Raw genomic sequence first — 461,373 nt, 5'->3', positions numbered from 1 at the left:
AGGGATAAATCTTCAGCTGTATGTAAGCCAGACTCGCTGACAACGGTAATGCCCAAATCGCTAATTTGTTGCCGACGCTGTGCCATTAGTAGCCGTGTTGTTTCCAAATCGACGTGAAAGTTTTCTAGGTTGCGATTATTAATTCCAATCAGGCGCACATCGGATAGTGCTAGTACGCGATCGAGTTCGTCAAGTGTGTGTACTTCAACTAAAGCAGTCATGCCCAATTCATGAGCAATTTTTAAAAAGTTTTGCAAACTACTATCTGATAAAATGGCTGCAATTAGCAATACTGCATCTGCTCCAGCAGCTCGCGCTAGATAAATTTGATACGGATCGATAACGAACTCTTTGCATAATAGCGGTAGTGCCACACTTTGCCGAATTTTCCGCAGATTGTCAAAACTGCCTTGAAAGAATTTGCGATCGGTCAAAACTGAAATACAGGTTGCGCCGCTTTGTTCGTATGCTTGGGCAATTTTTACCGGATCGAAGTCAGCACAGATAACTCCTTTACTTGGCGATGCTTTTTTGACTTCGGCAATCAAACTTGGTTGGAGATCGCTTTGCTCGATCGCCATCAAAAAGTCTTCTGCCCACGGTGTATCGTTGACCTGTTTTTGCAACTCAGCTAATGGCATATCTGCTTGCAGTTGAACAACTTCCTGCTGTTTATGCCACACAATTTCAGCCAAAATATGACGCGATTTACTGTTAGATGCAACCTGATGATTGATTTCGATAGTAGCCATTGAGAACTCGGTTGTGAGGAATAAGTCAAAAGTCAAAAGTTATTAAAATTAGTTACTAGCTACTCGCAATTACCCATTAACCATTACCCAACAACAACAGATTTTGATGCTTGAAGATTGGCATAGTTGCCAACAATATTTTTGACAATTTTTAAGCCGATGTCGCTGTTTAGGGTCATGATTGATTCGGGGTGAAACTGAACTGCGGCAATTGGCATTTCTCGATGCTCGATGCCCATAATTACATCATCATGAGAAATTGCTGTAACTTTTAAATCTGGGGGTAAGAGTTTCGGTAGCGCAAATAATGAATGGTATCTACCGACTTCAAAGGATGTGGGTAAGTTCTCGAACAAATGAGACTCTGAATCTGTAACAAAAACGCGAGAAACTTTGCCGTGTTGAGGATAATTCAGTACTCCTAGTTCTCCGCCAAAAGCTTCGACAATTCCTTGTAGTCCCAAACAAACGCCAAAAATCGGAATTCGTCGATTGACGCAGGCTAAAACTGTTTCTGGAACGCGAAAATCCTTGGGTCTACCAGGACCGGGCGAAAAAACTACCAAATCTGGACGCTCGGTGTCGAAAAATGTTTCGCTAAAGCCGTGGCGTAGCGTTTTGACGATCGCCCCAGTTTGACGAATGTAGTTGGCGAGGGTGTGAACGAAAGAGTCCTCGTAGTCAATCAGCAGCACGTATGGACGCTGGTGCGGGCGATCGCTTATTAATTCTTTTATTTCACTTGACAAATCGTTACCGATTTGCTGGGCGCGGTTGATGGTTTCAAACATGGCAGCAGCTTTCGTAATAGTTTCTTGCGCTTCTGCCTCTGGAATTGAGTCATACAAGACGGTAGCGCCAACTCTGACTTCGGCGATCGCATCTTGCAATCTAATCGTGCGTAAAATCAGCCCTGTATTCAAGTTACCGTTGAAGTTTAACCAGCCAACTGCACCACCATACCAACGCCGAGAACTAGGTTCGTGCCGTTCGATAAACTGCATTGCTGCACGCTTGGGTGCGCCTGTCACCGTTACTGCCCAAGTGTGCGTTAAAAAGGCATCTAAGGCATCAAATTCCGGTCGCAGTTGTCCTTCTACGTGATCGACTGTATGAATTAGATGACTGTACAATTCGATTTGGCGGCGACCGATCACTTGCACCGATCCAGGTTCGCAAATCCGCGATTTATCGTTGCGATCGACATCAGTACACATCGTTAGTTCGGCTTCATCTTTGCGGGAGTTGAGCAACTGACGAATTTGTTCCGCATCTTCAATCGCATCCTGTCCGCGCTCGATCGTGCCGCTAATCGGGCAGGTTTCAATATGCTTACCTTCCACCCGCACGAACATTTCTGGAGAGGAACCAATTAAATATTCGTTACCTAAGTTAAAAATAAATCCGTAGGGACTGGGATTGACTTGCTGTAATGTTTGAAATAATTGAGCCGGAGATGCTTCGCAAGCAGCAAAAAAAGTTTGGCTGGGAACAACTTCAAATAGATCGCCTCTTTGAAAGTATCCTAGTGCTTCTCGTACCAGTTGAGCATATTCACCAGGGGCGCGATCGCAATCTTGGGTTGGAGTTAGATGTTGACCCTTGTAGTCCATAGATTCACCTGTACGCGGTAAACCTCTGGTGCTGCTGTTGTCTATCTCAAACTCATACTGATAGCGAAACGCCGTTTGTTGATAGCGATCGACAACGACGAGTTCATCTGGCAAATATAATACTAAGTCTCGTTGGTCTGTGGGACGAGAATGCAACTTTGGCATTGACTCAAACTGAAATACCAAATCGTAGCCGAATGCACCATACAAGCCTAAGCGATCGTCTTCGCTACTGTGGAAAGTATGTAACAACCGACGAATTACGGTGAAAACAGATGGTTGCCTGCTGCGTTCTTCCTCGGAATATATTCTTTCGGCTAATTTAACCGTGCCAACAATACAATTGTTTTCTAGCTGGACTGTTTCTAATTGTGCGTCTTCAGATAGACGCGCTGCCAAATATGGTAATAAAACCACGCCGCGATCGTTATGCGCCGTCAGAGTAAAAGTATTCTCGCGGGTAGCAAGTTCCAAGGGTGGATTGACAAAGCCAATCGCCCATCGCTTGTAACGCCCAGGATACTCATAGCTACTCGTCAATACCCCTCCCCGCTGAGAATTGAGTTGCAATAACACCTCTGCGATCGCAGAATCGACCGGAATCTCGGTGGTAGAGTAAGAAACGCGAATACCGCCTTCGGTTTTATAGCAATGGGAATCAGGTATCATACGGAGAGCTAAAAGATATTTGGGATGCAAACAGGGATTGATGGAGTGATGCGTGGTGCGTGGTAATTGGTAATCGATCGCTAATAACTTTGTACAGACGTTACATGTAACGTCTCTTTTATTTTGTCCGTTAGAGAAAAGCTTATAAAAATCCAGCAAGCCTTACTATGAGAATTGTTTCGATAGGCTTGCGATTTTTTTCGATCTTGCTAAAACAGGACTTTCACTAGAAGAAATCAGGCATCCAGGGTGATGAATTAGCAAATAAAGCCGTTGCTGTGGCGATCGCTGATTCCGTAGCCTGGAGATATCCCATTTGCTGTAGTTGCTGGGGAGTGAATAAGTTTGTATACAACGGTGCTAAACCGCGTACGTCTAACTTCATCTCACCTTTACCACCTCTTGTCACCTCACCCCGTCCGTTGGCTACAGACAGAATAAACTTGCCCTGATTTGCGTCTAACAGATCGTCTTGGACTTCTAAGTGCAACTCTGATTCGACACCAGAGGGATAACCCCGTGCGGCTAGAGCTTTTTCTACATTAATAATTCGCAATACCCAACGCTCAACAAACTTGGGGTCGAGGGTTTGCTCTGGTAGTAATAAGCTCAAAGATTCAACTACAGAACCTCGCCACTGTACCTTATTGACCATTGAACGATGTTTAGCAAGAAAAGCCCAAAAACTTTTAGCTGCTGCTGTGGTAAGAATAACCCAATCTCTCACCACCAAATAGGATTCATTTTCTCCTCGGCGTTGCCGAAAGATAATATAACCTTGGGGTTGGTCTAATGAACCTAGCAAATAAGCATAGATGGTTTCTTTTTCATCTGGCTGCATCAGTCTTTGCCAAATCGCTTGATGACGTTCGAGATTACCATTATTTGACTTTGCCTGCTGCTGATAAAGCTTTTGCCATTCAAAGTTCTCTAGTGCTACAGGTATAGCAGGTAGCGGCTGCTCTATTATCTGAATACTCTGAGTTGGAATTTCCCAGCTACAATAGCTTCCACCTTGTTCGTAACCAGCTTTTCTGTATAAGCGTTGCGTAGCTGGATAAAGTACCGAAAGCGGCATTCCACTCTCATGCAGTTCCCGTACTACATTTTGCATCAGAGCGATCGCTGCCCCCGATCCCCGATGTTCTGGCGCAATCCCCACGGCTGCAATGCCTGTCATCGGCACGCAGACACCACCATACCACTGCCCCATCGGCAGCAGCCCCAAACCTCCCACAACTTCTTTGGCTTGCCGGATAACGCGAAAATTTTCTACCCCAATCCTGTTAAGGTATGACTCGGTATCGCTGGGAGAGCCGATAAAACATTGTTCGATAATCTGCCCCAGTTGCCGCTTCTCTATCTCATCTGTCAGCTTGCCGTAGGTGAATTCATGAATCATGAGTTTGTTACTAGCCCGCAACAAACTACAATTATACTACATAAGGTAGCAATGCCCATCCTACGTGTATTTCATCGCAATTCTCGGTTGTGTGGATGACATTTGTAGGGGCGCTTTCTCTGTGCGCCCCTACCAGACGTGCATTGCATCCAATTGAGAACCGCTATCAAAAATCAAAGAGCAATGCCCATCCTACGTGTATTTCAAAAATCAAATAGCGATTATATCTATCAACTCAAAATACTTCTATAAGCATCTACATATTCTTGTTTCATTGCTGCATACATCTGCTCTAATTTATTTTCTCCCGATGTATGAGCATTAATCGCTACATTGACAACCTCGGCTAAATCTTTTTCCAATCCCAACTCATCGAGTGATAATACGAGTGTATCTTTGCTCAGAAGTTGCATAACTCCTACTATTTTCTGTTTGTAATAACTTCCAGAGTAAATTCCCACAGTAGGAATATTAAACAGAGCTAGGATTATATTAAAGTGGTAAGCACAACCGATTCCTACACGAGCGCCAGCCAAGCGACTTAAAAAACTGCGCCATCCCTCTTCATAAGGATCGCGAATAACTAAACTATTTTGATAATAGCGATCGAGGATTTCGAGTAAGTTGCGATCGCCTGGACCCGGTTCTCTACCAAAACAAAAGTATTCTGGTTGAGAATTTTGATTATCTAGTAACTGTTTAAGATAGTTTTCTAAACTAATTTTAATTAAATTGTAGTTATAGTCTGGAAAAGATTTCAGATTAATAGCTGTAATAGAATTTGAACTACGATTGTAATTACGTTGCTCGAATTTTAGCTGAGCGAGTGTAGGTAAAAGCAAAATAACATCGTCGCCTAAAACTTTAGTAGCTACGTTAACTTTCAAGCTTTTAATTATCGACAAAGACTCCAGTTCTCTCACAAACAAATAATTAAACTTTTTGACAAAAAGCTTAAAAATTAAGAGACTTGCTCTACTTTTAAAAGGTCCTAAACCCAAACCCGTACCAATAACTTTTAGATGAGGATTGAAACTGCGTGCTAAGCTAATAGTTATGTATTCATAAATAATGACTTCTAGCCACCGTTCGTTAAGATATCCTCCGCCTATGTAGTGAATGACATCTAGTTGCTTTAAAAAATTAATATATTCTTTGGTAAACAGAGCTTTTTGAAATAATTTATATGAAATGATGTCGGTAAAAATAATAATTGCGATCGCCACTAATTGACAAAAGCTTAAAAAACGCGATTGTTCTAACCATTCTCCTCTCAAAACATGTCCGAGGAGTTGGTGTACGACTAAGGGAAATTGAATCGGTATTCGCAACTGTTCTAGTTTCAAGTTAATTCGGTAAATGATATCCGACCACTCTACCGAATGCTTTAACTCTAAATCGCTATCAAATTTGAGTTGCGATCGCGATTCAAAATTCTTCGAGCCATATAATTCTAAATTTTCTCGGGTTAGTCTCAGATGCTTGCTGAAAAATTCTAGAGTTGAGATGAGTAAAAGATCGTCTCCAAAGTTATATAAATTGTAAGCACCTCTGAGATAAATCTTTTTCTTTTGATTCATAAAAATGCTTCCCCCAGTTTTTTTGGGGGTTATAGAGGAGCGAATAATAAGAATTTAAAAGATATTCTTCTTAATAAAATTACCCAATGGCTTATCTTTGATTCCTTGCCACAAGGCTGTATTTTTTAGCTTGGTACGTAATTCCAAACTTTTATCGTGGCTCACTTTACGAATTACCGCCATACCGTAATTAACTGGACTTGTCTTGACTTCCATTAACTCAAAATGAGGAGAAGTTTTAATGTATTTATCGATAACATATCGAGGACCATCCCAGTTGCAATATTCTGGATAAATGTCATGCAACACGATATATCCGCCAATCGCTACATGAGGGTAAAAAAGTAGAAAATCTTTTTCGCATCCTTCTTTGGTATGATCTCCGTCAATATAAATAAAATCTATAGGTTCGCTCAGAATTTCATGAATTCTTTCTCCTACGGCTACAGAGTTCGATTTATGAAACTTAACTCTATGCGCTAGTTGGGCATTTGCTACAGAATTTTGAGCGTATTCTAGTGGATTAGGTAAGTAGGCACGATGATAGGGGGGAGCGGGTATGATATCCTCAAATAGATCGATTGAATTAATCTTTCCCGCGCCTCCAGTTTGTTCTAAACCAGCAGCTAGCCAAATTGTAGAAATTCCTGTGAAACAACCAATTTCTACTACATTTTTTGGGGCAATATTGCCCGTAAGAGATTTTAAAAACTCTCCTTGCGATGGCGAAACAGAAGCAGGATAAGTAAATTTTTCCCGATACATTTTAACTAGAGTTTCTGCCCACGCATCAGGACTATTTTGTAAGTACTCTGGTATTTCGTAACCGAGACTCTCATCGTTAATACCTGGAAATAATTCCTCAATTAACTGCTGAACTTCATTTTTTTGTAAATACAATTGTCCGCTAATTTGATGTTGCTTTAAGTTCCTATCTGTAGCAATTTGAGCAATACGATCTGGCGTAATTTGAAATCTATGAGATAAGTGTTCGAGCGAATACAGATCGTTCGTGACAGATTCTACAGCCATAGTTATTTTCCTAAGTAAATTAAGGCTTAAATTATTTGCGTATTAGAGAAGGTATTAGCCGAAGTTGTAGACCAATCAGCATTAACTAAAAACTTGCAGAGGTTAGGAATACCCGGATTACCCGTACCAAAGAAATCACCTCCATCTACGCTAACATTCGCAGCGTCTTCTATGTGGTCGAGTACTTCTCTATCGGCGTGAGCTAGATGTAATGTTACCCGATACATACCTTGAACTAAAGGAAAATTCTTAACCCGGCATAAAATATAACCTCGGTCGGAATTCAGCGTGAGGTTATGATTTGTAAAAGTACTTTTTAATAAAATGACTCTAACGCCGCGCTCGTCAATCAAATCTACACAAACAACGACGTTATTCAAACGCTCTCCTGTATTATTTGAATAGCCAATTGCAAAATCATAGTTTTTTCCCGATTGTAATGCTGGTTCTTCTTCGCCTTGTTCGTTTAAAAGTTTAAAACTAGAAACTCTTATTCTTCCCGAGCCACTCCGATCTCTTCTTTGACTTAAGGGAAGTTCTTTAGCTGTACCGTAAGCTTTTTCTAGGTAAGCTCTGACAACTTCTTCAGAACTAGCATTTAAACTAACAATACCAGATTCAAGTAAAACACCTCGATTGCAGAGAGATTCTACCGTACTCATGCTGTGACTGACGAATAAAATTGTCCGTCCTTCTCTGGCAACATCTCCCATTTTTCCCAAGCATTTTTTCTGAAACTGCACGTCGCCGACTGCCAGTACTTCGTCTACAATTAAAATTTCTGGTTCTAAGTGAGCCGCAACCGCAAAAGCCAGCCGCACGTACATCCCAGAAGAATAGTATTTAACTGGAGTATCTAAAAATTTCTCGACTTCAGCAAAGGCAACAATTTCATCAAATTTCTGTTTAATTTCAACTCGACTCATGCCTAAAATAGAGCCGTTGAGAAAAATATTTTCTCGACCTGTAAGTTCATGATGAAATCCCGTTCCTACTTCCAAAAGACTCGCGACTCTCCCTTGAATCCAAATCTCTCCTTTGGTAGGTTCGGTAATTCGGCTCAACAGCTTCAAAAGTGTAGATTTTCCCGCGCCATTGCGACCGACAATTCCTAAAACATCGCCTTGTTTCACTTCAAAAGAAACACTTTTTAAAGCCCAAAATTCTTCTTTAGCTGAACTATTAGCTGTAGATTTTGCTAAAAATTTATGTTTGATAGATTTGGCAGTACTAGCGATCGCATCCCGTAAAGTTGAGTTTGGCTGCTGATGGCTGATGAGATATTTCTTTCCTAAATCTTCTACCCGTAATACAATATTAGACACGCTCTCAATCCCCACTAAATAACATCTGCGAAAGTACGTTCGGTTTTCCGAAAGTACCAAATGCCGCTGGCTAAAAGTACGGCAACTAATATTGTAGATAGAATAAATCCAGGTAAATAAATGGTTGATGTGCCGCTTAACGTTGCCCAACGAAAGCCATCAATCACCCCTACCATTGGATTTAACGAGTATAGCAAGCGCCATTTTTGCGGGATAATGCTACTACTGTAAGCAACTGGCGAAATATAGAAACCAAACTGAACGATAAACGGTACAATGTGCCGAAAATCTCGGTATCTGACGTTTAACGCTGCTAACCACAATCCACCACCAATTGCAGCGGCGATCGCGATCGCCGTAAAAAATGGTAGCGTTAAAATTCGCCAATCTGGGACAAAATTGTACCAAATCATCAACGCTAATAGCAGCATCCCAGAAATTAATAAATCTACGAAACTTACAATCACCGAACTAGCCGGAACAATTGCCCGAGGAAAATAAATTTTAGAGACTAAATTAGCATTATTAATTAAACTGAGGCTAGACTCTGATAAAGAGTTAGCAAAAAACTGCCAAGGCAACATGGCAGCAAATACAAGCAGTGGATATGGTACGCCACCAGAAGGTAGTTTTGCTAAGTTCCCAAAAACAAAGGTAGAAATTAACATTGCTAAAAATGGTCGAATTAACGCCCAAGTAATGCCAATCGCTGTTTGTTTATAACGGACTAAAATATCTCGCCAAGCTAAGAAGTAAAATAATTCGCGATAGCGCCATAAATCTTGCCAATATAATGCTTCCGTGCGTCCTGCTTTAATTGTTAATTCTTGCGGTTTCGTCTGCATACTGTCGCTTCTTCGTTTCCTATTTTGATTCTTCAAGCTTGAGATATTGTTGCCAAAAACTCATGGAAGTCAATTCAGGCGCAGCAGTTTTCCATTCTCTAACAATCGCCGACCATTTTCTAGTACTTATAATGACAATCTTAAGCCAGCGTATTATTAAGTTAATTCCAATTGGCTTATCTAATTCGTTTTGTAATAAACAACTATTTTCTTCTCGATAAATAGTCACTTTCTTTTTCCTAAAAACGCGACTAATCGTCCCAGCATGAGCGCTGTTTTGCCAAAGCATGACTTCGCCATCGCTATGAATAAAATTTGGAAGTAAATGACCGTTAATCGTCAATAAACTTGCTAATTTCTGCCAAATTTTAGCTTTCGTTCTGGGTGGACTAAGCTCAGTATCCAGATAATAGTTTGGCTGTAAAGTTTGAGTCTTGTAACTTTTGCTCAATTGAACTATTTCTTGGTGTAATTTTTCGGGAGAGTTCTTTTTGAGAAGATTTGGTCCTTGAAGGTAATCTTCAAAAGCTCTGACTATCATCTCGGCATAATTGTATTCAAATATTAATAGCGCGTAAATTAAATCTTGAGTAAATTTAAACAGCGTGTTCGTATACTTTATAGTTCCATAAATAGTTCGTGCAATCAGATTATTGCGAGTGTAGTAATAACCATCCCATACGATAACTTTGCTATAAAATGGTTCGTGCCAAGCAGCAATAGATGGAAATGCTACAATCTGCTTACCCAGCCGCCTTTTTATCCTGAGACCGAATTCCATGTCATCTATCTTAATAAAGAAAGGTAGGAGAAATCCGATTTCCTTAACAAACTGACTGGGGACAGCGAAAAACCAAAAACCCCCGTAATCTATATCATCTTCTGATAAGAGTAAGTTCAGAGACTCAGTTTTTTGGAGTTCGAGATTGTGCTTAAGAGGAGCAACGCGAAACGGTGCTTTTTTAAAGCTTTGCGGGTCTTTATCGTATGCGGCTCCAGCCTCATATAAAATATGTTTTTTATATAAATCCAGCATACTACCAGCAACAGCAAAATCTTCTTTAGCGTATTCGTAAATGCCGAATAAACGATAGATTGCCTCTGTATCTAGTAAGATATCGTCGTCCATTAATAAAAGATGAGTGTAGCAGTCGGATTGTAAAGCTGTCACCATTCCTTTTGTAAAACCACCACTTCCTCCCAAATTTTCATTTGGAATTAACTGAAGTTTGGCATCAGGGAAATCATCTTCATTTAAGGTTTGACCGTTATCAACTACAAAGATTTGCCAAGACTTATTCGCTAATAAAGGATCTTGAAAAATTGTCTTGACTGTATTTTTGATATATGCTTCTTTTTTAAAAGTACAACTAATAATTGCCAGCGAAATATTTCTCACAGGTTGTTCTTCAGTGACGATCGCTCCCTCTACAAATATGCCGCGATCGCTCAAGCACTGAATTTCTAAATAAATTCTGCCTTGAGGTGTATGACTTTGCTGGAGAGTAGGTAAGGCAATTCTAACGCCATCTGTCATTTGGCACTGTTTGAATGTCTCTTGTCCGAGTAATTCTCGCTCTCGTTCGTACCCTTCTCTATAAACTGAAACTTGAAAATCACCATTTAGTCTCAACAAATAGTAAAGCGAATTTAGATTTGTATATTTAGCATAATAGCTTTCATAAAAAGAATTGAAATAAGAGTTAGTTGAAACAATCTCATTTTGCGCCAGAGAGATCTTTCCTATCTCGCAGTCTACATCAATACCCCCAGTTTTACTGCTGGCAAAGTATAAGTTGAAAGTGTCCTCCGTTTTCGGAAAATTAATGCGATTTACTACGTAGTACATACATCCTCTATCGACTTAGAAATTTCTCTTGCGCTCAAATGAATTTTAAACTACTAAATCCTGATGCTCAGATTTTTCTAAGCTCGATTTTTCTAAATTGAGATATCGCCGCCAGAATTGCAAAGAGGTCAGTTCTCTTCTTGCCTGCTGCCATTCTCTCGTTACCTTCGACCATTCAATTCGACTTTTCATTGCAATTGCAATCCATCGAACTAGCAACTTGATTCCCCTCGATTTGTCAAGCTCATTTCGGTATAAACATTGACCTCCTTCTTTAAAGATGAGAATTCTTTTCTTTCTAAAGGCTCGCGATCGCCGATCTGCATGTTCGGCTGTTTGCCATAGTAATACATCTTTGTCTTGTGTAAAAACGTTAGGGAGAAAATGACCGTTGAGAGTTAATAAACTGACAATTTTTTCCATGAAAGTAGCCGTCGAGTCTTGTTCTGTTTGGCGGTGGGATGGTAAGTTATGATATTGGATATGTTGAGTTTGACAACTACGATCGAGTTTAACAATTTGACTGTGCCACTGTTCGGGATCGGCGTGCTGAAGAATTTTTGCCCCTTGGAGATAATCTTCAAAAGCTTGAATAAGCATTTGAGCGTTTTTATAGTCAAAAACTAACAAACTGGAAACAATAGCTTTCGTAAAATGTGCGATCGCATCTGCATACCTTAAAGTTCCATGCATGGCTTGAACGATCGAGTCGTTCCGGTAATAGTAATAGTTCCAAATTGAAGATTTCGCGAAAAAAGGTTCGTGCCATACTGCAATCCCCGGAAAAGCTACAATTACATCGTTGCCAAACCTCTCTTGAACTCTCAAACAAAATTCAGTGTCATCTACCTTAAGGAATAAAGGTAAGAGTAATCCGACTGATTCAAAAATTGTTCGCGGGACGCTCAAAAAGTAAAAGCCTGCCGAATCTATTGGTTCTGCTTCAATCAGAAGATTGAGATTGCTGACATTTTGCAAGTCGAGATGATGATGTAATCTAACTATATTAAATGCTTGAAAATCTCTATTGTGTAGTGCTTTATTATACAAAGCGCCTGCTTCATATAATTGATGCTTTTGAGATAAATCGAGCATACTACCAGCTATAACTAAATCGTGTTTGGCATATTCGTTTAAGGTAATAACTCGATAAATGGCTTCGCTTTCTAGCTCTATATCGTCATCTAATAACAAAATGTGAGAATTGCGATTGCTGCTCAAGGCTTCAACGATTCCTCTCGTAAATCCACCACTCCCACCAATATTTCTCTGACTAATTAATTTTGTTTTGCGATCGCTAAACTCCGAGTGATTCAAAGTTCCAGCATTATCTACAATTAAGATTTCTATCGATTTGCTCTGTAATAATTTATCCTGTAAAATAGTTTTGATAGTTTTTTTGATAAAAGCTTCTTTTTGAAAAGTACAAGCAACAACTGCTAACGAGACTTCGCGTTCTGGTAATTGTGGAGTCGCTAGAAAGCTTTCTCGTAGTTTTCCCGATTGACTCAAGCATTCTAATTCAAAATAGATTCTACCTCGCTCAGTTTGTATTTGTTGTAGCTCAGGTAGCTCGATTTCTGTTGCCTTGCCGATCTTGCAGTTGAGAAATTTTTCTCGACTGAGTAATTGACGACAATTTGCTTCAGAGACAATAGTAAATATTTCTCTATAAACTGAAACTTGAAAATCTCCCTCTAGGTTCAGCAAATAAAAAAGTCGATCTAAAGTCGTGTACTTAGTGTAAAATGTTTCGTATAAAGAATTGAAGTATGAATTAGTAGAAATAAATCCTTGTAGAGCAAACACCACTTCTGGAGTCTCTGCACTATAGTCGATTGCTGCTTTGTCGTTGCATTGTAGATATAATTTAGCAACTTCTGCCGATTTTGGTAGTTTTGTTCTACCTACTATATGCATGAAATCTCCTACTGAGTTTTGATTCGCGGGCTTTAACTCCTGTGAAGCTGGGGGAGGATTGAGTGTTTAAATTCCAATTCCCCCACACGCCGTTCTAAACGCGCGCTAATTCTCGATTCGCTTTTTCTGACGTATCGTCGCCAGCTTCTACGATTTTCTTATAGACCATCAGCGCTTGAGCCACTACTTGATCCATGTTGTAGTACTTATAAGTTGCTAGCCGTCCTACAAAATGTACTTCTGGTGTCGCATCGGCTAACGCCTTGTATTTTTTGTAAAGTTCGGTATTTTCCGGTCGCGGTACGGGGTAGTAAGGATCGCCCTGGGCGCGAGGAAACTCGTAAACGATACCTGTTTTTAAATGTTCTTGCCCGGTGAGGTACTTGAACTCTGTAACGCGAGTATACAGGTGTTCGTTAGGGTAGTTCACGACGGCAACTGGCTGATGCACGGGCGTATTGATAGTTTCGTGCTTGAATTCCAAAGAACGGTATGGTAACTTGCCGTAGCGATAGTTAAAGAACAAGTCAATGGGACCTGTATAGATCATCTTGCTAAACGGTATGACATCTAGAATTTCTCTGTAGTCAGTGTTCAGCATCACCTTAATATTGGGATGAGATAGCATCTTCTCAAACATGCGGGTAAAGCCGTGTAGTGGCATGGCTTGATAAGTATCTGTAAAATACCGATTATCGCGGTTCGTGCGCGTCGCCACCCGGGAAGTCACCGACTTATCCAGTTCAGATGGGTCCATATCCCATTGCTTGCGCGTGTAGTTGCGGAAGAACTTTTCGTAGAGTTCTCGACCGACCTTATTCACGACAACATCTTCAGAAGTGCGAATGTATTCTTTGGGTTCTGCTACCGAGGCAAAGAAATTTTCCAGCTCAAAAGAAGTGAGACTCAATCCATACAGCCGATTTACCGTATCGAGGTTAATTGGAATCGGGACTAATTGACCGTCTACGCTAGCCAGTACGCGGTGTTCGTAAGACCGCCACTGAGTCAATTGCGAGAGGTACTCGAAAACGTCCCGAGAGTTTGTGTGGAAAATGTGGGGACCGTATTTGTGAATCAGAATACCATCCTCATTGAAGCAATCGTAAGCATTGCCACCTATATGCGATCGCGTATCGATTATCAGAATTTTTTTGCCTAACTGACTCGCCAGTCGTTCTGCTAAGACGCTACCTGCGAAACCCGCTCCCACAATTAGGTAATCAAACATTACGATCGATAGCTCCTTTTAATTTCCATTTTCTGTAGAATTCGATATGAAATATCTCAAAATCTTTGAAACATTTTTGCTGCTCGTAACAATCGCTAAATTAATTGATTCAGCATCACTAGAAAAGCAGTTTGGTTAACCAGTCTCACCTTAGTAGCTACCTCTCACGCCCTTCTATCATATTTCTATTTGCTATTTGCGATCGCACATATTCAGTAGGCTATATAGTTTTCCTACAAGCTCACTTCTATCGAAAGGGTGAGATTCGCAATATTTTTAAGTATATTAAATTACGCTAAAATCAAATCTATTTTTTGTTTACTATTTACCAATATAATTGATGAGATGGTAGTTATATACTCCAAATCGTATAGCGATCGCGATCGCTCAATTCTATGTTTGGTAATCAATTATACAAACTCTGATTTGGCGCGAAGCTGCAAAAGTACCTTGACTCAATGTCCTACTCACTAGTTTCAATTAATGGCAATAACAGCGTATGCTCGATTTTTTCTCGAACTTCACGACTCACAAATAAACTAGTAGTTAAACATTTTGCCAATAATAAATTAGCATCATAATATTGTTTCAATATTTGTTTCTGTTGCTGGCTGAACTGCCAATTATGCCCAATATTGCGTTTTAACCGGATTCGTTGTTTTAAATGCTCCGTCCAAGCTTTACCATTAACTTGCCACCACTGCTGAAACTGTTGTTTGTTTCGACCTAAGTTGGATAACTGCTGTTTCATTTTTTGCAACTCTCGTGCTAGCTCTGGTTCGCTATTACGAGCGCGAAATATTGCCCGGTTTAATACTCTTTCAATCATGCGTTCTGGATCGGAAACGCGATGTATAGATTCAGGCAAAAGCAGAGTGCGATCGAGAGCAAGATCGAGAGCAAGACTAGGTTCAAGAGTGCGATTAAAGTTAACTTCTAAAGTTCTAGAAATCTCAAAAGTACTACCAAAAAGAGATAAGATATGAGCGAGCGCTAAATCGTAATAAAAAGCTTTAACTGTAGCAGATTTGCTATTAACAGATGCAGCGGCTTTGCAATTCACCCACTGTAAAAATCTTTGCAAGCTGGGTTCTAATATTAAATTGTCAGTTTTTTGCTTCATCATCAATAGGAAATAATCAGCATTTTTTAGCATTCCTACAGTTAATAAAGCAACCTCTCGCCATCTTTTATCTGTAACTAGGCGATCGCTCAGTCGTTCTAACGTTAAATTTAATGTTTGAGGCGGAGACTGAGCAATTTTTCTAGCTGTAAAGTACTCTTGAAAAGTTAAATGAGAAAATGAATAAATTCCTCGCGCTCGTTCTACCAATAATCCATGTTGGGCTTCAATCGACTGGAGTATTGCTGTACTATCACACAAATCTATTTTTTCTCCCTGCAAGACGGATTCTACATAGTTAATAATATACTGCTCTAGTTCTTGCTGTTTTAAAAAGTATTCACCTTTGACAAAAGAGGTAAATGCGATGTGACTGAGTAATTCTTCTTTATGTTGCGTTGATAAGTTTTGATAAATTTGTTTCCGTTCAATGTTGCGTTTAGCATCCCACTTTCTTAAAAGAAGATCTACCCCTTCTCGATAAATTTCTAATCGACTAGCAGGAAGATTAGTTTCTTCAAAGATCGAGCATAATAAAGTAAGTAGTAAGGGATTATTTGCCAATTCTCGAATCGACGCATTACACCTTAGTGTCTGTAAGAACTTGGGTATTTTATCTGGTTTTTGAGCAAACCATTTGCTAGCAAATTCAGCAATATTATTATCGTTAAAGTCTCCCAACTCTACTTCTACAAATTCTTCAATAGTAAACTCTTGAGCTGCTGTCCGACAAGTAATTATAAAGCGATTACGGTCGAACTGATTGTAAAAGCTATTAATTGCAATTAAAACTCTTTCGCTATCTATATCTCTAACTTCGTCAAGTCCATCTAATAAAACTAGCATTCTACCTTGTACTAGCAGATCTTTAGCAGCATTTGGTTCGACTCCATAATTATCAAAAATTGTTGAAATCCACTCTAATAGCGTTGGGTGATGTTCTAATTCGGTAAAAACTTTTAAGCTAATAAAAACTGGGATCAGATCCTCAAATAATCGTCCTTGAATACACTGAATTGCGATATATTTTAAAAAGGTAGTTTTGCCAGAGCCAGGGTTGCCCAAAATCATCAATTTGGGATATTTTTCAATCGCTTTTATGCCTGGAATTAGCTGGGAAATATCGGGATAAAAATGCGAGCGTTTCGAGTGGCAATCGAGACGAACACTTAGTAAATCGTTGATACTTAAGCGTTGGTTTCTACCAATCTTCTCTAAAACATTTACGTTAGTAAAAACATCATTTAATTTAGTAGGCTGAGACATATTCAGGATGCGCACGATACCGCACTTCGATTCAATATAGGTGCGTGTTTTTTGCCTAACATCTTTTACAAGCGTCTCAACATCATCTTTTGAGGTAACAATCAACTCCTCTAAACTAAATTCATCATCTGGTATTTCCGCGATCGCTTGCCAAGGTAATTGTAACTTCTGACAAATTTTGTGAAAGTTCTCCCGTCCAATCGGTTTACCAACGAAAAATTTTTGTACCGTAGCGCGAGAGATTTCCAATTCATCAGCAAGAGAAAGTTTAGACTCAAAATTGAGCAGTGATTGGTTAGCACGACTAATACCGATAGTAGATGCTTTGAGCGATCGCCCAGCCCTTTTTCCCATTACAAAAACCTTTATCAGTTATCAGTTATCAGTTCTCAGTTATCAGGGAACGGGGAACAGTTGTCAGTTAATTCTAACTTACGACTTACGACTTACGACTTACGACTTCTTCAAGATGCTGAAGTATTGACCAAAAAACTTCTGTTGGTTCGAGTACTTCGCGATCTTCTAGCAAGTCAGGTTTTTGTGTAATCAAAAGTGGACCTTCACTCAACCCTGTATGCATACCATGACAACCACCGACAAGCGATCCATCTAGAGGAATAACATTCATGAGGTAGCGGAAACCTAACTGCTTTTTGAGCAGAGTTAAGCCTAATTTCGCTCGGGGAAACTTGAGCTGAGGATCGAGAAACATTTCGACGGGATCGTAACCGGGTTTGCGGTGAATGTCCACTGTCTTAGCAAAATCGGGAGCGCAGCTGTCGTCCAGCCAGTAATAATAAGTAAACCAAGCCTTCGAGTTGGCGATCGCAATGAGTTCCCCCGAGCGCGGATGATCGAGATGGTAAGCTGATTTATCTGCCTCATCTAAAACTCGCTCGACACCCTCCGTTGCTTCTAGTATGTCGCGTACCTTGGGGATGTAGGCTGGATCGTTAACATAAACATGGGCAATTTGATGGTCGGCAACCGCAAAGGCTATACTTGCACCAGCATCCAGTAATTCCCGCCCTAATTCTTCTCGTACTGCTAATAAACCATTTTCCCGCAGGATTCGATTTAAGTGAACGGGTTGAGACACGGATGTAATCCCGTACTCGGACACAACTATAACTTGAGTGTTGCGCGCTTCATAGAATTGAATCAAATCGCGACAAACGGTATCAATTTCTTGTAAATCTTTTGCCACCAAACTTGCATCAGCGCCGTACTTTTGCAAGCAATAATCTAAATGAGGCAAATAAACCAGCGATAATGTGGGGCTATAGCGATCCTCCACCCATTTTGCTGAATTAGCAATCCATTGGGTAGACGCTATCGAAGTGTTAGGACCCCAAAAATTAAATAAGGGAAATTGACCTAATTCAGTTTGAAGTTGCGATCGCAAGTTAGCTGGCTGGGTGTAAATATCGGGAATTTTTCGACCATCAGCAGGATACATCGGTCGTGGGGTAACGGCATAATCGACCGTGGAGTACATATTGTACCACCAGAACAAATTCGCGCAGGTAAATGTAGGATCGTGCGAACGCGCCACTTCCCAAATTTTGGGAGCCTGAATTAATTTGTTAGACTGTCGCCAAAACTTGATTTCGCCCTCGTCTCGAAAATACCAACCATTACCGACAATGCCATGTTCGTTAGGATATTTCCCTGTTAAATAAGTCGCCTGTACCGAACAAGTAACCGCAGGTAACATCGATTTAACAGGAACGACTCGCCCTCGCGCCGCCCAGTTGGACAAAAACGGCGTATGCTGTCCTAAAAGGTTGGGTGTTAAACCGACAACGTTGAGTACAACAGTTTTTTTCATTAGCATTTAGCTTTATGTCGCGACGCGATACTTTTTTGAAATGCCGCTCTTGCAGTTAACCTTTGCACGTATTCCAAAACAGCAGGATATAAATTTAAATCTACCTTGGACATTGTTTGCTTGATGTCGTTTACCACATCTGGATAAGCGCTGACATCCATTCGCATCATAATAGGAATATAAGCCAAGAGCGCACCCACTGCTACATCTGCTATAGTAAAACGATCGCCTGTTAAAAAAGGTTGTTGTTGAAGAATTTGATTAATCGCTGTTAATAATTCTGGGACCTCGTGGAGATTTTCTTTAACAAAAATTGCCGACGAAAGTGTAGAATTACCGAATAAAATCCATTGATTTAAGAGCGATCGCCGTTCAAAAGTTATAGGTTCGCCATACTTTTCGGCAAGATACAGTAATATCGCGCCAGATTCCCATAATTGAAAATCTCCATCTGCGATCGCTGGTAATCTTCCCATCGGATTGATATTCAGAAATTCAGGCTGTTTGTGGTCTTGAGCCTGCATATCTAACTGTATGTATTCATAGGGAATCTGCAATTCTTCTAAATACCATTGCACGATTGAAGCACGGCTAAGAACGCCACCGTAGAGTTTTAGCATGATTAGAGGAGAGTGGAAACTAAAAAGGACAAGGGGGAACTCGGGGACCCCGCGACCGGAGGGAGTGGGGATTAGGGGGCAAAGGGGGACAAGGGAGCCGAGGAAACTATGAGCAACTACCAACTACCACTGATAACCAATAATTGTTAACTAATAACTGTTAACTGATAACTGACAACTGATTCATATTCGCGTTGAATTGAGCTGACTAAATCTAGTTTCATATCTTCTGGAAGAACATCCCAGGTGTAGGTTTCAATTTCTAAACAGCTGCAAATGCGCTCGCGTTGCAATAGTTCGAGTACGGTTTTAATGTGGTCTTGGGTAGACTGCAAAAATTGATAGTCGCGAATAAAAATCGGGACGTGAAAGTGAATCCGCAACTCGCAAGCTGGTATTTGCTCTAAATCGGGTAAGGCAGTGACTAAATCGGAATATCGATAAAGTTTACCATTGCGATCGCGGGCGATCGCTTGATGGAGATAGGTCGATTCCGCAAACGGACGCAACTTTTCTACAACCTGACGACGCTGTGCGGCTGGTTCGGGAACGATTAGCTGTAAAGCAGAACTGAGTTGAATCTTCCCAATTTGAATTCCTGCGGCACGAAATCTTTGAAATACAGTCGCAGGTTCTTCATATTCCACGGCAAAATGGCAAGTGTCGTAACAAATTCTGACGTGTTCTAGTAAGTGTGTTTCGGCTGCGGCTAAAGAAGTGCCTAATTGCTTTGCTAAATATCTTCCCCCTACGGGCAAAAGTTGTGTCTGGAAATAATTAATCACTTCGGCAGAATTTTCAACTAATCCATCCGGTTCTGGTTCTAAATCTAGATGCAACAATTTACCCGTTTCGGCACGAACACGCACCATTTCTGCAACAACTTGCGCAATGTGAATGCTGGCAATCCTGTAAACAAATGCGCGAGTCGTTGAATTTTCTTCAAACCAGGGTTTATATGATAGTGGTAATGTGGAAATACCACCATCTATCCCATCTGGCAACAACTCCGCCAGAATTCTTGTCAGTCGCAACGTGTAATTCAACCGCTCTAACATAGACCAATCGGGAGCATAAACCCGATCTTTCACCACTTGATGATGAAACCCGCCATAGGGAAAGCCATTCAAGGTAAAAACATATAAATTGCGATCGCGCAGCCACGAGCGTAATTCAATTAGATTATTTTCTACTAATAGTTCCCTAGCCGCCACATCTGCCAAACGCAACCCAATCCCAAATGGTTTTTCAGGAGCCAGCCGTTGCTTCAATGCGGGAATGTACTGCTGGAGGTTAGCAAAAACTTGGTTCCACCCCTCACCAGGATGAATGTTAGTACAGTAGGTTAAATGTAAATTACGATCGATTTTCATTAGTGGTAATTGGTAGTTACGCGATGTGGAACTTTACTCTTGTTCCCCCCTTTCCAAGGGGGGCTAGGGGGATCTCTTCGCAAATACCATAGTTTTCCGATCCTCCAACCCCCTTAAAAAGGGGGCTATAAAAAAGTCGCACATGGGGTTAGTTGGTAATTGGTTGCTCCCTTGTCTCCCTTGTCTCCCTTGTCTCCCCCCTCTCCCTTGTCTCCCCCCTCTCCCTTGTCTCCCCCCTCTCCCTTGTCTCCCTTGTCTCCCTTGTCTCCCTGCTCCCTACTCCCTACTTCTGTCAGCTAAAATTGCGATCGCTTCCCCGTACAACAGCGGATCGACTTCGTGAACTTCAATTCCCTGTCCAAGCGCTTGTAGTAACATCAGAGTTAACTCGCCGCCCAAATGCTCTCGAAACTCGGTGAGTCCCTGAAATAAGCAGTCTTGTCTCATTTGGGGGACGTATAAGGCAAAGCCTAGCGCCTCCAGAAGATCGAGTATCTGTTGCCACTCACCGCGCGAAAGTAGCCCTAGTAGATAAGAATAGGTGCTGTCCAATGCGATGCCGATCGCGACTGCTTCCCCGTGGCGCAAGCTGTAGTCAGTCAATTGCTCTAGTTTGTGCGCAGCCCAATGACCGAAATCTAGAGGACGGGACGAACCCATTTCAAATGGATCGCCACTGTTAGCTATATGTTCTAGATGCAACTGAGCGCAACGATAAATTAGTTGTTGCATGGCATCCATGTCTCGCCGCACCAACGCAGGAACAGAGCTAGCGATCGCGTCAAAGAAGCTTGCGTCTTTGATTAAAGCAACCTTGATTGCTTCGGCAATCCCCGATCGCCAATCGCGATCGTCCAAGCTGTAGAGAAAGTCGCAGTCATTTAAAACAGCATAGGGAGGCGCAAACGTGCCGAGAAAGTTTTTCTTGCCAAAGGCATTAATCCCATTTTTAACCCCTACACCAGAATCGTTTTGAGCTAATACGGTTGTCGGGACTCGGATGAGACGAATGCCTCGGTGAGCGGTTGCGGCTGCATATCCTGCCATATCCAATACAGCACCACCACCGATTGCCAATACATAAGAGTGACGACATAAGCCAGTTTGGTGAATTAGCTGTTGAATTTGTTCAATTGCCTGAGGATCGTTTTTGGTAGCTTCTCCACCAGCAACGACTTTCACAGCAGCTAGCTGGAATGCATGGTTATATCGCCGAGCATAAGTAGATAGTTGGGCAATCAGATCTTGATGCTGAGATACTAATCCCGCATCGACGATCGCAATTGCTTGTTTAGGACTATTTTCACTAGCTGTCATCACCCGTGCTAACAACGGATTATCTAATTGAAACAATCCTTTAGTGAAATGCACTTGATAGCGAAAGGTAACAGATACACGTTGATGAATTGGTTGCAGACTGTAATTAGTCTGACGCTGAATTTCGAGAATCATGTGAGGAGTGAGGTGTAGTGCGTAGTGCGTGGTGCGTGGGGAATTAGTAATTAGTAATTAGTCATTGGTCATTGGTAGTTGCTCCCGAGCGATATCTTCACCGACTCCCGACTCCCGACTCCCGTACGGGCGCACAGCTGTGCGCCCCTACAACTTCCGACAAATTACTTTTTTCCATTAATGCAGCGCGAGTCATGGCTTGTTTGAATACTTCGACTGAGTGAGAACCGTCAACTCTGACTTTGTTGTTAAAGATGAATAATGGCACGCTGGTAATTCCATTTAGCCGCGCAAATGTTGACTCAGCAATAACTGAGTTAACTAACGCATGACTGCCTAAAAAATTACGCAGCTTATGTGTATTTACGCCAACAGCATCGCCTATAGAAATCAAAGTGTCTCGATCGCCAAGATTGAGGTTACGTTCAAAATAAGCTTGATAAATTGCTTCAACTAAAGTTGTTTTGAGATCTTCGGGCGTTAAAGCAACTAATTGATGAGCAAGAGTTGTGTTAACAGCCAAAGATATCTGATTAAAATCTAGCTTAACTCCTGCTCTCTCACCTACTTGACGAGTGCGATCGAACATTTGCTGTAGTGCTACTGCTTCGATTCCTTTTCTTGCCTGCATAAAGCTACGAAACTCATATCCTTCTGGCGGAATGGAGTTATCTAATAAGAATGGATGCCAGCGGATGCGAACAGCTTCACCATGCCATTGAGCGATCGCATCAAATAAGTGTTTTTTGCCAATCCAGCACCAAGGGCAAGCAAAATCATGAAAAATATCAATAAGCATAGGGGTAATGGGCAATTGGTAATTTGTAAGTCGTAAGTCGGAATTAATCGATTGCTTTGTAGAGACTTTACATGTAACGTCTCTACAACTGAGTAGCCGCGATCGCGTATTCTTTCTGTTTGGTGGAAGCTAAATTTTCTTGAGTCAAAAAGCTTTGGGCAATTTCAAATTCTCGGATTAATGCCGAACGGTCTTTTTGAAGAATAAGTTCTGCTAAACGGCTGTAGGTTTGTGCTAATCTCGCGATCGCTTCACATCTTTCTTCTGTGGCTAGCATAATATCTACGCATAAAGCTGGATTTTGCGCGAATAAGCGATTAACAATCTCAATTTCTTGCCGATAACTAGGAGTTGACATTAATAAGCTTCGATCGATATCGGTATTTTCTGCTGACAAGAACGCACCGCAACAAAATCGAGAAAAGTGTCGCGTTGCTTGGATCGTTACCATAATGCGATCGTGTTCTTCAGGTGTGCAGCTAATTAATTCGCCACCGCGATCGGCAATAAAATCTAATAACCACTGAAATATTTCCTCGTTCCGCCCAGAACAAATAACGACTTTTTGTCCAGCAAACGATTTAACGCTAGGACCAAACATCGGATGCAATCCCATCACGGCTCCGGCATGACTCGCCAGCATTGCCTGTACGGGTTGAGCTTTAATACTTGTAATGTCAGCTAAAGCTGTAGTTGGCGACAGATACTTGGCTGCACGTTCGATAACAGCTACTGTCCGTTCGATGGGAACGCTAACTATGACAAGTTCTGCTTCACCCAGCAGTTGACTGGCTCGATCCCAGTCCTGGTTTCCCAAACTACTGACTTGATGTCCGGCTGTAGACAGCTGATGGGTAAAAAACTGACCCATTCTACCCCTTCCACCAATAATCGTTATTTTTCGAGATCTATTAAAATTTGTCATTGGTCATTAGTCATTGGTCATTTGTTATTGATTGACTGTTAATTGATAACTTTGTAGAGACGTTACATGTAACGTCTCTACACTGACCGACTTCATGTCACAGCAAATATTTGTGCGAGTGCGATCGAAATAGGTAAAAGACACAAAACGAATAAGCCATAAGGCAAACTGGCGAAACCAGCGGCAATCGTTGCATCGAGAATGACGAGCGATAGTATGCCCGATCGCACGGCATTACGGATCTGTTCTGGGGTGGGTTGGCTTACAGCTTGAATAACGGGTGGTAATAAGTAGCCTGTAAATAGAGCGATCGCGGGTAATGCTGTGAGGATGTGATAATTGGGCAGCAGCTCTAATCCGAATAGTGCGGTAATGACTGTAATAATTAGTAAAAGCGCGATCGTCGGAGTATTACCTTTAGCTCCATGCACTTCACCCTGGCTGAGGCTAGTAATTGCAGCAATGTAAAAAATCGGAATAAGTGCTAAAAACCAATATTCACCAACTATTGCAGGCACGGCACTCATACCGAGGAGGAGATTGCCACCACGACACAAACCCATATTCAGCGCCCCTACTAGAGCCTGATGTTTGCCTAAACTGTCATACACGACTGCCCCAACTGCAATGCAAATAGCCAAAATTGCACTTAGAAAAGAGACTTGAGCAGCCGCGACTATACCAACAAGTAACAGCACGCTAGCTAGTGTAGCCGCGCTTTGACGCGATGCTCTCCCACTAGGGATAGGTCTTTCGGGTCGCTCTTTATTATCTAGTTCGGCATCAAAAACATCATTAAACACGACTCCACCACCATACAAACCCGTAGTCGCTAACAGCAACCATCCGAGTGCCTCCAATTCTAAAGTTCCAGCTTGAATCACCATAAAGCCAGAAATCGCAAATCCAGCCAGAATATCTGCCCAAGCAGTGACAATATTAGCTGGACGCATCAACTGAAGATATGCCCAAAGGCGATAGGAATTTAAACTTGTGGCACTCATAAGGGGTGAGGAGTGAGGGGCGAGGGGTGAGGGTAAGAAAGGGACAAGCGAGACAAGGGAGCAGGTGCGCAGGTGAGAGACAACCAACAATTAGCAATTACCAATTACCAATTACCCACACCTGATAACTGATAACTGATAACTGTTTACTCGATCAAAATGCATTCTCTGCTCGATCTCACGGTTGGTTCTTGTCCGCGTAGCACTGAGTTACCGTTAAACATGTGTCGCTGATCGATCGCATCTGAAGCCAGCCAGTCTGTTTCTTGTATTTGTCCGCTTTGGCTATATGCAGCTAGGGCATTTTCGTAGCAAACTGCTCGAACGTAAGTCTCTGGAATTCCCCGTTCTCGCATCAGTTGGGCAGTTTTGGGCACGGCAAGCGGATCGCTAATGCCCCAGTCAGCACTGCTATCGACAATAATGCGATCGCAACCGTATTGCTTGACAATTTCCACCATACGTGCATTCCCCATTTTGGTTTGCGGGTAAATGGTAAAAGCTGCCCAGAATCCCCGATCTAAAACTTCCCGTACTGTCTCTTCATTGTTATGGTCGATAATGACCCGTGCTGGATCTAAGCCATGCTCGACGCAAGCATCCATACTACGGCTCGTTCCTGCTTTTTTGTTGCGATGGGGCGTATGAATTAACACCAGCATATCTAGTTCTTTCGCTAGTTCTAATTGCAGGCGAAAGTATTTGTCTTCGGCTGGGGTTTGGTCGTCATAACCAATTTCGCCAATTGCTACCACACCTTCTTTGCAAACGTACAGTGGTAACAACTCCATCACTGCCTCGGCTAGAGCTTCGTTATTAGCCTCTTTCGGATTGATGCCGATCGTGCAGTAATGTTGAATGCCAAACTGACTCGCGCGAAATCTTTCCCACCCTACCAAACTATTAAAATAATCCTGAAACGTGCCAACGTGGGTACGAGGTTGTCCCAACCAAAAGGCAGGTTCAATCGTCGCCACAATCCCTGACTCCCGCATAATTATGTAATCGTATGTAGTGCGAGCGGTCATGTGGATGTGAGGATCTATATAGAATTCGGAATTCGGAATTCGGAATTCGGAATTATTCATAATTTATACTCTTTTGTTGTTGCTCATTGGTCATTAGATATTAGTTTTGACTTTTAGCTTTTGACTTTTGACTTTTTCACTAATTCCCACAATTCGGGAGATACCGAGCGGTTAGCGGCTTGGCGTTCGCTGGCATAATCGACTAACATCTTGGCTAGTTCTGGATTGGCACGGCGATCGAGTCCTTGAATTAAATGCAGTGGACTACCAACAAATAATGCTTTCAATATCATTTGATTCCAAGCAAGATTGTCAAAATACTCGGCTGGATATGGATTTTGTAAGGCTACAGCATTAAATACATCAGTCATGTTGCTGCGTACTCCCTCAGCCGCCCGCGCTTTCAATCGCTCTGGGTAAGATAGCAATGGTAGAGCTTGGTAGAGTGCGACTAACTCCCCTATATCAGCAGCAGTAAAGACTTGCTCTAACGTTTGCAAGTATTGTGACTCGTCATGCTGTGGTAGAGCTAGGACTAGGAGTATCCGCGCAGCTCGCTCTACACTCCAATCGATCGGAAACCAACCTTTTCGGGCGATCGCAGCTGCTTGCAAGTCAGATGGCGTTAACTGCAAGCTGTTTTTGCCCGTATAGCGCGGCGTAGCACTAAAAGCTGTAAAAAATACTTTTACAGCCGCTCCTTGAGCAATTTGCGATCGCTTTTCCTCCAACCAATTCAAACCCGCGCGATCGACATTCCGCTCCAACCAACTATGAATTAAATCAGTGATGCTAACTTGTGTTGTAGTCATTGGTAGTTGGTAGTTGGTAATTGGTCATTGGCGATCGGTATTTGTAGGGGCGGGTTCACCAACAATCTCTACTTTTATTTCAAGATCTCGTCAAACCCGCCCTAACACCGCGACAATACGATTGTTCAGATGAATTTGATATTAATTAGTAATTGTTAATGGCTGATAATTGCCATTACCAATTCCCCATCACCCATTACCCATTACCTTTTTCAACTTGACCGCAGCAACGCCAGCACCTAAAACAGCTACACCCAAAAATGCAGAAGGTTCGGGAACTTCAGCAGATGATGAGGAGCTATCTACAACATCTAACACTTGAACGCGACCTTGGAAAAAGTCGCCAACATAAAGCTTGCCATCTTTCAAGTCCGAACCTGCCGTCCAGTTAAACTTACCAGGTTCGAGATCTAAGGGATCGCCATAGGGAGAGGGTGCGCCTAACGATAAAGGTGGTACGACATTGCCATTTGCATCGCGGGCAGGTTCGCCAAATGCACTTAGAAAGTTACCATTTTTATCGAATACTTGAACGCGACTATTGATAGAATCCGTCACGTAGAGATTATCTTTCTCGTCCACTTCAACATCGATTGGCTGATTGAATTCTCCCTCTCCAGTGCCTTCTTTGCCAAAAGTAAGCAGCGCGTCACCTTCTGGGCTAACGACTTGAATGCGGTTGTTGAACTGATCGGTCACAACTAAATTTCCATCAGACCTGACTGCTATGCCTGACGGTCCTTGAAATTGTCCAGGTGTAGTTCCACTGCTGCCAATAGAACCAGTAACCTCGCCACTTGATGAATTAAATTTCAAGATGCGATCGCTACTATAATCACCCACGTATCCATTGCCTTTATTATCGAATACAATGCCCGATGGTCCAAAGAAAGGTCTGCCTTCAATAAGTCCGCTAAATTGACCTTGAGCAATGGAATTGACATAGTTGCCTTGCGGATCGAAGACGTTAATCCGGTTGTTGTTAACATCACCCGCATACAAATTCCCAGTATTTGGTTCAAAGGCGATCGCTGATTGTCCGTCAGATTGCCCAGGTCCGCTACCCGTACCGCCAATGCCTTGAAGATAATTACCTTGGGAATCGAAAACTTGGATTTGATCGGTTACGTCATTAGCTACGAAAACATTTCCTGTTTCTTCCTGTACTGCTACGCCTTGGGGAATGGCAAGCGTACCTGGAGTGAATGGAGTTTCTCCTGCGGCAAAGTTGGCTGGTCTACCGATATCACCCTCATATTCTAAGGTAATGGAAGCGTTAGCTTGGGTTGTGGTGGCGATGACACATCCAGCAGTAGCGATCGCGATCGAGAAATTTCTGAATAAACTCATTTGCCTGTCTCCTCTTGGTATGGTTACGCGATCTAAATCGAGGACTGAGATAAGGTTTGTGCTGGTTCTGGCGCGTTCGCGAAGCTTGCGCGAAGCGCATTCGCTTCTCGATCTTGTTGCTGTTTGCGTTTGAACCACGTACCACCACCCATAACTCCAAACAAGAGTAAGCCCAAAATAGATGAAGGTTCGGGAACGGCTGCCGCAGACCCGACACCATCAACTCGTACGAGTTCCCCCGTACCTGGTCCAACCCCATTGTTAACGACATAGATCTCACCATCAGGACCAATATTCAGACCCGCAGCCGAGGCAAGTCCTTCACCCGCAGCTACAAGAGTCGTGCGCGTACCATCAGGAGCAAGTTTGATTAGAGACCCTGGTAGGTCTTGTAAGCTCTGACCACCACCTTTCCACTGGGCTTCATCAGCAAATTGCAACACCAGTAAATTACCGTCTCGATCGAATTTGATATCGGTAATTTGCGTAAAACCATCAGCAAAAACCTCTGGCTCGCCATTCTCCCCGATCCGCCAAACTTTTGCTTTACCTTCGGGATATGGAAAGCCCGTGAGTTCGCCAGCATATACGGCTCCATCAGGACCGATATCTACACCTGTAACTACCGATTGAATATCTACCTGGCTTGGTATTTGCCCTGCTGGTGGTCCAGATGCCTCTTGCTCGGCTGGTACGCCAGGAATCGCATCTTGTCCTTGCTGTCCGGCTGGAGGTTGCTCTTGCCCCGCACCTGGAATAGATACATTTGGGGGAAATTCTGGATTTTCTAAGGTTTGCCCAGGAATTTTAGTTGCTTTAGTCTCGCCGCTATCAAGATTCACGTTCCAAATAACGTTAGCACCCCCATCACCGATATACGCAGTATTATCTTTAATCACAAAATCATAGGGATTGCTAATTACATCGCCGCCGTCGGGATTACTTGTAAGTTCGGCTTTCGACAAATCGGCAACCTCTGTTAAACTACCCGTGTTTAGATCTGTTTTGTACAATTTTCCCAAAGTAGTCGTGCCTAACACTTGGTCGGGCGCAACTGGAGGTGCAGCCTGCTGTTGCTGAGAAGGGAACTGGATGTTAGTAGAAAGAGCATTTAATTCTGCATCTCGGTTGGCTGGATTACCAGCAAAACCGGTCAGCAGATAAGCATTACCACTAGAATCAAAATTGAGTTCTTGCGGACCTGCACCTTGCTCTTTAGTTTGTTGTAAGGCTAAAGATTCAGTCCCGTCGATAACGCGACTTTGCGTTCCGTCAGGCGTAACTTTTGTGACTGAACCAGTGTTACCAGAACATATCAGCTCAAATTGGGTACTAGGAGACGGTTGACACACACCATCACCCCCTAATCCTGTCTCGCCTATGTAGGCATTACCGTCAGAGTCAAAACTAAGACCCCGTGCATTGTTGAGTCCATCAGCGAGTGTTGTTAATGACGCAGCTCTGGCGGCTTGCGGTCCAAAAACAAGGGCAATAGAAACAGTTATAAGTGCAATCGTAAGTTGTTTGAGCTTCATACTTTTGGCAACTAATTAGTAAATGAAGTGAAAAATTTTAATGCCCCTGATGAAGACACCGAATCCCTTTTCCTCAATTTAAAAACAAAACGCGATCGCGCCTTCTCGTATTCTTCTAAGCAGAAGGTAAAAGATAGCTCATCCCTCTGGCAAAGGTGTCAAAATTACCAGCTTTAGCTTCTAGAAAACGCTTAATATTCATACTTTCAGCGCCAAAGTCCTCTACTTTTAATTTACCGTGACGCGGAGCTTTGCCAATCTCCCAGAAACTAATGCGATGTTGGATACATCCACGGGCTTCTGAGTTACCAAAGGCATAGGCACAAGGAATCAGAATCACAGGACTGCGCTGAATAAAATTGTATTCAGGATAAAAATAATCCTGTTCTACAAGGTAGTAATTCTTGAGATCGTGGGTGCGAAATGTAACTTTTACTTTCTGGTTATATTCATCTAAGAATTCACCAGATTCGCTACTGATTTCACCATTCGCTCGGAGTAGATGCGCCCATTCATCTAAATTACGTAAATCTCGTAAGTAGGCGATCGCAGTATCAAGCGGCGCGTCAATGTAAATCGTATCAGTATCAATTTTGTAACGTCCTTGAGCTGCTTGAGTCTCGCCAGCATTGCGTTCCAAAATTGCCTTGAGCGATCGACATTCAGATGTATGAACTGTATGAATTCCCTCCATAATCATTGGAGTTCGGCGCGCTGGATCGACAAAACTCAACCAGTGAAAATAAACTCCTTTCTCATCTGTTCCTGGCTCTACATATTCGGGTGGAAATAATAGAACAGGATACACTTGAAAGTATTTTTGGTACTCAAAGCCACAGTGCCATTCTATACCGAAAAAAAGCGGATTTTCAATCTTTCTAACGTGGTAGAAAAGATCTCGTTGATAGCCAGAAGCAGTTCCTCGCCAGGTATTCTCATCGATCTGTTCGATCATCCGGCTAAAAAGAGTCCATTCATCCAGATTCTTTAAACTACAAAGATAGTCAAAAGCTATCTCTGGTGAAGTCGCAATATAAGCTGACGTAGCAAACGTATTTTTTTCCATCCGAATTGAGAATTACTAATTGGTTATTTGTCATTTGTCAGTAGCATGTAGATACTGATAACTTTATAAAGACGTTACATGTAACGTCTTTACACTGAGAACTGATTTACGCCGCGATCGCAAGTTTTCTTGCTTTTAATATCCGTTCTTCTGCAAGACGCTTAGAAGCATCTTGAGTTGTGATATTTTCTGCTTTTGACTTGGTGAAAATTTCTAGCAAAGTATCGTAGATGCTATGAATTTGTTTTAAGTAACTTGCCTCATCTGAAAATGTAAGTTCGTGGTAAACATTAATTAAGCCGCCAGAATTAATTACATAATCGGGACAGTAAATAATTCCTTTTGATTTCAGCATTGCGCTGTGAATGTTCTCATCTTGCAGTTGATTATTAGCACAGCCTGCAATAATAGAAGCTTGGATTAAGGGAATTGTCTCGCTATTAAGAATTGCTCCCATTGCACAAGGAGCAAAAATATCAACGTCGAGTGAATATATGTCTTCAGGTTCTACAACTTTTGCCCCATAGAGTTGCTTAATTTCCTCTGCTCTATTGTGATTTAGATCCGTGACAAAAAGTTTTACCCCACGCCGATGTAAATAATCACACAGTTTTCCGCCAACATTTCCTAATCCTTGAACGGCAACTCGCAGTCCGTTCAAATCTTGTTTGTTGAACTGAAAGAAAACAGCAGCTTGAATTCCTAAAAACACTCCTAAAGCTGTTGCTGGGGCTGGACCACCAGCTTTTCCCGTTAATCCAACAACATATCTAGTTTCGCGCCGCATCTCCTGCACGTCTTCAGGACAAATATTCACATCTTGACCTGTAATAAAACGTCCTTGAAGACTATCGACAAAACGCCCATATGCCCTGAGCATTTTGTCTGTCTTCTGGTCGGGATTGGCAATAATTACTGCCTTGCCACCACCTACTGGAATATTGGCACAAGCAGCCTTGTAGGTCATACCGCGACTCAAACGCAGAACATCTTGTAAAGCATCTTCTTCACTAGCATAAGGAAATAGCCGAGTTGCGCCCATCGCTCGTCCCAAACTCGTGTCGTGGAGAGCAATTATGGCTTTAAAATTCAGTTCTTTATCTTGAAAAAACAGGACTTGCTCGTGTCCCATTTCTTTAACGGTCTCAAACAGCTTCACGCATCTATCCTCAAATTTAGGGCTGGGGACAATTCAAGTCGCAAGTCGCAAGTCGCAATTAACTAGCTACTAGCCACTAGCCACTCACTATTCACTATTCGCTAATCATGGGGAATGAAACTTGTTCTTTAGCAGTTGATTTAACTCCTTGCGCTTGCAGGCTCTTGTTACGTCCGCCGGAAGGCGCGAGTCGCGAAGGGTCGATGATGACATCGACGACAAAAGGAAGAGGAGAATCGATCGCGCATTGTAATGCTGCTTCAAGCTCAGACTCTTTTTCGATGCGAATGCCATCAGCTCTCATCCCGCGGGCGATCGCCACAAAATCGACTTGGGGAATCGTTGCATCTGCACCTTGCAGTTTCAACATCTTCATCCCCTGTTCGCACATGTTGTACCGTCCGTCATTCAGCACGATCCAGATAGCAGGAATTTGATACTTGACGGCAGTGTTCAACTCGTTATTCATCAGCATTGAACCGTCTCCAGTGATGGCAACGGCTTTACTCTTACGTCCTATAGCTATACCAATCACACCTGCGACCATATGTCCCATCGAACCAACTCCGGTGCTGACTCGATAGCGATTTGGTTTGTCAATTCGCAACATGTGCGTTGCCCAAGTAAACGAATTCCCAGACTCAGCCGCGATCGCCGCATTGCTACCTTCAACCATCACCTTTTGAATTGCTGCCATCAAGACTTCAGGTCTAATTAAATCGCTAGTTGCAGTGGTAATTGTTTCTGGTTCCGGGTGGGGTAGCGTTCTATTTGCGCGACTTTTCAGAGTTGCAAAGCTTTGCGTCTTATCCATGTACTTGAGCAGCGATCGCAAAAATGCACCGATATCGGCTTGAACTGGTACTGTTTCAGCTGCTGGATAAGCAACTCCTGGAACTACTGGATCGATGTCTACATGAATAAATCCTCTCGCAGGAACCATCGTCGGATTCCAAAATGAAGTGGGTTCTCCCAATCGCGTTCCCAGTACTAAAGTTCGCAATGGTGGAGATTCTTGCATGTACTTCAGAACTGAGGTATGACCACCTAAGCCTGTAACGCCAACAAACTGTGGATGGTCTTCAGGAAAGATTCCTTTCCCACGGGGAGAACACATCACTGCGGCTCCGGTACGTTCGGCTAGCTGATAAATCTCTTCAGCAGCATTTCTCGCGCCAAAACCCACCCAGATCGCAAAAGGTGCTTCGGTTAAAAGTTGCACGCAATGGGCGATCGTTTCCTCACTGGGGGTTATGAGAGCGTGGGAAAGGTCTAACTGAGGCAGTGGTATGCTCAGACTGCTAGTTTGTACGCCTGTCGGAATACTCAAATGAGCGACAAAACCGCCAGATTGTGACAGTCCGAGGGCAAGTTGGCGGGAAATTTGCGGTAATTGCTCGGCACACTCAAGTGTAATCGCGTAGTCGAACAGCACTCCTGGGGTAAAAATTCCCGCTTGTGGCATGGTGTAGGTGCTAGTTTCTTGTATTGCCCAGCGTCCGCGCTGTGCGGCAGAGGTACAAGCTGAGATTAATATAACTTTTGCTCCTTCTCCCCGCCCTGCTAGCAATCCCGTTAGCGAGTTTGTTAGTCCCGGTCCGGCAGTGGTAAAGACAACAACGGGGCGATCGCTAGCAAAACATGCTTCTACAGCTGCAAAAGCCGCTCCTCCTTCGTGACGGCAGTGAATCACCTGGATGCTGCTATTAGACAAAGCACCCCAAATGGTTGCCATTGCACCTCCAGCAACTCCAAAGGCATATTTGAAGCCTAAGTCTGCTAGCATCTGCGCGATCGCATCTGCAACTGAGGGCAACACAAGCATCTGAGTACTAGTATTGTTATCTCCCGGCTTGGCTGCGATGTTGCTGGAATCTTTGGAGTTGTAATACTTATAGCTAGGATCGAGAGACGATGCTGATTCGGCGCTACCAGTGTCTGGATGGAATGTGGTTTCTGAGTCGATAGAAGGAGATGAGCGAATGTGGTTGTCGGTCATTGCTGTTTGGGTGATAGGATTTTCAGCACGTTCCGATCGCGATCGAATCGTCAGAACGTAGAAACTCAAACCTGGAAAGAAATATTAGAGCTGAAATTTGTTTCTAACTTCCGTTGAGTTGGAATTGCTAGTCAATTTAGATTAGCAATTGCTAATTTGCAGTCAGTTTCGTGTAGATGACTTCCAAATTCAACGCCAAAAAATAAGCCACTTTTAAGAGTTATGGTTTAGCTAATTGTCAGTACTGCGATCGCCGATAGAATCAAAATTATAAAGTGAATTGGCGAGGTACTAACCGAAAAGCTTACATAACGCGGCATAGTGGTTCCAATGAGTAATTTTTTGATGCGCTTGCCATTTCTTTTGATTTAGCTTAGATTTAGCTCGCGGCAACGCGACAGCGGTGTTCGTTTCTCCAAGCTTGAGGACTCGTACCGTAAAACTGACGAAAGTAACGACTGAAATGGCAAACGTCTTGATAGCCAATGGTTTCAGCAATTTGACCGATAGTCTGCTCGGTTTTTTGCAGCAAGCAAATTGCTTGTGCCATTCGGCGTTCTACTAACCAGCGATGAACGCTCTTACCAGTTTGCTGTCTGACTAAATTAGTTAAATAAGCTGGAGAATAGCCCACAGCTTGTGCTATGTCACACAGAGTAATTGGTTGCCAGTAATTCTCTTCAATGAAGCGAAACACAGCTGCCATTTGAGAAGTTGCCGGAAAGATTGAGTGCAAAGCTGTAGAGTTTAAAGTTTCAGCAACCGCTGCTTTTGAAAGTGTCTGCCGATCGTTAGATGTATACCATTTCTGAATAGTCTCTCTCTTTTCCAGTTGGACGTTAATTGCTCTGAGTAATTCCTTTAAAGTACAAGGTTTAGTTAGATAATCATCTGCTCCTAACTCCATGCCTTTACGGATGTCATCTCGCGTTGTTCTACTAGTAACAAAGATGAACGGAATAACTGCTGTGGCAGGGTTTTTGCGGATGGCAGTTAGAACACCAAACCCATCGTATTCAGCTATTCTAGCAATGCCACACACGATTAGATCGGGTAATTGCTTTTGGACTTGTTGTATACCAACCGCACCATTTTCAGCACTAATGGCATGAAAACCTTTAGCCTCCAAACACTCTAAAAATAAATTGCGAGTTTGGACGCTCTCTTCTATCACCAGAATCTTTTTCACCATATCCTCTGCCATGAAAACGTTATTAACATGGGAAGGATTTATCTGAATGACACAGATCTGTCAAAAGCATTTTGCAACACTCTTGTCCTTCCATTGAATGCAAGAGTCGTTAAATTCGCTCGGTAATAACCTATTTAATTACAGTTTCAGAGCAGAGTAGCGTAGATACTACATATGTCCAATCCAATTTAGCAGACAAGCGTTTACTGTATTAAGTGTTACTCTAGAAAATACGTATTAAGCAACGGACTTAACACGGAAATACTTGAGAAAGCTGAACAAGTCACTAATCAAGAGCTTAACAGAGATTTTGTCTACCTGCGAAAGCCACTATGTGTAGTTTATGTCTGATTTATGTCTAACTTGTTTTTTTTTGATTCAGCCAGCAAATATTGATAAGTAATTACTATCAAAATGAAAATTCTTGTTTTTAATTAGAGAGTTGTTGTGCTGTATACGCAAATAATATAAACGCATATGCTCATGCTCGATCTTATGTAAATTAGTGCGATCGAACACACCTTTAGAAACCATACAATCTCATGCTTTTGATAGACGCGGGATTAAGAATACAGTAGCTATTGTGTTGTTTGTCGTTGATTTGCGTGTAATCTTATCTAAAGTCTCAGTCAGAGTTCGAGTAGCAAACAATCATTTCTAGAACGCCCGATCGCGTTTACTGTATTAAAAGTCACTCAGATTCAGCCCAGAAAAACCTAAGATTCAGCTCTTCACATCACGACAAAAACTAAGTGATGAAGACAAGTTAGGTATAAAAAAAATTGACTAGTTTAATAAAAAATTAATTTCAGCAGCGCTATTGATTTAACACTGCTGCCGATCGCACTCAAAACGATCGCCAAATCTAACTTCTACGACTTAATTGCTGGAACTGCAATCGCCAAGCGATCGTAGCAAAGATAGTCAGACTCAAGACAGCTATTCGAGAGCTAGATCTAGAATTTGTCATCTTCAACGTGTCGTATGCGTAGTCATACTTAGTTAAATCTAATGTGTCGGCTGGGGTAACGATATCATTTGCAGATACAGCAGGTAATAAAGATAGTTGATCTCCCGTCCCTTGATTGGCTGGGGTTGATTCACCTCCATCCCAGGGCCACATGCGATCGCTCAAATTTTCCCCATAATGACCACCTTGAGCGGGATAATATTGACTACCAGCATGACCGCTTTGCTGCCATTCCGCCCAGAGTCGATCCACATTAGCATGGATTAACCAAAATACCGGATCGTAAATCGAACTCGCAAGAGAAGCCATTGTCCCTAGAGGTTCGGGGCGACCTACACTAGGGTCGAAATTAGCTCCACCCACAAAGCTATGAAAATAATTATGCATAAATACTCCAGTCGTTGGTTGACCGGAGGGATTTAATTGAATGAACCCTTCGATCGCTTGGCGAAAAGTATCGTAGTCGTTTGCAGCCAGAATGCGATCGACATCTGCTTGAGGCACTGGGTAATTATTCGTTGGCGGAAGTTGCATGAAGCGCAGTAGCACTTCACCCATCGGTTGTCCATCAGGTGTAATGTGCAATTCTGGGTACAAATTCCAGCCATTGGCGGCGCTAAAAGTACCGGGAACTGCACCACCCGAAAAATTGCCTGCGTTTGGAATTGAGATTGTGACTCCTTCGCCGTTGCCACCCGCAAAGTCATCTGAGAAAATTGCTGCTAACGCTTGGGGGTTCGTCCAGTCCCAATAAGGAAGCGTGACGTTAGGATCGACCGATCGCAAAGCTGTTTCAAATCGCCAGATAAATTCGCGATGCCAAGGTAATAATATCGAGCTTTCGTGAGCGCCATCATGCCCAGCTGCTGGACCTTTAGCATTGTTTGACATTAGCCCCATTGCCGCGACGTGTTGGGCGACAAACTCGTCGTAAATGCTAATTTGATGCTCGGGTAAAGTGGTATTTTTTAGGGTTTTAATTGCCTGGATGAAGGCTGCTTTCTCTGTAGAAGTGAGGTCAATAATATTTTTTCTGACGGCTATATTGTCGTCAGCACTGACAGAACTTCCCGATCCGATCGAAATAGCAATTAAACTCACAGCCAATAAGAACGCGATCGCGCGGCGAAACATCTTCATAGTCTTACTTTTTCTTCTCTTGCATTGCTCATCTGCTGAGGCAGTCACTAGAAAAACTAAGTTAGAAGAAGCAAAACAGCAAAACAATGGATAATTTTTTGAAGTCCTGTCGATTCTTTTGTAATTACGTCGATAATCAAAAAGATAGGAATCTTAGGGTCAATCTTCACCGCTCGTCTCTGACTCCCACGGATATTTGAGCTGGGGCAGGCTAGCGCAAGCGATCAGAGTAAGGTGGGCAATGCCCACCTTACTAACAATGAAAATTCAATTAATTTTTATTAAAATTGCTGCTTTTTTTAGAAAACAGTAAAATAGAATACAGAAACAAAATCGTTCATCTCTACAATTTTTTCAAATTCTGTCTTCTGGCAGATGTGATGTGGAGACGGAAGTAGGGAGCCATCCCGAAGGAACGCGCCTCATTCTAGTCAAACTACTAAAAAAATTTGACCTAAAAAATTTGAACTATAGAGGCGAAGCCATGAAACTCTCATATCGCGGTGTCAGTTACGAACAAAATTCACCCCAAATAGAAACTATGGCAGGCGCAGCTGGCGGAACGTATCGCGGTGCAACCTGGAACCATCAATATCTCAGACATATTCCCGTACCGCAGCCCAAAGTTGACTTGAAGTATCGCGGCGTTGCTTATTCCACTGGCGATCCAATCGATGTAGAAGTTGTGCGGTTGCGGCGAGAATACACGCAAGTCAATGGAGCAACTGCGAATACGACAGCGATCGCTACTAAACAAAAGCCAGCTAAGAGCGATCGCCAGCAGGTGTTGCAAGAACTACACAGCACCCATCTAGATCACTTGCGTCGTAACTTAGAACGACGGCTGCAAATAGCTAGAGAAAAAGGTGACAACCACCTGATTCAATTACTCGAAGCTGAATCGAGACAGCTAGCATAAGCTCATTTGTCTCGGTCATTGGTCATTTGTTGTGGTTAATGACCAATGACAAATAACAATATCATTTATCAGCACGGAATAAGAGAAAGCCAGCCGTGGCAAAACCAAAAATATTAGGTAACCATGCTGCTAACCACGGGGAGAGAACGCCAGATAAACCCAAAGCGTCACACATAAACAGCAGCATATAGTAACTGAAAATAATAATGACGCTAATTCCAAAACTGGTCGCTCGACCTTTACCCTTAGGATTGGTCCCTAGAGTTGCACCTACTAAGCCAAAGATAGTGCAAATAAATGGAAAAGCAATTTTTTCTTGAATCCGCAGGCTGTAACGGCGGATTTTTTGTTCGTTACCACTCATCATCGCGACTTGCAATTGTTCGCTGACTTGAGCAATATTCATTTCATCTGAGTCGCGGGTGTTAGCAGCAACATCTAAGGGGGTGCGCGGTAGTTGTAACTGTTGATGCTCAAACCGGACAATATTGCGATAGGAACTGTCAGGTGCAACTAGATAGATCGTGCCATTATAAAAATCCCACTTATTCTGTTTGGGGTTCCACTCGGCTGAATCTGACACCACAATTTGGTTGAGATCGCCACGGGAGCGATCGATAATTGTCAAACCCCTCATTCGTTGCCCGTCAAAGGCATCAGCATAGAATAGGCGAGTTAATCGCTTAACTTCTCTGCCATCTGCTAGCTCAATTTCCTGATATTCTGGATAGTAAATGTTTTGTTCTTGAAATTGGGGTTTTTCTTCCTTCAGGGCTCGACTTAGAGTCGTTGTAGCTCGATAGTTAGCAGCTGGGACGACTTGCTCGTTAAATAAAAAAGTCAAACCCATAACACAAGTACTCAGTACCAATGCGGGCAATACCAGCCGATAAATGCTGACTCCACAACTACGTAGAGCCGTTAGTTCGCTATCGCTAGACAGCCGACTGTAAGTCATTAAAGCTGCTAGGAGAGTGGACATAGGAAAAGCCAGCACGACAAAAGACGGTAGCTTTAAGAGAAATACGTCAAACGCGATCGAGATTGGGAGTCCCGATTCCACCACCCGCCGCACCAGCTCAAACACTGTACCAACTGCGACTAAAACTGAAGAGAAAGCTCCTACGCCAAATAAAAACGGTGGAATTAACTCAGCCGCAATGTAGCGATCCATCAGTGCTGGCTTGGGAACCAGCAATTGAAAGGCTTGGAAGCGTTTGTGTTTGGCAAATGTCATTGGAATGAAAACTAGGGAGTGGTTGAAGGTAATTGGTGATTGGTGACTGGTAATTGGTAGTTGGTAGTTGTTGGTTATCGCTCGCCACTACTCACTACTCACTTACAACTGAAAATTTTGACCGAGATAGTATTTTCGTACTAAGGGGTTGTGATAGAGTTCATCCGCACTACCAGCAGCTAAAATTTCTCCCTCTCGCATGATATAGGCGCGATCGGTAATGGCTAGAGTTTCGCGGACGTTATGATCTGTGACTAAGATACCAATTTGGCGATCGCGTAGCTTTTGTACCATACCTTGAATTTCTGCGACTGCGATCGGGTCAACTCCAGCAAATGGCTCGTCCAAGAATAAAAACTTCGGTCCTTCTACTCCTGATGCTAAGGCTCTAGCTAATTCAGTTCTGCGCCTTTCTCCCCCAGAAACGCTAATTCCTTTCGTATGTGCGACTTTTTCTAATCGGAATTCTCGCAGAAGAGTGTGGAGTCGAGTTTGCCATTCCCGACGCGGTACTTGAGTTTGCTCCAGCACCAAAAGAAGATTATCTTGTACGCTGAGGTGACGAAATATACTGGGTTCCTGGGCTAAATAACCAAGACCTAACCGCGCTCTTTTGTGCATGGGTAAGCTGGTAATGTCTCGGTCATCCAACCAAACTACGCCGCGATCGGGTTTTTCTATCCCTGTAGCAATATAAAAAGTCGTTGTTTTTCCCGCACCATTGGGTCCGAGTAACCCGACAACTTCGCCCTGCGAGACAGAAATATCGACACGATTGACAACAGTGCGCTGCTTATAGGACTTGTAGATATTCTCTAGAGCAAATCTCATGGAGAGGAGGAGTGAGTAAAGAGCAGTTAAAAGTCAAAAGTTAAAAGTTAAAAGTCAAAAGTTAAAAGTCAGAACTAATTGACAACTTTGTAAAGACGTTACATGTAACGTCTCTACACTGATAACTGATAACTGACAACATATCATTTCGGAGCAGTTGGGGTGCTGGTGGTGGGTTTGGAGTTAAAGCGGGGAGTTGCGGGCGCTGGAGGTTTTGATGTAGGCGGTTTGGGTTTAAAATTGGGAGTTGCTGGCGCTGGAGCGGCAGTTTGAGGGTTGGTGTCGTTCACAATATAAGTAGATCTCACTTGTTGATTTGCCTTGGGTGTGGCAATAAAGCGACCTTGATCGATTAAATAAGTAATACTTTCTCCTTTAAGACTGTTACCCTGCTGCAACACATTAACGTTACCACTCAACACGATTTTGCGTTCTTTCTGATAGTATTGTGCTTGAGCTGCCGTAGCTTGAATTTGGCGAGCTGGATAAAATATTTGTACGTTACCGCGAGCTGTAAAGATGCCACTTTTGGAGTCAGCTTCCTGAATGTCAGAGTTAATTGTCAGAGATTGACTAGCATCCTGTGACGGTGGCGGAGTTTGGCTTTTGGCAATTGATGGGAGGAAAATGGAAGCGATCGCTAGCGTCACTGGTACGATCCAGCGCCAGCAAAAAGGAGGACGGCAAAAAGCAGGTACAGAAGGCATCATTAGTAGTGTGGGTAACACGGAGTTAAGCAGTGCATCACAGATGGTATCGCCCATCTGAATTTGCTGTATGTAGTGTAACAACCTCGGCGCGTGGAAGCTGAACTAGTAGCAAATGACAGCACGAAATTGGGAATGTGTCAATCTCGACGCACTCAACCAGCTGAAGGTTTCGCCACTCAAATATAACTGGTGGTTGGTAGTTGGTAGTTGGCGATTTCGGTTGCTAGTTGTTGGTTATTGAGAAGAAGCGAGAAAATAGAGATAGGTGAAGGCTCGCCATCGCTGATTCACGATCTTACTGCTTCCGACTCCCTTTCTTCACTGACAACTTTGTAAAGACGTTACATGTAACGTCTCTACACTGATAACTGACAACTGACAACTGATTTATGGAAACAGTAGAGAGAAATATTACGGCGCATCTAGAACCCGAGCAAATCCTTGCAGGTGGAACTGACCCAGCATTCTTTGACTGCCAAGAAGTATGGTATCCCGTCCATTACGTGCAAGATTTGGATAAATCTAAGCCCACACCATTTACTCTATTGGGACAAGATATTGCGATCTGGTGGGAGCAGCAAGCTGAGTGCTGGCGCGTGTTTGAGGATAAATGCCCTCATCGCCTCGCGCCTCTGTCGCAAGGGAGAATAGCTGAGGATGGGTTGTTAGAATGCCCTTACCACGGATGGGCGTTTGCTGGTGCGGGAGACTGTCAGCGCATTCCCCAACAGGTAGCGGGTCAAGCAGCAGTGACTTCTCCGAGAGCCTGCGTGCGATCGCTTCCTACAATAGTTAAGCAAGGGCTGCTGTTTGTCTATCCCGGCAAAGCTGAGAATGCAACCAAGACTAAAGTTCCTGTTATTGAACCCTTGGAAGAATCCTTAGAGGGATGGGTTTGCATCGACACGTTTCGCGACTTACCCTATGATGCGCTAACACTGATGGAAAATGTCTTGGACGCTAGCCACGTTCCTTTTACTCATCACCGTTCTGTAGGGAATAGGGCGAATGCCAGTTCGGTAGAACTAGAGGTAGTCGAGTCTGGCAAGCACGGTTTTACAGGGGTGTGGCAGGAAGGACCTCGACGCGGAACTTTGGGACGGCAAGACACGACTTTTGTAGCTCCAGGGTTGATGTGGCACGACTTGACATCAAAGCAATTTGGACGAACCCTTACTGCTGTCTACGCTACTCCGATTCGCAAGGGTGAATGTCGGCTATTTGCCCGTTTTCCGTTTAAATTTGCTTCTAAATTGCCTGGTTGGATAATTAAGCTCACACCCCGCTGGTATTCTCATTTGGGGCAGAACTCTGTTTTGGAGGACGATCAAATTTTTCTGCATTACCAAGAGCGATATCTCGAAGCTAGTGGGGGGAGTGGTAATTTTACTAAAGCTTTTTATCTACCGACTCAGGCTGATGCTTTCGTTGTTGAGTTGCGTCAGTGGGTTAATCAGTACAATGCTAATCCATTCCCAGGGGAAACTTTACCACCGGCGTTATCAACAGCACAGTTGTTAGATCGCGATCGCTCTCATACTTCTAAATGTGCTAGTTGTAGAGCAGCACTGGCAAATCTTCAACGCCTGCGGTTAGGACTCGCGATTGTTGCAGCAGTCATCGCAATGATCAATCCACCTCTGACTCTGTTTCTAGGAGAAAATGCCGCTACAGGTTCGCTTCTGTTTGCAACAGTGGCTTTAATTCTAGGTGCGGTTTGGCTGTGGTTAGGTAGGCTGGAAAAGCAATTTTATCAAGGTCGAGAAATTCCCCTGCGGAATTTACCTGAGAAAAAGCGATCTCGCCATTAAATAACGTTAAAAAAGAAAGAGGCATTGCATTGCAACGCCTCTATTCCCTGTTTTTTAACTCTTGTAGCTGTTTTTCACTCCACACAACATAAAAAATCGCCCCGCCCATTGCTCCTACAATCAATAAAAAAGTCAGCATTGCGATCGCTCCTTTGGCAATTTACGCACTTCGAGCCAAAATTAATCCTTAATTCATCAATCTACAGTCTTACGTTCTAAATTTATCCACAGGATTAATTGCAATTAGTATAGAGATAAATCTATACTTGGCTTGATGGTGGAATTTAAGCTAGTGGCGATCGCTGGTTCTGTCTTAGCGGTACTCTATACACAAGAGTGTTTATTCGCCCGCTCGATTGCTTGTGACCTCCACTCGCATTCACTTACTAGTTAGCGATCGCAGATTGATTCTGTTGGTGTTTTACTGCGAGGAACAACAAGTATGGCAATTTCGCGTGTTGCGGGGAACTGGTGTTTTTGGCGAGGGAAAAATTTACTACACGGCTGAGGCAGCAGAAAAGGCAGCTAGGGAATGGATTGCAGCCGATAGTTAAATAGTGCGGTGCAATTCTCGCCACATCTGTTTCGATAAATCGATAAATGTATAGGCAGCGGGAGTCAAGCCTGTGGCGATCGTTTATCGATAGGCTCCGTGAAAGTTCTAAGAATGCTATATGATGGAGCGAAATTTTATACTCTCAGTAATCTTTTTTCGCAAAACATTACAAATAATCGCTGCAATGCCAAATTTTGAACTTAAGTAACGGAAATTCCCAACTTTTTGTATTGTATTACGACCCATCATAAATATGTATTTTAAACTACAGAAAAATCTCAAGGAATGGGGTTTTCCTGGGGGTAAATATGCGTTGGCGGAAGCGATTTTCTCTGTTTGGCTTGTTGCTAGTAGTGAGTTTAACTGCGGTATTGCTATCGACAAACTTACTAGCTCCGAAGCTGACTCTTGCCACAGAAGCCCTGCTACAACCAGCCCCAACTCAACCACTTGGTTACTACGACTATTTTGGAAAATTACTCACCCCGCAAGCAGCCGAGAAACTCGTGCGCAAAAAGGGTTTAGATCCGAGCGCTCCTGGTGCTTTTGAACGAATTGGCGCTGTCCAGATTACCCAACAGTTGATAGAAGCTGGGGATGATATTTTCCTCAATCGCAAAGTTGGTGACACGCTGGGAATTCAAGGTGTCCTTGGTTTCGGTACGGGCTTAGCTCGGATTCAACCAGAGTTAATCGCAGCAATACGAAAATTAGGCGGGCGACCAACCACTAATTTACAACTTACCCTCCAGCAAGATTTAAAACTGGGCAGTCATTTCTATGCCAAAGGAAGCACGCTCGATACTGGTCTGGATGTCCTTTTGGGAGCTACTTTCCCGATTGGTTTAAAGCCTGATGGCAACTTTACTTGTGCGGTATGTCATGATGTTACGTCTCAACTCGGCGATCGCCTCAAGGGAGTACCTAATGGCGATCTCAACGTTCGCTTTTTGATTGCGCTTGCACCCAACTCAACAGCAGGCTTTGCTCGCTTAGATCTCGACCCGCTCGACCCTAAATATCAAGGCAACGGTAAGGCGATCGTTGATAGTCGCGGCAATTTAGTCACTCTACCCGATCCGCAAAAGTTTGAGGATGCTTTCGACGATACCTTGCTAGACGTGCCTTTCGGTCACTTTGAGAGTTCTCCTGATGAGATCAACAACACCACTCAAATACCAAGCGTTTTCACTTTTAAGAGCGGTCCCTACTTTTTCGACGGGCAGTTTGCGATCGGTCCCTTTGCTGGATTAAGTGCTACTGGTAACGGCGTTCACTCATCTGAAGGTAATTTGCTAGCAGCAGCACAGCTCAGCACCGAGACTCTGGGCTTAGATCCTGAAGTTTATTTAGGTGTTGTCCTGCAAAATGCTGCCGATCCTCGCTTGCGTTTACCAGAAGGAGTACGGGTAAAACCTTCGGAATGGCTGCGCCAGGTGGCTCCCGACCCCAGACAAGCAGAACTAGAAGATCAGATTCCGGCTCCTGGTGCTGGTACGTATCCCAATTTGCGACCTAGCTTATTTACCTACAATGGAGCAATTTTCAGCCCTGACAGCTTTGTTCAAGACGATATTGCTAGCGGACCCTTCTTATTTGCCGACAATGCTATGGCTGCCTTTCAAAATAGCCTAGTACCACCTCCCAATCGAACCCAAGAGAACATCACGGCACTGAAAAACGGTTCCGTGCGGCGCGGCGCTCAAGTCTTTCAACGAGCTAATTGCGCGACTTGTCACGCGCCTCCTTTCTTTACAGACAACAAAATTCACCCTTTGAAACAATTAGGTAATAACTCAGCCCGTGCGCGATCGCGTCTTGCTTTGAAAGACGTGCTAGTACCACCCAAGATCTACACGCTTAACAATCCCGTACCTGTACCTGCTAATGCCGAAGTGTTAGACGTACCAACAGAGGGGATTAGCGACAGTCCAACCACTCTACCAAAAGGTTTCTTACCAGATGGCGGTTACAAGACTCTTTCCTTACGGGGAGTATATCTCAGCGCACCTTATCTGCATGATGGTGGAGTAGCAGTCAGAGCAGGCAGCTTGAAGATACAATCTAATGGCAGTTTTACGGTAGTCGATCGCACGGGTTTAGGTTTAACTGGAACTCTCAGCATCGGTCAATCTGCCGATAGTGCAAGTAGTTTGCGGGCTTTACTAGATCGTCAATTACGCAGTCAAGTTATTGCAGCTAATCAAGCTAACCCCGCTTTAGTACGCAGTAATTTAGATGGAACGGGACATGAATTTTATGTAGATAAAACTACAGGATTTACTCCGGCACAGCAAACCGATTTAATTAATTTCTTACTTGCATTGGATGACGATCCAGGTCGTTTTTAGTCTTGCAAATGTAGTCCAACTAGGGAAAAACAACTTTAGGATTAGGTGCATGACCTAAAAATAAATGTGCTGCCGATCGCAAGACAATTTCCGAATACAAAATCTTCTGAATAGTTAAACTCGGTGCGCGTTTGGCTGCGGCATTGTATGCGGCGATTTCTCCTTCTAGGGTGAAATCACTTCCAGTCAGATAGTGGTCGTAATCGTGCATTGCCAAGAAGATAAAGCCGTAGATCGGGTTGGGGTAAATAGAGCTATCGTAGCTATCAGCAGAAACCCAGAGATGACCTCGTTCAATATCGGCAAACATCTGTTTGGTATTGTCATAGCGCATATAGTCTGAAAATTGCAGATTCAGAGGCAGTTGTTGAAACTCACCCATCAGCCAATCGCACATCTGGGCGATCGCTTCATCTGAAATTTCAGCGGGGTTGCCTTCTAAGTAAAGTCTGGCGAGGGTTTCGACTTGAGACGCAATAGTGTTTTTTTGAGCGGCTACCATATCATTCTCTGCTTGTACTCGTGCTATTCACATCCTGACAATTCCTAGCAAGAATTTCTTTAAGGTAGCTCATGTTTTAAAACACAACAGTACCTAGTGCGTTTAAAGAAATGTTTTTATTTCGCGCATCAGCCGTAGGCGTTAGCGATAGCGAAGGCGAAGCCGTTAGCGTAGCGTTAGACGCAAAGATGCAAAGAAGAGCGCAAAAGGTAGTTTATCTTTTTTATTCATGTGTCGTTCTTCAAAGGAAAATTATCAAAAATTAATGATGAAAGTAGATTTGCTATTTATTAAAATCAATTTCTAATTCTAAATAACCCGTTTCTGGATCTGTGGTTCTAAGAAAACGAAATTCTTCACTCACACCAATAACTATTTCAGCAGTGGTGTAGATGATGCAACCATCAACTAAATGTCCACCAATTGTTTTTCCATTGCGATCGCTAATGGCAATATGTAAATGAACGCCTGTATTAGCAACCGTGCCATTCAGAGAAAGAATTTCAAATTTATCGTGCAATATTGTAATTTCCTCGCGATCGGCAAAGCGAATCGCTGCTTGCTTCAAACTCCCAATTGCAGTTAAAATAAACCCTGCTTCAATATTCTGTGTCTGAACGAAGTCTTTTAAACTTTGTCTTAAATCTAGGCTGGGCTTGAGTCTGAGAGGAAGAATCTTCATTAATTATTAATTGTAAATTCGTTAGATGCCACCTATTATGGTAAGGTGGGCAATGCTCTGAGAACTGATAACTGATAACTGTTAGTTATGCAGGCAACAACCGAACAATTGCAGCAAATTTCAATTTTTTCAGGTTTGGAACCAGAACAACTGGCAGATCTAGAACCTCATACTGTAATCAAAAACTATCGGCGCGGAGAAATTATTTTACATGAGAGCGATCGCCTACCTGCGAAACTCTTTTCAGTTCTAAGTGGCACAATTCAGGTCAAGAAAACCGCTTCTACGGGGAAAGAAACCATTCTGCGAACCTTGTCAGCAGGAGAATTATTTGCCGCACCTTCCCTATTTGGTAATGGAATTTCACCTGCAACAGTGGTGAGCGATCGCGACTGCCAAATTCTCACCGTCGATCGCGCTGTACTCTTAGAAATGATTCGTCAAAATCCAGAAGTTGCCTTGCGGATTTTAGTTGTGATGAACGATCGCCTACAACATTTGCACAATACCGTTCATGGATTGGCATCAGAACGAGCGATCGTGCGGCTGGCACGGTTAATTCATACTTCTGTGGTGGAAGAAGGCACGGAGACAACGACAGCGGGTCTATGTTTGCGATCGCGTCTTCCCTATTATCAAATTGCCCGCAGCATCGGCATTACCTATGAAGAATGCGTGCGTTTGTTCAAACAGTTGCAACCAATTGTCAGCTATCATCGCGGTGGTCAAATCGTGCTGCGCGATCGCCATAAGCTAGAAGAGATTGCGGCAGGAGACTGAAGCCTCTCAGTTTCTCAGCTCCCTGCTCGTGCGCTCCCTACTCCCCGCTCCCTTTTACAGAAGATTGCCTGACGATGAGTTTTGTCTCTAAGATAAGAGTTGTTTTTTTATTGGGAATACCTAAGAGAATTTCCGCCGCGATCGCGCCTTTTTCGACTAAAGGTTGTTGTATAGTTGTCAACGAGGGTCGCACTTGAGCGGCAAGGGGAATACCATCAAAGCCAACGATTGCCACATCTTCGGGAACTTTTAACCCTAGATTTTCTGCTGCCCGTAATGCCCCCAGTGCTAACATGTCGCTCATAGCAAGAATTCCTGTCGGTCTGGGATGACGCTGCAATAAAGCGATCGCCGCAGCAAAAGCCCCCTCTACACCGTGGCTGTTGGGAGTCTCTTCGATTGGCACTAGAGTAGGATCGATACCTGCCGCTTGGATGGCATCAGCATAACCGCGCCAACGGTGCAATGCATTGCGAAAAATGGCGCTTTTGAGTCGTTGGGCATCAACTGGTCCTGCATAGGAGTCGTTGTGTAAATCCATCGCAATGATGCCTAAGTCCCTGCGATTGAGACTGAGTAAATGTAATGCTGCGGTACGAGCAGCTTGGCGATCGTCAATGCCAATGAATGGTATACCTTTTAGTACGGGTTGATCGACTGCTACTACTGGCATCTGTCGTTCCAAAACACGCACGATTGCCTCACTCTCATCGGGAATACAGTAGAGGATAAAGCCGTCTACTGCTGCTTGTTGAATCGTCTGCTGAGCAACGTCGGAGTCTAAAGCTGGAACGATCAATAAACTAGCCTTTGCCTGCTCGCATACTTTCGATACTCCCTGTAAAAAGGCGATTGATACCGGATCGTTAAAAGCATAGGGTAGTGCTTCCGAAAATATCAAGCCGATTGCACCTGTTTGTCCTGTCCGCAGCATTCTTGCCATTGGGTTTGGACCCGCATAACCCATCTCCTTCGCCACCGCCAACACCTTCTGTTGAACTTCTGGAGAAAGTTGATCGGGTCGATTAAACGCATTTGATACCGTTGTACGAGATACCCCTGCTGCTCTAGCAACATCCAGTAGCGTGATGGATTTTCTAGCTTTACTCTGCTTCATGCCTTTAACATCTATCTTCCTCCAATTTTCCCTATAAACACGATTTTAGGGAACTTGATCGATTCAGAAAAATTGTTTAGCATGAAATGGAAACTGAATCGATTCAGTAGACAACAAACGTAACAAAGTGTGAGGAAGATATATGATGAGAACTTACGAACAATGGCGCAACTACAGAGAGCTGGAACTAATCAGAAGACATCCACCAGCCAAAGAGTTACTAGAAGTCCAAATACTGTCTTTGTTTCGAGACATTTGGGGTTCCTGGCAAAATTTGTGGTGTAGCAACAACGAGCCGCAGATTAGCGAGATAACAGATTCTACCGGACAGACGCGATGGAAAATCTACGAGCCAACTAGCGATCGCACCTTTCAACTCGAATCGCATCAGGAAGTTTTAACTTGGCTAGAACAGCGGCATCAGTGACCAGTGACTAGTGGCTAGTGGCTAGTGGCTAGTGACCAGTGACCTGTTACCAGTTAATTGCGACTTTTGATTTCTGACTTTTGACTTTTGACTTGCGAGCGGGGTGGGGTTCTGTGGGAACCGAAATACTTTTCACTGCGATAACGCAGCCAAACTCTTAAAACTTGGGGAATTTGGTCTTTTTGCTCCGGCGTGAGAGTATTGTAGAGCGCTAAAGCGCGATCGCGTTCGCCCCGACAAGCAGCGTTGTTATGAGCATCCCAGTAACTTCTAGCAACGCGAATGCGGCGACAAACCTCTTTGATGAGTGCTGCTTCTGATAAAGGTTTTTCCTTGGTCATTGGTTATGAGTAGGTGGCTAGTAGCTGGCGGCTAGTGGCTTGAATCTTTTCGATCGCTAGCCACTAGTCACTCTTCACTACTCACTTAGATGGCGCGAGTTGGTTGGCTTTACGGGCAAGTTCTACATCTTTGGCTGTAATTCCGCCAGCATCGTGAGTCGTTAGATCGATCGTAACGCGATTGTAGACGTTAAACCACTCTGGATGATGTCCCATTGACTCGGCAACTAGTGCCAGACTCGACATAAAACCAAAGGCTTCTACAAAAGACTTGAACTGATACTGACGGTGGAGTTTTCCTGCTTCTATACTCCAGCCGCTCAATTCTCCCAAAGCTTTTTTTAATTCTGCTTCAGATAGTTGAGAGTTACTCATAGCATACTCCTGAATCGCTGGCTGTATGGCAGAAATTGAACTACTAAAGCTAGGTTGACTGAATAGAGCGATCGCTGTCAACAACAAGCCTACAAAAAAGAGCGCTATCGCGAAGTGTGACGAATGCTGCGGCAACCATCTAAACAGAGATTTTTTGAAATTCATAAAAAAAACAGAAGTCGTGCGAGCGTATTGGTATCGATCGCAAATTATGTCATAAAATTTTTTCTCTCAGCAGATGTACTCAAAATTCTTTCGCGAGCACCTCTATTGCATACTACTATTACAGCCTAGTTTTTTGCCTGATATAGCAACCTATTTGATTCATAAGCGTGGAGCAGGCTTCTAGCCTGCCGCAGATTAGAAGCCTACTTTACAAATCATTTAGAACTGCTATGTAATATAATCCGATTACCATCAGGATCGTATGCGTAAATTTCTCTGCCGTGGGAGGCTGTAACAATTTGCCCTGGTGGTGGACAGCCGATTTTAGTGAGATGGGCGATCGCTGCTTCTAGATCTTTTACTTCTAAACACAAACTCATGCTGCTTTGAGTTGAGTTCATAAATTCTGCTTGGTTTGATGCTTTAGGTTTAAATATGCCCAAACGCAAACCAGTCACCTGAAATTCTGCATAAATATTAGGAATTCGATCGAGCGGAGTTTGCTCTAGAAGTTGCTGATAAAAATTGACTAGCAATTCAAAATCTTGAGTTGCTAACGTGACTAATGAATTCGTGCAATTTAATACCATGTTTGTCCGTCTATCACTTCTAGCTCGTTTACGAACAACAGATATTTTGTAATACAGTGGGCAATGCCCACCCTAAACTTTCATTTCTAAACTTAAATTTCACTGTTTCTTTTTGCCCGTTGTCAGTTTCCTCTTTAATTACTATTTACTGTTGCAGGTATATGTGAAACATCTCTTGCAGGATCGCCTAAAGTGCGAACATTGGCAGCAAATTCAAGCAAAATTCCATCGGGATCGAAGAAATAAAAGGATGAAATAAATGTATTTTCATCGAGTTCGTTAACAAAACCAGATGGAACATCTGCATGATGTAATACAGGTGTAGCTGTTACACCTTTAGCAGCTAACTTTTCTCTGTACTCTTCTAGTTTTTCTAGAGGTACGTTAAAAGCAAGATGATTCATCGAAGCATGGGCGGTTGTGAAATTACCATTTTGCAATCCTTCAGGATTAACTGATGCAATTCCAGGCGCAGCAGCTGGTGCTTGAGGAAACCAAAAAAATGCGATCGCGTCGCCGTTACCAACATCAAAGAAGAAATGCTGCCCACCATCAGGGAGGGCAATTGTTTTAATCAGTTTTAGCCCTAAAGTATTAGTATAAAAATCTACTGTACGCGCCATATCTTTGCAGACCAAGGCAATATGATTGATACCCTGCAATTGAAAATCTATCATGCTAAATACCTCTGAAAAAGAAAGGAGATCGGAGTTTATTTAGTGAAATCGTCTGCTAGTGAATTTATGTTCTCCAGCCTGCTGCCATAGTATCATCCCGATTGCTTAGATAACACATGATACGTTAACTGAGTGCAAAAAACGATCGCTACCCAGGCGATCGCATATTTATCGTACTAACCTTGTTGGCTAAACTTATTCCTCTAGATAACTAGAGCTATCCCAAAAAATCTGCTCTAGAATAAACTTGATTGCTTCCAAATATAGAGCGTTTTGATAAGATTCTTCATATTTCTCAAACAACTCTTTAATAGTAAAAACTCGTCGTTTAGCTGGTTTCGATTGCTGCTGAAGATGATTTCGAGGTGCTACAGTTTTTACTTGCTGCTTAATTAAAGTAACTTGAACGGGCAATTGCCCTTCCGCTTGTTGAAGCGATCTTTGTCTTCCTATCCTGACTCTCTTGCTTTTGTTTTTAGGAGGAAACAACAAATATCCAGCTACGAATTTAGTAGAAAGCAGTTGAGAGTGTTTGAATTTCATGATGTATTCCAATTATGCTTCGCTTCAAGTAGGAGTATCTAGTCTGGCAAGATGGAAGCTAGCTGAGGCAGTCTCGATCTCTCGCTCCAGCTCTACCATGCTCGGTAAGCGGGTAGGGAAGGCAAGGGAGAAGAAAGAAGCGGTCTTAACAATCGGAAGAAAATAGAAGATTCTGCCTTGCTCAAGTCGGGAAAGAGTCAACTCGTGACCGACAATTTGAAATTAGGATATTAATGTGAATAATTTGTGAACTGTTGACGGTTGATGGTTTTTTGGTTGTTGCCCCTCTGCTCCTAGCCTCCTCTGCTATCTTCCCCCGATTCTGGTACGGGCGGGTTTTGAGGGGAGATTGCTTTAGTTGTAAATCTTTGGCTAAACCCGCCCCTACAATTCCCAACTCTCGACTCCCGACTCCCATCTTTCCTTATTCACTCCATTGCAGGATATCGCAGATTTGTGCTACCAATTCCTGGGCTTTGAAAGGTTTGGCGATCGTACCCGCTACGCCTAAATCAAGTAATTGCTGTTGTTCGCTGGTTCTGACTTTGGCAGTGAGAAAGATTGTGGGAATATGACAAGTAGTAGTATTTGCCTGTAGTTGCTGAAATGTTGCGGGTCCATCTAAGTCTGGCATCATCACATCTAGTAGAATCGCATCAGGTTGTTGAGCTTGAGCTATGTCTATGCCTTCACTACCAGAAGCTGCTGGCAAAACCTCCCACCCTGCTACTGCTTCGAGACTGAATTGGATAATTTCTCTGACACCATCTTCATCATCAATAACGAGTACGCGCTTAGTAGTCATGTCGCTACACTTCAAATAGTCATAAAGCGATTATGCCTGCGATCGCAAATGGAATTGGTAATTGGTAGTTGGTAGTTGGTGAGTGGCTGGTGGTTGGTGGCTGGTGGCTGGTGGCTGGAATTACTTCCTTGTCCCCCTTCGCCCCCTAATCCCCACTCCCTTCGGTCGCGGGGAAGAGCGAGTTCCCCCTTGTCCCCCTTGTCCCCCTTGTCCCCCTTGTCCCCTTGTCCCCCTTGTCCCCTTGTCCCCCTTGTCCCCCTTGTCCCCCTTGTCCCCCTTGTCCCCCTTGTCCCCCTTGTCCCCCTTGTCCCCTCCCTATGAACGTCTCCCAGCCACAATGGATCGTCCCAACAGAACAGCCCCCAGAGTGGTTCGTGCAAGCAGTTAGGGAATATGCCCCTAGCGCAGGATTTGCGGCACAACTGTTATGGCAAAGGGGAGTTCAAGCGCGAGAGGAGTTACCTGGATATCTCAATCCTCGCTGCTATCAACCTGCTAGCCCATTTGAATTTGGGCAAGAAATGCACTTAGCAGTAGAAAGATTGCAAATTGCTCGCGATCGCCAAGAAAAAGTGGCAATTTGGGGTGATTTTGATGCTGATGGTATCACTTCTACAGCGGTTTTATGGGATGGATTGGGACAATTTTTCTGTCAACATACCCAACTTTCCTATTACATCCCCAACCGCCTTACCGAGTCGCACGGGTTGAACTGCCCTGGAATCGATCTGCTTGCCCGCGATAACTGTAAGTTAATCGTGACTTGCGACACTGGTAGCACGAATGTTGCAGAAATTCTCTATGCGAAATCTTTAGGCGTTGATGCGATCGTCACCGATCACCACACTTTACCCGCAGAACGTCCACCTGTGACTGCAATAATTAATCCGCGTTACTTTCCTTCAGAGCATCAATTATTTCATCTATCTGGGGTTGCAGTTGCCTACAAACTTGTCGAAGCTTTATATCAATTTTTACCAAATGTACCGCGACAACCATTAGAAGATTTACTCGATCTCGTCGCTATTGGGTTAATTTCCGATTTAGTACAACTGAGTGGAGATTGCCGTTATTTAGCTCAATTGGGTATTGAACGGATGCAACAGGATTATAAACAACCAGTTCAACAGCGACGGCGACCAGGAGTAGGGCGATTATTAGAAATGTGTCAGAAAAGTGGCGATCGCCCCACAGATATTTCTTTCGGCTTGGGTCCCCGCATCAACGCTGTGAGCCGAATTCAAGGTGACGCAAGCTTTTGCGTTCAATTACTGACCAGCGACGATCTCAACTTAGTCGAGCGCCTTGCCCAAGAAACCGAATTGGCAAACACTCGTCGCAAGTCTTTACAAAAAGAAGTTTCCCAGCAAGTTGCCCAAAAACTCAAGTCAGAAATCGATCTCTCCACCACTAGCGTTATCGTTCTCGTAGATTCCCAATGGTCGCCTGGAGTCTTAGGACTCGTCGCCGGACAAATTGCTCAAGAAACGGGTCGTCCTACGATTTTGTTGAGTACGGAAGGGGAACAAAGGGACAAGGAGGACAAGGTAGACAAGGGCGACAAGGGGGATAAGAGAGCTGAGGAAGCTGAGGGAGCAATTCTAGCCACTAGTCACCAGCCACTAGCCACTCTCCCAACTCCCGCACTTGCTCGCGGTTCAGCTCGGTCTGTCGGTAATATCGATTTGTACCAGTTAGTGAAAGATCAAGCGCATTTACTGCATAGGTTTGGCGGACATCCTTTTGCGGCTGGATTAAGCATACCCGTTGAGAATATACCGCTATTTACCGCAGCGATTAACCAAAAACTCCGACAGCAGGGAAGCGCGATCGCCGTGCCATCCGTACAAGCAGATCTGGTGGTGACAGTAGCCGATTTAGGTAGAGATTTGTTTTTAGAACTGAAACTACTCGAACCCTGTGGTATGGGTAATCCCGTGCCAAAACTGCTGATCCAAAATTGCTGGTTTGAAAATGCTTGGCATCGCAATCAGCAAGATTGGCGGGGAAACAAAGTGCAATATATCAAAACAGATTTTAATTTGCGGGATGACTCGACTAAAACTAGTTTTCCCGGCGTATGGTGGGGACATTATAAAGACGAGATCCCGACTGGACGATGCGACTGTATTGTAGAACTCGACTACAACTCGTATAAAAATAAACAACGTTACGAAGTCCGTCTCATTGCCGTCCGTACTTCCGACTCTTTATCTCTCACTCCTCACTCCGGACTTCGTCCCGCTTCGCTAACGCCCCTCACTCCTCAAATTCTCGACTGCCGTGGTATGGCGATCGCCCCAGTTGACGATACATTCACAGGCGATCCATCCTCGCTTGTCGTGCGTACCTGTCCCACTTGTTGGGACGAGTTACGTGTCTGGATGCGGCGATCGCAGTTTGAAAATAAGTCTTTAGTTTTGGCATGGACTACACCCGAACCAGTCTCACCACCACAAGTCTGGCAACAGTTAGTCGGAATTGCTAAATACCTTTGCCGTACCGGACAAACGGTGACTCGCGTGCAACTCAGTCAAAAGCTTGGAATTAGCGATCGCCTTTTAGGATTAGGATTTACTGCTCTTTCCTACTTGGGCTTTTATGTTAGCTTTCAAGACCGCTATTTTCATATTTCTCAAGAAGTACCGTGGCACGTTGCCGCATCTACAAATCTCTATGCTACCGATGCCGCTTACATGCAAGCAATAGACAAATTTGCCCAAGCTGTCCGAGAAGAACAATTCCAACGCCAGTATTTTTCTACGGTTCCTCTCTCTACCATTCAAGCCCATGCCGCTCAATTAGGAGTGAGGAGTGAGGAGTGAGGGGTGAGGAGGACAAGGGGGACAAGGAAGCAGAGGAGCAGGGGAGAAGAGAGCTGAGGGAGCGCTCGGGAGCGCAAGGTTGCTGAGGGAGCAAGACAACCAATTACCAACTACCAATTCCTAATTCCCAATTCCCAATTCCCTTTCTTCACTAATAACTAAATAACTGAAAATTGATTTAATAAATATGTGAAAAACTTTACTAAAATACATTAATCGCTCGTCAAAAATGAAATAGATATAATTGACCAATAGTTGCTAATCTTACAAATAGCAGTGCAAATCTAGACAAAATCTAAACTTTATATTTCTTCGGACAATAGGTAAACTGTCACAGAGTGTTTGTGACGAACCTAATCTGTCTGAGTATGTTGGGAATAATGGCTTGAACAAAGAGATAAAAGGGCGATCGCAATTGCGATTTCGCTGCCATCACACGCTATCTGGGTGTATATTCAAAAGAAATCTACTCTGTCTCAACCCGTTGGGTAATGAGCAATATAGCTTTCGATTTGCTAACCTCTGCTTGCTAACCTCATGCAATATATTAAACGCCTCTCCTCCCTACAACTTGCTCTGTTTGGTGGAGCGATCGCCACTACATCGTTTCTGGCGCTATCTCCCTGGTGTGGTTCTGTCCGTGCCGCACTGATGCAAAATAGCCCTAAAGCTTTAGTTGACGAAGTTTGGCAACTCGTTACTAGAGAATATGTGGATGGCACGTTCAACAAGACAGACTGGCAAGCAACGAGACAAGATTTATTAAGTAGAGAATATACTAACCGCGAACAAGCTTACGCCGCTGTCCGAGTCGCGCTGGCTAAGCTGAACGACCCATATACTCGCTTTCTCGACCCCAAGCAGTATGAGGCATTGACGAGCCAAACTTCAGGAGAAGTTACTGGAGTGGGGATTCGGATGGAATTAAATAAACAAACTAAGCGTTTAACTGTAGTTGAGACTATTCAAAATTCCCCTGCTGTCAAAGCGGGAGTTAAAGCCGGGGACAAAATAGTCGCAATTGATGGTAAACCAACTCAACAAATGGACGTGCAGGCTGCCTCAAGCCTAATTCGGGGCAAAGCAGGTACGCCTGTCACATTGAAAATCGAGCGGCAAGGCAAAAGTGCCTTCGACCTCAAGCTAACGCGGGCGAAAATTGAGCTGCCTACAGTTACACACACCCTAAAGCGGGAGGGCAATAAGCGGGTTGGTTATATTAGCTTGCGGGAATTTAGCGCTCATGCTTCAGAGCAGATGCAAAAAGCAATTCAAGACCTGAATCGCCAGAATGTGAATGCCTTCGTTCTGGATTTACGCGATAATCCAGGTGGCTTGCTGCAAGCAGGGGTAGAAATCTCACGGATGTGGCTGAATAAAGGCTCTATCGTCAAAACAGTAGACCGACAGGGAGCTAGTCAAGAAATACCAGCCAATCAAACCGCACTGACTCAGCGCCCTCTAGTTGTTTTGGTCAATGGTAATTCTGCCAGTGCCAGTGAAATTTTAGCGGGAGCATTGCAAGATCATCAACGCGCTGTCGTAGTTGGTAGCCAAACCTTTGGTAAGGCTTTAGTCCAATCAGTCCATTCTCTGTCCGATGGTTCGGGACTAGCAGTAACAGTTGCCCATTACTACACGCCTAAAGGTACGGATATTAGTCATAAAGGCATTACACCAGATATTAAAATCGACTTAAACGACGCTCAGAAACGCCAGCTAGCTGCAAATCCTTCTTCAATTGCAACGCGGCAAGACCCCCAGTATGCACGGGCAATTTCTGTAATTACCAATAACAGTTTTGCCCAATTTAAAAAACCGCTGAAAAAACCGCACATCTCAAAACGAGTCGTAGAGCGGAACCAGTTATAAATAATTTTCACTCATATTCGCGATCGCAGGGGCATACATTTGTATGCCCTTATTACATTTTTCACTCTGATAATTTAAAGAGAATCACCATCAATAACCAATGACCAACGATCGATGACAAAAAGTCCTTTAGTCGTTGACACGTTTCAGCAAGGGACAATTTTTCCCATACTACCAGTCGCGCCCATTCTTTCTAGCGCCAATCGAGATTGGGATGGCATTCACGTCGGGTATTATCGTCAGCCTGCTTGGGAAACGCCTGAAGCAACATTTTTACAACACACAATTACGATTTATACAGGGCAACCTGTAAACGTAGAATTGCAAGCAGAGGGGCGCTGGCAACAAAAAACTTATACCAAGGGTGTAGTTGGAATTTACCCAGCATTTGCCCCGCATATAGTAAATTGGAATGATGAAATTGAATTTATTGAAATCGATCTCGATCCGCAAACATTAAACCGTTTTGTAGATAATTCTATAAATATTGATTGCTATAAAATTATTCCTCAATCTGCTATTAACGATCCGCTAATTTATAGTATTGGCATGGTGCTGAAAACAGAATTAGAATCTAGTGGAGGGGGCGATCGCCTTTACGCTGAGTCAGCAACCACAATGTTAGCTGCTCATATTGTTCGTCATTATTCTACCCAAACCTCTACTCTAAAAGAAGTTTCTGGAGGTTTACCTAAATCAAAACTAAGAAAAGTCATTGATTATATTCAAACTCATTTAGAGAAAAATTTAAGTTTAGTTGAATTAGCCGCGTTAGCACAAATTAGTCCCCATCATTTTGCTAGATTATTCAAGCAATCAACTGGTTTTTCTCCACATCAATATTTACTTAATTGTCGCATTCAAGCAGCAAAATCTTTACTAGCAAAGCAAGACTTATCTATTGCTGATATTGCTTTACAAGTTGGCTTTCACGATCAAAGTCGTTTTACGAGTATTTTTCGTAAGCATACAGGCGTTACCCCCAAAAAGTATCGCGATCGCATTTGAGCAAGATTTGACTATTTTTGAGAAGATTTGACAAGACGACTGTTGTTTTTGCCTTGTAGAGTAAGCTGTATTAAAATTGTCGCGCAAAGACGCAAAGTCGCAAAGCTTTCTTTGTGTCTTCGCGGCTTTGCGCGACCAATAAAAGATGAAGAATTAGGACAAATAGCAAGATGAATACTCAGAAAAACCGAATTTTACTACTTGCTCTACTAATTGTTAATGGAATTTCAACTATTCTTCACTACATTGATAATTTTGTAAACTATGACAAATATTCCCAACCTACTTGGATTACTCCTAACAGTATTTATCTTGCGTGGAGTGTATTAACAATATTTGGCGTTGTCGGTTATTTATTGTACGTTAAAGATATGTTTTTGGCTGCGTATGCATGTTTAGGAATTTATTCTATAACTGGACTTTCTAGCCCAGGACATTACTTTTATTCAGCTCAACATGTATTTTCTGGAAAGATGCATTTATTAATTTGGTCAGATGCGATCGCGGGGATCTTTCTACTAATTTTTCTTCTGCGATCGGCTTTAATTCTAAAAGAATGGCGCAAAGAACGAGAAGTAAACATTTAATTCCGAATTCCGCATTCCGAATTCCGAATTCAATACGCTTCTCCACCTACAACCACATTCCGAATTCTCAAACTGGGACCACCGCAACCAACAGGTAAACCATTTTGCCCGCCTTTACCGCAGCCACCAGATTCATCCCAGTAGAAATCATCTCCAATCGCCTCGATATCTGCTAGGGTTTGAAAGACATTTCCCGACAGTGTGACATCTCGCACGGGTTCGGCAAGTTTACCATTGCGGATTATCCAAGCTTCTCCCGCGCTGAAGGTAAACATTTCACCATTAGTCATCCCTCCCAACCAGTTGCGGGCGTATACTCCGTCTTTAATATCGGTAAATAAATCTGCCACTGGTGTCGTTCCCCGCTCGATCCAAGTGTTTGTCATGCGGACGATGGGAGCGTAGTGATAGCTGAGACAACGAGCGTTTCCCGTGGGTGTTTCTCCCAACTTGCCAGCGGTTTCGCGTGAATGGAGTCTACCCACCAAAACGCCATCTTGAATTAATTGCGTCGTTGTCGCCGGAGTCCCTTCATCGTCGTAGAAATAACTACCGCGATGCCCTTGGGGTGCTGCACCATCAAAAATTTGTAGCTCCTTGGGTCCAAAGCGCCGTCCCATGCTCATAACTTCTAGCAGATCGGGGTTTTCATACGCCATATCTGCTTCAGAAAGATGCCCGAAGGCTTCGTGAACGAATAAACCAGCGAGGATCGGATCGATCACGACAGTATAAGTATTGCCTTTAACTGAAGGTAGAGAAAGAGCCGCTACAGCCCTTTGAGCTGCACTTTGGACTTGGGCATCCAAATTCACTAAATCCTCATAAGCCTTGCGAGAACCAGTGGTTTCTCTACCTGTCTGGACTGTATCGCCATCGCGTGCAGTTGCAGCAAAGCGCATTTCCATATCCACCCAAGATTGATCGATTAACGTTCCTTCCGAACTGGTGATGATAACTCGTTGGCAAATATCACCGTAGCGGACTGACGTAGTCGTAATTCGATCGCTGGCGCTTTTGAGAATTTCGCCATAGCGATCGCACAATTCCTTTTTTTGTGCTAGTGGAACGTGACGCGGATCGGTTCCCGTTAAGGGGACAAAGCAGGTGGCTTGCACTGGTTCTATATCTGCTAGTAGGGTTTCATCATTACCTACTATTCGTGCTGCCGCGATCGCTTCTTCGATGCGAGAGTTGAACTCGGACAACTGATTAAAACTACTCAATCCCCAACCGCCCTTGTAGCACGCGCGAACTTGTCCGCCGATAGAAATTCCTTCGCTCAATGTTTCTATCTTATTCCCCCGCAGCATAATATCTGTTCCCTGGGACTCTTCGAGGCGAATGAGTAAATAATCGACTTTGTGAGAGTATTTTGCGATCGCATCAGCGAGCAAGTTTTTGGTATCGGCAAGCGCAGTAGGCATGGGAAAGAAAAGTCAAAAGTCAAAAATTAAAAGTCAAAAATAGCAAAATTGTTCTTACGAGCAGTTCTGATAACTACAGCGCATACAAATTAATGTAGATCGACCTAGTGAAAATCAATCTTGGCTTCAAGTCGTCACTATTCGATTGTAGGTGTTTCTCTACCAGGGATGTGAGGAGCGTGTCAAAAGACTATATTCTAAATACCGAGATGTCGCTTGAGCTTGATAGATCCTTGCTTGACTGGTGATTAGCGAGTAGCAAGCGATTTGCAATTAATTCTCCCTTGTCTCCCTTGTCTCCCTTGTCTCCCTTGTCTCCCTTGTCCCCTTGTCTCCCTTGTCTCCCTTGTCTCCCTTGTCTCCCTTGTCTCCCTTGTCCCCCTTGTCCACCTTGTCTCCCTTGTCCCCTTGTCCCCCTTGTCCTCCTTGTCCCCTTGTCCTCCTTGTCTTCCTAATTTAAGTGTGAGTGAGTCATGTTATTGAAATGGCAAAAGCAGCCAGGAACCCATTTATTCCTCGGTGGTACGATCGCTTTTTTGCTCGTGGGATTAATTCTGGTCTTACACCGGTACTATAGCTTCTATGCTACTTTCGACCAGGGCATATTTAATCAAGTTTTCTGGAATGGGATTCACGGTAGATTTTTCCAGAGTTCTCTTTCTTCCAGCCTCTCCACGAATGTCGTCCATGCTGGAGAAATCCCAGAGGTTTACTACCATCGTCTAGGACAGCATTTTACCCCTGCCTTACTCGTTTGGCTACCGCTATATGCCCTTTTCCCCTCCCCGGCGACTTTGAGCGTGTTACAGGTCGCTCTAGTAACCGCTGCTGGGATTGTTTTATATTTCTTGGCTCGCTTGTATCTCGAACCACTCTTAGCGGCGATGGTTGGCGTCAGTTTTTATGGCGCGATCGCTGTTGTTGCTCCAACTTTAACCAATTTCCACGACATCAGCCAAATACCTTTATTGACGTTTGGTATTCTGCTGGCAATGGAAAAGCGCAAGTGGTGGGTATTTTGGTTGTTGGCAGTGTTGCTTTTAGCTGTGAGAGAAGATAGCGGCATTGGGTTATTTGGGGTAGGCGCTTATATGGTTTTAAGTCGGCGCTTTCCCCGTGCTGGTTTAGCGACTTGCATTCTTAGTTTTGGCTACATGCTGGCTTTGACAAATCTGATCATGCCGCTATTTTCAGAGGATATTTCCAAGCGTTTCATGATGGAGCGATTCGGACAGTATGCCACTGGGGAAGATGCTTCTACCGTTGAGATTATTTGGGGCATTGTCAGCAATCCTTGGCGATTGCTCGTAGAATTGATCGCTCCTTTTCCTGGGACATTTTTGTATTTACTAGGGCAGTGGTTGCCTTTGGCTTTCGTTCCCGCGCTTTCTGGCACGGCTTGGGCGATCGCGGGTTTCCCTCTTTTGAAACTATTCTTAGGTCAAGGTGAATCCGTTCTAGCCATTACGATTCGCTATGCCATGAGTGTCGTCCCAGGATTATTTTACGGCGCGATTTTGTGGTGGTCAGTGCATCCTAAAGTCTTTAAGCCCAAGTTTCAGCGCTTCTGGATTGGATGTATTTGTCTTTCCCTAGTAATTACAATTGCCTACAATCCCAATCGGACGCTTTACTTTTTAATTCCCGACTCGATTCAACCTTGGGTACATATTTCCCTCCCGCGTCAATGGCAACACGTCAACCAAATGCGATCGCTGCTAGCACAAATTCCCCCACAAGCCAGTGTATCGGCAACGACCCATATCGTGCCTCACCTTTCCAGCCGTCGCGAGATTCTGCGTCTACCAGGATTGCAATTGCGTAACGATGCCAGGGAAGTCATTCAGGTAGAGTATATAATTGCCGACCTCTGGCAACTGCAACAATATCAAGTAGCTTTCACGGGCGATCGCCAGCAGTTGCAAGACATTGTAAAACTGATCGATCGGCTCTTTAATACTGGCGAATATGGAATCGTCGGCTTTCAAGATGGAGTCATTTTGCTGCATAAAGGTGTCACTTCACTTCCCGAAGCCACATCTGCTTGGTTGGCTTTTCGGCAAAATTTGTAATTTGGTAATTGGTAATTGGTAATCGGTAATGGGGGGCGATCGCAGTCTTATAATCTAAACCAACACAGTTAATTTTTGTGAAGAATTGAGTGATAATACTCATTCAATTCCCAATCCTATACATTTAGATAGATTGATAGATTTAGGTAAGCAGCAAGTAAGTCGCAGGGATTGGGGTCGATGAAAATACTCGTATTAAGCTGGGAATTTCCGCCGCGCATTGTAGGAGGCATTGCTCGTCATGTTGGGGAATTATACCCCGAACTCGTCAAACTAGGACATGAAGTCCACATGGTGACAGTGGAATTCGGTCATGCACCAATGTACGAGCTTTTTGAGGGAATCCACGTACACCGGGTTCCCGTTGCCTGGGGAAATGACTTTTTCCATTGGGTGGCGAACATGAATGAGAGCATGGGTAGCCACGGTGCAAAGTTGATCTTAGAAGAAGAACCGTTCGATCTAATCCACGCCCATGACTGGTTGGTAGCAGATGCGGCGATCGCCCTCAAGCATAATTTTAAAATCCCGCTGATTGCCACCATTCACGCTACAGAACACGGTCGTTACAACGGTATCTATACCGAAGAACAGCGCTACATCAATGGCAAAGAGCAATTACTCGCTTATGATGCTTGGCGAATTATCGTCTGTACCGACTACATGCGGCGCGAAGTAGAACGGGCGCTAGCGAGTCCTTGGGACAAAATCGACGTGATCTATAACGGTATCCGTCCTGAAAAGAAGCACAGACGGCAAGATTTTGATTATTGGCACTTCCGCCGTCAATATGCTGACGATGATGAGAAGATCGTTTACTACGTCGGTCGTATGACTTACGAAAAAGGCGTGTCCGTAATGCTGAATGCAGCTCCCAAAGTGCTGTGGGAAATGGGAGGTCGTGCTAAATTCGTACTCGTTGGTGGTGGTAATACCGAAGCTTTGAAGCGGCAAGCTTGGGATCTAGGTATTTGGCACAAATGCTATTTCACGGGCTTTATGTACGATGACTTTCTCGATAAATTCCAAGCGGTGGCTGATTGTGCCGTGTTTCCTAGCCTTTACGAACCGTTTGGTATTGTTGCCCTAGAAAGCTTTGCTGCCCGCGTGCCTGTCGTTGTCTCCGATACTGGCGGATTTCCAGAAGTCGTGCAGCATACTAAGACTGGAGTTGTGACTTGGACGAATAACTCTGACTCCCTGGCATGGGGAATTTTAGAGGTTTTGAAAAATCCTGGTTATCGGCAATGGTTAGTTGACAATGCATATGAGGATTTAGATCGCCGCTTTAATTGGAGCAAGTTAGCCCGACAAACCCAAGCAGTGTATCAACAAGTCGTACGAGAGCGATCGCAAATCTCGTGGTAATAATGTTTGTAGGGGCGCATAGCTATGCGCCCCTACATTTATAATTTAGACATAATAAAAACCAGCCGTATACAGGCTGGTCGTCCCCAAGGAATTCTATATCAACTGGTTGCCGATCGTTAACCGCTGCTTAGCAAGCACCTACTTTAGCAAAAATTACGTACACAGTCTTAGCAATAATAAACAAGTCGTAGAAGGGATGCCACATTTTTTGGTAGCGCAGGTCGAGATTGACAATCTCTTCAAAATCTTTGATGCTAGAGCGTCCGCTGACTTGCCACTCTCCTGTTAATCCCGGCTTCACGTTTAATCTTTGCCAGTGGCGATCGTTGTACTGAGCAACTTCGTCAGCAGTTGGTGGACGAGTACCCACTAAACTCATGTCTCCAACTAATACGTTCCAAAATTGGGGTAGTTCGTCTAGGCTGGTGCTTCTTAAGAAACGACCCACTCTCGTAATTCTTGGGTCTTGCGTGTTTTTGAAAATTAGTCCCGATGCTTCATTTTGCACTTGAGACTTCAGTGCGTCTGCGTTGGGAACCATTGAACGAAACTTCCACATACGGAATGTTTTTCCTTGCAGTCCGTAGCGCTCTTGTCCGTAAAAAATTGGTCCTGGGCTGTCTAACTTAATGGCGATCGCTAAAGGGATGAAGATAACTGCCAAGATCGACAGTCCGACTAAGCTGCCAACGATGTCCAAACATCTCTTAAAAGCCGATCTGGCTGATGGATGAACTGCATCTAGTGTCTGGGGAGACTTAAGTTCGACAGTTTTGATGGCGGTGGGGAACGGTGCTTGGTACATTGTCACGACTAAAACCTGGATCGGATAGATCGTAGTATTACTGAGGTAGATTTACCGAAGTAGATTTACTGAACTTGTATCCCGAATATAATCTCTCTCTTGGCTAGAATGACAGTACTTTAACTTACATTTTGCCGAATCTTTATCAAGAACCTGGTTCCACTCGGACTTTGTAAAGATAATATAAAGTTGGCTCCTTCAAAGATTTTACTCAAGAAATAGAGCTGTCCAGCAGTCAATTTCTCTTCAAATTACTGACTTGAGCTTCATCTAAACTTCATGATTTCCTTACATTCGCATAGATGAATATACCTAACTGGGTCACTCTCTCTCGACTTCTAGCCCTGCCTTTGCTGCTTTATCTTTTGCCAGTACCGACAACAACCGCACGTTGGTTTTGCTTAACAGTATTTTTGGTTGCAGCTTTGACGGATTGGCTGGATGGTTATTTAGCCCGGAAACTGAACGCTATCACTGAACTGGGGAAATTCCTCGATCCTTTGGTAGACAAATTGCTGGTACTGGCTCCACTGTTATCGCTGATTCAGCTAGGACAACTTCCTGCTTGGGGAGTATTTTTGATTTTGGCGCGAGAATTGGGTATAGCAGGCTGGCGCGTTTCTCCTAGCTTGACAGGCACAAATGCGATCGCGGGAGCAAATCTTTGGGGCAAACTCAAAACAGTCAGTCAAATTACCGCGATCGCCTTATTGATCGCTCCCTTACCCCCAACTTGGCATCTCCCTGCACTAGGAGTTTTTTGGCTTTCTGTCGCTTTGACTTTGATTTCGGGGTTGATTTACTTTTTAGGAGCGAGGAGCGAGGAGCGAGGAGCGAGGGGAATACAAGAGAGCTGAGGGGGACAGGGGAGACAAGGGGGACAAGAGGGACGAGGGGGACGAGGGGGACGAGGAAGAATTGCAATTCAAAATCTAAAATTCCCTCACTCCTCACTCCTCGCTCCTCACTCCTCACTTCAAAATCTCTTCGTCTACAGAAAAATCTACCTCGGCTTTGTCTCGTCCAGTAGCTATGTAGTCATTTTGGAAAGAGTCTTTTAACCCAGAAATTAAGTCGTATTTTGGCTGCCAGTTTAGTTCTGTAATGGCTTTATTGACACTGGCGAAAAAATGCTGTACTCGCAAGGGGAAAGCTTTACGCTTGCCAAAATCGAAATTTTTCGGCTCGTAGTGTACGATCGCTAGCTCCTCCGGCGATTTTCCGGCAGCTACAGCGCAAGCGCGAGCTAAACCATCAAAAGTAACGTAGCGATCGCCAGAGACGTTATAAACCTGCCCTATGGCTCTCTCGTTGCCTAATACCCGAGCCATAGCTTGAGCTAGATCTTCAACATGACCCATTTGAGTTATATGTAGCCCGTTAGCGGGAATAGGAATAGGTCGATCGCGGACGATGCGATCGAAAAACCAGCTTTCCAAATCGTTGTAGTTACTAGCTCCGTAGATATACGTAGGACGAATTGCCGTGAAGGGCAAGCCTACCTGAGCTAAGTATGCCTCTGTTTCGTATTTTCCTCGGTGGCGGCTCTTAGGATCGACTGGATCGCCTTCTACGTGAGGCATTTGGTCGGAGCGGAGGTACACGCCAGCCGAACTCATATAGACAAAGTGCTGCACCCGGTCGTGAAAGATCTCAGCTAGCGGTTGAGTATCGCTCAGTTCCCTGCCGTTATTGTCATAAATGGCATCAAAATGTTCTTGAGATAGCTTTGCCTTTAATTGTTCTGGAGAAGTGCGATCGCCTTGAATCTGAGTTATCCCCTCAACTGGAATAGGGCGATTACCGCGATTAAACAACACCACTTCATGACCCTGCGCCACTAGGATTTTGGTTAGGTAAACACCAATAAAGCGCGTACCACCCATAATCAAAATTCGCATAATTACCCAACCCCAATTCGTCTACTCTCAGTTTAGGGGTGAGTGGCTAGTGGCTAGATGTTTTTCTAGTCACTAGTCACTCTCTTTTAAGCTATAAATTCTCATAGAGTCAAAATTCAGCTAAGTGTAACCTTGAAATATGCCCTTGTCCATGAGTGGTTAACGCCTCAAGCTACTGGCGGTTCGGAATTAGTCGTGCGAGAAATTCTCAGATGCATCAATGCCGATCTCTATGCACTGATTGACTTTGAATCTACAAATTCCCAAAGTTATTTGTTCGGACGCAAAATTGGTACGACATTTTTGCAACACTTACCGTTCTCGCGCAATGGCGTACAGAAATATCTCCCTTTGTTGCCGTTGGCGATCGAACAATTAGATTTGCGTGCCTATGATGCGATCGTTTCTTCGTCTCATACCGTTGCCAAAGCCGTACTTGCCAGTCCCCAGCAGCTTCATGTTTGTTATTGTCACAGTCCGATGCGCTTTGCTTGGGATATGACGTTCGATTACCTCCGCTCTAGCCGCATGGGTCGCGGTCTACCTGGAATTGCCACTAGGTATTTACTCCATCACCTGCGCCAGTGGGATGCGATCGCCGCTAACCGTGTTGATTATTTCATTGCTAACTCTCACCATACGGCACGCCGGATTTGGCGCTGCTATCGTCGTCCTGCTACAGTAATTTATCCGCCTGTAGATATCGATCGCTTCCCCGTGGTGAAAGACAAACAAGATTTTTACCTCACGGTCTCGCGATTGGTCAGCTACAAGCAAGTCTCAACCATTGTCCGCGCCTTCAATCAACTCAAAAAACCTTTAGTCGTAATCGGTACGGGTTCAGAACTACCAGAGATTCGCAAACTGGCACAGTCGCACGTTCAAATTTTAGGAGCGCAGCCTAATGATGTAGTAGAGAAATATATGGCTCAAGCAAAAGCGTTTGTTTATGCAGCTCTAGAGGATTTTGGCATCGCGATCGTCGAGGCTCAAGCTTGCGGCACTCCAGTCATCGCCTTGGGTGCTGGGGGAGCGTTGGAAACAGTGCGAGACTTGCACCGCTACCCCGATAGCGCGACGGGAATATTTTTTTTAGAGCAAACAGTAGACGCATTGGTGGCAGCTGTGGAAAAATTTGAAGCCAACTGGGTAGCGTTCGATTCCGATCGCATTCGCACCCAGGCAACTCAATTTACCCCTAAAATCTTTGAAGAGCAGTTTTTAGCTTTTCTAGAACGCTCGTGTCAGGAGTTCTTCGTCCCTAGTTCTTAGGAGTTGATTTTTAGCTGGTTTTACAGCCTCTAAAATTAAATATGCCTCAGAATGGTGCTTCTGGCTTTAAGATCGGGACTATGTGTGGTGTGGATGGTTTAGGAGTATGATGACAGCCCAAAGCTCACTCCTCTTTGGCAAGCGGTTACAGGCTTTTGTCAAACGCGGGCAAGAGCCGTTTAGAACCAGAGCTAAACCGAAGGGTTTATTGCTCGCTCGACTCAATAAAGAGTTTGCCAAAAGATTGTTCGATGTTTTATTTTCGCTTTCCGTTCTAATTTTATTTGCGCCAGTTTATCTGGTGTTAGGCTTCTCGATCGCCTTGAGTTCGCCTGGACCGATCTTTTACGTTCAAGAACGAGTAGGCAGGAATCACAAGCCTTTTTATTGTATTAAATTCCGTACTATGGTAGCCAATGCTGATGAGATTTTGTCAGAATTGATTGCCTCGTCGCCAGGATTGCGGCAGGAATTTGAGGATAATTTCAAGTTAAAACAAGACCCGCGCATTACCAAAGTCGGTCATTTTTTGCGCTTAACTAGCCTAGATGAATTTCCCCAATTTTGGAACGTGCTTATGGGTGATATGAGTATCGTCGGTCCCCGACCTTTGGTAGCAGAAGAGCTACCGCGATATGGTCGTCATATTGATAAGGTCTTAACCATCAAGCCAGGAATTACTGGTTTGTGGCAAGTGTCGGGCAGAAATGACATTCCTTACAATCGTAGAGTGCAAATAGACGTTCACTATGCCAGCTCTTACAGCATGTGGCTAGATGTGTGGGTCATTTTAAAGACGGTATTTGTGGTAATTGTACCAAAAAATAACGGCGCTTATTAAGTGTATCCGTTAGCTTGTAGCCGTCAGCATTTGAGATTTGTTATGGTTTGCTGAAAATTATCAGTTTTGCGTTTAGGGGCATCAATTGCCCCTTTTCGATCGGAAACACTACTTTTCTTTTCGATCCATTGTCCTACGGTTTCTACGAGCGGTATATTTAGTGCTGTTCTAAACAGTGCCGAGAGCGAGCAGCCTGAAGCGATCGCCCTCTCAATCCACGCAATCTTTGCAATTACTCAATAATTACTTAATAATGAAAAGCAAACTTTAAGTTAATTTGTATTTTAGCCAAGCTGGCATTAACGCCAACCAGACGGCAACTGCACGACTAGGTGATCTCTCTGAGGGCAATTTTGCCATTATTTGCTTAAGTTGTAGCAGCGTTCTCGCTCTATTGTTTTAGGGAAAAAGAAAAATATAGTATTAAGTATGACGCAAACAAAGAGAGCTTTAATTACTGGTATTACAGGTCAAGACGGTTCGTACCTGAGCGAGTTTCTGTTGGAACAAGGTTATGAGGTACACGGAATCATTCGCCGTACCTCGACGTTTAACACAGACCGGATCGATCATATTTATGAAGACCCGCACAAAGAAGGAGTGCGGATGTTTCTGCACTATGGGGACTTGACCGACGGCACGACACTCCGACGCATTTTAGAAGAAGTCAAACCTATAGAAATCTATAATTTAGGTTCTCAATCCCACGTCCGCGTTAGCTTTGACTCCCCTGAATACACGGTGGACTCTGTAGGCATGGGAACGTTACGGTTATTAGAAGCAATTCGCGATTACCAACACCGGACGGGTATAGAAGTTCGGTTCTATCAAGCTGGTTCTTCAGAAATGTATGGATTAGTACAGGAAATTCCGCAAAAAGAATCAACTCCTTTCTATCCTCGCAGTCCTTACGCTTGTGCTAAAGTTTACGCTCACTGGCAAACAATCAACTATCGCGAATCTTATGGGATGTTTGCCTGTAACGGTATCTTATTTAACCACGAAAGCCCGCGTCGGGGTGAAACTTTCGTGACGCGCAAAATTACCCGCGCTGTTGCCCGCATTGTGGGTGGTAAGCAGAAGAAAATCTACATGGGTAACTTAGACGCAAAGCGCGACTGGGGCTATGCGAAAGATTACGTAAGGGCAATGTGGTTGATGTTACAGCAGTCTCAAGCTGATGATTACGTAATTTCTACGGGTGAAACCCATTCCGTGCGCGAGTTTCTCGAATTAGCTTTTGGCTATGTAAATTTAAATTGGCAAGACTACGTAGAATTCGACGATCGCTACCTCAGACCAGCAGAGGTAGAATTACTAATTGGAGATTCTACCAAGGCACGACAAAAATTGGGATGGACTCCTAGCGTGACATTCGAGCAGCTTGTTGCTTTAATGGTGGACGCAGATTTAAAAGCGATCGGTCTATCTGCCCCGAATGGAAATGGTGCTTCAGTCATCCATGACATCGCAACAATCCGTCAAGATATGGTCAGCTACCTATCCTAGTCCTAAAACCTACCTACGAGGCTGAACTCATGACCGCCTTAGATTTAAACAACAAACGCATTCTCGTGACTGGTGGTGCTGGGTTCTTAGGTCGTCAGGTAATAGACCAACTATGTCAAGCTGGTGCAGATAAAAATAAGATTACCGTAACGCGATCGCGCGATTGCGATTTACGAGTCTTAGAAAACTGCCAGCGTGCGGTTGACCAGCAAGATATTATTATTCATCTGGCTGCCCACGTTGGCGGTATTGGGCTGAATCAAGCTAAACCTGCCGAGCTATTTTACGATAACTTGATGATGGGGGCGCAACTGATCCACTCGGCTTATCAAGCAGGAGTGGAAAAGTTTGTCTGTGTCGGTACGATCTGTGCCTACCCTAAATTTACACCAGTTCCATTCAAAGAAGATGACCTCTGGAATGGCTACCCAGAGGAAACCAACGCCCCCTATGGCATTGCCAAAAAAGCCCTATTAGTACAATTGCAAGCTTATCGCCAACAGTACGGCTTTAATGGTATCTATCTCTTGCCAGTCAACTTATACGGTCCTGAAGATAACTTCGACCCTAAGAGTTCCCACGTCATCCCAGCTTTGATCCGCAAAGTGCATGAAGCTCAACTACGGGGAGACAAGCAAATTCCTGTTTGGGGTGATGGTACTCCCACCCGCGAATTTCTCTACTCAGAAGATGCAGCACGAGGAATTGTCATGGGGACTCAGTTTTATAACGACCCCGAACCTGTTAATTTGGGAACGGGCGAGGAAATTTCAATTCGCGACTTGATTCATTTAATTTGCGAATTAATGGAATATGACGGGGAAATTATTTGGCAAACCGATAAGCCCAACGGTCAACCCCGTCGCTGTTTAGATACCGAAAGGGCAAAACAAGCCTATGGTTTTGTGACTCAAGTAGGTTTCAGACAGGGATTGACCAATACGATTGATTGGTATCGAAAGCACGGAGCATAAGTCAAATTTGTAGCAATGGGTTGACTCATAATTCATAATATTTATCTGAGTAGGAATTATTGAGTAAACCTTCCCGTACCAAAATTAAAAATTAATGATTAAAACAGTGTAAGGTGGGCAATGCTCACCTTTTTTCGTTGACTAATCTTTGACCGATCGCATATACCTGAAGAAGTAAAGACCGTAATTTCGCTGATATTATTCTCTTTCTGGTGTTTGAAATCAGTATTATTACTGTAGAATTAGGAACTCTGCCAGCTTTATTTTCATCATCGAAGAATAGTAAATTATTTACCGATCGTGATAGTAGTTGTTAGCAGTGATCGTACTCGTACAAGCCAGAGTCAAGAAGGAGATATTGGCTTCTACCCGCCGTCTTGTGCCATGAGCCGCATTGCTTTCATTGCTGGTACGTACTTACCAGAAAGCGATAGTGTTTCAGACTACACTGCTCGCCTACATACTTCCCTCCGCGATCGCGGTGTGGAATCTATTGTACTGACAACTTACTACGCGGCAGAAGCGGCTTACGATCCTCATGCGTTAGGAGTCGTACATGGATGGCGGTGGGTCGATCTAAAGGCTTTGGTCAAAGCAGTATGGGATAGTGGTGCGGATGCCGTACACATTCAGTACCATCCGCAAATTTACGGTCATCAGCCCGCAATCTTGTTACTACCGTTGTTATTGCGTTTATCTGGGTGGCGATCGCCCATCGTGACGACAGTACACGAGTATGGTAATTGGGAGTGGCAACGAGGATTGCTATCTCGATTTTCGGGTTGGTTGCACCAGTATACGTGGTGGGATCGAGAAGGGGGATTTTTGCTAACGTTAAGCAACGCTACAATTGCGATCGCGCCGGAAGCAAAAACCTTAATTCAAGCGAAATTACCTAATATAGAGCGTCGTTTGTGGCACGTTCCCAAAGTTCCTAACGTACAAGCCAGCGAAACGGACAGTAGTGCAGCACGCCAGATTTTACGACAAACTTGCAATTGGCATGAAGATACGTTCGTCATTACCTATTTAGGCTTTCTCCATTCTGGGAAGGAGTTAGCGACTTTACTACTAGCTTTTAAACAGGTTCTCACAACTCAGCCTCAAGCAAGGCTGCTGGTGATGGATAGGAAAGATAGCCCAAAATCAACGATTCAAGACGATAATACATACTTAACACAACTGCAAACAACGATTGACGCACTCGAATTACATTCGTTCGTCCATTTCACAGGATATTTGGACGAGGAAATTGTGTCTCGCTATCTCGCAGGATCGGATATCGGAGTGTTAGATCGCGATGTGAGTCTCAATAATAGTTCTTTGATGTCGCTTTTATCTCACGGTTTACCAGCGATCGCCACTTATATGCCGTCGTATTTACCAGATACGCATCCATTATTACTTGTCCCGCCGCATGATGTTGCTGCCCTGACAACTATATTAATAGAACTGATCGATTGCCCCGAAAAACGAAGACAACAGGCTAAAGCCAGTCGAGCTTTTAGCGAAAATTTTACCTGGCAAAATATTACTCAGCAGCACTTAGAAATTTATCAAGGTTTATTCGATCTTTAGTAAACGATAATATTTCACAGGTGTTAGTTGATATAACGTTTCCTATATAGTGAAATACATTCGTAGGGGCGCACATCTGTGCGCCCGTCTAAAGATCTTCGTACCCCATCCAATTGAAAATAGCTACAGCTATTTGTAATTGCAGCACTATCAACCAACAACTAATACCATTTTACTAAAACTATGCTACAGAAGATCCCCCTAGCCCCCTTGATAAGGGGGTTGGGGGATCTCTTTTGTCGTAGTCAAAGAGTAAATTGGTATAACAACTATAGCAATCCTATTTAATTCATAAACGTGGAGCAGGCTAGAAGCCTGCTTTACAAATCATTTAGAGCTGCTATAGTAACTAACTATTGCACTTCTCCTACTGCTTTATTGACATCAGTAGGAGTTTCATATTCTTCTTCTGGTAACTGTTCTAAAATAGCGATCGCATTATCATCTGCGCCTTGTTGTTTGGCATAGTCCACAATATCTTGCTTAGAAGCAGGATATTCCATACCCTTGAGATGCTTTTGCAGCTGGATAGGATTAACTTTAGCCATTGCTAACTTCCCTCGTTCTAATTTGAATTTATGAAAATTTGTGATTTCCCTGAAATGCTAACTATGGCAAATTCGCCTTTCTTCTTCCATGAGGATGAAAACCGTTTGCGTCAGAATAATCTAGTAATTTCGATTGCAGAGAGCGAGAGTGTATAACTTTTTAAAAAAAATGTTGCAGATGCTTCATCAATTTTGCTCGAAATAAACCTAGCCGAGTTGAGATAGTGACTAACAATACTAGAATTTAGTTTTTGAGTATCAAATCAGACAAATTTAAATTTTTTCTATCTCCTTGGAGATGTGTAAAATTTCCGATTTTGTCATAGTCATCAAAATGACCGTGCATCTGGCAAAGAGGAGATTTAGCAGTGAGAATTAAGACAATTATTAGTTTGTTGCGAGAGACATTTACTGAATGGAACGAAGATAAAGCTTCGCGACTAGCCGCAGCATTGGCATATTACACGGTATTTTCCCTCGCCCCGATGTTGATTATTGCGATCGCGATTGCTGGAGCAGTTTTTGGTGAAGAAGCAGCCAGAGGCGAAATTGTGACGCAGATTCAAGGTCTGGTAGGTAGGGACGGGGCACAATTTATTGAAACGGCAATTGAAGGCGCTAGTAAACCTAAAGCAGGAACCATTGCCTCCCTGATTAGTATTGCTGTCTTACTATTTGGCGCTTCTGGCTTATTCGCTCAGTTACAAGACTCTTTGAATACGATCTGGGAAGTTCAGCCGAAACCAGGACGGGGTTTAATCGGCATCTTGCGCGATCGCTTTTTGTCATTCACGATGGTACTCGGTGTAGGCTTTTTGCTACTCGTTTCCCTGGTTTTAAGTGCAGGTTTATCAGGATTGGTTAATTTTTTGGGCAGCTTGCTACCGGGAATCGGAGCATTGTTACAGATAGCTAACTTCGTCCTCTCTTTTGCTGTGACGACACTACTATTCGGACTGATTTACAAAGTCTTACCAGATGTCAAAATTGCCTGGAGCGATGTTTGGAGCGGCGCGATCGTTACTTCGCTGCTATTCTCAATTGGTAGGTTTGCTTTGGGACTGTATCTAGGAAACAGTAGTTTTGGTTCTACCTACGGCGCGGCAGGTTCAGTCGTCATTATCTTAGTTTGGGTTTACTATGCTGCCCAAATCCTCTTTTTCGGTGCAGAATTTACTCAAGTTTATGCTAGAAGATATGGTTCTCGCATCGTACCAACAAAAAATGCCATACCGCTAACGGAAAAAAACCGTGACGAGCAAGGAATGAGAACAGATCGCGATCGTCGTCGCCGGAAAACGAGATAGAAGTCGGGACAAGGAAGACAAGGGGGACAAGGAAGCAGAGGAACTTCAGGAGCAATTCTAGTCACCAGTAACTAGCCACTAGTCACTCCCTATTAACAACTGTTTCCCTTCTTTTACCAAATCAAGTCAGAATATCTATCTAGAGGTAGTTGGTAAAGCCTAACTCACAAGTTGCGATTCATGAGTTGGAATCACCTCCAACCAAGGACAAATGACGAATGACAAATGACAAATGACAAAAGCAAAGCGTCGTCTCCCCCGTAAACCAATTATTTCGATTGTCAGGCAGAATGGACGGTTAAACGTTCAGGGGATTAATAAATGGTATTACTACTGGCGCGATCCATACCATTTGTTGATTACTATGCCTTGGTCTTGGTTCTTAGGTATCGTAGCTTTTGGATACATACTACTCAATTCATTGTTTGCGCTTGCCTATTTATTACAGCCAGGTAGCATAGCTAACGCTCGTCCTGGCAATTTCTGGGATGCTTTCTTTTTCAGCATTCAAACAATGGCAACTATTGGCTATGGCGTGATGAATCCGCAAACTGACTACGCTAATGTCCTAGTGGCGATCGAATCTTGGGTGGGTTTATTGGGCGTAGCTATGGGAACGGGAATCGCTTTTGCTCGTTTCTCTCGTCCTACGGCGCGAGTGGTTTTCAGTCGAGTGGCTGTGGTCACGGCTTATGATGAGATTCCAACTTTGATGTTTCGCGTGGCGAATAAGCGTCGCAACCAAATTATTGAAGCGCAGATTAGAGTTGTACTGGTACGAGACGAAATGAATGCTGAGGGGCAGTTTATGCGCCGATTGTATGACCTGCCTTTAGTACGTGCTAATAACCCAATTTTTATTCTCTCTTGGACGGTGATGCATCCGATTGACGAGTACAGCCCTTTTTACGGCGCTACTTTAGCAGATCTAGAAGCAGCAGAGACAATGTTGGTGGTGACGCTGACTGGCATTGATGAGACTGTATCTCAGATGATACATGCTCGTCATACATACATTGCTTCAGAGATGTTGTGGCATCATCGATTTGCTGATATTTTATTCCAGAAGTCTGACGGGCAACGCTATATCGATTACAACCACTTTCATGAGGTAATGCCCGTTTCTAGCCAGAGGGAAGAAACAAATGGAGTCGTATCCCGATCGCCATAATCGTCATAGCGAACGCAGTTACGCCATGTTAGGAACGGGGCATTGGGTGGTTATTATGGTGGTTGTCTACAAAAGGCTGGTTTAGATGTCCATTTTTTGCTTCGCAGCGATTACAACCATGTTTCTCAATCTGGTTTAGTTATTGAGTCAACTGACGGGGACTTTACCCTATCCCAAGTCAATGCTTACCAAGACGTGAAGGATATGCCGCGTTGCGATGTGGTAGCGATCGCGCTGAAAACGACGCAGAATTATCTACTGCCCGATCTATTACTTCCAGTTCTGAAAGACGATGGCGTAGTTTTGGTATTGCAGAATGGTTTGGGCATAGAAGACGCGGTAGCTGAAATTGTCGGTTCTCATCGAGTTATCGGTGGTATGTGTTTTGTCTGCGCTAATAAAGTTGCCCCAGGACATATTCGCCATTTAGATTACAAGGCGATCTCCCTGGGAGAATATACTGCTGACTACCATCCAGCGGGAATTACGGCAAGAATGCGGCAAATTGCCACTGATTTTGAATCGGCTGGCATTCCCATTGACTTATCAGAAGATTTGCTCTTAGCACGTTGGCAAAAATTGGTATGGAATATTCCCTATAATGGGCTATCTGTCATACTTAATGCTCGAACCGATGAGTTGATGGCAAATGCATCCACTCGGGCTTTAGTCGAAGAGTTGATGGCGGAAGTGGTAGCGGGTGCAGCTAGGTTCGATCGCCATATTTCCAGTAGTTTTGTCCAAAACATGCTCGATCGCACTGCCAAAATGAAGCCCTATAAAACTAGTATGAAAATTGACTACGATTTGCAGCGTCCTTTGGAAGTTGAAGCGATCGTTGGCAGTCCATTACGTCTAGCTGAGGCTGCTGGGACAAATTTACCTCAAATTCGCACTTTGTATCGGCAGTTGAAGTTTTTAGATAGAAAAAATCAGGGGTAGAATTTACTCCTTCCTCTTCGGATAAGCAATCCGCTTGTGATGAAACTGTTGCCAAATATTGACAAAGGTTTCAGCAATTGTATCCATGTCCGCCCGCGTTAGTCCAGAATCAACTAATTGATTGTCTTGCCAGCGCGATCGCAGAATTTTTTGTACCATTGCTAGGGCTTCCTCTCGCGTCGGTTCTTTTCCGCCTGATTTGCCGGCTGCTGGCAGAGTGCGTAAAGCTGCTTCACAGGAATCTGCCAGCATCACCAAGGCTGTTTCTCGCGACTGGGGCGCTGGACCCGCGTAACAAAAATCCCTTTCGTCTACTGTAATGCTATGGTCTTGTCGTGCGATCTGCTGCGCTTGGTGGTAAAAATAGGCGATCGCCATCGTGCCTTGATGTTCGGGAATAAAGGCTTGGATTGCCATTGGTAAACGACACTTTCGTGCCATGACTAACCCTTCAGTCACATGCTTTCTAATAATTGCCGCACTCTCCCAAGGATCGTTAATTTCATCGTGTTTATTGACCCCACCCATCTGATTCTCAATAAAAGCAAGGGGATCGTGGAGTTTGCCAATATCGTGATATAAGGTTCCCGTCCGCACCAATTCGACGTTGCATCCCAATACCCTCGCCGCTGCCTCTGCCAGAGTGGAGACAAACAGCGTGTGTTGGAAGGTTCCAGGGGCTTCCGTTGCCAAACGCTTTAATAACGGTCGGTTGGGGTTGGCAAGTTCTGCTAGCCGAATTGGGGTAACTAGATCGAAAAAATGCTCTAAATAAGGGCTAATGCCGATCGCGATCGCGCTCCAGACAATCCCTGCAAGGCTAAATAAGCCAGCTTGAAGGGCAACATCGTACCAATTCCATACTGAATCAGTCCCGATCGCACTGAGGACGACTTTCCCGAGCAGGTACGCTAATCCTTGCGTTACACTAACCGCGACTCCGATTAGAGCTAATTCTTCTCGCGATCGCATCCACCCAGCCATCCAACTAGCTAGCATTCCGCCAGCTAAGCCTGTTAACAAAGACTTACCACTAATATCCATTCCTATAGGTACGAGCAGCCCCAACAACCCTACAACTGTGCCACCAATTGGGAAGCCGTAGAAGCTACCTAGTAACAGTCCTACAGCAGGTAAGTTAATATACCGTAAATTCAGCCTTAAGAGTAGCGGAGTACTCAAAGCTAATAACAAAATCAAAACACAGTCACGCTGTCGCAGTTTCTGCCGCTCGATCCAGGCAATCCAGACAAAAATACCAACGGCTACACTAACGATCCCACCAAATTTTGATAGCCCCGACCAACCGATCCCGCGTCGCGACAGACCGAAATAGTCGAGAGTAATAAATGCAGCATGGTCGATCGTTTCGCCTTTTCTGACTATGACCTCGCCTCGCTCTAGATTCAGCATTTGGGGGGCAATTTTTGCAACCGCTTCAGCTGCTGCTAGTTTTGTTTGTGCTTCGTCTTCCTTGAGATTTGGTTCGAGGACGGTTAACAGCATTTGGGTTGCTAGAGGTTCCATCTGCGGTGGTACATGCGATCGCACTTGTAAGTTCACCGCTGTTTGCAAAGTGTCGGATGATATGCCTCGATAAACTCCTTGGGCGAGAATGCGTTGTGTAGTGGCGCGGATACCTGCAACTGTCTTCGACCAAATGGGATCGGATAAATCCAACCAGGAAGATTCGTAAAGAGTTGGCGGAGTTGCTTTTTGTAATTGTGCCAGTTGCGATAAAGCTTGAGCGTATTGCTGGCGAACTTGAGATAGCTTTGCCATTAACATCGAGAACTGGTGAGATTTCGCTGTTTTCAAGCGATAGGCATTCAGTTCCCTTGCGGCTTGAGCCATTGCCTCATTTTCAAATCTTTCGATTTTAACCGAAGCAAAGTTCGTTGTCGCGGCATTTTGCTGGCGTTCTCGACTTTGCGCGTCTCGTAAAAAGGCTAAAACTTTCTGCCACTGGGAATCTGGGCAGCTGCGTAGATAAATTTGTGCTGCTGTAGATAAGTTGGTTGTGGTTGTAAATGGAAAATTTCCTGCTAGCTGCCGCAGTCGCTCTCCCTGTGTCAAGTTAGTTTGTAACTTTTGCCAAATTTTTTGGTTTACTGTCGAGTCAATGACTAAGATTGGCTCTGCTTTTCTCCATGCAATTTGGCGGTTTTGGGCTGTAGTTTTCGTATCGACAATTTGAGCTGCTCTAGGGGCGCGAATTGTCTCTGGTGCGATCGTGCCTTCATCTAGCCGAGGTTGGTTGGCGAAGCGATGTCCCAGCATTATACTCAGCAATACCACTGCCAGTATCAGGAGCGCAGAGGTGCGTTCTCTGCGCACTTTAGGAGGTTTTTTAGCTTTAACTCCTGGTTGAGCTTGGCATACTTTACGAGTTAATTGCTGCTGGTTTGGTAGCAATTGCCACCACTTCTTGAGTTGCAGGTCGAGCAATTCAAATAGCGTGCGCTTTTTCATTACCCTTATTACATGCAATCGGCATGGAGCAAAAAGTTAAATGGCATAAAGCCTCATCTGTAATCTTAGATTGAATGACAATAATTACATCCAGTCTATGGATCTTTCCACAATGAGATCTCGCAACTGACGATTAAGCTTATTGCCTGTTCTACAACTCAAGTATTTAGAAACTAAACTTTCCTGAAATCAAATTTTTCAGATCGATTTAGGAAAGACAACGATTATTCTCAGCGCCTCCGCACGATTTTAGGGGCAGCAATTGCAACTATTTGATTGTTGGTAGTAGCTCGATCGCTCTGCTGATAGACTCCCGACCACACTGCGACTAGTACATCACACAATCTTAGCACTTCAGCCTGATTTGTCACCCCTATTGCTAGTGCTTGAGTAACTGGAATGCTTGCCACGCCATTGTAAGCTCCTGAAAGCGCACCCGCGATCGCGCTCGTCACGCCAGAGCGATCGCTTATTGCTGCTCTTTGAACGGTCAAGCGAAAGTCTGCTGGAGTACTCAGGTAGCAAAAAAACGCCAAAGCGATTTGACTGCTCAATTCATGGGGTTGTCCTAACTGAGCAATCGCTCTTTCCAATCCTGCTCGTTCGTCCAGTAGCTCTTTGACTTGTGAGAGTTTTGCAGCTGTTGCAGTTGGGGATGTTCCTACAAAAGCAATTGCTTGGGAAATTATCTCGATTGGGTTCGATTTTGCTTGTAAAGCAATGGCGATTGCTTGTCCTATTGCTAAGGTTCCATCTCGGCTTTCTGGCTCATCCCGATCGATCGCAACTAGCGCCAGTTGCAAATTTTGCCGCAGCTTCAACTCATTCTCATGAAAAAATACTGATATGGGAAGAGTTGTTAAAGGTGAAGCGATTGGATTACCAGTCAACTCTTTTGTCATGAATTTGTGCCACGCTTCGTAATCGAACTTACCGAGCGCGATCAAAGTCTTTATTCCTTGCAATACTGAGTCAAGCAACCCCGATTGGGATGAGTTATCGATTGCCCTTTCAGATAATATCGCCTTAAGTTTAGGGTGGTTTGCGACTTCGCCAACTGCCATTCCCAGCATCGTGCCGCGAAATCGACTATGAATCGAGTAACTCATTAATTGGAGTGCCTGATATGGTGAATCAAGGCGTGTAAACCTAAGCGATAACTCTGTACGCCAAAACCACTAATTTGCCCGATTGCTACACCTGCAATATAGGAGTGATGGCGAAAAGATTCTCGTTGATAAATATTACTTAAATGAACTTCTACTGTGGGCATTTTTACCGCAGCGATCGCATCTCGCAGCGCCACGCTTGTATGGGTATAAGCACCCGCATTAATCACAATTCCCTGGTATTCTGACTTAGCTGCTTGGATCGCATCCACTAGCACGCCTTCATGGTTAGACTGCATCGCCTTCACTTCTGCTTGCAGTTGATTCCCTTCTGCCACTAACATGCTGTCGATCTCAGCTAACGTCACTGAACCGTAAATTCCTGGTTCTCTTGCTCCCAGCAGGTTCAAATTCGGTCCATGCAGCACGAGTATCCTAATAAGTGACGAATGAGAAGACACGCCAGCTAAGCCCATTCAATATCTATCTGTGACGACGAGTGCGGCGATCGTCAACTGGAATTGGGATCGGCTCTGGTTCCGGTTCAGCTTCCGGTCCTAGCAAGGCTTCAATTAGCTTGCGCGCCCATTCTTTCAGCTTTTCCAGTACCCGATCTATGTAATCCATCGAACCGATTACTCCTACAAAACTACCTTGATTTCTTGATGATAATCGATTGGAATCTATCTTTGTGCGCTCTTGATTTTGCCGCTACTTATTCTTTATATTTGCTTAGCTTTTTGCTGTTGCTAGCACACAAAGTTTAACTTTTTCAAGTCAAAATGTAGCTTAGCTACTTATTCTCAACCGCTTTAACTTTCTGTTTCCTTTGCTCTACCAACATTTTGTTGGGAAAACGAAGGTGACAGCTTAATCTTTTTATTTAATATAAAGATATCACAAATTCCAACAGCAGACACATCTCTCTTTTGAGGGAATGGTTATCAGTTATCAGTGACTGGTGACTGGTGGCTAGTGACTAGAATTGCTCCCCCAGATCCCGAGAGCCTCCCCAGCTCAAGAGCAGCCCTCTTCTCCCCTCTGCTCCCTAGCTTTTAGTAGGCGGCGCAAGAGATCGAGAGCGGTGCAGGCGCTGATATGGCGAATCAGAGCGCGATCGCGTCCAGTTCCGAAATGATTTTCAAAACTTTGAACCTTGCCATCGGCTCCCGCCAAACCGATGTACACTAAGCCAACCGGTTTGCTTGCCGTACCACCATCGGGTCCGGCAATTCCCGTGATGCTCAAACCCCAAGTCGTACCGAGACGCGATCGCACTCCTGCTGCCATTTGTTCGGCGACGATCGCGCTGACAGCGCCAAATTGACTCAAATCATCAGGATTAACGCCCAAAACAGAAATTTTTACTGCGTTGTCGTAGGAGATAACTCCCCCCCAGAAATATCTAGAACTACCTGGTATGTCCGTGAGCATCTGACCCAAGCCACCACCCGTGCAGGATTCCGCCACACTGAGAGTTTCGCCCGCCGCAGTTAACAATTTACCGACTGCCGAGGCTAAAGTTTCTTCGTCAGAACCGAAATAATTTAAGTCTCCAATTTCCTGCAATTGTCGAGCCACTGGAGCAATAATTTGCTGGGCTGTTTCTGGAGAAGTTGCTTTCGCTGAGACACGCAACTTTACTTCTCCTTGGCTGGCATAAGGAGCTACGGTAGGGTTAGGCAGATTGAGAAAGGCTGCTGCTTTTTCTGCTAAAGCTGCTTCGGCAATCCCCCAAAATTTCAAAGTTTGGCTATAAATAATTTCTCGACCGTAACCAAGAGTCTTAAGGTAAGGGACGGCGGTTTCTTGCCACATCTGCTGCATTTCTGACGGTACGCCAGGAAAGGTGAGAATTGCCACCCCAGGGCGCGGTTGCCAGAGAATACCTGGGGCGGTTCCACCTGGATTGGGTAAAACTGCCGCACCTTGAGGTAGTAAGGCTTGCTTGCGATTGCTAGGAGACATTTTTCGCCCGCGTGCAGCATATTTGCGAGTAATGTCTTCAATAATTTCTTGGTGTTCTGCCAGCGGTACGCCAAAGAAATCGGCTAAAGTTTCGTGGGTTAGATCGTCGGGCGTAGGACCTAAACCGCCTGTAAAAATGAGAACTTGAGTCGAGTTATCCTGAGTTAATGTTCGTTCTAGAGCAACTTGAATCGCATGTTTGATTCTTGCAGGATTATCTCCCACTACAGTTTGATAGTAATGAGGAATTCCTAGATTTGCTAATTGCTGAGCTAAAAACTGCGCGTTGGTGTTGAGAATATCGCCCAGCAGTAATTCAGTTCCAACACAAATGATTTCGGCACTCATTGAATTTTAGATTTTAGATTTTGGATTTTGGATTGAATCCAAAATCCAAAATCCAGAATTTTATGCTAAAGCAGGTACGGGAACGTTGAGATGCGGGTAGAGGGGGAAGCGATCGCACAATGCCGCGACTCGGCGGCGACAGTCTTGCGCTACGGTATCATCTTGAGGATGTAGCAGGCGATCGGCGATAATATTGGCAATTTCGGTAAATTCTTCCGTACCCATGCCTCGTGTGGTCATGGCTGGGGACCCCAATCGGATACCACTTGTCACAAAAGGCGATTCTGTATCGAAGGGGACTGTATTCTTGTTAGCGGTGATATTTGTTTCACCTAAAAGGCGATCGCCTTCTTTACCTGTCATGCCAATACAGCGCAAGTCAACCAGCATCAAATGATTTTCTGTACCGTTGGATACGAGTTTGAAGCCTCTGTTTTGTAATTGAGCAGCCATAGCTTTAGCATTTTCAATGACTTGGGCTGCATAAGTTTTGAATTGAGGCTGTAATGCTTCGCCAAAGGCAACTGCTTTCGCTGCGATGACGTGTTCCAAGGGTCCGCCTTGGCTACCAGGGAACACGGATTTATCTAATTTTTTACCCAGTTCGGGATCGCGAGTGAGAATTAATCCGCCTCTTGGTCCGCGCAAAGTTTTATGTGTGGTTGTCGTGACGACATCGCAATAGGGAATGGGGTTAGGATGCAAGCCAGTCGCAACCAAGCCAGCAATGTGAGCGATATCGGCTAATAAGTAAGCACCAACTTCATCGGCGATCGCTCTAAACTTTTCAAAGTCAATTATGCGTGGATAAGCAGAATAACCGCAAATGAGTAGCTTGGGACGATGTTGCAGCGCCAATTCCCGAATTTGGTCGTAGTCTAATTGTTCCGTCTGGGGATTCACGCCGTAATGGTGGACTTTGAACCACTTCCCAGAGAAATTTACGGGCGAACCGTGGGTTAAGTGTCCGCCGTGGGATAAATCCATCCCCATAATTGCGTCTCCTGGCTCTAGCAGAGTCATGAAGACGGCAAAATTAGCTTGAGCGCCAGAATGGGGTTGAACGTTGGCATGAGCCGCACCAAACAGTTGTTTGACGCGATCGATCGCTAATTGCTCGACGCGATCGATATATTCACAACCACCGTAATAACGCTTTCCAGGTAAGCCTTCAGCATATTTATTGGTCAATACCGAACCCTGGGCGGCTAAAACAGCAGCCGAGGTAAAGTTTTCACTAGCAATTAATTCTAAGTGGTCGCGCTGGCGCTGAAGTTCGCCGCTAATTAATTCAGCCACAACCGGATCGGAGGAAGCAAGTAAATCTAAGTTAGTCGAAGACACTGTGGTTAACCTTAAGCAATTTACACGACTGTACCTGTCTAGATTAATAGGAGCGATCGCGTTTTCCGAAACCACACCATCAATCAAAATTCGCGGACAGCATAACTCAACATAGATACTTTAACTCAATCATAGGGAGCAGGGAGCAGGGATAAGAGAGCTGAGGGAGCTGAGGGAGCTGAGGGAGATGAGGGGGACAAGGGGGACAAGGGAGCAACTACCCATTACCCATTACCAACTACCAACTACCAACTACTAACTCGGATATTAAGCTCTGTATGCCTTATAACACTCTTTATAAGTGACTAGCATAAAATTGACTTAAGGGATCGTAGGATATTCTGGAGGGATCTGGATGTTAGTGATTTTGATGGAAGATCGAATCCTTGCCCCTCAGCAAGTTTGCCAAAGCTGTTTGCTTGCCGATCGTGCTGGACAGCCACGTTGGAGACAAGGACAATTACGCTGTGGTCAAGCTGTACCTAAACTCTCGCCAGGACAACCAGATCAGTACGAATGTATGATGGGCTTCCGCATTGCCAATGTTGAATGATGGTAGCGCATCGCAAGTCGTAATTAACTAGTCACTGGTCATCGGTCGCTGGTCGCTGACAACTGAATAACTGTAAAACCTGCGCTATCCTGTGCATATGAAGAGTTAAATTCAAATAAATTCTTTTAGGAGAATAAACAATGGCTTGGCGCGGGTCTACTACGGTGCAAGAGCGAATCTTTGCTTGTTTACCATATTTACTGCCCTTGATGCATGGGTTTGCATTTGGCGTTTTCTTACTGCGAGAATTTCCAGTTCTACAATATCTATTTCTACCGCTGATACCTTTATTGCAAATATACAGTAGTATACCTTTTGCTAGTTTAATCGTCTTTTTTGCTTTATATCTATTGGTAGTTAGAAATGAAAGCATCAGCCACTTTATTCGTTTCAATACCATGCAAGCAATTTTAATTGATATTGTAATATTTTTGTGTGGGTTGGTGCTGCCAATTTTGGCTCCAATTCCTGGGGCTAGTTTTGCCACGCAGACTATAGCCAGTACAATTTTCCTTGGAATAGTGGCAGCTGTAGCGTTTGCTGTAACTCAGTCTCTAAGAGGAAAATATGCAGAAATTCCTGCTCTCTCTGATGCAGTTCATATGCAGGTGAGATAGATATTTTGTCATCGGTCATTAGGCATTGGTCATTGGCGATCTGAGTGCAAGAGACTTATCTATTTTCTAAAAGTCGATTGCACATTTTACTGCTTTTAACAATCTTGTTGCTTTAGTCATGAAAACATCATAAGTTTTGAATTGTCGATTCAGAATTCTCGTTGGCGTACCTTAAAATTACAGTATTTTCTAAGCGACCAATCCCTTCAATCTCAACGCGGATGCGATCGCCTGCATTCAGCACTCCTACCCCAGGAGGAGTTCCAGTCAAGACGACATCCCCAGGTAACAGCGTCATAACTTGACTGATGTAGGACACGAGGACAGATGGAGAATAGACCATTTCTTCGATGCTGGCAGATTGTACGGGTTGGGGATTATCGTTTAAAAATGTCTGTAGTTGGGCAGATGGATTGATTTCTCGGACGATCCAGGGACCAAGGGGGCAAAAGGTATCAAATCCTTTGGCTCGCGTCCACTGACTATCCTGCCTTTGTAAATCTCGCGCCGTGATATCGTTAGCGATCGTATAGCCCCAAATTTTTTTCTGCGCTTGTTCTGGCGTGCAATCTGAAGTGCGATCGCCAATCACTAAAGCTAATTCTCCTTCATAGTCTACCCGTCTCGACTGTTGCGGGTATTTAATTTCCGTCGCCGTGGCAATCACTGCTGAAGGTGGCTTCAGAAACAACAAAGGTTCCTTCGGTACACTTGAACCCATTTCTGCTGCATGTTCCACGTAGTTTTTACCCACTGCTACGATTTTGGAGGGAGCGCAAGGTGCGAGAATCTGATATTCATCTGGTGTTAAGCTTTCCTCCGTAGGCTGTCCTTGTAACCAAGGCGGAGCATCTAATAGCAGAACTTCCAAGCTAAGTTGGAGTATGCCGTAGTAGATGCGTCCCTCTAGAGATTGAACTCGAATGTAGCGTTGCGCCATAAAGTGTTATTAGATACCTGATCGTTTACTCTATCGTTTGAGCGTGAATTTTTGTGTTGATAGTTTTACAAAGCATTTTTTCGTTGGTTGTTGGTCGTTGGGAAGTGAGTCGTGAGTCGTGAGTGACAAGTGGCTAGACTCAATTCTTGTCACCGGTTCCACTAGCTACTAGCCACTAGCCACTGATAACTGATGACTACTTAATAGTTTGTGCGATCGCAATGTCAATCGATTTAAGAAATACAAATTCTGCTTGTGCCTCTATTTTGGTAGAAACATGGCGACGGTTGGGACTCAATACTGCTGTCATTTGTCCTGGTTCGCGTTCTACCCCACTGACAATCGCTTTCTTACAAGCCTCAGAAGTTGAGGCAATTTCCGTGTTAGATGAGCGTTCTGCTGCCTTTTTCGCCTTGGGAATTGCTAAACAAACGAGTAAACCTGTAGTTGTCGTCGTCACCTCCGGTACGGCTGGAGTTAACTGCTATCCCGCAATCGTGGAAGCAAGGGAAAGTCGAGTGCCTTTAATAGTTCTAACAGCCGATCGACCTCCTGAATTGAGACACTGTCATTCTGGACAAACGATCGATCAGTTAAAGTTATTTGGCTCTTATCCTAACTGGCAAGCAGAATTAGCTCTACCATCTTTAGAAATCTCGACGTTAAGATATTTACGCCAAACAGCGATTTATGCGTGGGAACGGGCGCTATACCCCGTCCCTGGAGTTATTCATCTCAATATACCTTTTCGCGACCCCCTCGCACCCATACCCGATGGCAATAATTCGGAATTTATTTCCTCTCAACTAGAATTAGAAGACTTTTTTGCTGGGATCGAAACCGGTTCCCGTGCGGACGCACATCTGTCCCTCCCTACAACTCCCGTACGAGTAGGTTTGTCCAAATTGTTGACGAGTCAAGAGATATCTGGGTTAAACCCACCCCTACCCGTCTCCTGGCAACAGCTCGAACGCGGTATCATCATTGCTGGTATTGCGCAACCACAGAACCCACGAGAATATTGTGGGGCGATCGCTCAACTTGCTAAAACAGTGAAATTCCCAGTTCTAGCAGAGGGGTTATCTCCAGCCAGAAATTATGCCGAACTCAATCCCTATCTCATTTCTACCTACGATTTAATTCTTCGGCAACCGCAGCTAGCAGATAAACTCAAGCCGGACGTGGTAATCCAAATTGGGGAATTGCCTACAAGTAAAGAGTTACGTAGTTGGCTCGATCGCACTCAACCGCAGCGTTGGATTGTCGATCCTAGCGACCAAAATCTAGACCCTCTACATGGCAAAACGACTCATTTGCGCCTTTGTGTAGAACAGCTAGCTCAAATCTATCCTACAAAGCCAAAGTTACCTAGCAACTATCTTCAGCTATGGTGCGATTTAGAGACTAAGGTGAGAGGTGTTGTAGATGGGGCGATCGCCAACCTGAATCAGCCGTTTGAAGGTAAGGTAGCTTGGATGCTCTCTCAGATACTCCCCCCTGGCACGCCACTGTTTATTGCCAATAGTATGCCCGTGCGCGATGTAGAATTTTTTTGGATGCCTAGTAATTCTGGCGTGCGACCTTTTGTGAATCGAGGCGCAAATGGCATTGATGGCACTTTATCTACTGCTTTAGGAATTGCTCATCACAATCAAAGCAGTGTCATGCTAACTGGGGACCTAGCTTTATTGCACGATACTAATGGCTTTCTCATTGGTAAAAAACTTAAGGGTCATTTAACAATTGTGCTGATTAATAACAATGGTGGCGGAATTTTTGAAATGCTGCCAATTTCTCAGTTTGAACCACCCTTTGAAGAGTTTTTTGCTACGCCACAAGATATTGATTTCGCTTGCCTTTGTCAGACTTATGGTGTAGAACATGAGTTAATTGCGACTTGGGAAGATTTGCAACAAAGGCTAGAGTTTATACCAGCAAGGGGAATTCGAGTTTTAGAGTTGAGGACAAATAGAAAGGCTGATGCTCGATGGCGACAAGCGAATTTAGCAAAGTTTGTCCAAGGAATTTGAAGTTAGATATTGGTCATTTGTCCTTCGTCATTTGTCACTGATAACTGATAACTGATAACTGATGAAAAGAATTTCTGCTACCTTAGCGGTCTTAATTGCGATCGCAACAGCGCTTCCAACTCAGGCTCAAACAACCAGAGAGCCGAAGTATTTTCGCAGTAGTTTTTATAAAAACAACCCATCAGAATGTAAAATTTTTTATCCCGTTCCAGTTGGTGCAGTCCCTAGCCGCAAAGCAAAAGATGATACTTGCTTACCACCACCATTAGCAATTATTCCTGGATATGGTAAAGACTACACGCGCTTAATGAAAACAGGAATTCGGGCGGGAATTAGAGGTGATTACAATACGGCTTTAATTAACTTTCGTCGCGCTCAACAAATTGAGATTTCTAAAGACCATTTAGGCTACATTAACCGCGAGGCGTTGAGGGGAATTAATGGAGCGATGGTAGCCCAAAGATACCAATTAGAACCTCATCCAGTAAAAAGACTCACGCCAAAATTTTTTTGGTACTACTGGACTGGTACGGGCGATCGCGGTAACTGGGGTAGGAATATTATCGAGCGTCGATGATAAATCTTGCTGTTAGGGAGCATCCTACAAGTGTAAATTGCTCTTGCTTATCTGCTCCCTGCTATATTATTTTTCTAAAAATCAGCCTGAAAAACTTAATAAATTTGAGAAAATCTTACCATCAACATCATTATTACAACTAACCCACTTATCCAAACCAATAGCGAACCCCAACTTAAAGAATTTTGGTTGAACTGCTGCGATACGCCTTGTACCAATCTATTTAAATTTGCCATATTATTTGTATACTCCGAAACTATGTATCTTATAATACTGAAGCCTTTTTGTATATTTGGATCGAAATAGTAATCAAACTTAGTTAATAGAAATAAAAGTTCAAATATAACTCAGGCTTTAATCCATAGATTTTCAGCTGAGGTAGCGCTGCTCGCTTTGAGACAGCCTTGGTTCACAAGGAGAAAGCAAGAGATGGTGGTATGTTGCCTTAGCACTATACAAAACGCATGTTTTTAAGTACAATTGTACTAAAAAATAAGAAGGTTAAGAATCCTGATGAAGTTCTCTAAACTCGATCTGGGTAATCTTGTAGCTGTCGGTCATTCAGATGGTTATTTAGGGCTGTTAATTGACCGAGGAGATGAGTTTGAGTTAGTGGAAGTTCCCGCCCCGATTGAAGCTTATGAAGGTTTGCAACACGTCAATTCTTTGGTCAATACCAATGCATTACCTGCTGCATCTGAACCTCTAAAAATGCTACCAGTTCAGTCTACAATGGCAACTTCAATTGGTTATAACTGCAACGATCGCATTTTACAAGTTGAGTTTAGCAGTGGCAGTATATATCAGTATGCAGATGTGGAACCGGAAACTTGGGAAGCTTTACAAGACACCGATTCTTTAGGAAGATTTTATCACAACAATATTAAAGGTCAATACGATTGCCAGCGAATTGACTATATCGATTGCGATTACAGCGAAGAAGAATGTTGCTAGGTTGTAATATTTAAATTTTTTGTGACTTTATGAGCTATTGAAAGGTAATAAAGGAAGATATAAACCGATCGACCTTTAGAAAATATCTCAACAATGAAAGTCTTAATTCGCCAGCTTCAAGAAAGCGAAATACCCGCAGCAGATCGCGTTTTCAGATTAGCTTTTGGCACTTTTATCGGATTGCCCGATCCAATGGAATTTGGAGGTGATGCAAACTTTATCCAAAGTCGCTGGCACGCAAATCCATCAGCAGCTTTTGCCGCGATCGCAGATAGAATTATAGGATCTAATTTAGTAACTCGGTGGGGTAGTTGTGCCTCTTTTGGTCCCCTTAGCGTTCATCCCGATTGGTGGAACCAAAAAATTGCCCAGCGTCTCATCGAACCAGTTGTAGAATGCTTCAATACATGGAATATTCAGCAGGCGGGTTTATTTACCTTTCCCAACAGTCCTAAACACCACGCACTGTATCAAAAATTTGGATTTTGGCAGCGGTTCTTAACTGTAATTATGGCTAAACCCGTACAACAGTCTCAGCCAGTGCCGCAAGTTATCAGATATTCTCAAATGGATCGAGAACAGCGATCGAGTATTTTAAAAGAAAGTCTTACCCTTACAGATAGCATTTTTGCAGGTTTAGATCTGTCGCAAGCAATTATTGCCGTAGAGACGCAAAAAATAGGCGACACGGTTTTCTTGTGGGATGAGAAGAGTTTAGCAGGATTTGCTGTTTGTCATTGCGGTGCGGGAACTGAGGCGGGAAGCGAGACTTGCTATGTTAAATTTGGGGCTGTGCGCTTGGGGCAGAATGTAGAGGAAAGATTTGAGCAATTACTAGATCTATGCGAAACTTTGACCGTACAGATGAGTATGTCGCGCTTAGTCGCTGGAATTAATACGAGTCGTCATGAGGCATATCGCCGGATGATAGCGCGGGGTTTTCGGACGGAGATTACTGGGATAGCAATGCATAGACCGAATCAACCAGGATATTGTCGTCCTGATGTATTTGTTTTAGATGATTGGCGGTAATAGTAATTACTCTATAGTTAAAACAGCCCTATAGTTGACCATTCCAAGCTTTCGGGTAATGCGATCGCTGCATATTCAATATGTATGATTCGTCTATGAAATGGTTTAATTGACGGCGAGGAACTATGTAGTAACAAAGGACGCATAATCAATACATCCCCAGCTTTAGCATGACAAATATGTACAGTTCCAGTTTGCTTAAAACTATCGATTTCTAATTGTGATAACTTTCCTAGCAAATGACTTGTTGGTATAACTTTAAGCGCGCCGTTATCGGCATCACAATCATCCAAATGAATCCTTAATGTCAATAAATTTTCTAAAATCTCTACAGGTGGTTGGACGTGAGGAATACCAGCTTTTACACTCCAAGGAGCAAAACCTTCTACAGTCTTCTTCTCTTTAACGGCGATAGTTAAATCTTGATGCCAACTGACTTTCCAATTTGCTGTTGGTGTTTTATCAAACAGTAATGCTCTGACAGGATAAGCGCGATCGCCTAAAACTGTTTGAGCTAATGAAATAACTGGTGGTGATGTTGATAAAGCTTGAATCCCAGGAATAGTAGTAAGAATATTACGTATAGCATAGGTACTACCACCACGACGTTTGGCAAAGGTAGTGTTTGAAGCAATGGCGATCGATTCAATTAATGTTTGAATGTGTTGAGGGGAGAGTACGCCTTCTACTACTGAAAATCCATCTTCTGTAATGGCTTTTTGCCAATTTTTCGTTTTCTCCAATGTCATTATTTTACAAAAGTTAGTTAATATTTAAATTTTCTACGATTTATCTAATTCTAATTTATCTCGAAGAATTTGTTCAATTTCCGCTTGAGTTTGTTCGGCAGGATATTTTATAGCGTTGGGCTGACGACGATTGACAAACAATTCGTGAATAGCTTCATCGTCGGTACGATGTTTTTTTATGTAAGCTATTAGCTGTTGCTTAGTCATTTCTTTAAAATTAGGCTTCATACAATAAACTCCCAACTTCCATCGCGTTGAATGACTATCTGAATCTCATCTCCAGTTAAAATAAATATTTCTCCACTTTCTGTACTAAAACGAAATAAAACAATGTCTCGTCCTAAGTCAGATAGGGATTGACATAAGTATATACATTTTTTCGCTTGAACTACAGTCGGTTCTATATATGGCATTCAGAGACTAGAATTATTCTTATTATTAAAGCCGTGGAGTAATTACCTCTGCTGTTTTTTTAGAAGGAACGACAGGAACGATCTCGAATTCGCCTAAATCGTGCCACTGGAGTATCCACTGTTATAAAAGACGCAGCTCGTCACATTCGATTAACTGAAAACCTAACTACCAAAATATTTTAACCCTTCCGGCGTTATTCGCCCTTGTGTTTGAAAGCGACGCTATATTGGCAAAGGATTGCAGTTTTTAAAGTGTTCGATGACCATGAATAGCATATAGATATAGTTAAAGTAAAGTTACGCCAAGTTTCATCATGACTAAGCTGATTGTCATCACGGGGGTAAGTCGCGGTTTGGGGCTTGCCATGACGGAAGGATTCATTCAAGCTGGACATACAGTTGTAGGTTGCGCCCGTTCTGAGGCAGCAGTAGCAAAACTATCTCAGCAGTATAATTCGCCGCACGATTTTATGGTAGTAGACGTTGCCGATAACCAGCAGGTGAAAACTTGGGCAGAACAAGTACTTTCGCGCCACGGCGTGCCAGATTTACTAATTAACAATGCAGCTATAATTAATCATCTAGCCCCACTGTGGCAGATTCCTGTTGAAGAATTCGATCGCCTGATTGATGTCAACATCAAAGGAGTAGCAAACGTTATCCGTCACTTTGTCCCCGCCATGAAGGAGAAAAACCGGGGCATTATCGTTAACTTAAGTTCTGGTTGGGGTCGTTCCACTTCTCCAGAGGTCGCATCATACTGTGCGTCAAAATGGGCAATTGAGGGACTTACTAGGTCTTTGGCACAGGAATTACCCTCGGGAATGGCAGCGATTCCCCTCAACCCCGGCATCATTCATACAGATATGTTGGAAATTTGTTATGGAGAGGAGGCAGCGGCTTATACTGCGATCAAAGATTGGGTCAAGCAAGCCGTACCATTTCTACTTAAATTGAGTGCCAAGGATAATGGAATGCCGTTGACTGTTCCCGTTTGAGGAAGTCATGCATTCGTAGGGGCGGGTTTGCCAGCAATATTTGGTCGTAGTCAGAGATAATTGGTAAACACGCCCGTACAAAAGTCAAAACATTCAAAAATTGGGATTGAGATGTAACAACAGTTTGATATGAGTAAAATTTTAGATGTAACTCTTTCGATGGAAGTTGCCAAACGGATTAAGAGTAAAGCAACTAAGTGTTTTGATAACGCCTATAAAGCGGCGCTGTTGATAGAGGAATCGGTCTACGTACAGGGCTTTTTAGTCTTTGCCAGCGCGCCGTGTGAAATGGTAGAGTATGGCTGGCTCGAATTAGGCGATCGCATTATCGATCCGACGTTTCCCCATCTGGATCGCCACATTGAAACACTCTATTACTTTCCTGCCCAGCGCCTCACCGTGCCACAACTCAAGGCAACCATAGAAGAGTCAAAAGAAGATTACCCAGAAGACGACCCCTTACCAGTCTACGGAGAAGCCCCTTATGAGTATTATGGCGATGTCATGCTAGGTGGTGCTGATTATGCCGCAGCATTCAAAGACGCTGAGGCTAAGTGTCGAGAAATCGAGCAAACTGGGGAGTGGGGAGTCGGGAGTGGGGAGTCGGGATAAGAGAACTAAAGCAGCTAAAGGAAACGATTTAATTCCGAATTCCGAACTCCGAATTCCGAATTCTCCTCAGTAGCTATCGTTATCGTTAGCCATCTGCATTTCTAGTAGGTGGTTGGCGTGATTGAGTCGATTGGCGATCGCCTGTCGCCAGACGAGTTCCACTTCTGGATCTGCCAATACTTCTTGTGCCAGTTGTCTGTAAACAGCACTAGTAGCAGCATTAACCTGTTCCAGTAGTCTGAGGTTGTGATAGATAGTTCTGGGTGAAATTTTTGTCATATAGTGAGTGGCTGGTGGCTAGTGGCTGGTGGCTAGTGGCTGGACTCAATTCTTGTCACTAGCCACTAATCACTGATAACTGTTAAAAAGGTAAATCCGTGCTACCCATGAGGTAAAGGTCGCACTCGCGGGCTGCACCGCGACCCTCGTTGAATGCCCAAACGACTAAGCTTTGTCCGCGACGACAATCGCCAGCGGCGAAAACTCCAGGGATACTGGTAGCATACTTACCATAGTCGGCTTTGATATTGCTGCGGGGGTCGCGATCGAGTCCCAGGGCATCAATTAGGGGTTGTTCGGGTCCGAGGAAACCCATCGCCAGCAAGACGAGTTGGGCGGGTATGACTCTTTCCGTACCTGGGACTTGCTGCGGAACAAACTGCCCTTTGTCGTTTTTCGTCCACTCTATTTGTACCGTGTGGACGGCTTTGACGCAGCCGTTCTCGTCGCCCTCAAATTTGGTCGCAGTGGTGATGTATACGCGGGGGTCAGCGCCAAATTTAGCCGCAGCTTCTTCCTGTCCGTAATCCATTTTGTAGATTTTGGGATATTCGGGCCACGGGTTATTCGCGGCACGGGTGAGGGGTGGCTGAGGCATAATTTCCAATTGGACGATGCTGTTGCAACTGTGGCGGATTGACGTACCAACACAATCAGTTCCAGTATCGCCACCGCCAATAATTACCACATCTTTATCGGCAGCAGAGATGAAATTATCGCCTCTGCGGTTATCTAGAATTGCTTGGGTGTTGGCGGTGAGGAAATCCATTGCAAAGTGAATTCCCTTCAATTCTCGTCCTTCGATAGGTAAGTCGCGGGGTTTGGTCGCACCGACACAGAGAACTACAGCATCAAATTCTTTTAGCAGGGTTTCCGCAGAGATGTCTTTACCAATTTCGGTATTGCAAACAAATTTTACGCCTTCCTGTTCCAAAATATCGAGGCGGCGCTGGACGACTTCCCGCTTGTCGAGTTTCATGTTGGGGATACCATACATTAACAATCCGCCTGGGCGATCGGCGCGTTCAAATACCGTGACCCAATGTCCTGCTGTATTCAGTTGTGCTGCGGCACACAACCCCGCCGGACCCGAACCGACAACGGCAACTTTTTTCCCCGTGCGCTTTTCTGGAGGGTGCGGTTCGATCCAACCTGCTTCCCAACCTTTATCAGCGATCGCATTTTCAATATTTTTGATCGTTACGGGAGGGTTATTAATGCCCAGCACGCAAGCGCCTTCACACGGTGCGGGACAGACGCGCCCTGTAAATTCGGGGAAGTTGTTAGTTTTATGCAGGCGATCGAGGGCTTCGCGCCAAAGTCCGCGATAGATCAGGTCGTTCCACTCAGGAATTAAATTATTAATCGGACAACCGCTTGCCATGCCATTAATAACTGTACCCGTGTGGCAAAACGGTACGCCACAATCCATACAGCGCGCGCCTTGGGTTCGCAGTTTCTCCTCTGGCATATGGATGTGAAACTCGTCCCAGTTGTGGATGCGATCGACTGGCGCAACTTCCGATGCCACTTCACGGAGATATTCGATAAAGCCTGTTGGTTTGCCCATAGTTTAAAGGTGGTGCGTGGTGCGTGGTGCGTGAAAAAAAGAAGAGAGCAGAGGGAGAAAAGTCACTAGTAACTGGTCACTGGTCACTGGTCACTGAATTAGCTGCCGCCGATGCGGGAGACATCGCGGGCGTTTTCTTCAAAAGCGGCGGTGAGTGCGTCGTCACCACTTAAGCCGGATGCTAGGGCTTGTTTTATGGCTTGCAACACGCGCTTGTAATCCCGTGGCATGACTTTGACAAATTGCGGGATTGTCGCTTCCCAGTTGGCGAGAACTCGCTTTGCTTTCTGGCTGTCGGTATAGTCGGCGTGTTTCTGAATCATTTGCCGCACGATCGCGATTTCTTCTGGATCTTCGAGTCTTTCCAGTCCTACCATTTGCGTATTACAGCGAGTAGCAAAATCGCCTTTCTCGTCGAGAATATAGGCAACACCACCACTCATTCCTGCGGCAAAGTTACGTCCGGTCGTACCCAGGATGACCACTTTACCACCAGTCATGTATTCGCAACCGTGATCGCCTACGCCCTCCACAACGGTATTGACACCGGAGTTACGCACGCAGAAGCGTTCTCCGGCAACACCGGAAATATACGCCTCACCACTGGTTGCACCGTAAAAGGCAACATTCCCGATGATGATGTTTTCTTCTGAGACAAATGTAGACTCTACAGGTGGATAGACAATAATCTTGCCACCGCTAAGTCCTTTACCCAGGTAATCGTTGGCATCACCTTCGAGTTCGAGAGTTACGCCTTTGGGGACGAATGCACCGAAACTCTGCCCTGCACTACCTTGGAAATGTAGGTGTACGGTGTCTTCGGGTAAACCATCCCAATGACGTTTGCTGATTTCGTTTCCGAGAATCGTGCCGACGACGCGATTGATATTTTTAATCGGTAGAGTGGCTTTGATTGGTTTACCGTGTTCGATCGCCTCTTGACATAATTCCAGTAATACTGTCATGTCGAGGGACTGTTCTAACCCGTGATCTTGAGGAATTTGACAGTAACGCCCGACTTCTGCACTTACTTGCGGCTGGTAGAGAATCTTTGACAAGTCGATGCCTTTTGCTTTCCAATGGGCGATCGCTTGTTTTGCTTCTAGTACTTCAGTGCGACCGACCATTTCATTCAAGCTGCGGAAACCGAGTTGTGCCATAATTTCTCGCACTTCTTGGGCGATAAACTTCATAAAGTTGACCGTGTGTTCTGGATCGCCCGTGAAGTTTTGCCGCAGTTGTGGGTCTTGTGTCGCTACCCCCACCGGACAGGTATTGAGGTGGCAGACGCGCATCATAATACAGCCGAGGGAAACGAGGGGTGCGGTAGAAAAACCAAACTCCTCTGCACCCAAAAGTGCTGCGACAACAACATCGCGTCCCGTCTTCATCTGTCCGTCTGTTTCGACAACGATGCGCGATCGCAGATTATTCAGCACCAAAGTTTGATGCGTCTCTGCTAACCCCAATTCCCAAGGTAGCCCCGCGTGCTTAATTGAAGTCTGTGGCGAAGCACCCGTACCACCATCAAAACCAGAAATCAATACCACATCAGCGTGCGCTTTGGCAACCCCTGCGGCAATTGTTCCCACGCCAACCTCAGAGACTAATTTGACGCTGACTCGTGCTTGACGATTGGCATTTTTCAAATCGTGAATTAACTCGGCAAGGTCTTCAATTGAATAAATATCGTGGTGTGGTGGGGGCGAAATCAGTCCTACCCCTGGCGTGGAGTGACGCACTTTGGCAATTGAGGGGTACACCTTGCGTCCGGGCAATTGTCCGCCTTCTCCTGGTTTTGCCCCTTGTGCCATCTTGATTTGAAGTTCCTTCGCTTGGGACAAATACAAGCTGGTTACGCCAAATCGACCGGAAGCCACTTGTTTGATGGCACTATTTTTCGAATCACCGCGATCGTTCGTCCAGGTATATCTTTCTGGATCTTCGCCACCTTCCCCAGTATTAGATTTACCACCAATCCGATTCATGGCGATCGCCAGGGTTTCATGCGCTTCTTTGGAAATTGAGCCATAACTCATCGCCCCTGTCTTGAAGCGTTTCATAATCGCCTCAATCGGTTCGACTTCTTCAATTGGGATTGGTTGACGTGCTTTAAATTGCAATAGTCCGCGCAGCGTGAAGAACTGCTGATTTTGCTCGTTTACCAGGGTGGCGTATTGCTTGTAACTGTCGTAATTTCCTTCACGGACGGCTTTTTGCAGCGTATGGATTGTCTGCGGACTAAATAGATGCGCTTCACCTTCTTTGCGCCATTGATATTCACCTCCAACATCCAGCGTATGTCCGTTGGTGGGACGATCTGGGAAGGCGTGACCGTGACGTAAAATTGCTTCTTTGGCGATCGCTTCTATATCTATACCTTCAATCCGCGATGCCGTCCAGGTAAAATATTTGTCAATTACCGACTGATTTAAGCCGATGCCTTCAAAAATTTGCGCTCCACGATAGCTTTGCAGGGTAGAAATCCCAATTTTGGAGGCAACTTTAATCACACCCTTAGTTGCGGCTTTGACGTAATTTTTACAAGCAGTTTTGAAATCGACATCGAGTAGCGAACCTTGCTGAATTAAACTTTCAATCGTCTCAAAAGCCAAATAAGGATTAATTGCCCCACAACCGTAACCGAGTAACACGGCGTAATGATGTACCTCCCGTGGTTCTCCCGATTCCAGTACAATTCCTACCCGCGTGCGGGTTCCCGTGCGAATTAAGTGGTGATGCAAGCCGGATACTGCGAGCAATGCTGGGATGGGGGCATTATTTCGATCCACACCGCGATCGCTCAGGATAATAATATTGACACCAGAGGCAATTGCTTTGTCTGCTTGGCTGCAAATTTCATCCAAAGCTGTTTCTAATCCCTTCACCTTATCTTTCGGATTGAATAGGATGGGAATCGTCACAGAACTGAAATTATCTTCATCAATATATTTCAGCTTTGCCAACTCTTCATTACTCAGAATCGGCGTTTTCAATTCAATTAAACGACAACTTTCTGGTTCTGGTTTGAGTAAGTTTCGTTCCGAACCAATTGTAGTTTCTGCCGAAGTAATAATTTCTTCGCGAATCGAATCAATCGGCGGGTTCGTCACCTGAGCAAACAACTGCTGGAAGTAATCGTAAAGCAATTTGGGACGGTCAGATAAAACAGCCAACGGCGTATCCGCACCCATCGCACCTACTGCCTCAACTCCATCTTTTGCCATCGGAGTCAACAACAGCCGCAACTCCTCAAACGTATATCCAAATGCCATTTGGCGCTGAATGAGGGGTGAGGGGTAAGGGATTGAATTATCTTGTAGGGGCGCACGGCTGTGCGCCCCTACAATTCCCGCTAACGCCACCATATACTTATCCAACCATTCCCGATATGGATGTGCGGTGACGATTTGGTGTTTGATTTCTTCGTCGGCAATAATTCGTCCTTGTGCCATATCTACCAGAAACATTCTTCCTGGTTCCAAGCGCCCTTTTGACGCTACACGTTCTGGTTCAATTGGCAATACACCCGCTTCGGATGCCATGATTACCAAGTCGTCTTTGGTGACGTAATATCGTGACGGACGCAAGCCATTTCTATCGAGTACTGCGCCGATTGTCGTTCCATCGGTAAAGGCGATTGAGGCGGGACCATCCCACGGTTCCATTAAGCAGGAATGATATTTGTAAAATGCCTTTTTCTCCTCGCTCATCGACTCATGCGCCGTCCACGGTTCGGGGATCATCATCATTACTGCATGAGGGAGCGATCGCCCTGCCAGCGTAAGCAACTCTAGCACGTTGTCAAAGATCATCGAGTCGCTGCCGTCCATATTGATGACTGGCTTTAGCTTCTCTAAATCTGCGCCAAATAATTCTGACTCAAATAACGATTGCCGTGCGTGCATCCAGTTGATGTTACCGCGCAGGGTATTAATTTCACCATTATGAGCAATGTAGCGATAAGGATGCGATCGCTCCCAACTGGGGAATGTATTTGTACTAAAACGAGAGTGTACCAGTGCTAGAGCGCTTTCTAAATCTGGATCTTGCAAGTCGGGATAATAATGCCCTACTTGCACGGGCATTAACATTCCTTTATAAACAATTGTCCGACACGAAAGACTCGATGGATACCAATACGGATCTATCTGCGCGGTGCGAATTTCATTTTGAGAACGTCTGCGAATGACGTATAGTTTGCGATCGAAATCTGTTTCAGTGATTAAATTGTCAGCACGTTGGATGAAAACTTGCTGTACGAACGGTTCGCTAGCTTTAGCGGTGTTACCTAATGAGGAGTTATCTGTCGGTACGTCACGCCAACCGAGGACTTTTTGACCTTCCTCTGCCACAATTTTCTCAAATATCTGCCGACTCTGCTCCCTGACTGCGGCATCTGGCGCGCAATAGATGATACCAACGCCATAACGTCCTGCTTCTGGCAGGTTAATATTTTCTGCGGCTGCGACTTTTTTGAGAAATTTATGCGGAACTTGCAAGAGAATTCCAGCGCCATCGCCTGTATTAATCTCGCTACCACACGCGCCACGGTGATTGAGATTTAACAGAATTGTGAGTGCTTGTTCTACAATTTCGTGCGATTGTTTGCCCTTCATATGAACGATGAATCCTACACCGCACGCATCATGCTCGAACTGTGGATCGTAGAGTCCCTGTTTTGGTGGTAGTTGATTGCTATTCATAATTGGCGATTTATCCGTGGCAATGAAGGGTCGTGATGAAATTGGCAGTCGGTAGTTGGAAGTTATTGACAGGAATATGGGGTGTAGGAAGTTTACACCTGATAGTAAAGGCGCATTCTAATTTGCATTCTCTAACGAGTAGAGATGTAAATGTTCGGCTCTTAAGGAAATTATTAGTTATCTGTTGTATTAGGGGCGCATAGCTATGCGCCCCTAATAATTTCTGAAACACTTGTTAACGAAAAATCTCAATTCTTTAAATTTCAATTCTTTAAATTTCACGATTGCAAAACCACTTGAATTAAATCAATTTTGGTTCCGATTTCCCTCTGAAGACAGCCTTCGCGATCGCGCGATCGCTAATTGACTAATTTTATTTTTGACTTCACAGGCAAAATCGACTCCTACAAGAAGCTTATTGTATCGATTCTTACGGGAAACGCGATCGCCTCTGATATTAATTTTCGTAACTATCTCAAGGTGAAAAAACTACCCTACTCTTTATGACATGACTCAATTGCATGTCAATATATACTGACATCGGAAAATGTCAAGACATTTGCACACTGCGATCGACCAATAGCTGTTTAAAGGCTGCTGTAGAGCAGATGATAAATTTTGAACTTTGTGGGGATACTTCAACGATATAATTCGCTCTACATATTTATGAATATCTGTCTGGCTGGCAGAACAAGAAAGGTAGTTAAATTGTGCTGTCACCATGATGGACTTGAGGCGATGAACGACGACTTGCAATTGTTGGATGTCGCGTTCGGTAAATTGGCGTTGTTGAAGCGAACCAACGTGTAGAACCCCAACCATACCTTCTCGCATTGGTAGGGGAACGCCGACGAGCGATCGCAGTCCTTTCTGCCGTAAAATCGGACTGACAATCTCCTCTGCCAACAAATTATGAGTGACCATTGGTTTACAACTTGCAGCAATTCTACCTGCAATACCCTGACCTATAGGAATGCGAATTTTTTGTGTAATTTCCTCTTCAAGTCCGAGGGTAGCATATACGACTAAATTTTCCCGATCTTCATCTGGTAGTAGGAGTGTAGCAGTGTCTACAGACATGTACTCTCGCAGCCACGCTAATAGCTTTGTGAAAGCGGTTGCAAGCTGTTGTCTATTACCTATGTATTTTTCGCCCACAGCCACATTCCAACCTTTATAAGAGATTGGTAAGCTATCGTAGTCTGCCCACAAAACCATAGAGTTACCCTAAATTGAAACGAGTATAAATCTTAACTTGACAAAAACAACATTTTTTACTCGGTTTATTATACTCAGGTTCAAGCATATGTTCCTATGCCAAAAGTAGTACTTCTATTAGTTATCGGTGTAGAGACGTTACATGTAACGTCTCTACACTGAGTTGCGGAAGAGCGACTGGTTTGATAGAGAATCAAGTCTGAATCTTTTCTAATCTCGTACCGCAAGCTTTACAAAACCGAGCATCAGCATCGTGCAATGCTAACCCACAAGTAGGACAATTTGTCTCTACGCGATCTGATGTTTTGACTAATTGTTTAATTAAATCGCCTAATTGCCAAGGAATTAGGGCAATTCCGGTTAAAATCATCAGAACTGTGAGAAACCTTCCTGCTTGGGAAATAGGAGTTACGTCACCAAATCCTACAGTTGTCATCGTGACAACTGAGAAATACACTGCATCCAAAAAAGTATGAAATACTTTTGGATTGATAAAATGCTCGGCTTGATAAATCAAACCCGAATAAACAAAAACGATCGCAAATAAAGTAAACAATATCCTAGCAAAGATAACACTGTCTTCCGTCCCAATGCGACCAAATAAAGTTCTCCCTTGCAGAAAACGAACTAGTTTTAAAATACGAAACCATCGCAGCAAGCGGACGTAGCTAAAATTGATATCTATAAATCCTGAAAAAACTGGCAAAATTGCCATGAGATCGATAAAAGAATAAACGCTGAAAAAGTATTGCATTCTGTTTTCTGCACACCAGAACCTCAGCAAATATTCCAAAGTAAAAATAAAGATGATTATCGTGTCAAAAAAATCGAGCAGACTGCGAACTTTAGGAGGAATCGAATAAGTGTCTGCAACAAAAATAGCAGAAGATAGTAGAACTAAACCTGTAATAATTAAAGTGGTTGTCCGACCTGCGGGCGTTTCAATATCTTCTAAATAAAATCCTACACGCTGTTTGAGTAACATGACACAGATGACACCTGAAGATTTTATGCGATTAGCTTTGGCAGAAGCAAAACAGGGCGATTCTCCTTACGGTGCTGTAATTGTCAAAGATAACGAAGTCGTAGCTAAAGGGTATAACACAGTCAAGCGAGATTGCGATCCTTCTGCTCATGCAGAAATGAATGTCATTCGTAGTTTAACAGCTAAAATTCAAACTCCGTCTTTAGAAGGATATACGATATACGCTACAGGTGAACCTTGCCCGATGTGCGCGAGTGTTTGCGTATGGGCTGGTGTATCAGAAATTATAATTGGGGCTTCAATTCAAGATTTGATCTCAGTGAACCAATCGCAGATCGATCTAGCATGTGATGAGATAATTTCTAAGTCTTTTAGAAATATTAAAGTGACAAAAGGCGTGTTGCGAGAGGAGTGTGTGAAATTATTTAAATAAAAAAGTATTCGCAAAAATTGCAGCTTGAGTGCGATCGCGCAGATTCAATCGATTTAAAATATTCGTAACGTGATTTTTGACGGTTCCTTCAGAAATAAATAGTTTCTGAGCAATTTCGCGATTATTTGCTCCAGCTGCAATTAATTGTAAAATTTCTAATTCTCTAGGCGTGAGTTCTTGCAGTACTGGTGGAGGGGGAGGTTTTGGTACAGACAGAGGAGATACCAGGAGTTTTTTCACAATTCCCGGTCCCAATTGCGTATATCCTTTATGTACGGCATGAATTGCTATGGCTAATTCCTCTGAAGGTGTATCTTTGAGTAAGTAACCCATAGCTCCGTGAGCGATCGCGGCTTGTACGTATTCGTCATCGTCAAAAGTCGTTAAAACTAAAACTTTTATCTGCGGAAGTTTTTGCAAAATTTCTCGCGTTGCTGCAACGCCATCCATTAACGGCATCCGAATATCCATTAATATGATATCTGGATGTAGTTCTTGAGCTAATTGCACTGCAAGTTGTCCATTTTCTGCTTCACCAACGACGGTTAATTCAGGATCTAGTTCCAATAATGCTTTCAATCCTTGGCGAATTAAGCTTTGATCGTCTACCACTAAGATTTGGATCATTTGAATTAGAAAGATAGTAAAGGGAGCAGGGAGCAGAGGGGCTTCAGGTGCAGAGGGGCTTCAGGTGCAGAGGGGTAGTCAATTCACGCACCACTCACCACTCACCACCCAATTACCCATTACCCATTACCAATTCCGAATTCCGAATTCCGAATTCTGAATTCTCCTCACTACATTCTAAGTTTCTTCATTGGTAATTTGACATTGGCGTAACAACTCTGATAATTCCTCTGTAAAAATCTTGGAGTAGGGAAGTTGACTTAACATAGAAATTTCCTCAGCACAGGCTGTTTGAATAATTGCTAAACAGCGATCGCGTTGCGCGCCAGGTGTGAGATTCTTGAGAATATTAATCGCGATATTCAGTTTCGGTACAGTACTAGACAAATTTTGCTGTAATTGCTGCAAGACTTCATCTTTTGTTTCAATATACTGTTGTAGCTCTTGTACTCTTTGTTTAAGCGCTTCTGCTCTTTTGTATTCTGCTTGGTATTGTTGTGCCACCGCTTGCTGTTTTGCTAGCCGAGTGGTAACTGCTCCTAATAATTCTTCCCTAGTAAAAGGTTTAGTTAAATAATCATCTGCTCCTAACTCCATGCCTTGACGGACATTTGCTTTATCAGCCATTGCTGTGAGAAAAACAAAAGGAATTGTAGCTGTTGTTGCTTCTTCCCGTAGAGCAGCGAGTACCTCATAGCCGTCAATTTCTGGCATCATGACATCGCAAATAATTAAGTCTGGTAAATACTGCTGCGCCCACAGCGCTCCCATCAAACCATTTTCTGAACTAGCAACGTCAAAGTCTTCTGACTCTAGCAGTTCTACGAGATTATTTCTAACATCTGGTTCGTCTTCAATCACAAGAATTTTAGCCATGTTTTTGTACCTATACCTGCTTGTTTAAAGGAAGTACTACAGTGAAAATCGTGCCTAAGCCAACTGAACTTTCAACTGCAATTTTGCCATCGTGTAAATCGATTGATTTTTTCACGATCGCTAAACCGAGTCCTGTCCCAGAAATATTTCCGACGTTACTAGCACGGTGGAAACTACTAAAAATTTCTGCTTGCTCTGCTAAGGGAATACCAATTCCTCGATCTCGAACCCGAAAAATAACTGTGTCGCATTCGTTAGTTAATTCAAAATTAACTGGACTGTCGCCAGGGGAATATTTAACAGCATTGGAAAGAAGATTGATAAAAATATGACGTAGCAATTTCTCATCCATCATTCCCGTAATCCGCTCATCTGCGTGACACTGAAAAATAATTTGGCGATCGCTAGCCGTTAATTGAATTGCTTCAACAATTTCGTGACAAAATTGTTTGAGGTCGATGAGTAGGGGTTTAAATTCTAATTTACCAGCCTCGGCTTTACCAATTAAGAGTACGTCATTTAATAATTGAGTCATGTGTTTTACAGATGTTTGAATTCTTTGTAAATGATTTAGTTTTCGATCTTCACTCCATTTATGACTGTAGTGTTCGAGCAATTCTGAAGAAGATAAAATCGTTGCTAGAGGCGTGCGAAATTCATGGGAAGCCATCGTTACAAACCGCGATTTGAGTTCTCCTAGCTCTTTCTCTTTTTCTAAAGCAAGGCGAATTTCTGCTTCCGTTCGCTTGCGATCGGTAATATCGCGAACGATTGCCATGACTTCATTTTCAGCACTGACAGCAATGCGTAATTCGTAATCTCTGAATTCATCATTTACAATCAGCTGACATTCTAAAATTTGCACTTCATTAGTAAATAAAGTACGTTTTATACAACCATCAAATGCTTTGGCAATTTCAGCAGGAAATACTTCAGATAAATGTTTACCTAAAAATTCATGTGCTGGTAGGTGCAAGCGATCGCCTTTTGCGGCTTTGAAGTTGACAAAAACTCCCGAACGATTGATGCGAAACATCAAGTCTGGGATCGCATTGAGTAAAGCTCTATTTGTCGCCATACTGGAACGTAGGGCATCTTCAGCGCGTTTGCGTTCGGTAATATCGGTAGAAATTCCACAAATCGCATAAGGTTCACCGCGTTCGTTATAGAGAGGAAATTTAATGGAAAGATAGGTATGTAAACCGTCATCCTCATGTGGTAACAGTTCTTCCCAATCAATTGGAGATTTAGCAGCTATAACTTTTCGATCGTTTTGCTGTAAAACAGCAGCAATTTCTGGAGGGAAAATGTCGTAGTCAGTTTTTCCTTTTACCCCAGCGCGATCGGGATAGAATAGAAGGCTAAACCAGACATTGACGAGTAAATATTTTCCATCTAAATCTTTGATATAAATTAGTGCTGTGGAATTATCTAAAATTGCTTGCAGCCATGCTTGACTTTGATATAGTGCTGCTTCTGCTTGTTGGCGTTGTAATAAAGTGCCTAGCTGAACAGCAATAGTTGCAACCAACTCGATTAAATGGGTATTTTCTGCGCAAGATGCAAACATGAAAAATACCAACACCGCTAGGACGCGATCGCCACTATCAACAATTGGCATACCCAACGCCGTTTTGAATCCAACTCGATCTGCAAAGGATTTGCGTAAAAATATGGTTTCTGGTTCCTGAGAAATGTGCAACCACTCAGGACGCTTTGACACCCAAACACGCCCAGGTAAACCGATATTGGCAGCAAATTTATATCCTTCGCTGCTGTGGCGAAATTGCTCTAAGCTTGGGTCGGCACTGTACCAAGCAGGGCTACATGTTAAATTTCGATCGTCAGAACTGGGAGTCCATGCTTCACCAAATTGCCAGCCAGTAAACTGACAGATTTTTTCTAGCGCGATCGCTAATGCAGAGTGAAAATCGTGAGATTCATTAATAAACTGGGTAATGCCATGCAAAAATCGAACTTCTGCCTCTGCCCGCTGGTGTGCTGCAACTTGAAGCTGTAATTGTTCGTTGATTTGTTTCAGTTGACTAATAGTTGCGCTCAGGGATTTAGGGGTTGGCTCTTGATTCATGATTTCTTGCCCAATTGCTAACCAAAGATGATAGTAATGGATGCAGTTTTGCGATCGCTGTTATTAGCAATAAGGTCTACAAGTCAAAAAAGTTTGCGAACTTCCTACTATACTGATTTGATGCATAAAAATTGCAACCTAGATCGATATAGTTATCATTCCCAATATCAGATGAGAACTAACAGAAAAAGTTTGAATATTCAAATTTCATTTATGTCTTATATTGATGTCTGAGGCTAAGAATAGCGAATTTACAAATATTAAAAAGTATTTCTTTAGATAGATGTATATGAAATTATCAAGTGATAGATGACGTAACTTATAGTAATTTTGAATAATCGAAGATCCCCCAACCCCCTTAAAAAGGGGGCTTTATTTCCCCCCTTAAAAAGGGGACTAGGGGGAGACTTGCCTGAACCAAAAATTATTGTGTGAGTTAGCTATGACTGAGCGATCGCAGCTAACTTTAGCAGCAGAGTCAAACAGAATTGTTGCACTACTTTCTAGAACATAATCTAGGATTGTGGCTGAATTCTAGACGAAAGGTTTGATTCACGGGAGCAGCCGACTTGGTGAATGGATAGCGTTTGACATAGCGAATCGCAGCTTGTTGTACGGCGCTAGGACTATCTTTAGAAATCACATCGGGTCCAATCACAATTTTGCCCGTGGGATCGGTTAGTGCTGCAATAATCGCTTCGCCGCCATTGAGTTTTTTATTACATACAGGAACTCGTTTGCGGATTGGCGCAGCCGTAACAAATTGCGGATAAGCTTGTTGTACTTTTTGATACTGTTGCTGCAAGGCTTCAATTTGAGCAATTGTCTGCGTAGATCCCGATTCGGGTTTAAAGTCAGGTCGAGCGCCGATCGGTCGGGCAAGACGTTGCTGAAGTGCTGCCAAACGGGAGGCGCGATCGCTATTTGGATTCGTCGCGGAAGGGGTAGTCGGTGTGGGATTAGATTGACGCTGTTGTCGCTGTTGGAGTATGGCTGCGAGGCGAGAGGCGCGATCGCTATTTGGATTCGTGGCTGGAGGATTAGTCGGTGCGGGATTAGATTGCCGCTGTTGTAAAGAGGCTGCTAAGCGAGAGGCACGTTCCTCGCGTTCTTTGGCTCGTTGAACTTGCTGTTGCGCTGCTGCGTCCAAAAGCCGTTCGCGATCGCTCGTTGGGGAAGTATCGGCTTTACTGCGATTTGCTGCCAACCGTTGCGCCAGGGCATTTTGCCGTGCCATCCTTTCTTGTTGAGCGCGATCGGGTGAATTTTTGGGTGGTTGGGCTATTGGTGGACTTGGCTGCAAATTTTGCGTTGGAGGCAGATCGGGAATCGGTGGTAAGGCATTCGCTGGCGGCGCTAATTGCCGCATTTGGATATTTTGATTTGCTTGGTTTGGCTGTGGTGCTGGGGGCTGTCCAAAAGGATTTTGCGAGAGTAAATTTTGAGGTGGCGGTGGTAAGGGGATAGGCGCAGGTGGAGGTAATGAATCGCTACTGGGCATTTGGTACATTGGCGTAGTCCCAGGCGGTGGTGGTAAAAAAGGTGATGGTGCGGGCAGAGGGGGTAAGATTTCTGACTGAAAACCCTGAGCAGGCGCAGGCGCTTGCTGTTGAGCAGTATTGACAGGCGGGATGACAGATGGATCTGCTGCTACTTGCGGTACGCGGCTGCGTTCTTCGGGAGACAACTCCACGACTCCGATACTACTCTGTAAATCAACTTCTTGCGGATCTAGCGAGACAAAAGGCAGCCCTACCAATAGTAGGGTGTGAATGCCGAGCGAACCCAAAATTGCCAGTCCATTTGTCGATCGCCATGCTTCAGGTAAAGCTTGAACTAGAGAGGAAGTAGACATCAGTAATTAGGGAGTAGGGGAGACAAGGGGGACAAGGGGGATTAGGGGGACAAGGGGGACAAGGGGGACAAGGGGGATTAGGGGGCGAAGGGGGACAAGGGGGACAAGGGGGACAAGGGGGACAAATAATTCTAGCGACTAGTGACTAGTGACTAGTGACTAGTCGCTAGTCACTGACGACTGACTTGGACGACGAGTAAAGAAAAGTAGGGTAATTGTAGGTGCGGGCGATCGCTTAAATCTTTATATATCACCATATTTGGTAATGTAGCTCGTTCTACTATCCAGCTCTGTTGCAGTAGGGATTTGCGCTGCAAGACTTGCCATACTTGTTCGTATACGGAACTCACTTTCATCAATACTACGACTTCTGCCCAGTCTAAAATAGATTCTAGTTCGTTGACGTTATAAATCGCTGGTAACACGACTAAACGCTCTTGGCGGACAGTTAAGGGCAGCCCTAACGCCGATGCTGCTGCCATAGGCGAGCAGACACCAGGAACGTAGTTGATGACGGCTGCGGGATACATTTGTTGCAGCGTCTGTGCTAAATAGGTAAACGTACTGTAGAAACTAATATCCCCTTCACAGGCAAAAGCCACATCTTGACCTTTCTGTAAATATTCCCAAACTTGCTTGGCGGCTAGCTGCCATGCTTTTGTTAAAACTTCAATGTCTTGCACGTAGGGAAAATCTAAGGGTAGCTGCTGTTGATCCGATCGCAGCCACGGAGCAATTATTTGTTGGGCAATGCCTGGTTTGTCTTGAATTCCTCTAGGAAAAGCAACTACGGGAGCTTGTTGCAGCGATCGCAACCCTTTGAGCGTTATCAGTTCTGGATCGCCTGGACCAACACTAACACCGTAGAGAATACCATTCGCCATTGAGGAGTCATTTGTCGTCATTGGTCATTGGTCATTGGTCATTGGTCATTGGTAGTTGGTAGTTGAGTAGTGCGTGTTACTTGTCGAGGGTGTAGGGTGGAGTGAGTGGTGAGTGGTGCGTGGTCACTGGTCACTGGTCACTGGTCACTGGTTACTGTCTATGCTTCCCACCGTCATTTTACCTGGATTTTTAGAAGCCGCGATCGCCTACCGTCCGTTGGAAAAATTTTTACAACAGTCAGGCTTTCCTACCGTTACGGTTCCCTTACAACGACAAGATTGGTTCCCCACGTTAGGAGGTAGACCGATGACTCCAATTTTGCTGCAACTGCATCGCACGGTCGAGCAAGTTTTACGGCAATACAACACAGCTAAAGTGAATTTGATCGGTCATTCTGCTGGCGGCTGGATCTCGCGAATTTATTTAGGTGAAAAAGCTTACCTGGCTCGTAATGCGGCGATCGCCGCAATTCCCCCTTGGGAAGCTTACCGCTTTGTTGCCACGTTAGTCACGCTGGGAACTCCCCACATTAGCCAAGAACGCTGGACGCGCTGGAATCTCGATTTTGTCAACAATAACTATCCTGGTGCTTTTTACAGTTCCCGAGTGCGCTACGTTTGCGTTGCTGGTAAGAGCATCTTCGGACAGCGACGGCGAGGAAGTTGGCTGGCATACAGCAGCTATCGCTTGACCTGCGGACAAGGAAATTGTTGGGGTGATGGCATTACCCCAATCGCAGCAGCTCATTTAGAGGGAGCAGAAAATTTAATTTTAGAGGGAGTCAAGCACTCTCCCAAAGCCCCTGGAATTTGGTACGGTTCGCCTCAAGTTGTACCGAGTTGGGTGTCGTATTTGGAGTAAGGGAACAGGGGAAAGAGAGCTGAGGAAGCGCAAGGTTGCTGAGGGAGAGAAGAGATTAAACAACTCCTGACTTCTGACTCCTGACTCCTGACTCCTGACTTCATGTCTTACCATCTCCCCCTCTAGAAAGAACTCTTCAAATGAGTGACTTGGTTAGCATCTTAAAGAAAGTACACATTTTGAGAGTACTGAGAAGCGGGAGTTATGAAGAGTCTTTCCTATGAATTCGTTTTGAAACGAACGGCGACAATACTATCTGTAGCATTGTTAACATTGTGCGCGATCGCCGCTGTGACTGGCATTTTATTATCTTTTTATTACGAACCAGTGGCAGGTGGTGCGAATCAGGCTTTGCAATGGATCGATACGGAGATTCCTAACGGTCAAATCATTCATGGCTTACACGATTATGCCGGAACCTTACTAATTGGTGTAGCACTGATTCAAATGGTCGTGATGTTCTTGGGTAGGCAGTTTCGCCGTAGTTGGTTAACTGGTTGGATTAGCAATATTTTACTGATCCTCAACGCGATCGCTTTAGCTTGGACGGCAATGATTCTCGATTGGAGTCAAGTCGGTTACTGGCGCTTTCGGATCGAATTAAGTACCATCGAAGCCATTCCTTTTATTGGTTCTACCCTGCGAGATGTCATCACGGGTGGTGGTGCAGTGAATACAACCACAGTCGAACACCTCTACACCATCCACAGCTACATTATTTCCGGTAGCGCCATAATGTTAGCGATCGTTCACTTATTGGGCGTATTATGGCAAGAAAAACAGCAAACACCTATTGCATCTGTCACATCCGCAGAGTCAAAAACGAACGCGCCACGGGAATTAATCAAAAATTCTTAACTTGTCTTTTGTACGGGCGGGTTTATCTAAAATCTCGCTCGGAGTCTGAGGTATTTGGTAAAAACCCGCCCCTACAAATTTATTGACTTTAAATTGTAGAGACATTTTGGCTCGGAAGAGGAATTTCTTCGACTTCGGGCAATTTTTCTAAAGCAAGGCGTTTTGCTGGTGTCGCCCCCGATAGCCGTTTCAATAGATTTGGTCTGGGATCGTGTAATAAGTAGATTAAGCGATCGCCTGGTTGCCATTGTTCTGTTGCAGGAACGACAAGTAACCGATCTTCGCGTTCTAGGAGTAACGGGACTAATTCTCCTGCCCAAATCAAAGCTTGCAGATGGGCTTGTTGCAAAGCAAAGCCTGCTTCGCTGAGAGTTGTCGTGCCTAATTTTACGCGATCGCTGTTAATATACTCGTTCCAAGTTTTAATCGGTATATCCGATCCAAAAGCTCGATCGATCCGATTGCGATTTATTGAGGTACTTGCTTGTGGATTGCGGGGAAAAACAGCCAGCACTCTTGGTGGTTGAAATTCTTCTACAGCCCTTTGTGCCAAGACGTAATTAACTTCTCCATTATTGGTCATTGCCAAAAACGTTCCCATAGAAGCTAGTCCTGCCTCTTCTAGCACTGTTGTATCTAAAGCGCTGCTAGAAAAAACCTTCAAGTTCTGTGCCTGGGCTTGCTGACACGCTACAGGATCGGTATCGATCATCGACACGGCTTCTCCCCGTTCTTGGAAAAGACGAGCAATTAACAAACTCAAAGGGTTGCAGCCGACAATCACCACCCCAGTTGCTTGCGTAGAGCTGATTTGCAACCAATTTGCTACCCAGCCAGCAGTTAAACCTTGACAGGCGACAGTCATGATAATTGTTAAAAAGACTAATGCCTTGATCGAGTCTCCACCGTTAATCCCGCGTTCGGTCAGGAAAATCGAAAATAACGAAGCGACAGAAGCGGCAACAATTCCTCTAGGTGCAACCCACGATAAAAACAATTTTTGTCGCCAATTTAAATCGCTGTTGATGGTGCAAATACCAATATTTAGGGGACGGACGACAAACATTAACACGAGGACGGTGAATAAACTGCCCCAGCCTAAAGCAAAGATACTGGCAATGGATAAATCTGCGGCAAGCAAGATAAATAGTACTGACACGCCGAGAATCGTTAGCTGACCTTTAAATCGTCGTAATAATCGTTCTTCTGGCAAGGAAGCAGAACCCAAAACCACGCCTGCAACTACTGTCGCCATTAGTCCAGATTCGCTGCGACTGAGTTGGGCTAGGGTAAATAAACCCCATAAACCTGCTAAGACAACGAGATTTTTTAGTTCGTCAGAAATAAAGTGAGCGCGTTTGAACATGAAGGCAAGACACCAACCACCAGCAGCCCCAATGCTCCCACCAATGCCTAGACGCAGCGTCAAGCCACTAATTGCCATCCAAGGGTCGGTTTCGCCATTTAAAACTGTATCGAGTACCACAACGGCGAGAATTGCCCCTACAGGGTCGATTAACACCGCTTCTCCTTCTAATAGAGTTCCTACCTGACGGTCTACTTTAATCGTGCGTAATAGTGGCGAAATTACCGTAGGACCCGTTACCACTACCAAAGAAGCATAAAGGAAAGCGATCGCCCAGGGAAACTCTCCCAGCCAATGCGCTGCCATACTCCCACCCAACAGAGTAATTAGGGTTCCCACAGTAACGAGATTTCTCAAACTACCAGAAACTTTACCCAGTTCTCGTAGTTCTAGGTTCAACCCTCCCTCAAATAGGATCACGGCGGTAGAAAGCGCCACAATTACTTCCAACCCAGCACCTAAAACTTGAGGGTGCAGCACGTTCATCCCATCAGAACCCAACAAAATTCCAAATAGCAACAAAAAGACAATGCTAGGGAGTTTGAGGTATTCTGCTATAACTTGAGCGCTAATCCCTGCAATTACAGCAATTACCATTTGCAGGGTAATTTCAAAAGATGCTTCCATATTTAGAAAGTTAGCAAAAGTGCTGTCCGAACCCTGGTGACGGGAGAAATCTCTAAAATAGGCGCGGCTCCATTATGCTGACAATTCTCTGCATCATCTATAGTAGTCTATAGGCAATTTGTATTTTAAAATACAAGTTGTTCCGATCTTAAAGATAAATAGAAACACTTCATATCATAACTAGGCTGTAACTGAGATTGAGTCAGAATACTGTCATCAACTGTCAGTATGACTTTCGCGATCGCATTTGCCAACTGCCATATTAGAAGGCGATCGCACGTACCTGCTATTTTTGAATGACAATCTCAACTCGTCGATTCTTCTGTCGTCCTTCAGGGTTATCCGAACCGTCTGCCTTAGTATTAGCAGCAACAGGGACAGTTTCACCATATCCTCGTGTTGTCATTCGTGCTGACTCGATCCCACTCTGCTGCATCAACCAACGTTTAACTGAATTAGCACGGCGTTCGGAAAGATTTTGATTATATGAATTATCCGCGATCGCATCTGTATGTCCGTCAATCCTGACTGAATTGTTAGCATAACGCTGCGTTAATACTGTTTCGACTTGGCGTAGAGCAACTTCTGCGTCGGGACGAATATTATCTTTATCGAAGTCAAATAGCACATCTGCTGGCAGAATAATCGCTGTTAAATCTCTGTTTTCTCTAACTTCCACTCCTTTAAACGTAATTTCTTTCAGCTTTATCGGCTTCAATTCTACCGATCTAAATTGAATCTGTTTAAATTTGAGTGGTTTAACTTTAATTGGCTTGACCTGAATAGGTTTGACCTGAATAGGCTTAACCTCATTTGGTTTAACCTCTGTCTGCTTAGTTTCCACGCTAAGATTTTGCTGTTGGAGTTCCGATTGTTGAAATTCTGCGGGTTTAAACTCTAGGTCTTTAGATGAAGTTGCTTGTTGTCCGTTGCTACAAGCAGCGATCGCCAAAGCAGTTGCTATGCTACATGAAAACAGAAAAAGTCGCATTTTCTTCCCTCAAGCGAGTCAAGCGTAGCTCCTAAAAATTGCCAGCATATTCTACTCAAACAAATTTAGCCCTCAACATTTCGGATTCTGGGCAATAAATTTGTCAATCCAGTATCATACACTACATTACTTCCAGACAGACTCGGAAAAAACCTCTCACCTCTTACCACTTCCCCCTTGTCCCCCTTGTCCCCCTAATCCCCCTTGTCCCCCTTATCCCCCTTGTCCCCCTTGTCCCCCTTCGCCCCCTAATCCCCACTCCCTTCGGTCGTGGGGAAGAGCGAGTTCCCCCTTGTCCCCCTTGTCCCCCTTATCCCCCTTGTCCCCTCAGCCTCCTCAACTCCCTCAGCTCCCTACTCCCTGCTCCCTAACTAAGTAAGATAGAGAAAGATCGGTCTATTTTGTCGCGTCCATGACCTCAACTCTGCTCAAAACTCCTCCAATATCTACCCCCAAACTGCACCGACTTGCTAACGGGTTAACGATTGTAGCTCAGCAAATGCCTGTAGAAGCGGTTAATCTCAGTTTATGGGTTAACGTCGGTTCGGCAGTTGAATCAAATGCTATCAACGGCGTAGCTCATTTTTTGGAGCATATGGTGTTTAAAGGCACTCCACAACTGACAATGGGTGAATTCGAGCGTCGCATTGAGGCGCGGGGTGCGATCGCTAATGCAGCAACCAGTCAAGATTACACGCAATTCTACATTACGACTGCTCCGTCAGATTTTGCAGCTTTAGCACCACTGCAAATCGATATCGTTCTCAACAGTTTAATTCCCGATGATGCGTTTGAGTTAGAACGCTTAGTCGTGTTAGAAGAAATTCGTCGCTCTGACGATAATCCTCGTCGCCGGACTTTTCAACGGGCGATGGAAATGGCTTTTGACCGCTTACCCTATCGGCGCTCAGTTTTGGGTACGGTGGATGCGATCGCGCAATTACAACCGCAGCAAATGCGCGACTTTCACGCTACCTGGTATCAACCTCAGTCCATCACAGCATCGGTTGTTGGTAACTTACCCGAAACAGAATTAATCGAAATCGTCGCCAATAGTTTTGCTAAACATACTCCCGACTCCCAACATCCTAGTAGGGGCGCACAGCAGTGCGCCCCTACCGACTCCCGACTCCACCCCGAACCCCCCTTCACTCAGATCGTCCGCCACGAATTCGTCGATCCCAGCTTGCAACAAGCAAGACTCGTCATGCTGTGGCGGGTTCCAGGGTTAGTACAGCTAGAGCAAACTTACGCCCTAGATGTTTTAGCAGCAATTTTGAGTCACGGGCGCACGTCGAGATTGGTGAGAGAACTGCGGGAAGAAAAGGGCTGGGTTTCCAATATTTCTGTGAGTAACTTGACACAGCACCTACAAGGGCTATTTTACGTTTCTGCCCAGATGCCAGTAGAAAACCTAGAGATGGTCGAAGCAGCGATCGCATCCCAGATCGAGAAGATACAGTCTGCTCCCGTACAGGAATCAGAAATCGCCCGAGTCGGCACTCAAGTTGCCAATCGCTTTATTTTTGCTAACGAAACCCCCAGCGAACGCGCTGGTTTGTATGGCTACTATCAATCTTTAACCGGAAACTTAGCATCCGCCTTAGAGTATCCAAATAAAATTCAAGCTCTCACTACTGCCGACTTACAAGCTGCTGCCGTGCAATATCTTTCTCCCTCGGCTTACGGTATCGTTACCACTAAACCCGAATAAGAGTATATATGTGGACGGAGATTGCCCATCATATTTCCAAGATTTCAGGAAAAGAGTTTTTTGTCAATAGTCAGCGGACAGTGAGTGGCGGTTGCATTAACCAAGGCTACACCGTTACCGATGGCGATCGCACTTACTTTGTCAAACTCAATTCCCCCTCCCAGACTGCCATGTTTGAAGCAGAGGCGCTGGGATTAAAACAAATGTTGGCTACGGCAACGATTCGTGTCCCACAACCGATTTGCTGGGGAACAACCGATAAGTCTGCATACATTGTTTTGGAATGGTTGGACTTAGGACGTGGAGGAACTCCGGCTTGGGCAGAAATGGGACGACAGCTAGCAGCAATGCACGATCGCAGCAGCAATCAAGCGTTTGGCTGGGATATAAATAATACGATTGGTTCTACACCGCAAATCAATACTTGGATGACGGATTGGGTAGAATTCTATACTCAACACCGCTTAGGCTATCAATTTCAGCTAGCAAAACGTAGAGGCGGACGCTTTCCCCAACAGGAAAAGTTACTTGCGGCAATTGGGCAAATCCTGGCAGGACATCAACCGTCACCTTCCCTAGTCCACGGGGATTTGTGGGGTGGTAACGCCGCTTTTACCAGTGCTGGAGAACCCGTCATTTTCGATCCTGCAACATATTACGGCGATCGCGAAGTTGATGTTGCCATGACTGAATTATTTGGTGGTTTTCCAGCCGCTTTTTATCAGGGATATAACGAAGTTCTACCGCTAGATTCTGGGTACGAACGGCGAAAAATTCTCTACAATCTCTATCACATTTTGAACCACTTCAACTTATTTGGTGGGAGTTACGAGTCTCAGGCAAATGGGGCGATCGCGAGACTTTTAGGTTGATAGCGGTTTTCAATTGGATGCAATGCACGTCTGGTAGGGGCGCTTTCTCTGTGCGCCCCTACAAATATCATCCACACAACCGAGAATTGCTATGAAGGTATAACAACAATTAGATTCAAGGTTAATTGACTCTCCAGCTAACTAGAGGGTTGATAATAGATAAGTAGGGATAAATGCAGTTAGAGCAGTCGCCGTACATAAGATTGACTTTGGAGGCGTATTATGTTGGTTCAAGAGCGATCGCTACTCATCGGTCAAGTAACGGCTATGAGCGGTGTCCCAATTAGAACGATCCGCTATTATGAAACTCTGGGTCTGTTGCAATCTTCCAGCCGCACTGAAGGAGGCTTCCGACAGTTTTCCCCCGATGTCTTGACTCGGCTATCATTCATCAAACGCGCTCAAAAACTCGGTCTGAGTCTGGAAGAAATTAAAGAAATTCTTGATGTTTACGATCGCGGTAATTTGCCTTGCGGTGAAGTTAAAGAGAAGTTAGAAGATAAATTGCGACAGATCGATCGCCAAATTCAGCAGTTGATGACATTGCAGGCTGAATTGAAGGGATTACTTTCGGGTTGGGAGTCTGTACCAGTTCCGCAGCCTGGAACAATTTGCCCGATTATTCAAGCAGATGAAGACGATAAAGCAACCGAAGCACGGAATTAAAGAGGTTTCAAGCTCCTGATTTTAATCGTAGGGTAATTCTGAATTCCGAATTCATAATTCCGCATTATACATGACTGCCCGATCGATCGAACAGCCAGTAGGTGAATTGACTTATGCAGCCATAGCTGTAGCCATCTGGCGACAAGTCTCAGCACAACGACGGCAAGTTTGAGCGCAGCGCTTGCAATGGTCGTGGTCGTGCTTCTCGCACTCAGTGGCACAGCGATCGCAGGCTTCAGCACAAACACTACACATTTGCCCGTGAAGGTCTGAATTACGCGACATAAACCGGGCGCATAAATCGCAAGTATCGGCACAATCGCGACATCGCTTGATACATTCAGCCATCATTTGTACCATATCTTCACTTAGGCAAGCATCGGCACAGTTTTCGCACTCGCGCAGACAATCGAGACAAGCCTGAATGCAAGTTTCAAGTAATGATTGGTGAGATTGAGCTGCTGTCATAACTCTCCTCCAAAAGCTTTAAAAACAAAATAATGAAGCAGTCATTATGCTTCTGTAGTTTCACTTTAGAAGGTAGCAAATGCGATCGCCTCTTTCTAATGGTATGGAGCAGATTTATGACTGTAGAGATACAGTAATTTCATCCTAATTTCATCTTGGTTTTGTAATACTTGAATCTTGGTACAATGCAAACTCTTTATTGAGTGCAACCTTCATCTTGTATGAGCAGTCATATCCTTGTGTAAACGTAATAGTTGACTCTCTAGTCAGCTAGAGATTTCATAATTGAGATGGTAATTTTCAAGCTATTGAATGGATAGAAAGTCATTTATGCAAAATAATTCTGGAAAAACTAAAGTTTTGGTAATAGCTCTAACAGCGATCGCCACAATGACAAGTGGTTTACTAGCTGCTAGTTTTGGACTCTCGGCAAAAGACAGCAAAACTGCCAACAATACCAACGCTCATTTGAAGCAGAATATGCAACATGGTGGCAGCATGATGCAACATGGTAGCGGCATGATGAATCACAGCATGTCGATGGATTTAGGTCCAGCTGATGCCAACTACGATCTGCGATTCATTGATGCGATGAGAATGCATCACCAAGGGGCGATCGAGATGGCAAAAGAGGCACAGCAAAAATCAAAGCGTCCTGAAATCAAAAAACTAGCGGATAACATCATCACTGCTCAAAATCGGGAGATTGGGCAAATGAAACAGTGGCGACAAGCCTGGTATCCCAAAGCAGGCAAGCAGATGATGGCTTATCACTCTCAAATGGGACATATGATGCCGATGTCATCAGACCAGATGCAAGGCATGATGATGAGCCAAGATTTAGGTGTAGCTGACTCTCAATTCGACCTCCGCTTCATTAATGCAATGATTCCGCATCATGAAGGTGCGGTGACAATGGCTCAAGACGCGCTGAAAAAGTCGCAGCGACCGGAAATTAAGCAATTGGCAAAAAACATTATTAGCGATCAACAGAAAGAGATTGCTCAAATGAAGCAGTGGCGCAAAGCTTGGTATAACCAGTAGATCGCATACATTGTAGCGCTAACGTAGGGGCGCACAGTTGTGCATCCCTACAGATCGTGTATCTCATCCAATTGAAAACTGTTCAAATTGAATCGGCGATCGCAATTTCATCTTGATTTCATTCGCATGGGGGAAACTGAATAATCAGTAGTGCAGTTGTAGCACTCGTTTGCTCTGATGGTACGCGAGGATATTTCTATATAAATAATGCGCAAATCACACCTGAAGCGATCGCCTGCACCGCTTTGCCGCATATCGGGAGCGATCGTTAGCCTAGCGATCGTGATGGTTCCCGTAACTGTGTTAGCTCACGGCGGACACGGAGATGAATTTCACGGCGGAAGTGAGGCAACTCAAACGACTGACTCGATTCAAGTCGATGCCCAAACTGTCAAGCGTTTGGAAATTAAAGTAGAACCAGTTAAGCGACAACAACTCGCTGTAGGACTACCAGCAACTGGACAAATTGAAACTTTGCCCAATCGACAAGTAGAAGTTACGACACCGATTTCAGGAGCTAAGGTAGCCCAATTATTAGTACAACCTGGTGCTTACGTGCAAGCAGGTCAACCTGTTGCTATTTTAGCGGCTCCCGACTTAGTAGAACTGCGCGTCACTTCCCAAGAAAAGCGAGCCGAGGCACGAGCAGATTTACAAAAAGCGCAAGCAGATCTAAGGCTAGCGCAACAAAACTATCAGCGTTTCTCACAAATTGCTGCCGCAGAAATTGCCCAAGCACAAAGTCAAGTAGACTTTGCTCAAGAAAAATCTGACAAAGACCAAATTTTATTAACTCAAGGCGCAATACCCCGTCGCCAAGCTCTAGAATCTCAAACTCAGCTAGCCGAAGCCAAAGCTAAACTGACAGCAGCAGATAGCCGCCGAGATGTCATTGCAGCCGAAGCCGATCTCAAACGCGCTCAGTCATCCGTGCAAGCGGCTCAGTCGCATTTAAGTCTCAGCGACACAGCATATCAAACTCGACTACAACAACTGGGTGCAAAAGCTAATGCGCAAGGACAGGTAACAGTTACAGCTCCTATTTCAGGTAGAGTTGCCGATCGCGACGTGACTCTCGGTCAATCCTTCGAGGATACAGGTGGCAAGCTGATGACAATTGTAAATGACAGTCGGGTTTATGCCACAGCCAACATTTATGAAAAAGATTTAAATAAAGTCAAAAACGGTCAAACAGTTAGAGTCACAGTTGCTTCTATGCCTAACCGAACTTTCACTGGACGAGTTGCTGTAATTGGTTCGGTTGTAGAAGGCGAAACACGGGTAGTACCTGTCAAAGCCGAGATCGATAACTCTGGCGGAGTCCTAAAACCAGGGATGTTTGCCCAACTAGAAGTACTTGCAGATAGAACAGCGACAGCTCTGGCAATTCCTAGCTCAGCTGTGGTAGAGGCAAACGGCAAACACATGGTTTACATCCAAAATGGGAATGCCTATCAACCTGTTGAAGTGATTTTAGGTCAGACCATTGGGGATACGATTGAGGTCAAAAGCGGGTTGTTTGAGGGGGATGCGATCGTCACTCAACGCGCGCCTCAACTATACGCACAGTCTTTACGGGGAGGCGGGAAGGCAGGGGAGCAGGGGAGCAGGGGAGCAGGGGAGCAGGGGGAGCAGGGGGAGAAAAAACTTCTGCCTCTACCACAACAGGATTGCAATTTCCTTGGTGGTTGGCAGGAGCAACAGGCGGACTGGTAATTGGTATTGCTGCTTTCGCGGCAGGTGCTGTTTGGTCTAGTCGTCGTACCAAGTCTCAGCTCGTGCCAGCGTCTACAGGATTTGCTGACGAAGTGAATGAGTATCGAAATGGTAAAAGTTCTAGCAGATCGACTTATCCTGCATCCGAACCAGGCGAGAGCGGAGAGTCTGTTTTTGGTGACGAATCAAATTCGATGAACGACAACCATCATACGAGAAGCCAGCAGTCAGAGATCGGAGATTGGAAGTAAAGATATTTTTGGTAAGTCAATGCTCAATTCCATCCTGAAGTGGTCAATTATTCAACGCTGGCTGGTTGTTCTGGGAGCAATTATTGTCACCATATTAGGAATTTACAATTTAAGGCAGATGCCCTTAGATGTTTTTCCGAATTTTGCACCGCCCCAAGTTGAAATTCAAACAGAAGCACCAGGACTAGCTCCTGAAGAAGTCGAATCTTTAATTACATTACCAATTGAAAGTGCCATCAATGGTACGCCTGGAGTGACGACAGTACGCTCGTCTTCTGCGGTTGGAATTTCCGTTGTCAAGGTCATCTTTAGCTGGGACACTGATGTATTTCAAGCTCGCCAGTTGGTGACAGAACGATTGCAGCAAGCCCAAAGTAAGCTACCTCAGAACATCGAGCCACCGCAAATTTCTCCAACTAGCTCTCCCATCGGTACGATGTTGCAATATGCGTTTACTGCTGAGACGACACCACTGATGGAAGTGAGGCGGCTGGTCGATCGCGATATGACTAACCGCCTGCTGGCAGTGCCAGGAGTTTCTCAAGTCATTGCCTATGGAGGAGATATTCGCCAATATCAAGTGTTGACCGATCCTGCAAAGTTACAAGCCTTTAACGTGTCTTTAGCAGAAGTTACCGAAGCAGTACGAGCGGCGAATACCAATGCTGCTGGTGGCTTTCTTGTCAACCCAGATCGAGAATTATTAATTCGGGGCATCGGGCGAATTTCATCAATCAAGGAGTTAAAACAATCGGTCGTTACTGCCCGTAACGGCAAACCCGTATTACTCAGTGATGTAGCCGACGTACAAATCGGCGCAGCTTTGCAACGGGGTGATGGCAGTTTCAACGGTCAGCGAGCGGTTGTCGTGATGGTTAACAAGCAACCTCAAGCTGATACTCCGACCGTGACAAAAGCGATCGAAGCAGCGATCGCAGATATTCAGCCTAGCCTACCCAAAGATGTTAAAGTTACCGTTTCTTTTCGCCAGCAAAACTTCATCGACGATGCAATTAAAAATGTTGAAGATTCCCTGCGCGATGGCATCATTATTGTTTCCGTTATCTTAGTGCTGTTTTTGATGAATTGGCGTACTGCCGTCATTACTCTCAGCGCTATTCCTTTATCAATATTGATTGGATTGCTAATTTTGAATTGGTTTGGTCAAGGCATCAACACGATGACTTTGGGAGGACTAGCGGTAGCAATTGGCTCGGTGGTAGATGACTCAATTGTGGATATGGAAAATGCCTACCGAGGGTTACGAAAAAATCAGCTAGCGGGAAATCCGGTTCATCCCTTCCAAGTGGTCTACGATACTTCAGTCGAAGTGCGCGTGAGCGTGCTATTTTCTACAGTCATTATCGCTGTGATTTTTGCCCCAATTTTTACGCTGACTGGAGTAGAGGGTCGAATTTTTGCTCCAATGGGTGTGGCTTACTTAGTCTCTATTTTTGCTTCAACTCTGGTAGCAATGACGCTCTCGCCAGCCTTGTGTGCCATCTTGTTAGCCAACCGCCGATTACCAGAGGATGAAACTTGGGTTTCGCGTTGGTCTCAACGGTTGTATCGTCCCCTACTCAGATTTTCCATTCGCGTTCCGAGTATCATTCTGACGATCGCAGTGGCTTTATTTATCGCCTCCGCGATCGTGCTACCGTCGCTAGGACGAGTGTTTTTACCGGAATTTCAAGAGCGATCGCTTGTCAATGCGATGTTGCTATACCCTGGTGTTTCATTAGAAGTCACAAACAAGTCAGGGATGGCAATTCAAGAGGCGCTTAAAGGCGATCCTCGGTTTGAGTCGGTGCAGTTACGCTCTGGACGTGCGCCTGGAGATGCAGATGCGGGTGGTGTCAACTTGGGACACGTAGATATAGAAATTAGCGATGAAGGAATCAAAGATCGAGCAGCGACTATTGAAAAGGTTAGAGCAGAATTTGCGAAATTACCAGGTGTTGCTCCTAGTATTGGTGGTTTTATTTCTCACCGCATGGATGAGGTACTATCTGGGGTGAGAAGTGCGATCGCGGTGAAAATTTTTGGTCCCGAACTGGATGAACTACGCAGTATTGGTGCTGAAGTTCAGGCAACAATAAGCAACGTCCAGGGGATCGTAGATTTGCAGCTAGAACCCCAAGTTCCAATTAAACAGGTACAAATTCAATTCGATCGCGCTGCTGCTGCTCGTTACGGTCTTTCAGTCGGTCAACTATCAGAAGCGATCGAAACTGCCTTAAATGGACGAGTCGTTTCTCAGGTATTGCAAGAACAACAGTTATTCGACTTATTAGTATGGTTAAAACAGAGCGAGCGCAATAACTTAGAAACTATCAGAAATTTATTAGTCGATACTCCCAACGGACAGAAAATTCCTCTGGCGACTGTTGCTAAAATTGACTACGGTACTGGTCCCAATACCATTAATCGGGAAAATGTATCGCGATTAATTGTTGTTTCTGCTAATGTATCCGGTCGAGATTTAGGTTCTGTTATTGAAGATATTCGCACTAATATTAAACAGCGAGTGCAACTGCAATCTGGCTATTTTATTCAATATGGTGGTCAGTTTGAATCAGAGCAACGAGCCACTCAAAACTTACTCCTATTTGGTGGTTTAGCTATTATCATTATTGCAGTTTTAATGTACTTTGCCGTCAAGTCAATATCTGCCATGTTGATGATTCTAATTAACCTACCCTTGGCTTTGGTAGGAGGCATTTTTTCTGTGGCTTTGGGTGGTGGAGTCATTTCTGTAGCTTCAACGATCGGATTTATCACTTTATTTGGAGTCGCCACGCGCAACGGTTTACTATTAGTTGAAAACTACAACGCCAAGTTAGCGCAGGGAATGCCCTTGCAGTCAGTCCTATTTGAGGGTTCTATGGAACGACTAGCGGCTATTTTAATGACGGCTCTTACCTCAGCACTAGGTATGGTTCCGCTGGTGATTGGTAGTGGAGCAGGTAAGGAAATTTTGCAACCTTTAGCGATCGTGGTTTTAGGTGGGTTGTTTACTTCCACTGCATTAACCCTGCTAGTTATTCCAGCTTTATATGCTCAATTTGGTAAATTTTTGGTTCCATACAATTCAGTTACAAACGATAGAGCCTCAAATATCCCCCCTAGCTCCCTATATGATTCAGTTAAAAGTATAAGATCCTCGAAGATCCCCCCTAGCCCCCCTTAAAAAGGGGGGAATATTGCCCCCCAATTCATCGGGGGTTGGGAGGATCGAGTCTTATCTGAGCTGTATTGCCCTAGCTCCCCTTGGAAAAGGCAGAATCATAGCCCCCCTTAAAAAGGGGGGTTGGGGGGATCGTCCGCTCTGCAACCTATGAGTTTTTATTTCCCAAAAAGACTGAGCTAGTGTCAGATTTAGATATAACTCAACGTTCCGTCATGTAGAAGCGTAATTGCTCAAGATATTCTTGTTTACAAACATTACATCAATTGGATTTGAATCATGAAAACATTCCATTCAAACTTATTATTTTTAGGTGTTGCAGGATTTATTTTCTTAGGGAGTAGCGATCGCGACTCAAACGTTATAGCTTCAGAAATTAAAGCGCAAGCTGAAATAATTAGTGAAACAGCAGGTGCAACTAAAGATAGTAAAAGTAAAAAAGGTGGTCAGGTTGTAGAATCAGGAGCTTATCACTTAGAGCTAGTTACTCTGAAAGAAGATAAGGGAACGCATTTAGATTTCTATCTGCAAAGAGGAGATAGTCACGCAACAATTCCTAATGCTAAAGTAATGGCTCAAATTCAAATGCCCGATGGTACGCAAAAAACACTTCCATTTCAGTATGACACTAAGGGTCAACACTACACAGCTTTGCTTGCAGGAAACAAAACTGGTCAATATCAAGTGAAAGTTACTGCCGATATTAAAGGTGAAAAAGTCAACGGACGTTTTAGTTTTAAGCAGTAATTTGTATGCAACAGTATGAGAGTGCTACTAGTTGAAGACGAACCAGACTTAGGAACTGCCATCAAGCGCACCTTAAACCAAGAAAAATATGTGGTTGACTTGGTTTTCAACGGTACGGAAGCTTGGGATTACCTAGAAAACCAGCAGATGCAGTATACGCTAGCTATCTTTGACTGGTTGTTACCTGGTATGTCAGGTATAGACCTTTGTAAGCGGTTAAGGAGGCAAAACAGCCCGCTACCAGTGTTAATGCTAACTGCCAAAGATAGCGTCGAAGATAGAGTTGCTGGCTTGAGTGCAGGGGCAGATGATTATCTAGTAAAGCCATTTAGTATGGCGGAACTGCTAGCAAGAGTTAAAGCACTCCATCGACGATCGCCTCAACTTCAACCCCAACAACTACAAGCAGGTAATTTAATTTTGGACTACGATACCCGCAGTGTCTATCGTCTGGAGCGCTCCGGTGGTAAGCAGTTAGTCGAATTAACGAATAAAGAGTTTCAGCTGCTAGAGTATTTCATGAAGCATCCAAACCGGATTGTCACTAGCGAGCAGATCCGCAATCAACTTTGGGAAGTCACGGCGGATACGACAAGTAATGTTGTAGCAGCTCAAATTCGCCTGCTCAGAAGACGATTAGCAGTAGTAGATAGCGATCGCGCGATCGAAACGGTCTCTGGTAGAGGCTATCGCCTGAATATTCCCAATGCAGCAAAATAAGCTTTTTTCTCAAACTCGCTGGCAACTTGCAATTTGGTATGCTTCTGTCATGAGCTTTATTCTCGGTCTACTTGGCTTTGGAGTCGAGCGGGCAATTATCCACGCTCATTGGCAAACTCTCGACCGAGAGATAGAGGTTGTCGCTGGTACGCTACACGACGATGTTGAAAAAGATTTACGGCAACCAGGACGTTTAGAACCAACAATTCAACAGTTGCTACAGATATCACAGAGGGATAAACGCCACGTATTAGGGGCAATTCACCAGGGCGACTACTATGCTAGGTTTTTAAGTCTTTCGGGAGAGAATGTCGCTGCTCTGGGTTTCTTACCGGATGCTTTACCTTTAACGTCAGGAGAACCCATGTGGCAAACCTTAACCGACAGTCAAGGAAATCGCTACCACCAAATTTCTCTCTCGCTGCATACTCAAGACAATCGCCCTTGGGGATACATACAAGTAGGACGCAGCCTCAGCGACGTGGACGCTTATTTAGCCAATGTCAAGTTAGTGTTGTTGCTGGGGTTGCCAAGTGCGATTATGCTCGTAGCGGTTTCGAGTTGGTGGCTGGCAGGTAGAGCCATGCAGCCAGTATACCAGTCATACCAACAGATTCAACAGTTTACGGCTGATGCCGCTCACGAGCTGCGAACTCCACTAGCTGCACTGTCAGCAACCGTTGAATCGGCACTGCGATCGCCCCATTTGCCCGAACCAGAAGCACGCGAGATTTTGCAAACCGTCAACCGCCAGAACCAACGACTCACGGCATTAGTTGCAGATTTGCTACTCCTATCGCGTATGGAGCGTCAATCTTTACCAGTGCGACATCAACTTTGTTGTCTTAACGATATTATTAGCGATTTGGTAGAAGAACTGGAATCTCTGGCGCTTGCCGCAGCAGTCACGTTGAAAGCTGAAATTAAAGTCTATAAGCCATTACAGATCGTCGGGGATGAAGAGCAGATGTATCGTCTGGTGACTAACTTGATGGTTAATGCTATTCAATACACCCCTACAGGCGGTTGTGTTAGGGCGATTTTAGACAAAGAGGACGATCGCGCCATCATTCGAGTTGCAGATACAGGTATCGGGATTGCACCGGAACATCAGCAGCGGATTTTCGATCGCTTTTATCGCGTGAATAGCGATCGCTCTAGGATGACTGGTGGTTCTGGTTTGGGATTGGCGATCGCAATGGCGATCGTTCAAGCACACAAGGGCAGCTTGGAGGTACACAGCGAGTTGGGCAAAGGCAGTACCTTTACCGTTCGATTACCACTAGGAGTTGCGACACTGTAGGGAGCGCACGAGCAGAGAGCAGATATACAACCTCCCAATTACGATTTGCCATCACCTGAAGTCTGGGAATGGCGATCGCCGTTATTGTGCCAACGTGTCAGCATTTGAGTTAAAGCTGACTCGACTTGTGGTGAAAGTCCCACCGTTCCAGAACGCAAGTGGAGATCGTGCTGTGGAAAAGGGATCTCAATTTCTTTTTGGTTCAGCACGTCATAAATTTTATAGTACAGATCGCTAGTGAGTAAAAATTGCCGCTCCGGTTCCTTAGTCCAAACCAATAATTCAAAATCTAGGGCGCTGTCACCAAAGCTTTTAAACAGCACTTGGGGCGGGGGAGACTTTAACACCTTGGGATGGTTGCGAGCTGCTTCTAGCAAAGCGGCTTCTACAGCTTTGGCATCGCAACCATAGGCAACGCCAACCGGGAGATGGAGGCGCGAGATTGGGTTATGGTGGCTCCAGTTGATCACTTCATTTTCGAGAAAGCGGGAATTCGGCACGATGATCGAAACGCGATCGAGGGTGCGAATTTCAGTGCTTCTGGCTCCAATCCGCTCGACAGTTCCTTTATAGTCTCCTACTTCAACAAAATCCCCCACCTGAATTGGGCGCTCGAACACCAATACGATCCCGCTACCGAAATTTTTGGCAATATCCTGCAAGCCGAAACCAATCCCCACACTTAAGGCACTGGCAACGATCGCTAAAGAACTAATATCAAGTCCCCAGATTTGCAGCAATACCAGCGAGCCAACAAAGATCAGACCGTATTTCGCAAGAATGGCGATCGCTTCCTGAGCGCCGCGATTGATGCCAGCATACCGCAGCACGCGAGAGCGAAACAGATTGGTGACAATTCCAGCAAAGATGACTAAGCCAAACAGCAATCCGGCTAAAATTACCAAGTCGATGACAGAGTAAGAGTTATTGCTCAACGTCAAAATTGGCGATGCCAGACTAGTCGTAAGAACGCTAGCAATTTGGTAACTCCACTGCCGCGTAAAGGGAAACAAGTTCGTGATGTAAAGGACAACCCCTACCCAAAGTCCAATCCGCGCGATCGCTAACACGAGTTTGAACAAAAATTCTAATATGCGTAGTGGTTGGCGATCGGCATCAGCTTCCGTACTAGCAGTTAATTGCTCTTGAGCCGCTTGAAAGAAACGATGCTTAATCCATCCCAATCCCCACGTTAAAGCAGCAGCTATCAGGACAATTCCTGCTGCTAAAAGAATAGTTTGCCAAAGATAAGCTGTCGTTCTTTCCGTTTTTGCTCGCTCCAATGCCTCCTGAATTTGCTGCACCCATTGGCTTGCTTGCTCTTGTGGCGTGCTACCTGGGATTGCATCTCGTTCTGTAACTGTCAGCAGGTAGCGATCGTTTAATAAAATTGTCGGTAACTGGTTGCGTTGTTCAATTTCTACTTGGATCGGTCGATCGGCTTGAACTACATTTTGTAGTTGTTTAGCGATCGCCTCTGCTCGTTCCCGAGCGCTGTATTGTCCTGAATTGCTGACTTGAAAGATTGGCTGTCCGTCTAGCATGACAGGGACTTTTGTAGGTGTCTGGGCGATCGCGGGAAACCACAATCCCAAGGCTAGGACTATAGCAATAATTGCACTTATGAAGTTAGATGCGAATCGAAAACGGCGAGAACGAACCATGCAAATCTCTATCGAGTTATTTGAGTAATTTGAACTAAGGAATAGTACTTCTAATTATTAGGCGATCGTTTGATACACTCAAATGAGTATTTTTGACACAAAAAATTTATCCTACTGTTGAATTACTAACATCTTCCTTGAGAAAGACAGTACAAATTCGTTTTCATAAAAATAGCTCTTGCAGTCTCTCGATGCTGGATGAGCGGGTGAGTGCGATCGCGTAAATTCGCTCGGCTCGAAGTTTAAGCTTTTCTTGACAAAAAGCTTGGAAGCTGTGAGGTTTGCTAGAATTATTGACTGGCTATTATGAAAACTGAGTTTTCATTATTGAAAAACGTATCGAATCGATTGACATCCATTAAAACTTTTACTCCATTAGTGCAACCAGAATATGAGCATGGCGATCGCGGGTTACACGCTACTAGAAGTTATAACTGAATGCACTAACACGACTGTTTATCGTGCTTATAGGGATACAGACAAAACCTCAGTTATTATTAAAACTCCAAAAGCCGAGCGTACATCTATAGAAGAGCTGACTTACTTAAAACACGAGTATAACATTCTTCACGACCTGAAACTAACAGGGTTCGTTCAACCATTGGCTTTGGAGAGTTATCAAAGCGGCTTAGCCCTAATCTATGCAGATTTTCCAGGGATATCTTTAAAAAGACTGCTTGAATCGCAACAAAAAATTGGATTAATTAGCTTTTTATCAATCGCTATTCAATTAGTTTCAGCCGTCGCTCAGATGCATCAACACAACATTATTCATAAAGATATTCAGCCCTGCAATATCTTAGTTAATCCCGAAACAGGTCAAGCGATCTTTATCGATCTTAGCCTTGCTTCACGCTTGCCTATAGAGAATCAGACCATTCGTCATCCTGAATTGTTGGAAGGCAATCTAGCCTATATCTCACCAGAGCAAACTGGTAGGATGAACCGCGCGCTCGATTACCGAACTGACTTTTATTCATTAGGTGTGACTTTCTATGAAATGCTGACAGGACAGTTACCATTTCAGGCAAACAATCCACTAGAACTTATTCACTCTCATATTGCTAAAGCCGCAATATCGCCTAGAGAACATCAACCAGAAATTCCGCCAGCGATCGCCCAAATCGTGATGAAATTGCTAGCAAAAACCGCAGAAGACCGCTACCAAAGTGCATTGGGTTTAAAGGCTGACTTAGAAACTTGTCTGAGAATGTTACAGACAACCCAGAAAATTTCTTCCTTCCGTGCAGGTCAACTCGATTTATCTAGTCAATTTCTAATTCCCCAAAAACTTTACGGTCGCGAACGAGAAGTTGCAACTCTCATAGATGCTTTCGATCGCGTCAGTCGAGGTGCGACGGAGATGATGTTAGTCAGCGGTTATTCTGGGGTTGGTAAATCTTCTTTAGTTAACGAAGTTCATAGACCAATTGTGGGAGCGCGGGGATATTTTATTTCGGGAAAATTTGACCAATTTAAGCGAAATATTCCTTATGCTTCTTTAATTCAAGCGTTTCAAGAATTAATCCGGCAATTACTGACCGAAAGTAGCGATCGCATTGCCAGTTGGCAAGCAAAACTTTTGACAGCTTTAGGTTCTAACGGTCAGATAATTATTGACGTGATTCCCGAAGTCGAACGTATTATTGGCGTGCAGCCAGCAGTTCCTAGTTTAGGAATCACTGAATCTCAAAACCGATTTAATCGAGTATTTCGACAATTTATTCACGTATTTACTCAACCAGAACATCCGCTAGTTATCTTTTTAGATGATTTACAGTGGGTCGATCTAGCTTCTTTAAAACTGATTCAGTTGCTTGTTTGTGACTCGCATAGTCAATATTTATTATTAATTGGAGCTTATCGCAATAATGAAGTTAATAGCTCTCATCCTCTCATATCAACTCTGGCTGAGATTCAACAAGCTCATGTCGTAACGAACAATATTGTCCTTCAGCCTTTGCAAATTACTCACACTAACCAATTAGTTGCTGATACTCTTCGCACGAACACGACTACAACTAAGACGCTGGCTGAATTAGTTTTTAAGAAAACTCAAGGTAATCCTTTTTTCTTAACTCAACTACTAAAATCTCTATATCAAGAAAAACTGTTGACATTTGATTTCGATCGCGCTGGCTGGCAGTGGGACATTCATGTGCTTCAAGAAATTGATATTACTGACAATGTTGTGGAATTAATGGTTAGCCAAATTCAAAAATTATCACCAAAGACGCAGAAAGTTCTGAAGTTTGCTGCCTGTATTGGAGATAAATTTACATTAGATATTTTAGCCATTGTCAATGAGAAATCTTTATTGGAAACTGCGAAAGATTTATGGGAAGCCCTACAAGTAAATCTAATTTCACCCCTTTCTGAAGCCTATAAAATTCCGCTAGTTATCGAGCCAGACACCTCAACAATTTTATTAGTTAAACCATTAAAAGTTAGTTACAAATTTTTACACGATCGCGTCCAGCAAGCAGCTTATTCTCTCATTCCCGATTCACAAAAACAAGCAACTCATTTAAAAATAGGTCAATTATTACTTAAAAATACTGCAATTGAAGAACGAAAAGAAAATATTTTTGCTTTAGTCAATCACCTAAATTACGGTGCTGACTTACTCACTTTAGACGCGGAAAAATCCGAGCTAGCCGAACTCAACCTGATCGCAGGTCAGAAAGCGAAAGCAGCAACAGCGTATGAGTCTGCTATGCGCTACTTTAAAATGGGTTTGGGATTATTAACAGCAAATAGCTGGCAGAATCAGTACGAGCTAACACTGGCACTCTACGAATCAGCGGTAGAAACAGCTTACCTGAATGGCGACTTCGAGCAAATGGAGCAATGGGCAACGATTGTCTTACAACAGGCAAAAACTCCCATTGACAAAATGAAAGTTTATGAAGTCAAAATTCAAACTTGCATGGCGCAAGTCAAACAACTAGAAGCGATCGCCATTGGCTTACAAGCACTGGAACTGCTGGGGGTAAGATTACCCCAGTCCCCTAGTCCCTTAGATTTGCAACACGCACTCAGCCGCACAGCAACAAATTTGGCTGGGAAAAATATCGAAGACTTGATTAACCTACCGTTAATGACTGAGGTTGATAAGCTAGCAGCCATCAGAATGCTAACCAGCTTAGGTTCTCCCACCTATCAAGCCGCACCGATGTTATTTCCCTTGGTTGTCTGCGAACAGGTGAATTTATCGCTGGAATTTGGCAATACACCTTTTTCGGCTTACGGTTATGTTTGTTACGGCGTGATTTTAAACGGCATAGTTGAGGATGTTGAGTCGGCTTATCAATTTGGTAAGTTGGCTTTGAACTTAGTGGAACGATTCAACACCCTAGAACTCAAAACTAGTGTATTTTTTGTTGCCGGATCGTGTACGATGCATGGAAAAGTACACGCTAAAGAGACTTTGCCACTGCTACTGAATGGATATCAAAATGGATTGGAAAACGGGCATTTTGAATATGGTGGCTATGCTGCCATGCAAAGATGCCAATATTCCTATTTTACGGGTCAGGAACTGGCAAATCTGGAGCGAGACATGGCAAACGTCAGCGATGCTCTGCTTCAGTTAAAGCAAGAAAATGCCTTAAGTTGGAATCAAATCTTTCAGCAGTCAGTAGCTAACTTACTCGAACCAACTCAAAATCGTTGCTGTTTGTTAGGTAAAGCGTACAACGAAGAGCGATCGCTACCGCTATTACAGAAAGCCAACGATCGCACCGGACTGCACTATTTTTATATAAACAAACTGATTCTTTGTTATTTATTTGGCGAGTACGAGCAAGCGTTAGAAAATGCAGATCGAGCCGTACAGTATTTAGATGGAGTCAAAGCATTTCTGGTTGTGCCAGTCTTCTATTTCTACGATTCTCTGGCACAAATTGCCATGTATCCCTCAGCATCGCGATCGCAACAAGAACAACTTCTAGACAGAGTACTCAATAACCAGAAAAAGATGCAAAAATGGGCAGGCTATGCCCCGATGAATTTTCAGCATAAGTACGAATTAGTAGCAGCAGAGCAAGCGCGGGTATTAGGTCAATATTGGCAAGCTATGGAGTCTTACGATCGCGCAGTTGCTGGAGCTAGAGAGCATGGCTATATTCAAGAAGAAGCCTTAGCAAATGAATTAGCAGCCAAATTTTATTTTTCACAAGGCAGAGATAAAATCGCTCAAGTTTATTTAGTCGAAGCTTACTACGGTTATCTACATTGGGGAGCCACGGCAAAAGTTAAAGATATAGAAATAAAATATCCCCAAATTCTTGTGCGATTTCCGAAGCAAGAAGCCGTTCCTGACAATGTTAGTCAATCCTTAAACCCTATCTCGATTGAAAACCCCAAAAATCTAGATTTGGCAACTGTGATAAAAGCTTCACAAGCAGTTTCAGGTGAAATTGTTTTCGATAATTTGCTGACTAAACTCATGCAAATAGTGCTAGAAAATGCAGGGGCAGAAAAAGGATATTTAATCTTAGATAAGGCGGGAGAACTTTACATTGAAACGGCTGGAGGAATTGATCTAGATGAAATTGCGGTGCGGGAAGCGCTTCCTTTCAGAATATCGGAAACATTTGAGAATCATCCTATCCTGCCTATTTCTGCGATCAATTATGTAGCTAGAACTCTAGAATCTGTAGTTTTAAATGATGCAACTGTTAAGGAAATCTTTGCTAGCGATTCTTACATTGTCGCTCGCCAACCAAAATCAATTTTATGCACGCCAATTCTGCACCAGGGGAAACTGACGGGGATTCTCTACCTAGAAAACAATCTCACAACTGGAGCTTTTACACCCGATCGCCTGGAAATTTTACAACTGCTATCTGCTCAAGCCGCAATTTCAATCGAAAACGCTCGTCTCTATCACGATTTAGAAAATTATAACCAGTCTCTAGAAACAAAAGTTGCCGAGCGGACGTTAGAACTACAAGCAAAAAACGTGCAACTGCAACAGGAGATTGGCGATCGCCAGCGAGCAGAAATAGCAGCCGAGGCTGCAAGTCAGGCTAAGAGTGAATTTTTAGCCAATATGAGCCACGAACTCCGCACACCGCTAAATGGCATTTTGGGTTACGCTCAAATTCTCAAGAAAGAAAAAGCTTTGACCGAGCAACAAAAGAATGGTTTGGATATCATTCATCGCTGCGGCGATCACTTGCTGACTTTGATCGACGATATTCTAGACATCTCCAAAATCGAAGCCCAAAAAATGGAACTCGATTGTCACGATTTCAATTTTTTAGAATTTCTAGCGGGGATTGTCGATATCTGTCAAATTCGCGCCGAGCCAAAAGGCATTTGTTTAACTTACGAGCTGTCTAACCTACCGCAATTTATTCGTGCTGACGAGAAAAGATTGCGACAAGTCTTGCTGAATCTGTTGGGCAATGCCGTTAAGTTTACCGAAAAAGGTAGCGTGACTTTCAAAGTGAGCGATCGCGCTGGAAAGCTGCGGTTTCAAGTAGAAGATACTGGAATTGGCATGGCAGTAGAACAGTTAGAAGAAATTTTCTTACCGTTTCAGCAGGTAGGTAGGCATCGCGATCGCGTTGAAGGAACGGGGTTGGGTTTGGCAATTAGTAAGCAGTTGGTGCAAAAGATGGGTGGTGACATCAAAGTCAAGAGTACTTTGGGTCAAGGGAGTGTTTTTTGGTTCGAGCTAGAATTACCGAGAATTTACCAATTAGCTGAAGTTACTAACATAAGTAAACAAAGAATTATCGGTTTTCAAGGCAACAAATTGAAAGTGTTGGTAATAGACGATAAATGGTCGAACCGTTCTGTCATAGTTAATATGCTAGAGCCATTGGGGTTTGAAGTGTTAGAAGCGATCGACGGTCTTGATGGTTTGGCTAAGGCGCAGGCGTTTAAGCCTGATTGTGTCATCCTCGATTTGGTCATGCCTGGGATGGATGGGTTTGAAGTGACTCGTCATCTCAGGACATTGCCAGAGTTAACAGGCGTAGTGGCGATCGCAATCTCAGCTAGCGTGTTCGATTTCGATCGGCAGCAGAGTCAAGCAGTCGGTTGCGATGATTTTCTGCCAAAGCCAGTTCGCGAGACAGATTTATTAGAAAAATTAAGGATTCACTTAGGTTTGCAATGGATTTATGAGGAAGAATCGACAGAGAAAGCTTTAGATAATTCCTCAGCAAGCGAACTGGCAACAGGTGCGATCGTTCCTCCTCCAGCCGAGGAGATGGTGAAGTTACTCGATCTGGCAATGAGAGGTGACATTCGAGGCATTATGGAACAAGCCGTTAGAATTGAAGCATTAGATCGACGATACAGACCATTTGCGCTGCATCTGCGTCAACTCGCTAAAAGTTATAAAGAGAAACAAATTCTGGAGTTTGTGAAAAAATACTTAGATATCTAGAGGCATGAATGAGCGTGGCTACTGCCGAACCAGGCACGATCCTAGTTGTCGATGATACTCCTACTAATTTGGAGATCCTTTTCGATTTCTTAACTAATTACGGTTTCAAAATTTTGATCGCTGAAGATGGTGAAAGCGCGCTCCAAAAAGCAGCATATGCCTCACCAGATCTGATCCTGTTAGATATTTTGATGCCAGGGATAGATGGTTTTGAAACTTGCAGCCGCCTCAAAGCCAGTGAATCAACGCGGGAGATTCCGGTAATTTTTATGACTGCCTTATCTGAAACAGCAGATAAAGTGAAGGGTTTACAGGTGGGAGCAGTCGATTACGTGACTAAGCCATTACAGCATGAAGAGGTTTTGGCAAGGGTGCAGACACATCTGCGGTTGCGATCGCTAACCAAGCAACTCCAAGCGCAAAACGTGCAGTTAGAGCAGGAGATCGAGCAACGCCAACGGCAGTATCAGCGATCGCAATTATTTGCGGAAGTGACGCTGAAAATTCGTCAATCGCTTCAGTTAGAGGACATACTACAAGCGGCGGCGATCGAAGTCCAGAAGATTCTGCAAGCAGATCGAGTTGTAATTTATCGCCTGCGATCGGATGGTACTGGTAGTGCAGTTGCTGAGGCAGTGCTACCTGGTTGGTTCTCAGTTCTGGGACAGCAATTTGCTGCGGAAGTTTTTCCAGAAGATTGCCATCAGCTTTACTGTCAAGGGCGAATTCGCGGCATTGCCGATGTGGAACGGGAAGAAAACATTGCGCCGTGTTTAGTTGAATTTATGCGGCAATTCCAAGTTAAAGCAAAACTGGTCGTGCCGATTACGATCAAAGCAGAACTCTGGGGTCTATTAATTGCTCATCAATGCAGTAGCTCGCGAGACTGGACTGATTTTGAGACAGAGTTGCTGGGACAGCTAGCCGATCAAATTGGTATTGCCATAACTCAAGCTCAACTTTTAGAACAAGAAACTCGCTACTCTCAGGAGCTAGCGCGATCGAATGCCGAACTGCAACAGTTTGCCTCGATCGCCTCTCACGATCTGCAAGAACCATTGCGCAAGATTCAAGCATTTGGCAACAGACTTCAAGAAAAGTATGGCGAGCTGCTGAACGAACAGGGGGCTGACTATATAAGACGGATGCAAAATGCAGCCCAGAGAATGCAGATTTTAATTGACGATTTGCTCGTATTTTCACGAATTACAACTAGAGCGCAACCCTTCGTTGCAGTGAATCTTGCCAAGGTAGCAAAAGAGGTACTATCAGATTTAGAAGTGTTAATTCAACAAACTGAGGCGCAGGTGGAGCTGAGCGAGCTGCCAAGCATTCATGCCGACCCGTTACAAATGCGTCAGTTATTGCAGAATTTGATTGGCAACGCCCTCAAATTTCGGCGAAAAAACGAACCTCCTCGTGTGAAGATATACAGTCAAATTATCGATAATCGAGAACAATTAACTGAGAATTTACTAAATACTTATCTTTGTCAAATTACAGTTGAGGATAACGGTATTGGTTTTGACCAAAAGTATTGCGATCGCATTTTTCAAGTTTTTCAACGGTTGCACGGTCGCAGCGAGTACGAAGGTACGGGTATAGGTTTGGCAATTTGCCGTAAGATTGTCGAGCGGCATGGTGGCAGTATTGCAGCTGAAAGTAAGCCAAGCCAAGGAGCAAAATTTATCGTGACGCTACCTATGCATCAATCCATAGATTGAGGGGGCTTTGTTCGTGTCGCTGGGATATGCGATCGCTTTGATACTGGTCAGGATCGATGAATTTTGTTTATCATGCTGATAAGAAACTCTATTTGTTTCGCGCCATCTTGTCACCTAAAGTAAAAACATCGTCCTTTCCGGCTAGTTTTTCCAATGGAACTTTCGAGCAAATCTGAATATGCACTGCTGGCGCTGTTAGAGTTGGCGAATGCTTATCAGAGCGCTCAGTTGCTCCAAATTCGGCAGATAGCAGCCAGACGAGATATACCAGAGCGTTATTTGGATCAACTGCTGGCAATATTGCGGCGAGGCGGACTGATTAAGGGTATCCGTGGAGCTAAGGGTGGTTACATCCTGGCACGCGAACCACGCCAAATTACGCTGCTAGATGCTTTGCGATGTATTGAAGGATTAGATATCGCATCTTCTGTAGAGCAAAGCACTGCTGAAGGAGCAGAACGAGGCGCAGTTGAGGAAATTTGGCAATCAGCAGAACAGGCGGCGAATGCAGTTTGGCAAAACTATACGCTCCAAGACTTGTGCGATCGCGTTGCCGCTCGTCGGCAGTTAGATTATATGTACTATATCTAGGCTTAAGCGATATTTTTAGTTCGTATCTTTGCCATATTTAACTTTTGGTTTCGATATCGTACAACTGGCACATGGCAAGGAGTTCTTGTTTGAGGCGATCGCGCATACTCTGTGGTGATACAATGACGCAATCTTGCCGATAACGCAGGACTTCTCGAATCAGCCAAAACTCGTTAACAACTCGCCGCACGACTTGACGCACATCCCCAATTGTTTCGTCTTCTAAGTCATCTTCCCTACGTTCATAGGATTTCACCATCCAACCCTGAAAGTGTAAGTATACTTTTAGATGATCTAATCCCTCTCGCCATTCACCGCTTGCGGGTACGATTAAACGAATGCGATCGAAGATTAAAGTGCGATTGTGCCAAAGTTCGGGTAAGTTGGGAATCGAATTTTTTACATCTTCCGTTTCCTCGCACCATATGAGTAAGTAATACCGCTTATCGAAAAAGCGCGGTTCGGCATAGCGCACGGTGTACTGTAGTTCTTCACCTTGGGAATTTTCATAAAACAAATAAAACGGTTGTTGCTTTTGTCTATACTCATCAATTTGACTTCGCCATGCTTGTAAGAGCTTACTGGCTTGTTTGAGCAATGATTGGCGGATTGATGCATCAAGGTTTCCTCGCTCTAATAAAAGTGTAAGTATAGTTTGAGATTCGCCAATTTGACCTGCATCGTTAAGCGCTTTGATAGCCTGCTGCAAGGCGTTGACTTGGTTAGAGTCAAGCGTGAACGGCTTTCCCACCTCTACAGCGTGTTGGGCGATCGCCACGATTAAGCCCGAAATACTGGGGTCTTTGCCCCAAAGAATATTGAGGCGACGGGCGATCGCTTCTAGTTTTTCCTTGGTTCCTGGCGGAATTGACAGTGTAATCGTGTCTTTTTTTCGAGGCATTTACAAAATGTAGTTGCACTTTTAGCAATACTGTGCCATATTCATAAATGTAATTATAAATAGTCTATTGACAAAAAGTGCAGTGACACAGCCTTGTAGCAATTCTGTTAATCTTTGCACTAAATCAAGCGTCATAGCCCCCTTATTAAGGGGAGGACACTTGCGTGGGCGGGTTTCCCGACTTGAGCAAAGTGTCCGTGGGTTGGGGGGTCTTCTCCGCTGTAGTCATTAAGAATTAGTATGACTCCACAAGGTTGTCTCCGTATAAGCACTCATCTCAAAAATTGGCTTGTCAACCTAGACTTGATTTTGGATTGAAATAACTGTATATGATTAAGCGCAACAGGCTTTTAAATCGCCCTCCCAAAAGTTTGGAGGAGCGTTATTTCAGTGAAATTCGCCCCCAGATATACAAAAATCACGCACATCATCATCAGTATGGGGTCAGGAAAGGAACGACTCTTGCGGAACATTTAGATTCTGCGTGTCAGTTCATTTTGACAGTTAGCCGAATAGCAGGCGTATCTGAAGATAAAAGACCTTTACTGCTAGCTGCAACGGCTGTTCATGACTTGAATAAATTAGATACTGAAGGGCGTAATGTCAAAACTCTAGCTAGAAATAAGGACTTTTTAACAGAACAACTGGAAAAAGCTTGTGTACTAACTTTTGTGGTGACAGAAGATGACTTTGAATTAGTTAGAAAGCTAATTGAACGCCATTCAGGTCACAACATCAGCGATGCGGCAAGATTTTTACCAGAAGACCCAGACATTGAACGATGGGCGGCGATGCTGACGGCTGCTGATTTGTTTGATTTAGGAATTCCAGATGAAAAGCGTTTTCGCAAACTAGAAACGGAATTAACTGTTGCTTTTGGGCGAAGCTGCAACCTGTTTAGATTACGCTTAACTGAAGATAAAGGCTATATTACAGCCCTACTACTAGGTGCTTGTGAAGAAGTTTTACACAAGCATGGGTTAAATTCTTTAGCAATTTTCCCTGATGGAGCATTATTTGAAGGTGAAGCCCTACCAAAAGTAAATTTGACAAAAGAAATAGCGGGTGTTTGGCAAGGTAAAATCGACCGAGTTTTTGGGAATAATATTGAAAGACTTGTTAGACCTACTAAGGATGGTATTAAGATTGCTCATCCAGCTATTCAACAAAATATTGAGGAAGTGTTAATCAATGTCGAGGCTCTTTTAGAAAAGAAAAAAGCTGGTTATAAATCAGACAAGATTGCTAAAGATGTGACTAAGTGGGGTGATGCGGCTGGTGCAGATGCAATAAACAAAGTAACTGAACTTGGTTTAATACCTGCCAGTGATGCAGACGAATTTGCCGTATCTGAAGGATTAAAGGCTGCTTATCTCAGCTACCGTAAGGTAGGATTAAGCCCTAAAGAAGTTTGGGATAAAATTGCTCGTCACACTGGTATTTCTGAACAGCAACGTATTGCACTTGAGCCGTTTAATGGTCAATATGGGCGACCTTTATTTGCTACCAAAGCTGCTATTAAGGGGATTGAAGGTATTAAAGAAGCTCTCAAAGAATCTTTTCAGCTCAGAAAGGAAAGTACACAAACTTCAGAAGAGATAGAAGTATCTGAGGAACTAATTACAGAAGTTAACAGAATGGTAAATTTACCTTTTGCTATTCGGTTAAATGGAGTCAATGATTTAAATGCTTATATAGAAGCAAATCCTAGACAAAGATGCTCTTTAGGCTCTACTTCTACTGAAATAGACGAGTTAATTTCAGCTAATATGCCTCCTGGTACGAAAGTACAAGCTTTTTCTAACCGCTTACCAGGTGGTATCAATGCAGAACCTAAAAGACAAGCAGATTCAATTGCAGCTTTAGCTTATCAATTGATGGCAGTTGGGGCAAATTTTCCTAGTGTTAAAAAGCAAGATCCCATATATCTACACTTAGCCTTACCTAAAGGTTCTGCACCTGATTTATTAAGAATCTGGCGCGAACTTCTACAACAAATTGCAGCAAAAAATGCTGAGGGTGGCACTGTCACTGTTGATGAAATTCAGCTATATCAAGATAACAAACTTGAATTTAAAGCTAACAAAGTAGTTGGTGCAGCATTACCTAAACGTCCAGAATTTTTACATACAACAGTGATTATTCCTATAGTGTGGGGAGAAGCTAATGCTTCTTTAGCTTTACTTAAATCGCTGAGACTCGGTTTAGAAATATCTTTGTCTTTAGATATTGGCTTCCCTTTTACTCTTAGTAGCAACTTAGAAGTTGAGTTGTTTGATGATGTTTATGGACGAGTAGAGGGAATACCTGCTGCACTACAACCTTTGCTCGGAAGTGGACAATATCAGCAGAGTGAAGACGCGGAAAAAATTCTAGAGAGACTGCGTTGTATTGGCAAACTAGCAATATCTGTGGCGAGTATTCAGAAAGCCGATGATTGTTTGTACGATTTAGCTCGCGCTTGTGCTAGACCAATAGAACTTTATTATATTCTATTACGTTGGATTTTACGAGAACAAGATGAACCAAATTTGAATGCAATTTGGAATCGTATTTGCGAACCATTAAATATTTTGTTGAACAATCTTATGCCTAATGAAAACTCGTTATTAACTAAATATCTCAAAGAAGCTGCTCAAATAGCAGCGGAGGCAAAAATCTGGGGAAGCTCTTTCAAACGTACTGCTCAAACAGAACCTTTCACAGCTTTTATTGCTGCTATTCGTACTCAAAAATCTCATTTAGATTTGGAGATGATTTTTGCTGCTTTGATACAACAATACCACACCCGTTTGGATCGTATCCGCGAACACGGTGTAGGTGCAACAAAGTTAGAGCAAGTTAAGCGTTATTACGATGTATTACGGAAACTATATGAGGAAGTTTATTCAGCACGTCCTGAAAAGTTTTTATCTGACCGAAAAACTTTAGAAGCTGCTTATTTATTCTTTCTTGAGGAAGCACGCAAGCAACTAAAATCTCAATCTCAAGACGATTCAGATGAAAATACTACCAATACTTAATTAATAGGAGTTAATTATGTCGATTCAAAAGCTTTCTTCACTTCTAGCAACCACTTACGAAAATTTCCCTAAAGGACGTTTTCTTACTTTAGTAGTTTTAAGAAAAACTCATTCTGAAACTATCTTTCGTACAGAAGGTTCTGGCGAACCAATGTGTAGTGAGTTTGTTCAAGCTGGTGTTACTAATGACAATATCATTCAACGTTTGGTAATGACTAAACGTAAACAAGTAGCACCGGAAAGACGCTATGGCAGAGAGCATTTAAGAGCGCATGAGCTTTTATATACTAATAGTAAAGATGGCGCTCTTTGCTCTTTAAATACTAATTCACCCTGCGAAATGTGCGTAGATTGCTTCCTTTATGGTTTCGCTGCTGGTGGTGGTGGCGCACAGAAAAGCCGTATTTGGACTGAAGATGCTTTCAGTATTTTACCTGCTAGTGACGTTGTAGGCGATCGCACAATTAACGCCATTTATGAAAATGGTACGATGCGCGATGAAAAAGGTAACGCTTCCACAGCTTTAAATACAAGCGAATATATCAAACCAGGCGTGCATTTTCTGGATGTCGTCACTCTCAAAGATGTAACCGCTGATGAACTACGATATGTCATCGGTAATATTCTATTTACTAGTCGTTACGGTGCTGTGTCCAGTCGTGTAGGACGCATGGAAAATCAAATATTAGGTGTTTTTGGCAGTATTACCGAACTTCCTAGTTCTCTAGAACTCGTACAAGCTACTTATGATGTTTTAGGTAAGCCTTTAGAACACCCCCTGAATTCCAACCAATTAATTACAGCTAGCCAGCAAGTCATTGCAAATTGGAGAAATAAAAGAGGGGTATCTGTGCATTTATCTGAAGCAGAATTAGTCAATTTAATTGCTGATGTAGAAACTCATTGGTCAGTAGCAGAACGTGATAGTTTTCTGAAACGCTTAAGCCAATCGTACGAACCTTTCCGTCAAATTGCATCTGATAAGAAAAAGGCTAAAGGTAAAGGAAAAAATAATTCAGTTGAAGTAGAGAGTTAGATTATGTCAACAATTCCTTTTCAGCAGGCAAAACTTGTTGAATTACACTGTCTTGAACCAGTCTTTTTTGCCTCTAGGGAGTTGTCTGATACCTATTATACTGAGGGGGTGATTGGGAATTATGCTCTTACCTACGCTTTAGGTTTGGTAAATTCTCCATATCGTCTCCAAGGTCAGGCTACAGGACGACCAACCTACAAAGAAGATTTACAACCAATTGCACGAGATTTTTATATCTTACCAGCTTCACCTCTGGATAGAATTACATTCAGATTTGAACGTTTTAACGCTCTTTCTGATGCTTATTGGTATTCAATGACTAATAATCGGGTTGCTACTGCAAGAGAAGATTTACCATTTCTCAAAGCAACAGGAAAAAAGCCAAATTCATTTCGAGCCAGTAATTTTCCACAAACTGGAAGACTACGAATGATTGAACGCGGTAACAGATTTCAAACTTTGGTGTTTGGAAATAGCCAATTACCCGATTATATTCGTCTTGGTAAATTTATGAGTAAAGTTAAAGTCAACATACTCAATGAATCATCGGTGAATTTACTACCAGAAGGTGAATATCAAAGTCAACATTATCTAAATTCTGCCGATTTACCACAACAACTAGAAACTTTAGCTTTTGATTTAATTTCTATTCCTCCCGCACCTATTATTAAAAATCTACGTTTTCGAGGTTGTGCTTGGCAGATTGATGAAGCAATTGTACCAGCAGATTTATATTTTTGTGGTAGAGAAAGTAGGGATGAATAAACAAAGATTAGTTACTAGGCTAGAACCTCGTAGTATTTCGTTTTGTGCAGCTTTGCCAAAAAAGATATCTTTCATGACAAAGGCACTTCAGCATCAAGTCGATGTATTTGAAAAATCTAGAAATGCCGATATTATCCTCGATTTAGTACCGACTGGCACGGGTAAAACTAAAGCAGGATTAACAGTTTTAAAACATCAGCAAAATAAAAGTGCTATTTATATTGCACCAACTAATGCTTTAATTGAACAGCAAACAGAAGCAGCTAAACAGTTTGTGCGTGAGGCTAACTTACCTCATATTGTTAAATCAGCTTCGGCTAAAGACATTAAAAGCTGGTCTAACGATAAAGTTGGCAGTCGTTCAGGAGAAAAACTATATAATGTCTTGCGAAATCCTGCTACAGTTTTTGATGATGTTGGAGCAAATACACCAATTCTGTTAATAACGAATCCTGATATTTTCTACTATGCAACTTTTTTTGCATACAACAAGCTAGATAGAGATAATATTGCTGCTAGTTTTTACACCAAATTTTCTACAGTCATTTTTGACGAATTTCACCTCTACGATGCTAAACAGCTAGTAGGAATGCTGTTTTATCTAGCATACTCTCAAGTCTTTGGCTTTTTTCAACATGGACGCAAGATAGTATTGCTGACAGCAACACCAGAACCAGCTTGTGAATCAGCATTAGAAAATTTGAAACAGGCTGGTGTAAAGATAGCGAGAATTGATGGAGAAGCAGGTCATACTAATTTTGTCCCGTCACAAACAGCAGTTAACTTAGAATTAAGACCGAAGCCAGATAGCAAAGAAGCATGGATAGCAGAATTAGCCACAGAAGTTGTCCATCGTTTGCAAGAAAGTCCAGATAAAAATGGTGCTGTAATTCTGGACTCTTTGGATAATATTAATCTGCTCAAAAAAGTTTTAGATAATCGAGGACTCACTGATTATATCGGACGCATTACGGGACCTGCACCTAAACAAGATAGACAAAAGGCTATGCAGTGTCAAGTTATTTTGGCTACTAGCACTGTAGATGTAGGGTTTAACTTTGAAAGAAACCCCGAACCAACCAGACAGAATTTAGACTGGTTAATTTTTTCAGCACGCGATCGCGCTGCTTTTTGGCAGAGAATAGGTAGAGTCGGGCGTGTTTTAGGTAAATCGGAAACTAACATCGATTCAGAAGCTATTGCTTACTTGCCTGCGAATGCTTGGCAAGAAGGCTTAAATTCTCTTAATACGACTGGGGGTCGTACAGCGCTAAAAGAGATACTCGATACGCTTCCCTGTTTAGATAAGCCTTTTTTAACAGCTTACTGGCGTTCAGAAGCATCTCTAGAAATTGCACGTCCTTTATTAGAACTGGAAAAAAATTCTGAAAATCTAGCAGTTGCTGAATTAATTCCAAAACTGTTTGATACTTTAAAATCAATTTTGGGGGGAAATCGCACTTGGGAAGACTATCGCTACAGAATGAAAGTTTTGCAAGGTGCTGAAAATATTGCTCAAATGTCTTTAGATAAATTAAAAAAAGACTGGAAATATATCAAAGGTGGACGAGCTTTTGTCAAAAAATATATCAAGGTAAAATCACCTGAAGAGTGGGATGATTTACAAGCCGGACGCACGACAATAGACGCATACGAAGATATTTTTAAACAAAATGACGTAGTTGCTGAACTCAAAGAGTTCGCTGAGGTTTTTAGTACAAGCTATGCCCCATTATTTACTTTTCGCTATAGTTTATTTGAAAGCCTTCCTATTTGCGATCCATTCGGTTTTATCTTAGATGAAACTGAGAAAAGTCAAATCGATCCTTTTCATCTATTACGCTATTACGAATTTGCCCAAAACGGTGATTTTATCGAAATCAGAACTCGCGCAATCGAGACTTATAAACTGAGTTTTAGAATGCGATATCTCGATCGTCAACAAGAGTTTATCAATACGGAACTGAATAAATTAACAGCTTTTAAAAATTGTCAAATTATTCGCAGTGTTGGAGGAGCAATACGTCCGACACCTGAACTACAGGCGTTATCAAAATATCTCTTACCAGGAGTCATTATTTGTCCTCGAACTAATGCTGCTACTCTTTTCCAGTTACATAAACAAGGAATTGTTTCATACCCTATAACCATTGCTTGCAATGATGGTGAAAGACAATACGAGTTTTTAGTAGGCTTGGCAGGAATCTTAACAATGGCAATGAAGTTTAAACAGCTACGTCTTCCAGATGATGAAGTTTTTATTGTTTAATCTCCATTAAGTCAAAACTCACTATGCCTCACAGCCTCGTCCTCAACCTCATTCCGCAATCTCCTATCTACCCTGAATTTCTCACTGGCAGACATCTCCACGCCTTATTCCTCACCCTCATTAGTTCTGTCGATAAAACCTTGGGAAACTACCTGCATCAATCCAATGCAGATAAAGCTTTCACCCTCTCACCCCTGCAAATACAACGACAGCACAAACATCACAATACCTTACAATTTGGTCATCAAAAACCCATTCCCGCAGGTACTCCCTGCTGGTGGCGTATTTCCCTACTCGATGACACTCTATTTAGCAAATTAACCCCACTGTGGCTGAATCTTAACCCAAAACACCCTTGGCATTTAGGTTCCGCAGACTTGTATATTACCAGTATTCTCGGTACTCCCCAATCGATGCAACCTTGGGCAAATGCTTGCACCTATACCCAACTATACGAACAAGCTAGCGATCGCGATCGCACTCTTAGCTTCACTCTTACTACGCCTGTATCCTTTCGTCAAGGTGAATACGATACGATTCTTCCCGTCAAAGAATGCGTTTTCAACAGTCTTTTAGGACGTTGGCATAAATATAGTGGAATTGAATTTACTAATATCTCCTTTGACTCAATTTATCCAAGTTTTGTCAAGATTCAAACGGAAGTAATTAGCAATTATAATAGTAAGTTTATTGGCTGTATTGGTGAAATTAGCTATCGCATTCTTGGAGATGTCGAACCAATAGTAATTAAGCAAATTAACGCTTTAGCTGACTTTGCTTTATATACGGGTGTAGGACGTAAAACAACAATGGGTATGGGCATGGTACGCCGTCTGTCAACAATTGATTCGCGTTCTTCAAATATGAAAAATCATGGACGATCTTGATTACATTCCTATCGCTGCATTAAATCAATATGCCTACTGTCCGCACCGCTGCTGGCGAATGTTTTGTGTAGGGGAATTTATCGATAACCAATACACAATTGAAGGAACGAGTTTACACGATCGCGTTCATACGTTAGGAGAAGGAAGTCGAGAAGAAACTCGGCAAATTCGAGCAATTTGGCTGAAGTCCGAACGATACAAATTAATTGGAAAGGCTGATTTAATTGAAGTAGAAAACGGTCAATGGTATCCAGTGGAATACAAGCGAGGACGTAAAGGAGAATGGGATAACGACGAACTACAAGTTTGCGCCCAAGCTTTGTGTTTAGAAGAAATGACTGGACAATGTATTAGTAATGGCTATATTTACTATGCTCATTCGCACCAACGTCAACTAGTAGAAATTACTAACCAATTGCGTCAAAGTGCGATCGCAACTATTCAAGCCGTTCAAACATTGCTAATGACAGGAGAGATACCAAAGGCTATTAAAACAAAACGCTGTGATGGATGTAGCTTATTTTCACGCTGCTTGCCTGGTGCTGTAGATAAGATCGGACGCTATCAAGAAGCCAAGTAAGTTTAGTTGTATTGATGTAACTTATCGACTACAAATGCAATTATGGGTACGGTTTATATCACTCAAGAAGATGCTTTTATTGGCAAAGCAGATGAACGTCTTCATGTCAGATTTGATAAAAAAACAATTTTAGATGTGCCGTTAATTAAAATAGATGGTGTTGTAGTTATGGGACGTGCTACCGTTTCACCAGCGGCGATTTCCGAACTACTCGAACGCCATATACCTCTGACTTTTCTGACAGAAACAGGTCGTTATTTAGGTAGATTGGAGCCAGAAGTTAGTAAAAACATTTTTGTTCGCAAGGCACAATGGCAAGCAGCTGGTGAGTCAGTTCAAGCAATTCATGTAGTTCAAGGTTTTGTGCGCGGTAAGCTAAAAAACTACCGAAATCTACTTATCCGTCGCCAACGGGAATTTCCAGACTTAGATTTATCAGCATATATTACACGTTTAGAGCAGGCGATCGCACCGATTGACACGACTAACAGTATTAACTCGCTGCGCGGTTTGGAGGGTGCTGGTAGTGCGGCTTATTTCAACTGCTTCCATCAACTGATTCGGGCTACAGAATTTACTTTTACCACGCGCAGCCGCCGTCCGCCGACTGACCCAGTTAATTCTTTACTCAGCTTTGGCTACTCATTATTGCGGCATGATATACAAGGGGCGATCGATATTGTTGGGTTCGATCCATATTTAGGATATCTACACTGCGAACGTTATGGTAGACCAGCGCTAGCATTGGATTTAATGGAAGAGTTTCGTCCCCTAATAGTAGATGCAGTCGTGTTATCTGCTTTGAATAAGCGACTTTTGACACCCGCAGAATTTGTGACGGAACCGTTAAGTCATGCGGTATCTCTGACTGGGGAAGGGCGAAAAACATTCTTGCGCTTATACGCGCAGAAGAAGCAATCTGAGTTCAAGCACCCAGTTCTAGGACGTAAATGTAGTTACCAAGAAGCATTTGAACTACAAGCACGGTTACTAGCGAAATACTTAATGGGTGAAAGTGAGAAATATCCACCGTTGATTTTGAAGTAGGCGTGAGGGGAGAAAATCACCATGAATGTTGTTATTTCTTACGATATCTCCGAAGATAAGCGCCGTACCAAAATCCATAACGTTCTTAAGTCTTACGGGCAATGGGTGCAGTACAGCGTGTTTGAATGCCAGTTGAGCGATACTCAATATGCTAAATTACGTTGGCGTTTAAATAAGTTAATTAAGCCGGATACTGATAGTATTCGATTTTATTTTCTATGCGCCTGCTGTTTTGGTAAAGTTGAGCGTATTGGTGGTGAACCAGTTTATGATGACACTATTTTCTTTGCTGAATGCGCGGATGGGTAGGTGTTGGTACAGAGAGTTTGAAAAAAATGCTGGCGATCGGCGCGATACAGTAGTTTACAGGAATAATAGCTGATGACCCACCGCGCTCCTTGCTACGTCTAGGTTTTCACAATTTGTACCTTGCATGAACCAGCTTTTGTGATGCTATTATTGCTTTATCCGCGCTCTCGAACCTTGAAAACTAAATATGGCTTAGTTTTCAGGCTCCCGCCGTTGAAATTTAATTAACGCCCTATTAGGGATTGAAACGCTTATACACTCCCGCGATTGACTCCCCCAGGGCGTTGAAATTTAATTAACGCCCTATTAGGGATTGAAACAAACAGTGAACGGGCGAGACGAAAATGCTGCTAAAGTTGAAATTTAATTAACGCCCTATTAGGGATTGAAACGGGGGAAAAAATATGATCGCAGCGGTCGCGGCGCGAGTTGAAATTTAATTAACGCCCTATTAGGGATTGAAACTCAACGTAGACAATAACTAGAGAGATAAATAATGGCTGGTTGAAATTTAATTAACGCCCTATTAGGGATTGAAACGTTCCCGCCCAAGTTTCAGCACCAAGGATTGAGGTTGAAATTTAATTAACGCCCTATTAGGGATTGAAACCTAAGGACAATACAGCCACTGCTACCGGGAAGTTGAAATTTAATTAACGCCCTATTAGGGATTGAAACAAGGAAATCGCATCATTAAAGGAAATTATTATTAGAGTTGAAATTTAATTAACGCCCTATTAGGGATTGAAACGGTGTGAGTGGAGTTGGAGATAGGGGATTAGCTACTAGGGGTTGAAATTTAATTAACGCCCTATTAGGGATTGAAACTATTTGATTCATTTTTGCAATGTACCCTGCGGTGAAAGTTGAAATTTAATTAACGCCCTATTAGGGATTGAAACCAGATTACGACGGCTGGGAGTGCTGGGTGGTTGACCGTTGAAATTTAATTAACGCCCTATTAGGGATTGAAACTGTTTTTATTGCGGTTATTGCGAATTAGGGCGAGAGTTGAAATTTAATTAACGCCCTATTAGGGATTGAAACAGTTTAGAGCATTAGGTACTAGCAGACAAGAATCGTTTTTGTTGAAATTTAATTAACGCCCTATTAGGGATTGAAACAAGGAAGGTGCTGCTGTTAGCGTCCTGGTGCGTTGAAATTTAATTAACGCCCTATTAGGGATTGAAACTAGGACTTTTTAAAGAAGCCCCCTATACTTGCCTGTTGAAATTTAATTAACGCCCTATTAGGGATTGAAACGTATTCAGCAGTGGGTTCAAGAATTAGAGCCGAGAAGTTGAAATTTAATTAACGCCCTATTAGGGATTGAAACATCGAAAACGTCCCAGGTTTGCTCACCTGTCCCAATGTTGAAATTTAATTAACGCCCTATTAGGGATTGAAACAGTCGTTCCCGCTATCGCGAGATTGCGGCTAATTCTGGTTGAAATTTAATTAACGCCCTATTAGGGATTGAAACATGTGAATTTTGAGCGATCGCGTTGTGTAAATCCAGGTTGAAATTTAATTAACGCCCTATTAGGGATTGAAACGTAGTTCTTGGTGCGATGGGTGTACGAATGGCTATGTTGAAATTTAATTAACGCCCTATTAGGGATTGAAACAAAAGCAGCTAGTTTTTAATTTTGAGATTAACCTTAAGTTGAAATTTAATTAACGCCCTATTAGGGATTGAAACGCGCTTGATAAAGCGGTTAATGCGGATTTCTAAGGGTTGAAATTTAATTAACGCCCTATTAGGGATTGAAACATGACATGATCGAGTCTATGCTTGAATTCGTTGTGTTGAAATTTAATTAACGCCCTATTAGGGATTGAAACAAGAACATAGATAGCAAACCAATGGGAAGTTGAATGTTGAAATTTAATTAACGCCCTATTAGGGATTGAAACGAAATGCGCCAATTGCAAAGAGAGAGAGATAAAGCGGTTGAAATTTAATTAACGCCCTATTAGGGATTGAAACAATCGAAGAACTATTCTTAATATAAATAAAGGCTGTTGAAATTTAATTAACGCCCTATTAGGGATTGAAACAACCTCCAAAAGCATTGCAGGGGTAGAGCTTCCGTTGAAATTTAATTAACGCCCTATTAGGGATTGAAACGGCGACCTTATCTAGAGCGGCATGGTTGGGACTGGAGTTGAAATTTAATTAACGCCCTATTAGAGATTGAAACGTAGAGGGATCGGCTTGCAAGATTGCCATTGCGCGATGTTGAAATTTAATTGTCTCCCTATTAGGGATTGAAACACGATTAATTGCAGATACCAAGATAGCTAGATCGCGTTGAAATTTAATTGTCTCTCTATTAGGGATTGAAACTCAATTGCACGCAATGAACTTTAAAAGCTTTCTGTTGAAATTTAATTAACACCCTATTAGGGATTGAAATAAGTGATGAGTCAGTGATGAGGCATCAAAGCCTTACAGTAGAGAAATACTGAGTTTGACGAGGCATCAGCTCCTATACTACTTTCCCAACAGGAAAAACAGCTCGCTCGACATCCGAATAGAATGAATGTACAACGTTATCCCGACGTGTAACATGAACATCTTTTCAGCCACAGAAGCGCGAGACAACCTTTACAAGCTAATTGACCAAACAGCAGAATCTCACCAGCCAGTCACAATCAAAGGACAGCACCACAGCGCCGTGCTAGTCTCCCTAGAAGACTGGACTGCCATTCAAGAAACGCTATACCTGATGTCAATTCCAGGGATGAAAGAATCAATCCTGGAAGCCAGTAAAGAGCCAATCGAAGAGAGTGCAACCAAGCTGGAGTGGTAAGCAAGTAGTGAGCAGCGAGTGGCAACTGATTTACTCCAAACAAGCTCAAAAGGACGCTCAAAAACTAGCGTCTGCTGGACTGAAGCCAAAAGCAGAGCAATTGCTAGCAGTGTTAGCAGAGAATCCTTACCAAAACCCCCCACCCTACGAGAAATTGGTGGGGGATTTAGCAGGTTACTATTCCCGACGAATTAATATCCATCCAGCATCGCCTAGTCTATGAAGTGCTAGAGAAACAACGAATCGTGAGAGTTGTGAGAATGTGGACGCATTATGAGTGAGACAGCATGATAACTAGACCAGAAAGTGCAAAACCCCTGGAGCCAATACAGCCGTGCAATCAACTGCGTTGAAATTCAATTAACGCCCTATTAGGGATTGAAACTTGCGATTTCCTACTACTCGATTAATGGCTCGAATAGTTGAAATTCAATTAACGCCCTATTAGGGATTGAAACCGGGTTGCAGATTAGAGAAGAGACTGAGCTGATTGTTGAAATTCAATTAACGCCCTATTAGGGATTGAAACACGATTAATTGCAGATACCAAGATAGCTAGATCGCGTTGAAATTTAATTGCCTCCCTATTAGGGATTGAAACCGCAATGAAACCAAAAGAACAGGCTACACCGTGCATGTTGAAATTTAACGATCTCCCTATTAGGAATTGACTTTTTTTTTGGAAGTGCTGGAATAAGATCGCCTGCTGCGCTATGGTTGAAATTTAGTTGTCTCCCATTAGGGATTGAACCTAGTACAGACTGAACCAATGCACTACCGACGATTTGGCAAAACAAATCTCAATCTTTCGGTGTTTTCGTTAGGCACGATGCGTTACTTGGCTTCGGAGGAAAATGCCTATAAAACAATCGATCGCGCAGTTGCACTAGGAATCAATCACATCGAAACAGCTAGAGGCTATGGTAACAGCGAATTATATCTCGGTGCAGCACTGAAAAAAGGTTTGCCTGTCCCCCGTTCCCAACTTCACATCACAACCAAAATTTCCCCTACGACAGATGCAGACTCGATGCGTTGTTACATCAATGAGTCTTTAGAACGTATTGGAGTCGATTATTTAGATTGCTTGGGAATTCACGGAATTAACACTTGGGAACATCTCGATCTCGTACAACAACCAAATGGTTGTATGCAAGCAGTACGGGAAGCTGTTGCTGATGGACGGGTAAGACACGTTGGTTTTTCCACTCACGCATCTTTAGATGTAATACTAGCAGCGATCGCGACCGATCTATTTGAATTTGTCAACCTACATTATTACTACTTTTTTCAACGTCATGCCCCAGCAATAGAACTCGCCCATACTAAAGATATGGGTGTATTTATTATCTCTCCTGCGGATAAGGGAGGACTCTTATACACTCCACCAGAGACGCTTAAAGACTTGTGCCAGCCTTTTTCCCCATTAGAACTCAATTATCGCTTTTTACTAAGCGATCGCCGTATTACTACCCTCAGCATCGGTGCAGCCACCCCAGAAGAGTTAAACGTCCCTTTACAAGTCGCTGACTGTGACACACCTCTAACTGATGCAGAAATTAAAGTATTACAGCGCTTAGAAACTCATGCTGCTACAACTTTAGCAAGCGATCGCTGTAGTCAATGCTACAAATGTTTGCCTTGCCCTGAAAAAATTAATATTCCCGAAGTTTTGCGCCTGCGAAATCTGACTATTGCATACAATATGCAGGAGTACGGCAAATATCGTTATCAAATGTTTGAAAATGCCGGACACTGGTTTCCTGGCATGAAAGCAAATAAATGTACTCAGTGTGGTGATTGTCTACCGCGCTGTCCCGAACAATTAGATATTCCGCAATTATTATCTGATACTCACGATCGCTTGAATGGATCTCCTAGACGTAGGTTATGGGGATGATTAGTAATTGGTAATTGGTAATTTTATGAAAGTTTTTTCCCAAAATGAATGGCGATCGCTACAACAACCGCAATTTTGGTTAATGGCGATCGCGAGTGGTATAGCGACTATTCATGCAAGTTTAATTTGGCGGAGTAATGCCGATTCAAATCAATTTATTCTCAGTCTTCTTTGTTGGTTGGCTGTGGCAATTTTAATATGGGAAAAGCGTCACAAATTAATTTTACAAAGCGATATTGTTTCTAGCTTCCTCGGCTTTAGTCTTCTAGGCTTTGTTCTCCTCAGAAGTCTATGGATGACTAGTTTCGACAATTTATTTCATTTTATTCCCTTTATCGCTGCTATAGGATTGGTTTTACTTGCTTCTGGAGCCAACAAATTACATCAATATTGGCAAGAGATAATCATTATCTTTGCTTTTTCGATTCCTGTAGAGTTGCTAATTAATCGAATTGGCATTCTAGCTCTATACACGGCGAATTTTGCGTCTTTAATTTTAACTTATCTAGGAGTAGAATTTTATCGAGAGGGAGTCAATATTGTTCTAGCTAATGGCAAAGCTGTAGAGGTAGCTGCTGGTTGTTCTGGTTGGGAAAGTATATTTCCTTTATTAAAACTATCTGTATTATTTTTAGTCATGTTTCCGACAAAAACAATGCAAAAAATCCTCGTTCCTTTAGCCGCAGTTGCGATCGCTTTTGTTGTCAATGGAGTACGAGTCGCTATTCTAGCCATTTTACACGCTTACACAGCCGAAGCTACATTTAAATACTGGCACATCGGTACGGGTTCGCAAGTTTTTTTTCTAACTTCTACTTTATTATTTGGAGGATTCTGTTATTTAACTAGTAAAAGATTACCTTCCGAACATTCAGACAAGAGAGAACTTTCTGAACTATGAAGTTTTGGCAACGCTTGCGAACACCGCTATTAATTTTCACATTTGTCAATGTATTGTTTGTATCTAGTCGAGTGTTACTCGATTCAAACATTGGTAAGCGAAAAGTTACCCCTTTTACATTTCCTGCTACAGTTCCTCTTCCACAGTGGCAGCAAGTCGCAAGTCAACCGCTACCAGATCGAATTGTAGAACAAGAACCATATGGTAAGGTAGCATTTCCAGGTAGACGCTATCAATACAAGCAAAACGACTTGTTACTCGATGTTGATGCGCGCTATGAATTAAATACTGTAGGAGATGGACAACAAGCGATCGCAGACAATCTTAATCTATCATTTCCAACCAATCAATCTCCACTGCAAATTCGCCACAATCCACAATTAGGTTATTACGCAGTTTTCGTACACCAACAAAGAGCATATTTAAATGCATGTATTAATTCTCGTGGTGGTAGTACGTTCACTCCTTCCCAATTTGACGCAAATCGCTTGCGCTATGATTTTCAATTTCCACGAATTGCATTATGGTTGTTGGGAAGACAAGAATTAAGAGATAACCGTTGCATTTGGACTCATTTATCTTTACCTTTAAAACAGCCTACGTCCGAAGCTTACTCTACCTTAGAACAGGCTTGGTTTTCTTCATATAAGTGGTGGAGTTCTCGCCTTCCTCCAATTTAACAATTATTAGTAAAGAGTGACTAGTGGTTGGTGTCTAGTGACTAGAATTGCTCCCCTTGTCCCCCTTGTCCCCCTTGTCCCCCTTGTCCCCCTTGTCTCCCTTGTCCCCCTTGTCCCCCTTGTCCCCCTTGTCTCCCTTGTCTCCCTTGTCCCCCTTGTCTCCCTTGTCCCCCTTGTCCCCCTTGTCTTCCCCCTCTCCTTTGTCTCAAAGAAAACAGTACAACAGGTCATCCATCTTGTGGCACAATCGCACAGTCATCTCGAACCATTATTTCGTTTAGCAGGCTATACTTTATTATCTTTATTTTTATTAGATCTGCTAGCAATTCTGATTCCTTTCAATTTTACTAATCCCGTGTGGGAGTTTCAGCTAGCAAATCAAATTGTAGAACGCGCACCCGTACCAATTTTAGGATTCATTTTTGTTTTAATTGGAGAATCTCAATTTCGGATATTTAAATTTCTGTCTTGGTTGAGTTTATTAGGAGGAGTTTTGTATTTTTTGCTCATTCCATTATCTATTAGCGCTATCGTCAGAATTGACCAACAAAGTTCCGGTCAAATTGCTACCAGATTAGAACAAATTCAGCAATTAAAAGAACAGATAAATAAAGCACAAACTTCAACAGATGTATCGGCAATTTTAAGCCAACTCAATCCGCAGGCTACTCCGCCAACAATAGAAAATCCAGAAGCAGTCAAACAACAACTGTTGGCTAGCTTATCTCAGAACGAGCGATCGCTTCAAGCCCAAGCAGCTAGCCGCGAAAATAATCTTGGAACGCAAATCAAAAATACAATCAAAATATCTTTAGGAGCGCTCATCTCTGGAACTTTCTTTCTAGTTATTTGGCAGAAAACCCGCAAAATCGTCAACCAAAGTCAATTTGGATCGTAGGTGCAGAATCAGAGAGCAGGGAGCAGTGACCAGTGACCAGTGACCAGTGACCAGTGACCAGTGACCAGTGACCAGTTAACAATCCACTACACCCCACACCCCACAACACACCGACCTCCCACACGGCGCTGGCTCCCCTACACCCGCATCAACACGCACCACTTTCTTACCAATCACCAACTACCAACTACCATCACTGCTAACTTCTAGCTTCCCACTCACTTTTTCCAATCATAAATTTCCTTGCCACTAAGCAGAAATTATGTTAATAAAGTCGAGATACAAGTTAAAGTAGCAGCCAGCAGCAAGGGTGATGAATTCATTCTGGAAATCGTCAGGAATATTACTGGGAATAAGCTTGGGGGCGATCGCGCCATTGCCAAACTCAAACTCAACGTTACAAATAGTTACGGCTCAGCCTTCTCGAGCTCTGCTAGAACTGGGTTTAACGCGAGCGACAATTGACCAAAACGATCGCGCGATCGCGCCAAATACTGCATCTCAAGACACTGTTCAAGACACTGTGACAACTCCCAGTCTGTGGTGGGCAAAAGAGCAGTTTGGTGGAGATTTGCTGAGTCATTGGCTGGCTTATCCCGCTCAACAAAATGGCGATTCAGGACGCATCGACTTGCAAGTAAAACGGCAAAATTGGAATTCTTTAGACTATATTCAACAATACGAGTTCGTGCATCATTTTGGTACTGATGCTATGGATCGCGGCTATAATCTGAGAGTTTTCAACGAGCAAAAGCAACTTCTAGCCACTTACACTTGTGACTTCAGTGCTATTCCAACTCAGTGTCAGATCGATCTTGATGCCAACAGCAAATCGATGATTCGTGGCGGAAGTCAGTTTGGGATGATGCGGTAATTGGTAGTTGGTGAAAGGCGCTCTTGCGCTCTTGCGAGAGGTTTCTTTGCGACTCTCCCTCAGCAACCTTGCGCTCCCGATCGCTCCCTCAGCTCTCTTCCCCCTGCTCCCTATCTGGTAAAACGCATAATTTCTCGCCCTAAAGTTAGCAACCCTGTCACGCCTAAAGAGACAAAAAAGACGTAAGGATACCAGTATTGGTGAATTTGTTGCTGGCGGGTAAGTTGAGGATGCAGGGTGTAAATAAACAAGGTTAGTAAAGCGATCGCCAGTGCGCCAAAACCAACAAAACTCAAGCCAACTAAGATTCTGGCTGGCTGTAACTCCACATCGCTAATCGCATCGAGATCGATTTCTGCTAACACGCTTAACGAGTCTTCCGCAACCTCTGAAGCCGATTCGATTTTAGCTGCTAATGGCTGCGATACAACTGGGACGATCGCGGCTACAGCTTGACGGCGGATTAATCCTTCCGTATCTCGTAATATTTCTAAAGGTTTGCGATCGGTAATTTCAATCGATTCGCGATCGCTGACTTGATACCTGACTTTCCGTCTAATAGGCTGGTATTTCGGCTCGAAGTCCATAAGACACGCTGAAAACTAAGCTGAAAAAAATAGAGACGTAACATGGCACGTCTCTACACTTTAGCTTTTAGGCAGTGTTTTTTTGTAATTCCTCTAACCGTGCTAGAACTTCCGTGCTGTGAATGGCAGGATTTACCTTCACAAAAGTTTCGCGTAAAATCCCATCTGGGTCGATGAGAAAACTATGACGCATCGAAACAACACCAATCCACGAACCGTATGCTTTACTCACTTCCCCTGTGGTATCAGCAAGCAAAGGGAATTTTAACCCTTCTGAATCGCAGAATTCAGCATGGGAATCGATAGAATCAGCACTCACGCCAATAATCTGAGCATTTTTGTCGATGTATTTGGGTAAGTCTTGCTGAAACCGCTTGGCTTCTAGGGTACAGCCTGCTGTAAAGTCCTTGGGATAAAAATAAAGTACGACCCACTGACCGCGCAAGTCGGAAAGGGAAACTTCTCCATCTCCCGTATTGGTAGGTAGGGTAAATTGCGGTGCGGGTTGGTTCACTGGTGGTAGTTTACCCCCAAGCGCTAAGGCTGGGGTAGCAAAATGACACCAAACCAAAATAGACAAGCAACACGCAAAAACAGAAGTTAAAAAAGTACGACGAGATATCATGATGTCAACTGCAAGTCAGTTAACATAAGTTTACATTAGTCATCGCTGCGATCGGAATCCGCAGGTAAAGATGGTTCTACGTGAGATGCAGGTGGTGATTCTGCTTCTGATGTGATGCTCTCAATATATTGACTATCGAGCAGAAAAGTACCGCGATCGAACCGGACGACCCAATATCCCCCAGGACGGCGATCCGTAACTATCCCTTCTTCCCGCAGACGAATTGTATCGGGAGGACGCAGCATCGGCATCGGCTCGGCGGTTTTAATGTAAGGTGGCAAGGCGATAACTCGGACCGTTTCGCCTATGGTGAATTCTTTTGTCATTGGTAATTGGTAATTGGTAATTGGTAATTGGTAATTGGTAATTGGTCGTTGGTCGTGAGTCACTAGTTATTCACAAATGACAAATGACGGATGACTAATGACTATAGGCACTCATATTTGATTTCTGAAATATGCGTAAGTGCGTTACGCGACGCGATTGCACACCCTACTGTACTAATAACCAACCATCATTACCCATTACCTATTACCAAATCCATTATGGAACTTGCCAGATTTTTTGATGATAGTCTACCGCATTAGCGTAAGGATCTACAGGCGGGTGGTGATGGTCGTGGTGGTGATGATGGTGATGGTCGTGGCTATGAGAATGCGTGTCACCTGCTACAGCCGCTAGGCGGAATTTGCACATCTCGCAATTCATCTGGACTTGACCTAAATGGGTTTCGATTTCTCTCTCTCTGAGAATGCTAAATAGGAGCGGATGCAGTCCTATTTCTGGCAAACAGGCGATTTCAATTTGGGGATATTTTTGTTGCTGTTGAGCTGCGACATCAAAAATCTTTTTAACTAGCGTACCCGTAAAGAGAAAGTGAGGTAAAACAACAATCCGTTTTGGCTGATAGAGTAAAGCACGTTGGAACCCTGCTTCTAAGCGCGGGTGCGTGATGCCGATAAAGCAGGTTTCTACAGTAGCATAGCCGCTACCTTCCCAGAGAATACGGGCGAGCTTGCAAGCGTCGCCATTAGCATCAGGATCGCTAGAACCGCGACCGACAAATAATAATACAGTGTCTGCACGCTGAATTTGAGGATGGTCTATTTCTGCTAGACGCGATCGCCACAAATCGAGAATTCCGGGCGTAATCCCAAAATGCCGTCCGTAGTAAAATTTGAGCTGCGGATGTCTGGCTCTAGCGCGATCGAGTTCGTTAGTTACATCAAATTTGTTATGCCGTGCGGCAAACAGCAAAATTGGCAGCACGGAAATTTCCGTAAAACCCTTCTCGATGCATCGATCTACCCCTTCCTGAATTGTTGGTTCCGTCAGTTCCAGAAAGCAGGGTAGAACTGGTCTAGAGGTATCTAAAGCTTGGTATGCAGAGGCAAAATCTAGCAAGCTCTGCCGTCCAGCTTCATCTCTAGTTCCATGACCGATCAGTAATAGAGGACGCTGTAGCGGCAGAGGTGGTAATTGCAAAGAAATATCTTCCAACGGAGTTAAATGGCGATCGCTAAGCATTGAGATTTTAGCTCCTTTCCCGTGCGACGCAGGAAATAGCGTGAGCGGATAACAGCACAGGCATTCTGGCTTACTATTCGTCATCGTTCATCAGTCATTTATCATTTGCAGTTAGAGCAACAAATGACAAGTGACAAATGACAAGCGACAAAATCATTTACAGCTGCGGCACAGCCTCGGACTTACACCGATGTTTCCCTATGCTATTACAGTTCACTTGTGCCTAGATATCTTAACTGATTTGACCTACAACAAAAATACTGGGGGAGGGGGTATCAGTGACCAGTGACCAGTGACCAGTGACCAGTGACCAGTGACCAGTTATCAGGGAGCAGGGAGTCGTGCGTGGTGCGTAGCAAGAGGTTTATTAATTCCGAATTCCGAATTCCGAATTCCGAATTTCTTAGCGATCGCCTCTTTGTCCCTTCCAGCCTCGTTCTTGTCTCATTTGCTGTAGTTGTTGTTGCTGTTGTGGGGTTAATACTGCATCAAACTGAGATTTGGCAGATTGACGAATTTGTTGCATTTTGGTTTTCTGCTCTGGAGTTAGGTTGAGAGAAGCTAACGCTTCGCGACGGCGTTGTCTGCTTTCTCTAACGGTTTTGAGTTGTTCCCGCTGTGCTGGTGTCATAACTGCTTCGATTTGGGTGCGGGTATTGCGACGGATTTCGGCAATTTTATCTCTTTGTTCCTGAGTTAGCCCCAGTTTTTCAAGTCGAGGTGGAATTTTATCTTGAGCTTGGGCTATTTGCAATCCTGGTGCAACGGGTTCAGCTTGAGCTGCTAGCGGTACGGTGGCAATACTCAAGGCGATCGCGCTGGCTAATAAAGGGATAAGTTTAAATTGCATGGTAGCGTTCTCTGGCGTTTCTAAGATTTGATATCACCATCATAAAAATCGAAAAACCGCGATCGCCTGTGGAGAAAGTAACGAATTTAACTATTACTTTAGTCATGATGGTCATTGGTCACTGGTCACTGGTCACTGGTCACTGACCACTGGGTGCAGTCCTGCGGTAGTCTAGATCGAGTGACTCAGATTTAAGCTATAAATGCTGCTTTAGTATGTCCTCTAACGCCTCACCCACGGTTTCCAGCCCTACCCGCACAATTCGCATCGGTTCGCGCAAGAGCCAATTGGCTTTAGTTCAAACTTATTGGGTGCAAGAACAACTGCAAAAAGCTTTTCCAGATCGCACTTTTGAAGTCCACACCATGTCTACTCAAGGGGATAAAATTCTCGACGTTGCCCTTGCCAAGATTGGTGATAAAGGGTTATTTACTAAAGAGTTAGAAGTGGGGATGCTCAATCAGGAAATTGATTTTGCCGTACATTCCCTGAAAGACTTGCCGACTCGCTTACCGGAAGGGTTGATGTTGGGAGCGGTCACAGAAAGAGAAAATCCGGCAGATGCTTTAGTATTACATTCTAAGTATAAAGATAAACAATTCGATACATTGCCAGAAGGAGCCGTCATCGGGACTTCCTCTTTACGCAGACTGGCACAACTACGCTATCACTTCCCCCACCTAGCATTTAAAGATGTGCGTGGTAACGTAATTACACGCCTGCAAAAACTCGATGCTGGAGAATATGATGCCCTAGTATTGGCAGTAGCGGGACTACAAAGACTAGGATTAGGCGATCGCGTCGATCGGGTCATTCCAGCAGAAATCTCCTTGCACGCTGTCGGACAGGGCGCTTTGGGAATAGAATGTCGTGAGGGTGACGAAGAAGTCTTATCTCTAATTAAGGCGATCGAAGACGTACCCACACGCGATCGCGCTCTTGCCGAACGTGCCTTTTTGCGGGAATTAGAAGGTGGCTGTCAAGTGCCTATTGGCGTTAACACTAGCCTTGAGGGAGATGTGCTAACTCTCACGGGTATGGTAGCTAGTTTAGACGGGCAAAGATTGGTTAAAGATACCGTAACTGGTGCGCCTACAGAGGCAGAAAAGCTTGGCATCGAATTAGCCCAACGCCTTCGTCAACAAGGAGCGCAAGAGATACTAGCCGAAATCTTCGCGCAAATTCAACGCGGACAGGTATTGTAGAGACGTTACGTATAGAGACGTTACATGTAACGTCTCTATACAGAGCGACCTTTACCAATCTACTCACCACTCACTACTCACTAAACATGCGAATTTTGTTTGTTGCCGCAGAAGCAGCGCCAGTCGCCAAAGTTGGCGGAATGGGCGATGTCGTCGGAGCGTTACCGAAAATTCTTAGAGAAATGGGGCATGACGTGCGAATTTTTCTGCCCTATTATGGCTTTCTACCAGACAAAATGGAGATTCCCCAAGATCCAATCTGGTCTGGAGCTGCCATGTTTCAGGATTTTAAGGTTTACGAAGCCGTGCTGCCTGGAACTGATGTCCCCTTGTATTTATTCGGGCATCCGGCATTTGCACCCCGTCGCATTTATTCTGGGGAAGACGAACACTGGCGTTTCACTTTGTTTGCTAACGGCGCAGCAGAATTTTGCTGGAACTATTGGAAACCCGATATTGTCCACTGTCACGATTGGCATACAGGGATGATTCCCGTTTGGATGCACCAATCGCCTGATATTACCAGCGTATTTACGATTCATAACTTGGCTTATCAAGGTCCCTGGCGCTGGTATTTAGAGAAGATTACGTGGTGTCCTTGGTACATGCAAGGACATAATACAATGGCAGCGGCGGTGCAATTTGCCGATCGCGTGAATACAGTTTCTCCAACTTATGCCAAACAGATTCAAACGGCAGCTTATGGCGAAACTCTTGAAGGTTTAATGTCTTTTATTAGCGGTAAATTATGGGGTATTGTTAATGGAATTGACGTTGATGTTTACAACCCAGAAAACGATAAATATATTGCTAAATCTTTTACAACTGAAACGCTAGAACAGCGGAAGCCAAATAAAGTTGCCATTCAAGAAGAAGTGGGGTTAGAGGTAAACTCCAAAGCCTTTTTAGTGGGAATGGTGACGCGGCTGGTAGAACAGAAAGGCATCGATTTGGCAATCCAAATTTTAGATCGATTTCTCTCGTATACCGATGCCCAAATTATTATTTTAGGCACGGGCGATCGCTACTACGAAACTCAATTATGGCAGATGGCATCGCGTTTTCCCGGGCGGATGGCAACGTATTTACTCTACAATGATGCCCTTGCCCGTCGTATTTATGCTGGTAGCGATGCCTTCTTGATGCCAAGTCGATTTGAACCCTGCGGTATCAGTCAAATGATGGCGTTGCGTTATGGTTGCGTGCCGATTGTGCGTCGTACTGGCGGCTTAGTTGATACCGTAAGTCCCCACGATCCTGAAAATAATGTCGGTACGGGTTATTGTTTCGATCGCTACGAACCCTTAGACCTTTATACCTGTATGGTACGTGCGTGGGAAGGATTTCACTATAAACCCAACTGGCAAAATTTACAACAACGGGGAATGCAACAAGACTTCAGTTGGTATCAGTCGGCAAAAGAATACGTGAAAATGTATAACTCCATGTACGGCACTACTGAGGAAGTAGAAACACCTCAACCGCAAACAGAAGAATTAATTCCCAAATAATTGATTGGAATAAACATCCATTGTAGGGGCGGGTTCACTAGAAATATTTCCTCACAGCTCACAATCTCAATAAACCCGCCCCGTCGATGTCATGTATTAATCGATCCATCCTGACCAAAATAGTAAAAGCGTCAGCGATCGCAGGTGATATGTTTACGTAGATCGGTGGTGGGCATTGCCCACCCTACTATAAAAGCTATTACCAACTACCAACCACCAACTACCTACTACCTACTCTTCCTTCTCTGGCTTTACCCCTCTACCTTCCATCGGAGTAACTAACACTTTATCTACTCGATTACCATCCATATCCATCACTTCAAACTGCAATAATTCCCAGGCAAAACTATCTGTAGCAGCAGGAATGCGACCGAGATGAGTAATCACAAAACCGCCTAAAGTTTGATAACTACCTCTATGTTCTTTGGGAATTCCTTCAATATCAAAAATTTCAAAAAATTCATCTACAGGTAACATCCCATCCAACAACCAAGAACCATCTTCCCGTTGCACTGCCATTGGTTCTTCTAAGTCACCTGCATTGGGGACATCACCGACAATTTCCACCATGATGTCATTCAGCGTCACCAATCCTTGAATCACGCCGTATTCGTCTACCACCAATGCCATGTGAATGCCCGTTTGCTTAAATAATTCTAAGATTTTTAATCCCCTAGTACTTTCGGGAACAAATATGGGTTGTCGCAACGATACGGTAAGGTCGAGGGCTTGACCGGACAAACAACGCTCTAACATATCGGTAACGTGACTAATTCCCAGAACGTTATCTAAACCCTCCTGACAAACTGGAAAGCGGGAATGACAGCTATCGAGAATTTTTTGGCGATTTTCTTCAGGGGTGTCCTCCAAGTCAAGCCAAACAATATCAGGACGTGGTGTCATCAAAGCACTAACGGGGCGATCGCCTAACCGAAATACCCGTTCTACCATATCCTGTTCGGCAGCCTCAAACGTCCCCGCTTCCGTACCCTGCTCGATTAAAACGCGAATTTCTTCTTCTGTCACTTGCGGATCTGTCGAAGGTCTAATCCCCAATAGCCGCACGACAAGATCGGTTGAGGCACTGAGCAAATAAACTATAGGAGCAGCAAGCCTTGCCAAAAACCGCAACGGCATGGCAACAACAGTTGCAATCTTTTCTGGGTAATTGAGCGCTAATTGTTTGGGTACGAGTTCCCCAATAATTAGCGTTAAATAAGTAACGAGTAAAACAGCACTCACAGAGGCGATCGCGCTGTTGTATGCCGCAAGTCCAGGTACTAAACTCACAAGTGGAGCCAGCCTAGTTGCTACAGCCGATTCTGCAAAAGCACCAGATAAAATTGCTAGTAGCGTAATGCCAATTTGCACGCTAGCTAGAAACTGATTGGGAGCATTCGCCAGGTCTAGAGCTACACGAGCTTTTTTATCCCCCTGGTTAGCCAGACTTTGTAGCCTTACCTTCCTTGCCGAGACGATCGCGAGTTCCGACATCACAAAGATGCCATTGGCAAATATCAGTAGGAGAATCGTCAGAACTTCAAGAGAAATGGAGGACATTAGTTTTAATTGTTGCTGCTACTCTGGGCAAGCGGTGCTGAATGTTGGCTACCTATTATCCAGTATCGGAGATCTTTTCATCTCCAGTTTCTCGCTTCCAGGTCATGATGCAACAATTTTTCATAGAATCTCAATTGGATGGAGGAGTAGTATAAGTAACTATACTTAGTTAGGGAGCAGGCGGAAGAGAGAGTCGCCCAGCTGTAGGGCGTAGACGCGAAGCGGCTTCTCGAAGAATAGCCCTTCTCGGAGAATGGGGGCTGAGGGAGAGTCGCGGAGCAACTACCAACTACCAACTACCAACTACCAACTACCAACTACCGATTACCCTTCCCCCTATTGTGGTTGAGAATTTTAGAATGGAGAAATAGCATCTATCCCGTTGCAACTTTCCGTCTGCTGTAGCTAATAACTTATGGCTTTTTCTTCTATCGTGCGTGCCTTAGGGCGATCGCCACTGTCAACCGAACTCATATCTAAACTCAATCGCCAGCAGGTTTGTTCTCTCAATGGCGTTTCGCGCTTGCCTAAAGGATTGGTGGCTTCGGCTTTAGCACAAGCACAACAGCGTCACCTACTCGTTATCTGCGCCACTCTGGAAGAAGCCGGACGCTGGACAGCTCAACTCGAATCGATGGGATGGGATCGAGTCCATTTTTACCCAACCTCAGAAGCATCGCCCTACGAACCCTTCGACCCCGAAACCGAAATGACTTGGGGACAGATGCAGGTGTTGGCAGATTTGATTGAGGAAACGGGAGGAATGCGGGACAAGGGGGACAAGGAAGCGTCGCCCTCACTCCTCACTCCTCGCTCCTCACCCCTCATTGCGATCGTCGCCACAGAAAGAGCCTTACAACCCCACTTACCACCAGCAGACGTGTTTCAACCCTATTGTCTGACGATTAGTAAGGGGATGGAATTCGATTTGGGTGACTTTGGCGATCGCCTTGCAGCAATGGGTTACGATCGCGTACCCACGGTAGAAACCGAAGGACAATGGAGCAGGCGCGGCGATATCGTTGACGTGTTTCCCGTCTCTTCTGAATTGCCCGTGCGTTTGGAGTGGTTTGGCGATGAAATCGAACAAATTCGCGAGTTCGACCCAGCGACTCAACGCAGTTCTGTAGGTGGCACGGCACTTGACAAGATATCACAAGTCGTGCTTACGCCAACCAATTTTGCTCCCATCGTTAAAGCAGCACTAACGGAGGAACAAACAGAAATTGTTAAAACCTACCTTTCCCCGGAAGAACGAGAACTATTCGACGCAGGAAATGACCCAGAAGGTAGCCGCCGCTTTCTGGGTTTAGCTTTCCCCCAACCCGCATCCCTGCTTGACTATTTACCCAAAGATACGATTATCACCATTGACGAACTAGAACTATGTCAAGCACATAGCGATCGCTGGGTGGAGAACTCTGAAGAACAATGGCAGTTGATGATAGGGAGTAGGGAGCGCTTCGGTGCCGGGAGCGGGGAAGAAGGAGACAAGGGAGACAAGGGGGACAAGGAGGACAAGGGAGACAATCGCCAATTACCAATTACCAATTACCAATTACCAAGAGTTCACAGAACATTTGAAGACTCTTTAGCAACAGCCCAAGGATTTCAGGAATTATATTTATCGGAATTAGCAGTTGAAGAAAGCCCCTCAGCTAATTCTGCTTATGTGACTCCCCTCAATCTTGCCAGTCGTTCGATTCCCGTTACGCCTCATGCGTTTGGGAAGTTAGCAGAGACAATTCGACAAGAACGCGATCGCGGTTTTTCAACTTGGCTGATTTCGGCTCAACCATCCCGTTCTGTCTCCCTATTGCAAGAACATGATTGTCCCGCCCAATTTATCCCCAATCCTCGCGATTTTCAGGCGATCGATAAATTGCAACTTCAGCGTACACCTGTGGCGTTGAAATATTCGGGGGTAGCAGAATTAGAAGGTTTTATTCTGCCTACATTTCGTCTGATGGTGGTGACTGACCGCGAATTCTACGGTCAGCACAGCCTCGCTACCCCTAGCTACATCCGCAAGCGCCGCCGCGCCGCCTCGAAGCAAGTCGATCCGAATAAGTTGCGTCCGGGGGATTTTGTCGTTCACCGGAATCACGGGATCGGCAAGTTTTTGCGGCTGGAAAGTCTGACGATCGATCGCGAAACGCGAGAATATTTAGTCGTGCAATATGCCGATGGTTTGTTGCGCGTCGCCGCCGATCAACTCGGTTCGTTGTCTAGGTTTCGCGCCACCGACAGCAAGCCGCCAGAACTGAACAAAATGTCGAGTAAGGCGTGGGCAAACACGAAAAACCGTGCCAGAAAAGCAATTAAAAAACTAGCGGTGGATCTGCTGCAATTATATGCTCAGCGATCGCAACAATCGGGTTATGCTTATCCAATTGATTCTCCTTGGCAGGTAGAATTAGAAGATTCTTTCCCCTATCAACCGACAACCGACCAACTCAAAGCAACTCAAGATGTCAAGCGCGACATGGAGAGCGATCGCCCGATGGATCGTTTAGTCTGTGGCGATGTGGGTTTTGGTAAGACTGAAGTAGCAATTCGCGCTGTTTTCAAAGCTGTCACAGCAGGTAAGCAAGTAGCTTTCCTTGCCCCTACCACCATTCTGACGCAACAACATTACCATACTTTAAAAGAACGCTTTGCCCCTTATCCGGTAAACGTCGGCTTACTCAACCGCTTTCGGAGTGCCGAGGAACGAAAAGATCTACTCAAGCGATTGGCGACGGGTGAATTAGATATTGTGGTCGGGACGCACCAACTACTAGGTAAAGGTGTCAGCTTCCGCGATTTGGGACTATTGATCATCGACGAAGAACAAAGATTTGGGGTCAATCAGAAAGAAAAAATTAAAGCTTTGAAAACTCAGTTAGACGTGCTAACTCTTTCTGCGACTCCCATTCCCCGCACCTTGTATATGTCATTGTCGGGAATTCGGGAGATGAGTCTGATTACTACGCCGCCTCCCTCCCGCCGACCGATCAAAACTCACCTCGCACCTTACGATACTGAATCAATTCGTAGCGCCATTCGTCAAGAACTCGATCGCGGCGGACAAGTTTTTTATGTCGTTCCGCGTGTGGAAGGAATTGAAGAGACAGCAGCGACTTTAAGAGAAATTGTTGGCGGGGCGAGAATTGCTGTCGGACACGGACAATTGGATGAAAACCAATTAGAATCAACAATGCTTTCCTTTAGTAATGGGGAAGCCGATATTTTGGTTTGCACGACAATTATTGAATCGGGCTTAGATATCCCGCGTGTGAATACAATTCTAATTGAAGATGCTCACCGCTTCGGTTTATCCCAACTCTACCAGTTGCGGGGGCGTGTCGGACGGGCAGGAATTCAGGCTCATGCCTGGTTATTTTATCCCAAACAACGGGCGCTATCCGATACCGCAAGGCAGCGTTTGCGGGCAATTCAAGAATTCACCCAACTCGGTTCTGGCTATCACTTGGCAATGCGCGATATGGAAATTCGCGGTGTGGGAAATTTGTTAGGCGTAGAACAATCCGGTCAAATGGATGCAATTGGTTTCGACCTGTATATGGAAATGTTAGAGGAAGCCTTGCGCGAAATTCGCGGTCAGGAAATTCCGCAAGTGGAAGATACGCAAATCGATTTGAATTTGACAGCGTTTATTCCCACAGATTACATTACCGATTTAGACCAGAAGATGAGTGCATATCGGGCTGTAGCAGCGGCAAAAACTAAGGAAGAGTTAATCCAACTTGCCGCAGATTGGAGCGATCGCTACGGGGCAATTCCTACAGGTGCAACTCAATTATTGCGCGTCATGGAATTAAAACAACTAGCAAGAAAATTAGGATTTAGTCGCATCAAACCCGAAGGTAAACAGCACGTTGTTTTAGAAACTGCAATGGAAGAACCAGCTTGGAATTTGATGATTGCCAACTTACCTGATAGTTTGCGATCGCGCTTTGTTTACTCGCCTGGTAAAGTCACCGTGCGCGGTTTAGCAGTCCTCAAAACGGAACAACAATTGCAAACTTTAATTGATGCTTTGAGCAAGATGCAAGGTGCAGTTCCAGAAACGGTAATGGTTTAATGGGTAATGGGTCATTTGTAGGGGCGGGTTTATCGCGGGACTCTGGCATATATAGCAGTTCTAAATGATTTGTAAAGTAGGCTTCTAGCCTGCGGCAGGCTAGAAGCCTGCTCCACGTTCATGAATCAAATAGGATTGCTATACGAACAGCTAGATGAAAAACCCACTCTACGCTTTGATTTCCCCCACCTAAATTGCCATACGTGCATATTGGTTAGTAATCTACCGTATAAACATATCGATCGCTTGTAGAACAGAAAAATTTGTAGTCTTCAGTTTGGCAAGCGATAACTTCGTTCAGCAACGCTTACGCAGTATTTAAACACGATTTTAGTATTTTTACTTACAAAATATGGCTCGAAGAAAATTTAGTATTCTTTGAGACAATTTTGCCATTTTGTTAATAAATTGAAACTTTTTGTAATGAAGTTAACAGCAGTTTTAAAAATCCAAATTATACTATAAATATGGATTGTTTCTATAAGCAGAAACGGTCGGGAGCGAAAATAAAGGATTAGTTTTCTATGCAAAAAGTACTAAATTCAAAAAAATTAGGCTACGACTTATTATTTACATTACAAAAGGCAAATTTTATCAACTTAGAAGAGTTGCAGCGCTTTTTCCAAGATTTGCCAGTAGATCCATACATTAAGGGTAACTATCGCCGCCGCCGTTTATCCCGTTTTAGCATAACAGACGGAAAAGTGGTGAAATTACCTCACGGTCGCTTATTTCAAAGCAAAGAATATAATCCTGTAGTAGGAGATATTCAAAGAGAGTTCCATGAAATTGATGATGCTCTGGTAGTGCATGAAGATTTTACAAGATTGCTGTTTGCCTTTAATGATGCTTGTAAATTGTATTCTGACTCTCGGGAAATTGGCGTGCATCAAATTAGAACAACTTGTTCGGCAACCAATTTTGGCAATCCAGCACCAGAGGGAATACACCGTGATGGGACAGATCTGATTGCGATCTTTTCTATCGGACGTAATAATGTCCAAGGGGGAGAGACGCACTTATATAGATCTAAAAAGGAAAGTCCTGTGTTTAATAAAACCCTCAACCCTGGAGAACTTTTGCTACTTAACGATCGCGAATTTTTCCATTACACGACTCCCGTTAAACCTCTAAATGATGAGACCGATGGAACGAGAGACGTGTTTGTATTAACTTGTCCGAGTCTGCTGTCGTAGTCGTTGTCACTTATAGGGGCGCACAGATGTGCGTCCTTAACACACCCTACACCCTACACCCTACGTCCTATTTCAAGTCAAAGATCGAGGCAGAGGCATTCCAGCAGATCAGTTAGAAACAATCTTCGGACAATTCCAACAAGTCGATGTTTCTGATTCCTGTCAAAAAGGAGGCACGGGTTTAGGTTTAGCCATCTGTCGCAGTATCATCCGCCAACATGGAGGGCAAATCTGGGCAGAAAGCATCTTAGGCGAAGGCAGTGCTTTTTACTTCACCTTGCTGTTAGCGCTCAAGCAGAAATGAGAAAGTTAAAACAACAGCATTCTTAAAATTGGGCGGTAAAATAATCAGATTCTCTACTTAGATGAAAGTCGATTTAAGCTTAGCTTAAATCGACTTTCGCAGATTTTTTTGAGTTGGAATAACTTGCCGATCTCGACTTTACCAATTTTACATAAACCTTGGATTTATTTAACAATTTTTTGGTTTGCTCCACATGTTCTTGAAGTTGCCTTACATTGACTTCAGTTTTCGTTTGATTTGCTTCCAAACGCTGAGATATAATCGTTTTCTTTCCAAATTGCTGCGGCAATTCTATTAACCAAGCTACTTCCTCTTGAGATTTTATGAAACTAGCTTGATTAGCAATAAACTGACATCCAAGCTCCTTGAATTGAAAGCGAAGTTTCTGTGATTGAGCTTTTAATTCTTTTGAATCATTTAAGATTTGCTGAGCTATCATGTTCGGTAGAGTAGCTATGTTGGCGATCGCCTCTTCTACCTCCGGTTTCTTTGCTGGGATGGCGCGACCGGAAGTAGCATTGAATGGTGCAGCTAAAGACTCGCTGACTGAAACTTGCCGATCGAGTGCTTCACCTTGGTAATCTTTTGCTGGGGTAATCTCTTGCTGGTGTGGGGCGAGTGCGCGGCACAATTCTTTGTTTGTTTGTTCTAATTCTTGCTCTAGAGCTTGTATTTGTTGCTGCTTATGAAGTAACTCTGCTCCTAGATGTTCTACCATTCGATGTAAAGACTCCATCTGTTCGCGGAGAATCTCTACCCCTTCTGAAGTAGATATTGATGATAGTTTTATGTTGGTATCGATTGAATGCTCTACATCAAATGCAGCCATAGTTACATTCTATCTGCCTTAAGGCTTGGGTTAGTACAACTGTTTTAGTATAAGCGATCGCTAGATAATTTAGCATTATCTTCCTTGTACGGGCTACTATCAGACGAATAGGATTTACAACTAATGGATTTACAAGTTCTGAGTTATTCTGACTCCTTTTTACAATGTTGATATTTGAGTTATTCATGCAGAATTACAACGATGAAATAACTGAAAAATTTAAATGCGATCGCACTATTTACTAGTCTGAGATCGAGTTAATAATTACGGAATAACATTAAATTCTATTGACGATCGCTCAAATGATGAAACAGACAATAGCACTATTTACCTTAGTCCTGGCTCAATTACTGTCGGCAGACGTTACAGGTAACGCTTCTACCCACACTTCTACAATTCATGCTAGTGCTGCCACAGTCCAGCTCGTACCTGCTAGTATACAACAAAAATCCGATCGCTTGGGTTGGGACGAACAGATTTGGGGTCAAGGTAAAAAAGGCGATCGCCAAGCTTTACTCAAAGCGATCGATAACAGTTTGCGATATTTGCGATCGCCGCAAGCAATTGCAGCTTATCAACAGTATCCCCTACGCGAGATTACCCGCGAGCGCGTCTGGCGTAGTTTAGTGCGATTTCGCCAGTTGGTGATTAACTCCCACTCTCCAGAACAACTACAAGCCGCCGTTCAGCAAGAATTTGAACTGTATCAATTTCCGACACAAGATGGTAAGAGTGAGGTACTATTTACTGCATACTACGAGCCAATCTATCCTGCTAGCCGCGTTAAAACGGCTGAATATCGCTATCCTCTTTATCGACTCCCACCCGACTTTGCTTCGTGGACTGAACCCCATCCTACCAGAGCTGAATTAGAAGGCGAGAACGGTTTATTGGGAGCGAAAAGTCGGCTGCACGGACGAGAACTGGTTTGGCTGCGCGATCGCCTAGAAGCTTTTCTAGTTCACATCCAAGGCTCGGCACGCCTGCACCTGACAGATGGTAGTATCATGACTGTCGGTTATGCCGGAAAAACTGAGTTTCCTTATACCAGCATCGGCAAAGAACTGATTAAAGATGGCAAACTTCCCGCCGATGGGTTAACTCTACCTGCTGTATTGCAATACTTTCGCCAACACCCGGCAGAATTAAATACATATCTACCCCGCTATCGTACATTTGTCTTTTTTCAACCCACAAACAACGCTGCACCTCACGGATATCTGGGAGTACCAGTCACAGCCGAGCGATCGATCGCCACAGATAAATCACTTACGCCGCCTGGTGCTTTAGCGCTGATTCATACTCAAATTCCTTATTTCGATCGGCAAGGACAGCTAGAACAGCGTACTGTTAGCCGCTACGTCCTCAATCAAGACACGGGTAGCGCCATCAAAGGAGCGGGTAGAGTCGATTACTTTATGGGAACAGGCGATCTAGCCGCAAAGCGTGCTGGAGTTACGGTCAGTAACGGACAACTTTATTATTTGTTATTGAAGGGAGCGCACGAGCAGGGACGAGCAGGGACGAGCAGGGAGCAGTTATCAGTGACTCCTGACTCCTGAGCAGTTAACAATCCACTACACCCCACACTCCCCGCACTTCCCGCACTTCCCACACCCCATTTACTACTAGCCACCAGCCACTAGCCACTAGCCACTCACAAATGACAAATTATTGCGTTGCCTGTGCCAATTCCTGCCGAAATAAATTTAAATCTATTTGAGGATTGCCAGTATTAGTTAATAGGCGATCGCGCCATGCGGTAATCCGCTCTTGCCTTTCTTTCAAACGGGCTAAAACATGATTATTGTACTTAAGATTTGTTCCTTGGAGTGCAGATAAACGATTAACCTGACTAATAATTTGACCTAGCTCGCGATTCATTTTAACTGTAGTACAGGCTGTAATCTGATTGATGTTAGGATTAGAACTTGTAGGAGGTTGAGGTCGATTTTCTGTTAGTTGAATTGTTGTATATTTTTCTGCTTCGATTTTCTCTTGTGTCCGTTCAAAAGCAGTATTGAATTCATTGGCATCGCGCGCTAGAAAATACTCACCTCCGCCAGCTTCAGCTATGGCTTGCAACTGCTGCTGCGTGGTTTCGTTTTCATCTAAGCCAATTACATTTATCGTAATTTCTGCCGGAGAATTGTGTAGTTCTCTGGCAATTGCTACAGCATCACCATTACAATTGTCTGTCCCATCAGTAATTAAATAAATAATATTTTGATTGCTAGCACCATCGCGATCGCTTAGAATATCGTTTAATCTTGATAGACTTGCCGTTATTGGTTTATAAATTGGTTGAAACTCAGCCTCTGAGGTGGGTTCGTTGGCTGGTGCTAAAATTAAGCTGCTCAACTGTATTAGGGAATACATAGTTTCGCTAGCAGCACATACAGTAGTTGGATCTGTTGTTGCATCGGCGCTACGATCGCCAAATAGATTAACTCCAACTTGAGTTGTAGAAGGAAATGTACTGACAAAACGAGCGATCGCAGCTTTAGCAATGTCGAATTTTGTAGTACCGCCACCTGTAAACACTCGCATAGAATCAGAAGCGTCTAACACAAATATTTTATTCTGCTGCTTCATTTTAGTAATTTTTTCTGTGGGATCTACCTTAGAAGCATTTGAGTTCGTAACCGCATCGAGATTAACTGATACAGGCTCTAAACACTCTTGATAATTTTCCCCATATTGTGCCAATAGCTGCTGGTAATAGGCTTCTGCTGCATACGGATCTTCGGTAGATCGATCTGGTTGGATTAAGTTTGTCTTGATTTCTGTAGTCTGAGTAGTAGAAGTTACATCAGAATTATTTGCGTAATTGTTCTCTTCAGCATCGCAGCCGCTGATGGCAAGCGATAAAGGGATTAATACTAAAAGTAGTGAAGCGCAAACTGTTTTTATTTTCATAATCTATCTTTGACTTACTACTTATATTTTTTGATACTTATATTGCAAGTCCTGTTGCAAGTTTACTATGGCGATCGCCCTAAGTTTGTTTATTTTTATCATTTTACTTTTTGACTGCGACTGGAGAGATCCCCCCAACTCCCCTTTTTAAGGGGGCTATAGAAGCTTTTCTAAAACCAAATTTGAGTGAAAGACACGACGTGCAACTTTCTTTGGTTTTCCCTTTTCCCAAAGGGGGGTAGTGGGGATCTGGCGAGGAGGTAACTGAGTTTTTCGCTCCTTCAACCCCTGAAAAAGGGGGCGACAGAAGAGCGTCTAGAAGATAATTTTAGAGAAATGGTATGAGGATAACAATTCTCGGAAATTGGGAATTATAAGTTCGTATCATCATGAGTCAGGCTTTCCAGTTACTTGTGACGACACATTTCTCAAAACTTCAAAAAATGCCTAGAAAATACGACTTTTAGGAATGAGACAGAAACGCTTAACTCGCCCCCAGCATTTACGAACAGTCAAAATAGCTTTATTTGTATTTTTACTAGTTTTTGGGCTTGTTTTATTTCAAATATTCAAACCCAAAACACACTTAGGAATCACTCAACCGCTTCCTCAAGACTCTGCTATTCAAGTTTATTTTAATCAAAATCAAGCCGCTTCTTATCAAGATCCTTATCGGCATTTTATGCGTTTAGGGGACAATTTAGAACAACAAGCGATCGATGCCATATCTCAAGCTCAATCGTCAATAGATGTAGCAGTGATGGAATTTCGACTTCCTCTGGTTGCAAAAGCACTCGTTGCTAAACAGCAAGCAGGTGTAAAAGTCAGACTAATAATTGATAGTCAATATAATAAAACTTTAGCAGATTATACTTCAGCGGAAATTGCTCGTATGAAGCGACACGATCGCCGAGCTTACGAAGAACTAAAACGATATCCAATCGATGCCTTAGCTTTGTTGCGATCGCATGGCATTGAAATTAAAGACGACAGCGATACTGCCAATGGTAAAACTAGAGGCAGTGGGTTAATGCATCACAAGTTTTTAGTTGTAGATAATAAAACTACAATTATATCTAGCGGTAACTTTACAACTTCCGATTTGCATGGAGATTTTCAGGTTCCGGCAAGTCGCGGTAATCCAAACAACATGGTTATTATTCCCAATAATACTCAAGTTGCTCAAGCATTAACAGATGAGTTTAATTATATGTGGCAGGGATTATTTAAATCTCATAAACCACGCAGACAACCTGTAACAATTTTAGTTGGAACGGGTCACGTGACGCTGAACTTTTCACCTGCCCCTCGCACTGAAAGCATTGGCATGACTAGTAACGGTGCGATCGCTTATTCTATCAAAAATGCGAAAAAAAGCGTGCATGTTGCCGTTTTCGTATTTTCAGATCGAGAAATTAGTGATGGTTTAGCAACAGTACGAGATACAGGAGTAGAAGATATTAAAATCCTAATAGATCCAGATTTTTATCGACAATCTTACTCTAAAGCCTACGATGCAATGGGACTGTGTCCGACTCGTCACAAAAAGGGTGTTAATAATATCAAACCTTGGTATCGTCCGATTAATACAGTTGGTTTTCCCAAAGCAATAACAGGCGATCGCGGCGTACACAGTAAAATGGCAATATTAGATGGCAGACAAGTCATTACAGGTAGCCACAATTGGTCGGAAGCGGCAAATTATTCTAATGATGAAACCTTAATTATCATCGATCGTCCCACAGTTGCAGCCCACTACGAACGGGAATTCGATCGCCTTTACCGCACGGCAATATTAGGAAAAGCGAGTATGCCTCAAGCAAAAGTGTGTCGTTAAATCAGTTATCAGTTATCAGTAGACCTCCTGCATGAATCAAAAAATCATGGATGTCATTCTGTTGGCGAAGCCTTCCCGAAGGGTACGCAACGCAGGAGGTCTAGTGAAGAAAGAAAGAAGGGTGTAGGGAATTGGTAGTTGGTAGTTGCGCCCCCTTGTCCCCCTTGTCCCCCTTGTCTCCCTTGTCCCTTCTATCTCCCGCCGCAACTACGCCAAGTCGAAAAGTAATATTTCCGCGTCGCGATCGCTGCTTATTTCTAACAGTTCAGCGGCACCGATCGCTACTCCATCTCCCGCGTTCAAGCTATGACCGTTGAGCGCCACTGCACCCCGCGCTACTTGCAACCAGGCATAACGATTTGGTTGCAATTGATAAGTGACCCGATCTTGCGGTTGCAATATGGCTGAATACAAATTCACGTCTTGATGAATTGTCACAGCACCATCGCGTCCATCTTTAGCGGCAATTAACCGCAATTTTCCTTGTCTTTCTGCAACTGAAAAGGCTTTTTGTTCGTAACTCGGCTCTAAGCCTTGGCGATCGGGCAGAATCCAAATTTGCAAGAGGTGAACTGGTTCGGTAGCAGAAGGATTGAATTCGCTGTGCATAATTCCCGTTCCAGCACTCATCCTTTGTACTTCTCCGGGTCGGACGATCTCCCCATTACCAATACTATCTTTATGTTCGAGCGCACCTTCAAGGACGTAGGTGAGAATTTCCATGTCCCGATGTCCGTGAGTCCCAAACCCTCTTCCTGGCTGGACTCGATCTTCGTTAATCACGCGCAGCGATCGAAATCCCATGTGAGAGGGGTCGTAGTAGTTTGCAAATGAAAAGGTGTGATAGCTATCTAACCACCCATGATTTGCATGTCCGCGTTCTTGGCTTTGTCTGAGTGTAATCATATCTTTCCTCCAACTTGGTTTGAATTATTTAGTTCAATATCAATTAATTTAATATTAAACTATTTAATCAAAAAAAAAGAACCACCGCCATGTACGGCTTTCCCTACAAAGAAAGTGATGCGTGATGAAAGGGTATGGGGTGTAGGGGACTGGTAGTTGGTAGTTGGTAGTTGCACCTGAAGCTCCCCTGCTCCCCTGCTTCCTTGTCCCCCTTGTCTCCCTTGTCTCCCTCAACTTCCTCATTTAGGTCGATCGAACTGCGAAGGAGGACGGAAATTCTCGACTGGGGTATTTTTCAAGGCTTGTGACATGAACGATCGCCAGATCGGGGCAACAAATACGCCACCTGTTGCACCCTTACCGACAGGTTGGTAGTTATCGTTGCCGACCCAAACAGCTGTTGCTAATTGTGGCACGAAACCGACAAACCAAATATCCCGTTCTGAAGATGTGGTTCCCGTCTTACCTGCAGCGGGGCGACCGATTTGAGCGGCGGTTCCCGTACCGCTAGTAATTACCCCTTTCATCACGTCTGTTAAGGTAGCGGCTGCCCAAGGCTCTAAGACGAGTTGGGGTTTGGGAGAGTTATCGAGGATAACGTTACCACTACTATCGGTGACGCGGGCAATAATAGTTGGTTTGGACTGCCAACCGTAATTAGCAATTGTCGCGTAGGCGCTTGCCATTTCCAAAGGCGTGACACCGATCGCTCCTAATGGTAAAGATGGCACTGGTTCCATCGGGCTGTTGATGCCTAAGATGCGGCACGTCTCGACCACCTTATTCAAACCCACAGCGCTACCTAGCTTCACGGCGGGGATGTTACGCGACACTTCGAGCGATCGCCGCACTGGCATGGGACCGTTGAAAGAGTCATCGTAATTTTTCGGAGTCCAAATTCCCCCAGGGATGCGGTAACTGACCGGAGTGTCGTTAATAACGCTATTGGGCGTAAATTTTCCTGAAGCAAATGCCGTGTAATAGACAAACGGCTTAAAAGAAGATCCTGGTTGGCGGCGAGCTTGAGTCGCTCGGTTAAATTCGCTTTTTTGATAATCTACCCCACCTACCAATGCTTTAATAAATTGAGTGCGCGGATCGACTGACACCAAAGCCATTTGGTCGGCGCGGACTCCCTGAGAGCGAATGGTTTTATGCCATTTTGCTACGGTTTCTTCAGCAATCTGCTGCATTCTGGAATCAACGGTAGTTTGCACCCGCAGCCCGCCTTTTTGCACGGCTTCTAGTCCGTATTCCCGTTCTAACTCTTGAGCCGCAGTATTAGTAACGAAGGGCATACTACTACGTTGGAACGAGCGAACTTTCCCCAGGGTAATTTTCGTTTCTCTCGCCTTCTCGTCTTCCTCTGCCGTAATCCAGCCTAAACTGCGCATTCGGTTCAACACAGTTTCTTGGCGTTGTTTCGCCGTTTTCATGCTGACAAACGGGCTGTAGTTTTGCGGTGCTTGAATGATTCCTGCCATCATCGCCGCTTCCGCCAAATTTAAATCTGCGGCTGACTTGCCGAAATAGCTTTGGGCTGCTGTTTCTACACCATAGGTGTTGTGTCCCCAATACACTTGATTGAGGTACATTTCTAAAATTTGGTCTTTGCTGAGAATTTGTTCTAAACGAATGGCTAAGACTGCTTCGGCAACTTTGCGGCTAAATCGGCGCTGCTGCGTCAGAAAAATATTTTTAACCAGCTGCATCGTCAGTGTCGAGCCGCCTTCTGCAACTGCCCCGCGCTGCCAGTTGACGATTGAGGCACGCCCGACGCTACTAATATTTATGCCGTTATGGGAATAAAAATGACTGTCTTCGATCGCCAGGACTGCTCGTTTTAATTCTGGAGAGATTCTATTTAAAGGTATGACTTCGCGATTGGCTTCGCCGTGAATGCTGGCAAGGACTTTGCCGTTTATGTCATAAAAGTAAGATGTTTCAGAAGGAATATAGTTACGCAGAACTCTGACATCGGGTAAGTTGCGGAAGCTAATTGCTAAGCCGACTAGCCCTCCAGCTACAATGGCACTAGTCAACATAATGACTGCTAGAAGGGTTCCGCCTGTCACCTGACTGACTTCTTTCAGAAATTTCCAGCCAGGTGATGAATATCTCGGTTTTTCTCGGGCAATGCTAGAAGACACAGCGGTTTAATTTCCTCAACTTAATAGCCAAGAGATTTGTCTGCGATCGCGATCGCCAAATCAGCGGATAATTTTGTCACTATAGTAGTCTGTCAATTAAGCGATTGAGAAGGTTGCGAGTGAGTGTAACGAATTTATCATCCCCAAGGCAAGAGCCAAGCTCTCAATTAGCCACCGCGACACCCGATCCAAATTGGCTACGACGTGGTGTCAGCGAAATCTTTCCAGACCAGCCTGATTCTAGCAATCCTGAAGAAAATCTGGAAAAATTGTTAAAAATGACAAATCGACCCTTGCGTATCAAGTTCGGGATTGACCCCACTGGCGCGGAGATTCATTTAGGTCATAGTATTCCAGTCCGCAAGCTCAGAGCGTTTCAGGATGCCGGACATAAAGCCGTTTTGCTGATTGGCGATTTCACGGCTAGAATTGGCGACCCCACTGGCAGATCGGAAGTTCGCCGTCAATTGAGTGCGGCAGAAGTTGCCGAGAATGCTAAGAATTATTTAGATCAGGTACGTCCAATTTTAGATTTTGCTCCCGACAAGTTAGAAGTTCGTTACAACTCAGAATGGTTGTCAAAACTCGATTTGACCAAAATTCTAGAATTGTTGTCTACAATGACAGTCGGGCAAATGTTGGCAAAAGAAGGGTTTGCCGAACGTTACGAGAAAGAAAATCCCATTTACATCCACGAATTTCTCTATCCCCTGGTACAGGGATACGATTCTGTAGCGTTAGAAGCAGATGTAGAGTTGGGTGGGACAGACCAAAAATTTAACATTGCTGTAGGGCGAGATTTGCAAAGACATTTCGGACAAAAGCCACAGTTTGGCGTGCTGTTACCAATTTTGATTGGCACGGATGGCAACCAGAAAATGTCTAAGTCGCTGGGAAATCAAGTGGGACTGCTAGAAGAACCGCTATTGATGTATTCCAAGCTGGAAAAAACGCCAGACCATTTGCTCAAAGATTATTTCGAGTTATTGACAAATTTACCCTTAGATGGATTGCCGGAAACTCCCCGCGATCGCCAGAAGCTGCTTGCTTTAGAGGTTGTCAGTCAATACCACGGCAAAGAAGCCGCTCAAAACGCTCAAAAAGCAGCAATGTCATTGGTACAAGGCAATACAGCCGATACTTCAGCCGTACCAGAATTTTCGCTATCTCAAATCAAATTTCCAGCCAAATTGTTTTACATTGTCAGCGCCAGTGGTTTGTGTCCGACTAGTTCTGAAGCCCGCAGGCAAGTTCAAGGTGGAGCAGTTAAACTGGATGGCGATCGCCTCAACCAAGTAGACCTAATCTTTAATTCTCCAGATGAATTGGATGGTAAAGTCTTACAGGTTGGCAAGAATAAATTTGTCAAATTAGTAAATGGTAATGGGTAGTTGGTAGTTGGCGATCGTTCTCCCTTGTCCTCCTTGTCTCCCTTGTCTCTAAACCCAACACCCATGCATACAGACCGAATTATCGTTCCCCTAGACGTACCGACAGAAGCTCTTGCGATCGCGCTTGTGGATCGGTTGCCGCAGGTCAGCTTTTGGAAGGTTGGCTTGGAATTATTTGTGAGCTGTGGTGGTGGTATTCTCAGTACGTTGAAACAGCGGCAAAAGCGAATATTTCTAGACCTCAAGTTTCACGATATCCCGAATACGGTAGCTGGGGCATGTCGGGCGGCAGCAGGGTATGGAGTCGATTTAGTGACGATTCATGCGACTGCTGGTAAAGATGCTTTGTCACTGGCTCAACAAGCGGCACAGGAGGGAGCAAAGACGGCGGGTGTAGCACCACCAAAATTAATTGCGATTACTGTTTTAACGAGTCTTTCTGCTCGTCAGCTTGCTTTTGAGTTAAAAATTCCCTTGGAACTACCGGAATATGCCTTAGAAATGGCTTCATTAGCTCGGGAAGCAGGTTTAGATGGGGCTGTTTGTTCGCCGCAAGAGGTGGAACAGTTGCGGCGGATTTGCGGCGATGATTTTCTCTTAGTGTGTCCTGGGGTGCGTCCGAGCTGGGCAGCAAAAGGCGATCAAACGCGATCGCTCACTCCTGCACAAGCAATTAAAGCAGGGGCAGATTATCTTGTCATTGGTCGTCCAATTACTGCTGCTGCCAATCCAGAGGAGGCTTGGGAGCGTATTTGTCAGGAGTTGGCGGGGTGATGAAGAGAATTCGGAATTCGGAATTCGGAATTCGGAATTCCGAATTCTCGGCTGAAGAGAGAGAAGCAAGCTACGAAATTTGGAATTTAACCCTGATTCGCTCGTTTTTCAACTCCAAATTGCACTTTTTTCTACTTTCTTTACTAGCTGTTACTCAAATACCCTTACCTGCCTATCCGACTTCTGACTCCTGCACGGGCGTACAGCAGTGCGCCCCTACGACTTCCGACTCCCATTGTTCTACTCAAGATATTAAAACCCTGACCGATCGACTTCTTAAAGATTTGCCTGCATACGCCAATCGCACCAGTCAACGCGCTCGTAGGTTGAGCCGCAGTACAGATCTTTATACGTATGTATTGGTAGCAGGGAATCCAGAGTTTGAACCTTTAACTACCGATCCTGGTGTTTACCAGCCTAAATCGCCACAGGCGGATGGTGAAGACGTACAGCAGGTATTTTTTACGACCTTGGAGCGACAGTATTTAAAAGATCGCGCCATAGAATTGCAGGGGTTTCACTGGGCTTTTTTCGCCAAAACTGAAGATGGATGGCGTTTGGCTAGTATGTTTACTCGAATTGGCGATCGCGCTGGCAAAAGACCCCCCACGCCACCAGAGGAAACGAGTGATGGTATTATTGCCCAGGCAATTGAAACTTGGTTGCGTGATTGTCGAGCCAGAAGTCGGGCGCGAGATGCGAAGGAGTAGGGTGCATTAAATGACGTACCCTACTAGCAAATCTCATCCAGTTTTTTTCTCACTTCTTGAATATCCTGCCACATCAACCACTTAGGACTACCTTTTTCGCGAGATTGGTTGCGTAACAAATAAGCAGGATGAAAGATGGGCATACACAAGCGTCCTTGCCATTCCAACCATGTCCCGCGTATTTTAGAAATAGCTCTTTTTTCGCCCAACAAGCCTTTAAGTGCTGTCGCGCCAGTGAGAAGAATAATTTTTGGCTCGATTAGGCGAATTTGTTCTAACAAATAAGGCTTGCAAGCTTCTACTTCATCAGTGGTAGGCGTGCGATTTCCTGGTGGTCGGCATTTATTGATATTGCAGATATATATATCTTTGTCTGTATTTAATTTTACAGAATCTAAAATTTTCTCTAAAAGTTGTCCGGCTTTCCCCACAAAAGGCAACCCTGTCTCATCTTCGTTTTGCCCTGGTGCCTCGCCAATAATCATAATCGGGGCTTGGGGATGACCTCGCCCAACTACGGCATGATGGCGAGTTGCTCCTAGTTCGCAGCGCTGGCACTGATTGCAGTGCTGTGCCAATTCAACTAGGCTGGGGTAAGTCCCTATGGGAATAGGAATTTTCGCATCTGTGGGAATCAGATCCAGTTGCGGCGGTGCGACTGGTTCGACGACATCTGAACTTGCAAATAAGCTGAGCTGGTCTTCGCTAGACATGGAATAAAAATTGTAGCTGCGCTAGCAAACCTTCCAATTGTAGCGAAATTGTGACTACTTTAACCCTCTTTCTATCTACTTATCTCCCTTACAACTCCCGACTAAGACTGAAAATGAGGAAACTATTACTGAAAAAATAAATCTTGTTGCATTTGCTAGCCGATTGGAAAAAAGCCTGTAGAACACAGTTAAACTGCGGAAACATCCTTGAAGATATAAGCAGTATGCCGTCCTCAGCCGAAAGTATGTCAACTGCTATATTGTTTCGCGATCGCGTTGCTGCTGGAGAACAACTAGCACCGGAAATTCATCGTCTTCTGGACAAAATTGCGGCTGTTTCTAACGTTGCCCCTTATCCGATTGTCTATGCCCTACCACGGGGAGGATTGCCTGTAGCAGTGCCAGTAGCGCGGCGACTGCGTTGTCCGATAGATATTGTGGTGGCAAAAAAGATCGGTCATCCCCAAAACCCAGAACTAGCGATTGGAGCAGTTACAGCAGATGGTAACGTCTTGTGGGCAGGACAAACATCAATTGCTCTCCAAAATTCACCACCGGGAAAAATAGCGCTGGAAGCAGCCCTGAGCAAGGCAAAATTGCAGATGGCAGTCCTCAATTCTGGTCGCTCCCAACATAGCGCGATCGCCCAACAAACGCGAGATACGATCGCGATCTTAGTCGATGATGGCGTTGCCACTGGAATGACAATGGCAGTAGCCGCCCAAACGCTGCGATCGCAAAATCACATAGCAGTTTGGCTCTGCACTCCCGTCGCACCTCAAACCTTGCTACCTTGGCTAGAACAATGGGGCGATCGGATAATCGTTCTGCACACACCCAAATCTTTTCTGAGTGTCAGCCGCTTTTACGAAGAATTTCCTCAAGTAGAAACAAGAATCGCCCTTGCTTGCCTGCAACAACAGAAGTTGTGGTTAGGGCGTTAGCAATCGGGAGTCGGAGAAGAGAGACAAGGGAGACAAGGGGGAGAAGAGAGACAAGGGAGACAAGGGAGACAAGGGAGACAAGGGAGACAAGGGGGAGAAGAGAGAGTCGCCCAGCTGAGAGAGAGTCGTGGAGAGTCACGGAGAAAAAAAACACTACACCCTACACCCTACACCCTACACCCTACACCCTACACCCTACACCCTACACCCTACACCCTACACCCTACACCCTACACCCTATTTACTACTGGTTCCACTAGCCACTAACCACCAGCCACTCACTAACTCGCTCAAAAATTTTAATAAAAACTATTGTCAATAACTCAGTTCATGTTGTAATCTGTTCTCTCAGACTGTTGAATATTATTCTCAATAGGAGGCACGGTGACAACTGTTGCTAAAAGTCCGTTATCGGTAGAGCAAAATGCTACCGAAGTTCCCTGGTGGGCGGGGAACTTTCGCCTGACTAATTTATCAGGGAAACTCCTGGGCGCTCACGTAGCCCATGCAGGGCTAATTGTGTTCTGGGCGGGAGCAATGACTTTATTTGAGTTGGCTCACTTTAATCCAGCCAAACCCATGTACGAGCAGGGTTTAATTCTACTACCTCACCTAGCAGCTCAAGGTTGGGGCGTGGGTGCTGGCGGCGAGGTGACAAGCACATTCCCCTATTTTGCGATCGGCTCGATCCATCTAATCTCATCTGCATTTTTGGGGTATGGTGGGATTTTTCATGCCCTGCGCGGTCCAGCCACATTAGAAAACCGATTTCGTTTCTTTGGCTACGATTGGGCAGATACAGGCAAAATGACGACAATTCTTGGCATTCACCTGGTATTGCTGGGGATAGGTGCGTTCTTATTGGTCGCCAAAGCAATGTACTTCGGCGGTTTGTACGACCCAGCCGTGGAAAATGTGCGAGTCGTGACTAACCCGACACTCAATCCAGCCAGAATTTATGGTTATTTGTTCGGTGCAGTAGGCAATTTCTGGATCGCTGGCGTTGACAACCTGGAAGATGTTGTTGGCGGTCACATTTGGGTTGGTGGAATATTGATTTTGGGCGGGTTGTTCCATATTGCAACCAGACCGTTTCAATGGACGCACCCTTTATTTGTTTGGTCGGGAGAAGCTTATCTTTCCTACAGTTTGGGTGCTTTGGCGCTCATGGGCTTTATTGCAACTCTCTTCGTCTCAGTCAATACAACCGTTTATCCTGAAGTATTTTACGGTCCTGCACTCACGATTCGGCAGAATTTTGTACCTTACTTTTCATCGCCCGATCCTGAATTCGTGACTTCTCGGACTTGGTTAGCCAACACTCACTTCTGGTTAGCTTTCTTTTTCCTACAAGGGCATATCTGGCACGCACTGCGATCGCGCGGGCTGGATTTCCGTAAAGGGAGAGTGAGTGAGGCAGCAATCCTTCCCAAACCGATTGCCTGAAGCTAGCTTAATGCAAATTGTTTCAACTTAAATTTGAGCTGGCGATCGAAAAGATGCAAATATTTCTCAAGGAAGGCATAAATGACAGCAGTAATTTCTGATAGTCCATACAGAAACCAAATTCCTGAAGTTGGCTGGTGGGCTGGTAACTTTCGTCTCACCAATTTATCGGGCAAATTGTTGGGCGCTCATATTGCCCACTCTGCATTAATCCTGTTGTGGGCTGGCGGAATGACTCTGTTTGAGTTGTCTCGTTACAACCCAAGTTTACCAATGTACGAACAAGGGTTGATCCTGCTTCCTCATTTAGCAACTCTCGGCTTTGGTGTTGGTGCTGGCGGGCAAATTACTAGTACCTATCCCTACTTTGTCATCAGCGTTTTGCATCTGATCCCTTCGGTGATTCTAGCGGCGGGTGGTATTTACCACTCTTTACTGGGACCAGAGGTGTTAGAAGATAACCCCACTTTGGCTGGCTTTTTCGGTTATGACTGGAAAGATACCGACAAGATGACGACGATCTTAGGTATCCACCTGATGCTTTTGGGTTTGGGTGCTTTACTACTCGTCGCCAAGGCGATGTTTTGGGGTGGATTGTTCGACCCTTGGGTAGCTGGCGGCGGAGATGTGAGGGCTATAAATCATCCCACGCTGAACCCAGTCCGCATTTTTGGCTACTTGTTCGGTGCTTGGGGTTCAGAAGGAATGGCGGCTGTCAATAACTTAGAAGATATCGTTGGCGGTCACATCTGGGTTGGTGGAATGCTAATTGGTGGTGGCATTTTTCACATCTTGACTCAGCCGTTTGCCTGGGCGCGTCGAGTTTTAATTTACTCAGGTGAAGCGTATCTTGCCTATAGTATTGGCGCTGTAGCCTATATGGGCTTTTTTGCAGCTTACTTTGCCTCAGTGAACAATACTGCATATCCCGAAGTTTTTTACGGTCCAATTCGCACTTTGGAAAGTTCTCCTGGGATTGTTTCTAGCCGTGGTTGGTTAGTATCTTTCCATTTCGTTCTAGCCGTCATATTTCTCCTCGGTCACATTTGGCACGCCCTCCGTTCCCGCGCGATCGCCGCTGGATTCGATTTGAAAAAAGGCGACTTGATCCAGCCACCGTTGGCAAATCCTCGCTCGGGCGATCGCTTTTCCTCGGTTGAGGCTAACGACCTGACACTGAACTTTCTGAAATACCTACCAATTTATCGCCCTGGTATTACACCTCTTTCGCGAGGGTTAGAAATAGGGATGGCTCATGGTTATTGGTTAGTCGGTCCTTTTACCATACTAGGCTCGCTAGGTTCTTTAAACGACAGTCGCGCCAGTAATTTGCTCGGTTTACTAGCCGCAGGTAGTTTAATTGTCATCCTGACGATTGGGTTCTCAATTTACGGTAGTACCTCACAGGAAAAAAGCTTGGTTACAGTTCCACGCCCAAATTTTGCAGTCACAGTACCAAACGTACCAGACTCTCTACAAGCTGTAGATAACTGGAGTCAGTTTTCGACTGGATTTTTTATTGGTGGAATTGGCGGAGCAATCTTTGCTTATTTGCTCTTAGATAATCTGAATTTATTTCGGGCGATTCCCATGATTGGAAGCTAAACGACTCAACCAATTTCAGATCGCAACTAACTCTTTACTCGCGTACGGGCGGGTTTAACCGCACAACTATTTGTTTTAGGACAGAACTACTCAAAAAACCCGCCCCTACAACTTTTGATGCACCACGTTCAAATTAGGTCTAATTCCAAACAAAATAATTCCAGGAGAATAGAATGGCAAAAGTCGGGATTTTTTATGGTTCCACAACGGGAAAAACTGAAATGGTTGTCGAATCACTTCAAAAAGAATTTGGTGAGGATGTAGTAAATTTGCATAATATCGCTGATGTGGATGAAAGCGATTTTGAGGAGTATACTAATTTGATTGTTGCTTGCCCTACTTGGAACATTGGCGAACTCCAAAGCGATTGGGATGGTTTTTTCCCCGATTTAGACAGCATTGATTTCAGTGGAAAGAAGGTAGCTTATTTTGGGACTGGCGATCAGATTGGTTATGCCGATAACTTTCAAGACGCAATGGGTATTCTAGAAGAAAAAATTGCAGAATTAGGTGGGACAACTGTTGGATATTGGTCTACAGATGGTTACGACTTTAATGAATCTAAAGCTGTGAAAGACGGGAAATTTGTTGGTTTGGCGATCGATGAAGATAATCAATCTGATTTAACTGACGAACGAGTAAAAGCTTGGGTAGCGCAACTCAAGAAAGAGTTTGGTATTTAGTTAACAGTTAACAGAAATTTGTGGGGTGCGTTCATCAACGTACCCTACCGTTCATCTCAACTCTGAAGGAATTTTTCATGTCATTTCCTCATTATTTGTGGTTGAATACTAGTTCTAGTTTGCGCTGTTTTGAACAGCCTTTGTTAAATTATTTATCTAAACGAGTTTCAATCGCTCGTTGGGAATATTCGCAAACTCAAGACGAAGCTAGTTCGCTCGATATTGCCATAGGATTGTTACACGACTATCTACAAAATACAACCCATCCCGTTCACTTAATTGGACATAGTACGAGTGGCTTATTAGGATTCTTGTATGCGCGTCAATATCCTGAAAAGATTGCTTCTTTAACTCTTTTAGGTGTAGGTGCAGATGTTACTATTGATTGGCAAGTTCACTATTACACTCACTTACAAGCTCTAAATCGGAAAAAAGTTTTATCTACAATGGCTTATAATTTATTTGGGTGTTATGACGATCGCACAATTGAGGGATTAGTAAAGATTTTAGAAAAAGATCTCGATAGTTCGCTTTCACCCCATTCTCTTTGGCAAAGAGCTAATTTCCCTCATAATGGCGTGTCAGTACCATTAATGGTTTGTGGAAGTTTAGACGATCCAATTGTAGAAGCTACCGAACTCCATAAATGGCAACCTTTCTTAAAAGCAAGCGATCGCCTCCACCTTCATCCTGACGGCGGACACTTTTTTCACTTCTTTCAATCGCAACAAGCAGGAAAACATATTCTTAGCTTCTGGCAATCTTTAAGTTTATTAAATCAGCTAAAGGTAGTAGTTAATCCAGGATAAGTCAAAAGTCAAAAGTCAAAAGTTAAAAGTTAAAAGTTAAAAATTATTAGCTATAAATAGCAAATGACTAATGACTAATGACTAACAACCAGATCGAAAACCCGATGTGCCATTTCTAACTTAGTCCCAGGTGCGATCGCAATTCGATCGCCTGCTTTGTTTAAAAAAATCGCTTGATTGTTGTCGCTGCCAAATCCACTATCGGGTAGATCGATCGGATTGGCAACGATCGCATCTAATTTTTTGCGGTGTAATTTCTCTAAGGCTGGAGTGACTATATCTCCCGTTTGGGCAGCAAAGCCAATTAAAATTTGTTGGGGCTGTTTGCAATGTCCTAACTGGGCGAGAATATCTGTCACGGGTGCGAGGGGCAAACTTTCGGGTAGCGATCGCTTGGGTAACTTTTCGCGAGTATAGTTTGCAGGTTTCACATCTGCTACAGCCGCCGCCATCACTGTAATATCAGCAGTTGGAAAGCACTCTAACATTGCCTTCTCCATTTCTGCCGCACTGACAACAGGTAGCGATCGCACTCCTGACGGTATTTCTGCGTTGACAATACCATGTACTAGAGTTACATCTGCCCCCCGATGGAAAGCTGCTTGTGCCAAAGCTATTCCCATTTTGCCCGTGGCGGGATTACCGATAAACCGTACCGGATCGAGATATTCTCGCGTTCCACCCGCGCTAATTAAAACTTGTTTTCCTAACAAGTCTCGCTTGCCAGACGTACATAACAAAGACTGAATATGAGTCACAATTTCTGCTGGTTCCGCCATCCGCCCCGCACCAACGCGATCGCAGGCTAGTAACCCATATCCTGTAGACATACCATAAAATCGGTTGTCTGTCAATAATTGCTGCCAGTTGCGCTGTACTGCGACTTGTTGCCACATCTCCGTATTCATAGCTGGGGCTAGTAATACGGGGCAAGTAGAAGCCAATACTGTATTTGTTAACAGGTTATCAGCCATACCATAGGCTAATTTCGCCAGCGTATTTGCTGTCAGGGGTGCAATTAGCATAATTTCCGCCCACTCCCCTAAAACGATGTGTAAGGGACGCTGATGGGTAGGTTGCCAAAAGTCTGCATCCGTATAAGCTGGATGGCGAGATAAAGTTGATACCGTCAGTGGAGTAATAAATTGTCGAGCAGAATCGGTTAGGATAACTCTTACTTCCGCCCCAGATTTAAACAGCGTGGAAATAACCTCGCAAACCTTATAAGCCGCAATCCCCCCGCCGATTCCAACTAACACCCGCCTGGGCGATTGTAAACTCATCTCAACTTACGACTCCTGTACGGGCGGGTTTAACCGCACAATTTACGTGCGATCGCCTAGATTTTTCCAAAAAACCCGCCCCTACAATTCATTCCAACTTCTGTACGGGCGGGTTTAACTCCAGAATTCTGGGCGATCGCCTCGGCATGTTTACAAAACCCGCCCCTACCATTAATTCCGAATTCCGAATTCTTCACGATTCGTCGTATGGTTCCAAATCGAGAAGATGAATATATGGTTCTACTAATTCTGGACGTTGAAAAGCGATCGCCCTGAGTAAATGCCAATCCTGCAAGCCGTCAAAAACATGCGTGTAGTTGTCTTGTTCTAAACGAGTTGCCAGTTCTGACACGTCTATTGCTGACATAGCAGCAATATCCTGCCGAGAAATACTTGAAGTCTTCATCATGCTGCGATCCTCCCCAGAATCAGTGACCAGTGACCAGTGACCAGTGACCAGTTACTAGTTAATTCCGAATTCCGAATTCCGAATTCCGAATTTTTTTCTAGCCCCCTATATATACTACTCACTTTATCAAGGGTGAATCTCCGCAAGTTAACGGATTGCGATCGTAATTTTAATACTTGTTAAGTAATTTCTTTTTGGTGCGTGGTAGTTGGTAGTTGATCGCTGGTCACTACTCACTCTTCGCTCCGGACTTCGTCCCGCTTCGCTAACGCTCCTCGCTCCTCGCTGTCACAAACTGCTGAATCAGTGGTAGTACTTCTGGGCGAATTTCGTGTCCCATGTCAAATTCTTGGTACTGCACGGCAACCCCCAAGGCAATTAAATTATCTCTAGCGTATTGGGCTGCTTTGAGTGGTACAACGGTGTCTTGCTTACCATGCACGATGAGTACTGGCGGGACTTCATCTAAGGATTGGGATAGAGGATGCATATACCCGCTTAAGGCAATTAAACCCGCCAGAGGTAAGCCTAATCCTACATCCAAAGTCATTGCTGCGCCCTGAGAAAATCCACTTAAGATCGTTCTTGACAGGGGTACGCCAGTAGAAGCTTCGAGGGAAAGCAGCCAATCTTTCAAAATCTGCCTACTCTCATGAATGCCTTGATACTCTTGGCTAGAAAGGTCGTACCACATCCTACCTACAGAAGTATAAGGATGAGGAAAAGGGGCGTTGGGAAATAAAAATTGATATTTGTTTAAGTTTAATAAAGGTACGAGAGAGGCTAAATCTTTAGCATTTGCCCCCCAGCCGTGCAGTACCACAACCAATCCTGTTGGGTTCGTCCCCATTGTTGGCGCAACCGCGATCGCTTCTAAACTCAAAGCTTTACTCCCACCGTTCAGCTTTCTTAATATATCTTAAATGAGGGAGCAGGGAGCAGGGAGGGACAAGGGAGACAAGGGGGACAAGGGAGACAAGGGAGACAAGGGAGACAAGGGGGACAAGGGAGACAAGGGAGACAAGGGAGACAAGGGGGACAAGGGAGCAACTACCAATTACCCATTACCCATTACCCATTACCCATTACCCATTACCAACTACCAACTACCAGATTAAGATTGGGGTAGTTACTTAGTCTCATCCTAATTGATGAAACGACTGCGCCCGATCGCCATTATTGCTGGCATTGCTATTGCCTTGGGGTTAGTTCTGTGGTTGGTGAGTTCTGTAGCACAGATTGCCGAGGTATGCAGGTATTCGCCGCTACTGTGCAATTTCCTCATTGCCTTAATTATTGGGTTGATGTTGGCGTTGATTGGGGCAATTGTCTACTACATACTCGTCATTCAACGGGGAGAAAGGCAATCGCAACGGAGAAGACAGCAACGACAGGCGCAACAAACTCAGGTTCCGCCTCAAAAGACGGAAGCTGCTGCCGAAAATCTCTCAGCGGTAAGACAGCAAGTTGCCCAAATTCAAGATGAGGTGACGCGACAGGCATTAATCGAGCGATCGCAGGAGATTGAAGCAAATCTGGCGCGGGGAAATCTTCAAGTTGTCGTCTTCGGGACGGGTTCGGCTGGTAAAACTTCGCTGGTAAATGCCATTTTCGGGCGCATTGTCGGACAAATTGCTGCACCGATGGGAACGACGACGGTAGGACAAACCTATACTTTGCGCTTAAAAGGTTTAGAACGCAAAATTTTGATTACCGATACTCCAGGGATTCAAGAGGCGGGGGTAGCGGGAACGGAACGAGAACAGGTAGCCCGTCAGTTAGCAACTGAGGCAAATTTACTGTTATTCGTGGTTGATAACGATTTGCGGCAATCGGAATACGTACCTTTACGGGCGTTGATTGAAATTGGTAAGCGATCGCTATTAGTTCTGAATAAAACAGATTTGTATGCCGATGAGGATCGAGAACAAATTCTTGCCCGGTTGCGCGAACGGGTTAAAGATTTAATTGCAGCCAATGATGTTGTAGCGATCGCGGCTAACCCTCAACCCGTGACATTGCCAGAAGGGGAAATCTTTCAGCCAGATATTGAAGTCACTCCTTTATTGCGTCGCATGGCGGCGATTTTGCGGCAAGAAGGAGAAGAATTAATTGCCGATAATATTCTCTTACAATCTCATCGTCTGGGGGAAGAAGCGCGTCAGCTGATCGATACCCAACAGCGACAGCAAGCCGAGAAAGTTGTCGAAAGATATCAATGGATCGTGGCGGGTGTGGTGTTGGTTACGCCGATACCTGTAGCCGATTTACTGGCAACTGCGGCTGTTAACGCCCAAATGGTGGTAGAAATTGGCAGCGTTTACGGTTGTGAGTTAAATATCGAACGGGGAAAAGAACTAGCTTTATCTTTGGGTAAAATTTTGGCAAGTTTGGGTATTGTGAAAGGGGCATTTCAATTGCTCAGTGCTGCTTTACAACTCACCGTGCCGACTTTTCTGATTGGCAGGGCAATTCAAGCCGTGACTGCGGCTTATTTAACTCGGATTGCTGGCAGAAGTTTCATTGAATATTTCCGCCGCGATCGCGATTGGGGTGATGGCGGAATTGCTGAAGTCGTACAGCAACAGTTTCAATTAAGTCGCCGCGATGAATTTATTCGCGAGTTCGTACAGCAGGCGATCGCGCGGGTGATTCAACCTTTAACGAGTCGCTCTCAAACTATAGAAAATGAGGAAGAGTGGCAATGAGAACTCATTCAGTGCCCAACTCCTCTAAGACTTACGTTTAGACTTCTTCAGAGACGACGAACGACTACTCCTTTAATTTTTGTTGAGTTATTTTCCCAATCTCGAATTTCCCCTTCAAGATCTTGCGGTAAGACTGAGGTAAAGTCAAAAGTCAAAACTGACTGTTTGTCACTACTCACTTATGACTAATGACCAATGACTAATGACCAACGACCAATGACCAATGACGTTCTTTTAGGTCAAGCATGAATGCTGCTGAAATTTTTGAAGGAATTGCGCTGTTAATTGAGCTGGCACAGAGAGGAGAAATCGATCCTTGGGATGTCAGAGTCATTGAAGCGATCGATCGCTACTTGAATGCGTTGCTAGCTGCCCAAGAAATAACACCAGGCTCATACGAATCAAATTTATCTCAGTCGGGACAGGCTTTTTTACTGGCATCGCTGCTAGTCTTGTTTAAAGCCAACACCCTCACTGGACTAGATTCTCCCCCTGACGAGTTAGAACTGGATACAGAAGAGTTATTGCTGGTAGGGGAAGGGGAGTTTGCGACGCGGTTACGTTTGCCTCTAGAACAGCAATTACATCGTCGTCCGGTTGCCGTACCTCCCCAAAAACGCCCTGTAACCCTCCAAGATTTGATCGAGCATTTGCAGCTAATTGCGACTCAGTTGCAGTCTGAAGGCAATCTGACAGCCAAAACTAGCCGCAGCCGCCGTTCTGTATCTCAGTCACGCGCAGATGCTCGCCAGCCCTTAGAACTAGCTCACCAGGAAAATCTGACTCAAGTAGCGCGAGAACTGGAAGAGTTTTTATCTCGCTACTCGTCACAATTTTTTACTTTAGAACAAAATTGGCTAAATTTAGAACAGTTAGTAGATTTATGGACGCAAACGAAACAAGTTGCCACATCCATTGCAGCTACTATGTCTCATGGTGAATTACTGAGCGATCGCGGTTGCACCTCATCGCAAAAACACGAAAAAGTCAGCGTCTTTTGGGCGTTGCTGCTACTCTCAGCCCAATCTAAGGTGGAATTATCGCAGGAAGAGTTTTATCAAGAAATTAAAATTAAGACTTTGGGCGGTTCCGAACAATTGGCGATCGGCGATACTGACTCCAAAACCACTGTATGTTCTGTTTAAAAGGGGGGCAATCGCGCTTGGCAAAAAGTATTTAGTATGCTGTACTTGGCTGGCAACTACGCTGTGTAGTTTTCGGGATGATTTCGGTAGAGAATTAAACGAGGATCGAAAATGCAATCAAACGATCGCATTTGTTTTTAATCAAGAGTAGATTTTGCATCAATCGCTTACAGTTGTCTCATGTTGAGGAGTAGCTTCTAATGAAAGCCATGATTCTGGCAGCGGGTAAGGGTACGAGAGTCCGCCCCATTACCTACACCATCCCCAAACCGCTCATTCCCATCCTGCAAAAGCCAGTGATGGAGTTTCTCCTTGAACTATTGCGCCAACACGGTTTTGACCAAATCATGGTCAACGTCAGCCATCTAGCTAACGAAATCGAAAACTACTTCCGCGACGGACAGCGCTTTGGCGTACAGCTTGCCTATTCCTTTGAAGGAAAAATTGTTGATGGCGTTCTCGTTGGAGAAGCGGTAGGATCTGCGGGAGGAATGCGGCGAATTCAGGACTTCGCGCCGTTTTTTGACGATACCTTTGTTGTACTGTGCGGCGACGCGCTAATTGACTTAGACTTAACGGCAGCAGTGAAATGGCATAGAGAGAAAGGCTCTATTGCTACAGTCATCATGAAATCTGTTCCCCGCGAAGAAGTCCCTAGTTACGGGATTGTGGTGACAGACGAAGACGGACGAGTCAGAACCTTCCAAGAAAAGCCAAAAGTTGAAGAAGCTCTGAGTACCAACATTAGTACGGGAATTTATATATTTGAGCCAGAAATATTTAATTACATTCCACCTGGAGAAAATTTTGATATTGGTAGTCAACTATTTCCCAAACTTGTAGAAAAAAATGCACCTTTTTATGGCTTGGTGATGGATTTTGAATGGGTGGATATCGGTAAGGTTCCCGATTACTGGCAAGCCATTCGCGGCGTACTCCAAGGTGAAATTAAAAACGTCCAAATTCCAGGACATGAAGTTCGTCCTGGGATTTACACTGGTCTGAGCGTTGCTGTGAACTGGGACAAAGTAGATATTACGGGTCCCGTGTATATCGGTGGAATGACGCGGATTGAAGATGGGGCGAAAATAGTTGGTCCTACCATGATCGGTCCCAACTGCTATATCTGTGGCGGCGCTACAGTTGACAATAGCGTCATTTTCGAGTATTCGCGTTTAGGTCCGGGAGTCCGCCTCGTAGATAAGCTCGTCTACGGGCGCTATTGCGTCGATAAAACGGGAGCCATGATTGATGTCCAAGCTGCTGCCTTAGACTGGTTGATTACGGATACCCGCGTCGAAACGCCATCCCAGCCTGCAATTGAAAGACAGGCGATCGCTGAACTACTAGGAATTGAGGCTAGTTAATAATGCATGTAGGGGCGCACAGCTGTGCGCCCCTACAGATATTTTTGCGCCCCTACAGATATTTTTGCGCCCCTACAGATGTTTTTTATCTCTACAACTTACGTTGGCGAAGACAAATACGTATATCGGCTGAGACTCTGTTCGTAGGTTTGGAGGAGACGCTGGGATTCTTGCAAGGTAATTTGTTTTTCTAACATGGCTTGTTCGCTGCGCTGGCGGATACTTTCTACCAGATCTTCAGCATCGTACTGTACGTAGCCCAAAACTTCAGTCATGGTGTCGCCTTTAACAACATGTTCGATCTGATAGCCTTTGGGCGTTAGTTGAATGTGGACGGCGTTAGTATCTCCAAACAAGTTATGTAAATTACCCATGATCTCTTGGTACGCACCATTGAGGAACATGCCCAGATAGTAGGGTTCTCCTGGTTTGTAGGAATGCATTTCTAACACGGATTTCACATCTCGCAAGTCGATAAAGCGATCGATCTTGCCGTCACTATCGCAGGTCAAATCTGCTAAAATCCCCCGGCGATCGGGTTCTTCGTCTAAACGGTGGATCGGCATGATCGGGAAAAGCTGATCGATCGCCCAGCAATCCGGTGCTGATTGGAATACGGAAAGATTGACGTAGTAGATGGAAGCCATGATCTTTTCTAACTCTTCCAAATCGTCGGGTACGTATTCCTCATGGCGGGTAATTTCCATTAGCTTCTCGCAGCAAGCCCAGTAAATCCGCTCTACCCTAGCTCTTTCTGTCAGGCGCATAATTCCCAAGTTAAAGCGGCTGATGGCTTCATCTTTAAACTGCACCGCATCGTGATACGCCTCTTGATAATTTTCGTTAGTAATCGATTGGTAAGTTTCCCAAAGGTGGTGGACGATTGGCGGTTCGTCCTCCTTGGGTGGTTCTGGCGTACCGAAAGGAACATCGGAAGTACTGACGACATCAAAGATCAAAACCGACTGATGGGAAGCAACCGCTCGTCCGCTTTCACTGATCAGGGTCGGAACTGAAACTTGCCGTTCCGCACAGGCATATTTCAACTCTGCCACGATGTCATTGGCATAGTTTTGCATGTTGTAGTTTTTGGAGGCGTAGAAGTTAGTTTGGGAGCCGTCGTAGTCTACACCCAAGCCGCCACCTACATCCAAATACTTCATGTTTGCTCCCAGCATCGCCAACTCTACATAAATGCGGCTGGCTTCCTGAATCGCGTCTTTAATTACGTTGATGGCGGAGATTTGGGAACCGATGTGGAAGTGGAGTAATTGCAGCGAACCGAGGAGATTGGCGGCGCGTAACTTTTCCACCGCTTGAATGATTTCGGGGATAGTCAAACCAAATTTAGCGCGATCGCCTGTAGAAGTTCCCCAGCGTCCCATTCCTTGGGTACTGAGTTTTGCCCGCACGCCCAAAATTGGCTGAATTCCCAACTGGCGACTTGCTTCAATTGCCAAATCGACTTCTTCAACTTGCTCTAGGACGACGATTGGTGTTTGTCCTAAACGGCTGGCTAGCATGGCGATTTCGATATATTCCTTATCCTTGTAGCCATTACAAACAATCAGCGCCCCCGGAGTATCTAGCAACGCCAAAGCAATCATTAACTCTGGTTTAGAGCCAGCTTCCAAGCCGAACTGGTGCGGTTTGCCAAATCGCACCAAATCTTCAATTAGGTGGCGTTGTTGGTTGCATTTGACCGGAAATACGCCACGATAGACACCAGGATAGTTGTAACGCGCGATTGCTTTGGCAAAACAAGCATTCAACCGCTCGATCCGGTCTTCTAAAATATCGGAAAAGCGAATTAACAGAGGTAGTCCCAAATTTCGCTGTTTTAAAGCATTTACCAACTCGTACAAATCCAACGAACCACCGCGATCGCCTTTGGGAGAAACTGTAATATGACCAGCGGCATTAATCGAAAAATAAGGTTCGCCCCATCCCTGAATGCGGTAGAGCGCTTCGCTGTCCTCAATCGTCCACGAACGCGATAATTTACCAGGAGCGATGTGCAACGACTTCTTCTTTTCGTTTTTTAGCTCGGTTGTGGTTTGCGCAACCGTCGCTGGCTCCATTTCTTCTACAGTTGGATCTGCTCCCATCTCTATTCTCACCTCGTCTTTCTAACCTCTGTACAGCCCCACGCATAGCCAGTGTAACTTATTCAAATTAAGGTCATTGGTCATTTGTGAGTGGATAGTGGCTGGTGGCTAGTGGCTCGACTCAATTCTTGTCACTAGCCGCTAGTCATTAAGTAACTGACAACTGATAACTGATAACCGATCGCCGATTTAAGATAATCTAATTTTGATATTTGTTACTTGTCACTAGTCATTAGTAAGTTACAAATGACAAATGACCAATGACCAATGACAACTCAAAGGAACATAGCTGTGGAACGCACATTTTTAGCAATTAAGCCTGATGGCGTACAACGAAGTTTAGTCGGTGAAATTATTCGTCGTTTTGAAGCTAAAGGCTTTACCCTGGTTGGGATGAAGTTTATGAAAGTCAGCCGCGAACTTGCCGAGCAGCATTATGGCGTTCACCGAGAAAGACCTTTTTTCCAAGGTTTAGTCGAGTTTATCACTTCGGGTCCCGTCGTAGCGATGGTTTGGGAAGGCGATGGAGTTATTGCTTCAGCGCGGAAGATGATCGGTGCTACTAACCCCCTAACAGCAGAACCAGGAACAATTCGGGGCGACTATGGCGTTAACATTGGGCGTAACATCATTCATGGCTCCGATGCACCGGAGACTGCCCAACAGGAAGTTAGCCTCTGGTTTAAGGAAGAAGAACTAGCGAGTTGGGAACCTAGCTTGACTCCGTGGATTAAGGAGTAGGGAGTTGTAGAGACGTTACATGTAACGTCTCTACATATAGCAACTACTTCGGTACTTCAGCCTTTTCTTTATTTTCTGTAGGTACGATCGCTTCAGGAGAGTCCTCAACATTGCGTTTGGAAAAGCCCCAGAGAAATAACAGCGCGATCGCGGTTATCATTAACCATTCTGGGGGTACTAAAGCATCGTTAGCTACCCGCAGCATCAGCCGCAATCCTACTAAGGCAACGGTAATGTATCCGGCATCTTCTAAGTGGGTGAATTCATCTAACCAGCGAATGAATAAACCTGCCATGAATCGGAGGGTGATAATACCAACAGTAGCCCCCGTCAGTACCAGCCAGCGTTCTTGAGAAACTGCGATCGCTGTAGTGACGCTATCGAGAGAAAATGCTAAATCTGTGAAGGCAATGATGGGGATAGCTTGCCAAAGCGCTTGAAATCGAGGTCCGTGGTGCAGGTGGTCTTCGTCTTCTGCTGAGGTAAAGTGTTGAAATACTAGCCACAGTAGATAAAGCGCACCTAATAGCTCGAACTGCCAGTATTGCTGTACCCAAGTTGCTGTCAAGATTAAGGCAATCCGCAGCACGAAGGCAACTACTAAGCCGAGATTGAGCGCTTGACGTTCGAGTTTTTTATTTTCTAGTCCTTGGGCGATCGCCGCGAGAGCGATCGCATTATCAGCCGAGAGTACCGCCTCTAAAAAGATCAAAATGGTTAAGACTGCGGCGGTTTCAATGCTGGCGTGATATGGGGAATTTAGTATTTCGTCTATCATTAACAGTTTTTAAACCTGAAGACCCTACAGATACAGCTTGTCAAAATATGACTCTTCCATTCAGCTTAACCTGTTGAGCGGGAGAGAGGGAGAGTAGGCTAGGCGTTGCGATCGCTTGAAATCGCGTTCTCAACCGGATAATTCACAGCCAGCTTTGTTCCAGCTACAACTTTCACGATCGCAAATAGTGATGGAGCTATCTGACTACAATTGTCGAATACGGGTAGTCGCCCATCTTAACGAAAATCAAAACAATTTCGGGTAAATCTGCATTCAGAATGGTTTTTAGTAGCAATAACGATTACAGCGATCGCTATGTCACAAATCACGATTGAATCCATCCTGCAAGAAAAGCGTTTATTTCAACCACCAGCAGAATTTTCACAAAAAGCACACATCAAAAGATTTGACGAATACGAAGAACTCTATAACAAAGCCAAAGCCAATCCACAGCAATTTTGGGCAGAACTAGCGGAAAAAGAATTGCATTGGTTCCAAAAATGGGACACGGTGTTAGATTGGCAACCGCCGTTTGCGAAATGGTTTGTCGGTGGCAAAATAAATATTTCTTACAATTGTCTCGATCGCCACCTTACCACTTGGCGTAAGAACAAAGCTGCTTTGATCTGGGAAGGCGAACCAGGCGATTCTCGCACCCTCACCTACGCGCAACTGCATCGGGAAGTCTGTAAATTTGCCAATGCCCTCAAACAGTTAGGGGTAAAAAAAGGCGATCTTGTCGGAATTTATATGCCGATGATACCCGAAGCCGCGATCGCCATGTTAGCCTGTGCCAGAATTGGCGCACCTCACAGCGTCGTGTTTGGCGGTTTTAGCGCCGAAGCCTTGCGCGATCGCCTGAATGACGCTCAAGCTAAGTTAGTCGTGACAGCCGATGGCGGTTGGCGTAAAGATGCGATCGTTCCGCTTAAAGATCAAGTTGATAAAGCTTTAGCTGATAATGCCGTCCCTACAGTCGAAAACGTCCTCGTTGTCAAGCGTACGGCACAACAAGTTCACATGGAAGCAGGGCGCGATCGTTGGTGGCACGATTTAGAAAAAGGCATATCGGCAGATTGTCCCGCCGAACCGATGGACAGCGAGGATATGTTGTTTGTCCTCTATACTTCCGGTAGTACGGGTAAACCTAAAGGTGTCGTACACACGACAGCAGGTTACAATCTCTACACCCACATGACGACTAAGTGGATTTTCGACCTGCAAGATACTGATGTCTACTGGTGTACGGCTGATGTAGGTTGGATTACCGGACATAGTTACATCGTCTACGGTCCCCTATCTAACGGTGCAACTACGCTGATGTATGAAGGTGCGCCGCGTTCGTCTAATCCTGGGTGTATGTGGGACGTAATTGAAAAATACGGCGTGAATATTTTCTACACTGCACCTACGGCGATTCGCGCTTTTATTAGAATGGGCGAAGACTTGCCCAAAGCCAGAAATCTCTCTTCCCTACGCTTACTGGGAACGGTAGGCGAACCGATTAACCCCGAAGCTTGGATGTGGTATCACCGCGTTATTGGGGGAGAACGCTGTCCGATTGTCGATACTTGGTGGCAAACGGAAACTGGGGGTATCATGATTACACCCTTACCAGGGGCAATCCCCACTAAACCTGGTTCGGCAACTCGTCCTTTCCCTGGTATTTTGGCTGATGTCGTAGATTTAGAAGGCAACCCCGTCGGCGATTATAACGGTGGCTATTTAGTCGTGCGTCACCCTTGGCCTGGAATGATGCGGACAGTGTACAACGATCCCGACCGCTTCCGCCGCACCTATTGGGAACACATCCCCCCCAAAGATGGACAGTACGTCTATTTTGCTGGAGACGGGGCGAGACGGGATGAAAATGGTTATTACTGGGTGATGGGTCGTGTCGATGACGTGATCAACGTAGCCGGACACCGTTTGGGGACGATGGAAGTTGAGTCAGCCTTGGTGTCTCATCCAGCAGTAGCTGAAGCCGCCGTCGTGAGTAAGCCAGATGAGGTGAAAGGAGAAGAAATCGTTGCCTTTGTCACCCTAGAAGGGACGATAACACCCAGCGAGGCGTTGAACAAGGAACTCAAGCAGCACGTCGTCAATGAAATTGGGGCGATCGCGCGTCCTGGCGAAATTCGCTTTACCGATTCTTTACCCAAAACCCGTTCGGGGAAAATCATGCGGCGGTTACTCCGTTCTCTAGCCGCAGGTGAAGAAGTTTCTGGGGATACTTCTACTCTCGAAGATCGTAGCGTGTTGGATAAGTTAAGGGAAGGCGCTTAGGAAATCGGCTGATGTAGAGACGTTACATGTAACGTCTCTACACCCGAACATGTAACATCTCTACACCCGACTTCCGCCTCCTGTACGGGCGGGTTTAGAAACCCGCCCCTACCGACTCTTGCATCAACTAAACATTCTCCGATCGAGGCTTTTCGGATCGCGATGGGAGACAAAATTCTCTAAATTTTCGTCTGATTCCAGGCGACCTTCGACTAAGTTGATAATGCGATCGGCAACATCTAAAATACTATTGTCGTGAGTGACAATTAAAATCGTACACCCTTGCTCTTTAGCTAGTTTTTGCATTAATGTCACGACTTCGCGCCCCGATTTTTTATCTAAAGCAGCAGTGGGTTCGTCTGCTAAAATTAGTTGCGGTTGATTGACTAAAGCGCGGGCGATCGCGACTCTTTGTTTTTGTCCTCCCGATAGGGCATTGGGTTTATAATCGACGCGGTTAGCTAAACCCAATTGACTCAACATCTCTACTGCTAATTTGCGCTTTTCTCGCCAGTTATTTGTTAATTCCACAGCCATTTCTACATTTTGCGAGGCAGTCAGAGATTCAAATAAATTGTGTGCTTGGAAGATAAAGCCAATATTCCGTCGTATTTCTACCAATTGAGATTTGTTGAGTCCGACTAATTCTTTTTCTAATACTAATAAATTCCCTTCATGAGCCGATCGCAAGGCTCCAATTAAACTCAAAAGAGTTGTTTTCCCCGAACCCGATGGACCAGTCATAATCACGATTTGTCCCTTGGGTAAATCGAGATTGATGTCGGACAATACCTGGGTACGTAAATCGCCCTGCCCAAAATAATAATTGAGTCGGCGAATTTGCACGGCAAATTTGTCTATCATAAGCTGTCACGTATAGCAGGGAGTCGGGAGTCGGCAATAGAAAATTTTTGACTTTTGCCTTTTGACTTTTGATTTACGGATCTTATTCACGAACCAAATACCTCCGCCGGATCTGTCGCTTGAACTTTACGCACGGCGATCGCGCCCGAAATTAAACACATAATAAATGTAGCAATCAGAATATTAATTGCTCGTTCCCAAGTCATTTGCATTAACAAACCTGTAGAACTAGCTGTCAAACTATATAGTCCCAAACTGATAAAAAATCCTGGAACAAAACCAAAAAACACGAGAATCACCGATTCCTGCAACACGATTCCTAGCAGGTGAAAATTAGAATAACCGATCGCTTTGAGCGTGGCATATTCTGCCCAATGTTCTGCTACATCTGTATACAAAATTTGATAAACCAAAATAATCCCGACAAAAAAACCCATCGTTGTTAGCAAAGAAAACACAAAGCCAATTGCCGTGTTTTCTTGCCAGTAGCTTAATTCTTTTTGCACGAACTCGGCTTTCGTCCACACGGCGACATCTTGCGGTAGTTGCTGGCGCAGTGCAGATGCGATCGCATCCACATCAGCATTTTCCGCCACTTTCAATAGTCCGATATCGACAGTATTGAGCGTGCGGCTGTCTTCCTCTGGAGCCAAATTAGCAAAATAGCGCAAAAAATTTTGGTCGCTAATAACAACATTGCCATTTCCAGAAGCAAAGTCCGTTCCCAAACTAAAAGTACCCACCAACCGAATTTGCTGTTCTGACAACTCGGTGACTGTACCAGGAGCGATCGATCCTACTTCCGATCGCGATTGGTCGTCAATGAGTGCCGTCCAAGGTAGCTTCAACGCCTCCCGATTTTGTAAAATTCCCGGCAGAGGCAATACAGGGTCATCAGGATTGAAAGCAATGACTCGCAATGGTCTGATGGTTTTCGTTTGAGGATTTTTCCAATCGCCTGTAGTCGTGTAAAAAGGATAGGCAGCGACTACACCCTCAAAAGTCTGTGCTTGGTAAAGTCGTCGGCGGGCAAATTGCTCTGGTACGAACATATTGTACTTGAGCCGATTGACGATCAGAATTTCTCCATTGAGCCGTTTTAGCAGTTGTACTTGACTGTCGTACAAAGCATTTTCAAACCCTTGAAAGATAAACATCAACAACACGGCAAAAGACACCCCTGCAACTGCGGTCAGCAAGCGGCGCTTTTCATGAGTCAAATTGAACCAAGCCAAAGGAGTGTGACGGGGGGGAAGCATAACTAACTAGGGGCTAGGGAGTTCGGAATTCGGAATTCGGAATTCGGAATTCGGAATTCGGAATTAAATAATCCCACACTACGCTCTTACCAACTACCAACTACCACTGATAACTGATTAAAAGACTTCAGCAGGATCGGCGTTGATGACTTTTTGCAAGGAGACCAAGCCGGAGAGGGTACACATGAGGATCGTTAGTAGCAGCACGAGAATAGCGCGTTCGAGTTCCATTGCAATTGGTAGACCTCCACTAGTGGCTCTGAGGGTGAGATCGTATAGACCGAGGGAGATAGCGAAGCCTGGAATGTAACCTAGAAGGGCAAGAATAATTGCTTCTTGAATGACGATCGCGCATAAAACTCGGCTGCGATAACCCATTGCTTTGAGGGTGGCATATTGCCGTAAGTGGCTGGAAACGTCGGTGTAGAGGATTTGATAGACGATGACGACACCGACAATACAGGAGACAATCACCCCCATACCAAAAATAAAGCCAGTGGAAGTTGCCCCAATCCAGTAGGCGCGATCGCGCTGGATGATTTCTGCTTTCGTAATCACTTCGACATCTTTGGGCAAAATTTGCCGTAATTCCTGGACAACTTTATCGAGATCTGCGTCCGATCGCAGTTTCACCAGTCCTAAACTGACGCGGTTGAGCCCAAAGGGGTCGAAATAGCGGCGAAAGTTTTGATCGGTCATAATTAACGTTCCATCGGCAGCAAATCCGCCGCCGAAGGTGTATTGACCACCAATCGTCACCTTTCTGCCGATTCCTCTCGATCGCGCTTCTGTCATCGTGCCAATTGTTTGCGTCCCGTATTCGGGGCGGGAAAGGCGATCGTACAGAACGGTATCTGGACGTAGAAGCGCGGCTCGATTTGCCGGAGAATCCAATTCTGGAATTAAAAATACTGGATCGTTGGGGTTGATTCCAAAGGCAAAGATCGCCCGACTCAGGCGAGTTTCGGGGTTGCGCCACTGGAGATAACCTAAATAGAGTGGCATAGCTCTTTCTACACCGTTAACTCCTCGTGCTTGATAGATCCGCTCGATCGCAAAAGGTTTGGTACTGCTAATTTCTAAAGCTAATGGCGATCGCAAATAGATATCGGCGTTAATTTGCTCGTACATTTGGCTGGCAGATTTTGCCAGAGAACCCAAAAAACCCAAGTTCATAAATACGAGAATGACCGCAAAAGCAACTCCGGCGATCGCGACAACTAACCGCGTCTTTTCGTGTACCAAATTCAACCAGGCGATCGGAGTCTTCATGTTCAGTGACCAGTGACCAGTGACCAGTGACCAGTTTTTTTTGATTTTTGCATTTGCGTGAAAGACACCAACTGCTGTTATTTCACGTCTATTTTCACGTCTACCTGTAAATTGGTTAGAGCTGCTACTGTTTGGCGATCGTCCAAAAGCACTCTCACTTCTACTACCCGTGCATCGGCATTAGCCGCCGGATCGTCATCGAGAACGTTATTTTTAAAGATCTGCCAGCCAATTTCCGATACTTTTCCGGTTATTGGTTTGGCGAAAGCACCGTTACGACTGGTAATAGTTGCCTTCTGCCCGACTTTTACCAACCCCACATCAGATTCATAGACCTCAGCCACGGCATACATCCGGCGCGTATCTCCCATTTCCACGATGCCGTCATCGGCGATCGCCTCCCCAGGATAGGCAAAAACCCGTAGAATTCTTCCAGTTCTGGGAGCGCGAATAATTGTCCGCTGCAACCGCGCTTCGGCTAATTCCAGATTTTGTGCTGCCGATCGCGCTGCAACTTGCACTTGCGTTAATGGTAGATTTGCTTGCTCTGACTTCAGTTGAGCTTCTGCATTGCCCAAATTCGCTTTCACGGCATTTTCCAGCCGAATCAAGGAGGCTTTGGCGTTGTTGAGTTGTTCCTGCAAGCTGCGTGTCTGACTGACTTGCCGATCTAATTCTTGCTTGGCGATCGCGCCTTCTTGATAAAGGTTTTGGTTGCGTTGTAAGTCAGTTTGTGCTAAAGCTAACTCTGCTTCTATCTGCCTAACAGTTGCTCTTTGCGCCTCTACCTCAAAAGTTCCGGGGCGATTGACCTGTTGAATTCGCGTTTGAGCTTCTTGGATTTGGGCTTGAGCGTATGCAGTTGATGCTTTTAGTCTCTCCTGCGCTTCAGCTAATTGACTAGCAGCATAATTTCTTTCCGCCAGCCTCTCATCGTAACTTTCTAAATAAGCAATAACCGCCCCTACCTTGACAAAGTCGCCGCGTGAGACTAGTAATTTGCCAATTCGTTCGCCATTAGGACCACTGACGCGAATTGCTTCCCCTTCCGGTTCTAGTCGTCCGAGCGCAACAACTGTTACCTTTTGAGGTAGAGGTGCAGGAGTCTGAGATGCTGTTGGTTTAGCTCGGTCAGAATTTCTTAACTGAGTAACTCCGATACCAATTAAACCAAGCGCGATCGCCCCCGCAGTCACACCTATAATCCAACCCCGTCTGGGCTTTAACTCCTTGAAAATCATAATCTCGACATCCGCCGATGTAATTTGTTTTAGCGTTCCCTCTCTTTACCTCAGCAGTGACAACAACCTCTCTTATCGAGCTAATCGCCATGCTACTACCGAAATATTTTGCAGTCCATTATTTCTGACTCGTAGTTTATAATTTGTCATTTGTATGAGTTGTTGGTAATGGGTAATAGGTAATCGGTAATAGGTCATTTATCGTTTGCGGTTTTCTCCGTTTGTTCCCTTGTCTCCCTTGTCTCCCTTGTCTCCCTTGTCCCCCCCTCTCCCTTGTCTCCCTTGTCCCCTCTTTCTTCTCCTTACCCCTTATCCCTATTTAATGTTCCAAACCACTCGTCGCCGATTAGCACTTTGGTATACAGCCGTTACTGCTATCCTACTGCTCCTATTTGCCAGTGGGATGTATTGGTACGTCCGCAATACCCTGATCGAACGGATTGACGATACCTTAAATCATGTCGTAGAAGTTGTTGGGCGATCGCTGGTCATCGAACCAATTTCCCCAGAAAGCGGACAACGGTTGAATATTGAAGCTTCTTTTCGAGATAATGCCGATACAGTTGATGACGATCGCATCGATTTAGAATGGTTTAGCCCCACTGGAGAACTACTCTGGTCAACTTTTACCGCACCTTTAGATATTCCCCTCCACCCTAATCGCACGGGTGAAACCGTTCAAATTAGTCACCATCAAGACACAGAAAACACTCCCTCACTCCTCACTCCTCACTCCTCACTCCTCCTCAGACAAGTCACCGAAAGAATCCAAATTGGAAGACAAGTTTTAGGATATTTGCGCGTCAGTCATCCTTGGTTTGAAGTCACTAAACCAAGTCAGCAACTCGCTTTCGATTTAATTTTGGGTATTGGATTGATGCTCGTTTCCGTAGCGCTTTGCGGTTGGTTCCTTTCGGGCAAAGCAATGGAACCCGTCAAAGATTCTTATCAACGTTTGAAACAATTTACTGCTGATGCTTCCCATGAATTGAGAAGCCCGATCGCTTTAATTCAAACTAACGTTCAAGTGGCTTTAGCAGAATTAGATTCAGCCGGAGGACAAGGCGCAGGCTCGTTAAAATACGGACAACAATTAAAAGTAGTAGAACGATTAACTAAACGCCTCGGTCGTCTCGTGGATGACTTATTATTTCTAGCACGTCAAGATAGCGGGATCGTTCAGCCACAATTTTCTACCTGTCCCTTAGACGCACTATTAATAGAAGTAGTAGAAGAACAGCAATTCGCCGCAGCAGAAAAGAAGATCAAAATTTTCCTAGATTTAACCGCACCAACGGAGACAGAAACCGAAGACGATTGGTTTACCCTCCAGGGAGACTGGAATCAACTAGCACGATTATTTACAAACTTGATTGGTAATGCTATACATTACACTCCAGAAGGTGGTGAAATTCGGGTCGAGCTACAACATATCTCTACTAACAAAGAACTTTTTTCTCCGCCCCTTCTGTACGGGCGCACTGCTGCGCGCCCCTACCATTCGCTCCTCTCTTCTCGCCTTCAAGTCAAAGTTAAAGACACGGGTATTGGTATTCCCGAAACTGCTTTACCTCACTTATTCGATCGCTTTTATCGCGTCGATCCTGCTCGGACTCACGCGACAGGATCGCAAGCAGTACAAGCATCAACAGGTTCGGGACTGGGTTTAGCAATTGCGGCTGCGATTGTTGCCAACCACCAAGGACAAATTACTGCCGAAAGTACTCTCGGACAAGGTACGATTTTTACCGTCACTCTACCCGCGAGTGGTGATGCGTAAATTAAGCGTGAGAAAAATTTTATCTCCCGACTTCACAGCTTATTCACTTTCTCGTCCTATTTTTGAGACAAGAACAGATGGGAGGACAGATTCATGAGCGACTTAGAGCAGAACGTCTTCAACGTACTCCAACGCCATCCTTTCTGTAGTGCTGTACTAGTTGCTTATAAGCTTGAGTTACCTATAGCTAAAGTTCAAGCTACCATGAACCAACTCATAGATCGTGGCATTCTCATTCCACAGTGCAGCAACTATAGCAATCCTATTTGATTCATGAACGTGGAGCAGGCTTCTAGCCTGCCGCAGGCTAGAAGCCTACTTTACAAATCATTTAGAACTACTATATAACTCGTTTCGATAATCTTGTCTCGATCGCATAGCAGCGATCGCTTCCGTATTTTTGCGATCGGTGAAAGTACGTGCAGATCGTTTCCTAACTGTGAAAGTCGTAAAAATTTGGCATGACATCGATCGCTTTTATAATTTTTTGATCGAATTTAAGTCATGCTTTTTTAAGCTCCTGTGCCTTTGGCTTAGATTTAGGAGTTATTCGGCTCGCCTCATTATTTTTTAATTACTTTCGCTCCACTTGCTTGCTAGATAAAACTACGATTCATGCAAGAAACCGGTAAGAAATTCAATATGCATATCCGAAATTTTACTTAATGTTTATAATTGAGCGACAAAATATAAAAATTCCGTAAATCCTCAATAAATGTGTAGTATAAAAGAAGACTAGCTAATATAGGTTGGTTTGCTACATAGTCGTTTTAACAAGTGATTTTCGGCAAAGGTCAGAGTGAACTGCGATCGCGCAGTATATTTTTATAGCCGTGTATTCGGTTAAATAGAAACTAAACTCTGACTTTTCAGAGCCGAAACATAGGTAAGCTAATAGCACAAAGTAAGTCAAACCATTAAGTAATTAACTATTAGTTAAATTTCCATAGAATAAGTATCTATATGCCTCCCTATACGCCCTCATAGGATAAAGTTTATTCAAACTTAAAACTACGAGTGCATTATGAGTAAACAATAAGTGGAAACCCAGAATGGAGACTAAAAACCATCTTCAGAAATTTTTAACTGAGAGCAATAGTCCTCAAAGTCAGGCTTTACCTTTGGCATCTAAAGCACAGCTAGAAGAAGGTGATGAAGGTGGTTTAAACATAGGAAAGCTAATTGCCGCAGTTCAAAGAAGAATGCTTGTAGTTGCGAGTGTAGCAACCACAGTTGCAGCCGCGGCAGTAGTTTATGGTTTACTAAGTAAACCAGTCTATGAAGGCAAGTTTGATTTACTACTCGAACCGATAACTGCTGAGAATAAGCTATCGATATCTCCTCTCAACGAAATCAAAACCGAACAAAGAACTATTAATGAAACTGAAATTAAGGTATTACAGAGTCCAAAAATCATGACTCCTGTTGCCCAGCAAGTATTAACGCAGTATCCAAATACCGATCTGACCAAGCTCAAGTTTGAACGACTGCCAAATACTAATATTATTTCAGTGACTTACCGAGATCCAAATCCAGAAAAGATTAAGTACGTAATGGATCTTCTTTCTAAAGCTTATCTAGTTTATAGCTTAGAAGAGCGTCGGTCTGACGTACGAATGGGACTTCAATTTATCGAGGAACAGTTACCAAAATTACGGCAGCAAGTTGAATCTTTACAAGAAAGACTCCAAACATTTCGGCAAAAATATGACTTAATCGATACTGAAGGGCAAGGTAGACAGCTGACCGACCGACTGAATCAAATTACGCAACAACGGCGAGAAACGCAGACCCAATTAGCCAGAACTCGCGCCCTCTACAATGCATTACAGCAGCAGTTACAAATGCGATCGCCAGAAGCAGCAGTCGTCACAGCCTTGAGTGAAGCACCCCGCTATCAAGCATTGTTAAACCAATTGCAACAGATCCAAACCAGGATTGCCGTTACAGCAGCGCAATATCGGGAAGATAGTCCTACAGTTCAGGCACTGCGATCGCAGGAACAAAATTTACTCCCCTTGGTAGAACAGGAAAGAAGAGCCATCTTAGGCAAGAATATACAAGTATCAAGACAGCTGCCAGCCTTTGCCTCTACCAATACTATTCGCCAGCAACAAACACAGCAACTTTTAGAGGCGGCTAACCAGATTCAAACCTTAGAGGCAGAAAATAAAGCGCTGACTCAAGCCGATATTGTATTAAGACAGCAGGTCAAGCAATTTCCCGCCTTGGCACGCCAGAATGACGATCTCGTAGGGCAATTGAAAATTGCTTCCGAAAACTTAAATCAGTTTTTAACTAAGCGCGAAGCATTACGCATCGATTTGGCACAGAAACAAGTGCCTTGGCAACTGATCACTCCTCCTACTGACCCTGAAACGTCTTCGTTGAGCCTGAAACGTAATTTAATGTTGGGGGCAGTCATGGGTTTATTGACGGGTATTGCAGTGGCATTGCTGATCGAAAAATTCAGCAATGTGATTCATACGCCTGAAGATGTGAAAGATTTAACCCGATTGCCACTACTCGGAGAAATTCCGCTGAAGAAAGACGCGAGTTCGGTTAAGGCTGGTGTTACCGAACTCGTAAAATCTATCAATCCGATCGCAAAATCGAGCCAACAAAAGCCACAAACTCAACAGCAAACTATGGCTCAGTTTTGGGAATCTTTGCGCTCTTTGTACACGAATATTCGCTTTCTGGGTTTCGATAAGCCGATCCGCTCTTTGGCTGTCATTTCTGCTGCTGCGGAAGAAGGGAAATCTACCGTGGCACTCCATTTAGCTCAAACAGCCGCCATGATGGGGCAGAGAGTGCTACTAGTAGATGCAGATTTACGAAATCCTAACATTCACAAACGCTTGGGTTTAAGTAACACCGTTGGCTTAAGTAATGTAATCGTGAATGACATCAATTTTCAAGATGTGTTGCATCGAGTCAATTGCGAACCAGTTGCAATCAAGAATAGCGATCGCGCCGAACTTTCTGTCAGCAAGACTTCGTTAGAAGTCGAGAGTTTGTACGTTTTGACAGCCGGACAAATTCCACCCAATCCTGCCCATTTGCTCTCATCTCACAAGATGCAAAACCTAGCAAAACAGTTTGAATCTGCTTTCGATCTGATCGTATACGATACGTCGCCACTATTAGGACTAGCAGATAGCAATCTCCTCTCTGCCCATATAGATGCGAGTATTTTAGTCGTAGGTATGGGTAAAGCTCATCGTTCGGCGCTGGCAAAGGCATTAGAAAGCTTAAAAATTGTCGGTAGCCCTGTCATTGGTGCAGTTGCTAACGGAGTGACGACAAGCTATAAGAGCGCTTACTATTAGTGTGAGAAGGCAGAAGTCGTAGGGGCGGGTTTTTTGTCCATGTCTGTAATAGAGCAAATAATGTTGCAATTAAACCCGTTTGTTCAGTTGTAGGGGCGGGTTTGTTAGCGATAGCCCGTACTAGAATACATAATTTGGCAATTAAACCCGCCCGTACAGAAGTCAGGAGGGTGTTAAGCCAGCCAATAGCACCGAGCTGGTTGTTGAGACAAAAATGTATTGGTTCTGATTTGATTACAATAAATTTGTAGGGGCGCATGGTTGTGCGCCCCTGTATGTGTTGTCTGTTGCGTGTTACGGCGATAAATGTCTGATTCGATCGCGTCGTCTACTATTGCTGCCATTGCCACTGCGGTAGTACCGCAACAAGGTAGTGTAGGCATTGTCAGGGTCTCGGGAAATGAAGCGCTCGCGATCGCTCATCATCTATTTTACGCCCCTGGAAAACAAGCCTGGGAAAGCCACCGCATTCTCTATGGCTACATTCGCCATCCCCAAACACAGCAACTCGTGGATGAGGCGTTATTGCTAATCATGCAGGCTCCACGTTCCTATACCCGAGAGGATGTCGTCGAGTTTCACTGTCATGGTGGAATTATGGCAGTACAGCAGGTATTGCAGTTGTGTTTGGCAGAAGGAGCCAAACTAGCGCAGCCAGGAGAATTTACACTTAGAGCATTTTTAAACGGACGCTTAGACTTAACCCAAGCCGAAAGTATAGCCGATTTGGTCGGGGCGCGATCGCCGCAAGCAGCGCAGACAGCTTTAGCAGGTATACAGGGAAAATTAGCTCACCCAATTCGTCAATTACGAACGAAATGTTTGGATGTCTTAGCAGAAATTGAGGCAAGAATTGACTTTGAGGAGGATCTACCACCATTAGATGAAACACTAGTTCGAGCAGAACTAGCCCAAATTGAGGTAGAAGTCAGCAAAATTCTGGCTACAGCCCATCAAGGCGAATTATTACGCACGGGATTAAAAGTGGCGATTGTCGGTCGTCCGAATGTGGGAAAATCGAGTTTGTTGAATGCTTGGAGTCGTAGCGATCGCGCTATTGTCACCGATTTACCCGGTACGACTCGCGATGTGGTCGAGTCTCAACTCGTCGTGGGAGGAATTCCGATTCAGGTATTAGATACAGCAGGAATTCGCGCCACGGAAGATCGAGTCGAGAAAATGGGAGTCGAGCGATCGCTTTCTAGCGCTCAAGCCGCCGATTTAGTTTTATTGACAATTGATGCGGCGGCGGGATGGACTCAGGCGGATGAGGAAATTTACCTTCAGGTAAAACACCGTCCGTTAATTTTAGTTATTAACAAAATCGATCTGGCGGCGGTTGAAACAGTGAATTATCCAGCCGAAATTAGTCAGGTAGTGACAACGGCTGCTGCTTGCGATCGCGGGATAGATGCTTTAGAGCAAGCAATTTTGGCAAAGGTGCGATCGGGAAAGGTAGATTCTGCCAATCTAGATTTAGCAATTAACCAGCGCCAAGCCGCCGCGCTAATCAGAGCGCAAACTTGCTTAGAACAAGTACGAGAGGCGATCGAACAGCAGTTACCTCTCGATTTTTGGACGATTGACTTACGCGGCGCAATTCAAGCACTAGGAGAAATTACTGGGGAAGAAGTCACGGAGTCAGTGTTAGATCGAATTTTCAGCCAGTTTTGTATTGGAAAATGAATGTAAGAATTCTTCATTTTTGACTTTTAACTTTTAACTTTTATCTTTTTCATCTCGGTCTTCCCAGCGTCGTAATGTAAAGTACGGCTTCGTCACTCGGAATCCCAAGAACTTCGTTAACGCGATCGTCAAAAAAGCCACCGATACCACTTACACCTAAGTTGAGACGAATAGCGGCTAAATTCAGTTTTTGTCCTAAATGTCCTGCATCCATGTGTAGGTAGCGATAAACGCGATCGCCATAGCGTGCTACAGCTTTTTTCAGATCTGCGGTGTGAAAGAGGACGGCGGCTGCATCCCGACCGAGTTCTTGTCCTAAGCAGAGGAAGTGCAATTCGCGTCGAAAGTTTTTAAATCGAATTTGCCGCAATTCTTGGGCTTTTGGTGCGTAGTAGTAGCAACCTTCTTCTAAGCCCGTGACTCCAGATACGGCAATAAATGTTTCAATTAAGCTTAAGTCGAAATAGTCTGGATCGCCATCAAATCCTCGATCGACGTAATGCTGAGGTTGATAGGTGAAATCTAACAAGACCCTTAACTCATCTATTGTGAGTTCAGCACCAGTATAAGCACGAGTGGAGCGACGTTCGAGTATTGTCGTCTCCAACCCGACTAAATTTATTCCCCAATCTATCGGGTTAGTTCTAGTTGAAACTTTCAAACAAAAAGGAAAGTTATATTTATCTTCTAAATGAGCAACTTCCTGTTGCTCCTGGCTTTTGACGACTGGTGCTTCGTCTATTTGCGTTGCTCGATGGCAGTAAGCCAGTAATTCGCCGTCGGGAACTTCGGGATACTCAACTTGGGTAGCAGATGGTAAGGCTGTGCAACTGAGAGGTAATTTGAGAGGTAATTGTTGTACTGCCAAATCTATTAATGGAACGACTGCGATCGCTCCTTCTTGTTCTGGGTCGAGATATAATATTTGGCTGACAGATGCATCAATAAATCCACCAACTAAGTAGGGACGGAAGTTAGTCAAAGCACCAGCCAGTTCAATATTACCTAGCAGGTGTCCTGTATCTAAAAATATGCGACGATAGGCGCGGTCTTGGTAGCGCCAAGCCGAGCGGTAGAATATAGCTGTGGCGATCAGTGCAATTTCGCTACTTTCTAGAGCTGGATGTTGAAAACAGGCTGCTTGCAGGTCGCTCCAAACATCACTTTCCCAAAACTGAGTGAGAGAATGAGCCAGCGGGTTATAGCTGTAAAGTCCGGCTGGAATGAGTGGCGTACCGCGAGAAATTAGATAAACTTCGGCTGGATATAACCCCCCAGCAGAGGGAGCAGAGCGGAGATAGAGCGGCTGCCCCATCATCGTTGGAACTTTGGCGGTGATCCCGTAACTATATAGTAAAAGATGAGACAATCGCTGCCACCAAGCAATTCCTGGAATGACTGCTGAAGCCTCTGCATCTGCTTGTAAGTATGGTTTGAGATCGAAAACCGTACCGATCTTATACTCTTTAAATGGCGACGGTTGCTTCGACCAATCTAACCCCTGACCTTTAGCAGCAATCGTCTCAGGGTCGTATTTCGTGCGTTCGTGGTAGTATTGGGCGATCGATCCGTACTGTTCTGGCATAGCCATCTGGCAGAAGTTTTCCTTTCTTCAATCTTTGCACTCCAAGGGGCGATCGCATTCATTCCTGCATTTTAGTTTAGTTACTGCTCAAAATCGTGGCGATCGCTTTCATCTAACATAGCTATGATGCAGCTATACTAGGCGATCGCTGGCTATTATTCGCAAAAATAAGTATAAATTATAACTTTAGGCTATGACTTTAATTTTAACTAACGACGATGGAATTGACGCGCCAGGAATTCGGGCATTGCAAAAAGCCGTGGCTGGGTACAAAGTCATCGTCGCTGCACCCAGAGATCATTTATCTGGCTGCGGACATCAAGTCACCACAACTCAAGCAATCCACGTTCATCGTCGCAGCGAAAACGAGTATGCGATCGCCGGAACTCCAGCCGATTGTACCCGCATAGCTACAACATATATCTGTCAAGATGTCAAATTCGTGCTTTCCGGGATCAATGCTGGAGGTAACATGGGGGCTGATGTCTACATTTCAGGAACTGTTGCAGCCGTCAGAGAAGCAGCATTTCAAGGAATTCCTGGGGTGGCAGTTTCCCACTACCGCAAAGGCAAACGCAATGTAGATTGGGATACTGCGGCAAGGTGGACGGCGAAAGTCTTAGCCGATCTACTCGATCGTCCGCCAGAACCAGGCACGTTTTGGAACGTAAATTTGCCGCACTTACTACCAGGAGATCCCGATCCAGAAGTGGTGTTTTGCGAACCTTCAACTCAACCGCTCCCAGTCAATTATCGGATTGAAGGAGATCGCTTTTACTATGCCGGGGAATATGCCCAACGCGATCGCGCTCCAGGTACGGATGTCGATGTCTGTTTTTCTGGCAAAATCGCCGTAACCCTATTGAGGCTTTAAGAGTTTTACCCACTTAAGACAGAACCCATTACAATTCGACCGATTAGACTGGAAGAAGTTTCAGACACGTACATGAGCGATCCCCATTCATTTCAGGAAAACCCATCTAGCGATCTTACGACTTCACAGCAATCGGAGCGATCGCCTGGGAAATCTGCCCCACCACTGGCAATGGTGGAAACAGCTTTTCTTGCGAGTACAGCCAGCTTGATCTATTTCATTAATTTTTATTTTCCCCTCGGTCCCCTGCTGCGGATTTTCTTTGCGATCCCTGTAGCAATCGTCTATTTACGATGGAGTGCGAGGGCGGGATGGATGGCGGCTGGAGTTTCTGGGTTGCTGCTAGCAGTGTTGATGGGTCCAATTCCCAGTTTGCTGTATGTTATGCCCTATGGGGTGATGGGAGTATTATTAGGCGCTGCTTGGCGGCGGCGATCGCCCTGGATCGTCTCAGTTGCTTTAGGAACTCTTTTAGGCGCGATCGGTTTCTTCTTTCGCTTTTGGTTAATGTCGATTTGGTCTGGTCGCGATCTCTGGGTTTATCTAATTGTAGAAGTCACGGAGTTGGCAGAGTGGATTTTTGACAAGCTAGGACTGTTGCTCCAACCGAGTATGCTGGTGATTCAAGTCTTAGCGCTAGCACTGGTTTTAGTCAGCAATTTAGTTTATTTATTTGTCGTTCACCTCGTTGCTTGGTTACTCCTCGATCGCCTTGGTAACCCAATTCCCCGTCCGCCCCGTTGGGTACAGGTTTTAATGGACTATGAGTAAGGAGTTAAATGATCCGAATTTACACCCAATTAAAACAGGGGCAAGTGTGGATAGAACGGTATCGGGGTGGTTCTCCCGCGTTTGCTTGTGTTTTGGGATTTACGGCAACAGGCTTAATTCCCGGGATCTCGGCAGCTGGTCTGACTCCTGAAGATCGACAATATACGGCGATCGCGGATGCTGAATTTTTAGCACGGGGTCCCCAGCCTCAGCCGCAGAACGCCTTACCTCCCTTGCCTGCGGGGGCTTCTCCTGTGGCGATCTCGCGTGCTGTTGTGGAGAAATTGAATATTCCTCTCTATTTATTTAATGCTGGGTTACCCAAACCGCCAACCGTACCGACAATCGATTTGGGCGGGACTCTTGCCAAGTGTTTGAGTCAAGGGGAGGCGTTGCCACTAGCAACGGTAAAACATTTACTGGAACAAGGTTTAGTTTGGGGAGAACGTCTTGGTAGAAGTTCCCACGACTACCTAATTATTGGCGAGTGTGTCGTGGGTGGAACCACAACGGCACTCGCTATCTTAACTGGTTTGGGTGTTGATGCTGCTGGTAAGGTAAACAGCAGTCATCCGATTTGCAACCATAACCAAAAATGGGAGTTAGTCCAAGCAGGGTTGCAGCGTGCTGGACTGTGGGAACAGATACCTGTAGCAGATCCTGGCGTACTCGTAGCAGCGGTGGGAGACCCGATGCAAATTGTTGTCGCTGGAATGGCGATCGCTGCTAGTCGCACAAAAGGAGTTATCTTAGCTGGTGGTACGCAAATGCTAGCTGTTTATGCCTTAATGCAATCTGTTGTCAAGGCATATCATCTCAAGTGGCATTCTGAAGCTGTTGTTGTAGGAACTACTCGCTGGGTAGCGGAAGATCCGACAGGGAAAACAGTTGAACTCGCTGCCAGTATAGATACTGTAACGCTTTTGTCAACTGAGCTGAGTTTTGTAACTTCCAGATATACTCAACTTCGCGCTTACGAGCAAGGTTACGTAAAAGAAGGTATGGGCGCAGGTGGTTGCGCGATCGCCTCCTCTCTCACAGCTGGCTGGAGTCAGACTCAACTCCTACAAGCGATCGAAGCATTGATGGCAAGAATGAATTACTAAGTCGTAAGTCACTGCTCGCTCAATTAGTGAATTCTCCGTGCTAGCAATTGTTCTTCTAAGGCAGCTATCCGATTGTAGGCTGCGGTTAATTGTGCGGTGAGCCGCTGAATTTGAATTTCGGGCGCTAACTCCTTTTCGCCACTGTGGAGATGGGTATCTAACTCGTTGCTATCTAATAGCACGTCTTTGTGTTCCATAGCTAATTTGGAAGCGCTATAGCTGTTATTTCCATAGCGTCCATTAGCTTCTCCCATCACATCTGTTGGCGCTGATGCTGGAGTTAAACGACACTCTGTAAGAGCGGAAGAGACTTGACTGTTGAGTCGATCGACTACCTGATAAAGGGTATCGACTTTATTACTCAAGATCAGGACTTGTTTTTGAAGTGGTTCCATTGAATACCCTCTATGCCTGCCTTTACTGATTCTTATATGCTATGCAACAATTGGGCAAAGTTTACTCTACTTATCAATCATTTAACTTTTGACAAAATTGCTTTTAAAGCGATAACTTTCTCAGAATATTTACACAAAAATAAATACTAATTTGTAGTGTTATTCTCGCTAATATGTATTTAGTTTAAGCATAAAAGAGGATTTAAGGAGGGCGATCGCTGTCATGCTACATTTTTCTCAATTTCAGCCTCAAATTGTCAATATTCCAGAAAGCTAAAAGTTCGAGGTTTTCTCTGGGTAGAAAGATTAGTGCAGCATGGTAAAAGTAACTGTACAGCTAGCGATGGGTATTTTTTCCTTCTACCTCTACTTCCTGCCCGCTTGAACTAGATTGGCGATCGCGCGATCTTAACCGCTCCACTCAGTAACATTACTTATAAACTACAATATTTCAGGCTTTTGTTGGCGTAGCGATTTATATAATCGACCAAATAATCGACCAAGAAAAAATTCACAATTCATCTAGAGCCAGCACTCACTGTACTCAATGTATTAACTTAGAAGCAATAGTTTAGTCACAAGCATAAATCTTCTATCCAAGGGAAGAGATTGAGAAGGTCACGCATCATACCGAGAAAAAAATGCTAAATTTTCAAGAGTTTTTTACTGTTTGCGTGGGTAAATGGAAAATTGAACGGACTTATCATTATCTATTAGCAGAGCAGGTAGAAAAGTCGTATACCGAATATGATGTGACTACCTTAGAATTAGCGCAAAAACAGCAAATTCTCTCTATTTCTGCCTTAAATGGAATTAAAGTCGATCTAGCAAGAGTTGACGCAAATAGTTCATTACCAGGATTTGCGATCGCCTTTAACACTCGTTCGGAAACTGGGGAAACTCTATCAATGAGCCTGCAAGCTTTATTCGTACCCGATACCTACGTTACTTCAGATACGGTAATTCAGGAAATTCCTCCACCAACAGCCGCCGCAGCTGATTCCACAGCAGAAACGATTCGGGGTTTTTATTTACGAGATGAAGGCTATTCCGAAGCAGGGGCGATCGCCGGACGTTTCACTTACCAACCCACGCGCCAAACTCTAGAAATGACAACCTACTACAAACGTTCTGTAGCAGTGGATCAGATGCGTATTGTCACCCCCGATTTACGCTTGCGTACCATCATTACCTACCAACGCCCTGCCAATATAGAAGAACCACCTAGTATTATCGATTTGGTTGGTTTCGGGGTGGAACGGAAGCAACCAGCTTAAGGAAATGGATCGTAGGTCGTTTTTATTCGGTACGGGAACGCTATTACTCAGTCAGTTACTCGCAGGGTGTAACACCCAAGAACGAGCCAAACTGCGCGTGCAATTACTCAAAGGTTCGCTTCCCAATCAAGTTTTGCAGAAATTTCGGACAAAGATGCAGCAGACTGCTAGTCTAGAATTCGCCTCAGTGGAACAACTGAGTAGCTTATTCGATCGCCTGCAATCTTGGCAGCAAAACAATCAAAAGCCAATAGAGGAAGATTGGCGATCGCAACTTCCCCTCCCTTCATGGCTTAAACCTCAAAATCCCAACCCTGCCAACTTAGTAACTGTGGGCGACTACTGGCTTGCAGCAGCAATTAGGCAAAATCTAATTCAACCTTTAGATCCGACACAACTATCTCAATGGTCGCAGTTACCGAATCGATGGCAAGAATTAGTTAGGCGTAATCAAGCAGGACAATTTGACGCAAAAGGCAATGTTTGGGCTGCTCCCTACCGTTGGGGTTATACTGTCATTGCTTACAATCGAGATAAATTCCAGTCTTTAAACTGGAAACCGCAAGACTGGGGAGACTTATGGCGAGAAGAACTGCGCGATCGCATTTCCCTACCGAACCATCCCCGAGAAGTTATCGGCTTAACGCTCAAATACCTCGGCAAATCGTATAACACGGAAAACCCGAGCCAAGTTCCAGATTTAACCGCCCAGTTGAATCGCCTCCAGCCGCAGGTCAAACTTTACAGTTCGGATACTTATTTGCAGCCATTAATTTTGGGAGATACGTGGTTAGCTGTAGGCTGGTCAAACGACATCATCCCTGTGATGCAACGCCACCGTCAGATTGCGGCGATAATTCCGCAGTCTGGAACTTCACTGTGGGCAGATCTCTGGGCAAATCCGATACAGGCAAACAGCGATCGCGCTTTAGAATACCAATTGATTGATTTTTGCTGGCAACCCCAGATCGCTCGACAAATTCTCCTCTTCGGTAGGACAAATTCACCGATTCCCCTCCAGATCGATCCCGACAACATTCAAGCAGAACTACGCCCTCTCCTAGTACCCAATGATAATATTCTGGACAAGAGCGAATTTTTGCGCCCCCTAGATCCAGATGCAATTCAGCAGTATCAAGCTTTGTGGCAGGGAATGAAAGAGAAATCGTAAAGTCAAAAATCAAAAGCCGGAAGTCAAAAGCCGGAAGTCGAGAGCGATAAACAGTAAATGCTCCCTCAGCCCTCTTTTCTCCCTCGCTCCTCGCTCCTCACACCTCACTCCTAAATAAAACATCAGCCACACGACAAACATCATGCATTTCTTTGACATCGTGGACGCGCACAATATCTGTACCGTTAGCGATCGCCCCGCAACAAGCTGCTGCCGTTCCCCAGACTCGTGCTTTCGGGTCGGGTTGCTCTAAAATATGACCGATAAAACTTTTCCGCGATGCTCCAACTAATATGGGACAATTCAGAGCGCGAAATTCTGACAAACGACGCAGAATTTCGATACTTTGATGGTATTTCTTGGCAAAACCAATCCCGGGATCGATAATAATTCGAGCAGGATCGATCCCAGAAGCGATCGCATTTGCAACGCGACTTTCAAGAAACTGATAGATTTCCCCAATTAAATCCTCGTAATCCGTCAGTTGTTGCATTGTTTGCGGCGTACCGCGCATGTGCATGAGGACAATTGGTACGCCCAATTTTGCCACCGTAGCCAGCATTTCTGGGTCAAACACTCCCCCAGAAATATCGTTAACTATATCCGCTCCCGAGGCGATCGCCGCCCTAGCTACAGCCGCTCTAGTCGTATCTACAGAGATCGGCACGGAAATTGCAGGACGCAACAATTGCACCACCGATAGTACCCGCTCTAATTCTTCTGCTACAGAAACTTCTATCGCCCCTGGACGAGTTGACTGCCCGCCAATATCAATAATATCTGCACCCGCTGCTACGAGACGCTGCGCTTGCTCCAAAGCCGCGCTAGGGCGATCGAACTCACCACCATCGCTAAAACTATCAGGCGTGACATTCAGCACCCCCATAATATAAGTACGCTTGCCCCACTCAAAAGAGCGATCGCGAATAACCAAAGAACTTTGGACAACCATTTTCACTTAAAAATTTTTGAGAAGGATCCCCCTACAAACCACGGAAACCCTTCCTATCTTTGCGCCTTTGCTACGCCAGTCACCTCAACGGGGGAACCTCCGCACGGTGCTGGCTCGTCTTTGCGCGACATTAATCCAATAATTTTTTGCACGAACGATGGATAAGGGCGGGTTTATTGAAATCTTCGCCTAAAAACAGAGATTTTTGGTGAAACCGCCCCTACAGCACAACACTACTTGTAATTGACGATCCGCGCAAAACCATCTGGCTCCAAACTCGCACCCCCAACCAAAGCACCATCAATTTCTGGCTGTGCCATAATTTCGTCGATGTTGTTGGGTTTCACAGAACCACCGTATTGAATCGGTACATTAGGATTACTCAACTGACTGCGAATTAAACCGATAACGCGATTGGCTTCCTTGGCTTCACAAGTATCTCCCGTACCAATTGCCCAAATTGGTTCGTAGGCAACGATCAAGTTGTGCTGGTCGATATCTACCAAATCTTTTTGCAATTGCATAGAAATCAGGGATTCAGTTTCTCCCGCATCCCGTTGTTGCTTCGATTCACCTACACATAAAATTGGGGTCAGACCGAAACTTTGAGCTGCTTTCAGCCGTAAATTTACCGTTTCATCAGTTTCGCCAAAAAATTGCCGTCGTTCGCTATGTCCAATAACAACATAACGCACGCCAACTTCTAGCAGCATGGGAGCAGAGATTTCACCCGTATAAGCCCCTGACTCTTCCCAATGGACGTTTTGCGCTCCTAGCTGTACTCTCGTACCGTGCATATTCTTCGACATGATGCTTAAGTCCGTAAAAGGAACGCACAACACCACTTCTCTTTCTGGAGGAGTTTCCACCAGGTAAGGTAAAAATCCCAGTAAAAACTCTTGGGATTCTGCCTGGGTCTTGAACATTTTCCAGTTGCCAGCAATAACTATTTTCCGCACGGGCGATCGATCTTTCCTAATGACACTACAAATCGTTTACACCAGTTTACAGTTATCAGTTACCAGTTACCAGTTATCAGCGAACAGGGTGTGGGGTGTGGGGAATTGGTAGTTGGTAATGGGTAATAGGTAATTGGTAGTGGTGCGTGAAGAAGGGGTGTGGGGTGTAAATTTTGAATTTTGAATTTTGAATTCTCCCTTGTCCCCCTTGTCTCCCTTGTCCTCCTTGTCTTCCCCTATACCCTACCTCTCATAGAAACGCTCGAACTTTGGAGTCGATCGCGACTTCCAGGTGGATTGAACTGAGAGACTGATTGGAGAGCCAATAGCGCTTCACCTACGGTGTAAAGGCTAAACTGGTTGATGTTTTGTGCCATAAACTCTACATGATTAACAAAGGGATTGAGGAAGGCATACATGGCTTTTTCTTCCTTCAATTTTGCCGATAACCTAACCAAGCAAGCATATGTAGGAATTTCCGCTTTTTGTGGAATGACTGGTTCTCCGTTGCGCCCGTAATAATATGTATTGAGGTTGGGCATTCGTGCTAAGGCAAAGCGGATGACTCGCTGTCCGACTTCTGGCGCTTCCTCCACGGCTCTCTCTGCTACAGTACAGGTATTCGCTAGCTTCACGACATCATTGGGAGAGAAAATCGCTAGTTGTTTGAGTTCTGGTACTAGGGTCAACACTTCAGGTTGAATGATGTCATACAACAATCCTGAAGGGGTTGCTGCTTCGCGAATTGTGGCGTAAGATTTTTGCGCCACTGACTTTAACTCGCGATCGCCCGTCACTTGAGCGACAATTTTCAATAAATCTGGGTCGTAGCCGACGAGAAAGGAGTTATTGGCAAAGGCGCGGGTTTGCAAGTTAAAATAGTTGCGGATTAACCATTTATCGTGGTCTATTTGAGCGTGACGGGTATATCCTTGCAAAATCGACATTGCCAGTTGGCGATCTGTTTCATCTCCTAATGTTTGGCTACCCAGCCACAAACTTTCTGCCAGGCGTAAAGCTTCTGTCGTTCCCGATGCATCAGCAGGCGCACCATCGCGATAACGCCAAAGCACAAATCCTTTCGTGTAAGGGTCTGATTTTTTATCGATTATCAAGTTACGAGTTGCAAAATCCCGCAAGGGAAGATATAGTCTAGAGTCTTTTTTTCCAGCTGCATAGTAGAGGATTTGGCTCAAGTCTACTGTATAGACATAGCCATCAGGTCTTGCTCCTTGTGCTTTTGCCATCAGCACTTGCAACTGTTGGTAAAGTCGCCTTTCTAGCTGTTGGAGTACTTGCCTATCTACTGGAGTTGTCTTTACCGTTCTGGGGATCGCAGCAGTGGTTGACGTAGCAGTTTGAGTGATGTCTTCTACTGTTTTTGTATTGTTGATAACGACTTCAGGCGACTGGAAAGCACAACCTGAAAGTATTGTTAGCAAAGATCCAATTATCCCCGTCAAGAGGGGACGATAAGGAGACAATGCGGAGAAGAGAGCTGAGGAGGCTGAGGCGGAAAAATTATTTTCGACTCCCGACTCCCGATTTCCAACTCCCGATTTCCAAACCTTATTTAAACCAATTTTATTAACCTTTTTATGTTTTATCATAGTCAGCTAGCGCGATCGCCTTCCTCTGATTTTGGCAAAGATTGGGCGAGCCGATCACTCGGAGAATTGTAAATATGTTTTGGTAAATTTACTAAGTCCATGAATAGTTTTTTCCCAATAATAAGGTTTGGCGAACAATTGCCATAAAGCCAGATAAGCGGCTATGGAATGGAACTGCCAATATAAAGGATTGAGCAACGCATACAATAAAAGTTTATAGTAGCGTCGCCGAAATACTGCAATCATATTCAAATATATACCTAAAGCATTGCTAATACTAAGATTAAATAAAGAAATATATAAAACCCACCCAGGAATTAAATTTTCTAACCAATAAGCACGGGTGGCAAGCCAGTAAATCAACAATACCCACAAGATCGGACTAATTAGAAAAATCAGCACCGTGCCTCCAATTAAAAATTGGTAGGCAAGCCAGCTTTTTAAGCCTAGTTTCCGTAGCGATTTAAGGGGGGCGCGATTGTGGACTAACCATGTTTGCATGTAGCCTTTAATCCAGCGCGATCGCTGCCGAACCCAGTTTTTAAACTCGCAGTTAGCTTCCTCATAAGTCGTGGAGTTAATCACCCCTACTGTATATCCCCGCTTGCTGGCACGAATTCCGAGATCTGCATCTTCGGTGACGTTGAAAGGGTCCCAACCGCCTAATTCACGCAGGCGATCGGTACGAAAATGATTGCTCGTTCCTCCCAGGGGGATCGGTAGCCCTAAAGTTTCTAATCCTGGTAATAGATAGTCAAACCAATAGGAATATTCTAAGGTAAACATCCGCGTCAAAAAATTTTCATCGCGGTTATAGTAATTGAGCGCAGCTTGGACGCAAACTAAATCCGGCGAGCCATTTCTAAAGGCATAAATTGCTTTTTTGAGTTGGTCGGGATCGGGAATATCTTCAGCATCGTAAATAGTTAAATATTCTCCTCTGGCAAAGGAAAGACCGTAGTTACAAGCTTTCGGCTTGGTTTTTGGATGGCTATCGGGAATGTAAATAAAACGAATATAGCGTGGCGGATTAGCAGCTTGGGCGGCGTTAATTGTGGCTAAATCCTTTTCTTCTAACAAGAGTAGAACATCGAGCTTTTCGTGCGGATAGTCGAGTTTACTGAGGGCATCAATTAAAATTGGTGTCACCTCTGGTTCGTTATAAACTGGGACTAAAACAGTGTATGTGGGCAAAGTTTGCTCGTCGATCGAATTCACTTCTACTTTAGTAATTTGGTGAGTGCGATCGGCGGCTCCAATTAAACTCAAAATCAATTTGAACATCACCGCACCGCCAAAGAAAATATTCAAGGCGGCGATTAAAAATGCTAGCGTATGCCACCAGTCAAATGCCAAACCCCATAAAACTATGGCAAATAAAATATAGCCAACAGCAATTTGAGCGGGGGTAAAAACCCTTGCCGCAGAGTCTTTTGGCGATCGCGCCATGAGTTGGTAAATGGCACGGCGGCTGAATTCTTGACGATAACAGGTATCGAGCATTCGCGTAATGTCATTCTCTGTCCCCAACACTTTAACCAGTTCCACCCCAGGAAATTGAGCGTAGATCGCAGCTTCTACAACTAAATCGAAGGGGTCATGCACCAAAACCATGAGGGCGTGCGGTTTAACCCAAGCCAAGGGAATGAAGCGATCGCCCATCATCACTTGCGGGTCAAAGCGGTGCATGAGTTTTAAGTCGATTTGCCTAATTCCCGCCCCGGCTAAGCGAGAAAAAATGCTCAAACCTGTTAGCAGAGAAAGGACTTCTACATAGTCAATCGGTCGCAAATAATTCAAGCGCGGCAGAATTTCTCCCAATGGCGATCCGGTACGCTGTTGAATCGCTTGGGCTTCCTGCCATTGTGCTACCGTCAATCTACCCTTGTCGAGTAGTTCCGCAGCCAGGTTTTCCTCAAATACCAAGCTGAAAATTTGGTTTTCGGTAGCGAGAACTTCGTAAATTTTGACCTGCGACCAATGGCTGCGGATCGCTTGCCTAATCGCAATATTATTCGGTTCTTCTACGGCTACCACTAGGGTATTGCTGTCCTGCCAAGCGCAGGGAAAAAAACCTAACTCCCGCAAGTACGCTGGCTCAAAAGTTTTGGCAATGCTAAAGTCGAGGACGCTGCCAGAGACGACTAACCAATCTGTGAGTAAGATGTGTCCGCTAATAGTGCCGATCAGGTGCAAAAACTCTGCCTGTGTCAGAAAATTCAAGCTCCATAAGGCTTTACCTAAAGAACAAGAAATTTTTGCTTGTAAATCGATCGCCTTTTGTAATTGTTCCGAGGTCAGACAACCCGACTCTAGAAGTTTAGCCTCAATTTGGGGTTGAAAATCCCTCATAGTTTTTTAGCTTTTTCAACTGGATTAGCGGCTGTAGCTGTAGCACCAGGCGATCGCCCGACGCGCTGATAAATTCGCCAAGCAACGAATCCCCCCAAGATCAAACCGACTACAATTAAAGGGTTGACGTAACGCTGCCAGAAGATTTGCCAGCTTCTCGCCCCTGGGTAGTTAACTTGCAGAGTGCGATCGCCCAAATCCCAAATTTGGACTCGTCGCGAGTCGGTGGCGGTGACGACGTTACCATCTAACTGGCTGGCTAACAAAGTGCGCGGGTCGCCCAAAGCTTGTCCTAACTGTTCTGCCATCGCTGGCTCTAGCCCCCACCAACTCAACCACAGGGTAGGTGTATTTTGATAGTTAAAATATTGGAGAATTCCAAACGGATCTGTAGGTTGAGCTTGCAGTAACAGCTTTTGATTGACGGGGTTGAAAATTTCAAACGTGCCTTCATTCAGCCGTACTGGTGCTGGGAGAGCGTGAGTTTGAGGCGCGATCGCCATGAGTCTCCACGTTGGGGGTCTGTCGAGTTGATCTTTGGGTAAATTCGACCAATCTCGAACAGATGCCGCATCTACCAGTTGAGGAAACACGGGTTGCTGCCCCAAGCGACTAATCGCTCCTAATAGATAAGCTGTTGCGGCTAGTAATGAGGGTCTAGAAGTATCGATAACTAACTGTCCCGGTTGCAAAAACACATGGGGTAAATCGCTTAAAGTCCCTGTCGGACCTTGGTAGCCGCTCCAACTCAAAAACGACTCCCGATCGAGTTGAACGATCACTTCACCCGTGGGTTTGTTTGCTCCACCGCCTTCGTTGGGAGCGTAGGCAAACATCACCTCTAGATTATTCGTCCGCTGTAGTAGGTTAGTCGGCAAAGCCAGGGTTGTTTTTAGAACGGTCTTATCTTGAAGATTGTAAGACTGGATTAAGGTATTGTTAAGGTAAACTTGCGCGGTGAGGCGCTCTCCCTGCTGTCCGTAGGTAGGGGTAAAAGTGGCATTCAAGGCGAGATCTAAATTTTGCGGTCTTCCCCCCAGTTGAGCTAAGTCGAATTGTAGGGGCAATGATTGCGTTCCCGCAGACATGCGGATGACGCTGTTGCGAACGCCAAGTTCTTGAAACGAACGGCTTTGGATATTGGCTCTCGGTCTAAAGGTATCGACGCTCTCTAGCGTTAAACCCCGCCCTACTAAAGCTGGCTGATAGAAATCTGCGGCTAGAGACTGTACGGCTCTGGGATTTGCCCGCACCCGCAATACAGTTCCCCGTCGCTCCACATCAGGACCGTTCGGGTCGTTGTGTAGCACAACTTGCGCTGAACCAGGCGTAGCGGGAGCTGTACCCCAACGCCAGAGGATCGGAATTTGATATTCGCGAAACTGGTAGGCTAAAACGCTGTACAGCCACAAGGCAACTTCGGCGCGATCGCGATTCAGCTGGTTGGGAACGACGAGATCGATTTGCTTGTAGAAAGACTTGAAGAAGCCATCAATACTATTATCGGTATACTGTGGCGTAATTTGGAAAAAACTATCTTTATTGACTTTTAAAAATAGATTACCTGTAGGTATATCTCGGCGGGTATCGTTAGTGATGAATAAATAGGGCTGGATCGATACATTAATATACGATTCTCCGGCAGGCAGAGGTGGTATAGGTAGCTTGACAACCGGATTTGCTAGCAGCGATTTGACAGAAATAACTTTCATCGGCTCGCCATAGACGAGCAACCGCACGGAAGAATTCTCGTTGAGTACCGATGAGGGTTCCAGCTTTAGCTCCATGAAACTCTTACTAGGGTCAAGTCCACCTCTAGGCGCGGGAACGCTGATTTCAACTGCTGGATTGACTCCGCTCAGGACGATGGAACGATTATAACCGAGCGTTTTTAGGGAAATGACTTCTGCTGATTGAGCTAGCACGGTAGGAGTAACTCCCAAACACAAGCACAAAGGCGCGATCGCGCTTAGCCCTAATTCGATCGCAGTGCGGCTATTTTTCCTATTCAAGACTTTTCTCCTATCGGTCGCACAATCTCTCACAAAATTTTTAATCTTCGCTAATTTTCGATCGGTTGGCACGATCGCCTGTTGATTTTTTGTATGTTTTACCAGTTAAGAAACACTACTCATAATGGCTTGTCTCAATCGACATAAAGTTATATAAAAATAATTCTAATAAGTTGGACAAGTGGCTTATAATATGGGTCTGCAACAGATTAACAAGCAATTCAGCTATTAAATAATAAATAGGCAGTCAAAGCAACTACCCAAATATAACAATCTCACTGCGTTTGCCTCGACCGAGCGATCGCCTTCCTTGGCTCTGTACGATAGGGTACGCATAATAGTCTGAGCGTAGGCTATGGGTCTGCATAAATCTGGGTTTGTCTATCTGTGGGTTTGTCTAACAAAGTCTTCAATTAATTCTTCTGACTCCTGACTCCTGGTTGTCAAAATCTAACAGGCAACATAGATTGAGATAACAAGGTAGATTGCTATATAACTTTTAATTGGTTGATTGTAAAAACATCACTGACAATTATAGTTCCGATTTTGTTTCCAGTTTTCCAGTTTTAAGACCGAGCGACCGCTTCACCTTTAGCCTAGATCGAGCTACAAATATTCGCTCGATAGAGTATAAATAACTACTCAAGGTATGGTATAAATAAAAACAGTGACTCAAAGATATGGGCAACAAATTATGTCACATTTCTAGTTAGGAGCTTTGCCTGAGTCCATATATACGTAGAGTATATGCATGAACGTGCAGCATATGAAAAAACATAACTACTTAATACATGCAGGCTGGAGCAAATGGCAACAGTTAGATCGAGTATATCGAGAAAAAAGTAGGTGGCAAGTCAATAGCAGATGGATCGATCCTGCTGCCTCCTGCACGAACAGAGGAATCATGAGAAGGGAAGGTCTGAGTCTTGCCATCAGAATTTCCCATCCGATCTCTGGGAATTCAAGGTAAGTAGAAGCCCGCTCCGATTGTATCTCCTTGCTCTGCGCTTGCTGCACGAGTTGCAACAAGAACCAATAGTTTCATTAGCACGGTCAAATGAATTGGACGCGAGATAGCCGCGACCGATTAACGTAAATAAATGAACTATCTTTGGTCAATTCCGACATGCCTAATCTTTTGAAAGGGCTAAGTGCAGGGGCAATTGCTCTGATCGGGCTGGGTCTGATTTTGGCTTGGCTAGATATGAGTGGCTTTTCTAACTACGACACAGAGTTTCTGGGAGCAAAAGCACTGCAAGCCCTCAATGGAGCTGAACCCCGATATCGGGCGATCGTGTCCATTTTTCCGCCGTTACTGGTCTATTCCACGTTGATTGTTGGTTCGGCGATTACCTTGCAAGCCTTGCTAGGGGCGATCGCAGTCGGGTTAATTGTCTGGCAGATGGGCAATATTGCCGTTCCTGCGATTTGGCGTAGCGTTTGGACTGTCTTAATTGTCTTGAACCCCGCTTTTAGCTTAATGCTACTGCGAAGTCCAGTTTGGGTTGCCGTGACGATTTTCTTGATGCTGCTGATGGCAGTGCTATGGATGTTGGCGAAAGGGCAAGAAATACCATCGCTACCGACTACCTTACTCTTAGTTCTATTAGGACTGGGATTAGCGCCCCTAATGCTACTGCGTTACGAAGCGTGGCTAATTTTACCCGCAGTCGCCTTAATCGTTCTGCTGTTATTTCCTACCGAAGCTTGGGATTTTAAAGTAACGGCAATCTTAGTCACCCTATTCATGAGCCTCGTCCTGATTGCGACGTGGTTGTATATGAACTGGATGTTTACTGGAGATGCCTACTATTTTCTCAACAGCCATTACAGCGGGATGAGATTAGCAGAAACTAAAATCTTCTTGCAACAAGAGGATTTTTTGAATAGTTGGTGGCAGAGCTTCGCTTGGCTAGTACAAGTCGTGCCTGTATATTTAGCGATCGCGGGTTGGACGATCTGGAAATCGAAACAAAAGCTGTTATTTACAGCAATTTTGCTATTGCCAGTCATGCTTTTAGTAGCTGGATTTTTTCAGGGAGCCTTTATGGCAGAGGTCAGCCGCTTTGGAGTTTTCTTAGGAATTCTACCAGCGATCGTCCAACTCCAAACCCCAACTCAACTCTGGCAGCGTTCCTTGCTGACAGCAGCTTTAGTCGCCAATTTGGCGATCGGTGCGTCTTTCTTACAACAAGATCGGGTCATACCAGAAGAAGCTATTTTCTGGCGACAGATCTCTCGTCAAGAACATTTGACTACAATTCCAGTACAACAATGGCTGCAACAAAAACAGGCACAAAGACAAATTGCTGAGGTGTTGTACAAAAAACTTTTACCAGGTCAAAAAGTATTGCTTGACGATGCAGTTAACTTTCCAGTGATTTACATGCTCAATGATGCTAGCTACTTTATATTGCCCTATCAAAACGAGTTTTTCTTGGCTTTACAACAACCAGATTTGCTGACAGATTATATTTTGATTCCAGGGGTGCAGACTCGCGGTAGCGAGCAAGACCGGATTTTATCTTATTGGCCTCAACTAACTGAAAGCACACTGCAAGATTTTCAGGAGGTATTTGGCAACCCACACTATAAGCTTCTGCAACGCCTTAGCCCACCATGAACCGCTATTCTCGTCGTCAATATTTGCAAGGTTTGTTTGCCACTTCGATGCTGCTAACATTTTGCGATCGCCGTTTTGCTGGCAAAGAGCCAGTATTGCAAGCAGGCAACGCTACCCGTTGGCATCTTGGTGTTGGAGCAGATCCGGCTCAACTTATAGGAGAGATTAAAGCAAACCCCGCCGTGCGAGAATTAGTTCAAGCTTGGTCGCCCGATTTTCTCACTGGGTGGCTCAACTGTGTTAATGGGAAACAAGGCGATTTGAGTTTCTGGCGAATTTGGCATCGTCAAGGGTTGCTATCAGCTTGGTTTTCTGCTGGTTACAGCTTGCAAGTCATTACCTGGGAAGATGATACTAAACTACCTACGGGAGACTATCACATCTCCCAGCAATACTTAGAAGACTTGGAAGAATTAGCTGGATACATTCGTAAAGCCAATCCTAAAGGCAGACAAACCTACTGGACGCTAGCAACTGAATTTTCCTACTGGCGCGTACCCGCAGATACGTATAACGCCCAAACCGAAAAATACTACCAAAAACTGATGCAAAATCTTTTGCAGGCGAGGGCAATTATTAAGCGTCAGTTGCCTAGTGCTTGGGTAGCTCCCAGTTGGGGTGGATGGATTGTGACGTTTGATTTTCCTAACAAGGGTAGCGGTAGAAGCATGATTCCCCCTTTTGCCCAGATGATGCAGCAAATGGATGGTGTTGCTTTTCAATCGATGCGACCCAGACCAGCAGGGGAATTTAACCCAGAAATTCAGCGTCCAGACCCAGGCAACCCCGAACAAATTCGCCAGTGTTGCGAAATTTTTTCCAAATACCGCAAATCCTTGATGGTGTCGCACTACGAGCCTTCAATTAAAGAATTTCATCCCAATGGGGGTCGTGCCGATACGGTGACGCGAGACTTTGCGATCATGGCACAACCGAGTTGGTTAAAAACAGTTTCTGACATGGGACTAGATAAGTTTTCTTTAATGCACTACGGTTTGTACAAGAATAATCCCTATAATGCCCTAGATGCCGCAAAGACTTTTAAAGGAGTCATACAGGAGGGAGAATGGGCTTTAGGGTAAAGCACCTCAAAGGAGCGATCGCTACAGTGTTACTCAGCGGAGTATGCGCGATCGCAGAATCATTGCCAAGTTTAGCAGGGGGATTTACTCAACCAAAAAACTTCAACTTCACTTCCCTCAGCTATAGCAATTTCGATACCGACACTTTTCACAAACAAGAAATTCAGTTTTATCTAGAACATGGTTTACAAGACAATTTGACCTTGATTTTCAAATCACCCTTTGCTTGGTCGAAAAATGACGACAGAGGCGGAGATGAAAATTCAGGCTTTGCACCTCAAGAAACTGGTATTCGCTGGCGCTTCAACCGCGATCCCTACTGGGCAACAGCCTTACAAGCTAATATCATCGTGCCTTTAGGTTACGATGCTGACGACGATCCTTCCGGGGCGGGGAATCAAGATGTTGGCTTAGAAGTGAGTTTACCCGTCAGCCGAGGCTTTCAAGTTGGCAAACAGCGTTTTGGTTATGGAACTGTAGAAGTCGGCTATCGCGATTATTTTGGCTCGTCTAGCGATGAGTTGCGTCTCACTGGAGAACTCAGCGTCGATATATTGCGTCGGTTCGCCCTCGCAACCCAATTTTACGGGATTTATCGCTTGCGAGAATCAGATAACGAAGATTTTTCCAAAATCGGCGGACAGATGCGTTGGGGTGCAAATGACAATTTAACTTTGTCTGTAGGTGGTTTTAAAAACTTAACTGAATTTGGTGGCAGTTTTGAAGCTCAAATTTGGTATACATTCGGAGCTGGGAAAAAGGCAGAATCAGAAACACCTACGCCCCCTACAGAACCAAAATCACCGTAAAGAAAGTCAAAAGTTGAAAGTCAAAAGTCAAAACGTTATCGTATTGATGCAACAAACGGTTAAATTAATTTTGGTGGAGCGATCGCTTATGAAATTAAGCTAGTTAACCCGATACTCTAACTCAGTTTATTTTAACTTTTAGCTTTTGACTTTTAACTTTCATATGAATTTAACTAGAAGGCAATTAATTCAAGCTGGATCGTATGCAGCGATGGGAGCGATCGCCACTCATTTACTACCTGCTAATAGTGCAGCTTCCGAACCTTTCTATGGAATTAATGCTTTCTATCTTTTGACAGAAAGCTATCGGAAAGCAAAGGAAAATCCTCAAGCTAATCTACGTCAAACTATCCGCAAATACCTGCAAGACGAACTGGGATTAGCGAGATTACGCGATCGCAGTAAAATTAATGCAATTCGGTTTCTTGCTGGTAATAACTATCCCTCAGACAAAAGACAAACTGTAAAAAAGGGAGTCAATCGACCGTTTCATTTTGATGCCATGCTGTGGACGACGGCTCAACAAATGGATCGTCGAGTGCTAGATGTTTTAGACGCAATGATGCAGTCATTAGCCGAAATGGAATTCTATATCGTGCCTGTTTTGGCTAACTATTGGATCGAGTACGGTGGTATTCTTAGATATTTAGAATGGGTAAGCAAAATCGAGCGAGAAGAATGGTTTGACGCTTATTGCAACCGCAAAGATGAAGAATATTATTTGAAATATAGCCTTGATTTTTATACAAGCCCAGCAATTGAAAAATTATTTCAAACTCACATTCAACCCGTACTTCAAGTTTGTCGAAAATATTCTCAAGTGGCAATTCTCGATATTATGAACGAACCACGGGGTAAGAATCGCTACAGTATGGAGAATCAAAAGATTGAGAACAATTTATATTCTCATCAAATAGTGGCTCAGTGGTTAAATCGTCAAGCTAGTTTTGTGAAAAGGAGTTTGCCAAAAGTTAATATTACTACAGGTGAAGAGGGTTGGTTGAATTCTCCTATAGACTTGCAATTAAATTATCTCAAAAACGAAAGCCAGTATTATGAAGGAATCGATCTAAAAACTAATCTGTTTGCGCCAAATAGTACTTTGACAATGGGAAGCATCCACATGTATACCCATGAAGCAGTAGAATTTAACAAACCTAACGAGTGTGGTAGACGATTCCGCGATCGCCGTGGTTGGGATTATTTACTACAACCAGATCGCCCCCAGACTCCCGAAAGTTACGTAAAAATGGGAGAAGAATGGATAAAATCTCGTGCTACTGTATTTGGTAATAAACCTTGGTATTTAGGAGAAATGGGCTGGTGTCGCTGTCAGTCAAAGACAGATCGTTCTCCTCTCCCAGCTACTGTATTACAAAAAGAACGAATTCCAATTTATCGAAACTGGGCAAAACAGGCTTTTACATTGGGCGCAAAAGGCGTATTTTTGTGGGAATTAGCAGGGATAACACACCGCGATGAATTTTACGCCATGAACCTGAATCAAATTATTGACGTATTTCCACGATGAAACAGTGACTGGTGGCTAGTGGCTAGTGGCTGGAGATCGGGGGAAAAAGAGAGCTGAGGGAGCAAGAAAATTCAAAATTCACCACTCACTACACCCCACACCCCACACCCTGATAACTGGTAACTGATAACTGCCAAATGTCTACCTACAATACCATCTACAACATAGTGCGCCAAATTCCTAGAGGAAAAGTAGCCACCTACGGACAAATAGCAGACTTAGCAAATCTCTATGGTAAAGCTCGTCTAGTCGGCTATGCTCTTTATCGCGTAGATAAAAACTCTGATATTCCCTGGCAGCGAGTGATTAATGCAAAAGGCGAAATCTCCTATTCACCTCTGCGACATGGTGCAGACTACTTGCAAAAATCGTTGCTAGAGCAAGAAGGAATAAAATTCAACTCAGCCGGAAAAATCAATCTCAAAGAATATCTGTGGCATCCTTCTAGAGACATGCTGCATGGAACTATCTTAAGTTCTCTCGATCTATAGAAATTTATAATCGTAAGTATTTGAATTTCTGAATAGTACAAAAGACACCACGTATTGCAATTGAAAGGAAAAGCTAGAAATAGTACTTGCACAGCATAAACCGTTCGCGATCGCCTTTCTCATTCAAACTTAGCAAGCACCAAAATCAAAGATAATTGTTAAACAATCTTTGGTAAGATTGCGGAAGTTTGAATTAAATTTAAAATTATAGGGCGCTCCCCCGTGAAGCTATACGTCTATCACACTCCAGAATTAGTACCTGGAGACTGCAACCCAGATTGTGCGATCGCCGTAGACGTACTCAGAGCCACGTCTACTATAGCAACTGTCCTAGCCGCTGGTGGCGAAGCCGTTCAAGTATTTAGCGATCTAGAACAACTCATGCACGTCAGCGATAAATGGTCGCCAGAAAAACGACTGCGGGCAGGAGAACGAGGCGGGGGAAAAGTTGCAGGCTTTGACATGGGAAACTCCCCTCTCGACTGCACCCCAGAAAAAGTTGAAGGTAGACGATTATTTATTAGTACAACAAATGGGACTCGCGCCCTACAAAAAATCGAGAATGCTCCAACTGTAATGGCAGCAGCTTTGATCAATCGGGCAGCAGTAGTAAAGTACGTGTTAGAAAAACAACCAGAAACAGTCTGGATTGTCGGTTCGGGTTGGGAAGGCAGTTTTTCATTAGAGGATACAGTTTGTGCGGGGGCGATCGCCCATAGTTTATGGGAGAAGACTAGCTTACCAATCGAAGAAATAGCGGGTAACGATGAAGTCATCTGCGCGACTGCGCTATTTACCCAATGGCAAGATAAGTTATTAGAGCTAATGCACCAAGCCAGTCACGGTAAGCGGTTGTTACGCCTAGACTGTCACGAAGATCTAAAATACTGCTCTCAGACCGATATATTAAACGTGGTTCCGATCCAAAAAGAACCTGGGGTTTTAGTCAAGCTGTAATTGATGCCAACACTGATTCTAACTCCACGTCACACAGCAGACACACAGGAGCGAGTAGTAAGTAGTGCATGAAGAAGGGGTGTGGGGGAGCCAGTGCGGTGCGGGGGGTTCCGCGCCCTGAAGCAACTAGCGTTGTAGGGTGTAGGGTGCGGGGAATTTTGAATTTTGAATGCGTGAATTTTGAATTGCTCCCTTGTCCTCCTTGTCCCCCTTCGCCCCTAATCCCCATTCCCTTCGGTCGCGGGGAAGAGCGAGTTCCCCCTTGTCCTACTTCCTGCTCCCGACTCCCGACTCCCTGTTTTTCAGAAAAATTAAAAGCGATCGCAGCAGCCAGTTGCCAATTGGGAATGCTAGATTGGCAGAGATTTAATCTAAAGTTCAGGTTAACTAAACTTAATCTTTATGTTGCAGCGACGATCTTATGCTTTTGCCGCTGGGGTATGCTTATTTGTTGCTCTACTGGGTGTACCGCTAATAGTTGCTAACTACAATAACTACCGAGAAAACGGAATTGCTCTGCTGAGACCGCAAGGAAAAAACGGCTTAGATATTCCAAAATCAGGAGTTTTATCCCTAGTTTCTCTTTCTCCCAGCGAGAGAGCAGGACGATTACAAGCGATCGCCCAACAATCTAGCTCTCGCGAGCGCAGCCGCGCCCGTTACCTTATAGCGAGCGACCTTATCATACAACGGCAAGGCGACAAAGCGATCGCGGTTTTGCAAGATTTAGAAAAAGATTATCCCGAACTAGCGGCTCATATCGCCCTCAAACGCGCCCAAGCCTATTCTTTGACGGGAGATAAGGTAAGAACTCAAGCCGCTTGGCAAGACTTACTCCAGCGCCATTCTAAAAGTCCGGTAGCAGCAGAAGCCTTGTTCGTGCTGGGGAAAAACGAACCGCAATATTGGCAAGAAGCGATCGCCCTATTTCCCAGCCATCCCCGCAGTTTAGATATTGCCCGTTTGCTACTCCAAGAAAATCCCCAGCAGCCGCGATTGCAGTTACTTTTGGCGCAATATGACTACCAGAAGCCGGAGATCGTCCCTGTTTTAGATCGCTTAGTCAGTCAGTCGGCGGCGCAACTCAAACCCCAACATTGGCAAACAGTCGCCCAAGCTTACTGGGAGAATCGGGAATATGGTAAAGCTGCTGTCGCCTACGCTAAATCGCCTCGTACCCCCCGCAACGTTTATCGCTGGGGCAGAGGATTGCAATTGAGTACCAAACAAACAGAAGCTATTTCTGTTTACAAACAACTAGTAGCTGCTTATCCCAACGCAGAAGAATCTGGAATGGCGCTGATGCGATTGGCGCGGATATCCAAACCGAAAGAAGCTATTTCATATTTAGATCGGATTGTCAATCGTTTTCCCAAACAAGCAGGGGAAGCATTGGTAGCAAAAGCAAATTTACTCGACAATCTGAATAGTAAGCAATCTGCTGCCAAAGTCCGACAATTATTATTAGATAAATATAGCGATTCAGATGCCGCAGCGGAATATCGCTGGCAAGTCGCACAAGAAAAAGCTGCAAAAAAAGATTATCAAGCCGCAACGAGATGGGCAGAAGCTATTCCTCAGCGCAATTCCGAACATATTCTCGCACCTAGATCGGCTTTTTGGATCGGGAAATGGGCACAGAAATTAGGCAAAAATGAGGATGCTAAAACTGCTTTTGAATATGTTTTGAGTAAGTTTCCCCAGTCTTATTATGCGTGGCGATCGGCTACACTTTTGGGTTTAGATGTTGGTGATTTTACAACTGTACGTCAGATAAACCCCGATTTTTCATTGCCTCAACGTGTCCTTCCGCTTGCTGGTTCTCCTGCTTTAAAAGAGCTTTATCAATTAGGGCAAGATGCTGATGCTATAGCTTTATGGCAGGTAGAATACAGCAATCCAGAAAAACCAACTGTAGCCGAACAATTTACCGATGGTTTAATGTATTTGGCGAAGGGAGAAAACTTAATTGGTATTAATGAAATTTCCACTTTAGAAGACAGAGATATTCCCTTAGAAAAAGCAGAATATCAAAATTTGAGTAAACAGCTAGGCTATTGGCAAGCACGTTATCCTTTTCCTTACTTACCATTAATTCAAACTTGGGCGCAACAACATCAGCTCAATCCGCTTTTAGTCACGGCTTTAATTCGTCAAGAATCACGTTTTGAACCGACAATTCGTTCTGTAGCTGGAGCAGTAGGATTAATGCAAGTAATGCCTGGTACAGCTCAATACATAGCAGAAAAAATTAATGTATCTGAGTACAATTTAGAAAATCCCCAGGATAATATCCAACTAGGAACCTGGTATATGGATTACACCCACAATCGGTTTGATAATTATTCATTGTTGGCGATCGCGAGTTACAATGCTGGTTGGAGCAACGTAGAAAAATGGTTAAAGCGTTTCAATACTCAAGATCCCGATGAATTTGTGGAATCAATTCCTTTTGGAGAAACGCAGGGATACGTGCGTCAAGTATTCGGGAATTATTGGAATTATCTGCGATTATACAACCCACAAGTTTCTCGATTAGTTGCTAAATATTCTGACGTGCATCCGTCGATGTCAATTGATGTAGCAAGTAATTAGATCCTCCTAAATCCTCCTTAAAAAGGAGGACTTGCCGAATTTAAATCTTAAATTTAACTTTTCAAAATATTTGATAATAGATGTAAATGTTTACGCAGTTTAGCAAAACATTAGCCTTATCTATTGTACGGCGATTGCGATCGCACACCAGATGGTAATCTGGTGAAATTACTGTTGGAGTGAAAATAGGTTCGAGGATAAATTTGCTCTAGGCGATCGCAAATCTAGGCTAATTTTGGCATGAGTAAACTTACGAAAAAGACATCTCAAATTATTGGTGCATTACTAGTGTTTGCTGTAATTATCTCTTTGCCTGCTAGCGCACAAACTGAAAATCCGCAACAGCTTATTGATTTTAGCAGAATGCAAGAACAAGAACGAAAAAATTACATTCTGAAAGCTTCAAATCATAGAATTGAAGGTACTGTAATTATAGACGATGCGAGTGAAATAAATTTGCTGTTTGGTAACATCTCGAAAAATACTGAAATTGAATTGATTTCTCCCAACAGCGAACGTTTTTCTAAGCGTACTCAGAATAATTCCAAATTTCAAAGTATCTTTTTTTCATTTTCTCCAGATTCAGAATCGACAGTCTTACAAATATTTAAACTCTTTAACCCTCTACCTGGAAAATGGAAGTATGTTATTCAACAAAAAGTTTCTACCGACGCACAACAAGATATTAAATTTACCTTATTAACAGATAGTACTATTTTTGCGGGTATACAAGGTGCTAGAGAAGAAAATTGGTTAAATAGCAATATTAGATTAGAATTAGCTGCTTTAGAAAATAGAAATCCGATTCAAAAAATTGCAATTAATGCTGTTATTCAAAGACTGGGAGATCGAACGTTACAAAAGCACCCTCTTCAATTCCGCGACGATGGCTTAAATGGCGATCGCGCTGTTAATGATGGTATATTTACCACATCTATCAAAGCTAGGGAACCCGGAGAATTTCTGGTAAATGCAAATATAGAAGGTAAAACCTCAAAAGGCAATTTATTTCAGCGTCACGTTTTTACAGATTTCAAAGTTATTCGCAGAACTGCTAGACTTTTAAAATCGTTTAGCGATCGCGGTATCGATACTAACGGCGATGGATTATTCGATCGCATTGTCATATCTCCTGCTATTCGCGTCTTAGAAGCTGGAGAATACTTTATTAAAGTGACTCTCAAGGCTAGTAATAGCGAATCATTCTTTCAAAATACAAGAGTTAAGTTACCAATTGGTAATGTCAGTCCTGAAATCGAATTTGATACCGAAGATATTAAAGAATATTTAAAAGTCGATGCTCCCTACCAGGTGAGCGAGGTATTTTTAGAAGGAGATGCCTACGCTCTCAAAGATCGAGTTATCAACTTAGGCAACACTAAAGCTTACAAAATAGCACAGTTTCAACGAGAAGCAATTCTATTAAATGGTAGTGCTAAACCTGTAGGGATAGATATAAATAATAATGGTAAATTCGATTATCTTGATGTTACAATACCTGTAAATTTCCTGTATAGTGGTGCTTATAAATGGAGTGCCTCACTCGCAACAAAAGATCGCACTGTTATCAATCTAGCAGCGGGAGAAGGTTCATTTGCGGCTGGAGACGCGCAACTAAAACTCAGATTTAATGGTGCAGCCATTGGCGATAAAAAACTTCCTCCGCCATACATTATTCAAGGTTTTATTGTGTACGGTGGTAGTAGATCTTTAAATACAGATGACGATCTTCCCATTCCCAGCTTTACGGCGGCTCAATTTGAAGGATTTATCCCAGATCGAGAACCACCAAAAATCAGTTTTAGCGTAGAACCTACTATTTTAAAACCAGCAGACGATCGCCTAGTAGAAATAAAAGTTAACGCGCAGGTAAGCGACAATATCGATCCGAATCCATCACATAGGATCGGCTCAATTACAACCAACGATGGACAAATTGTTCGAGGCGATCGCTTAACCTCAGAAGATATTGAAATTAATTCAGATGGACGGGTTTTTCTAAGAGCAAAATCTAAAAACGGACAACCGAGAATTTATACGATTACTTATACCGCTAGAGACAGTGCTGGCAACTTAACTCAAACTAGTGCAGAAGTCAAGGTTTCACCAGAAGATAAATAAAGCTACACTTTTGCTGTTTCTCGATTGGAATTAGCGCTAAATTCAGAAACTACATAAGCATTAAATAATTCTCGTTCCTTCGTTGGCAATCGACGCGGACGCTTAGTTTCTCGATCGATGAATAGTCCTTTTTGCTGTGCTTCTGCTATCAACGTATTGTCACCATTAAAAAAGCGAAAATCTAGTATGGCAGATGCAGCTCTGAGTTCGGAAAGCCATAACTCTAAGCGCACGCGATCGCCTAAATAGAGAGGATTTTTGTAAGTAATATTTGTTTGAACCAATATAGGCACAAAACCGCGTTCTGCGATCGCGTGAATTGGCATTCCTACCGCTTCTAACAACTTAGTCCTTCCAATTTCCATCCACTGCTGATAAACAGAATTATTCACATGACCGACAAAATCGATCTGATAGGTGTAAATCTCTAAATCTAAACAAATCTTCTTCATTTCTTTTATTCTTTGCGCCTCTGCGTCTTTGCGCGACCAAAATCTTCTTAACTCACTAGTGACAAGATATCGTAGTCACCAGCCAGTGACAACAGGACAATTTTTCGATGAGGCAAGATAAAGAGGAGGCAAAAGCTAGATCTCCCTACTCCCTGCTCCCTTCATTACAGATACAATATTCATCAGATATGGAAATGGCTTGAGTAATGACACCACCCTCTGAAGTTGACACTGCATCTCAGGCAGATGTAAATAATGACATCGAGCCAGCGGTTCAAGAGCAAGATTCTTATCTGAACGAACTGCCTGACGAAGTGGAAATGTCCCTGTTCGAGCATCTAGAGGAGTTGCGGCAGCGGATTTTCTATGCCCTAATTGCTGTAGTCGTAGGGGTTATTGGCTGTTTCATAGCCGTCAAACCGATTGTTAGATTATTAGAAGTGCCAGCACAGGGAGTTAAGTTTCTACAACTGGCTCCAGGCGAATACTTTTTTGTTTCGATCAAAGTCGCAGGCTACAGCGGTTTACTTGTAGCCAGTCCATTCATCCTCTACCAGATCGTCCAGTTTGTTTTACCAGGATTGACACGCCGCGAACGCCGCTTAATTGCACCAATCGTTTTAGGTTCTACCGTGCTGTTTGGAGCCGGATTAGCCTTTGCTTACCTGGTACTGATTCCAGCTGCATTAAATTTCTTTATCAGCTACGGAGCAGATGTAGTAGAACAACTATGGTCGATCGATCGCTACTTTGAATTTGTCTTGCTGTTCATGTTCAGCATCGGTTTAGCGTTTCAGATTCCCATTATCCAAGCCTTACTCGGTATATTGGGTATTGTATCTTCTGCCAAAATGCTGTCGGGATGGCGCTTTGTCTTGCTAGGTGCGGTAGTCTTGGGAGCAGTATTAACACCCTCTACCGATCCGATAACTCAATCTCTGCTCGCGGGTGCGGTGCTGGCGCTCTACTTTGGTGGTATTGGTATAGTTAAAGTTTTGGGCAAATAAGATTTGTGATTTTTAGCCCTTTCCTTTCAAAGTAGCAGCGATCGCCACGACTCCAAAAACTTGAATCCCCTCTTGACGCAAAGTCTGAGCGGCTGAGCGAGCTGTTGCGCCAGTTGTATAGATATCGTCTAAGATCAAAACTGGACGTACAGGGCGACGGTGACGAAAATCCGACCCGAGGTGAAAGGCTCCAACTAAATTTTGCTCTCGCTCGTTTGCAGGTAATTCAAACTGGCGTACAGTTTGGCGCGTGCGCTCCAATCCCTGCGATCGCAATTTTAGCCCCGTCATCTGACAAAAACTCCGCGCTAATAACTCCGCTTGGTTGAAGCCGCGATCCCTTAACTTGGTTGCGTGCAGTGGAATTGGAATGACAATTGGCTGGCTTGAAGTCGATGGGAGATTTAACCAAGCATCAGCCAGCCAGAACCCTAACGGTTGAGCGATTTGAGATTTTTTCTCGTACTTTAGAGCCGCGATCGCCCGTTTGAGCGCTCCTCCATAGATTCCCCAAGCAAATACTGGGATTTCTGTTGTAGAACGGACATGGCGATCGCTTAGTTGACAGTGCTGTAGTTGTCTGGTGCAATCAACACAGAATACTTTCCCAGTCGGACGCTGACATAAAGGGCAATTTGACTTGAGAAATATGCTAATTACATCAGTCCACATGAGGGAGCAGGGAGTAGGGAGTCGTAGGGGCGGTTTAGTGAAAGATCGCGCAGATGAGGCAATATATCTTGGTTCAAAACCCACCCGTACAAGAGTCGGGGAGAAGAGAGAATCGCAAAGCGATCGGGAACTGAGGGAGAAAATCTAGCCACTAGTCACCAGCTACTAGTTACTGATAACTGACAACTGTTCGTTGTTGCAACAAACGATGCAGGTATTGCAAAATGCCGATCGTGAATACTGTACTCGCAGCTAAAAACAACCAATATCTATCTGCCATCTGAGGCGATCGATCTAATACCCATGTTCCTAAAGGAGGACCGATGATGTAGCCGAGCGAACCACAGAGGGAGTTGATCGCGAAATAAACGCTGCGTTGTGAGGGGGGAGCTAAGCTGTTGACGATCGATACCGCAGCAGGAGTTAGGGATACAGCAGCGATCGCAAAAATTTCTGTTGCTAAGATCGCCCAGCCGAGGCGAACCGATGGCGCTATACCTGTTACCCAAATGACAACAAAACCTAATGCCCACATTAAGGTAGAAAAGATCATTGCATGAGGGGGACTCCAGCGCTTCAAAGCACGGGTAATTGGTAATTGACAAACAATCGCTAAAAGTACGTGCCAGCCAAACAGGATGCTAATTGTGGTGACTGAAAATCCTTGCTCGACCGTACTATCTGCGACGGCGAAGTTTTTCCAGTACAGAGGTAGCACGGCTTGAAACTGCGAGGCATATACAACCGCCATCGTATTAGCGATCGCGTAGACCAAAAGACAGCGATCGCTCAAGGCTGCTGACCAATTGCCTTTAATTCGAGAACTTGATTTCTGCGGTTGGTAAGTTTCTGTAACTTTTGTATAGACCAGCATGAAGAAAACAACAAATCCTACAGCGTTGCACAAAAACAACGCTCTATATGCGCCTGTTAAACCGACTATTTCCCCACCTAGAAGAATTCCTACACCTAAGCCTACATAGTCCATGACTCGCATCACGGCAAAAGTGTCTTGGCATTGTGAGGGAGAAATTAAATCGGTGATGACAGTATCAATAGTGGGCCAGTACAAACCCTGTCCAAACCCCAACAGTAAGTTCCCGATAACTAAGAGTGCAAAGCTATTGGTTGCGGCTAAGATGGCTGCGGCGATCGCGCTTAACGTGGCGGAAAGTAATAGAGTTCGACGGCGACCGCATACGGACGAGTCGCATAAAGAACTTGCCACCAACCGACCCAATATGCCTGCAACTGATGCGCTTCCTAAAGCTAAACCAACACTAGTGGCAGAAAATCCTAACTGATTGACAAAAAATATGGTTGTATAAAATAAGGTAAAACCGATACCTAGTTGGGAAATACAACGACCAATTCCCAGTATCCAAACTTGTGAATTAAGCTGTGGCAACCAGGAAGTAAATTGATACTTAATTATAAACTTCATTTCTGACGAAAAACAGCAAAGCTGCGGACAGGTAAACAAATACCTACCGATCTAGGCATGAAAAATTTTTGCATTTGTCTTTCACAAATACATCAATCGGCTGCGATCGCAGCCTCTTCAAGACTTAACTGGAAGGCAATTAATTTTATTCTTCCAAATTAACTTTTGCCTTGCGTATTTCCCCTGATTGTAATTATCTGTTATCAGTAAAGAGTGGCTAGTGACTGGTGGCTGGTGGAACCAGAATTACTCCCCTGTCCCCCTTGTCTTTCTTGTCTTTCTTGTCTTCCTTGTCCTCCTTGTCCCCCCACTGCTCCCAGCTCGTTCCTGCTCCCTGCTCCCTAATAAGCGGCGTAAATACTGTAAAATTCCCACGACGATCGCCACGCTAAGGGCTGAACCCAACCAAAAACTATCTGCGATCGCGGCTGACTGGTCTAATGCCCAACCACCCAAGGGCGGTCCGATGAAATACCCGCCTGCCCAGCATAGAGAGTTGATGGAAAAGTAGATACCAATTTGAGCTGGAGGTGCGAGGTCGGTAATCAATGCGGAAGCAGAGGGAGTGTAAGCAACAGTGGCGATCGCCAGTAGACTTAAAGCTAAAATTGCCCAAGTGATTTGACCACTAGCAACTGTTCCTGTTATCCAAATACAGAAAAAGCCTAAAGTCCACATCAAGGCAGAGATTGTTAAAGCTTGAGGATGAGTAAAACGTTTTAAAGCGCGTGCCACAGGTAACTGAGTCACGATCGCCATAGCCATATGCCAGCCGAATAAAATGCTGATTGTAGTTTCAGTAAATCCTTGACCTCCACTGCCAACTGGAACAAAATTTTTCAGATAAAGGGGTAGGGTGCTGTGTAGCTGGGCGATGTAAGTTGTAAAAATAATATTGACGATCGCAAACACTAATAAGCTGCGATCGCTCAAGGCTATTTGCCAACTCCCAGGCGCAAACGCTCCAGTTTGATTCTCCTGCGGTCGAGTTTCAGCGATCGCAAAATAGACGACGGCTAAGAAAATTAGAAACGATAACCCATCTAAAATAAATAGCGCTCGATAAGCTCCTGTCGTCCCAATCAAAACGCCACCAAATACAATTCCCATCCCTAGACCGAGATTGTCGGCTAAGCGAGTCACGGCGTAAGCTTCGCGGCGTTGGTCGGTGGATGTTACATCGGCAACAACAGCTTCAGTTGCGGGCCAATACAAACCTTGTCCCAGTCCCAGGAGTAAGTTGCCGATAACTAAAGTGGTGAAATCTGGAGTAATGGCGAGGACAAAACAGGCGATCGCCGCGATCGCTGCTGATAGTAAGAGAGTGCGACGACGACCCCAAAACTGTGAATCTGAAAATGCTCCCCCCAAAATTCGTCCCACAACTCCAGAAATAGAAGCACTACCCAACGCCCAGCCGACAGCAGTGGCAGATAAGCCGACTTGGTTGACGAAAAAAATTGGCGCGTAAAACAGGGTAAACCCCGTACCTACATTTGATAGGAAGCGACCGCTTGCCAAAATCCAAACTTGAGAGTTCAGCGACGGCAACAGAGACGAAAAGTTATTTTTCTGAAAAAAATTCATTGAAGCTTTAAGTATTGATACGTCATATGAAAGTAAATTTTGTAACAAATTGGGAACTATAAATACAGAAGATTCATAGTTGTCTACTCGCAGCACCAATTCAAGTTACTTACTATTAGTGTCATATCTATGCAGAGACTTTTTGTATTACTAGGAGTAGTAATTGTATTTGCACTCATATTCGGATTCATGTTTGCTTATTATCGTTCTCAACAATCTCGCCGCCGACTCAGGTGGGTGCAGCCAAGAAAGCATGGCAAAAGCAAAACTACCCCATTTTCATCGCCTCGTCGCCAAAAACCATATGATAGCGAAGGAAGTGGAGATAGCGATAGTGCCATTAGGATAGAACAGGTTTCCCGCCCGCTACAAAAAAAACTCTTGCTACTGTTACATGGCGATCGCCAAGCCGCAAATAGACTTCTCAGTGCAGCGAAAGACCGGAATCCTGGTAGAACTATTCAGTGGTATGCCGAGAAAGTCCTATTCGATTTGCAACGCGATTATGGCAAATATTAACTAAATTAAAAGTCAAAAGCTAAAAGTTAAAAGTTAAAAATGAAGATTTAAGAGTTATTTATTCTCCTCTGCTTCCTTGTCTCCCTTGTCCCCCTTGTCTCCCTTGTTCCTTCTATTTTCTCCTCTCAGTCTTTTACGCTAATCTTCGTCGTCTAATTCTTCAACCTTTTCTGCTGGTCTATAGTCAGAGCATTTCAGTGCTTCTTCTGTTAAAACGGCACAAGGATTGACAGCACATTTGAGATAAGGATTGTTGGTAAAGTATTGACAGTTTCGACAGGGTACTTTTTGAAAGCGCTTGATTGTAAACAAGAGTTCATCTCGCGCCGCAACTCCAATTTTAGATAGCATTAAAAACAAAATTGTCCAGCCCATAATAAAGCCAATCGGACCTAAAAGCATGAGCAGATCGGAAGTATTAAACTGAGGTGATTTTGTTTCATTTACAGTTTGTTCGCTCAGTTTTACTTCCCGTACAATTTGTGTTTGCGCTACGTGCTGTTTTAAAAAGTCAGCCTTATTATCCATATTTCTTCCCTCGAGCGGCATTCAAAAATACTGTCTTCTTTAGTAGCAAGACCACGGATACTATATTTACAGGTATAGCGAATAATAGAGTTCAGTATCTCTACTGAGAGTTTTGCTTGTCTATTTGTCCGATCTATCTAAAGAAGTATATTTTCGGAGGTAGGGCAATTCTTTTGATTCTTAATTGCTGGTTCTTGCTTTTTGCTTGTCAACTAATTTTATGACGCTAGCAAATTATTTATTTTGGCGATCGCCAGCTCTTATTAACTGGACTGCATTAATTTTTACTCAATATATCCAGCAAATACAAATATATAGTTGTGTTTGTGCGATCGACGGTAACAAAAAATACTTACCTAACTAAAGATAGCTCATCTTCTATGTTACAAAAGCTCGACAATATCGACAACATCAAGATTAATTAAATCGTTTAACTTAAATTAAACAAATTATATTTTTGTAAATTATAACAAGGTTTTTGGATAGCGATCGCATCCAATCTGCTAATAACTTGTGCTGCGCGTGGCGGTTAATGCTACTCTACGAAAAAGTAACTCGACGCTATACCGTGTCAGCTGTGTCAAGCTTCAAGTTTGTTGATAGCAAGCGATAGAAGCAACTCACGATAAGTACAAATACAGATGGGAGTAGGAAATTAGCAACTTTTCTCCTATTTCTGACAGACTCGTGTAAAAATCGCATGACGATCGATGATACGCTAAAGAATTGCAGAAAGATTACAAGGCGCAAGAATGGTTGTTGCAACCCAGGTTCCCCACTTGCTACGGGCTGCTCGTGGAGAAGAAGTAGACCGCCCGCCAGTATGGATGATGCGGCAGGCAGGTCGCTATATGAAGGCGTATCGAGATTTACGCGAGAAGTACCCATCATTTCGGGAGCGTTCTGAAATTCCCGAAGTAGCGATTGAGGTTTCTTTGCAACCCTGGAGAGCTTTTCAACCAGATGGCGTAATTTTATTTTCCGATATTGTCACGCCGTTGCCTGGTTTGGGAATTGATATGGACATTGCGGAAGGCAAGGGACCAATCATTCACTCGCCGATTCGGACTCAAGCGCAAATTGAATCTTTGCGCCAGTTAGAACCAGCAGAATCCTTGCCTTTTATTAAAGAAATATTACAGGCACTTCGAGCCGAAGTCGGGAATAAAGCTACAGTTTTAGGCTTTGTCGGTGCGCCGTGGACGCTTGCAGCCTATGCAGTTGAAGGAAAAGGTTCTAAGACCTATTCCATTATTAAGGGTATGGCATTTTCTAACCCGACAGTATTGCACCAGCTACTAGAAAAACTAGCAGATGCGATCGCCATTTACGTTCGCTACCAAATTGACTGCGGCGCTCAAGTCGTACAAATGTTCGATTCTTGGGCGGGTCAACTTTCACCTCAAGATTACGAAACTTTCGCTTTACCCTATCAACAGCGAGTATTTCAACAAGTTAAACAAACCCATCCCGATACACCCCTGATTCTTTTGGTAGCTGAAAGTGCAGGTTTATTAGAAAGAATGGCGCGCAGTGGTGCAGACCTAATCAGCGTAGACTGGACTGTAGACATGGCAGACGCACGGGCGAGACTGGGAAATCAAATTGGCGTGCAAGGAAATCTCGATCCTGGGGTGTTATTTGGTTCTCATGAATTTATTCGCGATCGCATTTACGATACGGTGAAAAAAGCAGGTACGAGAGGGCATATTCTCAATCTGGGTCATGGTGTCTTACCCGACACTCCAGAGGATAATGTAAGATTCTTCTTTGAAACTGCTAAACAGATTAGATATTAGTGGCTAGTGGCTAGTGACTGGTGGATAGAGTTTTGCTTTTAAAGATTTTTGCAAACCTCTAACCATCCTACCTATCTCAGAAGTTCTTGATAAAAGAATTTGTAAATCTTGTTCGCTTACATATGACAACCGTTGCGCCAAAATTAATTGAGTTTCCAGTTCTGCTAAAGAACCAAGTGTAATTGATAAAAAGTGTAAAAACTCTTTGGTTGAATCTCTTGCTGCACCTTCTGCAATATTAGAAGTAACAGATACAACTGCACGTTGTATCTGAGATGACAAACCATATGTTTCTTGTTTCGGAAAAGCTTGAGTCAACTGATAAACTAGAACAGCTAAATCTATCCCAAATTGCCAAACTTTGAGATCTTGATAACTATGAAGGCTCATTTCAGTATAGTAAAAAATATATGTATAATTTAACACACTTTAGGTCAAGCCACCAGCCACTAGCCACCAGCCACTAACTATGAGAATTTTAGTCACTGGCGCTAGCGGTTGTATCGGTCACTATATTTCTGAAATTTTAATTCAAGAAACTGACTACGAACTATATTTACTAGTTAGAAATCCTCAGAAACTACAAGTAGATATTACTCGCCCTGGTGTAAAAGTATTACAGGGCGATTTAGCTAATATCGAACAGTTTGCTGATTTACTGAAAACAATTGATATTGCTGTATTAGTAGCTACTGTTTGGGGTGGCGAAGATACTTTTGAAATTAACGTTAATAAAACAATTCAACTATTAAATTTACTCGATCCAGAAAAATGTCAGCAGGTCATTTACTTTTCTACAGCTAGCGTTTTGGATCGTCAAAATAACTTGTTAAAAGAAGCAGGAACACTTGGCATAGATTATATTCGTTCTAAATATGAAACTTTAAGTAGATTACCAGAATTAGCGATCGCCCCTAAAATTACCGTTCTATTTCCCACTTTAGTCCTGGGAGGCGATGCCCAGAAACCATACTCTCACCTATCTGCTGGCTTACCCGATGTTGCCAAGTGGATTAACATCGCCCGTTTCTTCAAAACAGAAGGCAGCTTCCATTTTATTCACGGACGAGATGTTGCTCAAGTCGTGAAATATTTGATGAAAGGGAGCAGGGAGAAGAGAGCTGAGGGAGCTTATGATGCTGAGGGAGCTGAGGGAGAAAAAACACTACACCCCACACCCCACGTACCACGTACCATCCAACTACCAACTACCAACTACCAACTACCAACTACCCATTACCAATTACTAACTCACTACGTTCTCGGACAAGAGCTATTAACCGCTAACCAGGTTATAGAAGAAATTTGTAAATATCTCAATAAAAAGATTTATTTTCGCATTCCTCTATATCTATCCTTGACCAATTTATTTATAGTTTTATTCCGCATTCAAATGGCAGACTGGGATAGATTTTGTTTGCAATATCGCTATTTTACTTATAAAAATATTATCAATCCTAGCAGCTTCGGCTTACCTAACTATTGTCCCACCCTCAGCGATGCCTTAAAAATTCATGGAGTTCGTGGTGGAAAATTAGATACTTAAGAGACATACTTTTAGCGATCTTCTTTGCATCTTTGCGCGAAACAAAATCATACTTTCGCACTTAATTTAGTATAGAGCGATACGGATAAGATAAATCGAGTAAATTGTCTCAATTGCATCGGAAATAATATATTGTATATTGCACTCGAAGCATAAGTGGAGATCGAAGCAGCTTGTCACCTCTCTGTGAAAAGGCTTTCCTTCTGCCCTCTGGCTCTACCTTCTGCCATAAGCTTTATTCCCGTGTAAAAATAATTTTGACTTTTAGATTTTGACTTTTGACCTTACTAAAATTCAATACTATTTCTGAATGAAATCTATTTTAAAAACTTATTTGTATGTTGCTAAAAAGCAACGTTGCTATTAGAAAAAATTGGAAGATTAAAGAAATATAAATTCGTTTTGTTAGCTTATTACTTGATGATACAAGGAATGATAAGAGTGTCATTCCTCTAGCTCTAGAAGTAGAATCCATACAGTCAATAAATAGGAATCATATTAGCGACTTATTTCCCATAAAGAATGACATCAATAGTCTTTTTCTGAAGGGATGAACAACCAATGCAGCTAACAAATAAGATTCGGTTCAGAAAATTACAGCTAACAAATAAGATTCATTTCAGAAATTTACGCGGTGACATTTTTGGTGGAGTCACCAATGCAATTGTTTCATTACCAATAGCTTTGGCGTTCGGGGTTGCATCTGGTTTGGGACCAGTTGCAGGGCTTTATGGCTCAATTTGTGTTGGCTTTTTTGCTTCTCTGTTTGGTGGCACACCCACACAAATTTCCGAACCAACCGGACCGACAACCGTATTTATGACGGCAATTATTAGCGCAATGATTGCTAGGAATCCTGAGAATGGTATGGCAATGGCATTTACGGTAGTGATGCTATCGGGAGTTTTTCAAATTCTCTTTGGTGTCTTCCGTTTGGGTAAATATATTATTCTCATGCCCTACAGCGTCGTTTCAGGTTTTATGTCTGGAATTGGTGCAATTCTAATTATTTTGCAAATTCCGCCATTTCTAGGACATGAAGCTCCTAAAGGAGGTTTGATAGGAACGTTACAAAATCTACCCCAGATGCTATCAAACCTCAACCCTGCCGAAACTGGTCTAGCAGCTCTGACAATGGTAGTTATTTTTTTCTTGCCGCATAGAATCAAGCACTTTATACCCCCACAACTAGCAGCATTAGTCATCGGCACAATTATTTCCTTCACCTTGCTGCAAAACATGGATTTGAGAAGGATTGGCGAGATTCCATCAGGACTACCGACCCTGTATCTACCTACTTTTACTCCGGCTCAAACCGTACAGATGTTCGTTGATGCAGCCATGCTAGGGATGTTGGGTTCTATTGATGCCTTGCTCACTTCAGTCATTGCTGACAGTATGACCCGTACCCAGACTCAGGAAGACCGGGAGTTAGTCGGTCAGGGAGTAGGAAATCTAGTTGCTGGTTTGTGCGGTGGACTGCCTGGTTCTGGTGCGACGATGGGAACGGTAATTAACGTTCAAGTTGGGGCAAGAACTGCTTTGGCTGGTTTGATCCGTGCGGTGCTGATGTTGGTCGTAGTGTTATGGCTGGCTGACTTGGCGGAAAACATTCCAATGGCAGTCTTAGCTGGAATTGCTTTCGCGGTTGGAATTGAAATGCTCGATTGGAATTTCTTGAAACGAGCGCATAAGGTTTCTTGGAAATCAACCTTAATCATGTATGGCGTACTGCTGATGACAGTTTTCCTCGATCTGATGGTTGCGGCTGGGGTAGGAATGTTTATTGCTAACTTGCTGACAATTGAGCAATTGAGCCATTTACAAGCTCAAAGAATCAAAGCAGTTTGTGGTGCAGATGATTCCGTCCCGCTCAATTTAGAAGAGAAAGAGTTGCTCAATTTAGCTGATGGGCGAGTTTCTTTGTTTTACATGGGGGGACCAATGCTGTTTGGAGTGGCAAAAACGATCGCCCGCGAACATTTATCTATCAAGCGTTGCGATACCTTAGTGATGGATCTGAGCGATGTTCCTTATCTAGATGAAACTGCGGCACTGGTAATCGAAGCTGCCATTAAAGATTCTCAGGCAAAAGGTTCTCAAGTATTTATCGTGGGGCAGTTGGTAAAGTCAAGCATCTTTTAGAGAGTCTTGGCATTCTCAATTTAGTCCCATACGATAACCTATTTCTGGATCGAACTGATGCCCTGAAACAAGCAGTTGTAGTAGATGTAGCTGAAATCGGTTTAGATGTAGCTGAAATCGGTTTGCGGACTGGTTGAGTTTGGGAGTTCTATTGTCAAGTTTCCTATTGGATTTCACCTTGTTACACTGGCAGAGTAAACTCGATAGAATCCTCTTGAAGACTTTTGCAGAGGCTTAAATCTCTATTTCAGTCATCTACCCACAGTGCGATTTTAGCTCTGTTTGCCCTAGCTCTGATTTGGGGTTATAACTGGGTACAAATGAAAGTAGCAGTGGAATATTCACCACCGTTTACATTCGCAACTTTGCGGATAGTTCTCGGAGCCTTGAGTTTATTTCTCGTGATGGCGTGGTTGAAAAAACCGTTGTTACCTCAAGCAGTTGGGGGTACTTTTCTGCTGGGGTTGTTGCAGACGAGTGGATTGTATGGGTTAGCAACTTGGGCTTTAGTTAGTGGTGGAGCCGGAAAAACGGCAGTTTTGGTTTACACAATGCCTTTCTGGACGCTAATTCTAGCCTGGGTGCTGTTAAAAGAGCGAGTCAGAACAATACAATGGATTGCGATCGCCCTTAGTTTTGCTGGTTTGCTACTGATTTTAGAACCTCAGCAGCTTGATGGGACGGTTTTTAGTAAGGTATTAGCCATTCTTGCGGGGATATGCTGGGCTGGTGGGGTCATTGTCGCCAAGAAATTGCAACAACAACATAATTTAGATCTGTTATCGCTGACAGCTTGGCAAACTCTTTTCGGTGCTGTGCCGCTACTGTTTGTCGTTCTCTTCATTCCCTCTGAACCGATTGTTTGGTCTAACGAGTTTGTCGTAGCGTTGATTTACAACGTTATCCCAGGTACGGCGATCGCAATGTTGCTTTGGCTGTATATATTAAATCATCTATCTGCAAGTACGGCAGGATTGGGTATGTTAATGAATCCTGTAGTGGGAGTATTAACGGCTTGGCTGCAACTGGGAGAACGACCAGGACTTACGGAATCTGTAGGTATGTTACTGATTGTTTCTGCTTTGGCTTTCAATGTTAACTCTCTGCAAAAAACGAAGTCAACCAACTGATTTCACCATTTCTGTACGGGCGGGTTTAACCGCAAAACTGTTTATTCTAGTATAGGGATCTTCAAAAACCCGCCCCTACGAGGACTGACTTCACCATGACTACTCCCAGTACCCTTGCACCTGGCAACCTGCGGCGAGTCCACCACATCGCCTTAAATGTCAAAGACATGCAAGCATCGCGCCACTTTTACTGTCATATTCTGGGATTGCACGAACTGACAGGCGATGAAATCCCCTCTACTCTAATCGATTTGGTAGCGCAAGGCAAAGTCGCTAACTTTGTCACTCCAGATGGAACGGTTTTAGATTTATTCTGGGAACCGGAGTTAACACCACCAGATCCCGATCCCGAACGGAGTTTTACTCGTGCCTATCATCTTGCCTTCGATATCGATCCGCAATTGTTCGATCGCGCCGTGGAAGTATTGAAAGATAATCAAATTGCGATCGCCCACGGTCCTGTCAGTCGCCCTACAGGTAGAGGCGTTTACTGCTACGATCCAGATGGATTTATGGTAGAAATCCGGTGCGATCCAGTATGAGCAAAAAAAAACCTGAATCTGACAATTCAGACTCAGGTAGTCCTACACTTCACAACTCAGGAAAATACAACAGACACGAAAATCTCAGAAACAAAAATCTAATTTTCAGCTCTAAGCGGCATGAGTATGCATTTTTGTTTCCACAGGCAACCACTTGGAAGATAGATCTTCCATAATACCTTTGCGGCTGAAACTTTTGCTTCGATCTAAATGTACCACTAATGTTGGCAAATAAATGTCATCAATTATCTGATGTCCGTAACCGATGACAACACCAGTTAGATCTGCTTGCTTGTGTTGCACGAAATCCCCAATCCTTAACATGGTATTTCTCCTTGTGCAGTTTGCTATCCAACGTTTACTATTGCTAAGCTGCGATCGCTCTACTCGTCTCAACCGTGGCTGAATTCAATGTGGTATACAAATGTCCTAATTCGATTGCTACACCTTGCCAGCTAAAATGATTTTCTACCCGTTGCCGACCTCGTTCCCCTAACTTTCTTGCCCAGCTAGAATCGGCTAAAATGCGATCGATCGCTTGGGCAAACGCAACGTCATCTTTAGCAGGTGCGAGTAATCCCGTCTCTTCTGGAACTACGGTAAATTGCAAACCGCCGACAGCGCTAGCAACCACGGGAATTCGGCTTGCCATCGCTTCAATTGCTACCAAACCAAAAGGTTCGTAGTGACTGGGGACGACACTAACATCGGCAGCTGCGTAGTAGACTGGCAAAATCCGATCGTCCAAGCGACCTGGAAAAACAGTTATCGTATCTAAACCTAACTCTCCAACAATTCCTTCAATGCGATCGCGTTCTCTGCCGTCACAGCGACCGGGTTGGCTGCCACCACCGATAATTAATTTCAAGTTAGTCCGACCTGCTGCGTGCAACCTTGCCACCGATCGCACTAAGGTTTCAATCCCTTTACGTTTGTCAAATCGACCGACATACAACACGACTTTTTCGTCCGGTGCAATTCCTAACTGCTGCCGCGCTGCTTCGCGTTCGATTGCCCCAAATCTGTCTATATCCGTACCGCAGGGGATAATATCAATTTGTCCTGTGGTTGAAACAAGCGATCGCATGTGTTCTTGTTCTTGAGGACTGGTGGCTACTATCCGTTCCGCTGTTTCCAAACAAGCTTTTTCTACTGCTAACCGTTTAGTTGCGATCGCTGGAATCTCGTCAATATTTCTGTACTTAACTGCACCCAACGAGTGATATGTATGTATCTGACTCAAAGGTTGCAGTTGCTTCAATCGCATTCCCACCCAAGCAGATAGCCAGTAGTTAGTGTGGACGAGCGAGTAACGAAATCCATGTTGTTGTTGAAAAGCTTGGAAAGCTTTGACGTACTCCGGTAAATAACTGAATAGTTCGTCCCGTCCGATAAATTCTGGCGCTCCCGCTGGTAACCGAATCGTGCGACAATTAGCATTGTGTTGCACGATCGCCGCTTGTTCTTTACTGCTACGGCGAGTAAACATATCGACTTTCCATCCCTGCTGGGCAAGGGCAAGACCGACTTGGCGCACGTAAACGTTTTGACCTCCAGCCTCTTCTTGCCCAATCGCAATCGCTGGATCGCCATCAACAGAAATTAAAGCAATGCGATTCTGTTTTTCTAACATTGTTGGTTTACTTCTCCTTATGGCTAGCTTTCCTGCCTCTGGCTGCCATCAGGAATCAATTCCTTAGCACCAAGTACAGGTAAAACGTAGCGGGCTTAAACCAGCCAAGGACACTGAATGGGATCTAGAAATCTTCGATCTTTACAGTCTCCTCTCAACGCCTACGAAGTTAGCTGACGGGCTAGGACTGAGAGATGTCCCTCTCTGTTTATCTCAGAGATAAGCCCCAAAATTCGGTTCCTCCGCTCCAATTATGATTGGATTAGGCTGACTTATTTAATCTGGTTAACTACATCCTAAACCACGCTCCCTACGTTCTGTCAATAAAAGTTACAAACTGTGAAGTAAACTCGGTCAGATTGTTAAGTATTGTATGTGAAACTTCTATTTGAGTTGTGAACTACTCGTGAAGGTTGTCATTCGTTCAAGTGCTGTTAGCGCGTCACAGTCAGATGAACAGTAATTTGACAATTGATTTAAAACTGCTGGATCTCAGCCATCTGTAAGAAATACAAACATAGTACGGTATTCCTAGCAATCAATGCTAGTTTTGTTATTAGTAGACGGTTAACTGTAGAGATATGACATGTCGTATCCGCACTTAACCAATGACCAACGACAAATGACCAATGACCAATCATACTTGCTGCGGTCCTGGCTATGCATCTCCCCAAGCGGCGATGCAAGCAGAAAGAGAAAAAACATTATATGCGATCGCCCTTTATACGGGTACGGGAATTGAAGCACCAGATTATTTAGCGACGATTGATGTCGATCCTGACTCTCCGACATATTCTCAGGTAATTCATCGCTTACCGATGCCTTATTTAGGCGATGAGTTACATCATTTTGGTTGGAATGCATGTAGTTCGTGTCACGGTGACGCGCGTAAATCTCGTCGCTTTACGATCGTACCTGGACAGCGATCGAGCCGGATTTATATTGTAGATACAAAAGAAACGCGATCGCCTCAAATTTATAAAGTCATCGAACCAGAAGAAATCAAAGCGAAAACAAATTTAACAGCCCCTCATACAGTCCATTGTCTAGCAGATGGTCATGTGATGATTTCGATGTTAGGTGATAGTCAAGGGAATGCACCTGGCGGCTTTTTGTTACTCGATGAAAACTTTGATATTGTCGGACGTTGGGAACAACAAGCCACGGCGATGAAGTTTAATTATGACTTTTGGTATCAGCCGCGCCATAACATCATGGTAAGTAGCGAATGGGGCGCACCCAAAACGTATTATCCAGGCTTTGACCTCAACGATGTCGCAGCCGGAAATTACGGTCAGCAATTGCATTTTTGGGACTGGAAAAAACACGAAATTATTCAAAGTTTTGACTTAGGTACAGAAGGTTTAATTCCTTTAGAAGTGCGTTTTCACCACAACCCAGAGAGTACGCACGGCTATGTTGGTGCAGCCTTAAGTAGTAATATTTGGCACTGGCACAAATCTAACGGACAATGGGCAGTTGAGAAAGTTATTGATGTTCCATCCGTCGAGGTTCAAGGCTGGGAAATTCCCGTTCCCTCTTTAATTACCGATATTTTGCTGTCAATGGACGATCGCTATCTCTATTTTTCCAACTGGTTGCATGGAGATATTCGTCAGTATGACATTAGCAATCCTTCTCAGCCTAAATTGACTGGGCAAGTTTGGTGTGGTGGTTTATTAGGAAAAGGTGGCGAAGTTAAGGGGCAGAAATTGCAAGGTGGTCCTCAAATGCTGCAATTAAGTTTAGATGGTAAGCGGTTGTATGTCACTAACTCTCTATTCAGTACTTGGGATAATCAATTTTATCCAGACTTAGCCAAAAATGGCTCTTACATGTTGCAAATTGATTGCGACACGGAAAAGGGAGGATTGAAAATTAATGAAAACTTTTACATAGATTTTGGTCAAGAACCAAACGGCGCAGCCCGCGCCCACGAAATGCGATATCCTGGTGGCGATTGTACTTCAGATATTTGGATTTAGAGTTAAGAGAATCATAGGGGCAGGTTTTTTGGTCGAATGAAAACCTATCAAATCGAACTGGTTAACAGAAATAATTTTACTCTTAACGTAGCAGCAGACAAATATATTTTGGATGCGGTAGAAGCGGCTGGAGTAAAATTACCCGTAGGCTGTCGTTATGGGGCTTGTATTACTTGTGCTGCCAGGATTTTATCAGGTGAAGTAGAACAGACAAAGGCGATCGCCCTCAAACCTCAACAAGCAGCAAAAGGTTACGTTTTGTTATGCATTGCCACTCCCCGTTCTGATTGTAAATTTGAAGTCGGCGTAGAATGTCAAAAAGAATTGTATGTAAACCCTTTTATCAGTTATCAGCGAACAGTTATCAGTTGACATTGGTAATCGGTAATTGGTAATTGGTAATCGATCGTTTGTTATTTGCATTTTCACTGCTCACTACTCACTACTCACTCCCTATGGCGCTTCTTAAACTAGAAGATGGTACAATCTACAACCAACTCGCTGATATTAGCCGCGAATTGGCTGCTCTTAATATTCAACTCAACTACTGGAGTGTAGGAGAAGATGCCCAATTGCGGCAATTGCTAGCACAAGAAAGTTTAAATTCCGAGGAAAAAGAAGAAGTTCTCGTAGCTTTAGATCGCTATTTCGAGCAACTCGAACAAACAGATGGCTATCAATCTCGTGATTTAATTGCGTTGCATCCTGGGATTCCAAATTTAGATGAGATGCTAACAAAATTCGATCGCATCCACACCCACGCCGATGATGAAGTAAGATATATTGTCGATGGCGAGGCAATATTTGGTTTCGTGCGTCCCGATGGTAGCCAAGTAGAATTAACAGTACAACCAGAAGAATATATCAATGTCCCCGCCGGAACAGAACACTGGTTTTATTTAACACCTGCAAGGCGAGTTAAAGCTGTACGATATTTTATCGATACAACAGGTTGGGTTCCTCAATACACGGGCAAAGAGATTCGGTTTCGTCAAAGCGCGATCGCGTAATTCATTATATTTATTACCTCTGATTCATGCTTAATTATCAACCTTCAGTAACTAATAGCAAAACTACCGATCCGCGTTTTGAATTGATCGATGCTGCTCGTTATTTCTACCGTCAAGATTGGATGGTAGGAACGGCGGGAAATCTTTCTGCTCGTCTTCCTGATGATAGTTTTTGGATTACGGCAAGTGGGAAGGCAAAAGGAGAACTATCAACTAGCGATTTCGTGCGCGTTACCCTCACTGGTGAGATTTTAGAAAGAGCATCTGCTAATATTAAACCTTCGGCAGAAACGATAATTCATCAAGTAATTTATAGCTTGTTTCCAGCGGCTCAAGCTTGCTATCACGTTCACTCAATTGAAGCAAATTTAGTTTCTCATTTTACTGAGAAACTAAATTTGCTGCTACCACCCCTGGAAATGGTTAAAGGCTTGGGTGTATGGGAAGAAAACCCCCAGGTGGCAATTCCCATATTTGAAAATCACTTAGAAGTTCCTCAAATTGCCGCAGAAATTAGCGATCGCTTCAGTACTCAATTACCTCAAGTCCCGGCTTTGTTAATCCGCAATCATGGCGTGACTGTCTGGGCAGATTCCCTCACCTCAGCGCGTAATTATGTTGAGTTGATAGAATACATTTTTCGATACATGGTAGCAGCGCGGCAAGCTGGAATTTTTTGAAAATGGGAGGTCACGGGAACAATAGAGCGATCTTTTCTTCATAACTTATAACCTGAGTCTACTTTATAGGAGAAAGTCAATGCTATTGTTCAATCGCTGGCAGTCAAAAACTGCTTTTTTAATGGCGATGGGAATGACCGCAACAGCGTTTGTACCGCTTTTGATTTCTACTCCAGCGATCGCCAATTCCCCTTCTTTTGAAATTGCACAACTCTTTCCTGACTCTCGCGACGATGAGTATCGCGGATCTTCTGGTGGTATTGTCCCCAGAGGAACGATAATTCCAGTAACTTATGACAGAGGCAAAAAAATTATTGTCTCTCCAGAAGAAACAGCGGACATAACATTGACTGTGGCTGAAGATGTCGAGTCTGAAAGCGGTAGAATCGCAATTCCCGCTGGTAGTCGGATTGAAGGCGAACTCAGACCAACCGATCGCGGAACTCAATTTGTTGCGCAAAATTTAATTTTAGAAGGTCGCGATCGCGGTTATCCAATTGAAGCAACGTCGCGGGAGATTACCGACACGGAAATCATTGATGAAAAATCAAATCCCGATATCCTTAGAGGCGCGGTGATTGGGGCTGCTGCTGGTGCGGTTTTGGGTGAAATTTTTGGTGGAATCGATCTAGGTGAAGTCTTGGCTGGTGCGGGTGTAGGTGTATTGGGAGAAGTCTTATTGAGAGGTCGCAAGCAAAAAGAAGTTGAAGTTGTTGTCATCAGACCAGATACAGACTTAGATTTGAGATTAGAGGAAGATTTTGTTGCCTCACGTTCTGGAAATGATGATTACCGCGATTCTGATTATCGTCGCAACAGGGACTCTGATTATCGCAGGCGTGAAGATAATTAAACTTGTTGCTGTACGTTTTGGCAAAGGTGGGTTTAGCAAGATCTCGGTGTGAAAATAGAGACTTTGGGTGAACCCACCCCTACAGATCGTCATATAACAAAACTTTGTGGAATACCAAAGATGTTTTGACTTGGCTGTAGCCGCATTTTTGGTAGAAATGATGAGCTGCTGAACGGACAATATTAGATCGAACTAATATACTTTGACATCTGCGTATCTTTGCCCAGCTTTCAACTTGGTGGAGCAATTTTCTACCGATACCAGTACCGCGATCGCTTGGCGCTACAACTAAGCCGCCAATTTCAGCATGAAAATCTGTCAGCAGCGAGTGATAAGTGTAAGCGTGAATCCAAGCGATCGCTCGATCGTCTAAACCTGTGGCTACGTAGATAATATGATTGCTATCTGACAAAATTTGGTACAGGCGCTGCTCTATGGCAATAGTCGAAACAGGATAGCCGAGTTGGTCAGACAAAATCGCGATCGCCTCAACATCTTGCGTAGTAGCTGGGCGAATATGAACACCGCTACTATCAAGAGCAACTGACATGATGAAACTACTCTATCTGTACGCCTCATTGTAAATCTATACTACCGGAAACTCCAACAGCTAAAGCGATCGCGCTTAAAGAGACTGATGCCTGTAAAGTTGACAGAAACTAGGATGATATTCATCCTCCCAACGCCACCGACAAACAGAGAAATTGCGGCGATCGCCACTAATAATAAACTTACCCTACTTGTCACTTAAGCTACCATGTCTGGAGCTGACTTGTTTGCCATTCACGATCGAGTCTTTCGATCGTGTTTGTGGCTGAGAATACTAGTCACTTGAAATGCTGTACTCCGCATAATTTCTTTTTTAAAAGAAAATCGACAATACCTTGCTGACAGTATTACTGAATTTTTCCCAATCGACAAATCTTATCTATTAGAAGAGTATAGTAAACAAGCAGAGATGAACGTCAAATAGTGGTATTACCGCTATTCTAGTATTCACTCGGAGAGAAAAAGTGTTGAAAACTCTCAATAGCTTTATTTAGTCAAAATCAGCATGGAGATAAGCATGAAAAAGCAAGGTTTAATCTTATGGTTAACAGGACTTAGCGGTGCAGGCAAAACTACAATCGCTCAAGGGGTAGAGTACGCACTTAAGAAACGTAGTTGCTTAGTTGAAGTTTTAGATGGTGATATCATCAGAACAAAACTTTCAAAAGATTTGGGCTTTAGTAAAGAAGACCGTGAAACTAATATTCGTCGTATTGGATTTGTGGCTAATTTGCTCAGTCGTAATGGCGTAGTAGTGATTGTAGCTGCAATTAGTCCTTATCGAGCTGTCAGGAATGAACTACGGAGAACTACAGAAAACTTTATAGAGGTCTATGTAAATGCACCACTTAATGTTTGTGAAGTACGCGATGTCAAAGGACTTTATGCTATGGCACGAGCAGGAGAAATAAAATCTTTTACAGGAATTGACGATCTATATGAAGAACCTCTCAATCCAGATATTATTTGTTATACCTCACAAGAAAGTATCCAAGAAAGTATTGCTAGAGTGATTGCAGAACTAGAGAGGCTAGATTATGTTCCTCTCGAACCCCAACTAGAGTATTCCATCTAATACCTATTTCTCTTTCAAAAAGGACTCTCTACGGTATTAGCTTGGGCAACAAGGGATTATCTTACAACAACTGATTTAGCTCGATTCGAGTCAGTAGGCAAAAAGTTTAATTAGTTCACATGGTAATAGTTTTAGCTATTGATACCAATACTGTTTGTGCAGATAAAACACGATTGCTTGTTGAAAAAAAGCTTATTTTTCCGGAGAGTTAAAGCAGAAAAAAGACGATTTGTTCACCAATAATTACGATTTTAGTTTAAAAGTATAGCAGTGCTTTTGTCATATCATATAATCATGAAGCCTAAAGTTAAATATTTATTTTGTATCAATACAGGTCGTTCAGGCTCTCACTATTTACATGAGATTTTTAAGCATGTTGAAAATTGCCAAGTTTGGCACGAAGCCCAACCTATTGGTCATGGAAAAGTAATGAGAAATTACTTTTTTGGCAAACCTGAATTAATGCAGGAACTTACAGCTAAGAAAGTTGAGAAAATTCAACAAGTTAAAAAAGAGTCAGATTGTTATATAGAAACCAATCATTGTTTCATCAAAGGATTTGGATGGTTTCTTCCTAAGTATATTCCTCAAGAAGAGATAGGAGTTCTAATTCTTAGAAGAAATCCAGCTCAAATTGTCGATAGTTTGCTCCGAATTAACTGTAGTCCTCTCGCGATCGCGGGACAAACGTGGGTACTAACGCCAGATATCAAAAATTATTGTATTGAGCCACCAAACTGGCTTATTTCTCCCAAAGTAACTTACGAATTGTTCTGTTTATTAAAACGTCTTTTATTGAGCAAAAAATTATATAGTTTGTTGAATATTCAGTTTCGTCAAATTGAAAATTTGATTGACAAATATGAAAAAGAATGCTTGAGATGGTATGTAGATGAAACAAATGCCCTAAGTATATCTTATCAAGAAAAATTTCCAAATATAAAATATTTTCAAGTTGATGTAGAATCGCTTAATAATATTGAAAATATTAGAGAATTACTCAATTATTTTGGACTCTCTGAAAAAAGCACTATTGAAAAAGTAATCGGTAAGCCCACTAATTTAAAAAATCAGCATCTCGCCAAAAGCAGCTCGTGACGAGATAATTAGGGCGTGTTTGCAAACTAATACCAATTCTATTTATCTTTGCACTAAATCGGTCGCTCATAGCCCCCCTTAACAAGGGGGTTGGGGGATCTTCCGTGGCGCAGTCAGATCAAAATGGTATAAGGGAGCAGCGAGAAGCTTCCTGCCAATTAACACCTGTAGCAAACCAGTATAGTTCTGAGCGTAAGAATGCCCGAATTGTATTAATCTAAAGGGAATTGCGTTGCGCTCGACTTTTAGATTGAGAAGTATTGCTAACGCTTATAACTCAAGGGAAGAAGTTAGTAAAATTACCATAATTTGACTTCTACACTAAGATAGAATTCAACAAAAATCGTGTTGGTGAAATAATGTACATCAATAAAATTAAATCAAAAATTGAATAAACTAAAAGAGAAGCATCAGAGCGTAAAATTAAGAATTGTGTCTGCAACTTCTACAGGTTAACCATTAAGGAGCATAAACTTAAAGAACAATTTATTTGGTTTTACGTCATTAAGATGTAAAATCTCTAATTCGATAATTTAGGAGAAAGACTTTATATGTTCATTTCTAATTCCTGGCAAGCCAAAGTTGCGGCGGTGATGGCACTGGGAATGACTTCTGCCACAATAGTACCTGCGATCGCGGCGACTCCGGTTGCAGCACCCCAATCGAACTCTAGTAAACTCTTAATTGCGCAATCACCTCAGTCAATCGTACCAGTTGGTACGGTCATTCCGGTGCGATACAAAAAGTCAGATAGAGTGCTGGTTACACCTAAAGAATCAGTCAGACTGACGCTAACTACAGCAACCAGCGTCCGCTCGGAGCGCGGAAATGTCGTGATTCCCGCAGGTAGCCAAATTAACGGTAGACTCAGACCTGCTGATGGTGGTTCGCAATTCGTGGCTGAATCAGTCGTCATTGGTAGTCAAAAACGAAAATATCCGATTGAGGCAACATCAGCTGTAGTGAGAAGAAAGCAGACAATCGATCGCAAAACCAACCCCGACTTCGTTCGCGGTGCTGTTGTTGGCGCAGCAGTCGGAGCCGTAGCATCTGAAATTTTTGGAGATATCGATTTAGGTGCAATCTTAGGAGGCGCGGGAGCTGGAGTGTTGGGAGAAACGCTCCTTAGAGGTCGCAAGCGTAAAGAAGTGGAAGTGGTTGTCGTCAATCCCAACCGAGATTTAGACCTGACGCTAGATGAGGATTTTGTCTTGTCTCGAAATCGGTAATGGGAGTTATTAGTCGTAAGTCGTAACTTGTAAAGTTGACAAATGTTTGCGTTCTAGCGGGTGGAGATTTCCAGCTGCTAGAACGGATAGACCCTGTTCTGTAAGAGCTTGTGCCGTTTTATTCAAGGCATCAAACTTGTCCAGAAAATTCTGGGTGAGATGTTCCCAATCTCCAGAGGCAATAATCTCCTGCTTGTCACGGAAATAATCGAAAATATCCGATGGGTGCTGCCGCATCTGCTCAACTGCTGGATCGCCTCCCTCATGCTTGGCTGAAATATTCGGCACGCACGAAGCCAGCTCCATCAACTCGTCTCTGCGGTTATAAGGCTGTCGCACGATGCCTTTCCAAGTTTCAGTGATGTGATGCTCGAAGCGAACCTGCTGCTCGAAGTCCAAAGCCTGGCGAAACTGGCTGGTAATTTCAATCGTTTTGTTATTGACCGAGTTACTCCAATTGAATCCAATTAATGGAGAGCTACCATCATCTCTGGAAAATAACTTTGCTCCAAGTAAAGTCCACAAAGCTGCGTAGGGATTGTCGTTGCCCATAAATACAGAGATCTTGAACTCGATATCAACGCCGAGACGATGAAGGAGATAGCCTAGTAGCACTGTCCCAGGATTGAGATTGAGAACTTGGCGAATCCCGTAGTTAGTGTAGTAGTACAAGTATTCGTTCAGCCATTGCAAAGCGCGATCGTTGGGCTGTCCAACACCACCAAAGTAACCCGCGATCGTTTCCGCTCCGCCGAGATGGACGTTCGAGCCATCAGTTCCCTTGGTATCGAGAGTGACGACGAAACTCGCGCCAATAATTTGCATAGCTGCGGCAATGGCGGGCAAGTCACCATCGGTTTCTTGTTCCTTCATCTGGCGGACTTGAATGAAACGTCCCGGCATGAGGGATTGTTGGGCGATCGCTCGTCGAGCTGCGGCAATTATCCAAGGAAAATATTGACAGGCACTAATTTCTAGCGTCACTGCATATTTGTCGTCAAAAGTCAAACTCTTTGCCTTGTTTCCTATTACATTCTGTCGATAATCGGCAATGCTGACAAATGCCCCCTCATCTGCTTGCTGTTGCAGCCATTGTAGATCGGTTAAATATTCGGGTCGAGTTTGACGAACGCGCTCTAGCAATGCGGTCAGAGACGCAGCTTGTTTTGCCTTAGCATTAATCTCTTCTGGAGTCCCATATTTAGACACGACATTGAGGAAATTGGCGATCGCCTCCATATTTGGCTCGACTAGAATATCGTTAATCGCTTCTAGCCTTGCCGTTGGAATTTTTAGTCTTTCTCGCAGGTTCTCGATCATAGTAATTTTCCTCTTCAATAGGCAGAAGGCAGCAGTCAAAAGTCAAAAGTCAAAAGTCAGAAGTCAAAAGTCAAAACACTAACATAGATTTGCAGGGTGAGATTTGAAAACAAATCCTACTGGAACTAGTAACTGGTAACTGGTAACTGGTAACTGGTCACTGTTAAACAACCCCATACTTTTTCCCCACGCGAGCAAACGCCTCTACACATTGCTCTAATTGTTCTTGCGTGTGAGTGGCGGAAACTTGAACCCGAATTCGGGCATGACCTTGGGGAACTACAGGATAGCTAAAACTAATGACATAAATCCCCTCATCGAGCAGATCTCGCGCCATAGCTTGTGCGAGTTTCGCGTCGTACAGCATAATTGGTACGATCGGGTGAATCCCAGGTTTAATTTCAAAACCGCGATCGCCGATGGAAGTCCGAAAGTAGCTGGCATTCTCCAGCAGTCTTTCGCGTAATTCTGAGGTTTGGTTGAGTAAATCCAATACTTTAATACTGGTGTAGGCGATCGCTGGAGCAAGGGTGTTGGAAAATAAATAGGGGCGCGATCGCTGCCTCAGCAAGTCGATAATGACTTTACGACCGGATGTAAAACCTCCAGAAGCTCCACCCAGGGCTTTTCCTAACGTACTGGTGATGATATCTGTACGACCTATGACACCACGATGTTCGATCGAGCCGCGTCCTGTTGCTCCCAAAATCCCAGTAGCATGACTATCATCTACCATGACCAGCGCATCATACTGTTCGGCTAAATTGCAGATTTGGTCTAGCTTAGCGATATCGCCATCCATGCTGAAGACCCCATCCGTGGCAATTAAGCGGATTTTCAGCGATTGGGTAGCTCGCAGCGTTTGCTCTAATTCTTCCATATTGCTATGGGCAAACCGATAGCGTTTAGCTTTACACAGCCGAATTCCGTCAATAATACTAGCGTGGTTGAGTGCATCGCTAATGACCGCACACTCTTCATCAAGTAGTGTTTCAAATAGTCCGGCATTGGCATCAAAACAGGAACCGTACAGAATAGTATCTTCAGTACCGAGAAATGCAGAAATCTTTGCTTCCAGCTCTTTATGTATGGTTTGCGTGCCACAGATAAAGCGCACCGATGACAAGCCAAAACCATATTTAGCAATTCCTTCCTGGGCTGCGGCAATAATGTCAGGATGGTTAGCTAATCCCAGGTAATTATTAGCACAGAAGTTCAGTACCGTCCGACCATCTTGAAGTTGGATTTTAGCATCTTGAGGGGATGCGATCGCTCGTTCTTCTTTGCGCAGACCGGATTGATGAATTTCATCGAGCAGGGATTGAAAAACAGAAGCCGCCGTTGTGGTCAACATGGCTACATCACCAAATTTTGGGAGTCGGGAGTCGGGAGTCGGGAATAAGTGGTGCGTAGTGCGTGGTGCGATCGGAGATAGGGTACGGGGTGTGGGGTGTAGAGTTTGTAGTACTTTCTCCCTCAGCTCCCTCAGCCTCCTCAGCTCCCTCAGCCCTCTTCCTTGCTCCCTGCTCCCTTTTTAATGACTCCAGCTTCGCCAACATATCGCTGACGATCGCAGATAAGTCATAGGTATGGTGCCAACCCCAATCGGCTCGTGCTTTAGAGTCGTCAACTGTACAAACCCAAGAATCCGCGATCGCTTGCCGGAAATCGGGTTTGTATTCGCAGGCAAACTCAGGTAAGTGCTTTTGGATTTCAGCTACGAGTTCTGCTACCGAGAAGCTGACTGCTGCCACATTGTAGCTAGTACGGACTTTGATGGCTGATAAATCTGCTTCCATCAGTTCCAGAATAGCTCTGACCGCATCTGCTGCGTACATCATGGGCAAGCGAGTCTCTGGGCGAAGGAAACAGGTGTAAGTTCTCTGCTGGAGGGCAGCATAGAAGATTTCTACGGCAAAGTCCGTTGTCCCGCCTCCTGGTGGAGCATTGTAGCTAATAATGCCTGGTAATCGCAAAGAACGCACGTCCACGCCAAACCGTTGCGCGTAGTACTGACAAAGTAGTTCGCCCGTCACCTTTGTAATTCCATACATCGTAGATGGATCTGTCACGGTCATCTGAGGCGTGTCTAACTTCGGCGTGTGCGCTCCAAATACGGCAATAGAACTAGGATAAAAGACTTTGAGTCGCTCTGATTTGGCTACTTCCAAAACATTTTTTAGCCCGTTAATATTAATGTCCCAACAGCGATCGGGTTCCCGTTCGCCTTTGGCTGAGAGTAGTCCTGCTAAGTGGTAGATTGTATCGATTTGATGCCGTTTGACAATTTTTTCCAACCGCCGACCGTCTGTGACATCCAGCACTTTATAAGGAAATAACTTGCTTTCCTCTGAGCGTGGCGATCGCCCGCTTTCCATGACGTGTGTTGTCCCATAGCGTCTTTGTAGGGCAACAACAAGGTCGCTTCCCAGTTGACCTCTAGAGCCAGTGACTAAAATATTGTTCATCATATGACAGTTACCAGTGGTAATTGGTAATTGGTAATTGGTAATTGGTAATTGGTAATTGGTAATTGGTTGTTGGTGAGAAAGTGGTGCGTGGTGCGCTCAGGAGCAGGGTGTGGTGCGTGGTACGTGAAAAGAGAGCTGAGGAGGCTGAGGGAGATACTGGTCACTGGTCACTGGTCACTGGTCACTGGTCACTGCTCCCGACTCCCGACTCTGGTGGAAATAATCCAGGACAAGTCAGTACGAAAACATCTCTCACCCCTAGTTCAGATGTAGTTGCTTTGACAGGCGAGGTGTAGTGGAAGTATTGACTATCTCTAAAGACTAAAAATTCGCCAGGATTGAGAATTTTGCTAAAAGTGGGACGACCATCTTTTTCTGGATAAAGGTGCGTTTCTCCCCCTTCAATTCCGGTTCTATTCACAGAGAAAATGCCAACGAGTTCGACTCCATCGCGATGAATTCCTTCAGGCGCAGGATTGCCGAGTTGCTGAGAAGAAGCTGTGGTTCTAATTTGATGCACTGCAACTTCGTTGAAGTTAGTACAAAGCTGGCAAAACTGGAAAAATTCCCACACAATTTTTTGAAAATCTACTGACGCAACTAGGCGATCGTCAAGTTCTGGATACTCTCTAACTACATCTCCCAAAATTGGGTTATATACTTTCGATTGAAATAGCTGTCTGTGGGGTAACTTTATCAGGCGATCGCCAGCTATTTGAAAGTGAGAAAGGTTTCTAAAGCGATAGTTGCCTGCTAAATATGGATCGGCTGGCAAGAAGTCGAAAAATGGTTTTAATTGCTCTAGCTTAACAGCGTTCACCATTTCTAAAACATAGCTGGCTAGACAATTGAATTCTTGTGGTTTTGATAAATTCAGCATAGTAAACTTCCTCACGTTCAATTGAGGATAGCAGTATTATTCAAACTGCTACATCTAAATTTAGTAGTTAGCATTGGGTTATGCCATACCAAATTCTGCTACCGATAGCAGCAAAAATTAACAATAAATTTATAGATTTATAATGTAAACTCGATCTAGTATTTTCATTCCTTTATAGGAGCCTCATCAATAGATATAGAACAGAGTATGTGTCAGCAAAGAGGCTCTATAAAATAGGACTTAAGGTTTCATTCTATTGTTAGAGAAGACACCTAGCGTTCGATCGAGTCTCCTGATTTAATTGTAGTTATATTTTTCGGCTATTGTCGATCCCTATAACTTTTGGCTGATATCTGTTATTCTTACTAACTCTTTTTTTAATAAAAATTCATACAAGAATGTCAGTTATAGCTGTTCTAAATGATTTGTAAAGTAGGCTTCTAGCTGCCGCAGGCTAGAAGCCTGCTCCATCATGAATCAAATAGGATTGCTATATCAGTTGTCAGTTGTCATTTGGAAAATAAATTAATATGAATTTTGCCGAACGAATGAGCCGCCTGGGGACGGAATCTGCTTTTGAAGTCCTTGCCAAAGCACAACGATTGGAAGCTCAAGGACGTAACATAATTCATTTAGAAATCGGACAGCCAGACTTCCAGACACCGATGAATATCTGTCAGGCTGCATTTCAAGCCATGAAAGACGGCTACACTGGCTATGCTCCAGCCGCTGGATTACCTCAGTTGCGACAGGCGATCGCTCAATATGTGACACACACAAGAGGCGTTGAGGTGCATCCCGATGAAGTAGTAGTGACACCAGGAGCCAAACCGATAATTTTTTTCACAATTCTAGCGCTGGTAGATACAGGCGATGAGGTGATATATCCCAACCCAGGGTTTCCTGTTTACGAATCAGTCATTAACTTTGTAGGTGGCAAGGCAATTCCCCTAGCTTTGCGCGAAGAGGTTGGCTTTCGCTTTCGGATTGAGGATTTAGAGCAAGCAATTTCTCCCCGCACGCGACTATTAATTCTCAATTCTCCCCAAAATCCTACTGGAGGCGTACTGCAACTTGAAGATTTAGAGGCGATCGCCAATTTAGCAGAACGACATAATTTTTATATCCTCTCGGACGAAATCTACTCGCGCATCCTTTACGAACAAACACACCACAGCATTATGAGTTTGCCTGGAATGAAAGAGCGGACGATTCTGCTAGATGGTTACTCCAAAACTTACGCGATGACAGGGTGGCGCTTGGGTTATGGTGTGGCTCCCCAACTATTAGCTCAAAAGCTGGAGCAATTGACGATCAATTCTAATTCCTGCACCTGTTCGTTTACTCAAATTGCTGGGATTGAAGCACTGACAGGAACGCAAGAGTTTGTGGAACAAATGGTGGACGAATTCAGACAGCGAAGAGATTTTATTGTCGATGGTTTGAATGCGATCGCGGGTATTGAGTGCGTTAAACCTACAGGAGCATTCTATGTATTTCCTAATGTCAAACAACTTCCCCTTAGTTGTGATGCATTAGCAGATTACTTACTAGCAGAAGCCGGAGTTGCCGTACTTTCTGGTTCTGCTTTTGGCAGATTTGGTGAGGGATATTTAAGGTTATCCTACGCTAACTCATTGGCAAATATTCGCGAAGCGCTCGACCGCATTCAAACTGCGATCGCTCAGCTCAAATGAGGCGGAGAACAGTTGGAATTGCATATGATATGCTAACTTGAAAATGCCAACGTAATAAGACTAAAATGTCATGGAAGACGAAATTAAAGATGCTGAATTAACAAAACGCCTTCAAGACAAAGATATTAACAAGTTTAAAGCTACTACGGAACGGCAACCGATCGATAAAATAACTCCTGCAACGAAAAAAATTTGGCAACGAGGCGATCGCGCTATTGCTACTGGATCGGGTGGTGCATTGCTAGGGGGAATAGTTGCTCAGTTACCAGGAGCCGTTGCTGGAGCAATATTTGGTGCTTTATACGGTTTGTTCGTAGTACCAAAAGAAACAAGTCGTGCTGAAAACTAGATGGATCGCTCTACGTTATTAATCTGGGCAGGACTAACTGCTGTAGTCGTTGTAATAGTAGTGTTGGTTCGCTGGAGGCGTAAGCAGCAATTCGATCTAGAGCTAGCAGAATTCATCGGCTTAATTCTAGCTGTGTTAGGTGGAATTTCTAGCTGCCAGCTGTTGTACAAAGCTTTCACGTTACAGGCTTTGAAAGATTTGCTAGGGTCTGATATTGTCACGCTGATTATTGGGGCGATCGCGATAATTTGGGTATCCGTGAAAGAAGTGTGGAAAGCTTTACTCTAGTTTTAACGAATTTCTCAAACTGCTATCGGTTAAAGAAAGATAGACTGCTAGCTACTACATCGGATGTATACAATTGAAGTGGATGCATGGTAATTTCTGACTTCTGAGTTCACCCTGTTGTCAAAAAACATTTGGGGAGAATCAGGATGAAAAACATTGCAGGAACCTTCAAGGGCGCTGGTGGATTAAGCCTTTATTACCAAAGCTGGCATCCCCAAGAGCGATCGCGGGCTGTGGTCGCGATCGTACATGGTTTGGGAGCGCATAGCGGTCTGTTTCTACCTGCTGTAGAGTACTTAGTGTCTCTAGGTTATGCAGTCTATGCCTTTGATTTACGAGGTCACGGACACTCGCCAGGACAAAGGGGACATATTAATAGATGGACTGAATTTCGAGAAGATTTAAGCGCCTTTTTGCAGCAAATTTGGCAGCAAGAACCGAATTGCCCTTGTTTTGTCTGGGGACATAGTTTAGGAGGTGCGATTGTTTTGGATTATGCTTTGCGATCGCCGCAGGGATTGCGGGGTGCGATCGTCACTGCACCAGCCTTGGGGAAAGTTGGAGTTTCGCGCCTCAAACTAGCGATCGGGCGAGTCTTTTCCCGCGTCTATCCACGCTTGAGTCTTAAGGTTGGCTTGAATCATCATGCTAGTTCGCGCAATCCGAATGTTATTTCTGCTTATAGTCAAGACCCCTTACGTCACGAATACGGTAGTGCCAGACTTGCAACAGAATTCTTTGCTGCCGTGGATTGGATTGAAAATCATGCCTCTGAGCTGCAAATTCCTTTACTGCTGCTACATGGCAGTGCAGACCAAGTGACTCATCCTGAAAGTAGTTGGCTGTTCTGCGAACGGGTCACTTATCCCGACAAGAAATGCTACGAGTATCCTGGCAGTTATCACGATCTTTATGCCGATACGAATTATCAAGAAGTACTTGTAGACATTGGTAACTGGTTGGAGCAGCATTTGCAGGAAATTGATGACAGTCAAGCAGCATAAGGTATGAGAGTGGTGTCTGGAAGAATTAAATAATGTTACCAAAATTTTCTTTATTGCTATAAATTAACAACGGATAGTGAAGTATGTGTTTGACTCTCTTATAGTGAATTCAGAGGCTAGCAACTAAGTGGTTAGTAAGCAAAAATTCCTGTTGCTTAGCTTGATTTGTTACTAAAGATAGATAAAATAGCAACTTTGTTAAGCGATAAGCTAAACTGAGATCGAGGCAATTCTTGTAGCATATCGTTCGATCCCTGAAGGGTTAGATATGGCAGTCTAACATCTTCAGTTAGGTATGTTGCGGCTGATTCAGATTAATTGAAAAGGAGAAACAGGGGAATATTTAACTCAGGTGTGAGAAGCTAGCATCCAAAACAAACACTGCATCTGTCTCTGTTTTCTAAAAACAAAACTAAATCAAAAACTATCGGCTACTCGATCGCAAATATTATTAGCGATCGCAGCAGTGAGTTTCAGTAAGTGTAGGGTGGGCGATGCCCATCTTACTGTAAAAGCTAATTCATAAAAAAAACAGAAAAACTTTATCGAGGGGAAGAGATTTCAGCTCTTCTTGGCGAAAATGTTGTGGTCTAACAAAATTTACACAGCTCCTCCCAACTCTGGGAATGTGTTGTTGGGACGCACATTGCCTTCATTATTAGATGAAGCCTGCGATCGCGCTCCCAATTTCCATGCTTTAAATTGGTGGACGGAACAAGGTTGGCAGTCCTTATCCGAGCGAGCCTTTCGGACTGCGGCTGAAGAAGTAGCACTCGGTTTGTCGAACTTAGGGTTAGAGAAGGGCGATCGCGTTGCCCTCCTGATGCAGAGCGATGTTAACTTTTGCATAGTTGACATGGGCTGCTTGCTAGCTCAACTGATTGACGTACCGATCGATCTCACCCAAACGCTGGAAAATATTGTTTTTATTACGCAACACAGCGAAGCCAAAGGACTAATTGTTTCTAACCTCGACTTACTCGACCACATCATACCTTACTTAAGCAGCACGCCCGATCTACAAATCGCGATCGTCGCCGATGTTCCCCTCGATTGGCAAGGACAATCCAAGCACCCTCAATCGCTTCAAATCTTTTCTCTAGCAGAGATACGGCAGCGAGGACAAGCTCAGATGTCAGATGAGAGGCAACAACAGCTACGCGCATCGCTAACAGCCAACGACTTAGCCACCATCATTTATATCCCTGGAGCCACTGGTAAGCCTCAAGGAGTGATGCTGACTCACGAAAATCTTTCTGCTAATGCCCTAGCAATGTTTAGTGGAATTCCCGATTTAGAACTGGGTGCAAAGGAGGTCGTACTTTCATTTTTACCCTTAACTCATGTTTTTGCCCGTGTCTTTTTCTACGGTCACATGAATTACGGGCATAGCGTTTACTTCACCACTCCTAACCGAGTGATGAAACATCTTAAAGAGGTACAACCAACGATCTTTGCTACCGTGCCTCTGTTGCTGGAAAAAATTTATCAGCGAATTTTAGAAACAGGTAGTCAGACTCCACAACCAGAGACAGCGAAGAGTGTCAAATACGACTTGCTGCCCCGCTTTCGGACTTTCGCCGCGCAGATGTTTCAGAAGAAACAAGAAACTCCCCAGCAAAAATTCCGTTTATCCTCTCTGCGATGGTTGCCTCCAACTCAATTCAAGTTACCGCATTGGCAAGCCTCTCTCACTGCTTGGAAATCGTTACAAACAGAACAAACTCAACGTCTCGTCGATTGGGCGATCGCCCTTGCTCAACAGTACGAACTGGGACGGTCACCGAGCGGCAAATACGACTGGATGCTGAAACTAGCAGATCGGTTAGTGTTTTCTAGATGGCGCTCGGTGTTTGGCGGTCATCTCAAATACGCGATCTGCGGTGGTGCAGCTTTGAAAGCCGAGATTGCTAACCTGTTTGCCGCTGCTAGAGTCACGATTCTACAAGGCTATGGTTTGACAGAGACGAGTTCGGCAGTTGCCTGCAATCGGGGTAGCTTCAACCGAGCTGGAACAGTAGGAGTGCCTTTGCCTGGAATAGAAATCGCGATCGCCTCTGATGGTGAAATTTTAGTCAGGGGACCTTACGTGACGCAAGGCTACTATAAAAACCCCGAAGCTACCCAGCAGGCGATCGACTCTGAGGGTTGGTTTCATACAGGCGACATAGGAGAGTTTACTGCCGATGGTTTTCTGAAAATCGTTGGATTAAAGAAAAGTCACTTCAAGCTTTCAACAGGTAAATACGTCACGCCACAGCCATTAGAACACAAGTTAGAACAATCTCCTCTGGTAGCAAAAGCCGTTGCAGTGGGGGCAGAACGTAAATTCTGTGCGATGCTAATTTTTCCCGATTTCAATAACCTGCGCCAACAAGCTCAACTCTTGGAACTCGACCTACCAGATGCAGAATTATTGAACCATCCTTGTATTCTCGCCCTTTACCAGGCTTTAGTAGATGAAGCTAACTGCCATTTGCCTTACTGGTCTTTAGTTAAACGCTTTCAGCTCATCAACGCTACACTCAGCGTCGAGAACGGAATGCTGACCCCCAGTGGAGAAGTAAAACGCGCCAGGATCGCTGAAATGTTTGCTCAAGAAATTAATACTTTATATGGTCAAGAAGATTCCAAACGACGAGAGACACAGCGTCACGAACAACTCAACCTATGTCCCCCCGTACCTTCATCCACCTGCCCTGCGTATGCTCAATCCTTAAGCCAGGGAGTAGAGAGAATTCGGAATTCGGAATTCGGAATTCGGAATTAATCGATCGCACACTACGCATCACTTCATTACCAATTACCACTGATAACTGATAACTGAGGTTTTAAAATTATGTTTAAGCCGTTCCGAACCGCCGCCGTTCTTGGTGCGGGAGTGATGGGAAGCCAGATTGCCGCTCACCTCGCCAATGCAGGTTTAACCGTACATTTATTAGATCTCGCTGGCAAGGGGAGCAATAAAAACGAATTAGTTGAAACATCATTTAAAAAAGCCCTGAAGCTATCTCCACCTATATTTTTTACAGAAAAGACAGCCCGTCGCGTCATTGTGGGAAATTTTGACGAGCATTTTGACTCAGTTGCCGCTGTCGATTGGGTCATTGAAGCAGTGGTAGAAAATCTAGATATTAAGCAAAAGCTGATGGAACGCCTAGAGAGCGTAATTCGCTCGGATACAATCGTATCCACCAATACGAGCGGTTTACCAATCGACGCGATCGCCCAAGGACGTTCTGAATCCTTTCGTCAAAGGTTTTTGGGAACTCATTTTTTCAATCCGCCCCGCTATCTCAAATTACTCGAAATCATTCCGACAGCTGATACCGATCCGCAAGTACTAGAAAGAATGAAGTGGTTCGGAGAGCTACATTTAGGTAAAGGGGTCGTAGTCGCAAAGGATACTCCTAACTTTATTGCTAACCGAATTGGGATGTATGTCACAATGCTCGGTTTGCAGGCGTTAACGCAGGGATACACGATTGAGGAAATCGATACTCTAACGGGAACAATTGCAGGTAGACCAAAATCAGCCACATTCCGCACGGCGGATTTAGTCGGACTAGATACGTTGATGTATGTCGCCAGCAATCTCTATCCAGCTATTCCCCATGATGAAAGCAGAGAAGTCTTCCGCGTGCCGGAACTATTACGCAAACTCGTAGAGACGGGGACGCTAGGAGCGAAAACGGGTCAAGGCTTTTACAAAAAGCAAGACCGACAAATTCTGTCATTAAATCCAGAAACACTCGCTTACGAACCAGCTAAACCTCTAAATTTGGGTGATATTGAGGCAATTGGTAAGATTCCCGATTTAGGCGATCGCCTGCGGGCATTGTATCGCGATCGCAGTCGTGCGGGTGCTTTCTTCCGCGAGTCTATCCTTAAAACATTAAGTTATGCTGCCTGCCGCATTCCCGAAATTGCCGACAGTCCTACCGACATTGACAAAGCAATGCGATGGGGCTTTGGCTGGGAACTCGGTCCTTTTGAAATTTGGGATGTATTGGGATTTGAAACCGTGCTGGCAGATATGAAAGCTGCGGGAATGACCGTGCCGGAATGGGCAGAAGTCAAAAGTCAAAAGTCAAAAGTCAAAAGTGAAAATTTGATTTTCGACTCCCGACTCCCGCTAATATGGCAAAATCCCGAAGCAGCATTGCTAGACATGGGCGATGGGGTGGTTTTGTATGAGTTTCGCTCGAAGGGTAATACTTTGAGTTTGCAAGTGGTTGACGGTTTGACTGAGGTGTTGGATCTGCTAGAGAACGATTATCGAGGATTGGTCATTGGCAACAGCAGCGCTCATTTCTCAGGTGGGGCAAATCTGGCGGAAATGGCAATGATGGCGCAGTCGGGATTAGGGGCGATCGCCGATCTGATTGTCAAATTTCAAACTCTGCTACAACGAATTCATTACTTCCCCAAACCAATTGTTGCAGCAATTCAGGGGCGCGTGTTGGGTGGTGGCTGCGAGTTAGTCATGGCGTGTCCGCAAGTCGTGGCAGCAGCAGAAACTTATATTGGCTTGGTGGAACTGAGTGTAGGTTTAATTCCTGGGGCTGGTGGCATTATGCGATCGGTGACTTGGGCAGCCGATCGCGCTGCCACAGAAGCACCCCATCACATCCAACCATTCCTGCGGCGAGTGTTTGAAACAATTGGCATGGCGAAAGTCTCCAATAGTGCTGCGGAAGCCCAAGAACTAGGATTTCTACCACCGACAGCCAGAATTTTAATGAATGGCGATCGCCGTTTAGAAGTTGCCAAAGAAGAAGTCTTATGTAGCGATCGCGCAGGTTACGCCCCACCCCCCGAACGCAACGCCATTATGGTGCTAGGTCGTCCGGGGAGAGCAATGTTGGATTATGCTGCCGATACTCTTTACCGAGGCGGCTTCATCAGCGAATACGATCGCTATTTAGCCAACCGTTTAGCCTACGTCATGGCTGGCGGGGAACTTTCCGCACCTGCTTTAGTTGATGAAAACTACTTACTGCAATTAGAACGGGAAGCATTTTTACCCCTACTCAGCCAGCCCAAAACCCAAGAGCGGATTGCTCACACGTTGAAGCATAAAAAGCCGCTACGGAATTGAGGACAAGGGGGACAAGGGGGACAAGGGGGACAAGGGGGACAAGGGAGATAAGGGGGACAAGGGAGATAAGGGGGACAAGGGAGAATTCAAAATTCACGCATTCACACCCTACACCCCACACCCCACACCCTACACCCCTTCTTCACGCACCACTTTCTTATCAACTACCCATTACCTATTACCCATTACCAATTACCAACTACCAACTACCAACTATGAAAGAAGCCTATATTGTTAGCAGCGTTCGGACTGCGGTGGGAAAAGCGCCACGCGGTACGTTACGCCACGTTCGCCCAGATGACATGGGCGCGGTGGCAGTCAAAGGCGCGATCGCTCGCGTCGAAGGACTTGCACCAGAATATATTGACGATATCATTATCGGCTGTGCGTTTCCAGAAGCGGAACAGGGATTTAATTTGGGACGAGTTATTGCTCAGCGGGCGGGTTTGCCCGATTCAGTGGCAGGTTGTACCGTCAACCGTTTTTGTGCTTCTGGACTCCAGACGATCGCGATGGCAGCTCAAGCGATCGCCACGGGACAAGCGGAAATTATGGTGGCGGGTGGAGCCGAATCGATGAGTTTGATTCCGATGGGGGGACACTATCTAGCTCCCAACCCAGAAGTGTTGGCGGAGACTCCACAAGCCTACTGTACGATGGGGATTACGGCTGAGAACGTAGCCCAGCAGTACGGAGTTTCTCGCCAGGAACAAGATGTTTTTGCGCTGCGATCGCATCAGAAAGCTTTAGTTGCAATTAGGCAAGGTCGTTTTGCTGAAGAAATTATCCCGCTTCCGGTGCGCGAAACTCTCTATATTGATGGCAAGCCGCAGGTTGTGGAGCAAGTTTTTCAGCTTGATGAAGGTCCTCGCGCCGATACCAGTCTGGAAGCATTGGCGCGGTTGCAACCTGTTTTTCGCCAAGGTGGAGCGGTTACAGCTGGGAACTCATCCCAAACTTCGGATGGAGCAGCAGCGACGGTGTTAATGAGTCAGCGCTGGGTCAACAAACTCGGTGTAAAACCTCTAGGACGGATGTTAGGGTTTGCAGTCGCCGGAGTTCCCCCAGAAATTATGGGGATTGGACCAGTTGAGGCTGTACCAAAGGTGCTGAAGCAAGTGGGTTTAAGCTTGGAAGATATCGGGTTAATCGAGTTGAATGAAGCCTTTGCCGCGCAAAGCTTAGCGGTAATTAGCAAGCTCGGTTTGAATGAGGAGATTGTCAATGTCAACGGCGGCGCGATCGCCCTCGGTCATCCTCTAGGTTGCACGGGTGCGAAGCTGACAGCCACCCTGCTGCACGAAATGAAACGGCGTAACATTCGTTACGGTCTGGTGACGATGTGTGTTGGTGGTGGGATGGGAGCAGCGGCAGTGTTTGAGAATTTGGCAACCTCCTAAATCTGGACGACCTGAGAGGTCAGATTCTTCAACCCACTTTTAATTACGAATTACGAATTACGAATTATGATGATGAACCTGCTCGATCCTGTCTTTGTCATTCCCGCGCTAATTTTCCTATTTTTAGCACTGGGTTACATTGGCGTTCCTTTGTGGCTGTGGTCGCTGTATTTTGTCCTGGTACTATCAGCGTGGAATCCGCCAATTTGGGTGTGGTCGCTGTTTGGTGTGGTGGCAGCAATCTTAAATTTACCCATATTACGGCGATCGCTTGTCACATCTTTGATCGTTTCCGCCATTAAAGCTTTCAATCTCTTACCAAACATCTCTGCAACTGAACAAGCAGCGATCGAGGCAGGAACTGTTTGGGTAGATGGTGAGTTCTTTTCCGGTCAACCCAATTTTCGCAGAATTAACAGCGAACCCTATCCTCAAGTCACGCCAGAACTCCAAGCATTTCTTGACGGACCAGTAGAACAAGTTTGCCGCATGGTCAGCGATTGGGAAATTTACCGTCGCAAAGACTTACCACCGGAAGTCTGGGCATATCTCAGACACGAAGGCTTCTTCGGCATGATGATTCCCAAAGAGTATGGCGGTTTGGGCTTTTCTAACTTTGCCTACAGCGCCGTGATGATGAAGTTGGCATCGCGATCGTTCACCCACACGGCGACAGTGGGAGTGACGAACTCCCTCGGACCCGCTAAGCTATTGCTGCGATATGGTACTCCAGCTCAGAAAGACTATTATCTGCCCCGACTAGCCAAGGGAGATGAAATTCCCTGTTTTGCCCTGACCGAACCCCAGGCTGGCTCAGATGCGGGTAGCATTACTTCTGAAGGGGTCGTGTTTCCAGCTGAAGATGGAAAACTATATCTGCGCTTGAATTTCCGCAAACGCTACATTACCCTGGGCGCGATCGCCACTTTAATCGGTCTGGCGTTTCGCCTTCGCGATCCAGAAAATTTGCTGGGAAAAGGAGAGGATGTAGGCATTACTTGCGCTTTAATTCCCGCGGATACACCTGGTGTGGTTTTAGGACGGCGACACGATCCGATGGGAGTTCCGTTTTACAATTCTCCGGTTGAAGGGCATGATGTCATCATCTCCATCGACCAAGTTATCGGTGGTGTCGAACAGGTGGGTCAGGGTTGGAAAATGTTGATGCAGAGCCTGGCTGCGGGTCGGGGCATCAGCTTTCCTGCTACCTGTACCGGAGTTGCCAAACTCGTAGCGCGAGTGACGGGCGCTCACGCAACAGTGCGACAGCAGTTTGGTTTGCCAATCGGTCGGTTTGAAGGAATTGAGGAACCCCTAGCTCGGATTGGGGGACTGACATATTTGATGGATGCCGCTCGGGCTTATACTTGTGGCGCAGTCGATCGCGGCGAGCAACCTGCTGTCATTTCGGCGATCGCTAAGTACAACCTGACGGAACTCTCGCGTCAAATTATCAATGACGGGATGGATATTCTCGGTGGTTCTGGTATCTGTCGCGGTCCCAGAAACCTACTCGCAAATATCTACATTGCTACTCCGATCTCGATTACGGTTGAAGGCGCGAATATCCTCACTCGCACGATGATGATCTTCGGTCAAGGAGCGATCCGCTGTCATCCCTACGTATTTGCAGAAGTTATTGCCCTCAAACAGTCGGATGTCTCGGCTTTCGATCGCGCCTTTTGGCATCACGTTGGTTTCATGATGCGTAATGGTTGCCGTGCCTTACTGCTGAGTCTGTCTCGTGGCTATCTCGCCCGTCCGCCTGTAACTGGAGCTACTGCTAAATACTACCGCAAACTCGAATGGGCAGCCGCGACTTTTGCTTGGCTGACCGATCTGGTTCTCTTCTGTTTTGGTGGCACGTTAAAGCGGCGAGAAAAACTAACTGGACGATTTGCTGATATTCTTTCTTGGATGTATTTGGCAACAGCTACTCTGCGCCGATTTGAGGCAGAAGGTTGCACGGAAGATTTACCCTTTATCCGCTGGGCAGTAGAATATGCCTTAGCTCAAATTCAGCTTGGATTTGAGGGAATTTTCAGTAACCTGTCCGTACCAATTCTCGGTAGTTTATTCCGAAAACCCGTGACTTGGTGGTGGCGACTCAATGCGATCGGTTCTTTACCATCTGACCGACTTGGCAGTGAAATTGCTCGTAACCTTCAAACACCAGGACAGCAACGCGATCGCCTCACCGCAGGTATTTATGTTCCTGTAGATCCAAATGAAGCCTTGGGACGCTTGGAAAATGCTTTTCTCCTGTCATCCCAAGCCGAACCAGTATTCAAAACTATCAAAGCTGCCAGTCGTGAAGGTCAGCTGCCGTCAGGAAAACCGGAGCAGCTAGTTACAGCAGCACGTGAGGCTGAGATAATTACTCTAGAAGAGGCTGAGCTAATTCGTGCGGCAGAAATTGCTCGTAATGAAGCAATTCAAGTAGATACATTTACACTTTTGGAATACCAACAAGGAGTAGAGGATCGACAAGAACAACTGAAATTGATGGATCGAGCGGCTTTGTTGCCTAAATAGCTGAAGGCAAAGGGGAAAAACAAAATCTACTGTTTCGGTCGATCTAGTTTTAGAGCAGGTAGAACGCGATCTGAAGTTATGAAACCATCGCCAATGGAGCAATTGTCGCATCAACTTTTGTTTCCCACAGCCGTCTCATCAGCTTACCCTCATACCTATGTTCGCGCAAACGTTTGTTATAGCTTTCTAATACGATGGTTTCTTCATATTTCCCAACCGACATAACTAGTCGATTGGGATCTCGCATTTGATAACTAAATATACTAGGCGCGCTATTGTGGGAGATACTTTTATCTGTAAATATAACATTGGGATGCTTGGTATCGACACACCAAGACATATAGTCTGAGTCTAGTTTTTTACGATATTCCCAACTCATTTTAATTCCGAATTCAACTCGTTCTAGAGCGTGAATTTGGGCGATCGCCGATATTTCTGAATCATTCAACCAATCTACATTTAGCGTTAGTAACGGAGAACCCCAAATCCCCGTAGAACGCAACCAATAATCGTATAGCTGATAATGGAACGGCATAGTTGCATAAATTTCCTATGGAAAATCAACGCGATATACCGATCTCTACCAGCCGCGATCGCGGTTTTACGGATTATTTTAAAAATTTCCTTGACAAAATACTCGACTCGTGCAGTTGCGTGTGTTCCTTGGCAGGGATTGTAAGGGCGGGTTTTACCTAATAGCTATTCCTGTCAGAAAAATCTGTTGTCTAAACCCGCCCCTACTAATATTTGTGATTGGATGCTAAGAACAAAAGATCGATAATTTCGCCAAAACCCAAGCCAAAACCGGCTACAACTGCTAAAAATAAAAAAGTATTGAATCGACTAAAACCAGCAAATCGCATTTCTACATTTGCCAAGAATGTGATAGCTAAAGGCATGACAATAATCGGAATTAAAATCGATCGCGCCGCAGCCAAAGCAATCAACACGCACACCAAAAGCATTGCTACAATCAATAGAAATCCTTGGGAAGCAAATTTCATGATTTGCTCTAAAGCAGCAATACTCTTCCAAGATAAAGCTAATCCTACAGCTGCTATGCAGGCTCCAACAAACCAAAAGATATGGTAGGCAGAGAGATACCATCCCAATAGTGCGTATGCTAGCCAGAGGGCAACAACAGGTAGCAGAGGGATTCTATTTAGAAGTCCTGCGTTCATAATAGAGTCTTAAGGCGATCGGGAACAGGTATAAAAGTGGTAGATAGCATGGAACTACCTGCATTTTAACTAAGCATCTGCAAACCCGCTTCCTACTGTAAGAAGAGTTAATTTATTGTGGTGAGTGGCTAGTGGCTAGTGGCTGAATTCTTCATCTAGTCACCAGTCACTAGTCACTGACAACTAATAACTGTTCACTAATTTCTCTGTTTGAGTGCGATGAGTAACTCCATTTGACTCGTGGTTTTGTCGGGGTTGCTGGCGGTGATGCCGATGCCGCGAATAGAGTTGATAATGGCAGTAGCTTCTGGATCGATCGCGGTGCTTAAGGGTTTACTGGCAAGTAACGACATGGTTTTATCCATATCTAAGTAGAAGTAACCTGCATTAGGTTGTATTAAAGAACCAGTTGCGGCTTTGAAAACTTCGCTACTGTCAAGAGACTTACCAGAAGGCTTGGCGATCGCCTCTACAATCGGTTCGCCTACAGCGATAAACATTGTATCTCGGTCTAACCAGCCGTGACCGACAATCGCACCTTGGGCGGGAACTTGCCATTCAGTAATGCTTTTACCATTAATATCTCTGGGAACGACAGCTAAAAAGTTACTTTTAGCGATCGCATCCAGTTTACCGAGAGTCGATTCAGCCGTAGCGCGATCGCTGGTTTGAAACATTAGTGCGCCGCCAAATCCCAAGGAACCTAACATACCCTGACTAGATGGAATTGCACCAATGGCAAATTCTCCATCCATCCAGCCAAAAACATCTCGGTCTAGATCGAGATTGTAACTTGTTTTGAACGATCGCCGAGCAGAGTCCAATCCTTGCTTGACTTCCGGTAAATCTCTAGTTTGGTCAACAAACGCCGCCCAGGTGCGACTGATTCCCGCACCGGTCAACAAAGCCAGCGTATCGACGGGGAATCGAGTGACGACCTTCCCAGGAGAGTTTTGGTATTGTATGTTAATAGCATTAGGATTTAGCTGCGCGATCGCTTTCATCCGTATTCCCATGTCATCTACACCCACACCTGCAACTACGGCTTTGACCGATTGCAACTGTGCTAAAGTTTGTGGAGGTAATCCAGCCGGATTAGTAGCCGTTAATTGTTGAACTGCACCTGCATAATCGGGTAAATAAATTTGCGCGATCGGGTTTTTGAGTTGTAAGCTTTGGGCAAAAGTGCTGTCTATATCTGCTTTGGCAGCAAAAGAGGGTTCTCCTTTATAAGTATCGATCGCTTGTTCTACTGCTTGTTTGGTTGGAGCGAGAACAACACGACTATCGAGGATGCTACTGTAAATTGGTGCGCCTTGACTGGTTGATTCAGTAATTTTTTGTCCTTTGTAATCGAATTCTTGACTCGTAACTGTTTTATCGGCTTTTAGTTTCTTGCTAAAGTTCCAGGCACTCAACCCATTTTTAATTCCTAGTACCAGTAAAATATTCGATTGAGACGAGAATGGTGTTGCTTGTACTTGCTTAGCAGAACTAGGTGGTAGTAAGGCAATTGTGACGCTACCCAACCAAGGCTTTATATCTTGTTCGTAATTAATATTAGATTTTGTTAATACTTGGCGATCGAAGTCTTGCAGGCTTTTCTCAACTAACTTTTCGGCTTCAGGAGTGCCAAACCTCTGTAACTGCGCCAAAGCACTAGAATCGGTTGAAATAAAAGCTGCCATCAATGCTTCATCTGGTACGACTTTAGCACTTGCCAAAGGACTCGCGCCACTACCAAAATTCCCTTTAAAATACCAATAAGCCGCTGCACCTCCTGCGACAATCCCGATAGCTACAACAGCAGGGAGCAAATTTGATTTTTTCGTCGGCATTTTAATTATCCTTGCGATCGCCTCTGCTCAAATTCTTGTCAATCACCTATACAAATGTCATTGTGGTAATTTCGGATAAATATTAGGAAGTAGGGAGTTGTACGGGCAGGTTTAGCGAGCCTAGCTACAATAGAACAAAATATTCAGCAGTTAAACCTGCCCGTACAGGAGTAGGGAAAATACTAATGACAACTCGTATGAATGAATACAAGCAGCAAATTATTACAGATTTTAATTCTAGAACTAATTATGACAACGAGTTTCGCTATCGTTTTGCCAAACCTTTAATAGAATTAGCTCAACTCAAGTTAGGACAAAAAGTTTTGGATGTGGCGACTGGTACGGGAATCGTGGCGATCGCGGCAGCAAAAATCGTAGGAGATGCAGGTTATGTATTGGGAGTAGATATTTCCACGGGAATGCTAGCACAAGCACGGCACAAAGTTGAGTTAGAAAAATTACAAAATATTGAATTGATTGAGGCGGACGCGGACGATTTACATTTTGATGATAACAGCTTTGATGTGATTTTTTGTTCCGCTGCGATCGCCTATCTCACACATGTTTTTTCTTCCCTGCGTCAGTGGTATCGTTTTTTAAACACAGGTGGAATAGTAGCTTTTTCCTGTTTTGCTGAAACAGCTCATACTGCATCTATTTTATTTAGAGAGAAAGCACAACAATTTGGAATTACGGTTGACAATCCCAACGAACCACTAGGTACTCCTGAAAAGTGCCAAGCTTTACTTCAACAGACTGGTTTTCAAAATATTGAAGTTGTAACTCAACAATTCGGTTTCTACTTCAAAGATGCAGAAACAGCATGGAACGCACATGCTAATAATGTTTACGGCTACCAGGTGTATCAACTATCACCAGACAAATTAGCGCAGCTTAAAGCAGAATACATGGCAGAGATCCATGCCTTGTCAACGGAGCAAGGATTTGGGCATGATGTTAATAGCTTGTTTGTTTTTGCTCGTAAAAGTTGAGTTTGAGATTTTTCATGATTAGTAACAGTGATAATACAATTAAACTCGATCAATTTTTAAAATTAATTGGCATAGCAGCAACAGGCGGACAAGCCAAACTAATAATTCAGGGAGGTGAGGTTCTCGTTAATGGCATACTGGAGACTAGACGCGGACGCAAGTTAAGATCGGGTGACAGCGTAACCGTAGCAGAACAAACTTTTGATGTAAATTTAGACGAGATTTAAGTTTTAATTAAAGTTAGGCGATCGCATTAAGACACCAACCGCAATCCCCGCGCCAAATCTTTGCACAACTGCGTTGGTTTACTCAAGTCTGGCTTAATCAAACAGTCATCCGCAGCAAAATCATAGTCTGCTACCTCCAACTTTAACGCCCACTTGGTTAATGGCAATTTTCCCCATGTCTCTACAAACTCTACAACGCCTTTGGGTCTTTTAGAGCGTTCTACATTTTGCAAAGCACAGGCAATACTCAGTTGATTAAATCCCCTAATTAAAGGATCGGGATAGGGAAATGGATCTTTTTCTCCTGCTTTGATGCGTCCAAAATACTCCAGCACACCTGAAGCTAATAGAGAAAGTATTTCTGAGTGATTTAACTTAGTCGGATCGTAGCTCATGGGTTTGATAGACCAAATGGGTCGCCCCATATCAAACCAGAGAGCGTGACTTTGCGTAACTTTGAATGTGCCACTATTTAGAGTGGACGCGAGTGAGAATTCGCAATCCACAATTTGCAATTAAACACAGACCAATTACCAATTACCCATTACCACTCTTAAGTGATAACTGATTTATAAAATCCCGACTGCGTGCAATAGCCCTTTGCCAGTGATTAGCTCGATAATCAGAGCGATAAAGCCGAGCATGGCAATTCTACCATTCCAAATTTCTGCCGAGGTCGTCATGCCCCACTGCCAGCGCTCTTGAGGGTACATTTTGACCCGCTTTTTCATTTGCGACACTTGAGACAGTTTAACGCTGGGAGAATTTAAGGCTTCGATGGTTAAATCTGCCATCCCATCAATAAACTGAGTGTGAGTGTTGAGCGCTGGGACGCGACGAAAGTTATGTATGCCTACTGACTCTGCAACTTCTCTATACTCCATGTCAATTTCTTGCAGAGTTTCTATGTGTTCGGAGACAAAACTGATCGGTACGACAACCATATCTTGCACCCCTTGCTGACCCAATTCTTGAATCGCATCTTCTGTATATGGTTGCAGCCATTCTACAGGACCAACACGACTTTGATAAGCTAAGGTGTATGAATTGGGGCGGTTGAGGGTCTGCATTATCAGCGCCGTACATTCCTCAATTTCTTGCTGATAGGGGTCGCCTGCTTCCTCAACATAACTTTTTGGCACGCCGTGAGCGCTAAAGAAGACATGCACTGCATCAGGGTTGGAAAACCCCTCTAACTCTTGAGCAATTAACTGCGCCATTGCTTGCAGATAGCCTGGTTGCTTGTACCAAGAGGGGATGACTGTATATTCAATGCTGTTTAATTTTGGGTCTTCTAACCACATTTGTTGCAGCAAGCGGAAGCTAGAACCACTGGTGCTGATGGAAAACTGCGGGTAGAGTGGTAAAATCACCAAACGGTCAATGCCATCGCGTTTGATGCGGGCGATCGCTTCTTCGGTGAATGGATGCCAGTAACGCATCCCAATATACATTTGAGTTGGTTGCCCTTTTTCTTCTAGTCGTGCTTGTAGCGCTTGTGCTTGGGCTTCAGTGATGCGTCGTAAGGGGGAACTACCACCTATCTGTTTATAGTTTTCTTGCGATCGCTTCGTGCGTACGGTTGAAATCCACCATGCCAGGGGTTTTTGCAGCCAGGGAAACGGCAGGCGAATGATTTCCGGGTCGGCAAACAAGTTAAATAGAAACGGTCTGACATCCTCTAGTCGATCCGGTCCACCTAGATTAAGTAATAGTACTCCCACTCGACCCATAGCAGTTTTGTTACCCCAATTTCTTCAGCTTTGTTACTGATTTTAACAATACATCTTTTAACAATACATCTTTATTCGGAATATCGGTCAACAAATATTTATGAGGATTGAAACATGGCAACAATATTACGAGAATGGAGCTATCGTTATCAATGGTTTTACGATACAGTTTCTCGACTAGCGGCGTTGAGCGTCGGCGGAGAGGGAAAGTTTCGCCAATTAGCTTTGCAAAACTTAACAATTCAGCCCAATACTCAAGTTTTGGATCTTTGTTGCGGCAGCGGTCAAGCAACTGAACTATTGGTGAAATATTCTCAAGAGGTGACGGGATTAGATGCGTCTCCTTTATCTTTGAAACGAGCGCAACACAATGTACCGCAAGCCAAATATGTAGAGGCTTTTGCCCAAAAGATGCCTTTTAGCGATCGCAGTTTCGATCTAGTTCATAGCAGCATGGCAATGCATGAAATGACAGCGGAGGAATTGCGGCAGATTTTGAGCGAAGTTCATCGCGTCCTCAAGCCAGGAGGCATTTTCACTTTGGTTGATTTTCACCCACCGACGAATTGGTTATTCGTACCTGGAATCTATCTCTTTCTGTTTTTATTTGAAACAGAAACAGCTTGGCAGTTGTTACGCGGGGATTTAGTTGAGTTGTTGGAAGAAGCGGGGTTCGAGTTGCAAAATCGCGTTCTCCATGCAGGCGGAAGCTTGCAAGCGATCCAAGCGATCGCGCGAGCCAACTAATGCACTATTACCAATTACCCATTACCAATTACCATAAAATCTGAGGGTTGCATGATGAAGCATGATGAACACAACGGGTAAAGTTTACCTGGTCGGTGCGGGACCAGGAAGTATTGATTATCTAACTGTTAGGGCGCTGCAACTGTTGAGCCAAGCAGAAGTATTGATCTACGATGCTTTAGTCGATCCGCAATTGTTAGAACTAGTGCCGTCAAATTGTCTCAAACTCGATGTCGGTAAGCGCGGCGGACAATCTAGCACCCCTCAAGCAGAAATCGATCGCTTATTAGTCGAGTATTGCCAAACAGGACAGCAAATCGTTCGGCTCAAAAGCGGCGATCCGTTCATTTTTGGACGAGCCGCAGCAGAAATTGAGGCATTAGTTACCGCAGGCTGCCCATTTGAGGTTATACCTGGAATTTCTTCAGCCTTAGCCGCACCCACCCTAGCAGGAATTCCCCTCACCGATCCGGTGATGAGTCGTTGTTTTGCCATAACAACTGCCCACGAACCGGAACTCGTCAACTGGGAAGGTTTAGCATCAATCGGAACCCTGGTGTTTCTGATGGGAGGACAGCAGTTATCAGAAATAGTCAAACAATTAGTCAGACATGGGCGATCGCCCCACACGCCAATTGCGATCGTGCGTTGGGCGGGAACCGCAAAACAGCAGGTTTGGACTGCCACCCTCGAAACAGTTGTAGCTCAAACCGATGGCTTAAACCTTTCTCCTGCTGCGATCGTGGTTGGTGAAGTCGTTGGCTGGCGCGAGTATTTACAACCGCAGGAGAAGAGACAAGGGGGACAAGGGGGACAAGGGGACAAGGGGACAAGGGGGACAAGGGGGACAAAGGGGACAAAGGGGACAAGGGAGACAAGGGGGACAAGGGGGACAAGGGAGACAAGGGGGACAAGGGGGACAAGGGGGACAAGGGAGACAAGGGGGACAAGGGAGACAAGGGGGACAAGGAAGTTATTCTAGTCACCAGCCACTAGCCACTAGCCACTCTCCCCACGCACCACTTTCTAATAAAACTATCCTCGTCACCCGATCGCTAGGACAATCGAGTCAATTTTGCGATCGCCTTGTAGAAATGGGTGCGACAGCTATTGAGATGCCAGCATTAGAGATTGGTGCGCCTTCGAGTTGGATGGGGTTAGATAATGCGATTGCGCAGTTATCGGATTTCGATTGGTTAGTTTTGACTTCTACAAATGGAGTAGATTATTTTTTTGAACGCCTGCTAGCTAAAGGTAAAGATACGCGGGCGCTAGCAGGGGTAAAAATTGCTGTAGTAGGACAAAAAACTGCTCAGAGTCTTCAACAAAGATATTTACAACCAGATTTCATTCCTCCCGATTTTGTTGCCGATTCTTTAGTAGAAAACTTTCCTGAATCTTTAGCAGGTAAAAAAGTTTTATTTCCCAGAGTTGAAACTGGAGGACGAGAAGTCTTAGTCAAACAATTTACTGCCAAAGGTGCAGATGTGTTAGAAGTCGCAGCTTATGAATCTCGTTGTCCGCAGTCAATTGCGCCTGAAGCATTAGAGGCGTTACAGAGTCATAAAGTGGATATTATTACTTTTGCTAGTTCTAAAACAGTCAGAAATTTCTGCCAACTCATAGCACCATATAACAACATTAATTTAGATGGAATTTGTATAGCCTCCATTGGTCCCCAAACCTCTAAAGACTGTATTTCTCTCCTCGGTAGAGTTGATATAGAAGCAGAGGAATATACTTTGGATGGTTTGTTACAAGCAATTATCAGTTAGCAGCGATCGACAACCAACAACTAACAACTAGTGACTGATTACCAATTACCAATTACCAATTACCAAAAAAGAATTATCGGTCTTACTGGTGGGATTAGCACTGGTAAAAGTACTGTTTCTCAATACTTAGCACATGAATATCATTTACCAGTTCTTGATGCAGATATTTATGCGCGAGAAGCAGTGCAACTTGGTTCGCCAATTTTAAATGCGATCGCCCAGCGTTACGGCAAAAACATTTTGCAGGCTGATGGGACGCTGGATCGCCAACAACTAGCGCGAATTATCTTTAACAATTCTACAGAAAAGCAGTGGTTAGAAAGACAAATTCATCCTTACGTGCGCGATCGCTTTGAGCAAGAAATCTATCAATTATCCGTTCCTATAGTTGTATTAGTTATCCCTTTGCTATTTGAAGCAGAAATGACAGATTTAGTTACAGAAATCTGGGTTGTTGCCTGTTCGCCGCAACAGCAAATAGCTCGACTAATGCAGCGAGATAATCTAACTTTGGAACAAGCACAGGCGCGAATTAACAGTCAAATGCCACTATCAGAAAAATGCAAGCGTGCTGATGTTGTCTTGGATAATTCTTCTAGTCAGGAAGAGTTAAAACAGCAGGTAGATTCAGCTATTTGTCCCTGAAAAAGTTATTGTTTAAGCAGAGGATTGAGGCTGCTTAAAGCTGCTTTTCAATCGCATCACACGCAACAATCACTCCATTTTCTACTTGAAGAATCCGTCCAATTTCTATTGCTTTGGTTGTGTATGTAGGATTTTCTAACAACTCACACAATTCTTTATTTGTACGAATTAGATCTTATCGCCATGTAAAGACCTGTCAACATATATCCCAATATCAACCCTTTTGCTATTGCCACGAAGCTTGTCGAAAATATCCCTGGATCGCCTGTAGTTGTCCTATAGTACTCAAATTGTCCTAAAAAACTTAGAAAAAGAGCGCCCGATACAAATCCCCAAGCTGCAATCAAAAATGAAATTGAATTATTTATCTTTTTCTTGACCAAATAAACAGCTATCCAAAGAGTAGCTCCCAGAATGTAATCATCAAACCAACTCAGAAACCTAGTCAAATCAAATATTTGATTCGATCTTCTTACAGTTTCAGCAAGCGGCAAAAATAACCCCATAATCGTTGCCATTCTCACAGATATCTTTAAAGGTTTATTTTCCATTCACGAGTTTGCCTCTCAGTCTGCATCAGTTGCGGCGATCTTAACGATCCCTCCCGTACTAACAGTCTCCAAACTTCTCTTCAGATTTGTGGTGTTACTCTGCTTACGCTGTCACCATCTCCGATTCAGGATCGGGAGACGCGGGATTGAAATGCAGTACCATAATTTGCTCTGGTCGTAAACCACAAGATTCGTAAGTACGTCCGTTGCGATCGCTAAACTCGACTTCATACGCACTACCACCAGCTAGGATTTCAACCACTGTACCAACCTGTCCACGCCACAAGTTAAGTTCGGGCAAATCGACTATCAATGCTACTACATCGAGCAACTTGACTTCACTTATCGCCATCTTACATCGCCTCTAGTATTACAGAGGATAACAAGTCGTTAGCTTTGGAATATCGGAATCATGTTCGACGATCCAACCACTACGAATCGTTGCACTTCTATTTTGCCATTCGACTGAAAAATCAAGAGTATAGCGTTGTCCAAATCCGTCGCATCTTCCCAATTGCGCTTCATAAGTTTTGACAACTTCAAGTAGTATTTGCCTTAAATCTTCCGCATCATCAATAGTTATGCCAAGTATTGATGAAAACAGACGAGCTTTATGTTTTCCGTTTTCATGGTTTGAGTTTAGGCAATAATCTCGTAATTTACCAATATCGACGACTGCGTTTTCCGCATTCGGAATTATCATTACATTGCAATGCTCTAGTCAACTCTTTGGCTGACGATTCCCCTTACTCCCCACTCCTCAAGAATGAAACGGGACAGTAATTAGGGGTAGGAATGCCAATAACAACCACAACCAAGACCAATTAAATTGCGGTTGGGTAGAAGGCGCTGATGGTTCCAATAAAGCATTGATGCGTTCGCTCAAGCGCTCTGCTTGACTAGCAGCGCTGAAGGCAGCGCAAAAACTCGTCATTGGCACGATCGCAGAACGCACGACTAATAACAAAGATTCTGCTAAAGTCAGCGGATCGACTTGCTGCGCCGCCCGATTATCTGCCCGCAATTCCCGCAACAGTAACAATTCTTCCCATAAAGCTTCTGTCTGAGGCAACCATCCAGTACAAGTCCGTATCCAACCCAGCCAGAAAAACCAGAAAGTATCTCGGTAGTGGTAATGTGCTTGTTCGTGGGCAATGACAGCGGCTAACTGTTCTGGGGTAAGGACGTATAGCAATCCCTGGCTGACAACTAATTCCGGTCGCCAGAAGCCAACTAAGGCACTGAACAAAATGGGAGTTGCTAAAATCCGACAAGATGCTCCCTCTACTTGCTCTTGGGGATAAGTACGAGTCTGACTCACAGCCCGCCAGCCTTGCCATGCCAGTTTAACTCCCAACGCGATCGCCACTATAAAACCGATTACCGTCAGTCCGTAGCTATACCAACCTACAGACAAACCCAGCATCTTGCCTTGGGTTCCCATGCATAATACCGAGATTCCGGCGATCGCTAACATTAACGGAGGAAACAGAAAAAACCACAGCGTTTGTTTCCAGCGCTGCTGCCAATCACCTGAAGCTGATGACCAATTCTGTCGCACGTTCCAAGCTACTGCCAGTGCAGCCAAAATCATGATGGTATGCATTACTTCTCCTCCCGTTGTTGGCGTGCAGCTTGAATGCGTTTAGCGATCGCATCGAGCTGTTCTAAGCTGGTGCGATCGAGACTATCAGCAAAGGCAGCTACAACATCAGGGTTGCCAACCGCCAGAAAGCGATGTAGCTTTTCATGCGCCTCTATAACTTGCGCTTGTTCCTTCGTTACCAACGGTCGCCAATAAAAAACCCGTTCTTGTTTATCGCAAGCCAACCAGCCTTTTTCCGTCAGGCGGCGCAGTACCGTGGTGACAGAAGTATAGGCTAACTCTCGATCGGGATCGGCAAGAATGCGATCGTGTACGTCTTTGACAGTCACGCAATCGAGTTCCCAGACGATATTTAAAATCTCTGTCTCTAATGGACCAAGGGAAAGCTGTTTGGGACGGTAATTAGGCAGCGGAGACATAAGCTAAGTCAAAAGTCAAAAGGTAAAAGTCAAAAATTACTGATAACTGATAACTGACAACTGGTTACTGCTTTCCAGGTTACACCGTCAGAGTTATCTCTCGCGACATTTTTTGTGAAAGTTTGACTTTGTGAAAGTTTGACATCTTGTCTTTTGACTGCCATTCAGAATGCAATCTAAGCTAGGTGTTCGATTCCAGCCTGCTCTTATACGAAAGGTTAAAAAGTCCTTGATTCTGGGGTGGAAGACCTCCACCCTTTTTCGACATCCTAGTTTGATGTCTTAGCTGGATTAATCTGCCGAGCCTATTTGCGAAAGAAGGAGATTGAAAGAATGCGAACGATCGCGTTAGCTTTGCTATTGGCTGTTGCTATTTGGACTCTAACTTTTCCCAATGCAGCCTTAGCAGCAGACATAGCCAACGGAGCCAAAGTGTTTAATAGCAACTGTGCTGCTTGTCATATGGGAGGAAAAAATGTGGTGATGGCGACAAAAACACTACAGAAAGATGCTTTAGAAAAATATAGTATGAATTCTCTAGAAGCAATTATCAACCAAGTCACAAATGGTAAAAATGCTATGCCTGCCTTCAAAGGAAAATTAAATGTCCAGCAGATTGAGGATGTCGCCTCTTACGTGCTGGAAAAATCCGAAAAAGGATGGAGCTGAAGTCAGTTGTCAGTTATCAGTTGTCAGTTATCAGGGTGTGGGGAATTGGTAGTTGGTAATGGGTAATTGGTGGTTGTTGGTTGTTGGTTGTTGGTTGACCGCTCCCTTGTCCCCCTTGTCTCCCTTGTCCCTCTGCTCCCTGTGCTCCCTGCTTCCTCTGCCCCCCTGCTCTCCCCTCACTAGTAGCTATGTATCGAGTTATTCTCATCTGCTGCGTGACATTTGCAGTTTTGCTGTTTCCTTTAAACGCTCAGGCTCAGCCAGCAGCGAATACTTTGGAGATGCACGACCATCAACCTAAATCTCGATCGGTAGAAGACTTATTTAAACAAGGGGTATATCAAACGTTAGTAGGAAAATATCGAGCCGCGATCGCAGATTTTTCTCAGGTTATTTTGCTCCAACCCAACAATGCTACGGCATACGCTAATCGCGGTTTAGCACGGGCTGCTAAGGGCGATCGCCAAGATGCATTAAAGGATTTCGATCGCGCTTTATCACTGAATCCAGATTCGGCGATCGCCTATTACAACCGAGGTTTTACGCTTTCCAAGCTCGAAGACTATCACGGTGCGATCGCTGATTTTGACCGTGCTATTCGCATCGATCCTGAAGATCCAAGTGCTTATCATTGTCGGTGTCTCGTGCGTTATAAATTGGGTGATATGGTAGGTGTAGCGGAAGATTTACGCACGGTTGCTCAAATATATTTGCAACACGGTAAACTCGATGCTTATACCAATTTGCTTGCAGAACTCAAATCTCTGCATGAACTAAGTCACCCGAAAAGGGAGCGATCGAGCGCACGAGCAGTTATCAGTTATCGTAGGGGCGGGTTTAGTCAATAGATTAACTATTAAAACAGTAGCTCGGGAGTCAAAACCCGCCCGTACAGAAGTCGGTTATCAGTGACCATTTAATTCCGAATTCCGAATTCCGAATTCTTCCTATAAGGGAGAAGCATCAATGTAGATGCGCATTTCTCGAACGAGATCGTCTTCCATGCGAAACACGATCGCGCATGGTATTGCGATCGCTTTACAACGATCGCACATATGAGTTGTTTCCATTTGGCAAATTACAGCATCGTCAATTTCCCAAATTTCATTGATTTCAAAAGAAGTTCGGGCGCTCCGACTGAGCTGACTTGCTTCGATTACGGATGCGATCGCGGCTTTCCCAACCGCAGGTGGATGATTGCCAAATCGACATAGGGCATCTTCAGTAAAATAAGTCATGGCACTCTCTACATCCATTGCCTCGAACAACCCGATCAAACTCCTAATAATCTCTGTTTGGGTAATAGCAGCCATACTGGATCGCAATTCCATCTGAAATTAATCGAAAAGATGAAGGCTTAAGGCTAAAAGCTACAATCCTAACGCCGATCTGGTTTAGCTTGATTTCATCCTTAATTTCAAATTAAATGAAGCCCTGATTTTTTACAGCCTGAAAAAGTCAGAAGTTATCCGCACCATCTTGATTGTCTCAATCGAGAAGTCATGAATCGTCTGAAAAAGTCAGATCTACGTAGTGCGTGAGGAGAATTCGGAATTCGGAATTCGGAATTCGGAATTAAATGGTCGCTGATAACTGATAACTTTGTAGAGACGTTACATGTAACGTCTCTACACTGATAACTGCTCCCTGCTCCCTATTTACTGATAACTGACTCAGAAAAGCTTAAATAATTAAAAAAATCTTAAACTATATAGAATTTTGAACTTTTAAGTATATAGGGGATTTGCGACTGATTTCTAGTGTAACTTAATAGAGAAACACAAAAAAATAAATACAAACTAGCGAAAAAAAACAAACATAGCCTAGAACAGTCAAAATCATCAAAGAACAAATTTTTATTAAAAAATGAACGTTGACGAAGCACTAGTAATTCTAGATGCATTTCTCGATCGGGGACTCAACGACATTCAGGAACTAGTCTTTCGCAAAGCCTGGGAAGGTCAGACTTATCCCGAAATCGCCGAAAGCTCTGACTACGATGCTAATTACATTAAAGATGTAGGTTCTAAACTATGGAAGTTACTTTCTAAAGCTCTCTCAGAAGAAGTCACGAAAAGTAACTTTCGTGCCGTCTTGCGGCGACGAGCTTCCGAACTTGGGAGCAGGGAGAATTCGGAATTCGGAATTCGGAATTCGGAATTTGGAATTCCAAATTCAAAATTTAGCACTCGTCTCTCGCCTCTCGCCTCTCGCCTTTCACCAACTACCAATTACCAATTACCAATTACCCACATAGACTGGGGCGAAGCGGTAGATGTAGCAACATTTTACGGGCGGAGCGAGGAGTTAGCGACTTTAGAGCAGTGGATTAAGAACGATTCGCCTAGAGGCGACAGCTCCGCTTCACGCTGTCGTTTAGTGGCGGTATTGGGTATGGGTGGTATGGGGAAAACTGCCTTATCGATCGCCCTAGCAGAAAACTTGCAATCAGAATTTGAATATATTGTTTGGCGCAGTTTGCGTAACGCTCCGCCTCTAGCAGAATTACTCGGTGGGATCGTTCAATTTCTCTCTCATCAACAAGAAACAGCGGCGACATTATCCCAAGATCTCGATCGCTGTATCAGTATGCTGCTGGAATATTTGCGCCACCATCGCTGTTTGTTAGTACTAGATAACGTCGAAAGTATTCTGCGTGGAGGCGAACATGCAGGACAATATCGAGAAGGATATCAAGCCTATGGCGAATTATTACAACGCATTGGAGAAGTCCGTCATACGAGTTGTTTAGTACTAACTAGCCGAGAAAAACCAAAAGAAATTGTCTTGCTCGAAGGCGAAACACTACCAGTACGTTCTCTACAGTTGGAAGGTCTAAATATTGCCGCAGGACGAGAAATTTTTCGCGCTAAGGGAAATTTTGTCGGTTCCGATTTAGAATGGCAAAGGTTAATCGAGCATTATGCTGGGAATCCTCTTGCTTTAAAGATGGTGGCTGCGGGAATTCAGGACTTATTTGATAGCAATCTAACTATATTTTTAGCAACCTTACGCACGGGAACATTAGTTTTTGATGATATCCGCGATTTATTAGAGCGGCAGATGAATCGGATATCAAAATTAGAAATAGAAGTGATGTATTGGCTGGCAGTCGAACGGGAACCAATCGCTTTTACAGCACTGCGAGAAAATGTTTTGTCCTTAGAAGCGAAGCAAAAACTACCAGAAACTCTTCGATCTTTAGGACAGCGATCGCTGATTGAGAAAACCGCTACGGGCTTTACCCAACAACCAGTTGTAATGGATTTTGCGATCGATCGCTTTATCGAACGCATATGTGGAGAAATAGTCAGGGGGGCGATCGGTTTATTTAACAGTCATGCCATTCTTGAAGCGCAAGCAAAAGATTACATTAGAGATACGCAAATTCGGCTGATTATCATACCACTTGTCGATAAACTTTTAGCTCAAACAAATCTCAGTAGCCTTGTCGATCGCTTAGGGCAAATTCTAACTAATTGGCGACAAAGATCGGCGCGATCGCCAGGGTATTTGGCAGGAAATATTCTGAACTTGCTAACTCATCTCAAGATCGATCTGCGCGGATGGGATTTTTCTAACCTCTGCGTATGGCAAGCATATTTAGCCGGACGCAACTTAAAGCAAGTCAACTTTGCCCGTGCCGATCTTGCCAAATCGGTTTTTACCGAAGATTTAAGCGTGACTCCAGCCGTAGCTTTTAGTCCCACAGGCAAGCTATTGGCAACAGGAGATGCTGATGGAGCAATTCGGCTATGGCAAGTTGCAGATTGGAAAAAACTGCTGACTTTGAAAGGACATACAAATTGGATCTGGTCGGTTATGTTTAATCCTGACGGTAGTGTTTTAGCAAGTGCCAGCGATGACAAAACAGTTCGTTTGTGGGATACCCGTAGCGGTGAATGCCGTTGTATTTTGCCACATACACATCGCATTTGGTCAGTGGCTTTCAGTCCCGACGGCAAAACTATAGCTAGTGGGAGTGAAGATAGTACTGTCAAGCTATGGCATTGGCAGACAGGAGAATGTTACCAGACTTTGTTCGGACATACGAACTGGATTAGAAGCATCGCCTTCAGTCCCGATGGCAAAACCCTAGCTAGTGGTAGTGTAGACTGTACCGTGCGATTGTGGGATGTTGGCACGGGAGAGTGTATCAAAACTCTACAGGGACATACAACTCAAGTCTGGTCAGTTGCCTTTAGTCCCGATGGCGAGATGCTCGCTAGTAGTAGCGATCGCACTGTCAAGTTGTGGCAAACTAGCACGGGGGAATGTCTGCGGACTCTATGCGGACATACAAACTGGATCAGGACTGTTGCTTTTAGCTCTGGGGGAGATATGGTAGCCAGCGGCAGCGAAGATTATACAATTCGACTCTGGGACGTACAGACGGGAGAATGCTGTCGGACGCTGGCGGGACATACAAATTGGATTAGATCTGTAGCTTTTAGTCCTGACGGCAAAACCTTGGCTAGCGGGAGCGGCGACCATACGATCAAGATCTGGAATGTCACGGATGGAAAATGTATCAAAACCCTTCAGGGTTACACTAGCCGCGTCTGGTCGGTTGCTTTTCATCCCCGTCCGCTAGCCTCACATCCAACCGGAATACTAGCTAGCGGTAACGATGATAAAACCGTGCGATTGTGGAACGTCGAAACAGGAGAGTGCGATCGCACGTTACACGGTCATGGTAATAGAGTTTGGGCTGTTGCCTTTAGCCCTGACGGTCAAACCATAGCCAGCGGTAGCGGTGACTATACCATCGGGCTTTGGAATGCTTCAACTGGCGATCGCTACAATACGATCCAAGCCTACAGCGGAGTCAGATCCCTGGCTTTTCACCCCAACGGCTACATTTTGGCTGGTGGCTGCGATGACTATACGGTGAGGTTATGGGATATCCTCAGCGGCAAAACCCTGCATAAGTTGCAAGGGCATACCAACCGAGTCTGGTCAGTTGCCTTTAGTGTAGATGGCAACTTTCTAGCTAGCGGTAGCGACGACCACACAATTAAGTTGTGGAATACTGAAACCGGAGAGTGCCACAACACGTTACAAGGACATGACAATTGGGTGTGGGCAGTTGCCTTCAGTCCTGACGGACAAACCCTGGCAAGTGGTAGCGGCGATCGCACAGTCAAGTTATGGGATTGGCAAATGGGGAAATGTTACCAAACTCTCCAGGAACATACAAGCCGAGTTTGGTCAGTTGCCTTCAGCCCTGACGGGCAGACTGTAGCAAGTGGCAGCAGCGACTATAGCATCAAGTTGTGGAATGTCGAAACTGGTGAATGCAGACATACTCTCCAGGGACACACCGATTTAATTTGGTCGGTTGCTTTCAGTACTGACGGACAAATTCTTGCCAGTGGCAGCCAGGATGAGACGATTAGACTATGGGATGCAAATACAGGCAAATCTCTCAAGATATTGCGGGCGCAAAGACCCTATGAAGGGATGAATATTGCTGGCGTAACTGGTTTAACTGAGGCAGCGATCGCCACATTAAAAGCTTTAGGAGCAACAGAATGGGTAATGGGTAATGGGTAATGGGTAGTTGGTGGTTGTAGTTATCCTCCTTGTCCCCCTTGTCTCCCTCATCCCCCTTGTCCCTAACTAATAATTGTTATTCTCCTGCCGCTATTCCTTCGCGACGGGGATCGGCTCCACCGACTAGACCTTTTTCGGTACGGACGATCGCATGAGAACCGCTGATTTGTTCTACAATTTGTACGGAATGACCGATCGCCTCTAAGCTTTGCTGAAGGTTAACAAGATTTGTATTTGCTTCTAGTTCCGTTGCCCCGTCGCGATTGCCATAATGGGGTAGGGATACTGCTTGTTGGCTGTCTAAGTTCCAGTCTAAAACGGCAATTAATGCTTGCGCGACGTAGTTGATAATTCTAGCACCGCCAGCCGAACCAACTGCCATCACCAGCTTACCCTGGCGATCGAATACCATAGTGGGAGCCATCGAACTTCTAGGGCGCTTTCTCGCTTCTACCCGATTGGCGATCGCTTTTCCATCGGGTGTTGTGGGTGAAAAAGAAAAATCTGTGAGTTGATTGTTGAGTAAAAAGCCCCGTACCATCAATCTAGAGCCAAAAGTATCTTCAATACTGGTCGTCATAGAGACTGAGTTGCCATTGCGATCGACAATTGTTGTATGGCTGGTTGAGGGAAATTCGATCGCATTATCTTGTCCCCAGACTAACTTTTGCGACGATCGCAATTCGCCTGGTTCGGCATCGGTTAAGGCGCGTTGAGGATTAATCAGCTTGGCGCGATTATTCAGATATTCGGGATCGATTAATTCATTGACTGGTACGGGAACGAAATCAGCATCAGCCATATATAAGCCTCGGTCGGCAAAAGCTAGCCGTCCTGCTTCGGCAAATAAATGCGCTGCTTGGGATGATTCTGGTTTGAGGGTAGATAATTGAAAGTTTTCCAGCATACCGAGAATCTGCAACACGGTTAAACCACCAGAACTAGGTGGTCCCATACTGCACACTTTGTAAACTCGATAAACTCCACATACAGGCGATCGCTCTTTGGCTTGGTATGTTGCTAAATCGTCAGTTGTTAAGTCGCCTGCTACGGTAGCTTTTTGGACTGTATTCGCAATGTCTCTGGCAATTTCACCCCGATAAAAAGCATCAGCACCGGAATTCGCAATCCGGCTCAATACCTCAGCATAAGGACGATTGACGAGAATTGTCCCCACAGGTTTAGGCGTGCCATCCGCTTGATAGAAATAGCTGCGAGCTGGTTCTAGGCTTGGTAAATACTTTTCTTTGCTGAGGCGATCGTACAATAAAGGCGAGATGGGAAAGCCCTGCTGCGCCAGTTGAATTGCGGGTTGAAATAGTTCTCGCCAAGGCAACTTACCATGTGCCTTGTGTACCATTTCCAGCATCCTGACTACTCCAGGTACGCCGACAGACTTTCCACCTACAACCGCATCGTAAAATTGGAGTGGTTTGCCACCTGCATTCAGAAAACGATCCGGTCGAGCCGCTGCTGGAGCCGTTTCGCGACCGTCATAAGTGCGAACTTGTTTGCGTTTGGCATCGTAATAGGTTAAAAAAGCCCCGCCACCAATTCCAGAATACTGCGGCTCAACTAAACCTAGTACCATTTGAATGGCGATCGCTGCATCAACAGCACTACCTCCCCGCCGCAGAATATCACTACCTGCTGCCGCTGCTAGCGGGTGAGCTGCCACTGCCATATACTTTTGAGTGCGTACAGCTTTGCGAACCGCGCGATCGTTGCTAATTACTGGTGCAACTCGCTCTTGTCCTACAGTTGGAGATACGATGGTACTGAAGACAAGGGCTAGTAAACCAAAGTAGAGGCAAAATCTATTTGCTTTCATCAGTGTAATTCTACTTCTCGTTAGCAGGATACCATCCTGCCGGAATTACTTCAAAATTCCATACATCTTTGAAAATATACATTTGTTCTATTATTTTCTCAGGAGCGAGAGTTCCTTTGTTACCTGCTTGCCAATCTTGCCGATCGAGGGTTCCCATTACCAAATACTCATTACCAATGAATTCAGGATGAGATTGGCTAAAGCTAATAGCTAACAATGATTCAATTTCCTGTTTTTTAGTGATGATGAGATCGCAATTTGGGCAATATCTACATTGTTTATTGAGTAAAAAAAGTTGATGTGGATCGATATGAATGACTAGGGGAATTTTACGAATTTTAGTTTTTGTTTCACATTTAGGGCATTTCGTGAAGGCGGAGTCTTCATAGGGATTCAGAAAAAACTTATGTCGTTTTCTAGGCTTCACCCCTTTAGATTTATTAGAGCTATTCCTTGGCATATTACTAATCCTTCTCTAACAACTAATGAGTAGAGGGAGTTATTAAGCAATGTCGGGAGGAATTTGATTGAAGGGACTAGCGGGAGTCGATCGCGGTTGCATTTGCAGCTTTATCAACTTTTGCAATTCTCTCCGTTGGATATCCGTTCCCCGATTTAGATCTCCTGGGGTATCGAAGAAAATGATACTGTCTACTGTTTCCAGGGCAAAAAGCTGAAATAATATGTGAGTGACGGGTAAGGGTGAAGCGACAATTTCCGGGTCTTGTTCCGAGACTGCTACAGCTGAAACATCTGCAAGTGTGGGGAAAGCATAGATAACGCGCTTGGTCACTTTTGAGTTAGCGCGATCGCTTAACGTAGTGACTACCCAGTCTCGATCTAAGTTTTGCAAAATATAGTATTCTAAATGGCGCAGCCTGCCAGCAAGCAGTACCAATACAGGAGCGACAGCAGCAACAACTTGCGGAGTCACGCCATCTTGAGGCGCTTCGTCAATCAGGACTTTAATTTGTCGGTCTAAATCCATATGACACAAAAGCTGCTACTATCACACTGAGTTTACCCCATTTAGGGAGTAGGGAGTAGGGAGCGCACGAGCAGGGAAAGAAATGTGGTTTCTGACTCGTGATTTGTGACTTGCGATCGCAAATAGGGGATGCATCGATCGCATCCCCCACTTTGGCTAAACTTAATTAGCTAGGCTTATTGGTAGTACTTCAGCTCTGCTTCCAATTGGGAAGTCAAGCGATCGTCACCCTTGGCTCTGGCAGCTTGCAAGCGCCGTTCTAAGCTTTCCAAAATATTCGAGCGATGAACTCTTGCTACCTCTTTGTAGCTTGGCTTTCTACTTGCATTCATGGCTATTTACTCCTTGCTTCGATCTTTTTCTAGCCTTCAGTACCTACTTCTGATGCTGTGCGTTGTAGCATGGACTGCTGGCGGTTGTGTTGCTTCTGACGATTCAAGCTCATTAACAATCTTGCTTGCGCAGAAACAGACACGCGATCGGAGTTAGATTGAATACCAATATTGTTAGATTTCATATTCGCCTCTTTCTTGTTGTTGTGTTACGAATGAGGCGCGTTCCTTCGAGAGTTTTTCTCTACTTCCGTCCCTCCACTGGAGAGATGAACGATTTATCCTTTACATTCATTACAATATCAGCCATTTTTCTCATTTGGGTCTATCTGAGGACGGAATGAATCATAAATCTAAATAAGTTAATGTAACTTAAACTACAAAATATTCAATTTTGCTAATTAATTCTATAGCAGCAGCAGAGGGCAGAAAGCAGAAATCAGAAGGAAATACCTTGCGTTTCAAAGGTAAGAGTTAACTTTGAGGTCTTAACCTTCTCGCGCTTTGCTAAAAAATTTGTCAGGGTAAGTTGACGAGAAACCTTTGTACTACCCGGAATAACTCGGTAAACCTGCCTCTATGATGAAATTGGTTAGGGCAGGTTTTCCCGCAATTTCTGCGATACTACCCGGAATAACTCGGTAAACCTGCCCCTACAATGGATATTTGAATTTTTAAATTCTGTTTCGTGTCTCCTATTTTCTGTTTCCTATCTCCTTTTACTGTGACAAGTTATACTAAGTATGGCTTTCATCCTCAGCAACCTATGGACGGTGAAACAGCATTGGCATGGGTGGATAATCTCATATTGACCAAAACTGGCGAAGGGTTAAATTCTCTACAAAAACAGATTCTTCAGCAGGTTTGGCAGGGACATAAATATCCTGAAATTGCAGCCTACTGCGGCTATACAGAAGGACACGTTAAAGATGTTGGTTCTCATCTGTGGCGCGTACTGTCTCAAACTTTGGGAGAGAAGATTAATAAGATTAACTGTCGTGCAGTTTTAGAACGATGTCTGCATACATCAAAAGATCGGGGAAATCTGTCAATTTTAGCCCCCCTTGTGAAGGGAGATTGGGGGGATCTGCACGCCAAGCCAAATTTCGTCGGCAGAACCGAAGCGATCGCGCACCTCGATCGCCTGGTAAGTTTGGATAGTAAGGCGATCGTCATTCAGGGTGAAGGCGGATTGGGAAAAACCACCCTAGCACAGCAATACTTGCAATCCCAAAATTTTGAAGTGGTGCTAGAACTGCTAGTAGCAAAGGAAACGCAGAACCTGACTTCTGCTGAACGAGTCGTAGAAGAGTGGTTGAAACAAGACTTACAAGAGGAACCAGGCTTAGAATTTGGCGTAACTTTAGATAGACTCAAACGCCATTTACAAATGCGACGGATAGGGGTGTTAATCGATAACTTAGAACCTGCATTAGATCGCCAAGGACGTTTAATTGCGTCTCATCGTAGCTATGTAGAGCTGTTTCGGATTTTAACCGATCCGAAAGTACAATCCGTGACTTTAATTACAAGTCGCGATCGCCTGTGCGAACCGAGTTTAAATGTAGAACACTACCGTTTACCTGGTTTAGATCTTCCAGCATGGCAGCAATATTTTAGTTATCGTCAAATTGCAATTGACTTACCAACAATCCAACAGATGCATCAAGCCTATGGTGGTAACGCTAAAGTCATGGGAATTCTTTGCGGTACAATTCAAGCAGATTTTGCAGGTGATGCGATCGCGTATTGGCAAGAAAACCATACCGATCCCTTGGCTGTCACCGATTTGAAGAATTTAATTGCCAGTCAATTTCACCGTTTGCAAACACTCGATCTGCCAGCCTACCGCTTATTGTGTCGCCTGGGGTGTTATCGCTATCAAGATGTGGCAAAGATTCCTACCCAAGGAATTTTAAATTTATTGTGGGACGTACCACCTCAACAGCAACGACAAATTATTACAGCTTTACGCGATCGCTGTTTAGTTGAATTTCAACAGGGGGAATACTGGCTGCATCCAGCAATTCGTGCTGAGGCGATCGCGAGGTTGCGTGCTAGCGATGAATGGATAGTTGTGAATTGTAAAGCCGCAGAATTTTGGACGGATAGCGTAGCAACAATTGATACCATAAAAGATGCTTTACAAGCTCTGGAAGCATACTATCACTATGTCGAAATCAACGATTTTGAATTAGCTGCTAGAGTTATTCTTAAAAGTAGAAATAATCAATGGGGACAGTTTTTACCTCTGGGTGGAACGTTGTATAGAATGGGTTTAATTCAACCCGTTTTGGGGGCGATAACTCAAATTCTCCAAAATATACAATCTACTCCTTGTTTGGGAGAATTATATAATATTTTAGGAGATTTGTATTGGACTGCTGGTAAAATTCACGCAGCGATAGAATGTCAAGAGAAAACTATCAGTTTAGCAACTCAATCATTGGGAATTTTAGAGTTTAGTCAAGGCGATCGCTACAAATTGTATTACTTAAAAATGCTAGAAGTAGATTCCTTACTCAGTATGGGATTGTACAATATAGATTTGTGGGAATTAGAGACAGCAGCCGAATTATTTCAGCAAGTCATAGATCTAGCTCAAAATACAACTCATCATCGCTGGGCAGAAAAAGCTAGCGTATGTTTAGCTTTAGTCAATTCTTATTTAGGCGAGCATCAAACAGCATATAACCTAGTCGAACCGATTTATGACTCGATTATGTCTGAACTAAATAATCAAAGTGGCAGCTTTGCTTATTTTGTGCAAATCCTCGGTCAAACTTATATCAATTTAGGTAATAGAGAAAAAGCGCAAGAGATGTTTTCTCTTTCCCTAGCTGATGCCGAAAAAAGCCATTATCTGCAAATCAAAGCAAAAACGCTGAGTGGATTAGCTGAGAGCGATCGCCAGCAATCTTTATTTAAATTGGCTATAAATAAACATATAGAAGCAATCGAAATTTTAGAGCAAATTGGTGCAAAATGCGATCTAGCCGAGGCTTATTTTCAGTTAGGTTTAACTTATATAAGTATGAAAGAGTTTGAGCATGGGAAGCAAAATTTAGAGCGATCGCTACAGCTATTTACTCAGATGAATGCACCACGGCAAGTAGAAAAAGTATTGCAAGCGAAAATCGGCGCATAGAATTTGCTCGTACTAATTCCAATGAATATCCCCCTTAACGAGGGGAAAATTGTACAATTCTTAGCCCCCTTTTTAAGGGGGTTAGGGGGATCTTCCGTAGTGCAGTCTTAACAAAATCGTATCAGTTTGGGGCTACACACTCACACATCGTTCAGCTTCACGCGCTGCAACAACCAGTACCAAACAAAGAGCCGATATAGCTTTTTGCCACTCTTGCCTAACCTGCAAATCTTCCACACCTTCAAACATTCCTACCAGAGAAGGAACAGAACGTTCCATCGCCAAACGAGAAACTGGACGATGAAGTTCTACTAAGCGCGATAGACTTTCTTGATTATTGACAAAACCAATGACCCATTTTGTTGTATGCTCTGGACTATCGGGAACGCGCTTCACACCCAACTCTGTTTGCAACCAGTGATAAAAAGGAGGTAATCGCTCAGCTAAAACGCTACCAGCGATCGGTAAAGTTTGCTTTAGTAACGAAACATCCAAGCTGCTTAACTGTTGTTGTAGTTCGGGAGAATTTAGACATTCAGTAAGAGACTGGGAGAGTAAAGCTTCTAAGCGATCGCGAGACAAATCTAAGTGTTGGGCAAATGTTTCTAAAGTAGGCTGCATCATTTCAAATCTAAAGTCCAAAAACAACTAAATACTTCCTGAGATGAGATAGGATTTCTATGTATTCCTCTCAACTCATCACGTTACCAATTTGCCAGAAATACACGGTGATGTCTTTGAGGTAGCTCATACTTGAAAAAGTCGGAAGTTACGTTGGCGCAAAAGTCAGAAGTTAAAAACCTTACTCATTTCCCTGTAGTGGTGAAGTCTCTGATTTTTGTCGTGCGATCGGATTTTGCCCGATATCGGTATCGATACATCGTAAAGCCAGTAATGAATAAAATTAGCGGCGCAAGACCGACAAATACGTAAAGGATACGGCTTGGCAATCCCCAGAAAGTACCGTAGTGCAGTGGTCCGAAAGCATTCTCAAGCTTAGTTCCTAACGATGCAGTTAACCCATTGTCCACCCGCAAAATTTTTCCACTGTAGGAATCGATGAAAACACTGCTGTCCCAGATATTGCTGTGAGGTGACGAACTTTTGCGAATTATAAAAGCACCATTTGGTTCGTCACTATCTGCGGGTAGGGCAACATAGATAGTCCGAAATTCTGGTAAAGCTGCATCAGCTACTTCCAGAAAGCGATCGCTAAATGGCAAAGGAGATTTATTAGCTACAGGAGATGACTTAGCATCATCAGCAGGCATGGAACTGAAGGTGACAGCGTATATAATCGGTCGCGCAATTTTACCCAAATTCCAACAAAATCCCGTAAAAAAAGTAAGAAATAAGAAGATAGCTGTAACAATACCTGCAACTTTGTGAATGTCAAAACTAACTCGCTTCGGGTGAGCGTTCCACTTGATTTTAAAACCTGCGATTAACTTACGCCAACCCGACCAAAGAAATATACCTGTAATAATCAGAATGCACGTTAGTAAACCAACTACACCAACAAGTTTAATCCCAAAATCGCCTGCTAAAAGAGCGTAGTGAAGTTCGTAAACCTTCGTTAAAAATCGCTGCCAGATGTCTTGTCCAGATAAACTATCTCCCAAAACTGCCCCCGTATAAGGGTTAACATAGACTATTGCCCATTCATCAGTTTTACTTTTGAGATAAATATTTATTGGTTCGTCAGAAGTTGCGGGAAGATAAACCCGTCGTGCTGTAATATCTGGTTGTTGAGCGTAATGTGTTTGGACGCGCTCTAGAATTGTGGCAATGGGTAACGAGCGTCCTTGAGGAGTAATTTTTTCTATTTGTTGGTGTAGGATGAAGTCGCTAATTTCATGTTGAAAAACTAATAAACTACCTGTTAAACCAACAATAATCAGCACCAATCCTAAGACTAAACCAAGATATCGATGCAAGATAAATACTGTATTGCGTAGTTTTTTAGAATTCATGGTAATTGCTTTTATTAAGATATTCGTGTTAATAACTCCTTTTTTTCCCTCCCCTTGACACCCAGAGAGCTGCTCTCTAGCTCCCTCCCCTTTGCAAGGGGAGGGTTGGGGAGGGGATACTTCCGCAATTGGCGAATCGCCTGTGAAACAACCTCCAATACCTGATTCAAATTCTCATCAACCTCTCGATTAGTAAATCGCAAAACTTTAGCGCCCGTTGCTTCAAGAAAAACTTGCCTTTCGCGATCATAATTCGGTACTCCGTCTTGGTAATGACTATCTCCATCAATTTCTATAGCTAGTTTAAATTCGGTTGAATAAAAATCAATTACAAATGCATCAATGCTGTATTGTCTACGAAATTTACAGTTGTCAATCTGCTGACACCTAAGTTTTGACCAAATCATCTTTTCAGCTAGCGGCATATTTTTGCGAAGCGATCGCCTTTTCTCTTGTTCGGACGTTTTGTTGTAGAGTTTCGTCATAGCTATTTCTCAGAACTATTTCACTTAGTTTTCCCTTTACCCTCCCCTGCCCTCCCCTTGCAAAGGGGAGGGAGTAGGATAAGGATTTAAAACTCCCACGAAACTGTTCCTTGTACAGTGAAAGGCGCACCAGGGGGAACATTTCTTCTGTTCTGCACCCCCACAAAGTATTCGACATCAAGCAAGTTTTTGAAATTCAATGCGGCTTTGAAGTTATCTTTTTCGTAGTAAATAGCAGCATCAACGCGAGTGTAACTAGGCACTTCAAACGAGTTATCTAAATCTCCCTGGCGACTGTCAACATAAAAGATACCTGCACCAAATCCCAATCCTTCCAAAGAGCCTTTCTGGATTCTGTAAGTTGTCCACAGGCTAGCAGTATTGAAAGGAACGTTATCGAGGCGATTACCTACTGCATAGGTGTTATCTTCTGTAATTTCAGCATCAGTGTAGGCATAGGAAGCAATAACATTCCAACCAGGGACAATTTCCCCAGCGACATCAAACTCAATTCCGCGACTGCGTTGTTCTCCTACCTGAATCGAAAAATCGGGATCGCTGGGATCTTCCGTGAGGACGTTACTTTTAGTAATTTCATAGGCTGCTAGAGTGGAGGAAAGGCGATTATCCAAAAAGTCGGCTTTTACACCCACTTCGTACTGAGTGCCGCGCTCTGGTTTAGCAGCACCGCCACCAGTAATTCTGCCACTCTGCGGCACGAAAGCGCGACTATAGTTAGCATAGAGGGAAACAGTTTCACTCGGTTGGTAAACAATCCCTGCTCGTGGCGAAAATTCGCTGGCTTCGGAGCTGGTGTTGGAAGAGGAATCGCTGTAGCGATCCTCAGAGTCGTAGCTATCAAACCTACCTCCTAGCACGAGTTTGAGGTTGTCTAGCAACGTAATCTGGTCTTGCAGATAAACTCCAATCGTGTTCGCCCTAGTATTGCCATCGCTACCAGGTTGGTCTTGAAAGTCGATTGGGGGAAAGTCGTAGCTTGGGTTAAAAATATCAACAATAGCAGCATCTTGAGCGTCCTGATTATCGAAATAGATTCCAGTCTGTCTTACAAGTTCTAGACCAAGCAAAACCGTGTGCGCGACTGTACCAGTATTAAACTTGCCAATTAAGTCAGTTTGTAGCGTGTAAGTTTCGTAAAACTCGCGACCGAAAGAACCGAAAAGAGGCAAAAGTTGTTCTCCGAATTCTAATCCACCGCTAGATTCTAGGGATCTGTAGATTTTTTTAGTTCTAGTGAACCGCAAGGCGTTGCGTAGTGACAAGCTTTGATTGAATCGATGATCCAGATAGAGATAGGCTCGGTGTTCCTCAACCTCGAAGCGACGGCGGGGATCGCCCAAAAAACGGGTGAGGGGAATATCGGCTGGCTCGTCACCAACGGCGATTAACCCTCGGTCAATCGGTCGCTTGTCGTGAAAATATTCACCTTCTAGCGTTAGGGTGGTGTTAGATCCGATTTGCCAAGTGAGTACAGGGGCAATGAAAAACCGCTCTGTTTCCACGCGATCGCGAAAGCTCTCGGCATTTTCATAGGCGACGTTCAGCCGATAAGCTAAAGTTTTATCTGAGTTGAGCGGACCGGAAAAATCTAGGGTGGGGCGATAAAAGTCATAGCTTCCTGCCGTAAACTCGACTTTGTAGAAGGGATCGGGCAGTGGTCTTTTTGTCACCAGGTTGATGAGTCCGCCAGGTTGTGCTTGTCCAAACAGCACTGAAGCTGGTCCTTTCAACACTTCAATCCGTTCGATATTTGCTGTTTCAGGGATAGAGCGAGTAGCAAATCCTTCCTCTAAACCATTTTTGAACTGATTGACAGTGAAACCTCTTGCATTGAACTCTACACCTTGAGCGCCGAAGTCTTCCGAATAGTTAACACCACTAACGTTACGCACCGCTTCTTCGATGCGAACAACTCCTTGGTCTTCTATCACCTGTTGGGGAATTACCCGAATGTTCGCTGGGATGTCTCGCAGTGGCGTATCTGTCTTGGTTGCAGTTGAGGCATCTGGAACGCTATATCCTTCTCGATCGCCTGTCACCACGATTTCTTGTTCCTCATCTCCCTCAGCCGTTGCTGGTGGCTGTTGGGTTGCACCTTCTGGGGTAACATCATCTGCATCTGGTGCTGTTGCCTCTGGCTCTGTTGCGCTTTCAGGCTTTACAGATGGGGGTACTTCTGGTGGTGTCGGTTGTTGTGCTGTCGAGACTCCTAGGGGAGTGAGACTAAAGTTTAATCTACCATTACTTCTTCCCACTTCCACCTTGGGTAAATCTCTGGTTCCCGTCACCGTGACTCGAATACTATTCGTCCCCTGCTGAGTCACTGCAATAGACGCAATTCCCGATATGGGGTTTTCTTGACGAAAAGTTTTACCTTGTGCGAGTTGAGCGTTGGGAATATTAGCAACAAAGGTTTTACTGAAGCTAGTAGGAAAGACTTGTAGCGATCTCCCATCTGCTGTTTCTAAAATAATTTCCAGTCTTTTATCTGTTTGTTGCAGTTGCACCGCAGTCACTTGAGTAATGCTACTTTGTTGTGCTATCAAAATACCCCCCTGTAAGGATGCTAGAGGATTAGCATCTCTAGATTCGACGACGTTAACCGCTTCTGCCAAAGCTGGCGGTGCAACAAGTAATACCAGAGTTGTTGCCAAAACTCTTAAATTAAGTAGTTGAAAACCCAATAAACAGGAACACAGTGCCTTCATCTCACTCACACCAATAAAAAATGATTCTCAGTAATGCCGTAGCATTAGCCTACGGAATCTCAAATCCCATGTCCATATCAGTAGAGCGGCAATTTTATATCCCAAAAGCGGCACTTGGCTTTTTTCCCATCTGGCATTCTTGGGGGTAATACCAAACTTGCGTTTGAATGAGGCGATGAAGTGTCCTAAATGAGAATAACCAACTGTCTGCGCTACATCTGCTACCCGCATTTTATTGACAGAAAGTAGCAATCGTGCCTGTTCCATGCGATAGTCATGCAAGTAGCCAAATACGGTAGTACCAAAGATATCTCGGAAACCGCGTCTGAGCTTGCGATCGCTCAACCCTACCATTCTTGCTAAGTCTAGTAGAGATGGGGATCGTCTAGCTGTTTGATTAAAATATCTCGTGCTTGATAAACGCGATCGATTTCAACGGGTTTGAGACTACTGAGAGGATGGATCGCGCGTTCGTTTTCTGCTAACTGGTTGAATTGCAGTGCTAAAAGTTCTAAAACCTTGCTTTCGAGATAAATTCGCTTGATTGCACCCGAATATGGAGCATCGTCAATTTGTCGTAATACTCTCAGCATGGCGGGAGTTATACCCCCACCTGATTGATGAAATCGCGGTGGATTAGGTCGATCGAGGAGCGATCGCAATGTTATTGGTAATGAATCCAGCTCTTTGCTATAAGTTCGCAACCAATCAAGCGGAAATTGTATGCGGATCTGTTTCACGCGATCGCCTGCCGACCACTGTTCGATTTCATCTATGTTTGGTAAATAAAGTAGATAATGTTGTCCGCCACTTTCAACATAATCGTCGGGAATTTCTTTGATACCAGGGGTAAGAACGTGATGACTGCCCGAAAGATAAAACTTCGATACCAAGGGCATTAACTCCTCATGCTGTCCTAACACGCTCTCATCGCGGTAAATGTTGCCTTCCCAAATTTCTAATTCCATTTCAGAACGGAATTCCACAAACCGAGTGTAATGTTCGCCAAAACTATGTTGTCGCCTGGAAATGACATCGAATCCATTGCGATCGCAGTAAGTTTCCTCTTTTACCAGAGTTTCATGACACCATTCGTCAAATTCTACTTCAGTAAGTGACTCCATTATCCCCATGCCCGAATATCTCAATGCCCCAATGTCGCTGTGTTGCTCAAAATGCCGCAGACACTTTTACAACTCGTTTTGCAACTATTAATAAAAATTCTTAATAGGACATTGTAGTACTAAGCAGTTCGCTGACAACTTAAGCAAATCAGAAGAAGGGGCTAGAGAAAGACAAGGGAGACAAGGGAGACAAGGGGGACTGAGGGAGAGTGAGAAGTCTGGGGAGCAACTACCAACTACCAACTACCAACTCCTACCTTCTTGCCCTAGAAACTTGCACTAAAACCTATCTCAATCAGAGAATAAGAAAAGCAACAAGCACGAGGAGACTTCAGTGAGTCAGGGATTCGATTACGATTTAGTAATTATTGGCGCTGGGGTAGGCGGACATGGAGCTGCCTTACACGCCGTCAGTTGTGGCTTAAAGACAGCCATCATTGAAGCAGCTGATATGGGCGGAACCTGTGTCAATCGCGGTTGCATTCCCTCTAAAGCACTGTTGGCAGCATCGGGACGAGTGCGGGAATTGCGCGACGCACACCATTTAAAAGCACTGGGTATTCAGGTAGAAAATGTTGGGTTCGACCGTCAGGCGATCGCCAATCATGCGTTAAATTTAGTTAGCAAGTTGCAAGGCGACTTGACAAATAGTCTCAAGCGTGTGGGAGTTGACACGATTCGCGGTAGGGGAAAAGTTGCGGGACAGCAGAAAGTCACGGTGACTAGCGATAGCGGCGACAAAACGATTACTGCTAAAGATATTATCCTTGCCCCTGGTTCCATACCCTTCGTTCCCCCAGGAATTGAAATTGATGGCAAAACTGTATTTACCAGCGACCAAGCAGTTAAGTTGGAATCCTTACCTCAGTGGGTAGCAATTATTGGTAGCGGCTACATCGGCTTAGAATTTTCCGATGTTTACTCGGCTTTAGGCTGCGAAATTACCATGATTGAAGCCCTAGACCAATTAATGCCAGGGTTCGATCGCGATATTGCTAAAATTGCCGAACGAGTTTTAATTACTCCCCGCGACATTGAAACTTATGTAGGCATTTACGCCAAGAAAGTCATCCCAGGTTCCCCAGTTGTCATCGAACTGGCGAATTTTAAAACGAAAGAATATGTCGATACGCTGGAAGTAGACGGCTGCTTAGTTGCCACCGGACGCATTCCCGCCACAAAGGATTTAGGTCTAGAATCTGTAGGCGCAGAACTCGATCGCCGTGGTTATATTCCCGTTAATGACAGTATGGCTGTATTATCTGGCGGCGAACCCGTACCTCATTTGTGGGCAATTGGCGACGCGACAGGGAAAATGATGTTAGCTCATGCAGCATCCGCTCAAGGAATTGTCGCAGTCGAAAATATTTGCGATCGCCAGCGTCAAATTGATTATCGCAGCATTCCCGCCGCCGCCTTCACCCACCCCGAAATTAGCTATGTTGGGATGACAGAAACCGCAGCAAAGGAATTAGGAGAAGCGGAAGGATTTACCATCAAAACCGCCAAAACATACTTTAAAGGCAACTCCAAGGCGCTAGCAGACGGCGATGCAGATGGAATTGCCAAAGTCGTCTACCGTCAAGATACGGGGGAAGTCTTGGGAGTCCACATCATCGGTTCCCACGCCTCCGACTTAATCCACGAAGCCTCAGCCGCGATCGCCAATCGTCAATCCGTCCACTCCCTCGCCTTCCTCGTTCACGCCCATCCTACCCTGTCCGAAGTCTTGGATGAAGCGTACAAACGGGCAGTTCATGCTTAATTGCGTGGTGCGTGAAATACTTCCGACTTCCGCGCAAACGCGACTCTTGTAAGGGCGGGTTTAGCAGATAGATTCACAGCCAAAACTAGAAATTTTTGGTCAAAACCCGCCCCTACGACTCCCTACTCCCTACTCCCTACTCCCTAGTGATGCAAATCCGTCGTCGTCCGCCAAATCCGTCTATTGAGATTAGTTATTTGAGCTATCAGGTATCAGTTCCAGGTGCAAAGCCGCAGCATATTTTAGAAGAAATTGTGTGGCACAAAGAGATTGAAGTCGATCGCTTGCGGGAAAAACTACCGCTAGTAGAGTTACAAAAGCAAGCCTTAACTGCACCCCCAACTCGCGATTTTATAGCTGCTTTACGTCAAGGTAAGACTTCTCCAGCAGTAATTGCTGAGGTGAAAAAAGCTTCTCCTAGTAAAGGCGTATTGCGAGAAGATTTCGATCCAGTCGCGATCGCGCTCTCCTATCAGCAAGGTAATGCTAGCTGTATTTCGGTACTGACAGATAGTAAATTCTTTCAAGGCAGTTTCGATTATTTAGAACAGATTCGCGCTGCGGTAGATGTACCTTTGTTGTGTAAGGATTTTATTATCTATCCTTACCAGATGTATCTAGCACGGTTACGGGGTGCTGATGCGGTGTTGTTGATTGCTGCAATTTTGAGCGATCGCGATTTACAATATTTCATTAAAATTGCTAAAGCCTTGAAGTTAGCTGCCTTAATTGAAGTCCATACTCTAGAAGAACTCGATCGCGTTTTGGCTTTGGATGGCGTAACTTTGATAGGTATCAATAATCGCAATCTGGAAAACTTTTCTGTCGATTTGCAAACAACTAGCCAACTATTAACCGCACGTCAGCCACAATTAAAACAACGAGATATTTTAGTTGTCAGCGAGTCGGGAATTCACGCGCCAGCCGATGTAGCTGTAGTCACTCAAGCAGGTGCAGCAGCAGTGCTAGTTGGCGAGTCTTTAGTCAAGCAGCCAGAACCAGGGAATGCGATCGCTTCCCTGTTAGGATGAGTGATGCGTGGTGTGTGGTGCGTGTAAAACACTTTTGACTTTTGACTTTTAACTTTTGACTTTTAACTAGTGAATCGTGAGTAAAAGATGGGAAAGATAAAGGTAGTAGAAGAGGATTCCTCCTATCTTTCTCCTCTTTCCAAGTTACGAATTACGAATTACGAATTAGGAATTAACTTATGATTCCCCTTCCTTCTCCAATTCACTACGAAGCCGTATTGCAGTTATTAGAACAGCAAACATTACCTATTGTTAGGCAAGATCCTCTTTTAGCAGAGCAAGTGCAACAATTGATTATTTCTTTACGTAAAGCTGCGGCTCAACAAAAGCAACTAGAAGCCAGTTGTCAGCAAGCTCATGTAGATTATGAGTTTCGTTGGTCTATAAATCAAAGCGAATCTGAGCTAGCTACTACAGAACATTCTACAGTTTCATAATTTGACTTTGTAAAGTCAGCTCAAGACCTCTAAAGCGCTTGCCAAACTTTGACAAAATAACCGCCATATCCGCCGCGAGGTTTAATATAAGCGATCGTTTGATTGTTAGCGCTGATAACTAGAGAATGTACTTCATCTTTTGGAAGGACGTGCAGCTTCTTTCCGCTAGATAAATCCCAGATAATAATACCATTTTTACCAGAAGTAACCATTACTGAGCTATCTGAGCTTATAGCTCTTACTGAATGCCAGCGCCATTCAAATGTATTAATTTCCTTTCCTGTATTAGCGTTCCAATGCGTAATTGTATCGTTGGAATTAATAGTAATAAGAGTTTGCTTATCAGGAGTAAGAGTTAGAGCTTTAAATGGTTTTGTCAGCGCTTTAAAACTACGTAGTTCTTTGCCTGTTTTTAAATCTCGTAGCGTTATCGTAAGACGAGAAATTTGCTGTCTAGAACGTAAATTATACAATGCGATCGTGTTATTTAACTGACTGATAATAATTTCTCCATCTGAGCTAGTAGCAATAAATTTTTCTGCTTCTGAAGGAGATGTAATAATAGAGATTGTTTGTCCCGTTTCTACATCAAACATCTTGGCAATTTCGGGTGAGAAACAAACAAGAGTTTGTCCATCAGGACTAACGGTGATTGAACCAGCGCTATCTTGGAATACGTGTATCTCTTTTTTTGTGATTATGTCTCCTACTACAATTTCATAACCCGTATTCCAAAAAATGTTTCTTTTATTTGGACTGATAGCGATCGGACAAACATATGACAAGCCATCTCCAGTATCGAAGTAGCAAATTGATCTTCCTGTTTTTAAGTCATATACGCTAACACCTGAATCATCAAAAGTCCAGTCATCAAATTCGCTATAAGCCAAAATTGTGCCATCAGGACTGAGAGCCATTGTTTCGATATACCATGTGGTATCCCAAGTATGAGAAAGAGTAAATTTTTTGAAGCGCTGTAAATTACCTATCATTCAAATTTTTGTATGAATATTTAGAAATACCAATTCTATTTATTTTTGCATAGATTCAATCTCTGCTAGCCCCCTTAATAAGGGGGGTTGGGGGATCTTCTCCGTCTTAGTCATGATGAATTGACATATTAGGTAAATTCAACCTACTTACTATCAATTTCACCGCGTACCAAAATCACCGTACTATCTACCCGATTAGCAATTTGAGCAGGAATATTACCTTTAATCGCATTTTGCAACATCCCTTCTCGACTTGCACCCAACACCACAACATCAAAATCTTCAGACTTAACTAAATTAATTAAGCCATCCGCAACAGAACTCGATACGACTGGTACAGCGGTCACTTTGCCTGATAATTGTCGATATTTAACTAAGTAACGAATTGCTTGTTGCAAAACGCTCAAATCGGGTTTTGCTTCTTTGGATTCAAACACCTGACACAGATGAATCTCCGGTTCTTCTCCCAGAGAAACTAGCGGTGGTAAAAGTTTAATCGCTACTTTCGCATTGGGACCACCCGCCATCGGGACTAGCCAACGATCGTAATTTGGAATTCGGAATTCCGACTCCCGTACGGGCGGGTTTGGAAACCCGCCCCTACCGACTCCTGACTCTTCACCAAATTTAACCAATACAACATCGCAGGGTGCTTGACGGATCAGGGTGTCTACAACATTGCCAAAAATTCGCCCAGGAGTGATGGTGTTACCTTTCCATCCCATCAACAAAATATCGATGTGTTGTTCTTTAATTGTCTCTAATATTGCTTGAGCAGTGTCGTGAGCTACCCGAATTTGAGTATGAACGGGGATTTTTTGCTTTTTCGCTATCACCTCGGCTTGACGGAGTAACTTGCGGCTTTTTCCCGTCTGCACGGAAGTTTCAGCGGGGGAACTGCGGCGAGAGACGAGAATAACTTGAATGCACTCTAATTCGTAATCGCGATCGCGGGCAATTGCCGCAGCCATTTGTAACAATAATTCTGCCGTTTGGGGGTTAGCGATCGGCACTAAAATTCTGCCACGTCCAGTACTGGGCGATCGCGTTTGATAGACTATATAAGATGGTTCAGGACGGGGACCTGTCTGTTCTGTCTCGCCGTTGAGTTTGTCGGCTTCAACGCGGATAATATCGGCACGGGTAATAATGCCCACCATTCGCCGATTTTCCACTACGGGTAAGCGGCTGAGTTGGTAGCGATCGAGCAAATACAAGACATGGGCGAGAGTTGCGTGAGGACTGACAGTGACGGGTTGGGGAGTCATCACCTCGCTAATTGGAGTATCTCCAGGTAAGGGGCGATCGCGAATTTTGGCTAAATCGGTTTGGGTGATAATTCCGACTAACTTACTATTATCGACGACGGGAAAGCCGCGATGGTGGGAGCGAGAAAACGCCTGTACTGCCTCATCTAGCGTCATCTGCGCTCCTAAAGTTTCTACCCGGCGCTGCATCACGTCTTCTGCTGTTAACTCAGCCAGAAAGCCCTTGGGTGTGGCTGCTGATTCTAAGTTAATCCCGTTGAGTTGCAAAATCTTATCGTAGAGCGATCCAGGTGCTAATCGTTCGGCAATGAGGTACGCCGTTACTGAGCCGATCATTAACGGTAAGACTAAGTTAAAATCGGTCGTCATCTCAAACACGATCGCGATCGCCGTAATCGGGACTTTAGAGACGACGCTAAAAAATGCCCCCATCCCCGCTAAAGCATATGTGGCGGGAGAACCGATACCTAATAATTGAGTTTCTGTCAACCCGACTAAATAACCCAAAGCCGAACCGATAATCAGACTAGGGGCAAATAATCCTCCTGGCGCACCCGAACCAAAAGCAACTAAAGTGAGGATAAACTGCGCGACAAAGGCGATCGCGGCTAATTCTAAACTGGCATCTCCAGTAATCAGAAATTCCCTCAAACCACTATTATCGCGAAAGGTAGGAGGTAAAAGGGCGATCGCAATACCGGAAATTAACCCAGCTAAGGCAATCCGTAGGGATAAGCTAACGTGCAACTGGCGATAAAATTTTAAACTCGCAATGATGCCACGATGAAACAGAGAACCTAGTAACCCTGCCAAGATCCCCAGTAACAAGAAAAATGGCAGTTCAATTAACGAGAATGAAGTTGAGTGGGCAGTCAATACCAAACTCAAATCCAGGCTGCGACCACCTAAAATCCGCGACACGACCGCACCGATAAACGAAGCGAGAATTGCCGTTCCTAAAGTCAAACTAGACAAATCGCGGAGTAATTCTTCAACCACAAACAAAACCCCCGTAATGGGGGCATTAAAAGCAGCAGCTAATCCCGCACCTGCACCTGCGGCAATCATCTGGCGGCGATGGTCGGGAGATGTGGGAACCCAACGGCTAAATTGGGCGGCTAAGGCTGCACCTATATGCACGGTTGGTCCTTGTCTGCCTATGGTCAACCCCGAACCAATTGCTAATGTTGAAGCGAGTAACTTGACCCCAGCAGTCCGCCATGATATGTCTGTCGCAGCGTTGGCAAGTACTGCTTTAACGTGAGGAATACCGCTACCGCTTGCTTCTGGGGCTAACCGTTCCACCAGCAAACCAGACAAATACCCAAAAGTCAGACCAAAAGATGGCAGCAAAATCCAGGCTGGAAACAGGTTAGATTGATGGACTCGCATTGCTCCAAACCAGCCAGAACCGGCTTTTAGCAATACCGCAGATAAAGCGGCGACTAAACCAATTAAACAAGCTTCGGCGATCGCGCTGGTGCGGCGGGGACGCATCCAGTGGCGCAAGTATTGGCGGAGGGCAGGCATCAGGGGCTAGAGTCTAGAGGCAGAAGGCTAGGAAATATGTAACTGTAGGGCAAGTATTGCTCGCTATCTATTAGCCACACATCATTTGCTACAGGATGCCACAATTCGTCATAATTTGAGACAAAATCTTTAAAGGTTTTCTAAATAGTTGCGCGATCGGCAATCCATCAAGTAAGCCAAGACTGCCATCCCGACCAATTTTGAACTAAATTAGCAATCTCTTGATAACCAGCAGCACGGGGATGAGCGCCGTCATAATCTGCTACTTCTTGTAACCAAGTCTGCGATTTTTGCAGAGGTGCGAAAATATCTAAATAATGAATATTCGTTGCTAAACAAATTTGCTCGAATTGTTCCAACAAACGAGCAGTTCTAGCATTTTGCTCTGCATCGATTATGGGAGGCGCTCCAACCATCAAAACCGGAAATTTTTGTCTAGCTACCTGTAAAATTTGGCGAGTATTTTCTGTAGATTCAACAAAATCTATACGAGTTTTATCAGTTTCTATAGTCGTATCATTTGTTCCAAAAGAAAACACAACTCTACCATCATCTGCTGGACTTAAGCGGCAAGAAACTTCCTGCAACCACCGCGCTTTAATATCAGCACTAGTTTCTCTTCTAACTCCTAAATTGTAATAAGTAACGTCATATCCTTGTTTTTGGGCAGCAACACAAATTCTTCCCGTCCAACCGAGACACTCAGGATCTCCTGTGCCATTAACAAAAGAGTCACCAATAAAACAGATACGCATAAGCGGTCATTTGTCATTTGTGAATATTAGCCGATCTGGTCACTGGTCACTGGTCACTGGTCACTGGTCACTGGTCACTGTCAACCCCTTCCCGTCACTGACAACCCTTCTAAAATCAGGGATGGAGTGTAACACGAACCGTTCCAATCGGCATCGCTACCGAGGGCAACTAGCTGTTTGACGGCGCTGTAGATGTTACCTGCAACCATCGTGTCTTTGACGCGACCGATAATTTGACCGTTTTTGACTCGATAGCCGAGATCGATATTGATCGAAAAATCACCCGAAATACTACCGCCACCACCTAACATTTGATCCACAATCAGTCCGTTATCTAATAAGTTAATCAAATCTGACAAAGATTTCGTTCCAGGTTCTATTAATAAATTAAATAACCCAGGTGTCGGATAGCTACCTAAGCCTGGGCGAAAACCGTTTCCGGTGGTAGTAGTGCCTAACTGTCTACCTGTGGTGCGATCGCAATAAAAATTTTGTAGAACTCCATTTTGAACGAATACGCGGTGTTGGGTAGGAGTCCCTTCATCGTCAAACGGACAGCTAAATGGTCCTGCTTCTGGGTCTTGATATATCGTCAAAGCTTTAGCCATCACGGACTGACCAAGGCGTTCTGCCCAAGGGGAAGCTGTTTCTAAAACTCGCTTACCATTCAAAGCCGCTTGTATCGTTCCCCATAACATATCAGCCGCCTTGGAGGTAAATAAAACTGGAATACGCCCTGTGGAGGGCGCAACATTTGCCTTTGCCCAAGCCAGCCGTTGTAAGATTTGTCGGACTACTTCCTCTGGTTGGAGGCGATCGCGCTGAGTTTGTCCGTCAGATACGCTTAAAAAATCGTCACCTCGTACCCACTCTGCTGATAAGTAACAACTGAGTGTCGTATCGGTGTAGTGGCAATCTAGCCCCAGGGAATTGACCAAGCGGGTTGTCTCCATTTCACAATCCCACTCAGCACTCACCATGACTTCAGGAAAATCATCGCGGATTTGGGCGATCGCCTCTTTTCCCCAATCGATCAGCTGTTCGACTCCGATCGGTTGCCCTACATTGGGATAGATCGTCTGGGAGTGACTACCAAGTTCGATCGGTTCGGGTTCGTTGAGTTCGCTCAGAGCAAGGGCTGAACCGACTAGCGCCTCAGGTGATACAGAACCGTAAGCAACTGCTAGCCCTGGACGACCATCGCGCCACAAGCGCAAAGCCGTCCCCTCTGTCTGGGCGCTTTCTAGTTGCTTGAGGCGGTTAGCTTCAAAAAAGACAGGTCGAGATTGAGATCGCGCCTGATACACTTCCGCTGCCTCTGCCCCACATTTAGCAGCTAGCTCCAACAGTCGTTCTGCTAAGTTATCTTTTTGTAATTCGTAATTCATAATTCTAGGGAGTCGGGAGTCGGGAGTCGGGAGTCGGGAAAGAGAGTGGTACGTGGTGAGTGGTGCACTCTGGAAGGGGTGTGGGGTTTAGGGTGTAGGGTGTGGAGTTGGTGGTATTCTCTCCCTTGTCTCCCTTGTCTCCCTTGTCTCCCTTGTCTCCCTTGTCTCCCTTGTCTCCCTTATCCCCTCAATTACGGTATAGAGACTTCTTGTAACAGCCAAAAACCGGCGAACGACTCGGTTTGTGGGTTGGACTGCACGGCAATAAAATGTACGCCATTAGCTTGTTGCTTAGCGCTGACAAAAGCTTGAGCTTCTGCTACAGTTTGCGGATTCTTAAGATTAGCCAAGATCCAACTCTCGCTAGCACCAGTTTCTAGCAGCAATCGTGCTACTGGACTAGTTTCCACCCTGATAAAAGCTAATTCGAGTCCAGACATCCATCCCGCTAGCGGTAAGGCTCTTTCTGAGAAAATCAACAGCCCTGGAATTGTTGTTTCTGGTGATAAACCCACCATCTGTAAAGGAAATGCCTCTCCAAAAGCAATTTCCCACTCATCCATATCAGCCAAAGCCGTTGCTTCCAGATTCACAAACGCCCACTGCTGTCCGGTTAGCGCATCTGGTAAGCGCTGTGGTGGAGATGATTCCATCTTGACAGATGGATTTGGTGTAGGTTGATATCCCGGCTCTTGCGGATAAACTTCATCCATCCGTTCTTTTAGCAATTGCAGTAGCGCCAGAGTGCGGCGACTTGGTTGGGCTGGAATGCCCAAATCTTTACAAGCTTTAGTAATCATATTATTCATCTGGCGACGGAAAAAGCGAAACTTCGTAGGTGCAGTTCCAGCTTTTGCCATTGCCTCTTGTAATGCCGTCCGCAACCAAGCAGAATTCACTTGGGTGCTGGGACAATACTGGGCATACCGAAACAGGCGAGTGGGATCGGTGCGCGTATCCAAAGGACTCTCGCACACCACAACCTCCCAAACTTTCTTTTGGTTCTCATCCAAGATTGGACGGGAGTAGAAATCTATCTCCCAAATGCTACCCATGAACTATCATTACGATTTCTTTACTTCACCTAACATCAACATACACGTTTTCTGACACTTATTAGTCAGTAGTGAGTGGTGAGTCAGTTATCAGCGACCAGTTATTAGTAATTTCTCCTCTGCCCCTATACATCTAAAGCCCCTCTGCTCTCTTTCCCCTACTCCCTACTCCCTACTCCCTGCTCCCTGTTAACTGATACAGAATTGATTATTAAAAAAATATTAACTATAAGAGTGCTTTATATATTTAGGAATGAGTCGTCTTTATTTATAAGCATTACTTATTAGTTTGCAACAACTAAATTCCTTTACTAATCAGGCTTGGATCGGCGTTACAAGCGAGAATTTTTCTCGTAGTATCAGAGATGTGATCGAATAAACGCGGCAAAGCTGTTTAGCAGCAACCCGTACTGTTTGACGCATCCCAAAGCTAGATTTTGGGATATTCAACGAGTTCCTTGCCTTGGTGAGGAGCAGGTGCGGTCGTGCCAAATTTCAGGTCGCGAACGCGATCTCTTAGGGTATGGGAGCGACCAACGCATGGTTGCTGAAAAGTGATAGAAAGAGGCGTTTCGTCTCGACTTTCTGTCCGCCCACGCTCAGACTAAAGAGCTGCGATCTTCCTCCCGCGATCGCCAATTTGGAGGGCGACTCGTTGAGAGGACAGGGATACCTTATTTTATCCTGCCGTCTATAAAGAGGACAACTAAATGGCAACTTACAAAGTCACATTAATCAACGAGGCAGAAGGGCTAAATACCACGATTGATGTGGATGACGATACCTATATTCTGGACGCAGCTGAAGAAGCTGGGTTAGATTTACCATATTCCTGTCGTGCTGGTGCTTGCTCTACCTGTGCGGGCAAAATGGTCTCTGGAACTGTAGACCAGTCCGACCAATCTTTCTTGGATGACGATCAGATCGAAGGCGGCTACGTACTAACCTGCGTAGCATATCCTACTTCTGACTGTACGATTGAAACACACAAAGAAGAAGAACTTTACTAAGTTTGTAAGGGCAAGGCATTGCCTTGCCCTTACTCTATTCTCCACTCCCTAATTTGCGTCCCAGGATAGTAAAAGTTGAGGATGCGATCGCTCTTCCACCCCTGTTTAGCCAAACCACTTGCACCTGTTTGGCTAAGACCAACTCCATGTCCTAAGCCACCACCGACAAAAGCATAGCCTTGGAGGGCATTTTCTCCTTTGGTTTGGTCGTGTAAGGGTTCTAAATAAAATAGAGTGCTTCTCGGTGCAGAAAAAGCACTGCGAATTTCATCTTTTTCTAGAAAAATATTACCGCGATCGGTTTGAACGGCGAGTTTGATAATTCTACCTCCAGGCGATCGCTGCGCCACTTGTATTTGTTGAATGCTGCTGAAGTTAGCCAGCGGACTGCGATTCTTGGTTAAAAATTTCTGCAAGTCTTGGGTAAGTTGCTCGATACTGCTTTCTCTACGCCAGCGAAACAGCCGCGTTCCCGCTTCGTTGAATCCTCGCTGCATGTTGATAAAACGTTGAAAGTTGTTTTCATCGGCAAGGCTCTGACGCGATAAATTCCAAACGCTGTACGCGGAATCTACCAAAGATTTTAGATAAGGTTTATCTGAGCCATTCCAAACATCGCTAAAAACAGCCGTTACTCCACCTGTTGTAGAAGAATAGAGTGCGTCAACTAACTCGTTGTTATAAGTTAGCACCTTATTTCTAGTTGCTAAAATTGCTCTGTCTGCATTACGATCGGTATCTTTTAAGCCCACATAAACTTGACAATGAGTATCGGCGCTCAGTTCGTACCCGTCGATCGCAAAACGGCGCAAATTCCGTAAGGCATACGTTCGAGCAATAATGGTTTGCGCTTCGATCGCGGCGTAAGGTACATTTCTGCCAATTTCGTGGGGTACGACTCCCCGTAAATAGGTTTCAAGAGGCACGTCGTTGACTAAGGTATAAGTCCCGTAGGCATTCGGTTGCAGTTGCAATTTTCCGGCAAAGGGAATTCCATATTTGTCTTCTTTGCCTTGGCGAACTTGGATTAAATTTTTATTTGTACTCACTTCCAGGCGATCGCTACTATAACGATTACCGTTGACTTCCCAACTTACAATCGGCACTTGCTGCAAAATGCGGCTGTCTAAATGTGCAGTTTTCTTACCTTGAAGTTGAACGCTACTGAGCAACATGCGACGCAGAAACGGTGTGTTGTAAACTTGGCGTTTTGCCCACACTTGCCATTGTTCCGGCTGAGCAATTTCTGTCTCAATCCCTAAGGCACGCCATTGCTTTGCCGCGTCTTCCGCAGTCTCAAAGCTACGGTGAGTGCTAAGAACTACCCGCTCTTGCAATACGGGTGTTACTAAAGTTTGCATCTGCACTACTAATTTGACATTGTTGGCGCTGAGCTGAGTTTCCTGCGGTCGCACTGTTTTATTTTGAGTTTGAGTTCGGCTGCTAAATTTGAGCTGGAGGCGATCGCCTGGTGTTGCTTGCAGCGTCAATTCATCTGTCAGTTCATCTCCAAAGCGCTGCACCACGCCAACTTTGAGTTGTGTCTCTTCACCCCGCGCTGCCAAAGTTGCAGTAGCCAATCCCATCCAGCAGGCGATCGTCAGTACGCCGTAGAAGAGAGCTGAGGGAGCTGAGGGAGAACTTGAATATATTCTTTTAACTTTCAACTTTTGACCTTTGACTTTTGACCTTTGACTTTTAACTTTTGACTTAAAAATATTTCTTTCCATTGGTATAAACGTGTAGGTGCGATGTCTGATAGATCTAACCTAGTTTCTCCATCAAATTTATCTCTCTTTAGTTGAGTTGCAGCAGAAGTGCAAATATATGTTGCATAATAAAGTCATAACGAGTATGATTTAGAAAGAGGTGATGCAAAGCGATAGACATGACAAAAGTACAAGAGATTCCCTTGAATCAGATTCGGCGACCTTTGCCACGGGAGAACGACCAGCAGAAGGTTAAAGCACTGATGGAGTCAATTCAACAGATCGGACAGCAAGAGCCAATTGACGTACTGGAAGTGGAAGGACAATACTACGGTTTCTCTGGCTGCCATCGCTACGAAGCTTGTCAGCGTTTGGGGAAAGAAACAATCCTTGCCAGAGTGCGCAAGGCTCCCCGTGCAGTTCTGAAGATGCACATGGCTTAATCAGTGACCAGTGACTAGTAACCAGTTATCAATGAAGAGTAGTTAGTGAAATACTCCCGATCGCTAAATGCTGAACGAGAAATTAAAAATTGAATTGTGAAGTACCTTCCTAGAGCAATATCGCTCTAAGCTAAGAAAATCGAGTAAACCACTGAGTAGAGGCATATGAGTACCAATTATCAACAACATCAACGTCGCTTATACCCCACTCGCATCGATCTTCCGACCGACACTCGCTTGCAAGTGGTAGAGCTACTTAATCAAACCCTGGCTGCTACCACCGATTTGAAAACTCAGTTGAAGCAGGCACACTGGAACGTGAAGGGGACAGATTTCTTTCAACTGCATGAATTATTTGATGAGATTGCTACTGAGGTTGAAGGATATATTGACCTGTTCGCCGAAAGGATTACAGCTCTTGGTGGCTATGCAGTAGGAACAACTCGCGCTGCTGCCCAGTTTTCGATATTGCCAGAGTATCCTTACGAGATCAACAGTGGAGAAGATCACGTTGCAGCTTTAGCAGACCGCTTAGCAATCTATGGCAAGCACCTACGAGAAGCGATCGATAAAACTGGGGAAGTCAACGACGCAGACACCAACGATATGTACGTAGAAGTCTCCCGTACTATCGATATGCGGTTGTGGTTCCTAGAAGCACATTTGCAACCAACTGGACGGTTGACAGAACAAGATGGAGCTGCTACGAAACAACCAGTTGCCGTTAAATAATTTGTAGGGGCGGTTTTTTTTGGAGACCCCCTGTACTAGAGTCAATAATTCTGCAATTAAACCCGCCCGTACGGGAGCCATGAGTGGCATAATCGCATATAGCCGATCGCCTACCCATTGCTCAAAATTGATTCAACATCAACTCTCGTCAAGTCAAGATTACACCCATGCGTTGCAGCAAATGATGCAGCGGGTGGGTGTTTCCAGTTATAAGACACTTTCCCAACAAGCAAGGGTATCTGAAAAACAAATTCGCAAGCTGCGGCGGGGAGAGATCGAGCAAATGCGGGTAGATGTTTTACTCAAGCTCAGTCAAGCGTTAGGGGTATCATTGTGGGAGCTAATTGCTACTTTCTCGGCGATCGCGCCTAATGTTAAAGTAGCACCCCATGAGAATTCACCACCAATTGCCGAATTAAAAAGAGAATACGATCGCTTGCAAGCAGAACTAGCCAAACAAAAACAGGAACTTAGAAAAGAATTTCAATTAGCCAGTTTACAGGCGATCGAATCTTGGTTGTTGCAATGGCCCACAGCCGCCCAAAAAGCTAAGGAAAACCCAGATTTAGCAGCAGTCAAACTGTTACCATTGGTAAAACCAATCGAGCAATTATTGCAACAATGGGATGTAGAAGCGATCGCGCCTGTTGGGGCTGAAGTAAAATACGATCCCCAACTACATCAACTACTATCAGGTAGCGCCCAGTCAGGTGAAACAGTCATCGTGCGTTACACGGGCTATCGCCAAGGTGAAAAGCTGCTCTATCGAGCCAAGGTCAACCCAATGTAAGGAGTGAGTGAGGGGCAAGGGGGGAAGGGAGGCAAGGGAGACAAGGGAGACAAGGGGGACAAGGGAGACAAGGGAGACAAGGGAGACAAGGGAGAGGGGGGAGACAAGGGAGACAAGGGAGAAACTATAGCCACTAGCCACTAGCCACTAGTCACTAGCCACTTCTACACCCTTTTTCTTCACGCTCTTACTGACAACTGATAACTGATAACTGTTCCTAAGTAGCTCAAAGCCTTATCAGAAGGACGATTACATAATCTCCCCTATGGCTGATGCCCAGACTGGGGTTAATTTGTTGCACTAGAAGAGGAGTAAGAGAGCAGACAATAATACATTATGCGTAAGCTAAACATCGGTTTATCTGAAGAACAACGCACAGGCGTAATCGAATTGTTGAACAAAGATCTAGCGAATTCCTATCTGCTACTGATCAAAACTAAAAAATTCCATTGGGATGTTGTTGGTCCCCAGTTCCGTTCTCTGCATGAGTTATGGGAAGAACAATATCAAACCTTGACAGAAACCATTGATTCTGTGGCTGAACGAGTTCGTGCCTTAGGTGGTTTTCCTGTAGGTACAGCAAAAGGCTTTGTAGAGTATGCTTCTATCCAAGAGCAAGCTGATAATGTACCCCTAGCAACTGAAATGGTAGCTCAGTTGGTAGACGATCATGAGCTAATCATTCGTAACCTGCGCGAACATATCGACAAATGTTCTGAAGAGTTTCATGACGAAGGTACGGCTGACTTCTTGACTGGTTTGATGGAAGGTCACGAAGAAATGGCTTGGATGCTACGTTCCTTCATTGAAGGTGAAGCACTGCAAGCAGATGGTAAGAAGTCGGAATTAGATAAAGTCCCTGCTATGCGTTAGTTGGATTTAGCTATAGTTTGTGAGTAAAAAAGGCAACAGATAGACTCTGTTGCCTTTTGTGTTAGGGCGAATTGAATTCGTAGCGATACAAATAAGGTGGACGTTGCCCACCCTACAGTTTTCAGATTCGATGGGTGAATAAATCTTTACTCTTGGTCGATCGCTGGGTGCGAAAACTTACGTTAACTCCTTCGTTAGATTGCTCCATTAATAGTAAAGGCGTAGGTTTTGCTTTTTGATCCCAGTGGATATATACCAATCTTCCTTGAATGGTCGGTTGCCAGTTGTCGTGGTCTTCAGCAGGGCTGAGATAAGTTTCAATACAATCAATAATATCTTTAACTGTGGCAGAAGTTGTTTGGATTGGTAATTTGGCTAAGCGAATTTGCACGCGAAATAAAACGCATTTATTTTTTTGAATTGTGGCTCCAGTTTCATATTCCACTTCGACAATCTCATCGACTTGCTTTCCCCCACTACTACCAGCAATTCCTACAACTCCTGCATTGTTATTAGCAGGACGCAGGGCTTGAGAGATTTTATCTTTGATCTTGGCTTTAATTTGACTGATGATGGCAAAATGGAAAACCTCTTCCGCCATCCGCATTCGTAAATAATCGAGATTGAGTTCGCGAGAATTAATTAAATCTGGGTTTTCCTCAATTCTCCGAATAGTTTCTAGAGCTAGCTTTAATTGTTTTTGTGTCTCTTGAGTGCGGAATTGTTCTATTCTCACTTTTTTTTCTAGCTGCTGGAATTTCAGCTTGCCAAAAACAGCAAGACCAACTAGTAAGATGAAAAGTCCGCCAGAAGCAGATGCCCAAAGAACGGGAAACTCAGCAGGTGGAGGTGATATAGCTTGAGTTTTTATAGATTTTGGCTTAACTGATGCTTGAGCGAAAAGCAGTGGGAGTGACATTTTAGGCGATCGCAAGAACTTGATTCCTATTTCTTAGGATGCCCAAAATCAGTTGTTAGTTATCAGTGACTAGTGACTCGTGGCTGGTGGCTAGAAAGGAGTCAAGCCACTGGTTCCATCAGCCACTAGCCGCTCACGACTCACTTAGGATAAATAGCAACTTTGATAACTTGCCGTTGCTGCATATCGTGAAATACTTGTTCTAGGTCTTGTAGCGGACGGCGATCGCTAATGAGTAACTCGAAGGGAATTTCTCGACTGGCGAGTAGGGCTAAGGCGGCGCGGACGTATTTTGGCGTGTTGTGAAATACGCCTTTAAGTGTAAGTTCGCTGTAGTGCAGTTGTTCCGTATCTACGGTAATTGTGGTATCTCTGGGACAACCCCCGAAAAGATTGACTGTCGCCCCAGGTCTCGCGCAGGCGATCGCAGTTTCCCAAACGCTGGGGATTCCGGTAGCTTCTATAACGACATCTGCGCCCCATCCATCTGTTTGTGCTTTGACTACGGCGGGAACATCTGCTAGTTGACGGTAGTTGTAAGTTTGGGCTGCACCGAATTTTTCCCCGATTTGCAATCGGCGATCGCGTCCGCCAAACAACATTACCTGTACCGATTGCTGGGCTAAGACTGCAACAAACATTAACCCAATCGCCCCATCACCCAACACGACGACGCGATCGCCTGTTTTTACGTTCGACCTAGCAATTCCGTGCAGCACGCAAGCCAAAGGTTCTGTCAGCGCCGCTAATTCATCCGGTAAGGTAGGAGGAATTGCTAGAAGATTGTGTTGGACAATTGGGGCGGGAATTTTCAGGTATTGCGCAAATGTACCGTTATTCCAAGTTAAGTTGAGACACAGGGAATATTCTTGTCGTTGACAGAAAAAGCATTTCATGCATGGGGCAGAATTATTCGCAACAACGCGATCGCCCACTTGCCAATTCTTGACCTCTGCACCCACCTCGACAATTCGTCCAGCTGCCTCATGTCCGAACAAAGTTGGTGGTTTGAGCATTTTGGCATGTCCGCCCCGTCGCCATACCTTGAGGTCTGTCCCGCAGGTTGTTGCTGCTGTGACTTCTAATATGACCTCTCCCGTTCCTGGGTTAGGTTCGGCGACTTGTTCTAAACGCAAGTCTTCTCGACCGTATAGCACCGCAGCTAGCATTTTTTCTAGTGTTTAACTTCTGCGGTTGATTGTATCAAAGAGTCGGGAATCGGTAGGAGCGGGTTTGGCAACCCGCCCGTACGGGAGTCGGGAGTGGGTAATTAGTAATTGGTAGTTGGTAGTTGCCCCTCTACTCCCCTGCTTCCTTGTCCGCCTCGTCTTTTGACTCTAACTCATCACTTCTACCTTCTCAGAAATATTAGTTTCTACGGGAGTTCGTTCGATCCCCAAAATGGGGATTTCTTGCCGACAGTGAGTGCAAAACCAGTAAACTTTTCCATATCGGATGTGCCGTAGTAAAGTATTATCGCAACATGGACAAGCTTGAGTTTTCCTATTCATACTTGGTTATCTCCGGATCAAAAAGAAAAATATTTATGAAAGAGCAAGATTCTGAGAGAGAATGCGCCCATTTTGAGCAATGCGGTTAGTGAGTAATTCTTGATAAGCTGCTTCGTAACCATCTACCATTTGGGCGATCCCAAAGTGCTGCTCTACATATTCTCGGCAAGTCTGGCGGTTGAGTTCTAAAGCTTGAGGTATGGCAGCAACCATTTCTTCAATAGTGTTACAAATAAATCCAGACTTCCCAGGAGAAATGACCTCTGGTACGGAACCTCTATTCAAACCAATGACTGGCGTGCCTGTTGCCATCGACTCTACCATGACTAAGCCAAATGGTTCGTCCCAGGTAATCGGAAATAGAGTTACAGATGCATTGCCAAGTAATTCGATTTTTTGAGCGCGATTGACTTCTCCAATATATTCAATATGCTTACCATCAATTTGTGGCGCAATTTCTTGTTCAAAAAAGGAGCGATCGTTAGCATCAATTTTGCCTGCAATCTTCAGCGGTAAACCTGTCTGCTTAGCAACTGCGATCGCGTGGTGCGGTCCTTTTTCTGGTGACAGTCGCCCTAGAAAAGCAAGATAAGATGGTTCTTGGGGTTGGGCAAAGAAAGAATACTTTTCGACATCGATCCCGTTATATACAGTTCGCAAATAATTGAGATCTAATTGCCTTTGGGCATTACTAATACTGATATATGGTTGTTTGTGATATAGCTGAAAGAGTTTGCTATTTTCTGGCGTAAAGTTACCGTGTAGCGTGTGGATAGTTGGTGTTTTGACTCGGGAAGCAATTGCCAATACTGCCAAGCCTATGTGAGAGTGAATCAGATCGAATTCTGCCGCTCTTTCATAAACTTGACTGATTTCCAACATCTCATAGACTGTATAGTCTTTGATGTCTGGATCTAAACGGATAGCATGAGGACATACTGCTTCTAAGCAAGCCAAAGTTTGAGAGTCGCCAGAAGCAAATAATGTTACCTCATGACCGCGACGTACTAATTCGTCAGTCAACTGACTCACAACTAATTCTGTACCCCCGTAGGTAAGCGGTGGTACTCTCTCCCACAAAGGCGCAACTTGAGCAATTTTCATAGTTAATTGCGATCGCTGAGTAGTAAGATAGAAAAAAGTGGTATGAAATGATGAATTTTCCAGCCAGCGCAAGTATTAGTACTTAGCATGGTTAATTTTTACATACCATGAAAAACGGAATGCGAACAACCAAACTGGGCTTGTTTTTTTGGTAAAGTTCACTACAAGTCTAGGATTCTAATTTAAGTCTTACTAACGTGTAGAGCCATCTATCCACGGGATCATCTGTATGTCTACCTCACAGCAATTGTGGGTAGAGAGGAAATCGTAATTTCACACCTAATTCGCTCTAAAAATTCCCCGCAATAGTTAAAATAAGCTACCTCTATTTAGAGCAAGACAGTGAGAAAAAAGTGGCGATCGCATCCAATTTTTGTATCTTTGTGCGTTTGTTTGGGATTTGCTACCGAAGCATGGGCAGATCAATGCGCTTACGTTAGTAAAGAACAAGCTTTAGCAGCAGTTTCTAGATTGCAAGTCGGTCAAACTATATATCAGTTATGCGAACCTTGTGGCGATCGCATTCCCAACCAAATCGCGATCCAAGATTTAGCAGCTGCAACGACAGGCAGTCAGGATTACTGGGAGGTGAGAGTCAACGGCGCGAATGTTGACTTGGCATATATTTTTGTAGATAACGAAGCTGCCAATCAAAAAATCAACTTAGCTGTAGCGGTTGGCTGTCCGGCTAGAGATGTGAGTGTTGTCTTACCAGAAAAAAAACCCAGTCGTCGTCCCGCGCCGCAAAGGAGTGACTGGTAAAAACGCTTTGTAGAGACGTTACATGTAACGTCTCTACAAAGCTCACTTCTCTATTCCAACTTCTCAAATAAATCTGCTAAAACAACGTTGGAAAATAGAAATCCTTGCGGATCGGTTAACCGTAATCGCCAATCGCCTACGAGGTTCTCGCCGTAAAACATGTTGCCAATGACTTTGTTCCAGCCTTTTGCATAAAAAGGTTGGGCAATCGCCCCTGTCATTGCTATCCAGCCCTGATGCTGATATGGTTGCAAGCAAGTCCAAATTTGTTGTATCTTGTCATCTCCAAATTGAGATAATGCAGATAAACTGACTCCCTCTTTCAACCTTAAGCCCAACATCAAAATGTCTAGTAAAACTTCCTCCGGTGGAGTTTGAGGACAATCTAACACTCCTCCAGCAGCGATAAAATTTTCTACCCAGTCAGAGTATTCTTTAGTTTTGCGAGGACGGGTAAATCTTTGATTGTTGGTGTAGCTGGCTGCACCCATACCAAAACCGTAGTAGGGGCGGTTTTCCCAATAAGTTCGATTGTGACGACATTGATAGTTTGGCTGGGCGTAGTTGGAAATTTCGTAGTGATCGTATCCAGCCTTTGTCAGAGTTTGCTGGGCAAGACAATACATTTGCACTGTCAGTTCGTCTGAAGGCAATGGACTTGCCCCCGATTGATAGTAGCGTCCGAAAACTGTTCCCGGCTCAATGGTTAAGTCGTAAATTGAAATATGATTGGGTGCGATCGCAACTGCTTTTAAGAGCGATTCTTGCCACTGTTCTAGAGTTTGGCGAGGTAATCCAGAAATCAGATCGAGACTGAAATTTTGCACTTTAGCCTGACGAAATAATTCTACAGCTTGCCAAATGTCATTCAGATCGTGCGATCGCCCGCAAGCTTGCAACAATTCTGACTGAAATGCTTGTACGCCCAGACTGAAGCGATTTACCCCAGCCGATAAGTATGCTTGGAGTTGGGCGAGGGTAAACGTACCTGGATCGATCTCCATCGAAATTTCTGCTTGAGGAGAGATCCCAAATTGACGTTCGAGCCTTGCTAAAATTTGAGCTAGCTGACTGCTAGATAATAATGAAGGCGTTCCACCGCCAAAAAAAATTGTTTCTAAAGGTTTGCCTAAAGCTGGTGTAGCAGCAATCTCTTGAGACAAAATCTGCACGTAATGAGAAATCGTACCAGATGTCTCACCCCGCAAACGATCCCCCACAACGGAAATTGGAAAATCGCAATAGTAGCAGCGCCGCCGACAGAATGGGATATGTATGTAGGCTGCACTGGGAATACCTGAATGCGCTAATTCTAAAGTTAAGTTTCGTGGAGTCAGATTTAATCTGGTAGTCACGGTAAAAAGTTGCGATCGCAAAACAACAGGAATGAATAAATTCTTTTGATTTTGATAGTGTCTTTTTGCTTTACTAGTTGACTTCGCTAGTAAGAATCATACCAAAAATGGGTAGCTCCATATACTAAATCTCTATAGTTTTTAGGGCAAAAGAACTCGAATCGCAGCTAGAATCTTGTCTTTAGAGATATCTAAGAATTCCTGTTTCTGTTACTCAGATTGACCCAAAATATCGGTAAGTTTACGCTTGAGACTGAAAGTGGGAATCGATAACTTGAGATTTGTCAATAAATATTTACAAAAAAGAATAGAAAATAGGAGAGAAGGGAGACATGAAGAATGAATTTAAAAATTATAGTTGTAGATTTAAAGCTCGGTAATCTAAAAAGAATTATGCCAAAAGGAAGAGAACCACAGATATTGGGAAAGAAAAAATAGACTTGAACTACATTTTCGCTCCATTGTGTCTCCTGTCTTCCTTGTCTCCTGTCTCCTGCTTAACAAACTATTTTTTAACAATCTTCTTGTTAAGAGTAGTATTAACCGTCGCGATCGGACAGCACCTCATAACCTCAAGGTTATATCATAGAGCCAGTATCGATAAATTGCTGATTCTCATACCAACCCAGACAGGGGAATCCAAGCAATGGAGTATAACCCCAATTCAATTGGACTTAACCAATGCTGGACGCAATCATAATTATTACATTCATCATAGCAGGAGCCGGAATCGGCTTCTACAGCATAGAGCTGCTGCCAGAAACCGTGCAGCGGCAAGTTACCAATCTCGATGCGCTACGATTAGTCATCGCTGTTTTTGCGGCGATGATTGGTGGTGGAGTCGGACTGAGTTTTCAAACAACCTATCGCCGTCTCGAAACCAAAGTTCGAGAGATGCCAGTTGACGTTTTATTAACACGCGCAATTGGCATGGTGCTGGGGCTATTAATCGCCAACTTAATGCTAGCCCCCCTCTTTCTGCTACCGATTCCCCAAGATTTTAGCTTTATCAAGCCCCTAGTAGCGGTTTTGGGTAGCGTCCTTTTCGCTTTTACAGGGATCAATCTGGCTGACATCCACGGACGGACGTTCTTACGGTTGATCAATCCCAATTCAGTTGAGACGATGTTAGTCGCAGAGGGAACGCTAAAACCTGCGGCAACTAAGGTTTTGGATACGAGTTGTATTATCGACGGTCGAATCGAAACGCTGCTAGCTACCGGATTTCTAGAAGGACAAATTCTCGTTCCACAGTTCGTCATTCAAGAATTGCAACAACTAGCAGATGGGGCAAAAGACCTCAAACGATTGCGGGGTAGGAGGGGGTTAGAGATTCTCAACCGCATCCAAGCAAGTTATCCAGAACGCATTGCCATCCATTCGACTGACTACGAAGATGTGCCTACAGTAGATGCTAAGTTAGTACGGTTCGTGCAGGAGATCAACGGTACTCTTTTGACCAACGACTACAACTTGTCTCAGGTAGCGAGTTTACAGAAAATACCCGTGTTGAATCTCAACGATCTGGTACAATCCCTGCGTCCGAGTTATTTGCCAGGAGACAACATCGATCTGAAGATCCTCAAGGAAGGCAAAGAACCTAGTCAAGGCATAGGCTACCTAGAGGATGGGACGATGGTAGTTGTCGAGGACGGTAGTAGCTATATTGGTGGCGAATTGCGCGTTGTTGTAACGAGTGCTTTACAAACCTCGGCGGGAAGAATGATCTTCGCCAAACCACAAGCATCAGCTTATGCTTAATGGTTACAGGAAGTAAAACGGGGAATATGGGGCGCAAGCTTCGGACAAAATTCTGCGATCGGTGTGGGCAACCCGCACCGATTTTGTTTCGGGTACAATACGACGAGTCGGCAACTTGGGTTTTCGTATGTGAGAGTTGTTGGACTATCGTGAGTCAGGATAATCCTTTTTACCGCTATGGTGGCACTTGGAAAGCACGGAAAAGGAATTAAACGTGTAGAGACGTTGCACGTAACGTCTCTACACATTTAACGTTTCTACATGATTTCTTTCCCTAGAGGGTGTAAATGTGGAGCGATCGCCAGATAGTCTACGGTAGGGATGCGATTCAATACACCTCGGTTATCGATTCAAAGATCTTGAAGATCCCCCAACCCCCTCCTGAATAAATTCAATTTCTGTGTAATTATGCCGCAGTTGGAAGCCGTCGTTGCGAATATCAACGATTTGCAAAATGGGGAAATGCGACAAGTCTCTGTAGGTGAGACTGATGTATTATTGGTACGTCTAGCAGATAAGTATTACGCCCTGGGGGCATATTGTACCCACTACCAAGCACCGCTAGCAGAAGGGGTATTGTGCGACAACCATGTTGTTTGTCCCTGGCACAATGCATACTTCGATTTGACGACAGGCGAACAGCAAGAACCTCCAGGCTTAGATTCTCTACAAAAATATGAAGTCAAAATAGAAGGCGATCGCATTATTGTTAGTATTCCAGAAAATGCTGCTGGGCGCAGGCAGCCGAATCTGGCTGAGTATAACCCTGAAGATAAACGCACGTTTGTCATTTTAGGCGCAGGGGCAGCAGGGGCGCACGCCGCCGAGACGTTAAGAGTGGCGGATTATCAGGGACGAATCGTGATGGTGACGCAGGATGACCGATTACCATACGATCGCACTTGGTTGAGTAAGGATTACTTGACGGGTAAAGTGACTCAAGATGATATGCCACTGCGATCGGCTCAATTTTACCAAGATTGCCACATTGAAGTCTGGCTGAATAAACAGGTAGTGCAAGTTGATGTTAGTAGTAAATCGATCTCATTTGCCGATGGCGAGTCGCTGCAATATGATGCCTTACTGTTAGCCACAGGTGGTAAGCCACGCCAACTTAACGTTCCTGGTAGCGACTTGCAAAATATCTTTACCGTTCGCAGCTTTGCCGATACCGATCGCATTTTAGCGGCAGCAGGTAATGCAAAACGGGCTGTCGTTATCGGGTCTAGTTTTATTGGCATGGAAGCCGCTTCTGGATTAACTCAACGGGGTTTAGAGGTGACGGTAGCATCCCCCTCTACCTTACCTTTTGAAAAGATTCTAGGGGCGGAAATTGGCAAGCTATTTCAACAAGTTCATGAGGAAAACGGCGTAAAGTTCCATCTGGGGAGAAAAGCGACTCAGATTGAGGGCGACGGTAAAGTTGAAGCTGTAGTGTTAGATAATGGCGATCGCTTGGATGCCGATCTCGTTGTAGTAGGAATTGGGGTTCAACCTGCAACTGAATTTTTGCAAGGGTTGGAGTTACACCCGAAGGATGGAAGCGTCCAAGTCAATGAGTATTTGCAAGCTGCTGATGGCGTTTATGCTGCGGGTGACATTGCCAGATATCCAGACTGGCGGACGGGAGAACCCACGCGGATCGAACATTGGCGGGTTGCGGCACAACACGGGCGCATTGCTGCTTACAATATGGCGGGACAGCAGGTGAAGTATCGTGGCGTACCGATTTTTTGGACGATGCAATTTCAGTTTCCCTTACGATATGTCGGACACGCGGAACAATGGGATGAAATTATCTTTCAGGGTGACTTACAGCAACGGGAGTTTCTGGCATTTTACGTCCAGGGCGATCGCGTTTTAGCTGCTGCGGCAAGTCAAAGGGATACGGAGGCTGCTGCAATTGTAGAATTGATGCGCTTGGATCGAATGCCTGCGCCAGATGAATTGCGTCGTCCCGATTTAGATTTGGTGGGAATATTGCGATCGTAGGGGCGGGTTCACCCGAAGATTTTACTTCAACACCGATATCTGAATAAACCCACCCTTGATTTACGTAATTTTTGACGATTTTAATATTTCAATACAAATGAATGCAGATAATTTATTCAGCCGAGTGTCTTCCCCTTGGCTGTTTGTCCCAACGCTATATTTTGCCGAGGGTGTTCCTTACGTCATCATCAACAATGTTTCTGTAATTTTCTACAAGCAATTAGGTGTAGATAATACCCAGATTGCTTTTTGGACGAGTTTTTTATATTTGCCTTGGGTATTAAAGATGTTTTGGGGACCAATTGTAGATGGTTACGCCACTAAAAGAAAGTGGACGATCTACACTCAATTGGGTATGACTATCTGTTTATTAAGTTTAGCTTACTCGTTTCAAGTTTCCAACTTCTTTTTAGTTTCTCTACTAATTTTAGGAATTGGAGCATTCATTTCAGCCACACATGATATTGCTGCTGACGGTTTTTATATGTTAGCTCTTGAACGAGATGCACAAGCATTTTTTGTTGGTATTCGCTCGACATTTTACAGATTCGCCACAATTTTTGCTTCTGGAATTGTTGTCTTTTTGGCAGGACAATTAGAGCTAGAATTGGAAGATATTGCTTTAAGTTGGACGATCGCGATCGCGCTATCGTCTGTCATTTTTGCTGCGCTCGTTATTTTTCATTGGTTTCTTTTACCTATCCCTACTAATGATATAGAGCAAAAAGTCTCAGTTAAGACAATTTTTAGCTTTTACACTCAAACTGTTCGGTCTTACTTTAATCAATCAAAAATTCTGGCAGTTCTGGCTTTTATTCTCTTTTACAGATTTGGAGAGGGAATGTTAGTAAAAATATCTGCTCCTTTTTTGTTGGATGAAACCGCAGTTGGAGGACTAGGGCTTTCTACTTCAGATGTCGGATTAGCTTACGGAACTATCGGAACTTTTGCCTTGGTGTTAGGTGGAGTAATTGGTGGCATATTAATTGCTGAATTTGAGCTTAGAAAAATAATTTGGTGGATGGCGATCGCTCTGAATTTACCTAACTTATTTTATGTTTATATGGCTTACACTCAGCCTGCGATTACATTAGTTTATGTATTAGTAGCTATAGAGCAATTCGGTTATGGATTGGGGATGGCAGCTTATAGCGTTTATTTAATTTATATTGCCAAGGAAGAATACAAAACCTCTCATTTTGCTATTTCTACAGGCATTATGGCTTTGGGAATGATGATCCCTGGATTCATCAGCGGCTATCTTCAGCAGGTTTTAGGCTATCCCATGTTTTTTATTTTGATATGTTTTTTAGCAATCCCAGGAATATTCACCCTTTATTTTATTCCTCTAGATTTAGAAAAGTGTGATAGATAATACTAAAAAAAATCAATCTAAAAATAAACTAGCGAGTTGGGCTATAACTCTTGAGATGGATGCTGATAAAAATGTTCGTACATTACTGTTTTTATAGTCATCGTCGTATAGAGTTACATGCTTACCTCACCCCAAGCCTTACAAAATATTTTCTTTTGTCCAGAAGAATCTAATTTTTATTCACATTGTGTAGAAACTTTGGTTTTAAATAATTGTTCTAACTCAGAATCTATAATAGAATTTGGCTCTGGCGATGGTAGTCCTATAATTCAGTCACTACTAAGAACAAATTTCAACGGAATTGTACATGGATTTGAGTTAAATAATTTAGCTTGTCAAGAGGCGAATTTAAAGGTTGAAGCATACGAACTTAGCGACAAGTATAAAGTAGATAATCGCTGCTTTTTTGATGCTACTAAACCACAGGCTAAATATCTGATTTCAAACCCGCCTTATTTACCAGCAATAGACAATAAGCTTTTGCAGCCTTTATTACATGGCGGGTTAGAAGGAATTACAATTACTCAAAAGCTGTTAACGTTAAATTACGAAAATGTCCTGGTTATGGTTTCTAGTTATTCTAATCCAGTCGGATTAATTAACTACGCGATCGCCCAAGGATACTCTGTTAGCAATTTCATGATTTCGCCTCTAAAGTTTGGCTATTATAGCTCCGAGCAAAAAGTTAAAAACAGAATTCAAGAGCTACAAAAGGATAACAGAGCGTTTTGTTCGGAAAATATCTATCTTTTAGCAGGTGTTTTATTTACCAAAAAACGTAGTTGCAAAGTCGATTTATCTACAGAATTTTCTCAGTTGATAACTTGTTTGTAATTGCAAGATATCTCGGAGACCCCCCCAACCCCCCTTGGAAAGGGGGGCTTTTTTATCATCCCATTTGCTCTGCTTCCCGCACCGATCGCGTTACAGCAGCACCTGCGCGATCGCTCAAAAACTTTTGCTGGTCGTAGCCTAATACCATTTCCCATGCATCATCAGGATATTGAGATATGAGTGGTAAGGCAACGTCATCTAACATCCAGCGACCGTGCAATTCATCTACCTTGATATGCAAATCCCAATAGCTCATGGCGTTTGCTGATAGTCCCAGCCGTTCGCCAGCAGCTCGGTAGTTGCGAAACCCAGCTGGCACGGAAAGCTCTCCATAGAGCAATCCACCAATGTAACGCAGGAAGTAACGCTTGCGTTCGGTAAGCAAGAAACTATGATTGATGTTTGCTAGCACCTCCCAAGGTACGAGATCGAAATACGCCTCTGGTTGAGTTTGCATTTCCACTGCTTCAAGCATTGTCGTAAAGTGGGAAGAGTGCTTGCGTGCCAACCGACCACCACCGTATTCTTCTACAAGTAATCTTGTCAATACAGAATGCACTTCATTCGCAACGCCTCCCAGAGTGCGGGATAGCTGGCTTGCTTCTACTAATCCATCTAGAGAAGCGATCGCCAACAGACGACGGTAGCCTGCTTCACCGACGCGATCGCGAAAGTACCGAGCATCGTCAGACAATGGTGGTTCGAGATCGACAGCGACGCGATCGAGCAGTGCTTGTCTGATATCTATGCCTTGAAACGCAACGAGATCGAATTGGCTTAATTCCCACTGCTGCCAAACTTCCTCAATTCGATCGCGGATCTGGCTCAAGTAAGGCGATCGCTCGTTAGTATAGCGCCGCAAATCGTCGTACCAAAATAGTTTTAGCCGATTGATGCGATAAAGTACGCGCTGGAGAAACAGATGTGCTGCATCATCGCTAGATCCTTGCGAATAAGCCGCCTCAATTGCCGTGGCGATCGCTTTTTCAAACTCAGTCGCGATTTGAGGCTGTGCAGTTAGCTTTCGATCTAGATCTTCCATTTCTAGCAGTTGAATAAACTGCTGTGCCTGTTCGTAGTATTGAGTGGCTGTTAGCGTTGGCGTAATCTTTGGCTCAGCGCTTGAGGTTACGATGTCGCTGTGCATTTATCTGCTTCATCCTTGAGATAACTACTAATAATCTTCAGTCATCGTTACTGCACGATACATCTACCGTTGGTTATTTAATGAGTAGTAGGGGCGCACATCTATGCGCCCGTACAAGAGTAGTGAAATCAGCAATTACCCATTAGCTGAAGCAATAAACGTCCAAGCCGCCATATACGTTCCAGCATAATTGTTGGCATAATCTGCATTGCTATCTGGCACAAACCAGTCAGGGATTTGCTTCTGCTGCCGAACTCGTTCATCCAACCCGATTTGGAGAGAGATATTTTCGTAGACAATTTTTGCCTTTGCCGCATTCAGCATATCTTCTACTAACTTTTGCAACCATTCGGCTCGAACAAACAGATTGTGCGATGGATGGTTGCCATAGGCAAAAGGCACAATAATAACCAAATATCCCTTTTCGCTTGTCAACTGACTCAAACAAAATTGAATCAGTTCTCGATCGTCTTTTTTCTCCAAAGTTTCTTTATCAACATTGTGGAATAGTAGCCCAGCTAGTACTACTGCATCAAACTTCTTATTTTCTGAAGCTAGTTCCGGTAGTAATATTGATAAATCTTTGGCAATGAATTGCTTGTTAGGATATAGGCTTAAACATTGTTCGATCGCTGCTTCACTATGATCGACTCCAACATATTCACAACGCTCTGGTAAATATTGACTCAAAGCTGCGTTACCACATCCCAAATCTAGTACGGAAAATGACTGTTGCTGAAAAGCTTCATTGAGAAACCAAGCTGAAGGAGCATACCGCGTAGCATTTTCAGGAGCCTCAAAGTAAGAATAATAGTCATCTTGAAAACGTTCTTCTTCAGAGGTTTTCCGGTCGGGTGGTAACTCTTTCCTCAATAATGCCATTGATACGCCCTAATTTACTTTAAATATTTATCTAGCAATTTATCAGTACGAAAAACATGCTACCTATCCTCAGTTGGATAGACTAAGTTATGTATTGAAGGTCACATAGACTTGAAACTCTTATATTCGATCTCTTTTGTCTCCATCTCCTTTTACGTCATTTTTCAAGCAGATTTCGACTGAATAGCCTATGTGACTTTTAAAGTCATACCCATTTTAGGAGTTACTTTAATAGCAATAATCAACCACTGGACAGATTTCATTTTCCTGATTCAAGTAGCAAAATTAACAAGTAACAAAGTTTTTACAAATCGTGATGAATTGGACTGACACGCCTCGGCGTGTTTTTCAGTATGGCAAAAAGAATTGGCGCGATCGCGAAGCATCATCCTATCAAAGTTGGTTGTTCGAGCGATTTCATCAGCCTTTAGTTACAACTCCGCCACTACCTCAGTGTCAAGTTTGCGTTATCGTTCCCGTGCGCAACGAAGCCGAGAATTTAGAGAGTACGCTCTTGGCTTTGTACGATCAGCTCGATTTAACTGGAAAGTTGCTGGATCGCAATCGTTATGAGATCGTGCTGCTAGCAAATAATTGCAGTGATGAATCAGCCGCGATCGCCCGTAATTTTGCTACTACTCATCCAGATCTGGTTCTACACGTAGTTGAAAAAACCTTCCCTGCGGCTGAGGCTTATATCGGTCGAGTGCGTCAAGTCCTGATGGATGAAGCCTATCGTCGTCTGAGTTCTATTGGTGGTGAAAGACGAGTTATCGCCTCTACAGATGGAGATTCGCGGGTTACGCCGACTTGGATCGCTGCTATTTTAGACGAAATTGCCAGCGGTGCTGACGCTGTAGGAGGACGAATTATTACAGATCGTGAGGGTCGCACGGCTTTAGATCCTTATACAAGAGCTTGTCATTTGCGCGAAGTCGGTTATCGCTTTCTGATTGCCGAGTTAGAAACTTATTTAGAACCCGATCCAATCGATATTTTACCCCGCCACTTTCAACACTACGGGGCAAGCCTTGCTGTCACAGTGGAGATGTACGCTCAAGCAGGAGGAATGCAACCAGTCCGTACTCCTGAAGATGTAGCCTTCTACCAAGCACTATTGCGAGTCAATGCCCGTTTTCGTCATAGTACCCGCGTGCGTGTCTTCACGTCAGCTCGAACTACAGGACGCACAGATGTAGGATTGGCAAACCAACTGAGCAAATGGGTGGAAATGGGGCGATCGCAGCAACAATTTTTGGTAGAGTCGGCGGCTGAAGTAGAAGCTCGATTTGAGTGGCGACATCAGTTAAGAGTTTTGTGGTGGAGTTATCTTTGTGACTATCAGCCAACTCATAATGCGATCGCTTTATTAGCAAATGCTTTAGGTGTGAACTGGTTGTGGTTAATGTCAGAGTTAGCTCAACCTCAGACCTTCGGCTTACTTTGGGAAAAGGTAGAACAGCGTCAGCAAACAGAGGGATTCTGGAGGCAGCGCTGGCAACTCGTGCCGATTCAGGAAGCAATCTCAGCTCTGCGCATTCGCTTAGAGAAATTGCGTCACCAGCGAAGAAAGGTAAAAGTTGAAAGTCAAAAGTCAAAAGTCAAAAAAGTAAGTTTTAGCACAGATACCGCTTTTAGCTACTACCATAAAATCAGTTAAATCTGAGACAATCTATGATTTGAGATTTTGGCTTGGGAAAACTTTTCTACTTAGATAGAAAGCTAATTTAGCTGAATCCTTTTAGTTGAAATACTCATCTTTTGACTTGTGGTTTTTGACTTTTGAATTACTTAAATCCTTCTACGTAGACGCTGACAACATCATTTTGCCAAGCTGCATCAACTCCTGACGCAGCCACAATTGCTTGCCCAATTGGATCTTTTGTTTCTGCATCTCCACAACAAGAAGATGCTTGTCTGACTGTTACCTTGACATTTTGAAATCCAGCAGTTTCGACAATCTTTTGGTATTCATCTACTAATAAAGCACCAGCTACACAACCAACATAAGCAGCAATATCTTGTCGTACTGACTCAGAAAGTTGCTGTTTGAGTGCTGTATCGGAAATGGCAATTCTGCCATTTGGTTTTAAAACTCGATAAATTTCTTGGAAGACTTTTAGTTTATCGGGAGATAGGTTGATGACACAATTACTAATAACTACGTCTACAGTCTCGTCTGCTACGGGTAAGTTTTCAATTTCTCCCAATCTAAATTCTACATTTTGTACATTCGATTTTTGAGCATTTTCTGTTGCTTTGGCGATCATCTCTGGTGTCATATCTACACCGATCGCTTTGCCTGTAGCACCAACTTTCGTCGCAGCAATAAAACAATCAAAACCCGCACCCGAACCTAAATCGAGAACAATCTCACCTGGCTTGAGTTGCGCTAAATCGGTAGGATTACCACAACTCAATCCTAAATTTGCCTCGGCTGGAATTGTATTGAGTTCCGCTTCTGCATAACCTAAAGCAACAGCAAATTCTGTTGTGTCAGTGGTAGGAGTACCACAGCCACAACCTGTCTGTTGTTGAGCAATTTTACCGTAAGCCGTTCTCACGTTTTGTTTTACTGCATTGCTATCCATAGTTTTTATCTCATCCATTGCTAGAAACTTAAAGTGATATCTTCCAAGCAACATTGATTTACATCAATATTGATTTATATCAATATACTGGCATACGACATTGATGGATGTCAATATAGAAATATGAAATTATCTAAACTACTTACTAATTGCTGTCCACCCCTACTTTCAGGTTTCATCAAAGCTGAAGCGGCGGCTCAACTCGCGGCTATGTTTCGCGTTCTTGGGGAACCTGCACGATTGCAAATTCTGAGTATAATTGCTTCTCATCCTAACGGTGAAGTCTGTGTTTGCGAGTTAACTGAACCCTTGGGGTTATCGCAACCCACTGTCAGCCACCATCTCAAAGTGTTATATGAAACTGGCTTGTTGCAGAAAGAAAGGCGCGGCAACTGGATTTACTATAGTCTGGTTCCCCAACAGCTCGACGCACTGAGAAATGCTTTGCTTATTCCTCAGCGCGAAGATACATGAAGTTGAAGTTTTGAATGTAGATTTTATGATTTAAACATTGTTTTTTTCATTTTTAAGAGATTGAATAAGTTGCTCTACTCTTTTTTTAATTTGCGATCGCACCTGTCGAAAAGTTTCTATTGATTGCCCTTGAGGATCTTCCAATTGCCAATCCTGGAAGACTTCTCTTAATATCCAAGACTCAGGTAAATTGACACCACAGCCACATAAAGAAATAACTGCATCATAATCTTCTGGATGAAAATCGCTTAAAGGTTTCGATTTCTGGCTGCTAATATCTACGCCAACTTCTGACATCACTTCTACTGTTAATGGATCGATGTAGCTAGCTTCTAAACCAGCACTAGTAACTGAAATGTTTTCTCTTCCTAATTGTCGGGCAAAACCCTCCGCCATTTGAGAACGACGAGAGTTATTTTTACACACAAACATGACTCTTTTCATAAGTCAAAAGTTAAAAGTTAAAAGTCAAAAAAAATAAGTCAATTCGGAGAGACTCGCTCGGATTTATTTCACTTAAAAGCACTGACACAACGCGGATCGCGCAGAGAAGCTTTTTCTGGTTCGCGAGGAAACCAAGCTGCTGTACGCTTGCAAATTTCTACTAGCATCAGCATGACTGGGACTTCGATTAAGACTCCCACCACAGTAGCCAAAGCAGCGCCAGAATTTAAACCGAATAACATCACCGCTGTAGCGATCGCCACTTCAAAATGATTGCTGGCTCCAATCAATGCCGCAGGTGCAGCATCTTCATAAGCAAGTTTGAGTTTTAATGCTGCTACGTAGGAAATTAGAAAAATAAAATTCGTCTGAATAAACAGCGGTACGGCAATTAAAACGATATGTATAGGATTGTTGACAATTAGCTCACCTTTGAAAGCAAATAAAAGCACGAGAGTCAATAAAAGTGCAGCGATCGCAACGGGACTGAGATATTTTAAAAACTGCCGTTCAAACCACTCTCTACCCTTATGTTTCAGTATCCAGTAACGACTATACATTCCCGCAGCTAAAGGCAAGCCAACATAAATCAGCACTGATAGGACGATAGTTTCCCAAGGTACGCTGAGATCGTTTGCTGCTAACAACCATCTTCCCAACGGCGCATACAAAAACAGCATGGCTAGAGAATTTACTGCTACCATCACCAGCGTATGTCCTTGATTGCCATAAGAGAGATAACCCCACATCAATACCATTGCCGTACAAGGGGCTATGCCTAGTAAGATTGCCCCAGCAATGTAGGAATTCGCCAACACAATTTCGCTACCTCGGATAATTTCCGTACCAGATAGCAAAGGACGAAATAACCACCCCAGAAAAAATTGAGCGAATACAACCATCGTGAACGGCTTAATTAACCAATTCACAACTAAGGTGAGAATGACAGGTTTGGGCGATCGAATTGCGTTTGTTGCCTGAGTGAAGTCGATCTTCACCATAATTGGATACATCATGAAAAAGAGGCAAATAGCGATCGGAATTGACACCTGATAAATGCTCATGGCATCAAGAGCCACTGCTATGCCCGGAAACAACCTACCTAATAAAATTCCAGCAACAATACACAAGAAAACCCAGACAGTCAGGTATTTCTCAAAAAAACTCAGACGGTTGACAATTGGCTTTGATGCAGAACTGTTAATACTCATTGTTGCTTTAACAAAATCACTGCTTCTTGGGTAAAAACCGAAATTCCTGTAAGGGCGGGTTTATTGAGATCTTGGTATGGAAGTAAAGTTTGTTGGTGAACCCGCCCCCGGTGTGCGATCGTACCCATTACCCATTACCCATTACCAACTACCAATAATTATTCATCTCCAGCTTTCCAGGCGATCGCTTTTTGGGGTTGCGGATCGGGTAATTTCAAAGAAATTGCAGCCGCCGCAAGTACGAATACCATCGATACCCACAAACAACCCACTAAGCCAAATAGCTGAAAGATTAAACCAGATAGCACTGTACCCGCTAAGCGTCCACCAGAGTTAGCCATATAGTAGAAGCCAACATTTAATGCCACCTTGTCATCATCGGTGTAGGCAAGGACGAGATAGGAATGAATTGCTGAATTAAAGGCAAAAATAATCCCAAAAATTGCTAATCCTGCCACAATTGTTAAAGCTGGAGACACCCTAAGTTGGAGCGAAAGAGCGATCGCGGCGGGAATTGCACTCAGCACAAACGTCCAAATTTGAATCGTTCTCCCTTGGGGAGCCGCTCCCGAACCCAACCAGCGCAGCAGATTGGGCGCTAAAAACTGTACTGTCCCGTAGCCAATCACCCAGCAAGCCATGAATCCCCCGACCTGCTCGAACGTCCAGCCAAGCGTGCTGTAGAGAAACACGGGGAGGGCAACTACAAACCAAACATCTCTCGCACCGAAGAGAAAGAAACGAGCCGCAGAGAGAATATTAATCTCCCTACTTTTAGAAAAGAGTTGGGTAAATTTAACTTTCGCCTTAATTTTGCCCATACCTGACGGTAGCAGTACTCCCGTACCCAAGATTAAGCACAGTCCTGCTGCCATAATTAGCAGGGCATTCACAAAGCCAAATTGAGCTAGCAAAACGCTACCCACAAAAAAGCCAACTCCCTTCAGAGCATTTTTGGAGCCAGTTAATATAGCTACCCATTTAAACAGTGACGACTGCGCTGACTGGGGTACGACCAAGCGAATCGCACTCTTAGAACTCATCTTGGTCAAGTCTTTGGCAATCCCAGAAAAGGCTTGCGCGACCATCACGTAGGTGACTTGCAACCACACAGCCCATTCTGGATTGAGCAACGCCAGCATAGCTAAAGCAAAAACTTGTAGTCCGATGCCACCATAAAGAGTCAGCTTTAGACCAAATTGAGAGCCGATCCAACCTCCAAGAAAATTGGTGACAACGCCAAAAATTTCGTAAAACAGAAACAACATGGCGATTTGCAAAGGAGTGTAGCCCAGCAGATGAAAGTGCAGTAGCACCAACATCCGCAACGCTCCATCGGTAATTGTGAAGCCCCAGTAGGCAGCAGTAACGAGGGCATAGTTACGCAAATTGGCTTTATTTCCAGCAGTGGAAGTCATGGTTGTTGGGTGGGGCGAGACAGAAATTAAGCATTTATGTCAGAGATCTCGATCCCCCCTGCCCCCTTGACAAGGGGGAGTACGTAGCCCCCTTTTTAAGGGGGTTGGGGGATCTCAAGTTTGCAAGAAGGAGATTAGTAACAACGGGCAATCTTGCGGGCAAGTTCAACCATGCGATTTGCATAGCCCCATTCGTTGTCATACCAGGCTAAAACTTTGACTTGTGTTTCATCGATGACCATTGTTGATAGTGCATCTACAACAGCCGATCGCGGGTCGTCTTTGTAGTCTACAGAAACTAAGGGACGTTCTTCGTAACCGAGAATGCCTTTGAGTTCTCCTTCTGCCGCAGTTTTGAGCAAACCGTTAATTTCCTCTACTGTGGTAGGACGCACGACTTCAAACACGCAATCGGTGAGGGAGGCATTTAATAACGGCACTCGCACTGCCAAACCGTTGAGCTTACCTTGCAGTTCGGGATAAATTAACCCGATTGCTGTAGCGGAACCCGTTGTCGTTGGAATTAAAGATAAACCCGTCGCTCGCGCCCGTCGCAAGTCTTTATGCGGCGCGTCTACGATTGTCTGCGTGTTGGTGTGGTCGTGGACTGTGGTAATGACTCCATGTCGAATTCCCAATCCTTCATGGATAACTTTTACAACTGGAGCCAGACAGTTTGTGGTACAGGAAGCCGCTGTGAGTAAGTGGTGCTTGTCATGTTCGTAGAGGCGATCGTTGACTCCCATAACGATATTTAACGCCTCTTCCTTAACGGGTGCAGCCACGATGACTTTTTGCACTCCCCGCTTAAAATAGGGTTCGAGTAAAGTTGGAGTGCGGAATTTACCAGAACACTCCAATACGAGATCGACTCCCAACTCATCCCACGGAACTTCTCCTGGTGTGGGGGACTCGCTGAAACTCAAATACTTGCCGTCAATAGAAATGCGATCGTCCTCTGCTGCTACTTCTGGTGTCCAGCGACCGTGGACGGAATCAAATTTGAGTAAATGGGCGGCGGCGACTGCACCACCTTTAATTTCGTTGATATGTACGAAGTCTAGTTCCGACCATCCCCAGGCAGCCCTTAATGCTAATCGTCCGATCCTACCAAAACCGTTGATACCAACTCGAATTCCCATTACTTTACCTGGTTGTAGTTAAAATTTTGCTTGTCTGCGTAATAACTGCCCAATTGTCAGACCAATTTGGGATTTGCCTTCAAAGACGGTTCCCACTTTGCCTCGATTGAAGTAGATATAACTCAGGCGATAGCCTTCCGCAGGTAAAGGGATGTAACCCACGGAGCTAACTAAAGTTGGCGCACGCTGAATATAGAAATCGACAAATCTTCGCACGGCAGGTTTGAGCTGAACCGATCTGGCATTAACGTAGATAAATAATGGTCGAGACAGAGGCTCGTACTGTGCTTTTTCTACTGTCTGTCGCGATGGTAAAACTGCACCTCTACCGCTATCTACTGCCAGAGCCTTCAGCTTGTTTTGATTTGCCTCGTAATAAGCAAAGCCAAAATACCCCAACGCATTCAGGTCTTTGCTCACTCCCTCTACCAATTCATCATCATCTTCGCTTGCCGTGTAGTCCTGGCGGCTAGCTCTGGCTTTACCGACTACTGCTTCAGTAAAATAATCAAACGTACCCGAATCTTTACCAGCACCGTATAATTTTAAGGGGCGATCGCTCCACGCAGACCTGATTTGCTGCCAATTCGTAATTTTTCCCTCTGCCGCTGGCTCCCACATCTTTTTCAGTTCGGCTACAGTAATATCTTTAGCCCAGGTATTTTGAGGATTAACGGCGATTGTCAGCGCGTCGTAGGCAACGGGTAGTTCGATATATCTAATTTTGTTGTTGTTGCAAGCTTCCATCTCGTCAGTGCGGATCGGTCTGGAAGCATCGCTAATGTCTGTTTCTCCGGCACAAAACTTTTTAAACCCAGCACTCGTACCAGAAAAATTCACGAGCAACTGTGCGTTCTTGCCCGACGCTGTGGTTTGAAACTCTTCTGCTATTGCTTTGGTGATGGGGTAAACTGTGCTAGAACCGTCCGTCTTAACTGTAGCTGCGGGTTCTGAATTATTCGCTTGAGCGAACCTTAACGGTTGCTTGGTTGGACTAACTGCGTTTGGCATTGCCATAGCAGTTGCGATCGCAACACCAAATCCCGCCAGGAAAATAGAAATACTGGCTATCGTTTTCATATGCCTCACCCCTACACTTGAAATCAATTTGCGATCGGGGAATCTACCTTTCTATCATTTCAAAAAAAATTGATTTGTCAAGAGGGGATGTTTGGCTCAAGATGAGGGCGTATCCTCGCAGGGACGGGCAGGAAGCAATTGACTGAAGCGGCGATATTCCGATAAATATTGTTCTAATGCAACGAACTGCGACAAATTCAAGCTGTAGTAAATCCAGCGTCCTTCCTGACGCGATCGCACTAAATTAGCTTCCTTTAAGGTTTTGAGGTGAAAAGATAGCTTAGATTGAGCAATTCCCAGTTCCTCCGACAATTCGCACACGCAAAGCTCTGAGGAGCGTAAAAGTTCTAGTATCCGAATGCGTAACGGCTCAGACAAGGCATGAAAACCAGATGCGATCGCGTCGGAGGTGACTGAGAAAGAAACTTGCATCAAATTTTATTGAAATTATACGTCTGACTATATGCTATTCTCTTTCGCGCAACACAGCTAGCATTTGTTGTCTGACGGCTCTTGCCCACAAGTCAAAGTTAAAATCTTCTCCATTGGCGATCGCTGAGTTTGCTGCACGATCGCGGTCTTTCTGGTTGTACTTGGCTTCAACGTTTGTTTCTTTCATGATGGCAAACAAAATGATAGCTTAATGAGTAATTTTACTCATGCATAACTTACTGTAAAAAATCTTTACTTAAAGGTAATTTATGCATTAGCATTGGTAAAAACAAAATATCAATGCCTTGGCGAAAAAACTTCTCTCCCTTGGCTGAGATCGCTGCTAGTATTATCAAATACAAAGTTATTGAGATCGACTGTTAACTCTCAAATGCCACTTTTAAGAAATTGCCTTTGCTCAATGAATGTAAAAAAAGCTATAAAAACAAATTAAAAGTGTAGCCAACCGCGGTAGCAAAGCTTAACGAAGTTATCGCAATTGTTAATATTTTTTCCCACTACGTAGAACATGCAAATAATCAAAAATCAAAATAAATTATTTTGCAAAACATAAACTTATTTTGTCATCAACCCATACAGCTTTGAGCCTCATGGTTACGATTGTTGTTGCCATAAATTTAATTTTATCTGTGCTGCTTTGCTATGTAGCGCGACGAATTTGGCAAATTCGCCGCAAATTAGCACGGACGGCTGATACACTAATTGCGATCGAGCGTTGCACTCGTACCGTACTGCGCGACGCACCAGAAATAATTTATTGCGGACAAGACAGTATTTATCGCTTGAGGCAGAGTGGCGAACCACTGCAAATACAACTACAACAACTCAGACAATTGATGTCACTCTCGGCGATCGGATGGCAAACTTGGATTAGGTTTCGGAATTCGGCATATCCCTTTGGAGCAGCAAGCTACAAAATTCGGAAGTCATGAACGCCTATTTATAGTTGTCTAATTTCATAGTCGTCCCATTAATATTTGAAATGGCTTTAGTTTGATGCGAACGCTATTCATGGCATCTCCGGTTCTAGCAAATTCGATATTGTCTCCCTGGATTGGATCGATGAGTTGGATCTTTTGCCGTGCCTGAGTAGTAGATGTATTAATACTAAGCGTTAAGTTTGCAGCTTCGCGATCGCCACTAAACGAGATTGCAACTAGGGTCAACTGACCGTTGCTACGCCGCAAACCAGTAAATACCCAAGGATTATCGCACTCTATCTCACGCAATAATACTTCACCACGCACCAGTTCGGGAAACTGCTGTCGGGTTAAAAACAGCCGTCGATAAAACTCGTAAACATCTGGATTATCGTCTGGATTAGGACTATATTTGGGATCGCCAGCAAATACTTCGGGAATCCCAAATAAAGCATGAACAGCCTCCATTGCCATCAACCGTGGCGTGTAGCCGTTGAAGTGATAGAACCAGGAAGTATCGTGATTGCGCGTGAAATAAACGCGGTTGGCTCCTGCTGGCAGAGCGCTCAATACGTTGGCAATATGTGCCTTGTAATGTTGAGCATTAACCTTGCCTGCTGCCATGCGATCGAGCAAAAACTGTCCGGCTTCAGTTTGATTGTCGTGAACTAAGTTAGAGACAGAATAAAAAACGGGACCAAATATTTCGCTCAACAAGACTGTTTCGGGCTTAACTGCCTGCATAGCAGACAACATTCGCTGCATTAACTCCGGCGAAGCCGAACCACTGCGATAAGCTGGATAAGGAATTTTTGCATCCCAGCTCGCTCCTTTATAGCCTGCGGCATCGACCCGATAACCATCAATGTTATAAGTTTTGAGATCGTGTAGCGCTAAATCGACCATATATTGCTGGTATGCAGGACTTGCCCAATCCGTTGAAATACTTCCCCACTCGCGATGGCGCGCCAGGTTTCCTTGCTCGTCACGCACGAACAGATCTGGACGCTCCTGCGGGACTGACGATTTCGGATCGAAGCCGTGAATTACCATGTCAAATAATACTTTCATGCCGAGAGAATGAGCTGTGCGTACTAGCTCCCGCAGATCGTCTGACGTGCCATAAGACGGCTCGACTTGGTAAAGATCGATTGGTGCGTAGCCGCCAACCCAGTGCGGCATGAGGTAGATGGTGTTAAAGCCGATATTACGATAAAAGGATAATTTTTTAGTAATGCCTTTGAAACCCTCTGGAAAGTAGGGAGGATAAACTTCTAACAGCACCATTTCCCGCGCCCATTGTGGAGTATTGGTAGCTAACGGTAGCGTGCGGGCAAGCATTTGTCGATATTGAGCAAGTGCCGCAGGTAATGCTTGAGTCGTTAATTCGACATGGTGAATGTCAGATGTGACAGTATACTGTTCTGGCAAGCGATAGGCACGTAAGTTTTCATGCCAGAAACTCAATTTGCGTCCGTCACCACGAATAGTTGAGTTATACGCCACTTCGCCCGATGTCTCCATCCAACTTGCTAAGGTCATCTGTCGCTGTTTGTTGGTCATCGTCAGAATTCCCAGTCCAGCATCAGGGGCGCGATGCAACTGAATGGATTGGTTAACTAGATTTTTGTATGGAGTTTGGGGTGCGACATAAGTTTGAGGCAAAAAGGGACCGGGAACATCCACGACACAGAGATCGGGATTTTCAATTCCTACTCCAGGGAGTCCAAAGCGAAAACCTTCTAGCTTTCTGACCTGCTTTGCCGAAGCGCGAGCGCTGCTAAAATTTCGGCGTAGTGTTGCCGATCGCGCTAAACTTCCTCGGTCAGGAAAAAGCGTGTAAGCAACAGTTAATTCAAATTCATAAGGAGAATCTGTTTGATGCGGACGCGGTACAACGCCAAAAGATAAATTCAGCGTCACGCCCTTTCTGAAGCGATCGATCGCCGTCTCATAATGCAGTAATTTAGCACCATGTTGCGCGATCGCCCAATTGCCATCAATCTGAAAATCAATGTTCTGAGCAATGTCTGCTGCCGCAATCAGATTACCAGCAATTCCATCGGCAGCCAAGATCAGCCATTGTCCAGTGGCGCGATCGAATTCTAGTTTGAGCTTGTCATTACCGAAAATAATTCGGTTGGGTTGCTGGCGTAGATAAATATCTCGATACAACACTTGCGATTGTGCTGGTTTTCTCACTAATTTTGTGCTAGTCGCATCGGCAATTGCAAAACTGGGCGATTGCTCTGCTCGTGTGGGGTTGCCTTGAGCGTTTGGTTCACCTAGTATGAAGCTGAATACAGTACCCAACACTACTATTAAAGCTAGTGCTGACAAAATCAAAATCTTTGCCGCACTCTGTTTTCCTGCTTTCCTACATCTGCGTTGCCATTGGATAACAGCTCGAATACTATGCCACGGACGCAGGTTGAACTTACTCATTAAATCAAAGTAAGAACTTCATCGCACAGCATATCACTCTAGCAGTGGCAAGAAAACCTAGCGAACGATTGTTATGGTCGATCGCCCGATTCCCAAGCCGCTTGAAAGAAATCTCGTTCGCACAACATAGCATAGCGATAAGTTTTTTGTACGGTATCGGAGTTGCTAGTGTAGCGATCGCTCAATTTTTCGAGTTGTTGCGCTAGCTGCTCGAATTCTGGGCTGTTGTAGGTACGAATCCAATCGCTGTACTGATGTGTGAGAATACCCTTAGTTGCCAACTTCTGTCCCAAATAAGCATAAAGTCTCATACAAGGTGACATTGCCACAGCGGTTAAACCCACATCTTGACTCCAAGCAGTAGCCGACAAAAAATCGATATAGCGACGAGTGGCTGTACCTGGTTCGACAGAACTAATATTGACTCCCCATGTGGCTGCATACCCGGCATGAAGCTGAAGTTCTTGCAGTACGCCCCCAGCTAAGCCATGAAACAAATTAAATCCTTCCCAATCAGGTGCTTTAGCAGCGGCAATACTGTAGGCACGGGCAAAGGCTTCAAGGAAAAATGCATCTTGCCCGACATAGTAAGCAAACTTTTCTCGCTCCAAGGTTCCATCGGCTATACCCCGAACAAATGGATGATTTAGACAAGCTTGAGCTAAATCTTGGTTAGTTTGCCACAATTCGCTGGATAGAGACATATAAGTAAGTCGTAAGTCAGCGGTGATGGTCACTGGTCGCTGGTCACTGGTCACTGGTCACTAGTCACTAGTCACTAGTTAGGTTACAACAAAAACCTTAATAAAACTGAAGTTACGCCACCAAGGAAGTTAAAGAAATTGGGTTTGCTCTTAGGTGTTTCTGTTTGCGGTGCTTGCAGTTGGTTTACAAAGGCTTGGGCAGTGTCATAGCCTTCATTATTTCTCTGCCGTAAAAATAACCATTTGGCGCGTTGAGCATCCTGCATCGCTCCCGGTCGGTCTAGCAGTTGGTAGCGGGCAATACCTCGCGCCATGTAAGCTGGGGCGTATTTGTCGTTTAAGCTAAGAGCTTGATTGAAATAGCCAATTGCGCCTTTAGGGTCGCCTTTTTGTCCTTGAGCAATGCCCCAACGATAAAATTCTTCAGGCTTTGCTGCTTGGGTAGGAATGGCGATCGCCCCCTGCAAACTAGTACCGCTAAGATTAGTTGTCTTCAAGTCTACATTAGCTAAATAGGCATCGCGCAGATCGGCTCCACTCAAATCTGTTTGCTCCAACTTAGCACCACTCAGATTTGCGCCATACAGAGAAGCACCACTAAGGTTTGCACCGCTTAGGTCAGCCTCGCTCAAATTCGCCCGACTCAAATTAGCACCACTTAAATTCGCCCCCCGCAGATTCGCCTGACTTAAATTAGCTAAGACCAGACCCTCACCACTAAGATCGCATCCTTCGCACTGTTTTGTTGCCAGAAGTTGTCTAGTATGTTCCAGATCTCCCGCACGAGCTGGAGGTGCGAAGTGCAAAGCAGTCAAAACAGTAGTGATGACGATGAGTTGAGTTTTCATAGGTGAGGATAGAGTCAATTGCTAGGCGATCGCAGATGGACAATACATCTTAACCCAGAATTTTTCGAGAGTCGGTAGGGGCGCACTGCTGTGCGCCCCTACAAGAGCCAGGAAGGGGGACAAGGGAGAATAGCAACCAATAGCCATCAACTATTAACCGTCAACTAACAACTAACTCTTTTTCAAAGTTTTCAAATTCAGCGTATAACAGCCCAGTCTACCTGGAATCCGCTGCCATCGTCCTTGGGTAGCTCCTCCCCAGAGGGTTTTACCAATCCGGTCTTTAGCTTTGACTAAGGCACGTCCGTCAATGTCATCGCCGTATAGCACTTTGGCAACTTTCTCAGTGGTAATCACTTCACCAGGATGCTCGTTCACCACCACTTCCACAGCCGCAGTCAGACTGAGATGATTGTAGCGAGGCAGCATATCATCGCTTTTACCACGCCGCGACGGTCGCCGACGAGAACTTACGGGTAAGCGGGAGGTGTTAGCCGTGGCAGATTCCGAATCTGCGGTAGGTTCCACTAGGCTCAACTTGTAAGTATAGCAAGCTGGTTGATCTGGGACTTTTTCCCAAATCCCTTTATCCGTACCTTGTCCGAGGGTATCATAGATCCTGGGTTTTTCTGCTTTGACCGCTTCTGCATCCATGTCACCATACAATGACCAGATGATATACTCCACAGTTAAAATCTTGCCCTGGTTTTCCTGCAATAGCTTTTCCACTGCTTGAATTTTCGTCAGATTCTGATATTCTGCCTTCATTGGAGTTTTAATAGCCGAAGGAGATCTGGCAGTGTCCCCGCTCGTCTCTCCTACCTCCAGAGGTGTTTCGGCAACTTCTGTTTGGAGTTGTGGTTGGGCAAGTTCAGCTTCTGCTTGGGGCTGTGGTTGGGCAAGTTCAGCTTCTGCTTGGAACTGTGGTTGGGTAAGTTCAGCTTCTGTTTGGGGCTGTGGTTGGGTAAGTTCAGCTTCTGCTTGGAACTGTGGTTGGGTAAGTTCAGCTTCTGCTTGGGGCTGTGGTTGGGTAAGGTCGGATAGAGGCTGAGAGAATGATTCGGGTTCGGGTGCAGTTATACCAGATAGGGTTTGCCGTGGCTGTTCTTCAAAAGCAGTCGTTGGCAGCTCAAATGCATGTTGCATTGGAGGTAAGCTCACTTGGTCTGCGAGGAGAGCATTAACGTGAGTTATTTGTTCTCTAGCATGGGCTGCTTGGCGTTGGTTCGCTTCTAGTTGAGCATGACATTGCGATCGCATATCGACTAGGCTTTGTACAAACTGTTGATTTTCTACCAACTGTGCTACTAGTAACCCGTTGACATGCGACAATTGCTCTTTGAAGCGAGCTACCTGTTTCTCAGACTCTACGAGCTGGGTGTGGTAAAGCTCTTTCAGAGCAATTAAGTTTTCGATTAAGTGTTGAAGTTGTCTATGAAGAGGCATTTTTTTCAGTATTAAACTCCTTTCTAGTTAGCATATTGGATACACCATAGCTAGGTTTTGTTTGTCATGCCATCCAAAAAGGTTTTTGTTCGAGAGTACACAGTCCGCGCCCACGAACGTACAATCCATACTCGGTTATATAAATTCATCTGCCAGCAATGCAGTCAACCCACGGAACGGGAGAGTTATGGTCCTAGACCTCTGTATTGTGAAACTTGCCGTCCTCCCATGTCTCGTATGGTGGAAGACCCGAAATACAAAAAGAAAAAACCCAGACCCGTACTGGTTAAGCAGGCAAAAAAAGCTCGGGCTAGGTAGTCATTTGTCATACCCTTCGGGAAGGGCTATTCTTCGAGAAGACACCCTTCGGGTGTCTACGCCTACGTCATTGGTCATTTGTACTGATAGAGAACTGGTGCTACTAGACGATCGAGAAATCCTGATAGGATCGGCGATCGTCCGCAGATAGGAGACAGAAGGTAAGAGTAAAAGAACTTAGTAATTGATAACTAATTTTTCTCACCTCTCACCTCTCACCTTTCACCTCTGATGTCCAGTGACCAATGACTGACTATGATTCGACTTTTACTCCACGCCAGAAGGCAATGTAACCCTCAATATTTTTTGCCTTCTCTTTGGCTGTGGGATAGTACCAAGCAGCATCTTTGTTGACTTGTCCATCAACGACAACATTGTAGTAGCTGGCAGTTCCTTTCCAAGGGCAAGTCGTATGAGTGGAAGATTCTTGAAAATACTGCTTGTCGATCGCATCGGGAGGGAAGTAGTGGTTGCCCTCAACAATCTCTGTTTTGGAGCTTTCAGCTAAGACAGCTCCATTCCAAATTGCTTTCGCCATAGTTAATTATTTTGCTTCAATTCACAAACTCTCCAGATATCATTATGACTCTATCAAGAGCAGGGAGCGCATGAGCAGTGACCAGTGACCAGTGACCAGTGACCAGTGACCAGTGACCAGTGACCAGTGACCAGTGAATTCTCGACTTACGATTTACAATTCATTCCTCTTCGTCATCAAAGTAGAAAGGAGGCGATTTGAGACGATTTTCTTCTGGGATGACTGTATCCTTGTCGAAGTCACTATCTGAATTTTTATTGAAGTATGTGGGTAAGGGTTGCCTTGATTCTGCTGGAAGGCGATCGCGACTATGGCGGTTAGGGGTGCTACGGGTGAAAGTTTTCCAGGCTGCTTTTACACCTGTGAAGACGCTGCGAGTATTCACCTCGACGCTTCTTGCTTGTTCCTTGGCTCGATCTAAATTGCGATCGACTTGCTTGGCAATTTGTGCCGCACTTTTTACCCCATCGCTCACATCATCGGTCAAATCGCTAATTTCTAACCCTGTCAAGCGAATTGCTTCTAAAGTTGGAGGCAAATCTCGTTTGAGCGTATCGAAGAGTTTTTCGGCACTGCGAGATGCCCGTGCTAATTCGTGAAAAGCTGGCACGGCTGCCACTAAAACTGCTGTGAGGCTAATAGCAACTAGCAGTAGTGACAGTCCGAGCCAAAACAGCGGATCGATCGCAGTGGCACTACGGGCGATCTGTATAAGCAGTACGGGAATCGGAAGTAATCTCATTATTTTGCCGTTTGATGGCTTGACGCTCTTGCTGACTGGCTTCAACCCCAGCCGCGATCGCCTCTCGCAATCGTTCTAATGTATCATCCCAACTACGTAATGCCGATCCTGAAAGACGGTCTGCCTGGAGTTGCACGCTAGTCGATAAATCTTCTGCTAGTTCTGGGATAGCATTAGCAGATTTTTTCAACAACTGTCGCGCTTCTCGTCCGCTACGTGGGGCGATTAACATTCCAGTTAAAGTGCCGACGGCAGCACCTAATAAAAAACCGCCGATAAAGACTCCTGAACGGTTGTTAGGCATATATGAGGGTTTTCTCTCTACACTCATTGTAAGGTCAGTTGTCAGTTGTCAGTTATCAATGTAGAGACGTTACATGTAACGTCTCTACTTGCGACTTCATCTTGTATATCGATGCTTGACTCCTACGGGGAAGTACTCTGGATCTCCGGTGGGGGCGAGGGATACGTGAGGAATTTGATATTCGGGGGGACGTAATTGGCAAATTCGCTATTGAGTCGGAGCAATTGCGCGTGAATTGAGGTGGCGATCGCATTTCTTTTTGCTTCATTTCCCTCTACCCCTGGTGCTAACTCTACCACTATAGAGAAGAAACGGTTTCGATCGGCATCTTCCTTCACTTCCATTACAAATTTACCCGTCACCCATTCTCGAATCTGCGGTTGTTCTAAGCCAACGATGACATTTTCGGGATAGATATTTGCGCCAAAGTAAGAAATAGTAAAATTAGCACGCCCAAACACGTAGACGAAAGGTAGAGCATGGATGCCTCTCGTTCCTTGTTGCTGTAAAGTGACGATTGGGTCGAATCCGTGCGATCGCAAAAATTCCAGCATGGCATCGTAAGCAATGATTCCACCTGTATCGGCAATGTGATATCGCACGAGGGGAATGCCATTATCGCCCGAAAATAGTAGCGTGCCGTCTTGCACTTCAAAAAAGCGGCTGAGCGGATCGTATTGTACTAAGGTGGGTAAGCGCGATTCCCCAAATAAGCTACGGGCTACTTCTGGATTCTCTGCTAAAAAACGTCGGATGCAGATACTCAAAGGTGTTTCATTGCCTAACACGCCAGCATCAGCCGTGCCGTAGAGTGAAGCAGAATCATAGTAGGGATTGTTTGCTCCCACTCGTTCCCCTACTAAACTCCGCCACTCTTCGCTGAAGACTTCTCCTGCTAGGACTAATTTGATTTGGTAGCGCTGCCACTCTATGCCGTTAGCTCTACCAGTGTCAATGACATCTTTGAGAAAGGGCGGATATCCCAGCAATACTACTTGCTCGAATAAACTACCCAGTTCTTGCACGACACGGCAGATTTCTGTTTTGTTATTCCCTGGAGTTACAACAGTGATGGGATAACCCTTACTTGCCAAGTGGCGACAGCAATCAGTTGTAAACATCCCACCTACCCAAGTTCCCAACGTAAAACAGACAACTGCTAGAGTGGGGCGGGTGTCAGCAAAAAAGCTATCGTGAAATATTTGTTCAAAGCGGGTGGCAATTTGCAGTTCGTCGGTCAGGTAGCGCAACCAATACGTTGGTTTCCCCGTAGAACCCGATGATGCTGCTACCATATCGCATCTTTCTAGTTGTCCGTGCCGACAAAAATTTGGCAGGGAATGACAACGTAGGTAGTTGTCTTTTGTCAGTAGCGGCAGTTGTTGAAAGTCTGCCACAGTTTGAATTGCTGTTGGCTCGATTCCCCGTGCCGTCAAAAAAGTTTTGTATGCTGGTACAGTTGCAGCCACATCGCGAAATAACTCTAAGGCAGCAGCTTGAGGAGAAACTTGTTGATGCTTGCTTAGTTTCGTTGCTAGAGGTGTAGTGAAAAACTCTTGCAAGGCTGTTAATACGCGATCGCTTTGTTCTTGCTGCATTACCTGTGATTGTTTTCGACCAACCGGATTGGAACGATCTTATCAAGACTATTGCAACAAAGTCGATTTACCTAAACCACTTTGTTGTTTCATTCTTCTTGCTTTTTTGCTGTTTGCTTTTCTCGGCGATCGTGTTGTTACTCACTAAAATCTCTACAATGTTAAGTAAGGTAAAGCTGTTGTTTAGAGATTGAGAGTTAGGAAAACAATAATGATATTCGGATTTGGTAAAAAAATCGCTATGCCTTCTCCTCAGGAGGCTTTACCCGGACGATCGCAAGCAATGCCCGTACCTCAGACTCACTACACAAATGGAAATCCTCTCAAGCCGCCATATCCTACCGGTATGGAGACAGCTATGTTTGGTATGGGCTGTTTCTGGGGTGCAGAACGCAAGTTTTGGCAGTTAGATGGCGTTTTTATCACTGCTGTTGGCTACGCGGCTGGTTTTACGCCCAACCCCACTTATAAAGAAGTTTGTTCGGGGATGACGGGTCACAATGAAGTTGTGTTTGTCGTCTACGATCCCAAAGTCATTAGTTACGAACAATTGCTGAAAGTTTTCTGGGAAAACCACGACCCAACTCAGGGTATGCGGCAAGGAAACGATGTCGGAACCCAATACCGTTCGGGAATCTACGTCTACTCTGAAGAACAGAAACAATTAGCAATAGCAACGCGAGATACCTATCAGCAAGCCTTGACTCAGGCAGGATATGGCAAGATAACCACTGAAATTATTGATGCTCCCGAATTTTATTGGGCAGAGGAATATCATCAGCAATATCTGGCAAAGAATCCTGGCGGGTATTGTGGTTTAGGGGGTACGAATGTAGCCTGTCCGGTGGGATTGATAGCAAGTTAGAACAACGTAGGGGGCGTTAGTAACGCTCCCTACTATAGAAAATATTTATAACTAAAAATAAAGTTAATAATTAATCAACTAATTTTATTTTCCTCGACGCGATCGCAACAAATATCTTTAAAGTTTCACTCCGACAACAAATAAAGTTTTTCGTAAATTTGTTTGGCTCTGCTCTCTACTCCCTAAGTCTTCGATCGTAAAGCTTTTTACCAACAAGCAATCTGTCGCGAGTTAGATGAGAATTTTTCCCCTTCTTATTTAAATTGCAATAGTAAAAGCCTTTTGTTGTCTGAATTAAAGCTAATCTCAGACAAACCTTGCTGCATGAATAACTATTTCAAATCTAACTCTAGAACTATTTTATATCTACTAAAAACATATCTATCTTTGGTAGATTAACAAAAATTAACAAATTCGTATATGATAAGGAAGGCTTGCATCAAATGCCTTCAAGTTTGGCTTGTCTACTTCTACGTTTGCTAAGGATTCTACTCTGACATGGTTGCATCGATTCCGAACCCTTTACAACAAAGTGCTTTAAACCAAAGTGAAACGCGATTGAATATTGGTTATTCATATACATATAAGGGGATTATAATTGCCTTAACGATTATTGTGACTTGGATAGCTAGTTTATGCTTTCTCCTCTCAAGTCAACTAGAAAAACTGGGAATCTGGGGAATTCTATTAGCAATAGTTTGGCAAACATTTTTGTATACAGGCTTATTTATTACAGCCCATGATGCCATGCATGGACTAGTCGCTCCAAATCATCTCCAAATAAATCGCTGGTTTGGTAGAGTCGCTGTAAGTTTATATGCTTTATTTCCTTACAATCGATTGCTGCAAAAGCACTGGGCGCATCACCGACATCCAGCCAGTCAACTCGATCCCGATTTTCACAACGGCAAGCAGAAAAACTTTTTTGCCTGGTACTTATATTTTATTGGAAACTATTGGAGTTGGCGACAAATCATTGGATTAACACTCCTTTTTCATAGCGCAAATGTATTATTAAATATATCTAGAGCCCACCTCATTTTATTTTGGGCGTTACCAGCAATTCTCAGTTCGGTACAGTTGTTTTACTTTGGTACGTTCTTAACTCACAGAGAACCAAGAGCAGGCTACGAAAATATTCATCGCGCCCAATCAACTCACATAGTGTCTTTCTGGTCGTTTCTTGCTTGCTACCACTTTGGATATCACGAAGAACATCACGAATATCCCCAAGTTCCTTGGTGGAAATTACCAGAAGTCTATAGGATGAAAAGAGAAGAATCAGTTATCAGTGACCAGTGACCAGTGACCAGTGACCAATTACACAATACTCATAACTCGCTACCAGCGACAGTACCAGTCGCAATGACAATTGCGGGATCGGATAGCGGCGGCGGGGCTGGAATTCAAGCAGATCTGAAAACTTTCGCCTTCCATTGCGTACACGGTACGAGTGCGATTACTTGTATCACGGCTCAAAATACTTTGGATGTTACGCGAGTTGATGCTTTACCTGCTGCTGCTGTTGTTGCTCAAATTCAAGCGGTGGTTGAGGATATCGGGGTTCAAGGTGTAAAAACTGGGATGTTGCTCAACCGGGAAATTATTACAGCCGTATCCCAGCAAGTTGAGAGCTTAAGTATAGATAAATTGGTTGTCGATCCCGTGATGGTGTCGCGCACGGGAGCGCAGTTAATTGATGATGCAGCAGTAACAAGCTTGCGATCGCAACTCATCCCTCTAGCAACCATAGTCACCCCTAACCGCTACGAAGCGCAGATCTTAAGTGGGAAAGAAATTCATAGCTTAGATGACATGAAAGCTGCGGCTGAGGACATTTTTCGCCGGACGGGAGCAAAGGCTGTGTTAGTCAAGGGTGGAGGAATGTTAGGAGAGGTGCGCGGCGTTGATGTTTGGTTTGATGGCGATCGCCTGGAGATAATAACGACAACCCAAGTCGATACAAAAAATACCCACGGTACGGGTTGTACCCTAGCCGCCGCGATCGCAGCCAATCTCGCTTTGGGGAAAGAGCCATTAACTGCTGTACGGCAAGCGAAAGAATACGTTACCACAGCCTTGAAACACGCCCTCAACATTGGCAAAGGACAAGGACCTGTCGGGCATTTCTTTCCCCTCCTGACTTCTGGCTCCTGACTCCTAATAACTGATAAATATTACAACTTAGCTGTGAAAGTAGCAAAATCTGGCTAAACTGGTGGCGAATATTTCTTTTGACGGCGCTAACCATGCGATCTAGCTCCAGCTCTGCTCATCATCATCCAACATCTCATCACTATATGCCCTCTGTGCCACTTTCGGTCTATCGGGAATTGGCATTGGAGTTGCAAGCTACCCAGGAGATAATTGACGCTCTCAAGTCGCAAAATCAGCAGCTAGCCAGACAAAATCAACACCTCCGCCAAGAAATTGAAAAAGTCGTACAGCATGTTTCCTATCTACAACAAGTGGTTGATACGACTGTGGCGAACCAAATAGAAAACGATCGCCCCGAACGAGAGGATCGAGTTAAACCAAAGCGCCCGCCGTCTGGTCGTGCCGCACACCAAGGCGGTGTGACAATGAAAACTGGCGGCGGACATGCTTCAGAATTTGTAGCAGTTGAAGAAGTGGAAGCAGATAATCACCATCACCGTTCCCCATCGGACGCTACTCGAATGAATGGCTGGGGATTGGCGATCGCAGTTTCAATCGTAGTCGTGACAGCATTTAGTACTGGATTTCTCCTGGTTCGCCCTCTAACATCCAATCGTTAAGCGATCGCACTGACTGCCTTCTTCTAAAAAATGTATTAATTAATACGATACTTCACACTAGAGGATGATACTACAAATAAGTTCCAGCTATTGCATTTGGGATCGATCGAGTGTAGAAAAACAGGATGGAGGCAATCTACGCAGTAATTCAAACAGTGCGATCGCACTCAAACTAAGAGATAATTTTCCTTTGGTGAATCACAGCAGTAAAACACACCAATATAAAACGATAAACAAACGGGAGTGAGAAAATTGAAAAAGGTAGAAGCAATTATCCGACCCTTTAAACTCGATGAAGTGAAAATTGCCCTCGTCAACGCTGGCATTGTGGGCATGACAGTTTCAGAAGTCCGAGGCTTTGGACGACAAAAAGGACAGACAGAACGCTATCGCGGTTCCGAGTATACGGTAGAGTTTCTGCAAAAACTCAAAGTAGAGATCGTCATCGAAGACGCACAGGTAGACATGGTAGTAGACAAAATCATCGCCGCCGCCCGTACTGGAGAGATTGGCGATGGCAAGATCTTTATCAGTCCTGTGGAAGAAGTCGTCCGCATTCGGACAGGTGAAAAGAATCTGGAGGCAGTTTAGGCTAGTTCTCAGTTATCAGTTATCAGTGACTAGTAACTAGTGGCTAGTGACAAGAATTGAGTCTAGCCGCTAGTCACTATCCATGCATCACTTGCAACTGGGGAATCAGGGCTTGAAAGGCTCGTCCGCGATGGCTAATTTCGTGTTTCAGTTGGGGTGGCATTTCGGCAAATGACATTTGCCGATCGGGAACGTAGAAAATCGGATCGTAGCCAAAGCCTCCTATGCCCCGTGGTGCAGTCAAAATTTCACCGCGACAAATGCCTTCGGCTTGCAGGACGATCGCGCCATCGGGACGGGCGATCGCGATCGCGCAGACAAATTGCGCCTGTCTATTTGCCGCGTCTCCTAGTTCCTGTAAAACCCGTTCGATCCGCTCTGCATCGGTTTTAGCATAACGGGCAGAGTAAATCCCAGGAGCGCCACCTAAAGCATCGACTTGTAAACCAGAATCGTCAGCGATCGCCCATTGTCCAGTTGCTTTTGCTACCTGAGAAGCTTTCAAGCAAGCGTTGGCAACAAAAGTATTGCCTGTCTCCTCAACTTCCAGATCTGACGGTTTGAGGGTCAATTCCCAGTCTAGATCGGTCAGGTAGGCTTGCATTTCCTTTAACTTACCTGGATTGCCAGTCGCAACAACCAGAAACTTTGGATTTTGGATTTCGGATTTTGAGTTCATTTACTTGTATCCGTCTATAGTCTACGGCGAGCTATGTACTGACCGTGGACGTTGACGCAATAAGGCATGAGGTAAGTCAGCATTCCAGATATCCAGCGTTCCCGATCCATGTCTCCACGCAGCAATGCTCCACCATGATTAATCGTAAACAAGATCGTGCCTACAAATAGAGCGGTCTTCAACCCCGTAAAGACAAATTTTCGATCGAACAAACTGCGGAAATATCCTGCGATCGCTTTCATGGAAAGTAGAGAATAGCCACCGAGGGAATTTTAAATTGACGGGCGAACCGTCAAGAGTATCTGGTGAATCAATTTTGGATATTAGATTTCAAATTCAATCTAAAATCCCCCTTGTCCCCCTGCCCTAGCTTTCCGCCCAATCCTTTGCCCAATTGAGGGTTTGATGCACCTGTTCAATTGTTGATGCTTCGCAGTATAAGCGCAAGACAGGTTCAGTGCCGCTAAAGCGAATCATCAGCCAGCTATCATCATCCAAGCGGAATTTGTAGCCATCAATCGTCTGACAGTTGACTACAGCTTTTCCAGCAATTTCTTTGAGGGGCTGAGTTTGCAACTGATCCAAGAGACGCGATCGCACTTCCATGCTTGCTAAGGGTAGATCGATGCGATCGTAGGCAGAGTGAAAGTTAGTTTTTGACTGGAGTTGCTGGTAGAGGGCGCTTAAATCTAGTCCAGATTGCGTCACTGCTTCTAGCACATATAAGGCAGAAAGTAAAGCATCTCGTTCGGGAATATGCGTTCCATAACCGATCCCGCCTGACTCTTCACCCCCAAGCAAAACTTGGGTTTCCAACATGCGATCGGCAATATATTTGTATCCCACCGGAGTTTCGGAAACTGGGATCTGATGTAAAGCTGCAACGCGGGGCATTAAGTCAGAACCGCTGACAGTTTTGACGAGTTCGCCTTTCATACCGCGATTTACGGCTAAGTGTTCGATCAAAATGGGAATCAGGACTTGGGAACTAAGAAAATTACCTTGTCCGTCTACAGCTGCAATCCGATCGCTATCGCCATCAAATACTAAACCTACAGCCAAATTGCCTTTTTCAGCACTATGGGTACGGATGGTTTCAAATAAACGGGAAAGGTATTTTGGTAATGGTTCTGGCGCGCCGCCACCAAATAACGGATCGCGATCGCTGTTAAGTTCGTTGACTGGTACTTCTAATATCTGTGCTAGTCCCCCTGCGGCTGCACCGTGCATCACATCAGCAAAGACTGTTAGTTTACCTTGAGTAATATACGAGCGAATGCGATCGAGATCGACTTTTGCCCGTAGAGTGTCGCAGTAGCTAGACCAAGGATTGAATGTTGTCATTTTCCCAGGATTGGCACTGGTAGAGGATGGACGATCTAATAAAGATTCAATATTCTTTGTCACCTCTGGCGGGACAGAACCGCCAAAAGCGCCTTTAACTTTCAATCCTGAATAGCTACCTGGGTTGTGGCTAGCAGTAATGACTAAAGCGCCCAGAGCGTTGTGCTGTTTTGCCGCTAGACTAAAAGCAGGAGTGGGAGCATAAGTTTCTGATAAAAGTACGTCAAACCCTACCGCTGTAACGGCTTGGGCTGTTGCACGGGCAAAATCCTCTGACATGAAGCGGCGATCGTAGCCCACAATAATCGTATTGCTACCTGTAGTATTACCGTACGTTCGTGCTAAAACTTGAGCGGCGATCGGTGCAACTAACGCTAAGCGTTCAAATGTAAACTCATCAGCAATGATACCGCGCCAACCATCCGTACCAAACTTGATTTTATTGCCAATTCCTGGCATGGTATTTACCCCAGAACCCTAACGCTGGATCTTAACATCTCTGGTTTAATAAGCAATGAAGAAGTTTGCGCCTCTGGATTACGTTTGATGAATTTGAGGAACTTTTATGGAATCTATTTGCATATTCTGCGGTTCCAGTACGGGTAATCGTTCTATCTACCAAGAAGCTGCCCAAGCAATGGGCGAGGCGATCGCGCGTCGGGGATTAAGCTTAATTTACGGTGGTGGTAATGTAGGTTTGATGGGTATGGTAGCCGATGCCGCTTTAGCCGCAGGTGGTGAGGCAATTGGGGTTATTCCCAAGTTTTTAGTTGACAAGGAAATTGCCCACAACGGACTGACGCAACTACATGTCGTCGATTCCATGCACGATCGCAAAGCATTGATGACAGAATTAGCCGACGCATTTATTGCCTTACCTGGAGGATATGGCACGTTAGAAGAATTTTGCGAGATTCTTACCTGGGCGCAGTTGGGATTGCATCAAAAACCCCAAGGTTTATTAAATGTTGAGGGTTATTACGATCCGCTATTACAGTTATTCGATCGCGCCGTTACAGAAGATTTTTTAAGATCGGAATTACGTTCTTTGGTATTAGAATCGTCGTCATCTGAAGATTTACTTGATTTGTTAGCTAACTATCAGCCAATAACCGTTGAAAAGTGGTTGAGGCAAGATACTGAGGTTTGAATTTTCGTTTGGCGATACATATCTTAAACTATTGCCGAAGTTTGTTCGACATAAGTGTAGTAAGTAATTGAGTATTGGGTGAATAAAATTCGCGACTACACAAACCAAGTCTGCCTGCGCGGACTAATAGAAAGTATGTTTCCTTTTATAGAAATTCATACATCTCGCCTCAAATTCCGTCCCTATGCAGTAGCAGATTTAGATGATCTGCACCGCATTTTTATCGATCCTCAAGTCAGAAGATACTTATGCGACGATAAAATTATGCCGCGAGAGTGGGTTGCCACAGAAATTGAAAATAATACCAAGTGTTTTGAACAACACGGTTTTGGTCAGTGGAGTATTTTTTTTAAAGAAAATTCAGAATTAATTGGCTTCTGTGGTTTCCGATTCTTTTACGAAAAGCCACCAGAATTACAACTAATCTATGGTTTATCACCGCAATATTGGGGTCAAGGACTAGCAACAGAAGCTGCAACAGCCATGATTCAATATGGATTTACAGAACATAAATTTCAGCAGATTATTACTAATACTGATGTTGAAAATATTGCTTCGGTGCGAGTAATGGAAAGAATTGGTATGAGATTTGTCCAGCGCGCTAATAAAGAAGGATTAGACGTGCTGTATTATGCTATCTCTCGCGAAGAGTATCAATTCGATCGTTCTTTATATAGTCTGCATATAAAATCTGACTTTTCCCACCATAGCTAGGATTGCTTGTAATTGGCTACCCTCTGGAGTTAAACAACTACTTTGTTGCCTAATTTTGTTGCATAATTTGGATAAGGCTAGCTCAACAACAAAAGCGCTACTCAAGCCGAACAATTGCTTTGCTCAGTAATGCAGATTATTGAGAGAAGGATTGGCAAACAGTTCCAACTGCCCTTGACCTATTACTGAATAGGTTAGGAGATAGAACTATGACAACCACTGAGTCTTATTCTACCAAACAGGAGATTTTGCCTTATTTACTGAAACAAGGACAAGCAACGGCACAGCAGTTGGCGAAAGCTTTATCGATTAGTCGGCAAGCAATACAACGGCATCTGAAAAATTTGCAGAATGAGCAGCTGATTGAGTATCAACCGATGCCAGTTGGCATGGGGCGACCGCATCATGTCTATCAGCTTAGCCGTCAAGGAAGAGCTAGCTTTCCCCATAGTTACGATGAGTTTGCCATTTCATTTTTAGATACTTTAACGGACATGGTGGGGGAAGAACAAGTAAGAGCAATTCTCCGCCAGCAGTGGGAACGTAAAGTTGTCAAATATCGCCAATACTTGGGAAACGGTTCGCTGCAAGAGCGAGTGGCAAAACTAGTAGAACTTCGTCAACGAGAAGGGTACATGGCAGAATGGCATTTAGTAGTAAGTGGCGATCCTAGTAATTCCAAGGATAAATTTGTCCTCACCGAACATAACTGCGCGATCGCCAAAATTGCCAAGTCATGTTCCTTTGTTTGCGGTCATGAGTTAGAAATTTTTGCGGCGGTTTTGCCAGAGTGTATTATCGAGCGCACCCAATGGATGAATAGCGGCGATCGCTGCTGCGGCTACTCGATTCAAGCGAAATGATACATGTAAATTTATTCATCCTCAAAGCTTGTTAGTAATTGCGATTGGCATCGCCTGACGGCTACAAAGACGATCTTGCTTCCTTCCTGCTCGAAATCTTCTATATGCGCTAGCTGAGCGAGTTTGGCAGTCTTGGCTGTGGCAAAAGGTCCAAAGTAGTAGGTACAAAGGGGGCGATCGGTCACGATTTCTGCCCACCATTCCAAGTTTTGTTGCTCTAGTTGAGACATGAAATGCTCTCGAATTCAGGTTATGCTTAACTCCAATCTGGTTTGATGTTTTCCATAGTCCTGGTTTTCCTGCCTTAGTCTACTCAACTTCAGTTGCACTCGCACAAGTGCTAATAGTTGCGCGATCTGAACTCGTCGTCCTCGGAATGAACTGACGATTCACCGACGCAAAGGCGATCGCAAGGAATTTTATCCGACAGAATCGAGCCGCTTGCCGCACCTGTATGAATTTCTAACCGGGCATCTGGTACGGCTTCAAATAATAATCTTTGCCCTGGAAACACAACTCGCTCAAACCACCAGTGAGGAATATTGGTAATGCGGGCAATTTGAAGGCTGTTAGTAGCATTGGTATAGCAGCACAGAACGCTACTTTGGTTTGTTGCAGCGCGATCGAGTACTTGAATCATGATTATGGAAACCTTTGAAAACTCAGTTTTCTCCCGAAGAAATGCCACATTTGAGTGCTGAATGCTGATTTTACTGGGACGCTCTTTTATGCCAAATCTGCTGAAACCGTCAATTTTTCTGGTTTGCAGCGTTTGATTGTTGCCATAATTTCTGTAGCTCCTTCTTGCTCTAAATCTTCTACATAGCCAGTCTTCGCAGCTTGAGCTTCTCTAGCAGTAAGGAAGGGACCGAAGTAATACGTACAGAGTGGATTCTGGGTGTCAATTTCTAGCCACCATGCCCAGCCAAAGTTGTGGCAGAAGTCGATCGCACCCTCTTTAACGTTGTTCCAGATGGCATTCATATCTTTCCTATATCTAACCGGATCGTAAGTTCACAGGTTCAGCAGCACCTTTTCTGCCTTACTCACTTCCACTTGCCCTGGCTGCTTTACTTTAAAGTTTGCCAACCCTTCGATCGCGTTACGGTTAATCCGAATCTCAACAAAAACGCAATCCGCTTTTGTCTCGATCGCAAAACTCCTTTCCACACTACAAGCTGGTGCTTTGACTATCTTGCTCCTCTTGACAATAACTCAGTGCCGTGCTGTTCACAAGCTACGCTGTTTCAAAACTTTACCCAGCTAACTGTGTATAGCTCAGCGAATGCGTGCATCAGATAATTGTCAGAGCGTCTGTTATTCACTTAAGCAACATATCTGTTGTTTAAGCTGTTGACTAGTTTAGCAACATACTTGTTGTTTAAGTCAAGTGAGCGTGATGGGGATTTATTGTGTCGAATTGTCTAAAAATGCTCTTAAAACAACCTTTTTTGCTTATTTACTCTTTTTATCTCGGTTTTATTAAGTATTAGTGTTAAACGTTCTTTCTTGGCAAGGAAGCGCTAAAAATTGACCTACATGTGTTTGCGGCGCTCGTTATTAGCAGAAGTTAGTCGGATCTTCCACACTTTTTTCTAACAATCGATAGTGCCGTGTAGATGAAATTTACGTCATCTAACTGAAAAGCGATCGCTACTTTTGACCAACCAGAGCGGCTAAAGTTTTCAAATCAGGTACTTCTAAATCTGCACCAGAATCTTGCTTAACTCCGCGCCGATTTACCCACACCGCAGTCATACCCAATGTTTTAGCGAGTACAATATCGTGATACACGCTAGCTGCAACGTGTAATATTTTTTCTTTAGGTAAACCAATTCTATCAAATGCTGCGTAGAAATTATTATGAGAGGGCTTATAACTTTTTAGCTGTTCTGCTGTAATAACATAATCAAAATCAACTTGTAAATGTTTCACTGTTTCAGCAAACAAATCGTTATCTACGTTAGAGATTACAGCTAGTTTAAATTTCTGTTTTAAGACTTTTAACGCCTCTACGCTATCAGAAAAGGGTTGCCAACTAGTTAAAGAATTGGCTAGCGCATCTACTTCTGTAGGATTTGGTGTAAAGTCGAAGCGATCGCCCATTTTTTCGACAACATTTCTCAGTACTTGCCGATACTTAATATACTCACCTGCTTCTATTTCATTTTCAATTTCACTGAAAGCATCAAAGATCTGTTCGTTGGTTAGTTGGATATTATGGTTAGAAAGAATAGGGGCGATCGCAGTTAAAACTCCAGTCTCCCAATCAATCATCGTACCGTAGCAGTCAAAGGTTAAAGCTTCATAGTTGTTAAAATCGATTTTCATGGTGACTCCTAATACCATTTTGATCTGACTGCGCCACGGAAGATCCCCCAACCCCCCTTGTTAAGGGGGCTATGAGCGACCGATTTAGTGCAAGGATAAATAGAATTGGTATAACATCTAATCGTTGCATTGTGCCAGAAAAAAACTATACACAATTTTTATGTTTTAAAAGTTTTTGATTTCTACTTTTTCTAAATGTTTAATCAATTCTTCCCCATCGGCATTATGTTCTTTGGCAATTTGTTCGGCAATAACGACATTTCCAGAACAAATTGCTTTAATTAATAGCCTATGTTGCTCGATAATTTCTTCGACATCGGGAATCAGAGTATTACAAGAGGCAATATACAAACGAATTTGTTGTCCGACAATTTGATATTGTTGTTGCAATCTTTGATGTCCCGATAGCTGGACGATCGCTTGATGTAATGCAAAGTCTGCATCTGCAACTTTACCACGGCGATCGCTTTTTGTTGCCTCAATCAGTTGTTTTAAACTACTATTTAAAATTTCAGCTTTATCGGCTGTCATTGCAGCAGCAGCTAATTTGGCGGCTAAACCTTCTAATGCACTGCGTAACGTATACAGTTCCCAAGCATCTTGAGAACTCAGTTCCAACACAGCACAACCTTTGTAGGGAATTTGTACCACCAAACCCTCGTAAGTCAGCTGTTGTAATGCAGAACGGATCGTTCCCCGACTGAGATTGAGTTCTTCTGATAGCGGAATTTCTAGCAGGCGCGAACCAGGCGGAAATCCACCACTGAGAATTTGTTCCCGAATCGCCTCAGCTGCTTGAATGTCCAAACTTTTCGCGACTATTGCCAGGTTCGAGTGTCTGCGTTCCACCACTTCGCACCTCAGAGAGTTAACACTAGGAAGAATGATAAATTGCTAATTGTAGATTGTCAACAATCTACAATCTCTGGTTGCAATGGAATCTCGCACTACTACAAATTGTGGGGCGCACGAAATTGTGGGGCGCACGGCTGTGCGCCCCTACAACGTACACTTACTTGGGAATGCGATCGCCAAATTCTCCCGCCCAGGTTGCTAGTTCGTCTGTATTTACTGGGATTTTAGCTGGAGATATCTCAGAATGGTGTTGCTTATCGACCTCTATGCGTAGCTGGGTAATTCTAGCTGATAAACTACTCAAAATTGCTTGCGTTTGTTTGCGTAAAGAGCTAACTTCTTTAGCAAGACGCTGAGTCATTTCTGCATTTTGCTCGTAGCTTGCTTGTAGTTCTGAAGATGGCTGGCGATCGCAATTTTCAGTTTGTGCAGTTGCGGCTGTAGCAATTATACATTGGAGTTTTTGACTGACCAATTCAACCTCTCCTTTCAGAGATTTTGTGACGCGCTTAGATTCTGTCAAGCTATTTTTAACTTGTTCGTTCAGTTCTTCTAATTGTGCTATCCGATTTAAGAATTCAATGAATGGTAAGCTATTAAATTGCCGCTCTAACTTTTGGATTTTTTCATTAACTTGCGACTGTTGGACTCGATCTTCGGCTTGAATATCTGAGTAACTTACTACCCGATCGCTTAAATCTTGAATCTGCTGAGTCAACGTCTGAAGGTTGTCGGGGGCTGGCGTATGGTTTTCGAGATTGTATAATAATTGTTCTTCTATATGAGTAATTTGTTCTTGTAAAATTAGCTGTGATTCTAGTATTTGACCCTGATTGTATTGTCGTTCTGTTCTTTTAATATTTGCTTCCAACCCGTTCAAAAGTTGCTGTAAATTTAAGTTTTGAGTATCGAGTCTGTATGATTTTAAAAAGTCTTCGATAATAACAAATCGTTGTTGAATTTGAGAAAAATCTAAATATAGCTTATCAATTTCAGATAATGTAGCTTGAATGTCAGCAAGATTGGCATCGCGAGACAAGACAAGCTGTTCTAGTTGAAAAAATCGATCTTGTGGCTGGCGACTTTCATGCAGATATTTTTGTTTAGATATATTAGCGTGCAGAGATAGAAATAAAAAAATAGGAGTTGAAATAGTAAAAATATTATTGCCTGAGAAAGAAGCAATAAAGCTAAGAATAGAAACTGCTATGAGTAAGTATTCTAATTTACCCAACCATTTGCGATAGAGAAGACTGAAAACACCAGACATAAAAGAATTTTTCTCAGATTCCGAGCTATTCACATCTAAATTAGAGTATGCTTGCGGCAAACCTCCTCAGTAAAACTGCTGGATAGTCTACAAATAGAATGTGAAGCGATCGCCAAAATTTCGGAGACGGTCGAAACAGTTACAATCGAGATTGGTAACTACTGCTTTCAAGTCAAGCAAGACCATGCGATCGCCTACTTCCGTTCAATTTCTCGATGCCTATGATGTCGTTGTCGTCGGCGCAGGGCATTCTGGTTGTGAAGCTGCCCTAGCTGCGGCACGCTTGGGTTGTAAAACTTTGCTGCTGACGTTGAATCTCGATAAAATTGCTTGGCAACCTTGCAATCCAGCAGTAGGAGGTCCCGCTAAATCCCAACTCGTTCATGAAGTGGATGCTTTGGGTGGAGAAATTGGCAAAATGGCAGACCGCACGTATCTGCAAAAGCGGATACTGAATGCCTCTAGAGGACCTGCTGTGTGGGCGTTGCGGGCGCAGACGGATAAGCGGGAATATGCGGCTGTGATGAAGCGCATCGTAGAGAACCAAGAGAATCTGACGATCCGCGAAGGGATGGTGACAGATTTAGTCCTGGGTGCAAACGATGAAGTTGTCGGGGTAGAAACTTATTTCGGCGTAGCGTTTGAGTGCAAAGCAGTCGTACTGACAACAGGAACGTTTCTCGGCGGACGGATCTGGGTAGGAAATAAATCCATGCCCGCCGGACGCGCCGGAGAATTTGCCGCAGAAGGATTGACGGATACTTTAAATAGGCTGGGTTTTGAAACCGGACGGCTGAAGACGGGAACTCCCGCCAGAGTAGACAAGCGATCGGTAGATTACAGTAATTTAGAAATTCAGCCAGGAGATGAGAAAGTCGGCTGGTTTAGTTTCGATCCTCAAGTGTGGGTGGAACGGGAACAAGTGCCTTGCTACCTTACCCGTACGACAGCAGAAACCCATAGAATTATTCGAGAAAACTTACACATGTCGCCCGTGTATGGCGGCTGGGTGGATGCGAAGGGACCGCGCTATTGTCCTAGTATTGAAGATAAGATCGTCCGGTTTGCCGACAAAGAAAGCCACCAAATTTTTATCGAACCGGAAGGACGAGATATTCCCGAACTTTATATTCAAGGGTTTTCCACAGGGCTACCAGAAGCAATTCAGTTACAAATGCTGCGATCGCTACCCGGTTTAGAAAACTGCGCCATGCTGCGTCCTGCTTATGCGGTGGAATACGATTATCTACCCGCGACGCAGTGCTATCCCACGCTGATGACGAAGAAAATTGAAGGCTTATTCTGTGCAGGACAGATTAACGGTACGACGGGTTATGAAGAAGCCGCCGCCCAAGGTTTTGTGGCTGGGGTGAATGCAGCACGATTTGTCCGTCACCAAGAATTTATCGTATTTCCCCGCGAACAGAGTTATATCGGCACGTTAGTTGATGACTTGTGTACCAAAGACTTACGCGAACCGTATCGGATGCTGACCAGTCGTTCGGAATATCGGTTATTGTTGCGATCGGATAACGCCGATCGCCGTTTGACTCCCATAGGGAGGAAAATCGGCTTAATTGACGATCGCCGTTGGGAATTGTTTACATGCAAGCAGACAAATATTGCCGCTGAAAAAGAACGGTTGCATACGACACGGCTGAAAGAACACGATGAGATCGGTATTGCGATCGCCTCTGCGACTCAACAAGCAATTAAAGGTTCGATTACTTTAGCCGATCTGTTGCGTCGTCCTGGTTTCCATTACACCAATTTAGAAACTCACGGATTGGGCAATAGCGATCTGAGTTTGGTAGAAAAAACAGCAGCGGAGATTGAAATTAAGTATTCTGGCTATTTACAACGCCAGCAAAATCAAATCGACCAAATCGCCCGTCAAGCAAATCGTCCCTTACCTCCAGATTTAGATTATGGGGCAATTGACACCCTCTCGAAAGAAGCGCGGGAAAAACTTGCTAAAGTTAAACCGCTGACGATCGGACAAGCAGCGCGAATTGGTGGCGTAAATCCAGCGGATGTCAACGCACTGCTGGTTTACTTGGAGGTGCGTTCTCGTCGTACCTCTACTGAATCGACAGTATTAGCATAGACAGTAGGGTGGGCATTGCCCACCCTACATTTATTAATTGGAGTTCTCACAGTGGGTTTATTTGACGATTTCAGCCGTTTTTTAGAAAGCCGTTTAGAAGAATTCTTGCGGAACAATCCTCATTTAGAAATAGAAGCGCTATCGGAACAGTTGCGGCAACAAGAGGAAGATACTTTAAAGTTAATTGCAGAACTCCAGTTACAAGAAAAGCGATCGCAGGATGAAATTCTCACTACAGCACAAGAAATTCAAAAATGGCACATTCGGATTGAGAAGGCAAAAGCGGCTAATCGGCTTGACTTAGCAGAACCAGCACAGCAGCGAGAAGCAGCGTTATTGCGCGAAGGAAATCAACGCTGGGGACAAATGCAAGGAATTAAGGAACGGATTAGTCAAGCTAAAGAATTACTCAAAAAAGTGCAGCAACGCCGTCAGGAGGTACAAGCAAAAGCCGCACAAGTGCAGGCTAATCGTGCTACTCAGTCTTCTCAACGCTTTGATACGGCTGGCTGGAATCAAAGTCGCAGCTTCTCCAGCGGTGCAGACGATTTGGATGCAGCTTTTCGCCGTTGGGAAACTGACGATGAGTTGGAAAAGCTAAAACGGAATTTGGGGAAATAAGGAAGTCAAAAGTTAAAAGGTAAAAGTCAAAATACTGAAAACGAGATTTTTCAGATTTTCTTGCTAAATTCTGTTGCTGATGTGGCGAGAGTTAATGTCTGTTGCCCAATCAACAAATTTTGATGCGATTTCTTGAACGCGCGATCGCTAAGCGCTCTAAATTAATATCGTTCAATTGGGTGGTAGAATAATCCCATTTGGCAATTTGATTTCAGGTATATTAAGTTGTTAGGAGTCTGTTGTAAGCAAAGATGAAAATATAGCTAAAGAGTATTAATAACAATGAAAACTAAAAAAAGATTCAATCAACAAGAATTTCAAAAAATCCTTTCTGGATTGTTTTTTCTACTAGGAATTCATCTAGCTATTTTAACGGTATTAAAAGTTGCAGCATTTTTTATTAGCATGTTTAATCCTCTGTTAGCGGCAAATACAATTTTAGTAGGATTCTATTTAGGAATATGGCAATTATTTTATGCAATTCCTATTATTTTGTGGTTAAAACGCACGCAACAGTGGGGCAGAATGAAAGGAGTCATTATTGGTACTGTAGTTACATTTATGACAAATATTTCTATTTTTATGAGTTTTTTAAACTGATAGAGACAGCGAGTAACAAGCTAGAGAGTGATGTGTGGTGCGTAGCTAAATTCTTAGTATCTAGTCACCAGCCACTAGTCACTAACAACTGATTACGATTTTGTTTCATCTAAAATACGATCGCCACTATCCGATCCAGATCGATCGCCAGGATAGCCAGCATCAGCTAGTAGATCGTCAATAACTTTACCAAAAATGCTTTTGTTAGAATTTGAACCGATCGCTAAAAACAAGCCTCCCAATATATAAATAGGCAACGGTAAAGACAAGTGTTTCATCCAGTCGAATAACTGAGCAATCGCAAACAGGATGAAAAAGCAGGCTATCCAGATCCTCATCTCCATCTCCTCCAAATTGTAGCTAGATAGAGGATAATCGATTTCTTACCTAAATGACATCTTTTGTTTGCGATCGCGCCAAGACGCAAAGCCGCGAAGTATCCTTTGCGCCTCTGCGTCTTTGCGTGACATTGCCTAGTATACAAAATATTGCAAAAGCTTGACATCATGAAGACTATACCCATTGTCTGACAACAGAGGCGGTTGCTGAATTTAATATTAATTAGTGTAATAAAATATATGTTCAGAAAATCTCTGTTTCTATAATTATTAATAGTTAATTTTCCGTCAATAGCTTTTAGTTACTAATTGTAAATCTGAGAAGAGTAAGTCAACAATGCAAGTGTGAATGACGATCGCCACAGCGCGATCGCGGCTTCTATTGGGCAATCAGCCTAGAGTCCTATGCGATTTCTGTATAAATTCCCTACCCTAGTCTTAGGAAAGACTTCTTTACAAAATCTCCTTCTAACTGCTTTTGTGTTGCAAATTATTGCAATAGTAGGACTAGTGGGAAATCTTTCGTTTCAAAATGGACAAAGGGCAGTCAACGATCTTTCTGAACGATTGCAAACTCAGATTGCGGAACGTCTTTATTTACAGCTAAAAACTTATTTACAAACACCACATCTCCTCAATCAGGTTAATCAAAATGTGATTGAAAAGAGTTTAGTAACAGCACCTTTAGCTGAATTTGAAAGCTTATTATTAAACCAAATGCAGTCGTTTGAGATCGTTCCCTATACAGCTTGGGGAAATCAAAAAGGAGAGTATGTCGGGATCGATCACCTCACAGATGGCAGGCTGCATATTGAAGTTGTAAATAATCCATCCAATCCCAAATATTATACATATACAGTCAACAGTCAAGGACAGCGAGGAAAACTCGTTCAAGTCACTCCATATTACGATCCAAGAACTCGCCCCTGGTATCAAGAAGCAGTTCAAAAGGGTAAAGCTGCCTGGAGTCCTATCTATATTTGGTTTAACCAGAAAGAGATGGCGCTCGATGCAGTCTTACCAGTTTACGACCAAAACAGAAATTTACTTGGAGTCTTAGATACTCCTTTAAAACTCTCAAGAATTAGCAATTACCTACACCATATTCCAATTAGTAAATCGGGACAAATTTTTATCCTCGATCGCTCTGGTTTACTGGTAGCATCTTCAGATAATTATCAGCCATTTTCTATCGTGCAAGGAGGCAAATTGCAACGCCTCAAAGCATCAGAAAGTAAAAATCCCTTGGTTCGATCTACGGCACGATATCTAACGACAAACTCGCACAAATTTATAAATACCGATCGCCCACAACAGCTAGAATTTAGCCAAGATCGCCAACGATATTTTGTAGATATACATCCTTTTCGAGATAGTTGGGGGATTGACTGGCTGATAGTTGCGGTGATTCCAGAAGCCGATTTCATGGAAGATATCTACGCCACGACTCGGACAACAATTGTACTATGTGTTGTGGCTTTACTCGTAGCAGTCATAATTGGAATTTTTACAACTCGATGGATTGCCAAACCAATTCAACGCCTAAATACTAGTGCTAAACATATCGCCAATGGAGAATGGGATAAAACCGTAGAAGAACTCGGACGTTCGGATGAAATTGGCGAACTGGCTAAATCCTTCAACAGTATGGCAGTAGAATTGCAAAAGTCTTTTGCTGAGATGCAAGAATTGAATGTAGCGCTATCAGCCAGCGAAAGGCAATTGCATCAATTTTTAGAAGCTGTACCCGTGGGCGTAATCGTTCACGATTCAACTAGTAAAATTTCTTACGCCAATCAAACAGCACAGCATCTACTCGGCAAGATTATCTCAGATGCTACATCAGAGGAATTAGTGAAACTTTATCAGGTCTATCGCGGCGATCGCCCCTACCCGACTGAAGAATTACCAATGATGCGGGCATTAAAAGGCGAAACCGTTATTGTTGACGATTTATCGCTGCATCGAGATGGTAACGTTCTTCACCTTGAAGTCCGCGCTACGCCAATTCGAGAGGATTGTGGCAATATTGTCTATGCTATCGTTGCCTTTACTGATATTAGCGATCGCCGACGAGCCGAGCAAGAAATCAGAGAATTAAATCAAAGCTTAGAACGCCGCGTTAGCGATCGCACAGCCGAACTTGAAGCCGTTAACAAAGAGTTAGAGGCATTTTCTTATTCAGTCTCCCACGACCTGAGAGCGCCATTAAGACAAATTGATGGCTTTAGTCAGATATTACTCAGCCGTTACACAGACAAGCTAGACGATCGCGGTAAAGACTATCTCCAGCGCATTCGCGGTAACACTCAGCAGATGGGCGAACTCATAGAAGGCTTGTTAGCTTTATCGCGGGTGAACCGTAGCGAGTTGCAACGCACGGAAGTCAATTTAAGTGAATTAGCCACCGAAATCGCTGCCAAGCTTCAGGAAACACAACCAGAAAGACAAATTACATGGGCGATCGCGCCAGAAATAATTGTTAGTGGAGATGCTAGATTGTTGGGCGTGCTGCTAGAAAATTTGCTGAATAATGCCTGGAAATATACAGCGAATCAAACCCAACCTCGGATTGAATTTAGTACTTTGCGGCAAGAAAACGGTCAAGTCGTGTATTTTGTCCGCGACAACGGTGCGGGCTTTAATATGAATTATGCTAGTAAACTCTTTGTAGCTTTTGGGCGCTTGCATTCACCTGCTGAATTTCCAGGTACGGGGATTGGATTAGCCACCGTCCAGCGGATCGTTCACCGTCACGGGGGGCAAATTTGGGCGGAAGGTAAGGTGGGAGAGGGTGCAACTTTCTATTTCACGCTTTAAAGATCGCGCCAAGACGCGAAGACGCAAAGAATGCTTAGCGTCTTCGCGTCTTTGCGTGACATTTTACAAACAAGAATTTCCCGTACCCCCAGAATTCCAAACCCGGCGATTTCTACTTTGTTGGCTGTACTTCGGATTTTGCATTCCACAAGCAACACGGTTGCGGACGACAAAAGCGGTATCTGGGTTGTCGCTAAATAAGCCATCTACACCCAAGCGATAAAATTGCTCGTATTCGGCTTCTGGGTTATTGTCGTAGTCGATCGCTAAAAAGAAGGATTCGTTGCGGAAAGTATACGGATGGACGAGTAAACCTGCGGCGTGTGCGTCATCTATTAAAGATGTTGGTTCTGCTGCCAAGCGTCTATCAGCTTCGCTAAGTTGTCTGTCGCCATTTACATCATCTGGCTTGCCATCTCCATTTTCATCCACAGATTCACTGGGAATAATTAATCTTTTAAAAGGTCCAATTCCATCTGCATATTCAGTAATCTTTTCTAATTCTTCAGGAGATGTTAGATCGCCATAGGTACGCGAATCGCCACTGACAACAAAATCGTAAGGTTTGGCATCAGCTTCATCGAATAATTGTACCAACGGCACGTCAACTAATTTGTTTAATTGCTTTAAATTTGCAGTTTCAAAAGATTGAATGAATACTGGATCGTCAGCATCATCTAAATTATTCTGTCTTAAGACTTTGGCTAGAGGTTCTTCCAAAGATAGATCGATAGAATCGAAATAAGTAGGATGTTTTGTTTCGGGATAAATTCCGATAACTCTGCCAGTTTCAATACTTTTGCGTTTAGCTAGATCGATAACTTCTTGCAAAGTTGGTACTTCATAAAGTCCGTCAAATTGTGCCGAACCTGGACGCAATTCGGGTATGCGTTCTTTAGCTCTAAGAGTTTGAATTTCTGCTAAGGTAAAATCTTCGGTAAACCATCCTGTATATTCTATACCGTCAATGGTTTTAGTCGTTTTGCGCTTGGCAAATTCAGGACGATCGCTGACATCTGTTGTCCCGGTAATATCATTTTCATGCCGCGCAATTAGAACGCCATCCTTAGTAGAAACCAAATCCGGTTCGATATAGTCAGCACCCATCGCGATCGCTAACTCATATGCTGCTAAAGTATGCTCTGGACGATAGCCGCTTGCACCTCTGTGTCCGATAACAATTGGCGGTTTTCCTGTTAATGTATCGGCTGGCGATCGCTGTGCATCCACCTTATATGCACCAACTAGTGCTACAACTGCTGATGCTAGCACGATTAAGCGAGAAAGACGCAACATATTTTCATCCCTCAAATGGTAATAGGTAATTGGTAATAGGTAATTGGCGATGAATTTGTAGTAGAACTAATTGATAAGTCAACCAACCATTAAATTAGCTATACCTTAGTGAATATACGGTTTTATAATTAAGACCTGTTTAACTAAAAATTAAAATTGTTCTTATTAGTTCAAATAACTAATATTCTGAAATATAGTAGTTTTATTTAATGCGTGGAATATCAATGCATGGTGGGCAATGCCTTTGATAAAACCACTTATTTTTGGCGAACGATTTAGAATTTTTATAAATATCAAATAAACAGATCGAGTCAATCTTTAGGTTATGTGTTTATAGAATTCAATTTACGTAATTAAATTTGCTTTATTTAAACTTGTTAGGAAAAACAATCAAGATTTAGTGAGATTTTCCACAGTTTATTGCGTAAAATAGTACAAATAAACTAACGTTAGTCCTCCATAGCGGCGACGATATGGATGAAACTCAGTAACCTAGAAAAGAACGCTAAGTGGGATGTAGAAGGAGATGTTGGTGGAACAGCGAGTACGGGAATTGCAGCAGTTATTGCAAAACGCTAGCTATGCTTACTACGTTCTAGACAACCCGATAATGGAAGATTCGGTTTACGACCAACTGTATCGGGAATTACAGGAACTTGAAACCCAATATCCGCACTTAATCACGCCCGATAGTCCAACGCAACGGGTGGGAGAAAAACCCGCTACCCAATTCTTCTCAGTGCGTCATAACATCCCACTTTACAGTCTGGAAAATGCTTTTAACATTGACGAATTGAAGGCATGGGAACAACGGTGGCGGCGGAATGCTCCTATAGAGACGTTGCATGCAACACCTCTACAAGAATACGTATGCGAACTCAAAATCGATGGTTCGGCGATCGCCTTAACTTATGAAAATGGGTTACTCGTGCGGGGGGTAACTAGGGGTGATGGCGTGATGGGTGAAGATATTACCCAAAATGTCAAAACAATTCGTGCGATTCCTTTGCGGTTGCAGGTGGACAATCCTCCTACAAAGGTAGAAGTGAGAGGAGAGGCATTTTTACCCCTAGATGTATTCGAGCAAATCAATCAAGAGCGATCGCAAAAGGGCGAACCACCATTTGCTAATCCGCGTAATGCGGCGGCGGGGACGTTGCGCCAACTCGATCCTCGCATTGTCGATAAACGGCGATTGGATTTTTTTGCTTATACGTTACACGTTGCTGGTAGAGATGATGCGAGTGTCTACCAAACTCAATGGGAAGCTTTAGAGTTATTACAGCAGATGGGGTTTAAGGTGAATCCCCATCGCAAGTTATGTCCTACAGTGCAGGAAGTTGCTGAATATTATCGCTATTGGGATACCGAACGGTTAAATTTACCTTACATGACAGATGGGGTAGTGGTGAAGATAAATTCTCTACCCCTCCAGGAGCAATTGGGATTTACACAAAAGTTTCCCCGTTGGGCGATCGCCTTGAAATATGCAGCCGAGGAAGCCCCTACCCGCGTCGAAGAAATTGCGGTGAATGTAGGGAGAACGGGGGCGTTGACTCCGATGGCAATTATGCGTCCAGTGCAGTTGGCAGGAACGACGGTTTCTCGCGCGACTTTACATAATAGCGATCGCGTGGCTCAATTGGATATCCGCGTCGGCGATACGGCAATTGTCCGTAAGGCTGGGGAAATAATACCTGAAGTCGTGCGGGTGTTGCTAGAACTTCGCCCCGCCGGAACCCAACCTTTTCAAATGCCTACCCATTGTCCGACATGTAGCCAACCCGTTATCAAAGAAGGGGCAGTTACGCGCTGCGTCAATGCTTCCTGTCCGTCAATTCTCAAGGGAGCTTTGGAACACTGGGTGAGTCGAGATGCTTTAGATATTAATGGCATGGGGGAAAAGCTAGTCCATCAATTAGTCGATCGCGGTGTGGTTCATTCTGTTGCCGATCTCTACAATCTGGATGCTGAAAAACTAATGCAGTTAGAACGCATGGGGCAGAAGTCAGCGGAAAAATTGGTGCAGGCGATCGCCGCTTCTAAAACTAAACCTTGGTCGCGGGTATTATATGGTTTGGGTATTCGTCATGTAGGTAGCGTCAACGCTCAGGTATTGACCCAAAAGTTTTTTACAGTCGAGCAGTTAGCAGCAGCAAAAACCACAGATATTGAATCAGTTTACGGAATTGGGGCAGAAATTGCTCATTCGGTCTACGATTGGTTCCGCATTCCAGCAAATCAGTCTTTAATTGCTCGACTGCAAGCAGCTGGTTTGCAGTTAGGTGGGGAAGCGGTTGAAGAAACGGCTCGACAAAACGATGCATCCTTACCACTAGGGGGTAAAACTTTTGTTATTACTGGGACTTTACCCACACTGAAGCGGGATGAGGCAAAAGAATTGATTCAGAAGGCTGGAGGTAAGGTAACGGATTCAGTGAGCAAGAAAACAGATTACCTTGTCGTTGGCGAAGAAGCTGGTTCTAAATTAGACAAGGCGCAAAAACTGGGAATTGCAATACTAAGCGAAGCACAGTTGTTAGAAATGGTTGACAGTTGATAGTTGACAGTTGACAGTTCTCAGTGAAGATTGGTGCGTAGCGAGTCGTGAGAAGAACTCACAAAAAATTAATAAATTTTTTCGTATTAATACTGAGGTTAGTTAAAAAAACTTGCCCTTCTAATAGTGAAGGTACAAAGTATAAAAACTAGGCATTTTACTCGATCTCTTTAACTTTTAGAAAATGAATAGAAATACCACTTATTATTTTGGTTGCAGCTTTATGCAATATTTACATTGGCATACTTCTGCATCAAAGTCAGCGCGATCGCCCGCTAACCCGCAGTTACCTAACAACTGCCATGCTCAAATCAACAGCATCGCCCAAACAGAAAGCTGAACCCACCGCTCACCGATCGCTGTTGAGCTGTATCAAGTTCTACTAAACCTGGAGCCGAGATCGGTTAATTTAGATTGATGCCTTAAATGTAATTCAGGCTACATCATCATGCGGCTAGAACAGTTGCAAGCCTTTTTGGCGATCGCGGAATCAGGTAGCTTTCAGCAAGCAGCTCGCAAATGTGGAGTTACCCAATCGACAATCAGCAGGCAAATTCAAGCCTTGGAAGCCGACCTAGAAGTTCAGCTATTTCATCGGACAGCACAGGCTAAGCTGACGTTGGCAGGAGAGCGACTGTTGCCCCGTGCCCGTAAAATCTGCCAGGAATGGCGCTACGTTACGGAGGAGTTGGCAGATTTGATGGCGGGAAAACAACCGGAGTTGTGTGTTGCGGCAATCCATTCTTTATGCGCCCATTATTTGCCTCCGGTACTGCAAAAATTCTGTCGCAATTATCCCGATGTCCAACTGCGCGTTACAGCGTTGGGTAGCGATCGCGCTTTAAAAGTCCTCAAGGATGGATTGGTAGATCTGGCGATCGTCATGAATAATCGTTTTTTAACTACCAGCCCAGAAATGGTGACGGAAGTGCTATACGATGAACCCATTGAGGTTTTGGTGGGAGCAAATCATCCGTTGGCACAATACGAACAGATTCCCTGGTTGGAACTCATCCGCTACCCTCAAGTTGTATTTAAAGACGGTTATGGGATGCAGCGTTTAGTCCAAGAGCGTTTCGATCGCCTGGGTGCTACGCTCCAAGCCGTGCTGGAAGTGAATACTCTCGATGCCTTTCGCGGAGTAGCGCGACAAGGAGAACTGATCGCCTTATTGCCGCAGTCTGCCCTGGTAGAATCGCGTCTCGATCCTACCCTTGCCGTTCGTCCAATTGCTAACACTGACAGCAATGGTTCTCTTGCGCCAGGGTCTAGCTTATCGCGCCAAGTCGTGATGGTAACAAGTCAAGATCGACTCAGCATTCCACCGATTCAATATTTTTGGCAACTGGTGCGAGAACTCGTACCACCTAAACTGAGTGTAGAAGAAGAGACGTGGGGGAACGAAGGAGACAAGGGGGACAAGGGAGACAAGGGAGACAAGGAAGCAGAGGGACAGAGGGGTAGAGCGGCAGAGCAAGTAATTCTAGCCACTAGCCACTAGCCACTAGCCACTTCTACCTACTACTCACTCTCTTGGCAGCGTTCCTTAACATTCAGCAGTGCAAAGGAACTGGAATTTTGAGAATTTCGATCGAGCAATTACATCATGAGCAACGCATTTAGGGATTTACTGCGGAAAGTGGGAAGCGGTAATCATACAAAAGAGGACTTAACTCGCACGGAAGCAGCCGCAGCAACCCGAATGATGTTGTTGAGAGAAGCAACCCCTGCTCAGATTGGTGCGTTTTTGATTGCCCACCGGATTAAACGTCCTACAGGGGCAGAACTGGCAGGCATGTTAGATGTTTACGACGAACTGGGACCAAAACTACAACCTATTGGTAGCTCTACTCCGGTGATGGTTTTGGGCATTCCCTACGATGGACGCGATCGCACTGCGCCAATTAGTCCTCTCACTGCCCTATTGCTGACGGCTGCGGGGCAAGCGATGATTATGCACGGTAGCGATCGAATGCCGACTAAATACGGCGTGCCACTGGTAGAGATCTGGCAAGGGTTAGGAGTTGATTGGACTGAGTTATCTCTAGACCAAACTCAGCAAGTTTTTGAGAATACAGGTTTGGGATTTGTCTATTTACCCCAACATTTTCCTTTAGCTCAAAAAATATTTGAATACCGCGATCAAATTGGCAAGCGTCCGCCTTTTGCCACGATGGAATTGATGTGGTGTCCCTATGCAGGAGCGGCGCAGATTGTGGCGGGATACGTCCATCCTCCCACGGAACATATGTTTCAAGTTGCCTTGTCTTTACGCGGTACAAACAACTTTACGACAGTCAAAGGATTAGAGGGGAGTTGCGATCTCCCCCGCGAACGGACGAATATTATTGGTTTATCTACACCCGACACAACCGATGAATCGGGGTTAATTGCGATCGATCGCCTGCACCTTTCACCCCGCGATTATGGTTTTAGCAGTCACAATGTCCCTTGCGATCCGACCGAACATTTAGTAGCAGATATGCGATCGGTTTTGCAAGGGAAACCCTCAGAAATGATGCAATCTGCGATTTGGAATGGCGGGTTTTATTTATGGCGTGCTGGTATTTGTGCCGATATTAGTGCGGGAATCACTCAAGCAGAGGCGATGTTTGCCAGTGGAGAAGTGGCACAACAATTGACGCGAATAATTCAAGCAATTGAGTCAATTCAAGTTCGCGATCGCTCCTACAGTCAACTATAAAAATGTCGTTTGTCATTTGTCATTTATCATTTGTTAGTAGGGTGGGCATTGCCCACCATAGATCATTTCCTACCATTAGATCCCCGATAAATTCGCTCTGCTTGTTCTGAAGACAGCCACGATATAGATGAAGACCCCTGCAAACCTCCATTGTCTCCATTACTGACAACTTCGTAGTGCTGGCGATGAGGGAAATCGCAGGCGATGGGAGGAGGAGGAGCGTTACTAACTGTAAACTCGCCTGCTACTGGTCCATCTAGAGGATCGTATTCGCCAAGTTGGGATTGAGGATGGACGTAGGAATGGCTGTCAGGATCGTACGCCAAAACTTCTCCAGTTTCCAGGTGATAGATCCAGCCGTAGATTTTCAGCTTGCCTTGATACATTCTCGAATGGACGACGGGATAAGTTCTGAGGTTTTCAATCTGGGTTAAAACATTTTCTGCGATCGCAATTTCTAATAACTCTTCTGTTTGATAAGACTTATAGTTTTCTTTAATCAGTCGCCTAGTAGCTTCAGCGTGCTTTAGCCAATCGTAAACTAAGGGCATTTCTTCCTGAAGTTTATCCAATTGCAACAGTCCTTTCATCGCACCGCAGTGGGAGTGTCCGCAGACCACAATTTGCTCAATTCCCAAAGCATGAATTGCATATTCTACCGCTGCGCCTTCGCCACCATTGGCTGCTCCATAGGGTGGGATAATATTTCCAGCGTTGCGGATGACAAATAATTCTCCAATTTCTGTTTGGGTAATCAAGTTAGGATCGACGCGCGAATCGGAACAACTGATAAATAAAACCCTCGGTTTTTGTCCGTGGGCAAGCTGTTCAAACAGTTCCGTGTGGGTAGAAAAGTAGTTAGTCTTGAAATCCCGCAGCCCTTTGATTAGTTTCTTCATAACTCCATGCCCTTACTATTTCCCTGTTCGATCGCCTCACCGCACCAGAACCGCGATCGCCCTAATTGGTGTAAATCTTCTGACTTTATGAGTCTACCTAAAGCGCGATCGGAAAGAAAGTCATCTTATACATAAATCACAAAATATCAATGCAGTTTTAAATAGGTATACATCAAGAAATTTTATACTGAGGTGCGAAGCAGCAAAGTGAATTCTTCACAACTTAGCGCGATCGCTCAGTAAAATAATTCTGCTAAAACTAAACTTGAGCTAATAATAGATCGTCGTAGCGGCGTACTTCTAACAATCGATTTTTACTATCTACTAAAACAACTGTAGGACAAAAAGTTTCTAGTTCTGCTGGAGTTAATTGAGCGTAGGTCATAATAATCACCCGATCGCCACTTATCCCTAATCTTGCCGCAGCACCGTTTAACTCAACTTTTCCAGAGTTTGGTGGTGCGGCGATCGCATAAGTAATTAATCTTTCACCATTATTTACGTTGACGACTTGCACTTGTTCGTAGGGTAATATCCCAGCAGCATTTAACAAAGCGCGATCGATACTAATACTACCTACGTAGTTAAGATTTGCCCCCGTTAGGGTGCAATTGTGGATTTTGGCGAGGAGAAATGTGCGTTGCATGGGCGGGAATTGGGTTAAGTATAGAGACGTTACACGAACGTCTCTACATTTAGGAAGTTAAACAGTTTCTGAGTCTGAATCGCGACCTTTTTCGCTACCAGCTTTGACACACTGTTCTACTAAAGGCATAACGCGATCGACATCTTGCCAGCCGCGAATTTCCGTGACCTTCTTTTCTAAATTTTTATAGCTGCGGAAGAATTCGGCAATTTCGTCTAAACGGTGAGGCGCAATATCGTTGAGAGATTTGACGTTTGCGTAACGCGGGTCTTTATCGGGGACGCAGAGAATTTTTTCATCGCGATCGCCACCATCAATCATTTCTAACATCCCAATTGGTCTGGCGGCGATGACGCAGCCTGGAAAAGTTGGTTCGTCCATCAATACCATCCCATCCAACGGATCGCCATCATCAGCCAAGGTATTCGGCACAAAACCATAATCGTAGGGATACTGCACTGAGGAATATAACACTCTGTCTAAAGCAAAAGCTTGCAGATCCTTGTCGTATTCGTACTTATTTTTGCTGCCAGCAGCAATTTCAATCAAAACGTTAATTAAACCTGGCTTTGGTTGAGCCGGAATGCGGGATAAGTCCACAATAATTCTCCAAGATGACAGCTAATAGCGATCGATGCGCGATCGCTTTACCTGTAGCATTTTAGGCTAATATGGACGGCTTGGAACAGTGACCAGTGACCTGTTACCAGTGACCAGTAAATCAAAAATGTGAGGTGTAGTAAGAATTTTAAAATTCTCTAGCCACTAGCCACTCTTATTTATCTGTCCTTTGTAGCGAATAGGAAAGGGGCTGCTCTAGCTGCACGTCATTTGACGAGTAGTGAGCGATCGCCAGTAGAGGTACGATGAGCGTCAATACCGCGATCGCCGTTCCTACAATTTCTGCCAACCTGGGGGGTGATTTCTCACCAGGGTTGGCAGAATTACTACTACTTGATTCCATAAAAAATGTTCAAAACCTAGCTTTGGGAGAGTTCAAAGAACTTTATACGTCGATTAGGGCAAACTTATGCTCTATCTATTTCTATTCTAACTGCTCTGCCCAGAAAGACTGTTTGCTATTCAACAATCTCAAAACAAGAAACTAGGGGCTGGGGATACTCCTACTCGCAGGAATATCTCTCGCTCCTAATCCTAGCCGTTTGCACATGCGTCCCAACTCTGTTTGCTCTGTTGGGGTGAGAACGCTCATCTCTTCCACGACAGCAGCAACGTGCGTCGGAAAGATTTCACTAATTAGGTGCTTGCCTTTTTCTGTTAAATGTACTTTAATGCAACGGCGATCGCCGACTTCTCTTTCCCGTCTTACCAACTGCCGCTTTTCTAAGTTGTCGATCACTAAAGTCATGTTACCACCGCTTTTGAGCAGTTTCTCGGCTAAATCTCGCTGATGGAGAGGTCCCAGGTGATAAAGTGCTTCTAGCACCCCAAACTGACTTACGGTCAAATCTACATCGAGCAAATGGCGATGAATCCGATTCGATACCGATTCTGCTGCTCGAACTAACTTGACTAGCGTATCTAAGGCGAAAACCTCCTGTTGTGTGCCGAGGTGTTTTGTACCCATTAATTGTTTTACATTAAATAATTCAATATTACCTTATTCAGGAAAGATCTAGTTGTTATTTAACCTCATAGCAATTCTCGATTGCGTACGTGACATTTGTAGGGGCGCACAGCCGTGCGCCCCTACAGATCTGGTTTACCCAATTGAAAATCGCTCTACTGGCGATCGCCAGTAGGATGAATTTTTGCTGGGCATTTTCCTCCATCTGTCGGTTTTCTGTAAATTCGCTGTTGCATCTAGCCGCCAAGCAAGTAAGATAGTGGAGAAAAATAATCTACTAGAAAAAATTAGCATCTATCTATGGATAGAAAAACAAAGCGTCTGACTCTTCTGATTGTTTCCTGTAGCGCAGCCGGTGTGATTTTGGGGGGTACGTCAAGCTGGGCGGAAAGTAAACAGTGTTTGCAAGCTAACAATGTCACCAGCGACTGTTTGACTCAAAATTCTGTCATGAAAACTTTACAAGGCATGAGTACGGGTTTAATTGCGGGTGCAGGTGCAGCGTTTGGCGCAGCATGGCAGTTAAGGAATGAAGATTGAGCGAGAGGGGCTAGGGTTGGTTGTCAGTTGAGCTACTAGCCATTAGCTACTCACTCACTATGAGTTCGTCTTTGTCAGTAATATTACTACATATAAGAACGTCGTGCGTATTTTCAGGTGCGATCGCAGATTTCTTATCACTATTAAATGTTTATTTTATATTGAATTATTTGTTGTTTTTACTACAAGTATGTAAGTAAATCTTTGTTGCTAGCAAGTTTCTTTTAAAAATTACGTGAATTTGGTATTGCGGAGTACCACTTTGCCAAAAGTTTTTAAAGAATCAATAAAATTTCATATCACCTCTCAGTAAAAACTCTCTATTAACAATTTTCCGTGAAATCTCGATTGAGCCACAATAAAGAAATTGTTAAATTTATATATAGATTGCTGACGCTAAAGCGTTTGGGCAATTAAAACATCTAGCACAAACTAACAGAAAGTATTCAAATCGATCTATCAATTGATAGATTATGTGGCAATAAACAGCCTTTTATTAATAGCTATCTGTACATTTATTGTTCTAATTTATGTGCTTGAGCGAATAGCCATAGCTACGCAAGTATCTTCATAAATTTGACATGCCAGCTTTCGACTATCTAACTTCAGCTATTTCGCTTGAAGTATAGGTTGGCTCGTGCAAATTTTTTTCAGCAAATAACTTACCTATCTGGAATTCACTTGAGATTCCACCATCGCCCTAATTATTCATAGGAAAAATATTGTGAAGCGATATCCTCATCTTCTTAAATATACTAAAAAAATTCTGCAAGGATTGAGCCTCATAGCTGTACTGTGCAGTCCTACTACTGTCTTAGCTGACCCTGTTGGCGATGGTTGGGCGCTTGTGTTCAGCGATGATTTTAATGGTACGCAACTCGACAAAAAGAAATGGAGTACTTGTTATTGGTGGGGGAATAATGGCTGTACGAATGGTGGTAGTGGAGACGTGCAGTGGTATCAACCAGATGATGTATTTGTAAACAATGGCATTCTTCGTTTGAGAGCCCAGAAACGCAAAATGAATGGCTATGAATATACCTCTGGAATGATTTCCTCGCACGATAAGTTTGCTTTTCAGTATGGTTATGCCGAAATGCGAGCAAAAATGCCTAACGGTCGGGGTTTTTGGACAACCTTTTGGCTAGCTTCTCAACGTAGAGCGTGGCCTCCAGAAATTGATATCGCTGAGTATTTGGGTAGCCAACCCAACAACATGCATATGACCTACCACTATTCCACTCCGACTAGCAAGCACCAAAGCTCTCCTTGGGCATATACCGGGGCTGATTTTTCTGCCGACTACCATACATATGCAGTGGAATGGAATCCTAAAGAAATCATTTGGTATATCGATGGTATGGAACGGCGGCGCTACACGGCTACAGAACACATTTCTGCGGAAGCAATGTATGTGATGGCAACATTTGCCCTTGGTAAGGCTTGGATTAATACCCCACCAGATGAGACAACTCCGTTTCCCAGTTACTCCAACGTCGATTACATTAAGGTGTGGCGACACAAAGATAGTCCCTCAACACGCGCAGTCACACCGATAATTTCTGAAACTGAAGGATTGAAAGTAGCAGCTAAATCTAACCTGGCTCATGTAATATTTTTAGGGAACGCCAAAGCAGACGCTAAGTTAAGCAATCACATGGGAACGATGCTTGACTCGAATAAAGTAGGTGATTCTGTCACTTATACAGTCAACGTACCAGAAGCCAGAACTTTTAATGTCAGGGTTGGAGTCAAACGATATCACAATAGAGGCAAATTTCAACTGTCGATTGGTGGTACTAACTGCGGTAATCCTCAAGATCTCTATGCTTCATCTTCTGATTACGTGGAGCTAGATTTAGGCAACATTACCTTTGATGCCTCTGGTAACAAATCTTTTAAATTTACCGTAGTGGATAAAAATGCTCAAAGCAGCAGTTATAAGCTAGCATTTGACTATATCAAATTGACTCCAAAATGACCGCAGAAGTGATGAGTGAGAAGTAGGAAAATCTCTCTTCAGTGAGGTTGCTAGCTCATCGTAGAGGCGCGAAATATCGTGTCTCTACAAAGCTTTCAACCAAATTTAACCAAAGTCATCAGACAGATTATCTCATCCTATTAATTACCTGACTTATAGACCCGCTTCTCTCTATGGGGAATTGTATACATGTTAAACTTTTGCTTGATAATTAACCAGAAGAAGGGTAGATCTTCTACTAAATATCTTTTCCACAATCTATGAGGTTCTAGCAAAAGTCTATACAACCATTCAAAGCCTACTTCGCTCATCCATTTCGGCGCTCGCTTGACATTTCCTGCTTCAAAATCAATTGTTGCACCTACAGCCAAAAAAAAATCAATCTTAGGTAGCTTGTTTCGATACTGATAAATCCATTTTTCTTGTTTTGGCGCTCCCACCCCGATTGCTAATACTGTAGCTCCCGAGCGATTAATCATTTCAACTATTTCTGCGCATTCTAGTTCATTACGGTCAAACCCCAAAGAGGGAGAATGAGCAGCAACTACTATATTTCTACCTATTTTTTTATTGAGCTTTTCTTGTGCCTTAACCGCAGTCTCTTTTTGTCCACCTAGTAAGAAAATCTTGATTTTTTCATTGTTTCTGTGATAGGTACAGAAGGCAGGAAAAAAATCTGAACCAGAAATTTTTTCCTTAATTGGCGTACCCAAAAATCGCGAGGCATAGACCAATATTTGACTATCACATAGTTTGTAGTCAGCTATTTCGTAAGCTCGCAAAAACTCGCGATCGCATTGTAACTTCATCAGATGATCTACATTAGGCGTAAACACAACCCCTGACTTTAGCTGCCTCAGTAGTTCTTTGATACTTAAATTGTCAAAATCCAAGTTTAGTAGATTAACTTTCCGCATTGATTTATTAGCTCCTCAATCGAGCCTTAAACTGAGACTATCACTTGACGATCTACTGACCAGTTACACCAACTAGTTATAGCTGTATCTACCGACATTGCAATCCAAAACATATTGAGTAGCCAGTTTATTTCTCCTATCATTCCGATAATCATGCCATGAAATTGCCATAGTATACTATTAGGTGTGCAATCTAGTTGTCAACCCTTGGGAAAACTTTATATTTGTTTATTTAATAACACCTCAAGGGATAACAATTTCATAGAAATATGTCGTAACTCAGTAGTTTATATGTAAGTTGGTGGTATTTGTGAATGTTGTCAGCGCCGTTCTGGTTGTACTGACAAAAAACAAGTATCAAAACGAACAATTTCTTCCTTCTCGACCCGAGATACTTCAGGTACAAATTTGTAATGCAGGGTTACCGTCAAAACAGAGCGCGTTGTTTGTTTCGTGTATCAGAATGACAATTTACGTGTTCGCTCTCACGTAGAGATTGCTGACAGAGAATAGGACTGAACTTACAGTGAAAAAAGCTCCGCAGCAAGTATCGTGGCTGGGTCTTATATTACTTAAGTGTCCTCAAACTATATTTCGTTCTCATGCTAGCTACAGATAGCACATAATATCGTCTTCCTCTCGACATACCTAGATTGAGGTATTTTGCGTAAACATTCGCATTGCCAAATATTGAAATACATAATATGGTCTTATGGATAAAAACTGAGGTAGCAACGATAAGGGAACTTTTTTTAACCGAAAAAGTCAACAAGCGTCAATAGATCGTGTCTGCTTCATCACTAAGTAGTTTGAATGACTGATAATGCTAGCATGGGACAATTCGGAGAGTAGCTTGTTTGCGAAGAATCGTCAAATTCAATACATAATCTGGTTTTAACATGCAAGACTTTTTCTGCTCCGGCATTTTCGATTGCTTCTCAAGAATGGCAATTGTAGCAGTATTGCATTTAGCACGCAGTTGAAAGCAGCGTTGAGACCGAAATCTCTGGTGTTGTGAGTTGGTTATGGGGCTTGATGTTTGTTAGTATGTTCCCGAACCAAACATCATAACAAGTGTAAGTTACAGACTCCTACACTGTTTAGCAAATACTCAACAACCGAGCGCGATCGCAACTTTAGCAAACGATGCACGCTGTGGTATCTGCTTTTACCGTTTAAACATCCGTTCGTACCAAACACAGTTGGTGGTTCTACGATTCAGCTATTCAGACAATTTAAACCTTACAGCCACTTATACCTGAAGTCATGAAAATAGCTTACCTCACTACATATGATGTCCTGAACCAGGCAAAGTGGCCGAAGTACCAATCAGGTTTATGTGCAGCAGGCTATTTCCTAGCACGGACTTTGGAAGAACAAAACGTAAAACTCGATTTGGTGGGACCTTTAGAGGCAAAAAATACCCTATCGACTAGAATAAAACGGCGAATATATACTTCTGTGCTGAAAAAGCAATACTATCACTGGACCGATCCTGCTGTTTTGCGCAATTATGCCAATCAAGCCCTACAGAAAATGTCGCCATTCAAGTCAGATGCCATCTTATGTCCAGAAAATTCTCTGCCAATTTCATATCTTGACTCCGATCTGCCGATAGTTTTGTGGTCTGATGCGACGCTTTATTCACTGATAAACTTTTATCCTTATCTCAGTAATCTCTGTCGAGAAAACTTTCATAATATTACGGCAATGGAAAAAGCAGCACTCGATCGCTGTGAGATGATTATCTATACATCTGACTGGGCGGCTCAAACTGCAATTGACGCTTACGGTGTCGAACCATCAAAGGTCAGAGTCATTCCTTGGGGTGCAAATATAGAATGCGATCGCAGCCTTAATGATGTGAATAATATCGTGGAAGCGAGGAATAACAAAACTTGCAAGCTGTTATTTTTTGCTGTGGAATGGTTGCGTAAGGGTGGAGATGTAGCTTTAGCAGTAACCAAAGCATTAAATGAGGCTGGTTTACCAACAGAATTAACTGTAGTAGGATGTCATCCGCCTGAGTCGGAAATCTTACCGGATTACGTTACAGTTATTGGCTATATTAACAAATCAACAGCAGATGGTCGAACTGCACTCGATCGAATTTTAGCTGATTCGCATTTTCTGATCCTACCTACCCGCGCTGATTGCGCTCCTCATGTTTTAATTGAAGCTAACTCTTTTGGCGTTCCCTGTTTAACTACAAATGTAGGTGGAATCAAAACAATTGTTAAAGATGATGTGAATGGAAAAGTCGTCGAGCTAGATACAGATATCTCCGAGTACTGCACTTACGTAACTCATTTATTCGAGCATTACGAGCGGTATAAAGCCTTAGCCAATTCTTCTTTTTATGAGTACGAAATTCGGCTTAACTGGAATGTGGCAGCCAAGGAAGCAAAAAAGTTAATTATGGATTTAATCTAGTAAGCCTAGTTTTTTGAGCAAGTTCTGTTATAATTTGCTAGATTTTGCTGAGCTTCACTGAATATGAACATAGCTTTTGTGACTCATTATGATATTTTTAACAGCAATAAGTGGCATCCAAAAGCAATCGGGTTTAGTGGCACGAGTTATTACAAAGCTGAAGCACTCAAAGAGCGGTTTACTAATTTTGAATATATTGGTCCGTTAACAGAACGGCATTCTCTAAGGACTAAATTCAAAAGACGTTTGTATAAATATTTGTCTACCAAAGCGTATTACGATTGGGCTGCGCTCGATTTACAAAAGAATTACGCTCGACAAATTAACACCAAGTTATCTAACAGTAACTCTCAATTAGTTGTTTGTCCAGATATTTCTACGATCGCCTATGTAGAATGCCAGCAACCGATTGTTTTATGGACGACAAATACTTATGGAGCTTGCATTGACTTTTACGATGATTTTAGCAACCTTTGTCAAGAAACGATCGATAATCTCGTAACGCTCGATCGACTTGCCCTCAGTAAAGTGCAACTGGCGGTTTTCCCCTCCACTTGGGCGGCGGAAGCAGCAATGAATAGCTATCAAATCGATCGCAGTAAGGTTGAAATCGTACCATATGGAGCTAACATAGAATGCGATCGCACGATTGACGACATTCAAAACTTAGTAGAAGCAAGAACAGCAGAGCGATGTAAGTTATTGTTTCTCGGAGTCAGTTGGTATCGTAAAGGAGGAGATATAGCTTTAAAAGTTGCTAAAAAACTCAAACAACTAGGTATCGATGTCGAGTTAACAGTTGTTGGTTGTCAACCTATAACTGACGAACCGTTACCAGATTACGTGGTTAATGTTGGGTTTATCAAAAAATCCGATCCAGAAGGTAGCGATCGCTTAAATCAATTAATTTCTGACTCTCACTTTTTAATTTTACCCTCTAGAGCCGAGACTTATGGAAATGTGCTTTGCGAGGCTAATTCATTTGGAGTTCCTTGTCTGACAACTAAAGTTGGCGGGATTCCTAGTATTATTCAAGATAATGTGAATGGAAAACTATTTGCCTTAGATGCTGATGTTAAAGACTATTGTGAGTACGTAGCCCATTTATTTACTAACTACGCTCAATACAAACAACTAGCATATAGTTCATTTCACGAATATGAAACTCGTCTTAACTGGTCGGCAGCGGGAAAATCAATGCAGACCATCATTACAGAAAAATTTAGCTAATAAATTTAGGAGCGATCTGTTGTTGTCGCAACATTTCTAAATTTAATAGTTGTTTATTTAATGATGCTTGACTCATGTTTTCCTGATTTTGAAACAAGGCAGTGAAAGCTCCAGCACCCATACCATCTTGAGGGAATAGACGATAACAAGGAATAGTGGTTAAATGAGATTGGTAGCGCTCTAAATGAGAAATACTCACAGGTTGAAATTGTGGAAATCTAGCTAAAAACCACTCGCACACTTGCTCGTTTTCTTCGATTGAATAAGTGCAAGTCATGTAGGCGAGATAGCCTTGCGGAGCAACAACTTGAGCAGAGTTAGCAAGAATTCTTTTTTGTCTGCTAGCATTTTTATGAATTAAAGTCGGATGAAAACATCCTAATGCTTTATCTCCTTTAGCTAGTAAAGATTGCCCGGTACAAGGAGCATCAACAATTGCAAGACTGCAAGTATGAGGTAAGCGCTGAGTCCAAATCTGCGGATCGATATTTGTCACAGCAGTAGGGCTAATTTGACAACGTTTTAAGTTAGAAATTAGCATTCCCAGACGCTTACCAATCACTTCATTACTTATCAGTAACTCTGGCTGCAATGCTTTCCAGGCAAAAATTCCTTTTCCTCCTGGTGCAGCACACATATCTAAAATAGTGGAAATTGGTTCAGAGATAGCTAGCAAGGTTGAAGCAGCAAATACTGAGGAAAAATCTAAGCAATAGTAATAACCGTCCTCATGTAAAGGAAACTTTCCTGGTTTTTCACCAGGTGATACGCAATCTACAAAAGCAGGTTGCCATGTAATTGCAGTTGTTACTGCAAATGGTAAAGATTCAGGCTTTTGCCGACACCAGATAATGCAGGTAGGAAAAGATTGCGGCTGAGTTAAGGCTTGAATAAATTGCTCTTGTGCTGTTGAATCGTCAAATAAACGCCGACTGAGCTTAAGTAACAAATTTGAAGGCTTGTCCACACAAGGAAAATCAAAGCTCTGCGTTTTCTATTGTAGTGGGAATGGTAAGTCAGTTGACAGTGACCAGTGACCAGTTATCAGTGACCAGTGACCAGTTATCAGTGACCAGTTATCAGTGACTAGCGACCAATTACCAATTACCAATTACCAATTACCACTCAACTACTAATGACCAATGACAATCTAATTGCGTTGCCAAACTTTAATATGATCGATTTCTAGATTGTTTGGTAAAGGCGTAGAGTTGTCGGGAGGGCTATTCGTCCACGCTTTGCCGAGAGCAAGAGTTGCTGTAACGTACATTGCTTCGTCGGGAATATTGCCACTATTGGTGTAACGCCGCCGTTCGACACCATCCACGTACCAAACAAGTTTATCTGCTTCCCATAACAAGCCATATGTATGATAGCCGCCAGAAAAATCAATTCCACCCCACCAGCCAGATGATGATTCGTGAGCGCCACTACCGTTTTTATAGTGGATCGTCATGTGGACATTGTTTGTATTAGAACCCACAAATTCGGCAACATCTATTTCTGGGGGCCAGTTTTTGTTTTGCGATAACAACCATAGTGTGGGCCAGAAACCATTGCCTTTAGGCACTTTAGCGCGAAACTCCACGTAACCGTACTGAAAAGCAAACTTATCGTGAGATGCAATCATTCCAGAAGTGTAGTTTAAACCGTTAGACGGCTTTCGCTCTGCACGCAAACGTAAGATTCCACCTCCTACTGATACATTATTCGGGCTAAACCATTGCAAATCGCCAGCGCCGCCATTCGTACACCCATTGGGAGCCCAATAAAAACAGGGAGTCCACTTACCAGTATCTAATCCAGAACCGTTGAAGTCGTCGCTAAACTTGAGCTGCCAGTTACCAGCAGGAGGATCGGCTAGTGCTGCTGTGGGGCAACATACTATCATCAAGGCACTAAAAGCCAGCAAAACTTTGTCCTTCCAGTTACGCAACCGAAGGTTTTGTTGCATGTAAATATTTCCTTTTGATTCAATTTCAAGAGGAGATAGCAGTTGTTGATGAGCTATTGATTGCCGAAAAAACAAAAAGCTATCTCTTGACGCACCGTATTAATAAACCATTTCGATCGGTGTAGAGTCAAGAAAAAAATTTTTTTTGTGCAGTATTTATGCAGCTAAAGCGAAGTTTTATTTCTGGCAAACGAAAATACTAAGTAGGTGATTTAGCTTGCAACCCTTTCGTTATAGTGGTTGTATCGATCGCTTAGTTTACGAAACGAGTCGAAAATATAACCATAAATATCTAAATTACAAAATAGCCAATTTGTGATGTATTGATATTTATAAAAATTTATCAATTTCCGACTGAAAGAAATTACTGAATAGCCAAATATCGATTTATTGTTGTGTAAAGTTTTTCTTATTAAATTGATAAAATATTTTGAATATCTTGAAATTTCCAGCAAGGCTGTGGCTTTCAAGGGAACAAGGGAGAAGTCGCAAGTCACAATTTAAAAGCCTCTCACCTCTCGCTTCCGTTCCCTTTGACCAAAAACTACTTCTTCACGTAATGATAGATATCAAAATTAGTCAGTTGCAGATGAGATTCTAGTTTGTAAGACTTAGCCATTGAGCTTTCTAAATCAAAATTTCTTTTCTTTTCCCAAAAAGCTTGGTCGCTAATTGCAATAATTGCTGTGTTTGCATTTTTAGTAACGCGACTGACTTCTGCTGCTAACTTAGTTGTATCGAGTCCTAAGCCATCTATTGTTAAAGTATCGCCATAATAAGGTAGTAAATAAGGCACGCCGTACAGCAGTACGGATTTGGTATCTTGGCTATTATTCTTGCTTAGATATTGGGCAATTTCTCGGTAGTTTTCCCGCTGATATCTAGGTTCAAAATAGTAGTTGTAGTTTGCATATAAGTTGAGTAATAGTAACACTATAAAAGCGAGACGATATAAGTTTTCCCAGGTTTTTTTTCTAGGACTAAACCTAAGTACTATTGGTAATAGAAACGATAGGGGAATATAAATATAAAAAGAGTGTCGAGGTAGCCAATTAAATTTTGTCACAATTGCAAAGGCAAGTGCGATGATAAAAGCAGATACAAAGGTAGTCAGAAAAAAATTATCAATTGGACGATATTGTTTATATTCTGGCGATCGCGCTTTTAAGCCTCTGACAAGTCCGATAACAATAATACCAGCAACTAATCCAAACAGTAATAAAACAGGTAAATAATTGAAAATGAGTTGCAGGCGATCGCCACCACGCATCTGTTCGATTGGTGGACCGTAAGTTTCTCCAACTAATAAGCCGTAGAAAACAAAAGCTATATTCTGAATAACTGATTGATTCGATGGCGTGACGTGAACTTTTGTCGGATCGGTGGCTACAGGGGAAGCTAGATAAAATAATGCCGCAGGTACACAGGCAATTGCTACAGGTAGCCACCATTGCAGCCACCGCTTAATATTTTGAGAAACTAGCAGGTGAGCGATACACAGAGCGAGAGTATAAATTCCAATAAAAATGCTACAGAAAAGACCGACTGCTGTAGTGAGACAAAACAGCATCTGCGCGATCGCCGTACCTCTAACATTTTTTTGCGGTAAGATTTGACTGAGAAAATATAATTGTAGAGATGCTAAAAATAAGAGTAAAGTATACGCTCTCGTTTGCTGGCTGTAATAAACTCCGTAAGCACTAAACGATAAAAAGAGCGTTAACCATAGAGCGTGTTTCCTCCCGTAAAGTTGCCATGCAGTAGTAGACAAAACAACGATTGTGCCAATTCCTAGTAAAGCAGAAAGGGAGCGAACGGCAAATTCGCTACTACCGAATAATTGTCGCCAAAAGTGTAATACTAAATAATAAAACGGCTGAAAGCGATCGCCCGTATCTGTATTAACAATCGTGGCAATAATATCTTGAATGCTCGTGCCGTCAGAATAATATAAACTAGCACCCTCATCCAGCCATAAACTCTTATCTGGCAAAAGGAAAAATCGCAGGAAAATGCCGATTGCAAGAGTTAAGCCAATAATTAGATAGTACTTAAAATTAGAGGATTTAATGCGTTCTAGTGACGTTCTTTGTAACAACATAAGATAAGTGGTATATAACTTTGTAGAGACGTTACATGTAACGTCTCTACACTGGTAACTGATTAGCTTCCAACTTCTATTTCGCGATCGCGGTGAATGCGGTTTTTTTGCCAAGTTCCCATCGATTGAGCTGCCAAAGCCTCAATCTGACGATAAATCGAGGTGGGGAGTAACCACAGCAGATAAGCAGCAGCCAGTGTCATCAGCGTGCGACGGGGATCTGTCAAGACAATACCCCAGTGAGTTGCTAAGGCTCGGTGCATGAGCTTCACAGCGATCGCACCTGCTTTGAGACGGATGGCACTACGAGCCAAATAACGCATGTGATATGCCTTAGCAGGTTTCTCCCACTCAGAGATCAATTCCGGTGCATAGGAGCGGGTTTTTTCGATAACTTGCTCTAGGTATTCTAGTTGCTTGAGCAGATTGGCTGAGAGTCCGCCAGAGTTGACGCGATACAAAGTGAGAGCTTCGGGAATGCCAGCAAATTGCCACTGAGTTTGGCTCGCAATCCGCAGCCAGCATTCAACATCTTCTGCTTGGCGAAAGCGCTCGTCGAAATAATATGTTTCTGGGAATTTTTCTGAAGTTCCGTGAAGATTATCGGTAAAGGCGATCGCATCGAGAGTTTCTCGACGCAACACCGCCGCCGAACCATTACCTACAGGATTATCGCACAGCAAGCACTCTGTGGAAATATTTTCTAGCTGCGGCATGAGATAAGTCCCCAAGCGATTTCCCATTTCATCAATTAAAGCCGAACGACTGAAACTCACTCCCACATGAGGAGAGTTGTTTAAATGCTCCACATGTTTTTCTAGTTTAGAAGGCAACCATAAATCGTCTCCGTCTAAAAAAGCAATATACTCTCCTTGAGCGTGACGAATACCTGTGTTTCTCGCTCCCGCCAAGCCTCGGTTGCGTTGGCGAATAATCTGAATTCTGGGGTCAGTAAATTGCTGACAAATTGCTACACATCGATCTGGAGACTCGTCATCAACAATCAAGATCTCTAAATTTTTGTAAGTCTGGTCTAACACTGACTGAACTGTGGCACTGATATATTTCTCACAACGGAAAACTGCAATTACCACAGAAACTTGTTTCATATTACTTCCTTATCAGTTATCAGTGACTGGTGAGTAGTCACTAGACATGAAAAATTAATTCACTAGCCAATAGCCACGAACTACTAACTACTATTCTCTTAATTCTTGAAGAATTCTTCGTTTTTGATTCGAGCCTGTTATCTGAAGCGCTAAAGATTGGATTTGATGATAAGTAGACTTAGGCAATAGCCAAAGCAAATAAGCAGATGCTAAAGTCATTACCGTTCGCCGTGGTTCCTCAAACAAAATTGACCTATATATAGATAGAGCTTTGTGAGAAAATTCGACGGCGGTGGAGCCTGCGGATAAAGTCACAGCTCGACGTGCTAGATGTCGGAGTTGATAAGCCATAGCTGGTTTTTCCCACTCAGCCATCATCTCTGGTGAGGTGTAGGCACGTGCTTTCTCTAACATAGTTTCCCAAGAGCTTAGTTTCTTATACAATTGGGCAGAAAATCCTTTGGGATTCACGCGGTACAAAGTTAAAGCTTCTGCTAATCCTTCAAGTTGCCAATCTGTTTTTAGCATCATTCGCAGCCAACATTCTACATCTTCTGACGGGTGTAAGCTGCGATCGCGATCGAAATAAGAGACTTCTCCTGACTCAGGCTCGACAAACTGAATTGCTGCTAACAATTCTTTACGAATCACGGGAACTGAACCATTTCCAATTGGCGTGCGACACAACAGATCGAGGGGCGTAATATCTGTTAATTTAGACATTTGATAAATCCCCAAAGGTTTATCTGCTTCGTCGATAAAAGCCGAACGACTAAAACTGACTCCCACTTTTGGCGAACTATCTAGGTGTTCGACGTGTTTTTCCAGCTTGTGAGGAACCCAAAGATCGTCTCCGTCTAAAAATGCTATGTATTCCCCCTTAGCCTGACGAATTCCCGTGTTTCGAGCTGCTGCAACTCCTTGATTTTGCTGGCGAATAATTTTAATCCGGGGATCGGTAAACTGTTGGCAAATTTCGTGACTGCGATCGGTGGAACCATCGTCAACAATTAATAATTCAAAATTTTTGTATGTTTGTGCCAATACAGAGCTTACCGTCTTTGCAATATATTTTTCGACTTGATAAACCGGAATGATGACAGTAACTAATTTCATATTTCAGAGCTTGGTAATTGGTAATTGGTAATTGGTAATTGGTAATTTCTGGAAGCCATCAACTATCAACCATTAAGATTGACGCAATACATGGCGGTTTGTCCAAATCGTAAACAAGGGAAGAAAGAGCATGTGAACGATTAAAACTGCTGCTGCAACACCGATAACCTGCCAATGGACTCCAATTAACAAAGAGAGAGCAAACACAGTCGTAAAAGCTAGATTCCAATATAAATCTAAATTGGGTTTGCCTACAGCTACTAATAATTGCGAAGCAGCATCGGCGAAGGGTCTGGGAATTGCTGACAAGCAAATTAATACCAGCACGGGAATAGCAACTATCCACTGACGACCAAAAATAATTGGTACGTACCAATAAGCTAGGCTAGATTGAAGAATAACTAAAGGAAAGATAATTAGAGTAATAATTTTAAGTGCGCTGTAATAAGATTTACTTAATTCCAACATGCTAGCTTTAGCTTTACATAGATGTGGTAAAATCGCTGTATTGATTGCTGTGACTATACTCAGGCTAATTCCCAATCCAGCATTGAACCCAAAAAAATAAATTCCTAATTCTTTAATACCTAAGAACCTACCAATTATTAAATAATCTAAGTTATTTCTTAGCGCCTTGAGAAATTGCACGCCACAGATATTTTTACCAAAATCTAAAATCGATCGCCAAGCTTTTGTCGTAAATTTAGCAGTAGGATGCCAAGCGTAACTTTTACGATAAATAATAATTTCCAGCGGAGTCACCAAAATCCAAGGTAAAACGAACGCCCAGATTCCCCAGCCGCGAATAGCAAATAGGGCAGATAAGAAATAACTAGCGAGATTTCTCACAACAGCAGCGATCGCGCACACTTTAAGTCGATTTTCGCGAACGATTAAAGCAGATTGGATCGCGGCAAAAGGCCACATTAAATAGGGTATACCAGCAATACAAATGGGTAGAATTAAATCGATTTCGCGAGTCAGGCGATCGCGATAAAACCAAGCAATAGGAAAAGCAAGTAGGCATTGAGCAAAAAATAAGCCTGTAAAGATACTCCAGTTTAACCAATAACCGGAGTTACAAATAGTATCTAATTCTTGGCGATCGCATTGAATTATTTTGGCACTTACCCCAATCTCCATAAAAACTCGCATAAACTCATTGACTGTAGAAACAATTGCCGCTAAGCCGTAGTCATAAGGAGTCAAAAAACGAGCTAAAATTACTGTCAATCCGAGGCGAAAAATCCGAGAAATAATTTCTGCCAAACCTAACCAGCTGAGATTGCGAACGAACCGATTTGAAAGTTTTTGAGGCAGCCTAGATAGAATAGCTGATAGGATAGGCATTGAGTGTATAAACTATTTTTCATAATTCCAGCTCGAATGAGATTCAGTGCAGGCGATCGCTGGATAGTCTCCTATTCAATATATAGTTGATATAGCTATTATTTCCTACAATAACATCATCAATCTTAAAGAAAGCTAGTAATTTATTACTCAGCTATAGCTGAATTTTCATTGTAGACAAATGCCGAATTTACAAATTATACTTAAGTTGCTACAGCGCCACTATGCAAACACAGTTACTAAACGGCACAGTTATGTAAGCATATAATTATTTAAATATATTTAAATATATAATTATGCGGCGGTGTTATCTTGAAGGTAGCTAGCGCGAATTCGAGTAATTTTCTGAAGTAAATAATTAGCAAGTTTAGGTGATAGTAGTTGAATCAGCAGTAATTTTACGAGTAGTGTTTGGACTTTTCTATTGATTAATATTCGAGGTTGTAACTGAATAGCCATTTGCAACTTGTGCCAAGCCACTCCCGCTGCTGTTGCACCAGGAATTTTAGTTAGGTATAAGTGGGCTAAATATCGATAAAGATGAGCCAAGCTTTGATTTTTCAAAAATTGTAACTGAGCGGGGGCTAATTGAAAGGCTCGGTCAATAACTCGAATCGCATCTTTCTCCATCACCTCAATTTTGGCAGAAGCCGAACCAGCGGTTTGACGGTAAAAAATTTGAGTTTTAGGAACGACTACAAAATTATACTTAGCTGCTAAACGGAGATACAAATCCCATTCTTCTGCATGAGTTAGAGTTGAATCGAATTCACCAACATCTGCTAAAGCAGTTCGGCGAATCAAAGGATTTGAGCCGCTTAAGAGAAAATTAGTTTTCAATAATTCTGCATAGACATTACCCTCAAAATATATGGGGCGATCGTCATGAAAAAACTTGCCTTGCCGATCCATGAAGCACGTCCAACTATAGGCAACTCCTGCGGCTGGATGTTGCTGTAATGCTGCTAATTGAAGTTCTAATTTATCTGGTGTCCACAGATCGTCAGCATCGATAAAGGTGATATATTCGCCAGTAGACAGAGAAATACCGCGATTGCGGGCAACTGATACGCCACCGTTTTCATAGGAAGCTACTTGAATCCGAGGGTCTCGAACGGTTTGGATTAATTCGAGCGTGCGATCGCTAGACCCATCGTCAATAACTATTAACTCAAAATCTGTAAAAGTTTGTTTTTGAATCGAAGCAATTGTTTCTAGAATAGTATTTTGAGAATTGTATGCAGGTACAATAACTGAGATTGTAGGCATGTCTTAACTCTTGAATGAGAGGGTTCTTGTTTGGCGATCGGCAAAAATTGGTACGTCTTCCTTAAAAGCTATTCCCGTTAGAATTAACCCTTGCCAATAAAGATAGGATGCCAACTGAATATCTACAGCAGCTGTGGCAATTAGTAAGACCAAATAAATATTTAACGCAGTTTTAGCGATCGCGCTTTTCCTAGCTTTCAGAGTTAACTCGACAAAACCCCAGACGATCGCAAATGTAAAGGCAAGAAAACCTACAACTCCATGCAAATAAAATAAATCGGGCCAATGATTGTGAGTCCCGATCGGCATATGTTCTGTATATTTTGGTCCTTTCTCTTCGACAACTCCATGACCCCAAATTGGTGCTTCCATCCAACGATTCATCGTCACTTCAGCTAGGCGTTTTCTGACAACTTCAGAACTCCGACGAACGCCACTAATTACCCGATCCCAAGCCGTTTGCATTAGCTCGATCAGTTGAGGCGCAATCATGCCTATCACAACGCTGAGTAGACCTACGATCAGTTGAATGTACCAACCAAAATTAGTCAACAACCAAGAGGCGATCGGCACGACAACCAGACAAACAATTGTCGATCGCGAACCAGAACCTACGACCATTGCCGCGCCTCCGATCGTGCCAATCCAACGCCATTTTTTATTTGCTTCTTGACTGGATAAAAAGAAATAAATATTCCCAATAATACCTAAATTATTCGCAAAGTTAGCAAACAAACGCAAACGAAATTGTCGAGCTTCACCAAAGTCTCCACCAACATCAAATAAATTAACAGTATAAAAACTAGCAGAACCGCGAAATGCAACTAGGGGAGAAACATAAGAAAAGCTCGGTATCCGTAATAAATACATAAAATAACAAATCGTCGCTAAAATTAAGCTCTGCAAGCAAAGAATACAAGCAGCTCGATAAATGACTTGCGGACGAATTTTTAGGCATCCTGCTAGAGGAAATAATGCCATTAAAGCCCAACTTCGCGCCCAGTTGTTGACCGTGGTAAAAACAAACTTTGGTATCCCTAGATCGAATTCCATATGGGACATAAAGATTGTTAGCTCTATGAATAACATGCCAACAATCCATATCCATACAGATAGCGGAATACTAATTTTTTCTGACTCTGGTGTGTCTTTTGTTTGGAACCACCATCTTTTAAAGGCACACCCTGCCAAGATAAATCCTAGTGCTGGAATCCAAACGAGTTGCGCACCCAAAAAATAAATGGGATACGTCAGAATTATGGTATACCAGACCAATTTTTCCTCAAAGTTTTGAGGTTTAACGCTCATGGGATTTTCCTTAAGGGAGCAGAGAGCGATCGAGTAGGGAGCAGAGAGTAGGGAACGTGTCAATATGAATTGCAAATTCGGAATTCCGAATTCCGAATTCCGAATTTTCCTCACGCACCACTCTTTTACCCCTCCACAATCCGATGATGGGTCTTGCGTTCTAGTTCTAGCATCGTCATCCGTCTTTGTCGCAGCCAGAATGCGAGTATACCTGCGCTGACAAATAGAGAACCGCCAGTTGCGCCAAGTAAAATAAACATCCTTTTCGGCGAACTTGGAGATTTTGGCAAGTTCGGTTCTGCCACAATTTGTAGTAAGGGATAGGAACCAAAGGCGTTTGACCTAATGATATCTAAGTTGGCAAGAGTAGAAGAGAACACTGCCTCAGATACTTGTAGTTCGCGCCTGAGAGCTTCTAAAGTCGTTTCTTTTTGCGATAAAGTACGGAGGCGGTTTTCTAATTGCAAGATTTGCTGTTCGGTTTCTTTGGCTTGAGATTGCAAGCCGCGATTCTCGGCTTGAGCATCGACGAGCGCTTGGAAGAGGTTTTCTCGCGCCGAACCGTTACTGGTATTAAGGTTAAGTTGTTGAATGAGATCTTGGCTGACTGGTCGTCCGAGTAACGACTCGCTACGGACAAGCATTGCTTTAGCTGCTGCATCGCGCTTATTTTGCTCTGCAACAATCGTAGGATGATCGGGTAAAAATCTGGCGCTCAGCGTCACCAAATTGGCGCTAGTTTCACTGTAGTTTTTTAAGTTTTGCTGAAATATTTGATCTGTTTGCAACACGAAGGCATTAGCAGCATCCTGTTCCGAGAGGTTTAAATTAGCTGCCAGTTGTTGTAAGCGAGAACTCGATTGTTGCTGTTGAGCGACAATTTCAGCTCGTTGTTTGCGTAAAGCTTCAATATTGTCAGAGAGAGCTTTGAGCTGATCGCTAGAGTTCAAGCCAGAGATTGCTTTGTAGTCGGAAAGCCGCTTTTGAGCCATTTCTAGCTTGCGCTGGGAAGAACTTAAAGCAGATTGGAAACTGGCATCGCGTTGAATGAATTCTTGGACTCTGAGTTCGTTGACTCTTGCCTGGATTGCTCTATAAAGAGCGTAAGATTTGTCCCGTGCTTCTTCAGGATTGTCTCCTGTCATTTGAAATTCGATAATGCTAGTACTGTCGCCAATCTTGACTTTAGGTTTGCCAAACTCTTGAGGAGATATATCCATTTGAGTAGCAGCAATCTGAATTACGGCATCGCTTTCCGCAAGAAATTTATAATTCTGTCTGGGATCTTGAGTACTAATGCTGTAGGGAGAGGAGCTGTCTAAAGAAGTCTGTCCGATCTCTGGAAGGGATACTCTAGCTTGAGCAGCAGTTCCTGGCACGTTAACAGCCCATCCACTCGTATAGGTTGGAGCTTTAAGCTTTAAATACGCTAAAGCCGAACACCAAATGGCAGCATTAGCCAATATACCAATCAGTAAATAGGGAGACCAATGGACTTGCTGTAGTCTTGACTTGGGAAACGGGCGAGAAATTGTCACGGATTCAGTCATTCAGCAATCCTCCTAGCAGATGTTTCAAATGATACATTTTTTACAAAAATAACTAGCTGCTACGCAAACTTTAACTATAAAAAATTACTCCGTCTCAACCTCTCGCCTGTATTTCATTACACCTACTCTAAAAACATAATTTCTCAGTCCTGGGTATGAATGTGAACTAATACTAAATAGTTAGTACAGATCTGCCAGCCAGCCAAGTGTTGCCTCAGATTATAGACTAACTCCTAATTTCTCTGACAGTTACAAATCTTAATTTACCCTGAAATATGTTTTTGTGACTAAAAGAGCGAAAATCATCTAAATTTTCCCCGGTTTTAGTGGTTTCTTTATCCTATTTGAAGTGAGTCAGGAGGACAGGAGTATAGATCTCTCCTGTGAAAAGTCAAGCGATACGGAGTATATTTAACAACATAGATTGCAATAAAAAGTCGTTCTCAATTAGCAAATTTTTAGTGAATACCCGATTTAAAAAGCATTCACTGAGGCGATCGCCACTAAATTGCTAACTAAAAACAACGAGAAAATTTCAGTGTTGTTTATGACTTAATTTGTATCAGGCTTAGAAAGAGCTGGCGCATAGGTAACAACTGAGCGTTGACGCTGGAAAGAAAGAGCGCCATCCTGGCAATCGACTTGAATGGTGTCGCCTTCGGTAAAAGTCCCCTCTAATAATTTAGTTGCCAGAGGATTTTCTAGGTAGCGTTGGATGGCTCGTTTGAGCGGACGAGCGCCATATACGGGGTCATAGCCGATATCTACCAAGTAATCTTGAGCTGCTGGCGATAGCACGATGCCAATTTTTTGCTCGTCGAGCAGTCTTTGGACTCGTTTGAGCTGAATGCTGACAATTTGCCGTAACTGGCTGCGATCGAGGGGGTGGAAAATAATCAGGTCATCAACGCGGTTGAGAAATTCGGGGCGGAAGTGCGATCGCAGTGCCTCTAAAACTTGCCGTTGTACCTGTTCGTAGTCGGTATCATCTCCAGATAAATCGAGAATGCGATCGCTACCAATATTACTCGTCATGACGATCACCGTGTTGCGGCAGTCAATGACTCTACCCTGAGAATCCGTAATTCGTCCGTCATCCAACACTTGAAGCAGAATATTAAATACATCTGGGTGGGCTTTTTCCACCTCATCTAGCAACACCACAGAATAGGGACGACGACGGATCGCTTCTGAGAGTTGCCCTCCTTCTTCGTAACCAACGTAACCAGGAGGCGCACCCACTAGGCGGGAAACCGAATGTTTTTCCATGTATTCGGACATGTCCAAGCGGACTAAAGCATCGTCGGCATCAAATAAAAACTGTGCCAATGCTCGCGCTAATTCTGTTTTACCTACTCCCGTCGGACCCATGAACAAAAAAGAACCGATGGGACGACCGGGATCTTTCATCCCTGCCCGAGCGCGGCGAATAGCTGCTGCTACAGCCGATACAGCCTCAGATTGACCGACTACCCTAGCGTGGAGGTGGCTTTCGAGTTGGAGTAATTTCTGGCGTTCTGACTCTAACAGGCGATTGATTGGAATACCCGTCCACTTAGCAACGATCTCAGCAATATCAGCCTCGGAGACTTCTTCTCGCAACAGTGTAGAACCCTGGCTTTGAATTTCTATTAGTAGAGTTTCTTTCGCTTCGCGATCGCGCTGTACTCCTTCTAGCTGCCCGTATTTCAGCCGCGCTGCCGTGTTGAGATCGTAGGCGCGTTCTGCCTGTTCGATCTGTACCCGCAAAGATTCTTCTTCTTTTTTCAAAGCCCCGATCGCGTCGAGGATCTGTTTTTCACCCTGCCACTGAGAGTTTAATTCCTGTTGTTTTTGCGTTAATGTAGAAATTTCTTGCTCGATCCGTTCCAAGCGTTCTTTGGTAATGGCGGCGCGTTGGTCTTCACCTGCGATCGAGAGTTTTTCCATCTCTAGCTGCATTAAACGGCGATCGATGATTTCTAGTTCTGTGGGCTTAGAAGTGATCTCCATTTTCAGTTGGGCAGCAGCTTCATCGACGAGATCGATCGCCTTATCGGGTAAAAAGCGATCGGTGATGTAGCGGTGGGAAAGAGTCGCTGCTGCAACCAAAGCAGAATCAGTAATTTTGACGCTGTGATGTGCTTCGTATCGTTCTTTCAAGCCTCGGAGAATCGAAATTGTCGTTTCTACCGAGGGTTGATCGACAAAGACTTGTTGGAAGCGGCGTTCTAAGGCTGCGTCTTTTTCAATATACTTGCGGTACTCATCTAAAGTCGTCGCGCCAATACAGCGTAACTCTCCCCGCGCCAGCATTGGTTTGAGCAAGTTTCCCGCATCCATTGCGCCTTGAGTCGTGCCACCCGCACCGACAACAGTGTGTAATTCGTCGATAAATAAGACGATTTGTCCGTTAGATTCGGTAACTTCCCGTAATACAGCCCGCAAACGGTCTTCAAATTCGCCGCGATATTTTGCCCCAGCAATCAAGCTACCCATGTCGAGAGTAATGAGCTGCCTGTTTTTGAGAGATTCAGGGACATCGCCTTTGATAATTCTTTGCGCTAACCCTTCCGCGATCGCGGTTTTCCCCACACCAGGTTCGCCAATCAAGACAGGATTATTTTTCGTGCGGCGAGACAATACCTGAATCACGCGCCGCACCTCATCGTCTCTACCAATGACGGGATCGAGCTTGCCAACCTTTGCCTGTTCTGTCAGGTCGCGCCCAAATTTTTCTAAAGCTTCGTAGCGTGCTTCGGGGGTTCGGTCTATGACCTTTTGATTGCCACGAATCGCCTTAATTGCCGCTTCTAGCTTTGCCGTATCGAGATTGAAGCCTTTGCACACCCTACGCCCGATCCGTTCGTCTTCCCCAAACGCTATCAGCAGGTGTTCGACTGAAACGTGTTGGTCTTGCCAGTTCGTTCTAATCGCATCTGTCCGGTCGAGCATCAGATCCAAATTTCGACCCAAATAAAGCTGACTGCTTTTACCCACTTTCGGCTGTCGCTTGGCAAAAGCTTCAAGCTGCTGATTCATTGCTGCGGGATCGACACCAGCTTTAGTCAGAATCCGATTAGCCAGCCCTTTTGGTTGTTCTAAAAGTGCGATCGCGAGGTGTTCGACCTCCAGTTGTTGTTGCTGAAAACGTTGAACCATCAAATCCTGAGAATTGACGATCGCTTCCCAGGCTTCTTCGGTGAACTTGTTAGGGTCGGTGGGCTGCATCTTAACGATTTTAGATTTTAAATTGGCGATTTTAGATTTAGAAAGAAAATACCATCTAGTGCTGATGGTGCGATCGCTATTAGCCTATCCTATTTTGGGAGTCGGGAGTCGGGAGTCGGGAGTCGGGAGTCGTGAAGAAAGAAGGGTGTGGGGTGTAGGGTGTAGTGTTTTTTTCTCCGCGACTCTCCGCGACTCTCCCTCAGCTCTCTCTTGTCCCCCTTGTCTTCCCCCTCTCCCCTGTCCGACGTATACCTCAGCCTACTGTGACACTAACTCCTTCTGGGGAGTAGCAGATTCTCTAGAACTGAGTTGGATCAGCTCTACTTTGTAGCCGTCGGGATCTTCAACAAAAGCAATGACTGTAGAACCGTGCTTCATCGGTCCTGGTTCTCGTACTACTTTACCGCCACGAGCTTTAATTTCTTCACAAGTGCCGTAAATGTCATCAACGCCAATCGCGATATGACCGTAAGCATCACCTAAGTTGTACTTCTCTGTGTCCCAATTGTGGGTGAGTTCGAGAACGGTGTGGTCTGCCTCGTCACCATAGCCTACAAAAGCCAGGGTAAACTTACCGCCTGGATAGTCTTTCTGGCGCAGCAACTTCATGCCCAAAAGTTCGCAGTAAAACTTGAGAGATGCTTCCAAGTTACCGACGCGAAGCATTGTGTGTAGTAATCGCATTAAGTGACTCCAAATTTCAGCATCGATCTCTATTCTAGGGAATGGGGAGTCGGGAGCAGTTATCAGTGACCAGTGACCGGTGACCAGTTAACCAACAACCAACAACTATCAACTGTCAACCGTCAACCAACAACTAATGACAAATGATAAATGACGAATGACAACCAATTTCGTGTCAAATGATCCTTAACATCGTACCCATCAGCCTGTAAAATTCCTATCCTGACTCAAATGAAGTGAGTAGTGAGCAGTGAGTAGTAAGTAGAACCAGTGAGGAGTGACTAGTGACAAGAATTGAGTCCAGCCACTAGCCACCAGCCACTAGCCACTGATAACTGATAACTGATAACTGAAAAAGGAGCTACGCAGCATGATCGATACAATAGACAGCGCTATAGACAACATTATTGCTAGAGAAATTCTCGACTCGCGGGGTCGCCCTACTGTCGAGGCGGAAGTACATTTAATTGGGGGAGTGGTGGGACTCGCCCAGGTTCCCAGTGGGGCTTCTACAGGAACTTTTGAGGCGCACGAACTTCGAGATGACGACAAGAGCCGTTATGGGGGTAAAGGGGTACTCAAGGCGGTGGAAAATGTCAATTCGGCGATCGCTCCACAACTATCTCAAATGGATGTCTTGAACCAAGAAGCTATCGATCGCGCCATGATCGCTCTAGATGGCTCTCCAAATAAAGCCAACCTGGGAGCAAATGCGATTTTATCGGTGTCTTTGGCGGCGGCGAAGGCAGGAGCGGAGTTACTCGGAATTCCTTTGTATCGCTATCTCGGGGGTCCTTTAGCCAACGTGCTACCCGTACCTTTGATGAACGTGATCAATGGTGGCGCTCATGCGGCAAATAATATCGATTTTCAAGAATTCATGATCGTTCCCGTTGGTGCGCCTTCATTTCGAGAGGCACTACGTTGGGGGGCGGAAGTTTTTGCAGCTTTGAGTAAGGTATTGGACGACAAAGGATTGCTCACTGGTGTGGGCGATGAAGGCGGTTTTGCGCCTAATTTGGAGTCGAATCAGGTAGCTCTAGAAATACTAATGAGCGCGATCGCCAAAGCTGGATATAAACCTGGGGAGGAAGTTGCATTAGCCTTGGACGTAGCCGCCAGCGAGTTTTATAAAGATGGGCAGTATGTCTATGACGGCGCAGCTCACGCGCCCACTGAGTTTATCGAGTATTTGGCTAAACTAGTCGGTGAATACCCAATTGTCTCAATTGAAGATGGGTTACATGAGGAAGATTGGCAGCACTGGCAGTTGTTAACTGAAAAAATTGGCGATCGCGTTCAACTGGTAGGCGACGATCTATTTGTGACTAATGCCACCCGCCTGCAAAAAGGGATCGAAACCAAAGCAGGAAATGCTATCTTGATCAAGCTGAATCAAATTGGTTCGCTGACGGAAACTTTAGAAACCATCGATCTAGCTACCCGTAACGGTTTTCGCTCGATTATCAGCCATCGTTCGGGAGAAACAGAAGACACGACGATCGCTGACTTAGCTGTAGCAACACGCGCAGGTCAGATTAAAACTGGTTCTCTCTGTCGCAGCGAACGGGTAGCAAAATATAATCGCCTATTGCGTATTGAAGACGAACTTGGCGATCGCGCTGTTTATGCTGGAACTGTGAAGATGGGACCGAAGTAGGGATTGGTAATTGGTAATTGGTAGTTGGTAATTGGTAGTTGGTAATTACTACCAATTGCTGACTGTTACCCATTACCCATTACCAAAATTAGGGATAAAACCCTAGCTTAGGTAGTCCTAAACTCTCGTCCCAACCCATCATGATGTTGAGGCATTGAATTGCTTGTCCGGCTTGTCCTTTGATCAAGTTATCGATCGCTGATAAGACGATGACTCTACCGGTACGGGGATCGGTTTCGATACCGATGTAGCAGAGATTGCTGCCGCACGCCCACTTAGTTTGGGGATAGATGCCACTGTCGCAAATTGTTACCCAAGGGCAATTGCGATAAAAAGCTCTGTAGATGGTAATTAAGTCTTCTCTAACTAACCCAGGATCGCGTAGAGTGGCGTAGACGGTGGCGAGGATACCGCGTACCATCGGGACTAAGTGAGGAGTAAATTGCACTAACACTTGATGTCCAGCCAAATCGCTGCAAACTTGCTCGATTTCTGGCGTATGACGGTGACGGGCAACGCCATAAGCAGCAAAGGAGTTATCTGCTTCTGCCAGCAACAGTCCAGTTTTTGCCTGTCTACCACCCCCAGACGTGCCGGATTTTGCATCGACGATCGCGGTTTCAGGTACGATTAAGCCTTGTTTTAGTAGGGGTGCAAGTGCTAACAAACTGGCGGTGGGATAGCAGCCAGGACAACCGATCAGTTGGCTTTCGGCAATGCGATCGCGATACAGTTCTGGCAAGCCATAAACTGCTTTTGTTGCCACAGCTATGTCTTGCCGCTGTTTGCCGTACCAGATTTGATAAGTTTCTAAATCGCTAAATCTATAATCGGCAGATAAATCGAGAACTTTACAACCTTTATCGACCAACTGAGGAGCCATATCGCAAGCAAAACCATTGGGGAGTGAGAGAAAGACTACCTCACACCTTGCCGCGATCGCTTCTGGATCGACAGATTCGATTGGCTGCGCTACCCGATGAGCTAAGTGGGGGTATATATCAGCAAACGATTTGCCAGCACTGCTATCGCCACCCAAGTAGACGAGTTCTACTTCAGGATGATCCATCAACAATCTGACTAATTGCACCCCGCCATAGCCTGACGCGCCAACAATTCCTACCGATACGCGCCCTTCTTTACCCATGACAATCAATCCTGATGAAATACATTTTTATGACTCGATTGCGATCGGGCTTTGACAATTGGCGATCGCCAACTGCTCTTAGCCTCGGAAATGGATTTGTAAACTAGGAAAAAAAATTAACTTTCGCTGCATTGTAGTACTAAAAGGGAAATCTCGTTGCAACAATTTTTTCAAATCTTGACGTAAGCCGTGGGGTGAGTTATCAGTTACGCCAAAATAGCCGTTTTGTAACGCAAGAAAGGGTGTAGGGTGTGGGGACAAGGGAGACAAGGGAGACAAGGGGGAACTCGCTCTTCCCCACGACCGAAGGGAGTGGGGATTAGGGGGCGAAGGGGGACAAGGAAGCAGGTGAGCTTTGTGTGCAGGTGGGAAGGTGGGCTTCAGGTGCAACAACCACCCATTACCCATTACCCATTACCCATTACCAACTACTAATTCCCTACACCCTACATCCCACACCCTTTCTTCACGCTCTTACTGACAACTGCTCCCAACAGGTAATCAAATTTCCTGTAGCAGTTTTTGCGGATCGACTTGCGCAGCCATTTCTTGCTTTTTTAATTCAATTGCTTTTAGTTCATCTAATTGCCTGAGAATTTTTTCACCCACATTTTCTGGCAGTACTTGAGCAATACGCGAGGTTTCGTATTCTATAGAAATCATTCTAATAATTTGACAATATCCGTATAATAATTCTTCCGATAATTTAATTTGTTGTGCGATTTTGTCGATCCCTTTGCTCGTAATGTCAATTTGACGACTATATAATTCCTGTTGCGCACTTAACATTTTTTGCTGTAAATTTTTTAAGCGTCGAATCAATTTTTTATTAGCATTTAACTCTTGTTGCAGCTTGAGAATCTGTTGCTCCATCTCATGTTTTTGCGATAGCAATTGTTGCTCAGAGGTGAGCCTACCTAACTCTTGGCGATCGCGCTCTTTGAGTCTTTGACGCATAGTTGCATAGGTTCCTATGCCTGCCGCTGTAGGTGCAGCCGCAGCTAATAGCAGTTTATTGGTTGTAGGATTTAGAATGCATAACGGTACGGTAATGGCTAGAGCAAACTTACTAATATTAAAAGCTAGAGATTTCGCTCTTGCTCCTGGTTTTCTTAAAAGATAATTTTCGCCTGTATGAGAATTTTCTAGCCACAGCAAATCTTTTAAAACCTTACCTTGCATCAGATAAAGCAAAAGTAGTTTATCTCCAGCTACAGCTGATATTCTTTCCTCTCGTCCTAAAGTAGAAAAATCTAGTGCTTGCAGCAGATTATTTTTGTATAGATTCCCTACATCGTACAACCGCAATTGATAAACACGTCTGTATTCTGGTTGCTTATTATATTTACTGCGATACGATGATTCTAGATATGAATTAAAGCTAGCAACTTCGGTGCGTACTAAGGCATATCTATAGTCACACTTGAGACATATACCTTCGAGAAAGTCTTCATCGCATTCTTCAAAGCTGGGAAAATAGACAGAATGACGACAAGCCGGACAGGAAATTTGCAGTGTCATGGAAGGAGCTAGGGGCGATCGTGAGAGCTGAGAGACTGTAGGGCAGAACTCTTTTTGAAGCATGAGGATTGAAAAAGATTGAAAAAGGCTGAGGAAATCTTTCTTTTTCTTCAAAAAAAGTCTAGCCTCTAGCCCTTAATCCCTCGATCCTAACCCCAAGTCCCTCCAGAGAGGTTGCGGGGATGGCAGTTGAGTTAATAAAGTTGATAAACTGTTGTACGAGTTCGGGATTGCGCCATCCTCGATTGGTTTCTGCAACCAAAACTTTTAATGCTTCTTCCTGAGACAGCGCGCGTTTGTATGGGCGATCGCTAGTCAGAGCATCATAAATATCAATAATTTGAAATACTTGGGCGAGATAAGGAATCTGTTCTCCAACTAGTTGATAGGGATAACCAGAACCGTCCCAGCGCTCGTGATGGTGCAAAACAATTGGAATCACCCCTCGCATCGTCCGTAGAGGTTGACAGATTCTCTCACCAATCAAAACGTGCTGTCGCATCACTTCCCACTCTTTGGGATTTAGTTTTCCAGTCTTCAGCAGCACGGCATCGGGAATGCCAACCTTACCAATATCGTGTAAATAACTACCCCACATCAAATCCCGTCTCTGAGGGCGGGACAGATTGAGATAGCCACCGAAAGCATCGCTCAAGTTTACCAAGCGTTCGCAGTGATCGCCAGTATTGGGATCGCGGCTTTCCACTGCTCTAGCAATGGAAAATAACACTTGCGAAGCATGATCTAAATCTTCATTCAAACGCTTTTGACGCACCAAGGATTTGACGCGGGCAGCTAATTCCAGGCGATCGAAAGGTTTGCTTAAAAAATCATCTCCCCCAGCTTCAATCCCACGAATTCTAGCTTGTCTATCGTTTAAAGCTGTGATAAAAATGACTGGGATCAACCTTGTCTGTTCGTCCTGCTTCAGTTGGCAACAAACTTCAAATCCATCCATTTCTGGCATCATTACATCCAGTAGGATTAGATCCGGTTGACCTTGACTGACGGACTCTAGCGCTGACGAGCCGCTATCTGCCTCTAAAACTTCGTACCCCTCTACCGAGAGAATAGCTACAGCCGTCATACGACTAGCTGGATGGTCGTCAACTACCAGGATTTTAGGCGGAGCTAGATCGAAGCTGTTCACTCAATATACCTGTATTATTATCTACAATCTGAAGTCTGTGTGAAGTCTGTTGGAAGGACAACAAGCTAGACGGAACAATCCGTCAAAAGTCACAGACTCATCAGTGAGATTGTTTCATTTTGTCAAAAAATATCTGAATTATACCGGAAAAGTTTTAATAAATTAACTTTAGTTTATCTTTGAGGCATTAGCCACGTATGGTTAATTCTACCTCTGCTTTCGCAACTTCTGCTTTCAGATTTTACTTTCACAACATACAGCACTTTTCTCAACTACTCACTCTTACCATTCTAGAGTTTAGGTGAGAAAAGACATAGTGGATACCAGTTTTTGAACCGTCTATAGCCACGCATTCGCAAGTCAACTCCACACCCCACAATCCATTCGCCGATAACTTTGTAGAGACGTTACATGTAACGTCTCTACACTGATAACTGATAACTAATAACTGACTAATGCTCGTCGCCTAAACAAATACCCAAACCACGGGCAGTTTTGACCAGTGTACCGTGAGGATTGACTGCGCGGTATTGGGCGATCGCCTCGGGAATAGGAACGCTGACAACTTGCCGTTTTTGCCACGTTACCATGTGGTCGTACTGTGCTTCGGCGATCAAATCGACAGCCGCAACACCAAAAGCAGAGGCAATTACCCGTTCTAGTGGTGACGGCGTACCACCTCGTTGAACGTGTCCTAGTACTGTGACTCGCGTTTCTGCTCCAATCCGAGTGCAAATTTCGTCAGCTAAATATTGACCGATGCCACCATAGCGACATTGTCCCAAGCGATCGGTGGACATGACGCATACACCTGTTTCCGTCCGCACCGCTTCCGATACGACGACGAGAGAATAATTTTTCCCCTGTTCTTGTCTTTCTTTAATCGTGTAACAGACGCGCTCGACAGTGTAAGGAATTTCTGGGACTAAAATCACATCAGCACCACCAGCAATCCCCGCACTGATGGCGATATGTCCTGCATCGCGTCCCATAACTTCTAAAATCATTACGCGGGAATGACTGGCAGCCGTAAAATGCAACCGATCTAAAGCTTCAGTGGCGATACTTACAGCAGTATCAAAACCGATTGAAAGTTCGGTTACGCCGACATCATTGTCAATCGTTTTAGGAATTGCTACCAGGTTGAGATTTCCTTGTTGGGCAAGGCGACGTAAAATCGCCATACTACCGTCGCCACCAATGCCAATCATGGCATCCAAGCCTAATTGGTGGTAGCCAGCAATAATGTCTTCCGAGCGATCGCGGATAGTCCCGTCTGGCATCGGAAAAGCAAAAGGATCGCCTTTATTGGTCGTTCCTAAAATTGTCCCACCAGCTACGAGCAATCCATCAACTTTGTCAATTTCTAAGGCGATCGCTTGTGGTGGTTGAGCCATCAATCCTAAAGTGGCTTGTCGAATTCCAAATACCTCCCAGCCATAAGTACCGACAGCGCGATGCACCACGGCACGAATCGCGGCATTCAAACCCGCACAATCTCCACCACTGGTCAAAATTCCAATTCTTTTCATTCAGTTATTAGTTATCAGTTAACAGGGAGCAGGGAGCAGGGAGCAGGGAGCAGGGGGACAAGGGGGACAAGGGGGACAAGGGGGACAGGGGAGTTGGGGGAGAAAAACCACGCACCACGCACCACGCATCACACCTGCATCAACACGCGCCACTCTACCAAAGCAGTACATTAGACTGAAACAGGTAGCATCGATCTTAATTACAATTTGATTTTAGATTTCTTTATTTTTTGCAATATTAAGCTAGTTCTAGGCAGTGATTAATTCAGATAACGATTCTTTTGATTTTTCGGATGCATTAACTATTCCCCAAGCCCCGCCTGGTTATAAATCTGGCTTTATTGGGATTATCGGTCGTCCTAATGTTGGTAAATCGACGTTGATGAATCAACTTGTAGGGCAAAAAATTGCAATTACTTCTCCAGTCGCGCAGACAACGCGCAACCGCTTGCGAGGAATTTTGACCACACCCGCAGCTCAATTTATTTTTGTCGATACGCCAGGAATTCATAAACCCCATCATCAGTTGGGAGAAGTGTTAGTCAAAAATGCTCAGATTGCGATTGATTCTGTCGATGTAGTCTTGTTTGTGGTCGATGGTTCTCAAGTTGCTGGGGGAGGCGATCGCTTTATTATCGAGTTGCTAACTCAGACACAAACCCCTGTAGTTCTAGGGCTGAACAAAATCGACCGGCGATCGACTAATACTGAAGATTTGGATCGTTCTTACCAAGAAATCGCTAAATCTTACCAATGGCAGATGCTAAAATTTTCAGCTCTCAATGGTGAGGGATTAGAAGCCTTACAACAGGCAATTGTAGAATGTTTGGAGCCTGGTCCTTATTATTATCCTCCCGACTTAGTTACAGACCAGCCAGAACGTTTTATTATGGGAGAATTAATTCGCGAACAAATTTTATTGCTAACACGGGATGAAGTTCCTCACTCGGTAGCAATTACTATTGACAAAGTGGAGGAAGCTCCTAATATTACCCGTGTATTTGCGACTATTCATATCGAGCGAGATTCTCAAAAAGGAATTCTGATCGGTAAGGGAGGAGCAATGCTCAAAGCGATCGGTAGCGCTGCTCGCGAACAAATTCAAAAGCTAATCGCCGGGAAAGTTTATTTAGAACTATTTGTAAAAGTACAACCAAAATGGAGGCAATCTCGGCTCAGACTATCAGAATTTGGTTACAAAGTAGAAGAATAGTTGGTAATGGGTAATGGGTCATTGGTAGTTGCTCCCTTGTCCCCCTTGTCTTCCTTGTCTCTCCCTGCTCCCTGATAACTAAAACATGTTTGAAAAATCCAATCAGACTCCACTCAAGAAAAATAAAGATGTTGTCCTATTAATTAAAGGATTAATTATTGGCAAAGTTCTGACCTTGCTGGTTATTGGTGGTTTGTTGTGGTGGCTAAAACCTCAATTGTGGAGCAGCGCTACTGCTACAAATCAAACTTCAGAAAATCCAGTAGCAACAACAAATGGTTCTACATACGATCGCACGACAGGTGTACCATCAGGTACGTTTAACTATGGTGGTAGTGCTGCATGGATACCAATCCGCCAAGTGGTTGACGCTCAGATTCAGCAAGCACGCCCAGAACTTCAATTGCGCTATATCCAGCCGCCTAATGGTAATTTGAGTTCTAGTGTGGGAATACAGATGTTGCTCGACGGGAAATTAGATTTTGCCCACTCCTCTCGTCCGCTAACAGCAGCAGAAAAAGCACTGGCACAAAAGCAAGGATTGACACTGGCAGAAATTCCAATTGCGATGGATGGGATCGCCGCCGTCGTTCATCCCTCATTGCAAATTTCTGGTTTAACCGTAGAGCAGTTGCAGCAAATTTATCAAGGCAAAATTACCAACTGGAGTCAGTTAGGTGGGGAAAACTTGCCAATCGTACCATACACTCGTCATCCTCAAGATGGTAGTCCGGTTGCAATCTTTTCTACGTCAGAGCAAGCTTTTGGGACAAACGTACGCTCTGTCAACTCCACAACAGCCGCCTTGCGTTTAGTTAATCAGACTCCAGGTGCAATCTATTATGCTTCTGCCCGTGCGGTCGTGCATCAATGCGGGGTCAAGCCAATTCCCTTGGGAGAGAATAGCGATCGCTTCGTCGCTCCCTATCGCGAACCGCTATCTCAACCTTGCCCTAATCAGCGTCATCAACCAAACTTAGCAGCTTTTGCTGATGGCAGCTACCCCCTAACTCGTAATTTATACGCGATCGTCAAGCAAGATGGAGGTAGGGCGCAACAAGCAGGAGAGGCTTACACCAAACTCCTCCTTTCTGACCAAGGACAACAAGCCATCCGACAAGCTGGCTTCGTGCAAGCAGCAGCCTCTACCGCACAAAACAAACTAGCTAACTAACAAATCTTTAATTCCGAATTCCGAATTCCGAATTCCGAATTCCCTAATCTAGTTCCCGCCGCCCTTCTAAAGCTCTTGCTAACGTCACCTCGTCAGCGTATTCTAAATCGCCACCTACGGGTAAACCAAAGGCGATTCGCGTCACTTTTGTGAATGGTTTGAGGAGTTGACCGACATACAGCGTTGTCGTCTCTCCTTCCACGCTAGGACCAATTGCTAAAATCACTTCCTTGGGTTGTTGTTGACTCACCCGTTGTACCAGCGATTGAACTGTTAGCTGTTCGGGTCCGATGCCATCCATCGGTGAAATGACTCCCCCCAAAACGTGATATTTGCCGTGATATTCCCTAGTTTTTTCCAAAGCAATCACGTCGCGGGAGTCAGCCACAACACAAATTGTATTATTGTCGCGGTTAGAGTTACGGCAGATCTCGCAAACGGGTTCGGCTGAGAGATGAAAGCAAACTTTACACAAACCCACTTGTTTTTTTGCTTCTAACAAAGCCTGTGCTAAGGCTTCAACTTCTGCTTCTGGACGCTTCAAAATATGTAGAGCAAGGCGCTGAGCGGTCTTGGGACCGACTCCTGGCAAGCGCTGCAACTGCTCGATCAAACGAGCCAAAGGACGTGCGTAAACCGTGATTTTATCTCCTGCGATCGCTTTTTTATTTTATCAGTTATTAGTGAGTGGTGCGTGGTGCGCGATCGGCAGCCAATTAGCAATTACCAATTACCACTTACCAATGCGATTTAATATGTAAATGAGCTTTCAGCCCCCCGATTAAATCTATGGAATTAGCAACTACTACCAATCTTCCCAGCAGCGATTTAGATGCCTTTTGGATGCCGTTTACGGCTAATCGTCAGTTCAAGGCTAGTCCCCGTTTGTTAGTGGCGGCTGAGGGGATGTATTACACCACATCTGACGGACGGCAGATAATTGATGGTACGGCGGGGTTATGGTGCGTCAATGCGGGTCACGGTCGCCGAGAAATTGCCGATGCGGTACAAAAACAGGTAATGCAGTTGGATTTTGCTCCGACGTTTCAGATGGGACATCCAGCACCGTTTGAATTGGCAACACGGCTAGTAGAACTGTTACCTGGAGATTTGAATCGCGTTTTTTTTACGAATTCTGGTTCGGAATCTGTCGATACGGCTTTGAAAATTGCGATCGCCTATCATCGGCTTAAAGGTCAAGGGGCGCGGCAAAGACTAATTGGTAGAGAACGCGGCTATCACGGGGTCAATTTTGGTGGTACGGCGGTGGGAGGCACGGGAGCAAACCGCAAGTTATTCGGCAACATCGTAACTGGAATCGATCATTTATCCCACACTCATAATTTAGAACATAACGCCTTTACTCGCGGACAACCTAAGTGGGGCGAGCATTTAGCTAACGAGTTAGATCGGTTGGTAACGTTACACGATGCCTCAACCATTGCTGCTGTTATTGTGGAACCAGTTGCAGGATCGACAGGAGTTTTGCTACCACCAGTCGGATATTTGCAAAAGTTACGCCAAATTTGCGATAAACACGGCATTTTACTGATTTTTGATGAAGTGATTACGGGTTTTGGACGTTTGGGTAAGCCATTTGCTGCTGATTATTTTGGAGTCATACCAGACATAATTACGGTGGCAAAAGGAATTACCAACGCGACTGTGCCGATGGGAGCGGTATTCGTGCGCGAGGAAATCTATCAAACCTTTGTCCAGGGAATAGAAAACGGGATTGAATTTTTCCACGGCTACACCTACTCCGGTCATCCCGTCGCCTGTGCTGCGTCTCTGGCTACGTTAGATATATACAAAAAAGAAGGATTGCTGACTCGCGTATCAGAAATTGCGGATTACTGGGAAAATGCCGTCCACAGTTTGCGCGGTTTACCCCATGTTATCGATTTACGCAATTTGGGATTGGTAGGAGCGATCGAACTAGAATCAATTCCAGGCAAACCAGGAGCAAGGGGATATGAAACTTTTGTCAAATGCTATCAGCAAGGGGCATTAGTCAGAGCAGCGGGAGATAATATTGCGCTGTCGCCACCGCTGATTATTGAAAAGCAGCATATCGACGAACTATTTGGCGTGGTAACGGATGTGTTGAAGCAATTAGCGTGATGATTACATAGACTGTAGGGGCGCACAGCTGTGCGCCCCTACAAATTTTGCGTATTAATCGATCGCAAATTTATCGGCTTTCAGAAGCGACTCTGACATCTGTATCGCTGGGTTCCAACTGCTGGGGTGGCTGAGGTGGACGACGAGATTGAAAGCGATCGCGCAAATTACTGATAACAATGTACAGTACTGGCACGACAAACAAACTCAAGAACGTTGCCACAAACATGCCGCCAAATACTGCCGTACCAAGTGCTTGACGACTTTTTGCCCCCGCACCCACGGCAATGACTAAGGGGAAAATCCCTAATAAGGTCGAAAGAGCCGTCATCAAAATTGGTCGCAAGCGTTCCTGGGATGCTTGAATCGCTGCTTGCGTAATTGACAGTCCGCGATCGCGCAATTGGTTGGCAAATTCTACAATCAGAATTGAGTTTTTACTTGCCAATCCGATCAACATCACCAAACCAACCTGACAGTAAACATCATTCGGTAAACCCCGCAGATTCTGAGCTAACAACGCTCCGAAAATTGCTAGGGGAACCGCCAGCATGATGATCAATGGATCGACGTAATTCTCGTATTGTGCTGCTAGGACTAAGAATACGAAGACCAAGCCTAAAGCAAAGATAATCGGTGCTTGACCACCTGATTCTGTCTCGTCTAAGGAAATCCCCGACCACTCATAACCCATGCTAGCTGGGAGAATTTCCGCTGATAGTTTTGCCATCGCGTCCATTGCTTGTCCGGTACTAAAACCAGGAGCCGCAGAACCGTTAAGTTCGATCGAGCGGAAGAGGTTATAGTGTGTAATTGACTGCGCTCCAGTAGTCGGGGTGACTTTTACCAAGTTGCTCAGCGGAATCATCTGCCGCTGGTCGGGATCGGTTTGATTCGATCGCACGTATAATTTACCAATATCCTCTGGATTCGAGCGAAACTGCTTGTCGGCTTGGACGTACACCCGATAAGTCCGCCGTTGTAGGTTGAAATCGTTGACGTAGCGCGAACCCATGTATGTTTGCAGAGTATTTAAAATTTCGTCTACATCGACTTGTAAGGCTTTGGCTTTGTTGCGATCGATCTCGATCTCCATTTGCGGCGCATTTGCCCCAAAAGTACTAAAGACAGCTGACAATCCAGGGGTTTGATTTCCACGTTGCATCAGTTGTTGCATTACGCCGACAAGATCGTTGAGAGGAAGATTTCCCTGACGGTCTTGCAGTTGATATTGGAAACCGCTGACGCTACCCAAACCGCGAATTGCGGGCGGATTTACAGGTAGAATTCTAGCTTCAGGAAATTGGGAAACAACACCGCGCATCCGATTAATCAGAGCTTCTGCCGATTGATTTGCCCCTGGACGTTCGCCCCAAGGTATGAGCGGGGTAAAAATTGCTCCCCTGTTAGCGGTGTTACCCGTACCACCAATACCGAAACCACCAACGGCAAAAGTTGCTTTGACTTCGGGTAATTTCAGATATTCAGTTTCGATTTTCCGCATCACGTCGCTGGTGTAGTTCAGCGAAGCTCCTTCGGGTCCTTGAATTAGGGTGATGAAATAACCTTGGTCTTCATCGGGTAAAAATCCGGTGGGGACGATTTGATACAACCATGCCGTTAGTCCTAAGAAGACGACAAATATTCCCAAAACAATCGGTTTGATCCGCGTTAGGAAACTGAGCGATCGCTCGTACTTGTGGCGCGTCCAATCGAGGAAGCGATTAAACTTACCAAATACCCAAGCTATAGGACCCCGTGCAGGTGGTTTTTGTCGCAGCAACAAGCCTGCGAGTGAGGGCGTAAGGGTCAGCGCCAAGAAGGTAGAAATTGTAATTGAAAAGGCGATCGTCAGCGCAAATTGCCGATAAATTTGTCCTGTGGCTCCTGGGAAAAAGGCGACGGGGACAAACACCGCCATCAATACCAAGGAAGTTGCAATCACTGCCCCAAACAATTCGTGCATCGCCTCTGATGCTGCTTGACGCGGTGGCATTCCCTCATCTTGAATCAAGCGAGAGATATCTTCCACAACAACGATCGCATCGTCTACTACCATCCCTGTAGCAAGGGTTAAACCGAACAACGTCAAAGAGTTAATCGAGAAATTGAACGCTTTAACAAAAGCAAACGTGCCGATCAAAGCTAGAGGAATTGTCACAACCGGAATCAAAGTCGTGCGCCAGTCCTGCAAGAACAGGTAAATCACCGCAATTACCAGCGCCACAGACATGAGCAGGGTAATAATGACTTCTTTGAGGGACTCTTCTACAAATAAGGTCGTGTCATAGGCTACCTGATATTCCATCCCTGGCGGAAATTGTTGAGATAGCCGTTCCATTTCGGCTTTAACATTTCGTGCCACCTCCAAATCGTTGCTACCTGGAATCGGAAAGATCCCGATCCCTACCGCCTCTTGACCCCGATACCGCAGGAACGAACTGTAGTTTTGCGCCCCCAATTCTACCCGTCCTACATCGCTCAATTTAATCAGGGTTCCGTCTGGTGCGGTCGAGATTACCATGTCTTCAAACTGAGACACGTCAACAAGTCTACCCACAGCCCGCAAGTCAATTTGATATTGCTGCCCGTCTTCTGTAGGCGGCTGACCGATTTGCCCCGCGCCTACTTGCAAGTTTTGTTCTTCGACGGCATCGACAACATCTTGTGCTGCTAAATTGCGGCTGGCGAGTTTATCGGGATCTAGCCACAGGCGCATAGCATAGCGACGTTCGCCAAAAATCCGCGCCTCGCTCACGCCCTTGACTCGTTGCAAGGCATCGACCATATAAAGATCGACGTAGTTGCTCAAGAACACGTTGTCATACTGCTTGTTAGGCGAGAATATACCCATGCCCAACAGCAGGTTGTTGGTCTGCTTTGTCACCGTCACGCCGACTTGACGCACTTCTTGCGGCAACTGCGGTTCGGCGATCGAAACGCGGTTTTGCACGTCTACAGCAGCAATATCGAGATCCCGTCCTGCTTCAAACGTGACTGTAATCGTACTCGTACCGTCGTTGGCGCTACTGGAGTTGATGTATCTCATCCCATCAACGCCGTTAATTTCTCGTTCTAGTACTGTCGTTACTGTATCTTCTACGACTTCTGCACTTGCCCCAACATAGTTAGCAGTGACTTGCACTTGGGGCGGCGCAATTTCAGGATATTGAGCGGCGGGCAGGGTAGGAATGCTAATCGCTCCTACCAGTAAAATAATAATGGCGCAGACGCTCGTAAAAACTGGTCGCTTGATAAAAAAGTCAACAAACATGAGGGAGTAGGGAGTAGGGTAGTTGTAGAGGCAGGTTTACCAAGCGGCTTTGCTACTAGCAAAGATTTCAGGTGAACCCGCCCGTACAGGAGTAGGGAGTGGTTCATAGTTCATAGCTAATAGTTGATTGCTATTAACCATTGACCAATAACTATTGACCATTGACTCCCTTGTCTCTTTAAGATTCAGGGGCGATCGGTGCGCCGTCTCTGAGGTTGAGCAGTCCTGAAGTAATAATTCGCTCTCCGGGTTTTAATCCTTCGAGAACCTGGTAATTGTTACCTTGAATGCTGCCTAATTTCACGGGTTTTTGCCGTGCTATCAGCTGTGGTTGTCCCGATTGTGCCTGTTGAGACTGTTGTTGTGGTGCTGATTCTGCTACATAGACGAAGTTTTGACCGCCAATCCGGTTAATTGCCGTTGTGGGAACGAGAATGCCTTGGCGTTGATTCCAAATGACTCTCGCTCTTACATATTGGTCGGCACGCAGTTGATTTTGGGAATTTTCAAATAGAGATTTGACGAGTACGGATTGGGTATTAGTAGCGGTGTTAGGGGCAATGAAAAAGACCTTGCTCGTCCCTACACGCTTGCCTTGTCCGTCAAGCAGCTCGACTGGCATTCCCTGGCGTAGTTCTGGTCCCCGTTCGATGGGTACGGAGATATTGACTTCTAGGGGTTGGTTCTCGGTAACGCTTGTGAGTTGGGTTGATGTGTTGACAAAATCCCCCTCTTTGACCGGAATTCGCCCCACTGTACCCGCAAAGGGTGCGGTAATCGTGTAGTATTTCAGTTGCGCTTCCTGTCCTTGGGTATTCGCTCTTGCTTCTGCCAAGGCTTTTTCCTGTTGAGCTACGGTAGCTTTCTGAGCGGCAATGCGTTTGTCGATCGCATTGAGTTCGGCTTTTGCCGTAGCGATTCTATTGGTATAATCGTCCGCAACCGATCGCGCTACCGCTCCTTGGTCGGCAAGGTCAGAATATCTCTTGTATTCTTTCTCGTTGAATCTGACATTCGACAAGTTAGAAAGGCGTTCTGCTTGCAAGGAACTCAGGGTTGCTTCGGCATTTGCCACTTCTGCTTCGGCAGCTGCGATCGCGGCGCTAGAACTCCTGACGGCTGCTTGTTGTTCTTCTGGATCGATCTGAATTAGGTTCGCTCCTCGATTGACGCGATCGCCTGGACGAACGAAAATACGAGAGACTTGCCCTTGAATTCTCGGCTGTAAAGTCACGGATCGTCGCGATTCTAAATTGGCAATATACTCGCTACTTTCGCTGACTGCTCCTGATTCTAGGGTGGCTAGCCTCACCTTAGTTGGCGGTTGCTGCTGTGCGGCTGAATTGGCGTTTTGATTTTTGGGTGCGAGTAAATACCATAGTCCAACTCCGCCACCAATGGCGATTAGACCGACCAATAACCACATCCACGGCTTGCGTTTACCTGGGGGTTTGTCTTGGACTTGTTTTCTCTCATCCGTAGCGGATGCTTTAGGTTCTGATGATTCCATATTGAATAGAAAGCTTGCTAAATAAAAGTTTTGACTAACGAAGAGTCAGGAATTCTCTAAAGAGAATTGTAATTTTGGCTTATTGCCTCACCTTTGTGTAATAATTCATCGGTCAATACCAAACTCTACAGTTATCAGTTACATGTAACGTCTGTACAAAGAAGTTGTCAGTTAGCGGTTTGATTACTTAAGTAGTGACTCCTGTAATAACGGTGAAAGTTATATTCGTAATAGGTTTAAATTCCCTTCTATACGCGATCGAGATTATTGGTTGTCTCCAATTCAAGTCACTTAAATTCGTTCCGGCGATTTTTGTTGAATGTTTATTGTCAAAAGTTGCTGTAACTGAGTAATATAAATTGACAAAACTTCCGCACGAAAACTGTAATAACAGTATTGCCCTGCACGCCTAGTTTCGATCAAACCGACTTTAACTAACTCCTTAATGTGATGAGAAACTGTTGCTTGCGATACAGGAAACTGCTCGACTATTTCTCGGCAAGATAGCTCATCATGGGTAGCGATCGCTGTTAGAATTTCCAATCGTCGTGGCTCTGCTAGAGCTTTTGCCACTTGCTGAAATTGGGCTGCGTCCATTTGAAATATTTCCTAGTTACTCAACCAATCGACGCAACCTAATACATAGTTTCAATAACATAGCCTTAATCACTATGCCTGAATAACTATAGCTTCAATAACTCACAGTTTTAATACCTATAGTTTCAGTAACACAGTTTCAGTAACTATGTATAAATAACCCTGTCTAAATAACTATGTCGTTTATATATTGATATACATCGATTAACTGCTCCTGTCAACCGCTAGCACCCAGATTGAACGAACGATCGCGAATCTACACCTTTTTCAGATTTTTGCGACTTCAAACCTCCAATTTCTATTGCTATGACAGAATTTTTAGCTCCTGCTTCTCCTTATATAGATTAAATCAAAATTACCGATTCTGATTTCCGACTTAAGATAGATGTAGTTAACAAAATTAACATCAATTCTCTCACTACACCCCACACCCCACACCCCACACCTCACACCCGCATCAACACGCACCACTCTCTTACCGTCAACCAACAACCAACAGCAAAAAAATAGTCTAATGGTAGATGTGGACTATTGGCTCAAATCTAAGGTTTGCTGCAATGAATTTTTTTCAGCTCCAGTCACCTCCAAACGCGACACGTCGATGGAGACGATTGTTGACTAAGTTGTTATTACTATTCGTCGTATTTTCGTACTGCCTGGGAATACCCTCTGCCCTAGCAGGAATCAACGACGACAATTATGAAGGGAACGTTTTTGTGTTGTATGGTGGAAATGCCTCACTAGTACCACCAAAAACAACGTTAGAAAAATCTATGGCAGCAAGCGATCGCGCCACGCTGCTAGTGTTGTACTTAGACGATTGCAGCGATTGTAAGCAGTATGCTTCAGCAGTATCGCGGATGCAAGCCTTCTATGGTCGGGCAACAGATATCATTCCTGTCAATGTAGACACCATTTTACCGGAATTGACCTACAAGCCCACCGAACCTGGCTACTACTACAAGGGTGCAGTTCCGCAAGTTATTGTATTCGACAAAGCGGGTAAAGTCGTCCTGAATGAAACAGGGCAAGTTCCTTACGAACGAGTAGATGACACCCTGCGAGAAGTATTTGACTTATTACCCCGTACCGAATCATCTGAGTTGAAACGCCGCTCTTTCAATGAATTTAGTTCTGAAGTGACGGAATAGGAGCGAGGAGTGAGGAGCAAGGAGTCAGGGAAAGAGAGTGGTGCGTGGTGCGCTCAGGAAAGGGTTTAGGGTGTGGGGTGTAGGGTGTGGGGATTTTGGATATTGAATTGATTTTCTCCTTTGCTTCCTTGTCCCCCTTGTCCCCCTTGTCCCCCTTGTCCCCTTGTCCCCCTTGTCCCCCTTGTCCCCTTGTCCCCCTTGTCCCCCTTGTCCCCCTTGTCCTTTACCTCGCCCCTCGCTCCTCACTCCTCACTCCTCAAAATGTATTGCAGATGCGCAGACAAAAGGACAATTTTTAGGCAAAATGATCGGCAATAGCCCCAACTAGTCACTGGTTCCACTAGCCACCAGCCACCAGCCACTAGCCACTAGTTAATGACAAAAGCGTACACTACACAGGAGCTAATTGAGATTTTGGCAGCCGAACGCCAAGCCTGTCTCCAGGGACAAAGGCTCAACTTGGCGGCGCAACCTTCGGGTAATATTGCGATCGACAAGTATCTCAAACCCGAAGGCTTGCAAAAATTTACTGCCTATCAAGACTTCAAGGCAGCAGTACATCGTTACCAAATCGAACATGGCGTATCTGGCATTGTCTGGCGACAGATGACGGTTAAAGGTAAAACAATCGCATATCCTGAAGTTGATGCCCACTTAATCGCCGTACCTGAAGATTTGGAAATCTTGAAGGAGCATAGATCCGCGATCGCCGAGTTTTGGCAAGAAGTCACGGCAGGAATGGATATTTACCTGAGTATCAATCACGGCAAAGGCTACCGACAGATTACGCCAGTTGATGTCGAAAGAATTATGCACCGAACCCAATGGGCGACCCTGTGGAAATCAGAAAATATAAATTTTCTCGAAATTATTCTGCAACTGGGTTGGGGTCAACCCCAAGAAGCAGCCTACAAACGCGGCTGGCCCGATTCTGGTAGCGAGTACATTCATGCTGTGAATCCTGGGAATCGACCGATTTGTTGATAGTACGCTGGTTGTAGAGACGTTCCATGGAACGTCTCTACAACTCCCTAACCCCTTCGATTAAACAAAGTCGAACTCGACTGATCCACGGGCATCATCAAAACTTCGCTGATATTCACGTGGGGCGATCGCGTGACGCAGAAGAAAATGACATCGGCTACGTCTTCTGGCGTGAGGGGTTTGAGTCCCTGATACACTTGATTTCCTCGTTCGGTATCGCCGTGAAATCGAACTTGGCTGAATTCCGTCTCTACCATCCCAGGATCGACGGATGTAACCCGCACGGGAGTCCCCAGTAAGTCTTGTTTTAAGCCTTCAGAAATTGCTTTGACGGCGGCTTTAGTAGCACAATAGACATTACCGTTAGGATAAGTTTGATGTCCTGCGATCGAGCCGAGGTTGACAACATGTCCCCGTCCGCGACTTACCATTCCTGGGACGATCGCACGGGTAAAGTAAAGTAACCCTTTGATATTGGTATCGATCATTTCTTCCCAATCTTGGTAACTGCCTTGATAGAGCTTGTCTAAACCGCGACTCAGACCAGCATTGTTAATTAAAACGTCGATCGCGGAGAATTCAGACGGCAACTGAGCTAAAGCCGATTCTATACTGGTGCGATCGCGCACGTCCAACTGCATAGTATGTATATCGCTGGCAAATTCTTTATTAAGATCGTCTGCCAATTGTGCTAATCGTTCTTGACGACGGGCTACTAAGATTAACTTAGCACCAGCTTGGGCAAATATTTGCGCTGTCGCTTCACCAATGCCACTACTTGCACCCGTAATTAATACAATCTGATGTCGGACTGAAACCATACTCCTTTCTGAAAAGTCAAAAGTCAAAAGTTAAAAGTCAAAACTTAGGAGCCAGGAGTCAGGAGCAGTTTTTCTTCCTCAGTTCCCTCAGCTCCCTCAGCTCTCTTCTATGGCTTCTGCGCCGCAGGTGGATTTTTGCCGACTACATTAAGGCGCTGAGTTACCAGTGTCATGCCATCGCCTCGGATGAGTACGGCAGAAACCCAGTAGCGATCGGGTTTGATGGGAGCGCGACCGATTTTAAATAGTCCGCCGGATGAGAGTAACTCTAGATCCACCCGCGCCGGATTTGCAAAATTATCGGGTCTAATTGGTTCTTCGATCGCCGCACCGAGGAGATAATCGTCGCCTAATGGTTCTCGCACGACTGCATCAAAGTTATATTGCTGCCCGGGTTTTACCTGCTGCGGTAGTTTGACTTCTACCGTTGGCGGTTTGTCTCCAGTTTTAATTTGACTTTGCTCGGAAAGAATTTCCTGCTGTACGATTTGACCGTTCTCGTACCTCTGTTTAGATCTAATGGTGGCATCGAGTAGCGTATTACCAACCGCTTGCGGCTGCGTGCCAGTAATCTTAGTCACCGTCTCTGCGATCGTAGCCCTGCCTTGAGGTTGCCACGAGAGCAGTTGCGTCTGATACTTGAGCTGCGGGTAACTCTTCCATAGGGCAGTTAAAGCTTGTGTCATGCTTTGGCGCGTTAAGCCATCGGAATGAGTGAAATTGGGACTATAAAACTTTAATACCTCATTAATGTTGCGTTGGTTGGCAGCCGCATCAATTTGCGCAATTATGTTTGTCAGTTCTGCGGGTGCGTTGAGCGGTACTGGTGGCTGAGGCTGAGGCGCATTAGTGGGGGTGGATGCTGGCGGGGTTTGTACTGGAGCTTGGGCAACGGTACGGTTGCTTGAGACTATGACAGAGAGTGCTAGCAGTACTGGAACTAACAAGCAAGCAGACAGAGAATTCAAGATTTTACCCATTGGCGATCGCCTAAATATTTCCCGATTGAGCAAGTTAGCTGTCATGACAATTCGCAATTTGCAATTTGCAATTCGCACTTTATGACCAATGACCGAAAACAACATCATTTGCTCTATCTTAGGTTAACCTGTGTCTTGACTTGGTAGAAGGGAATGGGGGATGCACGGATGCGACTATTGATTGCAGCAAGTGGCACTGGCGGACATTTGTTTCCGGCGATCGCCACTGCGGAACAGTTATCAGATTACCAGATTGAGTGGTTGGGGGTTCCGAATCGATTAGAGACTCAATTAGTTCCATCCCAATATCGCTTGCATACTATCGATGTAGAAGGCATTCAGCAACGCTTGGGGCTGGGTACGGTAAAAATTTTAACTAAACTGGCTCTTGCTATTTTTCAGGCGCGAAAGTTGCTAAAACAGGGGCAGTTTCAGGGGGTGTTAACAACGGGTGGATATATTGCGGCTCCAGCAGTTATTGCAGCGCGATCGCTTGGTTTACCCGTTATTTTGCACGAATCGAATGCTATTCCCGGCAAAGTGACTCGCTTTTTAAGTCGTTGGTGTAGTGTTGTGGCGATTGGGTTTGAACCAGCAGCAAAATACTTATCTGGAGCCAAAACCATCTTTACAGGTACGCCCGTGCGATCGCAGTTTCAAGTAGAGGCACTAGATACGCTACCACCTCTAGATTTAGCTATCCCTGAGAACGTACCGCTGATTTTAATTGTCGGTGGTAGTCAGGGAGCGGTAGCTGTCAACAAGTTAGTGCGGCAATCTGCTACGGCTTGGTTTGAGGCTGGAGCGTGGGTGGTACATCAGACGGGGAGTAACGATCCTGACGTGGAAAGTTTGAAACATCCGCAGTATATTGCACTGCCTTTTTATGACAATATGGCGCGGCTGTTGCATCGGGCAAGTTTAGTTATTGCCAGAGCTGGAGCTGGTACGGTAACGGAATTAGCGATCGCCCGCAAGCCAGCGGTTTTTATTCCCCTACCAACAGCAGCGGAAGATCATCAATATTACAACGCTCAAGTTTTAGTGGCAGCGGGAGCGGCTTTAGTCTTTCGTCAACCAGAATTAACACCGGAAATCTTAACCAAAGAAGTTTTAAGTTTGTTGCATTCACCTGAAAAGTTAGCTCAAATGGGAAAAAAAGCAGGCGCGATCGCAGTAGTTGATAGTGCTGAAAGATTGGCACAGTTAGTCCGCGAAATAGTGTAGTAGGGGCGGGTTTACCAACTATCTCTGCTGCAATCTGAGATCTTCCTAAACCCGCCCTCCGATATTTTGTACAACCTACCAAGTTAAACTATCGGTAGAATTTGTGATTTCCAGTTGTAATTTGAGATTGAGGAAACTATGCAAATAACCGAACGCTACTACACCCAAGATGAGTACTTAGCTTTAGAAGAGATAGCTAAATTCAAGAGCGAATATATAAACGGTGAAATTCTTCCAATGGTAGGCGGAACGACAAATCACAATCGGCTAGCACTAAATCTTAGTACTGGACTAAATTTTGCTTTCAGACAGCAAGACTACGAAGTTTTTATGGGTGACGTGCGTTTGTGGATCCCTGATAAGAACATTTACACCTATCCCGATGTCATGATAATTGCCGGAAAGCCAGAGTATTACAATAATCGTAACGATACAGTGACTAATCCAATTGTCATTGCCGAAATTTTATCTAAGTCTACCCAAAGTCGCGACCGTCAAGCAAAATTCGAGGATTATAAAACTATTGCTTCTTTCCAAGAATACATATTAATCGACCAAACCAAAATTAATGTCATGCAGTATGTGAAGACGGGAAGAAAGCGTTGGGAAATTCGAGAATATGATATAGAAGATGAAATGATTGCCTTACACTCTGTTCTCTTTCAAATCTCTCTAGAAGATTTATATAACAAAGTTGACTTTGAGGCAGAGCAGTTAGAGGAAGCTAATCCCGATAGTTAATTTCTCCCAGTTTGCATCCATTGACGAGAACCGAAAGACTGACAAGACCGAGCAGCAATTTTTGCCGCAGCTCCTAAAGCTTCAATAAAATTGTGCTGAAGAATGTAATGACAAAAAGCCCCGTGAAAAATATCTCCTGCACCGAGAGTATCTACAGGTTTAATTTGAGGAATTTCTAGAGATTTGATTTTTCCCTCATCTAAAAACTGAATTGGTTGTTCTCCCTGAGTAATCGCAATATGAGGAATTTCTATTTGGGAAAGATAGGCAAAGACTTCCTCCATGTTGTGACAATTGGGAGGGCGAAAGTTAGCAGAACAGATAATGTAGTCTGCAAAAGACAGAACTTTTTCAAATCCAGGTTTCCAACTACCACCATCAACAACAACAGGAATATTATTAGCTTTAGCAAGTTGGGCGATCGCTTCTCCTACTAACATTTGATGTCCGTCAATTAAAACTATATCTACACCTTGTAAAATATTGTTTGGGATAAATTCAGGTGTCACTTGGTTTTTGACAGCATTAATAGAAACTACTGCCCGTTCCCCCGTCTCTTGGGAGACAATAATTGACGAGACAGGCGGCGGTTCAGTTTGACTGGGTGCTAAATCTGCGATCGCCACTCCATAAGTTGCTAAATCTGCTCGAACTAGCTGAGTAATCGGGTGGCTTCCTACTATTCCTAACAAAGTAGCCTGATTCCCCAAATAACTAAATGTGACGGCAGCATTAGTAGCAGGACCCCCAGCTGCAACAACATAATCGGATGCAACAATTTTCTGATTGTTAGTTGGTGGGGATGGAGCTAAATAAACAAAATCTAGGGTGACTAGACCAACAAATAGCCCGCGAACACTTTTAACTTCGCTTCGATTTATCATGAGCTATAAACTCTAGCTTTTACTTAATCTTGCCCTAGCAAATCTAAAGCAATTAACAATGCTTGGTTTAATTGCAACATTGCCTGATGCGAGAGCATTCCTCGTAAGCGCAAAAGACGAGCTTTAGATAAAACGCGCACCTGGTCTGCCATAGCAATAGAATCTTTACTCAATCCCCCATCTGATGCACGAATTAAAACTTGAGTCGGATAAACTCGCTTATCTGGCTGATAAGTAGTGCAAGGAACGGCTAAAATTACAGGACTATAGGCATTAATTGCATCGCGACTAACAATGATGATGGGTCGAGTTCCTCCTTGTTCAGAACCTTCAACGGGTTCGAGGCGGGCATCATAGACTTCTCCCCGTTTCACACCTGAGAAGCCCCTAGACTTAAAGCTTCCCAGCTAGCAGGAGCAAACTCAGCTTCCATTCTTAGCACTTCTGCTTGATAGTCTGGGTCTTGTGCCATCTCAGCTAGGGCTGCATCAATCTCTGCTCGTTGTAGTGTTGCCAGTTCGTGTCGCAAAGCTTGAGCTACAAACTCATTACGGCTCTTGGCTTTCCCTTCGCTAACCATTCTATCGGCGGCTTCTAGAAGCTCAGAAGGTAGAGTGAGAGTGGTACGTACCGTCCGTTCCATGTCTTTTATGGTGGCTAAATTGATGTCGCAAGTGGCATCATTTTTAGCTTAGCTCAAAAACAATTACTGGAAACTTTGCAGATACGATCGCATTCCCCAAAATGTTAGGTTTGGTTCATACATAATTTTTCGATCTGTGAATTCAGGATGGAGCGATCGCAGATATTCCAGTAGCAACTTACCATCGCCTCCTTTAAAACAAATCTGACTATCGGGAAATTTTTCCCACCAAGCCGTAACAAAATCGCGAATGCTGGCAATTAGCGTGTAGATAACTCCACTTTGGATTGCTTCTGAGGTATTCATCGCCCAGCGTTCGGGTAAAAAAAGAATTTCGGGAGTTGTTATTGATGGCAAATTAGCCGTTTTTTGCCCTAAAGACTGCAACTGTAGGCTCAATCCTGGTAATATTGCCCCACCAACCAAACAGCGATCGCCATCTGCACCTGTAAAAGTTAATGCAGTCCCTGCATCAATAACTAAGACGGGAAAACCGAAAGTTTCTCCAGCTCCCAACACAGCTAAAGCGCGATCGATCCCTAGTGTGGAGTAAATTCCTGAAAGGGGAATTTTATCTAGCGAAATTACGTGTGCTTCTGGGTATGCTTGCCACAGCGCTGTCTGACTAGGAACAACAGAAGCAATGTAGATGGGTAAGAGGCGAGAGGCGAGAGGCAAGAGACGAGAGGTATTTAAGTCAGGAGACAGAATTTCTTGGGGAAGATCGGCAAAAGTCTTACACTGAGCTAGCTGTTGCTCAATCAACCTAGAAAGATGGGGAGTATCCCAAGTCACTTGGATCTCTTCGCCTGCAAACCAAGCCCAATGCAACCGAGAATTGCCAATTTCCAAACCCAGCCAAGCTTCCATCTCAGTTATCAGTTAATTCCGACTTACGACTTACGATTTACTTTTAGCTTTTTTAACTCACTGATAATTTATTTAATAAAGCTTTACAAGTAAGACGTGAGAGAATGAAGATAAGGAAATAATACTTAAAAATTATAGGGGAGAGGACTAATGGTAGTACTCGCCGATAGAAAGCAAAATCGCCTGACAATCCAGACAAGTGAAATTGCTGCCAATACCACAGCAATTCGATCGCTCGACTGGGATCGCGATCGCTTTGACATTGAATACGGTCTGCAAAACGGTACAACGTATAACTCATTCATCATTCAGGGCGAACGAACTGCCTTAGTTGATGCTTCCCACGAAAAATTTCGCCATCTGTATTTAGATAGCCTCAAAGATCTCATTGACCTTTCACAGCTAGATTACATCATTATCAGCCACACCGAGCCAGACCATAGCGGCTTGGTTAAAGACGTGCTGCAACTCGCACCCAACGCCACGGTTGTCGGCTCCAAAGTTGCCTTGCAGTTTCTTGAGGACATGGTACACCAACCATTCCAACGCCAAATCGTCAAAAATGGCGATCGCCTCGATTTAGGCAACGGACACGAACTGGAATTTGTCAGCGCGCCTAATTTGCATTGGCCCGATACTATTTTTACCTACGATCGCGCCACCCAAATTCTCTACACCTGCGATGCTTTTGGGTTGCATTACTGCGACGAGCGCATGTTTGATGAAGATTTAACCGCGATCGAAGCCGATTTTCAATACTACTACGAGTGTTTGATGGCTCCTAATGCCCGTTCTGTGATCTCTGCGATGAAACGGATGGGTGAATTAGGGAAAGTCAACATCATTGGTACTGGTCACGGACCTTTACTCTCTCACAATGTTGCGGAACTCACCGGACGCTACCGTAGTTGGAGCCAAAATCAAGCTAAGACAGAAACCACCGTCGCCCTGTTTTACACTCCAGACTATGGCTATAGCGATCGCCTTGCAGCTTTTATCTCCCACGGGATAGATAAAACGGGTGTTGCTGTAGAGATGGTCGATATGAGGACAACCGACCAGCAAGAAGTGCAAGAAATTGTCGGTCGCAGCGCCGGAGTTATCATTGGGATGCCTCCCAGCAGCCTCAGCGATCCCGCCCACGATACTCTCAGTTCGATTTTGGCAGCTGTCAAAGCCAAGCAAGTCTTTGGTCTATTTGAATCTGGGGGTGGCGACGACGAACCGATTTATCCACTGCAAAATAAGTTTCGTAACTTGGGCTTGACTCCAGCTTTTGGTATCATTCGGATTCAAGATACCCCGACAGAGAATACATACCAGCAGTGCGAAGAATCGGGAACGGACTTGGGGCAGTTACTGACGCGCGATCGCAGTATTAAACAGTTAAAAGCCTTCGCCGCCGACTTAGAAAAAGCCCTGGGAAGAATCAGCAGCGGACTTTACATTATTACTACCCAAAAAGGCGAACTCTCTGGGGCGATGTTAGCTTCTTGGGTTGCCCAGGCTAGTTTTCAACCCTTGGGAGTCACGATCGCAGTGGCAAAAGACCGGGCGATCGAGTCTTTGATGCAGGTCGGCGATCGATTCGTCTTGAATGTCTTGGAAGAAGGTAACTACCAAGCCCTGATGAAGCACTTCCTCAAGCGCTTTCCCCCTGGCGCTGACCGCTTTGCTGGAGTCAAAACCCAAATGGCAACGAATGGTTCTCCTATTCTTACCGATGCCCTTGCTTATATGGAATGCGAAGTCGCTAGCCGGATGGAGTGCAATGACCACTGGATCGTCTACTGTACGGTTTATGCAGGTCGCGTCTCCAAACCAGAATCTATCACCGCCGTTCACCATCGGAAATTAGGAAATTCTTACTAGAATTGGGGTTGCTGTTGTATTAATTCAAGATAAGAAAATGTCAGAAGAAGAGGGACTGGAGAAAACATCTGCTCAGTTACCATCTGCTTCTGACGCTTCTGCCGAGCCTACAGCCCTTTCCCAAGTAGAGCAACGCATAGCTAAAGCAAATTCTCCTCAAGAAGCCTTGTTTTGGACTCAAATACGGGGAGAAATCATCAAACAAAATGAAGTTATTAAGGAAGGTAAACAGGGGCGTTTCATACAGAACATACAGATATGGCGACGAATAGGTGTTTCTGTTGCTGCTCTTACAATAGGTTTAGTGCTATTCATTAATGGCTCGACTGAAGCAGGGTTGCTAGTACTGGGAGCATTTCTGTACGAACTTGCACCAGACTTAGTAAAAGAAACATTTTCAGGCAGAGACAAAGGAAAAGAAGATGATTAGTAGACCTGCACAAATTGAAGGGTTTCGCAGCATAATCGCAGGATTAATTCTTGCCTTTGTTACAGCTTATCTGCTTTTTGTGGTTGGAAAAAATGAGACAACATCTGGAACAGACCAAGTGTTGCTAATTATCTCAGGTATGACTACAGTTGCTGCCTTATCTGCTTTCGAGCGGTTTATAGGAAGAGAACGAAAAATGAATTCATCTTTAGATGAAATCTTGTTTGACGAAGTTGATATTAGCAAAAGCATTGTAGACATAGAAACAAGTGAATCAAGTATTAGTCAAAAAGGCAAAGTTGCGGTTTCTCAATCCTTGCCTTGGGATGTAAGCATAAATCAATTAATCGGGATAGATAATTCATTAGCATTAGCAAAATTAAGACTTGAATTAGAAAGAGAACTCAGACGAATTGCTTACGAACATGGTATCGATATTTCAACACGTCCAATAGGTATTGTAGGCATGGCTGAAGAGCTTGTTGCCAAAGAAATTCTCTCGCCCGATTCGTTAGTACTGTTGATGAAAACTAACAGCACTTGCAATAGAGTAATACATCGTGGCTCCAAAATATCTGATGCAGCTACTAAGTCAGTGGTTAAAACTGGTGTTGTAATTTTAGATTATTTGCTTTCGGTGACAGCAGAAGAGAAATCAAGTGACTCCTAATTTAAATGCATTAAACCATGCTAGAAACAAAACCCCGCGACGTTCAAGTTCTACCCATCGGGATCGATACAACTATAGTGCGATCGCGCAGTTGGGCGCGGCTACGCTTTGAAATTGAGTACGCCCTTGCTAAAGGCACGACGGCAAATTCCTATTTTATTCAAGGCGATAAAACTGCCTTGATTGACCCTCCCGGCGAAACTTTTAGCCAAATCTATCTCGAAGCTTTACAGCAGCGCTTCGACCTCAAAAGTTTAGATTACGTCATCTTAGGACACGTCAACCCCAACCGCGCCGCTACTCTCAAAGCCTTGTTAGAAGTTGCCCCCAAATTACTTTTGTCTGTTCTAATCCTGGGGCGAAAAATTTGCGTACCACGATGGAAAGTGAAGATTTATCCATTTTGGTGATGCGAGGAGATGAAACCTTAGATTTGGGCAGAGGGCATCTTTTACAATTTATTCCTACTCCCAATCCTCGCTACCCCGACCACCTTTGTACTTACGATCCGCAAACCGAAATTCTCTACACCGATAAACTATTTGGCGCACATCTGTGCGGCGAACAAGTATTTGATGAAGGCTGGGAAATTTTTAACGAAGACCGTCGCTATTATTTCGATTGTGTCATGGCTCCCCATGCACGACAAGTAGAAACGGCGCTGGAAAAACTTGCCGAATTACCCGTGAGAATGTATGGCGTAGGTCACGGTCCCATCGTTCGCTATGGATTGATCGAACTCACCCAAGCTTATCGTCAGTGGAGCAAACAGCAAACCTCTCAGGATATAACCGTAGCCTTGCTCTATGCCTCAGCTTATGGTAGTACTGCAACACTAGCACAGGCGATCGCCCGTGGAATTACTAAAGCTGGAGTCGCCGTAGAATCGATCAACTGCGAATTTGCCGAACCCGACGAGATCCGCACCGCTGTAGAAAAAGCTGCTGGGATTGTCATCGGTTCCCCCACCCTTGGCGGACACGCACCAACTCCAATTCAAACCGCTTTAGGGATCATTCTCTCTACCTCTAGCAGCAACAGACTTGCAGGGGTTTTTGGTTCCTTTGGCTGGAGTGGAGAAGCAATAGAATTAATTGAAGGTAAACTCAAAGACGCTGGTTATCGATTTGGATTTGACCCGATCCGCGTCAAATTCAAACCTACTGATGTCACTTTGCAACTATGTGAAGAAACAGGTACGGATTTTGCCCAAAGTGTCAAACGGGCGAAAAAAGTCAGAATCGCACGTCAACCAGCTAGCAATGTAGAACAAGCTGTAGGACGAATTGTCGGTTCTCTATGCGTCGTCACCACTAAAAAGCACGAAGAAATTTCTAGTGCGATGCTAGCTTCTTGGGTATCTCAAGCCACATTCAATCCGCCAGGACTCACTGTAGCTGTGGCTAAAGACCGTGCAATTGAATCGATGCTGCATAGCGGCGATAAATTGGTTTTAAATGTCTTGGCAGAAGGAAGACAATTACGCAAGCACTTTATGAAATCCTTTGCCCCAGGCGAGGATAGATTTGCCAATGTTGCTACGGAAACATCTGAAAACGGCTGTCCCATTCTCACTGATGCTTTAGCATATCTCGAATGTACGGTTAATAATCGGATGGAGGCTGGCGATCACTGGATTGTCTACGCGATCGTCGATAACGGAAAAGTCCTCAACCCCGATGGTGTCACCGCCGTCCATCACCGTAAATCAGGGAATCATTATTAAAAAAGTAGAGACGTTACATGTAACGTCTCTACTTTTTTAATCCTTCAATTCCTTGGGAGACTGATAATAAACAACTCCGCCTGTATCTGAGACGAAATAGCAAGATTTATAGGATTGCCATAAAGCCCGCAATATGGAAACCTGAGACTTGCGATAGTAATTTCCCAAGATTGGTTTAATTGCTTCCGTCGCGGTGCGCAGGTGGTAGTGTGGCATATTCAGAAATATGTGATGTGCCACGTGAGTCCCAATATCGTGATGGATGGGATTAATCCAGCCGTAATCGCGATCGATTGTTGATAAAGCCCCTCTTAAGAAATACCATTCCTCACCTCGATACCAAGGAATATCCGGTTCTGTGTGGTGTAAGAATGTTACCAAGTCCAGCCACATCACAAAAATGACGTATGGTACTAGGTAATATTTCAGCAAGAACATCCAGCCATATAGGTAAGTCAGTCCACCTAAGAAAGCTATCATCAATCCACAGCAGATCGTACTCGTAATCACATCCCACTTTTCGGAAGGACGAAAAAGATTGCTGCTAGGTAAGAAATGCGAACCCTGTTTTCCAGGCGATCGCTTAAATAAATAGAGTGGATACAAGAACAAAATTAGTTGAAAGCGTAGTAGTTTTTCATACCAAGCCATCTGTCGATATGTGGCTTCCGTCACCGGATACCAGCTTTCATCTGTATCGATATTGCCAGTGTTATTGTGATGGGTTCTGTGACTGATCCGCCAACCGTGGAAAGGGACGAGAATTGGCGTGTGTGCCAAATGCCCGACTAAGTTATTCAACCACTTATACTTAGAAAACGAGCGATGTCCGCAATCATGTCCAACCACAAATAAAGCCCAAAACATGGTTCCTTGCATCACCCAAAAAATGGGAAAGAACCACCAAGAGTCGATTGCACTAGCCACTACGTAGAGAAGGCTAATAATACCTATATCTAAAAAGAAGTAGGCAAGCGATCGCCAAGTAGATGGTTGAAAGCACTCGGCAGGGATTGCAGCTTTCAGTTCTGCCAGCGTGAAGGGAAGGCTTGCCCGATCTTGGCTAGTTTCCTTGCTTCCCAGATTTTCTACACTACTAACAAGCTCGAATGGCACAGAGTTTTTTAGTTTTAAACAGCGAACATTATTGTAATGCCAAAATGTAACGAAATTTGAATAAATCTCTGATAATAACGAATTTTTATCGAGAATATCAATTTGATTTTATTGTCAATGCGATCGCGGTGACACATAACACACATGTAGGGGCGCACAGCTGTGCGCCCCTACGACAATTCTATGGTAGAAACGTTATTCCACCCGCTTTTCCAAATATTGACCGATCATCTGTTGTTCCCCTGCACGGGAAATAATCGTCTGGCGCGTACGATACTTATCGCCAATTAGTTTTAACTGTTCCTCAAAGACTGAGCCATTATACTCAGTTCGCAGACACATGGTTTCCGATTCTAGAAAGTAATATTCAGCTGTTACAGGTTTAGTCGTGGCAAAACCGCGATCGCGATATAAAGTAGAACCTGCAACTCCAAACATTGTTGCACCTTTTGACTGCTTCTTCTGTGACACCGAATCCCGGCTTTCCCAACTTACTTCTGCACCACAAGTTAAGATACCTGGATCGCTCAATTGATGTAATTCTGCTAATTTTCTTAACTCATCGCACCCTGGTTCTAAAAACCTGATGGTAATGTAGCTGACCATTTCCTTAGTTTCGCCATCAGGTAACGTATAGTATCGTCGTTGCGATCGCCATTCACCCGCCGACTTGCGAAAGAACTCAGCAACTTTCTGGGATGCCGATGCTTCATCAACTTGAGCCAATCTTAATTGTGATGTCACGGTTAGCAAGTCCTTACATACTATGTATTCATCTTGCGCATCTTAGTCCCCCTACTTGGGGATGTTCCAGAAAGCAAGATCTTGTTAATATTTTTAACGATTGACTATATATTAAGTCAAAATTCTCAAATTTGACATCTTGTAGATGAATTAACTCTTCAGAGTGACTTCGCACCAGAGCTTACCAAGAAGGCGGTTGAGTGGTTGTAATTGTTGACACAATTAGGGAATTCGGCAGTCGGAAGCATCTAGCCACCAGCCACTAGTCACTAGTCACTGACACCCCCTAGACCGATCGATAAACATTGAGCTATGATTAACGATTGTGAGTTTTTTAAAAATGATGAACGCGCAAGAAATTATCCGCTCGATTGAAGCGGAGCAGTTGAAGTCGAATTTACCTGAGATCTATATCGGTGACACGGTAAAAGTCGGGGTAATTATTCAAGAAGGTGGCAAAGAACGTACTCAGCCTTATGAAGGCGTAGTTATTGCCATGCGTAACAGCGGCATTAACAAAACGATCACCGTGCGCCGCGTATTTCAGGGTGTAGGTGTAGAGCGAGTCTTTCTACTGCATTCGCCTCGAATTGATAGCGTTAAAGTTATGCGACGTGGTAAGGTACGACGTGCTAAGCTATACTACCTACGCGATCGCGTAGGGAAGGCAACTCGGATCAAGCAACGGTTCGATCGCGCCCTGTAATTGCAATTGGGTAACTGTTGCAAGTCACGCAAGAAAAATTACCCAATAGCAATCGCGAAGATCGCGCTTCAGGTCGCCAAATTGCGTTAGACTAGAATCCAGCCAAATTTGTGCGCTCTTAGTTCAGTTGGTAGAACGTCGGTCTCCAAAACCGGATGTCGGGGGTTCAAGTCCTCCAGGGCGCGCTCTCAATCAGGCAAATCCCTTACCCAAAAGCGCGATCGAATGCTAGCTATCGCCAGCAAAAGTAGAAGCTTTTGGGTAAAATTAGTTGGTGACGACCCAGATCTTAAATATATATAAGTTAGATCGGCTGGACTCGAACGAACTGCTCAGTCTGAACAAAACAGTCAAGCAGTGAGGGTTAAACCGCGATCGCTTCTATTATCAATTGAGGTGTAAAGCAACCGTGAGCAAGAAAAACGAAGCCGAGATCCAACAAAGCAGTGGATTTAGCGTCACCGACTTTTTAAAGGGAACTAAAGAGGAACTTGATAAAGTAGTTTGGCCCAGTCGCCAACAGCTAATCAGCGAATCTTTAGCCGTACTATCAATGGTGGCACTATCTGCCACAATGATTTACCTCATTGATGCGTTGTTTGCTTGGGCAGCAAGAAAGGTATTCTAATGACTTTTGCAACAGACGAGCCAGGTGACTCTCGCCGCGAAGAAGAGGCAAAACCAGCGATCGCGGACACAGCAGATCGCAAACCGCGTTGGTATGCCGTACAAGTCGCCTCTGGCTGTGAAAAGCGCGTGAAAGCAGACTTAGAGCGGCGGGCGCAGACATTCGACGTATCCGAGCGCATTTTTCAAGTAGAAATTCCGCAAAGTAAAGCCTTCAAAATCCGCAAAGATGGCAGTAGGCAAGAAACGGATGAAAAAGTGTTTCCTGGTTACGTGCTAGTCAAAATGGCAATGGACGATGAAACGTGGCAGGTAGTGAAAAATACCTCTCACGTCATTAACTTTGTCGGAGCCGAACAAAAGCGTGGTAGCGGTCGCGGTCGCGGTCACGTTAAACCCCTACCCCTCAGTCCCCCAGAAGTAGAAAGAATCTTTAAGCAAGCTCAGGAACAGGAGCCAGTAGTCAAAATCAATTTGGCGGCTGGAGATCGAATTATCGTGTTAACTGGTCCGTTTAAAGACTTTGAAGGCGAAGTGGTGGAAGTCAGTCCAGAACGGAGTAAGCTAAAAGCTTTACTCTCAATTTTCGGACGGGACACGCCCGTAGAATTGGAGTTCAATCAGGTTCAGAAACAAGGCTAGAACAGAGAAATGGCAAAGAAAGTAGTTGCGGTCATTAAGCTGGCATTGAATGCTGGTAAAGCTAACCCAGCACCGCCAGTCGGACCAGCGCTAGGTCAGCATGGCGTGAATATTATGATGTTCTGCAAAGAATACAACGCCAGAACCGCCGACCAAGCAGGAATGGTCATTCCCGTAGAAATTTCGGTGTTTGAAGACAGAAGTTTTACATTTGTCCTCAAAACTCCTCCTGCTTCCGTATTGATTCGTAAAGCAGCAGGGATCGAGCGCGGTTCCAACGAGCCAAATAAAAAGCGAGTTGGTTCGATTTCAACAGCTCAGTTGCGGGAAATCGCTCAAACGAAGCTACCAGACCTGAACGCTAATGATATCGATGCTGCGATGAAAATTGTGGCAGGAACGGCGAAAAACATGGGCGTAAACGTTACTGAGTAGTCATTCGTCATAGCCTTCGGCAAGGGCTATTCTTCGAGAAGCCACCCTTCGGGTGTCTACGCCCTAAGTCATTTGTCATTTGTAAGTGACAAAAGACCTCAAAGTAAACGGCAGCAAAATTATATCGGGGGAGAGGCAGGAAGCTTCGCAACGACCCCAGGAGAGAAAAATGGCAAAAAAAGTATCGAGAAGATTGCGATCGCTGCAAGAGAAAGTAGAAGATCGGGCTTATGCGCCGATTGAAGCGTTGCAATTATTAAAAGAAACCGCTACAGCTAAGTTTCCCGAAGCCGCAGAAGCACATATACGGTTGGGAATCGATCCGAAATATACAGACCAACAGCTCAGAACGACAGTTGTACTACCCAAAGGTACGGGTCAAGAAGTCCGCGTTGCCGTGATTGCTAGAGGTGAAAAGGTCACAGAAGCGAGCAACGCAGGAGCAGATATTGTTGGCTCTGAGGAATTAATTAGCGAAATTCAAAACGGTAGAATGGACTTTGACAAACTCATCGCCACACCCGATGTGATGCCCCAGGTGGCAAGATTGGGTAAGCTGTTGGGTCCACGCGGTTTGATGCCATCGCCCAAAGGGGAACGGTAACGTTTGACATAGCCAGTGCAATTTCGGAGTTTAAAGCTGGTAAACTGGAATTTCGTGCCGATCGCACGGGAATCGTTCACGTTATGTTTGGGAAAGCAGCTTTCCCCGCCGAAGATTTGTTAGTCAATTTGAAGGCGCTACAAGAAACTATCGATCGCAACCGTCCCTCTGGTGCAAAAGGTCGTTACTGGCGTACTATTTTTGTTTCCGCGACTATGGGACCTGCAATTGAAGTTGAAATCAGCGGCTTACGAGATCTCAAGATGACAGAAGCAGCATAATTTATGGTAATGGGTAATGGGTAATGGGTAATAGGTAATGGGAAGTCAAAAGTCAAAAGTCAAAAGTCAAAATCGCTGGCAATCACTGACTGCTGATAAATAACCAACTACCAATTACCAATTACCAACTACCAATCAAAAATTGATAGCCGAAGACAGCAGGGGCTAATTAGCTTAATATCCTGCCGAGGTTTGTACAAAAATGTTTTTGATGACACTAGTTATAGTGAAGTCGAAATAACATGACGTACACCGTGTCACCTCGGCTCTTGAGTCGAGGTTTTGTTTTGGGTGGGTAGGGTAGGAGACACGGATTTCATGTGAATTGGTCGATCGCATTCCAAGCTAGGAGGTGAAATGAATGGGTAGAACCATAGAAAACAAACAAGAGATCGTGGCGGATCTCAAAGCTACTTTGAGTGAGTCCCAACTCGCTCTTGTAATTAACTATCAAGGGTTATCAGTAGCTGAGATTACAGATTTACGGCGGCGATTGCGCCCAACCGGAACAGTCTGTAAAGTAACCAAAAACACGCTGATGGGCATCGCGATTAGCGGTCAGGATAACTGGCTAGCTATGGAAGAATTGCTCCAAGGTTCTTCAGCATTTTTGCTGGTAAAAGAAGATATCAGCGGTGCAATCAAGGCTTACCAGGACTTCCAAAAAGCCAGCAAGAAAACTGAATTGCGCGGTGGCGTAATGGAAGGTCGTCTGCTGAAAGAAGCAGATGTTAAGGCACTGGGAGACTTGCCATCTAAAGAGCAGCTTATGGCTCAAATTGCTGGAGCTATCAATGCATTGGCAACCAAAGTTGCTGTGGGTATCAACGAAGTTCCATCTTCGCTGGCGCGTGGTATTCAGGCGTATGCCGATAAAGATGGCTCGGCTGCGACCGAAACAGATGCTGCTTAATCAGTAGCGAGAAAGACAAGCACAAATTTAGATTACATAGGAGTTAATTGCATGTCTGCTGCAACCGATCAAATTTTGGAACAACTCAAATCTCTAACTTTGCTAGAAGCATCTGAGTTAGTTAAGCAAATCGAAGAAGCCTTTGGCGTAAGTGCTGCTGCTCCTGCTGGAGGCATGATGATGATGGCTCCTGGTGCTGCTCCTGGCGCTCCTGCTGAGGAAGTCGAAGAGAAGACTGAATTCGACGTAATTCTGGAAGAAGTCCCCGCTGATAAGAAGATTGCCATCCTGAAGCAAGTGCGCGAACTAACAGGTCTAGGCTTGAAAGAAGCTAAAGACTTGGTAGAATCTGCACCCAAGCCAGTGAAGGAAGGCATTGCTAAAGAAGCGGCAGAAGAAGCTAAGAAGACTCTAGAAGCTGCTGGTGCTAAGGTGACTGTTAAATAGATCCCCCAACCCCCTTTTTAAGGGGGGTTTCGATCGCCATCTGTAGAGACGTTCATGGAACGTCTCTACATTTGTTTTAATATTGTTTTAATGCAAATTTGCATCCCAGATGCCTATGTAAATGCGATCGCGGCTGTTTCGTTCGATCGCTCCTTTTAGTTGACCTTGGCGAAAAGAATATCTGTTAGTCTGACGCTGATAAACTTGTTGCAATCCGTTGATAATTTCAGGTGCGGTCTGTTCGCGTAACATTCGCTGTAGTGTTGCTTGCATAGTTTCCGGCGCGACTGACTGAGCAAAAGAGACTTCAGTTTGACGCAGCCGTCCAGAAGTGCGATCGAATAAATAACCGAGCGTGATGCGTTCTGGCTCGATATCGTAAATCGCCGCACGGGTGTTAACCCAAAGACCTCTACTCGTTTTTGTAGGTTTGCCTAATGCTGCTTTGACTACATTTTCAGTAGTACCAATCGGAAATCCAGGTATATCTCGATCTCGATCCCCCCTAGCCCCCTTAACACAGCGGGGGTTGTGGAGATTCTCGCTCTGTCGCCCCCTTTTGCAAGGGGGGTTGGGGGATCTAGCAGCTACGGGACTAGCGGGAGAGTTTTGCTCTGTCGCCCCCTTTGCAAGGGGGCTGAGGGGATCTAGCAGCTACGGGACTAGCGGGAGATTCTCGCTCTGTTGCCCCCCTTTGTAAGGGGGTTGGGGGATCTATCCGTTGGGACGGGAAGATCTACCGACACAGGGGCAGGTGGCGATACTGGCAATACGGACGATCGCGGTGCTGGCTGGGGAATGAAACTAAAAACTGTAGCAGTACTTAGCAATCCACCAATGAGCAACCCACCAAAAATAAGATATTTCTGCTTTTTGCCCGAACTCTGTCGAATTGTAGGAGGGGGGAGAGTTCGAGTTTCTAAAGTCTGCTGGTGAGGGGGAGCGATCGCATCTCGATCGACTTCCTGGCGCGAGGATATAGTATCTACAGATTGCAAATCGTTAAGCATTTTAATCGCAGTTGAGTAGCGATCGCGTGGCTGATACTCAACTGCTTTATTCAGTACCGCTGCTAAACCAGGACTCACGTTTGCCGCGTACTGCTGCCAGATAACTCTTTCGGTATGGGGGTCAACCTCTAACTCTTGCGGCAACTTACCAGTCAAAAGATAAATTGCTGTCATGCCCAAACTGTAAATATCGCTGGCGTAGATCGGTCGCCCTACGGCTTGTTCTGGAGCCATGAAGCCAGGAGTCCCCAGCACCATTGTATAAATCGATCTACCTTGAGCCGCGATCGCCGTTGCCATTGTTTCCTTGACCGCACCAAAATCAATCATGACTGGCTGGCAGTCCGGTTGACGCAAAATAATATTGTCCGGCTTAATATCGCGATAAATAATTCCCTTACTGTGGACGTAATGTAGGACTTTAAGTAGACTCACTAAGATTTTCCAGACAGATGCTTCGCTCAGCACCCCTTCAGAGGTAACTTTTTTGGTGAGAGTTTCGCCCTCAATCCACTCCTGAATCAGGTAAAACTGTCCGTTTTCGCTAAAGTAGGCGTACAACTTGGGAATTTGATCGCTACCTGCACTCAAAGCTTCTAAGGTCGCAGCCTCACGCTGGAATCTGTCTTGAATGATTTGATACAGTTGCAAATCGTTTGCTACGGGTTTGAGTTGCTTGACTACGCAAGGACGGCGAGACGGCAAATATGTATCTGCTGCCAGAAAAGTTTCGCCAAATCCTCCTGCTCCCAGTAACTTAATTGTTTGATAGCGATTATTGAGTAGCGCAGTTGTCATGGAAAGTTTACTAGCAGTTTTTATACTGCTCGAATGCCATAACTCTACAGTAGCTATTTATTCAGATATCATCTGCTACCAAAAGAAACACCTCAGTCGATTAGGGTTCAAATACTGTAGCCGCTTCAATATCTTCTGGTATAGCAAAATCATTGACGATCTGGGCGATCGCTTTTATCTTGGCAAAATTATCTACCACTCCCGACCGATAAGCGGCTGGAATTGGTAAATCCAACACCAGCGCCATGCGATCGACATATTCAGCTAAATCCAACTGCTGCTCGTCCATGATTAACTAGCGATCGTGCAATCTGGGGCAAAATTACCGTGCAGTCCGTAGGGAATATGGTGCTTGAGATGTAAAGTCGCGATCGCGCCTTTATTTAAGTCCCGACCATCCAAAATTACCACATCAGAACGGTGGTGGTTAGAATCATAAACCACACTCAGTACCCAGCCATCATCTTCTAGCGTCGAGTCAGGACGAGGGACAAAAATCGGTTCGCTGATAAAGCCACGCGGCGCAGCACTCCAAAGTTGCCGTTCTCCAGATTCTAAGTCAATTTTAAGAATTGCTTGCAAAGGTGCATTTCCAGTAGATTCATGCGCCGCACCCATAAAGAGATAGCGATAAGGTCTACCGACTTTATCCTTGTGGATGCTAGGAAATTCGCAACATCTCGGCTCTATAAGTTCTCGCGATACTGTTTTCTCTTGTAAGTTGAGATGAAAGCGCCACAATTGCCCAGGCTTGAGCGCATCAAAATCTACTTGCTTGAAATCGCTAGCTGGTTCGACTTCGGGGAAAGACTCGTAGCAAATTGAATCAACAACAATTTCCCCATCTTGTTCAAAAGCGTTGGCGTGGTGAAACACAAACCCAGCGTGAGTTTCTAAAATCTGAACCGACTCTTTAGGATGGCGGGGAATTAGGACAATCCGTGTTTTTTGGTGGGGTTGGAACTTGATACACTCTGCTGCCCCTCTTAACCCTAATGTAAAAGGTATTGGGTTAAAAGCAACGGGGTTTTGGAAAAGAATGCAGTAGTTAGGAGTAATAGCGAAATCGTGAATGAAGGCAAACCCAGGAATACTATGGGCGTGCTGGCGAATAACTTTTCCGGCGGGATTCAGTTCAAAAATGGTAACTGTGGTAGATAGACCAACCTTGAGGGAGAAATTCACCAAGCAAGGTTCACCGCCGTCCATATCGCAACTCGGATCGAGGCGAGGATGTGCTGCAAAAGGATCGCCTTCTGCGATCGCGCCGTCCAGAAAATCTTTTCCCAAGGTTTCCAGATTGTGAGGATCGAGGCGATGGGGTTCTGCTGCTTCCCACAGTGCCAACAGCTTGCCACCCCAGTAGATCACGTTAGTATTGGCAATATTCTTGAGTTTGAAATCAAAGGCATTTGCCAACCAGCCGCCAGGTTTTTGCGTACCAAAGACACCGCGATACAAAATTTTTCCGGCTTTTTGTTCCTCCACATACGCTTCTGTACGAATGTAGCGATTGCGGAAGTGGGCGCGACCGTCACGAAATGCGATCGCGCTAATCATACCATCGCCATCAAAGGGGTGGTGAACTGGCTGTCCGTTGATATCCAATAAGCCGGGACCGTTGCGGAATAGTGTCCCGCACAGTTCAGGAGGGATTTCCCCTTCGACATCATCAATTGAATAGTCGTATTCTTGTTTGAGCGATTCGTATCCTCGCTGCCAATCGTGGCGCTGGTATGACTTAGGAGAAACTGTTGTGGCGCGTTCGTGAAGTTGCATAGTTAGGGAGTCGGGAGTCGGGAGTCGGGAGTCGTAGGGGCGGGTTTACCCGAAGTCTCTGTTAGCGTCCAAGTATTCCGGAAAACCCGCCCGTACAGAAATCGGGCATTGTATGGGCGGGTTCACCCGAGAATATCTGTTACTAACAACAGTATTTTGGAAAACCCGCCCGTCCGGGGATCGAGCAAAAAAATGCCTTACCCGTACAGATACAAAAATCAAGTCAAGATAAATTACAAATTATGACTATAACTTCATAATTCATCATGCAGCATTCATCTTTCATCCGTCACTCGGCAGGTTCTTCGACTGGTTCTTGTCGCAAAGAAGATGGTACTAACTCTGACAAGTTAGGTAGCAAAGTTTGCCCGATCTCTTTATTGTTAGTTGCATCTGGGGCGATCGCAGGTTGACCGCTAGCAGCAGTAATTTCTTCTTTAGCGGGCAGCCAGTTTAAAAATGGCAGGGGTAAAAGCGTTGATAAGTTAGTAATGACTACCAGAAGCCAGAGCAAATCGAAGTTATTCTGAGAAATGCCAAACCACCGCATCAAAATCGCTCCCATTTGATAAGAAGCTAGGGAGGCAAGATTTGATACAGACATCAACAAGGCAAACAAGGTTGCTTCTACTCCTGGGGGGCAAAGCCTTGCTGCCAACACCAAAACAGGCATGTAGGCAATTTGTCCCATCACCGTGAGGACAAGACTATCGCCTAAGCTAAACCAGCGATCGTCAATTCCTAAACTGCGGTTGGTATGAGTGACTAATAGCAGCATACTCATACCCAGGACGGCTGAAAGTAAAGTACTCCAACCAAAAATGACGCGGAAAGATACACCTTTGAGGAAGCGCTGAAAAATCCACACGCCAACGAGGGAAGCGATACTCGTCACCAGACGTACCCTACCCAAGAATTCTGGTTCAAACCCTAATTCGTTGGTGGTGAAGAAAAAGAAGGCTGCATCAGCCGTGGGAGTGGCTTGCCAGAGAAAAATAAAGGCGGTAGGAAGCCAAATTGTTCTTTGGGCGATCGCTTGTCGTAGTTGTTTAATTTGAGTGTTGACACTAGACCAGTTGGCAAACGCTTGCGAGTCATCTGTTTTGCTGACTGGAACTTCGGTAATAAACCAAGCAATGAAAGAAACTATGAGGGGAAAAGTTGCCGTAATCAAAAATACCGTGCGGGTGGTGAAATGTTCTAGCAGCCAACCGCTGAAATAAGCTGTAATTAAACCACCAAAGGCTGAAGTTCCCCAACATAGAGATTGCAGCGAACCCGCATCAGCTTGAGATTCGACTCTTGCTCGTTCTACCACTAAAGAGTCTACAATCACGTCGCTGACGGCAACCGATAAAGAGCCTAGCGCGATCGCCCCTACAGCTGCCATTGGCGTATGTACGACTGTCGCCATACTCACCCAGGAAATCGCCCCTAAAATTCCCGATAAGATCAGGTAAGGACGGCGGCGATAGCCAAAAATGGGTAAACCATCAGAGACAAACCCAAATACTGGTTTAATAATCCAGGGAAGCGCCACAATGCCTAATAAGGACGAGACTTCGGCTGGACTCAATCCCAGTTCATCCTTGAAGAAAAAGCTGACAGCAAGGCGGGCTAAGCCTAGAATTCCCTGAACGAAGTAGACAGTCAGGATTGCAATTAACTCCGTACTGGGTTCTTGACCGAAGAAAATCTTTTCTTTTAACGAGTCTTTTACCTTGGACAAGCCAGACGCGGAAATCAGCATTGATTAAAATAAATAAACTTTAAGATTTATCGACTTTTATATCATATCTACTTTGAAGATGTTAGCTGTCGGTGAGGCGATCGCAGCAGTACGAGTACGACAGAATCGCGGCTGTACTTTTGCGGATATCCATAGTTTACCCGTGCTACCCATACTACAAAACCAAACGGCGATCGGGCGATCTCCTGAACTCAAACCCAACTTCATCGCCGCCAATACTACTCCAGAGTTGAAGATTTAACGATTGAAACGATCGGTTTCAGCCCTTGATAATTACAGTGCGGCGAATCGATCGCCAGCGAATTTTGAGTTGTCCGAAAGGAGGGGCGATGCTGCCAAAACTTGACTTCGCCTGAGATTTTATACGAAGAAGAACATCAGTTGATAGCAATTCTCGATTGTGTAGATGACATTTGTAGGGGCGCACAGAGAAAGCGCCCCTACCAGACGTGTATTGTATCCAATTAAAAATTGCTATGAATTAGGAAACAGATACGAACATATTGGCAAAAACACCTGATTTACACTTAGAATCAACTGTTCAAGAGTAGCTGTTATTACACATAAAATACCAGTGTTTCAAGAACTACCATAAAAGCTGCTTTTCGTGTCGCAAATATAGACACAGATCGCACAGAAGCATGGCTATACGCTCGATATTATTACTATTTTGAAATAGAAATTCTGCATTTGTTTCCATCTATAAATTTATTTTTAAACAGAGATTTAACTCACAAATTTACTATTTCTTAAAAAAAGTTGAATAAGTATACCCGCAGAGAGATGACATGGGAATATCTAGCCAAGACGAAAACCTAAGTCTGTTTGGATAGTCATCAAATTTTTCTTAATACAAAATATGGACATAGCGCAAATTGTGCAGACAGCTTCGCAAACACTAACTCAAGTAGGGTTGAAGCTCATTGGGGCAATTGTTTTCTGGATTGTTGGTCGATGGTTGATTAACGTTGCGGCTAGCCTTTTATCTCGCAGCCTCAAGCACCAAAAAGTTGATAAAACAATTTTGAGCTACTTAGTAGCTACGGTTAAAGTCACGCTGAATATTATTTTAGTCGTGGCAATTTTGGGCTTTTTTGGCATTGAAACCACCTCTTTTGCAGCTTTACTAGCGGCGGCTGGTGTGGCGATTGGTGCAGCTTGGAGTGGACTGTTAGCGAATTTTGCCGCAGGTGCGTTTCTCATGATTCTGCGACCCTTTAAGGTAGGTGACTTCATTACTGCTGGCGGCGTGACGGGAACCGTGCAGGAAATTGGTTTGTTTGCCACCACGATTAACACTCTAGACAACGTACAAACGGTTGTAGGCAACAACAAAATCTTTTCCGACAATATTCAAAACTTTTCGGCAAATACTTATCGTCGCGTCGATCTAGTGGCTCAACTCAACCACAACACAGATCATAATGCCGCGATCGCTATGTTAAAAGAACGGCTGAGTCGAATTCCCAACGTTCTTTCTAATCCTGCCCCAGATGTAGAAATCTTAGAATTTAATTTAGCGGGTCCCGTGTTAGCAGTGCGTCCTTACTGCAATAATGCCGACTACTGGCAGGTTTATTTTGATACCAACCGCCTGATCCGCGACAGCTTTGGCGAAGCTGGATTTTCCGCGCCAGAACAACTTTACGCCATTCGGAATAATTAGAGATTTGTAGAGACGTTGCACGCAACGTTTCTACAATAATTACAACACGCCTTTAGAACTGGGAATATTCCCAGCCCGACGCGGATCGATTTCTACAGCCATGCGCAGCGATCGCGCCAAAGCTTTAAAAGTTGCTTCAATAATATGGTGAGAGTTAATTCCGTCGAGTTGACGAATATGCAGCGTCATTTGACTGTGGTTAACCAGTGCTACAAAGAATTCCCGCACCAGTTGAGTATCGTAGGTTCCCACTCGTTGGGTGGGAATTTGCAGTCCGTAACTGAGATGAGGACGACCGGAAAAATCTAAAGCAACCTGAATCAATGCCTCATCCAGGGGGCGAGAAAATGCCCAAACCGGATTATGCCCTTGCGATCGCCTAAAGCCTGGTGAAAAGCTTGTCCGAGGGTAATTCCCACATCTTCATTCGTGTGGTGGTCGTCAATTTCAATATCGCCAGTCGCCTTGACTTCCAAATCGAATAGTCCGTGGGAGGCTATTTGATGCAGCATGTGGTCTAAAAATGGAATTCCCGTCGCCGCAGTGCATTTACCCGTTCCATCTAAATTCAGCGTTACTTGGACATCGGTTTCGCCTGTAGTCCGGCGGACAGAAGCAGTCCGTGCGGCAAATGTGACTTCGTTAATTGAGGGGCGATGGCTAATCTGCATGACTGAAATTTAGGGAGTAGGGAGCGGGAAGTAAAGCGATCGGATTCCATTTTTACTTCTTTCATCTTACTGTTAATAGTTCTAGCCATTCATCGGATTTAGCGTTAATAGGTCAATATTGCTACTACACAAAACAATTAGGGTGCGATGTCAGTACCAATTTCCTCTTTGACTACGACAAAAGAGATCCCCCCAACCCCCCTTATCAAGGGGACTAGGGGGATCTTCCATAGCATAGTTTTAGTGAAATGGTAAGCGCACCCTACCCGCGATCGAACTAAACGTTATTTCAAAACGTTATCTCAAGATATTCACGATTCCTAGCACCGGACTTAAGACAGGTCCAAATACAGCGCCAATTGCGTCACCAACCCCCGCCGCACTGTTACGTCTGACGACAATAATGTCGTTGTCACGCATAGTTGGGTTATTTTCGTCGTTGATTCCTTTAGAAAAATCAAGCTTGACTCGGCGACTCGTAACCGTACCATCAGGATTGAGACGAATTAAATCTGCCGAACCCCTTCTAGCACGGGCGTTATCAAATCCTCCTGCTGTCAACAGCGCTTGGTTAAGCGGCGTATTGGGCTGCAAGTTGACTAGTCCTGGTGTTTTGACTTCTCCCACAACGCTAACTTGAATTGTCGCTGGAGAAAAACTGGCATCTGCTAAGGCAGTAGCATCTGCTGGGCTGATGTTTGTTGCCGTCGAAACGACGACAGTGTCACCTTCTTGAACGATCGTATCTTGGTTGGGATCTCCTTGCAGCAATTTCCAGAAACTCACGGTCATCTTTTGTTCGCCGCCATTTCTGGTCGGACGACGGATTTGAATGTTTCGCACGTCAGCCGAACTTGTAATTCCGCCAGCTAGCTGAATCGCCCGTGAGACTGTGGGCAAACCACCACCAGCACCTCCGCCGCCATCAATAGCTCCGCCGCCCCCTCCTTGGGTGTTACCTGGGGTAGTTGCAGCAGCAGCAGCAGTTCCACCCCCAATAATTACGTAAGAACCAGGACGGTTAACTTCACCTACAACTGTGACGGTACGGGGACGGTTGGAAGCCATAGCAAAGCTAGCATTAGAAAAGGCGCGAATATCTGCCATATTCACTTCAGTCGCCGTTGGTACGAAGACTGTATCGCCATCCCGTAAAGTGATGTCTTGTGGCAAAGTACCTTTTCTCACTAGTTCCATCAGATCCAGATTGATAATTCGCTCCGGTCCCAGTCCCTGCTTGCGCTTAAGCTGCACTTGCCTCAGATCGGCTGCTAGGGTGACTCCCTCTGCTAAAGTCAACGCGCCAACAATCGTAGGATATTGTACCCCTGGATTATCGCCTGCACCACCTTGCAAGCCCACAGTATACGAGCCAGGACGAACAACTTCACCCGCAATCACAACGTTAATTGGGCGTGGGGAAATTAGACTCACTGTGACTAGAGGACGCTTTAAGTAGCGAGAGTATTTTGCCGCGATCGCATCTGCTGCTTCTGCCTGGGTTAACCCTAAAATGTCTACAGGTCCGACCAGAGGCAAGAACAACTGACCACCAGGGGGAATCTGATAATCTCCGGTATATTCCGGCACTTCAAACACGTTGATGCGGATGCGATCGCCGCCTCCAAGAGCATAATCTACTGGTGTTTGGGCGGGTTGGTTGGCTGCTGGAGCTGTCGCCGGAGCGTTTGCTGGAGCTACATTGGGAAGTGGAGCTGCATTATTTCCTGGCGCTACTGGAGTAGTGGTTGGAGCCGTATTGTTGCTTGGCGCTACTGGGGTAGTGGTTGGAGCTGTATTATTACTTGGTGCTACATTTGGTTGAGCTGCGGGTTTGGTTGTTGGTAAAGACGGAAGAGTACGTGTTGGGCTAGCGGGACTGGTTGTTTCTTGCGCTTTTATTGGCGCTGGGCAAGCCATCGCCACTAGAGCAAAAAGTGTTAAACCTGCAACTGGCTTGGTAATTGCTTTAGACATACGTGTAGATTTCTGTGCGGAAATATAAGCAATTTCTTGCTGTTTTCTAGACTTCACCATTTTATGTTTTGTTGCCAGATATGGAATTCACTAGATATTCAGTATAAGTATGCAAGATCGATATGAGCGAACTTGAGAGTGGATTATGCCACACTTAGGCAAGCTTTGTAAAACTTCATTTAACGTTATCAAAAAACGCTATAAAAAATACGCTCTTACTAGCTGAGCCAAAGAGTAGTCGCGATCGCACAACAGAAAGCAGGGAAGCAACTATCAATTCACACTCTTACGCTGCGCTACACTACCCCTACGATACTCGCAAGCTACGTGTTAGCCAAAGGCGAAGCGTTCACGCAGTGTAGTGCGGCGTTTAGCGTTACGCAATTTACAATTAACTCCGAATTCCGAATTCCGAATTCCAAATTCTCCCCACACCCTACACCCTTTCTTCACTGATAACTGATAACTGATAACTGACCAAGGGAATCGCGACAATAAATTTAGTTCCCATACCAACTTGTGTTTCAAACCAAATTTGTCCCTGGTGAGTTTCGACAGCTTTTTTCACAATTGCTAATCCCAAACCCGTTCCTGCAATATTGCCTACGTTTGTAGCACGATGAAACGAGTCAAATAAATTCTGGCGATCTGAAACAGGAATACCAATTCCGCGATCGCGAACTTGAAATAGAATTTGATTTGGTTCCCAGAGCAAATCAAAATGAACTTCAGTTGCAGTTGGAGAATATTTAATCGCATTAGATAGCAGATTAGTAAAAATGTGTCGCAATAGCTTTTCATCCATTTGTACAATCTCTGCTTTTCCTTGAGAATGAAATACAATTGTATGGGTTTTTGTTATCAATTGGATTTCTTCAACCAAACTGCGGCACCACTGAAATAAATCTATTGAAGTCGGTTGACATTCTAATTTTCCCGCTTCGGCTTTACCCATCACTAGCACGTCATTTAAGAGAGAAGTCATGTGCTTAACCTGAGTTTGAATCCGCTGTAAATGGTAGATTTTTTTCTCTTCGTGCCAAATTGCACCATAGTCTTCTACTAATTCAGCAGAGGATAAAATTGCTGTTAAAGGGGTACGGAATTCATGAGAAGTTATGCTGACAAAACGAGATTTAAGTTCGCCTAGTTCTTTTTCTTTCACTAAGGCTTGCTCGATTTCTACATTTTTATTAGTAATTTCAGTAAAAGATATTTGTAATTGAGCTACCATTTGATTGAATGAGTCAGAAAGTACCGCGAGTTCGTCAATACTTTCTACAGATTGTCGGTTAAAATCAGTATTCGTAAAATCTCCGATAGCAGCTTGTTGCGCTAATACTTGACTTGCTCGGCTCAAGCGTCGAATTGGCATTGTAATCCAGCGGGATGTAATCGCGCTAAGTACAGTTGTGATAAGTAAAGCTGTCAAACATAGCACAAATGTTGTGCGGTTATTATCATGAATGTCCTGCATGAAATCCGATTCAGGCACGACGATCGCAATTAACCAGTTCAATCCATAGTTATCTTTCCAAGGTTTAATACAAACAAATTGCCGCACTCCTGTAATTTTAAGCTCGAAATGTTGCTCGACTTCAAGTAAGTTTAGATTGTTGAATTTTCTGAGTAAAAATTTTGTAGTTTGTCGGATTATCGGATCGGGACTATCAGCTGCATGTATTCTTCTTGCTTGGCGATCGACGATCGCAAATGGTCGATCGGAACTAGAACTAGCTACTAATAAGCCATTCTGTTCGATAATAAAAATCTGTTCTGAAGAACTGACTGGTAATTGATGTAAATAATCGCTAATTTGTGACAGAATCAGATCGACTCCAATAACACCTATAAGCTTTTGTTGGCGATCGCGAATGGGATAGCTAGAAGAAATTGATAAAACTTCTGGTTTATCTCGCCACTGATAAATTGAACTCCACACGGGTTTACCTGCTTTCACTGCATCTGCATACCAACTCTCCTGTTGTACTGGTTGGATAGTGTGAACTATTTCCTTCAGGTTTTGGCGATTTCCCCACTTGTCTGTAGTATAAACAGATTGGTGACTAGGCGATGTTTTCAGAGTTTCATTTATGAGTAAATCGCCGTTATTGAGACGCTCTACACCAATAAATTCGCCTTGGATGTTGGCATAGTTAATATAACCAACATTGAAGACTTGCATTTGCTTCCAAAAGTAATGTCCGGTGAGATCGAAGTCTTTTAAGTCGAGTAAACCTAACTCAGCTGCATCTAAATTAATTTGATTAATTTGTTTGGGAATTGCAAAATAAGCAGAGAGGCGATCTTGAATGCGATCGCCAGCTTTATCTATTATGCGATCGGCGAGGCGATCGACTGTTTGCTGACCGTTTTTGAAAGAAAAATAGCCAACTAATCCAACTGTTGCTACTATGTGCAGCATAAATGGTACTGCCAATACTAATTGCATGGGCATTCTTCTAGAGGTTGGGTGAAATAGCCCGTTTGCGGTTCTCAGCCACCCAAAGCGTGAAAGCAGTTTCATGAATAAAATTTCGCTAGTTCTAGCTTATTATTCCCTTTTGAGTTGGTAAATTTTAAGTAAAGAACGCCACAACCACTTAAATGTTTAGTAACTAGTTAAGTTATTTTACAAACAAAAGCGCAAACTTCAGGATTTTTTACTTTATTGTTTAACAGTTGTATTCTCGGCATGCTTGTCGATCTTGAACGTAAAATATTTCTAGTTCGCGATCGGGTTTTAGCATAGTAACAATTATCAAGTTTAACGATTTTTGATTTTGATTTTGAAGAGTATCATACTTTAAGACTCGTTATTGTATAATATTGAACGCGATCGCCAGTTGTAAATATGTCAATTTTGACCGTAGAAACTCTTTGCTCTACCGCTATTATGTCGGATCGAAATCTACCTGTTGATGAAATTGAAGTAGCCAATATTGCAGATGAAATATTAATCAATCTACCCGCACAAGAATTTTTGACTATTTCTAATGCTTTGCAATGGCGACTTCAGTACAGCAGAGTAATTGAGCGTGCTGGCAAAGAAGAAGGCGTAATTGCTGTTTACAGATCTAACTTATGATTTCAAACAGTCAGAAAGCAAAAATAGAGTACGGAGATTTTCAGACACCTCTGGAACTAGCCAATTTAGTATGTCATAAATTGCTAGAGCTTAAGATCGAACCCGATCTTATTATAGAGCCAACTTGTGGGGTTGGAAATTTTCTAGAAGCAACCGTACGTTCCTTTAAGTTAACAAATAAAATTATTGGAGTTGAAGTCAATCAGAGCTATTTACAAATATTGTAAGTAAATCAACAGCTTATTGAAGATGAGAGAATTGAGATTATAGCTGGAGACTTTTTTCAATATGACTGGATACCTTTGATAGAAAAATTTAATGAAAAGGTACTGATAATAGGTAATTTTCCTTGGGTAGCAAACTCACAACAAGGAACAATAAATGGTAGGAACTTGCCAAAAAAACGAATTTTCAAAAATATACTGGTTTAGATGCGATTACAGGTAAGAGTAACTTTGATATTTCTGAATGGATGCTGATTCAGACAATTCACTGGCTACAAAAAGATGGCGGCTATCTAGCAATGCTTTGCAAATCTTCTGTTTCAAGAAAAATATTGAATTACATTCATGCTAAAGGATTAAATCTTGCTAGCTGCTCGACATACAAAATAGATACCAAAAAATATTTTAATGCAAATGTTGAAGCCTGTTTATTAGTATGTAAATTTGATTTGAATTCGCAAAACTATTATTGTGATGTGTTTAGCAGTTTAGAAAGCCAAACCTCATATCGCATAGGATATGACAACAACATCCTCATTAAAGATTTAGACTCTTTTCAAAAACTAAGCATGTTGTACGATCCAAACGCTATTATAAAGTGGCGCTCTGGCATCAAACATGACTGCTCAAGCGTGATGGAATTTCGTGAAATAGATAGCATGTTTATCAATGGTTTAGGAGAAATTATTGTCTTAATTTGAAAGCATTAGCAGAAATAAACGGATGTAGGACTTGAGCTACTTAAATTTAATTGACACATACTATCCAATCTGGAGCGATCGCCTCTAGGCGCTAACATCTCAACAGAGTTAAAAATTTATTACCATTTGGTTAAATTACAATTAAAACTCATGAATAGTGAAGAACTAGCGCGCTACATCGAAAGCACAGATGGTATATCTAAACCCTGGCTGCTATTGCAATTGCGCCTGAAGAAGCTGCAAGAGCGATCGCACCTACTCACTCCAGAGGAATATGCTAAAGAGTTGGCAGACATACACCAAGGATTGATGAATCTGGGAGAATGGTGGCGGGGGATAGAAGACGAGGCGTTCGGAGTTGACTATCCTCTATAAAGTAGCGTCACCATTCTAGCTTTGCAGCCAAAACTTCTATGCCTAGAACTAAAAAAACAACCACTACACAAGAAATTGCTACTGAAATTAATTTCACAGATCCGCAATACTACTTCAATCGCGAGTTGAGCTGGTTAGAGTTTAATAATAGAGTTTTACATGAAGCTTGCGACCCGCGATCGCCTTTACTAGAACGATTGAAGTTCTTAGCAATCTTCAGCTCTAACTTAGATGAATTCTTTATGGTGCGTGTAGCAGCTTTACGCCAGCAACTAGCGGCTAAAGTCAGCAAACTCAGTCCAGACGGACGCACCCCAGAAGAACAGCTAGAAGCAATTTCTCAACGCCTGCGTCCCTTGGTAACGCAACAACACCGTCATTTCGAGCAAGTCCTCAGACCCGCTTTAGCGCGAGAAGGAATTTATATTTTAGACTACATGGACTTGAACCAGGAACAGCGGACGTACCTGGAACATTACTTCGACGAACAAATATTTCCCGTCCTCACCCCTCTTGCTGTAGATCCGAGTCACCCCTTTCCCCACATTTCTAATCTCAGCTTGAATTTAGCTGTAGTCATGAAAAATCCAGTGACGGAAGAAGAATTATTTGCACGGGTGAAAGTGCCGAAAGTCTTACCGCGATTTTTACCGCTTCCAGAAGAACTGCGGGTACAACACCATGACAAACCCGCGCATTGGACGGGAGTACCTCTAGAACAAGCGATCGCCCATAACTTAGAATCCTTGTTTCCAGGGATGAATATTTTAGAATATCACCTGTTTCGGATTACCCGCGACGCTGACATAGAACTGGAAGAAGACGAAGCCGACGATTTATTATTGGCGATCGAACAAGAACTGCGCAAGCGCCGTATTGGTGGATCGGCAGTTAGGCTCGAAATTCACTCTCAAATGCCAGACCTAGTACGTAATAGACTCTTACGAGAACTCGATTTAGAAGAAAGGGCAGTTTACGAAATTGATGGCATATTGGGACTAGGAGATTTAATGTCATTTATGGCATTACCGCTACCAGAACTGAAAGATCCACCTTGGAAATCCGTCGTTCCTCCACGCTTGCAACGCCTCAATCCTGCTTTAGCAGATACTGAAGAAGGAACTGATTTTTTCAGCCTGATTCGAGAAAAGGATGCTTTAGTTCACCACCCATATCATTCTTTTTCCTCCACCGTACTGCGGTTTATTAGTAGTGCGGCTCACGACCCGGATGTTTTAGCGATTAAAATGACGCTGTATCGCACCTCTGGCGATTCCCCCATTCTTAACGCTTTGATCGCCGCCGCTGAAAACGGTAAACAAGTCGCAGTGTTAATGGAACTCAAAGCGCGGTTTGACGAAGAGAATAACATTTATTGGGCGCGACGGTTAGAAAAAGCTGGAGTTCACGTAGTCTATGGCGTTGTCGGACTGAAAACCCACTCGAAAATCGTTATGGTCGTGCGGCGGGAAACAGATCGCAT

Annotated in this window: 419 protein-coding genes, 1 tRNA gene, 12 pseudogenes, 2 CRISPR repeat arrays, 4 riboswitches and 1 other annotated feature (2 of these 439 only partly in view); of the genes and pseudogenes, 205 read left to right on the top strand and 227 right to left on the bottom strand. The window is 44.2% G+C overall.

The window, feature by feature from the left end:
* From trpC (M5J74_RS16400) to M5J74_RS16270, 27 genes are all read right to left on the bottom strand, one after another.
* On the bottom strand, nucleotides 1–752 hold the 5' portion of the coding sequence (gene trpC / locus M5J74_RS16400) for an indole-3-glycerol phosphate synthase TrpC (RefSeq protein ID WP_250012470.1). The gene continues 112 nt to the left of window position 1, outside the view; 752 of the gene's 864 nt are visible here — the first part of the coding sequence; its start codon is at nucleotides 750–752; its stop codon lies beyond the left edge, outside the window.
* A gap of 83 nt (nucleotides 753–835) precedes the next feature.
* On the bottom strand, nucleotides 836–3,034 hold the full coding sequence (locus M5J74_RS16395) for an anthranilate synthase (protein WP_371934048.1): 2,199 nt from the start codon (nucleotides 3,032–3,034) through the stop codon (nucleotides 836–838).
* 226 nt (nucleotides 3,035–3,260) lie between these two features.
* Nucleotides 3,261–4,436, bottom strand: a complete 1,176-nt coding sequence (gene eis / locus M5J74_RS16390; RefSeq protein ID WP_250012467.1) for an enhanced intracellular survival protein Eis — start codon at nucleotides 4,434–4,436, stop codon at nucleotides 3,261–3,263.
* A gap of 230 nt (nucleotides 4,437–4,666) precedes the next feature.
* Nucleotides 4,667–6,016: a polysaccharide pyruvyl transferase family protein gene (locus M5J74_RS16385; protein WP_250012465.1), complete on the bottom strand. Its 1,350-nt coding sequence runs from the start codon at nucleotides 6,014–6,016 to the stop codon at nucleotides 4,667–4,669.
* A 54-nt stretch (nucleotides 6,017–6,070) separates the two neighbouring features.
* Nucleotides 6,071–7,048 carry an O-methyltransferase gene (locus M5J74_RS16380; RefSeq protein ID WP_250012463.1) on the bottom strand — a complete coding sequence of 326 codons (978 nt, stop codon included), beginning with the start codon at nucleotides 7,046–7,048 and terminating at the stop codon, nucleotides 6,071–6,073.
* A 26-nt stretch (nucleotides 7,049–7,074) separates the two neighbouring features.
* The gene (locus tag M5J74_RS16375) at nucleotides 7,075–8,373 is read right to left on the bottom strand and encodes an ABC transporter ATP-binding protein (protein ID WP_041463176.1); all 1,299 of its coding nucleotides are present in this window, start codon (nucleotides 8,371–8,373) and stop codon (nucleotides 7,075–7,077) included.
* A gap of 14 nt (nucleotides 8,374–8,387) precedes the next feature.
* Entirely contained in the window at nucleotides 8,388–9,218 is an 831-nt protein-coding gene (locus M5J74_RS16370; RefSeq protein ID WP_015155148.1) for an ABC transporter permease, read from the bottom strand.
* A gap of 19 nt (nucleotides 9,219–9,237) precedes the next feature.
* Nucleotides 9,238–11,067, bottom strand: a complete 1,830-nt coding sequence (locus tag M5J74_RS16365) for a glycosyltransferase (protein ID WP_250012461.1) — start codon at nucleotides 11,065–11,067, stop codon at nucleotides 9,238–9,240.
* A 45-nt stretch (nucleotides 11,068–11,112) separates the two neighbouring features.
* Complete coding sequence (locus tag M5J74_RS16360; RefSeq protein WP_250012455.1) at nucleotides 11,113–12,987, bottom strand: glycosyltransferase family 2 protein; 1,875 nt, start codon at nucleotides 12,985–12,987, stop codon at nucleotides 11,113–11,115.
* Nucleotides 12,988–13,081: 94 nt separating this feature from the next.
* Nucleotides 13,082–14,218 carry a UDP-galactopyranose mutase gene (gene glf / locus M5J74_RS16355; RefSeq protein WP_250012453.1) on the bottom strand — a complete coding sequence of 379 codons (1,137 nt, stop codon included), beginning with the start codon at nucleotides 14,216–14,218 and terminating at the stop codon, nucleotides 13,082–13,084.
* 463 nt (nucleotides 14,219–14,681) lie between these two features.
* The gene (locus tag M5J74_RS16350) at nucleotides 14,682–16,961 is read right to left on the bottom strand and encodes an NACHT domain-containing NTPase (protein WP_250012451.1); all 2,280 of its coding nucleotides are present in this window, start codon (nucleotides 16,959–16,961) and stop codon (nucleotides 14,682–14,684) included.
* An 85-nt stretch (nucleotides 16,962–17,046) separates the two neighbouring features.
* The gene (locus M5J74_RS16345) at nucleotides 17,047–18,438 is read right to left on the bottom strand and encodes an alkaline phosphatase family protein (RefSeq protein WP_250012449.1); all 1,392 of its coding nucleotides are present in this window, start codon (nucleotides 18,436–18,438) and stop codon (nucleotides 17,047–17,049) included.
* Nucleotides 18,438–19,058, bottom strand: a complete 621-nt coding sequence (locus M5J74_RS16340; RefSeq protein WP_015155142.1) for a glutathione S-transferase family protein — start codon at nucleotides 19,056–19,058, stop codon at nucleotides 18,438–18,440. The genes M5J74_RS16345 and M5J74_RS16340 overlap by 1 nt, the downstream gene beginning before the upstream one ends.
* A gap of 146 nt (nucleotides 19,059–19,204) precedes the next feature.
* Nucleotides 19,205–20,431: a metabolite traffic protein EboE gene (gene eboE, locus M5J74_RS16335; protein WP_250012447.1), complete on the bottom strand. Its 1,227-nt coding sequence runs from the start codon at nucleotides 20,429–20,431 to the stop codon at nucleotides 19,205–19,207.
* A gap of 276 nt (nucleotides 20,432–20,707) precedes the next feature.
* Nucleotides 20,708–21,883 (bottom strand): 3-dehydroquinate synthase, encoded by a 1,176-nt coding sequence (locus M5J74_RS16330; protein WP_250012446.1) that lies wholly within the window; start codon nucleotides 21,881–21,883, stop codon nucleotides 20,708–20,710.
* 97 nt (nucleotides 21,884–21,980) lie between these two features.
* Nucleotides 21,981–22,682 (bottom strand): DsbA family oxidoreductase, encoded by a 702-nt coding sequence (locus tag M5J74_RS16325; RefSeq protein WP_250012444.1) that lies wholly within the window; start codon nucleotides 22,680–22,682, stop codon nucleotides 21,981–21,983.
* 82 nt (nucleotides 22,683–22,764) lie between these two features.
* A complete protein-coding gene (gene tyrA / locus M5J74_RS16320; RefSeq protein WP_250012435.1) occupies nucleotides 22,765–23,607 on the bottom strand; it encodes a bifunctional chorismate mutase/prephenate dehydrogenase in 843 nt (280 codons plus the stop codon).
* Nucleotides 23,608–23,699: 92 nt separating this feature from the next.
* Nucleotides 23,700–24,611, bottom strand: a complete 912-nt coding sequence (eboC, locus tag M5J74_RS16315) for a UbiA-like protein EboC (RefSeq protein ID WP_106547614.1) — start codon at nucleotides 24,609–24,611, stop codon at nucleotides 23,700–23,702.
* 146 nt (nucleotides 24,612–24,757) lie between these two features.
* Entirely contained in the window at nucleotides 24,758–25,699 is a 942-nt protein-coding gene (locus tag M5J74_RS16310; protein ID WP_106167512.1) for a TatD family hydrolase, read from the bottom strand.
* A 53-nt stretch (nucleotides 25,700–25,752) separates the two neighbouring features.
* The gene (locus tag M5J74_RS16305; protein ID WP_106167511.1) at nucleotides 25,753–26,451 is read right to left on the bottom strand and encodes an EboA family metabolite traffic protein; all 699 of its coding nucleotides are present in this window, start codon (nucleotides 26,449–26,451) and stop codon (nucleotides 25,753–25,755) included.
* A gap of 189 nt (nucleotides 26,452–26,640) precedes the next feature.
* Nucleotides 26,641–27,801: a scytonemin biosynthesis PEP-CTERM protein ScyF gene (scyF, locus tag M5J74_RS16300; protein ID WP_015155134.1), complete on the bottom strand. Its 1,161-nt coding sequence runs from the start codon at nucleotides 27,799–27,801 to the stop codon at nucleotides 26,641–26,643.
* A gap of 32 nt (nucleotides 27,802–27,833) precedes the next feature.
* Nucleotides 27,834–29,336 (bottom strand): ScyD/ScyE family protein, encoded by a 1,503-nt coding sequence (locus tag M5J74_RS16295; protein WP_250012433.1) that lies wholly within the window; start codon nucleotides 29,334–29,336, stop codon nucleotides 27,834–27,836.
* Between the two features lie 115 nt (nucleotides 29,337–29,451).
* Nucleotides 29,452–30,402, bottom strand: a complete 951-nt coding sequence (scyC, locus tag M5J74_RS16290) for a scytonemin biosynthesis cyclase/decarboxylase ScyC (protein WP_250012426.1) — start codon at nucleotides 30,400–30,402, stop codon at nucleotides 29,452–29,454.
* A gap of 106 nt (nucleotides 30,403–30,508) precedes the next feature.
* Nucleotides 30,509–31,561: a tryptophan dehydrogenase ScyB gene (gene scyB, locus M5J74_RS16285; RefSeq protein ID WP_015155131.1), complete on the bottom strand. Its 1,053-nt coding sequence runs from the start codon at nucleotides 31,559–31,561 to the stop codon at nucleotides 30,509–30,511.
* 94 nt (nucleotides 31,562–31,655) lie between these two features.
* Nucleotides 31,656–33,560 (bottom strand): scytonemin biosynthesis protein ScyA, encoded by a 1,905-nt coding sequence (gene scyA, locus M5J74_RS16280; RefSeq protein ID WP_015155130.1) that lies wholly within the window; start codon nucleotides 33,558–33,560, stop codon nucleotides 31,656–31,658.
* 379 nt (nucleotides 33,561–33,939) lie between these two features.
* Nucleotides 33,940–34,764, bottom strand: a complete 825-nt coding sequence (locus tag M5J74_RS16275; RefSeq protein ID WP_041462494.1) for a DNA-binding response regulator — start codon at nucleotides 34,762–34,764, stop codon at nucleotides 33,940–33,942.
* 853 nt (nucleotides 34,765–35,617) lie between these two features.
* Nucleotides 35,618–36,862 (bottom strand): tyrosinase family protein, encoded by a 1,245-nt coding sequence (locus M5J74_RS16270; RefSeq protein WP_250012424.1) that lies wholly within the window; start codon nucleotides 36,860–36,862, stop codon nucleotides 35,618–35,620.
* A gap of 332 nt (nucleotides 36,863–37,194) precedes the next feature.
* Nucleotides 37,195–37,284: riboswitch (Glutamine riboswitch) on the top strand.
* A gap of 62 nt (nucleotides 37,285–37,346) precedes the next feature.
* On the opposite strand from M5J74_RS16270, the gene M5J74_RS16265 reads away from it, so the two are divergent.
* On the top strand, nucleotides 37,347–37,781 hold the full coding sequence (locus M5J74_RS16265) for a DUF4278 domain-containing protein (RefSeq protein ID WP_106217888.1): 435 nt from the start codon (nucleotides 37,347–37,349) through the stop codon (nucleotides 37,779–37,781).
* A 61-nt stretch (nucleotides 37,782–37,842) separates the two neighbouring features.
* Here the strand turns inward: M5J74_RS16265 and M5J74_RS16260 are convergent, their stop codons facing one another.
* The 3 genes from M5J74_RS16260 to M5J74_RS16250 all read right to left on the bottom strand — a co-directional run bounded on the left by M5J74_RS16260 (nucleotide 37,843) and on the right by M5J74_RS16250 (nucleotide 40,613).
* Complete coding sequence (locus M5J74_RS16260; protein WP_199755452.1) at nucleotides 37,843–39,018, bottom strand: LptF/LptG family permease; 1,176 nt, start codon at nucleotides 39,016–39,018, stop codon at nucleotides 37,843–37,845.
* 102 nt (nucleotides 39,019–39,120) lie between these two features.
* A complete protein-coding gene (lptB, locus tag M5J74_RS16255; protein WP_015155125.1) occupies nucleotides 39,121–39,849 on the bottom strand; it encodes an LPS export ABC transporter ATP-binding protein in 729 nt (242 codons plus the stop codon).
* 143 nt (nucleotides 39,850–39,992) lie between these two features.
* A complete protein-coding gene (locus tag M5J74_RS16250; RefSeq protein ID WP_199755451.1) occupies nucleotides 39,993–40,613 on the bottom strand; it encodes an LptA/OstA family protein in 621 nt (206 codons plus the stop codon).
* Between the two features lie 58 nt (nucleotides 40,614–40,671).
* On the opposite strand from M5J74_RS16250, the gene M5J74_RS32775 reads away from it, so the two are divergent.
* From M5J74_RS32775 to M5J74_RS16235, 4 genes are all read left to right on the top strand, one after another.
* A complete protein-coding gene (locus tag M5J74_RS32775) occupies nucleotides 40,672–40,800 on the top strand; it encodes a hypothetical protein (protein ID WP_256498125.1) in 129 nt (42 codons plus the stop codon).
* A 148-nt stretch (nucleotides 40,801–40,948) separates the two neighbouring features.
* Entirely contained in the window at nucleotides 40,949–42,370 is a 1,422-nt protein-coding gene (locus tag M5J74_RS16245; protein ID WP_250012422.1) for a Rieske 2Fe-2S domain-containing protein, read from the top strand.
* A 362-nt stretch (nucleotides 42,371–42,732) separates the two neighbouring features.
* A complete protein-coding gene (locus M5J74_RS16240) occupies nucleotides 42,733–42,924 on the top strand; it encodes a hypothetical protein (RefSeq protein WP_015155121.1) in 192 nt (63 codons plus the stop codon).
* 310 nt (nucleotides 42,925–43,234) lie between these two features.
* Nucleotides 43,235–45,277, top strand: coding sequence for a di-heme oxidoredictase family protein (locus M5J74_RS16235; RefSeq protein ID WP_250012420.1), 2,043 nt, complete (start codon nucleotides 43,235–43,237; stop codon nucleotides 45,275–45,277).
* Between the two features lie 19 nt (nucleotides 45,278–45,296).
* Here the strand turns inward: M5J74_RS16235 and M5J74_RS16230 are convergent, their stop codons facing one another.
* Both M5J74_RS16230 and M5J74_RS16225 read right to left on the bottom strand, forming a co-directional pair.
* Nucleotides 45,297–45,779 carry a transposase gene (locus M5J74_RS16230; protein ID WP_106547738.1) on the bottom strand — a complete coding sequence of 161 codons (483 nt, stop codon included), beginning with the start codon at nucleotides 45,777–45,779 and terminating at the stop codon, nucleotides 45,297–45,299.
* A gap of 283 nt (nucleotides 45,780–46,062) precedes the next feature.
* The gene (locus M5J74_RS16225; protein WP_250012419.1) at nucleotides 46,063–46,461 is read right to left on the bottom strand and encodes a PPC domain-containing DNA-binding protein; all 399 of its coding nucleotides are present in this window, start codon (nucleotides 46,459–46,461) and stop codon (nucleotides 46,063–46,065) included.
* Nucleotides 46,462–46,548: 87 nt separating this feature from the next.
* Here M5J74_RS16225 and M5J74_RS16220 point away from each other — a divergent pair, with 87 nt between their 5' ends.
* Complete coding sequence (locus M5J74_RS16220; RefSeq protein WP_015155117.1) at nucleotides 46,549–47,241, top strand: Crp/Fnr family transcriptional regulator; 693 nt, start codon at nucleotides 46,549–46,551, stop codon at nucleotides 47,239–47,241.
* Nucleotides 47,242–47,278: 37 nt separating this feature from the next.
* Here M5J74_RS16220 and M5J74_RS16215 read toward each other — a convergent pair whose 3' ends face one another.
* Complete coding sequence (locus tag M5J74_RS16215) at nucleotides 47,279–48,358, bottom strand: substrate-binding domain-containing protein (protein ID WP_015155116.1); 1,080 nt, start codon at nucleotides 48,356–48,358, stop codon at nucleotides 47,279–47,281.
* 142 nt (nucleotides 48,359–48,500) lie between these two features.
* Here M5J74_RS16215 and M5J74_RS16210 point away from each other — a divergent pair, with 142 nt between their 5' ends.
* Nucleotides 48,501–48,785 (top strand): hypothetical protein, encoded by a 285-nt coding sequence (locus M5J74_RS16210; protein WP_015155115.1) that lies wholly within the window; start codon nucleotides 48,501–48,503, stop codon nucleotides 48,783–48,785.
* A 53-nt stretch (nucleotides 48,786–48,838) separates the two neighbouring features.
* On the opposite strand, the gene M5J74_RS16205 is transcribed toward M5J74_RS16210, so the two are convergent.
* The 5 genes from M5J74_RS16205 to M5J74_RS16185 form a co-directional block, all read right to left on the bottom strand.
* On the bottom strand, nucleotides 48,839–49,126 hold the full coding sequence (locus M5J74_RS16205; RefSeq protein ID WP_015155114.1) for a hypothetical protein: 288 nt from the start codon (nucleotides 49,124–49,126) through the stop codon (nucleotides 48,839–48,841).
* 81 nt (nucleotides 49,127–49,207) lie between these two features.
* Nucleotides 49,208–49,501: a 4a-hydroxytetrahydrobiopterin dehydratase gene (locus M5J74_RS16200; RefSeq protein ID WP_015155113.1), complete on the bottom strand. Its 294-nt coding sequence runs from the start codon at nucleotides 49,499–49,501 to the stop codon at nucleotides 49,208–49,210.
* 380 nt (nucleotides 49,502–49,881) lie between these two features.
* Nucleotides 49,882–50,256, bottom strand: a complete 375-nt coding sequence (locus M5J74_RS16195; RefSeq protein ID WP_015155112.1) for a VOC family protein — start codon at nucleotides 50,254–50,256, stop codon at nucleotides 49,882–49,884.
* 134 nt (nucleotides 50,257–50,390) lie between these two features.
* Nucleotides 50,391–50,933, bottom strand: coding sequence for a VOC family protein (locus M5J74_RS16190; protein WP_106217877.1), 543 nt, complete (start codon nucleotides 50,931–50,933; stop codon nucleotides 50,391–50,393).
* A gap of 195 nt (nucleotides 50,934–51,128) precedes the next feature.
* Nucleotides 51,129–51,476: a hypothetical protein gene (locus M5J74_RS16185; protein ID WP_015155110.1), complete on the bottom strand. Its 348-nt coding sequence runs from the start codon at nucleotides 51,474–51,476 to the stop codon at nucleotides 51,129–51,131.
* Here M5J74_RS16185 and M5J74_RS16180 point away from each other — a divergent pair.
* Nucleotides 51,475–51,642, top strand: coding sequence for a hypothetical protein (locus M5J74_RS16180; RefSeq protein WP_158266000.1), 168 nt, complete (start codon nucleotides 51,475–51,477; stop codon nucleotides 51,640–51,642). The genes M5J74_RS16185 and M5J74_RS16180 overlap by 2 nt on opposite strands.
* 258 nt (nucleotides 51,643–51,900) lie before the next feature.
* Here the strand turns inward: M5J74_RS16180 and M5J74_RS16175 are convergent, their stop codons facing one another.
* Entirely contained in the window at nucleotides 51,901–52,281 is a 381-nt protein-coding gene (locus M5J74_RS16175; RefSeq protein WP_015155109.1) for a response regulator, read from the bottom strand.
* Nucleotides 52,282–52,292: 11 nt separating this feature from the next.
* Complete coding sequence (locus M5J74_RS16170) at nucleotides 52,293–52,661, bottom strand: hypothetical protein (RefSeq protein ID WP_250012417.1); 369 nt, start codon at nucleotides 52,659–52,661, stop codon at nucleotides 52,293–52,295.
* Here M5J74_RS16170 and M5J74_RS16165 point away from each other — a divergent pair.
* From M5J74_RS16165 to M5J74_RS16150, 4 genes are all read left to right on the top strand, one after another.
* Entirely contained in the window at nucleotides 52,599–55,106 is a 2,508-nt protein-coding gene (locus tag M5J74_RS16165; protein WP_371933969.1) for a DHH family phosphoesterase, read from the top strand. The two genes, M5J74_RS16170 and M5J74_RS16165, sit on opposite strands and share 63 nt — an antisense overlap.
* Before the next feature lie 537 nt (nucleotides 55,107–55,643).
* The gene (gene ctpB, locus M5J74_RS16160; protein WP_106218889.1) at nucleotides 55,644–56,978 is read left to right on the top strand and encodes a carboxyl-terminal processing protease CtpB; all 1,335 of its coding nucleotides are present in this window, start codon (nucleotides 55,644–55,646) and stop codon (nucleotides 56,976–56,978) included.
* 114 nt (nucleotides 56,979–57,092) lie between these two features.
* Nucleotides 57,093–57,986, top strand: a complete 894-nt coding sequence (locus M5J74_RS16155) for a helix-turn-helix domain-containing protein (protein ID WP_250012413.1) — start codon at nucleotides 57,093–57,095, stop codon at nucleotides 57,984–57,986.
* A gap of 170 nt (nucleotides 57,987–58,156) precedes the next feature.
* Nucleotides 58,157–58,573: a hypothetical protein gene (locus M5J74_RS16150; protein ID WP_106171214.1), complete on the top strand. Its 417-nt coding sequence runs from the start codon at nucleotides 58,157–58,159 to the stop codon at nucleotides 58,571–58,573.
* Nucleotides 58,574–58,602: 29 nt separating this feature from the next.
* On the opposite strand, the gene M5J74_RS16145 is transcribed toward M5J74_RS16150, so the two are convergent.
* Nucleotides 58,603–60,000: a TldD/PmbA family protein gene (locus M5J74_RS16145; RefSeq protein WP_106218892.1), complete on the bottom strand. Its 1,398-nt coding sequence runs from the start codon at nucleotides 59,998–60,000 to the stop codon at nucleotides 58,603–58,605.
* 473 nt (nucleotides 60,001–60,473) lie between these two features.
* Here M5J74_RS16145 and M5J74_RS16140 point away from each other — a divergent pair, with 473 nt between their 5' ends.
* Entirely contained in the window at nucleotides 60,474–62,072 is a 1,599-nt protein-coding gene (locus tag M5J74_RS16140) for a DUF2079 domain-containing protein (protein WP_250012411.1), read from the top strand.
* A 180-nt stretch (nucleotides 62,073–62,252) separates the two neighbouring features.
* Nucleotides 62,253–63,440, top strand: a complete 1,188-nt coding sequence (locus M5J74_RS16135; protein ID WP_015155102.1) for a glycosyltransferase family 4 protein — start codon at nucleotides 62,253–62,255, stop codon at nucleotides 63,438–63,440.
* Nucleotides 63,441–63,570: 130 nt separating this feature from the next.
* Here M5J74_RS16135 and M5J74_RS16130 read toward each other — a convergent pair whose 3' ends face one another.
* On the bottom strand, nucleotides 63,571–64,248 hold the full coding sequence (locus tag M5J74_RS16130) for a sugar transferase (protein ID WP_015155101.1): 678 nt from the start codon (nucleotides 64,246–64,248) through the stop codon (nucleotides 63,571–63,573).
* Between the two features lie 302 nt (nucleotides 64,249–64,550).
* Here M5J74_RS16130 and pgsA point away from each other — a divergent pair, with 302 nt between their 5' ends.
* Nucleotides 64,551–65,105 (top strand): CDP-diacylglycerol--glycerol-3-phosphate 3-phosphatidyltransferase, encoded by a 555-nt coding sequence (gene pgsA, locus M5J74_RS16125; RefSeq protein ID WP_015155100.1) that lies wholly within the window; start codon nucleotides 64,551–64,553, stop codon nucleotides 65,103–65,105.
* 114 nt (nucleotides 65,106–65,219) lie between these two features.
* On the opposite strand, the gene M5J74_RS16120 is transcribed toward pgsA, so the two are convergent.
* On the bottom strand, nucleotides 65,220–66,149 hold the full coding sequence (locus M5J74_RS16120) for an NAD-dependent epimerase/dehydratase family protein (RefSeq protein ID WP_106168567.1): 930 nt from the start codon (nucleotides 66,147–66,149) through the stop codon (nucleotides 65,220–65,222).
* A gap of 132 nt (nucleotides 66,150–66,281) precedes the next feature.
* Between M5J74_RS16120 and M5J74_RS16115 the strand changes: the two genes are divergently transcribed.
* The 5 genes from M5J74_RS16115 (at nucleotide 66,282) to M5J74_RS16095 (ending at nucleotide 72,323) form a co-directional block, all read left to right on the top strand.
* Entirely contained in the window at nucleotides 66,282–67,421 is a 1,140-nt protein-coding gene (locus M5J74_RS16115; protein ID WP_015155098.1) for a glycosyltransferase, read from the top strand.
* Nucleotides 67,422–67,530: 109 nt separating this feature from the next.
* Nucleotides 67,531–68,262, top strand: coding sequence for a sugar transferase (locus tag M5J74_RS16110; RefSeq protein ID WP_015155097.1), 732 nt, complete (start codon nucleotides 67,531–67,533; stop codon nucleotides 68,260–68,262).
* A gap of 429 nt (nucleotides 68,263–68,691) precedes the next feature.
* The gene (gmd, locus tag M5J74_RS16105) at nucleotides 68,692–69,771 is read left to right on the top strand and encodes a GDP-mannose 4,6-dehydratase (protein WP_015155096.1); all 1,080 of its coding nucleotides are present in this window, start codon (nucleotides 68,692–68,694) and stop codon (nucleotides 69,769–69,771) included.
* A 29-nt stretch (nucleotides 69,772–69,800) separates the two neighbouring features.
* Complete coding sequence (locus M5J74_RS16100; RefSeq protein WP_106168568.1) at nucleotides 69,801–70,745, top strand: GDP-L-fucose synthase; 945 nt, start codon at nucleotides 69,801–69,803, stop codon at nucleotides 70,743–70,745.
* A gap of 384 nt (nucleotides 70,746–71,129) precedes the next feature.
* Entirely contained in the window at nucleotides 71,130–72,323 is a 1,194-nt protein-coding gene (locus tag M5J74_RS16095) for a glycosyltransferase family 4 protein (protein WP_250012403.1), read from the top strand.
* 353 nt (nucleotides 72,324–72,676) lie between these two features.
* On the opposite strand, the gene M5J74_RS16090 is transcribed toward M5J74_RS16095, so the two are convergent.
* A complete protein-coding gene (locus M5J74_RS16090) occupies nucleotides 72,677–72,871 on the bottom strand; it encodes a DUF2795 domain-containing protein (RefSeq protein ID WP_015155093.1) in 195 nt (64 codons plus the stop codon).
* A gap of 368 nt (nucleotides 72,872–73,239) precedes the next feature.
* Between M5J74_RS16090 and M5J74_RS16085 the strand changes: the two genes are divergently transcribed.
* The 3 genes and pseudogenes from M5J74_RS16085 to M5J74_RS16075 all read left to right on the top strand — a co-directional run bounded on the left by M5J74_RS16085 (nucleotide 73,240) and on the right by M5J74_RS16075 (nucleotide 76,291).
* On the top strand, nucleotides 73,240–74,178 hold the full coding sequence (locus tag M5J74_RS16085) for a YihY/virulence factor BrkB family protein (RefSeq protein ID WP_106168570.1): 939 nt from the start codon (nucleotides 73,240–73,242) through the stop codon (nucleotides 74,176–74,178).
* Between the two features lie 232 nt (nucleotides 74,179–74,410).
* Nucleotides 74,411–75,349, top strand: a complete 939-nt coding sequence (locus M5J74_RS16080; protein ID WP_106218243.1) for an ion channel — start codon at nucleotides 74,411–74,413, stop codon at nucleotides 75,347–75,349.
* A pseudogene (locus tag M5J74_RS16075) lies at nucleotides 75,324–76,291 on the top strand (putative 2-dehydropantoate 2-reductase). The gene M5J74_RS16080 and the pseudogene M5J74_RS16075 overlap by 26 nt, the downstream one beginning before the upstream one ends.
* A 3-nt stretch (nucleotides 76,292–76,294) precedes the next feature.
* Here the strand turns inward: M5J74_RS16075 and M5J74_RS16070 are convergent.
* The 6 genes from M5J74_RS16070 to glyA all read right to left on the bottom strand — a co-directional run bounded on the left by M5J74_RS16070 (nucleotide 76,295) and on the right by glyA (nucleotide 83,532).
* On the bottom strand, nucleotides 76,295–78,763 hold the full coding sequence (locus M5J74_RS16070) for an HD family phosphohydrolase (RefSeq protein ID WP_250012399.1): 2,469 nt from the start codon (nucleotides 78,761–78,763) through the stop codon (nucleotides 76,295–76,297).
* A 230-nt stretch (nucleotides 78,764–78,993) separates the two neighbouring features.
* Nucleotides 78,994–79,872: an ADP-ribosylglycohydrolase family protein gene (locus M5J74_RS16065; RefSeq protein WP_015155088.1), complete on the bottom strand. Its 879-nt coding sequence runs from the start codon at nucleotides 79,870–79,872 to the stop codon at nucleotides 78,994–78,996.
* A complete protein-coding gene (gene aroQ / locus M5J74_RS16060; RefSeq protein ID WP_015155087.1) occupies nucleotides 79,872–80,348 on the bottom strand; it encodes a type II 3-dehydroquinate dehydratase in 477 nt (158 codons plus the stop codon). Before aroQ ends, M5J74_RS16065 begins: the two co-directional genes overlap by 1 nt.
* Before the next feature lie 7 nt (nucleotides 80,349–80,355).
* The gene (locus tag M5J74_RS16055; protein ID WP_015155086.1) at nucleotides 80,356–80,499 is read right to left on the bottom strand and encodes a hypothetical protein; all 144 of its coding nucleotides are present in this window, start codon (nucleotides 80,497–80,499) and stop codon (nucleotides 80,356–80,358) included.
* A 390-nt stretch (nucleotides 80,500–80,889) separates the two neighbouring features.
* Entirely contained in the window at nucleotides 80,890–82,188 is a 1,299-nt protein-coding gene (locus M5J74_RS16050; RefSeq protein ID WP_250012398.1) for a competence/damage-inducible protein A, read from the bottom strand.
* 60 nt (nucleotides 82,189–82,248) lie between these two features.
* On the bottom strand, nucleotides 82,249–83,532 hold the full coding sequence (gene glyA, locus M5J74_RS16045) for a serine hydroxymethyltransferase (protein ID WP_305883589.1): 1,284 nt from the start codon (nucleotides 83,530–83,532) through the stop codon (nucleotides 82,249–82,251).
* Nucleotides 83,533–83,887: 355 nt separating this feature from the next.
* Here glyA and M5J74_RS16040 point away from each other — a divergent pair, with 355 nt between their 5' ends.
* Both M5J74_RS16040 and M5J74_RS16035 read left to right on the top strand, forming a co-directional pair.
* Nucleotides 83,888–84,085, top strand: a complete 198-nt coding sequence (locus M5J74_RS16040; protein ID WP_015155083.1) for a hypothetical protein — start codon at nucleotides 83,888–83,890, stop codon at nucleotides 84,083–84,085.
* 140 nt (nucleotides 84,086–84,225) lie between these two features.
* Nucleotides 84,226–84,702 carry a Tic20 family protein gene (locus tag M5J74_RS16035; protein WP_015155082.1) on the top strand — a complete coding sequence of 159 codons (477 nt, stop codon included), beginning with the start codon at nucleotides 84,226–84,228 and terminating at the stop codon, nucleotides 84,700–84,702.
* Between the two features lie 127 nt (nucleotides 84,703–84,829).
* Here M5J74_RS16035 and M5J74_RS16030 read toward each other — a convergent pair whose 3' ends face one another.
* Entirely contained in the window at nucleotides 84,830–85,642 is an 813-nt protein-coding gene (locus M5J74_RS16030) for a fumarylacetoacetate hydrolase family protein (RefSeq protein WP_015155081.1), read from the bottom strand.
* Nucleotides 85,643–85,863: 221 nt separating this feature from the next.
* On the opposite strand from M5J74_RS16030, the gene menD reads away from it, so the two are divergent.
* From menD to M5J74_RS16010, 4 genes are all read left to right on the top strand, one after another.
* Nucleotides 85,864–87,672 carry a 2-succinyl-5-enolpyruvyl-6-hydroxy-3-cyclohexene-1-carboxylic-acid synthase gene (menD, locus tag M5J74_RS16025; protein WP_250012396.1) on the top strand — a complete coding sequence of 603 codons (1,809 nt, stop codon included), beginning with the start codon at nucleotides 85,864–85,866 and terminating at the stop codon, nucleotides 87,670–87,672.
* 61 nt (nucleotides 87,673–87,733) lie between these two features.
* Nucleotides 87,734–88,249 (top strand): hypothetical protein, encoded by a 516-nt coding sequence (locus M5J74_RS16020; protein ID WP_015155079.1) that lies wholly within the window; start codon nucleotides 87,734–87,736, stop codon nucleotides 88,247–88,249.
* Between the two features lie 513 nt (nucleotides 88,250–88,762).
* A complete protein-coding gene (locus M5J74_RS16015) occupies nucleotides 88,763–89,203 on the top strand; it encodes a KTSC domain-containing protein (RefSeq protein WP_250012394.1) in 441 nt (146 codons plus the stop codon).
* 93 nt (nucleotides 89,204–89,296) lie between these two features.
* Complete coding sequence (locus M5J74_RS16010) at nucleotides 89,297–90,235, top strand: GNAT family N-acetyltransferase (RefSeq protein WP_250012392.1); 939 nt, start codon at nucleotides 89,297–89,299, stop codon at nucleotides 90,233–90,235.
* A gap of 17 nt (nucleotides 90,236–90,252) precedes the next feature.
* Here the strand turns inward: M5J74_RS16010 and M5J74_RS16005 are convergent, their stop codons facing one another.
* The 4 genes from M5J74_RS16005 to M5J74_RS33480 are packed head-to-tail and all read right to left on the bottom strand — an operon-like array spanning nucleotide 90,253 to nucleotide 91,479.
* The gene (locus M5J74_RS16005; protein WP_250012390.1) at nucleotides 90,253–90,984 is read right to left on the bottom strand and encodes a phytanoyl-CoA dioxygenase family protein; all 732 of its coding nucleotides are present in this window, start codon (nucleotides 90,982–90,984) and stop codon (nucleotides 90,253–90,255) included.
* Nucleotides 90,985–91,017: 33 nt separating this feature from the next.
* Nucleotides 91,018–91,191 (bottom strand): hypothetical protein, encoded by a 174-nt coding sequence (locus M5J74_RS16000; protein WP_250012389.1) that lies wholly within the window; start codon nucleotides 91,189–91,191, stop codon nucleotides 91,018–91,020.
* Nucleotides 91,192–91,208: 17 nt separating this feature from the next.
* Nucleotides 91,209–91,397 carry a hypothetical protein gene (locus M5J74_RS33485; protein WP_371933968.1) on the bottom strand — a complete coding sequence of 63 codons (189 nt, stop codon included), beginning with the start codon at nucleotides 91,395–91,397 and terminating at the stop codon, nucleotides 91,209–91,211.
* A gap of 25 nt (nucleotides 91,398–91,422) precedes the next feature.
* Nucleotides 91,423–91,479 carry a hypothetical protein gene (locus tag M5J74_RS33480; protein ID WP_371934047.1) on the bottom strand — a complete coding sequence of 19 codons (57 nt, stop codon included), beginning with the start codon at nucleotides 91,477–91,479 and terminating at the stop codon, nucleotides 91,423–91,425.
* A 232-nt stretch (nucleotides 91,480–91,711) separates the two neighbouring features.
* On the opposite strand from M5J74_RS33480, the gene M5J74_RS15995 reads away from it, so the two are divergent.
* Nucleotides 91,712–92,395, top strand: coding sequence for an SDR family oxidoreductase (locus M5J74_RS15995; RefSeq protein ID WP_250012387.1), 684 nt, complete (start codon nucleotides 91,712–91,714; stop codon nucleotides 92,393–92,395).
* 129 nt (nucleotides 92,396–92,524) lie between these two features.
* Entirely contained in the window at nucleotides 92,525–93,007 is a 483-nt protein-coding gene (locus M5J74_RS15990; protein ID WP_015155073.1) for a hypothetical protein, read from the top strand.
* A 66-nt stretch (nucleotides 93,008–93,073) separates the two neighbouring features.
* Here the strand turns inward: M5J74_RS15990 and M5J74_RS15985 are convergent, their stop codons facing one another.
* The 5 genes from M5J74_RS15985 to M5J74_RS15965 form a co-directional block, all read right to left on the bottom strand.
* Nucleotides 93,074–93,286 carry a hypothetical protein gene (locus M5J74_RS15985; protein WP_015155072.1) on the bottom strand — a complete coding sequence of 71 codons (213 nt, stop codon included), beginning with the start codon at nucleotides 93,284–93,286 and terminating at the stop codon, nucleotides 93,074–93,076.
* An 82-nt stretch (nucleotides 93,287–93,368) separates the two neighbouring features.
* Nucleotides 93,369–94,856, bottom strand: a complete 1,488-nt coding sequence (gene gltD, locus M5J74_RS15980; protein ID WP_015155071.1) for a glutamate synthase small subunit — start codon at nucleotides 94,854–94,856, stop codon at nucleotides 93,369–93,371.
* Between the two features lie 98 nt (nucleotides 94,857–94,954).
* Nucleotides 94,955–99,562, bottom strand: coding sequence for a glutamate synthase large subunit (gltB, locus tag M5J74_RS15975; protein WP_250012385.1), 4,608 nt, complete (start codon nucleotides 99,560–99,562; stop codon nucleotides 94,955–94,957).
* A gap of 513 nt (nucleotides 99,563–100,075) precedes the next feature.
* A complete protein-coding gene (locus M5J74_RS15970) occupies nucleotides 100,076–100,780 on the bottom strand; it encodes a GAF domain-containing protein (RefSeq protein WP_250012384.1) in 705 nt (234 codons plus the stop codon).
* A 193-nt stretch (nucleotides 100,781–100,973) separates the two neighbouring features.
* Nucleotides 100,974–101,765: an ion transporter gene (locus tag M5J74_RS15965; protein ID WP_106218666.1), complete on the bottom strand. Its 792-nt coding sequence runs from the start codon at nucleotides 101,763–101,765 to the stop codon at nucleotides 100,974–100,976.
* A gap of 7 nt (nucleotides 101,766–101,772) precedes the next feature.
* On the opposite strand from M5J74_RS15965, the gene M5J74_RS15960 reads away from it, so the two are divergent.
* On the top strand, nucleotides 101,773–102,198 hold the full coding sequence (locus M5J74_RS15960) for a nucleoside deaminase (RefSeq protein WP_371934046.1): 426 nt from the start codon (nucleotides 101,773–101,775) through the stop codon (nucleotides 102,196–102,198).
* Here M5J74_RS15960 and M5J74_RS15955 read toward each other — a convergent pair.
* The 5 genes from M5J74_RS15955 to M5J74_RS15935 form a co-directional block, all read right to left on the bottom strand.
* The gene (locus M5J74_RS15955; protein WP_106169549.1) at nucleotides 102,187–102,825 is read right to left on the bottom strand and encodes a response regulator transcription factor; all 639 of its coding nucleotides are present in this window, start codon (nucleotides 102,823–102,825) and stop codon (nucleotides 102,187–102,189) included. The genes M5J74_RS15960 and M5J74_RS15955 overlap by 12 nt on opposite strands.
* Before the next feature lie 177 nt (nucleotides 102,826–103,002).
* Entirely contained in the window at nucleotides 103,003–103,701 is a 699-nt protein-coding gene (locus M5J74_RS15950; protein WP_015155065.1) for a response regulator, read from the bottom strand.
* Between the two features lie 10 nt (nucleotides 103,702–103,711).
* The gene (locus M5J74_RS15945; RefSeq protein ID WP_250012380.1) at nucleotides 103,712–105,790 is read right to left on the bottom strand and encodes an ATP-binding protein; all 2,079 of its coding nucleotides are present in this window, start codon (nucleotides 105,788–105,790) and stop codon (nucleotides 103,712–103,714) included.
* Between the two features lie 496 nt (nucleotides 105,791–106,286).
* Nucleotides 106,287–107,645 (bottom strand): hypothetical protein, encoded by a 1,359-nt coding sequence (locus tag M5J74_RS15940; RefSeq protein WP_250012379.1) that lies wholly within the window; start codon nucleotides 107,643–107,645, stop codon nucleotides 106,287–106,289.
* Between the two features lie 170 nt (nucleotides 107,646–107,815).
* Nucleotides 107,816–108,529: a precorrin-2 C(20)-methyltransferase gene (locus M5J74_RS15935; protein WP_106218974.1), complete on the bottom strand. Its 714-nt coding sequence runs from the start codon at nucleotides 108,527–108,529 to the stop codon at nucleotides 107,816–107,818.
* Between the two features lie 160 nt (nucleotides 108,530–108,689).
* Between M5J74_RS15935 and M5J74_RS15930 the strand changes: the two genes are divergently transcribed.
* Both M5J74_RS15930 and M5J74_RS15925 read left to right on the top strand, forming a co-directional pair.
* Nucleotides 108,690–109,391, top strand: coding sequence for a triacylglycerol lipase (locus M5J74_RS15930; protein ID WP_041462487.1), 702 nt, complete (start codon nucleotides 108,690–108,692; stop codon nucleotides 109,389–109,391).
* Nucleotides 109,392–109,595: 204 nt separating this feature from the next.
* Nucleotides 109,596–110,249 (top strand): cytochrome b N-terminal domain-containing protein, encoded by a 654-nt coding sequence (locus M5J74_RS15925; RefSeq protein ID WP_106218973.1) that lies wholly within the window; start codon nucleotides 109,596–109,598, stop codon nucleotides 110,247–110,249.
* An 88-nt stretch (nucleotides 110,250–110,337) separates the two neighbouring features.
* On the opposite strand, the gene M5J74_RS15920 is transcribed toward M5J74_RS15925, so the two are convergent.
* Nucleotides 110,338–112,242 carry a sodium:proton antiporter gene (locus tag M5J74_RS15920; protein ID WP_015155058.1) on the bottom strand — a complete coding sequence of 635 codons (1,905 nt, stop codon included), beginning with the start codon at nucleotides 112,240–112,242 and terminating at the stop codon, nucleotides 110,338–110,340.
* Nucleotides 112,243–112,528: 286 nt separating this feature from the next.
* The gene (locus tag M5J74_RS15915; RefSeq protein WP_015155057.1) at nucleotides 112,529–113,233 is read right to left on the bottom strand and encodes an OmpA family protein; all 705 of its coding nucleotides are present in this window, start codon (nucleotides 113,231–113,233) and stop codon (nucleotides 112,529–112,531) included.
* 412 nt (nucleotides 113,234–113,645) lie between these two features.
* Between M5J74_RS15915 and M5J74_RS15910 the strand changes: the two genes are divergently transcribed.
* From M5J74_RS15910 to M5J74_RS15900, 3 genes are all read left to right on the top strand, one after another.
* A complete protein-coding gene (locus M5J74_RS15910) occupies nucleotides 113,646–114,947 on the top strand; it encodes a pitrilysin family protein (RefSeq protein ID WP_015155055.1) in 1,302 nt (433 codons plus the stop codon).
* Nucleotides 114,948–114,955: 8 nt separating this feature from the next.
* On the top strand, nucleotides 114,956–115,819 hold the full coding sequence (locus M5J74_RS15905) for a fructosamine kinase family protein (RefSeq protein WP_250012375.1): 864 nt from the start codon (nucleotides 114,956–114,958) through the stop codon (nucleotides 115,817–115,819).
* A gap of 222 nt (nucleotides 115,820–116,041) precedes the next feature.
* Nucleotides 116,042–116,485, top strand: coding sequence for a heavy metal-responsive transcriptional regulator (locus tag M5J74_RS15900; RefSeq protein ID WP_015155053.1), 444 nt, complete (start codon nucleotides 116,042–116,044; stop codon nucleotides 116,483–116,485).
* 111 nt (nucleotides 116,486–116,596) lie between these two features.
* On the opposite strand, the gene M5J74_RS15895 is transcribed toward M5J74_RS15900, so the two are convergent.
* Nucleotides 116,597–116,953, bottom strand: a complete 357-nt coding sequence (locus M5J74_RS15895) for a four-helix bundle copper-binding protein (protein ID WP_250012367.1) — start codon at nucleotides 116,951–116,953, stop codon at nucleotides 116,597–116,599.
* Between the two features lie 330 nt (nucleotides 116,954–117,283).
* Between M5J74_RS15895 and M5J74_RS15890 the strand changes: the two genes are divergently transcribed.
* From M5J74_RS15890 to rppB, 7 genes and pseudogenes are all read left to right on the top strand, one after another.
* Nucleotides 117,284–117,997 carry a DUF305 domain-containing protein gene (locus M5J74_RS15890; RefSeq protein ID WP_106169714.1) on the top strand — a complete coding sequence of 238 codons (714 nt, stop codon included), beginning with the start codon at nucleotides 117,284–117,286 and terminating at the stop codon, nucleotides 117,995–117,997.
* Between the two features lie 207 nt (nucleotides 117,998–118,204).
* Nucleotides 118,205–119,591, top strand: a pseudogene (locus M5J74_RS15885) (efflux RND transporter periplasmic adaptor subunit); the annotation flags it as partial.
* Nucleotides 119,592–119,667: 76 nt separating this feature from the next.
* Complete coding sequence (locus M5J74_RS15880; RefSeq protein ID WP_250012364.1) at nucleotides 119,668–119,964, top strand: hypothetical protein; 297 nt, start codon at nucleotides 119,668–119,670, stop codon at nucleotides 119,962–119,964.
* Between the two features lie 19 nt (nucleotides 119,965–119,983).
* Complete coding sequence (locus M5J74_RS15875) at nucleotides 119,984–123,154, top strand: efflux RND transporter permease subunit (protein WP_250012361.1); 3,171 nt, start codon at nucleotides 119,984–119,986, stop codon at nucleotides 123,152–123,154.
* A 276-nt stretch (nucleotides 123,155–123,430) separates the two neighbouring features.
* Nucleotides 123,431–123,898 (top strand): hypothetical protein, encoded by a 468-nt coding sequence (locus tag M5J74_RS15870; protein WP_106168256.1) that lies wholly within the window; start codon nucleotides 123,431–123,433, stop codon nucleotides 123,896–123,898.
* Nucleotides 123,899–123,913: 15 nt separating this feature from the next.
* Entirely contained in the window at nucleotides 123,914–124,618 is a 705-nt protein-coding gene (rppA, locus tag M5J74_RS15865; protein WP_015155047.1) for a two-component system response regulator RppA, read from the top strand.
* Nucleotides 124,605–125,921 carry a two-component system sensor histidine kinase RppB gene (gene rppB, locus M5J74_RS15860; protein WP_250012359.1) on the top strand — a complete coding sequence of 439 codons (1,317 nt, stop codon included), beginning with the start codon at nucleotides 124,605–124,607 and terminating at the stop codon, nucleotides 125,919–125,921. The genes rppA and rppB overlap by 14 nt, the downstream gene beginning before the upstream one ends.
* 38 nt (nucleotides 125,922–125,959) lie before the next feature.
* Here the strand turns inward: rppB and M5J74_RS15855 are convergent, their stop codons facing one another.
* Nucleotides 125,960–127,585: a mechanosensitive ion channel family protein gene (locus tag M5J74_RS15855; protein ID WP_250012356.1), complete on the bottom strand. Its 1,626-nt coding sequence runs from the start codon at nucleotides 127,583–127,585 to the stop codon at nucleotides 125,960–125,962.
* Between the two features lie 391 nt (nucleotides 127,586–127,976).
* Here M5J74_RS15855 and M5J74_RS15850 point away from each other — a divergent pair, with 391 nt between their 5' ends.
* The 3 genes from M5J74_RS15850 (at nucleotide 127,977) to M5J74_RS15840 (ending at nucleotide 136,306) form a co-directional block, all read left to right on the top strand.
* Nucleotides 127,977–133,991: a hybrid sensor histidine kinase/response regulator gene (locus M5J74_RS15850; RefSeq protein ID WP_250012353.1), complete on the top strand. Its 6,015-nt coding sequence runs from the start codon at nucleotides 127,977–127,979 to the stop codon at nucleotides 133,989–133,991.
* An 8-nt stretch (nucleotides 133,992–133,999) separates the two neighbouring features.
* A complete protein-coding gene (locus M5J74_RS15845) occupies nucleotides 134,000–135,715 on the top strand; it encodes a response regulator (RefSeq protein ID WP_106217869.1) in 1,716 nt (571 codons plus the stop codon).
* Between the two features lie 153 nt (nucleotides 135,716–135,868).
* Nucleotides 135,869–136,306 (top strand): Rrf2 family transcriptional regulator, encoded by a 438-nt coding sequence (locus M5J74_RS15840; RefSeq protein WP_015155042.1) that lies wholly within the window; start codon nucleotides 135,869–135,871, stop codon nucleotides 136,304–136,306.
* 37 nt (nucleotides 136,307–136,343) lie between these two features.
* On the opposite strand, the gene M5J74_RS15835 is transcribed toward M5J74_RS15840, so the two are convergent.
* Complete coding sequence (locus M5J74_RS15835) at nucleotides 136,344–137,207, bottom strand: WYL domain-containing protein (RefSeq protein ID WP_106171112.1); 864 nt, start codon at nucleotides 137,205–137,207, stop codon at nucleotides 136,344–136,346.
* A gap of 329 nt (nucleotides 137,208–137,536) precedes the next feature.
* On the opposite strand from M5J74_RS15835, the gene M5J74_RS15830 reads away from it, so the two are divergent.
* From M5J74_RS15830 to M5J74_RS15770, 13 genes and pseudogenes are all read left to right on the top strand, one after another.
* Entirely contained in the window at nucleotides 137,537–140,230 is a 2,694-nt protein-coding gene (locus tag M5J74_RS15830) for a hypothetical protein (protein ID WP_250012352.1), read from the top strand.
* Between the two features lie 16 nt (nucleotides 140,231–140,246).
* Nucleotides 140,247–141,266, top strand: a complete 1,020-nt coding sequence (gene cas7d / locus M5J74_RS15825) for a type I-D CRISPR-associated protein Cas7/Csc2 (protein ID WP_250012349.1) — start codon at nucleotides 140,247–140,249, stop codon at nucleotides 141,264–141,266.
* A gap of 3 nt (nucleotides 141,267–141,269) precedes the next feature.
* A complete protein-coding gene (cas5d, locus tag M5J74_RS15820; RefSeq protein ID WP_250012346.1) occupies nucleotides 141,270–142,031 on the top strand; it encodes a type I-D CRISPR-associated protein Cas5/Csc1 in 762 nt (253 codons plus the stop codon).
* The gene (gene cas3, locus M5J74_RS15815; protein WP_371933967.1) at nucleotides 142,024–144,300 is read left to right on the top strand and encodes a type I-D CRISPR-associated helicase Cas3'; all 2,277 of its coding nucleotides are present in this window, start codon (nucleotides 142,024–142,026) and stop codon (nucleotides 144,298–144,300) included. The genes cas5d and cas3 overlap by 8 nt, the downstream gene beginning before the upstream one ends.
* A gap of 23 nt (nucleotides 144,301–144,323) precedes the next feature.
* Entirely contained in the window at nucleotides 144,324–145,187 is an 864-nt protein-coding gene (gene cas6 / locus M5J74_RS15810; protein WP_250012342.1) for a CRISPR-associated endoribonuclease Cas6, read from the top strand.
* Nucleotides 145,174–145,767, top strand: coding sequence for a CRISPR-associated protein Cas4 (gene cas4 / locus M5J74_RS15805; RefSeq protein WP_015155035.1), 594 nt, complete (start codon nucleotides 145,174–145,176; stop codon nucleotides 145,765–145,767). The genes cas6 and cas4 overlap by 14 nt, the downstream gene beginning before the upstream one ends.
* Nucleotides 145,768–145,809: 42 nt before the next feature.
* The gene (gene cas1d, locus M5J74_RS15800; protein WP_106169129.1) at nucleotides 145,810–146,814 is read left to right on the top strand and encodes a type I-D CRISPR-associated endonuclease Cas1d; all 1,005 of its coding nucleotides are present in this window, start codon (nucleotides 145,810–145,812) and stop codon (nucleotides 146,812–146,814) included.
* Between the two features lie 21 nt (nucleotides 146,815–146,835).
* On the top strand, nucleotides 146,836–147,123 hold the full coding sequence (gene cas2, locus M5J74_RS15795) for a CRISPR-associated endonuclease Cas2 (RefSeq protein ID WP_015155033.1): 288 nt from the start codon (nucleotides 146,836–146,838) through the stop codon (nucleotides 147,121–147,123).
* A 212-nt stretch (nucleotides 147,124–147,335) separates the two neighbouring features.
* Nucleotides 147,336–149,543: direct repeats of the CRISPR family, unit length 37 nt; unit sequence GTTGAAATTTAATTAACGCCCTATTAGGGATTGAAAC.
* A 153-nt stretch (nucleotides 149,544–149,696) separates the two neighbouring features.
* A complete protein-coding gene (locus M5J74_RS15790; protein WP_250012340.1) occupies nucleotides 149,697–149,939 on the top strand; it encodes a type II toxin-antitoxin system Phd/YefM family antitoxin in 243 nt (80 codons plus the stop codon).
* Nucleotides 149,940–149,946: 7 nt separating this feature from the next.
* A pseudogene (locus M5J74_RS15785) lies at nucleotides 149,947–150,220 on the top strand (Txe/YoeB family addiction module toxin).
* Nucleotides 150,221–150,287: 67 nt separating this feature from the next.
* Nucleotides 150,288–150,689: a CRISPR direct-repeat array (repeat unit 37 nt; unit sequence GTTGAAATTCAATTAACGCCCTATTAGGGATTGAAAC).
* A 19-nt stretch (nucleotides 150,690–150,708) separates the two neighbouring features.
* Entirely contained in the window at nucleotides 150,709–151,839 is a 1,131-nt protein-coding gene (locus M5J74_RS15780) for an aldo/keto reductase (RefSeq protein WP_250012336.1), read from the top strand.
* Between the two features lie 25 nt (nucleotides 151,840–151,864).
* Nucleotides 151,865–152,740: a cyanoexosortase A gene (crtA, locus tag M5J74_RS15775; RefSeq protein ID WP_106171298.1), complete on the top strand. Its 876-nt coding sequence runs from the start codon at nucleotides 151,865–151,867 to the stop codon at nucleotides 152,738–152,740.
* Complete coding sequence (locus M5J74_RS15770; protein WP_106171295.1) at nucleotides 152,737–153,420, top strand: cyanoexosortase A system-associated protein; 684 nt, start codon at nucleotides 152,737–152,739, stop codon at nucleotides 153,418–153,420. The genes crtA and M5J74_RS15770 overlap by 4 nt, the downstream gene beginning before the upstream one ends.
* 6 nt (nucleotides 153,421–153,426) lie before the next feature.
* On the opposite strand, the gene M5J74_RS15765 is transcribed toward M5J74_RS15770, so the two are convergent.
* On the bottom strand, nucleotides 153,427–153,651 hold the full coding sequence (locus M5J74_RS15765) for a hypothetical protein (protein WP_250012334.1): 225 nt from the start codon (nucleotides 153,649–153,651) through the stop codon (nucleotides 153,427–153,429).
* A 7-nt stretch (nucleotides 153,652–153,658) separates the two neighbouring features.
* Between M5J74_RS15765 and M5J74_RS15760 the strand changes: the two genes are divergently transcribed.
* The 3 genes from M5J74_RS15760 to M5J74_RS15750 all read left to right on the top strand — a co-directional run bounded on the left by M5J74_RS15760 (nucleotide 153,659) and on the right by M5J74_RS15750 (nucleotide 155,192).
* Nucleotides 153,659–154,318: an HpsJ family protein gene (locus tag M5J74_RS15760; protein ID WP_250012331.1), complete on the top strand. Its 660-nt coding sequence runs from the start codon at nucleotides 153,659–153,661 to the stop codon at nucleotides 154,316–154,318.
* Nucleotides 154,319–154,378: 60 nt separating this feature from the next.
* Nucleotides 154,379–154,528, top strand: coding sequence for a hypothetical protein (locus M5J74_RS15755; RefSeq protein ID WP_250012330.1), 150 nt, complete (start codon nucleotides 154,379–154,381; stop codon nucleotides 154,526–154,528).
* A gap of 103 nt (nucleotides 154,529–154,631) precedes the next feature.
* Nucleotides 154,632–155,192: a hypothetical protein gene (locus tag M5J74_RS15750; RefSeq protein ID WP_250012327.1), complete on the top strand. Its 561-nt coding sequence runs from the start codon at nucleotides 154,632–154,634 to the stop codon at nucleotides 155,190–155,192.
* 110 nt (nucleotides 155,193–155,302) lie between these two features.
* On the opposite strand, the gene M5J74_RS15745 is transcribed toward M5J74_RS15750, so the two are convergent.
* The 6 genes from M5J74_RS15745 to M5J74_RS32770 all read right to left on the bottom strand — a co-directional run bounded on the left by M5J74_RS15745 (nucleotide 155,303) and on the right by M5J74_RS32770 (nucleotide 158,896).
* Complete coding sequence (locus tag M5J74_RS15745) at nucleotides 155,303–155,779, bottom strand: hypothetical protein (protein ID WP_015155025.1); 477 nt, start codon at nucleotides 155,777–155,779, stop codon at nucleotides 155,303–155,305.
* A gap of 67 nt (nucleotides 155,780–155,846) precedes the next feature.
* Nucleotides 155,847–156,404 (bottom strand): peroxiredoxin, encoded by a 558-nt coding sequence (locus tag M5J74_RS15740; RefSeq protein ID WP_015155024.1) that lies wholly within the window; start codon nucleotides 156,402–156,404, stop codon nucleotides 155,847–155,849.
* A 35-nt stretch (nucleotides 156,405–156,439) separates the two neighbouring features.
* Nucleotides 156,440–156,730, bottom strand: a complete 291-nt coding sequence (gene sipA / locus M5J74_RS15735; protein WP_015155023.1) for a regulatory protein SipA — start codon at nucleotides 156,728–156,730, stop codon at nucleotides 156,440–156,442.
* Nucleotides 156,731–156,947: 217 nt separating this feature from the next.
* A complete protein-coding gene (locus M5J74_RS15730) occupies nucleotides 156,948–157,931 on the bottom strand; it encodes a sirohydrochlorin chelatase (protein ID WP_106167932.1) in 984 nt (327 codons plus the stop codon).
* Between the two features lie 37 nt (nucleotides 157,932–157,968).
* Nucleotides 157,969–158,171: riboswitch (cobalamin riboswitch) on the bottom strand.
* 163 nt (nucleotides 158,172–158,334) lie between these two features.
* Complete coding sequence (locus M5J74_RS15725; protein ID WP_015155021.1) at nucleotides 158,335–158,781, bottom strand: Spy/CpxP family protein refolding chaperone; 447 nt, start codon at nucleotides 158,779–158,781, stop codon at nucleotides 158,335–158,337.
* The gene (locus tag M5J74_RS32770; protein WP_255410053.1) at nucleotides 158,771–158,896 is read right to left on the bottom strand and encodes a hypothetical protein; all 126 of its coding nucleotides are present in this window, start codon (nucleotides 158,894–158,896) and stop codon (nucleotides 158,771–158,773) included. Before M5J74_RS32770 ends, M5J74_RS15725 begins: the two co-directional genes overlap by 11 nt.
* A gap of 100 nt (nucleotides 158,897–158,996) precedes the next feature.
* Between M5J74_RS32770 and hemC the strand changes: the two genes are divergently transcribed.
* Nucleotides 158,997–159,986, top strand: coding sequence for a hydroxymethylbilane synthase (gene hemC / locus M5J74_RS15720; RefSeq protein ID WP_015155020.1), 990 nt, complete (start codon nucleotides 158,997–158,999; stop codon nucleotides 159,984–159,986).
* A gap of 86 nt (nucleotides 159,987–160,072) precedes the next feature.
* Nucleotides 160,073–161,497 carry a glycogen synthase GlgA gene (gene glgA / locus M5J74_RS15715; RefSeq protein WP_015155019.1) on the top strand — a complete coding sequence of 475 codons (1,425 nt, stop codon included), beginning with the start codon at nucleotides 160,073–160,075 and terminating at the stop codon, nucleotides 161,495–161,497.
* Between the two features lie 231 nt (nucleotides 161,498–161,728).
* On the opposite strand, the gene M5J74_RS15710 is transcribed toward glgA, so the two are convergent.
* Nucleotides 161,729–163,057, bottom strand: coding sequence for a hemolysin family protein (locus M5J74_RS15710; protein WP_015155018.1), 1,329 nt, complete (start codon nucleotides 163,055–163,057; stop codon nucleotides 161,729–161,731).
* Between the two features lie 415 nt (nucleotides 163,058–163,472).
* Between M5J74_RS15710 and mfd the strand changes: the two genes are divergently transcribed.
* From mfd to M5J74_RS33475, 3 genes and pseudogenes are all read left to right on the top strand, one after another.
* Complete coding sequence (mfd, locus tag M5J74_RS15705) at nucleotides 163,473–167,144, top strand: transcription-repair coupling factor (RefSeq protein WP_250012310.1); 3,672 nt, start codon at nucleotides 163,473–163,475, stop codon at nucleotides 167,142–167,144.
* Nucleotides 167,145–167,668: 524 nt separating this feature from the next.
* Nucleotides 167,669–168,340, top strand: a complete 672-nt coding sequence (locus M5J74_RS15700) for a 2OG-Fe dioxygenase family protein (RefSeq protein ID WP_015155016.1) — start codon at nucleotides 167,669–167,671, stop codon at nucleotides 168,338–168,340.
* Between the two features lie 61 nt (nucleotides 168,341–168,401).
* Nucleotides 168,402–168,644: pseudogene (locus M5J74_RS33475) on the top strand (sensor histidine kinase); the annotation flags it as partial.
* Between the two features lie 79 nt (nucleotides 168,645–168,723).
* Here M5J74_RS33475 and M5J74_RS15695 read toward each other — a convergent pair.
* On the bottom strand, nucleotides 168,724–169,473 hold the full coding sequence (locus M5J74_RS15695) for a hypothetical protein (protein ID WP_250012308.1): 750 nt from the start codon (nucleotides 169,471–169,473) through the stop codon (nucleotides 168,724–168,726).
* A gap of 302 nt (nucleotides 169,474–169,775) precedes the next feature.
* On the opposite strand from M5J74_RS15695, the gene M5J74_RS15690 reads away from it, so the two are divergent.
* Nucleotides 169,776–171,035 carry a murein transglycosylase A gene (locus M5J74_RS15690; protein ID WP_250012305.1) on the top strand — a complete coding sequence of 420 codons (1,260 nt, stop codon included), beginning with the start codon at nucleotides 169,776–169,778 and terminating at the stop codon, nucleotides 171,033–171,035.
* Between the two features lie 109 nt (nucleotides 171,036–171,144).
* On the opposite strand, the gene M5J74_RS15685 is transcribed toward M5J74_RS15690, so the two are convergent.
* Complete coding sequence (locus M5J74_RS15685; protein WP_106216399.1) at nucleotides 171,145–172,392, bottom strand: VWA domain-containing protein; 1,248 nt, start codon at nucleotides 172,390–172,392, stop codon at nucleotides 171,145–171,147.
* A 469-nt stretch (nucleotides 172,393–172,861) separates the two neighbouring features.
* Here M5J74_RS15685 and M5J74_RS15680 point away from each other — a divergent pair, with 469 nt between their 5' ends.
* On the top strand, nucleotides 172,862–174,229 hold the full coding sequence (locus M5J74_RS15680; RefSeq protein WP_015155011.1) for a phosphatidylserine/phosphatidylglycerophosphate/cardiolipin synthase family protein: 1,368 nt from the start codon (nucleotides 172,862–172,864) through the stop codon (nucleotides 174,227–174,229).
* 36 nt (nucleotides 174,230–174,265) lie between these two features.
* On the opposite strand, the gene M5J74_RS15675 is transcribed toward M5J74_RS15680, so the two are convergent.
* From M5J74_RS15675 to M5J74_RS15660, 4 genes are all read right to left on the bottom strand, one after another.
* The gene (locus M5J74_RS15675) at nucleotides 174,266–174,436 is read right to left on the bottom strand and encodes a hypothetical protein (protein WP_250012303.1); all 171 of its coding nucleotides are present in this window, start codon (nucleotides 174,434–174,436) and stop codon (nucleotides 174,266–174,268) included.
* Entirely contained in the window at nucleotides 174,437–175,135 is a 699-nt protein-coding gene (locus M5J74_RS15670; protein WP_015155010.1) for a pirin family protein, read from the bottom strand.
* 63 nt (nucleotides 175,136–175,198) lie between these two features.
* Nucleotides 175,199–175,378: a hypothetical protein gene (locus M5J74_RS15665; protein WP_250012301.1), complete on the bottom strand. Its 180-nt coding sequence runs from the start codon at nucleotides 175,376–175,378 to the stop codon at nucleotides 175,199–175,201.
* The gene (locus M5J74_RS15660; protein ID WP_106167286.1) at nucleotides 175,375–177,285 is read right to left on the bottom strand and encodes a transglycosylase domain-containing protein; all 1,911 of its coding nucleotides are present in this window, start codon (nucleotides 177,283–177,285) and stop codon (nucleotides 175,375–175,377) included. The genes M5J74_RS15665 and M5J74_RS15660 overlap by 4 nt, the downstream gene beginning before the upstream one ends.
* A 119-nt stretch (nucleotides 177,286–177,404) precedes the next feature.
* Between M5J74_RS15660 and tyrS the strand changes: the two genes are divergently transcribed.
* The 3 genes from tyrS (at nucleotide 177,405) to M5J74_RS15645 (ending at nucleotide 180,160) form a co-directional block, all read left to right on the top strand.
* Nucleotides 177,405–178,676: a tyrosine--tRNA ligase gene (gene tyrS, locus M5J74_RS15655; RefSeq protein ID WP_015155008.1), complete on the top strand. Its 1,272-nt coding sequence runs from the start codon at nucleotides 177,405–177,407 to the stop codon at nucleotides 178,674–178,676.
* A 63-nt stretch (nucleotides 178,677–178,739) separates the two neighbouring features.
* Nucleotides 178,740–179,450, top strand: a complete 711-nt coding sequence (gene pyrF, locus M5J74_RS15650) for an orotidine-5'-phosphate decarboxylase (protein WP_015155007.1) — start codon at nucleotides 178,740–178,742, stop codon at nucleotides 179,448–179,450.
* Entirely contained in the window at nucleotides 179,450–180,160 is a 711-nt protein-coding gene (locus M5J74_RS15645; protein ID WP_250012299.1) for a hypothetical protein, read from the top strand. The genes pyrF and M5J74_RS15645 overlap by 1 nt, the downstream gene beginning before the upstream one ends.
* A 23-nt stretch (nucleotides 180,161–180,183) precedes the next feature.
* Here the strand turns inward: M5J74_RS15645 and M5J74_RS15640 are convergent, their stop codons facing one another.
* On the bottom strand, nucleotides 180,184–180,873 hold the full coding sequence (locus tag M5J74_RS15640) for a uracil-DNA glycosylase family protein (RefSeq protein WP_015155005.1): 690 nt from the start codon (nucleotides 180,871–180,873) through the stop codon (nucleotides 180,184–180,186).
* 245 nt (nucleotides 180,874–181,118) lie between these two features.
* On the opposite strand from M5J74_RS15640, the gene M5J74_RS15635 reads away from it, so the two are divergent.
* The 6 genes from M5J74_RS15635 (at nucleotide 181,119) to M5J74_RS15610 (ending at nucleotide 186,360) form a co-directional block, all read left to right on the top strand.
* A complete protein-coding gene (locus M5J74_RS15635) occupies nucleotides 181,119–181,817 on the top strand; it encodes a phosphoribosyltransferase (RefSeq protein ID WP_015155004.1) in 699 nt (232 codons plus the stop codon).
* Entirely contained in the window at nucleotides 181,802–182,077 is a 276-nt protein-coding gene (locus M5J74_RS15630; RefSeq protein ID WP_250012296.1) for a hypothetical protein, read from the top strand. Before M5J74_RS15635 ends, M5J74_RS15630 begins: the two co-directional genes overlap by 16 nt.
* Nucleotides 182,078–182,201: 124 nt before the next feature.
* Nucleotides 182,202–183,263 carry a chlorophyll a/b binding light-harvesting protein gene (locus M5J74_RS15625; protein ID WP_015155003.1) on the top strand — a complete coding sequence of 354 codons (1,062 nt, stop codon included), beginning with the start codon at nucleotides 182,202–182,204 and terminating at the stop codon, nucleotides 183,261–183,263.
* An 81-nt stretch (nucleotides 183,264–183,344) separates the two neighbouring features.
* Nucleotides 183,345–184,868: a chlorophyll a/b binding light-harvesting protein gene (locus tag M5J74_RS15620; RefSeq protein WP_250012294.1), complete on the top strand. Its 1,524-nt coding sequence runs from the start codon at nucleotides 183,345–183,347 to the stop codon at nucleotides 184,866–184,868.
* A gap of 173 nt (nucleotides 184,869–185,041) precedes the next feature.
* Nucleotides 185,042–185,551, top strand: coding sequence for a flavodoxin FldA (gene fldA, locus M5J74_RS15615; RefSeq protein ID WP_015155001.1), 510 nt, complete (start codon nucleotides 185,042–185,044; stop codon nucleotides 185,549–185,551).
* A 77-nt stretch (nucleotides 185,552–185,628) separates the two neighbouring features.
* Entirely contained in the window at nucleotides 185,629–186,360 is a 732-nt protein-coding gene (locus M5J74_RS15610) for an alpha/beta fold hydrolase (RefSeq protein ID WP_106167291.1), read from the top strand.
* 74 nt (nucleotides 186,361–186,434) lie between these two features.
* Here M5J74_RS15610 and coaBC read toward each other — a convergent pair whose 3' ends face one another.
* The 4 genes from coaBC to M5J74_RS15590 all read right to left on the bottom strand — a co-directional run bounded on the left by coaBC (nucleotide 186,435) and on the right by M5J74_RS15590 (nucleotide 188,935).
* Nucleotides 186,435–187,643 (bottom strand): bifunctional phosphopantothenoylcysteine decarboxylase/phosphopantothenate--cysteine ligase CoaBC, encoded by a 1,209-nt coding sequence (gene coaBC / locus M5J74_RS15605; protein WP_015154999.1) that lies wholly within the window; start codon nucleotides 187,641–187,643, stop codon nucleotides 186,435–186,437.
* A 56-nt stretch (nucleotides 187,644–187,699) separates the two neighbouring features.
* Nucleotides 187,700–187,840, bottom strand: a complete 141-nt coding sequence (locus M5J74_RS15600; RefSeq protein WP_250012292.1) for a hypothetical protein — start codon at nucleotides 187,838–187,840, stop codon at nucleotides 187,700–187,702.
* Nucleotides 187,837–188,049, bottom strand: coding sequence for a DUF2555 domain-containing protein (locus M5J74_RS15595; protein ID WP_106167292.1), 213 nt, complete (start codon nucleotides 188,047–188,049; stop codon nucleotides 187,837–187,839). Before M5J74_RS15595 ends, M5J74_RS15600 begins: the two co-directional genes overlap by 4 nt.
* 268 nt (nucleotides 188,050–188,317) lie before the next feature.
* Nucleotides 188,318–188,935 carry an alpha/beta hydrolase gene (locus M5J74_RS15590; RefSeq protein WP_015154997.1) on the bottom strand — a complete coding sequence of 206 codons (618 nt, stop codon included), beginning with the start codon at nucleotides 188,933–188,935 and terminating at the stop codon, nucleotides 188,318–188,320.
* Nucleotides 188,936–188,975: 40 nt separating this feature from the next.
* Here M5J74_RS15590 and M5J74_RS15585 point away from each other — a divergent pair, with 40 nt between their 5' ends.
* Together M5J74_RS15585 and M5J74_RS15580 are read left to right on the top strand one after the other, a co-directional pair.
* Nucleotides 188,976–189,170: a hypothetical protein gene (locus M5J74_RS15585; RefSeq protein WP_250012290.1), complete on the top strand. Its 195-nt coding sequence runs from the start codon at nucleotides 188,976–188,978 to the stop codon at nucleotides 189,168–189,170.
* Nucleotides 189,171–189,203: 33 nt separating this feature from the next.
* Nucleotides 189,204–190,760: a YcjF family protein gene (locus M5J74_RS15580; protein ID WP_250012287.1), complete on the top strand. Its 1,557-nt coding sequence runs from the start codon at nucleotides 189,204–189,206 to the stop codon at nucleotides 190,758–190,760.
* 47 nt (nucleotides 190,761–190,807) lie between these two features.
* Here the strand turns inward: M5J74_RS15580 and M5J74_RS32765 are convergent, their stop codons facing one another.
* A complete protein-coding gene (locus M5J74_RS32765) occupies nucleotides 190,808–190,939 on the bottom strand; it encodes a hypothetical protein (RefSeq protein ID WP_256498090.1) in 132 nt (43 codons plus the stop codon).
* Nucleotides 190,940–191,005: 66 nt separating this feature from the next.
* Here M5J74_RS32765 and M5J74_RS15575 point away from each other — a divergent pair, with 66 nt between their 5' ends.
* A complete protein-coding gene (locus M5J74_RS15575; RefSeq protein ID WP_250012286.1) occupies nucleotides 191,006–191,905 on the top strand; it encodes a segregation/condensation protein A in 900 nt (299 codons plus the stop codon).
* Nucleotides 191,906–192,105: 200 nt separating this feature from the next.
* Nucleotides 192,106–193,272, top strand: coding sequence for a sugar phosphate nucleotidyltransferase (locus M5J74_RS15570; protein ID WP_106168333.1), 1,167 nt, complete (start codon nucleotides 192,106–192,108; stop codon nucleotides 193,270–193,272).
* A 98-nt stretch (nucleotides 193,273–193,370) separates the two neighbouring features.
* Here M5J74_RS15570 and speA read toward each other — a convergent pair whose 3' ends face one another.
* On the bottom strand, nucleotides 193,371–195,380 hold the full coding sequence (speA, locus tag M5J74_RS15565) for a biosynthetic arginine decarboxylase (protein WP_015154993.1): 2,010 nt from the start codon (nucleotides 195,378–195,380) through the stop codon (nucleotides 193,371–193,373).
* 291 nt (nucleotides 195,381–195,671) lie between these two features.
* On the opposite strand from speA, the gene ndk reads away from it, so the two are divergent.
* Nucleotides 195,672–196,121, top strand: a complete 450-nt coding sequence (gene ndk, locus M5J74_RS15560) for a nucleoside-diphosphate kinase (RefSeq protein ID WP_039716236.1) — start codon at nucleotides 195,672–195,674, stop codon at nucleotides 196,119–196,121.
* 43 nt (nucleotides 196,122–196,164) lie between these two features.
* Here the strand turns inward: ndk and M5J74_RS15555 are convergent, their stop codons facing one another.
* Nucleotides 196,165–196,899: a TerC family protein gene (locus M5J74_RS15555; RefSeq protein WP_015154991.1), complete on the bottom strand. Its 735-nt coding sequence runs from the start codon at nucleotides 196,897–196,899 to the stop codon at nucleotides 196,165–196,167.
* Nucleotides 196,900–197,214: 315 nt separating this feature from the next.
* Between M5J74_RS15555 and acs the strand changes: the two genes are divergently transcribed.
* Entirely contained in the window at nucleotides 197,215–199,185 is a 1,971-nt protein-coding gene (gene acs / locus M5J74_RS15550; protein ID WP_250012283.1) for an acetate--CoA ligase, read from the top strand.
* A 123-nt stretch (nucleotides 199,186–199,308) separates the two neighbouring features.
* Here the strand turns inward: acs and M5J74_RS15545 are convergent, their stop codons facing one another.
* The 4 genes from M5J74_RS15545 to M5J74_RS15530 all read right to left on the bottom strand — a co-directional run bounded on the left by M5J74_RS15545 (nucleotide 199,309) and on the right by M5J74_RS15530 (nucleotide 203,821).
* On the bottom strand, nucleotides 199,309–200,049 hold the full coding sequence (locus M5J74_RS15545) for an ATP-binding cassette domain-containing protein (protein WP_250012281.1): 741 nt from the start codon (nucleotides 200,047–200,049) through the stop codon (nucleotides 199,309–199,311).
* 86 nt (nucleotides 200,050–200,135) lie between these two features.
* Entirely contained in the window at nucleotides 200,136–201,308 is a 1,173-nt protein-coding gene (devC, locus tag M5J74_RS15540; RefSeq protein WP_250012278.1) for an ABC transporter permease DevC, read from the bottom strand.
* A 117-nt stretch (nucleotides 201,309–201,425) separates the two neighbouring features.
* Nucleotides 201,426–202,580 carry an ABC transporter permease DevC gene (gene devC, locus M5J74_RS15535; protein WP_106216394.1) on the bottom strand — a complete coding sequence of 385 codons (1,155 nt, stop codon included), beginning with the start codon at nucleotides 202,578–202,580 and terminating at the stop codon, nucleotides 201,426–201,428.
* A gap of 77 nt (nucleotides 202,581–202,657) precedes the next feature.
* Entirely contained in the window at nucleotides 202,658–203,821 is a 1,164-nt protein-coding gene (locus M5J74_RS15530) for an efflux RND transporter periplasmic adaptor subunit (protein WP_106169195.1), read from the bottom strand.
* A 322-nt stretch (nucleotides 203,822–204,143) separates the two neighbouring features.
* Between M5J74_RS15530 and M5J74_RS15525 the strand changes: the two genes are divergently transcribed.
* From M5J74_RS15525 to mnmE, 4 genes are all read left to right on the top strand, one after another.
* The gene (locus M5J74_RS15525) at nucleotides 204,144–205,601 is read left to right on the top strand and encodes a cell wall metabolism sensor histidine kinase WalK (protein WP_106169197.1); all 1,458 of its coding nucleotides are present in this window, start codon (nucleotides 204,144–204,146) and stop codon (nucleotides 205,599–205,601) included.
* A gap of 93 nt (nucleotides 205,602–205,694) precedes the next feature.
* Nucleotides 205,695–205,871 (top strand): hypothetical protein, encoded by a 177-nt coding sequence (locus tag M5J74_RS15520; protein ID WP_015154984.1) that lies wholly within the window; start codon nucleotides 205,695–205,697, stop codon nucleotides 205,869–205,871.
* Nucleotides 205,872–206,653: 782 nt separating this feature from the next.
* Nucleotides 206,654–208,933, top strand: a complete 2,280-nt coding sequence (locus M5J74_RS15515; RefSeq protein WP_015154983.1) for an AAA family ATPase — start codon at nucleotides 206,654–206,656, stop codon at nucleotides 208,931–208,933.
* Between the two features lie 306 nt (nucleotides 208,934–209,239).
* Complete coding sequence (mnmE, locus tag M5J74_RS15510) at nucleotides 209,240–210,619, top strand: tRNA uridine-5-carboxymethylaminomethyl(34) synthesis GTPase MnmE (RefSeq protein ID WP_250012277.1); 1,380 nt, start codon at nucleotides 209,240–209,242, stop codon at nucleotides 210,617–210,619.
* A gap of 49 nt (nucleotides 210,620–210,668) precedes the next feature.
* On the opposite strand, the gene M5J74_RS15505 is transcribed toward mnmE, so the two are convergent.
* The gene (locus M5J74_RS15505; RefSeq protein WP_127024353.1) at nucleotides 210,669–212,204 is read right to left on the bottom strand and encodes a SagB/ThcOx family dehydrogenase; all 1,536 of its coding nucleotides are present in this window, start codon (nucleotides 212,202–212,204) and stop codon (nucleotides 210,669–210,671) included.
* Between the two features lie 193 nt (nucleotides 212,205–212,397).
* Between M5J74_RS15505 and surE the strand changes: the two genes are divergently transcribed.
* The 3 genes from surE to cobT all read left to right on the top strand — a co-directional run bounded on the left by surE (nucleotide 212,398) and on the right by cobT (nucleotide 214,955).
* The gene (surE, locus tag M5J74_RS15500; RefSeq protein WP_015154979.1) at nucleotides 212,398–213,078 is read left to right on the top strand and encodes a 5'/3'-nucleotidase SurE; all 681 of its coding nucleotides are present in this window, start codon (nucleotides 212,398–212,400) and stop codon (nucleotides 213,076–213,078) included.
* Between the two features lie 72 nt (nucleotides 213,079–213,150).
* Nucleotides 213,151–213,849 (top strand): DUF2232 domain-containing protein, encoded by a 699-nt coding sequence (locus M5J74_RS15495; protein WP_015154978.1) that lies wholly within the window; start codon nucleotides 213,151–213,153, stop codon nucleotides 213,847–213,849.
* 8 nt (nucleotides 213,850–213,857) lie between these two features.
* On the top strand, nucleotides 213,858–214,955 hold the full coding sequence (gene cobT / locus M5J74_RS15490; protein ID WP_106216391.1) for a nicotinate mononucleotide-dependent phosphoribosyltransferase CobT: 1,098 nt from the start codon (nucleotides 213,858–213,860) through the stop codon (nucleotides 214,953–214,955).
* 23 nt (nucleotides 214,956–214,978) lie between these two features.
* Here cobT and M5J74_RS15485 read toward each other — a convergent pair whose 3' ends face one another.
* Nucleotides 214,979–215,350, bottom strand: coding sequence for a hypothetical protein (locus M5J74_RS15485; protein WP_106167918.1), 372 nt, complete (start codon nucleotides 215,348–215,350; stop codon nucleotides 214,979–214,981).
* Nucleotides 215,351–215,991: 641 nt separating this feature from the next.
* On the opposite strand from M5J74_RS15485, the gene M5J74_RS15480 reads away from it, so the two are divergent.
* Together M5J74_RS15480 and M5J74_RS15475 are read left to right on the top strand one after the other, a co-directional pair.
* Nucleotides 215,992–216,627: a phycobiliprotein lyase gene (locus M5J74_RS15480; protein WP_250012271.1), complete on the top strand. Its 636-nt coding sequence runs from the start codon at nucleotides 215,992–215,994 to the stop codon at nucleotides 216,625–216,627.
* A 4-nt stretch (nucleotides 216,628–216,631) separates the two neighbouring features.
* Nucleotides 216,632–217,798: an extracellular solute-binding protein gene (locus M5J74_RS15475; protein WP_106216389.1), complete on the top strand. Its 1,167-nt coding sequence runs from the start codon at nucleotides 216,632–216,634 to the stop codon at nucleotides 217,796–217,798.
* Between the two features lie 97 nt (nucleotides 217,799–217,895).
* On the opposite strand, the gene folP is transcribed toward M5J74_RS15475, so the two are convergent.
* The 5 genes from folP to M5J74_RS15450 all read right to left on the bottom strand — a co-directional run bounded on the left by folP (nucleotide 217,896) and on the right by M5J74_RS15450 (nucleotide 225,683).
* Nucleotides 217,896–218,750, bottom strand: coding sequence for a dihydropteroate synthase (gene folP / locus M5J74_RS15470; protein ID WP_250012268.1), 855 nt, complete (start codon nucleotides 218,748–218,750; stop codon nucleotides 217,896–217,898).
* Between the two features lie 233 nt (nucleotides 218,751–218,983).
* Complete coding sequence (gene tpiA / locus M5J74_RS15465; RefSeq protein ID WP_371933966.1) at nucleotides 218,984–219,709, bottom strand: triose-phosphate isomerase; 726 nt, start codon at nucleotides 219,707–219,709, stop codon at nucleotides 218,984–218,986.
* A 236-nt stretch (nucleotides 219,710–219,945) separates the two neighbouring features.
* The gene (locus M5J74_RS15460; RefSeq protein ID WP_250012262.1) at nucleotides 219,946–221,319 is read right to left on the bottom strand and encodes a hypothetical protein; all 1,374 of its coding nucleotides are present in this window, start codon (nucleotides 221,317–221,319) and stop codon (nucleotides 219,946–219,948) included.
* 54 nt (nucleotides 221,320–221,373) lie between these two features.
* A complete protein-coding gene (locus M5J74_RS15455) occupies nucleotides 221,374–223,671 on the bottom strand; it encodes a glycosyltransferase family 2 protein (protein ID WP_015154970.1) in 2,298 nt (765 codons plus the stop codon).
* Nucleotides 223,668–225,683: a cellulose biosynthesis cyclic di-GMP-binding regulatory protein BcsB gene (locus tag M5J74_RS15450; RefSeq protein WP_250012260.1), complete on the bottom strand. Its 2,016-nt coding sequence runs from the start codon at nucleotides 225,681–225,683 to the stop codon at nucleotides 223,668–223,670. The genes M5J74_RS15455 and M5J74_RS15450 overlap by 4 nt, the downstream gene beginning before the upstream one ends.
* A 1,126-nt stretch (nucleotides 225,684–226,809) precedes the next feature.
* Between M5J74_RS15450 and M5J74_RS15445 the strand changes: the two genes are divergently transcribed.
* The 6 genes from M5J74_RS15445 (at nucleotide 226,810) to M5J74_RS15420 (ending at nucleotide 233,176) form a co-directional block, all read left to right on the top strand.
* Nucleotides 226,810–228,306: a hypothetical protein gene (locus M5J74_RS15445; RefSeq protein WP_250012249.1), complete on the top strand. Its 1,497-nt coding sequence runs from the start codon at nucleotides 226,810–226,812 to the stop codon at nucleotides 228,304–228,306.
* Nucleotides 228,303–229,388 carry a hypothetical protein gene (locus tag M5J74_RS15440; RefSeq protein WP_106216386.1) on the top strand — a complete coding sequence of 362 codons (1,086 nt, stop codon included), beginning with the start codon at nucleotides 228,303–228,305 and terminating at the stop codon, nucleotides 229,386–229,388. The genes M5J74_RS15445 and M5J74_RS15440 overlap by 4 nt, the downstream gene beginning before the upstream one ends.
* Nucleotides 229,373–230,197: a hypothetical protein gene (locus M5J74_RS15435; protein ID WP_106216385.1), complete on the top strand. Its 825-nt coding sequence runs from the start codon at nucleotides 229,373–229,375 to the stop codon at nucleotides 230,195–230,197. The genes M5J74_RS15440 and M5J74_RS15435 overlap by 16 nt, the downstream gene beginning before the upstream one ends.
* Before the next feature lie 163 nt (nucleotides 230,198–230,360).
* Complete coding sequence (locus tag M5J74_RS15430; RefSeq protein ID WP_106216384.1) at nucleotides 230,361–231,728, top strand: cellulase family glycosylhydrolase; 1,368 nt, start codon at nucleotides 230,361–230,363, stop codon at nucleotides 231,726–231,728.
* A gap of 137 nt (nucleotides 231,729–231,865) precedes the next feature.
* Nucleotides 231,866–232,219, top strand: coding sequence for an MGMT family protein (locus M5J74_RS15425; protein ID WP_106168447.1), 354 nt, complete (start codon nucleotides 231,866–231,868; stop codon nucleotides 232,217–232,219).
* 222 nt (nucleotides 232,220–232,441) lie between these two features.
* The gene (locus tag M5J74_RS15420) at nucleotides 232,442–233,176 is read left to right on the top strand and encodes a 2-phosphosulfolactate phosphatase family protein (RefSeq protein ID WP_106216383.1); all 735 of its coding nucleotides are present in this window, start codon (nucleotides 232,442–232,444) and stop codon (nucleotides 233,174–233,176) included.
* Here M5J74_RS15420 and M5J74_RS15415 read toward each other — a convergent pair.
* Nucleotides 233,166–233,405: a hypothetical protein gene (locus M5J74_RS15415; RefSeq protein WP_250012246.1), complete on the bottom strand. Its 240-nt coding sequence runs from the start codon at nucleotides 233,403–233,405 to the stop codon at nucleotides 233,166–233,168. The genes M5J74_RS15420 and M5J74_RS15415 overlap by 11 nt on opposite strands.
* Before the next feature lie 173 nt (nucleotides 233,406–233,578).
* On the opposite strand from M5J74_RS15415, the gene M5J74_RS15410 reads away from it, so the two are divergent.
* Both M5J74_RS15410 and M5J74_RS15405 read left to right on the top strand, forming a co-directional pair.
* Nucleotides 233,579–235,771, top strand: coding sequence for a transglycosylase SLT domain-containing protein (locus tag M5J74_RS15410; RefSeq protein ID WP_250012243.1), 2,193 nt, complete (start codon nucleotides 233,579–233,581; stop codon nucleotides 235,769–235,771).
* A gap of 240 nt (nucleotides 235,772–236,011) precedes the next feature.
* Entirely contained in the window at nucleotides 236,012–237,892 is a 1,881-nt protein-coding gene (locus M5J74_RS15405) for a choice-of-anchor X domain-containing protein (RefSeq protein WP_106216381.1), read from the top strand.
* A gap of 2 nt (nucleotides 237,893–237,894) precedes the next feature.
* Here the strand turns inward: M5J74_RS15405 and M5J74_RS15400 are convergent, their stop codons facing one another.
* Nucleotides 237,895–238,344, bottom strand: a complete 450-nt coding sequence (locus M5J74_RS15400) for a thioesterase family protein (RefSeq protein ID WP_106216380.1) — start codon at nucleotides 238,342–238,344, stop codon at nucleotides 237,895–237,897.
* A 206-nt stretch (nucleotides 238,345–238,550) separates the two neighbouring features.
* Here M5J74_RS15400 and tatC point away from each other — a divergent pair, with 206 nt between their 5' ends.
* On the top strand, nucleotides 238,551–239,351 hold the full coding sequence (gene tatC, locus M5J74_RS15395) for a twin-arginine translocase subunit TatC (RefSeq protein WP_106168443.1): 801 nt from the start codon (nucleotides 238,551–238,553) through the stop codon (nucleotides 239,349–239,351).
* A 12-nt stretch (nucleotides 239,352–239,363) separates the two neighbouring features.
* Here tatC and M5J74_RS15390 read toward each other — a convergent pair whose 3' ends face one another.
* Complete coding sequence (locus M5J74_RS15390) at nucleotides 239,364–240,023, bottom strand: ComF family protein (protein WP_250012241.1); 660 nt, start codon at nucleotides 240,021–240,023, stop codon at nucleotides 239,364–239,366.
* Between M5J74_RS15390 and M5J74_RS15385 the strand changes: the two genes are divergently transcribed.
* On the top strand, nucleotides 240,001–240,171 hold the full coding sequence (locus M5J74_RS15385; RefSeq protein WP_250012239.1) for a hypothetical protein: 171 nt from the start codon (nucleotides 240,001–240,003) through the stop codon (nucleotides 240,169–240,171). The two genes, M5J74_RS15390 and M5J74_RS15385, sit on opposite strands and share 23 nt — an antisense overlap.
* 21 nt (nucleotides 240,172–240,192) lie before the next feature.
* Here M5J74_RS15385 and M5J74_RS15380 read toward each other — a convergent pair whose 3' ends face one another.
* On the bottom strand, nucleotides 240,193–241,467 hold the full coding sequence (locus tag M5J74_RS15380; protein WP_015154957.1) for an MFS transporter: 1,275 nt from the start codon (nucleotides 241,465–241,467) through the stop codon (nucleotides 240,193–240,195).
* Nucleotides 241,468–241,713: 246 nt separating this feature from the next.
* A complete protein-coding gene (locus M5J74_RS15375) occupies nucleotides 241,714–243,054 on the bottom strand; it encodes an MFS transporter (RefSeq protein WP_241994378.1) in 1,341 nt (446 codons plus the stop codon).
* Nucleotides 243,055–243,183: 129 nt separating this feature from the next.
* On the opposite strand from M5J74_RS15375, the gene M5J74_RS15370 reads away from it, so the two are divergent.
* Complete coding sequence (locus M5J74_RS15370; protein ID WP_106546593.1) at nucleotides 243,184–243,573, top strand: hypothetical protein; 390 nt, start codon at nucleotides 243,184–243,186, stop codon at nucleotides 243,571–243,573.
* A gap of 138 nt (nucleotides 243,574–243,711) precedes the next feature.
* Here the strand turns inward: M5J74_RS15370 and M5J74_RS15365 are convergent, their stop codons facing one another.
* Complete coding sequence (locus M5J74_RS15365; RefSeq protein WP_015154954.1) at nucleotides 243,712–244,101, bottom strand: hypothetical protein; 390 nt, start codon at nucleotides 244,099–244,101, stop codon at nucleotides 243,712–243,714.
* Nucleotides 244,102–244,321: 220 nt separating this feature from the next.
* Between M5J74_RS15365 and M5J74_RS15360 the strand changes: the two genes are divergently transcribed.
* Both M5J74_RS15360 and hemE read left to right on the top strand, forming a co-directional pair.
* Entirely contained in the window at nucleotides 244,322–244,465 is a 144-nt protein-coding gene (locus tag M5J74_RS15360; protein WP_250012238.1) for a hypothetical protein, read from the top strand.
* A gap of 388 nt (nucleotides 244,466–244,853) precedes the next feature.
* Entirely contained in the window at nucleotides 244,854–245,900 is a 1,047-nt protein-coding gene (gene hemE, locus M5J74_RS15355; protein WP_015154953.1) for a uroporphyrinogen decarboxylase, read from the top strand.
* 3 nt (nucleotides 245,901–245,903) lie between these two features.
* On the opposite strand, the gene M5J74_RS15350 is transcribed toward hemE, so the two are convergent.
* On the bottom strand, nucleotides 245,904–246,326 hold the full coding sequence (locus tag M5J74_RS15350) for a four helix bundle protein (protein WP_241994379.1): 423 nt from the start codon (nucleotides 246,324–246,326) through the stop codon (nucleotides 245,904–245,906).
* A gap of 43 nt (nucleotides 246,327–246,369) precedes the next feature.
* Between M5J74_RS15350 and M5J74_RS15345 the strand changes: the two genes are divergently transcribed.
* The 4 genes and pseudogenes from M5J74_RS15345 (at nucleotide 246,370) to M5J74_RS15330 (ending at nucleotide 251,263) form a co-directional block, all read left to right on the top strand.
* Complete coding sequence (locus M5J74_RS15345) at nucleotides 246,370–247,446, top strand: NAD(P)-dependent oxidoreductase (RefSeq protein ID WP_015154952.1); 1,077 nt, start codon at nucleotides 246,370–246,372, stop codon at nucleotides 247,444–247,446.
* Between the two features lie 561 nt (nucleotides 247,447–248,007).
* A pseudogene (locus M5J74_RS15340) lies at nucleotides 248,008–249,728 on the top strand (SulP family inorganic anion transporter).
* Nucleotides 249,729–249,815: 87 nt separating this feature from the next.
* On the top strand, nucleotides 249,816–250,721 hold the full coding sequence (locus tag M5J74_RS15335; protein ID WP_250012233.1) for a DMT family transporter: 906 nt from the start codon (nucleotides 249,816–249,818) through the stop codon (nucleotides 250,719–250,721).
* A 95-nt stretch (nucleotides 250,722–250,816) separates the two neighbouring features.
* On the top strand, nucleotides 250,817–251,263 hold the full coding sequence (locus M5J74_RS15330; protein WP_250012230.1) for a VOC family protein: 447 nt from the start codon (nucleotides 250,817–250,819) through the stop codon (nucleotides 251,261–251,263).
* A gap of 111 nt (nucleotides 251,264–251,374) precedes the next feature.
* On the opposite strand, the gene M5J74_RS15325 is transcribed toward M5J74_RS15330, so the two are convergent.
* Together M5J74_RS15325 and M5J74_RS15320 are read right to left on the bottom strand one after the other, a co-directional pair.
* Complete coding sequence (locus M5J74_RS15325; RefSeq protein ID WP_015154948.1) at nucleotides 251,375–251,587, bottom strand: hypothetical protein; 213 nt, start codon at nucleotides 251,585–251,587, stop codon at nucleotides 251,375–251,377.
* A gap of 43 nt (nucleotides 251,588–251,630) precedes the next feature.
* Nucleotides 251,631–252,896 carry a glycosyltransferase gene (locus M5J74_RS15320; protein WP_250012229.1) on the bottom strand — a complete coding sequence of 422 codons (1,266 nt, stop codon included), beginning with the start codon at nucleotides 252,894–252,896 and terminating at the stop codon, nucleotides 251,631–251,633.
* Nucleotides 252,897–253,039: 143 nt separating this feature from the next.
* A riboswitch (cyclic di-AMP (ydaO/yuaA leader) is annotated at nucleotides 253,040–253,175 on the bottom strand.
* Nucleotides 253,176–253,525: 350 nt separating this feature from the next.
* Between M5J74_RS15320 and M5J74_RS15315 the strand changes: the two genes are divergently transcribed.
* From M5J74_RS15315 to M5J74_RS15295, 5 genes are all read left to right on the top strand, one after another.
* Nucleotides 253,526–254,881, top strand: coding sequence for a selenium-binding family protein (locus M5J74_RS15315; RefSeq protein WP_250012227.1), 1,356 nt, complete (start codon nucleotides 253,526–253,528; stop codon nucleotides 254,879–254,881).
* 36 nt (nucleotides 254,882–254,917) lie between these two features.
* A complete protein-coding gene (locus tag M5J74_RS15310) occupies nucleotides 254,918–255,253 on the top strand; it encodes a 2Fe-2S iron-sulfur cluster-binding protein (RefSeq protein WP_015154945.1) in 336 nt (111 codons plus the stop codon).
* Nucleotides 255,254–255,336: 83 nt separating this feature from the next.
* A complete protein-coding gene (locus M5J74_RS15305) occupies nucleotides 255,337–255,891 on the top strand; it encodes an acireductone dioxygenase (RefSeq protein WP_106216375.1) in 555 nt (184 codons plus the stop codon).
* A gap of 26 nt (nucleotides 255,892–255,917) precedes the next feature.
* On the top strand, nucleotides 255,918–256,571 hold the full coding sequence (mtnB, locus tag M5J74_RS15300; RefSeq protein WP_106216374.1) for a methylthioribulose 1-phosphate dehydratase: 654 nt from the start codon (nucleotides 255,918–255,920) through the stop codon (nucleotides 256,569–256,571).
* A gap of 79 nt (nucleotides 256,572–256,650) precedes the next feature.
* Complete coding sequence (locus M5J74_RS15295; protein WP_015154942.1) at nucleotides 256,651–257,424, top strand: hypothetical protein; 774 nt, start codon at nucleotides 256,651–256,653, stop codon at nucleotides 257,422–257,424.
* A gap of 79 nt (nucleotides 257,425–257,503) precedes the next feature.
* Here the strand turns inward: M5J74_RS15295 and M5J74_RS15290 are convergent, their stop codons facing one another.
* Together M5J74_RS15290 and M5J74_RS15285 are read right to left on the bottom strand one after the other, a co-directional pair.
* On the bottom strand, nucleotides 257,504–257,974 hold the full coding sequence (locus M5J74_RS15290; protein WP_015154941.1) for a GNAT family N-acetyltransferase: 471 nt from the start codon (nucleotides 257,972–257,974) through the stop codon (nucleotides 257,504–257,506).
* Between the two features lie 41 nt (nucleotides 257,975–258,015).
* Nucleotides 258,016–258,171: a hypothetical protein gene (locus M5J74_RS15285; RefSeq protein WP_158631884.1), complete on the bottom strand. Its 156-nt coding sequence runs from the start codon at nucleotides 258,169–258,171 to the stop codon at nucleotides 258,016–258,018.
* Between the two features lie 319 nt (nucleotides 258,172–258,490).
* Between M5J74_RS15285 and cysC the strand changes: the two genes are divergently transcribed.
* From cysC to M5J74_RS15270, 3 genes are all read left to right on the top strand, one after another.
* A complete protein-coding gene (gene cysC / locus M5J74_RS15280; RefSeq protein ID WP_015154940.1) occupies nucleotides 258,491–259,048 on the top strand; it encodes an adenylyl-sulfate kinase in 558 nt (185 codons plus the stop codon).
* A gap of 294 nt (nucleotides 259,049–259,342) precedes the next feature.
* Complete coding sequence (locus tag M5J74_RS15275; RefSeq protein WP_250012224.1) at nucleotides 259,343–260,146, top strand: hypothetical protein; 804 nt, start codon at nucleotides 259,343–259,345, stop codon at nucleotides 260,144–260,146.
* 551 nt (nucleotides 260,147–260,697) lie between these two features.
* The gene (locus M5J74_RS15270; protein WP_015154938.1) at nucleotides 260,698–261,375 is read left to right on the top strand and encodes a hypothetical protein; all 678 of its coding nucleotides are present in this window, start codon (nucleotides 260,698–260,700) and stop codon (nucleotides 261,373–261,375) included.
* 9 nt (nucleotides 261,376–261,384) lie between these two features.
* Here M5J74_RS15270 and M5J74_RS15265 read toward each other — a convergent pair whose 3' ends face one another.
* The 5 genes from M5J74_RS15265 to M5J74_RS15245 all read right to left on the bottom strand — a co-directional run bounded on the left by M5J74_RS15265 (nucleotide 261,385) and on the right by M5J74_RS15245 (nucleotide 266,046).
* Entirely contained in the window at nucleotides 261,385–262,695 is a 1,311-nt protein-coding gene (locus M5J74_RS15265) for a hypothetical protein (RefSeq protein ID WP_250012212.1), read from the bottom strand.
* 163 nt (nucleotides 262,696–262,858) lie between these two features.
* The gene (gene kbl, locus M5J74_RS15260; RefSeq protein WP_250012210.1) at nucleotides 262,859–264,049 is read right to left on the bottom strand and encodes a glycine C-acetyltransferase; all 1,191 of its coding nucleotides are present in this window, start codon (nucleotides 264,047–264,049) and stop codon (nucleotides 262,859–262,861) included.
* A gap of 7 nt (nucleotides 264,050–264,056) precedes the next feature.
* The gene (locus M5J74_RS15255; RefSeq protein ID WP_106168414.1) at nucleotides 264,057–265,166 is read right to left on the bottom strand and encodes an NAD-dependent epimerase/dehydratase family protein; all 1,110 of its coding nucleotides are present in this window, start codon (nucleotides 265,164–265,166) and stop codon (nucleotides 264,057–264,059) included.
* Nucleotides 265,163–265,330 carry a hypothetical protein gene (locus M5J74_RS15250; protein WP_250012207.1) on the bottom strand — a complete coding sequence of 56 codons (168 nt, stop codon included), beginning with the start codon at nucleotides 265,328–265,330 and terminating at the stop codon, nucleotides 265,163–265,165. Before M5J74_RS15250 ends, M5J74_RS15255 begins: the two co-directional genes overlap by 4 nt.
* Before the next feature lie 17 nt (nucleotides 265,331–265,347).
* On the bottom strand, nucleotides 265,348–266,046 hold the full coding sequence (locus M5J74_RS15245; RefSeq protein WP_250012205.1) for a 2OG-Fe dioxygenase family protein: 699 nt from the start codon (nucleotides 266,044–266,046) through the stop codon (nucleotides 265,348–265,350).
* A 530-nt stretch (nucleotides 266,047–266,576) separates the two neighbouring features.
* Between M5J74_RS15245 and M5J74_RS15240 the strand changes: the two genes are divergently transcribed.
* From M5J74_RS15240 to M5J74_RS15205, 8 genes are all read left to right on the top strand, one after another.
* Entirely contained in the window at nucleotides 266,577–267,743 is a 1,167-nt protein-coding gene (locus M5J74_RS15240; protein ID WP_106216369.1) for a pyridoxal phosphate-dependent aminotransferase, read from the top strand.
* Between the two features lie 70 nt (nucleotides 267,744–267,813).
* Nucleotides 267,814–268,092, top strand: a complete 279-nt coding sequence (locus M5J74_RS15235) for a hypothetical protein (RefSeq protein ID WP_015154932.1) — start codon at nucleotides 267,814–267,816, stop codon at nucleotides 268,090–268,092.
* Complete coding sequence (locus M5J74_RS15230) at nucleotides 268,093–268,380, top strand: hypothetical protein (protein ID WP_015154931.1); 288 nt, start codon at nucleotides 268,093–268,095, stop codon at nucleotides 268,378–268,380.
* Nucleotides 268,381–268,526: 146 nt separating this feature from the next.
* A complete protein-coding gene (locus tag M5J74_RS15225) occupies nucleotides 268,527–269,384 on the top strand; it encodes an alpha/beta hydrolase (RefSeq protein WP_015154930.1) in 858 nt (285 codons plus the stop codon).
* 580 nt (nucleotides 269,385–269,964) lie between these two features.
* On the top strand, nucleotides 269,965–272,154 hold the full coding sequence (locus tag M5J74_RS15220) for a long-chain fatty acid--CoA ligase (protein ID WP_250012203.1): 2,190 nt from the start codon (nucleotides 269,965–269,967) through the stop codon (nucleotides 272,152–272,154).
* A gap of 69 nt (nucleotides 272,155–272,223) precedes the next feature.
* Nucleotides 272,224–274,485, top strand: a complete 2,262-nt coding sequence (locus tag M5J74_RS15215; protein WP_106216367.1) for a 3-hydroxyacyl-CoA dehydrogenase/enoyl-CoA hydratase family protein — start codon at nucleotides 272,224–272,226, stop codon at nucleotides 274,483–274,485.
* A 215-nt stretch (nucleotides 274,486–274,700) separates the two neighbouring features.
* Nucleotides 274,701–275,885, top strand: coding sequence for an acetyl-CoA C-acyltransferase (locus M5J74_RS15210; RefSeq protein ID WP_015154927.1), 1,185 nt, complete (start codon nucleotides 274,701–274,703; stop codon nucleotides 275,883–275,885).
* A 72-nt stretch (nucleotides 275,886–275,957) separates the two neighbouring features.
* Nucleotides 275,958–278,420: an acyl-CoA dehydrogenase gene (locus tag M5J74_RS15205; protein ID WP_371934045.1), complete on the top strand. Its 2,463-nt coding sequence runs from the start codon at nucleotides 275,958–275,960 to the stop codon at nucleotides 278,418–278,420.
* A gap of 76 nt (nucleotides 278,421–278,496) precedes the next feature.
* Here the strand turns inward: M5J74_RS15205 and M5J74_RS15200 are convergent, their stop codons facing one another.
* The 3 genes from M5J74_RS15200 to M5J74_RS15190 form a co-directional block, all read right to left on the bottom strand.
* Nucleotides 278,497–278,955, bottom strand: a complete 459-nt coding sequence (locus M5J74_RS15200; protein ID WP_250012197.1) for a hypothetical protein — start codon at nucleotides 278,953–278,955, stop codon at nucleotides 278,497–278,499.
* A 205-nt stretch (nucleotides 278,956–279,160) separates the two neighbouring features.
* Nucleotides 279,161–279,601 carry a hypothetical protein gene (locus tag M5J74_RS15195; RefSeq protein ID WP_015154924.1) on the bottom strand — a complete coding sequence of 147 codons (441 nt, stop codon included), beginning with the start codon at nucleotides 279,599–279,601 and terminating at the stop codon, nucleotides 279,161–279,163.
* A 197-nt stretch (nucleotides 279,602–279,798) separates the two neighbouring features.
* On the bottom strand, nucleotides 279,799–281,439 hold the full coding sequence (locus M5J74_RS15190; RefSeq protein WP_250012195.1) for a DUF3352 domain-containing protein: 1,641 nt from the start codon (nucleotides 281,437–281,439) through the stop codon (nucleotides 279,799–279,801).
* A gap of 185 nt (nucleotides 281,440–281,624) precedes the next feature.
* Between M5J74_RS15190 and M5J74_RS15185 the strand changes: the two genes are divergently transcribed.
* A complete protein-coding gene (locus M5J74_RS15185) occupies nucleotides 281,625–282,431 on the top strand; it encodes a class I SAM-dependent methyltransferase (protein ID WP_250012194.1) in 807 nt (268 codons plus the stop codon).
* A gap of 14 nt (nucleotides 282,432–282,445) precedes the next feature.
* Nucleotides 282,446–282,658, top strand: coding sequence for an RNA-binding S4 domain-containing protein (locus M5J74_RS15180; protein WP_015154921.1), 213 nt, complete (start codon nucleotides 282,446–282,448; stop codon nucleotides 282,656–282,658).
* Nucleotides 282,659–282,684: 26 nt separating this feature from the next.
* On the opposite strand, the gene M5J74_RS15175 is transcribed toward M5J74_RS15180, so the two are convergent.
* Nucleotides 282,685–283,083 (bottom strand): hypothetical protein, encoded by a 399-nt coding sequence (locus M5J74_RS15175; protein ID WP_015154920.1) that lies wholly within the window; start codon nucleotides 283,081–283,083, stop codon nucleotides 282,685–282,687.
* Between the two features lie 144 nt (nucleotides 283,084–283,227).
* Nucleotides 283,228–284,391, bottom strand: a complete 1,164-nt coding sequence (gene hemH / locus M5J74_RS15170) for a ferrochelatase (RefSeq protein ID WP_106169178.1) — start codon at nucleotides 284,389–284,391, stop codon at nucleotides 283,228–283,230.
* A gap of 114 nt (nucleotides 284,392–284,505) precedes the next feature.
* Between hemH and M5J74_RS15165 the strand changes: the two genes are divergently transcribed.
* The 3 genes and pseudogenes from M5J74_RS15165 (at nucleotide 284,506) to coaE (ending at nucleotide 287,558) form a co-directional block, all read left to right on the top strand.
* Complete coding sequence (locus tag M5J74_RS15165) at nucleotides 284,506–285,138, top strand: class I SAM-dependent methyltransferase (protein WP_250012193.1); 633 nt, start codon at nucleotides 284,506–284,508, stop codon at nucleotides 285,136–285,138.
* Between the two features lie 61 nt (nucleotides 285,139–285,199).
* Nucleotides 285,200–286,913, top strand: a pseudogene (gene cobA, locus M5J74_RS33470) (uroporphyrinogen-III C-methyltransferase).
* A gap of 30 nt (nucleotides 286,914–286,943) precedes the next feature.
* Nucleotides 286,944–287,558, top strand: coding sequence for a dephospho-CoA kinase (gene coaE, locus M5J74_RS15150; protein WP_015154916.1), 615 nt, complete (start codon nucleotides 286,944–286,946; stop codon nucleotides 287,556–287,558).
* A 155-nt stretch (nucleotides 287,559–287,713) separates the two neighbouring features.
* Here coaE and M5J74_RS15145 read toward each other — a convergent pair whose 3' ends face one another.
* The 5 genes from M5J74_RS15145 to M5J74_RS15125 form a co-directional block, all read right to left on the bottom strand.
* Entirely contained in the window at nucleotides 287,714–288,109 is a 396-nt protein-coding gene (locus M5J74_RS15145; RefSeq protein WP_015154915.1) for a hypothetical protein, read from the bottom strand.
* 103 nt (nucleotides 288,110–288,212) lie between these two features.
* Nucleotides 288,213–288,461: a DUF4926 domain-containing protein gene (locus M5J74_RS15140; protein WP_015154914.1), complete on the bottom strand. Its 249-nt coding sequence runs from the start codon at nucleotides 288,459–288,461 to the stop codon at nucleotides 288,213–288,215.
* A gap of 18 nt (nucleotides 288,462–288,479) precedes the next feature.
* Nucleotides 288,480–288,812: a DUF6883 domain-containing protein gene (locus tag M5J74_RS15135; RefSeq protein ID WP_250012183.1), complete on the bottom strand. Its 333-nt coding sequence runs from the start codon at nucleotides 288,810–288,812 to the stop codon at nucleotides 288,480–288,482.
* 57 nt (nucleotides 288,813–288,869) lie between these two features.
* Nucleotides 288,870–289,715: a M56 family metallopeptidase gene (locus M5J74_RS15130; protein ID WP_015154912.1), complete on the bottom strand. Its 846-nt coding sequence runs from the start codon at nucleotides 289,713–289,715 to the stop codon at nucleotides 288,870–288,872.
* Nucleotides 289,715–290,134, bottom strand: coding sequence for a BlaI/MecI/CopY family transcriptional regulator (locus M5J74_RS15125; RefSeq protein WP_250012181.1), 420 nt, complete (start codon nucleotides 290,132–290,134; stop codon nucleotides 289,715–289,717). Before M5J74_RS15125 ends, M5J74_RS15130 begins: the two co-directional genes overlap by 1 nt.
* A gap of 333 nt (nucleotides 290,135–290,467) precedes the next feature.
* Between M5J74_RS15125 and petJ the strand changes: the two genes are divergently transcribed.
* Nucleotides 290,468–290,803 carry a cytochrome c6 PetJ gene (gene petJ, locus M5J74_RS15120; RefSeq protein WP_106546455.1) on the top strand — a complete coding sequence of 112 codons (336 nt, stop codon included), beginning with the start codon at nucleotides 290,468–290,470 and terminating at the stop codon, nucleotides 290,801–290,803.
* A 16-nt stretch (nucleotides 290,804–290,819) separates the two neighbouring features.
* Here the strand turns inward: petJ and M5J74_RS15115 are convergent, their stop codons facing one another.
* Entirely contained in the window at nucleotides 290,820–291,011 is a 192-nt protein-coding gene (locus M5J74_RS15115) for a hypothetical protein (RefSeq protein ID WP_250012179.1), read from the bottom strand.
* A gap of 7 nt (nucleotides 291,012–291,018) precedes the next feature.
* On the opposite strand from M5J74_RS15115, the gene M5J74_RS15110 reads away from it, so the two are divergent.
* Nucleotides 291,019–291,651, top strand: a complete 633-nt coding sequence (locus M5J74_RS15110) for a tetratricopeptide repeat protein (protein ID WP_181245517.1) — start codon at nucleotides 291,019–291,021, stop codon at nucleotides 291,649–291,651.
* 99 nt (nucleotides 291,652–291,750) lie between these two features.
* Here M5J74_RS15110 and M5J74_RS15105 read toward each other — a convergent pair whose 3' ends face one another.
* The gene (locus M5J74_RS15105; RefSeq protein ID WP_199755908.1) at nucleotides 291,751–292,134 is read right to left on the bottom strand and encodes a nuclear transport factor 2 family protein; all 384 of its coding nucleotides are present in this window, start codon (nucleotides 292,132–292,134) and stop codon (nucleotides 291,751–291,753) included.
* 535 nt (nucleotides 292,135–292,669) lie between these two features.
* On the opposite strand from M5J74_RS15105, the gene M5J74_RS15100 reads away from it, so the two are divergent.
* Nucleotides 292,670–296,359 (top strand): WD40 repeat domain-containing protein, encoded by a 3,690-nt coding sequence (locus M5J74_RS15100; RefSeq protein WP_250012178.1) that lies wholly within the window; start codon nucleotides 292,670–292,672, stop codon nucleotides 296,357–296,359.
* 76 nt (nucleotides 296,360–296,435) lie between these two features.
* Here M5J74_RS15100 and ggt read toward each other — a convergent pair whose 3' ends face one another.
* The 5 genes from ggt to M5J74_RS15075 form a co-directional block, all read right to left on the bottom strand.
* Nucleotides 296,436–298,190 (bottom strand): gamma-glutamyltransferase, encoded by a 1,755-nt coding sequence (gene ggt / locus M5J74_RS15095; protein ID WP_250012176.1) that lies wholly within the window; start codon nucleotides 298,188–298,190, stop codon nucleotides 296,436–296,438.
* 10 nt (nucleotides 298,191–298,200) lie between these two features.
* Nucleotides 298,201–298,650, bottom strand: a complete 450-nt coding sequence (locus M5J74_RS15090; RefSeq protein ID WP_015154905.1) for a hypothetical protein — start codon at nucleotides 298,648–298,650, stop codon at nucleotides 298,201–298,203.
* Between the two features lie 42 nt (nucleotides 298,651–298,692).
* Nucleotides 298,693–299,178, bottom strand: coding sequence for a hypothetical protein (locus tag M5J74_RS15085; protein WP_015154904.1), 486 nt, complete (start codon nucleotides 299,176–299,178; stop codon nucleotides 298,693–298,695).
* A 176-nt stretch (nucleotides 299,179–299,354) separates the two neighbouring features.
* Nucleotides 299,355–299,510: a hypothetical protein gene (locus tag M5J74_RS15080; RefSeq protein WP_015154903.1), complete on the bottom strand. Its 156-nt coding sequence runs from the start codon at nucleotides 299,508–299,510 to the stop codon at nucleotides 299,355–299,357.
* A gap of 29 nt (nucleotides 299,511–299,539) precedes the next feature.
* The gene (locus tag M5J74_RS15075; RefSeq protein WP_015154902.1) at nucleotides 299,540–299,695 is read right to left on the bottom strand and encodes a hypothetical protein; all 156 of its coding nucleotides are present in this window, start codon (nucleotides 299,693–299,695) and stop codon (nucleotides 299,540–299,542) included.
* Nucleotides 299,696–299,729: 34 nt separating this feature from the next.
* A riboswitch (Glutamine riboswitch) is annotated at nucleotides 299,730–299,788 on the bottom strand.
* Between the two features lie 488 nt (nucleotides 299,789–300,276).
* Between M5J74_RS15075 and M5J74_RS15070 the strand changes: the two genes are divergently transcribed.
* Nucleotides 300,277–302,658 (top strand): NB-ARC domain-containing protein, encoded by a 2,382-nt coding sequence (locus M5J74_RS15070; RefSeq protein WP_371934044.1) that lies wholly within the window; start codon nucleotides 300,277–300,279, stop codon nucleotides 302,656–302,658.
* A 132-nt stretch (nucleotides 302,659–302,790) separates the two neighbouring features.
* Here the strand turns inward: M5J74_RS15070 and M5J74_RS15065 are convergent, their stop codons facing one another.
* The 6 genes from M5J74_RS15065 to M5J74_RS15040 all read right to left on the bottom strand — a co-directional run bounded on the left by M5J74_RS15065 (nucleotide 302,791) and on the right by M5J74_RS15040 (nucleotide 308,969).
* On the bottom strand, nucleotides 302,791–303,279 hold the full coding sequence (locus M5J74_RS15065) for a hypothetical protein (RefSeq protein ID WP_371934043.1): 489 nt from the start codon (nucleotides 303,277–303,279) through the stop codon (nucleotides 302,791–302,793).
* A 185-nt stretch (nucleotides 303,280–303,464) separates the two neighbouring features.
* On the bottom strand, nucleotides 303,465–304,631 hold the full coding sequence (locus M5J74_RS15060; protein ID WP_250012170.1) for a PepSY domain-containing protein: 1,167 nt from the start codon (nucleotides 304,629–304,631) through the stop codon (nucleotides 303,465–303,467).
* A 14-nt stretch (nucleotides 304,632–304,645) separates the two neighbouring features.
* Nucleotides 304,646–305,056 (bottom strand): endonuclease domain-containing protein, encoded by a 411-nt coding sequence (locus M5J74_RS15055; RefSeq protein WP_250012169.1) that lies wholly within the window; start codon nucleotides 305,054–305,056, stop codon nucleotides 304,646–304,648.
* Nucleotides 305,057–305,202: 146 nt separating this feature from the next.
* The gene (locus M5J74_RS15050; protein WP_250012167.1) at nucleotides 305,203–307,845 is read right to left on the bottom strand and encodes a TonB-dependent siderophore receptor; all 2,643 of its coding nucleotides are present in this window, start codon (nucleotides 307,843–307,845) and stop codon (nucleotides 305,203–305,205) included.
* A 27-nt stretch (nucleotides 307,846–307,872) separates the two neighbouring features.
* Nucleotides 307,873–308,199, bottom strand: a complete 327-nt coding sequence (locus M5J74_RS15045; protein WP_250012165.1) for a helix-turn-helix transcriptional regulator — start codon at nucleotides 308,197–308,199, stop codon at nucleotides 307,873–307,875.
* An 11-nt stretch (nucleotides 308,200–308,210) separates the two neighbouring features.
* Nucleotides 308,211–308,969, bottom strand: coding sequence for a hypothetical protein (locus M5J74_RS15040; protein ID WP_250012164.1), 759 nt, complete (start codon nucleotides 308,967–308,969; stop codon nucleotides 308,211–308,213).
* A 334-nt stretch (nucleotides 308,970–309,303) separates the two neighbouring features.
* Here M5J74_RS15040 and lpdA point away from each other — a divergent pair, with 334 nt between their 5' ends.
* From lpdA to M5J74_RS15025, 3 genes are all read left to right on the top strand, one after another.
* Nucleotides 309,304–310,734 (top strand): dihydrolipoyl dehydrogenase, encoded by a 1,431-nt coding sequence (gene lpdA, locus M5J74_RS15035; RefSeq protein ID WP_015154896.1) that lies wholly within the window; start codon nucleotides 309,304–309,306, stop codon nucleotides 310,732–310,734.
* 149 nt (nucleotides 310,735–310,883) lie between these two features.
* Complete coding sequence (trpC, locus tag M5J74_RS15030) at nucleotides 310,884–311,765, top strand: indole-3-glycerol phosphate synthase TrpC (protein WP_015154895.1); 882 nt, start codon at nucleotides 310,884–310,886, stop codon at nucleotides 311,763–311,765.
* Between the two features lie 179 nt (nucleotides 311,766–311,944).
* The gene (locus M5J74_RS15025; RefSeq protein WP_106169363.1) at nucleotides 311,945–312,202 is read left to right on the top strand and encodes a DUF5340 domain-containing protein; all 258 of its coding nucleotides are present in this window, start codon (nucleotides 311,945–311,947) and stop codon (nucleotides 312,200–312,202) included.
* A gap of 29 nt (nucleotides 312,203–312,231) precedes the next feature.
* On the opposite strand, the gene M5J74_RS15020 is transcribed toward M5J74_RS15025, so the two are convergent.
* The 6 genes from M5J74_RS15020 to M5J74_RS15000 all read right to left on the bottom strand — a co-directional run bounded on the left by M5J74_RS15020 (nucleotide 312,232) and on the right by M5J74_RS15000 (nucleotide 319,190).
* Nucleotides 312,232–313,194, bottom strand: a complete 963-nt coding sequence (locus M5J74_RS15020; protein ID WP_250012162.1) for a WD40 repeat domain-containing protein — start codon at nucleotides 313,192–313,194, stop codon at nucleotides 312,232–312,234.
* A gap of 143 nt (nucleotides 313,195–313,337) precedes the next feature.
* Nucleotides 313,338–315,992: a chloride channel protein gene (locus tag M5J74_RS15015; RefSeq protein ID WP_250012160.1), complete on the bottom strand. Its 2,655-nt coding sequence runs from the start codon at nucleotides 315,990–315,992 to the stop codon at nucleotides 313,338–313,340.
* Between the two features lie 167 nt (nucleotides 315,993–316,159).
* Nucleotides 316,160–316,747 carry a GDSL-type esterase/lipase family protein gene (locus M5J74_RS15010; protein ID WP_015154892.1) on the bottom strand — a complete coding sequence of 196 codons (588 nt, stop codon included), beginning with the start codon at nucleotides 316,745–316,747 and terminating at the stop codon, nucleotides 316,160–316,162.
* 80 nt (nucleotides 316,748–316,827) lie between these two features.
* Nucleotides 316,828–318,135: a TldD/PmbA family protein gene (locus M5J74_RS15005; RefSeq protein WP_015154891.1), complete on the bottom strand. Its 1,308-nt coding sequence runs from the start codon at nucleotides 318,133–318,135 to the stop codon at nucleotides 316,828–316,830.
* A gap of 87 nt (nucleotides 318,136–318,222) precedes the next feature.
* On the bottom strand, nucleotides 318,223–318,357 hold the full coding sequence (locus M5J74_RS32760; protein WP_256498079.1) for a hypothetical protein: 135 nt from the start codon (nucleotides 318,355–318,357) through the stop codon (nucleotides 318,223–318,225).
* On the bottom strand, nucleotides 318,327–319,190 hold the full coding sequence (locus tag M5J74_RS15000) for a Tab2/Atab2 family RNA-binding protein (RefSeq protein ID WP_015154890.1): 864 nt from the start codon (nucleotides 319,188–319,190) through the stop codon (nucleotides 318,327–318,329). The genes M5J74_RS32760 and M5J74_RS15000 overlap by 31 nt, the downstream gene beginning before the upstream one ends.
* 710 nt (nucleotides 319,191–319,900) lie before the next feature.
* Here M5J74_RS15000 and M5J74_RS14995 point away from each other — a divergent pair.
* Nucleotides 319,901–320,200 carry a ferredoxin gene (locus tag M5J74_RS14995; RefSeq protein WP_015154889.1) on the top strand — a complete coding sequence of 100 codons (300 nt, stop codon included), beginning with the start codon at nucleotides 319,901–319,903 and terminating at the stop codon, nucleotides 320,198–320,200.
* Nucleotides 320,201–320,229: 29 nt separating this feature from the next.
* On the opposite strand, the gene M5J74_RS14990 is transcribed toward M5J74_RS14995, so the two are convergent.
* A complete protein-coding gene (locus tag M5J74_RS14990; protein WP_015154888.1) occupies nucleotides 320,230–321,930 on the bottom strand; it encodes a SpoIID/LytB domain-containing protein in 1,701 nt (566 codons plus the stop codon).
* A gap of 158 nt (nucleotides 321,931–322,088) precedes the next feature.
* Between M5J74_RS14990 and M5J74_RS14985 the strand changes: the two genes are divergently transcribed.
* The 5 genes from M5J74_RS14985 to M5J74_RS14970 all read left to right on the top strand — a co-directional run bounded on the left by M5J74_RS14985 (nucleotide 322,089) and on the right by M5J74_RS14970 (nucleotide 324,747).
* On the top strand, nucleotides 322,089–322,352 hold the full coding sequence (locus M5J74_RS14985; RefSeq protein ID WP_250012158.1) for a ParB N-terminal domain-containing protein: 264 nt from the start codon (nucleotides 322,089–322,091) through the stop codon (nucleotides 322,350–322,352).
* A 165-nt stretch (nucleotides 322,353–322,517) separates the two neighbouring features.
* A complete protein-coding gene (gene dps, locus M5J74_RS14980; protein ID WP_250012156.1) occupies nucleotides 322,518–323,084 on the top strand; it encodes a DNA starvation/stationary phase protection protein Dps in 567 nt (188 codons plus the stop codon).
* Nucleotides 323,085–323,163: 79 nt separating this feature from the next.
* A complete protein-coding gene (locus M5J74_RS14975) occupies nucleotides 323,164–323,874 on the top strand; it encodes a helix-turn-helix domain-containing protein (RefSeq protein WP_199755643.1) in 711 nt (236 codons plus the stop codon).
* Between the two features lie 7 nt (nucleotides 323,875–323,881).
* Nucleotides 323,882–324,004: a hypothetical protein gene (locus tag M5J74_RS32755; RefSeq protein ID WP_256498078.1), complete on the top strand. Its 123-nt coding sequence runs from the start codon at nucleotides 323,882–323,884 to the stop codon at nucleotides 324,002–324,004.
* 206 nt (nucleotides 324,005–324,210) lie between these two features.
* A complete protein-coding gene (locus M5J74_RS14970; RefSeq protein ID WP_015154884.1) occupies nucleotides 324,211–324,747 on the top strand; it encodes a Dps family protein in 537 nt (178 codons plus the stop codon).
* A gap of 121 nt (nucleotides 324,748–324,868) precedes the next feature.
* On the opposite strand, the gene M5J74_RS14965 is transcribed toward M5J74_RS14970, so the two are convergent.
* From M5J74_RS14965 to M5J74_RS14950, 4 genes are all read right to left on the bottom strand, one after another.
* Nucleotides 324,869–325,666, bottom strand: a complete 798-nt coding sequence (locus M5J74_RS14965) for a hypothetical protein (protein WP_015154883.1) — start codon at nucleotides 325,664–325,666, stop codon at nucleotides 324,869–324,871.
* Between the two features lie 140 nt (nucleotides 325,667–325,806).
* Entirely contained in the window at nucleotides 325,807–326,835 is a 1,029-nt protein-coding gene (locus M5J74_RS14960; RefSeq protein WP_015154882.1) for a zinc-binding dehydrogenase, read from the bottom strand.
* Between the two features lie 168 nt (nucleotides 326,836–327,003).
* Complete coding sequence (locus tag M5J74_RS14955; RefSeq protein WP_015154881.1) at nucleotides 327,004–327,177, bottom strand: hypothetical protein; 174 nt, start codon at nucleotides 327,175–327,177, stop codon at nucleotides 327,004–327,006.
* Between the two features lie 33 nt (nucleotides 327,178–327,210).
* On the bottom strand, nucleotides 327,211–328,281 hold the full coding sequence (locus tag M5J74_RS14950; RefSeq protein WP_250012155.1) for a glycosyltransferase family 4 protein: 1,071 nt from the start codon (nucleotides 328,279–328,281) through the stop codon (nucleotides 327,211–327,213).
* A 342-nt stretch (nucleotides 328,282–328,623) separates the two neighbouring features.
* Between M5J74_RS14950 and M5J74_RS14945 the strand changes: the two genes are divergently transcribed.
* Nucleotides 328,624–329,043, top strand: a complete 420-nt coding sequence (locus M5J74_RS14945) for a hypothetical protein (RefSeq protein ID WP_015154879.1) — start codon at nucleotides 328,624–328,626, stop codon at nucleotides 329,041–329,043.
* A 50-nt stretch (nucleotides 329,044–329,093) separates the two neighbouring features.
* Here M5J74_RS14945 and hemW read toward each other — a convergent pair whose 3' ends face one another.
* Complete coding sequence (hemW, locus tag M5J74_RS14940) at nucleotides 329,094–330,398, bottom strand: radical SAM family heme chaperone HemW (RefSeq protein WP_250012153.1); 1,305 nt, start codon at nucleotides 330,396–330,398, stop codon at nucleotides 329,094–329,096.
* A gap of 681 nt (nucleotides 330,399–331,079) precedes the next feature.
* Here hemW and M5J74_RS14935 point away from each other — a divergent pair.
* The 4 genes from M5J74_RS14935 (at nucleotide 331,080) to M5J74_RS14920 (ending at nucleotide 336,360) form a co-directional block, all read left to right on the top strand.
* Nucleotides 331,080–332,159 (top strand): PIN/TRAM domain-containing protein, encoded by a 1,080-nt coding sequence (locus tag M5J74_RS14935; RefSeq protein WP_015154876.1) that lies wholly within the window; start codon nucleotides 331,080–331,082, stop codon nucleotides 332,157–332,159.
* Between the two features lie 408 nt (nucleotides 332,160–332,567).
* Nucleotides 332,568–334,151 carry an apoptosis inducing factor family protein gene (locus M5J74_RS14930; RefSeq protein ID WP_250012145.1) on the top strand — a complete coding sequence of 528 codons (1,584 nt, stop codon included), beginning with the start codon at nucleotides 332,568–332,570 and terminating at the stop codon, nucleotides 334,149–334,151.
* A 97-nt stretch (nucleotides 334,152–334,248) separates the two neighbouring features.
* Nucleotides 334,249–335,526 carry an MFS transporter gene (locus M5J74_RS14925; RefSeq protein WP_250012143.1) on the top strand — a complete coding sequence of 426 codons (1,278 nt, stop codon included), beginning with the start codon at nucleotides 334,249–334,251 and terminating at the stop codon, nucleotides 335,524–335,526.
* Between the two features lie 117 nt (nucleotides 335,527–335,643).
* The gene (locus tag M5J74_RS14920; RefSeq protein WP_015154873.1) at nucleotides 335,644–336,360 is read left to right on the top strand and encodes an SAM-dependent methyltransferase; all 717 of its coding nucleotides are present in this window, start codon (nucleotides 335,644–335,646) and stop codon (nucleotides 336,358–336,360) included.
* A 55-nt stretch (nucleotides 336,361–336,415) separates the two neighbouring features.
* Here M5J74_RS14920 and M5J74_RS14915 read toward each other — a convergent pair whose 3' ends face one another.
* Both M5J74_RS14915 and M5J74_RS14910 read right to left on the bottom strand, forming a co-directional pair.
* Nucleotides 336,416–337,507, bottom strand: a complete 1,092-nt coding sequence (locus M5J74_RS14915) for an iron-containing redox enzyme family protein (protein ID WP_106167223.1) — start codon at nucleotides 337,505–337,507, stop codon at nucleotides 336,416–336,418.
* Nucleotides 337,508–337,642: 135 nt separating this feature from the next.
* Nucleotides 337,643–338,389, bottom strand: a complete 747-nt coding sequence (locus M5J74_RS14910) for a trans-aconitate 2-methyltransferase (protein WP_250012141.1) — start codon at nucleotides 338,387–338,389, stop codon at nucleotides 337,643–337,645.
* 316 nt (nucleotides 338,390–338,705) lie between these two features.
* On the opposite strand from M5J74_RS14910, the gene M5J74_RS14905 reads away from it, so the two are divergent.
* Nucleotides 338,706–340,049, top strand: a complete 1,344-nt coding sequence (locus M5J74_RS14905; protein ID WP_015154870.1) for a glycosyltransferase family 2 protein — start codon at nucleotides 338,706–338,708, stop codon at nucleotides 340,047–340,049.
* 127 nt (nucleotides 340,050–340,176) lie between these two features.
* Here the strand turns inward: M5J74_RS14905 and arsM are convergent, their stop codons facing one another.
* Nucleotides 340,177–340,980: an arsenite methyltransferase gene (arsM, locus tag M5J74_RS14900; RefSeq protein ID WP_250017108.1), complete on the bottom strand. Its 804-nt coding sequence runs from the start codon at nucleotides 340,978–340,980 to the stop codon at nucleotides 340,177–340,179.
* A 123-nt stretch (nucleotides 340,981–341,103) separates the two neighbouring features.
* On the opposite strand from arsM, the gene M5J74_RS14895 reads away from it, so the two are divergent.
* Entirely contained in the window at nucleotides 341,104–341,454 is a 351-nt protein-coding gene (locus tag M5J74_RS14895; protein ID WP_250017106.1) for a helix-turn-helix transcriptional regulator, read from the top strand.
* Nucleotides 341,455–341,484: 30 nt separating this feature from the next.
* Here the strand turns inward: M5J74_RS14895 and arsC are convergent, their stop codons facing one another.
* From arsC to M5J74_RS14860, 8 genes are all read right to left on the bottom strand, one after another.
* Nucleotides 341,485–341,898, bottom strand: coding sequence for an arsenate reductase, glutathione/glutaredoxin type (gene arsC / locus M5J74_RS14890; protein ID WP_106216547.1), 414 nt, complete (start codon nucleotides 341,896–341,898; stop codon nucleotides 341,485–341,487).
* A 68-nt stretch (nucleotides 341,899–341,966) separates the two neighbouring features.
* Nucleotides 341,967–343,109: an ACR3 family arsenite efflux transporter gene (arsB, locus tag M5J74_RS14885; RefSeq protein WP_250017104.1), complete on the bottom strand. Its 1,143-nt coding sequence runs from the start codon at nucleotides 343,107–343,109 to the stop codon at nucleotides 341,967–341,969.
* Nucleotides 343,106–343,237: a hypothetical protein gene (locus tag M5J74_RS32750; protein WP_015154865.1), complete on the bottom strand. Its 132-nt coding sequence runs from the start codon at nucleotides 343,235–343,237 to the stop codon at nucleotides 343,106–343,108. Before M5J74_RS32750 ends, arsB begins: the two co-directional genes overlap by 4 nt.
* A gap of 30 nt (nucleotides 343,238–343,267) precedes the next feature.
* Nucleotides 343,268–344,527 (bottom strand): organoarsenical effux MFS transporter ArsJ, encoded by a 1,260-nt coding sequence (gene arsJ, locus M5J74_RS14880; RefSeq protein ID WP_015154864.1) that lies wholly within the window; start codon nucleotides 344,525–344,527, stop codon nucleotides 343,268–343,270.
* Nucleotides 344,528–344,661: 134 nt separating this feature from the next.
* Nucleotides 344,662–345,669 (bottom strand): ArsJ-associated glyceraldehyde-3-phosphate dehydrogenase, encoded by a 1,008-nt coding sequence (locus M5J74_RS14875; protein WP_250017102.1) that lies wholly within the window; start codon nucleotides 345,667–345,669, stop codon nucleotides 344,662–344,664.
* Between the two features lie 18 nt (nucleotides 345,670–345,687).
* The gene (locus tag M5J74_RS14870; protein WP_015154862.1) at nucleotides 345,688–346,749 is read right to left on the bottom strand and encodes a PstS family phosphate ABC transporter substrate-binding protein; all 1,062 of its coding nucleotides are present in this window, start codon (nucleotides 346,747–346,749) and stop codon (nucleotides 345,688–345,690) included.
* A gap of 96 nt (nucleotides 346,750–346,845) precedes the next feature.
* Nucleotides 346,846–347,181, bottom strand: coding sequence for a helix-turn-helix transcriptional regulator (locus M5J74_RS14865; RefSeq protein ID WP_015154861.1), 336 nt, complete (start codon nucleotides 347,179–347,181; stop codon nucleotides 346,846–346,848).
* Nucleotides 347,182–347,215: 34 nt separating this feature from the next.
* The gene (locus M5J74_RS14860) at nucleotides 347,216–347,368 is read right to left on the bottom strand and encodes a hypothetical protein (protein ID WP_015154860.1); all 153 of its coding nucleotides are present in this window, start codon (nucleotides 347,366–347,368) and stop codon (nucleotides 347,216–347,218) included.
* Nucleotides 347,369–347,792: 424 nt separating this feature from the next.
* Between M5J74_RS14860 and M5J74_RS14855 the strand changes: the two genes are divergently transcribed.
* The gene (locus M5J74_RS14855) at nucleotides 347,793–348,134 is read left to right on the top strand and encodes a hypothetical protein (protein ID WP_106168693.1); all 342 of its coding nucleotides are present in this window, start codon (nucleotides 347,793–347,795) and stop codon (nucleotides 348,132–348,134) included.
* Nucleotides 348,135–348,158: 24 nt separating this feature from the next.
* Here the strand turns inward: M5J74_RS14855 and M5J74_RS14850 are convergent, their stop codons facing one another.
* From M5J74_RS14850 to M5J74_RS14830, 4 genes are all read right to left on the bottom strand, one after another.
* Nucleotides 348,159–350,567 (bottom strand): alpha-amylase family glycosyl hydrolase, encoded by a 2,409-nt coding sequence (locus tag M5J74_RS14850; protein ID WP_250017100.1) that lies wholly within the window; start codon nucleotides 350,565–350,567, stop codon nucleotides 348,159–348,161.
* A gap of 71 nt (nucleotides 350,568–350,638) precedes the next feature.
* Nucleotides 350,639–351,271, bottom strand: a complete 633-nt coding sequence (locus M5J74_RS14845; RefSeq protein WP_015154858.1) for a TenA family protein — start codon at nucleotides 351,269–351,271, stop codon at nucleotides 350,639–350,641.
* A gap of 83 nt (nucleotides 351,272–351,354) precedes the next feature.
* Nucleotides 351,355–352,119, bottom strand: a complete 765-nt coding sequence (locus tag M5J74_RS33130; protein ID WP_015154857.1) for a pentapeptide repeat-containing protein — start codon at nucleotides 352,117–352,119, stop codon at nucleotides 351,355–351,357.
* 171 nt (nucleotides 352,120–352,290) lie between these two features.
* Entirely contained in the window at nucleotides 352,291–353,565 is a 1,275-nt protein-coding gene (locus M5J74_RS14830; RefSeq protein ID WP_158631820.1) for a hypothetical protein, read from the bottom strand.
* 66 nt (nucleotides 353,566–353,631) lie between these two features.
* Between M5J74_RS14830 and M5J74_RS14825 the strand changes: the two genes are divergently transcribed.
* Complete coding sequence (locus M5J74_RS14825) at nucleotides 353,632–353,883, top strand: hypothetical protein (protein ID WP_015154855.1); 252 nt, start codon at nucleotides 353,632–353,634, stop codon at nucleotides 353,881–353,883.
* Between the two features lie 253 nt (nucleotides 353,884–354,136).
* Here the strand turns inward: M5J74_RS14825 and M5J74_RS14820 are convergent, their stop codons facing one another.
* The 4 genes and pseudogenes from M5J74_RS14820 to M5J74_RS14805 form a co-directional block, all read right to left on the bottom strand.
* Nucleotides 354,137–354,421 carry a DUF427 domain-containing protein gene (locus tag M5J74_RS14820; RefSeq protein ID WP_015154854.1) on the bottom strand — a complete coding sequence of 95 codons (285 nt, stop codon included), beginning with the start codon at nucleotides 354,419–354,421 and terminating at the stop codon, nucleotides 354,137–354,139.
* Nucleotides 354,422–354,581: 160 nt separating this feature from the next.
* Nucleotides 354,582–355,163, bottom strand: a complete 582-nt coding sequence (locus M5J74_RS14815; protein WP_015154853.1) for a hypothetical protein — start codon at nucleotides 355,161–355,163, stop codon at nucleotides 354,582–354,584.
* Entirely contained in the window at nucleotides 355,117–355,467 is a 351-nt protein-coding gene (locus tag M5J74_RS14810; protein ID WP_039716885.1) for a YtxH domain-containing protein, read from the bottom strand. Before M5J74_RS14810 ends, M5J74_RS14815 begins: the two co-directional genes overlap by 47 nt.
* A gap of 96 nt (nucleotides 355,468–355,563) precedes the next feature.
* Nucleotides 355,564–357,065, bottom strand: a pseudogene (locus M5J74_RS14805) (phenylacetate--CoA ligase family protein).
* A 208-nt stretch (nucleotides 357,066–357,273) separates the two neighbouring features.
* On the opposite strand from M5J74_RS14805, the gene msrA reads away from it, so the two are divergent.
* The 5 genes from msrA to M5J74_RS14780 all read left to right on the top strand — a co-directional run bounded on the left by msrA (nucleotide 357,274) and on the right by M5J74_RS14780 (nucleotide 361,298).
* Nucleotides 357,274–357,930, top strand: a complete 657-nt coding sequence (gene msrA, locus M5J74_RS14800; protein ID WP_041463126.1) for a peptide-methionine (S)-S-oxide reductase MsrA — start codon at nucleotides 357,274–357,276, stop codon at nucleotides 357,928–357,930.
* A 498-nt stretch (nucleotides 357,931–358,428) separates the two neighbouring features.
* Complete coding sequence (crtW, locus tag M5J74_RS14795) at nucleotides 358,429–359,232, top strand: beta-carotene ketolase CrtW (RefSeq protein ID WP_015154849.1); 804 nt, start codon at nucleotides 358,429–358,431, stop codon at nucleotides 359,230–359,232.
* A gap of 63 nt (nucleotides 359,233–359,295) precedes the next feature.
* Nucleotides 359,296–360,087: a bifunctional hydroxymethylpyrimidine kinase/phosphomethylpyrimidine kinase gene (thiD, locus tag M5J74_RS14790; protein WP_015154848.1), complete on the top strand. Its 792-nt coding sequence runs from the start codon at nucleotides 359,296–359,298 to the stop codon at nucleotides 360,085–360,087.
* Nucleotides 360,088–360,179: 92 nt separating this feature from the next.
* Nucleotides 360,180–360,707: a DUF3450 domain-containing protein gene (locus M5J74_RS14785; protein ID WP_250017094.1), complete on the top strand. Its 528-nt coding sequence runs from the start codon at nucleotides 360,180–360,182 to the stop codon at nucleotides 360,705–360,707.
* 252 nt (nucleotides 360,708–360,959) lie between these two features.
* Nucleotides 360,960–361,298 (top strand): P-II family nitrogen regulator, encoded by a 339-nt coding sequence (locus tag M5J74_RS14780; protein WP_039717719.1) that lies wholly within the window; start codon nucleotides 360,960–360,962, stop codon nucleotides 361,296–361,298.
* A gap of 76 nt (nucleotides 361,299–361,374) precedes the next feature.
* Here the strand turns inward: M5J74_RS14780 and rdgB are convergent, their stop codons facing one another.
* The 3 genes from rdgB to M5J74_RS14765 all read right to left on the bottom strand — a co-directional run bounded on the left by rdgB (nucleotide 361,375) and on the right by M5J74_RS14765 (nucleotide 363,780).
* Nucleotides 361,375–361,977, bottom strand: a complete 603-nt coding sequence (rdgB, locus tag M5J74_RS14775; RefSeq protein WP_015154845.1) for an RdgB/HAM1 family non-canonical purine NTP pyrophosphatase — start codon at nucleotides 361,975–361,977, stop codon at nucleotides 361,375–361,377.
* Between the two features lie 14 nt (nucleotides 361,978–361,991).
* Complete coding sequence (nrtS, locus tag M5J74_RS14770; RefSeq protein ID WP_015154844.1) at nucleotides 361,992–362,219, bottom strand: nitrate/nitrite transporter NrtS; 228 nt, start codon at nucleotides 362,217–362,219, stop codon at nucleotides 361,992–361,994.
* A 124-nt stretch (nucleotides 362,220–362,343) separates the two neighbouring features.
* Nucleotides 362,344–363,780: a phosphoglucomutase/phosphomannomutase family protein gene (locus M5J74_RS14765; RefSeq protein ID WP_015154843.1), complete on the bottom strand. Its 1,437-nt coding sequence runs from the start codon at nucleotides 363,778–363,780 to the stop codon at nucleotides 362,344–362,346.
* A gap of 106 nt (nucleotides 363,781–363,886) precedes the next feature.
* Between M5J74_RS14765 and M5J74_RS14760 the strand changes: the two genes are divergently transcribed.
* The 3 genes from M5J74_RS14760 to sufR all read left to right on the top strand — a co-directional run bounded on the left by M5J74_RS14760 (nucleotide 363,887) and on the right by sufR (nucleotide 366,048).
* Nucleotides 363,887–364,471, top strand: coding sequence for a TIGR00730 family Rossman fold protein (locus M5J74_RS14760; protein WP_106169062.1), 585 nt, complete (start codon nucleotides 363,887–363,889; stop codon nucleotides 364,469–364,471).
* A gap of 78 nt (nucleotides 364,472–364,549) precedes the next feature.
* The gene (locus M5J74_RS14755) at nucleotides 364,550–365,185 is read left to right on the top strand and encodes a GNAT family N-acetyltransferase (protein WP_106544171.1); all 636 of its coding nucleotides are present in this window, start codon (nucleotides 364,550–364,552) and stop codon (nucleotides 365,183–365,185) included.
* 209 nt (nucleotides 365,186–365,394) lie between these two features.
* Nucleotides 365,395–366,048, top strand: a complete 654-nt coding sequence (gene sufR, locus M5J74_RS14750) for an iron-sulfur cluster biosynthesis transcriptional regulator SufR (RefSeq protein ID WP_250017092.1) — start codon at nucleotides 365,395–365,397, stop codon at nucleotides 366,046–366,048.
* An 11-nt stretch (nucleotides 366,049–366,059) separates the two neighbouring features.
* Here the strand turns inward: sufR and M5J74_RS14745 are convergent, their stop codons facing one another.
* The 7 genes from M5J74_RS14745 to M5J74_RS14715 form a co-directional block, all read right to left on the bottom strand.
* Entirely contained in the window at nucleotides 366,060–366,278 is a 219-nt protein-coding gene (locus tag M5J74_RS14745; protein WP_015154839.1) for a DUF1816 domain-containing protein, read from the bottom strand.
* A gap of 110 nt (nucleotides 366,279–366,388) precedes the next feature.
* Nucleotides 366,389–366,688, bottom strand: coding sequence for a DUF1830 domain-containing protein (locus M5J74_RS14740; protein ID WP_015154838.1), 300 nt, complete (start codon nucleotides 366,686–366,688; stop codon nucleotides 366,389–366,391).
* Nucleotides 366,689–366,774: 86 nt separating this feature from the next.
* A complete protein-coding gene (locus tag M5J74_RS14735) occupies nucleotides 366,775–367,032 on the bottom strand; it encodes a DUF1816 domain-containing protein (protein ID WP_015154837.1) in 258 nt (85 codons plus the stop codon).
* 30 nt (nucleotides 367,033–367,062) lie between these two features.
* Entirely contained in the window at nucleotides 367,063–367,218 is a 156-nt protein-coding gene (locus M5J74_RS14730) for a hypothetical protein (protein WP_158631940.1), read from the bottom strand.
* A 483-nt stretch (nucleotides 367,219–367,701) separates the two neighbouring features.
* Nucleotides 367,702–368,379 (bottom strand): haloacid dehalogenase type II, encoded by a 678-nt coding sequence (locus tag M5J74_RS14725; RefSeq protein WP_250017091.1) that lies wholly within the window; start codon nucleotides 368,377–368,379, stop codon nucleotides 367,702–367,704.
* Nucleotides 368,380–368,544: 165 nt separating this feature from the next.
* Nucleotides 368,545–369,228, bottom strand: coding sequence for a GntR family transcriptional regulator (locus M5J74_RS14720; protein WP_250017090.1), 684 nt, complete (start codon nucleotides 369,226–369,228; stop codon nucleotides 368,545–368,547).
* A 163-nt stretch (nucleotides 369,229–369,391) separates the two neighbouring features.
* A complete protein-coding gene (locus tag M5J74_RS14715; protein WP_250017089.1) occupies nucleotides 369,392–370,564 on the bottom strand; it encodes a hypothetical protein in 1,173 nt (390 codons plus the stop codon).
* A gap of 124 nt (nucleotides 370,565–370,688) precedes the next feature.
* Here M5J74_RS14715 and mnmG point away from each other — a divergent pair, with 124 nt between their 5' ends.
* The 3 genes from mnmG to M5J74_RS14700 all read left to right on the top strand — a co-directional run bounded on the left by mnmG (nucleotide 370,689) and on the right by M5J74_RS14700 (nucleotide 373,832).
* On the top strand, nucleotides 370,689–372,611 hold the full coding sequence (mnmG, locus tag M5J74_RS14710) for a tRNA uridine-5-carboxymethylaminomethyl(34) synthesis enzyme MnmG (RefSeq protein WP_250017088.1): 1,923 nt from the start codon (nucleotides 370,689–370,691) through the stop codon (nucleotides 372,609–372,611).
* 51 nt (nucleotides 372,612–372,662) lie between these two features.
* Nucleotides 372,663–373,232 (top strand): TIGR04376 family protein, encoded by a 570-nt coding sequence (locus tag M5J74_RS14705; protein ID WP_250017087.1) that lies wholly within the window; start codon nucleotides 372,663–372,665, stop codon nucleotides 373,230–373,232.
* 282 nt (nucleotides 373,233–373,514) lie between these two features.
* Complete coding sequence (locus M5J74_RS14700; protein ID WP_015154831.1) at nucleotides 373,515–373,832, top strand: hypothetical protein; 318 nt, start codon at nucleotides 373,515–373,517, stop codon at nucleotides 373,830–373,832.
* A gap of 92 nt (nucleotides 373,833–373,924) precedes the next feature.
* On the opposite strand, the gene M5J74_RS14695 is transcribed toward M5J74_RS14700, so the two are convergent.
* Nucleotides 373,925–374,170, bottom strand: coding sequence for a hypothetical protein (locus M5J74_RS14695; RefSeq protein ID WP_250017086.1), 246 nt, complete (start codon nucleotides 374,168–374,170; stop codon nucleotides 373,925–373,927).
* A gap of 405 nt (nucleotides 374,171–374,575) precedes the next feature.
* On the opposite strand from M5J74_RS14695, the gene M5J74_RS14690 reads away from it, so the two are divergent.
* A complete protein-coding gene (locus tag M5J74_RS14690; protein ID WP_250017085.1) occupies nucleotides 374,576–376,990 on the top strand; it encodes an ATP-binding protein in 2,415 nt (804 codons plus the stop codon).
* 63 nt (nucleotides 376,991–377,053) lie between these two features.
* Here the strand turns inward: M5J74_RS14690 and M5J74_RS14685 are convergent, their stop codons facing one another.
* Nucleotides 377,054–378,286 carry a glycerophosphodiester phosphodiesterase gene (locus M5J74_RS14685; RefSeq protein ID WP_250017084.1) on the bottom strand — a complete coding sequence of 411 codons (1,233 nt, stop codon included), beginning with the start codon at nucleotides 378,284–378,286 and terminating at the stop codon, nucleotides 377,054–377,056.
* A gap of 532 nt (nucleotides 378,287–378,818) precedes the next feature.
* Between M5J74_RS14685 and ligA the strand changes: the two genes are divergently transcribed.
* The 4 genes from ligA (at nucleotide 378,819) to M5J74_RS14665 (ending at nucleotide 383,550) form a co-directional block, all read left to right on the top strand.
* On the top strand, nucleotides 378,819–380,846 hold the full coding sequence (ligA, locus tag M5J74_RS14680) for an NAD-dependent DNA ligase LigA (RefSeq protein ID WP_250017083.1): 2,028 nt from the start codon (nucleotides 378,819–378,821) through the stop codon (nucleotides 380,844–380,846).
* Nucleotides 380,847–381,030: 184 nt separating this feature from the next.
* The gene (locus M5J74_RS14675) at nucleotides 381,031–381,186 is read left to right on the top strand and encodes a hypothetical protein (protein WP_158631888.1); all 156 of its coding nucleotides are present in this window, start codon (nucleotides 381,031–381,033) and stop codon (nucleotides 381,184–381,186) included.
* 108 nt (nucleotides 381,187–381,294) lie between these two features.
* On the top strand, nucleotides 381,295–382,347 hold the full coding sequence (locus tag M5J74_RS14670; RefSeq protein ID WP_015154825.1) for a LysR family transcriptional regulator: 1,053 nt from the start codon (nucleotides 381,295–381,297) through the stop codon (nucleotides 382,345–382,347).
* A gap of 105 nt (nucleotides 382,348–382,452) precedes the next feature.
* A complete protein-coding gene (locus M5J74_RS14665) occupies nucleotides 382,453–383,550 on the top strand; it encodes an anthranilate phosphoribosyltransferase family protein (protein WP_015154824.1) in 1,098 nt (365 codons plus the stop codon).
* A gap of 62 nt (nucleotides 383,551–383,612) precedes the next feature.
* Here the strand turns inward: M5J74_RS14665 and M5J74_RS14660 are convergent, their stop codons facing one another.
* A complete protein-coding gene (locus M5J74_RS14660) occupies nucleotides 383,613–384,449 on the bottom strand; it encodes a carbonic anhydrase (RefSeq protein ID WP_015154823.1) in 837 nt (278 codons plus the stop codon).
* A 6-nt stretch (nucleotides 384,450–384,455) separates the two neighbouring features.
* On the opposite strand from M5J74_RS14660, the gene M5J74_RS32745 reads away from it, so the two are divergent.
* Nucleotides 384,456–384,584: a hypothetical protein gene (locus M5J74_RS32745; RefSeq protein WP_256498793.1), complete on the top strand. Its 129-nt coding sequence runs from the start codon at nucleotides 384,456–384,458 to the stop codon at nucleotides 384,582–384,584.
* A 124-nt stretch (nucleotides 384,585–384,708) separates the two neighbouring features.
* Here M5J74_RS32745 and panD read toward each other — a convergent pair whose 3' ends face one another.
* From panD to M5J74_RS14640, 4 genes are all read right to left on the bottom strand, one after another.
* The gene (panD, locus tag M5J74_RS14655; protein WP_015154822.1) at nucleotides 384,709–385,095 is read right to left on the bottom strand and encodes an aspartate 1-decarboxylase; all 387 of its coding nucleotides are present in this window, start codon (nucleotides 385,093–385,095) and stop codon (nucleotides 384,709–384,711) included.
* Between the two features lie 57 nt (nucleotides 385,096–385,152).
* The gene (locus M5J74_RS14650) at nucleotides 385,153–385,695 is read right to left on the bottom strand and encodes an inorganic diphosphatase (protein ID WP_015154821.1); all 543 of its coding nucleotides are present in this window, start codon (nucleotides 385,693–385,695) and stop codon (nucleotides 385,153–385,155) included.
* 175 nt (nucleotides 385,696–385,870) lie between these two features.
* Nucleotides 385,871–386,059, bottom strand: coding sequence for a hypothetical protein (locus tag M5J74_RS14645; RefSeq protein ID WP_015154820.1), 189 nt, complete (start codon nucleotides 386,057–386,059; stop codon nucleotides 385,871–385,873).
* Nucleotides 386,060–386,200: 141 nt separating this feature from the next.
* Nucleotides 386,201–386,683 (bottom strand): MarR family winged helix-turn-helix transcriptional regulator, encoded by a 483-nt coding sequence (locus tag M5J74_RS14640; RefSeq protein WP_015154819.1) that lies wholly within the window; start codon nucleotides 386,681–386,683, stop codon nucleotides 386,201–386,203.
* 89 nt (nucleotides 386,684–386,772) lie between these two features.
* Between M5J74_RS14640 and M5J74_RS14635 the strand changes: the two genes are divergently transcribed.
* The 3 genes from M5J74_RS14635 (at nucleotide 386,773) to M5J74_RS14625 (ending at nucleotide 389,204) form a co-directional block, all read left to right on the top strand.
* Entirely contained in the window at nucleotides 386,773–386,943 is a 171-nt protein-coding gene (locus M5J74_RS14635) for a hypothetical protein (protein WP_158631889.1), read from the top strand.
* Nucleotides 386,944–386,983: 40 nt separating this feature from the next.
* A complete protein-coding gene (locus M5J74_RS14630) occupies nucleotides 386,984–387,223 on the top strand; it encodes a hypothetical protein (RefSeq protein ID WP_015154818.1) in 240 nt (79 codons plus the stop codon).
* A gap of 724 nt (nucleotides 387,224–387,947) precedes the next feature.
* Nucleotides 387,948–389,204 (top strand): glycoside hydrolase family 16 protein, encoded by a 1,257-nt coding sequence (locus tag M5J74_RS14625; RefSeq protein ID WP_015154817.1) that lies wholly within the window; start codon nucleotides 387,948–387,950, stop codon nucleotides 389,202–389,204.
* A 140-nt stretch (nucleotides 389,205–389,344) separates the two neighbouring features.
* On the opposite strand, the gene M5J74_RS14620 is transcribed toward M5J74_RS14625, so the two are convergent.
* Entirely contained in the window at nucleotides 389,345–390,121 is a 777-nt protein-coding gene (locus M5J74_RS14620) for a WecB/TagA/CpsF family glycosyltransferase (RefSeq protein ID WP_015154816.1), read from the bottom strand.
* Nucleotides 390,122–391,387: 1,266 nt separating this feature from the next.
* Between M5J74_RS14620 and M5J74_RS14615 the strand changes: the two genes are divergently transcribed.
* Together M5J74_RS14615 and M5J74_RS14610 are read left to right on the top strand one after the other, a co-directional pair.
* Entirely contained in the window at nucleotides 391,388–392,554 is a 1,167-nt protein-coding gene (locus M5J74_RS14615) for a glycosyltransferase family 4 protein (RefSeq protein ID WP_250017079.1), read from the top strand.
* A gap of 63 nt (nucleotides 392,555–392,617) precedes the next feature.
* Nucleotides 392,618–393,784: a glycosyltransferase family 4 protein gene (locus tag M5J74_RS14610; protein ID WP_250017077.1), complete on the top strand. Its 1,167-nt coding sequence runs from the start codon at nucleotides 392,618–392,620 to the stop codon at nucleotides 393,782–393,784.
* Here the strand turns inward: M5J74_RS14610 and M5J74_RS14605 are convergent.
* From M5J74_RS14605 to gloA, 11 genes are all read right to left on the bottom strand, one after another.
* Nucleotides 393,777–394,751: an RsmB/NOP family class I SAM-dependent RNA methyltransferase gene (locus M5J74_RS14605; protein WP_015154813.1), complete on the bottom strand. Its 975-nt coding sequence runs from the start codon at nucleotides 394,749–394,751 to the stop codon at nucleotides 393,777–393,779. The genes M5J74_RS14610 and M5J74_RS14605 overlap by 8 nt on opposite strands.
* A 183-nt stretch (nucleotides 394,752–394,934) precedes the next feature.
* Nucleotides 394,935–395,738 carry a family 16 glycosylhydrolase gene (locus tag M5J74_RS14600; protein ID WP_015154812.1) on the bottom strand — a complete coding sequence of 268 codons (804 nt, stop codon included), beginning with the start codon at nucleotides 395,736–395,738 and terminating at the stop codon, nucleotides 394,935–394,937.
* A gap of 544 nt (nucleotides 395,739–396,282) precedes the next feature.
* Entirely contained in the window at nucleotides 396,283–397,839 is a 1,557-nt protein-coding gene (locus M5J74_RS14595; protein ID WP_250017075.1) for a glycosyltransferase family 39 protein, read from the bottom strand.
* 62 nt (nucleotides 397,840–397,901) lie between these two features.
* Entirely contained in the window at nucleotides 397,902–398,948 is a 1,047-nt protein-coding gene (locus M5J74_RS14590; protein WP_250017073.1) for a glycosyltransferase family 2 protein, read from the bottom strand.
* Nucleotides 398,949–399,038: 90 nt separating this feature from the next.
* Nucleotides 399,039–400,064: a glycosyltransferase family 2 protein gene (locus M5J74_RS14585; protein WP_250017071.1), complete on the bottom strand. Its 1,026-nt coding sequence runs from the start codon at nucleotides 400,062–400,064 to the stop codon at nucleotides 399,039–399,041.
* A gap of 72 nt (nucleotides 400,065–400,136) precedes the next feature.
* A complete protein-coding gene (locus M5J74_RS14580) occupies nucleotides 400,137–401,414 on the bottom strand; it encodes a lipopolysaccharide biosynthesis protein (protein ID WP_250017069.1) in 1,278 nt (425 codons plus the stop codon).
* Nucleotides 401,415–401,708: 294 nt separating this feature from the next.
* Nucleotides 401,709–402,683, bottom strand: coding sequence for a glycosyltransferase (locus M5J74_RS14575; protein WP_250017068.1), 975 nt, complete (start codon nucleotides 402,681–402,683; stop codon nucleotides 401,709–401,711).
* A 3-nt stretch (nucleotides 402,684–402,686) separates the two neighbouring features.
* Nucleotides 402,687–403,991 carry an O-antigen ligase gene (locus tag M5J74_RS14570; protein WP_015154806.1) on the bottom strand — a complete coding sequence of 435 codons (1,305 nt, stop codon included), beginning with the start codon at nucleotides 403,989–403,991 and terminating at the stop codon, nucleotides 402,687–402,689.
* Between the two features lie 125 nt (nucleotides 403,992–404,116).
* The gene (locus M5J74_RS14565) at nucleotides 404,117–405,541 is read right to left on the bottom strand and encodes a hypothetical protein (protein WP_015154805.1); all 1,425 of its coding nucleotides are present in this window, start codon (nucleotides 405,539–405,541) and stop codon (nucleotides 404,117–404,119) included.
* Nucleotides 405,542–406,093: 552 nt separating this feature from the next.
* Nucleotides 406,094–408,751: an ATP-dependent chaperone ClpB gene (gene clpB / locus M5J74_RS14560; protein WP_015154804.1), complete on the bottom strand. Its 2,658-nt coding sequence runs from the start codon at nucleotides 408,749–408,751 to the stop codon at nucleotides 406,094–406,096.
* Nucleotides 408,752–409,009: 258 nt separating this feature from the next.
* Nucleotides 409,010–409,435, bottom strand: a complete 426-nt coding sequence (gene gloA, locus M5J74_RS14555) for a lactoylglutathione lyase (protein ID WP_015154803.1) — start codon at nucleotides 409,433–409,435, stop codon at nucleotides 409,010–409,012.
* A gap of 370 nt (nucleotides 409,436–409,805) precedes the next feature.
* Here gloA and eno point away from each other — a divergent pair, with 370 nt between their 5' ends.
* Nucleotides 409,806–411,095, top strand: coding sequence for a phosphopyruvate hydratase (gene eno, locus M5J74_RS14550; RefSeq protein ID WP_250017066.1), 1,290 nt, complete (start codon nucleotides 409,806–409,808; stop codon nucleotides 411,093–411,095).
* Between the two features lie 88 nt (nucleotides 411,096–411,183).
* Here the strand turns inward: eno and argC are convergent, their stop codons facing one another.
* On the bottom strand, nucleotides 411,184–412,242 hold the full coding sequence (gene argC, locus M5J74_RS14545) for an N-acetyl-gamma-glutamyl-phosphate reductase (protein ID WP_015154801.1): 1,059 nt from the start codon (nucleotides 412,240–412,242) through the stop codon (nucleotides 411,184–411,186).
* A 249-nt stretch (nucleotides 412,243–412,491) separates the two neighbouring features.
* Here argC and M5J74_RS14540 point away from each other — a divergent pair, with 249 nt between their 5' ends.
* The gene (locus M5J74_RS14540; RefSeq protein WP_250017064.1) at nucleotides 412,492–412,677 is read left to right on the top strand and encodes a cell surface glycoprotein; all 186 of its coding nucleotides are present in this window, start codon (nucleotides 412,492–412,494) and stop codon (nucleotides 412,675–412,677) included.
* Between the two features lie 66 nt (nucleotides 412,678–412,743).
* Here the strand turns inward: M5J74_RS14540 and M5J74_RS14535 are convergent, their stop codons facing one another.
* From M5J74_RS14535 to M5J74_RS14525, 3 genes are all read right to left on the bottom strand, one after another.
* Entirely contained in the window at nucleotides 412,744–413,826 is a 1,083-nt protein-coding gene (locus tag M5J74_RS14535) for a hypothetical protein (RefSeq protein WP_146139891.1), read from the bottom strand.
* A gap of 58 nt (nucleotides 413,827–413,884) precedes the next feature.
* Nucleotides 413,885–414,913: a two-component system response regulator gene (locus M5J74_RS14530; protein ID WP_015154799.1), complete on the bottom strand. Its 1,029-nt coding sequence runs from the start codon at nucleotides 414,911–414,913 to the stop codon at nucleotides 413,885–413,887.
* 452 nt (nucleotides 414,914–415,365) lie between these two features.
* On the bottom strand, nucleotides 415,366–416,445 hold the full coding sequence (locus tag M5J74_RS14525) for an ATP-dependent 6-phosphofructokinase (RefSeq protein ID WP_015154798.1): 1,080 nt from the start codon (nucleotides 416,443–416,445) through the stop codon (nucleotides 415,366–415,368).
* On the opposite strand from M5J74_RS14525, the gene M5J74_RS14520 reads away from it, so the two are divergent.
* The 3 genes from M5J74_RS14520 (at nucleotide 416,371) to M5J74_RS14510 (ending at nucleotide 418,832) form a co-directional block, all read left to right on the top strand.
* Entirely contained in the window at nucleotides 416,371–416,619 is a 249-nt protein-coding gene (locus tag M5J74_RS14520; protein ID WP_181824331.1) for a hypothetical protein, read from the top strand. The two genes, M5J74_RS14525 and M5J74_RS14520, sit on opposite strands and share 75 nt — an antisense overlap.
* An 82-nt stretch (nucleotides 416,620–416,701) precedes the next feature.
* Entirely contained in the window at nucleotides 416,702–417,658 is a 957-nt protein-coding gene (gene era, locus M5J74_RS14515) for a GTPase Era (RefSeq protein WP_106218796.1), read from the top strand.
* 85 nt (nucleotides 417,659–417,743) lie between these two features.
* Nucleotides 417,744–418,832, top strand: a complete 1,089-nt coding sequence (locus M5J74_RS14510) for a PstS family phosphate ABC transporter substrate-binding protein (protein ID WP_250017062.1) — start codon at nucleotides 417,744–417,746, stop codon at nucleotides 418,830–418,832.
* Between the two features lie 43 nt (nucleotides 418,833–418,875).
* Here the strand turns inward: M5J74_RS14510 and recR are convergent, their stop codons facing one another.
* Nucleotides 418,876–419,445: a recombination mediator RecR gene (recR, locus tag M5J74_RS14505; protein WP_041463118.1), complete on the bottom strand. Its 570-nt coding sequence runs from the start codon at nucleotides 419,443–419,445 to the stop codon at nucleotides 418,876–418,878.
* Between the two features lie 25 nt (nucleotides 419,446–419,470).
* Between recR and M5J74_RS32740 the strand changes: the two genes are divergently transcribed.
* Both M5J74_RS32740 and M5J74_RS14500 read left to right on the top strand, forming a co-directional pair.
* Nucleotides 419,471–419,593, top strand: a complete 123-nt coding sequence (locus tag M5J74_RS32740) for a hypothetical protein (protein WP_256498792.1) — start codon at nucleotides 419,471–419,473, stop codon at nucleotides 419,591–419,593.
* Nucleotides 419,594–419,621: 28 nt separating this feature from the next.
* Nucleotides 419,622–420,956, top strand: coding sequence for an aspartate aminotransferase family protein (locus M5J74_RS14500; RefSeq protein ID WP_015154794.1), 1,335 nt, complete (start codon nucleotides 419,622–419,624; stop codon nucleotides 420,954–420,956).
* A gap of 70 nt (nucleotides 420,957–421,026) precedes the next feature.
* Here M5J74_RS14500 and M5J74_RS14495 read toward each other — a convergent pair whose 3' ends face one another.
* From M5J74_RS14495 to M5J74_RS14485, 3 genes are all read right to left on the bottom strand, one after another.
* Entirely contained in the window at nucleotides 421,027–424,230 is a 3,204-nt protein-coding gene (locus M5J74_RS14495; protein ID WP_106168334.1) for an efflux RND transporter permease subunit, read from the bottom strand.
* A gap of 178 nt (nucleotides 424,231–424,408) precedes the next feature.
* Nucleotides 424,409–425,740, bottom strand: coding sequence for an efflux RND transporter periplasmic adaptor subunit (locus M5J74_RS14490; protein WP_015154791.1), 1,332 nt, complete (start codon nucleotides 425,738–425,740; stop codon nucleotides 424,409–424,411).
* A 291-nt stretch (nucleotides 425,741–426,031) separates the two neighbouring features.
* The gene (locus M5J74_RS14485; protein ID WP_015154790.1) at nucleotides 426,032–426,337 is read right to left on the bottom strand and encodes a helix-turn-helix transcriptional regulator; all 306 of its coding nucleotides are present in this window, start codon (nucleotides 426,335–426,337) and stop codon (nucleotides 426,032–426,034) included.
* A gap of 557 nt (nucleotides 426,338–426,894) precedes the next feature.
* On the opposite strand from M5J74_RS14485, the gene M5J74_RS14480 reads away from it, so the two are divergent.
* Nucleotides 426,895–427,488, top strand: a complete 594-nt coding sequence (locus M5J74_RS14480; RefSeq protein WP_041463116.1) for a thylakoid membrane photosystem I accumulation factor — start codon at nucleotides 426,895–426,897, stop codon at nucleotides 427,486–427,488.
* Nucleotides 427,489–427,512: 24 nt separating this feature from the next.
* Here M5J74_RS14480 and M5J74_RS14475 read toward each other — a convergent pair whose 3' ends face one another.
* Entirely contained in the window at nucleotides 427,513–427,734 is a 222-nt protein-coding gene (locus M5J74_RS14475; RefSeq protein ID WP_250017061.1) for a hypothetical protein, read from the bottom strand.
* A gap of 129 nt (nucleotides 427,735–427,863) precedes the next feature.
* On the opposite strand from M5J74_RS14475, the gene M5J74_RS14470 reads away from it, so the two are divergent.
* A complete protein-coding gene (locus M5J74_RS14470) occupies nucleotides 427,864–428,472 on the top strand; it encodes a hypothetical protein (RefSeq protein ID WP_106217363.1) in 609 nt (202 codons plus the stop codon).
* 47 nt (nucleotides 428,473–428,519) lie between these two features.
* Here M5J74_RS14470 and M5J74_RS14465 read toward each other — a convergent pair whose 3' ends face one another.
* Nucleotides 428,520–429,293, bottom strand: a complete 774-nt coding sequence (locus tag M5J74_RS14465) for an SDR family oxidoreductase (protein ID WP_015154787.1) — start codon at nucleotides 429,291–429,293, stop codon at nucleotides 428,520–428,522.
* A gap of 107 nt (nucleotides 429,294–429,400) precedes the next feature.
* On the bottom strand, nucleotides 429,401–430,318 hold the full coding sequence (locus M5J74_RS14460) for a nuclear transport factor 2 family protein (protein WP_199755596.1): 918 nt from the start codon (nucleotides 430,316–430,318) through the stop codon (nucleotides 429,401–429,403).
* 108 nt (nucleotides 430,319–430,426) lie between these two features.
* Here M5J74_RS14460 and murG point away from each other — a divergent pair, with 108 nt between their 5' ends.
* Entirely contained in the window at nucleotides 430,427–431,500 is a 1,074-nt protein-coding gene (gene murG / locus M5J74_RS14455; RefSeq protein WP_371933997.1) for an undecaprenyldiphospho-muramoylpentapeptide beta-N-acetylglucosaminyltransferase, read from the top strand.
* A 138-nt stretch (nucleotides 431,501–431,638) separates the two neighbouring features.
* Nucleotides 431,639–432,241: a Uma2 family endonuclease gene (locus M5J74_RS14450; protein ID WP_106217365.1), complete on the top strand. Its 603-nt coding sequence runs from the start codon at nucleotides 431,639–431,641 to the stop codon at nucleotides 432,239–432,241.
* Here M5J74_RS14450 and M5J74_RS14445 read toward each other — a convergent pair.
* From M5J74_RS14445 to M5J74_RS14430, 4 genes are all read right to left on the bottom strand, one after another.
* Nucleotides 432,238–433,125, bottom strand: coding sequence for a sugar kinase (locus tag M5J74_RS14445; protein WP_250017057.1), 888 nt, complete (start codon nucleotides 433,123–433,125; stop codon nucleotides 432,238–432,240). The genes M5J74_RS14450 and M5J74_RS14445 overlap by 4 nt on opposite strands.
* 23 nt (nucleotides 433,126–433,148) lie before the next feature.
* The gene (locus M5J74_RS14440; RefSeq protein WP_106167472.1) at nucleotides 433,149–433,499 is read right to left on the bottom strand and encodes a type II toxin-antitoxin system PemK/MazF family toxin; all 351 of its coding nucleotides are present in this window, start codon (nucleotides 433,497–433,499) and stop codon (nucleotides 433,149–433,151) included.
* Nucleotides 433,496–433,768, bottom strand: coding sequence for a ribbon-helix-helix domain-containing protein (locus tag M5J74_RS14435; RefSeq protein WP_015154781.1), 273 nt, complete (start codon nucleotides 433,766–433,768; stop codon nucleotides 433,496–433,498). Before M5J74_RS14435 ends, M5J74_RS14440 begins: the two co-directional genes overlap by 4 nt.
* A gap of 63 nt (nucleotides 433,769–433,831) precedes the next feature.
* Nucleotides 433,832–434,638, bottom strand: coding sequence for a pantothenate kinase (locus tag M5J74_RS14430; RefSeq protein WP_250017055.1), 807 nt, complete (start codon nucleotides 434,636–434,638; stop codon nucleotides 433,832–433,834).
* Nucleotides 434,639–434,788: 150 nt separating this feature from the next.
* Between M5J74_RS14430 and M5J74_RS14425 the strand changes: the two genes are divergently transcribed.
* The 4 genes and pseudogenes from M5J74_RS14425 (at nucleotide 434,789) to M5J74_RS14405 (ending at nucleotide 439,336) form a co-directional block, all read left to right on the top strand.
* Entirely contained in the window at nucleotides 434,789–436,510 is a 1,722-nt protein-coding gene (locus tag M5J74_RS14425) for a diflavin flavoprotein (protein WP_106217367.1), read from the top strand.
* Nucleotides 436,511–436,547: 37 nt separating this feature from the next.
* Complete coding sequence (locus tag M5J74_RS14420) at nucleotides 436,548–436,940, top strand: hypothetical protein (protein ID WP_015154778.1); 393 nt, start codon at nucleotides 436,548–436,550, stop codon at nucleotides 436,938–436,940.
* Nucleotides 436,933–437,610, top strand: a complete 678-nt coding sequence (locus tag M5J74_RS14415) for a hypothetical protein (protein WP_250017053.1) — start codon at nucleotides 436,933–436,935, stop codon at nucleotides 437,608–437,610. Before M5J74_RS14420 ends, M5J74_RS14415 begins: the two co-directional genes overlap by 8 nt.
* Before the next feature lie 17 nt (nucleotides 437,611–437,627).
* A pseudogene (locus M5J74_RS14405) lies at nucleotides 437,628–439,336 on the top strand (diflavin flavoprotein).
* Between the two features lie 36 nt (nucleotides 439,337–439,372).
* On the opposite strand, the gene M5J74_RS14400 reads toward M5J74_RS14405, so the two are convergent.
* Nucleotides 439,373–440,419, bottom strand: a complete 1,047-nt coding sequence (locus M5J74_RS14400; RefSeq protein ID WP_106167477.1) for a fatty acid desaturase — start codon at nucleotides 440,417–440,419, stop codon at nucleotides 439,373–439,375.
* Between the two features lie 228 nt (nucleotides 440,420–440,647).
* Nucleotides 440,648–441,196 (bottom strand): phycobiliprotein lyase, encoded by a 549-nt coding sequence (locus M5J74_RS14395; RefSeq protein ID WP_015154774.1) that lies wholly within the window; start codon nucleotides 441,194–441,196, stop codon nucleotides 440,648–440,650.
* Between the two features lie 343 nt (nucleotides 441,197–441,539).
* Here M5J74_RS14395 and rplS point away from each other — a divergent pair, with 343 nt between their 5' ends.
* The 8 genes and pseudogenes from rplS (at nucleotide 441,540) to rplL (ending at nucleotide 445,851) form a co-directional block, all read left to right on the top strand.
* Nucleotides 441,540–441,902 (top strand): 50S ribosomal protein L19, encoded by a 363-nt coding sequence (gene rplS, locus M5J74_RS14390; RefSeq protein ID WP_039716820.1) that lies wholly within the window; start codon nucleotides 441,540–441,542, stop codon nucleotides 441,900–441,902.
* 112 nt (nucleotides 441,903–442,014) lie between these two features.
* Nucleotides 442,015–442,087 (top strand) — tRNA-Trp (locus M5J74_RS14385).
* A 224-nt stretch (nucleotides 442,088–442,311) separates the two neighbouring features.
* The gene (gene secE / locus M5J74_RS14380) at nucleotides 442,312–442,530 is read left to right on the top strand and encodes a preprotein translocase subunit SecE (protein ID WP_015154772.1); all 219 of its coding nucleotides are present in this window, start codon (nucleotides 442,312–442,314) and stop codon (nucleotides 442,528–442,530) included.
* Nucleotides 442,530–443,171 (top strand): transcription termination/antitermination protein NusG, encoded by a 642-nt coding sequence (gene nusG, locus M5J74_RS14375; RefSeq protein ID WP_015154771.1) that lies wholly within the window; start codon nucleotides 442,530–442,532, stop codon nucleotides 443,169–443,171. The genes secE and nusG overlap by 1 nt, the downstream gene beginning before the upstream one ends.
* Nucleotides 443,172–443,180: 9 nt before the next feature.
* Nucleotides 443,181–443,606 (top strand): 50S ribosomal protein L11, encoded by a 426-nt coding sequence (gene rplK / locus M5J74_RS14370; protein ID WP_015154770.1) that lies wholly within the window; start codon nucleotides 443,181–443,183, stop codon nucleotides 443,604–443,606.
* A gap of 169 nt (nucleotides 443,607–443,775) precedes the next feature.
* Nucleotides 443,776–444,491 (top strand): annotated as a pseudogene (gene rplA / locus M5J74_RS33465) (50S ribosomal protein L1).
* 131 nt (nucleotides 444,492–444,622) lie between these two features.
* Nucleotides 444,623–444,786, top strand: a sequence feature (ribosomal protein L10 leader region).
* 66 nt (nucleotides 444,787–444,852) lie between these two features.
* On the top strand, nucleotides 444,853–445,404 hold the full coding sequence (rplJ, locus tag M5J74_RS14355) for a 50S ribosomal protein L10 (RefSeq protein WP_106167476.1): 552 nt from the start codon (nucleotides 444,853–444,855) through the stop codon (nucleotides 445,402–445,404).
* Between the two features lie 51 nt (nucleotides 445,405–445,455).
* On the top strand, nucleotides 445,456–445,851 hold the full coding sequence (gene rplL / locus M5J74_RS14350) for a 50S ribosomal protein L7/L12 (protein ID WP_015154767.1): 396 nt from the start codon (nucleotides 445,456–445,458) through the stop codon (nucleotides 445,849–445,851).
* An 87-nt stretch (nucleotides 445,852–445,938) separates the two neighbouring features.
* Here rplL and M5J74_RS14345 read toward each other — a convergent pair whose 3' ends face one another.
* The 5 genes from M5J74_RS14345 to M5J74_RS14325 all read right to left on the bottom strand — a co-directional run bounded on the left by M5J74_RS14345 (nucleotide 445,939) and on the right by M5J74_RS14325 (nucleotide 451,188).
* Nucleotides 445,939–446,124, bottom strand: coding sequence for a hypothetical protein (locus M5J74_RS14345; RefSeq protein ID WP_250017046.1), 186 nt, complete (start codon nucleotides 446,122–446,124; stop codon nucleotides 445,939–445,941).
* 389 nt (nucleotides 446,125–446,513) lie between these two features.
* Nucleotides 446,514–447,659, bottom strand: a complete 1,146-nt coding sequence (locus M5J74_RS14340; protein WP_250017044.1) for a serine/threonine-protein kinase — start codon at nucleotides 447,657–447,659, stop codon at nucleotides 446,514–446,516.
* A 100-nt stretch (nucleotides 447,660–447,759) separates the two neighbouring features.
* Complete coding sequence (locus M5J74_RS14335; protein WP_015154765.1) at nucleotides 447,760–447,948, bottom strand: DUF4089 domain-containing protein; 189 nt, start codon at nucleotides 447,946–447,948, stop codon at nucleotides 447,760–447,762.
* A 2-nt stretch (nucleotides 447,949–447,950) separates the two neighbouring features.
* The gene (locus M5J74_RS14330; protein ID WP_106218322.1) at nucleotides 447,951–449,438 is read right to left on the bottom strand and encodes a carotenoid oxygenase family protein; all 1,488 of its coding nucleotides are present in this window, start codon (nucleotides 449,436–449,438) and stop codon (nucleotides 447,951–447,953) included.
* A 289-nt stretch (nucleotides 449,439–449,727) separates the two neighbouring features.
* A complete protein-coding gene (locus M5J74_RS14325) occupies nucleotides 449,728–451,188 on the bottom strand; it encodes a folate/biopterin family MFS transporter (protein WP_106218321.1) in 1,461 nt (486 codons plus the stop codon).
* A gap of 52 nt (nucleotides 451,189–451,240) precedes the next feature.
* On the opposite strand from M5J74_RS14325, the gene M5J74_RS14320 reads away from it, so the two are divergent.
* Nucleotides 451,241–451,429, top strand: a complete 189-nt coding sequence (locus M5J74_RS14320; RefSeq protein ID WP_250017042.1) for a hypothetical protein — start codon at nucleotides 451,241–451,243, stop codon at nucleotides 451,427–451,429.
* 618 nt (nucleotides 451,430–452,047) lie between these two features.
* Nucleotides 452,048–452,854, top strand: a complete 807-nt coding sequence (locus M5J74_RS14315) for a mechanosensitive ion channel family protein (protein ID WP_106218320.1) — start codon at nucleotides 452,048–452,050, stop codon at nucleotides 452,852–452,854.
* A gap of 39 nt (nucleotides 452,855–452,893) precedes the next feature.
* Here M5J74_RS14315 and M5J74_RS14310 read toward each other — a convergent pair.
* The 3 genes and pseudogenes from M5J74_RS14310 to M5J74_RS14300 form a co-directional block, all read right to left on the bottom strand.
* A pseudogene (locus M5J74_RS14310) lies at nucleotides 452,894–453,366 on the bottom strand (imidazoleglycerol-phosphate dehydratase).
* Nucleotides 453,367–453,822: 456 nt separating this feature from the next.
* Entirely contained in the window at nucleotides 453,823–455,562 is a 1,740-nt protein-coding gene (locus M5J74_RS14305; RefSeq protein ID WP_015154760.1) for a polysaccharide biosynthesis/export family protein, read from the bottom strand.
* Nucleotides 455,563–455,938: 376 nt separating this feature from the next.
* Entirely contained in the window at nucleotides 455,939–458,029 is a 2,091-nt protein-coding gene (locus M5J74_RS14300) for a sensor histidine kinase (protein ID WP_250017041.1), read from the bottom strand.
* 363 nt (nucleotides 458,030–458,392) lie between these two features.
* On the opposite strand from M5J74_RS14300, the pseudogene M5J74_RS14295 reads away from it, so the two are divergent.
* The 4 genes and pseudogenes from M5J74_RS14295 to ppk1 form a co-directional block, all read left to right on the top strand.
* A pseudogene (locus M5J74_RS14295) lies at nucleotides 458,393–458,590 on the top strand (restriction endonuclease); the annotation flags it as partial.
* Nucleotides 458,587–459,503: pseudogene (locus tag M5J74_RS33460) on the top strand (SAM-dependent methyltransferase); the annotation flags it as partial. The pseudogenes M5J74_RS14295 and M5J74_RS33460, both read left to right, overlap by 4 nt.
* Before the next feature lie 162 nt (nucleotides 459,504–459,665).
* Nucleotides 459,666–459,890 (top strand): hypothetical protein, encoded by a 225-nt coding sequence (locus M5J74_RS14285; RefSeq protein WP_015154758.1) that lies wholly within the window; start codon nucleotides 459,666–459,668, stop codon nucleotides 459,888–459,890.
* Between the two features lie 38 nt (nucleotides 459,891–459,928).
* Nucleotides 459,929–461,373 carry the 5' portion of a polyphosphate kinase 1 gene (gene ppk1 / locus M5J74_RS14280; protein ID WP_250017038.1) on the top strand. It continues 727 nt past the right edge of the window, so the window shows 1,445 of its 2,172 coding nt (coding positions 1–1,445); its start codon is at nucleotides 459,929–459,931; its stop codon lies beyond the right edge, outside the window.

Origin of the sequence: Chroococcidiopsis sp. CCNUC1, from assembly GCF_023546805.1 — a bacterium.
GTDB lineage: Bacteria > Cyanobacteriota > Cyanobacteriia > Cyanobacteriales > Chroococcidiopsidaceae > Chroococcidiopsis > Chroococcidiopsis thermalis.
Note: the sequence above shows the minus strand (reverse complement) of the source record. Positions and strands in the feature narration are given on the sequence as shown.

What these genes read in the sequence shown, in the direction of transcription:
- M5J74_RS16395 (WP_371934048.1), bottom strand. Translation starts at nt 3,034, where the DNA reads ATGATACCTGATTCCCATTGCTATAAAACCGAAGGCGGTATTCGCGTT.
- eis (WP_250012467.1), bottom strand. Translation starts at nt 4,436, where the DNA reads ATGATTCATGAATTCACCTACGGCAAGCTGACAGATGAGATAGAGAAG.
- M5J74_RS16385 (WP_250012465.1), bottom strand. Translation starts at nt 6,016, where the DNA reads ATGAATCAAAAGAAAAAGATTTATCTCAGAGGTGCTTACAATTTATAT.
- M5J74_RS16380 (WP_250012463.1), bottom strand. Translation starts at nt 7,048, where the DNA reads ATGGCTGTAGAATCTGTCACGAACGATCTGTATTCGCTCGAACACTTA.
- M5J74_RS16370 (WP_015155148.1), bottom strand. Translation starts at nt 9,218, where the DNA reads ATGCAGACGAAACCGCAAGAATTAACAATTAAAGCAGGACGCACGGAA.
- M5J74_RS16365 (WP_250012461.1), bottom strand. Translation starts at nt 11,067, where the DNA reads ATGTACTACGTAGTAAATCGCATTAATTTTCCGAAAACGGAGGACACT.
- M5J74_RS16360 (WP_250012455.1), bottom strand. Translation starts at nt 12,987, where the DNA reads ATGCATATAGTAGGTAGAACAAAACTACCAAAATCGGCAGAAGTTGCT.
- glf (WP_250012453.1), bottom strand. Translation starts at nt 14,218, where the DNA reads ATGTTTGATTACCTAATTGTGGGAGCGGGTTTCGCAGGTAGCGTCTTA.
- M5J74_RS16350 (WP_250012451.1), bottom strand. Translation starts at nt 16,961, where the DNA reads ATGGGAAAAAGGGCTGGGCGATCGCTCAAAGCATCTACTATCGGTATT.
- M5J74_RS16345 (WP_250012449.1), bottom strand. Translation starts at nt 18,438, where the DNA reads ATGAAAAAAACTGTTGTACTCAACGTTGTCGGTTTAACACCCAACCTT.
- M5J74_RS16340 (WP_015155142.1), bottom strand. Translation starts at nt 19,058, where the DNA reads ATGCTAAAACTCTACGGTGGCGTTCTTAGCCGTGCTTCAATCGTGCAA.
- eboE (WP_250012447.1), bottom strand. Translation starts at nt 20,431, where the DNA reads ATGAAAATCGATCGTAATTTACATTTAACCTACTGTACTAACATTCAT.
- M5J74_RS16330 (WP_250012446.1), bottom strand. Translation starts at nt 21,883, where the DNA reads ATGATTCTCGAAATTCAGCGTCAGACTAATTACAGTCTGCAACCAATT.
- M5J74_RS16325 (WP_250012444.1), bottom strand. Translation starts at nt 22,682, where the DNA reads ATGCTTATTGATATTTTTCATGATTTTGCTTGCCCTTGGTGCTGGATT.
- tyrA (WP_250012435.1), bottom strand. Translation starts at nt 23,607, where the DNA reads ATGACAAATTTTAATAGATCTCGAAAAATAACGATTATTGGTGGAAGG.
- eboC (WP_106547614.1), bottom strand. Translation starts at nt 24,611, where the DNA reads ATGAGTGCCACAAGTTTAAATTCCTATCGCCTTTGGGCATATCTTCAG.
- M5J74_RS16310 (WP_106167512.1), bottom strand. Translation starts at nt 25,699, where the DNA reads ATGAATAATTCCGAATTCCGAATTCCGAATTCCGAATTCTATATAGAT.
- M5J74_RS16305 (WP_106167511.1), bottom strand. Translation starts at nt 26,451, where the DNA reads ATGACTACAACACAAGTTAGCATCACTGATTTAATTCATAGTTGGTTG.
- scyF (WP_015155134.1), bottom strand. Translation starts at nt 27,801, where the DNA reads ATGAGTTTATTCAGAAATTTCTCGATCGCGATCGCTACTGCTGGATGT.
- M5J74_RS16295 (WP_250012433.1), bottom strand. Translation starts at nt 29,336, where the DNA reads ATGAAGCTCAAACAACTTACGATTGCACTTATAACTGTTTCTATTGCC.
- scyC (WP_250012426.1), bottom strand. Translation starts at nt 30,402, where the DNA reads ATGGAAAAAAATACGTTTGCTACGTCAGCTTATATTGCGACTTCACCA.
- scyA (WP_015155130.1), bottom strand. Translation starts at nt 33,560, where the DNA reads ATGACCGACAACCACATTCGCTCATCTCCTTCTATCGACTCAGAAACC.
- M5J74_RS16275 (WP_041462494.1), bottom strand. Translation starts at nt 34,764, where the DNA reads ATGGCAGAGGATATGGTGAAAAAGATTCTGGTGATAGAAGAGAGCGTC.
- M5J74_RS16270 (WP_250012424.1), bottom strand. Translation starts at nt 36,862, where the DNA reads ATGAAGATGTTTCGCCGCGCGATCGCGTTCTTATTGGCTGTGAGTTTA.
- M5J74_RS16265 (WP_106217888.1), top strand. Translation starts at nt 37,347, where the DNA reads ATGAAACTCTCATATCGCGGTGTCAGTTACGAACAAAATTCACCCCAA.
- M5J74_RS16260 (WP_199755452.1), bottom strand. Translation starts at nt 39,018, where the DNA reads ATGACATTTGCCAAACACAAACGCTTCCAAGCCTTTCAATTGCTGGTT.
- lptB (WP_015155125.1), bottom strand. Translation starts at nt 39,849, where the DNA reads ATGAGATTTGCTCTAGAGAATATCTACAAGTCCTATAAGCAGCGCACT.
- M5J74_RS16250 (WP_199755451.1), bottom strand. Translation starts at nt 40,613, where the DNA reads ATGGGCGATACCATCTGTGATGCACTGCTTAACTCCGTGTTACCCACA.
- M5J74_RS32775 (WP_256498125.1), top strand. Translation starts at nt 40,672, where the DNA reads ATGACAGCACGAAATTGGGAATGTGTCAATCTCGACGCACTCAACCAG.
- M5J74_RS16245 (WP_250012422.1), top strand. Translation starts at nt 40,949, where the DNA reads ATGGAAACAGTAGAGAGAAATATTACGGCGCATCTAGAACCCGAGCAA.
- M5J74_RS16235 (WP_250012420.1), top strand. Translation starts at nt 43,235, where the DNA reads ATGCGTTGGCGGAAGCGATTTTCTCTGTTTGGCTTGTTGCTAGTAGTG.
- M5J74_RS16230 (WP_106547738.1), bottom strand. Translation starts at nt 45,779, where the DNA reads ATGGTAGCCGCTCAAAAAAACACTATTGCGTCTCAAGTCGAAACCCTC.
- M5J74_RS16225 (WP_250012419.1), bottom strand. Translation starts at nt 46,461, where the DNA reads ATGAAGATTCTTCCTCTCAGACTCAAGCCCAGCCTAGATTTAAGACAA.
- M5J74_RS16220 (WP_015155117.1), top strand. Translation starts at nt 46,549, where the DNA reads ATGCAGGCAACAACCGAACAATTGCAGCAAATTTCAATTTTTTCAGGT.
- M5J74_RS16215 (WP_015155116.1), bottom strand. Translation starts at nt 48,358, where the DNA reads ATGAAGCAGAGTAAAGCTAGAAAATCCATCACGCTACTGGATGTTGCT.
- M5J74_RS16210 (WP_015155115.1), top strand. Translation starts at nt 48,501, where the DNA reads ATGATGAGAACTTACGAACAATGGCGCAACTACAGAGAGCTGGAACTA.
- M5J74_RS16205 (WP_015155114.1), bottom strand. Translation starts at nt 49,126, where the DNA reads ATGACCAAGGAAAAACCTTTATCAGAAGCAGCACTCATCAAAGAGGTT.
- M5J74_RS16200 (WP_015155113.1), bottom strand. Translation starts at nt 49,501, where the DNA reads ATGAGTAACTCTCAACTATCTGAAGCAGAATTAAAAAAAGCTTTGGGA.
- M5J74_RS16195 (WP_015155112.1), bottom strand. Translation starts at nt 50,256, where the DNA reads ATGGTATTAAATTGCACGAATTCATTAGTCACGTTAGCAACTCAAGAT.
- M5J74_RS16190 (WP_106217877.1), bottom strand. Translation starts at nt 50,933, where the DNA reads ATGATAGATTTTCAATTGCAGGGTATCAATCATATTGCCTTGGTCTGC.
- M5J74_RS16180 (WP_158266000.1), top strand. Translation starts at nt 51,475, where the DNA reads ATGATGTATTCCAATTATGCTTCGCTTCAAGTAGGAGTATCTAGTCTG.
- M5J74_RS16185 (WP_015155110.1), bottom strand. Translation starts at nt 51,476, where the DNA reads ATGAAATTCAAACACTCTCAACTGCTTTCTACTAAATTCGTAGCTGGA.
- M5J74_RS16175 (WP_015155109.1), bottom strand. Translation starts at nt 52,281, where the DNA reads ATGACTACTAAGCGCGTACTCGTTATTGATGATGAAGATGGTGTCAGA.
- M5J74_RS16165 (WP_371933969.1), top strand. Translation starts at nt 52,599, where the DNA reads ATGAACGTCTCCCAGCCACAATGGATCGTCCCAACAGAACAGCCCCCA.
- ctpB (WP_106218889.1), top strand. Translation starts at nt 55,644, where the DNA reads ATGCAATATATTAAACGCCTCTCCTCCCTACAACTTGCTCTGTTTGGT.
- M5J74_RS16155 (WP_250012413.1), top strand. Translation starts at nt 57,093, where the DNA reads ATGACAAAAAGTCCTTTAGTCGTTGACACGTTTCAGCAAGGGACAATT.
- M5J74_RS16150 (WP_106171214.1), top strand. Translation starts at nt 58,157, where the DNA reads ATGAATACTCAGAAAAACCGAATTTTACTACTTGCTCTACTAATTGTT.
- M5J74_RS16145 (WP_106218892.1), bottom strand. Translation starts at nt 60,000, where the DNA reads ATGCCTACTGCGCTTGCCGATACCAAAAACTTGCTCGCTGATGCGATC.
- M5J74_RS16140 (WP_250012411.1), top strand. Translation starts at nt 60,474, where the DNA reads ATGTTATTGAAATGGCAAAAGCAGCCAGGAACCCATTTATTCCTCGGT.
- M5J74_RS16135 (WP_015155102.1), top strand. Translation starts at nt 62,253, where the DNA reads ATGAAAATACTCGTATTAAGCTGGGAATTTCCGCCGCGCATTGTAGGA.
- M5J74_RS16130 (WP_015155101.1), bottom strand. Translation starts at nt 64,248, where the DNA reads ATGTACCAAGCACCGTTCCCCACCGCCATCAAAACTGTCGAACTTAAG.
- pgsA (WP_015155100.1), top strand. Translation starts at nt 64,551, where the DNA reads ATGAATATACCTAACTGGGTCACTCTCTCTCGACTTCTAGCCCTGCCT.
- M5J74_RS16120 (WP_106168567.1), bottom strand. Translation starts at nt 66,149, where the DNA reads ATGCGAATTTTGATTATGGGTGGTACGCGCTTTATTGGTGTTTACCTA.
- M5J74_RS16110 (WP_015155097.1), top strand. Translation starts at nt 67,531, where the DNA reads ATGACAGCCCAAAGCTCACTCCTCTTTGGCAAGCGGTTACAGGCTTTT.
- gmd (WP_015155096.1), top strand. Translation starts at nt 68,692, where the DNA reads ATGACGCAAACAAAGAGAGCTTTAATTACTGGTATTACAGGTCAAGAC.
- M5J74_RS16100 (WP_106168568.1), top strand. Translation starts at nt 69,801, where the DNA reads ATGACCGCCTTAGATTTAAACAACAAACGCATTCTCGTGACTGGTGGT.
- M5J74_RS16095 (WP_250012403.1), top strand. Translation starts at nt 71,130, where the DNA reads ATGAGCCGCATTGCTTTCATTGCTGGTACGTACTTACCAGAAAGCGAT.
- M5J74_RS16090 (WP_015155093.1), bottom strand. Translation starts at nt 72,871, where the DNA reads ATGGCTAAAGTTAATCCTATCCAGCTGCAAAAGCATCTCAAGGGTATG.
- M5J74_RS16080 (WP_106218243.1), top strand. Translation starts at nt 74,411, where the DNA reads ATGACAAAAGCAAAGCGTCGTCTCCCCCGTAAACCAATTATTTCGATT.
- M5J74_RS16070 (WP_250012399.1), bottom strand. Translation starts at nt 78,763, where the DNA reads ATGAAAAAGCGCACGCTATTTGAATTGCTCGACCTGCAACTCAAGAAG.
- M5J74_RS16065 (WP_015155088.1), bottom strand. Translation starts at nt 79,872, where the DNA reads ATGAGTTACTCGATTCATAGTCGATTTCGCGGCACGATGCTGGGAATG.
- aroQ (WP_015155087.1), bottom strand. Translation starts at nt 80,348, where the DNA reads ATGGGCTTAGCTGGCGTGTCTTCTCATTCGTCACTTATTAGGATACTC.
- M5J74_RS16055 (WP_015155086.1), bottom strand. Translation starts at nt 80,499, where the DNA reads ATGGATTACATAGATCGGGTACTGGAAAAGCTGAAAGAATGGGCGCGC.
- M5J74_RS16050 (WP_250012398.1), bottom strand. Translation starts at nt 82,188, where the DNA reads ATGAGTGCCGAAATCATTTGTGTTGGAACTGAATTACTGCTGGGCGAT.
- M5J74_RS16040 (WP_015155083.1), top strand. Translation starts at nt 83,888, where the DNA reads ATGTTAGTGATTTTGATGGAAGATCGAATCCTTGCCCCTCAGCAAGTT.
- M5J74_RS16035 (WP_015155082.1), top strand. Translation starts at nt 84,226, where the DNA reads ATGGCTTGGCGCGGGTCTACTACGGTGCAAGAGCGAATCTTTGCTTGT.
- M5J74_RS16030 (WP_015155081.1), bottom strand. Translation starts at nt 85,642, where the DNA reads ATGGCGCAACGCTACATTCGAGTTCAATCTCTAGAGGGACGCATCTAC.
- menD (WP_250012396.1), top strand. Translation starts at nt 85,864, where the DNA reads ATGTCAATCGATTTAAGAAATACAAATTCTGCTTGTGCCTCTATTTTG.
- M5J74_RS16020 (WP_015155079.1), top strand. Translation starts at nt 87,734, where the DNA reads ATGAAAAGAATTTCTGCTACCTTAGCGGTCTTAATTGCGATCGCAACA.
- M5J74_RS16015 (WP_250012394.1), top strand. Translation starts at nt 88,763, where the DNA reads ATGAAGTTCTCTAAACTCGATCTGGGTAATCTTGTAGCTGTCGGTCAT.
- M5J74_RS16010 (WP_250012392.1), top strand. Translation starts at nt 89,297, where the DNA reads ATGAAAGTCTTAATTCGCCAGCTTCAAGAAAGCGAAATACCCGCAGCA.
- M5J74_RS16005 (WP_250012390.1), bottom strand. Translation starts at nt 90,984, where the DNA reads ATGACATTGGAGAAAACGAAAAATTGGCAAAAAGCCATTACAGAAGAT.
- M5J74_RS16000 (WP_250012389.1), bottom strand. Translation starts at nt 91,191, where the DNA reads ATGACTAAGCAACAGCTAATAGCTTACATAAAAAAACATCGTACCGAC.
- M5J74_RS33485 (WP_371933968.1), bottom strand. Translation starts at nt 91,397, where the DNA reads ATGCCATATATAGAACCGACTGTAGTTCAAGCGAAAAAATGTATATAC.
- M5J74_RS15995 (WP_250012387.1), top strand. Translation starts at nt 91,712, where the DNA reads ATGACTAAGCTGATTGTCATCACGGGGGTAAGTCGCGGTTTGGGGCTT.
- M5J74_RS15990 (WP_015155073.1), top strand. Translation starts at nt 92,525, where the DNA reads ATGAGTAAAATTTTAGATGTAACTCTTTCGATGGAAGTTGCCAAACGG.
- M5J74_RS15985 (WP_015155072.1), bottom strand. Translation starts at nt 93,286, where the DNA reads ATGACAAAAATTTCACCCAGAACTATCTATCACAACCTCAGACTACTG.
- gltD (WP_015155071.1), bottom strand. Translation starts at nt 94,856, where the DNA reads ATGGGCAAACCAACAGGCTTTATCGAATATCTCCGTGAAGTGGCATCG.
- gltB (WP_250012385.1), bottom strand. Translation starts at nt 99,562, where the DNA reads ATGAATAGCAATCAACTACCACCAAAACAGGGACTCTACGATCCACAG.
- M5J74_RS15970 (WP_250012384.1), bottom strand. Translation starts at nt 100,780, where the DNA reads ATGGTTTTGTGGGCAGACTACGATAGCTTACCAATCTCTTATAAAGGT.
- M5J74_RS15965 (WP_106218666.1), bottom strand. Translation starts at nt 101,765, where the DNA reads ATGTTACTCAAACAGCGTGTAGGATTTTATTTAGAAGATATTGAAACG.
- M5J74_RS15960 (WP_371934046.1), top strand. Translation starts at nt 101,773, where the DNA reads ATGACACCTGAAGATTTTATGCGATTAGCTTTGGCAGAAGCAAAACAG.
- M5J74_RS15955 (WP_106169549.1), bottom strand. Translation starts at nt 102,825, where the DNA reads ATGATCCAAATCTTAGTGGTAGACGATCAAAGCTTAATTCGCCAAGGA.
- M5J74_RS15950 (WP_015155065.1), bottom strand. Translation starts at nt 103,701, where the DNA reads ATGGCTAAAATTCTTGTGATTGAAGACGAACCAGATGTTAGAAATAAT.
- M5J74_RS15945 (WP_250012380.1), bottom strand. Translation starts at nt 105,790, where the DNA reads ATGAATCAAGAGCCAACCCCTAAATCCCTGAGCGCAACTATTAGTCAA.
- M5J74_RS15940 (WP_250012379.1), bottom strand. Translation starts at nt 107,645, where the DNA reads ATGTCTACTTCCTCTCTAGTTCAAGCTTTACCTGAAGCATGGCGATCG.
- M5J74_RS15935 (WP_106218974.1), bottom strand. Translation starts at nt 108,529, where the DNA reads ATGGCGAATGGTATTCTCTACGGTGTTAGTGTTGGTCCAGGCGATCCA.
- M5J74_RS15930 (WP_041462487.1), top strand. Translation starts at nt 108,690, where the DNA reads ATGCTTCCCACCGTCATTTTACCTGGATTTTTAGAAGCCGCGATCGCC.
- M5J74_RS15925 (WP_106218973.1), top strand. Translation starts at nt 109,596, where the DNA reads ATGAAGAGTCTTTCCTATGAATTCGTTTTGAAACGAACGGCGACAATA.
- M5J74_RS15920 (WP_015155058.1), bottom strand. Translation starts at nt 112,242, where the DNA reads ATGGAAGCATCTTTTGAAATTACCCTGCAAATGGTAATTGCTGTAATT.
- M5J74_RS15915 (WP_015155057.1), bottom strand. Translation starts at nt 113,233, where the DNA reads ATGCGACTTTTTCTGTTTTCATGTAGCATAGCAACTGCTTTGGCGATC.
- M5J74_RS15910 (WP_015155055.1), top strand. Translation starts at nt 113,646, where the DNA reads ATGACCTCAACTCTGCTCAAAACTCCTCCAATATCTACCCCCAAACTG.
- M5J74_RS15905 (WP_250012375.1), top strand. Translation starts at nt 114,956, where the DNA reads ATGTGGACGGAGATTGCCCATCATATTTCCAAGATTTCAGGAAAAGAG.
- M5J74_RS15900 (WP_015155053.1), top strand. Translation starts at nt 116,042, where the DNA reads ATGTTGGTTCAAGAGCGATCGCTACTCATCGGTCAAGTAACGGCTATG.
- M5J74_RS15895 (WP_250012367.1), bottom strand. Translation starts at nt 116,953, where the DNA reads ATGACAGCAGCTCAATCTCACCAATCATTACTTGAAACTTGCATTCAG.
- M5J74_RS15890 (WP_106169714.1), top strand. Translation starts at nt 117,284, where the DNA reads ATGCAAAATAATTCTGGAAAAACTAAAGTTTTGGTAATAGCTCTAACA.
- M5J74_RS15875 (WP_250012361.1), top strand. Translation starts at nt 119,984, where the DNA reads ATGCTCAATTCCATCCTGAAGTGGTCAATTATTCAACGCTGGCTGGTT.
- M5J74_RS15870 (WP_106168256.1), top strand. Translation starts at nt 123,431, where the DNA reads ATGAAAACATTCCATTCAAACTTATTATTTTTAGGTGTTGCAGGATTT.
- rppA (WP_015155047.1), top strand. Translation starts at nt 123,914, where the DNA reads ATGAGAGTGCTACTAGTTGAAGACGAACCAGACTTAGGAACTGCCATC.
- rppB (WP_250012359.1), top strand. Translation starts at nt 124,605, where the DNA reads ATGCAGCAAAATAAGCTTTTTTCTCAAACTCGCTGGCAACTTGCAATT.
- M5J74_RS15855 (WP_250012356.1), bottom strand. Translation starts at nt 127,585, where the DNA reads ATGGTTCGTTCTCGCCGTTTTCGATTCGCATCTAACTTCATAAGTGCA.
- M5J74_RS15850 (WP_250012353.1), top strand. Translation starts at nt 127,977, where the DNA reads ATGAGCATGGCGATCGCGGGTTACACGCTACTAGAAGTTATAACTGAA.
- M5J74_RS15845 (WP_106217869.1), top strand. Translation starts at nt 134,000, where the DNA reads ATGAGCGTGGCTACTGCCGAACCAGGCACGATCCTAGTTGTCGATGAT.
- M5J74_RS15840 (WP_015155042.1), top strand. Translation starts at nt 135,869, where the DNA reads ATGGAACTTTCGAGCAAATCTGAATATGCACTGCTGGCGCTGTTAGAG.
- M5J74_RS15835 (WP_106171112.1), bottom strand. Translation starts at nt 137,207, where the DNA reads ATGCCTCGAAAAAAAGACACGATTACACTGTCAATTCCGCCAGGAACC.
- M5J74_RS15830 (WP_250012352.1), top strand. Translation starts at nt 137,537, where the DNA reads ATGATTAAGCGCAACAGGCTTTTAAATCGCCCTCCCAAAAGTTTGGAG.
- cas7d (WP_250012349.1), top strand. Translation starts at nt 140,247, where the DNA reads ATGTCGATTCAAAAGCTTTCTTCACTTCTAGCAACCACTTACGAAAAT.
- cas5d (WP_250012346.1), top strand. Translation starts at nt 141,270, where the DNA reads ATGTCAACAATTCCTTTTCAGCAGGCAAAACTTGTTGAATTACACTGT.
- cas3 (WP_371933967.1), top strand. Translation starts at nt 142,024, where the DNA reads ATGAATAAACAAAGATTAGTTACTAGGCTAGAACCTCGTAGTATTTCG.
- cas6 (WP_250012342.1), top strand. Translation starts at nt 144,324, where the DNA reads ATGCCTCACAGCCTCGTCCTCAACCTCATTCCGCAATCTCCTATCTAC.
- cas4 (WP_015155035.1), top strand. Translation starts at nt 145,174, where the DNA reads ATGGACGATCTTGATTACATTCCTATCGCTGCATTAAATCAATATGCC.
- cas1d (WP_106169129.1), top strand. Translation starts at nt 145,810, where the DNA reads ATGGGTACGGTTTATATCACTCAAGAAGATGCTTTTATTGGCAAAGCA.
- cas2 (WP_015155033.1), top strand. Translation starts at nt 146,836, where the DNA reads ATGAATGTTGTTATTTCTTACGATATCTCCGAAGATAAGCGCCGTACC.
- M5J74_RS15790 (WP_250012340.1), top strand. Translation starts at nt 149,697, where the DNA reads ATGAACATCTTTTCAGCCACAGAAGCGCGAGACAACCTTTACAAGCTA.
- M5J74_RS15780 (WP_250012336.1), top strand. Translation starts at nt 150,709, where the DNA reads ATGCACTACCGACGATTTGGCAAAACAAATCTCAATCTTTCGGTGTTT.
- crtA (WP_106171298.1), top strand. Translation starts at nt 151,865, where the DNA reads ATGAAAGTTTTTTCCCAAAATGAATGGCGATCGCTACAACAACCGCAA.
- M5J74_RS15770 (WP_106171295.1), top strand. Translation starts at nt 152,737, where the DNA reads ATGAAGTTTTGGCAACGCTTGCGAACACCGCTATTAATTTTCACATTT.
- M5J74_RS15765 (WP_250012334.1), bottom strand. Translation starts at nt 153,651, where the DNA reads ATGACCTGTTGTACTGTTTTCTTTGAGACAAAGGAGAGGGGGAAGACA.
- M5J74_RS15750 (WP_250012327.1), top strand. Translation starts at nt 154,632, where the DNA reads ATGAATTCATTCTGGAAATCGTCAGGAATATTACTGGGAATAAGCTTG.
- M5J74_RS15745 (WP_015155025.1), bottom strand. Translation starts at nt 155,779, where the DNA reads ATGGACTTCGAGCCGAAATACCAGCCTATTAGACGGAAAGTCAGGTAT.
- M5J74_RS15740 (WP_015155024.1), bottom strand. Translation starts at nt 156,404, where the DNA reads ATGATATCTCGTCGTACTTTTTTAACTTCTGTTTTTGCGTGTTGCTTG.
- sipA (WP_015155023.1), bottom strand. Translation starts at nt 156,730, where the DNA reads ATGACAAAAGAATTCACCATAGGCGAAACGGTCCGAGTTATCGCCTTG.
- M5J74_RS15730 (WP_106167932.1), bottom strand. Translation starts at nt 157,931, where the DNA reads ATGCTTAGCGATCGCCATTTAACTCCGTTGGAAGATATTTCTTTGCAA.
- M5J74_RS15725 (WP_015155021.1), bottom strand. Translation starts at nt 158,781, where the DNA reads ATGCAATTTAAACTTATCCCTTTATTAGCCAGCGCGATCGCCTTGAGT.
- M5J74_RS32770 (WP_255410053.1), bottom strand. Translation starts at nt 158,896, where the DNA reads ATGACCATCATGACTAAAGTAATAGTTAAATTCGTTACTTTCTCCACA.
- hemC (WP_015155020.1), top strand. Translation starts at nt 158,997, where the DNA reads ATGTCCTCTAACGCCTCACCCACGGTTTCCAGCCCTACCCGCACAATT.
- glgA (WP_015155019.1), top strand. Translation starts at nt 160,073, where the DNA reads ATGCGAATTTTGTTTGTTGCCGCAGAAGCAGCGCCAGTCGCCAAAGTT.
- M5J74_RS15710 (WP_015155018.1), bottom strand. Translation starts at nt 163,057, where the DNA reads ATGTCCTCCATTTCTCTTGAAGTTCTGACGATTCTCCTACTGATATTT.
- mfd (WP_250012310.1), top strand. Translation starts at nt 163,473, where the DNA reads ATGGCTTTTTCTTCTATCGTGCGTGCCTTAGGGCGATCGCCACTGTCA.
- M5J74_RS15700 (WP_015155016.1), top strand. Translation starts at nt 167,669, where the DNA reads ATGCAAAAAGTACTAAATTCAAAAAAATTAGGCTACGACTTATTATTT.
- M5J74_RS15695 (WP_250012308.1), bottom strand. Translation starts at nt 169,473, where the DNA reads ATGGCTGCATTTGATGTAGAGCATTCAATCGATACCAACATAAAACTA.
- M5J74_RS15690 (WP_250012305.1), top strand. Translation starts at nt 169,776, where the DNA reads ATGATGAAACAGACAATAGCACTATTTACCTTAGTCCTGGCTCAATTA.
- M5J74_RS15685 (WP_106216399.1), bottom strand. Translation starts at nt 172,392, where the DNA reads ATGAAAATAAAAACAGTTTGCGCTTCACTACTTTTAGTATTAATCCCT.
- M5J74_RS15680 (WP_015155011.1), top strand. Translation starts at nt 172,862, where the DNA reads ATGAGACAGAAACGCTTAACTCGCCCCCAGCATTTACGAACAGTCAAA.
- M5J74_RS15670 (WP_015155010.1), bottom strand. Translation starts at nt 175,135, where the DNA reads ATGATTACACTCAGACAAAGCCAAGAACGCGGACATGCAAATCATGGG.
- M5J74_RS15665 (WP_250012301.1), bottom strand. Translation starts at nt 175,378, where the DNA reads ATGAGGAAGTTGAGGGAGACAAGGGAGACAAGGGGGACAAGGAAGCAG.
- pyrF (WP_015155007.1), top strand. Translation starts at nt 178,740, where the DNA reads ATGCATACAGACCGAATTATCGTTCCCCTAGACGTACCGACAGAAGCT.
- M5J74_RS15645 (WP_250012299.1), top strand. Translation starts at nt 179,450, where the DNA reads ATGAAGAGAATTCGGAATTCGGAATTCGGAATTCGGAATTCCGAATTC.
- M5J74_RS15640 (WP_015155005.1), bottom strand. Translation starts at nt 180,873, where the DNA reads ATGTCTAGCGAAGACCAGCTCAGCTTATTTGCAAGTTCAGATGTCGTC.
- M5J74_RS15635 (WP_015155004.1), top strand. Translation starts at nt 181,119, where the DNA reads ATGTCAACTGCTATATTGTTTCGCGATCGCGTTGCTGCTGGAGAACAA.
- M5J74_RS15620 (WP_250012294.1), top strand. Translation starts at nt 183,345, where the DNA reads ATGACAGCAGTAATTTCTGATAGTCCATACAGAAACCAAATTCCTGAA.
- fldA (WP_015155001.1), top strand. Translation starts at nt 185,042, where the DNA reads ATGGCAAAAGTCGGGATTTTTTATGGTTCCACAACGGGAAAAACTGAA.
- M5J74_RS15610 (WP_106167291.1), top strand. Translation starts at nt 185,629, where the DNA reads ATGTCATTTCCTCATTATTTGTGGTTGAATACTAGTTCTAGTTTGCGC.
- coaBC (WP_015154999.1), bottom strand. Translation starts at nt 187,643, where the DNA reads ATGAGTTTACAATCGCCCAGGCGGGTGTTAGTTGGAATCGGCGGGGGG.
- M5J74_RS15595 (WP_106167292.1), bottom strand. Translation starts at nt 188,049, where the DNA reads ATGAAGACTTCAAGTATTTCTCGGCAGGATATTGCTGCTATGTCAGCA.
- M5J74_RS15585 (WP_250012290.1), top strand. Translation starts at nt 188,976, where the DNA reads ATGAGGGAGCAGGGAGCAGGGAGGGACAAGGGAGACAAGGGGGACAAG.
- M5J74_RS15580 (WP_250012287.1), top strand. Translation starts at nt 189,204, where the DNA reads ATGAAACGACTGCGCCCGATCGCCATTATTGCTGGCATTGCTATTGCC.
- M5J74_RS15575 (WP_250012286.1), top strand. Translation starts at nt 191,006, where the DNA reads ATGAATGCTGCTGAAATTTTTGAAGGAATTGCGCTGTTAATTGAGCTG.
- M5J74_RS15570 (WP_106168333.1), top strand. Translation starts at nt 192,106, where the DNA reads ATGAAAGCCATGATTCTGGCAGCGGGTAAGGGTACGAGAGTCCGCCCC.
- speA (WP_015154993.1), bottom strand. Translation starts at nt 195,380, where the DNA reads ATGGGAGCAGATCCAACTGTAGAAGAAATGGAGCCAGCGACGGTTGCG.
- M5J74_RS15555 (WP_015154991.1), bottom strand. Translation starts at nt 196,899, where the DNA reads ATGATAGACGAAATACTAAATTCCCCATATCACGCCAGCATTGAAACC.
- acs (WP_250012283.1), top strand. Translation starts at nt 197,215, where the DNA reads ATGTCACAAATCACGATTGAATCCATCCTGCAAGAAAAGCGTTTATTT.
- M5J74_RS15545 (WP_250012281.1), bottom strand. Translation starts at nt 200,049, where the DNA reads ATGATAGACAAATTTGCCGTGCAAATTCGCCGACTCAATTATTATTTT.
- devC (WP_250012278.1), bottom strand. Translation starts at nt 201,308, where the DNA reads ATGCTTCCCCCCCGTCACACTCCTTTGGCTTGGTTCAATTTGACTCAT.
- devC (WP_106216394.1), bottom strand. Translation starts at nt 202,580, where the DNA reads ATGAAGACTCCGATCGCCTGGTTGAATTTGGTACACGAAAAGACGCGG.
- M5J74_RS15530 (WP_106169195.1), bottom strand. Translation starts at nt 203,821, where the DNA reads ATGATTTTCAAGGAGTTAAAGCCCAGACGGGGTTGGATTATAGGTGTG.
- M5J74_RS15525 (WP_106169197.1), top strand. Translation starts at nt 204,144, where the DNA reads ATGTTCCAAACCACTCGTCGCCGATTAGCACTTTGGTATACAGCCGTT.
- M5J74_RS15520 (WP_015154984.1), top strand. Translation starts at nt 205,695, where the DNA reads ATGAGCGACTTAGAGCAGAACGTCTTCAACGTACTCCAACGCCATCCT.
- M5J74_RS15515 (WP_015154983.1), top strand. Translation starts at nt 206,654, where the DNA reads ATGGAGACTAAAAACCATCTTCAGAAATTTTTAACTGAGAGCAATAGT.
- mnmE (WP_250012277.1), top strand. Translation starts at nt 209,240, where the DNA reads ATGTCTGATTCGATCGCGTCGTCTACTATTGCTGCCATTGCCACTGCG.
- M5J74_RS15505 (WP_127024353.1), bottom strand. Translation starts at nt 212,204, where the DNA reads ATGCCAGAACAGTACGGATCGATCGCCCAATACTACCACGAACGCACG.
- surE (WP_015154979.1), top strand. Translation starts at nt 212,398, where the DNA reads ATGACTTTAATTTTAACTAACGACGATGGAATTGACGCGCCAGGAATT.
- M5J74_RS15495 (WP_015154978.1), top strand. Translation starts at nt 213,151, where the DNA reads ATGAGCGATCCCCATTCATTTCAGGAAAACCCATCTAGCGATCTTACG.
- cobT (WP_106216391.1), top strand. Translation starts at nt 213,858, where the DNA reads ATGATCCGAATTTACACCCAATTAAAACAGGGGCAAGTGTGGATAGAA.
- M5J74_RS15485 (WP_106167918.1), bottom strand. Translation starts at nt 215,350, where the DNA reads ATGGAACCACTTCAAAAACAAGTCCTGATCTTGAGTAATAAAGTCGAT.
- M5J74_RS15480 (WP_250012271.1), top strand. Translation starts at nt 215,992, where the DNA reads ATGCTAAATTTTCAAGAGTTTTTTACTGTTTGCGTGGGTAAATGGAAA.
- M5J74_RS15475 (WP_106216389.1), top strand. Translation starts at nt 216,632, where the DNA reads ATGGATCGTAGGTCGTTTTTATTCGGTACGGGAACGCTATTACTCAGT.
- folP (WP_250012268.1), bottom strand. Translation starts at nt 218,750, where the DNA reads ATGGTTGTCCAAAGTTCTTTGGTTATTCGCGATCGCTCTTTTGAGTGG.
- M5J74_RS15460 (WP_250012262.1), bottom strand. Translation starts at nt 221,319, where the DNA reads ATGATAAAACATAAAAAGGTTAATAAAATTGGTTTAAATAAGGTTTGG.
- M5J74_RS15455 (WP_015154970.1), bottom strand. Translation starts at nt 223,671, where the DNA reads ATGAGGGATTTTCAACCCCAAATTGAGGCTAAACTTCTAGAGTCGGGT.
- M5J74_RS15445 (WP_250012249.1), top strand. Translation starts at nt 226,810, where the DNA reads ATGCCTAATCTTTTGAAAGGGCTAAGTGCAGGGGCAATTGCTCTGATC.
- M5J74_RS15440 (WP_106216386.1), top strand. Translation starts at nt 228,303, where the DNA reads ATGAACCGCTATTCTCGTCGTCAATATTTGCAAGGTTTGTTTGCCACT.
- M5J74_RS15435 (WP_106216385.1), top strand. Translation starts at nt 229,373, where the DNA reads ATGGGCTTTAGGGTAAAGCACCTCAAAGGAGCGATCGCTACAGTGTTA.
- M5J74_RS15430 (WP_106216384.1), top strand. Translation starts at nt 230,361, where the DNA reads ATGAATTTAACTAGAAGGCAATTAATTCAAGCTGGATCGTATGCAGCG.
- M5J74_RS15425 (WP_106168447.1), top strand. Translation starts at nt 231,866, where the DNA reads ATGTCTACCTACAATACCATCTACAACATAGTGCGCCAAATTCCTAGA.
- M5J74_RS15415 (WP_250012246.1), bottom strand. Translation starts at nt 233,405, where the DNA reads ATGGGGATTAGGGGCGAAGGGGGACAAGGAGGACAAGGGAGCAATTCA.
- M5J74_RS15410 (WP_250012243.1), top strand. Translation starts at nt 233,579, where the DNA reads ATGTTGCAGCGACGATCTTATGCTTTTGCCGCTGGGGTATGCTTATTT.
- M5J74_RS15405 (WP_106216381.1), top strand. Translation starts at nt 236,012, where the DNA reads ATGAGTAAACTTACGAAAAAGACATCTCAAATTATTGGTGCATTACTA.
- M5J74_RS15400 (WP_106216380.1), bottom strand. Translation starts at nt 238,344, where the DNA reads ATGAAGAAGATTTGTTTAGATTTAGAGATTTACACCTATCAGATCGAT.
- tatC (WP_106168443.1), top strand. Translation starts at nt 238,551, where the DNA reads ATGACACCACCCTCTGAAGTTGACACTGCATCTCAGGCAGATGTAAAT.
- M5J74_RS15385 (WP_250012239.1), top strand. Translation starts at nt 240,001, where the DNA reads ATGCTAATTACATCAGTCCACATGAGGGAGCAGGGAGTAGGGAGTCGT.
- M5J74_RS15390 (WP_250012241.1), bottom strand. Translation starts at nt 240,023, where the DNA reads ATGTGGACTGATGTAATTAGCATATTTCTCAAGTCAAATTGCCCTTTA.
- M5J74_RS15380 (WP_015154957.1), bottom strand. Translation starts at nt 241,467, where the DNA reads ATGAAGTTTATAATTAAGTATCAATTTACTTCCTGGTTGCCACAGCTT.
- M5J74_RS15375 (WP_241994378.1), bottom strand. Translation starts at nt 243,054, where the DNA reads ATGAATTTTTTTCAGAAAAATAACTTTTCGTCTCTGTTGCCGTCGCTG.
- M5J74_RS15370 (WP_106546593.1), top strand. Translation starts at nt 243,184, where the DNA reads ATGCAGAGACTTTTTGTATTACTAGGAGTAGTAATTGTATTTGCACTC.
- M5J74_RS15365 (WP_015154954.1), bottom strand. Translation starts at nt 244,101, where the DNA reads ATGGATAATAAGGCTGACTTTTTAAAACAGCACGTAGCGCAAACACAA.
- M5J74_RS15360 (WP_250012238.1), top strand. Translation starts at nt 244,322, where the DNA reads ATGACGCTAGCAAATTATTTATTTTGGCGATCGCCAGCTCTTATTAAC.
- hemE (WP_015154953.1), top strand. Translation starts at nt 244,854, where the DNA reads ATGGTTGTTGCAACCCAGGTTCCCCACTTGCTACGGGCTGCTCGTGGA.
- M5J74_RS15345 (WP_015154952.1), top strand. Translation starts at nt 246,370, where the DNA reads ATGAGAATTTTAGTCACTGGCGCTAGCGGTTGTATCGGTCACTATATT.
- M5J74_RS15330 (WP_250012230.1), top strand. Translation starts at nt 250,817, where the DNA reads ATGACTACTCCCAGTACCCTTGCACCTGGCAACCTGCGGCGAGTCCAC.
- M5J74_RS15325 (WP_015154948.1), bottom strand. Translation starts at nt 251,587, where the DNA reads ATGTTAAGGATTGGGGATTTCGTGCAACACAAGCAAGCAGATCTAACT.
- M5J74_RS15320 (WP_250012229.1), bottom strand. Translation starts at nt 252,896, where the DNA reads ATGTTAGAAAAACAGAATCGCATTGCTTTAATTTCTGTTGATGGCGAT.
- M5J74_RS15315 (WP_250012227.1), top strand. Translation starts at nt 253,526, where the DNA reads ATGACCAATCATACTTGCTGCGGTCCTGGCTATGCATCTCCCCAAGCG.
- M5J74_RS15310 (WP_015154945.1), top strand. Translation starts at nt 254,918, where the DNA reads ATGAAAACCTATCAAATCGAACTGGTTAACAGAAATAATTTTACTCTT.
- M5J74_RS15305 (WP_106216375.1), top strand. Translation starts at nt 255,337, where the DNA reads ATGGCGCTTCTTAAACTAGAAGATGGTACAATCTACAACCAACTCGCT.
- mtnB (WP_106216374.1), top strand. Translation starts at nt 255,918, where the DNA reads ATGCTTAATTATCAACCTTCAGTAACTAATAGCAAAACTACCGATCCG.
- M5J74_RS15295 (WP_015154942.1), top strand. Translation starts at nt 256,651, where the DNA reads ATGCTATTGTTCAATCGCTGGCAGTCAAAAACTGCTTTTTTAATGGCG.
- M5J74_RS15290 (WP_015154941.1), bottom strand. Translation starts at nt 257,974, where the DNA reads ATGTCAGTTGCTCTTGATAGTAGCGGTGTTCATATTCGCCCAGCTACT.
- cysC (WP_015154940.1), top strand. Translation starts at nt 258,491, where the DNA reads ATGAAAAAGCAAGGTTTAATCTTATGGTTAACAGGACTTAGCGGTGCA.
- M5J74_RS15275 (WP_250012224.1), top strand. Translation starts at nt 259,343, where the DNA reads ATGAAGCCTAAAGTTAAATATTTATTTTGTATCAATACAGGTCGTTCA.
- M5J74_RS15270 (WP_015154938.1), top strand. Translation starts at nt 260,698, where the DNA reads ATGTTCATTTCTAATTCCTGGCAAGCCAAAGTTGCGGCGGTGATGGCA.
- M5J74_RS15265 (WP_250012212.1), bottom strand. Translation starts at nt 262,695, where the DNA reads ATGATCGAGAACCTGCGAGAAAGACTAAAAATTCCAACGGCAAGGCTA.
- kbl (WP_250012210.1), bottom strand. Translation starts at nt 264,049, where the DNA reads ATGTTGACCACAACGGCGGCTTCTGTTTTTCAATCCCTGCTCGATGAA.
- M5J74_RS15255 (WP_106168414.1), bottom strand. Translation starts at nt 265,166, where the DNA reads ATGATGAACAATATTTTAGTCACTGGCTCTAGAGGTCAACTGGGAAGC.
- M5J74_RS15245 (WP_250012205.1), bottom strand. Translation starts at nt 266,046, where the DNA reads ATGCTGAATTTATCAAAACCACAAGAATTCAATTGTCTAGCCAGCTAT.
- M5J74_RS15240 (WP_106216369.1), top strand. Translation starts at nt 266,577, where the DNA reads ATGAATTTTGCCGAACGAATGAGCCGCCTGGGGACGGAATCTGCTTTT.
- M5J74_RS15235 (WP_015154932.1), top strand. Translation starts at nt 267,814, where the DNA reads ATGGAAGACGAAATTAAAGATGCTGAATTAACAAAACGCCTTCAAGAC.
- M5J74_RS15230 (WP_015154931.1), top strand. Translation starts at nt 268,093, where the DNA reads ATGGATCGCTCTACGTTATTAATCTGGGCAGGACTAACTGCTGTAGTC.
- M5J74_RS15225 (WP_015154930.1), top strand. Translation starts at nt 268,527, where the DNA reads ATGAAAAACATTGCAGGAACCTTCAAGGGCGCTGGTGGATTAAGCCTT.
- M5J74_RS15220 (WP_250012203.1), top strand. Translation starts at nt 269,965, where the DNA reads ATGTTGTGGTCTAACAAAATTTACACAGCTCCTCCCAACTCTGGGAAT.
- M5J74_RS15215 (WP_106216367.1), top strand. Translation starts at nt 272,224, where the DNA reads ATGTTTAAGCCGTTCCGAACCGCCGCCGTTCTTGGTGCGGGAGTGATG.
- M5J74_RS15210 (WP_015154927.1), top strand. Translation starts at nt 274,701, where the DNA reads ATGAAAGAAGCCTATATTGTTAGCAGCGTTCGGACTGCGGTGGGAAAA.
- M5J74_RS15205 (WP_371934045.1), top strand. Translation starts at nt 275,958, where the DNA reads ATGAACCTGCTCGATCCTGTCTTTGTCATTCCCGCGCTAATTTTCCTA.
- M5J74_RS15200 (WP_250012197.1), bottom strand. Translation starts at nt 278,955, where the DNA reads ATGCCGTTCCATTATCAGCTATACGATTATTGGTTGCGTTCTACGGGG.
- M5J74_RS15195 (WP_015154924.1), bottom strand. Translation starts at nt 279,601, where the DNA reads ATGAACGCAGGACTTCTAAATAGAATCCCTCTGCTACCTGTTGTTGCC.
- M5J74_RS15190 (WP_250012195.1), bottom strand. Translation starts at nt 281,439, where the DNA reads ATGCCGACGAAAAAATCAAATTTGCTCCCTGCTGTTGTAGCTATCGGG.
- M5J74_RS15185 (WP_250012194.1), top strand. Translation starts at nt 281,625, where the DNA reads ATGACAACTCGTATGAATGAATACAAGCAGCAAATTATTACAGATTTT.
- M5J74_RS15180 (WP_015154921.1), top strand. Translation starts at nt 282,446, where the DNA reads ATGATTAGTAACAGTGATAATACAATTAAACTCGATCAATTTTTAAAA.
- M5J74_RS15175 (WP_015154920.1), bottom strand. Translation starts at nt 283,083, where the DNA reads ATGGGGCGACCCATTTGGTCTATCAAACCCATGAGCTACGATCCGACT.
- hemH (WP_106169178.1), bottom strand. Translation starts at nt 284,391, where the DNA reads ATGGGTCGAGTGGGAGTACTATTACTTAATCTAGGTGGACCGGATCGA.
- M5J74_RS15165 (WP_250012193.1), top strand. Translation starts at nt 284,506, where the DNA reads ATGGCAACAATATTACGAGAATGGAGCTATCGTTATCAATGGTTTTAC.
- M5J74_RS15145 (WP_015154915.1), bottom strand. Translation starts at nt 288,109, where the DNA reads ATGGAAAATAAACCTTTAAAGATATCTGTGAGAATGGCAACGATTATG.
- M5J74_RS15140 (WP_015154914.1), bottom strand. Translation starts at nt 288,461, where the DNA reads ATGGCGATAAGTGAAGTCAAGTTGCTCGATGTAGTAGCATTGATAGTC.
- M5J74_RS15135 (WP_250012183.1), bottom strand. Translation starts at nt 288,812, where the DNA reads ATGATAATTCCGAATGCGGAAAACGCAGTCGTCGATATTGGTAAATTA.
- M5J74_RS15130 (WP_015154912.1), bottom strand. Translation starts at nt 289,715, where the DNA reads ATGCATACCATCATGATTTTGGCTGCACTGGCAGTAGCTTGGAACGTG.
- M5J74_RS15125 (WP_250012181.1), bottom strand. Translation starts at nt 290,134, where the DNA reads ATGTCTCCGCTGCCTAATTACCGTCCCAAACAGCTTTCCCTTGGTCCA.
- petJ (WP_106546455.1), top strand. Translation starts at nt 290,468, where the DNA reads ATGCGAACGATCGCGTTAGCTTTGCTATTGGCTGTTGCTATTTGGACT.
- M5J74_RS15115 (WP_250012179.1), bottom strand. Translation starts at nt 291,011, where the DNA reads ATGAGAATAACTCGATACATAGCTACTAGTGAGGGGAGAGCAGGGGGG.
- M5J74_RS15105 (WP_199755908.1), bottom strand. Translation starts at nt 292,134, where the DNA reads ATGGAATTGCGATCCAGTATGGCTGCTATTACCCAAACAGAGATTATT.
- M5J74_RS15100 (WP_250012178.1), top strand. Translation starts at nt 292,670, where the DNA reads ATGAACGTTGACGAAGCACTAGTAATTCTAGATGCATTTCTCGATCGG.
- ggt (WP_250012176.1), bottom strand. Translation starts at nt 298,190, where the DNA reads ATGAAAGCAAATAGATTTTGCCTCTACTTTGGTTTACTAGCCCTTGTC.
- M5J74_RS15090 (WP_015154905.1), bottom strand. Translation starts at nt 298,650, where the DNA reads ATGCCAAGGAATAGCTCTAATAAATCTAAAGGGGTGAAGCCTAGAAAA.
- M5J74_RS15085 (WP_015154904.1), bottom strand. Translation starts at nt 299,178, where the DNA reads ATGGATTTAGACCGACAAATTAAAGTCCTGATTGACGAAGCGCCTCAA.
- M5J74_RS15080 (WP_015154903.1), bottom strand. Translation starts at nt 299,510, where the DNA reads ATGAATGCAAGTAGAAAGCCAAGCTACAAAGAGGTAGCAAGAGTTCAT.
- M5J74_RS15075 (WP_015154902.1), bottom strand. Translation starts at nt 299,695, where the DNA reads ATGAAATCTAACAATATTGGTATTCAATCTAACTCCGATCGCGTGTCT.
- M5J74_RS15070 (WP_371934044.1), top strand. Translation starts at nt 300,277, where the DNA reads ATGGACGGTGAAACAGCATTGGCATGGGTGGATAATCTCATATTGACC.
- M5J74_RS15065 (WP_371934043.1), bottom strand. Translation starts at nt 303,279, where the DNA reads ATGCAGCCTACTTTAGAAACATTTGCCCAACACTTAGATTTGTCTCGC.
- M5J74_RS15060 (WP_250012170.1), bottom strand. Translation starts at nt 304,631, where the DNA reads ATGAATTCTAAAAAACTACGCAATACAGTATTTATCTTGCATCGATAT.
- M5J74_RS15055 (WP_250012169.1), bottom strand. Translation starts at nt 305,056, where the DNA reads ATGCCGCTAGCTGAAAAGATGATTTGGTCAAAACTTAGGTGTCAGCAG.
- M5J74_RS15050 (WP_250012167.1), bottom strand. Translation starts at nt 307,845, where the DNA reads ATGAAGGCACTGTGTTCCTGTTTATTGGGTTTTCAACTACTTAATTTA.
- M5J74_RS15045 (WP_250012165.1), bottom strand. Translation starts at nt 308,199, where the DNA reads ATGGTAGGGTTGAGCGATCGCAAGCTCAGACGCGGTTTCCGAGATATC.
- M5J74_RS15040 (WP_250012164.1), bottom strand. Translation starts at nt 308,969, where the DNA reads ATGGAGTCACTTACTGAAGTAGAATTTGACGAATGGTGTCATGAAACT.
- trpC (WP_015154895.1), top strand. Translation starts at nt 310,884, where the DNA reads ATGCAAATCCGTCGTCGTCCGCCAAATCCGTCTATTGAGATTAGTTAT.
- M5J74_RS15025 (WP_106169363.1), top strand. Translation starts at nt 311,945, where the DNA reads ATGATTCCCCTTCCTTCTCCAATTCACTACGAAGCCGTATTGCAGTTA.
- M5J74_RS15020 (WP_250012162.1), bottom strand. Translation starts at nt 313,194, where the DNA reads ATGATAGGTAATTTACAGCGCTTCAAAAAATTTACTCTTTCTCATACT.
- M5J74_RS15015 (WP_250012160.1), bottom strand. Translation starts at nt 315,992, where the DNA reads ATGCCTGCCCTCCGCCAATACTTGCGCCACTGGATGCGTCCCCGCCGC.
- M5J74_RS15010 (WP_015154892.1), bottom strand. Translation starts at nt 316,747, where the DNA reads ATGCGTATCTGTTTTATTGGTGACTCTTTTGTTAATGGCACAGGAGAT.
- M5J74_RS15005 (WP_015154891.1), bottom strand. Translation starts at nt 318,135, where the DNA reads ATGAATTACGAATTACAAAAAGATAACTTAGCAGAACGACTGTTGGAG.
- M5J74_RS15000 (WP_015154890.1), bottom strand. Translation starts at nt 319,190, where the DNA reads ATGGGTAGCATTTGGGAGATAGATTTCTACTCCCGTCCAATCTTGGAT.
- M5J74_RS14995 (WP_015154889.1), top strand. Translation starts at nt 319,901, where the DNA reads ATGGCAACTTACAAAGTCACATTAATCAACGAGGCAGAAGGGCTAAAT.
- M5J74_RS14990 (WP_015154888.1), bottom strand. Translation starts at nt 321,930, where the DNA reads ATGGAAAGAAATATTTTTAAGTCAAAAGTTAAAAGTCAAAGGTCAAAA.
- M5J74_RS14985 (WP_250012158.1), top strand. Translation starts at nt 322,089, where the DNA reads ATGACAAAAGTACAAGAGATTCCCTTGAATCAGATTCGGCGACCTTTG.
- dps (WP_250012156.1), top strand. Translation starts at nt 322,518, where the DNA reads ATGAGTACCAATTATCAACAACATCAACGTCGCTTATACCCCACTCGC.
- M5J74_RS14975 (WP_199755643.1), top strand. Translation starts at nt 323,164, where the DNA reads ATGAGTGGCATAATCGCATATAGCCGATCGCCTACCCATTGCTCAAAA.
- M5J74_RS14970 (WP_015154884.1), top strand. Translation starts at nt 324,211, where the DNA reads ATGCGTAAGCTAAACATCGGTTTATCTGAAGAACAACGCACAGGCGTA.
- M5J74_RS14965 (WP_015154883.1), bottom strand. Translation starts at nt 325,666, where the DNA reads ATGTCACTCCCACTGCTTTTCGCTCAAGCATCAGTTAAGCCAAAATCT.
- M5J74_RS14960 (WP_015154882.1), bottom strand. Translation starts at nt 326,835, where the DNA reads ATGCTAGCTGCGGTGCTATACGGTCGAGAAGACTTGCGTTTAGAACAA.
- M5J74_RS14955 (WP_015154881.1), bottom strand. Translation starts at nt 327,177, where the DNA reads ATGAATAGGAAAACTCAAGCTTGTCCATGTTGCGATAATACTTTACTA.
- M5J74_RS14950 (WP_250012155.1), bottom strand. Translation starts at nt 328,281, where the DNA reads ATGAAAATTGCTCAAGTTGCGCCTTTGTGGGAGAGAGTACCACCGCTT.
- M5J74_RS14935 (WP_015154876.1), top strand. Translation starts at nt 331,080, where the DNA reads ATGCTGGACGCAATCATAATTATTACATTCATCATAGCAGGAGCCGGA.
- M5J74_RS14930 (WP_250012145.1), top strand. Translation starts at nt 332,568, where the DNA reads ATGCCGCAGTTGGAAGCCGTCGTTGCGAATATCAACGATTTGCAAAAT.
- M5J74_RS14925 (WP_250012143.1), top strand. Translation starts at nt 334,249, where the DNA reads ATGAATGCAGATAATTTATTCAGCCGAGTGTCTTCCCCTTGGCTGTTT.
- M5J74_RS14920 (WP_015154873.1), top strand. Translation starts at nt 335,644, where the DNA reads ATGCTTACCTCACCCCAAGCCTTACAAAATATTTTCTTTTGTCCAGAA.
- M5J74_RS14915 (WP_106167223.1), bottom strand. Translation starts at nt 337,507, where the DNA reads ATGCACAGCGACATCGTAACCTCAAGCGCTGAGCCAAAGATTACGCCA.
- M5J74_RS14910 (WP_250012141.1), bottom strand. Translation starts at nt 338,389, where the DNA reads ATGGCATTATTGAGGAAAGAGTTACCACCCGACCGGAAAACCTCTGAA.
- M5J74_RS14905 (WP_015154870.1), top strand. Translation starts at nt 338,706, where the DNA reads ATGAATTGGACTGACACGCCTCGGCGTGTTTTTCAGTATGGCAAAAAG.
- arsM (WP_250017108.1), bottom strand. Translation starts at nt 340,980, where the DNA reads ATGGATAGCAATGCAGTAAAACAAAACGTGAGAACGGCTTACGGTAAA.
- M5J74_RS14895 (WP_250017106.1), top strand. Translation starts at nt 341,104, where the DNA reads ATGAAATTATCTAAACTACTTACTAATTGCTGTCCACCCCTACTTTCA.
- arsC (WP_106216547.1), bottom strand. Translation starts at nt 341,898, where the DNA reads ATGAAAAGAGTCATGTTTGTGTGTAAAAATAACTCTCGTCGTTCTCAA.
- arsB (WP_250017104.1), bottom strand. Translation starts at nt 343,109, where the DNA reads ATGAGTATTAACAGTTCTGCATCAAAGCCAATTGTCAACCGTCTGAGT.
- M5J74_RS32750 (WP_015154865.1), bottom strand. Translation starts at nt 343,237, where the DNA reads ATGGGTACGATCGCACACCGGGGGCGGGTTCACCAACAAACTTTACTT.
- arsJ (WP_015154864.1), bottom strand. Translation starts at nt 344,527, where the DNA reads ATGACTTCCACTGCTGGAAATAAAGCCAATTTGCGTAACTATGCCCTC.
- M5J74_RS14875 (WP_250017102.1), bottom strand. Translation starts at nt 345,669, where the DNA reads ATGGGAATTCGAGTTGGTATCAACGGTTTTGGTAGGATCGGACGATTA.
- M5J74_RS14870 (WP_015154862.1), bottom strand. Translation starts at nt 346,749, where the DNA reads ATGAAAACGATAGCCAGTATTTCTATTTTCCTGGCGGGATTTGGTGTT.
- M5J74_RS14865 (WP_015154861.1), bottom strand. Translation starts at nt 347,181, where the DNA reads ATGCAAGTTTCTTTCTCAGTCACCTCCGACGCGATCGCATCTGGTTTT.
- M5J74_RS14860 (WP_015154860.1), bottom strand. Translation starts at nt 347,368, where the DNA reads ATGAAAGAAACAAACGTTGAAGCCAAGTACAACCAGAAAGACCGCGAT.
- M5J74_RS14855 (WP_106168693.1), top strand. Translation starts at nt 347,793, where the DNA reads ATGGTTACGATTGTTGTTGCCATAAATTTAATTTTATCTGTGCTGCTT.
- M5J74_RS14850 (WP_250017100.1), bottom strand. Translation starts at nt 350,567, where the DNA reads ATGAGTAAGTTCAACCTGCGTCCGTGGCATAGTATTCGAGCTGTTATC.
- M5J74_RS14845 (WP_015154858.1), bottom strand. Translation starts at nt 351,271, where the DNA reads ATGTCTCTATCCAGCGAATTGTGGCAAACTAACCAAGATTTAGCTCAA.
- M5J74_RS33130 (WP_015154857.1), bottom strand. Translation starts at nt 352,119, where the DNA reads ATGAAAACTCAACTCATCGTCATCACTACTGTTTTGACTGCTTTGCAC.
- M5J74_RS14830 (WP_158631820.1), bottom strand. Translation starts at nt 353,565, where the DNA reads ATGCCTCTTCATAGACAACTTCAACACTTAATCGAAAACTTAATTGCT.
- M5J74_RS14825 (WP_015154855.1), top strand. Translation starts at nt 353,632, where the DNA reads ATGCCATCCAAAAAGGTTTTTGTTCGAGAGTACACAGTCCGCGCCCAC.
- M5J74_RS14820 (WP_015154854.1), bottom strand. Translation starts at nt 354,421, where the DNA reads ATGGCGAAAGCAATTTGGAATGGAGCTGTCTTAGCTGAAAGCTCCAAA.
- M5J74_RS14815 (WP_015154853.1), bottom strand. Translation starts at nt 355,163, where the DNA reads ATGAGATTACTTCCGATTCCCGTACTGCTTATACAGATCGCCCGTAGT.
- M5J74_RS14810 (WP_039716885.1), bottom strand. Translation starts at nt 355,467, where the DNA reads ATGCCTAACAACCGTTCAGGAGTCTTTATCGGCGGTTTTTTATTAGGT.
- crtW (WP_015154849.1), top strand. Translation starts at nt 358,429, where the DNA reads ATGGTTGCATCGATTCCGAACCCTTTACAACAAAGTGCTTTAAACCAA.
- thiD (WP_015154848.1), top strand. Translation starts at nt 359,296, where the DNA reads ATGACAATTGCGGGATCGGATAGCGGCGGCGGGGCTGGAATTCAAGCA.
- M5J74_RS14785 (WP_250017094.1), top strand. Translation starts at nt 360,180, where the DNA reads ATGCGATCTAGCTCCAGCTCTGCTCATCATCATCCAACATCTCATCAC.
- rdgB (WP_015154845.1), bottom strand. Translation starts at nt 361,977, where the DNA reads ATGAACTCAAAATCCGAAATCCAAAATCCAAAGTTTCTGGTTGTTGCG.
- nrtS (WP_015154844.1), bottom strand. Translation starts at nt 362,219, where the DNA reads ATGAAAGCGATCGCAGGATATTTCCGCAGTTTGTTCGATCGAAAATTT.
- M5J74_RS14765 (WP_015154843.1), bottom strand. Translation starts at nt 363,780, where the DNA reads ATGCCAGGAATTGGCAATAAAATCAAGTTTGGTACGGATGGTTGGCGC.
- M5J74_RS14760 (WP_106169062.1), top strand. Translation starts at nt 363,887, where the DNA reads ATGGAATCTATTTGCATATTCTGCGGTTCCAGTACGGGTAATCGTTCT.
- sufR (WP_250017092.1), top strand. Translation starts at nt 365,395, where the DNA reads ATGACAACCACTGAGTCTTATTCTACCAAACAGGAGATTTTGCCTTAT.
- M5J74_RS14745 (WP_015154839.1), bottom strand. Translation starts at nt 366,278, where the DNA reads ATGTCTCAACTAGAGCAACAAAACTTGGAATGGTGGGCAGAAATCGTG.
- M5J74_RS14740 (WP_015154838.1), bottom strand. Translation starts at nt 366,688, where the DNA reads ATGATTCAAGTACTCGATCGCGCTGCAACAAACCAAAGTAGCGTTCTG.
- M5J74_RS14735 (WP_015154837.1), bottom strand. Translation starts at nt 367,032, where the DNA reads ATGAATGCCATCTGGAACAACGTTAAAGAGGGTGCGATCGACTTCTGC.
- M5J74_RS14725 (WP_250017091.1), bottom strand. Translation starts at nt 368,379, where the DNA reads ATGAAAATCGATTTTAACAACTATGAAGCTTTAACCTTTGACTGCTAC.
- mnmG (WP_250017088.1), top strand. Translation starts at nt 370,689, where the DNA reads ATGCGATCGCCTACTTCCGTTCAATTTCTCGATGCCTATGATGTCGTT.
- M5J74_RS14700 (WP_015154831.1), top strand. Translation starts at nt 373,515, where the DNA reads ATGAAAACTAAAAAAAGATTCAATCAACAAGAATTTCAAAAAATCCTT.
- M5J74_RS14695 (WP_250017086.1), bottom strand. Translation starts at nt 374,170, where the DNA reads ATGAGGATCTGGATAGCCTGCTTTTTCATCCTGTTTGCGATTGCTCAG.
- M5J74_RS14690 (WP_250017085.1), top strand. Translation starts at nt 374,576, where the DNA reads ATGCGATTTCTGTATAAATTCCCTACCCTAGTCTTAGGAAAGACTTCT.
- M5J74_RS14685 (WP_250017084.1), bottom strand. Translation starts at nt 378,286, where the DNA reads ATGTTGCGTCTTTCTCGCTTAATCGTGCTAGCATCAGCAGTTGTAGCA.
- M5J74_RS14675 (WP_158631888.1), top strand. Translation starts at nt 381,031, where the DNA reads ATGAATAGAAATACCACTTATTATTTTGGTTGCAGCTTTATGCAATAT.
- M5J74_RS14670 (WP_015154825.1), top strand. Translation starts at nt 381,295, where the DNA reads ATGCGGCTAGAACAGTTGCAAGCCTTTTTGGCGATCGCGGAATCAGGT.
- M5J74_RS14665 (WP_015154824.1), top strand. Translation starts at nt 382,453, where the DNA reads ATGAGCAACGCATTTAGGGATTTACTGCGGAAAGTGGGAAGCGGTAAT.
- M5J74_RS14660 (WP_015154823.1), bottom strand. Translation starts at nt 384,449, where the DNA reads ATGAAGAAACTAATCAAAGGGCTGCGGGATTTCAAGACTAACTACTTT.
- M5J74_RS32745 (WP_256498793.1), top strand. Translation starts at nt 384,456, where the DNA reads ATGCCCTTACTATTTCCCTGTTCGATCGCCTCACCGCACCAGAACCGC.
- panD (WP_015154822.1), bottom strand. Translation starts at nt 385,095, where the DNA reads ATGCAACGCACATTTCTCCTCGCCAAAATCCACAATTGCACCCTAACG.
- M5J74_RS14645 (WP_015154820.1), bottom strand. Translation starts at nt 386,059, where the DNA reads ATGGAATCAAGTAGTAGTAATTCTGCCAACCCTGGTGAGAAATCACCC.
- M5J74_RS14640 (WP_015154819.1), bottom strand. Translation starts at nt 386,683, where the DNA reads ATGGGTACAAAACACCTCGGCACACAACAGGAGGTTTTCGCCTTAGAT.
- M5J74_RS14630 (WP_015154818.1), top strand. Translation starts at nt 386,984, where the DNA reads ATGGATAGAAAAACAAAGCGTCTGACTCTTCTGATTGTTTCCTGTAGC.
- M5J74_RS14620 (WP_015154816.1), bottom strand. Translation starts at nt 390,121, where the DNA reads ATGCGGAAAGTTAATCTACTAAACTTGGATTTTGACAATTTAAGTATC.
- M5J74_RS14615 (WP_250017079.1), top strand. Translation starts at nt 391,388, where the DNA reads ATGAAAATAGCTTACCTCACTACATATGATGTCCTGAACCAGGCAAAG.
- M5J74_RS14610 (WP_250017077.1), top strand. Translation starts at nt 392,618, where the DNA reads ATGAACATAGCTTTTGTGACTCATTATGATATTTTTAACAGCAATAAG.
- M5J74_RS14600 (WP_015154812.1), bottom strand. Translation starts at nt 395,738, where the DNA reads ATGCAACAAAACCTTCGGTTGCGTAACTGGAAGGACAAAGTTTTGCTG.
- M5J74_RS14595 (WP_250017075.1), bottom strand. Translation starts at nt 397,839, where the DNA reads ATGTTGTTACAAAGAACGTCACTAGAACGCATTAAATCCTCTAATTTT.
- M5J74_RS14590 (WP_250017073.1), bottom strand. Translation starts at nt 398,948, where the DNA reads ATGAAACAAGTTTCTGTGGTAATTGCAGTTTTCCGTTGTGAGAAATAT.
- M5J74_RS14585 (WP_250017071.1), bottom strand. Translation starts at nt 400,064, where the DNA reads ATGAAATTAGTTACTGTCATCATTCCGGTTTATCAAGTCGAAAAATAT.
- M5J74_RS14580 (WP_250017069.1), bottom strand. Translation starts at nt 401,414, where the DNA reads ATGCCTATCCTATCAGCTATTCTATCTAGGCTGCCTCAAAAACTTTCA.
- M5J74_RS14575 (WP_250017068.1), bottom strand. Translation starts at nt 402,683, where the DNA reads ATGCCTACAATCTCAGTTATTGTACCTGCATACAATTCTCAAAATACT.
- M5J74_RS14570 (WP_015154806.1), bottom strand. Translation starts at nt 403,991, where the DNA reads ATGAGCGTTAAACCTCAAAACTTTGAGGAAAAATTGGTCTGGTATACC.
- M5J74_RS14565 (WP_015154805.1), bottom strand. Translation starts at nt 405,541, where the DNA reads ATGACTGAATCCGTGACAATTTCTCGCCCGTTTCCCAAGTCAAGACTA.
- clpB (WP_015154804.1), bottom strand. Translation starts at nt 408,751, where the DNA reads ATGCAGCCCACCGACCCTAACAAGTTCACCGAAGAAGCCTGGGAAGCG.
- gloA (WP_015154803.1), bottom strand. Translation starts at nt 409,435, where the DNA reads ATGCGATTACTACACACAATGCTTCGCGTCGGTAACTTGGAAGCATCT.
- eno (WP_250017066.1), top strand. Translation starts at nt 409,806, where the DNA reads ATGATCGATACAATAGACAGCGCTATAGACAACATTATTGCTAGAGAA.
- argC (WP_015154801.1), bottom strand. Translation starts at nt 412,242, where the DNA reads ATGGGTAAAGAAGGGCGCGTATCGGTAGGAATTGTTGGCGCGTCAGGC.
- M5J74_RS14535 (WP_146139891.1), bottom strand. Translation starts at nt 413,826, where the DNA reads ATGCTTCAAAAAGAGTTCTGCCCTACAGTCTCTCAGCTCTCACGATCG.
- M5J74_RS14520 (WP_181824331.1), top strand. Translation starts at nt 416,371, where the DNA reads ATGCACCACGGCACGAATCGCGGCATTCAAACCCGCACAATCTCCACC.
- M5J74_RS14525 (WP_015154798.1), bottom strand. Translation starts at nt 416,445, where the DNA reads ATGAAAAGAATTGGAATTTTGACCAGTGGTGGAGATTGTGCGGGTTTG.
- M5J74_RS14510 (WP_250017062.1), top strand. Translation starts at nt 417,744, where the DNA reads ATGTTTGAAAAATCCAATCAGACTCCACTCAAGAAAAATAAAGATGTT.
- M5J74_RS14500 (WP_015154794.1), top strand. Translation starts at nt 419,622, where the DNA reads ATGGAATTAGCAACTACTACCAATCTTCCCAGCAGCGATTTAGATGCC.
- M5J74_RS14495 (WP_106168334.1), bottom strand. Translation starts at nt 424,230, where the DNA reads ATGTTTGTTGACTTTTTTATCAAGCGACCAGTTTTTACGAGCGTCTGC.
- M5J74_RS14490 (WP_015154791.1), bottom strand. Translation starts at nt 425,740, where the DNA reads ATGGAATCATCAGAACCTAAAGCATCCGCTACGGATGAGAGAAAACAA.
- M5J74_RS14485 (WP_015154790.1), bottom strand. Translation starts at nt 426,337, where the DNA reads ATGGACGCAGCCCAATTTCAGCAAGTGGCAAAAGCTCTAGCAGAGCCA.
- M5J74_RS14480 (WP_041463116.1), top strand. Translation starts at nt 426,895, where the DNA reads ATGAATTTTTTTCAGCTCCAGTCACCTCCAAACGCGACACGTCGATGG.
- M5J74_RS14470 (WP_106217363.1), top strand. Translation starts at nt 427,864, where the DNA reads ATGACAAAAGCGTACACTACACAGGAGCTAATTGAGATTTTGGCAGCC.
- M5J74_RS14465 (WP_015154787.1), bottom strand. Translation starts at nt 429,293, where the DNA reads ATGGTTTCAGTCCGACATCAGATTGTATTAATTACGGGTGCAAGTAGT.
- M5J74_RS14460 (WP_199755596.1), bottom strand. Translation starts at nt 430,318, where the DNA reads ATGACAGCTAACTTGCTCAATCGGGAAATATTTAGGCGATCGCCAATG.
- murG (WP_371933997.1), top strand. Translation starts at nt 430,427, where the DNA reads ATGGGGGATGCACGGATGCGACTATTGATTGCAGCAAGTGGCACTGGC.
- M5J74_RS14450 (WP_106217365.1), top strand. Translation starts at nt 431,639, where the DNA reads ATGCAAATAACCGAACGCTACTACACCCAAGATGAGTACTTAGCTTTA.
- M5J74_RS14445 (WP_250017057.1), bottom strand. Translation starts at nt 433,125, where the DNA reads ATGATAAATCGAAGCGAAGTTAAAAGTGTTCGCGGGCTATTTGTTGGT.
- M5J74_RS14435 (WP_015154781.1), bottom strand. Translation starts at nt 433,768, where the DNA reads ATGGAACGGACGGTACGTACCACTCTCACTCTACCTTCTGAGCTTCTA.
- M5J74_RS14430 (WP_250017055.1), bottom strand. Translation starts at nt 434,638, where the DNA reads ATGGAAGCTTGGCTGGGTTTGGAAATTGGCAATTCTCGGTTGCATTGG.
- M5J74_RS14425 (WP_106217367.1), top strand. Translation starts at nt 434,789, where the DNA reads ATGGTAGTACTCGCCGATAGAAAGCAAAATCGCCTGACAATCCAGACA.
- M5J74_RS14420 (WP_015154778.1), top strand. Translation starts at nt 436,548, where the DNA reads ATGTCAGAAGAAGAGGGACTGGAGAAAACATCTGCTCAGTTACCATCT.
- M5J74_RS14415 (WP_250017053.1), top strand. Translation starts at nt 436,933, where the DNA reads ATGATTAGTAGACCTGCACAAATTGAAGGGTTTCGCAGCATAATCGCA.
- rplS (WP_039716820.1), top strand. Translation starts at nt 441,540, where the DNA reads ATGAACGCGCAAGAAATTATCCGCTCGATTGAAGCGGAGCAGTTGAAG.
- nusG (WP_015154771.1), top strand. Translation starts at nt 442,530, where the DNA reads ATGACTTTTGCAACAGACGAGCCAGGTGACTCTCGCCGCGAAGAAGAG.
- rplK (WP_015154770.1), top strand. Translation starts at nt 443,181, where the DNA reads ATGGCAAAGAAAGTAGTTGCGGTCATTAAGCTGGCATTGAATGCTGGT.
- rplJ (WP_106167476.1), top strand. Translation starts at nt 444,853, where the DNA reads ATGGGTAGAACCATAGAAAACAAACAAGAGATCGTGGCGGATCTCAAA.
- rplL (WP_015154767.1), top strand. Translation starts at nt 445,456, where the DNA reads ATGTCTGCTGCAACCGATCAAATTTTGGAACAACTCAAATCTCTAACT.
- M5J74_RS14345 (WP_250017046.1), bottom strand. Translation starts at nt 446,124, where the DNA reads ATGCAAGCAACACTACAGCGAATGTTACGCGAACAGACCGCACCTGAA.
- M5J74_RS14340 (WP_250017044.1), bottom strand. Translation starts at nt 447,659, where the DNA reads ATGACAACTGCGCTACTCAATAATCGCTATCAAACAATTAAGTTACTG.
- M5J74_RS14335 (WP_015154765.1), bottom strand. Translation starts at nt 447,948, where the DNA reads ATGGACGAGCAGCAGTTGGATTTAGCTGAATATGTCGATCGCATGGCG.
- M5J74_RS14330 (WP_106218322.1), bottom strand. Translation starts at nt 449,438, where the DNA reads ATGCAACTTCACGAACGCGCCACAACAGTTTCTCCTAAGTCATACCAG.
- M5J74_RS14325 (WP_106218321.1), bottom strand. Translation starts at nt 451,188, where the DNA reads ATGCTGATTTCCGCGTCTGGCTTGTCCAAGGTAAAAGACTCGTTAAAA.
- M5J74_RS14315 (WP_106218320.1), top strand. Translation starts at nt 452,048, where the DNA reads ATGGACATAGCGCAAATTGTGCAGACAGCTTCGCAAACACTAACTCAA.
- M5J74_RS14305 (WP_015154760.1), bottom strand. Translation starts at nt 455,562, where the DNA reads ATGGTGAAGTCTAGAAAACAGCAAGAAATTGCTTATATTTCCGCACAG.
- M5J74_RS14300 (WP_250017041.1), bottom strand. Translation starts at nt 458,029, where the DNA reads ATGAAACTGCTTTCACGCTTTGGGTGGCTGAGAACCGCAAACGGGCTA.
- M5J74_RS14285 (WP_015154758.1), top strand. Translation starts at nt 459,666, where the DNA reads ATGAATAGTGAAGAACTAGCGCGCTACATCGAAAGCACAGATGGTATA.